290 protein-coding genes, 11 tRNA genes, 2 rRNA genes, 1 other RNA gene, 21 pseudogenes, 2 riboswitches and 1 other annotated feature (1 of these 328 running past the window's edge) are annotated in these 325,124 nt (G+C 55.2%); of the genes and pseudogenes, 130 read left to right on the forward strand and 195 right to left on the reverse strand.

Annotated features, from left to right (window positions below; all coding sequences use genetic code 11):
* From ACKXF7_RS13935 to ACKXF7_RS14010, 16 genes and pseudogenes are all read left to right on the forward strand, one after another.
* Positions 1-191, forward strand: partial view of a VapE domain-containing protein gene (locus ACKXF7_RS13935; RefSeq protein ID WP_423742639.1) — the 3' end only. 1,147 nt of this gene lie to the left of the window's left edge; the window shows 191 of its 1,338 coding nt (coding positions 1,148-1,338); its start codon lies off the left edge, out of view; its stop codon occupies positions 189-191.
* Between the two features lie 241 nt (positions 192-432).
* Positions 433-630 carry a hypothetical protein gene (locus ACKXF7_RS13940; protein ID WP_423741634.1) on the forward strand — a complete coding sequence of 66 codons (198 nt, stop codon included), beginning with the start codon at positions 433-435 and terminating at the stop codon, positions 628-630.
* Complete coding sequence (locus ACKXF7_RS13945; protein WP_423741635.1) at positions 631-2,301, forward strand: recombinase family protein; 1,671 nt, start codon at positions 631-633, stop codon at positions 2,299-2,301. It begins immediately after the preceding gene.
* Between the two features lie 89 nt (positions 2,302-2,390).
* Positions 2,391-2,474 (forward strand): annotated as a pseudogene (locus ACKXF7_RS13950) (Maff2 family mobile element protein); the annotation flags it as partial.
* Between the two features lie 227 nt (positions 2,475-2,701).
* The gene (locus ACKXF7_RS13955) at positions 2,702-3,568 is read left to right on the forward strand and encodes a VirB6/TrbL-like conjugal transfer protein, CD1112 family (RefSeq protein WP_055186028.1); all 867 of its coding nucleotides are present in this window, start codon (positions 2,702-2,704) and stop codon (positions 3,566-3,568) included.
* Between the two features lie 14 nt (positions 3,569-3,582).
* The gene (locus ACKXF7_RS13960; RefSeq protein WP_044960449.1) at positions 3,583-3,945 is read left to right on the forward strand and encodes a PrgI family protein; all 363 of its coding nucleotides are present in this window, start codon (positions 3,583-3,585) and stop codon (positions 3,943-3,945) included.
* Positions 3,920-5,362: pseudogene (locus ACKXF7_RS13965) on the forward strand (VirB4-like conjugal transfer ATPase, CD1110 family); the annotation flags it as partial. The gene ACKXF7_RS13960 and the pseudogene ACKXF7_RS13965, both read left to right, overlap by 26 nt.
* Positions 5,363-5,909: 547 nt before the next feature.
* The gene (ltrA, locus tag ACKXF7_RS13970) at positions 5,910-7,592 is read left to right on the forward strand and encodes a group II intron reverse transcriptase/maturase (protein ID WP_423741636.1); all 1,683 of its coding nucleotides are present in this window, start codon (positions 5,910-5,912) and stop codon (positions 7,590-7,592) included.
* Between the two features lie 73 nt (positions 7,593-7,665).
* Positions 7,666-8,604: pseudogene (locus tag ACKXF7_RS13975) on the forward strand (VirB4-like conjugal transfer ATPase, CD1110 family); the annotation flags it as partial.
* The gene (locus ACKXF7_RS13980; protein ID WP_423741637.1) at positions 8,597-10,279 is read left to right on the forward strand and encodes a CD1108 family mobile element protein; all 1,683 of its coding nucleotides are present in this window, start codon (positions 8,597-8,599) and stop codon (positions 10,277-10,279) included. The pseudogene ACKXF7_RS13975 and the gene ACKXF7_RS13980, both read left to right, overlap by 8 nt.
* A 594-nt stretch (positions 10,280-10,873) precedes the next feature.
* On the forward strand, positions 10,874-12,670 hold the full coding sequence (locus ACKXF7_RS13985) for a reverse transcriptase domain-containing protein (RefSeq protein WP_423741638.1): 1,797 nt from the start codon (positions 10,874-10,876) through the stop codon (positions 12,668-12,670).
* A gap of 120 nt (positions 12,671-12,790) precedes the next feature.
* Positions 12,791-12,901: pseudogene (locus tag ACKXF7_RS13990) on the forward strand (peptidase P60); the annotation flags it as partial.
* A gap of 12 nt (positions 12,902-12,913) precedes the next feature.
* Entirely contained in the window at positions 12,914-13,186 is a 273-nt protein-coding gene (locus ACKXF7_RS13995; protein ID WP_097800090.1) for a DUF4315 family protein, read from the forward strand.
* Positions 13,170-13,313: pseudogene (locus ACKXF7_RS14000) on the forward strand (DUF4366 domain-containing protein); the annotation flags it as partial. The gene ACKXF7_RS13995 and the pseudogene ACKXF7_RS14000, both read left to right, overlap by 17 nt.
* A gap of 55 nt (positions 13,314-13,368) precedes the next feature.
* Positions 13,369-13,581, forward strand: coding sequence for a hypothetical protein (locus ACKXF7_RS14005; protein WP_223384173.1), 213 nt, complete (start codon positions 13,369-13,371; stop codon positions 13,579-13,581).
* 61 nt (positions 13,582-13,642) lie between these two features.
* A complete protein-coding gene (locus ACKXF7_RS14010; protein ID WP_423741639.1) occupies positions 13,643-15,031 on the forward strand; it encodes a relaxase/mobilization nuclease domain-containing protein in 1,389 nt (462 codons plus the stop codon).
* 836 nt (positions 15,032-15,867) lie between these two features.
* On the opposite strand, the gene ACKXF7_RS14015 is transcribed toward ACKXF7_RS14010, so the two are convergent.
* The 3 genes from ACKXF7_RS14015 to ACKXF7_RS14025 form a co-directional block, all read right to left on the reverse strand.
* A complete protein-coding gene (locus ACKXF7_RS14015; RefSeq protein WP_005929376.1) occupies positions 15,868-16,308 on the reverse strand; it encodes a hypothetical protein in 441 nt (146 codons plus the stop codon).
* Positions 16,309-16,403: 95 nt separating this feature from the next.
* Positions 16,404-16,916 (reverse strand): hypothetical protein, encoded by a 513-nt coding sequence (locus ACKXF7_RS14020; RefSeq protein ID WP_015565839.1) that lies wholly within the window; start codon positions 16,914-16,916, stop codon positions 16,404-16,406.
* 615 nt (positions 16,917-17,531) lie between these two features.
* On the reverse strand, positions 17,532-17,693 hold the full coding sequence (locus ACKXF7_RS14025) for a hypothetical protein (protein WP_423742640.1): 162 nt from the start codon (positions 17,691-17,693) through the stop codon (positions 17,532-17,534).
* A 724-nt stretch (positions 17,694-18,417) separates the two neighbouring features.
* Here ACKXF7_RS14025 and ACKXF7_RS14030 point away from each other — a divergent pair.
* From ACKXF7_RS14030 to ACKXF7_RS14040, 3 genes and pseudogenes are all read left to right on the forward strand, one after another.
* On the forward strand, positions 18,418-19,659 hold the full coding sequence (locus tag ACKXF7_RS14030) for an IS110 family transposase (RefSeq protein ID WP_097839621.1): 1,242 nt from the start codon (positions 18,418-18,420) through the stop codon (positions 19,657-19,659).
* 91 nt (positions 19,660-19,750) lie between these two features.
* Positions 19,751-19,972, forward strand: a pseudogene (locus ACKXF7_RS14035) (VirD4-like conjugal transfer protein, CD1115 family); the annotation flags it as partial.
* 135 nt (positions 19,973-20,107) lie between these two features.
* Positions 20,108-20,236: pseudogene (locus ACKXF7_RS14040) on the forward strand (Maff2 family mobile element protein); the annotation flags it as partial.
* A 1,021-nt stretch (positions 20,237-21,257) separates the two neighbouring features.
* On the opposite strand, the gene ACKXF7_RS14045 reads toward ACKXF7_RS14040, so the two are convergent.
* The 3 genes from ACKXF7_RS14045 to ACKXF7_RS14055 all read right to left on the reverse strand — a co-directional run bounded on the left by ACKXF7_RS14045 (position 21,258) and on the right by ACKXF7_RS14055 (position 23,293).
* On the reverse strand, positions 21,258-21,410 hold the full coding sequence (locus ACKXF7_RS14045; RefSeq protein ID WP_154251299.1) for a hypothetical protein: 153 nt from the start codon (positions 21,408-21,410) through the stop codon (positions 21,258-21,260).
* 15 nt (positions 21,411-21,425) lie between these two features.
* The gene (locus tag ACKXF7_RS14050) at positions 21,426-21,989 is read right to left on the reverse strand and encodes an accessory gene regulator B family protein (RefSeq protein ID WP_179858953.1); all 564 of its coding nucleotides are present in this window, start codon (positions 21,987-21,989) and stop codon (positions 21,426-21,428) included.
* A gap of 95 nt (positions 21,990-22,084) precedes the next feature.
* Positions 22,085-23,293, reverse strand: a complete 1,209-nt coding sequence (locus ACKXF7_RS14055; RefSeq protein ID WP_423741640.1) for a sensor histidine kinase — start codon at positions 23,291-23,293, stop codon at positions 22,085-22,087.
* A 134-nt stretch (positions 23,294-23,427) separates the two neighbouring features.
* Between ACKXF7_RS14055 and ACKXF7_RS14060 the strand changes: the two genes are divergently transcribed.
* The 3 genes from ACKXF7_RS14060 to ACKXF7_RS14070 all read left to right on the forward strand — a co-directional run bounded on the left by ACKXF7_RS14060 (position 23,428) and on the right by ACKXF7_RS14070 (position 26,278).
* A complete protein-coding gene (locus ACKXF7_RS14060) occupies positions 23,428-24,249 on the forward strand; it encodes a DUF6551 family protein (RefSeq protein WP_097783560.1) in 822 nt (273 codons plus the stop codon).
* Positions 24,250-24,338: 89 nt separating this feature from the next.
* The gene (locus tag ACKXF7_RS14065; protein ID WP_055190497.1) at positions 24,339-24,524 is read left to right on the forward strand and encodes a hypothetical protein; all 186 of its coding nucleotides are present in this window, start codon (positions 24,339-24,341) and stop codon (positions 24,522-24,524) included.
* 140 nt (positions 24,525-24,664) lie between these two features.
* Entirely contained in the window at positions 24,665-26,278 is a 1,614-nt protein-coding gene (locus tag ACKXF7_RS14070) for a recombinase family protein (RefSeq protein WP_097783561.1), read from the forward strand.
* Positions 26,279-26,344: 66 nt separating this feature from the next.
* Here the strand turns inward: ACKXF7_RS14070 and ACKXF7_RS14075 are convergent.
* A tRNA-Ala gene (locus ACKXF7_RS14075) sits at positions 26,345-26,420 on the reverse strand.
* Positions 26,421-26,991: 571 nt separating this feature from the next.
* Entirely contained in the window at positions 26,992-27,438 is a 447-nt protein-coding gene (locus ACKXF7_RS14080) for a hypothetical protein (RefSeq protein WP_423741641.1), read from the reverse strand.
* A 254-nt stretch (positions 27,439-27,692) separates the two neighbouring features.
* On the opposite strand from ACKXF7_RS14080, the gene ACKXF7_RS14085 reads away from it, so the two are divergent.
* The 3 genes from ACKXF7_RS14085 to sigG all read left to right on the forward strand — a co-directional run bounded on the left by ACKXF7_RS14085 (position 27,693) and on the right by sigG (position 30,729).
* On the forward strand, positions 27,693-28,535 hold the full coding sequence (locus ACKXF7_RS14085) for a sigma-E processing peptidase SpoIIGA (RefSeq protein WP_423741642.1): 843 nt from the start codon (positions 27,693-27,695) through the stop codon (positions 28,533-28,535).
* A gap of 33 nt (positions 28,536-28,568) precedes the next feature.
* Positions 28,569-29,282: an RNA polymerase sporulation sigma factor SigK gene (gene sigK, locus ACKXF7_RS14090; RefSeq protein ID WP_423741643.1), complete on the forward strand. Its 714-nt coding sequence runs from the start codon at positions 28,569-28,571 to the stop codon at positions 29,280-29,282.
* 673 nt (positions 29,283-29,955) lie between these two features.
* On the forward strand, positions 29,956-30,729 hold the full coding sequence (gene sigG, locus ACKXF7_RS14095; protein ID WP_348583699.1) for an RNA polymerase sporulation sigma factor SigG: 774 nt from the start codon (positions 29,956-29,958) through the stop codon (positions 30,727-30,729).
* A gap of 46 nt (positions 30,730-30,775) precedes the next feature.
* On the opposite strand, the gene ACKXF7_RS14100 is transcribed toward sigG, so the two are convergent.
* Positions 30,776-31,024, reverse strand: coding sequence for a sporulation transcriptional regulator SpoIIID (locus ACKXF7_RS14100; protein ID WP_249238464.1), 249 nt, complete (start codon positions 31,022-31,024; stop codon positions 30,776-30,778).
* Positions 31,025-31,313: 289 nt separating this feature from the next.
* Here ACKXF7_RS14100 and ACKXF7_RS14105 point away from each other — a divergent pair, with 289 nt between their 5' ends.
* The 3 genes from ACKXF7_RS14105 to bilS all read left to right on the forward strand — a co-directional run bounded on the left by ACKXF7_RS14105 (position 31,314) and on the right by bilS (position 32,715).
* Positions 31,314-31,943 (forward strand): energy-coupled thiamine transporter ThiT, encoded by a 630-nt coding sequence (locus ACKXF7_RS14105; protein WP_339394685.1) that lies wholly within the window; start codon positions 31,314-31,316, stop codon positions 31,941-31,943.
* 140 nt (positions 31,944-32,083) lie between these two features.
* Positions 32,084-32,159: transfer RNA gene (locus ACKXF7_RS14110), tRNA-Ala, on the forward strand.
* A gap of 64 nt (positions 32,160-32,223) precedes the next feature.
* Entirely contained in the window at positions 32,224-32,715 is a 492-nt protein-coding gene (gene bilS, locus ACKXF7_RS14115) for a flavodoxin family protein BilS (RefSeq protein WP_423741644.1), read from the forward strand.
* A gap of 92 nt (positions 32,716-32,807) precedes the next feature.
* Here the strand turns inward: bilS and ACKXF7_RS14120 are convergent, their stop codons facing one another.
* Positions 32,808-33,644: a DNA-3-methyladenine glycosylase family protein gene (locus tag ACKXF7_RS14120; protein ID WP_423741645.1), complete on the reverse strand. Its 837-nt coding sequence runs from the start codon at positions 33,642-33,644 to the stop codon at positions 32,808-32,810.
* Positions 33,644-34,189, reverse strand: coding sequence for a phosphodiesterase (yfcE, locus tag ACKXF7_RS14125; RefSeq protein ID WP_423741646.1), 546 nt, complete (start codon positions 34,187-34,189; stop codon positions 33,644-33,646). Before yfcE ends, ACKXF7_RS14120 begins: the two co-directional genes overlap by 1 nt.
* A 309-nt stretch (positions 34,190-34,498) precedes the next feature.
* Here yfcE and ACKXF7_RS14130 point away from each other — a divergent pair, with 309 nt between their 5' ends.
* The 4 genes from ACKXF7_RS14130 to ACKXF7_RS14145 all read left to right on the forward strand — a co-directional run bounded on the left by ACKXF7_RS14130 (position 34,499) and on the right by ACKXF7_RS14145 (position 40,008).
* Complete coding sequence (locus ACKXF7_RS14130; RefSeq protein ID WP_423741647.1) at positions 34,499-35,830, forward strand: MATE family efflux transporter; 1,332 nt, start codon at positions 34,499-34,501, stop codon at positions 35,828-35,830.
* Positions 35,831-36,022: 192 nt separating this feature from the next.
* Positions 36,023-37,414, forward strand: coding sequence for an alanine/glycine:cation symporter family protein (locus ACKXF7_RS14135; RefSeq protein ID WP_423741648.1), 1,392 nt, complete (start codon positions 36,023-36,025; stop codon positions 37,412-37,414).
* A 285-nt stretch (positions 37,415-37,699) separates the two neighbouring features.
* Positions 37,700-38,653, forward strand: a complete 954-nt coding sequence (locus tag ACKXF7_RS14140) for a pyruvate kinase (RefSeq protein WP_423741649.1) — start codon at positions 37,700-37,702, stop codon at positions 38,651-38,653.
* Positions 38,654-39,075: 422 nt separating this feature from the next.
* Positions 39,076-40,008, forward strand: a complete 933-nt coding sequence (locus ACKXF7_RS14145) for a carbohydrate kinase family protein (protein WP_339394678.1) — start codon at positions 39,076-39,078, stop codon at positions 40,006-40,008.
* A gap of 120 nt (positions 40,009-40,128) precedes the next feature.
* On the opposite strand, the gene ACKXF7_RS14150 is transcribed toward ACKXF7_RS14145, so the two are convergent.
* The 6 genes from ACKXF7_RS14150 to ACKXF7_RS14175 form a co-directional block, all read right to left on the reverse strand.
* Positions 40,129-40,593 carry a pyridoxamine 5'-phosphate oxidase family protein gene (locus tag ACKXF7_RS14150; protein ID WP_339394677.1) on the reverse strand — a complete coding sequence of 155 codons (465 nt, stop codon included), beginning with the start codon at positions 40,591-40,593 and terminating at the stop codon, positions 40,129-40,131.
* 71 nt (positions 40,594-40,664) lie between these two features.
* A complete protein-coding gene (locus tag ACKXF7_RS14155; protein ID WP_249238451.1) occupies positions 40,665-41,078 on the reverse strand; it encodes an SseB family protein in 414 nt (137 codons plus the stop codon).
* A gap of 52 nt (positions 41,079-41,130) precedes the next feature.
* Positions 41,131-42,063, reverse strand: a complete 933-nt coding sequence (locus ACKXF7_RS14160; protein WP_423741650.1) for an AEC family transporter — start codon at positions 42,061-42,063, stop codon at positions 41,131-41,133.
* Between the two features lie 82 nt (positions 42,064-42,145).
* The gene (locus ACKXF7_RS14165) at positions 42,146-42,982 is read right to left on the reverse strand and encodes a PRD domain-containing protein (RefSeq protein ID WP_423741651.1); all 837 of its coding nucleotides are present in this window, start codon (positions 42,980-42,982) and stop codon (positions 42,146-42,148) included.
* 39 nt (positions 42,983-43,021) lie between these two features.
* A complete protein-coding gene (locus ACKXF7_RS14170) occupies positions 43,022-44,476 on the reverse strand; it encodes a glycoside hydrolase family 1 protein (protein WP_339396191.1) in 1,455 nt (484 codons plus the stop codon).
* Positions 44,473-46,347, reverse strand: a complete 1,875-nt coding sequence (locus ACKXF7_RS14175) for a beta-glucoside-specific PTS transporter subunit IIABC (protein WP_423741652.1) — start codon at positions 46,345-46,347, stop codon at positions 44,473-44,475. The genes ACKXF7_RS14170 and ACKXF7_RS14175 overlap by 4 nt, the downstream gene beginning before the upstream one ends.
* Before the next feature lie 521 nt (positions 46,348-46,868).
* Between ACKXF7_RS14175 and ACKXF7_RS14180 the strand changes: the two are divergent.
* The 13 genes and pseudogenes from ACKXF7_RS14180 to ACKXF7_RS14240 all read left to right on the forward strand — a co-directional run.
* Positions 46,869-47,483, forward strand: a pseudogene (locus tag ACKXF7_RS14180) (LacI family DNA-binding transcriptional regulator); the annotation flags it as partial.
* Complete coding sequence (locus ACKXF7_RS14185; protein ID WP_423741653.1) at positions 47,483-47,875, forward strand: substrate-binding domain-containing protein; 393 nt, start codon at positions 47,483-47,485, stop codon at positions 47,873-47,875. The pseudogene ACKXF7_RS14180 and the gene ACKXF7_RS14185, both read left to right, overlap by 1 nt.
* Positions 47,876-48,127: 252 nt before the next feature.
* Positions 48,128-49,129: a 3-dehydro-L-gulonate 2-dehydrogenase gene (gene yiaK / locus ACKXF7_RS14190; protein ID WP_423741654.1), complete on the forward strand. Its 1,002-nt coding sequence runs from the start codon at positions 48,128-48,130 to the stop codon at positions 49,127-49,129.
* A 233-nt stretch (positions 49,130-49,362) separates the two neighbouring features.
* The gene (locus ACKXF7_RS14195) at positions 49,363-49,920 is read left to right on the forward strand and encodes a TetR/AcrR family transcriptional regulator (RefSeq protein WP_423741655.1); all 558 of its coding nucleotides are present in this window, start codon (positions 49,363-49,365) and stop codon (positions 49,918-49,920) included.
* Between the two features lie 142 nt (positions 49,921-50,062).
* Entirely contained in the window at positions 50,063-50,737 is a 675-nt protein-coding gene (locus tag ACKXF7_RS14200; protein ID WP_423741656.1) for a hypothetical protein, read from the forward strand.
* 252 nt (positions 50,738-50,989) lie between these two features.
* On the forward strand, positions 50,990-52,558 hold the full coding sequence (locus ACKXF7_RS14205) for a glycosyltransferase family 39 protein (RefSeq protein WP_423741657.1): 1,569 nt from the start codon (positions 50,990-50,992) through the stop codon (positions 52,556-52,558).
* A gap of 24 nt (positions 52,559-52,582) precedes the next feature.
* A complete protein-coding gene (locus ACKXF7_RS14210; protein ID WP_423741658.1) occupies positions 52,583-53,527 on the forward strand; it encodes a glycosyltransferase family 2 protein in 945 nt (314 codons plus the stop codon).
* A 235-nt stretch (positions 53,528-53,762) separates the two neighbouring features.
* Complete coding sequence (locus ACKXF7_RS14215) at positions 53,763-54,971, forward strand: phosphoglycerate kinase (RefSeq protein ID WP_339396187.1); 1,209 nt, start codon at positions 53,763-53,765, stop codon at positions 54,969-54,971.
* A gap of 104 nt (positions 54,972-55,075) precedes the next feature.
* Positions 55,076-55,846: a triose-phosphate isomerase gene (tpiA, locus tag ACKXF7_RS14220; protein ID WP_005945612.1), complete on the forward strand. Its 771-nt coding sequence runs from the start codon at positions 55,076-55,078 to the stop codon at positions 55,844-55,846.
* A 156-nt stretch (positions 55,847-56,002) separates the two neighbouring features.
* Complete coding sequence (gene gpmI / locus ACKXF7_RS14225; protein ID WP_339396186.1) at positions 56,003-57,529, forward strand: 2,3-bisphosphoglycerate-independent phosphoglycerate mutase; 1,527 nt, start codon at positions 56,003-56,005, stop codon at positions 57,527-57,529.
* A gap of 235 nt (positions 57,530-57,764) precedes the next feature.
* Positions 57,765-57,959: a hypothetical protein gene (locus ACKXF7_RS14230; RefSeq protein ID WP_339396185.1), complete on the forward strand. Its 195-nt coding sequence runs from the start codon at positions 57,765-57,767 to the stop codon at positions 57,957-57,959.
* Between the two features lie 9 nt (positions 57,960-57,968).
* Positions 57,969-60,551: an NYN domain-containing protein gene (locus tag ACKXF7_RS14235; RefSeq protein ID WP_423741659.1), complete on the forward strand. Its 2,583-nt coding sequence runs from the start codon at positions 57,969-57,971 to the stop codon at positions 60,549-60,551.
* A gap of 46 nt (positions 60,552-60,597) precedes the next feature.
* Positions 60,598-61,497, forward strand: coding sequence for an NAD(P)H-hydrate dehydratase (locus tag ACKXF7_RS14240; RefSeq protein WP_423741660.1), 900 nt, complete (start codon positions 60,598-60,600; stop codon positions 61,495-61,497).
* 272 nt (positions 61,498-61,769) lie between these two features.
* On the opposite strand, the gene ACKXF7_RS14245 is transcribed toward ACKXF7_RS14240, so the two are convergent.
* From ACKXF7_RS14245 to ACKXF7_RS14305, 13 genes and pseudogenes are all read right to left on the reverse strand, one after another.
* Complete coding sequence (locus ACKXF7_RS14245) at positions 61,770-62,690, reverse strand: recombinase family protein (RefSeq protein WP_423741661.1); 921 nt, start codon at positions 62,688-62,690, stop codon at positions 61,770-61,772.
* A 7-nt stretch (positions 62,691-62,697) separates the two neighbouring features.
* Positions 62,698-63,081 (reverse strand): TnpV protein, encoded by a 384-nt coding sequence (locus ACKXF7_RS14250; protein ID WP_249233197.1) that lies wholly within the window; start codon positions 63,079-63,081, stop codon positions 62,698-62,700.
* Positions 63,082-63,132: 51 nt separating this feature from the next.
* Positions 63,133-63,750 (reverse strand): annotated as a pseudogene (locus ACKXF7_RS14255) (glycosyltransferase family 4 protein); the annotation flags it as partial.
* A gap of 128 nt (positions 63,751-63,878) precedes the next feature.
* Entirely contained in the window at positions 63,879-64,856 is a 978-nt protein-coding gene (locus ACKXF7_RS14260) for a hypothetical protein (protein ID WP_316539934.1), read from the reverse strand.
* 218 nt (positions 64,857-65,074) lie between these two features.
* Entirely contained in the window at positions 65,075-65,383 is a 309-nt protein-coding gene (locus ACKXF7_RS14265) for a hypothetical protein (protein WP_423741662.1), read from the reverse strand.
* Between the two features lie 53 nt (positions 65,384-65,436).
* Positions 65,437-65,931 carry a hypothetical protein gene (locus tag ACKXF7_RS14270; protein ID WP_423741663.1) on the reverse strand — a complete coding sequence of 165 codons (495 nt, stop codon included), beginning with the start codon at positions 65,929-65,931 and terminating at the stop codon, positions 65,437-65,439.
* The gene (locus ACKXF7_RS14275) at positions 65,931-66,308 is read right to left on the reverse strand and encodes a helix-turn-helix domain-containing protein (RefSeq protein ID WP_423741664.1); all 378 of its coding nucleotides are present in this window, start codon (positions 66,306-66,308) and stop codon (positions 65,931-65,933) included. The genes ACKXF7_RS14270 and ACKXF7_RS14275 overlap by 1 nt, the downstream gene beginning before the upstream one ends.
* A gap of 263 nt (positions 66,309-66,571) precedes the next feature.
* Positions 66,572-66,886, reverse strand: coding sequence for a helix-turn-helix domain-containing protein (locus tag ACKXF7_RS14280; RefSeq protein WP_423741665.1), 315 nt, complete (start codon positions 66,884-66,886; stop codon positions 66,572-66,574).
* Between the two features lie 75 nt (positions 66,887-66,961).
* A complete protein-coding gene (locus ACKXF7_RS14285; protein ID WP_423741666.1) occupies positions 66,962-67,357 on the reverse strand; it encodes a hypothetical protein in 396 nt (131 codons plus the stop codon).
* The gene (locus ACKXF7_RS14290) at positions 67,354-68,172 is read right to left on the reverse strand and encodes a hypothetical protein (protein ID WP_423741667.1); all 819 of its coding nucleotides are present in this window, start codon (positions 68,170-68,172) and stop codon (positions 67,354-67,356) included. The genes ACKXF7_RS14285 and ACKXF7_RS14290 overlap by 4 nt, the downstream gene beginning before the upstream one ends.
* Before the next feature lie 14 nt (positions 68,173-68,186).
* Positions 68,187-70,010 carry a recombinase family protein gene (locus ACKXF7_RS14295; protein WP_423741668.1) on the reverse strand — a complete coding sequence of 608 codons (1,824 nt, stop codon included), beginning with the start codon at positions 70,008-70,010 and terminating at the stop codon, positions 68,187-68,189.
* Positions 70,007-70,498, reverse strand: a complete 492-nt coding sequence (locus tag ACKXF7_RS14300) for a hypothetical protein (protein ID WP_423741669.1) — start codon at positions 70,496-70,498, stop codon at positions 70,007-70,009. The genes ACKXF7_RS14295 and ACKXF7_RS14300 overlap by 4 nt, the downstream gene beginning before the upstream one ends.
* Positions 70,482-71,471 carry an AAA family ATPase gene (locus ACKXF7_RS14305; RefSeq protein ID WP_423741670.1) on the reverse strand — a complete coding sequence of 330 codons (990 nt, stop codon included), beginning with the start codon at positions 71,469-71,471 and terminating at the stop codon, positions 70,482-70,484. The genes ACKXF7_RS14300 and ACKXF7_RS14305 overlap by 17 nt, the downstream gene beginning before the upstream one ends.
* Positions 71,472-71,727: 256 nt before the next feature.
* Between ACKXF7_RS14305 and ACKXF7_RS14310 the strand changes: the two genes are divergently transcribed.
* Positions 71,728-72,069: a helix-turn-helix domain-containing protein gene (locus ACKXF7_RS14310; protein ID WP_423741671.1), complete on the forward strand. Its 342-nt coding sequence runs from the start codon at positions 71,728-71,730 to the stop codon at positions 72,067-72,069.
* A gap of 125 nt (positions 72,070-72,194) precedes the next feature.
* Here ACKXF7_RS14310 and ACKXF7_RS14315 read toward each other — a convergent pair whose 3' ends face one another.
* The 11 genes from ACKXF7_RS14315 to ACKXF7_RS14365 all read right to left on the reverse strand — a co-directional run bounded on the left by ACKXF7_RS14315 (position 72,195) and on the right by ACKXF7_RS14365 (position 82,538).
* Positions 72,195-72,455: a hypothetical protein gene (locus tag ACKXF7_RS14315; protein WP_097777541.1), complete on the reverse strand. Its 261-nt coding sequence runs from the start codon at positions 72,453-72,455 to the stop codon at positions 72,195-72,197.
* 17 nt (positions 72,456-72,472) lie between these two features.
* A complete protein-coding gene (locus ACKXF7_RS14320; RefSeq protein ID WP_349935270.1) occupies positions 72,473-72,994 on the reverse strand; it encodes a hypothetical protein in 522 nt (173 codons plus the stop codon).
* A gap of 55 nt (positions 72,995-73,049) precedes the next feature.
* On the reverse strand, positions 73,050-74,663 hold the full coding sequence (locus ACKXF7_RS14325; RefSeq protein WP_423741672.1) for a recombinase family protein: 1,614 nt from the start codon (positions 74,661-74,663) through the stop codon (positions 73,050-73,052).
* Positions 74,664-74,670: 7 nt separating this feature from the next.
* On the reverse strand, positions 74,671-75,054 hold the full coding sequence (locus tag ACKXF7_RS14330) for a TnpV protein (protein WP_223387232.1): 384 nt from the start codon (positions 75,052-75,054) through the stop codon (positions 74,671-74,673).
* Positions 75,055-75,073: 19 nt separating this feature from the next.
* Positions 75,074-76,651: a recombinase family protein gene (locus ACKXF7_RS14335; RefSeq protein ID WP_423741673.1), complete on the reverse strand. Its 1,578-nt coding sequence runs from the start codon at positions 76,649-76,651 to the stop codon at positions 75,074-75,076.
* A gap of 16 nt (positions 76,652-76,667) precedes the next feature.
* Positions 76,668-78,269, reverse strand: coding sequence for a recombinase family protein (locus ACKXF7_RS14340; RefSeq protein ID WP_423741674.1), 1,602 nt, complete (start codon positions 78,267-78,269; stop codon positions 76,668-76,670).
* A gap of 309 nt (positions 78,270-78,578) precedes the next feature.
* Positions 78,579-78,836, reverse strand: coding sequence for a DUF6870 family protein (locus tag ACKXF7_RS14345; protein ID WP_423741675.1), 258 nt, complete (start codon positions 78,834-78,836; stop codon positions 78,579-78,581).
* Positions 78,837-78,869: 33 nt separating this feature from the next.
* Entirely contained in the window at positions 78,870-79,706 is an 837-nt protein-coding gene (locus ACKXF7_RS14350; RefSeq protein ID WP_423741676.1) for an ATP-binding protein, read from the reverse strand.
* Positions 79,703-80,404 carry a replication initiator protein A gene (locus ACKXF7_RS14355; protein WP_423741677.1) on the reverse strand — a complete coding sequence of 234 codons (702 nt, stop codon included), beginning with the start codon at positions 80,402-80,404 and terminating at the stop codon, positions 79,703-79,705. Before ACKXF7_RS14355 ends, ACKXF7_RS14350 begins: the two co-directional genes overlap by 4 nt.
* Before the next feature lie 105 nt (positions 80,405-80,509).
* Positions 80,510-82,171, reverse strand: a complete 1,662-nt coding sequence (locus ACKXF7_RS14360; RefSeq protein ID WP_423741678.1) for a relaxase/mobilization nuclease domain-containing protein — start codon at positions 82,169-82,171, stop codon at positions 80,510-80,512.
* A complete protein-coding gene (locus tag ACKXF7_RS14365) occupies positions 82,143-82,538 on the reverse strand; it encodes a plasmid mobilization protein (RefSeq protein ID WP_423741679.1) in 396 nt (131 codons plus the stop codon). Before ACKXF7_RS14365 ends, ACKXF7_RS14360 begins: the two co-directional genes overlap by 29 nt.
* A 979-nt stretch (positions 82,539-83,517) precedes the next feature.
* Between ACKXF7_RS14365 and ACKXF7_RS14370 the strand changes: the two genes are divergently transcribed.
* Positions 83,518-84,345: an alpha/beta fold hydrolase gene (locus tag ACKXF7_RS14370; RefSeq protein WP_423741680.1), complete on the forward strand. Its 828-nt coding sequence runs from the start codon at positions 83,518-83,520 to the stop codon at positions 84,343-84,345.
* Between the two features lie 116 nt (positions 84,346-84,461).
* Here the strand turns inward: ACKXF7_RS14370 and ACKXF7_RS14375 are convergent, their stop codons facing one another.
* The 22 genes from ACKXF7_RS14375 to ACKXF7_RS14480 form a co-directional block, all read right to left on the reverse strand.
* Entirely contained in the window at positions 84,462-85,256 is a 795-nt protein-coding gene (locus tag ACKXF7_RS14375) for a hypothetical protein (RefSeq protein WP_423741681.1), read from the reverse strand.
* A 2-nt stretch (positions 85,257-85,258) separates the two neighbouring features.
* A complete protein-coding gene (locus ACKXF7_RS14380; RefSeq protein WP_423741682.1) occupies positions 85,259-85,642 on the reverse strand; it encodes a VOC family protein in 384 nt (127 codons plus the stop codon).
* A gap of 134 nt (positions 85,643-85,776) precedes the next feature.
* Positions 85,777-86,109: a hypothetical protein gene (locus tag ACKXF7_RS14385; protein WP_423741683.1), complete on the reverse strand. Its 333-nt coding sequence runs from the start codon at positions 86,107-86,109 to the stop codon at positions 85,777-85,779.
* Positions 86,110-86,373: 264 nt separating this feature from the next.
* Positions 86,374-87,270 carry an SDH family Clp fold serine proteinase gene (locus ACKXF7_RS14390; protein ID WP_423741684.1) on the reverse strand — a complete coding sequence of 299 codons (897 nt, stop codon included), beginning with the start codon at positions 87,268-87,270 and terminating at the stop codon, positions 86,374-86,376.
* A 151-nt stretch (positions 87,271-87,421) separates the two neighbouring features.
* Positions 87,422-88,324: a sugar phosphate nucleotidyltransferase gene (locus tag ACKXF7_RS14395; protein WP_423741685.1), complete on the reverse strand. Its 903-nt coding sequence runs from the start codon at positions 88,322-88,324 to the stop codon at positions 87,422-87,424.
* A 225-nt stretch (positions 88,325-88,549) separates the two neighbouring features.
* Positions 88,550-89,551 (reverse strand): alpha/beta hydrolase, encoded by a 1,002-nt coding sequence (locus ACKXF7_RS14400; RefSeq protein WP_423741686.1) that lies wholly within the window; start codon positions 89,549-89,551, stop codon positions 88,550-88,552.
* Positions 89,552-89,813: 262 nt separating this feature from the next.
* Positions 89,814-90,245: a GtrA family protein gene (locus ACKXF7_RS14405; RefSeq protein WP_349935296.1), complete on the reverse strand. Its 432-nt coding sequence runs from the start codon at positions 90,243-90,245 to the stop codon at positions 89,814-89,816.
* A gap of 6 nt (positions 90,246-90,251) precedes the next feature.
* A complete protein-coding gene (locus ACKXF7_RS14410) occupies positions 90,252-90,815 on the reverse strand; it encodes an HAD-IB family phosphatase (RefSeq protein WP_423741687.1) in 564 nt (187 codons plus the stop codon).
* A gap of 23 nt (positions 90,816-90,838) precedes the next feature.
* A complete protein-coding gene (locus ACKXF7_RS14415) occupies positions 90,839-91,711 on the reverse strand; it encodes a decaprenyl-phosphate phosphoribosyltransferase (RefSeq protein WP_423741688.1) in 873 nt (290 codons plus the stop codon).
* Between the two features lie 13 nt (positions 91,712-91,724).
* On the reverse strand, positions 91,725-93,113 hold the full coding sequence (locus tag ACKXF7_RS14420; RefSeq protein WP_423741689.1) for a hypothetical protein: 1,389 nt from the start codon (positions 93,111-93,113) through the stop codon (positions 91,725-91,727).
* Positions 93,114-93,519: 406 nt separating this feature from the next.
* Positions 93,520-95,058, reverse strand: a complete 1,539-nt coding sequence (locus tag ACKXF7_RS14425; protein ID WP_423741690.1) for a lipopolysaccharide biosynthesis protein — start codon at positions 95,056-95,058, stop codon at positions 93,520-93,522.
* A 131-nt stretch (positions 95,059-95,189) separates the two neighbouring features.
* Positions 95,190-96,389 (reverse strand): O-antigen ligase family protein, encoded by a 1,200-nt coding sequence (locus ACKXF7_RS14430; RefSeq protein ID WP_423741691.1) that lies wholly within the window; start codon positions 96,387-96,389, stop codon positions 95,190-95,192.
* A 424-nt stretch (positions 96,390-96,813) separates the two neighbouring features.
* On the reverse strand, positions 96,814-97,998 hold the full coding sequence (locus ACKXF7_RS14435; RefSeq protein ID WP_423741692.1) for a glycosyltransferase 61 family protein: 1,185 nt from the start codon (positions 97,996-97,998) through the stop codon (positions 96,814-96,816).
* Between the two features lie 158 nt (positions 97,999-98,156).
* Positions 98,157-99,260 carry a polysaccharide pyruvyl transferase family protein gene (locus tag ACKXF7_RS14440; RefSeq protein WP_349935303.1) on the reverse strand — a complete coding sequence of 368 codons (1,104 nt, stop codon included), beginning with the start codon at positions 99,258-99,260 and terminating at the stop codon, positions 98,157-98,159.
* Positions 99,257-101,224: a capsular polysaccharide synthesis protein gene (locus ACKXF7_RS14445; RefSeq protein ID WP_349935304.1), complete on the reverse strand. Its 1,968-nt coding sequence runs from the start codon at positions 101,222-101,224 to the stop codon at positions 99,257-99,259. Before ACKXF7_RS14445 ends, ACKXF7_RS14440 begins: the two co-directional genes overlap by 4 nt.
* 26 nt (positions 101,225-101,250) lie before the next feature.
* Positions 101,251-102,381, reverse strand: a complete 1,131-nt coding sequence (locus ACKXF7_RS14450) for a glycoside hydrolase family 99-like domain-containing protein (RefSeq protein ID WP_226839714.1) — start codon at positions 102,379-102,381, stop codon at positions 101,251-101,253.
* Positions 102,382-102,404: 23 nt separating this feature from the next.
* Complete coding sequence (locus tag ACKXF7_RS14455) at positions 102,405-103,499, reverse strand: glycosyltransferase family 1 protein (protein WP_349935305.1); 1,095 nt, start codon at positions 103,497-103,499, stop codon at positions 102,405-102,407.
* 518 nt (positions 103,500-104,017) lie between these two features.
* The gene (locus tag ACKXF7_RS14460) at positions 104,018-105,148 is read right to left on the reverse strand and encodes a glycosyltransferase family 4 protein (RefSeq protein ID WP_423741693.1); all 1,131 of its coding nucleotides are present in this window, start codon (positions 105,146-105,148) and stop codon (positions 104,018-104,020) included.
* 89 nt (positions 105,149-105,237) lie between these two features.
* Entirely contained in the window at positions 105,238-105,783 is a 546-nt protein-coding gene (locus ACKXF7_RS14465) for a glycosyltransferase family 4 protein (protein ID WP_423741694.1), read from the reverse strand.
* Positions 105,784-106,846: 1,063 nt separating this feature from the next.
* The gene (gap, locus tag ACKXF7_RS14470; protein ID WP_005945602.1) at positions 106,847-107,878 is read right to left on the reverse strand and encodes a type I glyceraldehyde-3-phosphate dehydrogenase; all 1,032 of its coding nucleotides are present in this window, start codon (positions 107,876-107,878) and stop codon (positions 106,847-106,849) included.
* 198 nt (positions 107,879-108,076) lie between these two features.
* Positions 108,077-108,859 (reverse strand): hypothetical protein, encoded by a 783-nt coding sequence (locus ACKXF7_RS14475; RefSeq protein WP_423741695.1) that lies wholly within the window; start codon positions 108,857-108,859, stop codon positions 108,077-108,079.
* Positions 108,859-110,229: a citrate synthase gene (locus ACKXF7_RS14480; protein ID WP_339395565.1), complete on the reverse strand. Its 1,371-nt coding sequence runs from the start codon at positions 110,227-110,229 to the stop codon at positions 108,859-108,861. Before ACKXF7_RS14480 ends, ACKXF7_RS14475 begins: the two co-directional genes overlap by 1 nt.
* 247 nt (positions 110,230-110,476) lie before the next feature.
* On the opposite strand from ACKXF7_RS14480, the gene ACKXF7_RS14485 reads away from it, so the two are divergent.
* Positions 110,477-110,677 (forward strand): hypothetical protein, encoded by a 201-nt coding sequence (locus tag ACKXF7_RS14485; RefSeq protein WP_423741696.1) that lies wholly within the window; start codon positions 110,477-110,479, stop codon positions 110,675-110,677.
* Between the two features lie 16 nt (positions 110,678-110,693).
* Positions 110,694-111,497: a SpoIID/LytB domain-containing protein gene (locus ACKXF7_RS14490; RefSeq protein WP_423741697.1), complete on the forward strand. Its 804-nt coding sequence runs from the start codon at positions 110,694-110,696 to the stop codon at positions 111,495-111,497.
* Positions 111,498-111,647: 150 nt separating this feature from the next.
* On the opposite strand, the gene ACKXF7_RS14495 is transcribed toward ACKXF7_RS14490, so the two are convergent.
* On the reverse strand, positions 111,648-112,667 hold the full coding sequence (locus ACKXF7_RS14495; protein WP_339395567.1) for an alpha-hydroxy-acid oxidizing protein: 1,020 nt from the start codon (positions 112,665-112,667) through the stop codon (positions 111,648-111,650).
* 247 nt (positions 112,668-112,914) lie between these two features.
* On the opposite strand from ACKXF7_RS14495, the gene ACKXF7_RS14500 reads away from it, so the two are divergent.
* From ACKXF7_RS14500 to ACKXF7_RS14510, 3 genes are all read left to right on the forward strand, one after another.
* Positions 112,915-113,006 (forward strand) — tRNA-Ser (locus ACKXF7_RS14500).
* A gap of 127 nt (positions 113,007-113,133) precedes the next feature.
* Positions 113,134-113,225, forward strand: a tRNA-Ser gene (locus ACKXF7_RS14505).
* Between the two features lie 113 nt (positions 113,226-113,338).
* Positions 113,339-114,214, forward strand: a complete 876-nt coding sequence (locus ACKXF7_RS14510; RefSeq protein ID WP_423741698.1) for a hypothetical protein — start codon at positions 113,339-113,341, stop codon at positions 114,212-114,214.
* A 121-nt stretch (positions 114,215-114,335) separates the two neighbouring features.
* Here ACKXF7_RS14510 and ACKXF7_RS14515 read toward each other — a convergent pair whose 3' ends face one another.
* Entirely contained in the window at positions 114,336-115,145 is an 810-nt protein-coding gene (locus ACKXF7_RS14515; protein WP_423741699.1) for an RICIN domain-containing protein, read from the reverse strand.
* 366 nt (positions 115,146-115,511) lie between these two features.
* Here ACKXF7_RS14515 and ACKXF7_RS14520 point away from each other — a divergent pair, with 366 nt between their 5' ends.
* The 5 genes from ACKXF7_RS14520 (at position 115,512) to ACKXF7_RS14540 (ending at position 120,355) form a co-directional block, all read left to right on the forward strand.
* The gene (locus tag ACKXF7_RS14520) at positions 115,512-116,894 is read left to right on the forward strand and encodes an MATE family efflux transporter (RefSeq protein ID WP_423741700.1); all 1,383 of its coding nucleotides are present in this window, start codon (positions 115,512-115,514) and stop codon (positions 116,892-116,894) included.
* 147 nt (positions 116,895-117,041) lie between these two features.
* A complete protein-coding gene (locus ACKXF7_RS14525) occupies positions 117,042-118,091 on the forward strand; it encodes a hypothetical protein (protein ID WP_423741701.1) in 1,050 nt (349 codons plus the stop codon).
* On the forward strand, positions 117,980-118,660 hold the full coding sequence (locus ACKXF7_RS14530; RefSeq protein ID WP_423742641.1) for a DUF5046 domain-containing protein: 681 nt from the start codon (positions 117,980-117,982) through the stop codon (positions 118,658-118,660). The genes ACKXF7_RS14525 and ACKXF7_RS14530 overlap by 112 nt, the downstream gene beginning before the upstream one ends.
* A 20-nt stretch (positions 118,661-118,680) precedes the next feature.
* On the forward strand, positions 118,681-119,682 hold the full coding sequence (locus ACKXF7_RS14535; protein WP_423741702.1) for a substrate-binding domain-containing protein: 1,002 nt from the start codon (positions 118,681-118,683) through the stop codon (positions 119,680-119,682).
* 85 nt (positions 119,683-119,767) lie between these two features.
* On the forward strand, positions 119,768-120,355 hold the full coding sequence (locus tag ACKXF7_RS14540; RefSeq protein WP_423741703.1) for a transporter: 588 nt from the start codon (positions 119,768-119,770) through the stop codon (positions 120,353-120,355).
* A gap of 65 nt (positions 120,356-120,420) precedes the next feature.
* Here ACKXF7_RS14540 and plsY read toward each other — a convergent pair whose 3' ends face one another.
* The 8 genes from plsY to ACKXF7_RS14580 all read right to left on the reverse strand — a co-directional run bounded on the left by plsY (position 120,421) and on the right by ACKXF7_RS14580 (position 128,177).
* Positions 120,421-121,083 carry a glycerol-3-phosphate 1-O-acyltransferase PlsY gene (gene plsY, locus ACKXF7_RS14545; protein ID WP_423741704.1) on the reverse strand — a complete coding sequence of 221 codons (663 nt, stop codon included), beginning with the start codon at positions 121,081-121,083 and terminating at the stop codon, positions 120,421-120,423.
* Positions 121,084-121,110: 27 nt separating this feature from the next.
* Positions 121,111-122,454, reverse strand: coding sequence for a ribosome biogenesis GTPase Der (gene der / locus ACKXF7_RS14550; RefSeq protein ID WP_249238377.1), 1,344 nt, complete (start codon positions 122,452-122,454; stop codon positions 121,111-121,113).
* 156 nt (positions 122,455-122,610) lie between these two features.
* Entirely contained in the window at positions 122,611-123,936 is a 1,326-nt protein-coding gene (locus tag ACKXF7_RS14555) for a DUF512 domain-containing protein (RefSeq protein WP_423742642.1), read from the reverse strand.
* Positions 123,937-124,085: 149 nt separating this feature from the next.
* Positions 124,086-124,265 (reverse strand): 50S ribosomal protein L32, encoded by a 180-nt coding sequence (gene rpmF / locus ACKXF7_RS14560; RefSeq protein ID WP_005920250.1) that lies wholly within the window; start codon positions 124,263-124,265, stop codon positions 124,086-124,088.
* Positions 124,266-124,291: 26 nt separating this feature from the next.
* Positions 124,292-124,792 carry a YceD family protein gene (locus ACKXF7_RS14565; protein ID WP_339395576.1) on the reverse strand — a complete coding sequence of 167 codons (501 nt, stop codon included), beginning with the start codon at positions 124,790-124,792 and terminating at the stop codon, positions 124,292-124,294.
* A gap of 144 nt (positions 124,793-124,936) precedes the next feature.
* Positions 124,937-125,341: an ATP-binding protein gene (locus tag ACKXF7_RS14570; protein ID WP_249238374.1), complete on the reverse strand. Its 405-nt coding sequence runs from the start codon at positions 125,339-125,341 to the stop codon at positions 124,937-124,939.
* Between the two features lie 51 nt (positions 125,342-125,392).
* A complete protein-coding gene (locus tag ACKXF7_RS14575) occupies positions 125,393-126,724 on the reverse strand; it encodes a glucose-6-phosphate isomerase (protein WP_423741705.1) in 1,332 nt (443 codons plus the stop codon).
* A gap of 217 nt (positions 126,725-126,941) precedes the next feature.
* Positions 126,942-128,177 carry a D-alanyl-D-alanine carboxypeptidase family protein gene (locus ACKXF7_RS14580; RefSeq protein WP_423741706.1) on the reverse strand — a complete coding sequence of 412 codons (1,236 nt, stop codon included), beginning with the start codon at positions 128,175-128,177 and terminating at the stop codon, positions 126,942-126,944.
* Between the two features lie 278 nt (positions 128,178-128,455).
* On the opposite strand from ACKXF7_RS14580, the gene ACKXF7_RS14585 reads away from it, so the two are divergent.
* The 5 genes and pseudogenes from ACKXF7_RS14585 to ACKXF7_RS14605 all read left to right on the forward strand — a co-directional run bounded on the left by ACKXF7_RS14585 (position 128,456) and on the right by ACKXF7_RS14605 (position 133,413).
* A complete protein-coding gene (locus tag ACKXF7_RS14585) occupies positions 128,456-128,593 on the forward strand; it encodes a hypothetical protein (RefSeq protein ID WP_339395579.1) in 138 nt (45 codons plus the stop codon).
* Between the two features lie 437 nt (positions 128,594-129,030).
* Complete coding sequence (locus tag ACKXF7_RS14590) at positions 129,031-129,417, forward strand: twin-arginine translocation signal domain-containing protein (protein ID WP_423741707.1); 387 nt, start codon at positions 129,031-129,033, stop codon at positions 129,415-129,417.
* 156 nt (positions 129,418-129,573) lie between these two features.
* A complete protein-coding gene (gene mtaB / locus ACKXF7_RS14595; RefSeq protein ID WP_249238369.1) occupies positions 129,574-130,869 on the forward strand; it encodes a tRNA (N(6)-L-threonylcarbamoyladenosine(37)-C(2))-methylthiotransferase MtaB in 1,296 nt (431 codons plus the stop codon).
* 250 nt (positions 130,870-131,119) lie between these two features.
* Positions 131,120-132,674 (forward strand): annotated as a pseudogene (locus ACKXF7_RS14600) (4Fe-4S dicluster domain-containing protein).
* A gap of 265 nt (positions 132,675-132,939) precedes the next feature.
* Entirely contained in the window at positions 132,940-133,413 is a 474-nt protein-coding gene (locus ACKXF7_RS14605; RefSeq protein WP_423741708.1) for a pilin, read from the forward strand.
* 51 nt (positions 133,414-133,464) lie between these two features.
* Here ACKXF7_RS14605 and ACKXF7_RS14610 read toward each other — a convergent pair whose 3' ends face one another.
* The gene (locus ACKXF7_RS14610) at positions 133,465-133,671 is read right to left on the reverse strand and encodes a hypothetical protein (protein WP_339395585.1); all 207 of its coding nucleotides are present in this window, start codon (positions 133,669-133,671) and stop codon (positions 133,465-133,467) included.
* 186 nt (positions 133,672-133,857) lie between these two features.
* Here ACKXF7_RS14610 and ACKXF7_RS14615 point away from each other — a divergent pair, with 186 nt between their 5' ends.
* The 7 genes from ACKXF7_RS14615 to ACKXF7_RS14645 all read left to right on the forward strand — a co-directional run bounded on the left by ACKXF7_RS14615 (position 133,858) and on the right by ACKXF7_RS14645 (position 142,519).
* Positions 133,858-134,694 (forward strand): bifunctional hydroxymethylpyrimidine kinase/phosphomethylpyrimidine kinase, encoded by an 837-nt coding sequence (locus ACKXF7_RS14615; protein ID WP_423741709.1) that lies wholly within the window; start codon positions 133,858-133,860, stop codon positions 134,692-134,694.
* A 12-nt stretch (positions 134,695-134,706) separates the two neighbouring features.
* Positions 134,707-135,213, forward strand: a complete 507-nt coding sequence (locus ACKXF7_RS14620) for a tRNA (cytidine(34)-2'-O)-methyltransferase (protein ID WP_249238364.1) — start codon at positions 134,707-134,709, stop codon at positions 135,211-135,213.
* Positions 135,204-136,094 carry a DegV family protein gene (locus ACKXF7_RS14625; RefSeq protein WP_423741710.1) on the forward strand — a complete coding sequence of 297 codons (891 nt, stop codon included), beginning with the start codon at positions 135,204-135,206 and terminating at the stop codon, positions 136,092-136,094. The genes ACKXF7_RS14620 and ACKXF7_RS14625 overlap by 10 nt, the downstream gene beginning before the upstream one ends.
* 328 nt (positions 136,095-136,422) lie before the next feature.
* A riboswitch (PreQ1-III riboswitch) is annotated at positions 136,423-136,523 on the forward strand.
* Positions 136,524-136,532: 9 nt separating this feature from the next.
* Positions 136,533-137,060, forward strand: a complete 528-nt coding sequence (locus ACKXF7_RS14630) for a QueT transporter family protein (protein WP_249238362.1) — start codon at positions 136,533-136,535, stop codon at positions 137,058-137,060.
* A 65-nt stretch (positions 137,061-137,125) separates the two neighbouring features.
* Positions 137,126-137,776, forward strand: a complete 651-nt coding sequence (locus ACKXF7_RS14635; protein ID WP_423741711.1) for an HAD family hydrolase — start codon at positions 137,126-137,128, stop codon at positions 137,774-137,776.
* Positions 137,777-138,221: 445 nt separating this feature from the next.
* A complete protein-coding gene (gene secA / locus ACKXF7_RS14640; protein WP_423741712.1) occupies positions 138,222-141,062 on the forward strand; it encodes a preprotein translocase subunit SecA in 2,841 nt (946 codons plus the stop codon).
* A 236-nt stretch (positions 141,063-141,298) separates the two neighbouring features.
* A complete protein-coding gene (locus ACKXF7_RS14645; protein ID WP_423741713.1) occupies positions 141,299-142,519 on the forward strand; it encodes a M20 metallopeptidase family protein in 1,221 nt (406 codons plus the stop codon).
* A 159-nt stretch (positions 142,520-142,678) separates the two neighbouring features.
* On the opposite strand, the gene ACKXF7_RS14650 is transcribed toward ACKXF7_RS14645, so the two are convergent.
* The 4 genes and pseudogenes from ACKXF7_RS14650 to ACKXF7_RS14665 form a co-directional block, all read right to left on the reverse strand.
* Positions 142,679-143,119, reverse strand: a complete 441-nt coding sequence (locus tag ACKXF7_RS14650) for a hypothetical protein (RefSeq protein WP_423741714.1) — start codon at positions 143,117-143,119, stop codon at positions 142,679-142,681.
* 508 nt (positions 143,120-143,627) lie between these two features.
* Positions 143,628-144,947 carry a competence/damage-inducible protein A gene (locus ACKXF7_RS14655; RefSeq protein ID WP_423741715.1) on the reverse strand — a complete coding sequence of 440 codons (1,320 nt, stop codon included), beginning with the start codon at positions 144,945-144,947 and terminating at the stop codon, positions 143,628-143,630.
* A gap of 7 nt (positions 144,948-144,954) precedes the next feature.
* Positions 144,955-146,156: pseudogene (thiI, locus tag ACKXF7_RS14660) on the reverse strand (tRNA uracil 4-sulfurtransferase ThiI).
* A 323-nt stretch (positions 146,157-146,479) separates the two neighbouring features.
* Positions 146,480-147,604 carry a cysteine desulfurase family protein gene (locus tag ACKXF7_RS14665; protein ID WP_423741716.1) on the reverse strand — a complete coding sequence of 375 codons (1,125 nt, stop codon included), beginning with the start codon at positions 147,602-147,604 and terminating at the stop codon, positions 146,480-146,482.
* 134 nt (positions 147,605-147,738) lie between these two features.
* Positions 147,739-147,824: riboswitch (ZMP/ZTP riboswitch) on the forward strand.
* 212 nt (positions 147,825-148,036) lie between these two features.
* Between ACKXF7_RS14665 and ACKXF7_RS14670 the strand changes: the two genes are divergently transcribed.
* The gene (locus ACKXF7_RS14670) at positions 148,037-149,698 is read left to right on the forward strand and encodes a formate--tetrahydrofolate ligase (RefSeq protein WP_423741717.1); all 1,662 of its coding nucleotides are present in this window, start codon (positions 148,037-148,039) and stop codon (positions 149,696-149,698) included.
* 270 nt (positions 149,699-149,968) lie between these two features.
* Here ACKXF7_RS14670 and ACKXF7_RS14675 read toward each other — a convergent pair whose 3' ends face one another.
* A complete protein-coding gene (locus tag ACKXF7_RS14675) occupies positions 149,969-150,868 on the reverse strand; it encodes a GDSL-type esterase/lipase family protein (protein WP_339395597.1) in 900 nt (299 codons plus the stop codon).
* Between the two features lie 240 nt (positions 150,869-151,108).
* Between ACKXF7_RS14675 and ACKXF7_RS14680 the strand changes: the two genes are divergently transcribed.
* A complete protein-coding gene (locus ACKXF7_RS14680; RefSeq protein ID WP_118526302.1) occupies positions 151,109-151,393 on the forward strand; it encodes a hypothetical protein in 285 nt (94 codons plus the stop codon).
* A 63-nt stretch (positions 151,394-151,456) separates the two neighbouring features.
* On the opposite strand, the gene ACKXF7_RS14685 is transcribed toward ACKXF7_RS14680, so the two are convergent.
* From ACKXF7_RS14685 to ACKXF7_RS14820, 28 genes and pseudogenes are all read right to left on the reverse strand, one after another.
* The gene (locus ACKXF7_RS14685) at positions 151,457-152,044 is read right to left on the reverse strand and encodes a CD1247 N-terminal domain-containing protein (RefSeq protein WP_418265724.1); all 588 of its coding nucleotides are present in this window, start codon (positions 152,042-152,044) and stop codon (positions 151,457-151,459) included.
* 86 nt (positions 152,045-152,130) lie between these two features.
* Positions 152,131-152,688: an elongation factor P gene (gene efp, locus ACKXF7_RS14690; RefSeq protein WP_005928281.1), complete on the reverse strand. Its 558-nt coding sequence runs from the start codon at positions 152,686-152,688 to the stop codon at positions 152,131-152,133.
* A gap of 119 nt (positions 152,689-152,807) precedes the next feature.
* Positions 152,808-153,674, reverse strand: a complete 867-nt coding sequence (locus ACKXF7_RS14695; protein WP_423741718.1) for a TIM barrel protein — start codon at positions 153,672-153,674, stop codon at positions 152,808-152,810.
* On the reverse strand, positions 153,671-154,174 hold the full coding sequence (locus ACKXF7_RS14700; RefSeq protein WP_423741719.1) for a YqeG family HAD IIIA-type phosphatase: 504 nt from the start codon (positions 154,172-154,174) through the stop codon (positions 153,671-153,673). The genes ACKXF7_RS14695 and ACKXF7_RS14700 overlap by 4 nt, the downstream gene beginning before the upstream one ends.
* Positions 154,175-154,516: 342 nt before the next feature.
* Positions 154,517-154,693 (reverse strand): 30S ribosomal protein S21, encoded by a 177-nt coding sequence (gene rpsU / locus ACKXF7_RS14705; protein WP_005928271.1) that lies wholly within the window; start codon positions 154,691-154,693, stop codon positions 154,517-154,519.
* Positions 154,694-154,912: 219 nt separating this feature from the next.
* Entirely contained in the window at positions 154,913-157,462 is a 2,550-nt protein-coding gene (gene leuS / locus ACKXF7_RS14710; RefSeq protein ID WP_423741720.1) for a leucine--tRNA ligase, read from the reverse strand.
* Positions 157,463-157,695: 233 nt separating this feature from the next.
* Positions 157,696-158,079 (reverse strand): ribosome silencing factor, encoded by a 384-nt coding sequence (gene rsfS / locus ACKXF7_RS14715; RefSeq protein WP_005944348.1) that lies wholly within the window; start codon positions 158,077-158,079, stop codon positions 157,696-157,698.
* A gap of 22 nt (positions 158,080-158,101) precedes the next feature.
* Positions 158,102-159,478, reverse strand: a complete 1,377-nt coding sequence (locus ACKXF7_RS14720) for an LCP family protein (RefSeq protein ID WP_423741721.1) — start codon at positions 159,476-159,478, stop codon at positions 158,102-158,104.
* A 115-nt stretch (positions 159,479-159,593) separates the two neighbouring features.
* The gene (gene yqeK / locus ACKXF7_RS14725; protein WP_423741722.1) at positions 159,594-160,199 is read right to left on the reverse strand and encodes a bis(5'-nucleosyl)-tetraphosphatase (symmetrical) YqeK; all 606 of its coding nucleotides are present in this window, start codon (positions 160,197-160,199) and stop codon (positions 159,594-159,596) included.
* The gene (gene nadD, locus ACKXF7_RS14730) at positions 160,150-160,833 is read right to left on the reverse strand and encodes a nicotinate (nicotinamide) nucleotide adenylyltransferase (RefSeq protein WP_423741723.1); all 684 of its coding nucleotides are present in this window, start codon (positions 160,831-160,833) and stop codon (positions 160,150-160,152) included. The genes yqeK and nadD overlap by 50 nt, the downstream gene beginning before the upstream one ends.
* Positions 160,834-160,835: 2 nt before the next feature.
* Entirely contained in the window at positions 160,836-161,132 is a 297-nt protein-coding gene (locus ACKXF7_RS14735) for a YhbY family RNA-binding protein (RefSeq protein ID WP_005932885.1), read from the reverse strand.
* 12 nt (positions 161,133-161,144) lie between these two features.
* A complete protein-coding gene (rdgB, locus tag ACKXF7_RS14740; RefSeq protein ID WP_339395606.1) occupies positions 161,145-161,777 on the reverse strand; it encodes an RdgB/HAM1 family non-canonical purine NTP pyrophosphatase in 633 nt (210 codons plus the stop codon).
* A gap of 13 nt (positions 161,778-161,790) precedes the next feature.
* Positions 161,791-162,741 (reverse strand): signal recognition particle-docking protein FtsY, encoded by a 951-nt coding sequence (gene ftsY, locus ACKXF7_RS14745; protein WP_249238345.1) that lies wholly within the window; start codon positions 162,739-162,741, stop codon positions 161,791-161,793.
* A gap of 31 nt (positions 162,742-162,772) precedes the next feature.
* Entirely contained in the window at positions 162,773-166,330 is a 3,558-nt protein-coding gene (smc, locus tag ACKXF7_RS14750; RefSeq protein ID WP_423741724.1) for a chromosome segregation protein SMC, read from the reverse strand.
* Positions 166,331-166,615 carry a putative dsRNA-binding protein gene (locus ACKXF7_RS14755; protein WP_423742643.1) on the reverse strand — a complete coding sequence of 95 codons (285 nt, stop codon included), beginning with the start codon at positions 166,613-166,615 and terminating at the stop codon, positions 166,331-166,333.
* 24 nt (positions 166,616-166,639) lie between these two features.
* Positions 166,640-167,004 (reverse strand): annotated as a pseudogene (locus ACKXF7_RS14760) (ribonuclease III family protein); the annotation flags it as partial.
* A 194-nt stretch (positions 167,005-167,198) separates the two neighbouring features.
* Positions 167,199-168,212 (reverse strand): phosphate acyltransferase PlsX, encoded by a 1,014-nt coding sequence (gene plsX / locus ACKXF7_RS14765; protein ID WP_423741725.1) that lies wholly within the window; start codon positions 168,210-168,212, stop codon positions 167,199-167,201.
* 15 nt (positions 168,213-168,227) lie between these two features.
* Positions 168,228-169,605 (reverse strand): annotated as a pseudogene (gene trmFO, locus ACKXF7_RS14770) (methylenetetrahydrofolate--tRNA-(uracil(54)-C(5))-methyltransferase (FADH(2)-oxidizing) TrmFO).
* Between the two features lie 102 nt (positions 169,606-169,707).
* Positions 169,708-171,792 carry a type I DNA topoisomerase gene (topA, locus tag ACKXF7_RS14775; protein WP_249238341.1) on the reverse strand — a complete coding sequence of 695 codons (2,085 nt, stop codon included), beginning with the start codon at positions 171,790-171,792 and terminating at the stop codon, positions 169,708-169,710.
* Between the two features lie 127 nt (positions 171,793-171,919).
* Positions 171,920-173,056 carry a DNA-processing protein DprA gene (dprA, locus tag ACKXF7_RS14780; protein WP_418265715.1) on the reverse strand — a complete coding sequence of 379 codons (1,137 nt, stop codon included), beginning with the start codon at positions 173,054-173,056 and terminating at the stop codon, positions 171,920-171,922.
* Complete coding sequence (locus ACKXF7_RS14785) at positions 173,053-173,835, reverse strand: TrmH family RNA methyltransferase (RefSeq protein WP_423741726.1); 783 nt, start codon at positions 173,833-173,835, stop codon at positions 173,053-173,055. Before ACKXF7_RS14785 ends, dprA begins: the two co-directional genes overlap by 4 nt.
* Before the next feature lie 177 nt (positions 173,836-174,012).
* A complete protein-coding gene (gene rplT / locus ACKXF7_RS14790) occupies positions 174,013-174,363 on the reverse strand; it encodes a 50S ribosomal protein L20 (protein ID WP_005928218.1) in 351 nt (116 codons plus the stop codon).
* 55 nt (positions 174,364-174,418) lie between these two features.
* Complete coding sequence (rpmI, locus tag ACKXF7_RS14795; RefSeq protein WP_005928215.1) at positions 174,419-174,622, reverse strand: 50S ribosomal protein L35; 204 nt, start codon at positions 174,620-174,622, stop codon at positions 174,419-174,421.
* An 18-nt stretch (positions 174,623-174,640) separates the two neighbouring features.
* Complete coding sequence (gene infC, locus ACKXF7_RS14800; RefSeq protein ID WP_249238338.1) at positions 174,641-175,219, reverse strand: translation initiation factor IF-3; 579 nt, start codon at positions 175,217-175,219, stop codon at positions 174,641-174,643.
* Positions 175,220-175,583: 364 nt separating this feature from the next.
* Entirely contained in the window at positions 175,584-176,561 is a 978-nt protein-coding gene (locus ACKXF7_RS14805) for a PD-(D/E)XK nuclease family protein (protein WP_423741727.1), read from the reverse strand.
* Between the two features lie 14 nt (positions 176,562-176,575).
* Positions 176,576-179,278, reverse strand: coding sequence for a UvrD-helicase domain-containing protein (locus ACKXF7_RS14810; RefSeq protein ID WP_423741728.1), 2,703 nt, complete (start codon positions 179,276-179,278; stop codon positions 176,576-176,578).
* Positions 179,275-180,927 carry a PD-(D/E)XK nuclease family protein gene (locus ACKXF7_RS14815; protein WP_423741729.1) on the reverse strand — a complete coding sequence of 551 codons (1,653 nt, stop codon included), beginning with the start codon at positions 180,925-180,927 and terminating at the stop codon, positions 179,275-179,277. The genes ACKXF7_RS14810 and ACKXF7_RS14815 overlap by 4 nt, the downstream gene beginning before the upstream one ends.
* Complete coding sequence (locus tag ACKXF7_RS14820) at positions 180,819-182,630, reverse strand: PD-(D/E)XK nuclease family protein (protein ID WP_423741730.1); 1,812 nt, start codon at positions 182,628-182,630, stop codon at positions 180,819-180,821. The genes ACKXF7_RS14815 and ACKXF7_RS14820 overlap by 109 nt, the downstream gene beginning before the upstream one ends.
* 142 nt (positions 182,631-182,772) lie before the next feature.
* On the opposite strand from ACKXF7_RS14820, the gene ruvX reads away from it, so the two are divergent.
* Positions 182,773-183,204: a Holliday junction resolvase RuvX gene (gene ruvX, locus ACKXF7_RS14825; RefSeq protein WP_423741731.1), complete on the forward strand. Its 432-nt coding sequence runs from the start codon at positions 182,773-182,775 to the stop codon at positions 183,202-183,204.
* Positions 183,205-183,234: 30 nt separating this feature from the next.
* On the opposite strand, the gene ACKXF7_RS14830 is transcribed toward ruvX, so the two are convergent.
* The gene (locus ACKXF7_RS14830) at positions 183,235-183,963 is read right to left on the reverse strand and encodes a peptidylprolyl isomerase (protein WP_423741732.1); all 729 of its coding nucleotides are present in this window, start codon (positions 183,961-183,963) and stop codon (positions 183,235-183,237) included.
* A 239-nt stretch (positions 183,964-184,202) separates the two neighbouring features.
* On the opposite strand from ACKXF7_RS14830, the gene ACKXF7_RS14835 reads away from it, so the two are divergent.
* The 3 genes from ACKXF7_RS14835 (at position 184,203) to ACKXF7_RS14845 (ending at position 185,484) form a co-directional block, all read left to right on the forward strand.
* Positions 184,203-184,517 carry a DUF1292 domain-containing protein gene (locus ACKXF7_RS14835; RefSeq protein ID WP_249238333.1) on the forward strand — a complete coding sequence of 105 codons (315 nt, stop codon included), beginning with the start codon at positions 184,203-184,205 and terminating at the stop codon, positions 184,515-184,517.
* Between the two features lie 22 nt (positions 184,518-184,539).
* Positions 184,540-184,744: non-coding RNA, 6S RNA (gene ssrS / locus ACKXF7_RS14840), on the forward strand.
* A 95-nt stretch (positions 184,745-184,839) separates the two neighbouring features.
* On the forward strand, positions 184,840-185,484 hold the full coding sequence (locus ACKXF7_RS14845; protein WP_423741733.1) for a hypothetical protein: 645 nt from the start codon (positions 184,840-184,842) through the stop codon (positions 185,482-185,484).
* Between the two features lie 155 nt (positions 185,485-185,639).
* Here the strand turns inward: ACKXF7_RS14845 and ACKXF7_RS14850 are convergent, their stop codons facing one another.
* From ACKXF7_RS14850 to ACKXF7_RS14865, 4 genes and pseudogenes are all read right to left on the reverse strand, one after another.
* Positions 185,640-185,843, reverse strand: a complete 204-nt coding sequence (locus ACKXF7_RS14850; protein WP_338428204.1) for a DUF378 domain-containing protein — start codon at positions 185,841-185,843, stop codon at positions 185,640-185,642.
* A gap of 59 nt (positions 185,844-185,902) precedes the next feature.
* A complete protein-coding gene (ispE, locus tag ACKXF7_RS14855; RefSeq protein WP_348583827.1) occupies positions 185,903-186,778 on the reverse strand; it encodes a 4-(cytidine 5'-diphospho)-2-C-methyl-D-erythritol kinase in 876 nt (291 codons plus the stop codon).
* 10 nt (positions 186,779-186,788) lie between these two features.
* Positions 186,789-187,974, reverse strand: a pseudogene (locus ACKXF7_RS14860) (pyridoxal phosphate-dependent aminotransferase).
* Positions 187,974-188,453, reverse strand: a complete 480-nt coding sequence (locus ACKXF7_RS14865) for an Lrp/AsnC family transcriptional regulator (protein ID WP_005944413.1) — start codon at positions 188,451-188,453, stop codon at positions 187,974-187,976. The pseudogene ACKXF7_RS14860 and the gene ACKXF7_RS14865 overlap by 1 nt, the downstream one beginning before the upstream one ends.
* Positions 188,454-188,685: 232 nt before the next feature.
* Between ACKXF7_RS14865 and ACKXF7_RS14870 the strand changes: the two genes are divergently transcribed.
* From ACKXF7_RS14870 to ACKXF7_RS14915, 10 genes and pseudogenes are all read left to right on the forward strand, one after another.
* Positions 188,686-188,955 carry an ACT domain-containing protein gene (locus tag ACKXF7_RS14870; protein ID WP_249238329.1) on the forward strand — a complete coding sequence of 90 codons (270 nt, stop codon included), beginning with the start codon at positions 188,686-188,688 and terminating at the stop codon, positions 188,953-188,955.
* A 24-nt stretch (positions 188,956-188,979) separates the two neighbouring features.
* Positions 188,980-190,342 (forward strand): annotated as a pseudogene (locus tag ACKXF7_RS14875) (PFL family protein).
* A gap of 65 nt (positions 190,343-190,407) precedes the next feature.
* A complete protein-coding gene (locus tag ACKXF7_RS14880; RefSeq protein WP_423741734.1) occupies positions 190,408-191,037 on the forward strand; it encodes a stage II sporulation protein R in 630 nt (209 codons plus the stop codon).
* Positions 191,038-191,089: 52 nt separating this feature from the next.
* Positions 191,090-191,560 (forward strand): peptidoglycan-binding domain-containing protein, encoded by a 471-nt coding sequence (locus ACKXF7_RS14885; RefSeq protein WP_423741735.1) that lies wholly within the window; start codon positions 191,090-191,092, stop codon positions 191,558-191,560.
* Between the two features lie 321 nt (positions 191,561-191,881).
* Positions 191,882-193,024, forward strand: a complete 1,143-nt coding sequence (locus ACKXF7_RS14890; RefSeq protein ID WP_423741736.1) for an exonuclease SbcCD subunit D — start codon at positions 191,882-191,884, stop codon at positions 193,022-193,024.
* Positions 193,021-193,596: pseudogene (locus ACKXF7_RS14895) on the forward strand (AAA family ATPase); the annotation flags it as partial. The gene ACKXF7_RS14890 and the pseudogene ACKXF7_RS14895, both read left to right, overlap by 4 nt.
* A gap of 1,139 nt (positions 193,597-194,735) precedes the next feature.
* Positions 194,736-195,824, forward strand: a complete 1,089-nt coding sequence (locus ACKXF7_RS14900; RefSeq protein ID WP_423742644.1) for an SbcC/MukB-like Walker B domain-containing protein — start codon at positions 194,736-194,738, stop codon at positions 195,822-195,824.
* A gap of 333 nt (positions 195,825-196,157) precedes the next feature.
* Positions 196,158-196,607 carry a hypothetical protein gene (locus ACKXF7_RS14905; RefSeq protein WP_423741737.1) on the forward strand — a complete coding sequence of 150 codons (450 nt, stop codon included), beginning with the start codon at positions 196,158-196,160 and terminating at the stop codon, positions 196,605-196,607.
* 93 nt (positions 196,608-196,700) lie between these two features.
* Positions 196,701-196,922 (forward strand): YdbC family protein, encoded by a 222-nt coding sequence (locus ACKXF7_RS14910; protein ID WP_120079997.1) that lies wholly within the window; start codon positions 196,701-196,703, stop codon positions 196,920-196,922.
* A gap of 2 nt (positions 196,923-196,924) precedes the next feature.
* The gene (locus ACKXF7_RS14915; protein ID WP_249238322.1) at positions 196,925-197,506 is read left to right on the forward strand and encodes a hydrolase; all 582 of its coding nucleotides are present in this window, start codon (positions 196,925-196,927) and stop codon (positions 197,504-197,506) included.
* Positions 197,507-197,687: 181 nt separating this feature from the next.
* Here the strand turns inward: ACKXF7_RS14915 and ACKXF7_RS14920 are convergent, their stop codons facing one another.
* From ACKXF7_RS14920 to ACKXF7_RS14940, 5 genes are all read right to left on the reverse strand, one after another.
* Complete coding sequence (locus tag ACKXF7_RS14920; RefSeq protein ID WP_423741738.1) at positions 197,688-198,023, reverse strand: hypothetical protein; 336 nt, start codon at positions 198,021-198,023, stop codon at positions 197,688-197,690.
* Positions 197,977-198,228, reverse strand: a complete 252-nt coding sequence (locus ACKXF7_RS14925; protein ID WP_423741739.1) for a hypothetical protein — start codon at positions 198,226-198,228, stop codon at positions 197,977-197,979. Before ACKXF7_RS14925 ends, ACKXF7_RS14920 begins: the two co-directional genes overlap by 47 nt.
* Positions 198,229-198,259: 31 nt before the next feature.
* Positions 198,260-199,426 carry a cell division protein FtsZ gene (gene ftsZ / locus ACKXF7_RS14930; RefSeq protein WP_249238320.1) on the reverse strand — a complete coding sequence of 389 codons (1,167 nt, stop codon included), beginning with the start codon at positions 199,424-199,426 and terminating at the stop codon, positions 198,260-198,262.
* 108 nt (positions 199,427-199,534) lie between these two features.
* The gene (locus tag ACKXF7_RS14935) at positions 199,535-200,839 is read right to left on the reverse strand and encodes a UDP-N-acetylglucosamine 1-carboxyvinyltransferase (RefSeq protein ID WP_423741740.1); all 1,305 of its coding nucleotides are present in this window, start codon (positions 200,837-200,839) and stop codon (positions 199,535-199,537) included.
* Positions 200,840-200,991: 152 nt separating this feature from the next.
* Complete coding sequence (locus tag ACKXF7_RS14940; RefSeq protein ID WP_423742645.1) at positions 200,992-202,074, reverse strand: FtsW/RodA/SpoVE family cell cycle protein; 1,083 nt, start codon at positions 202,072-202,074, stop codon at positions 200,992-200,994.
* A gap of 174 nt (positions 202,075-202,248) precedes the next feature.
* On the opposite strand from ACKXF7_RS14940, the gene ACKXF7_RS14945 reads away from it, so the two are divergent.
* The gene (locus ACKXF7_RS14945; RefSeq protein ID WP_423741741.1) at positions 202,249-204,138 is read left to right on the forward strand and encodes a peptidoglycan D,D-transpeptidase FtsI family protein; all 1,890 of its coding nucleotides are present in this window, start codon (positions 202,249-202,251) and stop codon (positions 204,136-204,138) included.
* A gap of 119 nt (positions 204,139-204,257) precedes the next feature.
* Here the strand turns inward: ACKXF7_RS14945 and ACKXF7_RS14950 are convergent, their stop codons facing one another.
* Complete coding sequence (locus ACKXF7_RS14950) at positions 204,258-204,851, reverse strand: xanthine phosphoribosyltransferase (RefSeq protein ID WP_249238316.1); 594 nt, start codon at positions 204,849-204,851, stop codon at positions 204,258-204,260.
* Between the two features lie 225 nt (positions 204,852-205,076).
* On the opposite strand from ACKXF7_RS14950, the gene ACKXF7_RS14955 reads away from it, so the two are divergent.
* On the forward strand, positions 205,077-205,946 hold the full coding sequence (locus ACKXF7_RS14955; RefSeq protein WP_423741742.1) for a patatin-like phospholipase family protein: 870 nt from the start codon (positions 205,077-205,079) through the stop codon (positions 205,944-205,946).
* Between the two features lie 85 nt (positions 205,947-206,031).
* Here ACKXF7_RS14955 and ACKXF7_RS14960 read toward each other — a convergent pair whose 3' ends face one another.
* Positions 206,032-206,943 (reverse strand): LysR family transcriptional regulator, encoded by a 912-nt coding sequence (locus tag ACKXF7_RS14960; RefSeq protein WP_339396268.1) that lies wholly within the window; start codon positions 206,941-206,943, stop codon positions 206,032-206,034.
* Between the two features lie 262 nt (positions 206,944-207,205).
* Between ACKXF7_RS14960 and ACKXF7_RS14965 the strand changes: the two genes are divergently transcribed.
* Positions 207,206-207,280 (forward strand) — tRNA-Thr (locus ACKXF7_RS14965).
* Between the two features lie 218 nt (positions 207,281-207,498).
* On the opposite strand, the gene ACKXF7_RS14970 is transcribed toward ACKXF7_RS14965, so the two are convergent.
* The 5 genes from ACKXF7_RS14970 to ACKXF7_RS14990 all read right to left on the reverse strand — a co-directional run bounded on the left by ACKXF7_RS14970 (position 207,499) and on the right by ACKXF7_RS14990 (position 214,191).
* Positions 207,499-208,857: an FAD-dependent oxidoreductase gene (locus tag ACKXF7_RS14970; protein WP_339396284.1), complete on the reverse strand. Its 1,359-nt coding sequence runs from the start codon at positions 208,855-208,857 to the stop codon at positions 207,499-207,501.
* Complete coding sequence (locus ACKXF7_RS14975) at positions 208,844-209,401, reverse strand: hypothetical protein (protein WP_339396285.1); 558 nt, start codon at positions 209,399-209,401, stop codon at positions 208,844-208,846. The genes ACKXF7_RS14970 and ACKXF7_RS14975 overlap by 14 nt, the downstream gene beginning before the upstream one ends.
* A 561-nt stretch (positions 209,402-209,962) precedes the next feature.
* Entirely contained in the window at positions 209,963-211,570 is a 1,608-nt protein-coding gene (locus ACKXF7_RS14980; protein WP_423741743.1) for a hydantoinase/oxoprolinase family protein, read from the reverse strand.
* A gap of 185 nt (positions 211,571-211,755) precedes the next feature.
* Positions 211,756-213,057 carry a C4-dicarboxylate ABC transporter gene (locus tag ACKXF7_RS14985; protein ID WP_249238310.1) on the reverse strand — a complete coding sequence of 434 codons (1,302 nt, stop codon included), beginning with the start codon at positions 213,055-213,057 and terminating at the stop codon, positions 211,756-211,758.
* A 69-nt stretch (positions 213,058-213,126) separates the two neighbouring features.
* Positions 213,127-214,191: a winged helix-turn-helix domain-containing protein gene (locus tag ACKXF7_RS14990; RefSeq protein ID WP_423741744.1), complete on the reverse strand. Its 1,065-nt coding sequence runs from the start codon at positions 214,189-214,191 to the stop codon at positions 213,127-213,129.
* A gap of 350 nt (positions 214,192-214,541) precedes the next feature.
* Here ACKXF7_RS14990 and ACKXF7_RS14995 point away from each other — a divergent pair.
* Positions 214,542-214,626 (forward strand) — tRNA-Tyr (locus ACKXF7_RS14995).
* A gap of 407 nt (positions 214,627-215,033) precedes the next feature.
* Here the strand turns inward: ACKXF7_RS14995 and ACKXF7_RS15000 are convergent.
* The 24 genes from ACKXF7_RS15000 to ybaK form a co-directional block, all read right to left on the reverse strand.
* Positions 215,034-215,372 (reverse strand): sporulation initiation factor Spo0A C-terminal domain-containing protein, encoded by a 339-nt coding sequence (locus tag ACKXF7_RS15000; RefSeq protein WP_423741745.1) that lies wholly within the window; start codon positions 215,370-215,372, stop codon positions 215,034-215,036.
* Between the two features lie 193 nt (positions 215,373-215,565).
* A complete protein-coding gene (locus ACKXF7_RS15005) occupies positions 215,566-215,703 on the reverse strand; it encodes a phage holin (RefSeq protein WP_348583893.1) in 138 nt (45 codons plus the stop codon).
* Between the two features lie 59 nt (positions 215,704-215,762).
* Positions 215,763-215,839 (reverse strand) — tRNA-Trp (locus ACKXF7_RS15010).
* Positions 215,840-215,912: 73 nt separating this feature from the next.
* Positions 215,913-216,062, reverse strand: a complete 150-nt coding sequence (locus tag ACKXF7_RS15015; RefSeq protein WP_348583895.1) for a hypothetical protein — start codon at positions 216,060-216,062, stop codon at positions 215,913-215,915.
* Positions 216,063-216,121: 59 nt separating this feature from the next.
* Positions 216,122-216,325 (reverse strand): hypothetical protein, encoded by a 204-nt coding sequence (locus tag ACKXF7_RS15020; RefSeq protein WP_348583896.1) that lies wholly within the window; start codon positions 216,323-216,325, stop codon positions 216,122-216,124.
* 185 nt (positions 216,326-216,510) lie between these two features.
* Entirely contained in the window at positions 216,511-216,843 is a 333-nt protein-coding gene (locus tag ACKXF7_RS15025) for a hypothetical protein (RefSeq protein ID WP_423741746.1), read from the reverse strand.
* Between the two features lie 182 nt (positions 216,844-217,025).
* On the reverse strand, positions 217,026-217,283 hold the full coding sequence (locus ACKXF7_RS15030) for a hypothetical protein (RefSeq protein WP_348583901.1): 258 nt from the start codon (positions 217,281-217,283) through the stop codon (positions 217,026-217,028).
* A 569-nt stretch (positions 217,284-217,852) separates the two neighbouring features.
* A complete protein-coding gene (rsmA, locus tag ACKXF7_RS15035) occupies positions 217,853-218,707 on the reverse strand; it encodes a 16S rRNA (adenine(1518)-N(6)/adenine(1519)-N(6))-dimethyltransferase RsmA (protein ID WP_339396039.1) in 855 nt (284 codons plus the stop codon).
* 278 nt (positions 218,708-218,985) lie between these two features.
* The gene (locus tag ACKXF7_RS15040) at positions 218,986-220,347 is read right to left on the reverse strand and encodes a S41 family peptidase (RefSeq protein WP_423741747.1); all 1,362 of its coding nucleotides are present in this window, start codon (positions 220,345-220,347) and stop codon (positions 218,986-218,988) included.
* A gap of 151 nt (positions 220,348-220,498) precedes the next feature.
* Positions 220,499-221,815 (reverse strand): murein hydrolase activator EnvC family protein, encoded by a 1,317-nt coding sequence (locus ACKXF7_RS15045; protein WP_348583907.1) that lies wholly within the window; start codon positions 221,813-221,815, stop codon positions 220,499-220,501.
* Between the two features lie 16 nt (positions 221,816-221,831).
* Positions 221,832-222,740, reverse strand: coding sequence for a cell division protein FtsX (locus ACKXF7_RS15050; RefSeq protein ID WP_423741748.1), 909 nt, complete (start codon positions 222,738-222,740; stop codon positions 221,832-221,834).
* The gene (gene ftsE / locus ACKXF7_RS15055; RefSeq protein ID WP_423741749.1) at positions 222,737-223,504 is read right to left on the reverse strand and encodes a cell division ATP-binding protein FtsE; all 768 of its coding nucleotides are present in this window, start codon (positions 223,502-223,504) and stop codon (positions 222,737-222,739) included. Before ftsE ends, ACKXF7_RS15050 begins: the two co-directional genes overlap by 4 nt.
* A gap of 108 nt (positions 223,505-223,612) precedes the next feature.
* The gene (locus ACKXF7_RS15060) at positions 223,613-224,698 is read right to left on the reverse strand and encodes a PucR family transcriptional regulator (protein ID WP_005944450.1); all 1,086 of its coding nucleotides are present in this window, start codon (positions 224,696-224,698) and stop codon (positions 223,613-223,615) included.
* Between the two features lie 264 nt (positions 224,699-224,962).
* A complete protein-coding gene (locus ACKXF7_RS15065; protein ID WP_249238293.1) occupies positions 224,963-225,664 on the reverse strand; it encodes a pseudouridine synthase in 702 nt (233 codons plus the stop codon).
* Positions 225,665-225,919: 255 nt separating this feature from the next.
* On the reverse strand, positions 225,920-227,365 hold the full coding sequence (gene purB, locus ACKXF7_RS15070) for an adenylosuccinate lyase (protein ID WP_120120281.1): 1,446 nt from the start codon (positions 227,363-227,365) through the stop codon (positions 225,920-225,922).
* Positions 227,366-227,505: 140 nt separating this feature from the next.
* A complete protein-coding gene (locus ACKXF7_RS15075; protein ID WP_423741750.1) occupies positions 227,506-231,198 on the reverse strand; it encodes a phosphoribosylformylglycinamidine synthase in 3,693 nt (1,230 codons plus the stop codon).
* A gap of 202 nt (positions 231,199-231,400) precedes the next feature.
* Positions 231,401-232,705 carry a phosphoribosylamine--glycine ligase gene (gene purD / locus ACKXF7_RS15080; RefSeq protein ID WP_423741751.1) on the reverse strand — a complete coding sequence of 435 codons (1,305 nt, stop codon included), beginning with the start codon at positions 232,703-232,705 and terminating at the stop codon, positions 231,401-231,403.
* 146 nt (positions 232,706-232,851) lie between these two features.
* Positions 232,852-234,033, reverse strand: a complete 1,182-nt coding sequence (locus ACKXF7_RS15085; protein WP_249238289.1) for a phosphoribosylaminoimidazolecarboxamide formyltransferase — start codon at positions 234,031-234,033, stop codon at positions 232,852-232,854.
* Positions 234,034-234,066: 33 nt separating this feature from the next.
* Positions 234,067-234,867 (reverse strand): IMP cyclohydrolase, encoded by an 801-nt coding sequence (locus ACKXF7_RS15090; protein ID WP_339396048.1) that lies wholly within the window; start codon positions 234,865-234,867, stop codon positions 234,067-234,069.
* Between the two features lie 97 nt (positions 234,868-234,964).
* Positions 234,965-235,561: a phosphoribosylglycinamide formyltransferase gene (purN, locus tag ACKXF7_RS15095; RefSeq protein ID WP_339396049.1), complete on the reverse strand. Its 597-nt coding sequence runs from the start codon at positions 235,559-235,561 to the stop codon at positions 234,965-234,967.
* A complete protein-coding gene (gene purM, locus ACKXF7_RS15100) occupies positions 235,555-236,601 on the reverse strand; it encodes a phosphoribosylformylglycinamidine cyclo-ligase (RefSeq protein WP_348583921.1) in 1,047 nt (348 codons plus the stop codon). Before purM ends, purN begins: the two co-directional genes overlap by 7 nt.
* A 4-nt stretch (positions 236,602-236,605) precedes the next feature.
* Entirely contained in the window at positions 236,606-238,084 is a 1,479-nt protein-coding gene (purF, locus tag ACKXF7_RS15105; RefSeq protein ID WP_423741752.1) for an amidophosphoribosyltransferase, read from the reverse strand.
* 131 nt (positions 238,085-238,215) lie between these two features.
* On the reverse strand, positions 238,216-238,716 hold the full coding sequence (gene purE, locus ACKXF7_RS15110) for a 5-(carboxyamino)imidazole ribonucleotide mutase (RefSeq protein WP_418265679.1): 501 nt from the start codon (positions 238,714-238,716) through the stop codon (positions 238,216-238,218).
* Between the two features lie 571 nt (positions 238,717-239,287).
* Positions 239,288-239,770, reverse strand: a complete 483-nt coding sequence (ybaK, locus tag ACKXF7_RS15115) for a Cys-tRNA(Pro) deacylase (RefSeq protein WP_249238283.1) — start codon at positions 239,768-239,770, stop codon at positions 239,288-239,290.
* Between the two features lie 474 nt (positions 239,771-240,244).
* On the opposite strand from ybaK, the gene aroF reads away from it, so the two are divergent.
* Positions 240,245-241,258, forward strand: coding sequence for a 3-deoxy-7-phosphoheptulonate synthase (aroF, locus tag ACKXF7_RS15120; RefSeq protein ID WP_423741753.1), 1,014 nt, complete (start codon positions 240,245-240,247; stop codon positions 241,256-241,258).
* A gap of 191 nt (positions 241,259-241,449) precedes the next feature.
* Here the strand turns inward: aroF and ACKXF7_RS15125 are convergent, their stop codons facing one another.
* Together ACKXF7_RS15125 and ACKXF7_RS15130 are read right to left on the reverse strand one after the other, a co-directional pair.
* On the reverse strand, positions 241,450-241,905 hold the full coding sequence (locus ACKXF7_RS15125; RefSeq protein WP_423741754.1) for a threonine/serine exporter family protein: 456 nt from the start codon (positions 241,903-241,905) through the stop codon (positions 241,450-241,452).
* Positions 241,902-242,669, reverse strand: coding sequence for a threonine/serine exporter family protein (locus tag ACKXF7_RS15130; protein WP_423741755.1), 768 nt, complete (start codon positions 242,667-242,669; stop codon positions 241,902-241,904). The genes ACKXF7_RS15125 and ACKXF7_RS15130 overlap by 4 nt, the downstream gene beginning before the upstream one ends.
* Before the next feature lie 238 nt (positions 242,670-242,907).
* Here ACKXF7_RS15130 and ACKXF7_RS15135 point away from each other — a divergent pair, with 238 nt between their 5' ends.
* Positions 242,908-244,029 carry an AI-2E family transporter gene (locus ACKXF7_RS15135; RefSeq protein WP_423741756.1) on the forward strand — a complete coding sequence of 374 codons (1,122 nt, stop codon included), beginning with the start codon at positions 242,908-242,910 and terminating at the stop codon, positions 244,027-244,029.
* Between the two features lie 77 nt (positions 244,030-244,106).
* On the opposite strand, the gene ACKXF7_RS15140 is transcribed toward ACKXF7_RS15135, so the two are convergent.
* On the reverse strand, positions 244,107-244,784 hold the full coding sequence (locus ACKXF7_RS15140; RefSeq protein ID WP_339396056.1) for a GntR family transcriptional regulator: 678 nt from the start codon (positions 244,782-244,784) through the stop codon (positions 244,107-244,109).
* A gap of 634 nt (positions 244,785-245,418) precedes the next feature.
* On the opposite strand from ACKXF7_RS15140, the gene ACKXF7_RS15145 reads away from it, so the two are divergent.
* The 4 genes from ACKXF7_RS15145 (at position 245,419) to ACKXF7_RS15160 (ending at position 248,332) form a co-directional block, all read left to right on the forward strand.
* On the forward strand, positions 245,419-246,549 hold the full coding sequence (locus ACKXF7_RS15145; protein WP_249238276.1) for a sodium ion-translocating decarboxylase subunit beta: 1,131 nt from the start codon (positions 245,419-245,421) through the stop codon (positions 246,547-246,549).
* 13 nt (positions 246,550-246,562) lie between these two features.
* A complete protein-coding gene (locus ACKXF7_RS15150) occupies positions 246,563-246,691 on the forward strand; it encodes an oxaloacetate decarboxylase (protein WP_249238275.1) in 129 nt (42 codons plus the stop codon).
* A gap of 139 nt (positions 246,692-246,830) precedes the next feature.
* Positions 246,831-247,253 (forward strand): DUF3783 domain-containing protein, encoded by a 423-nt coding sequence (locus tag ACKXF7_RS15155; protein ID WP_348583932.1) that lies wholly within the window; start codon positions 246,831-246,833, stop codon positions 247,251-247,253.
* A complete protein-coding gene (locus ACKXF7_RS15160) occupies positions 247,250-248,332 on the forward strand; it encodes an FAD:protein FMN transferase (protein WP_423741757.1) in 1,083 nt (360 codons plus the stop codon). Before ACKXF7_RS15155 ends, ACKXF7_RS15160 begins: the two co-directional genes overlap by 4 nt.
* A 51-nt stretch (positions 248,333-248,383) precedes the next feature.
* Here the strand turns inward: ACKXF7_RS15160 and ACKXF7_RS15165 are convergent, their stop codons facing one another.
* The 6 genes from ACKXF7_RS15165 to ACKXF7_RS15190 all read right to left on the reverse strand — a co-directional run bounded on the left by ACKXF7_RS15165 (position 248,384) and on the right by ACKXF7_RS15190 (position 253,509).
* The gene (locus tag ACKXF7_RS15165; protein WP_249238272.1) at positions 248,384-249,223 is read right to left on the reverse strand and encodes a response regulator; all 840 of its coding nucleotides are present in this window, start codon (positions 249,221-249,223) and stop codon (positions 248,384-248,386) included.
* Positions 249,224-249,431: 208 nt separating this feature from the next.
* A complete protein-coding gene (locus ACKXF7_RS15170; RefSeq protein ID WP_423741758.1) occupies positions 249,432-250,142 on the reverse strand; it encodes a CpsB/CapC family capsule biosynthesis tyrosine phosphatase in 711 nt (236 codons plus the stop codon).
* The gene (locus tag ACKXF7_RS15175) at positions 250,139-250,885 is read right to left on the reverse strand and encodes a CpsD/CapB family tyrosine-protein kinase (RefSeq protein ID WP_423741759.1); all 747 of its coding nucleotides are present in this window, start codon (positions 250,883-250,885) and stop codon (positions 250,139-250,141) included. The genes ACKXF7_RS15170 and ACKXF7_RS15175 overlap by 4 nt, the downstream gene beginning before the upstream one ends.
* Complete coding sequence (locus ACKXF7_RS15180; protein ID WP_423741760.1) at positions 250,882-251,703, reverse strand: YveK family protein; 822 nt, start codon at positions 251,701-251,703, stop codon at positions 250,882-250,884. The genes ACKXF7_RS15175 and ACKXF7_RS15180 overlap by 4 nt, the downstream gene beginning before the upstream one ends.
* Positions 251,704-251,848: 145 nt before the next feature.
* Positions 251,849-252,448, reverse strand: a complete 600-nt coding sequence (locus ACKXF7_RS15185) for a hypothetical protein (RefSeq protein ID WP_423741761.1) — start codon at positions 252,446-252,448, stop codon at positions 251,849-251,851.
* 71 nt (positions 252,449-252,519) lie between these two features.
* Positions 252,520-253,509 carry an LCP family protein gene (locus ACKXF7_RS15190; RefSeq protein ID WP_423741762.1) on the reverse strand — a complete coding sequence of 330 codons (990 nt, stop codon included), beginning with the start codon at positions 253,507-253,509 and terminating at the stop codon, positions 252,520-252,522.
* A 241-nt stretch (positions 253,510-253,750) separates the two neighbouring features.
* On the opposite strand from ACKXF7_RS15190, the gene ACKXF7_RS15195 reads away from it, so the two are divergent.
* The 3 genes from ACKXF7_RS15195 to ACKXF7_RS15205 are packed head-to-tail and all read left to right on the forward strand — an operon-like array spanning position 253,751 to position 256,292.
* Positions 253,751-255,004 carry a glycerate kinase type-2 family protein gene (locus tag ACKXF7_RS15195; RefSeq protein WP_423741763.1) on the forward strand — a complete coding sequence of 418 codons (1,254 nt, stop codon included), beginning with the start codon at positions 253,751-253,753 and terminating at the stop codon, positions 255,002-255,004.
* Positions 255,005-255,060: 56 nt separating this feature from the next.
* Positions 255,061-256,092, forward strand: coding sequence for an SPFH domain-containing protein (locus tag ACKXF7_RS15200; protein ID WP_249238265.1), 1,032 nt, complete (start codon positions 255,061-255,063; stop codon positions 256,090-256,092).
* Positions 256,092-256,292, forward strand: a complete 201-nt coding sequence (locus tag ACKXF7_RS15205) for a PTS ascorbate transporter subunit IIC (RefSeq protein WP_005940562.1) — start codon at positions 256,092-256,094, stop codon at positions 256,290-256,292. Before ACKXF7_RS15200 ends, ACKXF7_RS15205 begins: the two co-directional genes overlap by 1 nt.
* A gap of 121 nt (positions 256,293-256,413) precedes the next feature.
* Here the strand turns inward: ACKXF7_RS15205 and ACKXF7_RS15210 are convergent.
* The 8 genes and pseudogenes from ACKXF7_RS15210 to ACKXF7_RS15245 all read right to left on the reverse strand — a co-directional run bounded on the left by ACKXF7_RS15210 (position 256,414) and on the right by ACKXF7_RS15245 (position 264,651).
* Positions 256,414-257,423, reverse strand: a pseudogene (locus tag ACKXF7_RS15210) (FGGY family carbohydrate kinase).
* Positions 257,326-257,907 carry an FGGY family carbohydrate kinase gene (locus tag ACKXF7_RS15215; RefSeq protein ID WP_423741764.1) on the reverse strand — a complete coding sequence of 194 codons (582 nt, stop codon included), beginning with the start codon at positions 257,905-257,907 and terminating at the stop codon, positions 257,326-257,328. The pseudogene ACKXF7_RS15210 and the gene ACKXF7_RS15215 overlap by 98 nt, the downstream one beginning before the upstream one ends.
* Positions 257,908-257,943: 36 nt before the next feature.
* Positions 257,944-258,297 carry a DUF1667 domain-containing protein gene (locus tag ACKXF7_RS15220; RefSeq protein WP_423741765.1) on the reverse strand — a complete coding sequence of 118 codons (354 nt, stop codon included), beginning with the start codon at positions 258,295-258,297 and terminating at the stop codon, positions 257,944-257,946.
* The gene (locus tag ACKXF7_RS15225) at positions 258,294-259,553 is read right to left on the reverse strand and encodes an NAD(P)/FAD-dependent oxidoreductase (protein WP_423741766.1); all 1,260 of its coding nucleotides are present in this window, start codon (positions 259,551-259,553) and stop codon (positions 258,294-258,296) included. The genes ACKXF7_RS15220 and ACKXF7_RS15225 overlap by 4 nt, the downstream gene beginning before the upstream one ends.
* Positions 259,546-260,991 carry an NAD(P)/FAD-dependent oxidoreductase gene (locus ACKXF7_RS15230; protein WP_423741767.1) on the reverse strand — a complete coding sequence of 482 codons (1,446 nt, stop codon included), beginning with the start codon at positions 260,989-260,991 and terminating at the stop codon, positions 259,546-259,548. The genes ACKXF7_RS15225 and ACKXF7_RS15230 overlap by 8 nt, the downstream gene beginning before the upstream one ends.
* Positions 260,992-261,232: 241 nt before the next feature.
* Positions 261,233-261,646, reverse strand: coding sequence for an EamA family transporter (locus tag ACKXF7_RS15235; RefSeq protein ID WP_423741768.1), 414 nt, complete (start codon positions 261,644-261,646; stop codon positions 261,233-261,235).
* A 90-nt stretch (positions 261,647-261,736) separates the two neighbouring features.
* On the reverse strand, positions 261,737-263,287 hold the full coding sequence (locus ACKXF7_RS15240; protein ID WP_423741769.1) for a helix-turn-helix transcriptional regulator: 1,551 nt from the start codon (positions 263,285-263,287) through the stop codon (positions 261,737-261,739).
* A gap of 32 nt (positions 263,288-263,319) precedes the next feature.
* Positions 263,320-264,651, reverse strand: coding sequence for an ABC transporter substrate-binding protein (locus tag ACKXF7_RS15245; protein ID WP_423741770.1), 1,332 nt, complete (start codon positions 264,649-264,651; stop codon positions 263,320-263,322).
* Positions 264,652-265,057: 406 nt separating this feature from the next.
* On the opposite strand from ACKXF7_RS15245, the gene ACKXF7_RS15250 reads away from it, so the two are divergent.
* The 17 genes and pseudogenes from ACKXF7_RS15250 to ACKXF7_RS15330 all read left to right on the forward strand — a co-directional run bounded on the left by ACKXF7_RS15250 (position 265,058) and on the right by ACKXF7_RS15330 (position 282,086).
* On the forward strand, positions 265,058-265,660 hold the full coding sequence (locus tag ACKXF7_RS15250) for a twin-arginine translocation signal domain-containing protein (RefSeq protein ID WP_423741771.1): 603 nt from the start codon (positions 265,058-265,060) through the stop codon (positions 265,658-265,660).
* A gap of 118 nt (positions 265,661-265,778) precedes the next feature.
* Positions 265,779-266,354, forward strand: coding sequence for a Tat pathway signal sequence (locus ACKXF7_RS15255; RefSeq protein WP_423741772.1), 576 nt, complete (start codon positions 265,779-265,781; stop codon positions 266,352-266,354).
* Positions 266,355-266,445: 91 nt separating this feature from the next.
* Positions 266,446-267,012: a hypothetical protein gene (locus ACKXF7_RS15260; RefSeq protein ID WP_423741773.1), complete on the forward strand. Its 567-nt coding sequence runs from the start codon at positions 266,446-266,448 to the stop codon at positions 267,010-267,012.
* A 77-nt stretch (positions 267,013-267,089) separates the two neighbouring features.
* Positions 267,090-268,562 carry an acid-shock protein gene (locus ACKXF7_RS15265; protein ID WP_423741774.1) on the forward strand — a complete coding sequence of 491 codons (1,473 nt, stop codon included), beginning with the start codon at positions 267,090-267,092 and terminating at the stop codon, positions 268,560-268,562.
* 95 nt (positions 268,563-268,657) lie between these two features.
* On the forward strand, positions 268,658-269,446 hold the full coding sequence (locus tag ACKXF7_RS15270; protein ID WP_423741775.1) for a hypothetical protein: 789 nt from the start codon (positions 268,658-268,660) through the stop codon (positions 269,444-269,446).
* Positions 269,447-270,249: 803 nt separating this feature from the next.
* A complete protein-coding gene (locus tag ACKXF7_RS15275) occupies positions 270,250-271,806 on the forward strand; it encodes a hypothetical protein (protein WP_423741776.1) in 1,557 nt (518 codons plus the stop codon).
* Positions 271,807-271,877: 71 nt separating this feature from the next.
* Positions 271,878-273,314, forward strand: a complete 1,437-nt coding sequence (locus ACKXF7_RS15280) for an SPFH domain-containing protein (protein WP_348583968.1) — start codon at positions 271,878-271,880, stop codon at positions 273,312-273,314.
* Between the two features lie 32 nt (positions 273,315-273,346).
* Positions 273,347-274,210 (forward strand): DUF4428 domain-containing protein, encoded by an 864-nt coding sequence (locus ACKXF7_RS15285; protein ID WP_423741777.1) that lies wholly within the window; start codon positions 273,347-273,349, stop codon positions 274,208-274,210.
* Positions 274,211-274,230: 20 nt separating this feature from the next.
* Complete coding sequence (locus ACKXF7_RS15290; RefSeq protein ID WP_423741778.1) at positions 274,231-275,322, forward strand: twin-arginine translocation signal domain-containing protein; 1,092 nt, start codon at positions 274,231-274,233, stop codon at positions 275,320-275,322.
* Between the two features lie 89 nt (positions 275,323-275,411).
* Positions 275,412-276,503 carry a hypothetical protein gene (locus ACKXF7_RS15295; protein WP_423741779.1) on the forward strand — a complete coding sequence of 364 codons (1,092 nt, stop codon included), beginning with the start codon at positions 275,412-275,414 and terminating at the stop codon, positions 276,501-276,503.
* A gap of 14 nt (positions 276,504-276,517) precedes the next feature.
* A complete protein-coding gene (locus ACKXF7_RS15300) occupies positions 276,518-277,366 on the forward strand; it encodes a TPM domain-containing protein (protein ID WP_423741780.1) in 849 nt (282 codons plus the stop codon).
* A gap of 13 nt (positions 277,367-277,379) precedes the next feature.
* Complete coding sequence (locus ACKXF7_RS15305; protein WP_423741781.1) at positions 277,380-277,811, forward strand: hypothetical protein; 432 nt, start codon at positions 277,380-277,382, stop codon at positions 277,809-277,811.
* Positions 277,812-277,845: 34 nt separating this feature from the next.
* On the forward strand, positions 277,846-278,391 hold the full coding sequence (locus ACKXF7_RS15310; RefSeq protein WP_338428635.1) for a DUF6935 domain-containing protein: 546 nt from the start codon (positions 277,846-277,848) through the stop codon (positions 278,389-278,391).
* A gap of 16 nt (positions 278,392-278,407) precedes the next feature.
* The gene (locus ACKXF7_RS15315) at positions 278,408-279,013 is read left to right on the forward strand and encodes a gamma-glutamyltranspeptidase (protein ID WP_423741782.1); all 606 of its coding nucleotides are present in this window, start codon (positions 278,408-278,410) and stop codon (positions 279,011-279,013) included.
* Between the two features lie 35 nt (positions 279,014-279,048).
* Positions 279,049-280,122 carry a hypothetical protein gene (locus ACKXF7_RS15320; RefSeq protein ID WP_423741783.1) on the forward strand — a complete coding sequence of 358 codons (1,074 nt, stop codon included), beginning with the start codon at positions 279,049-279,051 and terminating at the stop codon, positions 280,120-280,122.
* A gap of 32 nt (positions 280,123-280,154) precedes the next feature.
* A complete protein-coding gene (locus ACKXF7_RS15325) occupies positions 280,155-281,648 on the forward strand; it encodes a bifunctional metallophosphatase/5'-nucleotidase (RefSeq protein ID WP_423741784.1) in 1,494 nt (497 codons plus the stop codon).
* Positions 281,649-281,833: 185 nt separating this feature from the next.
* Positions 281,834-282,086 (forward strand): annotated as a pseudogene (locus tag ACKXF7_RS15330) (DUF6061 family protein).
* Positions 282,087-282,170: 84 nt separating this feature from the next.
* Here the strand turns inward: ACKXF7_RS15330 and ACKXF7_RS15335 are convergent.
* From ACKXF7_RS15335 to ACKXF7_RS15350, 4 genes are all read right to left on the reverse strand, one after another.
* Positions 282,171-283,646 (reverse strand): glycoside hydrolase family 32 protein, encoded by a 1,476-nt coding sequence (locus ACKXF7_RS15335; RefSeq protein WP_423741785.1) that lies wholly within the window; start codon positions 283,644-283,646, stop codon positions 282,171-282,173.
* Between the two features lie 24 nt (positions 283,647-283,670).
* A complete protein-coding gene (locus tag ACKXF7_RS15340; protein ID WP_423741786.1) occupies positions 283,671-285,341 on the reverse strand; it encodes an extracellular solute-binding protein in 1,671 nt (556 codons plus the stop codon).
* A 76-nt stretch (positions 285,342-285,417) separates the two neighbouring features.
* Positions 285,418-286,353 carry a carbohydrate ABC transporter permease gene (locus ACKXF7_RS15345; protein WP_005945023.1) on the reverse strand — a complete coding sequence of 312 codons (936 nt, stop codon included), beginning with the start codon at positions 286,351-286,353 and terminating at the stop codon, positions 285,418-285,420.
* The gene (locus ACKXF7_RS15350) at positions 286,337-287,284 is read right to left on the reverse strand and encodes an ABC transporter permease (protein ID WP_005945026.1); all 948 of its coding nucleotides are present in this window, start codon (positions 287,282-287,284) and stop codon (positions 286,337-286,339) included. Before ACKXF7_RS15350 ends, ACKXF7_RS15345 begins: the two co-directional genes overlap by 17 nt.
* Positions 287,285-287,645: 361 nt before the next feature.
* On the opposite strand from ACKXF7_RS15350, the gene ACKXF7_RS15355 reads away from it, so the two are divergent.
* Genes ACKXF7_RS15355 through ACKXF7_RS15375 form a run of 5 tightly spaced genes read left to right on the forward strand, consistent with a single transcriptional unit; the run spans position 287,646 to position 292,782 of the window.
* On the forward strand, positions 287,646-288,701 hold the full coding sequence (locus ACKXF7_RS15355; protein ID WP_423741787.1) for a LacI family DNA-binding transcriptional regulator: 1,056 nt from the start codon (positions 287,646-287,648) through the stop codon (positions 288,699-288,701).
* A gap of 17 nt (positions 288,702-288,718) precedes the next feature.
* Positions 288,719-289,369, forward strand: coding sequence for a YesL family protein (locus ACKXF7_RS15360; protein ID WP_423741788.1), 651 nt, complete (start codon positions 288,719-288,721; stop codon positions 289,367-289,369).
* Entirely contained in the window at positions 289,356-289,973 is a 618-nt protein-coding gene (locus tag ACKXF7_RS15365; RefSeq protein ID WP_423741789.1) for a hypothetical protein, read from the forward strand. Before ACKXF7_RS15360 ends, ACKXF7_RS15365 begins: the two co-directional genes overlap by 14 nt.
* Positions 289,974-290,016: 43 nt before the next feature.
* A complete protein-coding gene (locus tag ACKXF7_RS15370) occupies positions 290,017-290,949 on the forward strand; it encodes a carbohydrate kinase family protein (RefSeq protein ID WP_423741790.1) in 933 nt (310 codons plus the stop codon).
* Between the two features lie 3 nt (positions 290,950-290,952).
* A complete protein-coding gene (locus tag ACKXF7_RS15375) occupies positions 290,953-292,782 on the forward strand; it encodes an amylosucrase (RefSeq protein WP_423741791.1) in 1,830 nt (609 codons plus the stop codon).
* Between the two features lie 228 nt (positions 292,783-293,010).
* Here the strand turns inward: ACKXF7_RS15375 and ACKXF7_RS15380 are convergent.
* From ACKXF7_RS15380 to ACKXF7_RS15455, 16 genes and pseudogenes are all read right to left on the reverse strand, one after another.
* Positions 293,011-293,151 (reverse strand): annotated as a pseudogene (locus ACKXF7_RS15380) (transposase); the annotation flags it as partial.
* Between the two features lie 38 nt (positions 293,152-293,189).
* Positions 293,190-293,909 (reverse strand): annotated as a pseudogene (locus tag ACKXF7_RS15385) (hypothetical protein); the annotation flags it as partial.
* Positions 293,860-294,057: a recombinase family protein gene (locus ACKXF7_RS15390; protein ID WP_423741792.1), complete on the reverse strand. Its 198-nt coding sequence runs from the start codon at positions 294,055-294,057 to the stop codon at positions 293,860-293,862. The gene ACKXF7_RS15390 and the pseudogene ACKXF7_RS15385, both read right to left, overlap by 50 nt.
* A gap of 103 nt (positions 294,058-294,160) precedes the next feature.
* Entirely contained in the window at positions 294,161-295,888 is a 1,728-nt protein-coding gene (locus ACKXF7_RS15395; protein WP_423741793.1) for an ABC transporter ATP-binding protein, read from the reverse strand.
* 3 nt (positions 295,889-295,891) lie between these two features.
* A complete protein-coding gene (locus tag ACKXF7_RS15400) occupies positions 295,892-297,661 on the reverse strand; it encodes an ABC transporter ATP-binding protein (RefSeq protein WP_179859046.1) in 1,770 nt (589 codons plus the stop codon).
* Positions 297,662-297,735: 74 nt separating this feature from the next.
* Complete coding sequence (locus ACKXF7_RS15405; RefSeq protein WP_005927524.1) at positions 297,736-298,350, reverse strand: hypothetical protein; 615 nt, start codon at positions 298,348-298,350, stop codon at positions 297,736-297,738.
* A 268-nt stretch (positions 298,351-298,618) separates the two neighbouring features.
* Complete coding sequence (locus ACKXF7_RS15410; RefSeq protein WP_254281857.1) at positions 298,619-299,473, reverse strand: helix-turn-helix domain-containing protein; 855 nt, start codon at positions 299,471-299,473, stop codon at positions 298,619-298,621.
* A gap of 153 nt (positions 299,474-299,626) precedes the next feature.
* Complete coding sequence (locus ACKXF7_RS15415) at positions 299,627-299,866, reverse strand: hypothetical protein (RefSeq protein WP_423741794.1); 240 nt, start codon at positions 299,864-299,866, stop codon at positions 299,627-299,629.
* Between the two features lie 176 nt (positions 299,867-300,042).
* Positions 300,043-300,789: an alpha/beta fold hydrolase gene (locus ACKXF7_RS15420; protein WP_423741795.1), complete on the reverse strand. Its 747-nt coding sequence runs from the start codon at positions 300,787-300,789 to the stop codon at positions 300,043-300,045.
* Between the two features lie 17 nt (positions 300,790-300,806).
* Positions 300,807-301,412, reverse strand: a complete 606-nt coding sequence (locus tag ACKXF7_RS15425; protein WP_423741796.1) for an L-2-amino-thiazoline-4-carboxylic acid hydrolase — start codon at positions 301,410-301,412, stop codon at positions 300,807-300,809.
* Positions 301,413-301,418: 6 nt separating this feature from the next.
* A complete protein-coding gene (locus ACKXF7_RS15430) occupies positions 301,419-302,051 on the reverse strand; it encodes an L-2-amino-thiazoline-4-carboxylic acid hydrolase (RefSeq protein WP_423741797.1) in 633 nt (210 codons plus the stop codon).
* Positions 302,048-302,974: a ketopantoate reductase family protein gene (locus ACKXF7_RS15435; protein ID WP_423741798.1), complete on the reverse strand. Its 927-nt coding sequence runs from the start codon at positions 302,972-302,974 to the stop codon at positions 302,048-302,050. Before ACKXF7_RS15435 ends, ACKXF7_RS15430 begins: the two co-directional genes overlap by 4 nt.
* A pseudogene (locus ACKXF7_RS15440) lies at positions 302,971-303,135 on the reverse strand (class I SAM-dependent methyltransferase); the annotation flags it as partial. The pseudogene ACKXF7_RS15440 and the gene ACKXF7_RS15435, both read right to left, overlap by 4 nt.
* Before the next feature lie 102 nt (positions 303,136-303,237).
* Positions 303,238-303,939 carry an L-2-amino-thiazoline-4-carboxylic acid hydrolase gene (locus ACKXF7_RS15445; protein WP_348584015.1) on the reverse strand — a complete coding sequence of 234 codons (702 nt, stop codon included), beginning with the start codon at positions 303,937-303,939 and terminating at the stop codon, positions 303,238-303,240.
* Positions 303,936-304,799, reverse strand: coding sequence for an MBL fold metallo-hydrolase (locus ACKXF7_RS15450; protein WP_423741799.1), 864 nt, complete (start codon positions 304,797-304,799; stop codon positions 303,936-303,938). The genes ACKXF7_RS15445 and ACKXF7_RS15450 overlap by 4 nt, the downstream gene beginning before the upstream one ends.
* A 101-nt stretch (positions 304,800-304,900) precedes the next feature.
* Positions 304,901-305,668: an alpha/beta fold hydrolase gene (locus tag ACKXF7_RS15455; RefSeq protein ID WP_423741800.1), complete on the reverse strand. Its 768-nt coding sequence runs from the start codon at positions 305,666-305,668 to the stop codon at positions 304,901-304,903.
* 1,240 nt (positions 305,669-306,908) lie between these two features.
* Between ACKXF7_RS15455 and ACKXF7_RS15460 the strand changes: the two genes are divergently transcribed.
* Genes ACKXF7_RS15460 through ACKXF7_RS15470 form a run of 3 tightly spaced genes read left to right on the forward strand, consistent with a single transcriptional unit; the run spans position 306,909 to position 309,747 of the window.
* On the forward strand, positions 306,909-307,343 hold the full coding sequence (locus ACKXF7_RS15460) for a plasmid mobilization protein (protein ID WP_423741801.1): 435 nt from the start codon (positions 306,909-306,911) through the stop codon (positions 307,341-307,343).
* Complete coding sequence (locus ACKXF7_RS15465) at positions 307,315-308,850, forward strand: relaxase/mobilization nuclease domain-containing protein (protein WP_423741802.1); 1,536 nt, start codon at positions 307,315-307,317, stop codon at positions 308,848-308,850. Before ACKXF7_RS15460 ends, ACKXF7_RS15465 begins: the two co-directional genes overlap by 29 nt.
* Before the next feature lie 12 nt (positions 308,851-308,862).
* On the forward strand, positions 308,863-309,747 hold the full coding sequence (locus ACKXF7_RS15470) for a hypothetical protein (protein WP_423741803.1): 885 nt from the start codon (positions 308,863-308,865) through the stop codon (positions 309,745-309,747).
* Positions 309,748-309,767: 20 nt separating this feature from the next.
* Here ACKXF7_RS15470 and ACKXF7_RS15475 read toward each other — a convergent pair whose 3' ends face one another.
* The 4 genes from ACKXF7_RS15475 to ACKXF7_RS15490 all read right to left on the reverse strand — a co-directional run bounded on the left by ACKXF7_RS15475 (position 309,768) and on the right by ACKXF7_RS15490 (position 313,116).
* Positions 309,768-310,097, reverse strand: a complete 330-nt coding sequence (locus tag ACKXF7_RS15475; protein WP_423741804.1) for a hypothetical protein — start codon at positions 310,095-310,097, stop codon at positions 309,768-309,770.
* A gap of 70 nt (positions 310,098-310,167) precedes the next feature.
* Positions 310,168-310,419: a DUF6061 family protein gene (locus ACKXF7_RS15480; RefSeq protein ID WP_097779817.1), complete on the reverse strand. Its 252-nt coding sequence runs from the start codon at positions 310,417-310,419 to the stop codon at positions 310,168-310,170.
* Positions 310,420-311,035: 616 nt separating this feature from the next.
* A complete protein-coding gene (locus ACKXF7_RS15485) occupies positions 311,036-312,400 on the reverse strand; it encodes a sensor histidine kinase (RefSeq protein WP_120021014.1) in 1,365 nt (454 codons plus the stop codon).
* Positions 312,397-313,116: a response regulator transcription factor gene (locus ACKXF7_RS15490; protein ID WP_120021015.1), complete on the reverse strand. Its 720-nt coding sequence runs from the start codon at positions 313,114-313,116 to the stop codon at positions 312,397-312,399. The genes ACKXF7_RS15485 and ACKXF7_RS15490 overlap by 4 nt, the downstream gene beginning before the upstream one ends.
* A 165-nt stretch (positions 313,117-313,281) precedes the next feature.
* Between ACKXF7_RS15490 and ACKXF7_RS15495 the strand changes: the two genes are divergently transcribed.
* The 7 genes from ACKXF7_RS15495 to ACKXF7_RS15525 all read left to right on the forward strand — a co-directional run bounded on the left by ACKXF7_RS15495 (position 313,282) and on the right by ACKXF7_RS15525 (position 321,070).
* Positions 313,282-314,208, forward strand: coding sequence for an ABC transporter ATP-binding protein (locus tag ACKXF7_RS15495; RefSeq protein WP_120021016.1), 927 nt, complete (start codon positions 313,282-313,284; stop codon positions 314,206-314,208).
* A gap of 1 nt (position 314,209) precedes the next feature.
* Positions 314,210-314,959 carry an ABC transporter permease gene (locus ACKXF7_RS15500; protein ID WP_120021017.1) on the forward strand — a complete coding sequence of 250 codons (750 nt, stop codon included), beginning with the start codon at positions 314,210-314,212 and terminating at the stop codon, positions 314,957-314,959.
* Positions 314,960-314,963: 4 nt separating this feature from the next.
* Positions 314,964-315,698: an ABC transporter permease gene (locus tag ACKXF7_RS15505; protein WP_097779986.1), complete on the forward strand. Its 735-nt coding sequence runs from the start codon at positions 314,964-314,966 to the stop codon at positions 315,696-315,698.
* 644 nt (positions 315,699-316,342) lie between these two features.
* On the forward strand, positions 316,343-317,665 hold the full coding sequence (locus ACKXF7_RS15510) for a DNA primase family protein (RefSeq protein ID WP_120021018.1): 1,323 nt from the start codon (positions 316,343-316,345) through the stop codon (positions 317,663-317,665).
* A 354-nt stretch (positions 317,666-318,019) separates the two neighbouring features.
* Positions 318,020-319,267: a hypothetical protein gene (locus tag ACKXF7_RS15515; protein ID WP_423741805.1), complete on the forward strand. Its 1,248-nt coding sequence runs from the start codon at positions 318,020-318,022 to the stop codon at positions 319,265-319,267.
* Between the two features lie 78 nt (positions 319,268-319,345).
* Entirely contained in the window at positions 319,346-319,660 is a 315-nt protein-coding gene (locus tag ACKXF7_RS15520) for a helix-turn-helix domain-containing protein (RefSeq protein WP_120021123.1), read from the forward strand.
* A 12-nt stretch (positions 319,661-319,672) separates the two neighbouring features.
* Complete coding sequence (locus tag ACKXF7_RS15525) at positions 319,673-321,070, forward strand: site-specific integrase (protein WP_120021122.1); 1,398 nt, start codon at positions 319,673-319,675, stop codon at positions 321,068-321,070.
* Between the two features lie 156 nt (positions 321,071-321,226).
* Here the strand turns inward: ACKXF7_RS15525 and ACKXF7_RS15530 are convergent.
* The 6 genes from ACKXF7_RS15530 to ACKXF7_RS15555 form a co-directional block, all read right to left on the reverse strand.
* Positions 321,227-321,302: transfer RNA gene (locus ACKXF7_RS15530), tRNA-Lys, on the reverse strand.
* 6 nt (positions 321,303-321,308) lie between these two features.
* A tRNA-Glu gene (locus ACKXF7_RS15535) sits at positions 321,309-321,380 on the reverse strand.
* A gap of 7 nt (positions 321,381-321,387) precedes the next feature.
* Positions 321,388-321,504 (reverse strand): 5S ribosomal RNA (gene rrf, locus ACKXF7_RS15540).
* A gap of 127 nt (positions 321,505-321,631) precedes the next feature.
* Positions 321,632-324,466, reverse strand: a 23S ribosomal RNA gene (locus ACKXF7_RS15545).
* A 205-nt stretch (positions 324,467-324,671) separates the two neighbouring features.
* Positions 324,672-324,748 (reverse strand) — tRNA-Ile (locus ACKXF7_RS15550).
* Positions 324,749-324,751: 3 nt separating this feature from the next.
* Positions 324,752-324,827 (reverse strand) — tRNA-Ala (locus ACKXF7_RS15555).
* A 121-nt stretch (positions 324,828-324,948) separates the two neighbouring features.
* Positions 324,949-325,124, reverse strand: a sequence feature (16S ribosomal RNA rRNA prediction is too short).

Consider the following 325,124-nt stretch of genomic DNA (forward strand, 5'->3'; position numbering starts at 1 on the left):
GGGAAATCAACGAGATTATGAACCAGTGCATTTCCGGCTGGCGGTACTTCCCAAACCCAAGAATGTTTTCCGAATATGGCAGACAAAAGGGCTGGGAGCGTGAAAACCCGGCAACGGACTCCGGCAACCCGTCTGAAAAAACGATGGACGGTTTTGTGGAGGTCACAGAACAGATGGAGCTTCCATTCTGAAAATGACAGCCCGTTGCACTCCCTGTTGCTATCCCGTTGCCGAGCCGGTTGCCGGGGAAAATCCCTTATTTCCGGGCTTTTCTCCCCTATGACAACCAAAACAACAGAAAAATAAAAGAAAAGTATAAATAGTAACCATCGCCAGATTGAGATTGTTTGCAAGGTCTTTTGAAGCCCGTTGCCGGACTTCGTTGCCGACACCCTCTGTCTGGCTATTTTCATGTATGGAGGATAACTGCCTATGGCAAAAAACAAAACAGAGATTCATGTGACCACTGTATTTGACGGGGAGCTGGACGCAACCGATGTGTTCGTCAGCCTGATTTCCCAGAAATACGGTAAAACAAATACGAAAGAATATCTTGCTAAAAAGAAAGATATGAAGTATAATGAAGATGAGGTTCAAAAGAGCCAGATACTGTCTGGATTGTGTGGGTAAATGGCTATGATGAACGAAATGGAATATAGGACAATCGGTTCGGCACTTGCCGGGGGCTATCGTGCAGCGGTCTATTGCAGGCTGTCAAAGGACGATGACCTGCAAGGCGAAAGTGCCAGTATCGCAAACCAGCGTGATATGCTGGAAAAATACTGCGAAAGGCAGGGATGGGAGGTTGTTGCAGTCTATCAGGACGATGGCTTCACAGGTCTTAATATGGAGCGTCCTGATTTACAGAGAATGTTGAGAGCCATTGAGCGCAGGCAAATCAACCTTGTCATCACGAAAGACCTCAGCCGACTGGGGCGTAACTATCTGCAAACCGGGCATTTGATTGAGGACTTTTTCCCAAGAAACGGTGTCCGCTATATCGCCATGAATGACGGTATCGACACCCTGCGGGATAACAATGACATTGCCCCATTCAAGAATATCCTGAACGAGATGTACAGCAAGGATATTTCCAAGAAAGTCCATTCCTCTTATCTTCTGAAAGCGCAGAAAGGACAGTTTACCGGGTGTCTTGCCCCGTTTGGGTATCGCAAAGACCCGGAGGACAAAAACCATCTGCTCATTGACGAGGAAACCGCCCCGATTGTGCGGCTGATTTTCGGATATGCCCTAAACGGTCATGGTCCGAACTATATCCGCAGACGGCTGGAGGAAGAAAAAATCCCCTGCCCCACATGGTGGAACCGGGAACGGGGGCTTCGCAATACCCGCACCAAATGGGAAAAGAAAGACCCGGAAAACGGGCGGTATATGTGGGACTTCTCCGTTATCAAAGACCTTTTGATGAATCCCGTCTACACCGGGGCGATTGCTTCCCAGAAAAAGGACTACCGTTTCAAAATCGGCACGATTGGGGAAAAGAAGCCGGAGGACTGGATTGTGGTGGAGGGACAGCATGAACCGCTGATTGACCGCATGAGCTTTGATATTGTGCAGAACAAGCTGAAATCCCGCCAGCGTCCGGGGCAGACCAATGAAATCAGCCTGTTTGCCGGACTGATAAAATGCGGCGAGTGTGGGAAGTCGCTGACGATACGCTACACAAACGCAAAACATCCCCAGCGGATTTACTCCTGCAAGACCTACAATGCCTTTGGAAAGAACCACTGCACCCAGCACCGGATTGATTATGACACCCTTTACAGCCATGTGCTGCGGAAAATCCGGGAATGTGCCAGAGCTGCCCTGATGGACGGGGAAGCGGTTGCCGACCGCCTGACCAATACCTGTGAAGCCGAGCAACGGGAACAGCGGGAAGCAATGGAACGCTCCCTTGCAAGGGACGAGGAACGGATTGAGGTTCTGGACAAACTGGTCATGCGGCTTTATGAGGACATGGTTGCGGGGCGTATCAGTGAGCAGAATTTCAACACCATGCTGGAAAAGACACAGACCGAGCAGACGGAACTTAAAGCCAGAGTGTCCGAGGGCAGAAAGCGGCTGTCCGATGAAGTCCAGCTTGCCAATGACGCAAAACAATGGGTGGAAGCCATTCAGGAATACGCCAACATCACAGAGCTGGACGCAGCCACCCTTAACCGCTTAATCAAAGAAATCGTCGTGCATGAGCGCATTGACGAAGATAAAACAAGACACATTTCTATCGAAATTCATTTTAATCTCAAACCCATCCCGGAGGTGGAACAGGTCACTGCCTGACCTGCCCCGCCGGGACGGTTCTCTTAAAAACACCATATAGATTTTTGTACGCCGCCGCCCGCCATCGAGCAGAGTTTTACACCTAATTGGGGATAAAACAGCTCATGGCTGGCGGCGGTGTTGCCCTGATTGGCATCACCCTGATCCCCCTGCTGAGCGGTCTGTTCGGCTAATCTTTTCCGGGCGGCGATTGCCGCCCCGTACATATTTACTTGCAAGTGTTTCCAGCCCCTCCGCGGCAAACGGATTTATTATTATAAAGGAAGCGCATTGCAAAACGAATATTCACTGTTACCCGAAAGGAAGGCGATTTTTATGCAGATTCTGACTCACCTTATTTTCTTGCTCAACCTGCTCAAGACCCTTATCAACCATTTTTCCTGATAGGTGGTGGCGCTGAGTGGAAACAGTTCTCAAAGCGATCTCGGATTGGATCAAGTCGCTGCTGACAGCGGCGATCATGTCCAATCTTTCCGGCCTGTTCGATGATGTGAACACGCAGGTGGGCAACATCGCACAGCAGGTCGGCACCAAACCATCCAGTTTTGAACCGCGCGTTTTTGCTATGATCGAAGCCCTCTCCCGGAATGTGGTGCTACCCATTGCAGGCGTGATCTTGACCTTTATTGCTTGCTATGAATTGATTCAGATGATTACTGAACACAACAATATGGCACAGTTTGAACCGGCATTGATTTTGAAGTGGATTTTCAAAACTGCCATTTCGGTTTGGATGATCTCCAACACCTTCGACATCATCATGGCGGTGTTCGATGTGACGCAGCAGGTGGTGGCAAATTCCAGCGGCATCATCAGCGGCAACACACGGGTGAACGACATCGGGCTTTCCATGTTGCAATCCAGCATGATGCAGATGGACGTAGGACCCTTGTTCGGACTGTTCTTGCAGTCCTTCTTCATCGGTATCACCATGCGCATCCTGTCCATCGTGATTTTCGTCATCGTCTACGGAAGAATGATTGAAATCTACATGATGGTCAGTCTGGCTCCAGTGCCCATGGCAACATGGGGCAACCACGAGCAATCCCATGTGGGACAGAACTATCTTCGTTCTCTGTTTGCGCTGGGATTTCAGGGCTTCCTGATCCTGATCTGCGTGGCGATCTATGCCGTTCTGCTCCAGAATGTTGCCATATCCGGGGATGCCATCAACTCGATCTGGAGCATCGTGGGGTACACGGTGCTACTGTGCTTTACGCTGTTCAAGACTGGTTCTGTTGCCCGGAGCATTCTGGGTGCACATTGATTGGAGGTGAAATTTTGGCAGCTTATATTTCCGTGCCGCGCGATTTCAGCAAGGTGAAGTCCAAAGTGGCTTTCAATCTGACCGCCCGGCAGCTTATCTGTTTTGGTGCAGCGGCAGTCGTAGGCGTGCCGCTGTTCTTTGTTCTGCGGGACACCGCTGGCAATTCCGGTGCTACCCTCGGCATGATGGCGGTCATGCTGCCCATGTTCTTTCTGGCCATGTATCAGAAGAACGGTCAGCCGGCTGAAAAGATCCTGCGGTACTACTTTCAGGCGCGCTTTGTTCGCCCGAAGGTGCGTCCGTACCAGACCCGCAATTACTATGCACTGCTTGTGAAGGGAGATGACGCCCATGATTCCGTTTCTGAAAAAGAATAAAGACGGCAAAAAGCCGCCCAAGCCCACAGTGCCCCACACGGCACAGGAAAGCATCCCGTTCCAGCGGATGTTTGAGGACGGTACCTGCCGTGTCCGTCCCGGCTACTACACCCGCACCATCCAGTATCAGGATATTAACTATCAGCTTGCGCAGCAGGAGGACAAGACCGCCATCTTTGAGGAATGGTGCTCTTTTCTCAACTTTTTCGACAGCTCTATCCACTTTGAACTGTCTTTCGTGAATACCGCCACCGATTCGGCAGACTTCGAAAAGTCCATCCGCATCCCGTACCAGCAGGATGGCTTTGATGATGTGCGAGCCGAGTACAGCCAGATGTTGCGGCAGCAGCTTTCCAAGGGCAACAACGGCCTGACGAAAACGAAGTTTCTGACCTACGGCATCGAGGGCGACAGCATGGCGCAGGTCAAACCTCGGTTGGAGCACATCCAGAACGACCTGATGAACAACTTTCACAGGTTGGGCGTTCTGGCAAAGCCGCTGGACGGTACGGAGCGTCTGCGACTGATGCATGGGATGCTGAACATGGATGGAACCAACAAGTTCCACTTCAACTGGAAAGACCTTGTGCCCAGTGGTCTGTCCGTAAAGGATGCCATTGCCCCTACTGCATTGGCATTTAAGAACAGCCGTACCTTTCAGATGGGCGGCATCTTCGGGGCGGTCAGCTTCCTGAACATCACAGCCTCCGACCTGAGCGACCAGTTGCTGAAGGATTTTCTGGACATGGATTCCAGCCAGATCGTTACCATGCACATCCAGTCCGTTGACCAGAACAAGGCCATCAAAACCATCAAACACACCATTACCGAACTCGACCGCAGCAAGATCGAGGAGCAGAAAAAAGCGGTCCGCGCCGGATACGACATGGACGTATTGCCGTCCGATTTGGCAACCTACGGCAGGGATGCCAAGGCACTGTTGAAGGAGTTGCAGAGCCAGAACGAGCGGATGTTCCTTGTCACGTTTCTGGTGCTGAACACCGGCAAGACCGAGCAGGAACTGGAAACCAACGTGTTTCAGGCGGTCAGCATTGCCCAGAAGCACAACTGCGAATTATGCCGCCTTGATTTTCAGCAGGAGCAGGGGCTTATGTCCTCGCTGCCGCTGGCAGACTGCCAGATCGAGATACAGCGCGGTCTGACCACCAGCAGCACGGCAATCTTTGTGCCGTTTACCACACAGGAGTTGTTCGACAATGGCAAGGAAAGCCTGTATTATGGCTTGAATGCTTTGTCCAACAACCTGATTATGGTAGACCGGAAGAAACTGAAGAACCCCAATGGCCTGATCCTCGGCACCCCCGGCTCCGGTAAATCCTTCAGTGCAAAGCGTGAGATCTGCAATGCGTTCCTCGTGACAGACGATGATATTATCATCTGCGACCCAGAATGTGAGGTGCGACACGAAGTCGCGTAATGTATTGTGTATAAACACTGCTCTATCCATTTGGAGTAACCCTACTGTGACCTGCACTGGTCAAAAGCCGGCGTTGGGAAGCTCACAGGACAATATGGGAAATCTGCCAGCCTAAAGCGGATGTACTGTTAGGGTAAAGAATGCTATGTCGAACGTAATGTGAATCATCGTAAGGATCGTTACAGGGAATAGGTGAAATAAGGCTGATACACCTACACCAAAAGGTGTTGGAGGTGGCCGAGGGGCCTTTCGCTACCCCGAAGCAAATGGACACAAATCCTCCCGGTTCAAAGATGGCGGCTAAGGCATTCATGAATTATGCATTACGTGGAACGTGGAAAACCCTATGCGTTCCTTGAACAAAGGTATCGACCTCGCAAGAGGAAGAAATGGCGCAGAGGGTATGAGATGGAATAAAAAGCGAAAGGTTCACTGTAACGGTGAGCATAGGGGTTCAAAATTTGCCCTGACCTGAAAGGGTGCTGACTTATTCCGGGTATTTCATGGCAAGATTGGAGGTATCCCTGTGAACGATAAGTATTCAACGACGGAAGGTAAAACTTCTGAGAAGCTGTCGGACGAAGCTATGTTGAGTGCCCAATGGAAAAACATTGACTGGCATAAGGCAGAGCGGGAAGTCAACAGGCTACAAATCAGGATTGTCAAGGCAACTCAGCAAAAAGACTACAACGCAGTAAAACGACTTCAGTATCTTCTGACACATTCCTTTTACGCCAAAGCACTGGCTGTTAAGCGTGTCATTACCAACGATGGGCGCAAGACTCCCGGTGTGGATGGTGTTCTCTGGAACACTCCGGCGAAGAAAATGGCAGCGGCTCTATCGCTGACAGATAAAAGGTATCGTGCACGTCCTCTCCGTAGAGTGTATATCGAAAAGAAGGACAAGAAGAAAAAACGTCCGTTGGGGATTCCCACGATGTATGGCCGCGCAATGCAGGCTCTTTATGCTTTGGCACTGGAGCCGGTGGCGGAAGCAACAGCAGATGGGAAATCCTTTGGTTTCCGAAAAGGAAGATGCGCACAGGATGCCTGCGAATATCTGTTCAATGCACTGTCGCGCAAGCACATTTCTCCGAAGTGGGTTTTGGAGGGTGACATCAAAGGTTGCTTCGACCATATCAGCCATGATTGGCTTCTGGCGAACATCCCCATGGACAAGAACATTTTGAAGCAGTTCTTAAAGGCGGGATTTATCTATCAGCGCGAACTCTTTCCTACCGAGGAAGGAACTCCGCAAGGTGGTATTATCTCCCCCATTCTGGCGAACATGACGCTGGATGGTATCGAGAAGAAGCTGGTCGAACGCTTTCACACGAACGCGCTCGGTAAGGTCGATTCAAGATTTAAGAATGCCCACAAAGTAAACTTCGTCCGCTATGCAGACGATTTTGTGGTCACAGCGGCAACACCTGAACTGGCTCTTGAAGCAAAGGAGCTGATTCGAGAGTTTCTCGCTGAACGCGGATTGGAACTTTCTGATGAAAAGACCGTTGTCACCAACATTGACGATGGTTTCGACTTCCTCGGCTGGAACTTCAGAAAGTATAACGAAAAGCTGATTATCAAGCCTTCCCAAAAGGCGGTTAAGGCTATCGTTTCCAATATCTCTGACACGATTCTCCGCAGAGGAAAAGCGTGGCAGCAAGATGTTCTGATTATGAAGCTGAATGAACAAATTCGAGGTTGGACTAATTACCACCAGTCCGTATGCGCAAGTGATGCGTTCGCGCATCTGGACTATGTCCTGTACGAACTGCTGTGGCGATGGGCTAAAAGACGGCACCCAAAGAAGAACAAGTGGTGGATTTCCACGAGATACTGGCATCGTGTCGGTAATCGGAACTGGGTGTTCTCTACGGAAAACAAGGAGCTGATACGGGTGGACAGCACAGCCATTGTGCGACATACCAAGATAAAAGCTACTGCAAATCCGTTCCTCGATGAGGCGTATTTCCAAAAAAGGAAATTCGATAAAGGAATGCACCGGCTGACTGGAAAATTCAAGATGATTTGGAAAAACCAGAACGGACTGTGCTACCACTGCGGAATGCCGATGGATGTAACGGAAGAAAGAGAAATCTTCTACCTTGCACCAAAGGCAAAGGCTGGCATGGAAGATGTTCGCAATATGCGCTACGTTCATTGCGCCTGTCAGCGTATTTATGCTGAGAACCGCTTGAAGAAGTGATGAAATGCTTGAGCCGTATGACGGGAAACTGTCACGTACGGTTCTTAGGCGGGAAGGCGGTGGTAACACCGCTGACCCAGCCGATTACGCTCCGCTGGTGGAGCGTCTGCATGGGCAGGTCATCCACATCAGCCCTGCCAGCACCCAGTATATCAACCCTATGGACATCAACAGCAACTATTCGGAAGAGGATAACCCGTTGGCTTTGAAAGCCGACTTTGTACTGTCCCTGTGCGAACTGGTGGTGGGCGGCAAGGAGGGCTTGCAGCCAGTGGAAAAGACGGTCATTGACCGCTGCGTCCATGTGATCTATCGCAAGTATTTCGAGAATCCCACCCCAGAAAATATGCCGCTGTTGGAAGATCTGTACAACGCCCTGCTGACGCAAGATGAACCGGAAGCCCGCCATGTGGCGGCTGCGCTGGAAATCTACGTCAAGGGCAGTCTGAACATTTTTAACCACCACACCAACGTGGATATCAATAACCGCATCGTCTGTTTTGACATCAAGCAGCTTGGCAAGCAGTTGAAGAAACTCGGTATGCTTATCGTGCAGGATGCCGTGTGGGGGCGTGTGACCGCCAACCGCAGTGCCGGAAAATCCACCCGGTACTATGCAGACGAGTTCCATTTGCTCTTGAAGGAAGAGCAGACTGCTGCTTATTCCGTGGAAATTTGGAAGCGTTTCCGTAAGTGGGGCGGCATTCCGACAGCCCTAACGCAGAATGTCAAAGATCTGCTGGCAAGTCCCGAAGTATCGAATATTTTTGAAAACTCGGACTTTGTGTATATGCTCAATCAGGCCAACGGAGACCGGCAGATTCTCGCAAAGCAGCTCAACATCTCGCCCCATCAGCTTTCCTACGTCACTCACTCCGGTGAGGGCGAAGGGCTGCTGTTCTTCGGCAACGTGATCCTACCCTTTGTTGACCACTTCCCGAAAGACCTTGAACTCTACCGCATCCTTACGACCCGCCTTTCCGAAGTTGCGGAGGCGCAAAAGCATGAGTGAGAAACAACCGAAGCTGAAATTCGAGGAGGAAAAGGAGCGCACGGCTACACGCTCCCCTCCGAAAAAGTCTAAAGTGGAGCAGTCGGTGCCCAAAAAGCGGAAACTGAAACAGGATGCAGACAAAGCAGCGGAAAAGGCGCAGCACCTGCGTTTTGGCAAAGCCGAGATCACCCCGGATGAAGCATCCCGCATGACAAAGCAGCAGAAACGTGCTATGTATGCCGCTGCTACCGCCCGGTCTGCGGTGCATCGGGAGGTTGACCAGTACGAGGACGATAATGTGGGCACGCAGGCTTTAAGCGAGGGCGAAAAGGCAGCAGGAAATGTCCGGGATATTTCCAAGAGCATCTATGCCCGGAAGCTGAAAAAGAAAGCCAAGATGCAGGGCAAGAAGGGTGCCAAAACCGCACAATCTTCCCCACAGAAGCCGACTGCGGCACAAGATGCAGGCGCATCCGGCACCGGCGAGGGCGGCTCCAACTGGCTCTCCCGATGGCGGCAGAAACAGGACATCCGGCAGAGTTACTATGCCGCCGCCCATTCGGGCACAGCGGCGCAGACCGCAGGCGGCAAAGCGACATCCAATGGCACCACTGCTGCAAAGTCCAGCATGGAGCAGGTCATCGACAAAGGAAGATCGGTGGTCAGCACCGCAGTCAACGGCATTGCCAATTTTGCAAAAAGCAACGCGCACGTTCTTTTGATCGTGGGCGTTTTTCTTTTGCTCCTGCTGCTGGTCATGTCGGCATTTTCGTCCTGTTCCATTCTGTTTTCAGGCACCACGCAGGTATCTGGGCAGACCATTTACACCGCAGAGGACCGGGACATCCGGGGAGCCGAAACCGACTACAAGAAGCTGGAAAAGGAACTGGATAAGAAAATCAAGCGTACCCCCACCGACCACCCCGGCTATGACGAATACCGATACCATCTGGATGCTATTGAGCACGATCCTTGGCAGCTCACTTCGTTCCTGACTACTCTCTACGACGACTACACCCGCAGCGAGGTGCAGGCAAAACTCAAGGAGACGTTTGCCAAGCAATACAAGCTGACCACATGGGTGGAAGTCCAGACCCGGTACCGCACGGTAGTGATGATCGACATTTTTACTGGCATCCCCTACACCGTGCAAGTCCCCTATGAGTATCGAATTTTTCACACAAAGCTGGTGAACCGTGGCTTGGAAGTGGTTATCCGGGAGGAACTGGACAACGACCAGTGGAAACGGTACGAAATTTTTCAAGATACCTTGGGTGGCAGACCCTACCTGTTTAACGGCGGTCTGCCGCCCGGTGGCTCCGATGGCTCTGGCGCGCCGGGCATTGATTATCAGGTTCCAGCGGAAGCCCTGACGGATGAGGAATTTGCCGCCATCTACAAGGAAGCCCAAAAGTATGTGGGTACGCCCTATGTGTGGGGCGGCTCTACCCCGGAAACTGGCTTTGACTGTTCAGGCTACGTTTGTTGGGTCTACAACCAGAACGGGTATAACGTGGGCAGGACGACCGCCAACGGCCTGTGGAACAAGAGCCAGCACATTAGCGAGGCAGAAGCAAAGCCCGGTGACCTTGTTTTCTTCGAGGGAACCTACGACACTCCGGGAAAAAGTCATGTGGGCATCGTGCGTCCAGTAAGGACGATAGTAGAAGTAGAGAAAGGAGGCTGTGGTTAAGGTACTACCCCGCAAAGCAACACGGGAATCCACCTGCTTTACCGAAAGTCGAAAGATGCACGGGAAAAGAGCACGGCAGGAAAGCGGTAAGTTGCCTAAAGACAATCGGGCACGACTGAACCGCAAGGATAAGTGAATATAAGGATAAAACTGAATTGTTTAAGGTGAGTTCCAAGCCCTTGTTACATGTGGGCAAAGGAAAATTGTCTGAAACCTTTGGCGCAGGGACCATAGGAAATAAATGCCTTCCTATGGGTTGCTAATCCCCTGTGCGGCACGTCGGAGAACCGATAGTAACGGAACAAAAGCATATCCGATAATTCACATTGACCTACTACTATCGTCAACTGGAGATTGTCTAAACCGGAACGCTTGAAAAAGCTATGTGTAATGCAGCAATGTGATAAATTTCAAAGCTATGCTAGAAAGATGACACTGAAAATCCGGCATGACAACGGAGCTTCTGTAGTAGTCCGAGAATCCTGAATTGACAGGAAAAGCCGTAAAATCGGATGCGGGAAAGCCGCTCACATGGCGAAGAGAAGCAGTTTTTTACGCATTAAAATCAGAAATTGATTAGAGAGGAAAGCCTCAATGAAATCAACAATGGAGATTTTAACAAAATTACAAGAGAATTCCCAAAAGAACCACGATGAAATTTTCACACGACTGTACCGCTATCTTTTGAGGCCAGATATTTACTTCATCGCCTACCAGCATCTTTACTCCAATAAGGGTGCAGGAACGAAGGGTGTGAATGATGATACGGCTGATGGATTTAGCGAGCAGTATGTGACAGCCATCATTGAAGCATTGAGAACAGGGTCATATGAACCCAAGCCGGTACGCAGAACCTATATTCAAAAGAAGAACGGTAAGCTGCGCCCGTTGGGACTTCCTGTATTCGCTGACAAGCTGGTGCAAGAAGCTATCCGTATGATTCTGGAAGCCATCTACGAGCCGATTTTCTCTATCTATTCCCACGGCTTTCGACCGGGCAGAAGCTGCCACACGGCACTTGCCATGATCAAGCATGAGTTTACCGGAGCAAAGTGGTTCATTGAGGGCGACATCAAGGGATGTTTCGATAACATCGACCATCCCACGCTGATTGGTGTGCTGAACCGAAAAATCAAGGACGCTCGTTTTCTGAACCTGATTCGTATGTTTCTGAAAGCCGGCTATATGGAAGACTGGAATTTCCATGAAACCTATAGCGGATGCCCGCAGGGTGGAATCATCTCCCCGATTCTTGCAAACATTTATCTGAACGAACTGGACAGGTATATTACGCAGCTGAAGAAGGAATTTGACCACGGATACAATCCGAGAAACTTTACGGAAGAATACAACACGATACGGCACAAACGAGATGCACTGCATGAGAAAATCAAGAAAGCTGAAGGGACAATGCGGGAGCAGCTCATTGCTCAGCACAAGCAACTGACAAAGCAGTTGTTTCGGACACCTGCAAAAGCGTGTACCGATAAGCGATTGAAATATGTTCGCTATGCAGATGACTTTCTGATTGCAGTCAATGGGACAAGAGAGGAATGCGAGGAAATCAAGGCAAAACTCACGGATTTTGTCCGGGACACTCTGAAAATGGAGTTGAGTCAAGAAAAGACCCTTATTACGCACAGCAATACTCCTGCCCGATTCCTTGGTTTTGATGTTCGGGTGCGCAGGGATGCCAGTGTCAAACGCTCTGGAAAACGAAAAATGCGCACTATGAACAACAAAGTGGAACTCAATATTCCACTGAAAGATAAGGTGGAGACCTATTTGCTGTCCCATAGCATCGCTAAAAGGGATGGTAAGAGGTTGATTCCTATTCATCGCCCAATTCTGCTGAACCGCACGGATTTGGAAATCGTAATGATTTATAATGCGGAACTCCGAGGACTCTGTAACTATTATGCCATTGCAAGCAACTTCAGCAAGCTCGTTTACTTTGGTTATCTGATGGAATACAGTTGTCTGAAAACACTCGCAAACAAGCATCGCTCCCGAATTGCTAAGGTTCGTTATGAATACAGAGATGGGACTGGCGCATGGGGTGTTCCGTATGAAACCAAAAAGGGAAAACGCCGTATGATGTTCGCTAAGTACAGCGATTGCAAAGGCAAAGATTTGACGGAAAAAGTGCCCGATTTGGCGTATCGCTATTCGCACAACACAACATCCTTCGAGGAACGTCTGAAGGCCAAAGTCTGTGAAGTCTGCGGCTGTACAGACAGCGATAGCTATGAAATCCACCATGTAAACAAGGTCAAAAACCTGGAAGGTAAAGCTGATTGGGAAAAAGTCATGCTGGCAAAGAGGCGCAAGACAATCGTTGTGTGCCACAAATGCCACATGAGAATTCATCATGGAACTAAAACGGAATGACTTTTGAAATGGAGCAAAAAATGGGGAGCCGTGTGCGTTGAGAGGCGCAAGCACGGTTCTGGGAGAGGTCTGTGCAAACCTGTCGTAGAAATACGATAAGGCGGCACTTTCCTACTCTACTACCTTGGAAACGGCAAGATGGTGTCTGCCGGAGACCCCATAAAGTATGCTGATATTCACTCGTCCTACTGGCAGAAATACCTGTCCGGTTTTGGACGGCTTTCAAAATGATTGGAGGAAGAAATGAGCGAAAAACTCGATAAGCTGCGCGCTTCTCTGGAAAAGGAAAGGGAGCGTCGCATTAAGATCAACACTCGCATTGAAAGCCTTGAACGGCGGATTCAGGAAGCAGAAGCTGCCGAGGTCAACGAGATGGTGCGTACCGCCAAGGTCACGCCGGAACAGCTTGCCGCCCTGCTGCGCCAGTCTGCAACTTCCACCCCGACCCCGGCTGCGCTGTCCGCGGTCGGTGCTACCTTTAATAAGGAGGACGATTCCAATGAAGATGATGAATAAGTTCTGTGCCCTGATGTTGTCGGTGGCACTGTGCGCTGGTATGGCGGCTCCTGCTTTTGCCTATGGCGGTGAGCCTACGGAGGAAGTGGAACAGCCTGTCCTGACTTCTACCACCGATGAAGAAGATGCTGAAGAAAATTGTTCTTTTCCCGATTTCTCTCTTTGTGGCGTTTCTAGCTCTGATGGCAAGGTGGCTGCTAACCCTGTCCAGCTATGTAGTCGCTCCGCTGATGCTCTACATCTTCGGCTGCGGCATCTACACGGCTTACCGTCAGACTTGGAATCAGTTCTTTATCCTGCTGGTGGCCGAGTTCATCTGCTTCATCCTCTTTTTCGGTGCAACTGCCATCACCGAGGGCATCGGGCGGTTCAGTGAGTGGTTGGCCGAACTGTAAGGAGCATTTTCAACCTTTTGCCGCCTTCGGGCGGCTTTTTCTTTTATGGGGGTGATTTAGGATGGCCGCAACACGGCTGATCGCGCTGCACAAAAACAAAGGCAAGTCGGTTGCGGCCTGTCTGAAAAGCCGTACAGACTATGTACAGAATCCCGACAAGACTGAGCAGGGCGAACTGGTCAGCAGTTACGAATGCAGTCCCCTGACTGTGGATGAAGAATTTATGCTCTCCAAACGCCAATACGAACTTGCCACCGGTCGCAGGCAGAAAAGCGATGTGATCGCCTATCAGATTCGGCAATCGTTCAAGCCCGGAGAGATCACTGCCGAGGAAGCCAACAAGGTGGGTTATGAGCTGGCAATGCGTTTCACCAAAGGCAAGTATGCGTTTATCGTTGCAACCCACACGGACCGGGAACACATTCATAATCACATTATCTACAACTCCACTGCGTTGGACAGCACCCGGAAATTCCGGGATTTTTTATTGTCCGGGCTGGCTGTGCAACGGTTGAGCGATCTGATCTGCTTAGAGCATCAGCTTTCCGTCATTGAGATAAAACCCTATCGGGAGCGGCAGAAGCGCACACTCTACCCGCCCAAAGAAAGCAATCGTGACTGTCTATGCGGCGTGATTGACAACATTCTGGCGGAAAAACCCAAAGACTACGAAGATTTTCTGCAAAAGCTGGAGCAGCAGGGATACGAGGTCAAGCGAGGGAAATACACCTCCGTCAAAGGCACACGGCAGAAACGATTCATCCGGTTCCGCACTTTGGGCGCAGGATATAGTGAAGAAGAACTGAAAGCTGTTATCTCTGGGGAAGCCGAACACCATTCCCGGCAGAAGCAGAAGCGCATCGTACCGGAACAAAAGTTTCAGATGCTGGTGGACATTCAGGCAAAGCTGGCCGAGGGAAAGAGCATGGGGTATGCTCGCTGGGCAAAGCGATATAATCTGAAAGAAATGTCCAAAACGCTGATTTTCTTACAGGAGAACAAAATCGGAAGCATTGAGGAAATGCAGGAGCGTATAGATGCTGCTACTGCTCGCTATCATGAACTAGGCGATTCAATCAAGGCAGCAGAAACGCGCATGGCCGAGATTGCCGTGCTGCGGACGCACATCGTTAATTACGCCCGGACACGTCCGGTTTATGATGCCTACCGCAAAGCCGGGTACAGTAAGAGATTTCTGGAAGCCCACCGGGAAGAAATCACGCTGCATAAGGCTGCAAAAGCTGCTTTTGATGAAGCTGGATTGAAAAAGCTGCCAAAGGCTAAGGACTTGAGCATCGAATACGCTGAACTTCTGAAAAAGAAGAAAGAAGCATACCCAGACTACCGGAAGGCACGAGATGAGATGCAGGAGTTGATGAAAGCTCAGAAAAATGTAGAGATGTTTTTTGCAGAGGAAAAACACACAGCCGAAAAAGAGCCAACACGATAAACGAAATCCGCCGAGGATTCTTCCCGTTTTTTTCGGGAGGATTCCTCGGCGGATTTTTGCTTTTGAAAACTGATTTCTAAGAATGTGAATTCAAAATACCAAAATTATTCAGTCAAGCCAAAAAGGTAAACCACACAAATGCAGCAGTTGCACATATCATCAGAACCAGTAGTATCGTACTTGCAAGTTTCTTCTCAATGGAAACTTTCTGATTTTCGCATAGGACAATCTGCTGAAGATTGTGAAATTCGGCTTCGCTGACATTTCCATTTAATGCTTTCCATGCAGTGCAGCGATCTGTAACCAGCAAAAAATCGGACAGCATTTCCATAAAGATGACAGCGAAAAATGCCAGAGAAAAGAACCACATCCCATTTCATTGAAGTTCTGTCAACACCCTCTGAAGGCTTGAAGGCTTTAATGACACTAACGAAATAATGTAAATCAACGTGTTGCAGAATTCTCTTGCTAATGGCCCTTTTTGTTTAAGAAAATCCATTTTCAACCCTTTCCTTACAAACGGAGTGACTTAACCACCAATGGCCTGATAGTAATCCGTTTTAGAACGAATCAAAGAACCGTTTGACTTGTATTCTTTGACAGTTTGATGGTAGCAATTTTCGAAATATGTATTCTATTTTTTCTGCATTGGAATCACCACTTTTTTGATAAAATTAGGAGCCATCACTTTCCGACAGCCATTCGTCTAGGATTCTTGATGCTATTTCAGCATATTCTTCATCTGTAGAAATAGATTTCAAATATTTGTAAAGAGTATTTTTTTCTTCTGCCGCCCCAATATAGGGATAACCGGAATTCCCCAGCATCTCTTTTATTCAGGATTTTTCTACTGAAATCCGGATTCCAAATCCTCCCTCTGAGTATGCAATGCTTATCCATGTTTCATCTTTTCTTAGCAAAACGCCTGTCGAAACGCTTTCTGAAGCCGATGCCTCTTCAGCGTATCCTAAGGTTTTCAATTGGTCAATATATTTTTGTATTTCTTCTTCAGAGATATTATTATAAAAGATTGCATAATACCCAGCATTAGAACCATCCAATATATATTCTATCGTTCCACTTTCCGGCTCACAAATAAGCCTAGTGTATTCATTATCCGGCCAAACTGAAGTATAAATACATTTTACATCAGACGGATTGGTTCCTCCATGTGTAGCAAATTTTCCCTGACCTGAAAAACGAATGCAAAGAAAGACCAATATCAAAACTATAAAGGCAACCGCCATACTGCTAAAAAATTCCAATTTCTTATTCATTTGGCTTGCTCCATAATTCAAACGTACAAAGCCACGATTCTTTTCTTTCGGCTCTAAAGAATCGTGGCTTTTATCCCCATTATCTAATGCTTTTATTACGGAATCGTGATGTCGTAGGAAATGGAGAACTGGCCACCGTTTGCCAAAGCATTCAATGCTACAGCAGTTCCAGAAACAAATACTGTACCGCTTGTTCCGCTACTAGCTTTCCTACCGGTATCCACATCTGTACTAATCGTTTCGTCCCCGGTTGCGACTTCAGAGAAGTATTTACTTGTCGATTGGCCATTCATGGTAAGTTTGACATTTCCTGTCATACCTGTAAATTCCGGCTTTGGCGATGAGTACCACGGAACGTAAAGTTCAACATGAACCTGTACGCCATCATTCTTATCATAGGTTGCGTAGGAATTAACCCGAACGTTAGCAATTCCTACCTGCATAGCCATGCCAGGTTCCAAGCACTCGCTTAGAGGTGCATCATACCTTCCAATAACAACAGGTTGTTTGTCATCCGTTGGGGCCGCTGCAAAAGCAGAGATAGAACAAAGCGAAAAGACCATAACCACCGCCATACAAAGCGCAAGCAATCTTTTCTTCAAGGTCATTTTGAGTCATCTCCTTTTATTTTTGCATAAAATGTGACAGCATATCGAATAAGGTACTTTGCAATCACAAGAAAAGCAATCGCCATGACTGTTGCTGTCGATACAATTGTCAAGATTTCCGGTACGCTAAATTTCATAAATGTACCTCAACTCATGCTCAACTTGTTTTCAAGGAAATTATCTGCATTGGAATCACCTCCATCACGGTTTTCATTTTAGATGTTGATAATAGCAAAGCACAAATAGAAAAAAAATCCACAATATTGTAGCAAGACGGAGAAAAAATGTCACCAAAACGGTGTAAGCGCAAAGCAGGGATTGGTTCTTGATCTCTGTTGTGAGAGTTCACAAACGTCCGGGGTGCTGTTGCCGGAAGGATGCTTTCTTCAATTTTCTTCCAGAATTCTCTGCAAATAGCGGGCTGTTTATGCTTCTTGAGAATCCATCTAGTGAATACCGACACCCTCCATGATCTTTTCTATCCAATTTGTGGAAGAATCATTTTTCTCACTAAATGACCCCAAATAATGTGACGAACTCTCAACCTCTATTATTACACCATCCGGCATTCTGTATTTTTCTAAACTGAGATTCAAACCTTTAAGTGGGATTGTTCTAGCCAGTTGAGGGATAGAAACTGTATGCACGGCTTCTACTACAACTAACGAGATAAGCAGCGAGTTCGTGACAGTTTTCTCGATGAATTTTAGAAAAATTTTTGGCAACGTACAAAAACACCTCTTGCAGTACATCTTCTGCCAGATACGAATCGCCCATAATTTTGTAAGCGGTATGGTAGACCAGCCGTTTGTAGGTATTATATACATCTATAAATTGTTCTTCTTTGCTTTGATCGTCAAGAACAGCTAAGTACAGGGAAAGCAACACAATCACCTCCAACGGATTCGCATGGATTGGATGTAGTGTACCATGAACCAGCGAAAATGTCGAATGTTTTCCGTTCTGAACGAAGAACAGCCAGCATCATGACCTCACTTACCGTTGAGGCCGTTGCTGGCTGTTCGTTTGGCTTGAGATGTCTCCATCAAAATTGCAGAGCGCAACTGTCTTGAAACTCTACCTTATATAAATAGAAGCGTTTCGAAAAAACGCGCAGCCTGCATCGGCACGATGCAGAACAAATGGGGTTTGGGCACAGCCCAACAAGCATTTTGCAACGCAAAAATGGCGTTTGTATAGACAAAAGCCCTGCTTGCTACAATTGTGTTGGTTCTGAAAGGTTCACAGCCAGTGAGCTGTACAGACGCCCAAACCTAAGCTACAATTGAGATGTGCAGAGAGAACGCTGCCCTGCTTGAGCTACCACGCTCGGAATCGCAAACTGTTCTCCGCCATCTCCATTGCAGCGTTCGATTGACGCAGGTTGAGTTATCGGTGGCTCTTGTCACTGTACATTCGTGTCACAAAGCAAGCTGAATCGGTGATGGGCATCAGGCGGAACAGGCACAAAAAGGAGGCCGGAAAAATGAAGTCAATGGAAATCACAGCCGTAGGTATTGATGTTTCTAAGCGCAAAAGCACAGTTGCTATTCGCAGGCCAGGTGGAGTAATTGTTGCATGTCCATTTGACATATCTCATTCTAGCCATGATCTTGAGAAACTGGTCTCCATACTGAAAACGACAGGAGGAGATATCCGCGTTGTAATGGAACACACAAGCAACTATTGGAAGCCTATTGCATTGACCCTGAAAAATGCAGGCTTTTATGTTTCTGTCGTAAACGCTATGCTGATTCACGATTTTAGCGATAATTCTATCCGGAAGCTGAAAACAGACCGTGCAGACTCTTTAAAAATCGCCAACTATGCCCTGACATTTTGGAATCAACTCCCGCCATTTAATGATGAGGATGAAACCAGACTCGTGTTGAAAGAGCAGTCACGAATGTATGAAAGATTGGCTTCGACAGCAACATCCCTTCGTAATGGCCTGATTGCATTGGCAGATCAGACGTTCCCTTCGATTGATCAGGCTTTTGGACATGCAATCAAGAATGCGGATGGTCATGAAAAGTGGGTCGATTTCTTTTCAATTTATTGGCACAGAGACTGTGTACTCAGACTTTCCATTGAAAAATTCACAGAATCTTACCGTAAATGGTGTTTGCGGAGAAATTATAAATTTCGTACGAATACAGCGCACAAGTTGTATGCTCTGGCGCAGGATGCCGTTCCTACTCTCCCGAAAAACAACGGAACAAAGGCTTTAGTATTGCAGGCTTGCAAGAGCCTGAATGCTGTATGCGAGGCGAAACAGTCTACTCAAGAAGAAATGAACCGATTGGCTTCGCTGCTTCCTGAATATGAAGTTGTCATGCAGATGGAGGGCACAGGACCCATTACAGGCCCTGCTCTAATGGCTGAGATTGGTGATGTCAGACGTTTCAAAAACAAGAAAGCTCTCGTTGCCTTTGCCGGCATTGATGCACCACCGTTCCAATCTGGAAACTTTGAATCCAAGTCACGCCACGTTTCCAAGCGCGGCTCACCTCATTTGAGGCGCACTGTATTCCTTGTAGCAAATATTATTCTAACCTTATCCCACAAAGATAACAGCGTCTTTTGCTTTATGGACAAAAAGCGCGCTGAAGGAAAGCACTACTACGTCTACACGATTGCTGGCAGTGCAAAATTTCTAAGGATCTACTATGCGCGAGTATCTGAATATTTGCGTACCCAAGAGCCCCCTGCAGCTGCCATCTGTTTAGATTGCAAAGATTAAGGATTTTTCTATAATTTGAAAACTCTGCTGACAGAACTCTCCTGTCGGCTTATTAAAGTTGCCGGATGCTCGCTGCACCCGGCAACAATTGCTGGCGGTGCTGGACGGCGGCAAGTGCATTTTGCAGTTGCGTGGTGTCAGACCATTTCTTTCTGACAAGTACGACCTGACCCAGCATCCCAACTACAAGCTGACCTCCGACTACGACCCCAAAAACACCTTCGATATTGAAAAATATCTGAACCGAAAAGAAAAGATCCACCCCGGTGATGAGTTCATCGTGGTGGACGCTGATTCGCTTCCGTCTGCCTGACCCGGTAGGCGGTTTTATTTTTGACCAGAGAGGTACACCAGCAAGCCCACTTCCGCCGTAGTTTGCGGCTTAACAGCAACAGCTTCAGGTGTGTACGGGCGGTCTACAACTTTCATTTATAAAGGAGAAACGACTATGGAATTCTTTAACTCTGTTATCGAAGTTCTTCAGACTCTGGTTGTCGCTCTGGGTGTCGGTCTCGGCGTGTGGGGTGCCATCAACCTGCTGGAAGGTTACGGTAACGACAACCCCGGCAGCAATACTCATGTGCCATAAAGTAACACTACATAATCAAATGACCGCTGCCCACTATTCAGATTTATAAAAACGCATTAACGCTGAAAAGTGAAAATCGGAGGTCTGATTATGAATAAGCTCTTATCTTGTGAATGCAGGAATGGGGCATTTCGTTTCTGGATGCGCCTGTCCCGGAACAGATGAAGTATGCTTCTCTGGCAGAAGCCGCTTCTCACCTCATACAAGTCCTCAACGACCCGGAGCACATCACCGGATAAAAAGCGTCCCGAAGGGATGCGCAGCCTGCATTGGAAAATGCAGATCAAAGGGGCTTGGGGCATTCCCCCAGCAAGCAATGTTTTTGTATAGACGAAAACATTGCTTGCAACTGATTGTTTGGCGAGGAAAAGCGTATATGGTTTTGGCGGTTTAATCAAACAATGACAACGTGAACAGCACGTTCGTAATCAACTTTGCGAACGTATATTGTGTAGATTGTTTGACAATTGACCTTTTGAAATGTGGTTCCAGTTCTTTCACGGGTTCCCATCGAAAACAAAGACGGCGATGATAAATCGCGTACTTTTGTTCGATATCCGATTCCTTCTTTTTCTAAAAGAGATGTGTATTTTTGGTATTGAGATTGATTTGAGCAAACCACCAACTCTTTTTGATTAAAAAACGGTAGCATAAAAAACTCCTTGCTCAAAAACGGTTATCGGATATTATTTGAAATTTCAACATACCAAGTCTTTCCGGTCTTTGCAGCAATATTGACAACATAGTAGCAGCCAACGCGATTTGTTGCATCTACCAGAACACCAGCCCAAGAGGAATCAGGGTATATTGCTACATTGGAGTAACTCCTTTCGATTTGTGCATTGTGCCATCCTTTCTTACACTGTATACACAGCAAGCAATATTGTCTACATTTCTGTAATAAGATGGAGAAAATTCGTAACGAAATCGGAGTCACCAACAAAGAAAAATGGCATAGTGCTTTTTGTTGTTGAAACAGGAAAGCAACCATGCCATCTCAGGATTAAACTTATTTTCGTTTTTCTTGCAGATGCTTCTCCGGTACATAGGGACGCTTCGGCTGATACATCCAGCCCGCACAACCCGGAGGCCACTCCTGCATATCCTTCTTCACCAGAGCTTCAATTTTCTTTTTGGCGAACTGTTTGACTTGAATTTTCATTTGTATGCCCTCCTTTCAATTTTGACAGCGTGAAATGGATAGTGTTATTGCATCAGCAGTCAATGCTGCGACCAACCCTTGTAGTATGGAAGGAGCAATTTGAACTTCCACCAACAAAATTGCGAAAATATTTAGAATCAATAATAACCAACGAACAGCTATTTTTGCAGCCTTAAATTCATCTGTTGACCAGTGAATGCTTTTATTGTTAACTGGTGCAATACACAAAATTGTAGCATCAGAAACTATAGTTAAGAAAAGCAACGCCTTGCCTGTACAAAAAACGTAGGAGATTGAAGCAAGAAGAACTACTTCTAATAAACTGGAACATAACAGGCACTTAATATAAGTAGCAGCATGATAACCGTTTGTGTATTTCCGAATTAAGAGGAAGAACACAGAAAATGAGATCGTTATGGTCCAGCCAAAGCAAAAACCACCAATCAGACACTGCACAAGCCAAGTTAATAAGGTTGTCACTCTTTTTTCGATGCTATATGCAAACCATTCAGAATAAGATTCATCAAGCAATCCCATCGACACGCACTTTTGCGTTAATTGCATTGCAAAATCTTTCATTGCGACAATCCTCATTAAAAGAACTTTCTTGAAAGAAAGAATACACAAGTTGAGCTACAATTTCCACAATAATGTAACGAAATGGACTTTTTTTGTCACGAAATCGGAGTGAGCGGTATATCAGCGGTGAACTGGAACCACCCATTTTCATAGAACATGGTATACTCGCCGCTGTATTTTTCAAGAATCAGTCGGATGTTCGCAAGTCCAAAACCATGCAGCTGTGGTTCTGGTTTTGTAGTTGGAATGGAACTGTTTATAATTGTAACAGGTTCTGATGTGTTTCGGACAGAGATAAAAAAGTCTTGTTGCGCAACCGCCATGACATGAATCGTTTTGTCACCTTTATCGTACCGTTGACACGCTTCAATGGCATTATCCAAGAGGTTTGATAGAAGCACTACTATATCAGAGGCATCAAATGGAAGATTTGATAGATCATTCACTTCAAAATCAATACTGATCTTCTTTTGAGTTGCTTCGGCAGCTTTTGTGTTGAAAAGTGCATCCAAGATAGGATGGTGTGTGTTGACAAGGAAAAGCCGATCTGTTTGCTGTTCGGTGATTTTTTCAAGATATTCTTCAGCGGCAGAATACTCTTGATTCTTCATCAATTGATTTAGGATATTCAGGTGCGCCCGGAAATCGTGGACTTTTTTCCTTTGGGCAGAATAAAGTTCGCTTGCCGAAGTCATGTTTTTCGATTGCAGCTGAATCTGCTGGTTAAGCATCAATAATTGTTCTCTTTCCGATGCGGCATACTCCATTCGCTCCAATAAAAAGAGGACTGCGACGTTTGAAATAAAAATGAGAATACAACAGCCAGCAGAAACAAACTCTTCTATATTATGACCGCTTGTAACGTAAAGCAGAATCACAAGCATTACAAACGATGCGCATGGAAATAGAAAGTACAGTATCAGCTGCGAATGTTGAGCATCGCTTCTGGGTCTGTTGCCCATACGCTGAAGCATCATTTTGCGAAATAGCGCAATAATAAATAATTCGGCTGAATAATAAGAGATTCCATAGATTAGGGATAATGCCTTGTCGGATTGAAACGTCTGAGCATCCATCCCACAAACCGATGTTGCAAGCATTCCGACTGCAAAAGATAAGCTGTATGTCAAGAGATATTCTACAACAATAAGAAATAATAAAAACCTTCCTGAGATATTCCCATATAGAGTTCTGGCAACAATAAAGCAGGATAGTAGAATTAAAAAAATTTTGACGATTTGGTTTCGATTTAAGACAATAACACTGAATTCAATGGATACACCGAACTGCAATCCGCTGTTCATGCCATGATCCAGCGGCTCGAATACAGCTTCACCTTTAATCCCAGCCTGCTCACCAGCCCGAAGCGTAAGAAGCAGGTGGCTGAGATTCTGACTGAAGCCGAAAAATACATTTGGCGAATCAAGGAGGAAATGCGATGCGCCTGAAAAACGACACGAACAATTTTGCCGCTTCTTTCAATATCACCCCGCCTTACCAGATGCTGGTGCTTCACAGCAAGATGCTGATTTATCCCCGTGAACTTTATCAGCGGGGCGTACAGCGCAAACGGGTGGAAATGATTGCTGCGGACTTCAACGAATATGTTGCGAACGAACCGAAGGTCAGTTTCCGCAACGGTAAGTATTATGTGGTGGACGGTCAGCACACTATCGAGGGGCGCATCCTCCGTAACGGCGGCAAAGACCTGCCGATTCTCTGTAAGGTCTACACCGGCCTGACGATGGAGCAGGAAGCCCTGTTCTTTGCTGAACAGAACGGTCACTCCGCACCGCTTACTGCTGGCATCAAGCTGCGCGCCAAGGTCGTGGGCGGCGATGCACCTTCCAAAGCATTTCTCGCAGCCACCAACCGGGTTGGTCTGGCGTTCAACTATGACAGCCTGCAGCTGAGCGACTACCGCATCAGCTGTGTGGGCACCGCTCTCAAGCTGTACAACCAGATGGGCGAAAAAATCTACTGCGAATCCCTGCGGCTGATCGTCGCCGCATGGGAGGGTAAGCCTGATTCATTCCGGGCATCTGTCCTGCGGGGCGTGATGCACTTCGTAGAACTGTATCACGGTGAGTTCAGCGAGGAACGGCTCATCCGTGCGCTGGGCAACGTCCATCCTATGGAGATCTACCGTGTCGGCAGGGATAATCCCGCCAAGCTGCCCGGATGGAAGAAATACGTTTTCCCCATCTACATGGCCTACAACGGCAAAGGTCGCAAGGACGCTCTGTCGATGAAGTTCTAAAACATATTCTCTCTGCCAAGGGGCATCTGCAAGCTGCGGATGTCCCTTGTTACATATTGAAAATTACAATATATAGGAGTGATGATACAATGGTCGATAAGTTTTCGCAGGTCGCTGGCAACGTTCCGGTGACCAATAACGACCCGAATCGCCGATATACCGTTATCAATGGCTATCCTGTCGTCCTCAATTTTGCAAAAGAACCCAATCCGGGTGTCTTTGAGCGTGTCCGTGACATCCTGCTCGCCACCAGCTATACCAAAAAGACCAGCTGACATCGTGGACGAGGACAAAAGAACGCGCTATACTGAGGATGGCAGTGGTATTCGGAGCAATCCATGAACCACGACCAACCGTTCTTTGATAACCGAATATCGTTCATCCTCGCTTTTATAGCGAAAGTGAGGAACCCCCTATGACTGAAAATAAAAACCGTGTCTGCTGCCTGTACCGTGTTTCCACCGATAAGCAGGTGGATTTCAACTCGAACCATGAAGCAGACCTTCCCATGCAGCGCAAGGCGTGTCACAAATTTGCCGAAGCAAAGGGCTGGGTCATCGTCCATGAAGAACAAGAAGAAGGCGTGTCTGGCCACAAAGTCCGCGCAGAAGCCCGTGACAAGCTGCAAATCATCAAGGAATACGCCCGAAAGGGCAAATTTGATATTCTGCTGGTGTTCATGTTCGACCGTATCGGACGCATCGCAGATGAAACGCCATTTGTCGTAGAATGGTTTGTACGAAACGGCATCCGGGTATGGAGTACCCAAGAGGGTGAGCAGCGATTCGACAACCACACTGACAAATTGCTGAACTATATCCGCTTCTGGCAGGCAGACGGCGAAAGCGAAAAAACTTCTGTCCGTACCCGTACCAGCCTGCGGCAGCTTGTGGAAGAAGGACACTTCAAGGGCGGCAGTGCGCCGTATGGTTATGACCTTGTGAAAAGTGGCCGCATCAACAAGCGCAAGCACGAACTCTACGAACTGCATATCAACGAGCAGGAAGCCGAAATCGTTCGGCTGATCTTCGATAAATATGTATACGAGGGTTACGGCGCACAGCGGATTGCCACCTATCTGAACAATGCTGGATACCGTGCCCGCTCTGGAAAGTGCTGGCATCCGGGCAGCTTGCGAGGAATGGTCGGCAACCTGACCTACATGGGCGTTCTCCGCTGCGGAGATGCCCGCTCCGAATTGATGCCCGAACTCCAGATCATCCCGCAGGAGGAGTTTGAAGCTGCACAGCGTATCCGGGAAGATCGCTCTGCCCACGCAGCGGAAGAAGCCGAACACCATGTTCCTCTTCGTACCCGTGGACAGGCATTGCTTTCCAATAACGTTTACTGCGGCCACTGTGGTGCAAGGCTCGCCCTGACGACCAGCCGGAAATGGCGTAAGCTCTCCGATGGTACTCTGGACGATACGCTCCGCATTCGCTACACCTGCTACGGAAAACTCCGCAAGCAGACGGATTGCACCGGGCAGACCGGCTACACTATGCACATTCTGGATGAGATCATCGACAAGATGGTTCGCCAGATTTTCTCCCGCTTGAGAGGTATCCCAAAAGAGCAGCTTATCACCAGCCGCTATGCGAAGGAAACTGCGGAGCGCAAGAACCATCTGCAAGCCCTTCAAGCAGAACGCGACAAGGCCGAAAAAGACTTGCTCGCCTTAAAAACTGAGATTCTGGCTGTAATCAAAGGGGAGAGTGCTTTTCCGAAAGACACTCTTGCCGAGATGATCGCAGCACAGGAAAAGAAGCACACGGAGTTGGACACTCTGTGTGAAGAAGCCAGTGCAGAACTGGAGCGAAACGCTGAATTGATGGCAAATGTATCGCAGCTGTACGAAGAATTGATCTCTTACGCAGACCTGTACGATAGTGCCAGCTTTGAAGCAAAAAAGATGATCGTCAGCCAGCTTATCCGCAGGGTAGAAGTTTATCGCGGATACCAAATCCATGTGGACTTCAACTTTGATCTTGCACAGTATTTGGAGAATAGCGATGAACTTGCTTGCTGACAAACACAAAAACACCGTTGACTTCGATTTGAAATCAACGGTGTTTGTAACTCTTATTTGAGCCAATGGTGGAGAATACCGGGATCGAACCGGTGACCTCTTGCATGCCATGCAAGCGCTCTCCCAGCTGAGCTAATCCCCCATAATTTTCCAGAAGTAGAAACCTCTGGAAAAGAGATACTCAAACAAGAAACGTTTTATGAAGTTCAGTCGTGGGGGTGCGTGAGCGCACTGCTTGGGCTCCCAGCTGAGCTAATCCCCCAGATGTTCGTGCCGTGCCTGACGACAGGAGTAATTATACCAGCGATTCCCCGGATTGTCAACCATTTTCGGAAGATTTTTCCCAGAAAATTGAAAAAAGTCAAAACCACCGGCTAAACCGGTGGCTTGAGTAAGCCCTAGAAGGGCATCCTACTGGCAAAGCCCCTCAAGGGGCCACGAGCAAGCGTCTTTCATCTGCATTACCTGCCCTACCGCTCTAACGAGCTATGTTGCAAAGCGCATCTTCTAAGATGACAATTTCTTTGTCATCTCGCTTTGCTCGAATCTTATAGCTAAAGCATTTTCTACTCCACCAGCGGAGCTGGTGGTTGTCGCTCGCTCAAGCTACTCAAAACAAAACCCCCGCACAGAACAGTTGCCCATTCTGTGCGGGGGTACGTTAGCCCTTTGGTTTCCCTCCGGGTGCTAGTCTATCCTTATATCAGGAGAGATTAGCCCTTGTAGCCGAAGCCGTAGCCGGTGTTCAGGGTCTTGTCGCCAGCGGCCTTGACTTCCAGACCGATGGAGCTGGAGCCCAGAGTGTAGATAGCAGACAGACCGCCAGCAATGCTCAGGGCAGCGTTCAGCAGGCCCAGGCCAGCGCCCCAAGCGCCGTTTGCGTAGGTGTGAGCACCCTTGTCGTATGCACGGTGCACGGTGTTCCACACGCCGCCGATGAAGTCACCGGGGACGTAGTTGCCATCGAACACGCTGTCGAAAGCAGAAGAAACATAGCTCTTCAGGAAGGTGTTGCCAACGATCTTGATCACGTTAGCAGAAACATTCTGCCAGTTCTCAGTGGTCATAGCGGGTGCCAGGTAGTCAACCAGAGAAGCACCACCAACAACGTAGGTCAGTTCGTTTTCTGCAACAGCAGAGAAGTTTGCAGGCATCATCATAATGATATTACTCCCTTCAAAATTAGAAAAAATATTTTACAAACCACTTTGTGTGGTTCGCATCCCGTATCTAGGATGGCAATAATATACCACACTTTCCAGAAAGATTCAAGTACTTTTTTGAAAAAAATGTGAAAAGTGTGATAACTTGTGAAAATCCGGTCTCAAAATCTTTACAAAAGCCCGGCTTTTCAGCGCATCGACATGGTTTTTTCTGCAATTGGAAGATACTGGAATGTGTGAGGGCTTTTTCTATGAAAACTGTGATCTATCTGGATGAGCTGCTGCTGACGAACTTTCTGGCCGCAGCAATGCTGCTTTTGTGCACCGGGCTGTTGTGTGCACGGCAGTGCAGCGGCCTGCACCTGCTGGCAGGCAGTGCAACAGCAGCAGTCTCCTCCCTTGGCATCCTGCTGCCGGAGCTGCCCGGCGCGGCGGCAGTGCTCTGCAAAGCCTTAACCTGCGGTGCCGTTGTGGCCGCTGCCTACGGTGTGCCCGGCCCGCGCGGCTTTGCCCGGCTGTGCGCGTGGTATCTGCTGCTGAACCTGCTGCTGTGCGGGGCGGCGGTGCTGCCCGGCGTGCAGAGCGCGAACCTCTGCGTGTACTTTGCCCTTTCTCCGGGGCGGCTGCTGCTGTGCTGTGGGGCCGTATCTGCCCTGCTGCGGGCGGTGCTGTTCTGCTTTGGCCGGGCAGGGCCCCGCAGCGTTGCCGCCGTTCTGGAGCTGGACAGTGCCGCCCTGCCGGTGCAGGCGCTGTGCGACACCGGCTTTTCGGTGCAGGACCCGCTGAGCGGGCGGGCCGTGGTGCTGCTGCATTACCCCTCTGTGCGCGACGGCCTGCCGCAGGCGCTGCGAACCTTTCTGGACAGCTACTTTGCCTGCGGTGCGGCACCGCCGCCGGAGCTGGGGGTGCGGCTGGTGCCCTGCACCACCATTGCCGGGCACTGTGTGCTGCCTGCGGTCCCGGCCAAAGCCCTGCGCGTGGGCAGCCGCCGGGTACAGGGTTTTCTGGCTGCGTTCTGCCGCCCGGAAACGCCCCCGGAGCACTGGACCGCACTGCTTGACAGTGAGCTGGCCGGGCAGCTGGGCATCCGCTGACGCTTATATTATAGATGTACAGGAGGAGATCTCATGTTCCATGGTATTTCTGCATTCCGGCTGTTCTGGCAGCGGCTTCTTGCACGGCTGCGATATTGCGGCGGTGCCCATTATCTGGCGGGCGCGCCCAGTCTGCCGCCGCCCCTGACCCCGGAGCGGGAAAAAGCCCTGCTGGCCCGTATGGCAGAGGGAGACGCCTGCGCCCGGGACGACCTGATCACCCACAACCTGCGGCTGGTGGTATACCTTGCCAAAAAGTACGAAAACAGCGGGGTCCCCGCCGAGGATATGATCAGCATTGGCACCATCGGGCTCATCAAGGCCGTGAACACCTTCACCCCGGAGCGCAGCATCAAGCTGGCCACCTACGCCAGCCGCTGCATCGGCAACGAGATCCTGATGTACTTACGCAAAAGCTCCAACCGTCGGCAGGAGGCCAGCATCGACGAGCCGCTCAACGTGGACGGCGACGGCAACGAGCTGCTGCTCTCGGACATTCTTGGCAGCGACGAGGACCAGATCAGCCAGCGGCTGGAACAGGACGCCGAGCGCGCCGTTCTGCGCCGTGCCGTGGACAGCCTGTCCCCACGGGAGCGGCAGATCATGGAGCTGCGCTTCGGCCTTGCCGACGGCGTGGAGCGCACCCAGAAGGAAGCCGCCGACGCCCTTGGCATCAGCCAGAGCTATATCTCCCGGCTGGAAAAGCGGATCATCCATACATTAAAGGCCCAGCTGGAAAGCGAATGAAGTGGAAAAACGCGAACTGCCGCCCGCCGGGCTTGACAATCCGCGCTGATTCGCATATAATAAAACTACAAAAGGCGCTGGCCCTGCAAACGGCTAGTTCCTTACCGGATTAGTCAAGAAAAGATGACCGCTCAGGTTTGGGAGTCTGAAGGCGGTCATTTTTTCTTTTTGTCATCACTGTGAGAAACAGTCCATGTAATTTCAAACGTAACGTAGATCGCTCCGCCGAGAAGCGTGAGCAGAAGCACGACCTGTTCAAACGTCATGGTGCATCCCCCCTTTCCGCCCTTGGGCATCCGGGGAGAACGAGATTTTCAAGAAAAAATCGTCTTTAGCCGGCACCCAAGTACCGGTAAGGAGCAGCTGCAACGGAGCCGACCGCCGCCTATGGCGGAAACAGGGAGGCGAGGTTGGGGCCGCGGCCAGCAAGACGCGAGTGCCGCTCAAGACACGAAGCGGATGCTGGGTGCCGCAACCCGTTCTGCGTTTGTGGGCACAGCGCCTGATGGCGGCGTTGCCGCCGCAAATACAGCATATCATAGATCCGCACAAAAAACAATATTTTGCCGCGCTTTCCTGCCAAACGGGAAAGCGCACAGTTTTTTCCACGCATACGATGCCGCTGCACATCCCATACTCCCGGTGAGAACAAAAACAGACCGGGGGCGTTTGGATGTACAACAAAGTGGAGCTGTGCGGCATGAACACGGCCCAGCTGCCTGTGCTGACCGAGGCCGAAAAGCGGGAGCTGCTGGCCCGGGTGCGCACCGGCGATGCCGCCGCACGGGAGCGGATGGTGGAGGGCAATCTGCGGCTGGTGCTCAGCGTGGTGCAGCGGTTCGCCCAGCGCGGCGAAAATCTGGACGACCTGTTTCAGGTGGGGTGCATCGGGCTCATCAAAGCCATCGATCATTTCGACCCCGCCCAGCCGGTGCGCTTCTCCACCTACGGCGTGCCCATGATCATTGGCGAGATCCGGCGCTTTCTGCGGGATAACAACGCCCTGCGGGTGAGCCGCAGCCTGCGGGATACCGCTTACCGGGCCATGCAGAGCCGCGAGACGCTGGAAAAGCAGCTTGGCCGCGAGCCGACCATGGACGAGATCGCGCAGAGTGCCGGGCTCACCCGCCGGGAAGTAACGGCGGCGCTGGAATCGGTGGTGGAGCCCATCAGTCTGGATGAGCCGGTGTACACCGACGGCGGCGATGCCATGTACGTGATCGATCAGGTGCGGGACCCGGATGGCGAGGACAGCTGGATCAGCGGGCTGCAGTTTCGCCAGACGGTGGCCGGGCTGACCCCGCGGGAGAAAAAGATCATGGAGCTGCGCTACCTGCAGGGCAAGACCCAGATGGAGGTGGCGCAGGAGATCGGCATCAGTCAGGCACAGGTCAGTCGGTTGGAAAAGGGCGCACTGAGCCAGTTCCACCCCCAGAACCAGCAGTAAAACAGGCGGCACGCTTCCGGAATAAAAACGGAAAGCGCGCCGTCTCTCATTTGCGGCTGTATTTGCGCCGGGTAGCTGCGCCGCCGCGCAGATGCCGCTCGGCTTTGTTGCGGGCCAGCACAGCCCGCACCTGCCGGAACAGCTCCGGCTGCAGCGTCCGCAGCCGCACGGCCACGTCCTTGTGCACCGTGGATTTGCTGCACCCGAACACCGCAGCCGCCGCCCGCACGGTGGTGCGATGGGCCGCAATGTACTCGCCCAGCTGTATTGCTCTCTGCTCAGGGTCTCCCTTCATGCCCGGATCCCTCCTGCTGTATTATGGTACAGCCTATGCGCCTGACGGGGCAGATATGTGCCGCCGGGGCTTGACTTCTGCACCAGATGCGCTATACTTTTATACGGACATAAAAACAGGGGTGCCGAAAGGCTGAGATCCGCATTGTGCGGAGTACCCTTTTACCAGACCGGACAATGCCGGCGTGGGAGTTTGCAGAACTGTCCGTTCTTTCACAAACCCCGTGCGCCTGCTGAAAAGCGGGCGTATTTTGTTTTTGTGTACTATTGTTCTGAGAAGAGGAATCCTTATGACCAAAACCTATTCCAAGACCCGCATTCTGGTGGAGGGTGCACTGATGATCGCGCTGTCCACCGTTTTGAGCATGATCCAGATCCCGCTCATGCCCCACGGCGGTTCCATCACCCTGTTCAGCATGGTACCCATTCTGGTAATGAGCTACCGCCACGGCGCAAAGTGGGGCGTCATGACCGCCTTCGTCAACAGCCTGATCCAGCTTGTGCAGGGCCTTGGCAATCTGGCATACTGCCAGACCCTCACGGCGCAGGTGGGCTGCGTGCTGCTGGACTACCTTCTGGCCTTCACGGTGCTGGGCTTCGCCTGCCTGATCGCTAAGCCTTTCCGCAGCCGCACCGTGGGTGTCGGTGTCAGTGCCTTTGTGGTGTGCCTGCTGCGCTTTTTGTGCAGCTTTCTGTCCGGTTACATCGTCTGGAAGGACTACGACTACGCTTTCAGCTGGATGACCGAGATCGGCTTCCCCGGGATCTCCAGCATGAGCGTGGACGGTCTGTGCTGGCTGTACAGCGCCTTGTACAACGCCACTTACATGCTGCCCGAAGCCATCCTGACCACCGTCCTTGTGGTGATCCTGATCCGTGTCGCACCCCAGATTTTCGACCGGCAGAACGCAAGAGCGTAAGTTTTTTCGCAGTCATTTTTCCCGCCGGGAAGGGCATTCCCCCGGCGGGAATTTTTTTGCGAAAAATCCAGAAAAGCTGTTGACAATCCGGCAAAGCGCTGGTATAATTACTCCTGTCGTCAGGCACGGCACGAACATCTGGGGGATTAGCTCAGCTGGGAGAGCGCTTGCATGGCATGCAAGAGGTCACCGGTTCGATCCCGGTATTCTCCACCAGAAGGAAAAACACCGCACGGAAACGTGTGGTGTTTTTTATTACTACCGAACAAAGGAGAAACCTATGAGCTACGCGATCGTATTCAGCAGTAAAACAGGCAACACAAAATTACTGGCAGACACGCTGCACAGCTGTCTGCCGCAGGAAAGCTGCTGCTATTTTGGCACTCCGGACCCTGCTGCCCTGGAGGCAGACGAGCTCTACGTGGGCTTCTGGACAGACAAAGGAACCGCTGACGAAAGTACTTTGGACTTTTTGAAGCAGCTGCATGGCAAAAACATCTTCCTCTTTGGCACCGCCGGTTTTGGCGGCAGTGAGGAGTATTTCAGCAAGATCCTGAAAAAGGCGGAGCGTTCACTGGACAGGAGCAACACGGTCTTCGGCCGTTATATGTGTCAGGGCAAGATGCCGCTGTCGGTACGCCAGCGGTATGAGGGCATGAAAAAGCAGCCGATCCATCTGCCCAACCTGGATGCGCTGATCGAGAATTTCGACAACGCCCTTTCTCACCCGGATGCGGATGATCTGGAACGGCTGAAGCAGGCGGTAAAATGATAAAAAGGCAGCGGTTTTCCTCAAACAGAGGAAGCCGTTGCCTTTTTTGCTTAGCGGATGATCCTACGCTCCTGCCTGCAGTTCCGCGGTTCTCATCCCACGCTTCTTTTATAAAAGAACAGGTACTGCTGCACGATGCCTGCTTCCGGCCCGAACTGAGGGAACGGGTCCTGCCCGGCAAACTCGTCCCGGATGAGCCGTTCGATCCAGACATCCACCGGCACACGGCCCACACGACCATAGCCGAACAGACACACGCAGTTTGCCACCTTTTTGCCCACGCCATCCAGCTCCATCAAACGGGCAAAAAGCGCTTCATCGGGCAGAGAAGCCAGCTTCTTCAGGTCCAGTGTGCCCTCTGCCGCCTGCTGCGCCGCATGCAGCACGTAGCGAGTGCGGTAGCCAAGACCGCACTCCTGCAGCGCCTGCTCCCCGGCACAGCAGAGCGCTTCTGCTGTCGGGAACGCATACACCGGCCCTTCGCCATCGCTGCCCAGCCGCTCGCCAAACTGCTCCGAAAGCAGCTCTACCGCCCTGCGGATGGCCGGGATGCTCTTTCGCTGTGAGATGATGAAGCTGACCAGCATCTCCCACTCGTCCTGCCGCAGCACCCGGATGCCCCGGCCATATTCCATGGCACGCTGCAAAAAGTCGTCCCGGCTGTCCAGCTTTCCACGCAGTGCGGCATAGCTGCGGCCAAGGTCGAAGTAACCGTGCCAGAAGGTTTCCCATGCGCCCGGCTCGCACCGCACCGTGTAGGTTCCGCTGCGCAGTGGTCTGAGGTAAAGCAGCTGTCTCCCGGAAACAAACCGATACCAGCCCTCCGCCTGCTTCCGGGGGCGAAAGCACTGGCCGCTTGCCAGAATTTTGTCCGGGTCGAAATCATCCCGGATCTGAACCGTTTTCTCTTCCAGCTCCATTGCCCCCATCACAGCTCCAGCTCCCGGTACACTTCACCTTCCAGCGTTTTCCAAAGGAAGGTCTCCCCTTCCAGTGTCATATAGCTATGTGCACTCCCCTCCTTTGGGATGCTCACAGAACCGGGGTTCAGGTAGAGATTGCCTTCGCCGAACTCTGTCCACGCCGGAATGTGGGTGTGGCCATGCAGCAGGATATCTCCCGGAGCCAGCGGCGGCAGATTTTTCAGGTTGTGCACATGACCGTGGGTAGCGTAAACGAGCCGCCCGCTCACCGGCAGCACAGCATAGTCGGCCAGAATGGGAAAATCCAGCACCATCTGATCCACCTCAGCGTCGCAGTTGCCCCGCACGCACAAAAGCGCCGGCTTCAGCCCGTTCAGGAGCGGGATGACCTCCTTCGGGGCATAGCCCTCCGGCAGGTCGTTGCGGGGGCCGTGATACAAAAGGTCCCCCAGCAAAAGCAGCCGGTCTGCTCTCTCCCGCTTAAACGCTTCGAGCATTTTTTTGCAGTAAAACGCCGACCCGTGCAGGTCGGATGCGATCATCCATTTCATGGCAGGATTCTCCTTATTTTATAAAGTATCTATTTTTATTTTAGCCTCCCGGTGAAAAATGGTCAAGTCTATAAAAGTCATACTTTGTTTGTTTAACCTCTTGACATCTGCCGGAAGCCGTGTTATCCTACAGTTAATAAAATTCGTGTGGATTTTTACAGCAATATGCTACTTTTCGCCACACAATGACTTCAAAAGAGCCATTGTGTGGCTTTTTTGCGTCTGCTTTTATCTTCGAGCAGTCTCGCCCTGACGATTCCGCGGCTGCCGCAATTCATTCCTTTTCTCTACAGGAGCAATGCAAACACTATGAACGAGACCTTTATGAAAGAAAAACCGGTGCTGCCGCTGTTGGTATCCATGGCGCTGCCCAATGTTATTTCCATGCTGGTGAACAGTCTGTACAACATTGTAGACAGCCTGTTTGTGGCCCGCATCAGCGAAGACGCCATGACTGCGTTGTCTCTGGTGTTCCCGATCCAGAATTTTGCCAACGCCATCGCCATCGGCTTCGGTATCGGCATCAATGCCATGATCGCACTGTATCTGGGCGCAGGCGACCACAAAAAGGCTGAGACCGCAGCCACCCACGGTATGGCTCTGAGCCTGATACACGGCATTCTCATCACCATTCTCAGCATCGCCATCATGCCGGGCTTTTTACGCCGGTTCACCGGTGACGAAAGCCTGATCTCCTCCGGCATCACCTACTCCACCATCGTATTCCTGTTTGCCACCATCAACATGGCTGGTCTGGCCTTTGAAAAGATGTTTCAGGCCGTGGGCCGCATGAAGGTGACCATGGCTGCTCTGATCTTTGGCTGTGTGTGCAACATCCTTCTGGACCCCATCCTGATCTTCGGCCTTGGCCCGGTGCCTGCCATGGGCATTGCAGGTGCAGCCCTTGCCACCGGCATCGGTCAGCTTCTGAGCCTGTGTGTCTACCTTTTCGTCTATGCCCGCATCGAGCTCCCGGTGCGCCTGCGCCGCAGCTGCCTGCACCCGGACGCCGCACTGGACAAAAGGCTTTACGGCATCGGCGTGCCCGCCATTCTCAATCTGGCCCTGCCCTCCCTGCTGGTCACTTTCCTGAACGGACTGCTGGCGGGCTTTTCCCAGAGCTATGTGGTGGTGCTGGGCATCTACTATAAGCTGCAGACCTTCCTGTATCTGCCCGCTAACGGCATTGTGCAGGGCATGCGCCCGCTCATTGGTTACAACTACGGTGCCCGACAGCACGCCCGTGTGAAAAAGCTTTATGAGCTCACCCTCATTATGAGTGCGGCCATCATGGCAGCCGGGACCCTGATCTGCCTGTTCGCATCCCGCCCGCTGATGCAGCTGTTCACCTCCAACCCCGAGACCATTGCCATCGGCCAGACCGCCCTGCGCATCATCTGTCTGGGTTTTGTGGTTTCTGCCGTCTCCACCACCTCTTCCGGTGCCTTGGAGGGCCTTGGCAAAGGCACCGAATCGCTGGTCATTTCGCTGTGCCGCTATCTTCTTTTCATTATGCCGCTGGCCGCTGTGCTGTGCCATTTTCTGGGCGCAAACGGCGTGTGGCATGCCTTCTGGATCACCGAGGCACTTTCTGCGCTGGTGGCCTACCCGGTGTACCGCCGGGCAGTTGGAAAGCGTTGAGCTTTCCTGAAAGCGCCGAACGGCGAAGGCAAAGTAAAACAAATGTCCACAGCACAAGGGAGAGCCGCAAAGGTTCTTCCTTCTTTTTTACGATTTTTATTTGACAGCGTATAAATCCTGATGTAAAATAAATTGTTTGTTTTCCGGCATTACGGCTGGAAAAGCGCAATTTAACAGAGGATGTGGGAAAATATGATCGAAACGATCACGGCCGTCAATCATGCGGTCAACCAATTCATCTGGGGCGTGCCTGCCATGGTGTGCATCATCGGCGTGGGCCTGCTCCTGAGCGTGCGCACGGGCTTTTTGCAGATCCGCAAATTCCCCTACGCCATCAAAACCACCATCGGACGCATGTTCCGCAAAAAGGATGCTTCCGATGGTGCCATGACGCCGTTTCAGGCGGTGTGCACCGCACTGGCGGGCACCGTGGGCACCGGCAACATCGCCGGTGTGGCAGGTGCCATCGCCATCGGCGGCCCGGGTGCGGTGTTCTGGATGTGGTGCTCTGCCCTGCTGGGCATGTGCACCAAGTTCGCCGAAGTCACGCTGGCGGTGTACTACCGTGAACGCAGCGAGACCGGCGAATGGGTAGGCGGCCCCATGTACTACATTAAAAACGGCCTGAGCAAGCATTGGCAGTTCCTTGCTGTGCTGTATTCCCTGTTCGGCGTGCTGACCGTGTTCGGCACCGGCAATGCCACACAGGTGAACACCATCGTTGCGGCCATTGACACCGCCCTGCTGGAGTACGGCATCGTGGGCAGCGGTTCTCTTTCCACCCTGAACCTTGTGGTGGGCATCATCGTGACCCTGCTGGTAGCGCTGGTGCTGCTGGGCGGCATCAAGCGCATTGGCAGCGTGAGCGAAAAGCTGGTGCCCTTTATGGCGCTGTTCTATATCGCGCTGGCCGTGGGCGTCATGGTGCTGAATTTTGAGCGTCTGCCCCATGTGTTCACGTCCATCGTTGCCGGTGCGTTCGATCCCGCTGCCTTCACGGGCGGCACCATCGGCAGCCTGTTCGTCAGTATGCAGAAGGGCGTCTCCCGCGGCATCTTCTCCAACGAGGCCGGTCTCGGCACCGGCTCCATCGCCCACGCCTGCGCCGACACCAAAAAGCCGGTCAAGCAGGGCATGTTCGGCATCTTTGAAGTGTTTGCGGATACCATCGTCATCTGCACCCTGACCGCCATGGTCATCCTGTGCAGCGGCACTCCCGTGAATTACGGCACTGCTGCCGGTGCAGAGCTGACCATCAGCGGCTTCACCACCACCTACGGCGGGTGGGCATCGGTCTTTACCGCTGTGGCGCTGTGCTGCTTTGCCTTTTCCACCATCATCGGCTGGGGCCTGTACGGTTCCCGGTTCCTGGTGTTCCTGTGCCGCAGCGATAAGGTGGCAAAGCCCTTCTTTCTGGTTTACTCCTTTGTGTCCATTCTGGGCGCAACGATGGATCTGGGCCTGCTGTGGAGCATTGCAGATACCTTCAACGGCCTGATGAGCATTCCGAACCTGCTCGCGCTGCTGCTGCTTTCCGGCACAGTGGTCAGGCTGACCCGGGAATTTTTTGCATCTGAGGGCTGATTGCCCACAACAAAAGAGGCTATTGCACTTTCGGCTAAAACGATGTGCATAAAAGCATCTGCAGCATCCAAAAATATTGTATAACACCCGGAACTTTTTCAGGGCCAAGACGGCTCAAAAAAGGTTCCGGGTTTTTGGTTTTTTCTCTATTTCCCTGTGCAGGCTGCTATTGCATTTTTTCAACCCCCTTATTCTGCCCGCGTCCGGCTCTTTTCAATCCAGACAGTTCATGTTACAATAGATGCATTGGATAACAGCACCGAAAATGGACGGAGGAAAAGGATCTTGGATTTTTATGGAACCATCGGCCCGGCCTGTGGGCAGTTAGAGACCCTGCAGCGCATGGTGGAAGCCGGCATGACCGGCATCCGCATGAATCTTTCCCATGGACCGCTGACCGCACACGCTGACTGGCTGGCAATGATTCGCGCAGCCGGCATCCGGCAGCTGCTCATCGACCTGCAGGGTCCGGAGCTGCGCATCGGCACGCTGGCAGAGCCTGTCACTCTGGTTGAGGGCAGTTCTGTACGCCTTGGCGCAGACGGCATTCCCTGCCCGGCAGCTCTGGTGCAGGCCGCTGCCCCCGGACAGCAGCTTCTGCTGGACGACGGGAAACTTCTGGTGCAGGTGACGCAGACCCTGCCGGGTGCCCTTTTGTGCACAGTGGTACGCGGCGGAACGCTGCAGAGCCGCAAAAGCATTGCTGCGCCGGGCCTTGCCGTGCACTCTCCTACCCTGACCGAAGAGGACCTGCAGAACCTGAGAATTGCAAAGCAGTGCGGTGTTACCGGCGTGATGCTGCCCTTTGTGCGCGGAAAGGCAGACATTCTGGCCCTGCGCAGCGCCTTAGAGCAGGCAGACGCAGCAGACATCCGCATTTTTGCCAAAATTGAAAACATGGCTGGGGTACGTGCCCTGCCGGAATTTCTGCATCTTGCCGATGAGATCGTCATTGCCCGGGGCGACCTTGGCAACGCCATGCCGCTGTGGGAGCTGCCCCGCTGCCAGAAGCAGCTTTCTGCTGCCTGCCGGGCTGCCGGTGTGCCTTTTATGGTGGTGACCCAGATGCTGGACAGCATGTGCACCCGCGCCGTGCCCACCCGGGCCGAGGTGAGCGACATCTACAACGCCGTATTGGACGGTGCTGCCAGCGTCATGCTGACCGGCGAAACAGCTGCCGGGCAATACCCGGTGCAGGCCATGGAATATCTGGTGCGCACAGCACGCACCGCGATGTGATACGTGCTGATTTAGAATGCCCTCCGCTGCGCTCTGGGCATCGTCAGAGGAAGAATTATTTTTTATTTGGGATTCCGAAAAGTCTGCGGACTTTTCGGAATCCCTTTTTCACAGAAAGGGGTCGTGACCGAGAGTGGCAGCTTTCATTTCTGCATTTTGGAAAGCCTGTAATAATTGTTGTAGATGTCGTTTTCCGCTACGGGCCCTCCCGTGAAAAGGCCAATCGGGAAAATCCGCAGATTTTCCCGATTGGCAAATATAAATAATATTCCGCTAAAAATGCCCAGAGCGCAGCGGAGGGCGTTTTCAAATCGTCCCGCACAGAAGTTTTTCCACAAAAAATCGGCAAAAGGATAGCTTCTTTTGTCCGCTTCCTGTATAATAAAGGTAAAATCAACTGAATTCAGAAAGGTTTATCGTTTATGGGCATCGTAGTCATCGGAGCTGTTTTTGTGGATATCAAGGGGTATCCCCTGTCTGCCTACATTCCCGGCGGACGCAACGCCGGGCGCATTGAGCAGGTGCATGGCGGTGTGAGCCGCAATGTGGTGGAGGATATCGCCAATGTAGAGCTGCGTCCTACCTTTGTCAGTCTGGTGGACGACACCGGCATGGGACAGGATGTGATCAACAAGCTGGAAAATCATAAGGTGAACACCCGCTACATCCTGCGTGTGCCGGACGGCATGGGCACCTGGCTGGCCATCTTTGACAACGACGGCGATGTGCACGCAGCCATTTCCAAGCGGCCGGACACCACTCCCCTCACCGGCCTGCTGAAGGAAAAGGGAGATGAGATCTTTGCCGACTGTGACGCCATTGCACTGGAGCTGGATCTGGAAAAGGAAACTGTAAAGCAGGTGCTGCACTATGCCAAAAAGTACCATAAGAAGGTCTTTGCTGCCATTTCCAACATGAGCATCGCTATGGAGCGCCGGGACTTTTTGCAGCAGATCGATTGCTTTGTGTGCAACCAGCAGGAAGCCGGACTGCTCTTTTCGGACGACTACGACCACCTGAGCCCCGAGGAAATGCGCAAGGTACTGGCTGCTAATGTGCACAGTGCCAACATTCCCAGCATGGTGATCACCATGGGCGGTCAGGGTGCCGTGTATGCCCGTGCCAACGGCGGATCCGGCATCGTGCCCGCCAAGAAGGTAGACGTTCTCGACACCACCGGTGCCGGTGACGCCTTCTTCGCCGGCACGGTCATCGGCCAGACCTACGGCAAGACTCTGGCCGAGTCCTGTGAGATCGGCAGTCGTCTGGCTGCATCGGTCATCTGCATCACCGAGAACGTCTGTCCCCGCTTCCGCCCGCTGGAATTCGGGCTGGACGTCCCTGTGGTGGACTGAGAAGCCGTTTTCATAAGCACCTGCTATAAAGCCATCATCCAAAAAAGACAGAGGAGCTTTTATGCTGCCTCTGTCTTTTTGTCTTTTCGGTTTCCACGCAGATGCGAGCCGGAAGGACTTTTACTTTTCCTGGATCTGCTTGCCGGTCAGGTGTTCGATCGTGATCTCGTAGAGCTGTACGCCCTTGATGGCTTTTGCGATTTCTTTTTCCACCTCTTCCCTGCCGGGATAATACTTCAGGCCCAGTTCCCGCACGCGGGCCTCGGTGGCGGCTGCATCCTCGACCAGCCTGCAGCGGCCAAAGACCACTGTGCTCTGCACATAGGGGGCCCAATCGCCCGGCTCAAAGTGCTCATTGCCGTAAACGGTAAAGCAGACCTTATCATTCTTTTTCAGTGCATCCACTTTATGTCCGGACTTTGCGCCGTGAAAATAGATCTTATCCTGTTCCTGATCGTAGAAATAGTTGACCGGAATGGCAAATGGATAGCCGTCATCGCCGTTGACGGCCAGCACGCCCCGCCGGGACTGCTTCAGCAGATGTTTTGCGGCTTCCTCCGGGATCTCCCGGTTAGCTCTTCTCATGGGTCTGAACATCTTTGCTTTCCTTCCTGATATTGCACTTTCATCATAAGTAGTCTGCCGCCCTTTGGCGGTCAGCTTCCTTTGGTAATACGGATCAGCGTTTTGTCCAGCTGAATGGTGCGGTTCCACGGGTTCAGGATGATGCCGCTGATCTCCGGCACGGCAAGCGCTGCATCAAACAGCTTGTCCATATCCACAAGAAAGGTGGACTGCACCGGCTCGGCTCCCTTCAGTTCTTCCTCAAAGCTGGTGAATGCATACCACCAGCTTGCACCGTCGGCGGTCCGGATGGTCCGGAGCTGCATCTGTTCACTGCCCAAATTAGGTTCCACCGCCACGACGAACTGGCCGTGTTCCTTCATGCGCCGCCGGATGACGGTGAGGGTGTGGGCCAGCTGTTCCTGTGTGGCCTCCTGCTGCAGGGCGTACACCGCCTGCTCGATCTTTTCGTTTCCGTTCAGTCCTTCGTCTTTGGGTCGATTCATTGAAGTTGGTTCCTTTCCATTGTATTTTGGCGGAGGGAATAAGCGCAGCTCATCACAGCAGCAGATCGAACAGGCCGATCATCACCGGCATTGTGATGATGGAAAGCAGCGTGGTGAGCACATACAACGCGCTGGAATGCGCTGCATCGCGGTCGTACAGCTGGGCCATGGAGGTAACGGTGGCGCAGGCGGGGGTAATGGCGGCAAGGTACACCGTCATGAGGATGTTTTTGCCATCAGCCACCCAGCTGGAAGCATGGCAGACCAATAGCAGCACCAGCACGACCAGCGGGCACACCACAAGCCGCAGCACGGTGGGCAGGTAGTTGCGGCGGGTACAGAACACATCCCGCAGCGGCTTTTCTGCAATGGCCATACCCGCCAGCAGCATGCCCATGGGGCCTATCATATCACCCATGGTGCTCATGGTGTTCTGCAGCGGCGCAGGCAGCGCCACACGGAACCAGTACAGCAGCGCACCGGCCGCAATGGCGATCATATTGATGTTGGAAAAAACTTTTTTCCAGTCCAGCGCACGGTCGCCCTGCAAAAGAGAACTGGCATGCGTCCACAGCAGGATCAGCTGTACAATGATAAATGCGCAGGAATAGATGACATACTCATCGCCCAGCAGGGCCCTGACCAGCGGGATCACCAGCGCCGCCGCGTTGCTGTAGATCACATTCACCTGTTCCACGGCATCCAGCTTCAGCGGACGGCTCAGCAGTGCACTGATCCCCAGCAGCACTACATGGATAGCCGCCGCAATAGCCATGGAGTACAAAAGTCCCTTGCGGATCTCTGGCGTGTCGTTGATCTGGAACGCATTGATGATGACACAGGGCGTGACCAGATATACCATAACCACCGAGAGCACTTTGCTGTCACTTGCCTTCAGCAGCCCTGCTTTGACCACGGCGTAGCCCATGATCAGGATCAGGAACAGCTGCGCGATCTGCTGGGCCAAAAGAATGCTGATCTGCATTGTTTTTCCTCTTTTCCGTCTTGTGTTGTAAAAGCCCAAAAGGAGAGCCGCCTTTCTGCAAGGCAGCTCTCCCCTTTTGATTTTATTTGCCGCTTGTCAGCCGCGCCACATGCAACGCCAGATAGGCGGTTTCCTCGTTGGGCAAAAACACGCCGTACTTGCGCAGCACAAAGGTGCGTATTTTTTCCGCGCAGGTCACCGCTGCCGGATAATTCTGCTGCATCTGCTGGAACAAAAAGTCGTCCTCGCTGTCCATCAGCTTGCCGGAGAAGAACCGCTCGGCAAAATACTGCAGGTGGCTCACGAACCGTGCATAGTGGATGCTCTCCGCGCTGACCGGGCAGTGCATACTGTAGGTGACGATATTGGACAGCTCACTGATGAACTGTGCCGCCCGCATGGCATCGTAGCCGGCCTGCGGGTCCTGCCGTGCATTGACGATATGGAAGGCGATATTGCCTGCTTCTTCGTCCGGAAGCTCGATGTCAAGCTTTGCCCTGACTTTTTGCAGCCCGCGCCGGCCCACCGCATACTCCTTGGGATAAAAATGCTTGATTTCCCAGAAGATGCGGTTGGTCACCACAAGACCCTTCTGCTGGCGCTCCACCGCAAAATGCAGATGGTCCGTCAGCAGCAGGTAGATGTGGGCTGAAAGCTTGACCCCCAGCGACTGCTCTGCATCGTCCACGATGTCCTGTGTCAGATCCAGATAGACCGCCGGGATGCTGGAAAACAGCTCCAGCATGGGCTGTGCATCCGGGTTGGACAGCGGAAGGAACACACGGTCTGAGGGCTGCCGCTCAATGGGTTCGCCGGCCTTGCGTCCATAGCCGATGCCCTTGCCCAGCAGGATGGATTCCTCGCCGCTGTCATCCTGCACCAGCACAACGCTGCTGTTCAGCACCTTTTGGATGTGCATCGGTCCCTCCTCCTTCCGTTGAAACCTTAAGACTGCCGCTTAGTCCAGATCTTCGCCGTTGGAAGCAATGACCTTTTTGTACCAGTAGAAGCTGTCCTTACGGCTGCGGGCCAGAGTGCCGTTGCCCATATCATCCTGATCCACATAGATGAAGCCATAGCGCTTGGACATCTGGTTGGTGGATGCAGAGATCAGGTCGATGGGTGCCCATGTGGTGTAGCCCCACATTTCAACACCCTCATCGATGGCCTTGCCCATCTCGCTGATGTGCTGGCGGAAGTACTCCACACGGTAGGGGTCGTGGATGGAGCCGTCGGCCTCCACCACGTCCTTGGCGCCCATGCCGTTCTCCACCACCATCAGCGGCTTGCGGTAACGGTCATACAGCTCGATCAGGCTGTAGCGCAGGCCCTTGGGGTCGATCTGCCAGCCCCAGTCGGTGGAGGGCAGATACGGGTTCTTGACGCCCAGCACAGTGTTGCCGGGAGTACGCTCTGCGTTCGGGTCCACAGACTCGGTCATGGTCATATAGTAGCTGCAGGAAACAAAGTCCACACAGCCTGCCTTCAGGGTGGCGGCATCCTCGGGCAGCATTTCCACGTGGATGCCCTTGCGCTCGAACATCTTGAGGATCAGGCGGGGGTACTCGCCCCAGACATGCACATCGGCATAGAACAGGTTTTCCAGATTCTTTGCCTGCGTAGCCAGCTCATCGTCGGGTGCACAGGTGCGGGCGTAGGTAGTGAGCTTGGTGAGCATGCAGCCCACCTTGCTGCCGGGGATGATCTCGTGGCAGTCCTTTACCACCATGGCGCTGGCCACCAGCTGGTGATGCAGGGCCTGATAGCAGGTCTCCAGCATCTTATCCTCGGGCACACGGCTGGGGATGATGCCGGCGGTGGTGAAGGGGTGGCGAATCACACTGTCCACCTCGTTGAAGGTGAGCCAGTACTTGACCTGATCCTTGTAGCGTTCAAAGCACACATGGCAGAACTTTGCAAAGCAATCGATGACGCGGCGGTCCACCCAGCCGTTATACTTGGTGGCCAGTGCCAGCGGCATTTCGTAATGGCTCAGCGTGACCAGCGGCTCAATGCCGTTCTTGTGCATCTCGGCAAAGAGGTCGCTGTAGAACTGCAGGCCCTTCTCGTTGGGCTGGGCTTCCTCGCCGGTGGGGAAGATACGGGTCCATGCGATGGAAACACGCAGCATGGTAAAGCCCATCTCGGCAAACAGGGCAAGATCTTCTTTATAATGATGATAGAAGTCGATGCCGCGGCGCTTGGGATAATAGGTATCATCCGGGTCGGCCATGGCGGCAGCAATGTGTGCATCGTCCATGGCAACATGGGACTTGTAATCCTTCACGTCCGTATTGGGCTTATAGGTGGCAACGTCCGCCACGCTGGGGCCCTTGCCGTCCACATTCCATGCGCCTTCTACCTGGTTCGCAGCAACAGCGCCGCCCCAGAAAAAACCTTTGGGGAAACTCATTTTACAGCCTCCAGTTTCAGCAGTGCAGCGCCGGGCACAACCATGCCCTCGGCCACAGTCTTGATGGTGAACTCATCGGCGTTGGTCACGACGATGGGGGTAGTTACATCATAACCGTCTGCCTTGATTCCGTCAAGGTCAAATTTCATCAGCAACTGGCCTTTCTTGACGGTCTCACCGTCCTTGACCTGCGGATCAAAGCCCTTGCCGTCGCGCTTGACGGTATCCATGCCGATGTGCATCAGCAGCTCGGCACCGGCAGCGGTCTTCATGGAAATAGCGTGCTTGGTGCCGAACACGGACTCGATCACGCCGTCTGCGGGGGCATACAGCTCGCCCTTTTCGGGCACCACAGCGATGCCGTCGCCCAGGATCTTCTGGGAGAACACTTCGTCCTTCACCTGATCCAGTGCAATGGCCTTGCCCTGCAGGGGGCTGCTGATGGTGGAATCCGCAGCAGCTGCGTCTGCAGCAGCCTCGGGAGCGGTCTCTGCGGTCTCGCCCTCAGCGGGAGTCTCATCCTTGTACAGGAAAAAGGACAGTGCGAAGGAGGCCACAACAGAGATCACCAGACCGATGGCAGCCCACAGGATGTTCTTGGAGTTGTCCGGATCAACGAACATGGCCATGCCAGCCAGACCGGGGCCCATGGCAACGAACGCCTTGACCTTCATCAGGCCAACGAACAGACCGCCGATGAAGCTGGAGATCACAACGGACATCATGACCTTCTTGTGCTGCAGGGTGACGCCGTACAGAGCAGGCTCGGTGATGCCGAACAGGCCGGAGATACCAGCGGAAATTGCGGTAGCGCGCAGGTTTTCATCCTTGGTCTTCAGAGCAACACCCAGGCAGGCACCGCCCTCGGAAATGTTGTGTGCCAGAGAAGCGGGCATGTACAGCATTTCAAAACCGGGGTCGGAAATAGAAGCAACTGCATAGGGGACCAGAGCCTTGTGCATGCCCATGGAGATCATGAAGGGCAGCACAGCAGCCAGCAGAGCAACGGCCAGCCAGCCCAGCGTGTTGTACAGAGCAAGGATCACAGTGGTCAGCAGGGCGCCGATGTTGTAGCCCAGAGGTCCGAGGACGACCAGTGCCACAGGGAAGCCGATGCCGAAGCACAGCATGGGCACAAAGAACACGCGGATGGCCTTGGGGCACCACTTGTTGGCCCACTTTTCAATGAAGGACATGAAAATCACGGTCAGGATGGCCGGGAACACCTGGCCGCCGTAAGCGATGTTCTGCAGCTTGATGCCGAGGAAGTAGGCACCGCCCTCGGTAGCCAGCAGAGCGGAAACGCTGGGGTGGATCATGGCAGCTGCCAGAGCCACAGCCACCAGCTTGTTGCAGTTGAACTTGGTTGCAGTGGTGAAGGCGACCATGACGGGCAGGTAATACAGAGCTGCATCTGCCACGCCGACGAACACCTTATAGGCGATGTCTCCGCTGCTCATCACGCCCAGAGTGCTCAGCAGCACCATGAGGGCCTTCAGAACGCCTGCACCTGCAATGGCGGGGACCAGCGGCTGGAAGATGCCGACCATGTAGTCCAGAATAATGCCGCCGATTTCTTTTTTGCCCTTGGGCGCAGCGGGAGCCGCTGCCTGGCCTGCGTTGAAGGTGCCCAGCTTGAGCAGCTCATCGTACACTTCGATGACATCGTTGCCGATGACCACCTGACACTGCGGGCCGCTGGAAATAACGCCCATGACGCCGGCAGTCTTTTTCAGGGCAGCAACATCCGCCTTGGAGGTGTCTGCCAGAGTGAAGCGCAGACGGGTGGAGCAGTGCTCGACCTGCACAACGTTCTTTTCGCCGCCAACCAGACGCAGCACGTCGGAGGCAGTCTGCTTGTAGTTCTTCATTGTGTTCTCCTTTACCTTGTGTGTGATGGCATTCCCCTGCCGTCCGGCTGCCGTCCGGCCGAAACGGGCAAAAGAAAAAGGATCCAACAGAATGACTCCGTATACAGCTTCTCCCGGAATCATAGTATCTGGCTATAATTCACCCAAAAGAAAAGGTACTCGTCATTCCGTCAGATCCTGCCTGCATTACCAGTAACATGTCCAACTGGATATCATAGTACTAGTATATCAGCCCTGATTTGGTTTTTCAATATTACTTTTACACAAAATAAATCTTAAAAAATTATGAACTCCGTACAATCGTCTATTTTTTCGCAGAGCTGTTTTTCTTTCTTCCTATGCCGCCGCACGCCGGTTTTAGGATGTAAAAGCCGGAACGCCTCTCTTGCGTGTGCATGGGCCGCTTGCTATAATGGTTCTATCCTATCTTTTGCCGCCTGCACAGGCTGTACCACCGCATTTTTGTCAGGCAGCAGTCAGGATGTACCCGAAAAATCTTTGCAAAGCAGGAGGGCATCACGGTGACGATCTATGACATTGCACGGGAGGCCGGCGTCTCGGCCAGCACCGTTTCCCGGGTGATCAACCACAAGCCCGGCATCAAGGAGAGCACCCGCCAGCGTGTGCAGGAGCTGCTGGAACGCTACCACTACACCCCGGACGTCTCTGCCCGCGGTCTGGTAACACAGGCTTCCCGGTTCATCGGCATCCTTATTGAGGATATCCGGGTGGAGCACCACACCGAGTCAGCCTATGTGCTGGAACAGGCCATGACCGCCAAAGGGTACACCTGCATCACCTTCAGCACCGGGCCGCAGCCGGAACGCAAGGCGCAGTACATTCAAATTCTGGAGCAGCGCCGGGTGGAGGGCGTATTTCTGATCGGTTCCATGTTCGGCACGCCGGAGGTACGCCAGAGCGTCGCCCAGCACATGAACAGTATCCCGGTGGTGCTGGTGAACGGGGAGCTGGACCTGCCAAACGCCTATAATGTATTGGCAGACGAGCAGCAGGGCACCGCAGACTGTGTTGCCCTGCTGGCAGAAGCCGGACGCCACAGGCCAGCCTATCTGATGGACACCGACACCCCCGCCAATCGGAACAAAGTCTGCGGCTTCCGGCAGGGACTTGCACGATGCGGCCTGCACCCCAACGCCCCGATCCTGACCGAAAAAGACACCGGCCCGGATCCCGCAGTGCCATCGCCCGGGGACGCCGGGAAACCGCTGCCCTGCTGGCACAGCAGCCGGACACGGACAGCATCCTCTGCGCCACCGACCTGTTGGCCATCGGCTGCCTGCAGGAGCTGCAGGCCCGCGGCATTGCCGTACCGCAGCAGGTGGCCGTGGCAGGCGTGGACAACACCCTGTATGGGCAGCTGTGTTCCCCTGCCCTGACCACACTGGACAACCGTCTGGCCGAGGTGAGCCAGACCGCCGCCGCCCTGCTGCTGGATCTGCTGCAAGGCAAAGAAGTGCCGCACCGGCAGGTGCTGCCTGCGGCAGTGATCGTGCGGGAAAGCACCTGATCTGAGAAGAGAATGACCGAATCGGGGATCGGACAGTGCCTGCTGCTTCCCCAACAGAAAAAAGCACTCCATCTGTTTTTGTCAGAGTCAGAAAAGCCGCACAAAATCAGCGGCAAATAATCATATATTCTGCACATTGAAAAACAGCTGGAAATCGTGTATGCTTATTTTGCAATCGATTGCAAAGTCTGAGATCGTCTGCAGACAGCCAAAAACGAAGTTCATCCTTTTGATACACAGGAGGTATCCCCCATGCGAGTTGCTTATGAAACCATGCTGGCCGAGTTTGAGCGTGTGCTGAACAAATACGGCTTCAGCCCGGAGCGTGCCCACGAGGCTGCCGAGATCTTTGCACAGAACAGTCTGGCAGGCGTATTCAGCCACGGCCTGAACCGCTTTCCGGTGGTGGTGGATTACCTGAAAAAGGGCGGCATCGACCCTGCCGCCACGGCCGAGTGCATCGCCAGCTTTGGTGCGATGGAACGCTGGAACGGCAAGCGTGGCTTTGGCCCGCTGAACGCCAGGCACGCCATGGGGCGTGCTGTGGAGCTGGCCCATCAGTATGGCATCGGTCTGGTGGCGCTGGGCAACAACAACCACTGGATGCGCGGCGGCACCTATGGCTGGCAGGCAGCAGACGCCGGCTGCATCGGCATCTGCTGGTCCAACACCTGCCCCAACATGCCGGCATGGGGCGCAAAGGACAATCACCTTGGCAACAATCCCCTCATTCTGGCTGTGCCGCGCACAAACGGCGAGCATATCATGGTGGATTGTGCCATGAGCCAGTTCAGTTACGGCAAACTGGAGACCATGCGTCTGGCCGGTAAGCAGCTGCCGGTGGCGGGCGGCTATGATGAAAACGGCCAGCTGACCACCGACCCCGTCGCCATTGAGCGTTCCGGCCGGGTCATCCCCATCGGTTACTGGAAGGGCAGCGGCCTGTCCATCCTGCTGGATATGATCGCCACCATCCTGACCAATGCTAATTCCGTGGCAAAGATCGGCACCTTTGGGGATGAGGTGGGGCTGACCCAGATCATGATCGCCATCGATCCCGCAAAGTTCCAGTCCGCCGATCTGACCGATGCCATCATTGACGCCATCGCCGCCGATGTAGCTTCCAGTGAGCCCGTCGAGCCGGGTCGCGAGGTCCGCTGCCCCGGCATGGGCGAGCACCGCAGCCGCCGGGAAAACATGGAGCTTGGCATCCCGGTGGCCGAAGAAAAGTGGGCCGAAGTTCTGGCGATGTAACGCAAAAAGCCTTTTCCATCCGTGAACTAATCTGAAAACAGCCTCCCCGTGTAGTTTTATCGTCCTACACAGGGAGGCTTTGTTATACCCGGGAAGCATACGAAGACTCGTTTTCTCTGGCGCTTCCGCACCAGATGCATGGAGAGATCCGAAAGCTCAAAACATCTCTTGACAATCCACCATTCAGTGTGTATACTACGCATTGTGAACAATGTTCATTTTGAGGTGATCGGATGAATCCAATGGCAACATCAAAAGAGAATATCCTGCAGATCAGCAGAAAACTCATCCAGCAAAACGGATGGGCTGGTGTCAACATCCGTTCGGTGGCTGCTGCCTGCGGAGTCTCGGTGGGCTGCATCTACAATTACTTTGAATCCAAGACCGATCTGTTGAGCGCCACGGTGGAAAGCATCTGGAACGATATCTTCCATCATCCGGAGGATGAGGCTGTCTTTCAGGACACTCTGTCCTGCGTCCGGTGGATGTACAAGCAGCTGGAGTACGGCTGCCAGCGGTATCCGGGTTTTTTCACCCATCATGCGCTGGGCTTTGTCCAGCAGGACACCGCCGATGGAAAGCAGCAGATGCATCGGGCCTGGCAGCACATTCTGGATGCCCTGTGCACGGTGCTGCGGAATGATGCCAGGATCCGGGCTGACGCCTTCACAGCGGAGTTTACCGTTGAAAAATTTGCAGAGATGCTGTTCTCGCTGATGCTGTCCGCTCTGGTACGGCAGGACTTTGACCCTTCTACCGTGCTGGAGATCGTACAGCGGGCTGTCTACTGAAAAATGTCCCACAGATTTGTGGGAATTTTTTAAGCCTAAAATGAACACCGTTCAACTTGATCGGTGCTGCAGGATGAAAGTATCCTGTTCCCATATACTATATCATATTTTCTCCAATCCAATCTAAAAAGGAGCAAACCCTATGCGTGCAATCATTGAAACCGTTTTCGACATCTTCTATCTGGTCACCGTGCTCACGGTGGGCATCCGTATGATCCGCAGCAGCAAGAGCGGCTCGCAGTTCAAGCTGTTCGGCCTTATGGCTGTGGTGCTGGGTGCAGGCGATTCCTTCCACCTTGTCCCCCGTGCACTGGTACTGTGCACCACCGGTCTGGAAAACTACGCAGTTCCTCTGGGTCTGGGCAAGTGGATCACTTCCATCACCATGACCGTCTTTTACGTGCTGCTGTATTATGTCTGGCGCAAACGCTACCATGTGGAGGGCCGGAAGGGTCTGACTACTGCCGTGTATGTCCTGTCCGCTGCGCGTGTGCTGCTGTGCATGATGCCTCAGAACCAGTGGCTCACCAACAAGACTCCCCTCGCCTGGGGCATCCTGCGGAACATCCCCTTCGCACTGCTTGGCCTGCTGGTCATCGTGCTGTTCTACCACAGTGCAAAGGAGCACAGCGACCGGGCTTTCCGCTGGATGTGGCTCACCATCGTGCTGAGCTTCGGCTTCTATATCCCTGTCGTGCTGTGGGCTGAAGTGAACCCGCTGATCGGTATGCTGATGATCCCCAAGACCTGCGCTTATGTGTGGACCGTCCTGATCGGCTACAACGCCATGAAGGCCGAGGTCGGTGCAGAGAACTAAGCCTGCGGTGCTGTCATCCTTCGACCGGACAGACATATGAGCAGTCGTGTAGTATTTGCTATGCGGCTGCTTTTTATTTTAGAAAGCTGTGTGCGAATAGCAAAAGGAGATTGATCTTCAATGCGGGGAATATGCATTCCAGACGCAAGACTTACACTGGAAGTCGGACGAAAAGTATGCTATACTCAAAAAAATGCATATTGCATATTTTGATCAAAGATAAGTAACCCGTGATTGGTGTGAGGATTGGCGATGATGAAAAAAAGAAAACTGGAATGGTGGCCGTTCGTGTTGTTTATAGGCCTGACCGTGTGTTTGATGCTCATGTGGTCCCTGCGTAAGGAAGGATGGTTTCTGGACGAGGTGTACTCCTATGGGCTGTCGAACAGTACAGAGGGTCCTTTTCTAACAGATCTGCACGACGATTGGGAAAATGGAACTGTTTTTGACCGGGACGAGCTGATGCAATATGTTATGGTGGCAGAAAATGAGCGTTTTGATTATGCCACGGTCTATTACAACCAGACACAGGATGTGCATCCGCCATTATATTACTTTTTTCTGCACACAGTTTGCTCGCTGTTCCCCGGAAGCTTTACAAAGTGGACGGGCATTGGCTTAAATTTCGTCTTTCTTGGATGTACGTTGGCTGCAATGTATGCTCTGGCACTAGAACTGCTGCATGATTCGAAAAAAGCTTTGTTTGCATGCGCGCTGTATGTCTTCAACCGGCAGGCTGTTACTCATTTTATGCTGATCCGGATGTATATGCTGCTGACATTGCTTACAGTTTTGCTGGCGCTGCTGGTTGCAAAGTCCCTTCACCGACCAAGCATCGGAAAAGATCTGGCAATTGGTGTTGTCATATATCTGGGTATGATGACACAGTATTTTTATGTGGTCTATGCGTTCCTGCTGTGTGCAGCTTATGATCTTTATCGGCTGCACGAGCGAAAGTGGAAAGAGATCTTTCTGTTTTCGATCCCGGCGCTTGCAGGTGTTGTCGGAATGCTGCTGTCTTTTCCGTCGTGGTATGCGCAATTGCATTCACAGGGAAATGTTTCTCTGGAGGCGACGGCCACTCATGTATTGGACCTGACACTGTATCCCATAAGAATGGGAACGATGCTAACGTGGCATACGCTTAATTTCTGGACGGGTGCGGTGATCCTTGCTGTAATGGTCATCGTGGCGATTTACAGAAAAATCGCGAGAAAAAGCCCGAAAAGCAAAACAGGTTTCACCACCGAACTCAAACTGATCACCGTTCCGGCCATCGTAGCAGTGCTGGTTATTTCGATTATCGCACCGTATCAGGTGATACGCTATTTTACGCATTTGCAGCCATTGGAAGCAATCTTTTTCAGCTGCGGTTTTTTTGACGTAACAGGGACGCTGCGGCGGAGAAAAGAAATTGCTATAGGCTTTTTGGCAGCAGCATTTCTGACAGCTGTTATCATGGAACCTGAGAATCTTTATCTCGGCGATAAAAAGCTGAATACGATGCTGGAAGCATATGCAAGTGATCCATGTGTACTGGTCAGTGATAAAAGCAATCCGTCTATTACCTCACTTCTCCCCCAGCTTTTGTACTTTGACAGTATCTGTGTAACAGATGATATTTCCAATGATTTTTCGGAGAGCTACCTGACGGAGAAAGCGGGAAACAAGGAAATGATCCTTGCCGTTGCAACCTACCCCGAAACGCAGATGACCGAGGATGAAGTGTACGAATTTGCCAAACAGGGAAATTACAAAACAGTAGAAAAAATTTCAGAAAAAGGTCTGGCAGTTATTTACCTGATCCAAAAAGACGAATGAATGGAAAAGGAGAAAACGGGCGATATGTTAATCAGTCTGATCGTACCCTGTTATAATGAAGAAGAGGCCATGCCCCTTTTTTATCAGGAAGCGTGCCGCGTGGCAAAAAACATGAAAGAATCTCATAATGCAGACTTTGAGATTATCTTTGTGGATGATGGTTCAAAGGACGGCACTCTGCACACAGCGCGGAAACTGCACCGGCAGGATGATCGGGTACGATACATTTCCTTCAGCCGCAATTTTGGCAAGGAAGCCGGCATCTATGCAGGTCTGCAGGCAGCGAAAGGCGACTATGTGGCAACGCTGGATGCCGACCTGCAGGATCCACCGTCACTTCTGCCGGACATGCTGGATACGCTGCTGACCGGCGAATATGACTGTGCAGCTACCCGCCGCACGACCCGGGAGGGCGAACCGCCGATACGCAGCTGGTTTGCTCATGAATTTTATCAAATCATCAACAGAATGTCGGATACTGAAATTGTAGATGGTGCCCGGGATTTTCGATTGATGAGCCGAAAAATGGTGGATGCCGTGCTGAGCATGAGTGAGTATAACCGCTTCAGCAAAGGCATTTTCAGCTGGGTAGGATTCCGCACAAAATGGTTCGATTATAAAAATGTGGAGCGTGTGGCAGGCCAGACAAAATGGAATTTCTGGAGCCTGTTCAAATACTCCATCGAAGGCATCGTGGGCTTTTCTACCGCGCCACTGGTCATGGCGGCAGGCCTTGGTGTACTTTTCTGCGCTCTGGCATTCATCGGCATCATCTTCGTGATAGTGCGTGCACTGATTTTCGGCGACCCTACTTCCGGCTGGCCCAGTATGGTATGCATCGTTCTGCTGTGCAGCGGTGTGCAGCTGCTGTGTACGGGTATCGTGGGTGAATATCTGGCCAAGGCCTATCTGGAAGTGAAGCACCGCCCCATTTACATCACTGCGGAGACAGAAGCAGACGGGAGGTAAGCTTTGGGATCAACTGTCGGCCCTAATCACAGCATTGATTCAGCTTATTCGTCCCTTTCGGTCAAAATACACACATTTCCGTGCATCAGCGGCAAATGTTTGTTAAACTATTATCTATCTTGCGACCTTGCAATGTGCACGGTTTTTGTTTATAATAGTATCGTAACGGGGCATGGCCCCCGAATGCGAGCGAAACTCTAGTTCAGACATTAAAACTTGAGAGGAGTTTATTACCATGGGTTTAGGTAAGAAGACGATCGACGATCAGAACTACTGCGGCAAGAAGGTTCTTGTCCGCTGCGATTTCAACGTCCCGATGAAGGACGGTGTCATCACCAACGAGAACCGCATCAACGCAGCTCTGCCCACCATCCAGAAGCTGGTCAATGATGGCGCAAAGGTCATCCTGTGCAGCCATCTGGGCAAGCCCAAGAACGGCCCCGAGGCCAAGTTCAGCCTGGCACCCGTTGCTGTGGCTCTGAGCGCAAAGCTGGGCAAGACCGTTGTGTTTGCAGATGACGACAATGTTGTCGGCGAGAACGCAAAGGCTGCTGTTGCTGCCATGAACAACGGCGACGTCGTTCTGCTGCAGAACACCCGTTTCCGCAAGGAAGAGACCAAGAACATGCCCGAGTTCAGCGAAGAGCTGGCTTCTCTGGCTGATGCATATGTTGACGATGCATTCGGCAGCTGCCACCGTGCACACTGCTCCACCGCAGGCGTCACCGACTTCATCAAGGATACCGCTGTTGGTTACCTGATGGAGAAGGAGATCAAGTATCTGGGCAACGCTGTGAACGATCCCGTTCGTCCCTTCACCGCTATTCTGGGCGGCGCAAAGGTCGCAGACAAGCTGAATGTTATCTCCAACCTGCTGGAGAAGGTCGATACCCTGATCATCGGCGGCGGCATGGCTTACACCTTCGTCAAGGCTCAGGGCTACGAGGTCGGCAAGAGCCTGTGCGACGATTCCAAGCTGGATTACTGCAAGGAAATGATGGCCAAGGCTCAGGAGAAGGGCGTGAAGCTGCTGCTGCCCGTTGATGCTGTCTGCATCAAGGACTTCCCCGATCCCATCGATGCTCAGGTTGAGACCACTGTTGTTCCCGTCACCGCGATCCCGGCTGACATGGAAGGCTGCGACATCGGCCCCGAGAGCATGAAGCTGTTTGCTGATGCTGTCAAGGCATCCAAGACCGTTGTGTGGAACGGCCCCATGGGCGTGTTCGAGAACCCCACTCTGGCAGCTGGCACTCTGGCAGTTGCTAAGGCTATGGCTGAGAGCGACGCTACCACCGTGATCGGCGGCGGCGACAGCGCAGCAGCTGTGCAGCAGATGGGTCTGGGCGACAAGATGACCCACATCTCCACCGGCGGCGGCGCTTCTCTGGAGTATCTGGAGGGCAAGGAGCTGCCCGGCATCGCTGTCATTCAGAACGCATAATTTTTCCGGCATCGTAAATGGGTGCGGCGGCTTCAGCGCCGCCGCACCTTTTTGTTTGTGCACAGACTGCACATATAGAAGGTAAATAAAGGAGATAGAGTATCATGGATAAGGCAAAGCGCAAGGCTATCATTGCAGGCAACTGGAAGATGAACAAGACTGCCTCTGAGGCTGCTGTTCTGGTGGATGAGCTGGTCCCCGCTGTTCAGGACGCAGGCTGCGAGGTTGTCATCTGCACCCCGTATACCGATCTGGTCACCGCTGTGGAGAAGACCAAGGGCACCAACATCCATGTGGGTGCTGAGAATGTTCACTTCGAGAAGTCCGGCGCTTTCACCGGCGAGATCAGCGCTGATATGCTGGTGGATCTGGGCGTGGAGTACGTCATCGTGGGCCACTCTGAGCGCCGCCAGTACTTTGCAGAGACCGACCAGACCGTGAACAAGCGCGCTCTGGCTGCTCTGAACGCCGGCCTGAAGGTCATCATCTGCGTGGGCGAGAGCCTGCAGCAGCGTGAGGAGGGCGTCACCGAGGAGCTGGTCCGGATGCAGACCAAGATCGCTCTGCGCGACGTGACCGCTGAGCAGATGGCAAATGTCGTTATCGCCTACGAGCCCATCTGGGCCATCGGCACCGGCAAGACCGCTACCGCCGATCAGGCTGAGGAAGTCTGCGGCCAGATCCGCAAGGTCATCGGTGAGGTGTACGGCGAGGCAGTTGCCGAGGCTACTACTGTCCAGTACGGCGGCAGCATGAACGCCAAGAACTGCGAAGAGCTGCTGAGCAAAAAGGATGTGGACGGCGGCCTGATCGGCGGCGCATCCCTGAAGGCTCCCGACTTTGCAGTGATCGTCAACGCAGCCACCAAGGGCTGATAAAACTGCAAAATAAGCCTTTTCCACTGCGGAAAGGCGGCACGAAGTGCCGGATGAGGGGTAGCTGCGGAGAATGCGCTCTATCGGGCACATTGCAGGCGCTGCCCCTTGTTTTTATTGAAAATAGTGTTCTCAAATCAAAGGAGATTCATTTTTATGGCAAAGAAACCTGTTCTTCTGTGCATCATGGATGGCTTCGGCTGGGTGCCGGAGGAGACCTTCGGCAACGCCGTGGTCGCCGCCAAGAAGCCCCATCTTGATGCTCTGATGGCAAAATATCCCATGACCACCATCGATGCTTCCGGCATGGCCGTCGGCCTGCCCGATGGCCAGATGGGCAACTCTGAAGTTGGCCACACCAACATGGGCGCAGGCCGCATCGTGTATCAGCAGCTCACCCTCATTACCAAGTCCATCAAGGACGGCGAAATGCTCCAGAACCCGGTTCTGGTCAAGAACATGAAGGCTGCCATCGATGCCGGCAAGGCCATCCATCTGATGGGTCTGGTGGGCACCGGCGGTGTGCACAGCCACGCAGACCACTGGTTCGGCGTGCTGGAAATGGCAAAGCATCTGGGTGCAAAGGACGTCTACCTGCACTGCATCACCGATGGCCGTGATACCGACCCGCACTCCGGCAAGGGCTTCCTGGCCGACCTGCAGGCCAAGCTGGACGAGCTGGGCATCGGCAAGATCGCCAGCGTCTCCGGCCGTTACTACGCCATGGACCGCGATAACAACTGGGATCGTGAAGAGAAGGCATATGCTGCCTTTGTCTACGGCGAGGGCAATCATGCCGCCAACGCCGCCGAGGCCATCGAGGCTTCCTATGCAGCAGACAAGACCGACGAGTTCGTTCTGCCCTGCGTCACCTGTGAGGGCGGCCGCGTGCAAGACGGCGACACCGTGATCTTCATGAACTTCCGCCCCGACCGTGCCCGCCAGATGACCCGTATCTTCTGCGACGACGCTTTCACCGGCTTTGAGCGCCGCGGCGGCCGCAAGCAGGTGAATTATGTCTGCATGGCCGAGTACGACGCCACCATGCCCAACTGCGAGGTGGCCTATCCCCCTGTGGAGCTGAAGAATGTTCTGGGCCAGTACCTGTCCGAGAACGGCAAGACCCAGCTGCGCATTGCCGAGACCGAGAAGTACGCCCACGTCACCTTCTTCTTCAACGGCGGCGTCGAGGCTCCCTACGAGGGCGAGGACCGCTGCGTGATCCCCAGCCCGAAGGTAGCAACCTATGACCTGAAGCCTGAGATGAGCGCCCCCGAGGTTGCTGCCGAGTGCGTCAAGCGCATCGAGAGCGGCAAGTACGATGTGGTCATCCTGAACTTTGCAAACTGCGATATGGTGGGCCACACCGGCGTATTCGATGCTGCGGTCAAGGCCGTTGAGGCTGTGGATACCGCTGTGGATCAGGTAGTGTCCGCTGTGCTGAAGGCCGGCGGCTGTGCCTTCATCACCGCCGACCATGGCAACGCCGAGAAGATGATGAACCCGGACGGCACCCCCTTCACCGCACACACCACCAACGTGGTGCCCTTTGTGGCTGTTGGCTGCGGTGATGTGAAGCTGCGTGAGGGCGGCTGCCTTGCCGACATCGCACCCACCATGCTGCCCTATATCGGCCTGTCCGTCCCCGCCGAAATGACCGGCAAGAGCATCATTGTGGAGTAATTGACCGTTAAAATGGCCGACGCGTTCGCTTTGGGACGAGTTGTGGCTCTCAGCATCCATTTCGCGCCTTAAACGGCGCTCATGTCTTGCTGGCCACTGCCCCAACAACTCTTCCCTGTTCCCGCCACTGGCGGCGGTCATCGTTGTTGCATCAATAGCGGAATTATAACTCTTATATTTACAGCTCTGGAAAATCCGTGGATTTTCCAGAGCTGTTTTTTCATGAAAAAAGTCGATGATAGAAACTGAATCTTCCGGTTTTGGCCCCATTCGTGAAAAGGCGTTTGGAGCGGCCCGCAGGCCGCAACAAACTCAAAATGAAAATAAACTTTCCGCTGAATATAGCCAGAGCGCAGCGGAGGCCATTTTCAATCAAAACTTTTCTTTTTTTCCCATCCGTGCTACAATAAACATGAATTTTGAATTGTAGGAGAAGCGGATGGAAACTATTCACAAGCATATCGTTCTGGGCATTCTGGCCCATGTGGACTCTGGCAAGACCACCCTTTCGGAAGCCATGCTCTACCGTTCCGGCGCGATCCGCAAACTGGGGCGCGTAGATCACAAGGACGCCTTTCTGGACACAGACGCGCTGGAAAAAGCCCGTGGGATTACTATTTTTTCCAAGCAGGCACTGCTGACGGCAGGCAGCACGGATATCACCCTGCTGGACACTCCCGGCCATGTGGATTTTTCCACCGAGACCGAGCGTACTCTGCAGGTTTTGGATTATGCCGTGCTGGTGGTCAGCGGTACCGATGGCGTGCAGAGCCACACCGAAACGCTCTGGCGGCTGCTGCGGCGCTACCATGTGCCCACCTTTGTGTTTGTAAACAAGACCGACCTGCCCGGCAAGAGCAAGGAAGAGCTGCTGGACCAACTGAATCATCGCCTCGGCGAAGGGTTTGTGGATTTTGGTATGCCGCAGGCAGACCGGAATGAAGCATTGGCTCTGTGTGACGAAAACCTGATGAACCGGATGCTGGAGGCTGGACAACTGGCAGATGCCGAAATCATCCCGGCCATTGCCCGGCGGCATGTTTTCCCGTGCTGGTTCGGCTCGGCGCTCAAGCTGGACGGTGTGGAGGAGCTTCTCGGCGGGCTGGACCGCTTTACCCGCCCGGCTCCTGCACTGGATACCTTTGGGGCCAAGGTGTTCAAGGTCTCGCAGGATGAGCAGGGTGCCCGCCTGACCTGGCTGCGCGTTACCGGCGGGGAGCTGAAGGTGAAAGCACAGCTCTCGGGCGAAGCGGACGGCGAGCCTTGGGCCGAAAAGGCCAACCAGCTGCGGCTGTACTCCGGTACAAAGTATACACTGGCAGAGACCATCCACCCCGGGCAGGTGTGTGCTGTCACCGGCCTGACCAAAGCCCGTCAGGGCGAAGGCCTTGGCGCAGAACGCGACAGCGACCTGCCGGTGCTGGAACCGGTGCTCAGCTATCAGGTGCTGCTGCCGGAGGGCGCAGATGTGCACGCGGCGCTGGGCAAGCTGCACAGGCTGGAGGAAGAGGAACCTCAGCTCCATGTGGTATGGAACGAAACGCTGGGCGAGATCCATGTCCAGCTCATGGGCGAGATCCAGCTGGAAGTGCTGCGCAGCCTGCTGGCAGAGCGGTTTGGTCTGAACGTGGAGTTCGGCCCCGGCGGCATCCTTTATAAAGAGACCATCACGGAGCCCATGGAGGGTGTAGGCCATTACGAGCCGCTGCGCCACTACGCAGAAGTGCATGTCAAGCTGGAACCGCTGCCGCGCGGCAGCGGAATGCAGTTTGCCACCGACTGCCGGGAAGAAGTGCTGGACAAAAACTGGCAGCGCCTTGTGCTGACCCATCTGGAAGAAAAACAGCACCTTGGCGTGCTGATCGGAGCGCCGTTGACGGACGTGAAGATCACCCTCATTGCGGGCCGTGCCCACCTGAAGCACACAGAGGGCGGAGATTTCCGGCAGGCGACCTACCGCGCTGTGCGGCAGGGCCTGATGATGGCCAAAAGCCAGCTGCTGGAGCCGTGGTACGCCTTCCGGCTGGAAGTGCCGGTGGAAAGCCTTGGCCGTGCCATGACCGATATCCAGCGCATGGAAGGCAGCTTTGACCCGCCGGAAAGCGGAGAAGAAACTGCTGTGCTTACCGGTTTTGCTCCGGTAGCTGCCATGCGCAGCTACCCCATGGAAGTGGTCAGCTATACCCGCGGTCGTGGACGGCTGACCCTGACGCCGGATGGCTGCCGGCCCTGCCACAACGCGGCGCAGGTCATCGAAGCCGCAGGCTATAAGCCGGAACATGACCTTGAAAATCCCGCAGATTCGGTGTTCTGCGCCCATGGAGCAGGCTTTGTGGTACCATGGGATCAGGTGCGCAGTCACATGCATGTGGACAGCGGCTGGGGAAAAGCCGCGCGCCCGGAACCGGAGGCGCAGACTGTGCCGCAGCGCCGGGCCATGGCCTACCGCGCCACTCTGGAAGAGGATGCCGAACTGCTCAAAATTTTTGAGCGCACTTATGGGCCCATCAAGCGGGACCCGCTGGCTGCATTCCGCCCGACGCAAAAGCGGGAACGTCCGGATTTTGACGCTCAGCAGTGGGAGATCCTGCCGGAATATCTGCTGGTGGACGGCTATAACATCATCTTCGCATGGGACGAGCTGAACGCCCTTGCAAAGGACAATCTGGAAGCCGCCCGGCATAAGCTGATGGACATTCTGTGCAACTATCAGGGCTACCAGAAATGCAACCTCATCCTTGTGTTCGACGCCTACCGGGTGCCGGGCAGTCCGGGCTCCATCGAGCAGTACCACAACATCCATGTGGTCTACACGAAGGAAGCAGAAACGGCGGACATGTTCATTGAACATGTCACCCACGAGATCGGCAAAGGACGCCGCGTGCGCGTGGCCACTTCCGACGGTATGGAACAGATCATCATTCTAGGGCACGGTGCGCTGCGCGTCTCGGCCCGCATGTTCCACGAGGAAGTGCAGAACGTGGAAAAGCAGATCCGCGCCCTTGTGCAGGGGCAGGCGTGAGCTTTGAGAAACAGCAGATTTTAAATCGTTTTCTGGAGGTGCCTTTATGGCTGTGGAAATAACCGAAGATTTTGTCTGGCAGGTCATCCCGCCGCGCCCGCGTGAAAGCCACAAGGGCACCTTTGGCACTGTTCTGGCCGTTGCGGGCAGTGCGTCTTACCGTGGTGCGGCCCTGCTTGCCGCCGAGGGAGCTCTGCGCACCGGTGCGGGCATCGTGACCCTTGCCAGTGTGGAGCCGGTGCTCGCTGCTGCCGCAGCCCGCCTGCCGGAGTGCTGTCTGTGCCCGTGCGCCGCAGGGGCCGAAGGCGGCATCTCACCGGAAAGTATCCCGTTTATTCAGCGGCAGAAGGCCACAGTGCTGCTGCTGGGCCCGGGCCTTGGCGGTACGGCCCAGAGTGCAGCCCGCGCAGCAGAGACACGCGTACTGGTACAAAGGCTTCTGCCGGGCTTTGCGGGCAGTGCAGTGCTGGACGCTGATGGCCTAAATGCCGCCGCGCAGCTTTTGGCTGAGGGGAAGGCGCTGCCCCATCCGATGGGCGAGTTGATCCTTACGCCGCATCCCGGTGAAATGGCCCGGCTCACCGGCCTATCCGTGGCAGAGATCAGCGCCGACCGTGAGAAAATTGCCCGGCAGTATGCGAAAAAATGGAACGTCGTGGTGGTACTCAAGGGTTCCCGCACCGTTGTGGCTGCGCCGGATGGCCGTGCATGCGTGAATCCCACCGGCAACCCGGGCCTTGCCCGGGGCGGCAGCGGGGATGTACTGGCCGGTATGACGGCGGCCCTGCTGGCCTGCCGTCTGCCTGCGTTTGAAGCTGCTTCCTGTGCGGTGTACCTGCATGGTGCCGCAGCTGACCGTGCTGCTGCGCTTTGCGGGGAGTACGGGATGCTGCCGCATGATATCCTGCCGCAGCTTGGCCGGATGTTTGCGGAAAATCAGAGATAAACTTAGAACCAAGTCCTGATTGCCATTTCTCGCGCTGCCAGTCGATGCCGGCCGATGTCAAGTCTTGGACAACATTTTTCACAAATAAATTTGAAAAAAAGCAAAAAAATAAGCCCTACAAGGCTTTCAATCGGTTCTTACACCAATTTGAGCCTTGTAGGGCTTATCTTCTTATTCATATTTTTTGGGGGGCTTAACCCGACTACAGAGGGTATTATTCCAGCACACACCAATCGCCCGAACTGAAATACGCCACTCCCACGCACAGCATTTTATGGACGAAGACTCTTTACAAGAGTCTGAAATTCCTGTTCTGTATGGCTGTCCTCAATACGTACCTGCTGTTCCAAAGGAGCGCGTAGCACCCGATGCTTACAGGGAACCGGCATAATGAATTTCGCGCCCACATAAGTTCCCTTATACTTCTCATTTTTCAGAACATGGTAAACCGTTCCACTTGTCCAATGGCTGCGCTGCAGATCCCATGCTTTCTGCTCACTGTACACATGGTTTTCCGCCACATGATACGCTGCCGGGGTCGGGATCTGCTTTTCATTCAGGATTTTTGCGATGGTGCCTGTTCTGTTGCCCTGCAATGCCAGTTCAAAAATCAACCGCACATATCGACTGGCTACCGGGTCGAGGATTAGCTTATGACAGTCGTTCGGGTCCGGCAGGAATCCAAACGGGCGGTATCCTCCGAGATACATTCCCTTTTTCTGCATCACATGGTCGGCTGCTGCGATTTTAGCGGAAAGATCCCGGCTGTAGGATGCGTTGAGGATGTTCTTAATGGCTACTTCCAGTCCACGTACATCGTTTCCGATTTGCATTCCACTGTCGTAACCATCGTTGACAGAGATAAAGCGAACGCTCAGCAGCGGGAAGATGCGCTCCATATAATCGCCTGCCTCAATGTAATCACGGGCGAACCGGGAAAAGTCCTTTACGATAATCGTTTTCACCTTTCCGTCCTGCGCATCTTGAATTAGCCGCTGAAACGCAGGACGGCTTGTAGATGTGCCGGAGTAGCCATCGTCCACGTACTCCTGACGCGGCTCTGTTGCCAGTTCGGGGCGGGCCATGATGTACCCCTCTACCAGTCCGCGCTGGCCCTGAATGCTGTTGCTCTCGGTCTTATCTGTTCCCACATCCTCGTCCGCAAGAGAAAGCCGGTAATAGGTTCCGATCATCTGCTGCTCACCGCCTTTCAAACGTGTAGATCAATTCTGCCTTTACGATTTCTGCTGCACGATTTTCCAGATTTCTCATACGGCGTACCCACTCCATCTGATTTTCTTCTTTCAGTTTTTCCGATACGCCCTCCCGCTGGCTCAGCTGCTCGATCAAAACCTCATATCGTTCCACTGCCTGCTCTTCCACATTTGCTAAAACAGTATCCAGTTTTCCGCTCAGCAGCAAGCTCTGGTAATAGGCTGGTTTTCGCAGTTTCAGGTACGCCTTGTGTAGCATCCCCCAGCGGCCAATCGGACGGGTCCGTGGCAGTTTCAAGGCTGGCAGATAATAATCACCCACCAAAACATATTCCATTCCTGTCCGGGCATCATAGATCTTCTCTTTCATCGTCTGTTCTCCTCGTTAAAACACAAATTCCGTGTAAGTATTTTTCTTGTGATCTGACTTTTTGAAAATCAATGCCTTATCTTCCACAACCTCTGTGCACTCCGGAATATCCGAAACCAAACAGCAGTTGCCGTAGCTCATTGCCTCCAGCAGACTTAATGGCATTCCTTCCAGATCGGACGGCAGCGTGTAGATGTAAGCGTTGCTGTACAGTTCATCCAGCATTGCTCCCTGCACAAACCCGGTAAAGAGAATCCGATCGTCACCCTTTGCCAGGTCTTTCAATTCCTCCATAAAGGAATCCGTATCACTGGAGCCACCTGCAATGACCAGTTTTTTATCTGTCTTGACATTCTTGAAGGCCTCAACCAGATATCGAATCCCCTTCTCTGGCACCAGACGACCGAGGAACAATATGTATGAGTCTTTTTTCATCCCGAACTTATCTGTAATCAGACTTGCTTCCCGAATCTGCAGCCTATTCACGCCATTAGGGATAAAGTGCGTTTTTCTTCCATAAGTTTCCTTAAAATAGTCCTGCACTCCTTTGCTCAGAACAATGACCTCGTCCGCATATTTCGCAGCATTTTTTTCGCCTTGGTGGATAAACTTAGAACCAAGTCCTGATTGCCATTTCTCGCGGGCCCAGTCCAAACCGGCCGATGTCAAGTCTTGGACAACATTTTTTACAAATAAATTTGAAAAAAAGCAAAAAAATAAGCCCTACAAGGCTTTCAGTCGGTATCGAACCGCTCTGAGCCTTGTAGGGCTTAACTGTTACTCTATATGATTTTATCTTAGACTGCCTGCAGCGGAGTGTTTTCCATCACTTTCTTAAACTGCTCCACTGTCATTTTTGCCTTTTCAGCAGCGCGCTCTATTTTTAAATCACCGTCTCGAACAAGCTGCACCAACATCCGCATCTCACCAATGTTGATGCCTTCGGCCTTTACGCCCTGACTAAGGTTGCACATAACAAGCACCTCCCTTTCCAGCTCTTCGTTCATTGCAACGCCAAATTCTTCTTCAAGAATTTTCTTTTTCTCAGTAGCTGCTCTGGAAGAAGAGAGCAACACATCCATAAATTTCACAATACCTGTATAGTTCTCCGTACCAGGATCTCCAAGACAAATCGTTACAACACTCATCAAATCGTAGTTTTCCGATTTTTCAACAGCGTTTCCAATCAACTGCTCTGGTCGGATAGAATAACGAATCAGAGTGTTTTGGAACTCCTTGGTTGGGTGTGTACAAACCCAGATAGAGTACACTTTTCGGATTTTCCCATACTCCGAGTTCGTGAATATCGGACCATGCTGTGCGGAGATCATCCTGCTGCAATAATAGATTGCTCGCTTTGTCAACGGGTATCCCGGATTAAAAGCAGTCTGCGCTTCCACATTAATAATAAGACGTATCACATCTTTCGATGCAGTAGAAACCTCTGATGTTGGTGCGATTGCATCGAACCGGACATCATAATTGATGGTTCCTTCCGTCAGCGTAGAATCCTCATTATTGCTTCCGACAATTACGTCAGAAGTTTTTTGGGGTCTGTTTGTATCATCAACATGAACGCCAACCGTGCCCACTTCCGGCGTTCCTTCGATATACTTCTCTGCAATTTCGTCTACGGAACAGGCACTGTACTCATTCACACAGTTCTTCATAATCTGTGCCAGAATCTGTTTGTTGGCAAGCAGCTTCTTGGCAGCCTTATCATAGCTCGAATCATATTCCGTCTGCGTTATCGCATGAGCAAGCTGATTTTCCATCGGCATTCACTTCCTTACAGCAGATTCAAGAGGAGAGTATACTTCCCCCATTGTGCTTTCATCTTACCATAAAACACTTTGCATATCAAGCTGGCAGATGTAAACTTTTCAGCATAGATTTGTCCATATTGCCCACTCTGGTTTAAATTCAAGTCAGCATAATTCAGCATAATATTCCAATATAGCAGCATCTGTATTCAAGATTCTTCCCGCCTTGGCTACCATTCCCGTTCATCTTTTTCAAGTGAAATGATAACTGCGTTTTTCTCAGCTTCATATCTCCCCTTAAACTGATGATCCTTTCCTACGGCTAGTTCATTTGCCTCCAGCAACGCCTGAATGAACTGTATTCCGTTAATCATCATCCGACACTGCCCATCGGTCAGCAGCCTGTCTGGGACCTTAAAGGACATGGGATGCTCCGCAGCACACGGCGTGATTGCAATAGACTTCCGATCTTTCCTCTGCAAAACACAGATATAGGCCGGACTTCCAAGAATACGGATAACATCTTTCCCAACATTCATTCTCCGGCTTTCCGCCGGAATTGTCACTCGCAGGTTCATAACTCGCCCAGAATTCATGTCGGCATTCCTCTCTTAGCAATCTCATTGCCCGATTGTTGTACGTTTTCAAGCTGTCCCGGTAAATCTGGCAAAGGTATATTTTCAGATTCTTCACGTTGCGGAATCGGTATTGAAGTAGTGCCTGCTTCCCGTTCGGGCTCATCCAATACAGTAGAACTCTGATACCCAATGAAGTCTTCAAACATGTTCATCTGATGGTCTGCAATATAGTCATTATAAGATTTTCCAATACGGTTCTTATAGGCATCCGGGAAGAATTTCATCTGCTTTTTCTTCATTTCACCAGTAAGCGGATCTGTATATTCCTGTGGCTTCGGGGTGAACATGATTGCTTCTTCCAAATCAAACAACATGCAAAGACCCTGATCTGAATTAGCCACCCGTCCAAGCACTTTATAACGGCATTCCCGATTCCAGTTCATGAGCCTGAAGATATTTTCCACAAATTCCAATGATGTAATATCCTTATCTTCCAAAACATTGTTCATCACTTATCCTCCCAGGGCTGCTCCATCTTTTTGCCATTCTCGCACACCCTAGTATGAAACAGAATCATATCGGACAGTTTATCTACAAGCTGAATTCCTTTTCGTGCTTCCTCTGTTTTAACGCGCCCCATAAACGCATGAATCACATTTGTGTCCATCGGCTTTTCAGGCATTTGCATCAGAGAATCCATTGACACATGGAGATATTCGGAAATTTTATGAAGTTCTACCGCATTGATTGCTCTTGCTCCATTCATGATTTTGCTCATTGTCTGCTTGGAGACTCCAATTCCTTCTGCCAGATCAACCTGCTTTTTATTTTCTTTTTTCAGTTCAGCTTGAATGTTGTTTGCAATTATCATATTTACATCCAGCATATAATCGCCTCCTATTATCCACATATTGATAATCAATCATTGGTTGTTCCTTAAATTCTCCCGATATTTCATGATTAGAAATTCCTAATTTTTTCCCTAACGACTCCATTCCTGATTTATTTTCATGATAATAATAGTAAACGTTTTTATGAAAATACAAAGAATATAATAAACCATGATAAGAAGCCGTAAATACTGTATTTGCATGTAAACAATTTAACATAGATTTGTCCATATTGGGATTTCTCACATTATGCCATCCATTAAATCGATAGCTTTTTCCTACTGCTAAATCCTTTGCCTCTCGTTGTCTTCAGCTCTTCTTCAAGGTAATAGTCACCATGATAGAATTTAGAAACATCCATATCAAGAGCTTCAATTACCCGACAGGCCAAGCCAAAAGAGGAAGTCAAAATATTTCTTTCCCCAGATTCCAGCCTTTGATATTGACGTAAAGTTATATTGGCTCGATCAGCAACCTCTTGTTGCGTCATCCTTAACATTTGTCGTCTTGCCGATAAGACAGCCGCTGCTGTTGGAATTATCGTTTGAAAACCATCTAAAATCCCACCACTCATAGGAATCGCCCCCTTCATTACGTCCATTTGGTCATATTGTACGACCAATCGGACGTAATGTCAAGTCAAATACTTTTAGAGGTTCAAGCCTATTTTCGATTGACATTCGTTCTCAAATTCATTTTCTTCGAGCGAAATAACAACCGCATTTTTCTCAGCATCATACCGTCCTTTAAACTGATGGTCTTTTCCTGCCGCCAGACCATTTGCTTCCAGCAACACCTGAATGAACTGTATTCCGTTAATCATCATCCGACACTGCCCATCGGTCAGCAGCCTGTCTGGGACCTTAAAGGACATGGGATGCTCCGCAGCACACGGCGTGATTGCAATAGACTTCCGATCTTTCCTCTGCAAAACACAAATATAGGTCGGACTCCCAAGAATACGAATAACATCTTTTCCCACATTCATTCTTCGGCTTTCTGCCGGAATCGTCACCAACAGATTCATAATTCGTCCAGAACTCATGTCAGCATTCCCCTCTCAGCACCCGCACTACCCGGTTGTTGTACATTTTCAGGCTGTTCCGGTAAATCTGGTAATGGGGTATTTCCTGAGCCTTCACCTTGCGGTATCGGTATTGAAATAGTATCTGTTTTCTGTTCAGGCTCATCCAATACAGTAGAACTCTGATACCCAATGAAGTCTTCAAACATGTTCATCTGATGGTCTGCAATATAGTCATTATAAGATTTTCCAATACGGTTCTTATAGGCATCCGGGAAGAATTTCATCTGCTTTTTCTTCATTTCACCAGTAAGCGGATCTGTATATTCCTGTGGCTTCGGGGTGAACATGATTGCTTCTTCCAAATCAAACAACATGCAAAGACCCTGATCTGAATTAGCCACCCGTCCAAGCACTTTATAACGGCATTCCCGATTCCAGTTCATGAGCCTGAAGATATTTTCCACAAATTCCAATGATGTAATATCCTTATTCACCCAGTTTTCGTCCTTCTGTCTTGCCCATTCAACAGATGCACTGTCCTCTTCCGGGCACATAATCAACGCAAGCCGCTTCTTATTGGGGTGCAAAATCGGAAGGACATACTTGATTCCTTCAAAAAGCCGAATGCACGCCATATTAAATTTCATAACACCATATTTTATGCTCACTGCAGGTTTATTCAGCATGGAAAACTGGGTGCGCGGCGGAAGTTCATAGCCATCGAACTTTTCGTACTCCAGTTCTCTTTTATGTTCTTTCCGTATCTGTGCAAGTTCACGAATCAAGGAGATTTCCCGAACGCTCAGTTCCTGCGCCCTGCTTTTTTCTTCCATTCTATAAGTTCCTCCTACATCGACATCAAAAGATCATCCAGTTCACGTTGAACTTCATTTCTGCTTGGAATTGCACCAATCATGGGATTTTCTACGACTTGGCCAGATTCCATCACATCACTAACTGTAATGCTCTGAACCCATTTACTCCGATATAGCCGGCATTTCAGATTCATCGAACAATTTTCTTGTTCATACTGATTTTTCCCAGTCAAAATCCGGGACTCATCTAATTCAAAAATCAGAAATTTTGCATTTCCCTGACCTCGGCAGATACCACGGCACCGATAGCGGCAATTCCTTCTCCAGTTCAACGTTTGAAGGATCAGGCCAGAAAACGCTCTGGCTGAAAAGGCACTATGAACGTCATTGTCATCTTGCCAGTGCATCGCCGTTGAAGAGCCATGATCGCTCTTTCGTAAAATCACGACCTGCAGAATCGGATGATAGAGCAGTTCCACATATTCGCAGTTGTCCAGCCGGGTGTGGCAAGCCTTGCTGAAACGGATTCCATTTTTAGAAATCGTCATAATCGGGCTGCTTTGATTGATAAAACATATGCCAGATACAGTCAAATAATCAGATGGCAATGCCATATCCAACTTCTTTCCAGACCGCATTTCTGCCATCTTGTTCAGTTTCGCCACCTCTTCCGGCAGATAGGTGCTCAGGCAAAGGCTGCGGATGCTTTCGGCATTGATACCGTTCCAGTTCGGATGGATACCCACAAAGCCTTTCAATGCTCCCTGTCGGATTACCACAATATCCTGCACACCGCACTTTTTGCTGCTGGATGCCACAAGATGTGCAGCCCGTGCAATCTCCGGCGAAACAATCGCTTCGTGATGTTCCGGGACATAGGCAGAGCAGCGATTCCCATTATTCTTTGTGACCTTGCCCAGCTTGTAGTCCACCACGATGCTCTTCCGGGCTTCCAGATCACCCCAGCGGCGTTCATTTTTCATGATGTTTGCTACCATCACACCGTTCCACTCCTGCCTGCCGCGCAGGGTGCTGCGCTTTTTCTGCGTCAGGATCATTGCAATCTGATCATAGTTATACCCTTGAATAAATGCCAGAAAGATAAACCGCACCGTCTTTGCTTCTTCCGGCTCGATCACCAACTGGCCATCCTTAGTATGCCGATACCCCATCAGGTCAGCCACCGGGTACTGACCTGTCATAATGCGCTGATCATACGAAAGGATCATCCGGCGGCTCTTGTTGCCCGATTCCCAGTCTGCCAAAAGAGCCTGAATGTCAAGACTATATTGACTGCTTGGATTCAGCGTGTAGATGTTTTCCGTTTCAAAGTACACGCCAATGGGATGTGCCGGGTGCATGGTTTTCAGGGCCGCGATCTGCGTCATGCAATCTGAAAAATTCCGAGCAAAACGTGAAATGCTGGCACAGATAATCAAATCCATCTTCTGGTCTTTGGCATCCCGCATCATGCGTTTAAACGCATCACGTTTCCGCAGCGATGTGCCGGATTTTCCTTCATCGCTGTAAATGTCCTGCAAATTCCAGTTTTCCGTTTCTGCAATCTTTTTGGTGTAATACAGAGTCTGATTTTCAATGGAGGAAATCTGTTCTTCGCTAGAGGTGCTGACACGGGCATAAACCGCTACACGCTTCAGGTCGCTGTCGTAAATCGACGGTGTCGGTTTCGCCGGACGAAAGTAGTCTTTTGCCGTTTTCTGGCCCTGTTCTGCCTGCTTATGGATTCTGTCCCGAATTTCAGCTTTTCTCTTTTCGGACTCCAAATGCCTACTCTGCCAGTCTGCTCCACACGGCAGCATGTCCACATCTTCTGCTGGGATATGTTCTACGTTCATTTTTCTTCAGCCTTTGTCATTTCATCTTCCAGTCGAATTCTCCACTCAAGATAATCTTTCCTTCGGATTGATGTATATTTTTCGGCCAATTCTTTCAGGTTCTGGCGTTGATTCTCAACATCAAGAATCGTGTCAATTCTCTGGTCGTCATCGTCTGTAACAAAGTCCACCCGCATCGGCAAATCAAACAGATATTTCAGCAGAAAACAGAAATCACAGGTATTCGCTGCAAGGTAGGCCCTTGTCTGTGAAAAAATCAGATTGACGGCACCCTTTTTGCAATCTTTGAGCAGATGCACCATTTCCGGGCGTTTATAAATTTCCTTATTCCCTGTGATGTCAATATAGACACCAACCAGCCTTTTATCCGCATCATCCCTAAACTTTTCAGCATAGTAGGAACTGTGATAGGCTACTGCTGCATCCTTAGAGCGTTCCCACAGTTTTGCAAGTTTCACATAGCCGCCAACCTTATACTTGCGATCCATTCATAGCACCTTCTTCCGGCTGAACGCTCCAATACCATTTCCGCTTTTTCTGATAGCAGTGGATTCCCATTTCTGTTTTTACCATTCGTGCCACTCGTTTGCTTACACCCTCATTGTCCAGACGGCAATAAATTTCATTTGCGCTCATATCGCCTTTTTCAAGGAAATGCTTGATCCAGTAGGCAGCTTTCTGTTGCTCTGTATCAAATTTAGGTTCGGCGTCCGGCTGTTGTTTTTCAAAGAGCTGTGGCCTACATTCCAGCCATCGAAAGCCCTTGTCGGCAGAAATGGAAAAGCGGATGTCTTCTGCCGTAGGCGCAAGACTGTTTTTGATTTGATGTACGATTCTTATATCAGGATTCTCGGTATCTCGCTCCACCTGCAGGACGCTTCGTGCTGCTGCCACAACATCAATACTGCCAAGACTGCGGTACAACCCTTTGGAGCCTTCTTTTTTGTTGAGGTGTCCAATCAGAACGATAGCGCAGTCATAGCCCGCAGCCCACATTCCAAGGCGGCGCATAAGTTTCCGTGCCCTGCCTGCGATCTGCAAATCCGAATCGCTGCCAAGATAAGCCTGAATCGGATCGATCACGACCAATCGAGGCCGAAATTCAATGATTGCCTGACGGATGCGCTCATCGTCCAATGTGAGGCCGTTATAAACCTCTTCATTGATGAAAGCAATCTTCCTGCAGTCTGCCCCGCAGCGTTCCAGACGGGGCTTTATCGTATCCGAAACGCCATCCTCGGAGCACTGATAAATCACTTTTTGCGGCACGCCGATCTTACAGCCATCCGGGGTCTTACCACCCGTTGAAAGTTCTGCAATCAGATTCATCATCATAGTGGATTTTCCATCGCCGGGATCACCCTGCAGCAGTGTAATTTTTCCGATTGCAATAAAGGGATACCACAGCCACCGTACATCCGTTGACTGAACTTCGCTATACAGTGTCAGCAGCCGTTCCATTTCGTTTTCCCCACTTTATTTTCGCAGCTTGATTTCATGCTTTTATTATACTCTTTTCAGATGATTTTTTCTGTAAACCACCTGTTTACACGTGCTCCAGAATGTAAACAGGTGGTTTACATTTTGCTTTCAGAATACACGATTGATGAGGGTGAACACTTATGTACTCTGAACTCTTTATTCTCTTCTTGTTATTACGACTAAAAGCGTAAATAATGGTAATGTCTTATGCGGGCGTAAGAAAGGAATGTTTTCTATGTCCGTTAATCGCATTGCTTTAGGTAAACGAATCAGTTTTTATCGTTTAAAGTTCAGCATGACTCAGGAAAAGCTTGCCGATTTGACCAACTGTAGTCGTGAATATATTGCCTATCTTGAAAACGGAGTCAAGACCCCCAGTTTGCCAATCTTGGTTGATCTCGCCAATGCTCTACATATTTCTGTCGATGCGTTACTGGTTGACAGCCTCGATTATTCTCTTTCTTCCTCTGATTCCGATTTACATTGCCTCTTATTAGACTGCAACGAAACTGAGCAGGAAATCATTATCCGCACGGCGAGGGAGTTAAAGGCCACTCTTGTCAGCCTTGGAATTTAACATCCATCCGTATTAAAATCACAAAATAAAAAGGCCCGCATAAGCCGCAGACGCACCCTCGAATCATCTTGGGTGCTGTCTGTGGTTTATGCGGGCAGTTATTGTGTTAGCTTATTCTCTTACTATCAAGCAGGCATATTATTGCTGCGTTCGCTCCGCTTCATTCCCATAAAAGGAGGGACAGAAGCACGGCTCAACCCTTTCTCATGGGCTTTCATTAACTGATACTCGTGCGTAGCTACTGCATCAATAAATTCACGCTGCTTCGGTGTTGCATGGTAATAATCTGTTTTAAAGCGTTTGCATACGCCAAATAAAACATTCAAATATTCCATTGTATCATTGCTCATAGGAGCAACCTGCAGCTCAAGTTCTTGATCTTTCATACTGAACCCTCCAATCTTTAAGATAAGTAGGTACTGAAAATTTCTTGTGCGCCTTCATCAGCCAGCATAAGCAGCTTTGGGCCTCCCGAATGTGGCTGAAAAATCGGAACTGCATGAAAATCTTTGATGTAGTGATCATACAGTTCATCTGTTTTTGCTTCAAAGGTTACAATACCACCATGTCCACTATCAATCGACAATTGAATACCATAAGCAATCATCATTCGACCAATGCCTGCGTATTTCCGCACGGTGCTAATTGTCGGATTACTCTCAGGATGTGCTTCAATATTCGCAATAAAAACTGATATTCCGTGATCATCTTCTCGATATGCACCCAATGCTACAATTTCGCCAGCATCTGTTTTCGCCGCATACTTTTCCAGCTTTGGGTCGCGGATAAATTCACTCGTCCAATCAGATTGCCACTTTTCCTTTGTAGAGGTCAGGTCTTCGTTGGTTGCCGATTCAATATCGATTTCAATTTGTTTTCCGGTCGCATTTTCTACCACATAGTACTGGAGAACCATTTCCTCCACACTCCCTTCTATAGTTATTGTAGCATGAACTTTTCAAAAACGCAAATATCATTTCTCACTCTGCTTCGTAATTTTTCAATACATCTTCAAATGTAAAATGAATTTTCACGCGCTTATCGTTGAAAACCTCAATGCGGTCAATAAAGGTTTCCGCCACATTCTGTGACAAATGCATCACATCGCCTGCTTCTCCCACAGTATCCATCACGGCTTGCAAATTATCCGTATCCTTCTTCACAGGCTGGAATGTTTGATTTTTCTCAGCACGCAGCCTTTGAATCTGCTCCATCTTTTCATCTTCCTGCACTCTGTAGGCATCTCTCTGCCGGATGAACTCTTCCTTACTCATATTCCCGTCGGCGTATTGCTCATACAGTGCAACGCGCTGTTTTACAATCTCTGCCTTTTCTGCACTCAGCTTTTCTTCCTGCCGTTCCAGTGCGGAAAAGCAAATCAACGCTTTGCGTTCCCGTTCGTGCAGGATTTCCAGTACATACTCTGCCTGCTTTATCTGCGCTGTCAGCGCATTTCGGACGATATGTTCCAGCAGTTCCTCGGAAATCGGGATTCGCTTGCAAGGGCTGTCCACCGCTGCGGCCGAAAATCTGCAGTTAAACGAGGAGCCAAGCTTCTTGAGAACACGATATTTCATCAGCTTCTGGCAGTAACCGCAGTAGACCTTGCCTTTCAGCGGATACTGGTGTTTTGTGTAGTTCCCGGACTGGTGGTTCCCGTTTTGCAGCATAATGACCTTTTGCGCCTGTTCAAATTCCTCCGGGGTCACAATGGCGGCATGGCTGTCCTCAATTCGTACCTGCTGTTCCAAGGGAGCGCGCAGGACCCGATGCTTACAGGGAACAGGCATAATGAATTTCGCACCCACATAGGTACCCTTATACTTCTCATTTTTCAGGACATGATAAACCGTCCCGCTTGTCCAATGGCTGCGCTGCAAGTCCCATGCTTTCTGCTCGCTGTACACATGATTTTCCGCCACGTGATACGCTGCCGGAGTTGGAATCTGCTTTTCGTTCAGGATTTTTGCGATGGTTCCTGTTCTGTTGCCCTGCAATGCCAGTTCAAAAACCAGGCGCACATACTGGCTGGCTACCGGGTCAAGGATCAGCTTATGGCAGTCGTTCGGGTCCGGTAGGAATCCAAACGGGCGGTATCCTCCGAGATACATTCCTTTCTTCTGCATCACATGATCGGCTGCTGCGATTTTAGCGGAAAGGTCCCGGCTGTAGGATGCGTTGATGATGTTCTTGATGGCTACTTCCAGTCCGCGCACATCGTTTCCGGCCTGCATCCCACTGTCATACCCATCGTTGACGGAGATGAAGCGAACGCCCAGCAACGGGAAGATGCGCTCCATATAATCGCCTGCTTCAATATAGTCACGGGCGAACCGGGAAAAGTCCTTTACGATAATCGTTTTTGTCTTGCCATCCTGTGCATCCTGAATCAGCCGCTGAAATGCAGGACGGCTTGTAGATGTGCCGGAGTAGCCATCGTCAACGTACTCCTGACGCGGCTCTGCAGCCAGTTCCGGGTGAGCTATGATGTACCCCTCTACCAGTCCGCGCTGGCCCTGAATGCTGTTGCTCTCAGCCTTATCAGCACCCACATCCTCGTCCGCAAGAGAAAGCCGGTAATAGGTTCCGATCATCTGCTGCTCACCGCCTTTCAAACGTGTAGATCAATTCTGCCTTTACGATTTCTGCTGCACGATTTTCCAGATTTCTCATACGGCGTACCCACTCCATCTGATTTTCTTCTTTCAGTTTTTCTGATATGCCCTCCCGCTGGCTCAGCTGCTCGATCAAAACCTCATATCGTTCCACTGCCTGCTCTTCCACATTTGCTAAAACAGTATCCAGTTTTCCGCTCAGTAGCAAGCTCTGATAATAGGCTGGTTTTCGCAGTTTCAGGTACGCCTTGTGCAGCATTCCCCAGCGGCCAATCGGACGGGTCCGTGGCAGTTTCAAGGCTGGCAGATAATAATCACCCACCAAAACATATTCCATTCCTGTCCGGGCATCATAGATTTTCTCTTTCATTGTCTGTTCTCCTTTTTCGTTAAAACACAAATTCCGTATAAGTTATTTTCCTGCGGTCCACTTCAATTTTCTTTACATACTGCAGCAGATTATCTACCGTCAAAAGGACTTCGGTGTTTCCTGCGATCTGCTTTTTCTGCTGCAATTCTTCTTGAACAACGGCCAGTTCTTTCTCTTTTTCAGCTTTTGTCTGTCTGAATGTCTCAATTTCATTTTCTGCATCCTGCTTCAGTTCCAGAAATTTCTCCTTTGAAAGTTTTCCGAGAACATACCGCTCATAGCCGCTGCGCTTCTGCGATTCCAGCCGAACGATATTGCCCGACACCTGTTCCATTTCACGGCTCAATGCAACTTTCTTTGTTTCAAGGTTGCTTTTTCCCGAATTCTTCTGCATCAGCTTTTTCAAGTACTTATGTTCTTCTAACCGCTGGTACAGTTCCTTATGGATGCCGTTCCAGAGGTCTTTCTCTGAGATGGAAACATGGCAAAATTTACAGTAAAAATACAGCGAGCCATCCCTTTGCCAATGGCAAACCAGCTTTTCTCCGCACTCTTTGCAAAATATCCGGCCTTTGAAGATGTTCGGATTGTTCTTTCTGCGCTGTTTGCACCATGTTTTCCGTTCCTCCCTGACCGCTTGCTCAGCTTCCCGCAACGCGGAAACTTCATCAAACAGTTCCCAGCTGATAATCGCCGGATGGTTGTCCGGCACCATCCGCCAGCTTTCCCGTGGATTCTGCCCGATTTTCCGATTCGTTTCATCGTAGGCGATGCGGTTATAGACCATTGTTCCTGTGTAGATTGGATTTTCCAGCACCTTTGTCACGAAAACGGTCTGCCATGCTGGGTCCTTTACCCGCAAGGTGTTTTTCAGGTATCCCAGCTGACAGCGGCGTGTAAAAGGTGTTGGGATTCCCTGCGCAGACAGCTTCTTTGCAACCTCGCGCTCTTTCATGCCGGATTTCTTCCAGAGAAAAATCCGAACTACCACATCGCTGACTTTCTCATCCAGAATCAAATGCTTCTTCTGGTCCTTTTTGTAGCCGAATGGAACCAGCGTATAGATTTCTCCCCGTGCTTCCTTGGAGCGAAAGCACGACTGAATCTTCTGGGATAGGTCTTTCGAGTACATCTCATTGATCATGCCCTTGATCGGCACCAGCATCCCGTCCCTGTTCTGGCTGTTCAGACTGTCATAATTATCATTGATGGCGATAAATCTTACGCCGAACAGTGGAAACACCTGTTCCAGATACTGGCCTGTTTCCACGAAATTGCGGCCCAATCGCGAGAAGTCCTTTACCACGATGCAGTTGATTTTCCGCTCCTGCAACGCTTTCAGCAACCGTTCAAATTCCGGGCGGTCAAAGTTCATCCCTGTACACCGCTTGTCCGCAAATACATCCAGCAGCATCAAATCATCCCGGTGGTTGATATACTCCTTGATGTAAGAAATCTGCACTTCCAGCGATTCCGTATCCCGAAGTACATCATCGAAATCAGACAATCGTGCGTAAATTGCGGTTTTCCAGATACGGTGCGGTGCGTTTTCCGCTTCCCGCTGCGCCGCACTTACCTTCTTGCTTACTCTTGCCATAAGTCACAGCCTCCTTTTAAGCAGACACTTCACGCTGCCCCATCTGCTTTTGATGCAGTTCTTCCAGCAGGTCCGCAATTTCATCCTGGAATCGGAACGTAATTTCTACCCGATTGCCCTCATACACTTCGATTTTCTCAATCAGTTCCACGACCATCGGACGGGTGATTTCTTCCAATTTCCGATACTTACGGTACACATCCAGAAACGGATAAGCATTCGGGGCAGTCTGTAGGTTTTGCCGTTCTGCTTCCAGTTCTGTGATTTTGCGGTTATACTCTTCAATCCGCTTGCTGTACAGTTCGTTGTAGTTCAGAAAATCCTCCCGTGTGAGGATTTCGTCTGCATAATCCCCGTACAGCTTTTCCTTAATTCCCTGTGTATGGGCCTTTTCTGCAGTCAGCTGCCGAATCTGCCGTTCAATGCGCCGCACACGGTAGGGTTCCTGCTGGGCCTGCCGGATGCTTTCCACAAATTCCGCTTCCTCCATCACAATCTGGATCTGCATCTGAAGCGCGTTCCGCACGACATTATAGAGTTTTTCATCCCGCAGATTATGGCTCGTGCAACTGCCTTTGTTCTGTTTGCTGCCGGAGCACTGATAATAGATGTACCGCTTTCCTTTATAGCTGGCCGACCTGCGTACCAGCCGGCTGCCGCAGTCCCCACAGTAAAGAAATCCTGCAAACAGGGCCACCGTTTCGGCATCGTTCGGCCTACGGGTTTCGGTTTCCAGAATCCTCTGCACCAGTTCAAACTGTTCTGCCGGAACGATTGCTTCATGGGTATTGTCCACGATTGTCCAGTCCAGCATCGGCACATTCATTTTCTTTTTGGAGCGATAGTCCAGTCTCCTTGTCTTTCCCTGCACCAGTTTTCCGATATAGACCTCGTTGTGTAGAATGCGGTCCACTGCCTTGGCAGACCACGGCGGCTCATCGCTCTTGCGGAAATGCAGGCTCAGCTTTGCACCGCTCTGCAGCTTTCGCGCAGCCGGGGACGGCACTTTTTTCGCATTCAATCGGTCTGCGATGCTCTGATTATTCATGCCACTGATCTTCCAGCGGAAAATATCTTGCACTGTTTCCGCTGCCAGTTCGTCCACAATCAGCTTGGTATGATTGCTGGGATCCTTCTGGTATCCATAGGCTGCAAAACTTCCCACAAAATCACCGCGTTTCCGCTTGACCGCAAGCTGGCTCTTGATTTTGACGGAAATGTCCCGGCAGTACGCATCGTTGAGCAGGTTCCGCATTGGGACCATGATGGAATCGCTGGTCTTCCACGCAGATTGACTGTCATAGTTGTCCGTCACTGCAATCAGCCGGACCCGCATGACCGGGAAAATACGTTCCAGATAACGCCCCACTTCAATGTAATTTCGTCCAAAGCGGGACAGATCTTTCACCAGAACACAGTTTATGGTCCCTTGTTCCAGTTCCCTGAACAGGTTTTGGAACGCAGGCCGTTCAAAGTTCGAGCCGGAGTAACCATCGTCCACAAACTCATCCACAATGCACAGTTCCGGGTGGTCTGCAGTATAGGCTTCCAGCAGGGTGCGCTGGTTTGCAATGCTGTCGCTCTCTGTCTTATCGCCATCTTCACGGGATAAACGCAAATACAAAGCTGTACGATAACGAGTTGAATTTTGCTGCGGTTTCTTCTGCGAATAGATATCAGGGTATAACAAAAGCCTTCCACCTCCTTAACGAATCGGCAATACTGTTCGTCAGAGAAGCGAAAGGCTCCACATTTTTCTATGTAGAACAAGCCTGCCGAGCAATCTTTGCTCAGCTGGCACATTCCTATTTTCTTACCCGTAAACAGCTTACCAGAATCATCACCCTTTGTCCAGTGCTTTATCGCATTAAAGTGTGAAATTTTCTGTGTGTTTTTTCAGCAGCTTGCCGAAAGTTTCTCTGCCTTTTCAGCTGGCAGACTGAAAGCATCTGCCAACGCGCTCAGACAGTGTGCTGCTCCCTCTCGGTGCGAAATTCAGCTTCACAATAATTCCGTTGTCCAGATAGCAATAAGGATTTCGGACCTTATCCAGCAGATTTTTCAGCCTTTCCTCCTGCGGCAGTCCGTGTTCCACTGCATCCTGCGGCAGTTCCTCCAGTTCAGACTGTTCAATCGTGCGGATGTCCCGGTTCTTCATCTGGCGGATCTGCGCCAGCCAATTCATTCTGCCGTTTTCTTGCAATCGCGTTCCTCCCATTCAAGCCAGAAGTGTTTTCAGCAAGTTCAATTTTGCCTGTCCTATATCCTTTCTCATGCTGGGGCCTGTGCAGGCAATCGGGGTACACAGTTCCAGCAGACGGTCATAGATACGGGCGTGAGCGGTATCCTGCGGGTTTTTCAACTCCGTCAGGGTCAGGTTCGTGGTAACGATCAGTGGTTTCCTGCTGCGGTAACGGCTGTCGATAATGTTGTAAATCTGCTCCAGCGCATATTCCGTGCCCCGCTCCATGCCGAAATCGTCAATGACAAGCAACGGATAGCCGCAGAGCCTGTCCACGACTTCATTCCGCCCGGAAAAGGCGTTATTCAGTTCATTCATGATTCGGGCAAAATTCGTCATGCAGACGGCCACTTCCTGTTCCATCAGGGCATTGGCAATGCAACCCGCCATAAAACTCTTGCCTGTACCAACACCGCCCCAGAGCAGCAGCCCCACATTCTTTTCCCGCATTTCCGGCCAGTGGGCCACATACCGCTGTGCCAACTGCATCTGTGGATTTTGTCCGTGATCGTTTGCAAATGTCCAGTGCTGTATCGCCCAGTCGGTAAAGCCCTGCAGCTTCAGCCGCTGCACTTTCTCGTAATGCAGCCTTGCACGTTCTTCTTTCTCTTGCTTTTTCCTTGTAGCCTGCCTGCACCGGCATTCAGCCGGATGGCGGTCACGCCCAAACAGTTTTATGCCGTTCGGGAAGAATGCTTCCTTGGGTGTATTGCAGCTGCCGCAGTACAGCAGCCCATCTCCCGCAATGTAGTCCTGCGGCTCTGCAGAGATCGTCATAAGCCTGTCCATCGCTGTCTGGATCGTTTCCGTCATAAACTTTCCTCCTCGTTGTAGGTATAGTCCGGGATGCCTGTTCCCGGTTTCTGTTGCTTTCTCTTTCGTGCTGACCAACTGCGCAGGGTCGCCGCATGGTCTGCATACTTCTTGCCTGTAGACTGCATATAGATTGAAAGGTCATCAATCAGGGAATCCAACTCTGCAATTTCCATTTCCAGTTTCGAATAATCTTCCAGAAAAACATTCCGATATCGCCCATACGCTTCTTTGGTTCTACTCAGTTGGTTCAATCTTAGGTTGTTCTTATTTATTTGGTTAGGTGTGCAGTTTTGCACAATCGTATTGCTCACTTTTGAGCAATCAGGCTGCTCATTTTTGACCATCTCGACTGTGCATTTCTGCGCAGTAGATGGGAAGCTTAGGAACACCTGGTTTGGCTTGGAAAAGCCATTGGACCGCCGTTCGATCAGCCGTGCGGCTTCCAGTTCCCGCAGGGCACGGGTGACACTGGAAATGCTGCTTTGCAAATCTGCCGCCAGCCCTGCCAACGGATAGAGCACATATGCCCGGCCCTGCACATCCACCCAGCCGTTCTTCTGCGAAAGGGTCATGCGGTCCAGCAGCAAAACATACGTCAATCGTGCCATATGGGAAAGGCTCATCTGCAGCAGAAATTTCGGATAAGGGAAATAAGCGGGTAGTGGGGTTTGTGCCTTGATGTACTCTTTACTCAAACTTCCTCCTAATCGTTTTCAAAAGTCCTTGCCGAATGGGAAAGTCCTGCACGGGCTTACACATCCGGCTGGGTTCCGGGGGTGCGGGGTGGAAGACCCTGCTGCTTACAGACTCATATCATAGCTGCGCTTTTTGCGTTTTGGCTGACGCTCTCGCTGTTCCTGTCGGGCCTGCTCCTGCCTTGCCTTTTCGCGGACTTTGGCTTCCCACTCGCGTTTCCATGCAAGGTCGGATTTCATCTCATTGGTTTTTTGGAAGATGCTGTACACATTATCCGATGCAATTTCCAGACGCCGAGATTCTTCTTTCAGGGGAGCATATGCCTTTTTCTTTTCCACGATTTCTTTGATCAGCTCTTCCTTCCGTTTTTTCAAGGATTTCAGCGATGGCAGCTTTCCATCATTTTCTTCTCGGAAATATTTCACGGATTCTGCATAGGCGTCCAATTCCTTGGAATGCTCTGCACGGAATTTTTTCTTAAAAATCGCCTTCGCAAATTGCTGCTGGACATCTTTTGTAGAAAGATACTGCCCCGCATAATGAATCTGTTCATTGGTTTTGTACAGTTCATCCTCTGCCTGTGACAGCCGTTCATACGCAGCCTGTGCATTGGCCTGTGCTGTCTTACACAGATCGTTCAGTTCTGTCAGGTCGTTGATGTTGTTTTCCTGCACCCATACCAGTGTTTCAGCCATTTTCTGCAAATTGCTGATTTTGACCTTTAGCGCATAGGCCAGATTTTCCTGTGCCTTGACATTCTCCTGCAGGTCCACAACAAGCCGCAGCCTGGTTCTGGTCGTAAAGATCAGTATGGGATCTTCCTTGTACCGCAGATTCTTCTCGGCGTTCTGAACAAAGAATCCTTCCAGACATTTTCTTTTGCAGCTTTCTCCCAGAGAACGCTCCGATATGAACTTGTTCCGTTCCGGCGGCAGATAGCTATAACGCCCACGTTGGGTTTTGACGAAAATGTTGTATTCATCCTGCAGGATGTCTTGAAAATCTTCATACGAGATTGCTTTCTCACGAGCAGCGGCAACGGCATCCCGGATAAGCTGCTTCTGCGTTTGAAACCTTGTCGGGTTTGGCGCAAGCTCTTCTCTTTCGATTTCCTGCTTTTTCTCATCTAGCTGCCGCTGTGCCCAATACTCCGCTTCGGTCACGCCCGTTCTGGAGGGTGACAGTAAATCGACCTGATGCAGAAATTCACGGCAGCACAAATCCATGAGGGATTTCTGCAGATGCTTCAGGTACTCGTTTGTTACATGGTGCTTGTACCCTGCCTTGCAATCGATGGGCCGCTCCATAAAGGGCTGCTTAGGCACATCCAGTTTTCGCAAACTGTTGATTACGATATGTACATGAATATTGCCGCTGCCATTATGACCGTCCATGTGCGTGCAGACCAATGCCTGATGCCCCGGAAAATTTGCTTTTGCGTATTCCAGTCCAAGCTCCTGCGCCCGTTTCCCCGTCAAACAATTTTCTGTGCTGTCCCGTGGATCAAAGCTGATGATGTAATGGTGGCTTTTGATTTCATTCTTGTTTTTGTTTTTCTGGTACTCGCGGTTCAACTGCTGGCAGGCCGCATCAAAGGAATAGGGTTCACAGTTCAGGCCGTCCAGATAAAACTCATCTCGCATGATACGATTTCCGTTCTGGTCAAGAATCGGAGTTTTCCGAAGCTCATCATGCTTGAAAATCAGATACTCCAGTGCAGCACCATAGCTGGAACTCTTACTTGCGATGTGCTTTAAGATTGCCATAGTTCTTCCCTGCCATTTCTGCGACCTGCTCCCGCATTTCAAAAATACAGGAAATTGCATGGTTGATGTTTTCGAGCATAGCGCGCGACTGGATACCGCCGCTGTTGAAGAACGCCGCAATCTGGTTCAGATTATTCCCGATGGCAGCAAACTCCTGTGTGATTGCTTCGATTTCGTCCGGGTGGACGTAGAACACATACGAAGTATTCACGCGGCCTTTCATCAGCATCTGCGCTGCAAATTCAGAGAGGGTCATTCCTGCATCTTCTGCCTGCCGGTGTAAAAGTTCATGTACTGTTTCTGTTACTCGTACGGAGATTACTTTTGTCTTTACGATAGATTTCACTTTTTTCTTCGTTCGTGGCATGGGGTCTCCTTTCCAAAATCAAGAATTTGATTTTCCCGGCAGTGCGTTTGCACTCCGGCTGTGACCTGCTGCGGCAGGCCACCAACAGGCAAAATCGTGTGATTTTGCACGATGTGAGGGTATGGGGAGCGCAATCCCCATCAAGATGCCGCCGTGGAGAAACCGCCCGCAGGAGCAGTTTCGTATACAAAGGCGAATCTTGCTCTTAATTACCGTCCACTCTGTCCCGGCCCGTTCCTGCCCGATTTTCTCCGGCGTATTTTCCGGTAAGACGCGCAGAATGCACATTCAGTACCAGAGGTATCCTGCTGGGGTGGTTCATGAAATTTTCAAGGTGTGATGTGACTTTGTAAGGAATTAGGGATTTTCAGAAGTGATGCCGTAGCGAATTGGCTTACTTTTGAAAATACTTCCTATACCCTATACAAACTTTAAGGGGTGTTTTTAAACTGGGTCTTTTAAAAGTTCAAAGAAAATTCATTTTTCCAACGTTCCCCTCTACCTATAACAATCTAAAATGGATTTTTGGCAACCAGTTTTTCAAATTTTGTTGAACTACCTAATTTTAGAACATGGATTTTGTTTATTTTCCACTCATAAAACTAGAGGAAAGCCGTTTCACAAAAGATTTTGAAAGCCCCTACACTAATAGGAATCCGCAGGGCCGTTTTGGAATACAGTTTTGAAAATTTTACAAATTTGGACAAAAAGAAAAACGGCAAAGTTCAAAATCGAACCTTACCGTCATCCATAGAGATGTCTTATAAAGTAAAAATACTGCGGCAGACAGGTGTTGCGCCTGCTCATCGTGGACATATTGCCATTTTAACATTGTGTAACTGTTACTGATATTCATGCACTGAAAATTTTTGCAGATTACAGCAGTGCAGTTTCTATCAAGCTATTGCGTTTCTCTTTTTTCAGATATATAATTCAGACAAGCCAATTCGATTTATAGATTTTGTTGGGAGGTTTTCTCATGGCAAAAGATCGTATTGAAAGCAAGTATGTCACTGTAGCCCCCGGTGTGGAGTTACATATCTTGGAAAAAGGCGAAGGTAAACCGTTGGTCTTCATTCCCGGCCTGACCTTCTCTGGTGAGATTTTCAAGAACCAACTGGAGTATTTCTCCTCTGAATATCGTGTCATTGCTATCGATCCTCGCGGCCAAGGCTATTCTGCCAAAACCGTGGATGGCAACGACTACCTGACTCACGGCCGCGATGTAGCAGGTCTGATTGATGCATTGGGTCTCAAAGATATTGTCCTGATTGGCTGGAGCACGGGCAACCTTGATACATGGAGCTACGTGCAGCAGTTCGGCAAAGACAAGCTGCGCGGCGTTGTGACTATCGATATGTCTCCGCTCCCGCTCTCCCCTGACCCGAAGTGGTGGACTGAGGGCACGATTGAAGAGCTGTCTCAGGTCGCCACGCAGGTACTGACTTCTTCTGAGGGCTGCCGTGAATTCTTCAGCGAATATGCGACTGGTGTTATGATCCAGCATAAGATGAAGCCTGATGAGCTGGAGTATCTGCTGGATATTTCCGGCCGCACACCATACTGGATCTGCCGTCAGCTGTTCTGCGACGCTGTGTTCTCCAACTATCTTGAAATCGCAAAAGATGTCGGTGCAACTCTGCCCAGCCTGATGTTCATTGCAGAACACTGGCAGGACATTGCAAAGCCCTTTGTCGAAGCACAGCTTCCCGGTTACGGCACCTACGTCATGGGTGGTCACCTGATGTTCTATGAGTACCCCGAAAAGTGGAACCATGTTCTGGAAGACTTTTTGAATAAGCTATAATGTGATTTCAGCCGCCTGTGGTTCATTCCGCAGGTGGATTTTTTGTGTAATCTCCGGGTCACGCAATGACCTCAAACATTGGGTGATGCTTCTTCCCCCCCTCTGCGGCATCCGTGTCAGAACGATTTTCCGAATGCTTTCTTCATCTTTTCTTTTGCTTCATCCGGCACGTTGATCAGTCCGAATCGATAGAACATTCCGTATATATAGGTCACACCCCGGATATCGCCCAGCGCTTTAGGACGTTCAACTACTTCTCCTACCTTTTTAATATTGCCCAGAGCCAGCAGCACAGAACTCCACGCCAGACTCTTGCTTTTCTCCCGCCTGTCAATCCACAGCTCTTTTGTGTACTCGCCGTTTCTGCCTTTCCTCACCTCATAAGTAAATGGTAGGCCGGAATAGGTTTTAGATTTTATCCCGGCATAAGCCAGAACCACTCTCCAGAAGTTTTCTTCTGTCGGATCAGCCCTCCACCGCTTCATTGCTCTGTATCTCCGCTGCCGCTCTGCTCCTACGCTGATTTTCTCTTTATCTGCTGCGCTTGGGAAGTACACGCCTTTTTCATAAGGCAGGTACGATGTGACGGAGGCTTTGGAAAGTTTAAGAACTGCTGCAGTTGATAGTATGGCGGTTTTGTAGTCCTGTGTTTTTCTATACTCTTCAAAAGTGTTTTTCACTTTCTTCGCCGCATTCGATTCATACACTCCAGCTGTGATGAGTAGCTTTCTCACTTTGATTGGGTTTAGGTTTAGCACATCGGCGATGGATTGGAGGGAGCAGTCCTCCTCATAGAGTGCCACAGCCGCATCCATCTGATCTTTCAGATTCTTCCCGGCATCGTATTCCGGCTTTAACTTTTTCCGGCCGCCGCCAGGCTTTCTGGCTTTATATGCTCTTTTCTCTCCCATAATTATTCGTGCAGTTCCAGCGGCAGTCCATCCGGGTCGTGGAAGAATGTCATCTTCTTGCCGGTGTAATCATCCACACGGATTGGCTCACATTCAATCCCAACTTCTGCCAGCTCTTTCACCGTCTGCTCCACGCTCTCCACACAGAATGCAAGATGACGCAGGCCACAGGCTTCGGGACGGTTCACACGCTTCGGCGGGTTTTCTTCTGCAAAAATCTCCAACTCTGTGTATTCATTGACACGCAGATCCAGTTTCCAGTCCTTACGCTCCGGGCGATAGTTTTCCCTGATAACAGAGAAGCCCAGCTTGTTTACATAAAAATTCTTTGCGGCTTCGTAGTCAGATACGATAATTGCAATATGATGTATTTTAGATAAGTTCATTTTCTCACGCTCCATTTCTTTAAATTTTGTTCTTCTTTTATTTTCGTTATAAACTATATGGCAGCCTTCAAAAAATGCCGTGTGAACTCCTGGAGTTCAGTTTGTCCACACGGCATTTATTTTTTGGTTCTTGTTTATTTCAGCTTTTCCAGAATCTCATCCGCACTCATGCCGCTGGCCAGCAGCTTCTTCAGCACTGCTTCGGCTTCAGCCTTCTTAGCTTCTTCAGCGGCGTTCGCATCTGCCTTTGCCTTCTTTGCTTCCAAAGATGCCACTTCTTTTTCGGCCTTCTTCAGAGCAGTCTTCTTTTCTTTTAGATCAGCCTTCAAAGTGTCAATGTTGGCGGTGATGGATGCAATCTCAGTATTCAGGGACGCAATAGCCTCCTGCTTCTCTGTGATTTGGGATGCGTAGTCTTTGGTCGTATTGGTTTTGGGACGGTTTTTGCTGCCTTTCGTTCTGGGCATAGGTGATAACCTCGTTTTCTAATTCTTATAAAGCAGTAGAACTTTCACGCATTACAACAATCATTCACCTTCATTGTGAATAACCGTATTATTGTAATTTGAAGAAATTGAATTTCTGTTCATAAAACTATAATCACAATTCAATCTGTTATTCATGGACCCAGTATTTAAAGATGTTCTGATTGGCTGATTTTTCACCATTTCCACATGACAGTCCATATACAATTTTTCAATTTCTATCAACTCTACTGTTTTCATAATAAATTACCTCGCCATAATTTGAATATTAGAAATAACGGATTTCTTATTTTGATTTTCTATAATCTTAATTGCAGGAGTTCCATCCAAAGTAATCATATACGCATGATGTAATGAAAGAATCTTATCCTGTAACTCTCCGTCATCCTCCATCATTGAAATCTTTAACCCAATTTTCTTGCAGAATTCTGCATTCAAATGCCTTCCATGAATTTTTGAATCGTCATGTTCATTCAGTTTAGACACAATTGTAGCAATAATAGCCTGATCACTTGGATTATTCTTATCAAACATACATGTTCCAAGCCATTCTTCTATAAGTTTACCAGAAAGTTGAATCGCGTCAATAGCTGTTTTCATAAATGCAGCTGGATACTGTTGAAGCTTTATTGCCCAATACCGTGCGTTATTTGGGTCAGCCAGCAAATCTCTCTTTGCTTCTTCAAATTCCATCATTATATTATATGCGGGAATTCCATTAAATTGCGGATCAATTGGCCCCAAGCTAGACTGTTTTCCCATTATAATTTCTTTTGCAGAACAGGCAATCATTGTTCCTGCAGACATCGCCAACTGTGGAACAATCACTCTGATATCATTTCCAAATTTTGCTCTAAGATAACTAACAATTGCCTCCGCTGCTGCTGGTGAACCACCAGGCGTATGTAAAACTAAATCCAGTCCCTTAGTACAATCTAATCCATGAACACACGCCATGAATCCTGTCATATCAGCGTCATTAATGTCTAAATTGTTCCCTTGTTTATTAAGCCACGATGAATAATACGCTATTGTATTTCTTCCAGTGTAATCGGAAAGCTCTTTCAAATACTTGCGTCGAACATAATCATACTGAGACTGAGTTTCATTTACTTCCTTAAGAATATCATTCCAGCTTCCCATGTTTTCACTCCTTTGTATTTACTATCTATTTTTTCCACAAAAGTATATTGTTTCATCACCATTTGTGCTCTTTCCTTATTAACGTTATATATCGTGCAACACAGAAAGACATATAAAACTTAAATGAGCACAAATACTTAATTCTAGTATATCATAAGTCTGTAAATAAATCAGCCTTGTACACGCCTTTTTCTAACATTTTCTTAAAGCTGTCCTTTACTGCTGCAACATCCTCATGGTAGGTCATGCCGTACCAGGTGTCGTTGGTCTTCAGAACCTTCACAGACATCTTGCCCTGCTCCAGCAGCTCACCGATGAAGATTGGAATCAGATACTCTGCTTTCAGCGGATTGCCCGGGACCTCTATCTTAAAGAACTCCTTAAAGCCAGCTTCCAGCACATCCAAAAACTCCGGTGTCAAGCCCCACATATTCATGGAAACAAGAGAATTTACATCAACAGCTACGCCTTCTGTTTCTGCCCCAGTTGCAGTTTTTACAATATTCTTGGTCTCTACAACCTCAGTCAGATTATTCTGATCGTCCATCTTGCAGATGCCACGGGTCACACCACCATTATCGGACAGCGTATTTTTCAGAACAAAACCTGCCATACAGGACTTACCGCCATTCACCAGATACTCATGAACAGCCTTAAAGCCCTCCTTACCATAGTAATCATCTGCATTAATCACAATAAACGGGGTATCAATCACATTTTTCGCTGCAAGCACAGCCTGACCGGTTCCCCACGGCTTTGTCCGACCTTCTGGCATAGTCTCCGGAATATCGTTAATATCCTGGAAAGCATAGTCAACAGTTACATTATGAGAGGAGCAAATAGAGTCAATACGATCACCGATAACCTCTTTGAACTCTTTCTCGATATCCTTGCGGATGATAAATACCACATGATTAAATCCTGCTTCGATTGCATCATGGATGGAATAGTCCATAATGATATGGTTAGCATCATCAACCGGCTCCAACTGCTTAATTCCCGTTCCAAATCGGCTGCCGATACCAGCTGCCATGATAAGTAATGTTGTATTCATTGTTTTTTCTCCAAGTTTTTTCTATCAAATTGATTTTATCATAGTTTTTATTCTTCACATCTCTGCCGATCATAGATCGTTGCCTACTGCTCACCACGAAGAGGTGTGTGAAGGTTTGAGCAGCCACCGTGTGAGAATTCACACAGTTTTATTTTTCCTAATACAGACACTAATTCGACAGCATTCAACTTTTGGGGCATATTTAGTTCATTTTGCGTTTACAGTTTAGTACTCTTTCTTCAAGGCTCCTGAATGTTCTTCCACAAACTGTGCTATTACGTTCTCATATCCTTCCGGATCTTTTCTATAGTTCTCTGCATGATTAGCTCCATGAACTATATAAATTTCTTTACTGCTTTTACAACTATTATAAATTTCTTTTGCCATATATAATGGTGCCAAGTTATCCATATCACCATGAATAATTAAAATCGGAATTTTTGTCTGTGATACCGCCTTACAAGCATCAGCCTCTTTTAAATTAAATCCTCCCCAAAGCTTTATTCCCACATCTGCAAAAATTTTGAATACCTCTACTGGCATTCCTTTAGGCAAATGGCTCTTACAATTTAACTCTAACATTTTTGTTGATGTTGTAAATCCACTATCTTCAATAATTCCACAAACAGAATCTGGAAAATTCAAATTACTACTCATTGTGACCACTGCTCCACCCATTGAAATTCCCATAAGAAATATCGGTGTTTCTCTTCCAAAATGTTTTGCAGCCCAATTAGCCCAATTTACACAATCATAACGTTCCTTCACTCCCAATGTGAAAATATTTCCTTCACTTTCATCATGCGCACGCATACTAACAAGTAAAACATTCCATTTTTCTTTCTGCACAATTTTATAAATCGGCACACCATCCACGTAACTATGACCTCTAAACCCATGAAAGAAGATTACTAATGGAGCATTCTTCTTTCTCTCATAATAATGACCTTCCAACTTTGTTCCATCAGAAGCCAAGATAACAATTTTTTCATTATTTTTTCGCTTTATTTTATATGCTTCGGTAAGCCACTCATATTGCTCATCATCTGCTGTTCCCAAATCTGGCCATGCTGTTTCTCTTCGTTCACAAATTTTTTGGAACACTAATTTACTTCCTTCCCCCAAAATTATTATCGAAAAAATAAACATTATAATAACTACTGCAACAATCTTTTTCATTTTCACTGATCTCTCAGTTATTGCAAGTTGTTTTACTCTTTGCTTCATAAACATCACTTTCCTTCAATATTTATCATAAATGCTATCTTCCCGCTATAGCGCAGTACAGGTGTGTGCCTGAACCTCCTGCTAAAATAATACCTTTCATAATATACCCCTTTATATCTTATTTTCTTTGCCATCATTTTTTCTCAAACAATTCTCAACTCTTTGCCACCTACTATTTTCAGTGCCCATCATCCGCCACGTGGAGGCTGTTGATTTAGGATGACACCCACCCACAATAAGGGTGGTACAGTTTTCATTTTCCCTATTTCTTAAAAACAACCAATTTGCTAAGAATATAATTTAGTACAATAACAACAATATTTGCTAATAACTTCATCGCCATACCCCACAAATTTTGATACTCGTTAGGTATATAGTGTGCTCCAATATAGATTCCTGCAAAAATCATTATTCCTGTATCTAAAACCAAGGTTCCTAATCTACCAACTATAAAACACACAATTTCTCTAATTGCACTAATTCCTGAACTTTTGCTACAAAAAACCGCTGTTCGATTTGTTACATATGCAAAGAGAATGCAAATAAAATTTGCAAGGGCGTTTCCTATACCATTTGCAAATTCATATCCCCAAAAATGGTTAAATAATACATAAAGAACACAGTTCAGCAGGACTGTTAATGCTCCAAAAAACAAATATACAATAATTTCCCTGTAACGTTTTATCGTATTCATATATGCTTATCCTTGCTCCCAGTTCATAATACTTTTCTTCTTTACCAGAAAAGCTTTGGTTGCTAGTTTGGCCATATATGTATCGGATCTCGAATCAGAGTAAAATGCATCAATTTCCATTTCTGAAAAGGCTTCTTTAAACCTGATCACTTTTTCAGCACCGTGGCAATTTTTAGATAAAAATTTACCACTTGATAATTCCACCTTCGTTGCAATCAAATTTTCCACACCTAATATCTCACATATAGGTTTAAGCAAGAACTCTGGTGAGGCAGAGATAATAACATCATCCTTACGTTTTTGATTTAAATACCATTCCTTGATTTTATTTTGATTTTGTTTCCAAAAATCATCTACAAAAGTCTTGTCTGTTCGTATTCCTTTCAAAAAAGAAAAATACATTTCTTTCATTTCTTCTTTTGAGGATAGATGTAATTTATATTTAACTATTCCCAACATCTGCTTTGGAAAGTAGGCAATCAATTTAGGATATCTTTTCAAGAGAAAGAAATATATGTCTATTGAACTATCTCCATTGTATATTGTTCCGTCAAAATCGTATACATTCACTCTATTTCCCTCCATCTAATTAATCATCGCAATACATACAGCAACAAGAACATACACATTGCATATACTACGCACAACAACATCAGCGGAATATCATGAACGACTACTTCGACAGGATCACCATCTGAATCGCCCTCAACATCAAAACTATATCTAAGTGTGATTAAACAAAGTATCGGAACAGTCCACACCAATCCTTTAGCTGCCAAGCCATAAAAGCCTATTGTTACAGGATCAACACTCCAAAGCGCATAAAATACAATTGCTAATGCTAAAAACAAATACATATTTTTATCCAAAAAACTCTCAGGATATTTTTTCAATACGCTACGAGTATTTCCAGCAGTCTTTTTTAATTCATTTCTTCTTTTACCTAACGCCAGATAAAAAGCTAACGAGATGACCGTAAGATATAGCCAATTTGAAACAACAATATCAGCAGCTACTGCGCCGCAAATTAGTCTGAGTAAAAAGCCAGATACCAAAATGGAAACATCAAGAATCGGCACATTTTTTAGGCCCATACTATAGGCAACATTCAAACAAAGATATAGAAATAGTAAAAAACTTGCCATTAAACTCCTGGAAGCTATACAACATACAGTAGCTACTACAAAGAGAACTACGCAGACAAATATAGCCAAGCTAATAGAAATATTACCGGCCGCAATCGGTCTCTTGCATTTCGTTGGATGGTTTCGATCTTTCTCTACATCCTTAATATCATTAATCATATAGACAATTGATGAAGTAAAACAGAAAGCCACAAAAATCAGTGTGGCAGGCATAAGTTTTTCTGCATCAAAAAACTTTCCACTACAAACTAAAGCTGCATAAACAAGAAAATTTTTAATATAATGATGCACTCGCATCTCTTTAAGCAAATATTTCAACATGTCTGTTTTCTCCTTATAACGGGTAATTTTCTATTGCAAAGTTCAGCATCCGGATAAACTCCGCGATATTAAGCTTTGCGATTAGAATAAACAGACATGTCAATATTACTATTGCACTTTTTTTGTAGCCTTTATTGTAAATTCTCTGAATGCTTAAAAAGAATGGCACCCAAAAAGCCCATGAAAAGTACAATGAATACAGGAAAAGAGCATTAGAACTAGTTCCCCATCCCAGCACGCACAGGAGTAGCACAGAAAAACCAATCCATGATGCTGAAATTTTGCACAGAAGTGACTCTCTGTTCCAAATAATGGCTATTACTATCAAAACTATGATAATAACTCCAGCAACATTAATTGTGGTAGACTCACTAGACCCCCAAATTAGGAATCCGCTTTTATGTACCTTTTCAACAGCAGGTTGTCCAACAAAACAATCCACAACAAATTTTGAATACTGATAAGCCTTGTCAACAATTGTTAGCTTTTTACCTGTATGCTGAAAGATTTCTGCTAGATTGGCTTTTATATTAAGAAAAATGTCCATACGACCAAATGCAAGTAATGTTAAAAGAAACATCATTCCGCATTTGAATGCACTTTGAAGCCATTCTATGAAAGACTTAGCTTTTTTCCAAACAACCATAAAAGCTGATGTAAGTAATCCATTTGCAGCCCCTATGATCATCAAATCTGCCTTTTTCTGATCATACATAACGGCTACTACAGCCATAATCAACCAGAAGAAAGAAGATACATACTGTTCCAAGCATAAAGAAAAGACAATAGCTGGATAAGAGACGCTTAAAATCAGTATAATCAAAGATCTAATGATATCATTGTCTGAAATCAGATGGCTTAACAGCCAAATACTCCACACAAGCAGCAAGGCCTGAACAAACGCATACGCGATAGCCAATCCATTCACATAAAAGCAGTTCAAAATAATGCCAAGTATATATGCAATGCCCATAAAAGGTGCCGCCGTAAGCATATATAAAGGCTGCCTTAAGTCATTTTGCCCTTGAAAAAGTGATAGCCATACATTTGAACCAGTTAATGTGCAAGAATCGCTTCCGTAAATCACATCATTGTATCCTGATCCATAAAAAGCTGTAGTATTTCTATAAACCCAAACAATCAGAAAAAAATACAATGCACAAACAACGATAGCAACTATATTATTAATTTCATACTTATTATCGATAATCGTGTCGATTAATGCAACAACGTTAGAAAGAACGTAATTAAAAATCACACTTACTCCATACATTGCAATAAACGACATTGTGAGTAAAGCAATTACTACAACAGCTTGTATAGTTGTAGTAGAAATACCTTTACTCATCAGCTTACTAATTGCTCCAGATTTCATTACCATATGATAAATTGTATCAGCCACACAACACAAAGTTCCAGCTGACGAAGCAATGCTGAGCACCCCTGTTTTAGTATTAAACTGCTTCAAGCTACTATAGGTTACACTATTTGCTCGAATTACAATCAAATAAAACAAGATTGTTGTAGAGACTAAAATGCCAGGTATAAAACGGGTTACGCCTCCTTGCGATATAGCACTTAGTCCTATAAATACTGACAGCGAACACCAGAGCAATAATTTAACAATTACATTTTTATCTCTTAAAGGCGTCGCCCCCCCCCCAGAGATTTTTGATTAGAATTCATAATAACCTCCATTTCTAATACTCATGATATTTCGGAATATTGTTAGTAATATAACCTTCACCTTGAATAAAAACTGCAACTTTTTTGCTATACAATAATATATTCTTAGAACAAGCTTTTGATTAGTGTCTCCTTTTTATTTTTGTAAGGACCCACTCCTTTGCCATCTTAAATTTCAAAGTTCTAAAATATGCAAACCAAAGTAAAATATTGGGGAGAATGCAACAAACGATTCCTCTTATAAACAAATTCGCCACAGTGTAATCACCTATAAAAGTCGTAACTTTAAACGTAACTACCACTGAGATTATTGTAACTACAGCATAACCCAAATTATCAATAAAATATTTGGAAATTTTTTCATCTGTAAAATAATGTTTAAATAGGACTTGTGCTCCGAATCCAAAATTAATTAAAATCAATGGAATAATTGTGGCAAGCACAATACCATAAACACCCCAAATCTGCACCAAAAGATAATTCAATATGATATTTGCAATTGTCTCACATATTGCACGGAATCTATTTTCCCACCATAATCCAGCTGCGGATGTATATGTGGTTCTAATATCACACATTTTTAGAGCATAAAAATAGATTGAGAAAAGAACTGGAGCCAGGAGTGGTAAGGTTAATTTTTCACCAACCCACAAAACCATAAAATTTTGGTAAAGGCAAAAAAGAGTAACTGTCGCCCAACTTGAAATCCACATGTATATAAAATTAAACACAGTAAAATCGTTATAATTCTTCTTTTTCGATTCTGCAGCAATACTATTACCAATACCACCTATCATTGCACTTGTGATTACGTTCATCACTCCAACGATCGCATTTACTATATAATAGTAATTATTGTAAATAGTAGTCATCGTCAGGCTAATAAAAGCTGAAACAAAAATACTATCAAACGAATTTCGTGTCATGAAACACAGCTTCGAAACCATCAAACCGGATACTTGCTTTTTAATTTCCCTTTTGTCCTTTGATGTTACCTTTCCCTCACATTTAAGCTGTGGAAACTTCTTGCCTACAATTCTTGCATTGAGAATATTATTTATAATCGTCAAAACCAGCATTGTTGCAACATAAAAATAGTATACATAGATACTTTTCCATACTATTAGAAGAATTAATTGAATAATATTTGTTAATCCTGTAGTTATCGTATCATTCAACGATATGTAATCATTTCTTTGAAATGCCTCAAGGACTGATTTTTTATAAGCCATAAACCAATAACTAGAAACAGTATTAAACAGGTACATGGCAAACAATATATAAATATTGAGTTCGTCCGGACATTCTCCATTAATTAATCTCGGCAGAAATGGCATTAAAACCACTCCACCAATTAAGACAACGGTTCCAATTACCCGATAAATTGACCGATAGTAATTTAGAAGTGCGCAAATTTTTGCTTGCTGATTTTTGGCGATAGGCTCATACATGCTAAAAACAACAGCGCTACTAAACCCTAACTCCGCCACACTTAATACAGATAAGATTGAACTAAATAGACTGTTCAAGCCTAAGTATTCTGCTCCAAGACTGTATATAAATGCCGTTCTAACTAAAAAAGGTAAAAGTAGAACAATAATCTTATTTATAAATCCCATCACCATATTTCTTGCTGCGTTTTTTGTTCGATTAATTTTCACCTTTTACACTCCTTAATATGGGGACTTTCTATTCTCTCCTTTATCATCAGTTGCTTCAAAATGTCATAGGAGGCCTTACTAGAAATCCATGTAATGCAGCTGTGGCAATTCTGTACAGTCCAAAATACAATTTATACATGTTCATAATCCGGCTCTTGATATGCCTCAATTAGTCGTTTCGAATTTACAGCTAACACTATAACCAAATATATTATTATACAGTTATCAAACGCCTCTGAAATTTGAATCACAAAAAAAGAAAACAAACAACCTGAAATAACTTTCGCAACAGGGTGTTCCCAATTTTGAGTCAACTGTTTAATCGCCGATCTGTACAACAATAAATATATTAAGCCTGCAACCAATCCTCCGGTAAATAATATCTGAAGATAATTATCATGACAATGTGTTGCACCAGCCCATATATAATCCACATCAGGCATTATCCCTAGCAAACTAGGAATATCTTTAGAATACATAACACCATACCCTGATATTGGATTTTTCAAAATTGCATTAATAGCATTCTTCCATATCATAAGTCGACCAGTAAAAGTCATATCTTTTCCTAAAAATCCTACAATAAATGGCTGCAAAAAATCAAACTTCTGTTGCACAACAACAATAACAAATGCAGCAGCTACCAAAATACACCCTATCTTTGGCTTCAGAATCTTCTTAAAAAAAGAAATATTCTGAATAATAAGTATAATTAAAATCCCAACTATTGTTGTTGCCGATCCATCAATCAAATGTGAAATCAGCGCGACAGCACTCATGTACCATCCATACTTCTTATTTCCTAACAAAGTCGAATAAATCCAAGCAACAACCACCGCTGGATAGTGCCACGATATTGAAACATTGCCAACTCCGAAGAGCCACTCTCTAGTATTCGTGCTATAGGCAGCTGAATACACGGAATAAATTCCGTTAGGAAACAATATCATAAGTAATAAATTTATTACTGCAAAAACAAAAAAATAGTAATATAAACACTTCATTAAACTTTTGATATTGTTGCTAAATAAATCAAAAATCATAGCGATACATATTACACTACGAGCCACTCTCATTACTTCTGGAATGTCTCCTTGTTTAATGTAAGTTTGAATATAAAGCCATATTTCAAGCAAAAGAAAAAGAACTACAAACTCAGCTGGAGTTTGTTTCCGTTTCAAATACAAAATAACGCAATATACCAAATCAAACAATAATATCAACTGATAAATTAGTGTAAAGAGCGGAAAATGCAATAAATAATTAATTTTTAAAATAGGAAATATTAGCAAAACATATAATACTGTTTGCTTTTTTACAACCAATTCCAATTTGTTATACCTCTTCCTTTTTAGTATATTCTGTCAGCCTTCTTCGCCTAGTAAATGCCAAGCCCTCATATCTCCCTTTTACACCCCTTGTCAACCAAACTCAATTAAAGATATACTAAAAATGCGACGTAACGCACCCTTGAGTCAATTTAATCTTCCGGTTAGAGGAAATTCTTTATTACCTATTAATACCAACAGTCATATTGACTGCTAAATTTTTATTGTTAAAAATCTTCGCATATATTATCCCAATTATAACGCTTATATATATATATATTCCACCCAGGATATTGTTGATCGCACTTGATATTCAAAGAAAAGGCAAAAACATTAGTCCGAATCTCTTGTTAGAATAATACCTTTTATATAAAAATTCATTTCGAACTGCAATTATGTCATTTATGTTTTCATAGAGCCAGTAATATTAGCAACCATCATAAACAATATTTCTTAATGCTTTTAAGTATCTGTTCTTAGAAAATTTTTTTCTAACCAACAAATATTCAAATCTGAAGAATTGTTTACATGTCACTGCGAAGTAAGTGATTTTTCCCTTCTTTTCAAATATATATCCTTTATCTAAAAAGAATTTTTCCAAGTTATTGTTATCCGACAGCCAAAAAGGATCCTCACCATACGTCGGCGCGTAATAATTCATTATCTTTCGAAACGAATCGATATAAACGCTATTTATATCGAACAAATCATCAATCACAAATTGTGGCGGATTGATTACCGGTGTCTTCGCCAAAATAATAAGCTCAAAATCATGTTTACCTCTAAATATGGAATTGTGCGGAAGAGTTCCGTTTGTACATGCCATTATTTTGGCATTATTTATATAGAAAATCTGTTCATACACATTTAATTGTTCTGGCGAAAGAACCTTGAACCCATTTATCGCAAATTGATTCTCAATTTCTTTTTCTCCTACTTCTCTAATACTTGATCTCCAAAAATGTGCTCTACTAAAATAAATTTTTTCATACGGTTGAAGTTTTTTTATGATTTCGGATTTATATACATTTGCAATTATTGTATCAATAATATTTCGATAGTGAGAATTTGCGATTGTATATCCTAGCGTAGGCTCTGGTATTAATACACAGGCAAAGGAACAGGGGTCTTTTATATAGATTAATCGACTATCATCAATCCCCATTAGATGAAGCAATTCCAAATAATTCCCCTCAACTTGATTATTGGACCAATTATAACCACAGAACGCTATTCTATAGTCTTTATACTTATCATCATTAATAAACCAAAATCGACATAGGCAATCTAACAAAAAATGCCCCCAATGATTTGGAATAACCGGTATATATATTACGGTTTCTCTATAAAAAGGCACTTTTTCTTTTTCAAAATCATAATATCCTCCAAATGCATCTCCTACTCTAGATGCTTCTATAAATTTCCCTTCATTAGTTATTGCACCACCTCTTCCCCAAAACAAATCAGGATCCTTTTTTGTCGGTAAAATAGTTACATCATCTGCTCTAAAAAAAGAAGGTGCTTCTTTATCAATGCCCTTATATTGCGTATCCGAAAGATACTTTCTCATGTAACTATCATTATATAAATATTTAGTAATATAGTCTTTCATTTAAATAACCTCTTTGTAACAATTCTTCATATATATATATAATTTCAAATAAACGGAATTATTTTAGGCAGAATACCACCAATTAAACTTTTATCACCAATAAAATTAATGATATGCTTTTTAGTATAAAGTATGCTTCCTAGGCGAACACACAAATATCAATCACCTTTCAAGGCTTTATGTAAAAAGAGCATTGATTTATTTCTTTCGATTTCGATAATATGATTAATTGTTTGATAGTCCCACTCCAAGCCCAACATTTTTTCAACCGAGCTGCACTCAGTAACATATAGATCATACAGCCCTATTTTTTTTAGAAAACTTTCAGCTTTTGCGACAATAAAATCAGACTTACAAAAAGCAAGTGGCTTATTAAAAATCAATCCAAACATCAACCCATGGTATGTACTTGTAACAACCTTCTCTGCATACTTAAATAATCCTAACCATTCAAACACTGACAATTCTGATTGTTGGATTAGAACATCGCACCAGTCATACTTATCATCATTACAAGCTAGACAAATCAGTTTATATCCTTTTTTATGTGAATATTCTATTGTCTGATTAATAAATTCCTTGGTAAATAAAACCCCATATACAATAATATAATTATCAAATTTAGGTTTAATTATATTATTATCATTAGAAAAATTCCACAGCCAAGTTGGGTCTAATACCACTGGCGGCCTAACCCCTGTTATCTCTTCAACAATGTCCGCAGAATTTTCATCACGAACTGATATATAATTCAAATCCTTTATTCCATCTATCACATATTCTGGATGTTTATTATGTTTAGATACCGTACCGAATGAACATGCATAGGCAACCTTCTTTTTTGCTTTCAATCCATTTCCAAATAAATATGGATCATTATCAAAAAAAGCAAATGAATAATCCCAAATAATATCGCTCCCCAGCACTAAGCAGTCCATCTCATATAATGAAAGCTGACTTGCTGTAAACTGTTCTGTATGCGGAATAATATTATAATCCCTCGGAAAATTTTTACGTCGTTTATGATAATCCGAAAATGGATTTAAATATTTACCCAGTGATTTATAAAAGTTTTTTTTCCATATAGGATCTATCGGATATTTAGAATAATATTGTTTATAGTGTTTCTGGCATAGATAGTTAATCTGTTTTACATCATACTCCGGGTAAGCTTTCTGAATACTTGCTTGTAATGCATAAGCCTGTGCAAACGTTCCATAGTTTGGCACTCCCCAAAATGTTAATATATTAATATCATTCATGTTTCGCTTCTCCGATCTTGAATGCCATTTTGAATGTAATGACAGTAATTTGTGTTTTTCTTCCCTTTTCCCTTATATCTCCACTCTAACTTTTGAGGCACTGCCTCATACTGAGATAAATAGCATTTATTATATTCGTCACCTAATGTTCTCAGCATCAGCATCATATCTCCGTCTGCAAAATGAATATTATCTAATGCATTATCATCAAGGCCATATTTTTTACACATCATTAAAACCATATCAATGAAAAAATATGTCGAATAGTCTTTATACTTTAAATAATATTCTCTAAATACTTCATCAACGACTTTTACAAAGAGAGAGCCTTTTCTAGAAGCAAAAAAATATCCAGACCACGAGCAATTGTATTTTTCATATTTCATAAAATATCTTGTCGAAGAAAATTCCAAAGATTCAATTGGCTTATTATCTAGATTTTTCAACAGATCCATCTTATTAAAAAACATTATCGTTGAATCAATCCAAATTCCTCCATTATTTTTTAAAAGATTAAATCTCAATATATCCGAAAAAACTTGTATGGATATTTTCCCCTTTTCAAAATCAGTGAGAATAATATTATCAATATCAGTGAATTTTCTATAATTATTTTTATCAATTAGATGAATCGCGCAATCTGGATAGTACTTGTACACCGTCTCCGTACACGCCTTAACTAATTCAGGAGCCGTATCAAACCCATCCCACCAAAATAAAAAAATATTATTACATACAGGACACTCATTCAACTCTGTCTTGCCGCCTGTATATGAAGTAATTATTTCTTTAACTCTCGAATCAATAATTGGGAGGAATTTGTTAATTTCCTTAAAATTATTATCTCGTCTTCTTCTAAATTTAATTTGATAATGTGTTTTAACCAGGCCATTCTTGACAAGATATTTAAGTATAAATCTTGTATTACCAAGGAACAACTTTATTGTTCTTAAGTCTGATTTTAACTTTAATCTAATGTATGAATATAGAAAAGCTGGAAAATATAATCTACCAAAAATGCGAATCCAAGTTTTTGCCGAATACGACAAGTCCCTAAACAATTTTAAAGATGTAGTATATACTTCATCTTTTCGAAGGTGGTAATAAAACTTACGAAATTGTTCAAAGTCAGTCTTCATTAATCGTTCAAAAACAGATTCAACTTCAAAAAAATATAATGCATATGCTTGCTTTGTAGATAAGCCTTCATTTATTAGCAGATTTTTCAAAGAATTATATGCTAATTTACTTTTTTCCATATGACGTTCTATGGTATTACTAACCATCATAGAATTTTGATTGCCCACATTATAAAAATAGTCTTTAGGGCCCTTTATCGTCTTACACCCTCTTGAATGAGATAACATCAGATATGTAAATATTGAATCTTCACCAAGAGTGACTTCGCGATAATTGAAAAAGGGCGCCGCAACAGTTTTCACAACATTTGCGCGATAAAGCTTATTCCACCTAGAGATAAAAATTTTGTCGGAGAAATCAATTTTTCCATCCAACAAATAATGTTCCCTTAATTTTTGAAATTGATCTCCAACAATTTTACTGTCTTCAGATAATATGACCGGGATGAATTGGCCATTATTATTTCTATAAAAACCTGATGCTACAAAATCGATATCATCGTCCATTTGAGACAGTAAATCCCAAAGATACAGTGGTCCTATATAATCATCAGGATCAAGAAATGCAATATACTCTCCTGTCGCTTGATTAATACCATAAATCGTAGCATCTACTAATCCACCATTTGGCTTTGAAAAAACCCTAATTCTACTATCTTTTAAAGCAAAGTCATCAATTATTTCTATACTCGAATCGGTAGATCCATCATTAATTAAAATAATCTCTAGATTAGTGTACTTCTGATTAATGATTGATGATATCGATTTATTCAGATACCGTTCTTGATTATAGATTGGAACTATAACTGATATTTTACCTTCCATTTTTTACCTTCTTTTGTTTCACACACTTACCATGGAAACTCATTTGTTGATTTCAAAGCATTCTTAATCGCCTCAAGATTTTTATAGCCACTTCTTGTATCAGGCTCCAAATATCCACCTTCTGCCCATTCATTCCATGCATACATAAAAATCATATCTTTGCTGTAAATATTCTTTGCTCTGATAATCTGTTGTGTTAAATATTTTTCAAATTTCTCAGGTGTATCCCCAACAAATATTTCTCCACGCTCTCCTTTGCGTGGGGTATTATCCCATCCAACAAATGCACCAGGAACGTTCTTTTCTGTTTCTGGCTTTCTTGTGAGAATTTTATTCCACGCCTCATCATAACTAATTTGATTGCTTTTATTGAAGAATCCGACACCGTATCTCATTAAATCGAAACCAAAGTTTTTTTCTACAAATGCTGCTACTTTTCTTCTAAGAGCTTTAATATATTTATGATTATTCTTAAACATATCATGTCTAGCATATAAAGGTTGAAATTCGATATTATATTTAAAACGCGAATCATCCTTATCTGCTTTCAAATCGAAGTCAATATTCTGATATGCATAAGTCAGCCCCTCAAATCCTTCTTGAATTGCCAACTCATTCCAGTAATCTAACATCTCATTTAGGCATTCAATAACTTCAGGTCTATATATTACCACTAGCGGTTTTCCATCATCACAAATATATCGAGAATCTTTAAAAAATGGTAATAGGTAATCAAAATGCTCTTTCCATTCTCTTTTTTCACCATACAGCTGCGGAATTAATACCTTTGTTTCGCCTACCCATGCACGAGTCCAAGGTTCATTCGCCCAGCAAACACAGAACGGAATATCAATATCTCTATTCTTCAGCATATTTTCCATAGGTTTTTCAAGAAGTAGTTTTCCATTAAACCAATAATGATAATAACAAAAGCCATATACACCGTACTCTTTTGCGATTTTAGCTTGCCAAACTTGAACGTTGGGATCCAATAAATTATAGTAATTCTCATTTAAAGGTACTCGAGGCTGTTCATGTCCCTCATATAAAGGTTGTGCTTTTTTGACATTTACCCATTCCGTAAATCCTTTTCCCCACCATTCATTGTTCTCTGGTATTTCATGAAACTGAGGAAGATAAAAAGTAATAATTTTCATTTTGATTTCCTTTCCACATGCTATCAAACTCTACTAAGCAGTTGTTTATAATAGTCCGTTAATAGAGTAGCCGATTTCTCAATATTAAAAATACTATTCCGTAATTCCGGCATTTCACGATTGGTATTATCACGTGCTGCTGCAATCACAATATTTGCCCAGACTTTTTTCTCATCATTTAATGGAACAAACTTTACTTTGTTAGTAAATTCAACTTCTTCTGGCACTTTGTCTGAAAAAATGCACGGTAAACCAGAAAACTGCGCTTCAACACCTACAACCGGCAAACCCTCAAACAACGATGGCATAACAAATACATCCATCGCTTGGTATAACTCCCCCACATCAGCTCTATTGCCTAAAAATCTAATGTGATCGTTCAAGCCCAATTTTTCCACATATTTTTTTATATCATCCAGTTTTTCGCCCATACCTATTAACAGAAGTACACAATCATTTTTGCTTTTCAATATCTCCGCGAAAACATCAATTAGAAATTTATGATTTTTTTGATAAGACATTCTGCCAATATGACCAATGACTACTTCATCTTTAATTCCTAACTCTGCTCTTTTTTTTATTCTAACTTTTTCATCATACAAAAATCTATCGATTTCAATTGCGTTTGGAATATATGTATACTTCTTTCCCGGGAACAAAAATTCCCCGGCTGCTTTACCACAAGCACAATAATAATTTGCAACCTCTGGCAATTTCAATTTGAAATAAGATTTTAAAAAATATTTAAAATCTCTATCTATTGCAGTATTATGACTATGTGCAATACGAATTGGTATATTCGCCTTCTTCGCCGCTAATAGTGGCAGATAACTCATAGAATCAATATGCGAATGTACAATTTTATACTCAGTATGAGTCGCATAGAATTCTTTCATATATTTAAAATATGACAAGTAATTCTGCGGATAAAGCCGAGGAGCATAGTATACTTTTCCACCAAGTGATTCTATCTCGTCATCATAATCGCTTCTATTGGGACGATGTGTCAGAAAATCAAATTGGATCTCGCTTCGATCGATATTTCTATAATAATTCATTAGCATTGTTTCCAAACCAGCTCGATGCATATCATTTACACATTGCAGGATTCGTATCATTGAAAGTCTCCTCTCTGTCAATATAAGTATTTTTTCTCTAATTATAGCGGCTTTATCTTTGCTATTGTTCCCATGACTTTTTCCTGACTCTAAACTCCTCTTCAATACTGGTAATCTTGTATTAGTATTTTTAATACGACTTGTTTTGCCTGAGGCGCATTACTGTGGAAGAAGGATAGAATATAAATAACAGTATTTTACAGTTCTTTATAACATTCATACCAATAATTGGAATTCCTATCCCCACTATTATCCCAAGTAAAACATGTAATAAATAGTTGCTTACCCCTACTTTAAGAAGTACTATTCTAAATCCAGCGGTAAATATTGTATGTAATAGATATATTGGAAAAGAATATCTGTTAAGCACTAGCATACATTTTTCTACACAGTCACATTTATCAAGCAAACTAACAGCCACAATGCTCGTAACAATTCCCAGTAGCGCAAAAAAGCGACTTGTAATAGCGTTCGGTTATCGGTTAGAAGAGATTATTTATTATCAATACTCTCATCTATTATTTTCTCCTGTACAGTTTCATCGTTTCCTTTACAACTTCATCCCAGTTATATTTCTCGCAGATAAAGTCAGCTGCCTGATTCTTCATTCTTATAACCATTTCTGGATGGTCACAGGCATCTTGCAATTTTTCTCGCAAGTCCTCTACATCTGACTTTTTGAAAATCAATGCCTTATCTTCCACAACCTCTGCACATTCTGGAATATCGGATACCAGACAGCAATTGCCGTAGCTCATCGCCTCCAGCAGACTTAATGGCATTCCTTCCAGATCGGACGGCAGCGTGTAGATGTAAGCGTTGCTGTATAGTTCATCCAGCATTGCTCCCTGCACAAACCCGGTAAAGAGAATCCGATCGTCACCCTTCGCCAGTTCTTTCAATTCCTCCATAAAGGAATCCGTATCACTGGAGCCACCTGCAATGACCAGTTTTTTATCTGTCTTGACATTCTTGAAGGCCTCAACCAGATATCGAATCCCCTTTTCTGGCACCAGACGACCGAGGAACAATATGTATGAGTCTTTTTTCAGCCCGAACTTATCTGTAATCAGACTTGCTTCCCGAATCTGCGGCCTATTCACGCCATTAGGGATAAAGTGCGTTTCTCTTCCATAAGTTTCCTTAAAATAGTCCTGCACTCCTTTGCTCAGAACAATGACCTCGTCCGCATATTTCGCAGCATTTTTTTCGCCTTGGTGGATAAACTTAGAACCAAGTCCTGATTGCCATTTCTCGCGCTGCCAATCAATGCCATGGACGGTAACAACAACTCTTTTCCCAAACATCTTCGGCAGCCATGCAAAGAACGCCGGTCCTTCGGCATGGATGTGCACCACATCGTATTTTCCAAATGCGCTATAAAGTGCCGCAAATGCGGAGGAGCTGACTGCAGCAAGTCCACGCCGTTCGATGGTCGGAACAGACTTCTGACGGATTCCCTCGTACTCCGTTTTACCAGCATCGTCATATTCTGCACCACTCACATGATGGCCTGCTCTGTTGTAGCAGGTTACGTCACAGCCATTCTGTGCCATTCGGGTGCAGAGCTCTTTGACAACGATTTCTACTCCGCCTTCTCTCGATAATCGCTTCTGTCCGAACATCGCAATCGCAAGTTTCTTACTCATAAATCTTTCCCACAATCCCACTCAATTTCTTCATCAACATCTCGGCCAACACAAAGAGCGGATAGGTTCGTACACCTGTCCGCTGCCTGTCACCCCACCCTCATGGTCGAGATTTCTTTCTGAGCGGCATTTCTGCCACACAGAAAGATCAATCGTTCATTCTTCGGGTAAGAAAATATGAACTTCGGGTCGCGGAGCCTTTCATTCTCTGCCGTGCCCTTGTTCCTATTATGACAGCCGCGTATTATTTCACACTCCCCATGGACGGTAACAACAACTCTTTTCCCAAACATCTTCGGCAGCCATGCAAAGAACGCAGGTCCTTCGGCGTGGATGTGCACCACATCGTATTTTCCAAATGCACTATAAAGTGCCGCAAATGCGGAGGAGCTAACTGCAGCAAGTCCACGCCGTTCAATGGTCGGAACAGACTTCTGACGGATTCCCTCGTACTCCGTTTTACCAGCATCGTCATATTCTGCACCACTCACATGATGGCCTGCTCTGTTGTAGCAGGTCACTTCACAACCATTCTGTGCCATTCGGGTGCAGAGCTCTTTGACAACGATTTCTACTCCGCCTTCTCTCGATAATCGCTTCTGTCCGAACATCGCAATCGCAAGTTTCTTACTCATAAATCTTTCCCACAATCCCACTCAATTTCTTCATCTATATTTCAGCCAACACAAAGAGCGGATAGGCTCGCTTGCCTGTCCGCTGGCTGTCACCCCACCCTCATGGTCGAGATTTCTTTCTGGATGGCATTGCTGCCACCCAAAAAGATCATTCGTTCATTCTTCGGGTAAGAAAATATGAACTTCGGGTCGCGGAGCCTTTCGTTCTCTGCCGTACCCTTGTCCCTATTATGACAGCCGCGTATTGTTTCACAGGTTCCATACGGGTTCTGTATTCTCCGCAATTGGATCCGTTTCACCCGCTTTGTCCTCTGGATTTCCAAATTTGATTTTATGTTGTTTTTGTACCACAATAACCCCGGACGATCTTTCGCCCAGGGTATCTCATCCACGTGATTTAATTCTGCGCAGTTTCTCTGCTCGAAAGTACAGATGTTTTTCCGTTCTCCCACTCACCAAAAGCATACTTATTTCCCCCAACCGCAACTCAGGAGATTTCGTTCTTTGAGTAACCTTTCGATACCAACTTTCCACCAATTTCAGACTGTTGTTATCAGTATTATTTTAGCATGTTTTCTTCTTGCATACAATACTTCGTTGTACTATCGTTACTCATTTTACGGATAAGATTTCAGTCTATTTTACGCATTTTCTTGCTAAAACACCCAATTCGTCAAGAAATTTCTTTTTTCAGCTATTGCCTGTTTTAATTCTTCGACAAAGCCTCTTTTCCTTTGACCAGAAATCAACGTTACCCCTCATTTTTTCATTCTTTATGTATTTGCCTCCTCACCGCCATTACTATTCGAATTTATCCATCCAGCCTGAAAAAATGCATATTTTCTCGCATAAACAAATCAACCATTGTCCAGACAAAAACAAGCAGCAATCCAGAATTCCGCAAGCAAAAAAACACCCTTCCTCTCACGGAAACCCGCAAAAGGAAGGGTGTTGAACTCGTTATCCTGTTGTCGTACCAATCACAGCATGTTCGCACCAGCAAAGCCGGTGCCAGCCGTCATTCAGCACGGCACCTCAAGCACTTTTGAGCGTAGAGCTGTGATTAGCAGTTCTCAGCGAAGTACTTAATGGTACGAACCATCTGAGAGGTGTAGGAGTTCTCGTTGTCGTACCAAGACACGACCTGAACCTGATAGGTGTCGTCGTCGATCTTAGCGACCATGGTCTGGGTAGCATCGAACAGAGAGCCATAACGCATGCCGATGACATCAGAAGAAACGATCTGATCCTCGTTGTAGCCGAAGGACTCAGAGGTAGCAGCCTTCATAGCAGCATTGATGGACTCCTTGGTGACGTCCTTGCCCTTGACGACAGCAACCAGAATGGTGGTAGAGCCGGTAGGAACAGGCACACGCTGAGCAGAGCCGATCAGCTTGCCGTTCAGCTCGGGGATGACCAGGCCGATAGCCTTAGCAGCACCGGTGGTGTTGGGAACGATGTTCTGTGCGCCAGCACGAGCACGGCGCAGATCGCCCTTGCGCTGAGGACCATCCAGGATCATCTGGTCGCCGGTGTAAGCATGAACAGTGGTCATGATACCGGAGACGATGGGGTAGGTCTTGTTCAGGGTGTTGGCCATGGGAGCCAGGCAGTTGGTGGTGCAGGAAGCAGCAGAAATGACCTGATCCTCAGCGGTCAGGGTCTTCTCGTTGACGGAGAAGACAATAGTCTTCAGATCGTTGCCTGCGGGAGCAGAGATAACGACCTTCTTTGCGCCAGCCTGGATGTGAGCCATGCTCTTCTCCTTGCTGGTGTAGAAGCCGGTGCACTCCAGAACGACGTCAACGTTCAGTTCGCCCCAGGGAGCATCCTTTGCATCCTTAACAGCGTAGATCTTGATCTCCTTGCCGTCAACAATGATGGAGTCCTCGGTAGCCTCGACAGTGTGCTTGCCTTCGCCGATCTTGCCGCAGAAAGAACCCTGAGCAGTATCGTACTTCAGCAGGTGAGCCAGCATCTTGGGGCTGGTCAGGTCGTTGATTGCGACAACCTCGTAACCCTCAGCATCAAACATCTGACGGAAAGCCAGACGACCAATACGACCGAAACCATTGATAGCAACTCTAACAGCCATGTTAATAGTACCTCCTAATTATTTTACCCATAATCGGATAAATCACGGTATCTTTATTTTAGACCAAAACGCAGAAAGTTTCAAGTGTCTGCCAAAAAATTAACAAGACATTTCCATCATTTTTTGCTTTTGTACGATTTTGCTTCCTTTCACTCGCCGGTTTTAGGCAATTGCACCAACGGAGTGCCAGCACTTTTGTCAGCTCTGTCTGTTCAGGCAGGCTGCAGCGCACACTCCGCCAATGCCGCCCACACAGCAAAGGCCCAGCCCTGCAAAAAAGTCAGGCATCACAGCAAGGCCCATACCATTGCCTGCCAGCAGCGCAAAGCACTGGGGCAGCTGCCAGCACAGGCCCAGCGCAAAGGCGGCAAGCCCGGCTGCGCACAGTGTTCTGCCATTGTCCGGCTGCGGGATATGCAGTGCCCGAGCCAGCGCCGCCAGAAACACCAGCACTGCCAGCATCTGCCACACTGCAGCTGTCGGCTGCACCCGGTGCCAGCTGGAGCTGTTCTCCATAAAGCGCATCAGTACGTTCCAATAGAACAGCAGGCTTCCTGCAACGGCAAGGTACAGCCCGCCAAAGGGCTTCTTCCACGCATCAGGGCTCAGCCAGCAGCGGCCCATCGTGCTGAGCCACACAGAGCACACGCATTCCAGAATACACCGCACAAAGCCGCCCAGACCGGAAGCTGTACCCAGCGCGATCTGTGCACCCGCTGCGGCCAGAAAACATACTGCACCGGCAAACGCCAGCACACCGGCCAGCGGCCTGCGGCTGCGCACTGCCTCCGAGCGGGAAGGCTGTGTACGGCCCACGAGCACTGCAGCCAGCACCACAATGCCCAGTGCCAAATAGCGCCACCACACCGAGCCCACCAGACACAGGCCGGTAACGGCGTCGGTGCCAAAGGCCAAGTCTGCCGCGCGCAGCACGCCCAGCAGAGCACTCAGGATAAAAACGAACAAAACAGAAGGATTCATCAGCGTTCCTCGATCGGCTTATATTTCTGGCGCACGCCCAGATACTTGTAAGCGGGGCGAATGATGCGGTTGGCGAATACCACCTCTTCCACGCGGTGTGCACACCAGCCGGGCACACGGGCAATGGCAAACAGCGGGGTGTAGATATCCTCGGAAATGCCCAGCATGTTGTAGATCAGGCCGCTGAACAGGTCCACGTTGGCGCACACCGGCTTGGTGCTGCCCTTTTCCTCGGCAAAGATGCCGGGGGCCAGCCGCTCGATGCTGCACAGCATGTTGTACTCTTCCTCAAAGCCCTTCTCGTAAGCCAGATGGCGGGCACGCTGCTTCAGGACCACCTCACGGGGGTCGCTGATGGTATACACCGCGTGGCCCATGCCGTAGATCAGGCCGGAGCCATCGCCCGCCTGCTTGCGCAGGATGCGGCGCAGATACTCGCGAACTTCATCGTCGTCCTCGGGGTTTTCCACATGCTTGAGGATATCCTTCAGCTGACGGTTCACCATCAGGTTGGCACCGCCGTGCTTGGGACCCTTCAGCGCGCCGATGGCCGCCGCGATCGCAGAGTAGGTATCCGTGCCGGAGGAGGACAGCACACGGGTGGTAAAGGTGGAACAGTTGCCGCCGCCGTGGTCGGCGTGCACCAGCAGGCACATATCCAGCAGCTTTGCTTCCTCGTGGGTGAACTTCTGATCCGGACGGTAGGTGCTCAGGATGTGCTCCGCCGTGCTCTGGCCGGGCTTGGGCAGATGGAAGAACATGCTCTGCTTATCGTAGTAGCGGCGCTTCATCTGGTATGCGTTCACCATCATGGTGGGCATGCTGGCGATCAGATTGATGCTCTGGTTCAGGATATTCTCCAGGCTCAGATCCTCGGCGTGCTCATCATAAGAGTAAAGGCCCAGCACGCAGCGCTGCATCTTGTTCATGACATTGGGCGAGGGGGCGTTCATGGTATCCATGAAGCCTTCCGGCAGGGCGCGGTGCTCTGCCAGGATCTCACAGAATTCATCCAGCTGCTCCTGGTTGGGCAGGCTGCCGAACAGCAGCAGCCAGATCACCTCTTCAAACACAAAGCGGTCGTTGCGGTAGGCCTCGTCCACGATCTCGTTGATGTTGACACCGCGGTAGATCAGCTTGCCGGGAGTGGGGATCACATGGCCTTCCTGATCCTTCTTATAGCCCACAACGTCGCAGACATTGGTCAGGCCAGCCAGAACGCCGGTGCCGTCCGGGTTGCGCAGGCCGCGCTTGACGCCCAGCCGCTCACTCGTCTCCGGGTCGATGTAGTTATTGGCCACATATTCCTCACACAACGTCCGCATCGTGTTCTGGTCCAGTGCAGCCACTTCTGAATGTGCAAAATTCATAAGGGGGATTCTCCTTTCATCCTATTTCTTATACTTTCCCGCCCATCCTCTGTGATGGGTATAATTCTATGATATCGCTTTTGAAGAGTAAATTCAAGCATCAAGTGCATCATCTGGCACACAAACTGCCCGCTCATCACCTTTTTGGGCTTGCGCTGCAAAAGACGTTCTCCCTGTTTCGCATCTTTTTTCAGGGTGTATCCGGTATTCTGATTTAAAAAACACCGCTGTCGGAGGGGCTTGGACTATGAAAAAGTTATTTCTGCTGATCTTTGCAGTCCTGCTGGTTCTGGGCAGTGCTCTGCCTCTGGCCGCCTACCGGGTCACGCGGGCTGTGCTGGGCCATACAGAGCCCCTGCCCGCCGCCTCTTCTGCACCTGAACTGCCCGCATCGCAGCCAAAAGACCTTCCTTCCGCAGACGCCGAGACCTTTCCGGTGGAGGGTTGAGTCCGCCGGAAAGGTAGTGCAGCTCTCCCGCCGGGAATACGTTCTGGGGGCTGTCGCCGCCGAAATGCCGGTCAGCTGGCCGGACGAAGCACTCAAGGCACAGGCTGTTGCCGCCCACACCTACGCGCTCTACTGCCGGGATCATGCCGCCCTGCAAAGCGGTGCATGGCTCACCGTTGATCCTGCCCGGCGTCAGGGCTGTCTGACCGAGCCGGTGCTGCGCAGTTACTGGGGCACCGCCTATGAGCAGAACTATGCCCGGCTCTCGGCCCTTGTGGACGAGGTCCTGAACGATCTCCTTTTTTACGATAACGCCCCCGCCTGCACCAGCTACTTTGCCATTTCCAACGGCCGGACAGAGGCCAGCGAGAATGTGTGGGGCACCGCCCTGCCCTATCTGATCCCGGTGGACAGCGGCACCGACCTTTCCGCTGATAATTATCAGTATACCGCTGTATTTTCTGCCGCGCAGGTGCAGCAGGCTTTTTCCGACCTTGGCATCACGGCCGATCTCGCCGCACCGGAAAGCTGGTTCGGCCCGATCGAACAGACCTCCTCCGGTTACACAAAATCGCTCACCGTCTGCGGACAGACCGTTTCCGGCACAGCCCTGCGTCAGGCACTGGGTCTGCGCAGCACCTGCTTTACCGTGCAGTACCAGAGTGGAAACTTCAGCTTTACCACCCGGGGTTACGGCCATGGCGTGGGCCTGAGCCAGTGGGGTGCAAAGGCCATGGCAGAGCAGGACGCGGACTATGCGGATATTTTAGCTCATTACTACCCCGGAACACAGCTGCACAGGATGGGGGTCGTAACGTGAAACTCAATTTCATGAAGCAGATGCTGCTTTCCGTTCCGACCCTTCCCGTGAAAAAGTAAATCGGCAAAGCCCGCAGGTTTTGCCGATTTACAAGTACAAAAATTTTTCCGCTGATATGCTCAGAGCGGAGAGCATTTTAAATGGTTCTGCTCAAACCCGCACCATATCCGGCGTGATCTCCGCCAGAGAATGTGCACCGCACATCTGCATGGTGTCAGCCAGCTCACCGGCCAGCTTGTCGATGTAGCACTTCACGCCCTCTTCGCCGCCGCCATACACAGCCGTGACGAACGGCCGGCAGATCAGCACGCCGTCTGCGCCCAGCGCCAGTGCCTTGAACACATCCACACCGGTGCGGATGCCGCCGTCCACCAGCACCTTCACGCCGGTGCCCTTGAGGGCTGCTGCGATCTCGGGCAGCACCTCGGCCGTGGCAGGGCACTGGTCCAGCACACGGCCGCCGTGGTTGGATACCACGATGGCAGCAGCACCGGCTTCCTTTGCCTTTTGTGCGCCTTTGACCGTCATAACGCCCTTGACGATAAAGGGCCGCTCGGCCAGCTTGACGATCTCGGCAAGCTCTTCCACGCTCTTGCTGCCTGCAGGAGGGGTCATGTTCTTCAGGAAGGGCAGACCGGCGGCGTCCACGTCCATGGCCACGGCAAAGCAGCCGCTGGCCTTGGCCTGCGCCATCTTTTCCTTGATGGTGTCGATGTTCCAGGGCTTGATGGTGGGCACACCGCAGCCGCCTGCCGCGCCGATGGCCTTGGTGGCCATTTCCATCACGGTGGGGTTAGTGCCGTCACCGGTAAAGGCCGCGATGCCATTTTCTGCACAGGCGCGCACCAGAACATCGTTATAGGTCATATCGGTGTAGGCTTCGGAGTAGTGCAGGTTCACCGCACCCACCGGGCCTGCAAAGAAGGGGTACTTGAAGCTTTTGCCAAACAGCTCCACGTGGGTGTCCGGCGTGCCGCCCTCACACAGGGTGTCCATGTTCACACGGATCTCGGCCCATTTATTATAATTGCGGATGGCGGTATCGCCCACGCCCTTGGCACCGGGGCCCGGGATCTGGTTTTTGCAGGCCACGCCGTTGCACACCGGGCAGGCCTTGCAGTATTTGCCAATGCACTCACGGGCATTGGCCAGCACTTCAGGATAAGTCATAAGAAAGCATCCTCCTTTTTTATTCCACTCTGCGGCCGCAAAGATTTCCCGCCGCAGTACTCTCCTGCTTCATCATAGTCCGGTTCAACCGCTTCGTCAAGGGCTTTTGCTGCATCCCTGAATTTTTTGCCGTTTTTTGCCTGCACAGAGATGTCGTTTTGAAAAAAAACATTTTTTTCAAAAAATCCTTGACAAAAGCGGTTCTTTCAGGTATTATAGTGTGGCGCTGCGGCGCACAACCGAATATGGAAAGATGGCTGAGTTGGTCTAAGGCGCACGACTGGAAATCGTGTAACGTGTCAAAAGCGTTCTGGGGTTCGAATCCCCATCTTTCCGCCAGAAATCCGGAACCTTTGGGTCCCGGATTTTTTGTTTTATCTTCTCATTTTTCATTTTAAAAAAAGTGCTTGACAAATGCGCACCTTTCAGGTATTATAGTAGAGCGCTGTGACACACAACTGAATATGGAAAGATGGCTGAGTTGGTCTAAGGCGCACGACTGGAAATCGTGTAACGTGTCAAAAGCGTTCTGGGGTTCGAATCCCCATCTTTCCGCCAGAAGTCCGGAACCTTTGGGTTCCGGACTTTTTGTTTTATCCGGCTTCGCTTGACTTTTGCCTGCCGTTCCGCTATGCTGAATAAAATATCTTCTCACAAAAGGAGGATTTCTTATGGCATCTTCCCGCAAAAAAAAGCGCGGTGTCGGCCGCGTGGTACTGATCCTGATCCTGTGCCTTGCCCTGATCGCAGTGATCGCCGTTACGGTCGGCTACAGTCTGGTGGCCCGCCGCGTGAAAGCCCTGCAGGCCGGCGCGGCATTCACCTTTGATTATGAGGCGACATCCACCGCCGATTCCCCCGCCCTGTACACCATCCTGCAAAAAACCGGCTCCACAAAGGGCACAGTCAGCGGCCTGTACGCGCCGGACGCTCTGCAGCTGAACATCACGGCCCCGGGCGCGGTCATTCCCGCCGACCCGCTCACCCGCGTATACGTCAGCGGCAGCGAGACATTATACGATGTGGGGCAGCTGTACAAGAACATCCGCTCCTCCATCACCGGCAGCTACCCGCTGGCAAGCTTTCTGATGCCGGACTGGACCCTTGGCAATTATGTCTCGCAGGCCCAGCTGGCCAGCCTTCTGGGCGTTGGCACCGAGGCCACCAGCCTGCAGGACATGACTGAATTTGAATTGCCGCAGAAAAAGCCGCAGCGCGTGCAGCCGGAAGGTGCGCTGGACGGCTACCTTTACTATCAGCTGGACACCGGCGACACCAGTGCTTCTGCCCCGGTGCTGGTCATCGGCTTTGAAAAGAGCAAATTTTTTGAAGATCCCCTCCCGGTACACATCCTGCTGACCATCCCGGAGCATCAGGTCCGCATCCAGCTCACCGGCACCGTAAGTGCCCAGACTGTGGTGCTCACCGCGCCCACCTCCCGCATGAAGGATGAGGACATTCAGACTCTGGTGCAGATCCGTGATACCATCCAGAGCGTGCTGCAGTTTGTGCAGAGCACTGCCGACAGCATGCAAAAGGCAGGCTGACCATAAATCAGTACACATAACCCGGAACCTTTTCAGAACCACTTCCGGAATAAAAGCAGCAGCGCCCGCCGGGCTTGAACCTCCCGGCGGGCGCTGCTTTTATCGTTTTTGCCGTCCGCGATCAGACGGTCCCTTTTTTCTTGCGGGGTGCGCACTTGCGCTTGGGCTTCTCCGCAGCAGGCTTTTCCTCTGCAGCGGTCTCTGCCTTTGCAGGCTCAGCCTTTTCCGCTGCCTTGGCGGCAGTCTTTTTGGCAGCGGTCCTGCGGGCAGGCTTTTCTGCGGGTGCAGCTTCTGCCTTCACCGTTTCTTCTGCTTCGGCGGTCTTGGGCTCTTCTGCCTTGGCGGCAGCTGCCTTTTTGGTGGTCCGGGGCTTGCGGGCTGCAGGCTTCCTGGCCGGTGCCTTTTCCTCTGCCGGAGCTGCTGCAGCTTCCGCAGCGGGCTCTTCCGCCTTCTTGACGGCACGCTTTGCGCGCTCCTTTACCTCGGCAATGGTCCACAGCTGATCGTCTGCACCGGGCACTTCCTGCCAGATCTGCAGCACCGCGCCCACGTCAGCGCCTATGCCGACTGTATCCACGCACTTGCCGCCTGCCCAGGAAGAGCGCAGGCGCACCTTTCCTTCCGGGGTGGGCTGGACCGTCCACATCTGGGAGGTGCCGCCCACATCCTCCCACAGATGCAGCCATGTGCCGTTGGCAGTACCGGTCATGGTCAGGTCCAGCAGCTTGCCGGAAGCACGGTTGCAGATGCGGTAAACGCCGTCTCCCACACGGATAAAGCTCCACTCCTGCTCGGGCTTGTGCTCGTACTTGCCCAGTCGGACGGTGCCGGCTCCCTTGACGCCTTCCACAGCCTGAATAACATTGCCGGTGTGTGCGGCAATGGTGTAGAAGTGATCCGCTCCGATCACAGTCTGTGCAACAGTTTTCATGATTTTTCCCTCCTATTGGAATTGCAGCAGCCGGGTCCTGCCTGCAGCCGCCTTTTGTTTACGCGCAGCCCGCATAAAATGCAGGCTTTTTTGTTCTCCTTATGGTAAATGATACCACATATCGTGATTTTCCACAAGCAAATCGACCATCCTTTAGCAAAACAGACAAAAAGAGACACTCTTTCCGCCTGTTTTTCTCCTGCTCGACCGTCTCTATGCGGTTCCTTTTGCGATGCCGCACCTCTCGACTTTTTGCCGTACATGCGCTATACTATGTGCCAGCATCCCTTGCACATCTGCCAAAGCTATCCGCCGCTCTGCTGCAGGGGCGGTTTTTTCTCACCTTATACAGAGGGAGGCCCTTTCATGGCATCGAACGAGCTCAATATCCAGCAATACAAAAAAATGACCGAGACCCCCATCCCCAAGCTGATCCTGGGGCTTGCCGCTCCCACGATCTTAAGCATGCTGATCACCAGCATCTACAATCTGGCCGATACCTTTTTTGTAGGCCAGATCTCCACCAGCGCTTCCGGCGCGGTAGGCGTCGTTTCCAGCCTGATGGCCATTATTCAGGCTCTGGGCTTTACGCTGGGCCACGGCTCCGGCACCATCATCAGCCGCAGTCTGGGCAGCAGGAACACCAAAGCAGCCACCCGGTTCGCTTCCACCAGCTTTTTCACGGCGCTGGCCGTTGGTGTGGTGCTGGCCCTCATCGGCCTTGCCACGCTGCCCGGCTTCATGCAGCTGCTGGGCAGCACCGAGACCATCCTGCCCCACGCCTGCGCCTATGCGCGGCCCATCCTCATCGCGGCCCCGCTGATGATCTCCAGCCTCGTGATGAACAACATCCTGCGCTACGAGGGCAAGGCCAATTTTGCCATGATCGGCCTTGTGACCGGCGGCGTGCTGAACATCCTGCTGGACCCCGTTTTCATGTTCGCGCTGGGCCTTGGCACCGCCGGTGCAGGCATCGCCACGGCTCTCAGCCAGACGGTCAGCTTTTTCATCCTGCTGTCCATGTTCCTGCGGGGCAAGACGGTCAGCCAGTTCCTCCTCCATTCCGTCACCCGCGAAGCACGGGAATTCGGCATGATCCTGATCGGCGGTGCTCCCAGCTTTGGCCGTCAGGGTCTGAACAGCATCGGCGGCATGCTGCTGAACATCGCCGCCCGCAGCTATGGCGACGCTGCCGTGGCCGGCATGAGCATCGTTTCCCGCATCTTCATGTTCATCATTTCGGTCGCCATCGGCGTAGGACAGGGCCTGCAGCCGGTAGCCGCATTCAACTATGGTGCACACAAGTTCCGCCGGGTGCGGCAGGCGGCCATCTTCACCATGGGTGCCGCCTTCTGTATGCTGGTAGTTCTGGTCGCCCTGTGCTGGGTGGACAGCGATGCCCTCATCCGCCTGTTCCGCGACGACCCGGAGGTGACCGCTGTGGCCCTGCCTGCCTTCCACTACCAGTGTCTTGCTATCCTGTTACAGCCGGTGATCGTAGTGGCAAACATGACCTTCCAGAGCGTGGGCAAAGCAGGCCGCGCCACCTTTCTGGCCTGCTGCCGTCAGGGCGTGTTCTTTATCCCGCTCATCCTCATCCTGCCCCGCACACTGGGACTCATGGGCGTGGAGACCTGCCAGCCCATTGCGGATGTGTTCACCTTTATCGTCTCCCTGCCCTTTCTGCTGGCGTTCCTGAACCAGCTGAGCCGGATGGACGACGCCGAAAAAGCCAGATCCGCTTCCTGAACCGCTGTCATAAAACTGTAACCAGCAGCCGTGTTTTCCTGCAATGGAAAACACGGCTGTTTCGTATTATAATTGAACTGGGAAATCAAGGAAGTCCCTGCTTTCTTCTCTGTGTACTGTTTCAGGCCTTTCAAAGGAGTGATCTTTATGAAGTATACCGTTTCCCGCATCGGCTGCGCTGCTGCCTGCATGGCGCTGTGCCTTGCCCTCGGCTGCAGCTGCAGCGTGCTGCCGCCCGCTTCCGGCAAGCCTGCTGCGGCGGCTTCCTCTGTCCCCACCGACAAAAATGGAAATCTGCTTTACGACAGTTCCCGCCTGGATGACGGCCGGCTGCGGATGCTTTACGGCTACGACAGTTCCGGCAACAGCTGCACGGTGCTCTGCGGCGGAAAAGTCCTGTACCAGTCCTTCCGCAGCGAGAACGTGAACCTTCTGCAGGACACCGTGACCGGTGAGACCAACTACTGGTTCCGCACCTGGGCCGACCCGGACGCTTATTGCGGACGGCGCAGCGGCCTGTTTGACAAAGACGGCAATGAAGTCATGACCTTTGAGGGGGAGCAGAACGCCTCCATGCAGAACAGTCTGCTGGTGCTGCAGGAAGTCCACGCCGTGAACGGCAGCTACGAAAACGGCTACGACGATTACGGCACCTGTCAGGTGATTGACCTTTCCACCGGCGAACGTCTGCCCGTGCCGGAAGGCGCTTACAGCTGCATCGTCTGCGGGGACTATCTGGTGTTCAACTGCTACGCCCGCCCGGCAGACCTTGCCGAGGACGCATGGGACGATGAACCCGCCCTGCACAGCTGGGTCATTATACAGACGAAGGACGGTACACAGACTTACGGCGCAGATGCCACTACTGCCCTGAGCCTTTCCTATGCGCCGGACGTTCTGAACGACTGGGTAGAGCTGGACACCTGCCATGCCAGCGGCGAACCAACGGACGAAACGCTCTATAACCCCGCCACCGGCGAAAGCTTCACCGGCTTCCGACAGGTATGCGGCAGCGGCACCGCCTGCTTCGAGACCAGCGATGGCCGCTACGAGCTGCGGATCTCGCCACCGTGGACCGCACCCTCATTGGCACCTTCGACGACCAGCCCAGCAGCTATTTCCCGGGCTATGTGGTCACATGGCGCACGAGCGGCGACTTCGGCTATGATCTGCACGACCTTGTTACCGGTGAGGTGACACCGCTGTACGCTTCCAGCGTCATGAGCGACACCATTGCCCTTTACTATGAGGACGGACGGTTGAAGGTGTTCAACACCGAAACCGGCGATTTGATCACTGATACCACCGTGGAGCCAGTGGAGGGCCAGCAAAGCGTGATGATGGATAACAAGGGTGACGGCTACGTCTGGCTGGAGCTGCGGGATAACGATAACTTTGAGACCACCGCCACCCGCGTGTACGGCCCCGAGGGCCTTGTCTCCGACCTGACCCATCTGCAGGACAAGTATTATGCCCTGAACTATCTCATCACCACACCGGAGGGCAGGCCGCTGTACTGTGGCAACGCCAATGCGCCCAGCAGCAACGGCTCAATGTGTGACGTGCTGGATGAAAACGGCAACATTGTGTTCTATGGCCTTGGCAGCTGCTACAGCTACTACGACAACAGCCTGAACCAGCTGCCAGAACACGTGTTCGTTGCAAAACGCGGCTTTTACTACGGCTGGATGGATACCGACGGCAAATGGCTTTACTGCCGCAGCATTTTCTCTTCCATCAATGCCGACGACGAAATGGGCTACTGACCCAATAGGAGGAACGCCTTATGAAAAATGCTAAAATTTCCCGCCGAAGCTTTCTGCTGGGCCTTGCCGCCTGCTCTGCCGCAGGCATCCTGACCGCCTGCAAGGGAGCTGACACCCCCGCCAGCAGCGCTTCCACCTCGCCGGAAGCACCCGCTTCTTCCGTGAGCGAGCTTGAACCCATCGGGCTGTTCTCGCCGGAAGAGTTTCCCAAACTGGACGGCAGCACCGCCTGCATCCCGCTGATGGCCCAGATGATGGCCGATACCACCGGCATCGATCTGGAAGTAGCCCAGAGCGGCATTTCGGTCAGCACCACGGCCTACGCATGGGAAAATTTTGGCCTGTATCCGGATGAGGATTACACCGCCCGGATGCTGGTGGTGTACGAAGCACCGGACTACGTGAAGGAAGAACTGCAGGAGGCCGGTGCCCAGCTGGAACAAAAGCCCATTGGCCGGGACGCACTGGTGTTCATTGTGAATGAGAACAATCCGGTCCAGAGCCTGACCCGGCAGCAGCTGAAGGACATCTACGCCGGTAAGATCACCAACTGGAAGGATGTGGGCGGTGACGATCTTGCCATCGTGCCCTTCCAGCGGGGCGAGGACTCCGGCAGCCAGACTCTGTTCCGCAAGCTGCTCATTCAGGGCGGCGAACTGATGGACCCGCCCACCGAGCTGGCTCCCTCTGCCATGGGTGAGCTGGTGGACAGCATTGCCGCCTACAACAACAGCGCCAACGCCATCGGCTTCTCGGTGTATTACTACATCGACCAGATGTACTCCCAGCCCGGCCTGCGTCTGCTGGCCGTGGACGGTGTCACACCTTCCAACGACACCATCGCCAGCGAAAGCTACCCGCTGTGCAACGAGTTCTATGCCGTTCTCCATGCGGACGCTGCCGCCGACAGCCCGGAGCGTCAGCTCTACGATTGGCTGGATACCGCCGCCGGGCAGGACTGCATCAAAAAATCCGGTTATGTAGCGGTGGCACCCACCACTGCAGCGAACAGTGCCGTCTGATCTTCCAGCAATTGACAGCTTTCTGCATTTCTGTTACAATATTACACATAAATGTTGAAACTTTTTTTGCAAAGGAAGGCTCAATATGGACAATCCCTCCTCCCATGTGGAAAGCCGCTGGCGCACCCAGCTGCGCAACCGCATCATTCAGGCCTCCAGTCTGCTGGAAATTTTGCTCTCCGGCCTTGTGCTCATCGGCCTGCTGCTCAGCGCTGTGCCGCTCATCAAGTGGATGCCCGGCCTGCTGTTTGACGGCAACGAAGTGGAGATCCGCATTTTTCTGGAGCGGAGCCTTGACATCGTGATCGGCATCGAGTTCATCAAAATGCTGGCCAAGCACAGCCCCGGCAGCAGTCTGGAAGTACTGCTCTACGCCATTGCCCGCCATCTGGTAGTGGGCCATGACTCGGCAGTAGAAAACCTGCTCAGTGTGGGAGCCATCGCACTGATCTTCATTGTACGCAAGTTCTTCTTTGTCCCGGCCTTCGGTGCCCACCTGCCGGACGGTCACCCGGCACCGGACCTTTCGCCCCGCCAGAGCGGCATCCCCGCCGATGAGATTTTCTCCCGCCTGAAAGAGCGCGTCAGAACGGAGGTCTCCGAGGCCATTCCTTCCGAAGAAGAGACTTTTGACGAGTACGATTTTGAGCAGGCCGGCCCGGAGCCGAAATAACATAAGCAAAAATGCCCCGCAGCACTGCCGGAAAACCAGCAGGCTGCGGGGCATTTTATGATGCTTTATTTTTTATTGTGCTTTCCGAAGCGGTACTCTTTGCCCTCGCGGATGCGCTGGATATTGGCGCGGTGCATATAGATCACCATGCCGGACATAAAACCGGAGCCAATGGCGCACACCAGCATATCACCGGCGGCATAGCCCTGCAGGGAGCCGTAAATGATCGTCAGCACCGGGTAGAGTGCTGCCATGGTCACGCTGCCCAGCGACACCATGCCGGTGGGGATCAGGCACACCAGAAAGATAATGGCCAGAAAAGGCAGCAGCACCGGCTGGATGGCCAGAATGGCACCCGCTGCCACCAGTACGCCCTTGCCGCCTTTGAAGCCAAAGTACAGCGGGTACAGATGGCCCAACACTGCAAAGATAGCGGCCAGATAGACGCCCAGATACGGCGACACACCGGCGTCGGCAGGCAGAAGCCGGAACAGCCACCGGCCGATGCATACGGCCAGCACGCCCTTGAGCACATCGCCTGTCGCGGTCATGGCGGCAGCCTTCTTGCCAAAGGTGCGCAGCATGTTGGTCATGCCGGCTGCACCGCTGCCATGATTGCGCACGTCGTCATGATATACGAACTTGCTGACGAGGATACCGGTATCCACACTGCCCAGCAGGTACGCCTGCAGGATGGTGGCTGCGGCAATCAGGATCGTTTTCATCATTAAGACAGATGCCTCCTTTGCGGGCGCTTACACGTCCTTTGCGCCCACTTCGCCGGAGCCGCGCTCGCGCACGACCAGACGGATGGGAGTGTGCTCCAGACCAAAGTTCTCGCGGATCTGGTTGATGATATACCGCTGATAGCTGAAGTGGAACAGCTGCTTCGAGTTCACAAAAGCCACGAACGTCGGCGGGCGGGTGGATGCCTGCGTCAGGTAGAAGATCTTCAGGCGGCGGCCCTTGTCGCTGGGCGGCTGCATCCGGGCAGTTGCACGGGCCAGCATCTCGTTCAGCACACCGGTGGGCACGCGGGCACCGTTCTGGCTGTCCACATCCCGGATGAGCTGCATGAGCTTGTTCACATTGTAGCCGGTCTGAGCGGAAATGAAGATGATGGGTGCATAGCCCATAAAGCTGAAGCACTCGGCATAGCCGCGGCGCTGCAGCTCCATGGTATTGGTCTCCTTGCCTTCCACAGCATCCCACTTGTTCACAACGATGATGCATGCCTTGCCCTGATCGTGGGCGTAACCGGCCACCTTGCTGTCCTGCTCGGTAAAACCGACGGTGGCATCCACCAGGATCAGCGCCACGCGGCTGCGCTCCACAGCAGCCAGTGCGCGCACCACCATATAGCGCTCCAGTCCATCGGTGATATTGCTGCGCTTGCGCAGACCGGCGGTATCGGTAAAGATGAACTTGCCGTAAGCGTTATCCACCGGGGTATCGATCGCGTCCCGGGTGGTGCCCGCCTCGTTTGCCACGATCATGCGGTTCTCGCCCAGAATGCGATTGGTCAGGCTGGACTTGCCCACGTTGGGACGGCCAATGATGGCCACCGGGATACGGTCCTCTTCCACCACGGTCTCACTGAAATCGAGGTGGGCACACACGGCATCCAGCAGGTCGCCGGTGCCGTGGCCGTGCACGGACGAAATGGGCATTACCTCATCAAAGCCGAGGTTGTAGAACTCGTACATCTCCATGGGGGCCTCGCCCACCTTATCGCACTTGTTCACGGCCAGAATGATGGGCTTGTGGCTGCGGCGCAGCATGTGGGCCACGTCCTCATCGGCTGCGGTCAGGCCGTCGCGCACATCCACTACCATAATGATGCAGTCTGCGGTGTCAATGGCGATCTCGGCCTGCTCCCGCATGTGGGCCAGAATGCCCTCGGTGGCCTTGGGCTCGATGCCGCCGGTATCCACCAGCAGAAATTCGTGGCCGTTCCACTCGCAGTTGGCAAAAATGCGGTCGCGGGTAATGCCCGGCGTGTCCTCCACGATGGCAAGGCGCTGGCCGCACAATTTATTGAACAGGGTGGACTTGCCCACGTTGGGGCGGCCCACCACCGCTACGATCGGTTTGCTCATAGGGGTTCCTCCTTTCTTACGACCCTCTCAGGCACGGTTTACGCCGCGCCAGCTCCCCTGAAAGGGGGAGCTTTTATCATTCCTGCCGAAAGATGCATAAAACCTCGCCCTTCGGGAGAGGTGGCATCGCACAGCGATGACGGAGAGGGTTTTCTTTTATGCTCTTTTTCTCCTTGCAATGTGCAGGCCGCTGCGCAGCAGGGCACGGGCTTCCTCGCCGCCGGCTGTGGGCAGCACCTCCACCTTCACGCCAAGGCGCTGGGCCAGCTGGTCGGTAGTGATGTCGTCCAGAAAGGTGTCTTTTTCCTCCCGCAGCATCACGGCGGGTACGCCCAGCGTACCGCTGGTCAGCCTGCCCTCGCACTGGGCAATGATATCGGTCGCTGTCACAAGACCGGCCACCCCCACATTGCCGCCGAAGAATTTGTTCTTGATGGTGTGCACCGTCACCTCCACCATGGGATACTGGCGGTGCAGCTCGGCCATCATCTGGTGGATGAGCGGTGACGCCATTTCGCCCGTGACCACGTCCATCTTTTTGGTGCCGTAAATGCGGTGGGGCTTTTCCAGTTCGGCCAGAAATTCCGAAGCGTACAGGCGCATCATTCCCACGCCGTTTTCCAGCTGGTCAAAGTCCTCGTAGAACTCCTCCGGCGGGATGGGCCTGCCTGCCTTGAGATACCATTCATCGCTGGGATAGATGATGCGCTTGCCGTGGCGGCGCTTGCACTCATCGCCGAATTCTTCCATGATGTCGATGACCTCGGCACTGGTGGCTGCGTCGTAGGGCGTCTGCCGGAACAGCTTCTCGCGGTAGTCCGTCACGCCGCAGGGCACCGCAGCGATGCTCTGCACCATGGGGGTCAGCTCCAACAGGTCGCTCAGGGTACGGCGCAGCTCGTCGCCGTCGTTGATGCCGCGGCAGAGCACCAGCTGACAGTTAACGGCGATGCCGCCCTCCACCAGACGGGGCAGGTACTTGAGCACCTCGCCGCCGCGCTTGTTGGCCAGCATCCGCACACGGAGCTGCGGGTTTGTGGTGTGCACCGAAATGTTGATGGGCGAGATGTGCATCTTGATGATGCGGTCGATCTCGTGGTCCTGCATGTTCGTCATGGTGATATAGTTGCCGAACAAAAAGGAAAGCCGCTCGTCGTCGTCCTTGAAATAAAGGCTCTCCCGCATTCCGGGAGGCAGCTGGTCGATGAAGCAGAACATGCAGTGGTTGGAGCAGGAATGCTTCTGGTCGCCCAGATAGGTCTGGAAATCGCAGCCAAAGGGGCCGCGCTCCGTGCGCTGCACGTCCCACTCGCGGATGCCGTCTGCCACCCTTGCTTTCAGGTGGAAGCTTTTGCTGTCGGTGTAGAAATCGTAGTCCAGACTGTCGTTCAGCTCGTTCTCATCCACGCTCAGAAGTTCATCGCCTGCAGCAAGGCCCAGCGCTTCCGCTTCGCTGCCGGGGTCCACCCGTGCGATCTTCATTGCCACCGCATCCACCTCCTTTTCCTTTATAAAAGGTCTCTTTTCCGCACAAACGGTCAAGTGTTCGTTCTTTTTACAGAACAAGAAGGGGAAGGCATGCGCCCTCCCCTTCTGTACATAACACCATTATGCCACCAATTACGCGCAAATTAGGCCTTCTTGATGACTTCCTCGCCCTTGTAGTAACCGCAGTTGCCACATGCCTGGTGGGGGAGCTTCAGAGAGCCACAGTTGCTGCACTTGACCAGTGCGGGGGCCTCCAGCTTCCAAACATTGCTGCGACGCTTGTCGCGGCGGGCCTTGGAAAGATGTCTCTTAGGTACTGCCATATTTTTGCACCTCCTTGATGGGTTTATCAGTTCAGCAGTGATTTAAGGATTGCGAGCCTTGTGTCTACGGGAGCTTCGGCCTGCTCTGTCGGCTGACAGGTGCATTCCGCCTTCTTTTTGCCGCACACGGGGCAAAGCCCGGCGCAGTCGGCACTGCAAAGCAGCACCGTGGGGATCTGGAACATAAATTCCTGGCTGAGCCATTCGTCCACATCCAGATGGCCTTTTTCGTCCAGCGGAAGATCGAAATCCGGATCATCCAGATCCCGTTCCTTGACTGTCCACTCCGTATCGACCGTCTCTTCCCGAACGACCGGGTCGAGGCAGCGGGCGCACTCTCCGTGCACCGATGCGTTTGCCCGCAGTGTCATCCGGATCTCTTCGCCATCCGTCTCTGCGTTGAACACGGCAGTGACAGGCTCCGGGATCCTTGCCCCGGCATAATCATGAGCAGATAAATCACACTGAAACTCTGCATGATAGGGTTGTCTGCCGGTGGCGATAAACTTTCTCAGGTCAAATTGCATAGTACACCTCTAAAAGGCTGCTTTGTTAGTATAGCGCCAAAGCACCCCTTTGTCAACACCAAAACAGGCAGAAAACCGAAAAAATTTATTTTTTCTTCGGTCTTCTGCCTGTTGCATAGAGTTCAGATTCCGAAATTCAACAGATCACTGGTATTTCTTCACGTTGTGGGGCAGAGCAGCCTCGTCAGCGCTGACCGTCACAGTCACCTTGACGCTGTCGCCTGCAATGGCAGCGATCTCGTCCAGCACGACGCCCAGACGGTTCAGATCGTGATCCAGCACCTTCAGGATGCCGTCGATGTACAGGTCGGTGATATCGTAGTTGCTTGCCATCAGGCCAGCAATGAAGCCGTACAGCATTTCGCCGCCGGAGATCTTGTACTCGTCCAGATCGATCAGACGTGCAGAAGAAGAGATGTCGTAGGTGAGCTTCATGCCCTTTTCAACGACGACCACGTTGCCCTTGGAGGTCTTGACCGCATCATTGATCTGGTCGATCATAGCCTTGGTCTTGCCGGAGCCCTTGGTACCAACAATCAGTTTAATCATAGTTCAGTCCTCCTGTATTTTCCACGCCTTGCGGCGGGAGATCATTGTCATTTACTTCAGCTTTGCTTCCAGCTCGGCAGTCAGGCCCTCGTAGCCCGGCTTGCCCAGCAGTGCAAACATGTTCTTCTTGTAACTCTCAACACCCGGCTGATTGAAGGGGTTGACGCTGAGCAGGTAGCCGCTGCATGCACATGCACGCCAGAAGAAGTAGATCAGGTAGCCCACATTGTAGGCAGTCAGGTCGTCCACCTCGATCAGCACCTCGGGCACGCCGCCGTCGGTGTGTGCCAGAATGGTGCCTTCCATGGCCTTGCGGTTGACAATGCTCATGTTCTGGTTTGCCAGGAAGTTCAGGCCGTCAAAGTTGCCTTCCAGCGGGTCGATGAACAGGTCCTGTGCAGGCTTCTTCACATCCACGATGGTCTCAAACATGGTGCGGGAGCCTTCCTGAATGAACTGGCCCATGGAGTGCAGGTCGGTGGAGAAGATGCAGCTTGCGGGGAACAGGCCCTTGTTGTCCTTGCCCTCGCTCTCGCCGAACAGCTGCTTGTACCACTCGTTCATCAGGGCGAAGTCCGGCTCGTAGCACTCCAGGATCTCCACGCTCTTGCCCTTGCGGTACAGGATGTTGCGGATAGCAGCATACTTGTAGGCATCGTTGTCCTTGCCCAGCACGGAGAAGCGCTCCATGGAGTCGGCAGCACCCTTCATCAGGTCGTCGATGCTGATGCCGGCAGCGGCAATGGGCAGCAGGCCCACAGCGCTCAGCACGGAGTACCGGCCGCCCACGTCATCGGGGACCACGAAGGTGGGCCAGCCCTGTGCATCGGCCAGCTGCTTCAGAGTGCCCTTGGCACGGTCGGTGGTGGCGTAGATGCGCTTGTTGGCTTCTTCCACGCCCATTTCCTTTTCCAGCAGCTCACGCAGCACGCGGAAGGCCAAAGAGGTCTCGGTGGTGGTGCCGGACTTGGAGATGACATTGATGGAGAAGCGCTTGCCCTTGCACAGGTTGATGATGTTGTTCAGGTAAGTGGGGCTGATGCTGTTGCCGCAGAAGTAGATCTTGAGGCCGTTTTCCAGTTCATTGTGGAACTGGCCCTTGACGGCCTCGATCACAGCGCGGGCACCCAGATAGCTGCCGCCGATGCCGGCCACCACCAGCACATCGGAATCCTCGCGGATCTTGGCAGCTGCTTCCTTGATGCGGGCAAACTCTTCCTTATCATAATCACGGGGCAGGTACATCCAGCCAAGGAAATCATTGCCCGGGCCGGTCTTTGCTTCCAGCTGATTATGCGCGGCCTCTACCTGCGGGTAGATGGCTTCATATTCCTCTTCACTGATAAAGCTGGAGAGGTGCTTGGTGTTCAACGTGACACTCATTTTATTATAACCTCCAAACGATTTGCAGGTTCTCAGCCCTGCGAGGAAATATCTTGGTATAAGTGTACCGTTCCCTCCGGGCAAAGTCAAGGTCAAAATCCTTGGATTTCATACAATTTTAATAGTGTTTTTTTGTTTCTTCATCCAGAATTGTTCACCCAGACAGTTCCATGCAGCCTGCCGCCGCATACTTTTGTACGCTGAAGCGTACATTCAGTCATCCCGGCCGGTCAGCGCGTCCCACAGAAGGCCGAAAGCCGTGCCAAAATCCATTTTTGGCGCATCCGCCGCCGCGCGGATTCTCGTATTCGCCCAGCAGTGTTTCCCCGCTCAGGACACGCACCGTGCCCACCGCCTGCCCCTGCTGCACCGGTGCGTCCAGCGCATCCGGCAGATCAGCCCGGGCGGTCAGGGCAGTGCCGCCCTCCTTGGGCATCAGCAAGGTCCCGGGCAGGGCAGAGTAATCCAGCGGCACGCTCTCCTCCGCGCTGCCTTTTACCTTTATAAGCAGCGGCTGGTCCTCCACCGCCGGCAGCGGCACGGCCCGGTAGGCCGCAAAGCCGTAGTCCAGCAGGGTGGTGGCTGCGTCGAACCGGTCGGAGCTGGAAGGTGCGCCCAGCACCACCGCGATCAGATCCAGCCCGTCCCGGGTGGCGCTGGCGCTGATGCACACCCCCGCACCGCTGGTGGTGCCGGTCTTGAGGCCGGTGATGCCGTTATACCGCCGCAGCAGCTTGTTGGTGTTCACCAGCTGGGTGGCACCGCCCCGCAGGGTGTCGGTCCAGATGCCGGTGTAGTGCAGCACCTCCGGGCAGGTGTTCAGGATGTACCGGCTCATCACCGCCACATCCCGGGCCGTGGAAAGGTGGCCCTCGGTGTCCAGCCCGCAGGCATTGTGAAAGACCGTGTTCGTCATGCCCAGCTCTGCGGCGCGGGCGTTCATGCTTTGCACAAAGCCCTGCTCGCTGCCGCCCACCAGCTCCGCCACAGCCACAGCGGCGTCGTTGGCAGAGGACACACAGATCGCCTTGATCATTTCGTCCAGCGTGAACTGCTCACCGGGCTCCAGCCAGATCTGACTGCCGCCCATGTGGTAGGCGTGCTCGCTCACCGGCACCGGCGTGTCCATGGTCAGCTGTCCGTTGTGCACTGCTTCAAAGGTAAGCAGCAGGGTCATCACCTTGGTGATGGACGCAATGGGCATCTGCTGGTCGGCGTTCTTTTCGTACAGCACTGTGCCGGTCTGCTGGTCGATGAGACAGGCAGCGCGGCAGGGCAGTTCCAGCGCAGGCGGCTCTGCGGCAAGCTGCACCGGCCCCTGCGGCTGCACCGCCGTCTGCACTGCCGGGCTCTGCCGACGCAGACCGCTGCCCTGTGCCGTGCCAAAGGCCAGCGCAAACAGCCAGAAGCACACCACCCCCGCGCACAAAAGCGCCAAGTTTTTTCGCTCCATTCCGGTCCCTCCCTGCGCAATGTCTCTTGGTGAGAGAGTATGCGGGCAGCGGGCGCTTTAGAAGCCGCCGAAAATGTTGCGCTTTAGCGAAAAGTATGATAAGCTGAAAACGCCGCCCACAAGGGCGGCGTTAAGGCACTGTCTGCATAGACGGTGGTCATGCTTCCTGCCCGTTATCGCTGATTCTTCTACTTAGTCAGAATGAAGCAGAGGTTCCGGGAGTGGAACTTTTTTGGAGAAACTTCCCGGAGCCTCGAAGGCGAAGGGAGGGATGTCGGATGAATCTGATGGAGACTCTCACGCTCTTCATGGTCATTTTCAGTTTTCTGGGATTGATCGTGGACGTGATCCGTCTGACCGTTGAGGTCGTGGACAAGTTTTACCAGAAGAAACACGATGATAACAAAAAAGATTGACCGCCTCAAGTGTCCAAGCTCAAGCGGTCAATCTTTTTGACTGAACGGGCAAGGAGCTGACCATTGCGGACAGCGCCTTTTCTATTTGTAGTATAGTGATTTTTTATTCTTTTGTCAAGGGAACAGCTGCCTTTCTGACAGGTAGGGTGTGTTCTGTTTTCTTTTCCGGGCACAGTGCATACGATCACGCTTTGTATTTCCATGCGTTTCTTTTGCATTTTTCCCAAAAAGGCTTGACTTTTGCCTCCCCACACATTTGCATCCGAGAGCCAGGCTTTGCGGCCTGTCTCTTTTTGTTTGTGCTTAACTTCGGTCGTCTTACGCAAAAACGCTTGACTATTTTTACCAGAAACGCTACACTAAAGATGGAATAGCCCACTCCGGGCTGTATTGCTTCAATTTGTGAAATCATTTTAAATTATTAGGAGGATACTACCATGATTCTGTCTCGTCGTTCTTTCCTGAAGGTCGCAGGTCTGTCCGCTGTTGCTGTTGCAGGTGCTTCCATGTTCACCGGCTGCGGCAACAACAATTTCCTCACCACTCCCGTTGAGTATGTTGTTGGCGACACCGAAAAGGTCACCGCCGATGCCGTCGCAGCTCTGAACAAGAACAATGCTGCTACTTCCGTTCTGGGCCACTCCGATCTCCACAACCGCGACATGAAGAAAGAAAAGGAGTATTTCAACAACCTGATCACCGGTCTCAAGTATACCGATGTTGAGGTCAAGGAAGTCAAGATGACCCAGAAGCTCAAGGACGGCAAGTTCGACCACTACTACCTCGAGGTCACTCTGATCAAGAAGACCGAGAAGAAGAAGTAATTTTCCCACGTCATCCCACGAGAGACGGGCATCTGCCCGTCTCTTTTTGTTTTGCCCCGCCTGCGCACATCCGCTCTTGCACTGCATGGCCGCTGTGATATATAATAAAGAGTATTGCAAGCATCACCCCGTTTTTAGTCGAAAGGATACCCTCTCATGCGAGTTTGTTTTTATACCCTTGGCTGCAAGGTCAACCTGAACGAGACCGGCGCACTGGAACAGCTGTTCCGCGCCAACGGCTTCACCATCGCGCAGGAAGGTGAACCGGCCGATGTGTTCATCGTGAACAGCTGCACCGTGACCAACTTCGGCGACCAGAAAAGCCGCAAGTGGCTGCGCCGCAAAAAGCGCGAGAACCCCGGTGCAGTCACGGTGCTCACCGGCTGCTACCCGCAGGCCTTCCCGGAGGAAGCCGCCCAGTTCACCGAGGCCGACCTTGTGTGCGGCAACGGCGACCGCAAGGCCATTCTGGACAATGTGCAAAAGCTGCTGGACGGCCACGAGCGCATCGTTGCCATCACACCCCACCAGCGCGGCGAAAAGTTTGAGGAGCTGCCCGTGGAGCGGTTCGAGACCCACACCCGCGCCTTTATCAAGGTAGAGGACGGCTGCAACCGCCAGTGTGCCTACTGCGTCATCCCCCGGGCCCGCGGCCCGGTGCGCAGCCGCAGCGAAGCCAGCATCCTTGCCGAGCTGCGCCAGCTGGCCGCTTCCGGCTACCGCGAGGTGGTGCTCAGCGCCATCTCCCTGCCCAGCTACGGTCTGGATACCGGCACCAACCTTGTGGAGCTGGTGGAGCACTGCGCTCAGGTGGAGGGCATCCAGCGCATCCGTCTGGGCAGTCTGGACCCGGATATGCTCACGCCGGAGTTCATCACCCGCCTTGCCGCCGTGGAAAAGCTCTGCCCGCAGTTCCACCTGAGCCTGCAGAGCGGCTGCACTGCCACCCTGCGCCGGATGCGCCGTGTGTACACCGCCGAACAGTATGCACAGGTGGTGGACCAGATCCGCGCCGCCTACGGTGCGCGCCCGGTCAGCTTTACCACCGACTGCATCTGCGGCTTCCCCGGCGAGACGCAGGCCGACTTTGAGGAGAGCTGCGAATTTTTGAAAAAGATCGGCTTTCTCAAGGTGCATGTGTTCCCCTACTCCCGCCGCAGCGGCACCCCGGCCTACGATTTCCCGGAGCAGGTGCACGAGCGGGAAAAGCAGGAGCGCAGCCGCGTGATGAACGGCATCGCCGAGGAGGTGCGCCGCGAGGTGCTGGCCGCCCATGTGGGCACCGAGGACGATGTGCTGCTGGAGACTCCCCTCTCCGGCACCCTGTTCACCGGCTACACCCGGCTGTACATCCCGGTGGTGGTGTCCGCCCCCGGCCATGTCAGCGGCGAGATCGTGCATGTACGCTTGGGCGAATACGACGGCGAGCGCGTCCGTGCAGCACTTTGCTGAGTTTACGCTATTAAAATTGTTGATTCTGTACACGAGGACGAATACAACAAATTTTTAACAAATTTTGCGTTTTATCCCTTTTCATACGGCACGCTTTATGCTAAAATGAAAGTGAACCATCCCGGGCACAGTGCTGTTTGCAGCAGTGCGTTACCAATGTGCCCTGTAACACGCCCGCCCTGCGCGGCAGAACGCTGCCGGCAGCCGGGTGCAGCCCGTTTGTTTTTAGCAAAGCAAGGAGAGAATTGGAATGAGTTTCAGAGGAATCAATACCACGGTCATCCAGATCCGCCGTCAGGTGTTCACCGAGGTGGCACGCATGGCTTATGCCAACGTCAAGGGCGAGCAGGCCAACCACCTGATGCGCAAGATCCCCTACACCATCATCCCCGGTGAGGAAGGCAAGCTGCGCAAGGACATCTTCCTGGAGCGCGCCATCGTTGAGGAGCGTGTGCGTCTGGCCATGGGTCTGCCCACCCGCCGCATGGACGAGCACAACAGCGTCGTCTCCGGTCTGGAGGATGCATCCATCGCCGATAAGTATTACGATCCCCCGCTGGTGAACGTGATCAAGTTTGCCTGCAACCGCTGCCCGGAAAAGCTGGTCAAGGTCTCCGACCTGTGTCAGGGCTGCCTTGCCCACCCCTGTATGGAAGTGTGCCCCAAGAAGGCCATCACATGGGAGAGCGGCCGTTCCACCATCGATCAGGACAAGTGCATCAAGTGCGGCCGCTGCGTCGGCGTGTGCCCCTACAACGCCATCGTCAAGACCGAGCGTCCCTGCGCCGCTGCCTGCGGCATGGGTGCCATCCACTCCGATGAGCTGGGCCGTGCCGAGATTGATTACAGCAAGTGCGTTTCCTGCGGCCAGTGTCTGGTCAACTGCCCCTTCGGCGCCATTGCGGACAAGGGCCAGATCTATCAGCTGATCCAGGGCTTCAACCGCGGCGACCGCATCTATGCACTGGTGGCTCCCGCCTTCATCAACCAGTTCCCGGGGCTGGCTTCCACCGGCAAGCTCAAGGCTGCCCTGAAGGCCGTCGGCTTCTGCGATGTGGTGGAGGTTGCCATCGGTGCCGACCTGTGCACCGTGGACGAGGCCCACGACTTCCTGGAGGAAGTGCCCGAAAAGCTGAACTTCATGGCTACTTCCTGCTGCCCGGCATGGAGCATGATGGCAAAGACCGCATTCCCGGATCTGGCCAAGAACATCTCCATGACCATGACTCCCATGGTGTTCACCGCACGCATGATGAAGAAGGCCGACCCCGAAGCCCGTATGTGCTTCATCGGACCCTGCGCCGCCAAGAAGCTGGAAGCTTCCCGCCGCACCGTCCGCTCGGATGTGGACTTCGTGCTCACCTTTGAGGAGCTGGCCGGCATCATTGAGGCAAAGGACATCGATGTGGCAAATCTGGAAGTCGATCCCAACGAGCAGGATTCTGATCCACGCTTCCGCTGCAGGCCGCGGCTTTGCACAGTCCGGCGGCGTGGCAAAGGCCGTTGCCGATAAGATCAAGGAATGGCACCCGGATATGGATGTAAAGATCGCATCCGCACAGGGTCTGGCCGAGTGCAAGAAGCTGCTGATGCTGGCAAAGGCCGGCAAGTACAACGGCTACCTGCTGGAAGGCATGGGCTGCCCGGGCGGCTGCATCGGCGGCGCAGGCACCATTGCCGACCCCGCACGCACGGCCATCCAGCTGAACAAGTACGTCAAGGAAGCTCCCTTCACTGACCCGGAGCAGAGCGCCTTTATGACCAACATCCATGTGCTGAAGGACGACCCCAACTTTGAGGTCTAAGCCGAACTAGTTTTTCCGTTTTCAACGCCGGACGGCCTGCGGGCTGTCCGGTGTTGTGTTTTCCCGGTAAAAGACCGGGCTGCCTGCGGCATAGGAACCAGCAGATCAAAAACGCCTGTTTTTTGTTTCCGATGTGCAACGTTTTTGTGAAAGGTTCACGAAGCAGATTGACATTTTTACACGCGCATGCTATTTTAGCATTGAAAGTTCCGGTATTTTGTGTGCCGGACAAGGCCGCCTTTGCGGCAAAGAAAGGCAGATATCCATGACTAAGACCTGTCAACGCGTAAGCACCGCCCTGCTTTCGGTACTGCTGCTGTGCATGTTCACCTTTGGTGCCAGCGCTGCTGCTACCCTGAATGTGGGCGTTAAATTCTGGAAGGAAAGATCCGATAAGGAATCCATGGCCAACTCCGGCATCGACACGGACCGCGATGCCAGCCTTACCCGCCAGTCCAACGGCACCTATACCCTCACCCTGCCCATCCGGCAGGTGAGCAAGATGGGCGTCACCGGTTACATGACCGGCCTGACCATCGGCGATGTGAACTACACCGGCGCTGTGACCGGCGAGGTGTCCAAGGGCACCGGCGTGCTCACCATCAAGAACCTGCCCGCCTCGGTGCTGACCGGTGACGATGTCAACAAGTCCCTTACCGTGACCTGCAACATCCAGATGGATCTGAGCGTTCTGGGCGAGATCAACACCTCAGCCCGCATGTGCATCTGGAACAAATGAGCTTTTCAAAGCAAGGAACGGCGTCCCGTCCGGAACGCCGTTCTTTGTTTTTTACCCTTCCATGTGCTTTTCCACAAAGTCCCCCACCATTTTGTCCAGCTGCAAAACGGCGTTTTCCGCGCCCTTCACCACCTTGCGGGTGGTGCGGCGCAGCTGGCGCTGGTTCTGGGTGGCAGCCATCACGCCCACGGCACCCAGTGCCGCGCCGGCCGCCATCCCCAGCAGCATCCCGGAAGAACTGTTCGTTTCGTGTCTCATCTTCAAAGCTCCTTTCGGTGAAAAGATCCGGTCTCCGGCGTTATTATTTCCAATAAAGTATCTGGTATCCGCTTTTTTTATGCAGAAATTTGTGGTATACTGTGTCGTGAAATTTATTATGGGTCTGTGTGCCCGGCCCAAACCGGCCGCAGCCCGTACTGCATACTGGCAAGGAGGTCCCCTTATTTGATACACCCTGTTGAACCCAAAAAAGTTCTCTGCATCCACGATCTTTCCGGCATGGGCCGCTGCAGTCTGGCGGTCATCCTGCCGGTGCTGTCGGTCATGGGCGTGCAGCCGGTGGCCCTGCCCACGGTAGTGCTTTCCACCCACACGGGCGGTCTGGGCACCCCTGCACGGCTGGACGGCTCTGCCTACGGCCAGCAGGCGCTGGAGCATTATCACGCTCTGGGTGTGGAGTTTGACTGCATCTATACCGGCTATCTGGGCGGCGAGGCACAGGTAGCGTTGGCTGAAAAAGCATTTGCGTACTGGCCCGCTGCCAAAAAGGTGGTGGACCCGGTGATGGGCGACAACGGCAAGGCCTATTCCACCGTCACCCCTGCCCTCATCGACCGCATCCGCGCGCTGTGCCAGTCCGCAGACCTGATCCTGCCCAACTACACCGAGGCGCAGCTGCTTTTGCAGCGTGAGCCGTGCACCGAGCCGCTCACCGACGAGGCCGCACAGGCTCTGGCCGACGAGCTGACCACTCTGGCCCCGGGGGCTGTTGTCACCGGTCTGCCGCTGGGCAAGTACATCGGCTGCGCAGGCAGCGGCAGAGACCGCTTTCTGGTCAAAAAGCTGCACATCAGCCGCAGCTTTCCCGGCACCGGCGATCTGTACGGTGCCGTGCTCATCGGCTCGCTGCTGCAGGGCAACGCCCTGAGTGCCGCCGCCGACAACGCCGCCGAGTTCGTGGCACTTTCCATCCAGAGCACTCCCGCCGCACAGGATACCCGCTTGGGCGTCTGGTTCGAGCCGCTGCTGCCGCGCCTGTGCCCTGTGTCCGTGACCGAATAAGGAGACCGACCCATGAACGAAAAACCGACTCTGAACATCGTTCTTGTGGAGCCGCGCATCCCGCAGAACACCGGCAACGTGGCCCGCACCTGTGCCTGCACAGCCTGCCGCCTGCATCTGGTGGGCCCCATGGGCTTTGCCATCGATGACAAAAAGCTCAAGCATGCGGGGCTGGACTACTGGCACTACCTCGACATCAGCTATTATGACAGTCTGGACGAGTTCTTTGCCAAAAACAGCGGCCCCTATTACTATTTTACCACCAAGGCACCCCAGCGCTACACCGATGTGAGCTACCCGGACGGCAGCTATCTCGTGTTCGGGCGCGAGGACGCCGGCCTGCCGGAAGCACTGCTTGCGGCCAATCAGGAGCATTGTATCCGGATGCCCATGCGGGACACCTGCCGCAGCCTGAACCTTTCCAACAGCGTGGCTGTGGGCGTATACGAGGTGCTGCGCCAGTGGGACTTTCCGGAGCTTCTGGACCACGGACATTTACGAGATTACCAATGGAAATGAGGGAAATTATGAGCAAGATCGCGATCCTGACCGATTCCTCCTGCGATATCCCGCAGGAGATGGCCGAAAAATACGGCATTGACATCATGAGCTTCCACATCCTGCTGGATGATGTGGATTATATCGAGCGTGAGAGCTGCACCAACACCGAATTCTATGATAAGATGCGTGCCGCCAAGGGCGTGCCCTCCACTGCTGCCATCACCCCCATCCAGTTCTGTGAAAAATACTGCCAGTACGTGGATGAGGGCTATACCGACGTCATCCATGTTCCCATCAACAAATCCGGCTCTTCCACCTATAACAACGCACTCATGGCGCAGGGGATGCTGCGGGAAGAGCGCCCGGAGCACCACTTGAAGATCCATCTGCTGGACCCCCACACCTATTCCATGGTGTTCGGCTGGTATCTGTGCGAAATGGCCCGCAAGCTGAAGAACGGCGCAGAGATCAGCCATGTGATCCATGAGTTCGAGACCCAGATGGACTGCATGGAGATCGTTCTGGGCCCCTACAGCCTGAAGCAGATGAAAAAGAGCGGACGCATCTCTGCCGCTGCCGCCGTCATGGGCGAGCTGATGGGCATTCGTCCCATCATTACGCTGATTGACGGCAAGACCAGGGTGGAAGCCAAGGTGCGCGGCGATGACAAGGTGGTGCCCGCCATGGTGGAGCTGTGCAAGCAGCGCTGCGAGGGCGTAGAGGACTTTGATTATATGATCGGTCACACGAACATCCCGCAGGCAGCAGATCTGGAAAAGGCCTGCCGCAGGGCCTTTGGCAAACCGCCGCTGCTGGTGTTTGAGCTGGGCGGCGTCGTTTCCGCCAACACCGGCCCCGACACGGTGGCTCTGGTGTATACCGGACATCCCAGAGGGTAAAACCATCTGAAATGGCCGCCGCTGCGCTCCGGCCACATTCAGAGGAATCATCATTTAAAATTTTGGGGTTCAGGAAAGTCTGCGGACTTTCCTGAACCCCATTTTCACAGCAGGGGTCGCAAAGGCAATCGGCAGTTTTCAGCGCCTGTTCACCGTTGCGGCCTTTCCCGTGAAAAGGCAGTTTCGAAACTGCAAATAAAAAATTTCTTTCCGCTGAATATGCCCAAAGCAATGCGGAGGGCGTTTTCAATCGTCCTCTTCCCATTGCATTCCGTCTGATTTTATGCTATACTGCCTTCTGCTGTGTTTTTTGCGCAGCATCCTTTCAGAGCAACTTAGGATTTTAGGCTCCCCGGTGTGTCTCGAACCATGCCGGGCCAAACCCACAGGGGCTGGCGGCCCTGTGCGGTCAAAATCATCCCGCTGGAGTATTATATCATGAATCAGAATCCTTCCATCCGTAAACTGGTGCGCTGCGGCGTGGTCGCAGCCATTTATGTTGTGCTCTGCATGGCCCTGCAGCCGCTCTCCTATGGTGCGGTACAGGTACGTGTGGCTGAGGCGCTCTGCCTGCTGCCGGTGTTCGGTGCCGAGTACATTGCCGGTGTGGTGCTGGGCTGCTTTTTGGCAAACCTGCTGGGCTCCACCATCGTGGATGTCATCTTTGGCACCCTTGCCACTCTGCTGGCCTGCCTTGTCACCTACAAGCTGCGGAACATCCGCTTCAAGGGTCTGGCTGTGGCGGCTTCCCTGCCGCCGGTGCTGTTCAATGCGGTGATCATCGGCATTGAGATCGCCGTCATGTTCCCGGACCCCACCTCCAGCGCTCCCATCTGGCTGGCCTGCATCACCAACGGCATCTCCGTGGGCATCGGCGAGCTCATCAGCTGCACCGTTCTGGGTGTGCTGCTGGTGAAGATCATCGAGAGCAGCAAGGCCCTGAACGAGCTCTTTGCAGCAGAATAAGCCGCTGTTTTCGCAACGCGCTGATCCGTTCGCGGAAAACGGCTTTTTAAAAATCGGAGGTTTCCATGCAGGCAAACGGTATAATCTTCTGGGACTGGAACGGCACCCTGATGGATGATCTGGACTTCACCCACGGCTGTCTCAACTGGATGCTGGAGACCCACGGCTATCCGCAGCGGTACGATCTTGCCGCCTACCGGGAAATTTTCGGTTTCCCCATTGAGGAATACTACATCCGCGCCGGCTTCGACTTTGCCAGACATCCCTACCCGGAGCTGGCCGAATGCTTTATGGCGCACTACAACGCAGGCGTGGATGCCTGTCCCCCCTCTGCACACGCTGCCGAGACGCTGGCCGAGCTTTCGCGCCGGGGCTGGCGGCAGAGCGTGCTGTCTGCCTCCCGCCGGGACTACCTGATCGAGCAGGTGGCCGCGCGGGGCCTGCAGGGCTATTTTACCGAGTTGCTCGGCCTTGCAGACATCTATGGCGTCAGCAAGGTGCAGGTGGGCCGGAACTGGCTTGCCCAAAGCGGCATCGACCCTGTCGCCTGCGTAATGGTCGGCGATACGCAGCACGACGCCGAGGTTGCCGCTGCACTGGGCACAGGGTGTGTGCTCTACACCGGCGGGCATCAGTCCCGCAAACGGCTGGAAGCGGTATGCCCCCACGTCATCGACGATCTGGCCCAGCTGCCGCAGCTGCTGGAAACCTTATAATGTACATCTGACCACTTCTGATTTGCAAAAATCAGAGGTGGTTTTTGTTTTAGCTGGCTCGCCCTCTCAGTCTCGCATTCGCTCGCCAGATTCCCCTTTTTGTCGCTGCGCGACATCTTCCCCCGAACCGGGGGAAGTCTTTCCTCAAAGGGGGAGCCTCTGGCGAAACCGGAAACTTTGCGTGGATTGCCAAGGCCTCCCACTTTGGGGGAGGTGGATGCGACCAGCGGGAGCAGACGGAGAGGGCGAGGCTGTTCGCCTCCACCACATATCTTTTCCCATTTATGCCCCCTGTCAGCGCAAATTTACAGAAAATTCATTCAAAAACCGGCTAAAATAACCTTGCAGGTTTGACGCGTCTGCCGCTTTGGTGTATCATATAGTAGTATTGTTATGTCTATCTCCGGGAAGCCTTTTCCCGAATTTGATCTATGAGGTGTTACCAATGTCCCTTGTTGAAAAACTCTTTGGCAGCTTCTCCGACCGGGAGCTGAAAAAGATCAACCCCATTGCCAAGCAGGTGCTTGCATTGGAAGGCAAATATGCCGCCCTGTCCGATGCTGAGCTACAGGCCCAGACAGCCGCTTTCAAACAGCAGCTGGCCGACGGCAAGACCACCGACGATATCCTGCCCGATGCATTTGCCGTCTGCCGCGAAGCCGCATGGCGCGTGCTGGGCATGAAGCACTTCCCCGTGCAGATCATCGGCGGCATCGCCCTGCACCGCGGCGATATTTCCGAAATGCAGACCGGTGAAGGCAAGACCCTTGTGGCCACCCTGCCCGCCTACCTGAATGCCCTCACCGGCGAGGGCGTGCATGTTGTCACCGTCAACGATTACCTTGCCAAGCGCGACAGCGAGTGGATGGGCAAGCTCTATCGCTGGCTGGGTCTGAGCGTCGGCCTGATCGCACAGGGCATGGACGGCGATGCACGCCGCGCCGCCTACGCCGCCGACATCACCTACGGCACCAACAACGAATTCGGCTTTGACTACCTGCGCGACAACATGGTGACCTATAAGGCCAACATGGTGCAGCGCGGCCACGCCTTCGCCATCGTCGATGAGGTGGACTCCATCCTGATCGATGAAGCCCGCACTCCCCTGATCATTTCCGGCCGCGGCGAGGATTCCTCCAGCCTGTACACGCAGGTGGACCGCTTTGTGCGCACTCTGCGCAAGAGCGTAGTGGTGGAGCTGGAAGATAAGGTGTCCACCGATGAACAGGCTGACGGTGATTACGTCGTGGACGAAAAGCACAAGACCTGTACCCTGACTGCCAGCGGCATCAAGAAAGCGGAAGCCTACTTCAAGGTCGAGAACCTTGCCGCCGCCGAGAACATGACCCTTGCCCATCACATCGATCAGGCCATCAAGGCCTACGGCGTGATGCAGCGGGACATCGACTACGTGGTCAAGGATGGTCAGGTCATCATCGTGGATGAGTTCACCGGCCGTCTGATGATCGGCCGCCGCTACAACGAGGGTCTGCATCAGGCCATCGAGGCCAAGGAGGGCGTAAAGATCGCCGCTGAGAGCAAAACGCTGGCCACCATCACCTTCCAGAACTACTTCCGCATGTACAAAAAGCTGTCCGGCATGACCGGTACCGCCAAGACTGAGGCCACCGAATTCACCGAGATCTACGGCCTGAACATCGTCACGGTGCCCACCAACCGTCCCCGTCAGCGCATCGATTATCCGGATGCCATCTACAAGACGGTCAACGGCAAATACAATGCCGTTATCCAGCAGGTGCTGGAATGCCACCAGAAGGGCCAGCCCGTGCTGGTGGGTACGGTCAGCGTGGAAAAGAGCGAAACTCTGGCAAAAATGCTGCAGAAGTACACCCGCAATTTCAACGTACTGAACGCCAAGAACCACGAGCGCGAGGCCGAAATCGTGGCGCAGGCCGGTAAAAAGGGTGCCATCACCATCGCCACCAACATGGCAGGCCGTGGTACCGATATCATGCTGGGCGGCAATGCCGAGTTCATGGCCAAGGCCCAGATGCGCAAGGAGCACTTCTGTGAGAACCTGCTGAATCCCGAAAAGCCCGAGGACGCCGACCCGGCAGCGGTGGAGATGCTGCTGACCGAAGCAAACGGCCACGGCGACACCGAGGACACCAACATCCTTGCGGCCCGCAGGCGCTTTGATGAGCTGTACGCCCAGTGCAAGCCCCAGATCGACGCCGAGGCCGAGGAAGTGCGTGCTGCAGGCGGTTTGTTCATCATCGGCACCGAGCGCCACGAGAGCCGCCGCATCGACAACCAGCTGCGGGGCCGTGCCGGCCGTCAGGGCGACCCGGGTGCTTCCCGCTTCTATCTGAGCCTGGAAGATGACCTGATGCGCCTGTTCGGCGGCGACCGCGTCTCCAGCCTGATGGACACCCTCAAGATCGATGAGGACACGCCCATCGAGAACCGCATGATCACCAACACGCTGGAAAGTGCCCAGAAAAAGCTGGAAGGCCGCAACTTCGAGATCCGCAAGAACGTGCTGAAGTACGACGACGTGATGAATCAGCAGCGCGAGATCATCTATGGCCAGCGCCGCAAGGTGCTGGACGGTGAGGACATCAGCACCGAGATGCACAAGATGCTGCGGGAGAACATCGATTCCAGCTGCGCCCAGTTCCTGGCCGGTGATGTAAAGGACGACTGGGACTTTGGTGCCCTGCGCCGCCACTATCTGGGCTGGCTGACCACCGACGCCGACCTGCACTATGATGTGGCCGACTTTGAGGATATCTCCCGTCAGAGCATTGCCGATATGCTGTATGACCGCGGCATGAAGATCCTTGCCGACAAGGAGCAGCGCTACGGTGCCCCGGTCATGCGCGAGCTGGAACGCATCTGCCTGCTCAAGTGCGTGGACCGCATGTGGATGGATCACATCGACAACATGGATCAGCTGCGTCAGGGCATCGCGCTGCGCGGCTACGGCCAGAAGGATCCTGTTGTGGAGTACCGCATCGAAGGGTTTGACATGTTCGACCAGATGGTGGATTCCATCCGTGAGTCCAGTGTGAAGATGCTGCTGACCATCGAGATCCGTCAGGCCGGTGCTGCCCCCAAGCGTGAACAGGTGGCAAAGCCCACCGGCGAAGGCTTTGTGCCCGGCAACGGCGCTCCCGGTTCCAAGGGTGCACCCCACGGCCAGCCTGTGCGGGTGATCAAGATCGGCCGCAACGACCCCTGTCCCTGCGGCAGCGGCCTGAAGTGGAAAAAGTGCACCTGTGCCAAATATCATCCGGAAGGCACCCCGACGGACGAGAACTAAGTAAAAGATAAACTGCCTCGTCCCCTCCGTCATCGCTTACGCGATGCCACATTCCCCACTCTGTCGCCATTGCGACATCTCTCCCCATTCGGGGAGAGTCTTTTCTCAAAGCGAGAGGCTTTGGCAGTCCGATAAAGTTTCTGGTTTTGCCAAGGGCTCCCCCTTTGGGGGAGCTGGCGCGTCAGCGTCTGAGAGGGCAAGGCTGCTTATAATTTATAGAGGGAGTTGATTTTGAAATGATCACACCGGAAGAACTGCTCAGCGCTGCAAAAGAGCTGGAACCCCAGCTGCGCGAATGGCGGCGCACCCTGCACCGCCACCCCGAGGTGGGCTTTGATCTGCCGCAGACCAAAGCGCTGGTGAAAAAGGCCCTGACCGAAATGGGCTATGCCCCGCAGGACTGTGGCAGATGCGGCGTTCTCGCGCTGGCAGGCGGCAAACGCCCCGGCAAGACCATCCTGCTGCGCGGCGACATGGACGCCCTGCCCATTCAGGAAGAATCCGGTGAGGAGTTTGCTTCCGAGATCCCGGGCAGGATGCACGGCTGCGGCCACGATATGCACACCGCCATGATGCTGGGCGCGGCAAAGCTGCTGAAGGCCCACGAAGACGAGATCGAAGGCACCGTGAAGCTGGAATTCCAGCCTGCCGAGGAAATTTTTCAGGGCTCGCTGGACATGCTGAAAAACGGCCTGCTGGAAAACCCGAAGGTGGACGTTGCCGTGATGTTCCACGTTCTGGCCGGGATGCCCCTGCCGGTGGGCACGGTGCTGGTGCCGGGCGGCGGCATCACCATGGCAAGCTGCGAGCAGTACCACATCACCGTCCACGGCAAGGGCGGCCACGGCTCCATGCCCAACGCCTGCATCGACCCCATCACTGCAGCGGCCCACATCCACATTGCCCTGCAGGAGATCAACAGCCGTGAGCTGGACCCCGCCAAGTTCGGCGTGTTCACTACGGGCCGGTTCGAGGCGGGCAAGGCCTCCAACGTCATCCCGGATACAGCCGACATGTGGGGCACCATCCGCACGGTGGACCCCGAGGGCGCAGTCAGTGAGCAGATCCACCAGCGCATGACCGAGATCGCGCAGGGCGTGGCGGCAGCCTATCGCTGCACCGCTGAGGTGGAATTCAGCGACCACTGCCCCTGCATGGTGGTGGACACGCCCCTTGCCAAAGATTCGCTCACTTATATGACCGAACTGCTGGGCCGGGGTGCCATGGACATGACCGCCCTCACCGGCGGCAAGCCCGGCGGCGGCAGCGAGGACTTTGCCTTTGTCAGCCATGAAGTGCCTACCGTGAGCATGTTCCTCTCCTCCGGAAATGCCAAGGAAGGCTATGTTTACGGTCAGCACCACCCCAAGGTGCGCTTTGACGACAGCGTGCTGTACAAGGGCTCTGCAGCATATGTTTATATGGCTCTGCGGTGGCTGAGCGACCACAAGGCATAACCATTCGGAAAATTTATCATTTATTTGAACCTCCGAAAAATCCGCAGATTTTCCGGAGGTTCTTTTTCACGGATGGGTTCGGAGCAGCACACTGCATCTCTTAAAAATCGCCTTTATAAACAAAAAATCCCGGAAGGTTCACACCCTCCGGGGTCTTTTTTAGATCAGTTTTGCCCCCGCATGGGGCAGGCTGTCGGCGCCAAGGCTCTGCAGTCTCTGGGGCAGAGCAGTCAGGTCGCCGCCGGTGTAATACCACGCGGCTGCAAACGCGGCCAGTGCCAGAACCAGCAGAAAAATCAGGGCATTCCGCATCCTGTGCCGTTTGCGGGGCGGCTTTGCCGGAGCGGTGTTTTCCGGCTTGTCCGGAAGGGTCTGCGCCGTCAGCACATCCGCCGGGACCGCCTTGCCGTACTTTTGCCAGCTTGTCCCCGCCGCCTGCGGCAGACCGGATGCAGCACGACGGATCATGTCCAGCAGCCAGAGGGCCGGTGCATCCGTGTTCGCCACTGTGCGCACCCAGCAGCCCCTGCGGCTGCCCAGAAACAGCACGGTGTCCTCGGCGCGCTCCACACACCCGGCGGCAAGAATCTGCGCCCACAAAGCGCTGTGCCGCCTGCACACGGGCCAGCTTTGCCGGAATGGGCCCGCCTTTCACGCGGCAGGTCCTGGCGCTCAGCTTTTCCCGGGTCTTAGCGTCCGCATAGCTCAAAGCCCCAAAATCGAACACCTTTTCTGCACCCGGCACCGTTTCCAGCCGGGCTTCCAGCAGGGTGCCTGCGTCCGCATCACAGCATACCAGCAGCCTGCGATGCGTTTCCAGCGCCTGCACCGCTGCATGAACAAGGGTCATCTCCCCTTCTCCATAGAGCTCTGCCGCAAAGCGGCCGTTCAGGGCCTTGCGGGCCTTTTCCAGCCTGGCAGGCGTTTCGGCCTGCAGGGCCGCAAGCACCTCCGCCCCACGGGCACGACATCGGGCTGCAATGTCTGCCTGCTGTGCTGCCTGCTGCACCGTCCACAGCGGTGCGCCAAACAGACGCAGCACACAGGTGGTCTGCGTTTTTCCTTCGTGTATCAACTGCTTCACCCCCGCGGCCCGGGGCCGCTCGTATTAACCCTTGAGGAAGGTGCTGTCCAGTGCCGTCAAAGCCGCAGCGTCATGCCGGGCGCTTTTTGCCAGTGCCTGTGTATCTGCAGGAACTTTGCCCTGAGCCAGACGCAGCGCCAGTTCCAGTGCCGCCTGTGCCGCGCGGGTACGCACCAGCGCACGGTCGGGGCGGGAGACAAAGAGCTTTTTCACATATACGGTCTCACCGCAGGCCGCACCCAGATACACCGTGCCCACTGGACGGACGACATCGCCGCCGTTGGGGCCTGCCAGACCGGTGACGCTGACAGCGATATCGGCCCCAGCAGCTTCTGCCGCGCCAAGTGCCATCTGTGCCGCCACAGGGGCAGACACCACATTGTATTTTGCAATGACTGCCGGTTCCACACCTACCATTTTTGCCTTGGCCTGTTCCCAGTAGGTGACAAAGCCGAAGCCGAACACCTCACTTGCACCGGACACATTGGTCAGCCGCTGGGCGATCATGCCGCCTGTGCAGCTTTCTGCCGTGGCAATGGTGAGCCCCTTTTCCTTCAGGGTGTGCACCAGAGTCTCTTCCAGACCGGTCACATCCTCATCATACACCGCATCACCCAGCAGATCATAGAACTTTGTGGCGTATGCGCGGCACATTTTTTCGGCTGAACTGTCGTTTTCTGCCCGGGCCGTGATGCGGATCTCGCATTCGCCGGTTTTGCAGTAGATGGCGGCGGTGGGGTTTGCATTTTCCAGCAGATGCCGCACACGGTATTCGATATCGCTTTCGCCGCCCAGCACCCGCAGCGTTATGGAATGCAGGGTGCAGTTCTGGCGGGCCAGCAGCAGCGGGCGCACGCTCTCCTCCCACATGGCTTTCATTTCGTGAGGCACGCCGGGCATCAGCACGGCGCAATGGCCATCCTGCTCGAACCATGCCCCGGGGGCAGTGCCGTGGTGATTGATGATCTTGTGGCCGTGCACCGGCACCATGGCCTGCTTGCGGTTGTTGGGGGTAGTCTTGCGCCCGGTGCGCGTGAAGAAATCCACGATCTTCTGCCATTCTTCCGGGTCAAAGGCCAGCGTGTCACCGTAGCAGCCGGCAACCGTCTCCTTGGTCAGGTCGTCTGCGGTGGGGCCAAGCCCGCCGGTAAACACCAGCAGGTCGCACCGCTGCTTTGCTTCGTTGACAAAATCTGCCAGACGGTCGTGGTTGTCGCCGATGGTGCTCTCGCGCTGGACCGTAATGCCCAGTGCCGCCAGCTCGCGGCTCAGATACTGGGCGTTGGTGTTCAAAATGTTGCCGAGCAGCAGCTCGGTACCCACACTGATGATCTCTGCTGTCATGGATAAATCAACCCTCAAATTCTACCTGATCGGTGATACGGATGCGGATGCGCTCGGCGCTCTCTGCTGCTTCGGCTTCCAGCGCGGCAAGGCCGGGCATGGCGGCTTCGGCTTCCAGAATTTCGGCCAGCTCCGGGCGGATCTTCGGGTGCGGCGGGGTGAAGATGGTGCAGCAGTCCTCATAGGGCAGGATGCTGGTCTCAAAGGTGTTGATGTGGCGTGCCGTCTCCACGATCTCGGTCTTGTCCATGCCGATGAGCGGGCGCAGGATGGGCAGTAATCCTGCGCAGCATCGGTGCACTGCAGAGCCTTGACGGTCTGGCTGGCTACCTGAGCCAGACTCTCGCCGGTAACAAGGGCTTCGCAGCCCTGCTTCTTGGCAATAACGTTGGCAATGCGCATCATGCTGCGGCGCATCAGCACCGTGAACAGCACATCTGGAGCATTATCCCGGATGTACTCCTGCGGCTTGGTATAGGGCACGACGAACAGATTGGAGCTGCCCGTATAGATGCTGGTGAGCTGCGCCAGAGCCTTCACCTTGAGCTTTGCGCGCTCCGAAGTGTACGGCGGAGACGCAAAGTGGATGTGGTCCAGTGCCAGACCGCGCTTTGCCATGCGGTAAGCTGCCACGGGACTGTCGATGCCGCCAGACAGCATGTTCAATGCACGGCCGCTGGTGCCTACGGGCAGACCGCCCTCACCGGGTACTTTCGGGCCGTGGATGTAGGCACCGTAATCACGAATTTCTACGATCACCTTGAAATCCGGGTTATGCACATCCACCTTGAGGTAGTTGTGTTTGCCCAGCAGATAGGCACCCAGCTCCCGCATCAATTCAGGGCTGGTCATGGGGTAGGTCTTGTCGGAGCGGCGGGCTTCCACCTTGAAGGTGCGGATGCCATGCAGACTGGCACCGAGGTAGTCCTCGGCGGTCTGGCAGATGGTGTCAAAGTCCTTGTCGCAGACCACGGCGCGGCTGAGCGCCGCAAGGCCGAACACCTTGCTCACCCGGTCAAAGGCGAGGTCCATATCCACGTCCTCTTCCTCAGGCTCCATGTAAAAGGTGGACTGGGTGCAGTAGACCTTGAACTTGCCCACGGTCTTGAGCCGGTAGCGCAGGATCTTCATCATCGCCGACTCGAACTGGTTGCGGTTGAGGCCTTTCAGGGACATCTCGCCCTGATAGCCCATGATAATTTCATGCATAAATGTTGTATCTCCTAGGTTACGATTTAACATGGCCTCCGCTTGCGCTCTGGCCATTCTCAGCGGAAAATTTATTTTTTATTTCGCGTTTGTCGCGGCCTGCGGGCCGCTCCAAACGCATTTTCACGAAAGGGGACGCAATGGAAAGCTGCATCTTATCAGGCCGGTGGGTCGGGAGTTTCTCTGAGGACCGTCCGCTGGGGTGGGACCCTGTTGCCGAAGGCAATAGGGCGGGCGATGGAATGGCCCGATTCGTGTCCGAGGAGAAAGCTACCGACACGCTGGCCGTTAATCAGTTTACTTCCGGATCTTCTGCAGATGCTTCATGCCGTCCTCAAAGCGGTCAAGGAAGGCATCCACATCCTCGGGGGTGTTATCGCCGCAGAAGGACACCCGGATCGCCGTATCGATGGCCAGCGATCTTTGCCCATGGCCGCCAGCGTATGGCTGGGCTGGCCCCGGCCGCAGGCGCTGGCCGACGAAACGTAAATTTGTGCTTCGGCCAGCCATGCCAGCATGGTCTCGCTCTTAATGCAGTTCTCGCTGAAGTTCAGCACCTCGGGCACGGCGTTTTCCGGGCTGTTGATCTCCACCTCCGGGAAAGCCTTCAGTCCTTCCCGCAGGCGCTGGTTCAGCGCCCGCATGGCGGTGTCACGGCTCTTCATGGTCTTTGCCAGACGGGTGGCGGCTGCCGCCAGACCCATGGCATAGGGCAGGTTCTCGGTGCCGGGGCGCAGGCCGCGCTCCTGCTCACCGCCCAGATAGGGCGGCCGGAACGCCTGCACCAGACGGTCGGACAGGTACAGCGCACCAATGCCCTTGGGGGCATGGATCTTGTGGCCGCTCACCGACAGGGTGTCGATGTTGTCCAGCTTGATGGGCACACGCATCCACGCCTGCACCGCATCCACATGGACGATGGTGCGGCTGTTGCGGCGCTTGACCTCGGCGGCAAGGCGTTCCACATCGTTGCGGGTGCCCACCTCGTTGTTCACCATCATGCAGGCCACAAGGATGGTGTTTTTGTCCACATGCTCCAGCATCCGGTCCATGTCCAGTGTGCCGTCCGGGCGGGGTTTGATCACCGTGACATCATAGCCCTGCTTCGCCAGCTCTTCCAGCGGGCGCTGGACACTGGGGTGCTCAAAGCCGGACACCACGATGCCCTTGCCAAAGGTGCGGGTGTGCACCGCGCCCAGCAGAGCCAGATTGTTGCTCTCGCTGCCGCAGGAGGTAAAGTACAGCTCCCGGCTCTTGCAGCCCAGTGTGCGGGCCACAGCGGCACGGGCGGTGTTCAGCGCTTCCTCGCTGCGGGCACCGGGGCCGTACAGGCTGGACGGGTTTGCCCAGTGTTCCCGCATGGCCTTGTCGATCACATCCGCCACCTCGGGAGCAACCATCGTGGTGGCGGCGTTATCCAGATAATGCAATTCAGGGTTTTGCAGCATAAAAGGGATTCCTGCTTTCTAAAATTTCAGAATAAACCATGATAAGTATACCACAACCCATCTTATAACGCAAAATATTTAACACTGTTTTTCCTTGACAAACGCCCCGGTGATGTGCTATCTTTACAGCATAGAGACCGCGTTTCCGCTGACGGAACCTTGTGGAGCACCACAGTGCGGATGCGCAGGAGAGTCAATGCCGACCGTCTGGGCAGCCTTGCGCATTTGCTGCGCAAAGCTGCCTTTTTTGTTGTCGGAAGTTGTTTTTATAAGCAGGGTGCGCTGAATGGCGAGATTTTTTGCCCGCAGACAAGGCGATTTTTCGCAGTGATCCTGACGGATCGCAAGGGAAAGCGACGCAGGATGCGAGCAAAAAGGCCGTTCAGGCGGCGTGCAATGCTTGTGAAAATAACTTCCAAAGGAGGATGTCTGATGAAAACCGATATCGAGATCGCACAGGAAGCAAAGATGAGACCCATCACCGAGATCGCCGCCCAGCTGGGCCTTTCCGATGAGCACGTGATCCCCTATGGCCGCTACAAGGCCAAGATCGATCACCGCCTGATCCACGATGCCAAAAAGCAGGGCAAGCTCGTCCTCGTCACCGCTATCAGCCCCACCCCGGCGGGCGAGGGCAAAACCACCACCAGCGTGGGTCTGGCCGATGCCATGAACGCTCTGGGCAAAAAGACCATGCTCTGCCTGCGTGAGCCCAGCCTTGGCCCGGTGTTCGGCGTCAAGGGCGGTGCTGCCGGCGGCGGCTACGCACAGGTGGTGCCCATGGAGGACATCAACCTGCACTTTACCGGCGACCTGCACGCCATCGGCACAGCCAACAACCTGCTGGCTGCCATGATCGACAACAGCATCCAGCAGGGCAACCCGCTGAACATCGACCCCCGCCGCATCACATGGAAGCGCTGCATGGACATGAATGACCGTCAGCTGCGGTTCATCGTGGACGGTCTGGGCGGCAAGGTGAACGGCACCCCCCGCGAGGACGGCTTTGATATCACCGTTGCCAGCGAGGTGATGGCGATCTTCTGCCTTGCCACCAGCATTTCCGACCTGAAGGAGCGTCTTTCCAAGATCGTGTGCGCCTACACCTACGACGGCAAGCCTGTCACTGCCGGTGAGATCGGTGCTGCCGGTGCCATGACCGCCCTGCTGAAGGACGCACTGGACCCGAACCTTGTGCAGACGCTGGAAAACAATCCCGCCATCATCCACGGTGGCCCCTTTGCCAACATCGCCCACGGCTGCAACAGCGTGCTGGCCACCAAGCTGAGCCTTTCTCTGGCCGACTACACCATCACTGAGGCCGGTTTCGGTGCCGATCTGGGTGCAGAGAAGTTTTTGGATATCAAGTGCCGCTATGCAGGCATCGCACCCAGCGCCTGCGTGCTGGTGGCCACCGTGCGTGCCCTCAAGAGCCACGGCGGCGTGGCAAAGGCCGACCTGAGCCAGCCCAACCTCGAAGCCGTCAAGGCCGGTGTCTCCAACCTGATCCGCCACATCGACAACCTGAAAAACGGCTTCGGACTGCCGGTGGTGGTCGCCATCAATGCCTTCCCCACCGATACCGCCGAAGAGCAGGCCTATGTGGAGCAGGTGTGCGCCGAGCAGGGCGTTCCCTGCGTGCTGAGCGAGGTGTTCGCCAAGGGCGGCGAGGGCGGCAAGGCTCTGGCCGAAAAGGTGCTGGAGGTTCTGGAGGATCGTCCCATCCAGTACACCTACCCGCTGGAGATGCCGCTGAAGGATAAGATCAGCGCCATCGCCACCAAGATCTACCGCGCCGACGGCGTGAACTACAGCGCCGCCGCCAGCAAGACACTGGCTGAGCTCACCGACATGGGCTACGGGAATCTGCCTGTCTGCATCGCCAAGACCCAGTACAGCTTCAGCGACAACGCAAAGCTCATCGGTGCCCCCACCGGCTTTACCATGGAGGTACGCGAGGTGCGCCTTGCTGCCGGTGCCGGCTTCGTGGTGGTCATCTGCGGCAATATCATGACCATGCCTGGCCTGCCCAAAAAGCCCGCCGCTGTGGGCATCGATGTGGATGCCAACGGCAAGATCACCGGTCTGTTCTGACCTGAAACTTTCCGTCTTTTAAATAAACAGTAAAACGATTTGAATGGTCTCCGCTTCGCTCTGACTATTTTTCAGTGGAACCTCTATTGATATTTCGCGTTTGTCGCGGCCTGCGGTCCGCGACAAACGCATTTTCACAGAAGGGGCCGCTTCCGTTAGCAGCTTTTCTCTGTGAAAACGTGGCTCAGAGCAACGCGGAGGGCATTTCAAATCGTCCCACACAACAAGGGGCTGCTGCACCAAACTCAGTGCAGCAGCCCCTTGTTCTTTTTACTCTGCAGTGTGGCTCCGCAGGTAGTCCACCCATGCCGCATAACCGGCGGGTCTCAGGTGGTAGCCGTCCGGCTGAGCATAGCTCTCGATCAGATCGCCGTTTTCGTCTGCCAGCACTTCCCACAGGTTGAGGAAATAGCAGTCCTTTTCCAATGCGATGGCTGCCAGCTCATTGTTGATCTGGTACAGCCTGTCACGGTTCAGTCCCTCGTGGCCGGACTTCTGGCTCACCTCCGGACGCACCGGCGTGATCGACTGCACGTAAATTTTGGTGTTCGGCAATGTCTGGTTCAGCATGTCCAGCATCAGCCGGTAGTAGGTCAGAAAGCTGGAATAGTCCGTATCGCGGCCCAGTACATTGGTCCCCAGCAGCAGATACACCGCCCTTGGGTTCTGAGCGGTCAGGGCTTCCAGCGGCACCTCGGTCGTGCCATCGGCACGCTTGCAGGTGGTGCCATTGACGATCACATTCGGGCCCACACCCTTGTAGGCGCAGAACATGGCATTCTGCATTCCCTCCTCGTACAGCTGCATCCCCTGCGTCAGGCTGTCGCCCAAAAAGCTCACATCGTTGAACCAGCTTTTTTCCACAGCCGTGCTCTGCGGCACAGCCGCCATGCGGAAATCCAGTGCCGTGGCCGTGCTGCCTGCAAGCGCCTGCACCGTGAGCGGCCGCGCCACTGCATAGGAAACCGTGTTCCATGTGTCGTCCTGTGTCACTTCCTGCAGGATGGTGTTCTGCCCCATGCCGGAGGGGCTCGTTTCGCGGTGCAGGCTTTTCCACAGCATCCCGATGGCTCCCACCATCAAGAGCAGCAGCAAAAGCCCTGTCGCCATGAACCGCCTGCGCCAGCGCCTGCGCAGCACCCGCCGCCGGTATTCCTGATAGTCTGCCATGGTGTTTTCCCTCACTTTTCCGCACCGGTCCGCCCGGGCTTTTTCTGCTTTTAGTATACCATATCTGTGCGCCGCTACAAGCCCTGTTTTCTGCCAGAGTGCCTAAAATTGCAGATTTTTTTGCACGCAGGCATGCCATTGTGTGCAAAAAGCCTGCCTTTTGCGGGTACAAAAGCTTGCATCCTGCACCACAGATGTGTTATACTGAACTGAACTACTATTGATAGGGAGGCTTTCACGATGGCATTCACTCCAAAACTGACTTATAAAGGCAAGCCCCTCGTCCGCAAGGACAATGAGCTGTACTACGGCAATATGACCGACCCATACGTGCTCTATCTGCAGATCATGACCACCAAGCCTGTGGGCGATCAGCAGGTTGCAGACAAGGTCCACCTGATGCTGCTCTCTACCGACACCACCAAGGCTCCGCAGGAGCGCGTGATGCGTCAGACGACCAAGATCGGTCTGTACAACGCTTTGGACATCGGCAGCATCTGGCTGCAGAAGGCAAACGCACAGTAAGCAAAAAGCTGCTGCACAGCAAATGTGCAGCAGCTTTTTTGTTTGTCTTCCGCGGCGGGATTTTTACTCTTCGGTCACTTCAAAGTCGAGGGGCTTGCCGCAGTTGGGGCACTTGGGTGCGCCGTCCAACAGCTCGTCCTCTTCAAACACAGAGGTCGTGCCGCACTCTGGGCAGGTCACTTCGTACTGCACGGGACCGTCCTCGGCGTCATCTTCGCCGTCCCCTTCCAGAGCGACCTCAAAGGTCACGCCGCAGTGCGCACAGTTGGCTTCGCCTGCATCCAGATCATCCTCGCTGACATAAACGGTCTCGCCGCAGTTGGGGCAGGCCACCTCGTAGAACGGCTCGCTGGCGATGTCATCATCCTTGGCATCGTCGTCGTCATCGGTGTCCTCGTCCTCAGCGTCCTCGCTTTCGCCGTCTTCGTCCTCCTCGTACAGATCTGCTTCCAGATCTTCCAGCTCATCGTTCAGGTCGTTGATCTGGTCGTAGGCGCGGGAAAGATCTTCGTCCACGCTCTCGATGACCTCAGCCATTTCACCCAGCAGTGCGCTCATGGCCTTGATGATCTTGCCCTCTTTGGTGGTATCATCAATGCCCAGACCATCGACCAGACCCTGCAGATAAGCTGCCTTTTTGTTCAGTTCCATACGAATGCCCTCCTTAAAATGAGAAAATCGGAGTTTTAAAAAACCGGGCAGACGGTTGCCCGCAGCCCGGTTTGGCGTTAAAAGGATCAGACGCGCTCCATATACTCGCCGGTGCGGGTATCGATGCGGATGTGGTCGCCCTCGTTGATGAACAGAGGCACACGAATCTCAGCACCGGTCTCGACGGTAGCGGGCTTCAGGGTGTTGGTGGCAGTGTTGCCCTTGACACCCGGCTCGGTCTGGGTAACTTCCAGCTCGATGAAGTTGGGGATCTCGACGCTGAACACCTTGCCCTTGTAGCTCAGCAGCTTGCACAGCTCGTTCTCCTTGCAGAACTTGAAGTTATCGGGCACATCGGCTGCGTTGACAGGGATGTCATCGTAGGTCTCGTTGTCCATGAAGTGGTACAGATCGCCATCCTCGTAGCTATAGGTCACGTCCTTGCGCTCGATGAAAGCCTGCGGGAACTTTGCGGTCGGGTTGTAGCTGGTCTCAACCACAGAGCCGGTGATCACGTTCTTGGTCTTGGTACGGACAAAGGCAGCGCCCTTACCGGGCTTCACGTGCTGGAACTCAACGACCTGAAGAACCTGGCCGTCCTGCTCAAAGGTCACGCCATTGCGAAACTCGCCTGCAGAAATCATAGGAATTCCTCCATTAGTTTAATCTCAAATGCTTAACGCATATCTCTATTTATTTTACCCAATCCTCTTGCATTTGGCAAGGGGTTTCGGCAAAAAATACGATGAAAATAGAAAATTTTTTACGTTTTGCACGCTGCATAGTACATCTGCTGCATAGCCCCGGCATCCTCAGCCTGCGTACCTGCGCTCTCGCAGATGATGACCGGCTGCAGCTTCCGCTGGGCCAGCAGTTCCATCAGCGGCTGCGGCTCTGGGCCAAACTGGGTCTCGGCAAAGGTCCAGTGGCGCTTTTCGCCACCTGCCGAATACTCGATACGGGAAAAATGCACGTGGAACCGCTCTGCCCGTTGGTCCCCCAGCTTTTCTGCCATGCGGTCAAGGATGGCAGCGTAGTCCTCTTTCGAGCGGATGCCGCCCAGAGTGCGGGCATTCAGGTGGCCGAAGTCGATGCAGGGCGTGATGCGCCTGTCCACCGCACACAGCGCCAGCACCTCGTCCAGCGTGCCCAGCTGGCCGATCTTGCCCATGGTCTCCGGGCAGAGAGTCATATCGGCAAAGCCTGCTTCATCCAGCGCTTCCACGGCACGGCGCATGGTATCCAGCGCTTTTTCAAGGGCTGCTTCCCGGCTCTGCTTGCCGCAGCTGCCGGAGTGGAAAATAATGCGCCTGCCGCCCAGTGCCCTGCACACCGCCGCGCTCTGCAGCAGATACTGGATGCTGTTGAGCCGCTTGTCCTCTTCCAGACTGGACATGCTGATATAATAAGGTGCGTGCACACTGAACAGGATATCCTTCGGCCCGGCCAGTGCGGCCATTTTTGCGGCCTTGTCCAGTCCCAGGCGCACACCCCGTCCGCACTGGTACTCGAAGGCGTTCAGGCCCATCTTTGCGGTGTACTCCGGCACGTCCAGACTGCTCTTGTACCCTTGGGCTGCAAAGCTGTCGCTGGTGCCTGCAGTGCCGAACCGGATCTTCCAATCACTCACAGGGTCCTGCCTCCCCGGTCATAGTATTTCTGCCAGTGTTTTTTCTCCCACTTGCGCTTGAGGATGACCTGCGCACCGAGGTCCGGGCCGCGGGGCACCACCATCAGGCCCGGAATGCCGTACAGCGCTGCCGCCATGCGGTCGGCATAGAGCTGGTCGCCCACCATCGCCATCTGACGGCGCTTCACGCCCATGCGGTGCTGTGCCGCTATCAGCGCAAAGGGCAGCGGTTTTGCGGAACGGTACAGGTACGCAAGGCCCAGTTTCTGGGCAAAGGGCCGCACCCGCTTTTCCGCGCCGTTGGACACGATGGTGAGCTTGACGCCCGCCCTGCGCATGGTGTCCAGCCACCCGGCCACTTCTTTCGGCAGCTCCTGACTGCGGTCGCCGGTGAGGGTGTTATCGATATCCAGCACCAGCGCAGTGATGCCTTTTGCCGCCAGCCATTCCGGCGTGATGTGGGTGACATCCTTGAAAACATATTCGGGGGTAACTAACATAGGTAAAACCCTCTCAGTCTCGCATTCGCTCGACAGCTCCCCCGACAGGGGGAGCTTTTTACGGCTTTTGCAAAAGTATATTCTTCTCCGAAAAGATAAAACCTTTTCTCTTCAGCGCAGAAAGCTCGCCCTCTCAGTCCGCTTCGCGTCCAGCAGCTTACGCCCCTTTTTGTCACCTGCAGCGACAGAGTGGGGAATGCGGCGTTGCGCAGCAATGACGGAGAGGGCGAGAATGTCTATCTTTTTCATAAATGAAAATAGGAGAGCCTGAGATCAGGCTCTCCTACATCGGCGTTAGCAACGCGTATGAAATCTAAAGCAACAGCGATTTCAAGCGATCAATTACTTGAACTTGCGCTTGCGGGCTGCTTCGGACTTCTTCTTGCGCTTGACAGACGGCTTCTCGTAAGCCTCGCGCTTACGGACCTCTGCGAGCACACCGCTGCGAGCAGTGCTGCGCTTGAAGCGACGCAGTGCGCTTTCCAGCGACTCGCCCTCTTTAACACGAATTTCCGACATCTTATTCCCTCCCTTGGACCGTGAGGCAGGAATTTCGTTGTTACATGGTAACTAACAGTAGACAGTATAGCGCATTTTCTCTGGTTCGTCAACCTTTTTTTGAAAGTTTTTTGCCCAAAATCTTTGAAAAGATTTTGAACAGACGCTCCCGGGTGTTTTATGCGTTCGTCCGCCTCTGCGGGTAGTTATATATCCAGCCGTACGGCAGGGTATCGGGGTTTAGCCCTTGACGGCCAGATTGACCAGACGTCCCTTGACGTAGATCTCCTTCACCAGCTGCTTGCCTTCCAGAGCGGCGGCAACAGCGGGGTCAGCCTTGGCGGCGGCAATGGCGGCGGCAGCGTCGATGTCGGCTGCCACCTTCAGGCGGGCCTTCACCTTGCCGTTCACCTGCACAGCGATCTCCACCGTGCTCTCCACGCACTTGGCCTCTTCGTACTTGGGCCAGGGATAGTAAGCCAGCTGCTCAGTGTGGCTGTGGCCCAGCTTCTCCCACAGTTCTTCGGTCATGTGGGGAGCAAACGGGTTCAGCAGCTGGACAACAGTCTCCAGCTCGGCCTTGGTCGCGCCGCCGTTGTCGTACAGGGCGTTCACCAGCGTCATGAGCTGGGCAATGGCGGTGTTCATCTTCAGGGTCTCGATGTCAGCGCCCACCTTCTTGATGGTCTGGTGCATCAGAGTCTCCACCTGCGGACGATAGCCCTCGCCCTCCACCAGCTTGTCGGACAGTGCCCACACGCGGTCCAGGAAGCGGTTGCAGCCTGCGATGGCAGAGGTCTGCCACGGTGCAGCCTGCTCGAAGTCGCCCATGAACATCTCGTACAGACGCATGGTGTCGGCACCGTACTGGTCCACCACCTCGTCCGGGTTGATGACGTTGCCCAGAGACTTGGACATCTTCACGATGGGGTGGCGTGCCATTTCGCCGTACTTTTCTTCCAGAGCCTTTTCAGCGGCCTTCTGGCTGCCGTACTCCTTCAGCAGCTTTTCCTGCTCCTCAGCGGGCAGGTTGACAAAGCTGTGGGGGTTCAGGCCCAGGATCATGCCGTGAGCGGTACGCTTCTGGTAGGGTTCCGGAGAAGGCACAGCGCCGATATCGTACAGGAACTTATGCCAGAAACGGCTGTACAGCAGATGCAGGGTGGTGTGCTCCATGCCGCCGTTGTACCAGTCCACCGGAGACCAGTATTCCAGAGCCTCCTTGGACGCAATGGCATCCTTGCAGTGGGGGTCCATGTAGCGCAGGAAGTACCAGGAAGAACCGGCCCACTGGGGCATGGTATCGGTCTCACGGGTAGCAGGGCCGCCGCAGCAGGGGCAGGTGGTCTTGACCCAATCCTTGTGGCGGGCCAGCGGAGATTCGCCGTCCGGACCCGGCTCAAAATCGGTGATGTCCGGCAGGGTCAGGGGCAGGCTGCTCTCGGGCAGGGGCTGCCAGCCGCACTTTTCACACTTGACCATGGGGATGGGCTCGCCCCAGTAACGCTGACGGCTGAATACCCAGTCGCGCAGCTTGTAGTTGACCTTATCGCAGCCCTTGCCGTTTGCCTCCAGCCAGTCGATCATCTTTTTCTTTGCATCGGTGACGGACAGGCCGTTCAGGAAGCCGGAGTTGACCAGCGTGCCGGTGGCCACATCGGTGAAAGCAGCTTCGTCCAGATTGGAGGGGGTATTGCCCTTGACCACCTCGATGATGGGCAGGCCGAACTTCTTGGCAAACTCCCAGTCACGGGTGTCGTGAGCGGGCACAGCCATGATGGCACCGGTGCCGTAGGTGGACAGAACGTAGTCCGAAATAAAGATGGGGATCTCGGTATCATTGACCGGGTTGATGCCCATGACGCCTTCCAGCTTGACGCCAGTCTTTTCCTTGTTCAGTTCGCTGCGCTCAAAGTCGCTCTTGCGGGCTGCCTCGGCCTGATAGGCCTTGACGGCATCGGCATTCTTGAGGATGCCCTTGTCCAGCCACTCCTTGACCATGGCGTGCTCCGGAGAAACGACCATGTAGGTGGCACCGAACAGGGTGTCGCAGCGGGTGGTGTACACGGTCAGGGTATCGCCTGCGGTGGTGCCGAAGTTGACTTCTGCGCCGTGGCTGCGGCCGATCCAGTTCTTCTGCTGGGTGGCAACGCGCTCAATGTAATCCAGACCGTCCAGACCATCGATCAGCTTATCGGCATAAGCGGTGATCTTGAGCATCCACTGGCTCTTGACACGGTGAACGACCTCGCTGCCGCAGCGCTCGCACACGCCGTTGACAACTTCCTCGTTGGCCAGCACGCACTTGCAGCCGGTGCACCAGTTGACGTTCATTTCCTTCTTGTAAGCCAGGCCATGCTTATACAGCTGCAGGAAGATCCACTGGGTCCACTTATAATACTCCGGATCGGTGGTGTTGATCTCGCGGTCCCAGTCAAAGGAGAAGCCCAGAGCCTTCAGCTGGCTGCGGAAGTGGTCCACATTGTTCTTGGTGACAATGGCCGGGTGGATGTGGTTCTTCATGGCAAAGTTCTCAGTGGGCAGGCCAAAAGCGTCCCAGCCCATGGGATACAGCACATTGTAGCCGTTCTGACGGCGCTTGCGGCTGACCACGTCCAGCGCGGTGTAGCTGCGGGGATGGCCTACATGCAGGCCGGCACCCGACGGATACGGGAACTCGACCAGTGCATAGAACTTGGGTTTTTTGTGGTCGATCTCGACATGGAAGGTCTTTTCGTCCTCCCACACCTTCTGCCACTTGGCTTCAACTGCCTTGTAATCGTACTTCATGTTGTTAATCAGCTCCAGACTTTATCCAAAATACCGTTGCTTGGGGGCGTATGCTTTCAAGGTGCTCCCGGTATAAACCCTCTCAGTCAGGGCATTCGCCCTGCCAGCTCCCCCGAGGGGGGAGCTTTTTTGCCAACTTTCCCTATTGCGCCAAAACCTCTCCCTTTCGGGAGAGGTGGCATCGCGCAGCGATGACGGAGAGGGTTTGCCAGAAGCAAACCTGTTTGCCTGAATCATTCAAGGGTGCTGTCGGGGGTGAGGTACTCGGAGATATCAATGGGCTCACCATCTGCCCACAGGTGCTCCAGATCGTAATAGGTGCGGGTGTTGGGCACGAATACGTGCACGATAACGTTGGAATAGTCCAGCAGCACCCAGTTCTTGGAGTCGTAGCCCTCCGTGCTGTAGGGTTCCAGACCCTTCTGGGAAAGCTCGTACTCCACCTCGTCGGCCAGAGACGCCACCTGCGTGGTGGAAGTGCCGGAGGCAATGACAAAGTAATCGGTGAGCACGGTCAGGCTTTCCACCTTGAGCACGCGCACATCGTGGGCCTTTTTCTTATCCAGGATCTTTGCGATCTCAATGGCAAGCGCCTTGCTGTCGTTGAAGTTCTCCATATGTTTTTCCTTTCTGTCAGTTTCAGTTTGCGGAGCCTGCGGCCTGACCGTCGGTGGTAACAGCGCCATCAAGGTCTGTCTCGCCGCTCAGGATGGCATCGTCCGACTCCTTATCGATGCGGCCCATATACTGCACGTTGGCATCGGTGGATGCACTGCCGTGGGGCCACTCGTCGGTGACAAGGTTCATTTCGCTCACATCAATGGGGCCGGTGTAGGTGCAGAAATACTGGTTGAGCAGGTTTGCAATGGAACCCGCATCCGGCACCACGCAGGAGTAACCGGCAAAGGTGTCGGTCTTGCCCACATTGGGCACGCCCATGAACACCGGCGTCTGCGCCAGAATGATGTTGGAGCTGTCGAGCTTGAGGAAGGACACCACCAGCTTTGCAATGGTGGAAATGTCCATATCCGTCTTGATATAGTTCTTGAACACCAGCGGCAGCTGGTTCAGAATATCGGTGACGCCCATGGCGCGGGCACGCTTGAACAGGCCGGCATAGAAATAGCGCTGCATGTTCAGGCGGTCGATATCGGAATTGGCGTAGCCGTCGCCGTGGCGGCAGCGCACAAAGAACTCTGCCGATGCACCGTTCAGATTGCGGTAGCCCTTGAGCAGCTTGCTGCCGCCGTAGGACATATCGTGGGGGATATACACCTCGATGCCGCCAAAGTTATCCACCATGTCCACCAGTGCCTGCATATCCACCGTCACATAGTAATCGATGGGCAGCCGGAACTGGTCATAGATGACATCGGCCAGAGCGGCGATGCTGCCGCCGTTGGAGATCGCCACCGAGTTGATCTGATAATTCGTGGCGGCGTAGGTCTTTCCATTGGAAAGGGTGATCTTTTTGTTCTTGGTGGTGACAAGGCTGTTGCGGGGGATCTGCAGCATCCGCAGCGCGCCGTTCTTGATGTCGAACTGCACGTACAGGATCATATCGGTCATGCCGTCGTTGGAAGTGGGGTCGTTGGAATAATTGCGGCCCTCTTCATAGTCGATGCCGCAGACCAGAATGTTCACCACATCGCCCTTGTATTCCTCGTCTGTCTTGACCTCTTCCTCAATGGTAGGGGTGCTGTCGTCCGGACGGATGCTGTCCTCCACCTTGTTCACAAGGCTGACGCCGTACACCACCACACCGGAGATCACCGCGATGATGGCCATGACCACTGCAAAAGGCAGCCAGAGGGGCGTTTTCTTTTTCTTATTGCGGCGACGCGGCGGTTCATTCTGTCCGCTGCCCTGTGCCGGACGGCGGGGCGGCTCATTGTGTGCACCGCCTGTGCTCTGCTTTGCATCCGTGCTGGACGCGGCGTGACGCGGTGCATCTGCCGCCCGCTCCGGGCGCTTCAGCGAACGATCGGTATTGATATGGCGTGGCGTCTGGCTCATGCTTTTTTGTATCCTCCAGATTTTCACAGTCGTGCAAAAGGTTCTCTGCAAGACCTGTCATAGTCTTTAGTATAACATTGTCCGGCAGAATCTGCAATCCGTTTTCTGCATCCGGTCAGAGACCTTTGCTTTCTGCCGTTCCTTCCCTTTCATTCTGCCCGCTGCAGGCCAGGATATCCTCATAGGCCGCTTTGGACATCGGGTCCAGAGGCTTGCCCTGCGAGAGCACGAAATCGTTGGTCTGCTTCAGCGCGGCCAGCATGGCGGCATCCAGATCCTTTTTTTCCAGCTTGCGCAGCTTTTCCACGCCGGGCCAGTCCCGTTCAGCGCTGGTCATATCGGCCAGATACAAAATCTTGTCAAGCCGGGTCATGCCGGGTTTGCCCGCCGTGTGGCAGGCAATGGCAGAAAGCACCGCTTCGTCGGTCACGCCCCACTGGGTGCGGGCCAGGATCGCGGCGCACACGCCGTGCCACACCGGAGCCGGGCGCTCTTCGCCGCCCTCGGCATACTGGGGGTAAGCGCGCAGGATCTCGCGCATCTCATCCTTGCTGATTTCCTTGGCGGAATCGTGCAGCAGGGCTGCCAGCGCGGCCCGTTCCTCGTTCTCACCGTAGATCTTTGCCAGCTTGACGGCCATTTTTTTCACATTCAAGGTATGCTCATAGCGCTTATCGCTCAAGCGGCCGCGCACAAGCTCCTTTGCCTGTTTGAGGTTCATTGGCTGATACTTCCTTTTTGTAGAGTTTCTCCCGGCGGATGATCGCCCGCACTGCCTCCGGCAGCTCCGTTTCACACCCTTCGCCTGCAGCCAGACGGGTGCGGATATCGCTGCTGGCCATGGGCAGCGCCTGTACCGGTGCAAACAGGATGCGTGCCCCGGTGGGGTCCAGCCGGAGAGCCTTTGCGTGCAGCTCCGGTGCATCGCCCACATTGCGGCTGGTGACCACCAGATGGGCAAGGCGCAGGATGTCCTGCCAGCGGTGCCAGCCGTCAAAGCTCAGCAGCATATCACTGCCGATGGCAAGGTACAGCTGTGCCCCAGGGTAGTCCCGGGCCAGCTTTTCCACCGTGAGCACCGTGTAATTGTGGTTCCCTGCTTTGGCCTGAGCTACCTCCCACCCGCTGACTTCCAGCTGCGGGATGGCATCCATCCCCTCTTCCAGTGCATGGAAGCAGCTGCACATTTCCAGCCGCAGCGCACCCGGGGCCGAAGTGTGCTGCTTGAACGGTGAAAGCCCGGCCGGCATCACCACCACCTTGTCCGGACGGACACGGTCGGCGGCAGCCCGCAGATTGTTCAGGTGGCCGTTGTGGGGCGGGTCAAATGTACCGCCGTAGAGAAGAACTTTCATTTTTACTTCAGCAGGTCGGCGTAAGCGCTGTCCTTTTTCTTCTGCAGGTACAGTACGAACTTGGAGCCGATCACCTGCACGCAGTCGGCACCAGTGGCCTCGGCCAGCTTGACCGAAGCCTCACGGGCATTGTACATGCTGCTCTCCAGCACCTTGAGCTTGATGAGCTCACGGGCGTCGAGGCAGTCCTTCACGCCCTGGATCATGGTCTCGTCGATTTCGCCCTTGCCCACGATGAAAACGGGGTCCATGGTGTTTGCCTTGCCGCGCAGAATGGCGCGCTGTTTGCTTGTCAGCATAGTTTTCTCCTTTTATTTCAAAAAATCAGGTAGTTCTTTTTCCAATTCCGCCAGCGCGTTGCCGCGGTGGCTGATGGCGTCCTTTTCATCCGGGGTCAGCTGGGCATAGCTGCGGCCCTCGGTGTTGGGGCGCTTATCGTGCTTTCCCACGCCGCAGTCGGCGGGGATGAACAGCGGGTCGTAGCCAAAGCCGTAGTCCCCGCACAGCCGTTCAAAGGCGATGCTGCCCGGGCACTCGCCCATGCAGGTCAGATGCCGCCCATCCGGCAGGATGAAGCACACCGCTGAGACGAACTTTGCACCCCGCTGCCCGGCAGGCACAGCCTGCATGGCGTCCAGCAGCTTGTCGTTGTTGGCTTCGTCGTCGCCGTGGCGGCCGCAGTAGCGGGCACTGTAGACGCCGGGCGCACCGCCCAGCGCATCCACGCACAGGCCGGAGTCATCGGCGATGGTGGGCAGGCCGCTTGCCCGGCAGATAGTCTCGGCCTTGATGAGGGCATTCTCGGCAAAAGTGGTGCCGGTCTCCTCCGGCTCGATGGTGATGCCCAGCTCCTTCTGGCTGACCACCTCGTGGCCCTGCGCTTCCAGAATGCGGCGCAGTTCGCGGAGCTTTCCGGCGTTGCCGGTGGCTGCACAAATCTTCATGCTGCGGCCCTCCTTAGTGCTTCCACTGACGCGGGAGCAGCTCTTCCACAAAGCCCTCCGGGGTGAAGGGCAGCAGGTCGTCGATGCCCTCGCCCACGCCGATAAAGCGCACCGGCAGGCCCAGACGCTGCTTGACCGCCACAACGCAGCCGCCCTTGGCGGTGCCGTCCAGCTTGGTCAGGATGATGCCGGTAGCATCTGCAGCCTTGCAGAACTCCTTGGCCTGACTGATGGCGTTCTGGCCGGTGATGGCATCCAGCACCAGCAGGGTCTCCAGACTGGCCTCGGGGCTGGCCTTTTTGACGCTGCGGCTGATCTTGGAAAGCTCTGCCATCAGGTTGGATTTGTTGTGCAGACGGCCTGCGGTGTCGGCAATGACCATGTCATAGCCGCGTGCGGTGGCAGACTTTACGGTATCGAAAATGACAGCCGCCGGGTCTGCGCCCTCGCCTGCGCTCACAATGGGCACACCGGCGCGTTTTGCCCAGATCTCCAGCTGTTCGCTGGCGGCGGCACGGAAGGTATCGCCTGCGGCCAGCATCACCTTTTTGCCCTCGCGGGTGTAGTAATCCGCCAGCTTTGCAATGCTGGTGGTCTTGCCCACGCCGTTCACTCCAATGACCAGAATGACGGCAGGCTTTCCGGAAAGGTCCATTTCAGCCTCCGGCGTCATCTCCTCGGCAATGATGTCCCGCAGGGCATCTGCCGCTTCTTCGCCGGTCTTCAGGCCCTTCTCGCGCACCCGGTCCCGCAGCTTGTCCACCAGACGCACGGCCACTTCGCCGCCCACATCCGCAAGGATGAGCTGTTCTTCCAGATCATCGTACATTTCGTCGTCGATGACGCTGCCGGTGAGGGTGTTGAGGATATTGCCCCAGAAACCGGTGCGGGTCTTTTCCAGACCCGTTTTCATTTTTTCCTGTTCTTTTTCTTTGTTTTTCTTGCCAAATCCGAAGAACCCCATAGTGTCCTCCTATCTTTTTCTTTAATATATATCAGGAAACCAGCGTGGCGTCAACCTGTTCCAGATCCAGTCTGAGCAGTTTGGACACGCCGTCCTCCTGCATGGTGACGCCGTAAAGCACATTTGCGGCTTCCATCGTACCGCGGCGGTGGGTGATGACGATGAACTGGGTCTTGTCGCTCACCCGGCGCAGATACTGGGCAAACCGCACCACGTTGGCATCGTCCAGAGCGGCCTCGATCTCGTCCAGAATACAGAACGGAGCCGGGTTCACCGCCAGAATGGCAAAGTAGATGCTGATGGCCACCAGCGCCTGTTCACCGCCGGAAAGCGCTTCCAGGTTCTTGATGACCTTGCCCGGCGGGGCCACCCGGATGCCGATGCCGCAGGACAGCACATCGCTTTCATCCTCCAGCACAAGGCTGGCTTCGCCGCCGCCGAACAGCTCGGTGAACACCCGGCCGAAGTTTTCGTTGATGGCGCGGAAGCTGTCAGTGAAGATCTCCCGCATCTGCGCCGAGAGTTTGGAGATCATGCGGATCAGCTCGTGGCGGCTTTCCTCCACATCGGTCACCTGATGCACAAGGGCGTCGTAGCGGGCCCGGACCTCTTTGTACTCCTCGATGGCGCTGACGTTCACGCTGCCAAGGGCACGGATCTTGCCCCGCAGTTCTGCCACCTGTGCCCGCAGGGCCGTCAGGCTCTCGAACTCCACGCAGAGGTTCTCTGCCTGACTCACCGAGAGCTGGTACTCATCCCACAGCTTTGCCACCGTCTGGTCGTACTCGGTCTCGGCTGCGGCCTTGCGTTCGGCAAGGCGGGCCATTTCGCGGCCCATCTCCTCGCGGCTGTCGGAGGAAGTGCGCGCCCGGCCCAGTGCCGCAGTCTCTGCCTGCTGGCGTTCCAGCCGCTGTTCGGTGGCTTCGCGGATCGCCTTTTCTTTTTGGGCGATCTCGGTCTGGCTGTCGGACTTTGCCTGCCGGATGGCTGCAATTTCCGCCCGGCAGCTCTCGCTGCGCTGTGCCAGTGCCGCAAGGCTTTCTTCCAGCGAGGCACGGCGTGCGGCGGCATTCTGTGCCCGCTGTTCCAGCGCGGCGATCTGGCTGTAGGCCAGTTCGGCGTCCTTCTGGCGGGTCACCTGTTCCAGCCGCTTTGCGCTGAGCTTCTGGTTCAGCACCGTCTGCTGCGCCACAAAGCTGTCGTCTCCCTCGGCGAGGCGGTTCATTTCAGCAGTCAGCAGATCGACCTTTGCTGTGAGCTCTGCCTGCAGAGCAGCAGCGCCCTCGGCCCTGCTCTGGCTCTCGGAAAGGGACGCTTTCAGGGCATCGATCTCCTGCTGCCGGGCGGCAAGAGTGCTCTCCTGCTGCTGTACAGCAGCTTCCAGCCGCTTCTGCTCTGCCTCGGCACGCACCCTGTCGTTGGCTGCGGTGATCTGTTCACTGGCCGTGGCGGTCAGCTCTGCCTGAAGGGCATCTGCCTGCTCTTTGCAGCGGTCGGTCTTTTCCTGCGCGGCAAGGCAGTCCTTCTGCAGTTTTGCAGCCTTTACCCGCAGCTCTTCCATCTCCTGCTTGCGGGTGAACAGGCCCGCGCTGCGCTGGACACTGCCGCCGGTAAAGCTGCCGCCTGCATTGACCACCTGACCGTCCATGGTGACCACCTTGCTCCGGAAGCCGTTATCCCGCGCCACGCGGGAGGCTTCGTTGATGTCGTCCACCACGATGATGCGGCCCAGCAGATTTGACACGATGTTGTCGTACCGGCGGTCGGCCTGTACAAGGCTGGATGCCAGCCGCGCCGTGCCGGAAAGACGCCCCCGGAACACGCCGGGCTGGACGGTGTCCAGCGGCAGAAAGGTCGCGCGGCCCGCATTGTCATTGCGCAGCAGGGCGATGGCCGCTTTGGCGGCGGCCTCGTTTTCCACCACGATGTTCTGCAGTGCGCCGCCAAGGGCGGTCTCCACAGCCACCTCACAGCCCGGCTCCACCGTCAGGATGGCGGACACCGGCCCGATGACCCCCCGCAGACGGCGGGCACCGGCGGCACGCATGACGGCCTTGACCGAGTTCTGATAGCCGTCCATGTTCTTTTCCAGCTCCCGCAGCACCGAAAGACGCTGGCGGGCGGCATCCAGCTCCCGGCCAAGCTTCTGCTCTGCCGCGTCGGCATCGTCCAGCGCGGCTTTGCGGCTTTTCAGCTTGAGCTCCAGACCGGAACGGACGTTCGCCAGCTGCTTTTCGTTTTCTTCCAGCATCCGGCGGTATTTTATGGTATCTTCCAGATCCCGCTTTGCCTCGTCCCGCTGGGCGGTGCTCTCTTCTGCGTTCGCTTCAAGGGCGGGCAGGCGCTGGCGGGCTGTTTCCCCGGCAGCTTCGGCAGCGGCCTGCGCCACCTGCGCTTCGGTGCGCCGGGCCGTCAGACCGGCAAGTTCTGCTTTCAAGGTATCCTTGCGGGCACCGCTGGCACTGCTGGCATCGGTCAGGCGTGCGATCTCCGCGTTCAGTGCCTCGATCTCTGCCGCCAGCTTTTCGCCCTCCGCTTCCATGGTCTTTGCCACGGCCCGGTGGCGCTGCAAGGCGGCCTGTGCCTCGGTGCTGTCCTGTTCCCCGGCGCTGATCTCTTCCCGCAGGGATGCGGCGCTCTCCTCGTTGCGGAGGATGTCGTTTTCCAGCACGGCGATGCGGCTCTCCGACCCGCTGATCTGCTGGGTGATGCTGCGGATATCCCCATTCAGGCGCTCGACGGCAACCGTCAGCTGCTGTGCCTGCATCCGGTTCTCCTCAGCCTCCTGCTCGGCGGCTCTGGTCTCGCGGTCAAAGCGTTCGTAATCGGCCTGCGCCGTCTCGTAGTCCCGCACCTGCTGGCGCACGGTCTCCCGGGCGCGGTGTACGCCGTCGGTCCAGAGGGTCACTTCCAGCGTCTTGCGCCGGGCACTCAGCTCCAGAAACTTTTCTGCCTTGGCGCTCTCCTTTTCCAGCGGGCCCACCCGGCTTTCCAGTTCGCCCAGAATGTCCCGCAGGCGCTCAAGGTTCTCGCCCGCCGCAGCAAGGCGGCGTTCCGCCTCAGTTTTGCGGTAGCGGTATTTTGCAATGCCGCAGGCTTCCTCAAAGATCTCGCGGCGTTCGCTGCTTTTTGCGGCCACGATCTCCGCGATGCGGCCCTGCCCGATGACCGAGTAGCCATCGCGGCCGATGCCGGTGTCCAGCAAAAGCTCGTAGACGTCCCGCAGGCGGCACACCTGCCCGTTGATGGTATACTCGCTCTCACCGGAGCGGTAATACTTGCGGCCAATGGTCACTTCGTCCGCGTCCAGATCAAAGGTATGGTCGGCGTTGTCCAGCGTCAGCCGCACCTGCGCAAAGCCCATGGCCCCGCGCCGCCGGGTGCCGCCAAAGATGACGTCCTCCATCTTGCCTGCCGCGCGCAACTGGCGGGAGCTGGTCTCACCCAGCACCCAGCGCACCGCGTCCGAAAGGTTGGATTTGCCGGAGCCGTTGGGACCCACCACGCCGGTCACGCCTGCGTCAAAGCGAATCTTGACCTTATCGGGGAAGCTTTTAAAGCCCTGGATCTCCAGTTCTTTGAATACCATTTACTTTTCCTTTATCACGCCCAGCAGCTTGAGCGCTTCTTTGGCGGCGCACTGCTCTGCGGCTTTTTTGCTGCGGCCTTCGCCACGGGCCACGCGGTCAGAATTGAACCGCACCGCCACCACGAAATGCTTGTCGTGGTCGGGGCCGGACTCGCTTTCCACCACATAGCTCAGGCGCTCTTCCGGGTTCTGCTGCACGATCTCCTGCAGGCGGGTCTTGTAGTCAGCCTCGGCGTGCTTGCCCTCGGTGATGAAGGGCAGGATGAATTTGCGGGCCACCTCCATGCCGCCGTCCAGATACAGTGCGGCAATGACCGCCTCAAAGGCGTCCGACACCACGCTAGGGCGGGTGCGTCCGCCGCAGCGCTCCTCGCCGCGGCCAAGGCGCAGGTATTCGCCAGATCGATCTCCTGCGCGAACTGGAACAGGGCCCCCTCGCTGACAAGGCTGGCGCGGATGCGGGTCAGATCGCCCTCCGGCCGGTCGGCATAGGCGTGGAACAGATAGTCTGCCGAAACGATCTGTAGCACGCTGTCGCCCAGAAACTCCAGCCGCTCGTTGTGCTTGACCGGGGTGCGGCTCTCGTTGGCATAGCTGGTATGGGTGAGCGCGATCTCCAGCAGCTCCGGGTTTTTGAACTTATAACCAATAATTGTTTCCAACTGATGGCTCATATTTCGACTCCCTTGAATAAAATTGAACCCTCTCAGGCGCTTACGCGCCAGCGCTCCCCCTTTTGTCGCTTGTGCGACATCTTCCCCCGACCGGGGGAAGTCATTCCCGAGGGGGGAGCTTTTTAATCTCCTACCTCTCAAACCTCGCCCTTTCGGGAGAGGTGGCAGTGCCGCAAGGCACTGACGGAGAGGGTTTACTCCTTCGGCTGTGCCGCAGCCAGCTCATCCAGCGCAGACTGCATGGTGCCGCACAGATCGTTCTCCACGCAGATCTTTGCCTGACGGATGGCGTTCTTGATGCCCTTGGCCTTGGAAGAGCCGTGGGCCTTGATGACCGGCTGCCTTGCGCCCAGGAAGGGTGCGCCGCCGTATTCCTCGCTGTCCATCTGGTGCTTCAGGTCTGCCACACTGCCCTTGAGCAGCAGGTAAGCCAGCTTGCCGCCGAGGTTTGCGAGGAACATTTGTTTCAGCATGCCCAGCAGCATTTTTGCCACGCCCTCAGTCAGCTTGAGGATCACATTGCCGGTGAAGCCGTCGCACACCACCACGTCCACTTCGCCATTTGGCACATCGCGGGGCTCGATGTTGCCCACAAAGCGGATGCCGGGGGTGGTCTTGAGCAGCTGGTGGGCTTCCTTGAGCATGGGGGTGCCCTTGCTCTCCTCTGCACCGTTGTTGGCCAGCGCCACGCTGGGGCTGCGGCGGCCTTCCACCTTGTTCACATAGCAGCTGCCCATGACAGCGAACGCCGCCAGCATCTCGGGGCGGCACTCCACATTGGCACCACAGTCCAGCAGCAGATAAGCCTGCTTTTTAGCGGGCACCATGGTAGCCAGAGCCGGGCGCTTGACGCCCTTGAGGGTGCGCACGATCAGACTTGCGCCCACATGCAGCGCGCCGGTGCTGCCGGCCGAAACAAAGGCGTCGCCCTTGCCGTCCTTCAGCATGTTCAGGCCCACCACGATGGAGGAGTCCTTCTTCTGACGGATGGCACGGGCAGGCTCGTCGCACATCTCGATGGTCTCGGTGCAGTTCACCAGCTCGATGCCGTCCAGCGGGATGCTGTTCTCCTGTGCGGTCTTGCGCACCAGCGCTTCGTCGCCCACGCCGACGACGGTGACGCCGTACTCCTTCACAGCCTGTGCGGCACCCTCCAGCACCGCCAGAGGGGCGTTGTCGCCGCCCATCATATCCACGATAATCTTCATAGCTTTTCTCCCTTCTTAAAGAGAAGTTTCATCCAGCCAGTGCTGGAAGCTGGCAACAGCGCGCTGGGCCTGTGCCATGTAACGCAGGCGCTTGTCCCGCGGGCGGCTCTCCTCCGGCAGCGGAGGAAGGATGCCCATATTCGCGCCCATGGGCTGGAAGTGCTTGTTCTCGGTGGTCAGGTACTGCACCAGTGCGCCGCACATGGTGTCGGCAGGCGGGGCGGACAGTTCCTTTCCTTCCAGACGGGCATACAGGCTGCGGGCCGCCAGCAGGCCGCAGGCAGCGCTTTCCATATAGCCCTCAAAGCCGGTGATCTGCCCTGCAAAGAACACATTGGGGTGCTCTTTCAGGCACAGCTGGGCGCTGAGCACCCGGGGCGCATCGAGGAAGGTGTTGCGGTGCATGACGCCATACCGCACGAACTCGGCATTTTCCAGCCCGGGGATCATGCTGAACACCCGCTTCTGCTCGCCCCACTTGAGGTTGGTCTGGAAGCCCACGATGTTGTACAACGTGCGTTCCTTATTTTCGGCCCGCAGCTGCACGTTGGCCCATGGGCGGTGTCCGGTGTTGGGGTTCACAAGGCCCACCGGGCGCAGGGGGCCGAACCGCATGGTGTCGGCACCCCGGGCAGCCATCAATCTCAATGGGCATGCAGCCCTCGTAGACCGTGACGGTGTCGGCCTTTTTGCCGTGGGCGTCCGGGTCGGGCTGAGCGCTCTGCTCTGCGCCGGTATCAAAGTCGTGCAGAGGGGCGCGCTCGGCAGACGCGAGAGCCGCGTGGAATTTCTCGTACTCTTCCTTGTTGAAAGGGCAGTTCAGGTAGTCAGCCTCGCCCCGGTCATAGCGGGAAGCGGCAAACACCTTGTTATAGTCCAGACTTTCGGCGGTGACGATGGGGGCCACAGCATCGTAAAAATGCAGACGCTCGTCCCCGGTCAAGGCCCCGATCTCATCGGCCAGTGCGCCATCGGTCAGGGGGCCGGTGGCCACCAGAATGGGGGCAGTCTCGTCAATGTGCTCCACCTGCTCCCGGTGGACGGTGATATTTTCACAGCTTTCCACCATGCGGGTCACTTCGGCGCTGAAGGCATCGCGGTCCACTGCCAGCGCACCGCCTGCAGCCACACGGGCCGTCTCGGCAGCGTTCAGCAGCTGGCTGCCCATCCGCCGCATCTCTTCCTTCAGCAGGCCGGAGGCAGAGTCCAGCCGTTCGGCTTTCAGGCTGTTGGAGCAGATCAGCTCCGCAAAGCCTGCGCTCTTGTGCGCGGGTGAAAAGTGGACGGGCTTCTGCTCGTACAGGTCCACCTGCACGCCCTTGCCCGCCAGCCAGAGAGCCGCCTCGCAGCCCGCAAGACCCGCGCCCAGAATGGTTACTTTATATTCGCTCATTTGGTTTTTCCTTTGCTCCAACCCTCTCAGTCATTGCCAAAGAGGGAGGTTGTAGCGTATTCTCTGAAAAGCTTTCCCCGTCCGGGGGAAGGCTTTTATTTATCAATCCTTCTTCGGCACCGGCATCTCAAAGCCGCAGCCTTCCTTTGCGCAGTAGAGCTTGGAGCCCTTGCGGAACAGGGTGCTGCCGCACTTCTCGCACTTGGTGGGCACCGGGGTATCCCACGTCATGAAATCGCAGTCCGGGTAGCGCTCGCAGCCGTAATAGATGCGGCCCTTGGAGCTCTTGCGTTCCAGCATACGGCCCTTGCCGCACTTGGGGCAGATGCCGCCTGTATCCTTGACCAGACGCTTGGTGCCCCGGCACTCCGGGAAGCCGCTGCAGGCCAAAAACTTGCCGTACTTGCCCACCTTGATGACCATGGGCCGGCCGCACAGGTCGCACACCTCACTGGAAGGCTCGTCCGGCACTTTGACCTTCTTGCCTTCCATGTTCTTTTCGGCCTGCTCCAGACTGGCGGCAAAGCCCTGATAGAAGTCATCCACCGTCTTGTGCCAGTCGGCCTTACCGCTCTCGATCTTATCCAGATTCTTCTCCATCTGGGCAGAGAAGTCCACGTCCACGATGTGGGGGAACTGCTCCAGCATCAGGCCATCCACCGCCCGGCCCAGCAGGGTGGGCTTGAGCTTTTTCTGGTCGCGCTCCACATAGCCGCGGTCGATGATGGTGGTGATGATGGGCGCATAGGTGGAGGGACGGCCGATGCCGTTTTCTTCCAGCGCCTTGATGAGGGTCGCTTCGGTGTAACGGGCGGGCGGCTGGGTGAACTTCTGCTCGCTCTTCAGCTCGCGCAGCTTCAGCACCTGACCCTGTTCCAGCGGGGGCAGAGCGGTCTCCTTCTTTTCCTTTTCATCGGTGGCTTCCTCGTACAGAGCGGTAAAACCGTCAAAGGTGACGGTATAGCCGCTGGCCTTGAAACGGTAGTCTGCCGCGCTGACGGTGACGGACACGGTGTCCTGCTGGCAGTCTGCCATCTGGCTGGCCATAAAGCGGCTCCAGATCATGCGGTAGAGTTTTGCGGTGTCGCCGCTGATGCTCTTGTCCACCTCGTCGGGCGTCAGGGACGGCACCGAGGGACGGATGGCCTCGTGGGCGTCCTGCGCGGCAGTGGCGCTCTTGGTCTTCCAGGTGCGCTTGTAGGGGCAGATATAGGCTTCACCGTAGGCCCCTGCGATATACTCCTTGGCGGCAGCCACCGCTTCGTCCGAAATGCGCAGGCTGTCGGTACGCATATAGGTGATCAGACCCATGGTGCCGTGGCCTGCAATATCCACGCCTTCGTACAGGGTCTGGGCAGCGCGCATGGTGCGGGTTGCCGTAAAGCCCAGCCGGCGGGACGCCTCCTGCTGCAGGGTACTGGTGATGAAGGCCGGAGTGGGCTGCTTTGCCCGCTTGCCCTTTTTCAGCTCTGCCACCACGTACTCAGCCCCTTCCAGACCCTTTTCAATGGCCCGGGCCTCGGCTTCGTTTTTGGGCAGCAGCTTTTTGCCCTTGGCATCGGCAGCCAGACGTGCCGTAAAGCTCTTGTGGCCTGCGCCGAGAGTGGCGTCCACGTTCCAGTATTCGTCGGGCTTGAAGCTCTCGATCTCCTTTTCGCGGTCATCGATCAGCCGCACAGCCACGCTCTGCACGCGGCCTGCGGACAGGCCCCGGCGCACCTTGCGCCAGAGGAACGGGCTGAGCTTGTAGCCTACCAGACGGTCCAGCACCCGGCGGGCCTGCTGGGCGTTGAACAGATCCTCGTCAATGGCGCGGGGGTGGGCCATACCCTCCTTGACGCCCTTTTTGGTGATCTCGTCAAAGGTGACGCGGTTGGGCTCGTGGGGGTCCAGCCCCAGAATGTTTGCCAGATGCCAGCTGATAGCCTCGCCTTCGCGGTCCGGGTCGGTCGCCAGCAGCACGCCGTCTGCGTGTTTGGCCTTGCTCTTGAGCTCCTTGATGAGCTTTTCCTTGCCTTTGATGCTGATGTACTGCGGAGCATAGCCGTGCTCCACATCGATGCCCAGCTGAGACGCGGGCAGGTCGCGGATATGGCCCATGCTTGCGGTGACTTCGTAGTCATCGCCCAGATATTTGCCGATGGTCTTCGCCTTGGCAGGCGACTCCACGATAACCAGTTTCGCCATTCGAGTTTACTCCCATTCGTTTTTCTTTCTTCTTTATCGGTAACGCGCTGTGCGATGCGCACAGTACGGGATTCTCTATTTTTATAATATACCACAGCTGTTGTGTGCTGCGCCAGCGGAAATTATACTATTTTATCATATAGCGCTTTCCCGGCATGCACAGCACCCTGCCGGAAAGCTCCAGCTTCATCAGGGTGCCCAGCAGTGCTGCCGTGGGCAGGCCGCTGCGCACGCAGAGCTCCTCAATGCCAAGCGGCTGCGGGCCGATGCAGGAAAGCACCTTCCGCTCGTTCTCGCTCAGAGGCTCCGGCTGCTTTGCCGTCACCGCCGCTGTGCTCTGCCGGCGCAGGCCCAGCGGGCCCATCAGGTCATCTGCACTGCTCACAGCGCGGGCACGGCCATCCCGCAGCAGGCCGTTGGTGCCTGCGGAGTTGGGCGAGTAGATGCTGCCCGGCACCGCAAACACCGGTTTCCCATAGCGTTCTGCATGGGACACGGTGGACATGGTGCCGCTTTTCTCCTGTGCTTCCACCACCAGCAGCGCAGAGCTGAGCGCCGCAATGAGCCGGTTGCGCTGCAGAAAGCCATTGGCGCCAACGCCCTCACTGCGGGGCGGATATTCGCTGATGACGCAGCCCTTCTGCTCGATCTTATGCCGCAGCACCGCATTCGCTGCCGGGTAGGTGCGGTCGATGGGCACGCCCATCACCGCAATGGTGGGGCAGTTGTTTTTCACGGCGGCACGGTGTCCGGCGCTGTCCAGTCCGTCGGCAAGGCCGCTGACGATGACTGCACCGCTCTTTGCCAGTGCCCCGCCGATGTCTGCCGCTGCATTCAGGCCGTATTCTGTCGGCCTGCGGCTGCCCACGATGCCGATCGTGCCCGGTTCATTGAGCCAGCGCGGGTCGCCGGTGCAGTAGAGCACCAGCGGCATGTCCGGAATGCGGGAAAGGGCCAGCGGGTAATCCGGGTCATCAAAGGTCAGGATGCGTACACCGAGGTCATCGCACCGCATGACCAGTGCGTGATACTGCTCCGGGTCCAGCTGCTGTGCGCGAAGCGCGGCAGCATCCCCGGCCGCAGCGCGGAATTCAGCGGTGTCCCGCGCTTCCCACGCTTCCTGCGCACCACCAAACGCATCCAGCACGCGGCCCGCGTGGATGCTGGCCGGGCCCAGCACGTGGGCCAGCCACAGCCAGCACAGCAGCGGGTCCGGCGCAGGCTCCGGCGGAAAAAGGCCGGTCTGCCCGGCAAGTTCCCTCACAGGCTCTCCTCCCGGAAATGCCACAGCAGGATGCTGCCCGCAATGCCGGCGTTCAGGCTTTCCACCCGGTCGGTCATGGGGATGCGCACCGTGCTGGTGCAGGCGGCGATGGTCTCATCGGTCAGACCCTGCCCCTCGCTGCCGATGACGACGCAGACGCCGCCGGGATAGCTGGCCTGCGCCGCGCTCAGCGGCTGGGACTTGTACAGCGCAGCCGCAAGGCAGGTGATGCCCTTTTCCCGCAGCCGGGCGATGGCATCAGGCATGGCACCGGCTTCGATCACCGGGATGCGCACGGCGGCTCCCATGGAAGCCCGCAGGGTCTTGGGGGCCCACACGCTGGCACAGCCGTCGCTCAGGATCACGCCGTCAAAGCCAAAGGCAGCTGCTGAGCGCAGCAGGGTGCCCACGTTGCCGGGGTCCTGCACCCGTTCCAGCGCCAGATACCGCCCGCCGGTCTTCACCTCGTCCAAGCCGTGCACCGGGGTGCGGAATACGCCGAACACCCCCTGATGGGTGCCCACATCGGCCAGCTTGTCGGCCACGTGATCCTCCACAAGGTAGTGCTCGCCGGGCAGGTCTGCCAGCTCCGGGCACTTTGCCATGGCGCTCTCGGTATAAAACAAGGTCTCCAGCTGTGCGCCGCGGGCAAGCTCCGGGCACAGCTTGCGGCCCTCGGCCAGAAAGCGGCCCTCACTGCGGCGGAATGCCGCGCCGGAAGAAAGGCGGCAGGCATATTTGATCTTTGCGTTTTCCCGGCTGGTGATCTTTTCGTCCATTGTATTCCTCCTGCTGAAAGCGGGCATTCATCTGTAAAAAAGCAAAAAGGGCAGCGTCTGCCACAAAAAGCTCCTGCGGCAGGGCACTGCCCTGAAACACTGTTTTCGTCCGCAAGAACCCCGGATACAAAACGGACGCCCGCGCGTATACGCGGGCGTCACGATTCAGGTTCTTGATCAGGCGTTCTTGACGGTCTCGACCAGAGCTGCAAAGCTCTTGGGATCGTTGATGGCCATCTCGGACAGCATCTTGCGGTTCAGCTCGATGCCAGCCTTCTTCAGGCCTGCCATGAAGGTGGAGTAGTTCATGCCCAGAGGACGGACTGCATTGTTGATGCGGCAGATCCACAGGTTGCGGAACTGACGCTTCTTCATGCGGCGGCCAGCCAGAGCGTAGTTGCCGCTCTTCATGACCTGCTGCTTGGCCATCTTAAAGTGCTTGCTCTTGCAGCCGTAGAAGCCCTTGGCCAGCTTCAGCATCTTCTTACGACGTTTGTGAGTCATGGTTGCGCCCTTGATACGTGCCATTTTATATATCTCCTTTAGTTATCTGTAGTAGAATGTTTGTGCCTGCGGCTCGCTCTTAGGCGTAGGGCAGCATGCTCTTGATGGTAGCTGCGTTGGTCTTATCAACGTAGCTGGGCTGACGGTAGCCACGGGTCAGCTTGGTGGTCTTCTTGGTCAGGATGTGGCTGCGGAATGCGTGGCCGCGCTTGATCTTGCCGTTCTTGGTCAGCTTAAAGCGCTTCTTAGCGCCGGAATGCGTCTTCAGTTTCATCTTAGCCATTTTAGTTTCCTCCTAAAATTAGTCCTTATTGGGTTTCGGGATCAGCAGAATGGACATCGTGCGGCCCTCGAGCACCGGCGGCTTGTCGGTGGATGCCTGCGGCAGAGCCTCGGCAAAACGCTTGAGCACATCTGCGCCCAGAGCACTGTGCGCCATTTCACGGCCGCGGAAGCGGATCGAAACCTTAACCTTGTGGCCAGCTGCCAGGAATTTGGCAGTCTGGTTCAGCTTGGTATTGAAGTCGTTGGTGTCAATGTTGAGCGAGAGGCGGGTCTCCTTGACTTCGACCACCTTCTGGTTCTTCTTGGCTTCCTTCTCCTTCTTCTGCTGTTCAAAACGGTACTTACCGTAGTCCAGCACCTTGCACACAGGCGGGACGGCCTGCGGTGCGATCTTGACCAGATCCAGTCCGGCCTCTTCTGCAGCGCGCATAGCCACCTGAATGGACACAACGCCCTTCTGCTCGCCGTCTGCACCGATCAGACGGACCTCACGGTCACGGATCTGACCGTTGATCTCCAGTTCCTTCGACTTTCCAGCGGTAGCGATAATGAATGCACCTCCAAACAAAATCCATTTTGTTGCAATATTTGGCATAGAAAACGCGGCCGCCCATTTTCAGGACAGCCGCGCAAAAATTCACTCAAAAGCCGCAATCCACACAAAGATGAACTGCTCTTCGGGTATAGCCCGGGGATTCCGACCCCACAAGGCGAGCGCGGCACAGGCCGTAGCTGCTTTCTTTACCCGGTTATTCTACCACAGGCAGAAAGCGCTGTCAAGCACTTTTTATGCGTTTTGCGGGAAAAATATGACTTTTGAACCCTCTCAGGCGCTGACGCGCCAGCTCCCCCGAATGGGGGAGCTTTTACCGAGAAGGCAAACTTTCCGGTTATTGCACAAAGCTCGCCCTTCGGGAGAGCTGGCAGCGCCGCAGGCGATGCCTGAGAGGGTTTTCCTCCTACACCTCGATCAGCTTCCCCAGCTCCAGCGAGCAGATGCCCTTATAGGTCACCTTCTTCGGGGCAAAGCGCTTATCGATGGCAAGGGCGTAGAGGTTCAGCTGCGCGCGGTAGGCCCGCAGGAAATCTGCCTCGGTCTTGCGGCGGTCGGTCTTGTAGTCCAGCAGTTCCAGATGATCCGGATATACCAGCACAAGGTCTGCGATGCCCTGCACCAGCACCTGCTCTCCCTCGGCCCGGACGCCCTCTGTGCCCTGCGCAGCCAGCACCGCTTCGGCTGGCAGTGCCGTGATGAACGCCAGCTCCCGCAGCACCTCGTCTGCTGCGCAGATCTTTGCAAAGGCCTCGCCTTCCACAAAGCGGCGGATCCGGCTCACATCCAGCTTTTCCGCGATCTCCGGGGCCACAAGCTGCCTGTCCACCTGCCGCTGACGCTCGGCCAGAATGGCTTCCTCAAGCCCGCCCGCGTCTTTTGCAGCTGCAAGGGCCGAAAAGTCTGCATGTTCCAGAAAGACGTGCAGGGCCGTACCCATTTCGGCAGCGGTCAGGCCGTCTCTGGAAAGGAAAGCAGGCCGTTCCAGCGTGGTCTGCTCGGCTTTGTGCACGATGCTGGTCACGCTGACCTTGGCGGGCACAGCGGCCAGCTCTGCCGCCGGGTACCGCCAGACAAAGCCTTCCCGTAGCCCGGCCACCAGAACTGGGTCTGCCGGGGCGGCCGCGGGCTGTTCCGGCTCCTGCCCGGACGCTTCCGGTTCCGGCCCGACCTCCTGAACCGATACGGTGATCTCGCTTTCCGTAAACACGAAGGGCAGCTCCAGATCTCCGGCCAGCCGCCGCAGCGGCCCGCCAAAGGGATGCACCAGCAGCGCCGCACGCAGCCAGTCAGCAAAGCTGTTTGCCTGCCGGTTCAGAGTCTCCCCCGCACCTGCCGCCAGAAACGCCGCCGCCCGGGCAAAGGGATTGCCGGTCTTGGTCATGCCCAGCGGGATGGTCAGGGTTCGAGCATATCCTGTGCGCGGGTGAGCGCCACATACAAAAGGCGCATCTGCTCGCTGCGGGTCTCCTGTGCGTGAGCATTGGCAAGGGCGGTGTATGCGGCGGTCTTGTACAGGTCGCCCTGTTCCGGACGCAGCCGCAGGCCTGCCCCGTATTCCCGATGCAGCAGCACCGGCTGATAGGTGTCACTCAGGTTGAAGTGCCGGGCCGTATCGCCCACGAACACCACCGGAAACTGCAGGCCCTTGGAGCGGTGGATGGTCATGATGGTCACGCAGCCCGGGCGTGCGCCGCCCGGCACTGCGTCCTGCCCGGTGGAGCCTGCCTGTGCCGCCGCATCGATGGCACGCACCAGCGCCGAAATGCCGTTTGTGCCGGATTCCGCACAGAACGCTGCAAACCGGCGGGCATCCTCCCGGCGGCGGGCTCCGTTTTCCAGCACGCCCAGTGCGGCAAGGTAGCCGGTGGAGACAAAGATCTCTTCCAGCAGCTGCTCTGCCGGAACGCTGCGGGCCATGCGCCGCAGCTCAGTCAGCCGGGCGTAAAAAGCCTTCACCTTTTGGGTGAACGGTGTTTCATTTTCGCTCTGCACCACCTGCAGCACTGCGCCGTACAGGCTCATGCGGGTGTGCTTTGTGCCGGGCTCCTGCTGTTTTTTCTGCGTTTCCTCGCTGCAGGCCCGCAGACGCACAAGGTCGTCGTCTGTAAACCCGAACATCGGCCCCAGCATGGCGGCAGCAAGATAGATGTCCTGCGCCGGGTTGTCGATGACCTTTAAAAGCGAGATCAGCGGACGGATGTGCGGGGCTGTCATCAGATTTTCCCGGGCGTCCGCGTAGACCGGGATGCCCCGGGCCGTGAGCGCTTCTTCGTAGGCCAGAAAATCGCCGCGTGCCGCCAGCAGGATGCAGCAGTCCTCGTACTGCACCGGGCGGGTGGAGCTGCCGTCCCGCACCGGTGTGCCGTTTTGCACCAGCTCTTCGATGCGCTGGGCGATCCACGCCGCGTCGGTCTCAGCAGTGTCGTCCGGCAGGAAGTGTGCCTCCACGCTGCCGGCGTATTCGCCGGGTGCACCGCACACCAGCCGCTGGCCGTCGCCATAGGCGGTATCGCCCAGCCGGGGCGTCATGAGCTGTTCAAAGATAAAGTTGATGCCTGCCACCACCTGCGGGGCCGAGCGGAAGTTGGCATCCAGTGCCAGCAGTGCATCGGTGCCCGGCGTTCCCTCCGCCGGACGGGGCCGTGCCGTGCCGCCGGGCAGAGGGGCCCAGACATCCAGCTTCGTCCGGAAGATGCTGGGGTCGGCCTGCCGGAAGCGGTAGATGCTCTGTTTCAGGTCGCCCACCAGAAACAGGTCGTCCCCCGCCGGGGATGCAAGGCAGCGGTAGATTGCGTCCTGCAGCGCGTTGGTGTCCTGATATTCGTCCACCATCACAGCGGCATAGTTCTGCCGGATGCTCTGGCACAGCGGGGTAGGTTCTCCCTCCGGCGTGCGCAGCAGCCGCAGGGCCTGATGCTCAAAATCGCTGAATTCCAGCAGCTTGCGCTCCTTTTTCTTTGCCGAGAAACGGGCATCAAAGTCCCGCACTGCGGCAAACAGGGCCCGCAGCCGGGGCAGTGCCTCCCTGCGGTCGGCTTCGGCTTCCTCCTCGCTGCAGGAGATAAGCTCCGTGATCTGCTCGAACAGCTTGGCGGCTTCGTCCGTGCGGGTGCGCACCGCCGCCTTGTGGTCGCCGGTCAGCCGCTTTTTCATGCCCTTGAAGCCGGGCATCTCCTCCATGCCCAGCACATAGGGCGTGAGCTTATCATAAAGTGGTGTCCACTCCCCTGCCGCCGCCAGCCGCTCCACCTCGCCCAGCAGGGCGGCGGCGCTTTCCAGCCGGGAGAGCGGCTCTGCAAATTTATCGTTGACGCCTGCTGCGGCCTTGGCTTTGGAGGCTGCCGTCTTGCCTTTTTCCTCGGCCTGCGCCTGCGCAAGGGCAAAGTCCTCTCTGCAGTCGGCCAGCGCCGCCGTCAGCAGCTCCCGGGCCGCTCCGGCGCAGCGGGCCGCTTCGGCCAGCAGCAGGTCATGCCAGCAGGTGGAGCTAAAACCGTTCTCCTGCTGCCATGGAGCCAGATATTCGTCCATGCGGCGGTCGTAGTCCGGCAGTGCACGCAGAAAATCGTACACATGCAGGATGGTATTGCCTGCGGCCTGATCGGTGCGGCCCTTACCGTAAAGGTCTGCAAAGGCGCAGAAATCCGGGTCGCGGTAGGCATTTTCCAGCGTTTCGGCCAGCGCCGAAGCCCGCAGCACCTCCACGCTGCCGGGGTCTGCCGGGGCAAAGTCCGGCGGGATGTCCAGCGCCTGAAAGTGTTTGTGCAGCAGATCCAGACAGAAAGCATCAATGGTGCAGATGGGTGCCCGCTGCAGCAGCATCCGCTGGCGGCGCAGGGCCGTGTTGTGGGGCTGCTGCACGCTGAGCCGCAGCAGTGCCTGCCCGATGCGGGCCCGCAGCTCTGCCGCCGCCGCATTGGTAAAGGTGACGATGAGCAGCCTGTCTGCATCCACCGGGTGCTCCGGGTCTGTGATGAGCCGCACGGCACGTTCGGTCAGCACCGCTGTTTTGCCGCTGCCCGCCGCCGCACTCACCAGCAGCGCACCGCCCCGGTCCTCGATGGCGGCCCGCTGGGCTGGGGTCCATTTGGGTTCGCTCATGCCTGCTCACCTTCCTTCTCGTTCTCGGTCTCTTCCGGCTCAAAGGGCTTGGCCGGAGCCTCCAGCGCACGCTCACCGATGCCGGTCTCGTGGCAGCAGATAAAGCTGTAGTCGCACCAGACGCAGGGGTTCCTGCCTGCCCCGGCTACCAGCGGTTCCGCTTCGATGCGGCCGCTGTAGAGCTGGCTGCCCATCTGGGTTACAAGGTCATCCAGATGCAGCTGGATCCGGTTGAGCTTGGCGATATCCGCACGCTTATCCTTCTGGTTGGGGCTGGGCTTGCCGTCCCGGTAGCCAAAGGGCAGGTAACGGCCGGTCTCGGCGGCGTCCATGGCATCGAACACCCGCTGCTCGTCCCGCACAAGGCCGTCCAGCTCGTATTCCGTTCCGCGCTCTGCCTGCTGCCGGGCCGTGGTCTTGGGGGCCGGGTCTGCCAGCAGGTACAGAACACCTGCGGGTTCCGCGCCGGTAAAGCGCCCGCTTTTATCCCGGGTCAGGCTGAACAGATACAGCAGCATCTGGCAGTCCAGCCCGCAGTAGACCTCCTTCAGGTTCAGCTTTTTGGTGCCGGTCTTGTAGTCCACCACCCGCACCCAGCGGGTGCCGTTTTCCTCCACCCACTCGTCGGCGCGATCCACCGTGCCCACCAGCTGCACCGTGCGTCCGTCCGAGAGATGATACACCTGCCCGGGCACGGCATCCTCCCCGGAGCCGATGCGCAGCTCGCAGGCTGCCGGGTGGAAGCAGGACTGCTTCTGTTCGTCCCGCAGATAGCACAAAAGGCCGGTCATGCTTTTTTTGAGGCGGGAGAGCAGGTAGGTGAACCGGGCCGTATCCTCGGGCAGATAGCGCTTTGCATATTCATCCACCAGCAGGCTGGCAAGGCCCGCCATGGCTTCGTCGTCCAGTTCCAGAAAAGGCGTCAGCGCCTTGCAGGGGTTATCCGCAGCCGGGTGCGGGTCCAGCGCCATCTGCAGCACCCAATGCATCAGGGTGCCGCTCTGGTCGGCTGAAAGCTCGGCCCGCCTACGAGGGCGCAGGCCCAGCACATACTGCAGGAAATAGCCATACCGGCAGGTATAGTATTTTTCCAGCTGGCTGGGCGAAATGCGCAGCCGCTGCCCCAGCAGGCCGCTCAGCGCGGACAGGTCGTTCACCTGCCGGGGCGGGTCCTCCTCCATGCGCTGCAGCAGTGCAAGGCCCCGGGGTGCATCCGTCTGCGGCAGGCGCAGCGCCTCGGTCAGGCTGGCGCGTTCCGTGTCGGTCAGCGGCCAGCCGCCCAGCGTATCCAGTGCATCGGCGGGGGTAGCCGCAAGGTCGGGAAGCTCCAACTCCGGTGCCGCCGGGTGCAGGGCCTCCACGATAGGCTCCAGCGCTGCGCACAGGGTCTTGCCCTGCCCCTTGGGCCAGCTGAGCCACAGTCCCTTGGCCGGAACGGTAAGGGCCTTGTAAAAGCACACCTGCTCACGCACCACGCGGTTCTCAAAGCAGTCCGGCAGGTCGATCTGCTTTGCCATCAGGGCATCGCGGTCGGCGTGGGTCAAAAGGCCCGTCTCGGACGGCGCACAGGGGAACTCCCCTTCCGCAAGGCCCAGCACAAATACATAGTCCGGCGCATCCAGACGCATTTTGCCGGCGCTTGCCAGCACCACCGCGTCCAGCGTCTGCGGGATGTGCCCAAGGTCCGACGAGCGCAGCAGCAGGCTGAACAGTCCTCATATTCCGCAAGGGTCACGCCCTGCCCGCCCAGCAGGTGGGCCATTTCGTCCAGCAGCTGCATTACCACGTTCCACTCCCGGGCCGCTTCCTCTGCCGCCGGGATGCCCCGGGCCGCACGGATGGACTCGATCTGTGCGGCCTGCTGTTCCTCGGCTCCCAGCTCCTTCAGGCAGAAATACAGCGCCCGGCTGATCTGCTCCGCGTTGGCCCCGCGCACCCTGCCGCGCAGGCTGTCCACCGCCGTCACCAGCAGCTGACGGGCCTTTTCGGCATCGGCCAGCGTTTTCCGGTCCTCATCGGTCAGCTCGTTCTCGCCAAAGCCCCGGGGGCTTTTTTCAAAGCCTGTCCGCCACGCCGCCGCATCGGGCGACCAGGTGTAGGCATAGTTTTCCAGCGCACAGACCTCCGGCTCGCTCAGGGCACACAGGCCGGTCTTGGCCAGAACGGTCAGGTTCTCGGTCATGTCCGCACCGCGCACAAGGGCCAGCAGCGCCCGCACCGCTGTGGCCGGGGCGCTGAACTCCGGCGTGGTGGGTTCATCGCAGTAGAGCGGGATGTCTGCCATGCGGAACTCGTACCGGATGGCGGCGCGATAACCGGCGATGTCGCGGCAGACCACCGCGATCTTTCCGCAGCGCACGCCCTGCCGCATCAGGCGGTGGATGGCCGCAGCGGTGCAGCGGGCTTCCTCTTCCCGGCTGGCGGCCGCAAACAGCCGCACCTCCGGCGCCGCAGGCGGCACCTCACAGGTACCGGTCTCCAACAGTTCCGTCACAGCGGCAAGGCCGGGGGCGTCCCTGTGGCGCAGGTCTGTGCGCAAAAGCTCCGGCACTGCCGCTTCGGCCCCGTTTTTGCGGGCCAGCTGGCGCAGCTGCGCCGCCACCTGCTTTGCGCCGGAAAACAGCCCCATCTCCCCCGGCACCATGGGGGAACCATCGTCACACAGGGCCACCGTGACCGTGGGCAGCGCCGCCAGCATCGCACCCATCAGCCGCTTTTTGGGGGCGTTGAAGGTATCAAATTCGTCAATGAACACCTCCCGCTCCCGCAGAAAGTCCGGCAGCTCGCCCCGGGCAAGGGCAGCTTCCAGCCGGGCCGCCGCCAGCTCCAGCCGGTCGGAGGGGTCCATGCCGGTGCCCGCCAGCAACGTCTCGTAGCCCTGAAAGATCAGCGCCAGTTCGCTCAGCTTGCCGCTCTCGGGGCCGCAGTCCCGGGCCAGCTCTGCCAGCTGTGTGCCGGAAAGCCCGGCGCTCTTCAGCTCGTCGATGGTCTGGGCCGCCATCTGGCAGAAGGCTGCACTGCGGCGGTGGCGGTAGTAGTAATGCACATTGTCCTGCAGCTCTTCCAGTGCGCGACGCACCAGCACGGCCCGGCCTGCGTCCGAAAGGGTCTGCACCGCCGCACCGCCCTCGGCGGAGAGGATGCGCTCGGCCAGACTGGTAAAGGAAAAGCTTTCCACCATGCCGGAAAGCGCATCGCCCAGTTCCCGGTAGATGCGGCCCTCTGTGCTGGAAGTGAACTGTTCCGGCACCAGCAGGATGCTGTACCGGCCTGCCTCGGCCCGGGCACGGATGCGGGAATAGAGCAGCGTCGTTTTGCCGCTGCCGGAGCCGCCTAAAACCAGTTTGAGCATGGGGCACTTCCTCCTTGAAAAACGATCTGTGTTTATTGTAACACGAAAATCCTCTCAAAAAAAGTGTGATTCTCTACCCTTTCGCCTGCAGCTGTGGTACACTTGGACCGACAAACTTTTCCACACAAGAGAGGAAGCCTGTATGAAAATTTTAGCTGTTGACTACGGTGACAGCCGCACCGGCCTTGCCACCTGCGACCGCACCGAGTTTCTGACCGCAGCCATCACTCCGCAGATCACCCTGAAAGCCCGCAATAAGGTAGCCGCCCGGGTATGCGAGGTGGCAGAGGAGATCGGTGCCGAGCTCATCGTCATCGGTCTGCCGCTGAACATGGATGGTACCGAGGGCGAGCGCGCCGCCAAGAGCCGCAAGCTGGCAAAAACGGTCGAAATCTGGAGCGGCCTGCCCGTGCGCATGTGGGACGAGCGCCAGACCACCTGCGCCGCTGCCGACCTGCTGGACGAGAGCGGCACCTTTGGCACAAAGCGGAAGGAAATTCTGGACTCTGTGAGCGCCACGGTCATTCTGGATGACTATCTGGCGTGGCGGAAGGAGCACCCGGGGGAAATATAAGAAAAAGGACACCTGGCGGTGTCCTTTTTCTTATTCGTACTGCGTAATGCTCACGCTGTTGATGGTGATGTCCTCACGGGGCTTCTGGTTTTCGTCCACGGCAGTCTGGCCGATGGCATCCACCACGTCCATGCCCTCGTACACCTGTCCCAATACCGTGTCGGTGTAGTCGAGGTAGGGCGCACCGCCCGCCGTCTGGTAGGCAGAAACGACCTCTGCGCGGTAGCCGGCACTGTTCATCTGATCCACCAGCTCCTGCGTCACAGACTGCTCTCCCGGCAGGGTCTGCACCACGTAAAAGACGCTGGCGCACTCGCCGGAAGCATCCGTGCCCATGCACAGGGCACCGGAATAATGGTGCAGGCTGTCAGTGGTCTCAGCCGGGTAGCGGCTGCCGTTCCAGATGGTGCCGCCCCTGCCGTCGGCCCCCTGTCCGGCCTCCACCACGAAGCCGCTCTCCGCACGGGAGACTGTCAGGCCGTTGTAGTAACCCGCCTGTACAAGGCCCACAAAGTTATCATAGGCTTGCGGGGCCTTATCCGGGAAGAGCACTGCCCGGAACACGCCCGCCGAGGTATCGAACACCGCAACGGTATCCCCCGCCGCCGGGTGGGTGAACTGCAGTTCTGCCGACTCCACCGCCGGGCGGTCGATCTTCTGGGCGGTGCTGCCGCCTCCGCCGACGCCGCCAAAGCTGCAGCCGGTCAGGGCCAGTGCTGCTGCCAGCACCAGTGCCGCCCATCTTTTTTTATGCATCATTTTCACCCACGCTCCATACACTCTAGTAACCGCACGGCACACCGTGCGCAAAAGATTCAGAGGATAGTATATCATATTCTGCCCCAGAGTGCGAGAGCAAATGCGTGAAAATTTGTTACACAATTTCTGTGCGAAAAAGCATCTTGACGAGCAGGCAAAAAAACGCTACACTATATGCAGACCCGAGCGGGCGGCACACAAGCGGCCCGTTTTATGACACGATACAGGAGACGCTATCTATGTCTGATGAGATCAAGAACCCCAATACCGAAGAGGAAAATCAGCCCGACCTGATGACCCTGGAAGATGAGGACGGCAACGAGATCACGTTTGAAGTGATCGATGCGCTGGACTACAAGGGCGTGCATTATCTGGCTGCTGTGGAATACGCCGAGACCGAGGAAGAGGCTGAGAACGCTCAGCTGGTCATCCTGAGCGTCGGCGAAGACGATGAAGGCGAGTATCTGGACGTCGTGGATGACGACGAACTGCTGCTGGAGCTGGGCAAGCTGTTTGAAGAGCGCCTGAGCGACGAGTACGACATCGAAGAATAATTCCAGACAAATTACCCGGCAAGACTTCCTGCCCGGCTCGATTTGTTGCGGTTTATATGATCCTACTAATCATTCAACGGGAGCCCGGAGTTCTCCGGCGGATTGCAGACCTCCCCGCCATGGGTCGACCATGGAGGTTCGATGAGGAAGCGTGAATCCGGCGACAGGGCACCCACCTGTCCGTAAGGGTAGGTTTGATTGACCGCAGACGACCGGGCGGGATCTTTTTATAGCAATCCATCCACCTCTGTCCTCTGCAAAAACAGAGACAGTGTGTGGATTTTTTTATTTCCCTGAATATGGAAAGGATGTGCATTGCGGCATGAAGTCAGAACATCTGGTTGGCACCTCCATCCCCCGTTTCACCTTTGATACCCCCACCACACCGGGAAACGATTTTTATAAGCTGTGCGAGGGTGAGCACCCGCTGGTGATGATCTTCCTGCCAGCCTTCGACCACCCTGTCACCCGGGAATACCTGACCCGCTACCTGCAGACCCTGCCCAGACTGCGCGGCGTGCGTCTGGCCTGCGTGGTGCACTCTTCGCCCCGCACGGTGGCAAAAGCCACACAGGGAGCCGAGTTTCCCTTCACGCTCATCTGCGACGCGCCGGGGGTGCTGTACGGCTATCTGGGCGTGGAGCAGGCCCGGGGCATCCTGAGCTGGAGCTTTGCGGCCCAGCGCATCTACAAAGCCGCCAGAGAGCAGGGCTACCGCTACGACAGCAGCGCCCCGCAGCTGCTGCCGCTGACGCTGGTGGTGGGCCATCAGGGCAGCATACCTGTTCACCCACTCCGGCCGCAGCCAGACCGACCTGCCCGAGGACTGCGCCGCCATCCGGGAGATCACCCGCGAGGTGGTGCGCACCATGGCCGAGGACCAGCGGCGTGCACATCCCCACTGCTCGGACGAGACGCTCACCCTGCCGGATCTGGTAGGCTGGGACGATTTGGACGGAAGCAGTAATTGAGTCAACAAGCAAAAGCACCTGTCATTGACCCTCTCAGGCGCTGACGCGCCAGCTCTCCCGAAGGGAGAGCTTTTTTGTTTCTGGAGGACAGGCACAATAAAGCTCCCCCTTTCGGGGGAGCTGGCAATGCCGCAGGCATTGACTGAGAGGGTCATTCATCCGTTTCGTCCGAAAACAGCCCCGGGATGCCGCACAGGGCTGCGATGCCCACCAGTGTGAACACGATGCGGGACCAGATGGATGCGCTGCCGCCCAGCAGCCAGCCCACAAAATCGAACTGGAACAGCCCCACAAGGCCCCAGTTGATGCCGCCCACGATCAACAGGATCAGGCAGATTTTATAAAAGGTCTGCACAAAAAAGACCTCCTTCCCTTGCGGACAGTATGCCCCGTGGGAAGGAGGTCTATGCATTTTTATCGGCTCACCCGTGCGCCGCCGCGGTCAGGCTGCGCCACGTACACCTGCTTCCAGCGCCGCTTTGCGGCCTGTGCAGCAGCCCGTGCGGCCCCTTCGTCCCGGAACACGCCGAACACCGCCGCACCGCTGCCGGTCATCAGGGCGGTGACAGCGCCATGCTCCCGCAGCAGAGCCTTGATGGCCCCGGTATCCTTTGCTCCGCTGCACTCTTCCAGCGCATTGCCGGCGGCGGCGCAAAGGGCATCCAGATCTCCGGCACGGATGGCGGCTTCCTGTGCGCCGCAGTCCGGGTGGACGCTGCTGCCCACCCGGTCGTAGGCCGCAAAGGCCTCCGGGGTGGAAACGCCGTAGTCCGGCATCACCACCGTGAACCAGCACTCCGGCACCGGCGGCAGGGCTTTGAGGAAGTCTCCCACGCCCTGCACCCGGCAGGTGCCGCCCATCAGGGCAAAGGGCACGTCCGCACCGATTTTTGCGCCCAGTGCACACAGCTCACTCATGGAGAGCCGCGCACCGTACAGCTCGTTCATGCCCACCAGCACAGCGGCGGCGTCGGCGCTGCCGCCTGCCATGCCTGCCCGCACCGGGGTATTTTTATAGATGGTGATGTCCACGCCCGCCAGAAGGCCGGTGTAGTCAAAAAAGGCCAGCGCTGCCTTGATGGCAGTGTTTTTGTTATTGGGGGCCACCAGACTGCCCGGCAGCCGCAGGTTCAGGTAGGGGCTGCGGCGCAGCACCACCCGCTCGTAGAGGGTGATGGCCTGCATGGTCATGTCCAGATCATGGTAGCCGCTCGGCAGAAGACCCACCACATCCAGCGCCAGATTGAGCTTTGCGGGGGCCAGAACGGTCACGCAGTTCAGCCTTGCCATTTGTTCCTCCTCAGATGCCGTGATAGATGCCGTTTTCCTGCAGGAATTCCCGGATGCGCCGGAGCGCTTCCTTCAGATGCTCCACGCTGTAGGCGTAGGAAATGCGGGCGTAGCCTTCGCCGGAAGCGCCAAAGGCGTCGCCGGGGATGATGGCCACATGCTTCTGTTCCAGCAGTTTCGTGCAGAAATCCTGACTGCTCATGCCCGTGCTCTTGATGCAGGGGAAGGCGTAGAACGCGCCGCGCGGTTCAAAGCAGGTCAGGCCCATATCGTTGAAGGCCTTCACCACAAGGCGGCGGCGCATATTGTACTCGTCGCGCATGTGGTCGATCTCGCCGTCGCACTCCTTCAGGGCAGTGATGGCGGCGTACTGGCTGGTGGTGGGAGCGCTCATGATGGCGCTCTGGTGGATCTTGGTCATGATCCGGATGATGGGTGCCGGACCGCAGGCATAGCCCAGACGCCAGCCGGTCATGGCATAGGTCTTGGAGAAGCCGTTCACCACGATGGTGCGCTCTGCCATATCGGGCAGGGTGGCAATGGACACATGGGGCCGCAGGCCGTAGTTCAGCTCGGCGTAGATCTCATCCGAGAGCACCATGATGTTGGTGCCGCGCAGCACCTCAGCAACCGCTTCCAGTATCCTCACGCTCCATCACCGCACCGGTGGGGTTGTTGGGGAACGGCATGATGAGCAGCTTGGTGCGGGGGGTGATGGCAGCCTTGAGGGCATCGGCACGCAGGCGGAACTCGTCCTCCTGACGGCAGGCCACATGCACCGGCACACCGCCGGACAGGGTGGTGATGGGCTCGTAGCACACAAAGCACGGTTCCGGGATGATGACTTCGTCCCCGGGCTGCACCAGCGTGCGGATGCACATATCAATGGCTTCGCTGCCGCCCACCGTGATGAGCACCTCGTGCAGCGGGTCGTAGTGCAGGCCCATGCGGCGCTCCAGATACTTTGCCACCTCGGCGCGCAGCTCCTTCAGGCCTGCGTTGGAGGTGTAGCGGGTGCGGCCATGCTCCAGACTCTCGATGCCGGCTTCGCGCACGGCCCATGGCGTTTTGAAGTCCGGCTCGCCCACGCCCAGACTGATGCACTCGGGCATTTCGGCAGCCAGATCGAAAAATTTGCGGATGCCGGAGGGGCGCATGGCCTCAGCGGCAGGCGCGATCAGTTTATCGTAGTCCATCACAGCACCGTGCACTCTCTTTCATCGATTTCTTCGTCCTGATACAGGCGGCCCTCCTTTTTATAGGTGCGCAGCACAAAGTGGGTGGCGGTGGACAGCACATCGTCCAGCGGAGACAGGCGCTTTGCCACGAACAGAGCGATCTCCTGGAAGGTCTGGCCCTTGATGACCAGCTGCAGGTCGTAGCCGCCGCTCATCAGCAGCACGCTCTCCACCTCGTCAAAGGAGGCAATGGTGGCTGCGATCTCGTCAAAGCCGCGGCTCTTCTTGGGGCTGACGTTCAGCTCGATGACGGCTTCCACACGGTTGACCCCGGCCTTTTCCCAGTCCACAAGGGTCTTGTAGCCCTTGATGATGCCCTGTGCCCGGGCCAGATCGATCATGGCCGCCACCTCGGCGGGAGATTTATTCAGCATCGTGGCGATGTCCTCAATGGGCAGCCGCGCATTGTCTTCCAGGATCTTCAAAAGCTGTTCCATAGTATCTTGCTCCTTCTCAGCCCGTAACCGGGAAATAAATTATTTATAAGTATAGCACAAGCTGTAAAAGATTGCACCCAATTTTTGGGATAGAATGTCTTTTTCCCTTCGTGTCTGTTCTTTTTTACAAAAAGTGTGTTCAAATTTTGCCAAATCTGCTATACTGAAAGGGTAAGAGTGTGCCGGAGCTTTTGCGGCACCGTTCATCAAAAGGAAAACGAGGGTGGAAACGATGAAAGCATTCATTACCGTCATTGGTCACGATACCGTGGGCGTTGTTGCCAAGGTCGCCGGTCTGTGCACCGAACTGAACATCAACATCGAGGACGTGACCCAGAGCATCCTGCAGGGCATGTTCGCCATGATCATGCTGGTGGATATCTCCAAGTGCAATGTGAGCCACGAAGAGCTGCACAAGCGCTGCGATGCACTGGCCGCCGAGATGGGGATGCAGATCAACGTGACCCGTCAGGAAGTCTTTGACGCCATGCACACCATCTGATGGAGGGAGTACACTGCAATGAGTATGTTTAATACCGGTGACATCCTCGAGACCATCGAGATGTTCACTCAGGACAATCTGGATGTGCGCACTGTCACCATGGGCATCAGCCTGCTGGACTGCATCGACCCGGACCCGAAGAAGGCGTGCGAGAACATCTACAACAAGATCACCACCAAGGCCGCAAGCCTTGTGCCCACCGTGGAGCACATCAGCGCCGAGTACGGCATTCCCATCATCAACAAGCGCATCAGTGTCACCCCCATTGCCATGCTGCTGGGTGCCTGCCCGGATGCCGACCCCGTGGACTTTGCAAAGACCCTGGACGCCGCCGGCAAAAAGGTGGGCGTCAACTTTGTGGGCGGCTACAGCGCTCTGGTGCACAAGGGCTTCTCTGCCGGTGACCGCCGCCTGATCGAGTCCATTCCCCGTGCGCTGGCCGAGACCGACATCGTGTGCAGCTCGGTGAACATCGGCGCCACCAAGGCCGGCCTGAACATGGACGCCGTCAAGCTCATGGGCGAGGCCGTCAAGAAGGCTTCCGAGCTGACGGCTGACCGTCAGTGCATCGGTGCCGCAAAGCTGGTGGTGTTCTGCAACGCACCGGAGGATAACCCCTTCATGGCCGGTGCATTCCACGGCCCCGGCGAGCCGGATTGTGGAGATCCACGTGGGCGTTTCCGGTCCCGGCGCTGTGCGCGCCGCACTGGCCCGCCTGCCCAAGGATGCCCCCATCGACGAGGTGGCAGAGCTGGTCAAGCGCACCGCCTTCAAGATCACCCGCGTGGGCCAGCTGGTGGCAAACCTTGCCTCCAAGGCTCTGGGCGTGCCCGCCGGCATCATCGACCTGTCGCTGGCACCTACCCCCGCCATTGGCGACAGTGTGGCCAATATTCTGGAAGAGATGGGCCTTGAGACCTGCGGCTGCTGCGGCACCACCGCCTGTCTGGCCCTGCTGAACGATGCCGTGAAGAAGGGCGGCGTGATGGCCTCCAACCACGTGGGCGGTCTGTCCGGTGCCTTCATCCCGGTCAGCGAGGACGCCGGCATGATCAGCGCCGCCGAGATCGGCTGCCTGACCATTGAAAAGCTGGAAGCCATGACCGCCGTCTGCTCGGTGGGCATCGATATGGTCATCATCCCGGGCGACACCACCCCGGCCGTCATCAGCGCCCTGATCGCCGACGAAGCCGCCATCGGCATGGTGAACAGCAAGACCACCGCCGTGCGCGTCATTCCCGCCATTGGCCGCAAGGCCGGTGAGGTGCTGGACTTTGGCGGTCTGCTGGGCTATGGTCCCATCATGGCCGTGAACCAGCACGACCCGTCCGTGTTCATCAACCGCGGCGGCCGCCTGCCTGCCCCCATGCAGTCGCTGAAGAACTAAGAGAATAAATCTACTCCAACAGGCCCATCCTCTGGATAACATTTCCAGAAGAAGGGTCTGTTTTTATGTTATCCAGAATGCTTACACGCTCTCAGATGGCTCTGCTCTGCCTTGGCCTGTTTCTCGCCCTTGCCCTGTGCGGCGCATGGCAGACATTTGCATGGGGCCGCACCCAGCTGGACACCGGGGCGCTGGTGTGCGCCGACACCCTGCGGCTGCACATCCGGCCCGAGAACGATTCCATCGCCAGCCAGAGCGCAAAGCTCCATGTGCGGGACGCCGTGCTGGCCTATCTGGACGCCGCCTGCCCTGCCGAAAGCAAGCCTGACGCCCTTTGCTGGGCGGCGCGGCATTTGTTTGAACTGCAGCTCACGGCCCGGCACGCGCTGGCAGAGCTGAACATCCGCGCCCCGGTGCAGGTGCAGCTGGTGAACATGTACTTCGATACCCGGCGCTATGGTTCGGGCATCCTGCCTGCCGGGCGGTACGACGCGCTGCGCATCCAGATCGGTGCCGGAAAAGGCCGCAACTGGTGGTGCGTGCTCTACCCGGGCCTGTGCCGCTCTGCCTGCGGGGGCTACGCCCGGCCCGCCGAAAACGACCTCGTCTGCGGGGAGTACATCCTCCGGCTCCGGCTGGTGGAATGGGTGCAGCAGCGCACCGCCCGCCGGGAGGACGTGGTGCTTGTGGGGTAACGCCCGGCGCTTTTGCCGCATAGCATGTGGCGAAAGGAGTGTGTTATCCACTATGGCGATCCCTGCTTATTATTCCCTGCTCCAGCGCGGCTCCTCCGGGCCGGACGTAGCTCTTGTGCAGACCTGGCTCAACGGTGTGCGCGACGCCTGCACATGGTACAGCGAGCTGAAGACCGATGGAAAGTTCGGCATTTCCACCGAGAACGCCGTGAAGGAGTTCCAGCTGAAAAACGAGATGAATGTGGACGGCAAGGTGGGCGCGAACACATGGAACGTGCTCTACACCCGCTACACGGCCAAGCACGGCCTGCATGTGCCCTACCCCGGCATTGCCCTGCGCAGCGGCTCTTCCGGCGGCACAGTGCGTCTGGTGCAGCAGAAGCTCAACTCTCTGGGCGAGCGGCTGACCGCAGACGGCAGATTCGGGGCTTCCACAGCTGCAGCGGTGCAGCGGTTCCAGCGCCGCAACGGCCTTACCGCCGACGGCGCGGTCGGCAAAGAAACGTGGGAGAAGATGTTCTGATCATTTGCAGGTCGTAAAACGATCTGGAATGGCCGCCGCGTGCGCTTTGGCCATATTCAGCGGAATAAACTTTTATTATTTGTGGATCGGAAACAACGGCGGTTGTTTCCGATCCACTTTTTCACAGTTGGGGCCGTAACCGTCAGCAGCATTTTCAAGAGCGGCTTCTGCGCTTTGACTCCTGATGCATAAAAGCCCGCCCTTTGGGAGAGCCGGCAATGCGAAGCATTGACTGAGAGGGTTTTCCCTTTTTTGTTTTCCTTGCCCCCACCCCCGCCCTGCTGTATAATAAAGAAAACTCTGAAAAGGCGGTGTTTCCGTTTGCGTTTTCTGCATCTTTCCGACCTGCATCTGGGCAAGCGGGTGTGCGAGTTCTCCATGCTGGACGACCAGCGGTACATTCTGGAACAGATCCTCTCCCTGCTGGACAGCACGCCCGTGGACGGTGTGCTGCTGGCGGGCGACCTCTACGATAAGCCCGTTCCCCCTGCCGAGGCCGTGCGCCTGCTGGACTGGTTCCTCACCCAGCTGGCTGAGCGGCAGCTGCCGGTGTTCGCCATCAGCGGCAACCACGACTCCGCCGACCGCATTGCTTTCGGCGCGGCCCTGCTGCAAAACAGCCGGGTGTACGTCAGCCCGGTGTTTTCCGGTGCGCCGGTGCCCATCCCCCTCACCGACGAGTACGGCACGCTGGATGTGTACCTTCTGCCCTTTCTCAAGCCCGCCATGGTGCGGCATGTCTGGCCGGACGAGCCCGTGGAGAGCTACAACGATGCCCTTGCCTGCGTGCTGCGCCACTGCCCGCCGGACCCGGAGCACCGCAGCGTGCTGGTGGCCCATCAGTTCGTGGCCGGTGCCGCCTGCTGCGAGAGCGAGGAGGTATCGGTGGGCGGCGTAGACAGCGTGGACGCCAGCCTGTTCGATGCCTTTGACTATGTGGCCCTCGGCCATCTGCACAGCCCCCAGAGGGTGGGCCGCGACACCGTGCGCTACTGCGGCACCCCGCTCAAGTATTCCTTTTCGGAGGCCCGGCAGCACAAAAGCGCCTGCTTTGTGGAGCTTGGCCCCAAGGGCGAAGTGTCCATCACCACCGCGCCGCTCACCCCGAAGCACGATCTGCGGGAGGTGCGCGGCAGCTACATGGAGCTGATCGACCGCCGCCGCTACGCAGGCACCGCCGTGGACGACTACCTGCACATCACCCTGACCGACGAGCAGGATGTGCCGGACGCGCTGGCCCGCCTGCGGGTAATCTACCCCAACCTGATGCGGCTGGACTACGATAACCTCCGCACCCGGGAAGATCAGCAGATCACCGCACCGGAGCGCGCCGAGAGCATCACCCCGCTGGAGCACTTCTCGGCGTTCTACCAGCTGCAGAACAACCAGCCCCTGACCGCTGAGCAGGCGGCATTCTGCCAGCAGCTCATTGAGGAGATCTGGAAGGAGGGCGAGGACGCATGAGACCGCTCAGACTGACCCTTTCGGCCTTTGGCCCCTATGCGGGCGAGACCGTGCTGGAACTGGAAAAACTGGGAAAAGGCGGTCTGTACCTTGTCACCGGCGACACCGGCGCAGGCAAGACCACCCTGTTCGATGCCATTACATACGCCCTGTACGACCATTCCAGCGGCGGTGTGCGCGAGGGTGCCATGCTGCGCTGCAAGTATGCCGACCCCAGAACACCCACCTTTGTGGAGCTGGAATTTGAGGTGAACGGCCAGCGCTATACCGTGCGCCGCAACCCGGAATACACCCGTCCCAAGGTGCGCGGCGAGGGCTTTACCACCGAGAAGGCGGATGCCGTCCTCACCTTTCCCGACACCCGCCCGCCGGTGACCAAAGCCAAGGACGTGACCGCCGCCGTCATGGAGATCATCGGGCTGGATTACAGCCAGTTCTGCCAGATCGCCATGATCGCACAGGGACAGTTCACCCGGCTGCTCAACGCCTCCACCGAAGAGCGCAGCCGCATCTTCCGTAAGCTGTTCCGCACCCAGCGCTACGCCCGCCTGCAGGAGCGCTTGCAGGCCGAAAGCGCTGCCCTCAGCCAGCAGCGCACCGCCCAGAATGCAAAGTTGGACAGCCTGCTCTCCGGCATCCAGTACGCCCCCGATGATCCGGACGCCGCGGCTCTTGCCGCGCTGAGCGCCCAGACCGAGCCGGATGCCGCGCTTGCCCTGCTGGACGCGCTGCTGGCCCGTCAGCGGGCCGCACAGGAAAGCACAGCTGCCGCCCTGAAGGACACCGAAGCGCAGCTGGACGCCGTACAGCAGCAGCTGGGTGCGGCACAGCAGGCCCGGCAGCTGGCAGAGCAGCTGGCTGCAAAGCAGGCTGCCCTTGCCGCCGCGCAGCCCGTACTGGAAGCCGCCCGGGCCGAGAGCGCCCGTCATGCAGGCGATGCCGCACAGCTGGACCTGCTGGCTGGGCAGGCCACACAGGCCAAAGCCGCCCTTGCCGCCTATGACGAGCTGGAACGGCTCTGCCGCCAGCAAGGCGCTGCCCGGGACGCCGCACAGCTGGCCCGGGCGCAGGCCGCACAAAAGCGCGCCCAGCTGGAAGAACTGGCTGCAAAGCTTGCTGCCGATGAACAGGAGCTGGACGCTCTGGCCGACGCTTCCACCCGCAGGCTGGCGCTGGAAACGCAGGAAAAGGAGCTGGCCCAGCGCGGCACGGCGCTTTCCACCCTGACCCAGCGGCTTACCGCCTGCCAGCAGCTGGCCCAGAAGGCCCACCGGGCACAGGAAGCCTACCGCACCGCCGCCGAAGCCAAGGCGCAGGCGCACACCCGCCGGGATGCTCTGGACCGGGCATTTCTGGACGCACAGGCCGGGCTGTTGGCCCAGAGCCTGACTGAGGGTGCTCCCTGCCCGGTATGCGGCAGCACCCACCACCCGGCCAAGGCCCAGCTGCCCCGCACCGCCCCCACGCAGGCACAGGTGGACGCCGCCAAGCAGGAAGCCGAGACTGCAGATGCCCTTGCCCAGAATGCCAGCGCCGCCGCGCAGAGCGCCAACGCTGCCGCAGAGGAAGCCCGCCGCTCTCTGCGCCGGGATGCCGAGGACCTTCTGCCCGAACGGTTCACCGCGCCCGACGGCCCGGTGCAGCTGACCTTCAAGGGAATGAGCGCCGTGCTTGCCGAGGAGACCGCCGCACTGCACGCGGCACAGGCCGAATGCACCGCCGCCCTGCGCCGGGCCGCAGCCGACTGCACCCGCCGCACCGCATTGGAGGCCGACCGGCAGACGAGGACCCGCCAGCGCCCGGCACTGGAACAGGCGGCATCCGAGGCAGACCGCTCTGCCGCCGCGCAGGCCGCACAGGCCGACGCACTGGAACAGCAGATCGCCGGGCAGCGTTCTGCCCTGCCCTACCCCCAGCGAGCCGAAGCACAGGCTGCGCTGGATGCACTGGAAGCCCACCGCACCGTTCTGCGCACCGGCATGGAGCAGGCACAGGCTGCCCTCAAGCGGGCGGAGCAGGCGCAGGCCGCCGCGCAGGCCGCCGTGGATGCCCTGCAGGCGCAGCAGACCGCCGCAGCACAGGCCGTGCCCGCACAGCCACTGGAAGAGTTACAGGCCCTGCAGACCCGGCTCACCACTGCCCGGAGCGCTCTGCGCGAGCAGGCACAGCAGCTGGCAGCACAGCTGCTGCCCAACTGCACTGCGGCAGAAAAATACCGCGCAGCCACTGCCGCCCGCACCCAGCTGGAACAGCGCTGGCAGTGGGTGAGCGCCCTTGCCGCCACAGCAGGCGGCACCCTGACCAGCAAGCAGAAGATCCGGCTGGAAGCCTATATCCAGATGAACTATCTGGACCGCATCCTGCGCCACGCCAACACCCGCCTGATGCAGATGACCGCCGGGCAGTACGAGCTGGAGCGCATCGGGGCAGAAAACCAGCGCAGCCAGTCCGGACTGATCTCGGCGTCATCGACCACTACAACGGCACCCGCCGCAATGTCAAGACCCTTTCCGGCGGCGAGAGCTTCAAGGCTTCGCTGGCGCTGGCGCTGGGCCTTTCGGACGAGGTGCAGAGTGCCGCAGGCGGCATCCGGCTGGACACCCTCTTTTTGGACGAGGGCTTCGGCAGTCTGGACGAGGAATCGCTGGAACAGGCCATGCGGGTGCTGGCGGGGCTGACCGAGGGCGACCGGCTGGTGGGCATCATCTCCCATGTGAGCGCCCTGAAGGACCGCATCGACCGGCAGGTGGTGGTGCGCAAAGCCCGCACCGGCGGCTCTACCGTAGAACTGATCGTGTAATGGCTGCTAACCGGGGCGGCGGGCCGGGAGTTTCTCTGAGGACCGTCCGCTGGGGTGGGACCCTGTTGCCCGCAGGGCAATAGGGCGGGCGATGGAATGGCCTACAACAACAGTGACTGCCGCCATTGGCGGAAGCAGGGAACTGTTGTTGGGGCCGTGGCCAGCAAGATGCGAGCGACAGCGAAGCAGATGCTGGGTGCCACAACCCGAACTCGTGTCCGAAGAGAAAGCTACCGGTTCACCGCCCTGACAGCGGGACGGAGTGTCCGGTACCGAGCCCCCTTTATAAGTTACATCTTTCCGGGGCATCCTATGGGCGGAGGTGATTTTTCAATGAACTCTCTCACGCCCTTCATCCGCCACGAGATGGACGAACAGCCCGGTGCTTCTTCCGCACCGGAAAACAGCTGCTCCCGCTGCAGCCCGCCGCTGGGCAAAGAACCTGAACCACCGGAGGCCCCCGTCATCCTGCCGCCCGGCGATTCCACTGCCCCCGGCACACAGGTGCCGCCGCACGTTGAAACGCCGGGCCAGACGCCCCACCCGGACACCGGCAGCACCCCGCAGGGTGTGCCCATGACCGACGGCACTCCTGTGGCCTGCCGCCAGAAAAACGCCAAAGATTTTTTAGCCGGAGACGTGCAGACCAGCGTGATGGCTCACTATGCCCCCGGGCTGTTCAGCACCGGCCAGCACACCCACTCCCGCCATCCGGCCCCGGACGAGGACACCGCCGCCGTGCTGGAACTTGTGGACTGGCGGGAAGAATCCCCCTATGGCTAAAAATTTTTCAAATTATTTTCGCTCTACCTGTTGAAATCTTCGTCCGCTTCCCTTATTATGGTAGCAAACAAAGATAAAGGCAGGTTTTGCATCATGGCAGAGATCAAATACGAAGTAGTTCAGCGCATTGCAGTGCTCTCGGAGCGTCCCCGCGGCTGGGAGCGTCAGCTGAACCTCATCAGCTGGAACGACGGCGAGCCCAAATACGACATCCGCGACTGGTCCCCGGACGGCACCCGCATGGGCAAGGGCATTTCCCTGAGCCATGACGAAATGGCCATCCTCAAGGGCCTGCTGGACGAGCTGGAGCTGTGAGCATGGGCGACCGCGAAGAGTTTTTGCAGATCTGGAAGCAGCACGTCACCCGCCCCGGCAGCGAAAAGCTGCTGGACTGGCTGGACCACAAGACGGATTTCTTCACGGCACCGGCCTCCACCCGGTTCCACGGTGCCTGTGAGGGTGGGCTGTGCATGCACAGCCTGAACGTCTATCACGCGCTGCACGACACCTTTTTTGCCGAGGGCGACAACGAGGAGAGCTTTGCCATCTGTGCACTGCTGCACGATCTGTGCAAGGCCAATTACTACAAGCCCGGCACCCGCAACGTGAAAAACGAAGCGACCGGCCAGTGGGAAAAGGTGCCCAGCTACAGCGTGGAGGATCTGTTCCCCTACGGCCACGGCGAAAAGAGCGTATTCCTCATTGAGCGGTTCATGAAGCTGCGGGTCGAGGAGGCTGTTGCCATCCGCTGGCACATGGGCGGCTTTGACGATGCGGCCCGGGGCGGCTGCTTTGCCATCTCGGAAGCCTACGACAAGTATCCCCTTGCCGTCAAGCTGCACATCGCCGATCTGGAAGCCACCTATCTGATGGAGCATCGCACCAGCGCGGTGCGCTGAAACCGCAAAGAATAAGCCCGGACAGGCCGCAGTTTTCTCTGCTGTGCCTGTCCGGGCTTTTTAAATCGGATCGCCTGCGGGACGGATGAGCGCAAAAAAGGACTGCCGCCCCATCCGGTGCAGCAGTCCCTTTTTTATTTCGGTTCCTGTCCCGCAGAAGCGGAGCATCCCAGCCAACGCATCATGCGCCCATCATATCGTCGAACCAGTTCATCAGCTCCACCGAGAGGTGCTCCAATCTGGTCTGGGGCTTCCAGTCCGGCTGAGCCGGCTGCGGAGCTTCCGGCTCGGGCTGCGGGGGCTGTTCAGCCTCCGGCTCTGGTCGCGGGCTCTGGGCAGCCGATGGTTCCGGCTGCGGTGGCGTATGTGCCGCAACCGGCACAGGCCGCACAGCTTCCGCATGGCGGGCCAGCTCCTGACGCAGCTGCTCTGCATGAGCGCCCGCACACTCAGCCTCCTGCCGCGCCTGTTCACAGGCCGCTTCCAGCTGGGCATTTTCCTGCCGCAGTGCCGCCATCTGCCGCTCGCAGGCAAACAGACGGGTCTGGTAGCGGGGATTCCTCCGCACTGGCAGCTGCCAGCTTGCGGTTCAGCTGTTCCAGCTGGGCACACACCGCTTTGGGCGGCTCTGCCGAAGCCTTTGCCGCGGCAGACTGGGCACAGCGCTGCCGCGAACCATTGTTCTGCTGCCTGCCCTGCGCCATGGTGTCCCTCCGATCCATCCGTTACGCCTGTATGCTTATTTCCCTGTTTTTATCTGCGCTTGTTCAGCATGGCCATCAGCTGATCGTAATAGCCATTGTCGCTGTTGTCCTCTTCCACCGGCTTTGCAGCAGCGGAAGCAGCCGGTGCTGCGGCAGAAGGCTCCTGCGCTGCCGCCTCGCTGCTGAACACTGCAGACGGAGTGGACTGTGCGCCGCCCATGGCATTGCTGATGCTGCTGCGCAGATCGTTTGCGCTCTTGTTGTCAAAACCGGTGGCAACAACGGTCACGCGCATCTCGTCCGAGAGGTTCTCGTCGAACGCAGTACCCCAGATGATGTTTGCATCCGGATGTGCGCTCTGGGTAATGAGGCCTGCTGCGGTCTCCACATCCTCCAGACCGATGTCCGGGCTGGAAGTGATGTTGATGATCACGCCGTGTGCACCGGCAATGCTGGTCTCCAGCAGCGGAGAGGAAATGGCAGCCTTGGCGGCGTTCTCGGCCTTGCCTGCGCCCTTTGCGCTGCCCACACCCATGTGTGCGTAACCGGCATCCTTCATGATGGAGCGCACGTCGGCGAAGTCCAGATTGATGAAGGCGGGCACATTGATCAGAGCAGAGATGGACTCAACGCCCTGACGCAGCACGTTGTCTGCTGCCTGGAAGGCATTCATCAGGGTGATCTTTTCCTGACTGATCATCTTCAGTCGCTCATTGGGGATGACGATCAGGCTGTCCACATGCATGAGCAGGTTTGCAATGCCCTGCTCTGCCAGACCCATCTTGCGCTTGCCCTCAAAGGAGAAGGGCTTGGTGACGATGCCCACGGTCAGGATGCCCAGATCATGGGCGACCTCGGCCACAACGGGAGCCGCACCGGTGCCGGTGCCGCCGCCCATACCGGCAGTGATAAAGACCATCTGAGAGCCCTTGAGTGCATTTGCGATCTCGTCCTTGCTCTCCTCGGCAGCGCGCTGGCCGATCTCCGGGTCTGCGCCTGCGCCGCGGCCCTTGGTCAGCTTGGAACCCAGCTGCACCTTGGTGGCAGCGTGGTTCTTGGCCAGAGCCTGCTGGTCCGTATTCATCGCGATAAATTCAACGCCCTGCAGACCATCGCTGACCATGCGGTTGACTGCGTTGCCGCCGCCGCCGCCAACACCGATCACCTTGATCGTCGTAACGTTTTCGTCCATTTCTTCATCGAGCATGAGTGCCATAACTTTGTCCTCCATCGGATTTTATCTAGAAGTGCGCGGAACGCACAGAAAGTATCCCGTTTACATTTATATAACTGTATCGTATCATCTTTTTGCCCTGAATGCAAGTCAAATTTGCTTTTTTGAAGGTGTTTTTTTCTCGCAGGTGCTCCCGCACGGCATTTCCCGCTCAATTTGGGCACCAAGTTCCGTCAGCATCTGCACAAAACAGGCATATCCGCGGTCGATATGGCCGGTGTCTGCAATGCGGCTGCGGCCTCTTGCCGCCAGCGCCGCGATCACCAGCGCAGCCCCGCCGCGCAGGTCCGGGGCCGCCGCCTCCGCGCCCTGCAGCTGCCGCACCGGCCGGATGTGCAGTGTGCGCTGCTGCACCCGCACGTCCGCTCCAAAGGCCGCAAACCCATCTGCGCAGGCAAACCGCCGCTCAAACACCACATCCTCGATGCTGCTCACGCTGTCGGCGCACAGCATCGCCGCTGCCAGCAGCGGAGCCGCATCGGTGGCCAGTGCCGGATACACCCCGGTGAACACCCTGCCTGCCCCGTGCAGTGCACCGGACCGGACAATGACCGCACTTTCGGGCCCGGTTTCTATGCCGCACCCCATTTGTGCCAGAATTTCAAGCAGCGGCGCATAAACTGCAGGCGCGCAGCCGGTCAGCTCCACCCTGCCGCCTGCCGCCGCACAGGCACAGGCAAGGGTGGAGGCCACGATGCGGTCTGCCATGGGCGCAAAGCTGCAGCCGTACAGCACCCGCCGCCCCTGCACCCGGACCGTGCCGGTGCCTGCCCCCTGCACGCAGCCGCCGCAGCGGTTCAGGAATGCCGCCAGATCGACGATCTCCGGCTCCCGCGCCGCACCGCGCAGCACGGTTTCGCCCTGCGCGCAGACGGCCGCCAGCAGCAGCGTTTCGGTGGCCCCCACACTGGGGAACCCCAGCGTGATGTCCGCACCGTGCAGCCCCGCCGGGGCGGTCAGGATCAGCCGTGTCCCCTCCTCGCGGCAGTGCGCTCCCATCTGCGCAAGGCCGGAAAGATGCAGGTCGATGGGCCTTGCGCCAATGCGGCACCCGCCGGGCAGAACGGTCTCCACCCGGCCAAGCCGTGCCAGCAGCGGTGCGCAGAACAGGATGGATGCCCGCATCTGTGCTGCGGCCTCTGGCTCCAGACGGCAGACCGACGGCATGCCTTGCACCGTGATGTCACTGCCCTGCCAGCGGGCCGTGCACCCTGCGCCCCGCAAAAGGACAAGGCTGGTGTCCACATCCGCAAGCTGCGGCACCGCCAGCAGCCGCACCGTGCCGCTGCACAGAAGGGACGCCGCCAGCAGCGGCAGGACACTGTTCTTGGCTGCAGGGATGCGCACCGTACCGTTCAGCGGCACACCGCCTGTAATGATCAGATCTCCGCCCATGCAAAAACCCCCGTTCCGCAAAAGATACCTCATGCTATGCGGAACGAGGGCAGTTTGTTTCTATTTGTTCTGCGGCCCGTGTTTTATTTGTCGGGTCATTTGTAGCGTTCCGGGGCCGGAACATACCGCTTTAAGGCGCGGAACGTCCGGTTTTACATCTCTCCGCGGGACACCGACAGCACGATGCCCATTTCGCCCAGCAGCATCATCAGGCTGGTGCCGCCGGAGGAGAAAAACGGCAGGCTGATGCCGGTATTGGGGATGGTGTTGGTGACAACGGCCATGTTCAGCACCGCCTGCAGGGCCACCTGCACCACAAAGCCCACCACCAGCAGCGCCCCGAACCGGTCCGGCGCGTGGGCCGCCAGCGTGACGCCCCGCCACAGCAGCAGCGCAAACAGCAGGATCACCCCGCAGGCCCCCACAAAGCCCAGCTCCTCGCACAGGATGGAAAAGATAAAGTCGTTCTGGGGCTCGGGGACGAACAGGTGCTTCTGGCGGCTGCTGCCTAGGCCCAGCCCCGCCGCGCCTCCGCTGCCGATGGCATACAGGCTCTGGATGGTCTGGTGGCCGTCCCCCAGCGGGTCGGCAAAGGGGTCCAGCCATGAGCTCAGGCGGTTGGCTGCATAGGGTACAAGGTCCGGCATGATGGCAATGGCCGCACCGATGGCCGCTGCGCCGCCCACCCCCGCCAGCACGAACCACCGCAGCCCGGTGCCGCCCACGAACATCAGCACCGCACCAATGCACAGGATCAGCACCGTGCCGGAGAGGTGCGGTTCCAGCAGCATGAGCACCGCCACCACCCCCAGCACCAGCGCAAAGGGCAGCACCCCTACCGCAAAGCTGCCCATGCGGTCGTGGTTGAGGGAAATGATATGCGCAAACACCAGCACCACCGCAAACTTGGCGATCTCGCTGGGCTGCAGCGTTCCAAGGCCCGGCAGCACCAGCCAGCGTTTGCAGCCGTTGTACTCCGGCATAAAGAGCACCGCTGTCAGCAGCACCATGGAAAGCCCCAGCAGCGGCCATGCCAGCTTATGATAGATGTGGTAATCCACCCGGCTGGCCGCCCACATGGCCCCGATGCCCAGCGCCGCATACAGCAGCTGGGGCCGCAGGTAGGCAAAGGCATCGTTCCTCCGGTACAGCGCCACGGCACTGCTGGCACTGCCCAGCATCACAAGACCGAACCCCACCAGCGTGAGCACCAGCACCAGAAAGGGCAGGTCCATGGCCGGCAGACGGCGCAGCGGCAGGCCCCGCCCTGCGTGGGTGTGCACCCCGTGGGCTGCGGCTTTCGGCATCTGCATCACCTCCGTTCCCTTATTGTACGCGGCGGCGGTGCCGGTTAGTCATAGGCCCGGCGCACCGGCGCATACATTCCATTTGAAAGAGAGGTGCCCGCCATGCCAAAACCGGAGCCACGGCCCCTGCGCACCCTGCCGGAACGGGCATTCCGTGCCCGGGCACGGCTGGTGGCCGCCCTGTTGTGCTGCGTCTGCTTTGCAGGGTTGGCCGCACGGCTGGCATATCTGCAATTATTTACGGGCAGCTGGTACACCAGCCGTGCGCTGGGCCAGCAATTGCGGGACACCGTGGTGCCCGCCGACCGGGGCCGCATCTACAGTGCGGACGGCGCGCTGCTGGCCGCCAACAGCAGCTGCTGGACCCTGCGGGCCTCCCCGCGTGAAATGCCGGAAGAAAAGCTCAGCCTTGCCGCAGACGGCCTTGCGGAGATCCTGGAGCTGGACAGAGCCTCATTATTGGAAAAGTTCAGCGACCGCCGCTCCAACGACTGCCTGCTGCGCTACCGTGTGGAGCGGGACACCGCCGACCGGGTGCGGGACTTCTGCGAAGCAAACGGCATCACCGGCATCCGCATCAATCAGGACTCCAAACGCTGGTATCCGCAGGGGGAGTTTCTGGCAAGCGTGCTGGGCTTTACCAACGTAGACAACGCCGGTGTGAGCGGGCTGGAGCTCAAGTATAACGAGGTGCTCACCGGGCAGAACGGTGTGGTGCTCACCGCCGTGAACGCATGGGGCTATACGCTGGAACAGAGCTACGAGACCGAGCGTGTACCGCTGGAAGGCAGCGGCCTGCGGCTGACCATCGATGCCAGCATCCAGCACTACCTCGAAAACGCCCTGACCTATGCTGTCAGGGAGCACCATGTGGCGGCACGGGCTGTGGGCATCGTGATGGACGTGAACACCGGGGCGGTGCTGGCCATGTCCACCACCCCTGCCTACGACCCCAACCAGCCCCGCGTCATTTACGACGCCGCCGCCCGGCAGAGGGTGGACGCGCTCTCCGGCAAAGAGCGCACGGCGGCACTGCAGCTGGCCCAGCAGACCCAGTGGCGCAACAAAGCCGTCAGCGACCTGTACGAGCCGGGCAGCGTGTTCAAACTCATCACCTGCGCCGCCGCGCTGGATGCCGGGGCTGTGAGCCCCCATTCCACCTTTTACTGCGGGGACTCCATCTCGGTGGCAGGCACCCGGTTCCACTGTGCCAATCACAAGCGCCACGGCAGCCAGACCGTGACGCAGGCGCTGGAAAACTCCTGCAACCAGAGCTTTATCCAGATCGGGGCCAGGCTGGGCAAAGAGGCCTTCTGCGATTATTTTGCCGCTTTTGGCCTGCGGGAGCCCACCGGCATCGACCTGCCCGCCGAGCCGAAAAAGAGCCTGTACTACACCGCCGACCGCATGGGCCCGGTGGAACTGGCGTCCTGTGCCTTTGGCCAGAGCAGCAAGATCTCCTACATGGAAATGGCCGCAGCCGTGTGCGCCGTGGTGAACGGCGGAAAGCTCATGCAGCCCTATCTCGTCAGCGACATCCTGAACCCGGATGGCAGCGTATTGCAGCACATCGACCCGGTGTGCCGGCGGCAGGTCATCCGGCCGGAGACCTCCCGGATCATGCGCGGCATGATGGAGGCCGTGGTGCTGAACGGCGGTGGGCGCTATGCCCAGATCCGGGGCTATCGGGTGGGCGGTAAGAGCGGCACCAGCCAGAAGCTGGACAGCGCCGATGAAAAAGCCCGCATTGCCAGCTTTGTGGCTGTGGCCCCCGTCGATGACCCGCAGTTTCTGTGTCTGGTCTGTCTGGATGAGCCCCACAGCTGGACCACTGCCGGCGGCAGTCTTTCGGCCCCCGTGTGCGCCGAGGTGCTGGAACAGACGCTGGTGTACAAAGGTATCCCCCGCGCCGCCGAGCCGGAAGCGGATGCCGGTCCCGCCCAGACCGCCGCAGACCTGCCCGCAGACGGTGACAGCTTTGACGGGGCGTAAACGGTTTTGAACGCTCGCCGCTGCGCTCTGGGCATTTTTAGCGGAATTATTTTTATTTTGCAATACAGAAAAAAGCCGCCGCACATCTTCTGTGCAACGGCTTTTTAAATGTTTGCTCTTTAATTCTGGTGCGGCTGGTCGCGGAAGACGATCTCGCCGGTCTCGCTGTTCATGGAGTCCACGATGGCAAGGCTTTCCAGCTGGATGCCCTTGCTGCGGATCAGCTCGCCGCCCTGCTGGAAGCCCTTTTCCACGGCGATGCCGATGCCTTCCACGGTGGCGCCGGCTTCCTTGGCCAGATCCAGCAGGCCCATCAGAGCGCAGCCGTTGGCAAGGAAGTCGTCAATGATCAGCACATGATCCTCTGCCGTGAGGAACTTTTTGGAGACAATGACGTTGTAGATCTTTTTGTGGGTGAAGGACTGGATCTTGGTCTCGTAGTTATCGTAGTCCAGATTGATGCTCATAGACTTTTTGGCGAACACCACCGGCACATTGAACTCGCTTGCCACCACGGCTGCAATGCCGATGCCGCTGGCCTCGATGGTGAGCACCTTGTTGATGGTCTTGCCGGCAAACAGGCGCTTCCACTCCTTTGCCATTTCACGGAACAGCGGAATATCCATCTGGTGGTTGATAAAGCTGTCTACCTTGAGCACGTTGCCCTCGCGTACAATACCGTCCTTGCGGATACGTTCTTCCAGCATCTTCATAGCGAACCAGTTCCTCCAAGTCTATTTTCCATCTCCGTGCACTCTCCGGCACACATGTTTTTTATTTCATATAGTATACCGGATGCATCCTGCTTTGGCAAGAGCTTTTCTTGCCAAAGTTCAGCCCTTTCGGCCCTTGTACTTTTTGCAGAATTGAGTATACTAGAATTAGTATAAAGGGTTGTCCGGCAGCTGTGTGCCGGTACTGCGGAGAGGGAGAGCTGTATGAAAACTGGACTTGTGCTGGAAGGCGGCGCCATGCGCGGAATGTTCACCGCCGGCGTTCTGGATGTGTTGATGGAGCACGGCATCGTGCTGGACGGTGCCATCGGCGTTTCTGCCGGTGCAGTGTTCGGCTGCAACTATAAGTCGCACCAGATCGGGCGCACCATCCGCTACAACACGGAATACTGCACCGACAAGCGCTACGCCAGCTTTGGCAACCTGCTGCGCACCGGCAATCTGTACAGCGAGCAGTTCTGCTACCACACCGTACCGGAAAAGCTGGACATCTTTGACTCCAAGGCTTTCCGGGAGAACCCCATGGACTTTTTTGTGGTGTGCACCGATGTTCGCACCGGCGACCCCATCTATCACAAGTGCCGCACCGGCGACGCCGAGGACATCCAGTGGATGCAGGCATCGGCCTCCATGCCGCTGGCCTCAAAGATTGTGAAGATCGGCCACTACCAGCTGCTGGACGGCGGCATTGCAGATTCCATCCCGGTGCGGTTCTTTGAGTCCATCGGCTACAAGCGCAACCTGATCGTGCTGACCCAGCCCAAGGGCTTTGTGAAGAAGAAAAACAAGATGCTGCCCGTCATCCGGGCGCGTTACCTGCGCTATCCGGCCTTCGTGGATGCCGTGGCCGACCGCCACGAGCGCTACAACGAGACCCTTGCCCATGTTTCCATGCTGGAACAGACGGGTAAAGCCTTCGTCATCCGCCCGCCCATCCCACTGGAGATCGGCTCCATGGAGCGCGATGCAGCCCAGCTGCGCCGTGTTTACGACACCGGCCGTGCCGTGGCCGAGATCCAGGTGGACAAGATCGCCGCATTCGTAAATGAATCCAAGGCCGCTGCCGAGGAATAACAGCCGCCTTTCAGGGTGATGTCTCTGCACTTGTGCAGGGCACCACCCTGTTTTTTTGCACGGACAGCTTTTGCCGCATGCTGCATTACTGGGATACCGGCCTGCCGATGGCAGACTTTGTGAGCATCTGCTGGAACTTGCGTGCCGCCGTGTTCAGCGGGCGGTGGCGGTCATACACCAGACAGATGCTGCGCTCCGGGATGATCTCCTGCAGATGGAGCTGCACCAGCTCCCCGCGTTCCAGCAGTTCTTTTGCCATGGGTTCCGGCACAAACGCAATGCCCAGTTCGCTTTTGACCAATGTCAGCATCTGGTCGGTGGTGGCGGCCTCGGTGTCCGGCTTCAGCACCGCGCCATGCTCCAGAAAGAACTGTCTGTAGAAGCTGCGGGTCATGCTTGTATCGCTGAGCGAGATCAGCGGATAATTTTTCAGCTCCTTCAAACTCAGGTTCTGGCTGGCAAGGGCCGTAAATGTCCTGCCGCCCACCAGCACCTCGTAGAATGCTTTCAGTTCCACCATTTTCAAGCTGCCGTCCACCTCTGCCGGGGTGGATACAACGGCAAAATCCACCTCGCCGTTTTTCACAGCCTGCACGGCCTGCGGCGTGGAGTGGTTGGAAATGCGCAGCCGGATGCCGGGGTACTCGGTGTGGAAGGCGCGCAGCTTCTCCGAAAGATAGATATTCAGAGCCGTCTCGGTAGCACTGATGCTGATGGCTCCGTGTTCCAGCGTAGCGCTGGCGCTCAGCTCTTCCTCCGCATCCTGGATCTGCACCGCCGCCGATGCAATGCGGGAATAGAGCAGCTCTCCTTCCGGCGTCAGGGTAACGCCGCGGTTGGAGCGGATGAACAACACACAATTCAGCTGGCTTTCCAGCCGGTTCATGGCGTGGGTGATGTTGGGCTGATTGCTGCCCAGCACCCGCGCGGCCTTGGTAAAGTTCTGATACTTTGCCACATAGTAGAAGATCTTATAATATTCCCAGTCCACGTACATGGAGCGCCCTCCTCTTTCATGCAAAAAAGATATTGTTTCTATGTGCAGGATTCATTTTACACATCCTGTATCTCCTCGTATCATAACACCAAAATCAAAATTTGCAAGAGGGAAATCCAAAAGCCCCTCAAGTCCGTTTTGAACCGCAGCGTTTTCGGGCCGACAGGATCTGCCGTGACAAAGTTTCCCGCATGGATATTGACAATCTGCACGATTTCTGCTATCCTATTTCAGGACGGCGATCTTCTGCCGTCCTGAATAGGCTGGTGTGGCGCAATGGCAGCGCAACTGATTTGTAATCAGTGGGTTGCAGGTTCAACTCCTGTCACCAGCTCCAAGAAAAATCCTGCGATATACCGTTAAAGCGGCGGCGTGTATCGTGGGATTTTTGCTTTTCTATGCGTTGTGAAACGCCCGGAAAGTGCGACAGCTCCCCACAAGAAAATCCCACCAGAAACGGCGAAGATCGTCATCTAGTGGGATTTTTTATGTCATTGTGCCGCTGCGCGGCACGCACTTTCAGCCCTTCGGCAAAGACGGGCATACCCGGCGCTTTCACTTTTGCGGCAATGAGGTCGGTTCAAACCGGCGCAGCTTGCTGCCATCCAGTCTGCACAGTGGCTGACCGGTGGCGTGCGCCAGCGTGCAGGCACTGCCCGCCACATCGCCCATGTCAATGACCGTGGGCAGGATGCGGACGCTGGCCTGCATCAGGAAGGTGGTGGAAATGCAGCGGCCCGCCACGATCAGGTTCTCGGCTTCGTCTGTGACCATGCTGCGGTAAGGGATCTCGTAGTAATCGCCGTGCTGGTAGGTGTTCTGGTGGAACAGTCCCTTTTTGTTGGAGTGCACATCAATGTACCAGTCCCCCTTGACCAGACCATCCGGGAAGCGCGCCTGCCGGGTGTAGTCCTCCTCGGTCAGCAGGTAGTTGCCCTTGAGCCGCCAGCTCTCGCGCACGCCCAGCATGTCCGCTGTCTGCAGCAGATAGCTGTGCGCAAAGCCCGGCATCTTTGCCTGCAGAAAACGCACCAGACGGCCGATCTTCTCGTGTCCCTCTGCAATGGCGGCAGAGCGGGCCAGTGCATCGGTGTTCTGCTTCAGGCTGGGGAGATGCGGGCAGTTGAAGGCCATGCAGCCGGGCTTGTTGGGCAGGCTGAAGCACTGGTAATAGCGCAGGTCCTCCTCGGTGAGCAGGCCCTCGGCTACGCCCTCGCGGAAGATGGGCTCCAGCTTGAAGCTGCGTCCTGCCACCATGGCAGACTCGAAGAAATAGCCGGTCTTGAGGGGAGAGAATTCGTCGTGCAGAGACAGCACATATTCGCGGTATTTTTCCACATCGATGCCGCCCATGATAAAGCGCAGACTGCTGACCTGATTGTCCCCGTTCTCATCGCCGGAGCTGGTGGGCACGCCAGCCATGCGGGTGAGCACAGCATCACCGGTAGCATCCACAAAGTTTCCGGCTGCAATGGCCTGCAGACCGTTCACGGTCATCACCACGATGTACCGGATGTGCTTGTCCTCGCACACAGCATCCACCAGTGTGGCGTCATACAGCAGCCTGCCGCCGTTGCTGACATACAATTCCTCAAAAGCATCGCTGAGCTGATCCGGTGCAAACCAGATCATTGTGGTAATGCCGTCACGGGTGGTGACACCGTGCCTGTTCAGGGTCTCCTCTACCCTGTGCAGCACCTCCAGATGTTCCACATAGGTGGGCATCATGGGGCACACCAGCGCACGGGAAGCCGTGCCGCCCAGAAACGCCCCCTTTTCCACCAGCAGGACCTTCTGCCCGTCGATGGCGCAGCGGATGCCGGCTGCGGCACCGGCAGCACCGCCGCCCACCACAACAGTATCATAGTGACCCAGAAGGGGCAGCTGCCTGCCCAGATATTCAATGCTTTCCATGTTGCGCCTCCAACAATTGATGATAGGTATGGGCAAAGCCGTGTGCGCCGATCTCGGAAAGGGCACGGATGCCGGTCTTGCCCAGACGGAGCGGGCCGATGCTGATCATGGGCACCTGATAGTCCCGGCTGGTCAGGCCCAGCTTGTTCCACTCCAGAAAGTGATAATATTCATGGCTGAGAATCAGGTTCTCCGCTTCCATGCGGGTCATTTTGTTCTGCTGCGCCCACAGGTCCACCGATCTGAGATAGAGGGTGACGCAATTTTTGCCCGCCACATAGTCGCTGAAATAGCGCTGGTTACCGGAAACAAAGTCGATGTCCCGCTCCACCACCGTCAGTCCGTTTGCCTTGCAGATGGCAAAAAAATCCGCACTGCCGCCGCTTTGCGCAAAGACATCCCTTGCCGCGGCGCAGCCTTTTTCCCATGCGGCATCCACGATGCGGGCGCGGTCTGCCTCCGGGATGCGGGGGCAGCACGGGTCGTAGGAAAGCTCTTTTTCCGCCAGATCACGGCCGGGAAAAGGCAGTGCATAAGACGACATGGCAGCCTCCTTTGGTCGGTCAGGAATCGATGCGCAGGGTCGCAGCCACAATGACCGGAGTTTTGGCATCGTAGCCGTTCAGCTCCACATTGGCAAGGCTGTAGATCTGCTCCTCGCTGGACATGCCGGACAGGTCGATGATGCGCTTGCCCAGCACGATGTACACATTGGGGTAGTTGGTGCCGCCGTCGTTGTAGACGGTCAGCTCTTCCAGCATATAGGCGACCGCATCACGCCAGCTGCTGATATCGGCCTGACGCACCGTGGCGTTGGCCTTCTGCAGGCGGATGACCCCCTCTTCGTCGATCAGGCGCAGCGGATGAGAGGTCTTTTTCATCAGGCCGAACAGCTTTTTCTCCACCTTATCCGCCGTCACTGCGCACATGTTCTCGCTTCTGGCTGCGATATGCAGGGCCTTGGGGTCCATGCTCAGGTTCTCTGCCGCCAGTTCCAGCAGCTTGTCCTCGGTCAGTTTTTCGGCGCTGCGGTTCTTGCTGCGCAGCTCGGTAGCACCCACGGCGATGGCGCGGATCACGTTGCGCTGGGTATCCACCTCCACGGTCACTTCCACAGAACCGGGCGCGGCTCCGTTCCGGATGGCCTTCTGCTCGGCCTCCCGGCGCACACTGATGATGTCATTGTCGGTGGGGTTGGAAACGCTGCGCTCCACCATATCACGCACCATGGCCAATGCCACGCCGATGGTGGAAATGACCGGGCCGTTCTTTGCCAGACGGCTCTTGTGATGCATGGTCTCGGCCAGGTGCGGCACCACGCTGGCAGCGCCACCGCCGCCGCCCACGAACACGGTGTGCTGGGGATCATGTGGTAGTCCTTCATCAGCTGGGCAGCTACCCTGCTGTTTTTGGCGGCGGCAAAGCCCAGCACCTTGCGGGCAGCTTCTTCCACGGTGCAGCCCATGTTGTCTGCCAGCGGCTTCCACGCCTTGCGGGCGGCTTCCACGTTGCCATAGGCATAATCGCCGGGCTTGACGTAGCCCGCAATGTTGGCAGCGCCGGACATGGTAAGGCAGACCCTGACGCCGTTGTCGCACTCGATGCTGGCGTACTCCGGGTCGCCGGGCATGGGGCTCACGGGCACCAGACGGGGGTTCTGGATCTTGTCGGCATCGGTGAATACCTCATAGTCCAGACCGGCGATGTGGGCGCTGCGGGGGCCGGTATCGCAGGCCTTGCCGTCCTTCACCTCCACCATGCTGCCGCCGCCGATGCCGACGGTGCGCACGTCCAGACTGTTCAGGTAGGTCTTGTGGCCGCCCACCTCGGCGTACTTGATCATCACCTTGCCGTCCTTGACACAGGAGATGTCGGTAGAGGTACCGCCCACCTCAAAGAACAGGCCATCGGTCAGCTTTTCGTACATCAAAGCACCGGCAACGCCTGCGGCAGGGCCGGAGAGGATGGTCAGGATGGGGCGGCTGCGCACCTCGTCCACGGTCATCACGCCGCCGTCGCAGCGCATGACCATCAGCGGGCTCTTGATGTCCGCATTTTTGATGCTCTGGTCAGTCATGGTGGCGGCATCCAGCATCTTGGGCATGATGCTGGCGTTGATCACGGCGGTGCGGGTGCGGACCTTCAGACCGTACAGCTTGGAGATCTTGTTGGTCGCTGTGGCAGGCAGGCCCATTTCACCGCAGATCTCGACCACCCGGTTCTCGTTCTTCGGGTCGTCCACGCTGAAGGCCTCAGCGGCAACAAAGGTCTGTGCCCCCTGCTCCTGCAGCTTCTGGATAGCCGCGCGGATGCTGCCGTCCAGATCCGGTGCATTGGTGTCCACATATTCGTTGTAGCTCCGCAGGTACTTGCCCTCAGACAGCTCGATGTCCCCCATGGTGGTATCGCTCTTGCTCTTTGCGCCCTGCAGGCCGCTGCCCAGCGTGATGATGCCGACGGGGGCCACATCGCCCTCCAGCAGGGCGTTGGTGGCCTGCGTGGTGCCGTGGGCGATGAAGATGACATCCTCCGGCCGGATCTCGCACTGCTCCATGACCTTGTGCAGCACCTGTACGATGCCGGCAGCAACGCCCTCGGCAGCGGTATGGGTGGTGGGGACCTTTACGCTTCCAACGACCTCAAAGGTCTCGTTATCAATGGCAACGGCGTCGGTGAAGGTACCACCGACATCAATTCCGATACGGACTTTCATAAAGCAAAAACCTCCTGTTTTTCCTTTTTCTTTGCTGCTTTTCGAGCCCGGGCAGATCCGGATATAAGAATGGGCGGTCCCAGCATCTCGCGAAGATGGAACGACAAACGCGCGGGATACTCGGACCGCCCATGCAGCGGGCTGCGTACAGCCCGCTGCAGACGGCTTGTGGGGGAGAAAACAACTCAGAAGTAGAGCATCGCGCCCAGAATGACGCCGACGATGGACACTGCCCACAGATACGGCAGCATCTTCTTGGTGCAGGTGTTCACGTCCACTTCGCAGAAGTTTGCGGTCCAGACGTTCTGGGTGTTGGTGGGGTCGCCGCCGCACTGGATGCGCTCAGCCGCCAGGAAGGCAGCCATGACAGCCAGCGGGTTCAGGGTGCCCAGACCAATGATCAGTGCTGCGATGCCGGAGCCGAGGCCAAACATGTTCATGGGGCCGCGGTACAGCGCCAGAGGTGCCAGAATGGCGAAGAAGATAATGTAGGGCACGCGGCTGGTGGGAACGATGGCCAGCAGCAGCGGGTTCAGAACTTCCTTGACGCTTGCGTTGGTGACAGCCAGGAACAGGATGCCGATGCCGACCATCAGGATGACGGCGGGGCCTGCATCGGTGATGCCGTCGTAGCAGGTCTTGGTCATCTGGTTCATGGCCTTGCTGAAGCTCTGCGAGGTGAAAAGCAGGCACCAGATGATGCCAACGGTGAATGCAGGCGTGACAGGCACTTTCAGGAAGGCGACCAGCACGATGGGGATCAGCGGGGTGATCATGGCCAGACCGCCGCGCACACCGGTGAGCTGCTTTGTGGGCTTTGTGTTGTCCACGGGAGCGGAGAATGCGAACTTGATGCCGTTGCGCTTGAACTCCACGATGACCATGATGAGGGTGGCGATGGCAGTCGCTGCCATCAGGTAGATCTCAAAGCCCTGAATGTCGGCGATGTCCAGCGAGAAGATGCTTGCAAAGCTCTTCCAGTTTGCAATGTTGCAGGCAAGGCCGGTGGTGAATGCCATCAGGAAGATGCAGGCTGCGCTTGCAGCGGGCACACCAACAGAGATGAGGATGGGCAGCACGATGGAGCCTACCATGATGATGGAGCCCAGACCGCTCAGGGTGGTGAACAGGACAGCGGTGGCCACAACCATGATCAGGGTGACTACCAGCGGACGGTCGCCGCCCAGCTCAGCGCTCTTTTTGATGATGTTCTCGGTGACGCCGGTCTTGTTCATCAGCTGACCCAGCCATGCACCAAAGATGGTTGCCATGATGGCGCTGCCCATACGGACGGTGCCGGCTTCAAACACAGTGGTCAGCCAGCCGATCTCTGCGCCGTCCGCGTTTTTGCCGAACATCGGCACACCGGCGATGATGCAGATGACGACAGCCATCAAAGGAAGCGCCAGCAGAGTAGGGATCTTCTTGGTCATCATCAATGCCGCGACGACCAGGAATGCCACAACGATCAGAATGCCTTGTAACATAGTTCTGCTCCTTTTTTTGCGGGGGCAAGCCCCCTTTATTCTCACCGTAAACCACGGCAAGTTTCATTTTCAGGCGTCCGTGCTGCACAGCAGACTCTGACGCAGATCCGTTGCCATAAAGGCAGGCGTATGGACAGGATCCGGGTTCAGCACCACCGGACGCATCTCCGGGCTTTTCAGCTTCTGCACCACCCCGCGCATGAACGCCGGGCTTGCAGCCGCCGGGCCGGAGAGATACAGCTTCTCGATCACGAACAGCGAGCAGAGCAGCCGTGCCACATTGCTCAGCCGCACCGTAAAGCAGCTCACCGGGCTCTGCTCACTTTTCAGCGCTGCCGCCTGCTGAGCGGGCGGTTCAGCTTCAAAGTTCTGCGCCAGCTCCAGCAGAGAGCCGCCTTCGGGCAGCAGCAGACCTGTGATGTCTGCCTGTCCCTCGCTGCGCAGTGCCACCGGCTGTTCCTTCTGCACGATCTGCACCACGGCCCGGTCGCCAAGGTCGATGTGTGCATAGTTGGAACCTACCGACTTGCCAGCCTCTGCCAGTGCACGGCTCACGGTATAGACCCGGCTGTATTCCTCCACGATCGGCACTTTGAACTGGGTAAACAGCGCCTCCCGCAGAGAAATGGTCGCCGCGGTATAACCGGTGGAGTACATCACGCGGAACTCGCTGATCTCGGTGTCGTCCTGAAACAGCAGCCCGATGCTCTTCATCTTGCCTGCGTGGAGCTCCTCCATGGAAAAGCCCTGAAAGATTGCATCAGAGATCGAAGTCAGCAGCTCGTTTCCATCCCCGCCGTGGTCGGGCAGCACCGTGCGGAACACACACTGCAAAGCCATGTCGTAGAGATATAAAACCGCATGGCTGCGGCCGATATCCACCACAACGACCCTGCCATAGTCCGGACAGATGGTCAGTCCGGCACGGCTGCGCCCTGCCGTTGCGGCACGCAGGCCGCTCTCCTGCACGACGCCCTCTGCCAGCAGCTCTCCCACCAGCGCCGTGATGGTGCTGGGAGAAAGCCCTGTCTGTTTTGCCAGTTCGATCCGGGAGAGCCCGCCCTCGGTGAGCAGTGCCCGCAAAATCAGGCGGCGGTTCTTCTCCTTTACTGTCCGCAGGCTGGATTTTTTCATAGTGGTGATTCCTTTCAGACCCCATTGTCTTCGCTTATTTCGGATTATGAAATAAGCACTGTCTACAGAATAACACGCTGTTTGGGATACATCAATACTTTTTTCGGATTCCGAAATAATTTAGCGTCCTGAACATTTTCAAGGTATGTTTTTTGTGCATTTTTCTCTCAAAAAAATGTTGGAACGTGTTCCGTTCCTGTCACCAGCTCCAACAAGCTCCGGGACACCTTGATCCCGGGGCTTTTCACTTACTTCCGTCCCCTGCAAGAAAATTTCCTCAAAAAACATTGACAAACCCTTGCCCCAGTGGTAATATATACAGGCAGTCTGTGAGACTGCGAATTGAATATGGGCGTGTTCCCGAGTGGCCAATGGGGACAGACTGTAAATCTGCTGCTTTCAGCTTCGGTGGTTCGAATCCACCCGCGCCCACCAAAAAGACCAGCGTAGAAAATACGCTGGTTTTTTGCTTTATCCGGTATCTCAAGTTTCACTCTCAAGGGTGGATTCGAACAGCTGCGGCGACGTCGCTGAAGACGGCGCAAAAACAGCCCAGTGCAACAGCGACGACCGCTGCCAGCGGCAGAAGCAGGGAGGAGCTGTTTGGGCTGCGGCCAGCAGGATGCGCGTGCCGCCCAAGGCACGACGCAGCCGCTGGGAGCCGCGACCCGGGTTCCTTTTTGTTTTGCGCGGCTCGCGACATCCACCCGCGCCCACCAAGAAATAGCACCTAGAAACGTTGGTTTCTTGGTGCTTTTCTTTTGCTGAAACCCACTCTTAAACCCACTTCTTCAGAAAACCGTTCAAAAAAACAACTGAAAAGATGAGCTTTTGAGTCGCTTTTATGCTCTCACCACCGCGTTGTACAGCATCTCCAGAAACTGCACCGCGCTGGGCGCACCGGTCAGCGGGTAGCCTGCCAGCTGCTGCACATAGGCGGGGTTTGTGTCCCACGCGGTTTTCGTAGCCCTGCGGATCGCGCTCTGGATTGCCTTAGGGTCACAACATCGCTGATCTGCAATCGGAGTGTAGCTCTCTTTCTCCACAGCCTGCAGGCGGTCCTCCTGCTCATAGATCAGTTCGATACACCGGAGCAGGATGCTGTAGGCGCTCACATTGCGTGTGGTGCCCATCGGGCGCAGCAGGTCATTGACTTGAGCGGACAAATCTGAAACGATCATAGTTGACACATCCTTTCTTTATGCGTCAACTCTAACCGAAAAGTTTTCAAAACACATCAAATACGCCGAAATATGTCGTTTTATGTCTCAATACGTCATACAAACAAAAACAGCCCCGAGGAACCGTCAGGCTCCCCGGGGCTGATGCTATGTATGGCCGTTTTGGACTGGGCGGCTTACTTCCCCTGTGCCTTCAGCTTGTCGTAGGTCTGGTCTGCCTGAAGGGCTGCGGGGGGAAGCTGTTGTTCTTCCACCACGCGACCAGCGCGGCAACGGTGGTGATACTGGCGGTGACCAGCTGCTCCACGATCTGGCTCTCGATGGGCAGCACGGGCTTATCGCGGTTCTCTTTCCGCACGGGACAAGGCGGAGTACGCGCCGCCCGCCGCATGGAACCGTTTACAGGGCTCGAACCTGCCGCTTCCGGTTTTGGAGACCGGCGCTCTTCCAACATGAGCTAAAACGGCATGAAAAAACCACTATGAAGCCTTTTTTCGGGGCACATAGTGGTTAAAATGGGGCATTTCCGTGAATGAAAGCTTACTTTTTGGGGTGCGGGTGCGGCGTGTATTTGTCGTCCTGCGCCTGCTGCACGGCGGATGCAATCATGAAGAACAGCCGGGCACCGTTCAGAAGAATGATCTCAAGCAGGGCGAGGATCATCAGAGTGATAAGAACTGTAGTAACCATAGCGTGCCTCCTAAAAATGGGCAAAAGAAAACCACCGTCCGGGTGGATGGTGGTTAAGGTTATTCGATGCCGGGCGGGAGCTTGCCAATCCCTTTCAATGCATCATAGGCACAGCGCGATGCAAGTTGCTCAGGCGGAACATCATTGTCGTATGCTTCACATGCTTCATCATACGAGTGGTCAATTGGATGTTTCAGCAATGTTTCTTGAAGCTCTTTAATTACTTCTGGTGTGAAATAATCACTCATAGAACCGGATGCCATATTTTTTCATCTCCTTGATTGAATCATGAATTATGGATTCGGCTTCCTGAAGCAGTTGTTCGTCAGGCAATTGTTCCCTTGGAATGTCACTCAATGCATTTACTTTTGTGAAAAGCCGGGAAGAAATAGCCTTGATTGTATTCGAATCATACTCTGATGTTTTCTCAATCGCGTAAATGTGCCCGTTATGACCAACTGCGGTCAGAAGTTTTATAGAATCGTCGTGTGCGAAGTTGTACAAATCGCCCTGCGAAAAAAATACTGCAATCGGGATGGGTGTGAATGAAGATATGCGGAACCGCTGTTTTTGGAGGTTTCACGCTTCCGCCACGAGCGGGCCCGATGATATCCTTCGTCAGCGGCTTCATCTTGATGTCGAACACCCTTCCCACTTCAACATTTTCCGGTTGCTTTGAAGCGACCATGAGAAGGCGCTTGTGGGCATTTTTCAACTGCTGCTGCCCGGCGGCATCCAGCGTGTCACAGCTGAATGCCTTAACATTTGCGATTGACTGCATTGTAACAGGTTTCGCCTTTGTGTTCAAGCTGCTGTATATACAGATATGCTTCCTGAGACCGCTGTCTGTCTTGCTTGGCTGACAGGCAGGTCATGTGCAGCCAGGCATCCCCCTCTGTTCGCAATGCCGGATTCTTTTGCATTTCGTTCCAGATTGCAGAGGGCTCATCAAGCTGTAGCACTTCACTTTTGGTCATTTTTCAATCCCTCGATAAAATGATAGAGCTGCGGATCCTTCTCTTTCAGGGCAGAGGGCTCCTGATAAAAAGCGCGATACCCTTCACTGAAATATTCCTTCAGCATATCTTCATTGATCTGCATCGTTCCGGCTTTAAAAATTCCATCCGTGGGAGATTCATATAGCCGTCCCTGATACTCAGATATGAATTTGCTGTTCTGAAGGAGATAAACCGCTTGTGTATAGGTACTATCATCATACACGATTTTAGAAAGATCTTCAACATCAATCCCGGATTTTCAAATAACCCACTTTGCAACCCACTTTTTTGGCTCAATCCGGGTAAGCAACGCTTTGCGCAGAACAGTAAAACTCAGAAAAATCGCATGATTTCTGTGCTTTTTTCTGCTGAAAATTTGCACAGATAATAGCCAGGCTCGTTCGAATCCACCCGCGCCCACCAAAAAACCTCAACGTATGAAAGTACGCTGAGGTTTTTGTTTTACTGCAAAGTCAGACTCACTGGGCGGGTGGATTCGAACAACAGCGGAGCCGACCGCCGCCTGCGGCGGAAACAGGGAGGCGAGGCTGGGGCAGCGCTCCGCTTTTTCAAAGCCCTGCCAAGGGGGCTGCAGAAAAAGCGGCAAGCGCAACTCGTAAGGCCCGCCGAATGGTCCGGCGGGCAAAAAAGCCCCTGCGGGGCTTTTTTAGATGCGCGGCTCGTGATATCCATGAAAAATGCGCAAACAAAAACCACCGTCCGGGTGGATGGTGGTTCGGTAATCGCGTAAGAGACAGGCTTCACCTTGAAACGGGCGGGACGTCGGCGGGGTCAGCGGGCAAGAGCCTGCTGGATCTTGGCAAAATCCTCCAACGTGAGAGCCTCCGGGCGGATGCGGGCGTCAAACCCCGCAGCTTCAATGGCGGCAGTCACTGCGTCCTTGGGCATCCCCAGACCACTGGCAATGGCGTTGGCGGCGGTCTTGCGGCGCTGACCAAAGGCGGCGCGCACCAGTGCAAAGTAGCCTTCTTCGTCCTCCACCTGCACGGCGGGCTGCGGACGGATCTCCATGCGCACCACAGCGCTGGTCACTTTGGGTGCCGGGTAAAAGCTGCCGGGCGCGGCAGTGAACATCATTTTGGAGGTTGCGTAGTAGCTTACGGCGCAGCTGATGGCGCTGGAGGCCCGGGTACCGGGCGCAGCAGCCAGACGGTCTGCGGCTTCCTTCTGCACCATAACGGTCAGGCTCTCGATGGGCAGACGATCGCCCAGCAGCTTCATGACGATGGGGCTGGTGATGTAATACGGCAGGTTGGCACACACCGCCACCGGCATTCCGGGAAACTCTTCTGCAATGAGCGCCTTCAGATCCACTTTCAGTACATCCTGTAATACCAGCTTGAAATTGTCCACTCCAGCCATCGTTTCGGCCAGCAGCGGCGGCAGGCGTTCGTCCACCTCGATGGACACCACCTTGGCAGCACGCTTTGCCAGTTCCCGGGTCAGCACGCCGATGCCGGGGCCGATCTCAATGACGCCATAGCGCCGATCTACGCCGCTGGCATCCACGATCTTGGGCGGCAGACCCGGGTTGATGATAAAATTCTGTCCAAAACCCTTGGAGAGTGCAAAATCATATTTTTCGCACAGGGCACGGATCACCGAGAGGTCGGTCAGTTCGGGCATAGATTCCATCCTTTTTCATAGTACGATTTGAATGCCCTCCGCGTCGCTTTGGGCATATTCAGCGGAAATATTATTATAATATGGCAACCCAGCCAGACCCGCAGGTCTGGCTGGGTTGCATTTTCACGAGAAGGGGTCGGTACGGTAAACGGGAGCGCTGCGGGGCGCTCCAAAACGCTTTTTCGCGTGAGGAGTCGGTACGGCAAACAGCACTGCAATAAACCGGGTTACTTTTTTACAAGAAGAAGCCCATGCAGCATTTCTGCCGGTTTTATCTTTTACTCCGCACTGGACGCAGCTTCACTGCTTGTTTCCGCTTGGGCAGAAGAAGCCGTTTCTTCAGAGGACGCGTTCTCCGGCTCAGCAGCGGCGCTGTCCGCAGATTCGGATGCAGCCGCCGAGGAAGCCGCGTCGTTGACGCCGCCCAGAGTCGTGGTACCGCTCAGCTGCTGTGCTGCGCTGACCGCACGCTGGATCTGCGGGTCGGTCTCCGGGGTGTAATCATAGAAGTTGGTGGTCTCTTCTGCGGTCAGAGCCTTTTCCACATCCACACTCAGACCGGTGCCGTCAAAGCAGGAGCCGTCGCCACAGATGAGCTTTGCCACCGTGATGCTCACCGCACTGCCGTCCGAAAGGCGCTGCGGGCTGCTCTGGATGGTGCCCTTGCCCATGGTGGTGGTGCCCACCAGACGTGCACCGTTCATGGTGTGCAGGCTGGCGGCAAACAGCTCTGCTGCGCTGGCGGTGTTCCCGTTCACCAGACAGACGATGGGCAGGTCTACCCTGCTCTCGTTATCACTGCTGCCAATGATCGTGCGGTTGCCGTTCTTATCCTCAGCATAAGCCACCGTGCCCTCCGGAGCGATCAGGTCGATGCAGCTGACGGCATCATCCAGCACGCCGCCGCCGTTGTCGCGCAGGTCGAACACAAAGCTCTGCGCCCCGCTGGCGGTCAGGGAACGAATGGCATAATCCAGTTCACTGGGCGTGCTGCCGTCGAACTGGCGGATCCTGATGTAGCCCACGCTGTCCAGCATCTGATAATCCACGGTGGTGCTGGTATAGCCGGAGTGGGTCAGGTCTGCCGTTTTGGAGGCCGCTTCGCTGTTGAGCCATGTCACATTGACGGTCGTGCCGGCTTCGCCCTGCAGGCGGGCCTGCACAGCGTCCACGCCGGAAAGGCTCTTCACCTCGGTGCCATCAATGGCGGTGATGTAGTCCCCTGCCACGATGCCGGCCTCCTGTGCAGGCGAGTCCTCGTAGACCTTGGTCACCTTTGCGTAGCCGGTCTGGTCGATGCCCAGCTCCACTCCAATGCCCATCACCTTGCCGCTCTGCTGATTCATCAGCTCCGTGTAAGCGATGGCGCTGTAGTAGCGGGCGTACTTGTCGCCCGTGCCCAGCAGGTAGCCAGCCGTCAGGCGGTCATACAGCACCGTTTCGTCGATGGGATAGTAGTCGTTGCTGCGCACATAGCGGTCCACCTCGGCCACCTTGTTGTACATGCTCTCCTTTTCCTTCACGCTGCTGACAGTGCTGTCAAACAGCCGCATGGCGATCAGCATGGTGATGGAAAAGGTCACGGTCATAGCCAGGATCACAATGGTGACGGCCATGCCTACAGAGATCTTACGGTTCATGCCTTGCTCCCTCCTGTCAGAACAGCAGCATCATCAGCACACTGCCCAGCAGCGAAAGTGCAAACACGCCTGCCAGCAAAAGGCAGCCGATGCGCAGCAAACGCTTATGTTTTTGTTCGTTCATAGAATACCAGACTCCTTATAAATACACTCAGTTGTGCGGGAACGGGATATAACCGCGCGGATTGACCGCATTGGCCTTTTTGCCGCCCTTCCAGACCTCCAGATGCAGGTGGTTGCCGGTAGAGTTGCCGGTAGAGCCAACGTAGCCGATCAGCTCGCCCTGCTTGACATACTTGCCTGCGCTGGTGGCGACCGACCTCATATGGCCGTACAGGGTGCTGTAGGCATTGCCGTCCGACATGCTGCCGTGATAGATGATGACATAGTTGCCATAGCCGCCGCTGGACCAGCCTGCCACCTGCACATAGCCGCTGGCGGCTGCGTAGATGGGCGTACCGCCCGGGGCCGCCAGATCGATGCCGGCATGCAGCCTGTTGACGCCGGACACCGGATTCTTACGCCAGCCGTACTCGCTGGAAACGCGGGTATAGCTCTTCAGCGGGCAGGCAAAGCCGGTAAAGCTCAGCTGCGGCTTACTGGATGCAGCCGCTGCGATCGACTTCTGGATCTCTTTTTTGACTGCCTCATAGTTCAGCTCGTCCGATTCAATGGCCGCCTGCGCTGCCTTCTGGGCCTTCTGGGCGTCCTGTGCAGAGAGCTGTGCCGCAGAGATGCTGCTGTTCAGCTCGCTCTGCTTGGCCTTCATCTGGTAGTTCTGGGTATCCAGCTCTGCCTTCTGGCCCTTCAGCTCCTTGCGCTGGGCTTCCAGCTCCACCTTATCTGCTTCCAGAGCGCTCTTGGCGGCCTTCATATTGTCCATGATCTCGGTATCTTTGATGGAGATATCCTGCATGACCTCGTTGAAGGTCAGCAGCTCATACAGGTCGTTCACCGCGCTCAGCATGGCCACACTGCCGCCATCGCGCAGCTCCTGCATCGCCGCCATATGCTTTTTGAAATCGTCCCACTGGCCGTCGATCTCGGTCTGCTTCTGGGTGATCTCCGCTTCCTTGGCGCTGATCTTCTGCTCGGTCTGGCCGATGCTGTTCTGCACCGCCGCAATCTGGGTGCTCAGCACACCGATCTGAGACTGAATGACGCCCACGCGCTCCTTCAGCTCACTTTCCAGCGCCTTTGCCGCAGTTTCCTTTTTCTTTGCGTCCGAAAGCTCCTTTTTGTGCTGGTCGATGGATTTGGAAAGGCTGTTCAGCTTGTTCTGCAGGCTGGCCATACTGGTGGCTGCCGTGGCCGGGTGAAAGCTTACGCTTGCCACAAGGCACGCGGCCGCCAGACACAGGCTGACGCCCCGCAGCAGCTTACTGCGGGCAGGCTCCGGCCGGGCATGGCGCGGCGTGTAGCCGGGCAGTTGAAGCCGGAAGGGCTTTGCATGAAGTGCTTTTTTCATGTGCGGCTCCTTTCCATCATACATTCAGGTGTTTGCGGATGGAGAACATGCTGCCCAGACCACCCACAACAGCACCGCCGATGAGGCTGTACGGGATGATGGTGGACCAGACGGCGCTCACCGGCACAAGAGCCTGACCCATGATCATTTCCCATACGCCGCCCAGACCATCGGAGGCCTGCACCATATAGGAGTAGCCGCCCAGACTAATCGCTGCAGTGAGCACACCGGAGATCAGGCCCATGGCCAGACCCTCCACAAAGAAGGGCAGGGTGACAAGGCTGTTGGTGGCGCCCACATACTTCATAATCTCGATCTCGCGGCGGCGGGCAAACACGCTCAGGCGGATGGTGCTGCCCACGGTGATGATGCTGACCACCATCAGCACCAGCACGATACCGCGGCCCACTTTGGTAACAGAGCGCTGCACCTGCACAAAGACATTGGTCATTTCCACGGGAGCGGTCACGCTGTATACCCCTTGGATGGCCTGCATCTTCTTGCTCATTTCCTCCATCTGGCTCAGGTCTGCGATGGAGACGCGGTAGTTTGCCTTGAAGGGGTTGTCATTTTCAAACTCGTCCCACAGGGAGGAGTAATCTTCCATGTAATTGCGGTAGGTGTTCAGCACGTCCTGCTTGGAGACGAACTGCACATTGGTCACGCCGGGCATGGCAGACAGCTTTTCGCCCACAGCCTGAGCGGTGGCATCGTCGCACTCCGGGTCCAGGTAGACCACGGTCTCGTTCTGGCTGCCCAGATAGTTGACCATGCTGTCCACGTTCACCTCTGCAAGGCTTGCAAAGGTGTTCAGGGTCATACAGACGCTGAGGGACAGGATGCACACACAGGTCATGGCCCAGTGCTTGCCCAGATTGCACACGCCGCGCCGGACCAAGAAAAAGAAGGTAGAAGGTCTCATCATACGGTGGCCGCCTCCTTTTCTGCAGTGTTTTTCGGTTCCAGCTCGGTCTCAAACAGGCGCTCCCGGCGCTCTGCCCGCTCCCGGATGGCTTCCTTGTCGGCAGGCACGTCCGAAATGATGCGGCCCTTTTTCAGGGTAACGACCCGCTGATGGAACTGACGCACCAGCTCGTGTTCATGGGTGACGACCACAACGGTGATGCCCATTTCGCTCACCCGCTCCAGCAGCTCCATCATTTCCAGACTCAGCTCCGGGTCGATGTTACCGGTGGGCTCGTCCGCAATGACCAGCTTGGGGCCGTGGGCAAGTGCACGGGCCACAGCCACGCGCTGCTGTTCGCCGCCGGAAAGGGTGTCCGGATAAGCCTTGGCCTTATCCTCCAGATGCACCAGTTCCAGCATGTACTCCACACGGTCACGGATCTCCTTGCTCTTGACATTGGTGACGTGCATGGCAAAAGCGATGTTCTCGTACACGGTCATGGTGGGGATCAGGCGGAAATCCTGAAAGATAATGCCCATCTGACGGCGCAGATACGGCACCTGATGGCGGCGCAGCCGGGCAACATCCTTGCCCAGCACAGTCACCTTGCCTTCGCTGGGCAACTCCTCGCGCAGCAGCAGCTTGAGCAGGGTGGATTTGCCTGCGCCGGAATGGCCCAGCAGGAACACGAACTCGCCATCGTCCACATGGAGGCTGATGTCGTCCAGTGCAAGCGGTCCGCCCCGTTTATATTCCTTGGAAACGTGTTCTAAATCGATCATAGGGTAATATTAGCTCCTGACATTAAAATCTGTTTTCACAGCAAAAAGAACCGGCCAGCATCGGTTGCGAGCGGCCGGTTCTGCACCGCAGGCAGAGCCTGCAGCCTATTAGTATTTGGCCGGATTGTTGGACAGGTACTTTTTGACCATCAATGCTACCTTGAAGACGATAGCATCGTCGAACTCACGCAGATCCAGGCCAGTCAGCTTTTTGATCTTTTCCAGACGATACACCAGCGTGTTGCGGTGCACGAACAGGCCGCGGCTGGTTTCCGACACATTCAGGTTGTTCTCAAAGAAACGCTGGATGGTGAACAGGGTCTCCTGATCCAGGCTCTCGATGCTGCCCTGCTTGAACACCTCACGCAGGAACATCTCGCACACGGTGGTGGGCAGCTGATAGATCAGGCGTGCAATGCCCAGATTATCGTAGCGGATGATTTGCTTTTCGGTGTCGAACACCTTGCTCACTTCCATGGCGATCTGTGCTTCCTTGAAGGAGGTAGCCAGATCCTTCACGTTGGAAATGGGGGTGCCGATGCCCACCACAGCCTTGATGTAGTGCTCGCCGGACAGGGTATCCACGATGCTGGCAGCCAGCTTTTCCATATCCGTGCGGTCGATGCCCTTACGGATCTCCTTCACCAGCACCGTATCCGTCTCACTGATGTTGAACACAAAGTCCTTCTGCTTATCCGGGAACAGGCTGCTGACCACATCATAGGCGGAGATGTCGCCGCCGGAAGTCACGCGCACGATGAACACCACGCGGGAAACATCGGTGGCAAAGTGCAGCTCACGGGCCTTGGCATAGATATCGCCGGGCAGGATATTATCCAGCACCACATTCTTGATGAAGTTGGACTTATCGAACTTCTCATCGTGGTACTGCTTGATGCTCTGCAGGCTGATGGACAGCATGGCGGCAAACTGACCAGCCGTCTCGTCCACGCCCTCCACGAACACTGCATAATCGTTATGCTTGGCGCTGGAGAACTGCTGATAGGTGTAGCCATCGCGCACGAAGCGGTCCCCCGCCGTCAGGCGCTCTGCCATGAAGCCCTCGCGCACCTCGCCGATCAGGTTCAGCTCCGAGCAGGAAATGACAGCGCCGGTCTCATCCACCACGCCGACCACCCGGTTGATCGCATCTTTCATCTGGTAGATCACGCTTTGAAATACTCTATTGGCCATAATGGATACCCCTTTTCCTCGTTTGTGCAAACCGCAGCGGCAGCCGGTCGTGATTTTCAACAATTTAGCTGCATTACATTTTATGTTTTACACAAAAGAATTTACTTTTGCAACATATTTCAACAAAAAAGATAGTTTTTTCTTGTGAATATTATCTCTCAGGGGTTTTTCAAGCCAAAAAAGTGCCTTTTTGCGTGGTTCTGGCCTCTATTTTACCGGCAAAATGTGTTGCTTTTTTGAAATCCGGGTGAAAAGCGCGCCCTCTCAGATGGTAATTTTTGACACTTCTTCGGCAGAAAGCTCCCGCCACTGCCCCGGTGCAAGGGCCGCATCCAGCGCAAGGCCGCCGATGGCGTCCCGGTGCAGGCCGTTCACACCTGCGCCGTACACGCCGAACATCCGCTTGATCTGGTGGTAGACCCCCTGCCGCAGCACCACCCGCACGGTCAGGCCGTCGGCAGAAAGGGCCGTGACCTCCGCAGGCGAAAGCGCTGTGCCGTCCGCCAGCGTGACCCCGGCGGCAAAGCCGGTGCGCATCTCCTCGGTCAGCGGCGTGTCCAGCACCACGGTGTAGGTCTTGGAGACGTGGCGCTTTGGAGCAAGGATCTCGTGGGCAAAGGTGCCGTCATCGGTCAGCAGCACAAAGCCGGTGCTGGTCTTGTCCAGCCGCCCCGCCGGAAACAGCTGCCGCCGCGGGTAGGCGTCCCCCACCAGATCCACCACGGTGGTGTCCCGCTTGTCCGTGGAAGCGCTCACCACTCCCTCGGGCTTGTTGAGCATCAGGTACACAAACTGCTGGTAATTCAGGGCTTTGCCGTCCACGGCCACCGTATCGGTTTCCCTGAGCTGGGTGTCCCCTTTTTTGCAGACAGCACCGTTCACCTGCACCCGCCCTTTGGAAAGCAGCGCCTTGGCCTCGCTACGGGTGCACTGGGCCGTCTCGGCTAAGTATTTATCCAATCGCATATGCGGTTCTCCTTTGTTGATGATGCTCCCAGTGTAGCATGACAGCGGATTTTTCTCAAGGGGGACAGGCATCAAAAAAGGCCGCCGCCTTTCGGCGACGACCTTTTAATATTTACTGCAGCTCCCCGGCAGGACGGCAGGAAGTTTCTCCAGCAAATGTCCTGGGGGGGGGATGGGACCCTGCCGCCGCAGGCGGTAGGGCGGGACTGGAGTCCCAGGCTGTTCGCGGAGAAAGCTCCCTGATGGCCTGCCCTATTACACGCTCAAGGATGCGTGCTGCTCCACGGCATCGGGGTTGGCATCGAAGATGGGCTTGAGCACATTGGCGATGAACTCCTCCACCTGCTGCGGTGCACGGCCCACAAAGTTTTCCGGCACAAGGCCCGCCACGATCTCCTCGCGGGTCAGGCCAAAGGCGGGGTCGGCAGCGATGCGGTCCACCATATCGTTGGGCAGGCCCTCTTCCTTGACCTGCTTACCGGCGGCGATGGCGTGCTGACGCAGGCGCTCGTGCAGCTCCTGACGGTTGCCGCCCTTTTCCACAGCCTGCATCATGATGTTCTCGCTGGCCATGAAGGGCAGCTCTGCCATCAGACGGCTGCGCACCACCTTGGGGTACACCACGATGCCGTCGGTGACGTTGAGCATGATGTTCAGGATAGCGTCGGTGGCAAGGAAGCCCTCAGCCATGGCGACACGCTTGTTGGCGCTGTCGTCCAGCGTGCGCTCAAACCACTGGGTGCCGGTGGTAAAGCTGGGGTTCAGCACATCCACCATCAGATAACGGCTCAGCGCGCAGATGCGCTCACAGCGCATGGGGTTGCGCTTGTAGGGCATGGCGGAAGAACCGATCTGGTTCTTTTCAAACGGCTCTTCCATCTCCTTGAAGTTAGCCAGCAGGCGCAGGTCGGTGGCAAACTTCATGCAGCTCTGGCCAATGCCGGCCAGTGCATTCAGGATGAATGCGTCCACCTTGCGGCTGTAGGTCTGGCCGGACACGGGGATGACCGCTTCGGGCGCAAAGCCCATCTCCCTGGCGATGGAAGCATCCACGGCGCGGATCTTATCGGCGTCGCCCTTGAACAGCTCCATAAAGGAAGCCTGCGTGCCGGTGGTGCCCTTGACGCCGCGCAGCTGCAGAACGGCAAGACGGTGGTCGATCTCCTGCAGATCCATCACCAGCTCGTTGGCCCACAGGGTGGCGCGCTTGCCCACGGTGGTGGGCTGAGCAGGCTGGCAGTGGGTGTAGGCCATGCAGGGCATGTCCTTGTATTCCTCAGCGAAGCGGCCCAGCTTTGCCAGCACACCGATCAGCTTTTTGCGCACCAGCTCCAGACCCTGACGCATCACGATGATGTCGGTGTTGTCGCCCACGTAGCAGCTGGTGGCACCCAGATGGATGATGCCGGCTGCCTTGGGGCACTGCTGGCCGTAGGCGTAAACATGGCTCATCACGTCGTGGCGCACCAGCTTTTCGCGCTCAATGGCCACTTCATAGTTGATATCGTCCACATGGGCTTCCAGCTCGGCCACCATATCGGGGGTGATGTTGGTCAGGCCCTGCTCCATTTCGGCCCGGGCCAGCGCCACCCACAGGCGGCGCCATGTGCGGAACTTGTTGTCGTCCGAGAAGATATACTGCATCTCGTCCGAGGAATAGCGGGTGGAAAAGGGGCTGATATAACGATCATGCTGAGACATTGGTTATTTCCTCCTGAAAGTGACTCCCCCAGTCGCCTTCCGGCGACAGCCCCCTCGGGGAGGGGGCCTTTCAGCCTCCCTCTCCAAGGGAGGTGGCATCGCGTCAGCGATGACGGAAGGAGTTTTTCTCTATTCTACCATCAAATCTTGAAATAGTCCACGCCGCCCTCAAAGATCGGCTGATATTTGTCACCGGTAACGTTCTTGTACAGGTACTCGCCGCTGCGCTCCGAGTGGCCCATCTTGCCGAACACACGGCCATCCGGGCTGGTGATGCCTTCGATTGCCAGCACAGAACCGTTGGGGTTATAACTCTGATCCATGGTGGGATCGCCCTCGATGTCCACATACTGGGTGGCGATCTGGCCGTTCTTCATGAGGGTGTCCAGCACTTCCTGCGGAGCCACGAAACGGCCCTCGCCATGGCTGATGGCAACGGTGAACTGTTCGCCCACCTCGCACTTGGAGAGCCACGGGCTGCCGGTGGATGCAATGCGGGTGCGCACCAGCATGCTCTGGTGGCGGCCAATGGTGTTGAAGGTCAGGGTGGGGTCATAGGGAGTGATGGGGCGGATATCGCCGTAGGGGACCAGACCCAGCTTGATGAGAGCCTGGAAGCCGTTGCAGATGCCCAGCATCAGGCCGTCGCGCTGCTGCAGCAGACGGCGCACCGCCTCGGTGACCTCCGGATTGCGGAAGAAGGAAGCAATGAACTTTGCACTGCCGTCCGGCTCGTCGCCGCCGGAGAAGCCGCCGGGCAGCATGACGATCTGGCTGTTATCGATGGCCTTGACCAGTGCCTTGCAGCTCTCGGCCACGTCGGCGGGGGTCAGGTTGCGGATGACCAGGATCTCCGGGTCGGCACCAGCGCGGGCAAAGGCCTTGGCGGTGTCGTACTCGCAGTTGGTGCCCGGGAACACCGGAATGATGACCTTGGGCTTTGCCACGCCGATCTTGGGTGCGGCGGGTGCGGTCAGGCTGCCGTTGATCTTTTCCACAGTGGGGCCTGCCTTGCGGTAGGGGTACACCGGCTCCAGCTTGCCTTCCCAGATCTCCTGCAGCTGGGCCATATCCAGCTTTTCGCCGCAGGCTTCAAAGACGTATTCCTTGGTGGTCTCGCCCAGGATCTCACCGGCGGGAGAATCCGACACCATTTCCAGAACGATGGAGCCGTACATGGGCTGGAACATCTCATGGGTGGTCTTATCCGCACGCATCTTGAAGCCGATGTGGTTGCCAAGGCCCATCTTGAACAGAGCCTCGGCAATGCCGCCGTAGCCCACAGAGCAGGCGGATGCCACCATACCCTCTTCGATCATGTCCTCCACCATCTTGTAGTTGGCCTTCAGGGAGAAGAAGTTGGGGCAGCCGGTCTCGGGGTCGATGATGGGCCGTACCAGCACAACGGTGCTCTCCGGCTTTTTGAATTCGGTGGACACCACCTTGTTTGCCTTGCCGATGGCGGTGGCGAAGGAGACCAGCGTGGGAGGCACATCCAGCTTTTCAAAGGAGCCGGACATACTGTCCTTGCCGCCGATGGATGCAATGCCCAGGCCCATCTGAGCATCCAGTGCACCCAGCAGAGCGGCCAGCGGCTTGCCCCAGCGCTCCGGGGCGGTGCCCAGACGCTCGAAATATTCCTGGAAGGTGAGGTAAGCATCCTCATAGCGGAAGCCGGAGGCCACCAGCTTGGTAACGCTCTCGATGACAGCCATCTGAGCACCCTTGTACTGGTCTGCGCTCATCAGGAAGGGGTTGAAGCCCCATGCCATGCCGGAGCAGGTGCTGGTCTCGCCGTCCACCGGCAGCTTTGCCACCATGGCGTTCTGCGGGGTCAGCTGATAGGCACCGCCAAAGGGCATGAGCACGGTGGCAGCACCAATGGTGGAGTCGAACCGCTCAGACAGGCCCTTCTTGCTGCAGACGTTCAAATCGCCCACCATGTTCTTCATCTTCTGGCTGAAGGTCAGGCCCTCCCACTGGGGCTGCCAGACCGTGGCCTTTTCCACATGGACCTTCTGGTGCTTCTCGGCACCGTTGGAGTTCAGGAACTCACGGCTGATGTTCACAATGGACATGCCGTTCCACACCATGTTCAGGCGGGGCTCAGCCGTCACCTTTGCCACAGGAGTGGCCTCAAGGTTCTCTTCGTTGGCGAGGGCAATGAACTTGTCCACGTCCTCGGGGGCCAGCGCCACAGCCATGCGCTCCTGGCTCTCGCTGATGGCCAGCTCGGTGCCGTCCAGACCCTCGTACTTCTTGGTGACCTTGTTCAGGTCGATGTACAGGCCGTCGGCCAGCTCACCGATGGCAACGGACACACCGCCTGCACCAAAGTCGTTGCAGCGCTTGATCATCCTGCAGGCGTCCTCGCGGCGGAACAGACGCTGCAGCTTGCGCTCGATGGGAGCATTGCCCTTCTGCACCTCGGCACCGCAGTGCTCAAGGCTGTCCAGCTTGTGGGCCTTGGAGGAGCCGGTAGCACCGCCCACACCATCACGGCCGGTGCGGCCGCCCAGCAGCACGATGATATCGCCGGGGGCGGGGCACTCGCGGCGGACGTGGGAAGCGGGGGTAGCGCCTACAACGGCGCCGATCTCCATGCGCTTTGCCACATAGCCGGGGTGGTAGATCTCATCCACCTGACCGGTAGCAAGACCGATCTGGTTGCCGTAGGAGGAATAGCCTGCGGCAGCAGTGGTCACCAGCTTGCGCTGGGGCAGCTTGCCGGGCAACGTCTCACTGACCGGCTTGAGCGGGTCGCCTGCGCCGGTAACGCGCATGGCCTGATAGACGTAGCTGCGGCCGGACAGCGGGTCACGGATGGCACCGCCGATGCAGGTAGCCGCACCACCGAAGGGCTCGATCTCGGTGGGGTGGTTGTGGGTCTCGTTCTTGAACAGGAACAGCCAGTCCTCGTCCTTGCCGTTCACATCGCACTTGATCTTGACGGTGCAGGCGTTGATCTCGTCGGACTCGTCCAGATTTTTCAGGATGCCCTGCTTCTTCAGCTCCTTGGCGCCGATGGTGGCAAGATCCATCATGCAGCGGGGCTTGTTCTCCCGGCCCAGATCGGCGCGCATGGCCATGTAGCGGTCAAAGGCCTTCTGCACCACGGCATCGTCGATCTGCACATCGTCCAGAATGGTGCCGAAGGTGGTGTGGCGGCAGTGATCGGACCAGTAGGTGTCGATCATCTTGATCTCGGTGATGGTGGGGTCACGGTGCTCCGAGCGGAAATACTTCTGGCAGAACTCGATATCACCAAGGTCCATGGCAAGGCCGTTGTCCGCAATGAACTTTTTCAGCTGCTCTTCGTCCAGCTGGTTGAAGCCCTCCAGCACCTTGACCGGGGCGGGCACGGGGTACTCCATTTTCAGGGTCTGCTTGGTGTCCAGCGAAGCCTCGCGGGCCTCCACCGGGTTGATGACGTATTTCTTGATCTCGGCCACCTGCTCATCGGTCAGGGCACCCTCCAGCAGATAGACGCGGGCAGAGCGCACCAGCGGGCGCTCGCCCTGACTGATGAGCTGGATGCACTCGGCAGCAGAGTCTGCGCGCTGGTCGAACTGGCCGGGCAGATATTCCACCGCAAAGGACACGCCATCGCTGACGGGCAGCTCGGCATAGGTGTTATCCACCGGCGGCTCGCTGAACACGGTGTCTGCGCACTGGTTGAACAGTTCTTCGTCGATGCCTTCCACGTCGTAACGGTTCAGCAGACGCAGGCCGGACAGTTCCTTGATGCCCAGCAGGCTGGTGAGTTCATTTTTCAGGCCGGTGGCTTCCACATCGAAGCCGGGCTTTTTTTCCACATAAATACGATAGACCATTGGGTAGGTTCCCCCTTTGTATTCTTTGAACCGACCCTCTCAGTCACGGCTTGCGCCGTGCCAGCTCCCCCGAAAGGGGGAGCTTTTTCTGCTGGCGGAGAGTACCGCGTTCGATGGAAAGCACAGGCTTACCCATTTTCCCGCATAAAGTTCCCCCTTCGGGGGAGCTGTCGCCGCCAGGCGACTGAGAGGGTTTTCTTTCTTACTGCTTCTCTGCCAGTGCCTTCAGGGCGCGCAGGCCGATATCGCTGCGCTTGTGCAGCTTTTCAAAGCTGATCTTCTCTGCTGCCTCATAGGCATGGCTCAACGCATTGGTCAGGCGCGGGCCGGTGGCGGTGACACCCAGCACACGGCCGCCGGCCGTGACAAGGGTGCCGTCCTCGGTGATGGCAGTGCCGGAGTGGTAGACCGTCACATTCTCCTCGCCGGGCAGCTGGCCGTCCACAAGGCCGGTGATGGGCTTGCCCTTCTCGTAAGCCACCGGGTAGCCGCCGGAAGCCAGAATGACGCAGGCGGCAGCGCCGTCCGAGAACTTGACCTCCTCGTTTTCCAGCGTGCCGTTTGTGCAGGCCTGCATGATGTGCAGCAGGTCGCCTTCCAGCAGGGGCAGCACCACCTGCGTCTCCGGGTCACCAAAGCGGCAGTTGTACTCGATGACCTTGGGGCCGTCCGGGGTGAGCATCAGGCCGAAGTACAGGCAGCCTTTGAAGGGGCAGCCCTCGGCGTTCATGGCCTTGATGGTGGGCAGGAAAATTTTCTCCATGCATTCGGCAGCCACTTCCGGGGTGTAATAGGGGTTGGGAGCAATGGTGCCCATGCCGCCGGTGTTCAGGCCGGTGTCGTGGTCGTTGGCGCGCTTGTGGTCCATGCTGGACACCATGGGCTTGACCACCTTGCCGTCCGTAAAGCTCAGCACGCTGACCTCCGGGCCGGTGAGGAACTCTTCCACCACCACATGGTTGCCGGAAGCGCCGAACTTCTTGTCCAGCATGATCTCCTTGACGCCCTCGGCAGCCTGCTGCTCGTTTTCGCAGATCAGCACGCCCTTGCCCAGTGCCAGACCGTCGGCCTTGATGACCACCGGGTACTTGCCCTCGGCGCGGATATAGTCCATGACCTTTGCAGGATCATCGAAAGCCTCGTACTTTGCGGTGGGGATGCCGTACTTCTTCATCAGGTCCTTGGAGAACACCTTGGAGGCCTCAATGCGGGCTGCAGCTTTGTCCGGGCCAAAGGCCGGGATGCCCACTGCTGCCAGCGCGTCCACCATGCCGAGGGCCAGGGGGTCGTCCTGCGCCACCACAACGTAATCGAACTTTTCTTCTACGGCAAAGCCCACCATGGTATCCACATCGGTAGACTTGATGTTTTTGCACTTTGCGTCATAGCTGATGCCGCCGTTGCCGGGTGCGCACCAGATCTCGCCGCAGTCAGGGCTCTTTTTCAGTGCCTTGATGATGGCGTGCTCGCGGCCGCCGCCGCCGACAACCAGGATTTTTTTCTTCATAATTGCACCTTCTCTATGCATCGGCACGGCGAAAGTTTCTCCGAGGACCGTCCGCTGGGGTGGGACCCTGCCGCTGCAGGCGGCAGGGCGGGCGATGGAATGGCCCGATTCGTGTCCGAGGAGGAAGCTTCCGCTGTGCCGTACTATCAGTGATGGAACAGCCGCAGGCCGCAGAAGGCCATTGCGATGCCGTACTTGTTGCAGGTGTCGATGACCTGCTGGTCACGGATGGAGCCGCCGGGCTGCACGATGGCAGTGACGCCGGAGCGGCGGGCGCGCTCGATGTTGTCGCCGAAGGGGAAGAATGCATCCGAGCCAAGGCACACACCGGTCACCTTGCTGAGATATGCCTTCTTTTCCTCTGCGGTCAGGGGCGCGGGCTGCTCGGTGAAGGTCTCTGCCCAGACGTCATCACCGATGACATCCTCCGGCGTATCGCCGATGTAAACATCAATGGCGTTGTCGCGGTTGGGCTTTGCCACATCATCGCGGAAGGGCAGGTTGAGTACCTTGTCCATGTGGCGCAGCTGCCAGTTGTCGGCCTTCTGGCCTGCCAGACGGGTGCAGTGGATGCGGCTCTGCTGGCCTGCGCCCACACCGATGGTCTGACCATGATAGGTGTAGCACACGCTGTTGGACTGGGTGTACTTCAGGGTGATGAGGGCAATGACCAAATCACGCTTCTGCTCCTCGGTCACGTCCTTGTTCTCGGTGACCCAGTTATTCAGCATGGTGTCGGCGTTGATGACCAGCTCGTTGCGGCCCTGCTCAAAGGTGATGCCGTACACCTGCTTATGCTCGATGGGAGCGGGCTTGTAGGCGGGGTCGATGGCAACCACGTTGTAGTTGCCCTTCTTCTTGCCGGACAGGATGGCCAGTGCCTCCGGCTCGTAGCCCGGGGCAATGATGCCATCGGACACCTCGTGCTGGATCAGCTTTGCGGTGGGCACATCGCAGATGTCGGACAGGGCGATCCAGTCGCCAAAGGAGGACATGCGGTCGGCACCGCGTGCACGGGCGTAGGCATTTGCCAGCGGAGACAGCTCCATATCCGGGGCAATGTGGTACATTTTGCGTTCCACATCGGTGAGCGGCAGGCCCAGAGCCGCGCCCGCCGGGGAAACGTGCTTGAAGGAAGCTGCTGCGGGCAGACCGCAGGCAGCTTTCAGCTCCTTGACCAGCTGGATGGAGTTGAGGGCATCCAGAAAATTGATGTAGCCGGGCTTGCCGTTCAGCACGGTCACCGGCAGGTCAGAACCATCTTCCATATAAATGCGGCTGGGCTTCTGGTTGGGGTTGCAGCCGTACTTCAGTGCCAGTTCGTTCATTGGTGCATCCTCCTTATATCCTAAGGTTTACTCTTATTCTTCCTCAGCGTCAAGCTTTTTGAGCAGTTCCAGCTCCTCGGGCAGCAGCTCCGGCTCCTCGGGGTCGTCCAGATCGCTGCACACCGGGTCATATTTATTAAAGATCATATCGCCGCTCTCGCCGGTTTCCAGATCGATGACCCGGGCAAACAGGCTCACCTTGTTGTCCAGATTCAGGCTGCTCCACAGATCGTGGGCAAAATCGCCGATGGTGCGGGGGCAGGCAAAGCGCAGCGGCTCGCCCTCAAAGCTGGGGATGGGATTTCCATTGTGCTTGTAGGTGCTGATGAAATGGCCTTCGCCTGCAACGGGCTGGGGGTAATCAAAGAAATAGCGCTGCACGCTGTCGCCATTGCCGTCCGCAGACTTGAGAATGCTCATCTGGTAGCTGCCGTCGGCATACACCACAGCGGAGATGCGGGGGGTATAGTTGGGGCCGTCCGGCTCAAAGGTGCGGGTGCGCAGGGCATCGGCAAAGCTCTTTCCCTGACTCATCAGGTCATAGATGGTGTCAGTCTGGTCGCCGTTGGTCACGATATGGGTCTTGCCCAGCGTCAGCACCGGATTGTAAATGATCAGGCTGGGGTCCTCCAGCTTTGCGGGGTCCGCTGCGATGGTGCAGATGCCGCCGCGCTCGGGCACGGGGTCAAACACGCGGTTGCGGCTGTTCTCGCTGCGGCCCATGATAAAGTAGCCAATGAACATCTGTCGGCCATCCGGAGCCATTGCCACAGCAATGCCGCGGCCGGGGTACTCGTTGGATGCCAGATACTCGTTCAGGTTGATCTTTTCCATGTCAAATTCTCCTATTACGGAACTCCCCCAGTCGCCTGCGGCGACAGCTCCCTCCTTGAGGGAGGTGGCACGCCGTCAGGCGTGACGGAAGGAGTTTTTACTCCACTTCACCGTTACAGATCATAGCCACCGCCTTGGGCAGCAGCTTCCATTCGGCCTGCTCCATCACACGCTTCTGCAGCACCTCGGGGGTGTCGCCGGGCAGGATGTCCACGGCCTTCTGCAGCAGGATGGGCCCGCCGTCGCACTCTTCGTTCACGAAGTGGACGGTGGCACCGGTCACCTTGCAGCCCCGGGCCAGAGCCGCCTCATGCGGACGCAGGCCGTACATGCCGGGCCCGCAGAAAGACGGGATGAGTGCCGGGTGCACATTCAGAATGCGGCGGGGATACGCTTCAATGACACTGGGCCCCAGCACGGACAGAAAGCCTGCCAGCACCACCAGATCGATGTTGTGGTCTTTCAACGTTTTCAGCAGAGCTGCGTCGAAATCTTCACTGTTCTCGTAATCCTTGCGGCGCACCACGCAGCCTTCCACACCGGCCTTTGCGGCCCGTTCCAGCGCATAGACACCGGGCTTGGAGGCCACCACGAGGGTGATTCTGCCGTTGGGGTTCTCGCCCCGGGCTTCGCTGTCCAGCAGAGCCTGCAGATTGGTGCCGCCGCCGGAGACTAAAACTGCAATGTTCAGCACAGCTCCACGCCCTCACCTTCTGCAATGACGCCCAGACGGTAAGCTTCCGGCTCGCCGTTTGCGTGCAGGATCTCCAGTGCCTTATCGGCCTGCTCTGCGGGAACGGTGAGCACCATGCCCACGCCCATGTTGAAGGTGTTGAACATGTCATGCTCGGAGATGTTGCCGGTCTTCTGCATCAGCTGGAACAGCGCCGGGGTACGGACATCTGCCTTGTTGATGCGTGCGCAGCAGCCCTTTTTCAGGCTGCGGGGGATGTTCTCATAGAAGCCGCCGCCGGTGATGTGGGAAATGCCCTTCACATCCACCTCTTCCAGTACCTTCAGCACAGGCTTTACGTAGATCTTGGTGGGGGCCAGCAGGGCCTCGCCGAGGGTCTTGCCGCCCAGCTCTTCCGGCTTGGTGTGCAGCACATCGGGGTTTGCGTCAATGTCAAAGATCTTGCGCACCAGTGAGAAGCCGTTGGAGTGCACACCGGTGGAAGGCAGGGCGATGATCACATCACCGGCTGCCATGGTCTCGTTGCTGAGGATCTTTTCCTTATCCACAACACCCACGGTGAAGCCGGCCAGATCGTACTCCTCCTCCGGCATCATGCCCGGGTGCTCGGCAGTCTCGCCGCCCACCAGAGAGCAGTCGGCCTGCACGCAGCCCTCGGCCACGCCCTTGACGATCTCGGCGATCTTCTCGGGAATGTTGCGGCCGCAGGCGATGTAATCCAGGAACACCAGCGGCTTTGCACCGGCGCAGATCACATCGTTGACGCACATGGCCACGCAGTCGATGCCGATGGTATCGTGCCTGTCCATGATCATGGCGATCTTCAGCTTGGTGCCCACGCCATCGGTGCCGGAGATCAGCACCGGGTGCTTATAACCGGTGCAGTCCAGCTCGAACAGACCACCAAAGCCGCCCAAGCCTCCGATGCAATGCTCGTTCATGGTACGGGCCACATACTGCTTCATCAGTTCAACGGAGCGGTAGCCTGCGGTGATGTCCACACCGGCGGCTGCGTAGCTTTCAGAATAGCTCTTTTCCATGGTCTTACTCTCCTAATTTTTTCTCGTCCTTGGGACGGTCGTTCAGGTGGCGTTCGTGAATATCGGTGGAAAGCACCTCGTCCGGCCTTACGGCGTATTCGCCGGTAAAGCAGGCGGTGCAGAATCCGCATTTTGTGTTTTGGGCCAGCTGTACCACATGCTCGGTGGACAGATAGCCCAGTGTATCGGCCCCGATGACCTCATTGATCTGCTCCACGGTGCGGCCCGTGGCGACCAGCAGCTTCTGGTCCGGGATATCGGTGCCGAAGTAGCAGGGGTACTTGAACGGCGGGGCCGACACCATAAAGTGCACCTCGGCGGCACCGGCGTCCCGCAGCAGCTTGATGATGCGGGCAGAGGTGGTGCCGCGCACGATGGAGTCATCCACCAGCACCACCCGCTTGCCCTTGACCGTGCTGGAAACGACGTTCAGCTTGATGCGCACGCTGTTCTCGCGCTGCTTCTGGCTGCCCTGAATGAAGGTGCGGCCGATGTACTTATTCTTAATAAAGCCGATGCCATAGGGGATGCCGCTCTCCTGCGAGTAGCCGAGCGCTGCATCCAGACCGGAATCCGGCACGCCGATGACCACGTCCGCTTCCACGGGGTGTTCCTGTGCAAGGAACCGGCCTGCCTGCTTGCGGGCCTCGTGCACCGAGCTGCCCTCGATGATGCTGTCCGGGCGGGAGAAATAGATGAACTCGAACACGCACATCTGGGTGTCCGGGCGTCCGCAGTGATCCTTGATGCTGCGCAGCTCACCGGTTTTTGCGTCTGCCACCACGATCTCGCCGGGCTCCACGTCCCGCAGCAGGGTGGCACCGGCAGCGTCCAGTGCACAGCTCTCGCTGGCAAACACGTAGCCGCCGCCGGGCAGGGTGCCGATGCACAGGGGCCGGTAACCGCGGGGGTCGCGCACTGCAATGAGCTTGGTGGCCGACATGATCACCAGACTGTAAGCACCCTCCAGCACATCCATCGTCTTGCTGATGGCGGTCTCGATGCTGCCCATGCGCAGGCGGTTGCGGGTGATCAGGTAGCAGATCACCTCGGTATCGGAGGAGCCGTGGAAGATGGCACCCTCGTTTTCCAGCTGGCGGCGCAGTTCAATGGCATTGGTCAGGTTGCCGTTGTGGCACAGGGCCATGGTGCCGCGGCCGTGCCGGACGATCATGGGCTGTGCATTGGCCCGCACACGGCTGCCTGCCGTAGCGTAGCGCACATGACCGGTGGCCATGTGCGCACTGGGGTTTGCCAGACTTGCCAGCACTGCCGGGGTGAACACCTCGTTCACAAGGCCGAGGTCGCGGTGGCCGACAATGACGCCGTCATCGTTCACAGCGATGCCGCAGCTCTCCTGACCACGGTGCTGCAGAGCATACAGGGCCGAGTAGGCGGCAGCGGCCACATCCTCGGTACCGGCACGGTCATAGATGCCGAAAACACCGCATTCTTCATGCAGTGGATATGAAAAATCAGACATTGGTTCTCCTTTTTCGCTCTGAAACCCTCTCAATCATTGCTCCGCAATGCCAGCTTTCCCGTCAGATGGCGTAAGACCTCGCCCTTCGGGAGAGGTGGCACGCCGCAGGCGTGACGGAGAGGGTCCGCGTCTTACAGCTCGTTCAGTTCGTTCTGCAATTTTTCCTCTTTGGCGGCGATCTGTGCAGCCATGGCGGTGCGCTCTGCAGCCAGCTTTTCGGCCAGAGCGTCATCGCTCAAAGCCAGAATTTCCGCTGCCAGCCATGCGGCGTTCTTAGCACCGTTCAGAGCCACCGTTGCCACCGGGATGCCGCTGGGCATCTGGACCGTGGCAAGCAGTGCATCCAGACCATCCATGGCACCGCCCTTCATGGGAATGCCGATCACCGGCAGGGTGGTGTTGGCCGCAAAGGCACCGGCCAGATGGGCCGCCATGCCTGCCGCGCACAGGATCACACCAAAGCCCTCAGCGCGGGCGTTCTTTGCAAACTCTGCCGCCTCGGCAGGAGTGCGGTGCGCCGAAAGGATGTGGGCCTCAAACGGGATCTCCAGCGCCTTGAGCTGAGCGCAGGCTCCCTTCACCACCGGCCAGTCACTATCCGAACCCATGATCACAGCCACTTTACGAACCATATCCAAACCTCTCTTTCTTGATCCCGACAAACAAAAAAGGCTGTGGTACCCCCGTACCACCGCCTTTATTTCTGCATACGCTTTTCCCACACGCCGCACAAAGCTGCACGATGCCCCTGACTTGCATGAATGTTGTTCTGACTCATGAGACCGGCCAGCATCTTCATCATTGAAGTTTTCCTCCGCAACTCTTTGTGCCTGCGTTTTTTCAGGGACGGCAAAAGCCCTTTCTGCGGGCCATCCGTCCCTGTACTACATACAGTTTACGGCAAAAGAAACGCTTTGAAAAGGGCGTTTCCATAAATTCTACCTTGTGTTTTCATGCCGCCAAAAAACTTTCAAAAGTTTTGTGCAGTTTCGACATTGTTTTTCTTTCTAAGTATGACTTATAGTTTAGGTATATTTTAGGTAAAGAAGTTTGTGCAAACTTCTGCATAATAGACAGACTTTTTGCCCTCTCATCTCCGCAAAGTTCAAAAGCTCCTCCAATCAGAAGGTTCGATTTTCTTCACAGCACATAAAGCTCGCCTTTCGGGAGAGCTGGCGCGTCAGCGCCTGAGAGGGTTCATCCTCAGAAGATGATCTTTGCAGTTGCCGCCCGTGCTGCGCGGATAAGGTCTGCCGGGGCACAGCACACCTGTGTGCCGATGCGGCCGCCGGAGACATATACCTTTTGCTGTGTCAGCACGCTCTCGTCAAACACGGTCTTGTACTGTTTTTTCATACCCACCGGGCTGCAGCCGCCCCGCACATAGCCGGTGACCTTGTTGATATCGGCCACATGGATCATCGCCACGCTCTTTTCGCCCACACTGCGGGCGGCGGCCTTCAGATCCAGCTCCGCTGCCACCGGAATGACGAAGACGAAATAGTTTTTGCTGGCTCCCTGCGTTACCAGCGTTTTGTACACGCATGCCGGGTCCTCGCCCATGCTGGCTGCCACGGTCACGCCGTCCACAGCCACGCCCTCTTCGTGGGCGTACTCGTGGGCGGTGTAGGGTACCTTTTCACGTTCCAGAATGCGCATGGCATTGGTTTTTGCTTCTTTTCCCATATTTGAATCCCCTTTGCTTGTATTGAACCCTCTCAGGCCGCTTCGCGTCCAGCTCCCCCGAAAGGGGGGAGCTTATGCGCGGTAACTGGCAGATTCTCTTTCACCGTAAAGCAATGCCCCATGGAAAGCAGTAAAAAACTCACCCTTCGGGAGCAACAACAACGACCGCCGCCAGTGGCGGATACAGGGAGTTGTTGTTGGGGCAGCGGCCAGCAAAGCACGAGTGCATTTTTGCACGAAGTGATTGCTGGGAGCCGCAACCCGGCAAGTGTCATTGCGCAGCAATGACTGAGAGGGTTCTTTTTTATTCTACCACTTTCTCCATAAAATTTCAAAATTTCTCTTGACTTCAGTTTCCTGAAGTGATATCATAGCGTCACACACTTCAGAGCACTGAAGTTTTACAATGCAAGCTGCGGCAAAGGAGCCGGTCTCCCTCGCCGTTCACACGATAAGGCAAAGGAGACAAAAATCATGATCATCGTATTGAAACAGGATGCACCCGAAGTACAGGTACGCGAATTCTGCCACGAACTGCAGGATATGGGCCTGCAGATCAACGACTCCAAGGGCAGCGAGAGCCACATTCTGGGCCTGATCGGCGACACCAAGGCCGTGGCTGAAAGCTGGGTGCTGGCAAACCCGGTAGTGGAGACCTGCCGCCGGGTGACGGAGCCCTACAAAAAGGCCAACCGCAAGTTCCATCCGGATGACAGCATCATCGATGTGGACGGCGTCAAGATCGGCGGCGGAAACTTTGCGGTCATTGCAGGCCCCTGCAGCATCGAGAGCGAGGAGCAGATCACCTACTGTGCACAGCGGGTCAAGGCCGCCGGTGCTTCCCTGCTGCGCGGCGGCGCGTTCAAGCCCCGCACCTCTCCGTACTCCTTCCAGGGAATGCGCAGCGAGGGTCTGGACCTGCTCAAGCTGGCACGCCGTGCCACCGGCTCCCCCATCGTCACCGAGATCATGAACACCGAGCACCTGCCGCTGTTCGAGAACGTGGACCTCATTCAGGTGGGTGCCCGCAACATGCAGAACTTTGAGCTGCTCAAGGCCGTTGGCCGTCAGAAGAAGCCGGTGCTGCTCAAGCGCGGCCTTGCCAACACGCTGGAAGAGTTCGTGATGAGCGCCGAGTACATCATGGCCGAAGGCAACGAGAACGTTATCCTCTGCGAGCGCGGCATCCGCACCTTTGAGACCAGCATGCGCAACACCCTCGACCTTGCCGGTGTGGTGATGCTGCACAAGATGACCCACCTGCCCGTTGTCGTGGACCCCAGCCACGCCTGCGGCCATGCATGGATGGTGCCGGAGCTGGCAAAGGCTGCCGTCGCCGCCGGTGCCGACGGCCTGATGATCGAGGTGCACAATAATCCCGCCAAGGCCAAGTGCGACGGTGCCCAGAGCCTGACCCCGGATCAGTTCGACGAACTGATGCAGTTCGTGAGCAAAGAGGTGGAGTTCTTCGGCAAGAAGATGAACTGACACGCTGAAAGCCGGTCGGCAGACGGGCCACGATTTTCTGAATACAGATCCAAAATGGATGCTTCCCTGCATTGAGCGGGAGGCATCCATTTTTTTCGATAAAAATATTTATAATATGTAACCGGATCTCCGTACCGTTGCAATCATCCCCCTGTAAAATCCATGTGATTTTCCAGAGCGGTGCGTACAAATCACTTGCGGGGCCGGACCAGAAGCACATGGAGCTTCCGGCTCAGATCTGCCAGACACCACGCGATCGCCATGCCGCTTGCAATGCCGAGGGCGGCCAGAAAGGTCTGCTCCCCAAAGTGCTCTGCCGCCCGCAGATCGCTGGAGACCACCGCATTCATGCAGTAGTAAAGCGTGCTGCCGGGGATGAGGGGAATGGCCGACGTGATGAAAAACGGCGTGGAAGGCGCATTGCAGCACCGGGCAAGGATCTCGGCATAGAGGGCGGCACAAAAACCGGCCAGCAGATTTGCAAGAAAGACGCTGCTCAGCGCATGATCGGCCAGCAGGTAGGCCAGCCACGCCAGAAACCCGCCCACAGCGGCGGCAGGCAGGTAGCGCCGGTTCAGGTTGAAGATCAGCCCGAAGCCGACAGAACCCAAAGCTGCACTGAGCAGCTGCGATAAGACCTGCATCATGCGATCCCTCCCATCAGCCAGATGGCTGCCATCATGCCCAGTGCAAGGACTGCGGCCATCAGAATGGCCTCCACCAGCCGCAGAGAGCCGGAAATGATATCGCCGAGCAGGATATCTCGGATGGAATTTGTCAGCATGATGCCGGGGATCAGCAGCATGATGATGCCAATGAGGATCTTGTCTGCGTGGAGCTGCGGCCCGATGCGGCAGAACAGCAGGGTGGAAATGCCGCAGCAAAATGAGGCGATGAACTGAAATTCCACGCCGTTCATGCAGAACGGTGCAAGGCAGCGCTCCATCCAGAAGACCAGCACTGCAATGACGCCGGCCAGCAGGCCGTCCCACAGGCTGCCCCCAAAGAACACGGCAAAGCTGGAAGCAGCCAGCACGCTGCCCGCCAGCCGGAGCCGGGAGTCTGCACGCTTGGCAAGGATTGCGTCCAGCTGCCTTTGAAATTCCTCCACGGAGGGCGGTGCCGCGCAGATCCGGCGGCTGAGTGCATTGAGCTCTTCCAGCATGAGCAGATCGTTCCCGGACGCATGGCGCAGACGGCGTGTCTGGGTCTGCGGCGGGAGCTGCGGCATTGTCAAGGTGACAACGATGCTGGATGTGATGACGAACACATTGACCTCCTGCGCGCCGTATGCGGCTGCGATGCGGTTCAAGGTATCTTCTACGCGGAAAACCTCGGCCCCGCTGTTCTGCAGTGCTTCTCCCATTTTGATCAGAATGCAGAGAAAGCGGCTGACTTCTGCTTCTCCCATGAAATATCCCCTTTTCGGCTTTGTCTTTTGCCCCTATTATAATGGTTCTGCGGGATGGAAACAAGGGTGGTAGGGCTGCCTGCACGGAAATCCGCTTTTGCAGCCTGAGCCAAATCAAAAGCCTTCCCCTTTCCCGGCGTCTTGACAAGCCCTTTTCTTCTGGTTACAATACGGAAAAGAGTCTGCAGACCGTCTCTTTGCAAATTTCAGCCGCCGGCTCCGGGAAAGGAACTTCGTCATGGAACCAAAAACCAAACAATATCTGCTCGTAACTGTTGTGGGCGTAACGCTTTTTGTTGCACTGCTGCGGCTTTCCACCGTTCTGGCCTTTGCGGCAGAACTCGTGGATCTGATCCTGCCCATTCTGGCAGGCGGCATTCTGGCACTTTTTATCAACGTGCCCATGAGTGGGCTGGAAAAGCGGCTGAAACGTCTGTTCCGCAAGGCCAGAAAGCAGCCGTCGGATAAAGCCATCCACCTTATCAGCTTTTCCATCACGCTGCTGGGCGTTGTGCTTGTGCTGGTGCTGGCTCTGACCCTGCTGATCCCGGAGCTTGTGCAGTCCTTCCACAGTCTCTATCTGCAGATCGAGGCAAACATTCCCCGCTGGACCGCCTATCTGAGTGCGCAGAATGCCGACACAGGCTGGCTGATGAGCTGGCTGGAAGGCATCAACTGGGAGCAGCTGCTGCACAAGATCACTGCCGGCATCGATACTGTGCTGATCAATGCGGTAAGCGCCGTATCTGCCACGGTGAATGTTGCGGTGACAGCCTCCTTTGCCCTGATCATCTCCATCTATATGTCCCTTGGCTCGGAAAGTCTCTGCCGACATGCCCGCACGCTGGTGTGCGCCTATCTGAAGCCGAACCACGCCGCCGGGCTGCTGAAGTTCTGCAGAGCGTTCCGCCAGTCTTTCGCAAACTTTCTTACCGGACAATGCAGCGAGGCGGTGATCCTCGGCGTCCTCATGACCCTTGCGTTTTCCGTTTTCCGGATCCCCTACGGCAGTCTTGTGGGAATGCTGACCGCCATCTGCGCCATCATCCCCTACGTCGGCGCGCTGATCTCCTGCGTGGTCAGCGTGTTCCTTGTGCTTTTGGTGGACCCTGTGCTGGCGGTGCGCTGCCTCATCGTTTACCTTGCCGTGCAGTTCATTGAAAATCAGTTCATCTATCCCCGCGTGGTGGGCAAGTCCGTGGGGCTTTCTCCCCTTTACACCCTTGTTGCCGCCATGATCGGCGGAAAGCTCTTTGGCATCATCGGCATCATCTTCTTCATCCCCCTGACTGCGGTGATCCTCGAGCTTGTGAAGGAGGACGCCTGCCGCCGCCTGCGTGCAAAAGAAGAGCAGCAATAAAAGCAGCGGCCCCGGAAAGCTTCTGAAAATGCTTTCCGGGGCCGTTTTATTCTTGTCCGGGGGTGCCCCCGCAGCATTCACTTGAAATATTGGGGGAAGGACTTCCGGATGGTGGCCAGATTTTCGGTGTACCGCTGCATATGCCGGGCGGCAATGGTGCGGGCAGCGGCGGTATCCTTTGCCTCGATGGCCTTCAGCAGGCTGGTGTGGTCATCCAAAATTGCTTCTGCCGGGCGGCAGCGGAAGCTGAGCATCGTGGTGCGGTCGAAATGAGGGGCCAGATTTTCCACCAGCTCATACCAGTAAGGGCAGCCGCACAGCTCATACAGCATTTTGTGGAACTCCTTATCCAGTGCAAAGATCTTTTCCTCCTGCGCCCGCTGAATGTACATCTGCCACAGCGCCACATTCTCCCACAGACGGTCGAGCTCCTGTTTGGTCAGCATTTCGCAGGCCATCCCCGCCAGCTCTGTTTCCAGCACTGCCCGGAGATGCCGGACCTCTTCCACCAGCCCGGCGTCGATGAGGGAGACATAGGTGCCGATCTTGGGCCGGATCTCGATCAGCCGCCGCTGCGCCAGCTCCAGCTCTGCTTCCCGGAAGGGGGTGCGGCTGACCCCCAGCTGCTCGCACAGCTCCGGCTCGTTGAGTTTTTCTCCGGGTTCCAGACGGGTGTTGACGATGTTATCGATCAGCACCCGCAGGACAAAATTTTTAGCAGATTCCTGCTCTCTGCGTTCTGAGATGGTGATCATGGAAATGCTCCTTCTATCCGTTTGCGGTCTGCTCAGGGCGTATCTGAAAACAAAGAAAATGGCGAGTATTCCGCAGTCACAGGCGGGCTCCAGGGTTTTTTCCCACAAGATCCTGCTGTGGCTGCAGAAACAGGCTGGATTTTCGACTTTTCAGCTGCACGCAAGGGTTGCAGCCTGCTCACAGTATAGCACAAACCGCTTCGGCTTGTCCCGTTTTTTGCAGAAAATGCAGCAAAAAGCAAAGCATACAGGGCGCGATTTTTGCTGCCGGAGCAGATCATGGACTTTTTAAAGCTGGAACAGGTCGATCCGCACAGCCATGGCAAGGCCATAATAGACCACAACAGCCGCCCGATCATGGATGGTGGTGCTCAGCGGCCCGGATAAGATGCAGGAAAGATTTCCGCTTTTGCCTTGACTTTACCCCTGTTTTCTGCTTTAATACCTTTGATAAAAGGGAGTAAAGGGCCGTTTTCCGTTTTGTGATCCGGAAAACGGCTGCATGGCAGCGTCATCACGGCAAAATGCCCGATGTCATGTGTTCGCTTGAGACTTTTGTCACAGACAAGGTACTGTGGCAGAGGTCTCTTTTTTCTTGCCGCTGTACCGGAGCACAAGGAGGCAAAGAAAAAGCATGAACTTTCTGAACACATTCGCAAGTCTGTTTTCCAACTTTGGAAACCTGACATGGCAGATGGTGGTGATGTGGGCCATCGGTGCGCTGCTCATTTACCTTGCCATCGCCAAAAAAATGGAGCCGAGCCTGCTTTTACCCATGGGCTTTGGTGCCATTCTGGTCAACCTGCCCCTGTCGGGCGCCATCACGCAGGGCGATACGGTAGGCCCAATTTCCGCTCTGTTTGATGCGGGCATGTCCAACGAGCTGTTCCCGCTGCTGCTCTTCATCGGCATTGGTGCCATGATCGATTTTGGCCCGCTGCTGGAAAAGCCGTGGCTGATGCTCTTTGGTGCGGCGGCACAGTTCGGTATCTTTTTCACCCTGTTTCTGGCGGGCTTCTTCTTTGACCTGAAGGATGCCGCCTCCATTGCTGTCATCGGTGCAGCGGACGGCCCCACTGCCATCTTTGTGGCAAACACCCTCAACTCCCAGTATCTCGGTGCCATCATGGTGGCAGCCTACAGCTACATGGCTCTGGTGCCCATCGTGCAGCCGCCCGTTATCCGGCTGCTGACCACCAAAAAGGAGCGCCTCATCCGGATGCCTTATGAAAAAGGCAGCGTTACCCAGCTGACCAAGATCCTGTTCCCCATCGTCGTGACCATCATTGCGGGCATAGTCGCCCCTGCCAGTGTGGCGCTGGTGGGCTTTTTGATGTTCGGCAACCTGCTGCGGGAGTGCGGCGTGCTGAATGTGCTCAGCGAGACCGCACAGAATGTGCTGGCAAACCTGATCACCATCGTGCTGGGCCTGACCGTTGCCGGGCAGATGACCGCAGACAAGTTCGTCCGGCCCGACACGCTGCTGATCCTTGCACTGGGTCTGGTGGCCTTCGTCTTTGATACCGCAGGCGGCGTGCTGTTTGCAAAGCTGCTGAATCTGTTCCTGCCCGAAGGCAAAAAGCTGAACCCGATGATCGGTGCAGCCGGCATCTCGGCTTTCCCCATGAGCGGCCGCGTCGTCAACAAGATGGGTCTGGAAGAGGACAGCCAGAATTTCCTGCTGATGTATTCCATCAGCGTCAATGTTTCGGGGCAGATCGCATCCGTCATTGCAGGCGGTCTCATCCTGACCCTGATGACTTAACGGAGGTGTACTTATGCTTCATCTTTCTTCGTGGATGGTCACCCTGCCGATGATGCTCATTGGGATGGTCGGCATCATCCTCGTCATCGGCATCATCGTTCTGTCCGTGATGCTGCTGAACCGGCTTACCAGCCGGAAATGATTTTTCCTTTTACCGTTTGACTGAACAGAAAAAGTCCGGGCCTGTTTCCGCTCAGAGAAAGGCCCGGGCTTTTCGTTTGCTCTGGTTTGTGGTATACTATAGTGTATTTTGAAATCACCCTTTAAAAAGAGGTATCATTATGAAAGCACATATCGCACGCAACCAGAACGCCGGTGTGCCGCTGGCGCTGGGCTGGAATCTTTCCAATGCTGACCGCGGCAAGCTGGAGGGCATGGCCCCCGCCTTTGGCATGAAGCTGCTGCTCGTGTCCCCTGCGGATGCCGGCAAGACCGTTGCCCAGCTGCTGGGCGAGGTGGAGACCAGAACCGCCCGCACGCTGGTGCTGGAACCGGGTGCCTATCCTCCGGCACTGGTGCTGGCAAACTTCAAGGATAAGGATGTGGACACCCTGCTGGACCTGATGAAGCAGGCACAGGTGAACATCCCGCTCAAGGCCGTGGTCACTCCCTCCAACCGCAGCTGGGTGTTCGGCGACCTGCTGGCCCACCTGCAGGAGGAGCACGCAGCCGTTACCGCCGCAAAGGAGAACCAGACCCTATGAAGACCCGCGCAAACCGTTTGGTCAGCATGCTGCTGGCCGGTGCGCTCTGCCTGAGCCTGCTGGCCGCTTGTGCCCCCAAAAAGAAGGAGCTGACCCGCTACTCCACCATTTTTTACGATGTGTTCGACACCGTAACGCAGGTGATCGCCTATTGTGAGAGCGAAGAGGTGTTCAAGACCCAGATGGACGCTCTGCACGCAGACCTTGTCACCTACAATCAGCTGTACGACATCTACAACGATTACCCCGGCGTGACCAACGTGAAGACCATCAACGACAACGCCGGCAAGGCCCCCGTGGAGGTGGATGACCGCATCCTTTCCATGCTGGAGCTGGCCGACCAGATGTACGCCACCACCAACGGCAAGCTGAACATCGCCATGGGCAGCGTGCTGAACATCTGGCACAACTACCGCGAAGCGGCCGAAGCCACCGAGACCGATGCGGACAACAAGCTGCCCGGCATGGACGAGCTGGAAGCTGCCGCCCAGCACTGCGACATCAACAATGTCATCATCGACGAGGACGCCAAGACCGTCTATCTGGCCGACCCGGACATGCGGCTGGACGTGGGCAGCGTGGGCAAGGGCTATGCCGTGGAAATGGCATGTCAGGCAGCCGAGGCCCGCGGCCTGACCAGCGCTCTGGTGAGCGTGGGCGGCAATCTGCGTGCCATCGGCACAAAGCCGGACGGCAGCCAGTGGACCGGCGGTGTGGAAAACCCGTGGAACGCTTCCGACCTGTACACCGCCAGTTCCATGCTGAGCGGTGCCATCAACATGAGCGATATGGCCCTTGTGACCAGCGGCGACTACCAGCGCTACTTTGTGGTGGACGGCAAACGCTATCACCACCTGATCGACCCGGACACCCTGTTCCCTTCCGCCTACTTCAATGGCGTGACCGTGCTGTGCAGCGACTCCGGTCTGGCCGACTGCCTGACCACCGGCCTGTTCTGCCAGCCGCTGGAGGACGGGCTGAAGATCGTGGAAAGTCTGGACGGCGTGGAAGCCATGTGGTGCACACCGGATCAGCAGATCATTACCTCCTCCGGCTGGGATGCCCATTTGAAAAACTAAAAGCATTTCGACAAAAAGAAAAGCACTGCAATGCAGTGCTTTCTTTTTGCTTCAAAATTCGGTCGGCGCGTAATAGCTGGGAATGGACGCCGTTTTCTGGGCGCTTGCCTGCTGGCGCAGCGCCGATCGGGTCACCTCTGCCCAGGAATACTGGGTCATATACTCGCCCCGGTAGGAGTTGATGGCCGAGCGATCCCCCTTCAGGAAGTTGTAGTAATCGCAGTCCACCTTGCCCGTATCGATGGCCAGCGTGCTGCGGCCGCGGATGAGCAGGCCGGTAACACCTGCATCCTCCAGCGCATGGCTCAGGTCAAAGATCAGGTTGCGCAGATGGCTGTGCAGGGATGCGGTATCGGGCTTGTCCTCCCACAGCACCGCCAGCATTTCACCGTTGGTACAGGTGGCACCGTTGCGGTCCACCAGATAGGCCAGCAGCTCTTTGCTCTTGCTGCGCTTGAAGGCCAGTGTGCGCCCATTGACAAAGATCTCAAAATTGCCGAAGCATTGGATCTTGACGCCTGCCGGGCCATCCTCCGGCGGGTAGCGCAGATGCTTCAGCACATTCTTGACATCATCCTCGTTTGCGGGCTTGAGCAGAAAGCCGCTGACGAAGATCTGCAGCGCTTCCAGCGCATATTCCGGATGCTCTGTCACCACAATGATGTTGCAGCGCGGCTGCAGCTTCTGGATCATGCGCGCCAAACCAAGCCCGTTCATGCCGGGCATTTCCAGATTCAGGAAGGCAGCATCCATAGGCCCCTGACGCATCCATGTCAGAGCGTCTTCGGTGGTCATGGCGCTGATATAATCACAATCGGGTGCAACACGGCACAGGATGCGGACCAGCGAGTTGATCGCAAGCTGTCCGTCATCGACGACCAATATCTTCATTTAATAATACACCCCCGCAAGATTACGATCAAAATGATCCCCCTTGTTCAGTTTAACACGTCACCCACTGATTCGCAAGTTATTTTTGCACAAAAAACGGAAACTTTATCTTAATTACGAAAAAGCACCTCTTCCGTGCAGTTTGTCCGCAAAACCACTGACCAAAAGAGGTGTCTGAGCCGGATCTCATTGCCCGCAGCAAAGGCAGTTATACAAGATATTCCGTGTCGTCCAACCCTGTTAGTTTCTGTGCCGTAGTTTCTCCCACATGACTGCACAGCCGCTCATAGGTCTGCCGCATCCGGGTCGGGCGGGAGGTGCAGTTGTGTGCATCGGAAGAGACCGCGTCCACCAGCCCCGCCTTGACCCAGTGCTCCAGCCGCATCCGCTGCCAGAAGCCGCTGTCCAGCACAGCCGAGCAGTTGATCTGGCAGCGCAGCCGGTACTGCTCATGCAGGCGGGCCAGCAGGCCGTGCTGCGCAAGGCAGGGATACCGCTCAATGTGGGCCACCAGAATGCGGTAGCCCGCACCCGTGATCTCCTGCAGAGCCGTTTCCAGCTCCTTTGCCTTTATGTTCGGCACGAACTCCAGCAGCACCCAGCCGGTATCTCCCAAGGTCAGCAGCCGGCGCTGGACTGCCGCATATCCCGCCGCAGGGGTATACAGCAGCTCAGAGCCGTGCTCCAGCTTCAGGTCGTAGCCTTTTTGTGTGCAGTATGCGCGGGCCAGAGCCAGATGCCGGTCATAGACTTCCTGCGGGAAGCGTTCCATGCCCGGCGTGCTGTGCGAGGTAGCAAACAGGTGCCGCACACCGTCTGCTGCCGCTGCATCCAGCATGGCATACATTTCTTCTCTGGTCTGCGCACCATCGTCCACGCCGTAGACGAAGTGCGCATGATAATCCGTAAAGCCGCTCATTTCTTTTCCGCTTCGTGGCTCCGCTTATAATACTTTCTGTAATAGCCGTACTTTCCATACTTTGAGTAGGATTTGTAGTACTTGCGGCCCATATAGTTGTCGTAGTCCACCTGATTGAGCACGGTGCCCAGAATGGGGCAGCCGGTCTGCTCGATCTGCTGCTTCACGTCCAGCAGCTCCTGACGGCTCACATCGTTGTAGTTCACTGCGATCAGGGTGCCGTCACATGCCTTGGCGATCTCTGCCGCATCAATGACCACGCCCACCGGGGGTGCGTCCACAATGACGTAATCTGCCATTCTGGCCAGCATATCCAGCAGTTCGGCAAAATGGCTGTTGGTCAGCAGCGCCAGCGGGTTGGGCACATCGCGGCCCACCGGCACCATGATCGCGTTGGGGATGTCGGTCTGGTAGATGACCTCATCCATGCCCACCATACCGGCCAGAAAATGGGAGAGGCCCTTGCCATCGCTGCGGCCGTCCTCATATTTCAGGCCGTAGTCACTGTTGACCATGCTGCGGCGCAGGTCTGCGTCCACCAGCGCCACCTTGATGCCGCGCTGTGCCAGCGTGCGCATCAGGTTCATGGACAGATAGCTCTTGCCCTCTGCAGCATGGCAGCTGGTGATCATGATCTTTTTGACATTCGCACCTGCAAAGGAGAGGTTGGTGCTCAGGGTGTTAAAGGCTTCATTTCCCGCATAATCCAGAGCCGGAAATTTTGTGATCTTCAGCTGTTTCATGCTTTCCTCCCAGAGCTGCCACCCACACGGCGGCGGACATCATCGGCAAACCGCTTGGTGCGGCGCTTGAACTCGCTTTTCTCTTTCGGCTGTTCGCCAGCGTCGGCCAGTGGGATCGATGCCAGCACGACCATGCCGGTATACTTGCGGATATCATCGGCAGACTTGTAGGTATCGTCCAGCATGGTCCGCAGCACCACCACGGCGCTGGCCAGCACAAAGCCCACTACAAAGCCCAGCAGGATGTTCTTGGCCTTGTTGGGGCTGAACGGATTCTCCGGCACACGCGCAGAAGACATCAGGGTGGGCTCGTCCGTCTTCATCTTTTCCGAGATGTACTTTGCGCCCACATCCGCATACTCGTTTGCGATCGCTGCCGCTTCTTCCGGGTCCGGGTTCGTGACCGTGATATCCAGCATACGGGTGTCGCTGGTGTTGGTGACAGACAGCATACTGGCCATATCGGTGTAGGTATAATTCAGGTCCAGGTTGCTGATGACCTTTTCGTGGACTTCCCACATTTCAAAAACCTTGATGTAATCGCTGGTCAGCTCGCTGCCGACCTGCAGGTCGGAGAAGTTCAACACCGAATCATTGCGGCTGACCACATAAATGGTGGCCGTTGCTTTGTACATCGGCGTTACCAGAAAAAACGTATAAAGCGCCATCAGTACGGCACCCACCACAGCCGTGGCTGCAATGAGCGTCCAGTGGGCCAGCAGACCCATGAACAGTTCCAGCAGATCAATGGTGTCTTCTCCCTGTTCCGGCTGTACTGCTAAAGCTGTGCGCTCCTTCACAATAGTATCTTGCTGCACGATTCCACTCCTTATAACCTTATAATACTGCCGCCCATGCGGCCCGGGCGTTGCGCCCTTTCCTCTATTTTTCTAAATCCCATACGTCAAAAATGCGGCGTTCCCTTTTTCATCAGGGAGCACCGCAAATGATGCAGTCTGCTAATTACTTTGCGGTAGCAACAGAAGCAGTTGCCTTGCCAGCCTGAATGTTTGCCATGGTCACGCCATCCAGCACAACCTTGACAACACGCCGGGTCACAGGTTTACCATTGACGGTGGAAGTCTGCTCAACAACGGTACCAACCACAGGCAGAGTCACAACGTTGCCATTCGCAGTGACGACCTTGACCGTAACGACAACCTGAGTGCCTGCCTTGGGCAGAGCTGCAAAGTGGAGGTAAGCGGCAACATCGCCCATTCTAGCCACATAACCGGTAACCTCCAGCTCCTTGATCTCGCTGATGGTCACATTGCTGCCCAGAATGCGGGTAATTTCAGAATAGGCATCTGCACCCAGATAAGCCTGCACGCTGCCTGCTGCCTTCAAAGCTTCCTCTTCCTCGGCAGAAACAGTGGTGGCCTTTAACTCGATGTTCATGCCCTCAGAAGAAGAACCGGTGGCCTCAAAGGTAATCTTGCCGGCATCCTTATCTGCGCTGGTCGGGCTTGCAGGAGCAGTCTCTGCTGCAAAAGCAGTGGCTGCAACCATACTTACGGCCAGAACCACAGAAACTGCAACACCAACGACCTTTTTCATTTTCATATGACTCTTCCTTTCAAACTTTCACACTCTTTCCCCGAGAGTACCTCTATCTAAATGTGCAACACACACATTTATTCAACCTGTTCATAGAAAAGCTGCAATACAGCCTGCTGCAGGCTTGCAGCATCCGGATAGAACTCCATAAAGCCATCGGCACCGATCTCATGGGTGCCTTCCGGCTTGATTGTATCCATCCGCTCATAATCCTTTGCCGCCCACACTTCATTTGCCAGCTGGCCGCGCGGGATGTTCGTATAGAGATACGGTTCCATTGCGTCGTAAGCCGTGAGCACAAAGTTCTGGTTCTGCTTTACTTCAGCATCCAGCTGTGTGGCAAGCTTCTGGATATACTGTTCCTGCCGGGCCATGCGGGCCTCATTGGTGCCAACGCCGATGCTGCGGCGGGTACGGACAAAGGTCTCTGCCTGGTCGCCATGCAGCGTCAGGGTCGTGCCCTTGGTCATAGCCGGATCGATGGCGGAGAAATCATCCTCCAGCGTAACGGTAATGCCGCCCGCCAAGTCATTCAGTGTTGAAATGCCATCCAGACCCATGGAAAGGTACTGATCGACCGTCTGTCCGCCCAGCAGATTTTCCACAGCTTCCACTGTGACCTCGCAGCTGGTCTGGCGTCCATCGCCAAAGCCATAGCCCACACAGATCTGCTGCTCCACCGGCTCATACCGGTCCCCCATAACGCCCAGCACTGTCACCGGCGTGATCGTGTCACGGTCGATCTGCAGCTGCTGCACCGTCTTGTTGTTACTGTCCAGCACGATCAACCGGAGGAAATCCGCCTGACCGGCCTGCCGGTATGCATAGGACTCCTGCGTTTCATGATCCACGCCCATTACAAGAATGGTCGTAAGCCCGTCACGCTTTTTGTAGGTATGGCCGTTCAGTTCCACGGTCTCCTGCTCTGCCTGCGGCAGCTCGGTCCGGGTCTCCGGTTTCCGGCTGCGCTTTTCCAGCCAGCTGCCGCCTGCAAAAAGCAGCAAAGCCGCCAGCACCAGTACAGCCAGCGCCGCAGCAGCAGTGCGATATTGTTTTTTTGTGTTCAAAAAGGTACGCTTCCCCTCTTCCCCTCGGAATATGATCCTGCCGGAAAATATTCCACGGCTTATTATAGCGTCACAGCCGTGCAACTGTCAATGCATTTTTCGCTATTTTAGCTGTTATATCAGTTTTTTTCACCCTTATTTTTCTTTGAAATCAAGGAAGAAACCCGGCAGAGCTGCACTTTAAAAGAATGCAGAAACGCGCTATACTAAAAGCAAAAACAGTTAGTGGAGGAATGCTTGTATGAATCCGACTCTGCGAAGGGATGCAGATGCCATCATCCGCTCCAGCCTGAACGCCGTTCTCCCGGACGAAGCCGTGCGCCGTGCGTTGAAAGCCTTTGCGCCGAGGGGCGGCAGAGTGCTGCTGGTGGCAGCGGGCAAGGCGGCCTGGCAGATGGCACACGCTGCGGTGGAAGCACTGGGCCGTGTGGACGGCGGTGTGGTGGTGACCAAATACGGCCACGTAAAGGGTGAGATCCCGGGCGTGACCTGCTGTGAAGCAGGCCATCCGGTCCCGGACGAGAACAGCTTTGCTGCCACCGAAAAGGCGCTGGCCCTTGTGCAGGGCCTGACGGCAGAGGATACCGTGCTGTTCCTGCTCTCCGGCGGCGGCAGCGCATTGTTCGAGCGGCCGCTGCTGCCCGGGGAAGAGCTGCAGGACATCACAAGCCAGCTTCTCGCCAGCGGGGCCGATATCGTGGAAATGAACACCATCCGCAAGCGGCTTTCCGCTGTCAAGGGCGGACGGTTTGCGCAGGCCTGTGCCCCGGCAGAGGTGTTCAGCATCGTGCTCAGTGACATCCTCGGCGACCCGTTGGACATGATCGCCAGCGGCCCGGCGGTGCCGGACACCTCCACCTGCGCACAGGCCCTTGCCATTGCGGAAAAGTACCATTTAAACCTGTCGGAACAGGCAAAGACGCTGCTGCAGCAGGAAACGCCCAAAGCGCTGGGCAACGTGACCACTCGGATCACCGGCAGTGTGCGGGAACTGTGCACCGCTGCGGCCAATGCCTGCCGGGAATTGGGCTATGAGCCCATCCTGCTGACCGATCAGCTTTGCTGTGAGGCCCGGGAAGCGGGCAGCTTTCTTGGCTCCATCGTCCGCACCCACACGGGGCACGGGAAAAAGCTGGCCTATATCGCAGGCGGCGAGACGGTCGTCCACCTGACCGGCAAGGGCCTCGGCGGGCGGAATCAGGAGCTGGCGCTTGCGGCAGCTCCCGCCATTGCAGGGCGGAACGCAGCAGTGTTCTCGGTGGGCAGCGACGGCACCGATGGCCCCACTGATGCTGCAGGCGGCTATGTGGACGGCGAGACCCTTGCTGCGCTGACTGCAAAAGGCTGGAACGTGTTTGACACCCTGCAGCACAACGATGCCTACCACGCCCTCCGGGCTGTGGAGGGGCTCATCATGACCGGAGCCACCGGCACGAACGTCAACGATGTGGCCGTGGCATTGCTCCGGGGGCTTGACAGCAAAAGCTCAAAGTGATATGATTTTGATATCATAAAGAAACACTTTCAAACCCCGATAAGAAGGAGACCATTATGGAAGAGAAAATTCTGCAGACCAAAAAGAACGGCATGGTCATGCTGCTGCTCACCCTGCTGGGCTATGTGGTGTTCACGGCACTGTTCGTGTACAGCCTGATCCTGCTGGACACCAGCCTGTTCCCGGGCATTCTGCTCATGGCGCTGTCCATCCTGTACTGGGTGGCGGGCATTTTCCTGTTCTGCGGCCTGAAGGTGCTCAAGCCGCAGGAAGCACTGGTGCTCACCCTCTTCGGTGATTACATCGGCACCTTAAAAGGACAGGGCTTTTACTGGGTGAATCCGTTCTGTACCGCAGTCAACCCTGCAGCGGGCACGAAGCTCAGCCAGAGCGGCGATGTGAACAGCGGCGAAACCGGCATGGCGGCCCTGCTCAAGGCAGGTAACAGCAGTGCCCAGACCGCAGAATCCACTAGCAAGAAGATCTCGCTCAAAATGATGACCCTCAACAACTCCCGCCAGAAGATCAACGACTGTCTGGGCAACCCGGTGGAGATCGGCATTGCGGTCATCTGGCGGGTCACCGACACCGCAAAGGCCGTGTTCAATGTGGACAACTACAAGGAATACCTCTCCCTGCAGTGCGACAGCGCCCTGCGCAACGTGGTGCGCGTTTATCCTTATGATGTAGCCCCCAATGTGGACACCACCGGCGACGGCGTAGCCGATGAGGGCAGTCTGCGCGGTTCCTCGGAGGTGGTAGCCGCCCGCATCCGGGACGAGATCCAGAAGAATGTTGAGCAGGCCGGCATCGAAGTGGTGGAGGCCCGCATCACCTATCTGGCCTATGCGCCGGAGATCGCAGCCGTGATGCTGCAGCGCCAGCAGGCAAGCGCCATCATCGATGCCCGCAAGATGATCGTGGACGGTGCCGTGGGCATGGTGGAAATGGCCCTGGACCGCCTGAGCGAAAACAAGGTGGTGGAGCTGGACGACGAACGCAAGGCGGCGATGGTCTCCAATCTGCTGGTGGTGCTGTGCGGCAACCGTGACGCACAGCCCATTGTGAACAGCGGCAGCCTGTACTGATGGCAGAGCCCAAAAAACAGGTGCCCCTGCGCCTGAACGCGAAGCTCTACGACGCCCTTGCCGCCTGGGCAGAGGATGACTTCCGCTCGGTGAACGGGCAGATCGAGTATCTGCTCACCGAGTGCGTGCGTCAGCGCAAAAAGAACGGGAAGTACGTCTCGGATCAGATCGACGTCCCGCCCGAACTCGACATCAAGTGATAGCATAATTTGGCCCGATGGGCCGCTGCAAACAGCTCCATCCAAAAAATGAGACAGGCTTCCCCGAAAACAAGGGGCTGCCTGTCTCATTTTTGCTGTAAGTGATCGTGAGCGAAAATCTTCAATGCTCTGCCCAGTCGCTGCTGCGGCCCACGGCCTTGTGCCAGCCTGCCAGCAGGCGGGTGCGTTCGGCCTCGTCCATCTGCGGGGCAAAGGTCATGTTGCAGTGCCACAGGCTGCGGATCTCGTCCCGGTCCTTCCACACACCGGTGGCAAGGCCCGCCAGATAGGCGGCGCCCAGAGCGGTCGTCTCCCGGATGGCCGGGCGCAGCACGGTCTTGTTCAGGATGTCGGCTTGGAACTGCATCAGGAACTGGTCACGGGAGGCGCCGCCATCCACCTTCAGCGAGGTGATGGGCACGCCGATGTCTTTTTCCATAGCCGCCACAAGATCGGCGCTCTGGTAGGCGATGGATTCCTCCGCCGCGCGGATGATATGGTTTTGGGTGGTACCGCGGGTGATGCCCACGATGGCACCGCGGGCGTACATATCCCAGTACGGTGCACCCAGACCGGTAAAGGCGGGCACGATGTAAACGCCGCCGTTGTCCGGCACCTTCTGGGCGTAGTATTCCGCGTCGCGGCTTTCCTGATCATGCGCAGACCGTCGCGCACCCACTGGATCACAGCACCACCCACAAAGACGCTGCCCTCCAGCGCATACTCCACCCTGCCGTTCAGGCTGATGGCAATGGTAGAGATCAGGCCGTTCCGGCTGCGGCAGATGGTGTTGCCAGTGTTCATCAGCAAAAAGCAGCCGGTGCCGTAGGTGTTCTTGGCCTCGCCCTTGCCAAAGCAGCTCTGCCCGAACAGCGCAGCCTGCTGGTCACCGGCAATGCCGGCCACCGGGATCTGCACACCGCACAGGTCGGTGGTGCCGTAGACCTCGCTGGAATCGGTCACGCGGGGCAGAATGCAGCGCGGGATATCCAGCGCTTTGAGCAGAGTGTCGTCCCAGTCCAGCGTGCGGATGTTATACAGCATGGTGCGGCTGGCGTTGGTGCGGTCGGTGACGTGTACTCTGCCGCCGGTCAGCTTCCAGACCAGCCATGTGTCCACAGTGCCGAACATGATCTCCCCTGCCTCGGCCCGCTCCCGCGCACCGGGCACATTGTCCAGGACTCGGCTTGATCTTCGTTGCGGAGAAATAGGCATCGGGCATCAGGCCGGTGTTCTCCCGGATGTAGTCTGCCATGCCGGGCTGCTGCAGCAGTTCATCCACCAGCGGAGCCGTGCGGCGGCACTGCCAGACGATGGCATTGTAGATGGGGCGGCCGGTGGCCTTTTCCCACAGGATGGTGGTCTCCCGCTGGTTGGTGATGCCAATGGCGGCGATATCGTGGGCATCGACACCGCTCTGGGCCACCACCTCGTTCATGACTCCATACTGGGTGGACCAGATTTCCATAGGGTTGTGCTCCACCCAGCCCTGCTGCGGATAGATCTGCTCAAACTCGCGCTGCTGCACCGCAATGATGTTCTGCTCATTGTCGAACAGGATGGCACGGCTGCTGGTGGTTCCCTGATCCAGCGCCAGAACATATTTTGTACTCATGCTTTTGCTCCCTCCGTATCGTTTCAGGAGTGTGTATTACAGATTTCGCGTCGCCACAATGTCCACGCCGGTGCCGCACACGTCGGCCAGCACCACCTGCCCGGTGCGGACGGGTGCGTGCAGGGTGACGCGGTCCAGCGCAGCCATGACCTCGGTCATCTTCTCTTTGGGCACAGCCTGCGCAGTCTTTACCGGGCAGCGCGGATACAGCCCGCCCTCCACCCGCACGGTGCTGGTGAGGATGCGGGTGGGGTGGGTCAGTTCCTCCCTGCCGTAGGCGGCACCGTTGGGACAGGCGTTTCCCGTTACATTATAATCATTTTCCGGGTCCACCTGCAAGTGGCAGCCGCAGGGACAGCAGATGCAAATAACTTCTTTGATACAGCTCATTCTGCAATAACCTCCTCTACCGCGACGGTCAGAGGGCCGTCCGCTTTTTCCAGCAGGACTTTTGGCAGGGTGATGTGCTCCATCTCACCGGGTGCCATGCGCTGGCGCTTGAACCGGGCCAGCTGCCTGCCGCCGCAGGCCACTGTGATCTGGCTGGGGCCGTAGTTCTGCCGCACGCGGAAGGAAATATTCACGCTCCTGTCCACATCGGCGGGGCGCACCCGCTGCGGCACGGTGTAGCCCACGCCATTGCCCGGGACAAGGTCAAGCACAACCGTATCGGAGGCTTCGCCCTTCAAAACATAGGCCGCCGCAGAAGCACCGGCAAGATCGCTCTCGCCCGAAACGAAGTCCACCAGATCATGCACGTGCACCACATTGCCGCAGGCGAACACACCGGGGATGCCGGTCTCCATATTCTCGTAGACCACAGCGCCCTTGGTGTGGGGGTCCATGGGGATCCCGGCCTGCCGGGTCAGCTCATTTTCCGGGATCAGGCCGACGCTGAGCAGGATGGTATCCACATCAAATTCCATTTCGGTGCCCGGGATGGGGCGGCGGTTCTCGTCCACCTTGGCAACGATGGCCTTTTCTACGCGGGCCTTGCCCTGAATATCCACGATGGTATGGGACAGATACAGAGGGATGTCGAAGTCCTGCAGGCACTGCACGATGTTGCGGGTCAGGCCGCCGGAATACGGCATGACCTCCACGCAGGCCAGCACTTTGGCCCCTTCCAGCGTCATGCGGCGGGCCATGATCAGACCGATATCGCCGCTGCCGAGGATGAGCACCCGCTTGCCTACCAGATAGCCCTCCATGTTGACATAGCGCTGGGCAGCACCGGCGGTGTAGATGCCGGCAGGGCGGGTGCCCGGGATGCCGATGGCACCGCGGGTGCGCTCCCGGCAGCCCATGCAGAGGATGATGCTTCTGGCTTCCAAAATCTGATAGCCCTTTTCCCGGCTGACACAGTGGATCTTTTTGTCCGGGGTGACCTCCAGCACCATGGTGCCCAGCTCCACCCGCACGCCGGTGGAACGCAGCAGTTCAATGCAGCGTCCGGCATACTCCGGGCCGGTGAGCTGCTCCCCAAAGCGGTGCAGACCAAAGCCATTGTGGATGCACTGGTTCAGGATGCCGCCCAGTTCGTTGTCCCGCTCCAAAATCAGAATATCGCGCAGGCCGTGCTGCCATGCGCTGTAAGCTGCGGCAAGGCCTGCCGGGCCGCCGCCGACGATGACCAGATCAATCATGGTGATTTTCCTCCTGCTTGGTTTCGCACAGTAAGACGTTGGTACCGGCTTTATCCTGCAGCACGTCCAGCGGGCTGATGCCCAGCGTTTTGCTGATCAGCTCCAGCACCCGCGGCCCGCAGAAGCCGCCCTGACAGCGGCCCATACCGGCACCGCAGCGGCGCTTGACGCCGTCGATGGTGGCTGCGGGGATCTCTTCCCGCAGGGCGTTCAGAATTTCGCCCTCGGTGATCGTCTCGCAGCGGCAGACCACGCGGCCGTATGCGGGATCTTCCGCAATGAGCCGGGCCTTTTCTTCCGGCGAACACTCCTTAAAGCGCACTCTGGTGCGGCCGTCCCTGTAGTCTGTCTTGGCGGCGGGCAGGTCGCCGTGGGCCTTCAGGTCTTTGGTAACTTCCTTTGCGACAGCCGGGGCACTGGACAGGCCGGGCGATTTCATACCGGCCAGATCAATGAAACCGGGCGCGCCCTCTGCTTCGCCGATAACGAAGTCGCCCGTGTCCACATTGGCGCGGACGCCCGCAAAGTTGCGGATGGACTCCCCGAACCGGATGCTCGGCACGCTGCGGCGGGCTGCGGCGCTGACAAAAGCCAGACCGGCAGCGGTGCAGGCGGTGTTGTCGCCCTCTACCCGAACGGCGTCCGGGCCAACGAGCAGGTTGCCGTGGACGGTGGGCGCGACCAGAACGCCCTTGCCGTTTTCGTTGGGGCACTGGAAGATGACGTGGTGCACACGGCTGCCCTCGGATTTGTCCAGCAGGTAGTATTCGCCGCGGGTGGGCTGGATGGTAAATTTATGGGGCGCAGCCATATCGTGCACGGCCTGTGCCGAGATGCCTGCCGCATTGATGATGTAGCGAGTCTCCACGATGCCATCGGGCGTTGTCAGTGCCCATCCGTCGGCAGTCTTTTCAATGTGGGTCACAGGGCAGCTGCGGTGCAGCTCCACGCCGTTGCGCACAGCTACTTCTGCCATGGCCAGTGCAAAATCCCACGGGCTGACGATGGCGGCGCTGGGCGCATACAGCGCGCCAACCACATTGGGAGCCAGATTCGGCTCCATGGCAAGCGTTTCCTCTGCGGAAAGCAGCCGGATACTCGGCACGCCGTTGGCGATGCCGTTCTCATACAGTTTCTGCAGGTGGGGCAGCTCCTCCGGGCTGAGGGCCAGCACCAGACTGCCGCACTGACGGTACGGCACATCCAGACGGGCACAGATCTCCTTGGCCAGTGCAGAGCCCTCCACGTTGAGCCGTGCCATCTGGGTGCCCGGCTCGGGATCGTATCCGGCGTGCAGAATAGCACTGTTGGCCTTGGTCGTGCAGTCTGCCACATCGTTTTCCGCCTCAAAGACCGCGGTCTGCAGCCGGTAGTGTGACAGCTCGTAGGCACTTGCTGCGCCGATGACGCCGCAGCCGATGATCGCTACATCCAGCATAAATACCTCCTGATCGCTCTGTTTTCCGAACAAACGAAAAAGAGCAGAGCAAACAAAAGGGTTTTTGCTTTCCCTCTTGTTTGTTCTGCTCGATTCTCTGAACAAACTTTTATTGTCTTTATAATAACGCAGTCCGCACAAGATGTCAAGGCATTTGTTCAAAAATAATAGTTATATCAGACGAAAGCGTTCGATCTGCAGGCTGCAGCACCACGCAACGTGTCACCGCCATTTCTTGCTTTTATAATACCATGAACAAGGTTCCTGCAGCAATGAGCGCACAGCCGATCAGACTTTTGGGCGTGAACGGCTCATGCAGGATGAAAAATGCCAGTGCCAGCGTGATGACCACGCTCAGTTTATCGACAGGAATCACCTTGGACGCTGCACCGATCTGCAAAGCGTGATAGTAGCACAGCCAGCTTGCACCCGTGGCAAGGCCGGATAGGATCAGGAACAGCCAGCTTTTGTGAGAAATATCCCCGATGCCGGTCTGTGTTCCCGTCAGAAACACCATGCCCCAGCTCATCAGGAGCACAACTGCAGTGCGAATGGCCGTGGCAAGCGTGGAATTTACTCCGTCAATGCCGATCTTCGCAAGAATAGATGTCAATGCGGCAAATACCGCCGACCCCAACGCAAAAACAAACCACATACTGCTTCCTCCTGTTTTTCTCAACTCTACCACCATTTCAGGCCTATTTCAAGTAAACGTGTTTGGGATAGCGGTGCGGGAGCATTCTGTTCAGCGGCCTTTCGGCGGGGCGTTTTCGTCCGGGGCGCTGCCGCTGCCGGAGTTCAGGATCGCCACGAACTGCTGCAGCTGCTTGAGGGAGCTGACACCCAGTTTATCGTAGATATTCTTGTTGTGGAAGCGCAGGGTGCTGTCCTTGATGTCCAGCTGCTGCGCGATCTTCCGGGTGCGCAGCCCGGCGGCGTAGCCGTCAAAGATGCGGCGTTCGGTCTTGGTCAGGGTGGGGATGCCCGCCACAAAGGTCTGGAAGGCATCGGGCACCGACTCGTTGCGGCACACGTCCGCCAGCCGGGACAGCTCGGTCTGCATCTGCTGGCGTTCCAGCTGCAGCTCGTCCATCCGCCGCCGGGACTCCCGCCGGTCTTCCTCGAACTGCCGGAACGCCGGCGAGAGGATGCGCCGGTGGAAGTTCATGCAGCAGAACACCACGAAAAAGGCGATGAACAGGCCGATGAGCAGCATCTGCAGATTGCCGGAAAGGACCAGTCTCCGGTAGTCCGCCATGGGGATGCACACCGCCAGCCGGTAGGACTGGCTCTCGCTCAGGCGGCACAGCTGGGAGATACCCGCATAGGCGCTGTCGGAGCCGGTCAACTGGGTCAGCCCGCCGCCCATGCTGCGCAGCATCAGCGTGTCCCGGGGGGCATGGTAGTAGCCGCCGGTGGTGCCGCTGCTGAGGGCGGCATCGGCGGCAAGGCCGTCCCCCGCCGGGGCCAGCAGACAGCTCAGCCGGTCAAAGCCGGTGGGCTGGGCAAAGTTCTGCTTGAAGTAGCTCTCGCTGATCTCAAAGCCGCACAGCCCGTACATCGTGCCGTCCCGCCCCCGCAGGGGCAGCAAAAACAACTGCACCTCCTCCGAGGTGCCGGGCAGCTCGAACCGCTCGGTCAGCGTATAGGACTGGTACAGCGGGGCGCTGCCGGGGGTCATCCAGCGGTCGTAGTCCGGGAACTGGTCGGTCTGGAACTCCATGCGCCACTTGCGGTGGGGCATCACGCTGTGGGCCTTGCCCACCTCCGCACTACCCCGGTACAGCAGCAGGGGCACGGTGGGGGTGTCGGCACCGCTTTTCTGCACATACAGCCCGGCGCGGGAATGCTCTGCTCCCTCCATGCGGGTGTTGACGGTGGCATCCAGCAGCACAAAAGCGCCGGAACAGCCGGTCTGGCGCAGACAGCGGCACAGCGGCTCGATCATTTCCTCCTCCAGCGCGTTCAGCACCTCGGGGGAGTCGTTCAGCTGGGCAAAGGACATCTGCCGCAGGGCAAGCTCCTTGTCCACCTCTGCGCTCATGTCCTCGGACAGGTTCACGCCCATGACCGCCAGCTGGTCAAAATAGCGCTCCATATCGTTCTGGAACACCGAAAACTGGATCTGCAGACTGCGGCTGATGTCCTTTTTGGTGTTGTGCAGGCTGGCAAACAGGAACAGTGCCGCACCAAAGGTCAACACCAGCAGCACCACCAGCAGCAGGCAGGCCCACAGCAGCCGGCTGCTCATGGGGCTCTGGCGGATTCTTTCACGGTGCCGGTCAACAAAGTGCATCAAAGTCCCTCCTTTCCGGCTGAGCGGCAGGCTCAGGCATTGTCACACAGCAGCTGCCATGTTTCCTCGGCAAGGGCTTCCAGCGTTTCGCCGTCCGCAAGGCGCTGGGGGTAGTCCTTCTGGCGCTGGCGCAGGCTGTCGTACAAGGCTTTGGCCTTGGCGTGGTACCCCACGATGCCCGGTTCGGACAGGGGGGTGTTCTGGATGCGCATTTCGTTGTAGACGTCGTACAGCCGCTGATAGCTCTGCTGCTCAAAGGGATAGTCCGCAATGGCGTCAAAGGCGGCGCTGGACACCGGCATGTAGCCGGTATCGGCGGCAAATTCCAGATTGCGCTGCTGTTCGGTGAGCCAGCGCAGGAACACGGCGGCGGCTTCGGCCTTCTGGTCGGTGGTCTTGAAGGCGCACAGGCCCACACCGGCCTGCGGCATCAGGGGCGTGGCGGTGCCTGCGGCGTGGGGCAAAGGAGCCAGCAGCAGGTCGGTGGGCTCGGTGGTGTTGTCCGGGTAGGTGACGAAATCATTGTAGTAAAGGATGGCCGCAGAGCTGCCAAGACCCGCCAGCGTCTCGCCGGTCATCACCTGCGTGTTGGAGTACAGGTCCGAGATCAGAATATCGTCCTGCACCAGCGCCCGGGCAAACTCCATCCACGAGGCGCGGAAGGTCTCGTTGGTCAGATCGTACCAGCTGCCCTTGTACAGCTCGCCGCTGCCCTGCTCCAGCGCGTTCAGCTCCACCAGACGCAGGGGGTAATCCAGCGCGCAGAAGGGCTTGCCCTGGGACCACTGCCGGTAGGCACCCGCCATTTCAAAAAAGCCGTCCCATGTGGCAAGGGTGGAAAGCTGCGCCCCGGTGTCCGCCGCAAACCGGGCGTACTGGGAGCCGTTCAAAAAGATGAGCTGGGTGGATTTGGACACCGGGAACACCACCTGCCGCCCGTCAATGATGCCGTCCTGCACAAAGCCGGGCACATAGGCCGCCATGTCCTCGGCGGTGAACCATTCGTTCCAGTCCACAAGGTTCTCAATGCCCAGAGCGCTGGCGTCCGCGGGGTGGGCCGAGAACAGGTCCGGCAGGTCCAGCGCGCCGGGCTTGCCGGCCTTGGCGTCCTGCAGCTGGCCGCCGATGGCGGCGCTGTTGGTCATGTTGGTCACGTTGAGCAGGATGCCCTTCTCCCTGCCCACCGTGTCGTTGAACTCGGTCAGCAGGCGGTTCATGGGCGAGTCGGCCTGTTCGCCGTACACATGCCAGATGCTGAGCATGGTGGGGTCCTTGGGAGAAAGCAGGGTCTTGCTGCCGCCGCAGCCCGCAAGTGCCAGACCGGGGACGAGCGCCGCAAGCTTTAAAAATGTCCTTCGTTCCATTTTTCATGACTCCTTTCCGCACATTGCAGCCAGAGGGGGGAAACCGGCACAGGCAGGGCTGCAGCTGCCTGTTTTGGTGGGAAAAGCCCCCAAAATCCCCCCAATTTTGGGCTTTTTGGGGGGATTTTTTGAGGGGGAAGCCCCAAACCCCCAAAAATTTTTTTGGAATTGCCCCCCAAAAACAGCTTTTCTGAGGGGGCAATTTTTTCCCGGGTATGGTACAGTACAACCAGAAAAAGTCCTGCGCCGGTGCAGAAAGCCTGTCGCTGTGCACAAAACGTGTCAACAGGCAACTGCGGATTCTATTCATAAGGATAGCATAAGATGGAGCAGACTGCAAGTGCAGAGAATACCCAAACCAGAGCCCCTTAAAAAGCAGAGGGGACAAACAGAAAGGAGCACCCCCATGAAAGAGATGAACCGACGCGAATTCCTCACCCTCTCCGGCGCAGCCGTTGTGGCGCTCTCGCTGGCAGGCTGCAGCGGCGGGCCCTCCGCACCTCCCGCACCCGCAGCGCCCACCCAAAAGGAGCTGGACCTCCTTAAGGCCCTCAACCAGATGCTCGAGGACTATTGGAAGGATATGGGACACCCTGAAAAGATCAGAACGCTGAGCTACAGTCAGGATGCATCCGACTTCGCGAGACACTTTGTCAGTCCCTGCGTGAAGGCTGACAAGGCAAAGGTGGAGATGACCCCGGAGCAGGACGCTGCCTTTGAAAAAGAGATGCAGGAACGACGGAAGGCCCTCCAAATAAAGTACGGATCAGAGATGTCTCTGCGAGAGGGGGTCCTTGGGTGCAGGTATGTGCTGGGCTATCCCACCCTCCATGACATGGAGCTGACGATTCCGTATGAACTGAGCGGCCCGGATTTCAAGGATACGTTCCTTAAGATGCTCAAAGCCATGGACACGGAAACCAGAGATCTCGGCATCTACTGCCCCACCGTTGCGGGAACGGACTATATCGTGATAGCGCCTCTGTCGGATAGGCGGCACAATAAGTAGTTGTAACACCCCTGTCGGAACTGCGCTGAGCCGCAGCTGATTTTTTAAAGCACATCACCCGCCCCGGGCAAGGCAGACCGATCTGCCCGGGGGCTTTATAAGAAGAAAGGAGCACCCCATGAAAGAGATGAACCGACGCGAATTCCTCACCCTTACCGGCGCAGCCGTTGTGGCGCTCTCACTGGCAGGCTGCGGCGGCGGGTCCTACGCACCTCCCGCACCCGCAGTGCCCACCGGCAAGGAAGCCGAGCTGCTGGCAGCCATCAACAAGGTCTGGAAGGAAAAGTACGATGCAAAGGCGGTTGACCATGAGCAGCTGATTCTCAATCAGGAGGCGCAGGGAGCCATAAAAATCCAAGGAGGAATCTTCGAGGACGCAAAAGAATCGGTGCATACGCTGACTACGGAAGACATGCAGAAACTGGTTGATATTCAAAAGTGGGAAATCTCAATGAAGAAAAAGTATGATCTTGGAGGCGCTGCCGGTTTCTCCGAACCGACTGGCGAGGAAGGAAATATGGAGGTATCCTTGACGTTTGAGTATTCCTGCGAGGGTGCAGTGGTTCAGAAATTTGTGGATAAAATCCTGAAGTATAGTCTCAGCCGGAAGGCAGAGTTCATCAGCATCTACTGCCCGGTGGTTCAGAGCACGACCTACATGATCGCTACCGTGTTCTGGAACAAAACGGCATAAGATAACAAGACATCAAGACATCCCCCTGTTTGCCCCGGGCACGGAAGCCTCACAGCGTGCCCGGGGCTTTGTAAGTGAAAGGAGCACCCCCATGAAAGAGATGAACCGACGCGAATTCCTCACCCTTACCGGCGCAGCCGTTGTGACGCTCTCGCTGGCAGGCTGCGGCGGTGCCCCCAGCGCACCGACGCCCTCCAATGACATCAGAGTCCAGCAGGCACTGGACGCCCTCAATCAGTTCCGCAGGGACAAGGGTCTGACGGAGCTGGTCTATGAGAAGGATCTGGAAGAACTTACCGACCTTCTCATCAGCCCCTTTGTAAAGGAGGGGAAGCCGGTCGTTGACGCAACAAAGTTCGATAACGATGTAAAGGTAAAGGAAGCGGAGATCAAACAGACGCTGTTTAACAAGGGGTATCCCATCTATGATCGCTATTTTACTGCGGGCCTTGGATCGATTGGACCGAAAGGAACGAACAAATTGGAGACCTTGAAATACCCCACCAACGAGGCGCAGGGACAGAAGTGGCTGACTTATATGTCGGAAGGCATCAACATGGCGGTAGACAACCCACACTGCTTTGCCATGTCGGTGCGCAACATCGGCGGTGAGGATTACTTCATCGCACTGGTGGTGGGCGAAAAGTTCTCCCATTGATCTTTGGAAATTTCCCGGCCCCGGGCACTGCCCATCCTCCTGTGTGCCCGGGGCTTTGTAAGTGAAAGGAGACAGCCATGAAACACAAATGTTTTGCTGCTGTGGTTCTGGCTGCGGCGCTGCTGCTGACCGGCTGCGGCGGCGCAGCTGCCCCCGCGGCCCCCGCAGGCTCCGGCGCAGCTTCCCAAAGCGGCGCAGCCGCAGCGGTGCAGACGGCGCAAAAGGAGCGCATCACCGACCAGTGGAGCCTTGAAAAGACGGTGCGGGGCGAGATGATCGGCGTGATGAAGCTGAGCATCCATGTGCCGCAGCTTGTGTGCGACAGCCCGGACGCCGCCGCTCTCAACGAAGAACTTGCCGCCATGTATGTGGCGGAATACAAGGATTACGAAAGCGATCCGGACGCTGAGGTGCCGCAGGGCGAAGAGTGCTCACAGACCGAGATCAACTGGGACGCCTACTGGTACGGCGACTGCGTCAGTCTGGTGATGCGCAGCCACGATTACGACGACGCCCCGTGGTATTACAGCGGGTGGTGCTTCGATTTTGCCACCGGCAGGCGGCTCACCACAGCCGAGATGCTGCAGCACATGGGTCTGGACCCGGACGAAGTACAGGCGCAGGTGCAGCGGCAGGCCATGCAGACCTTTGACCGGGAGATGGCGCAGGGCGCGTATTACGAGGGCCTGCGCAGCGGCGGGAACCTGTCGGAAATGCGGATGGGCACGCTGGAATACAATGAACTGGAAAACCTGTGTCTCCTTTTGCCGGAGCAGGATCAACTGGTGCTCCGGGGCAAGTACTGCTCCGAGACCGACTGGGGCTGGCAGCAGCTGGATGTGGAGATCCCGCTGACCCCCGCCGCCCCCGCCGACACCCCGGTGCTGACCGATACCTACGACGGTGTGCAGGTGCAGCTGAAGGGAACGCAGGCCGCCATCACCCTGAGCCCTGCACCAAAGACCGACCAATGGGGCGACATTGGCATCCGGGTGGAACAGACGCGCACCTACCCCATCCTTGGCGCCTACAATGAATATGTGGACGTGTGCATCGGGGAGCAGGAGGACGGCTTCTTCCGCCCGGTGGTCTATCTGCTGACCAAAGACGGCGTGGTGGAGTATGTGGACGTGCTGCGCTGCCTCATGTTCGGGGATGCCATGATCTGTCAGGACCCCATCTACTTTGCCAACAACGGTGTGGCGCTGGAACTCTGCGGCAGCGAGGTGAACCTGCACCGGAAGGACGGCTCTGTACTGGAGCTGGCTCCCCTGTCGGCAGAGTGGAGCGTGCAGGAGATCCCCTATTCCGTCACCGGCTCCTACAACTACACCTCTGAAACCGGCTGGAACTGGCTGATCTGGGCAGCGACGGCAGCGTTCAGCTGGGCGTGCAGGACAACAGCCGCATCTATCAGGGCGACGCCGCGTATCTGGGCGTTGTGCCGGAGGGCGTGGTGCTGGGCATCTCTGCCGACGAGACCGAAGCCGGGCAGACGTCCATCGAGTTTGTGGCAGCGGTCAAGACCGACCTGTACTACGAGACCCTGAGCGTTACCATGATCGACGGGCAGAACCCCTTTGCCGAGGGCGAGACCCAGCTGCAGATGACCCGCAGCTACGGCTGAGAACACAGGAGAAGGACCATGAAACACAAACGCCTTGCCGCTGCGGTGCTGGCGGCGGCGGTGGTGCTGGCTGGGTGCGGCAGCGCAGCGGCTCCCGCTGCCCCCGCAGGCTCCGGCACTGTCCCCCAGAGCACCGCAGACACGGCGGTGCAGACGGCACAAAAAGACCGCATCACCGAGCAGTTCACGCTGGAAAAGACCGTCCGGGACGAGTACGGCATCACCCAGAAGCTGACTGTCCATGTGCCGCAGCTGGAATGCGACAGCCCGGACGCTGCCTATCTCAACGATGAGCTTGCCGCCATGTATGCGGCAGACTTCCGACAGTACGAGGACAGCCCGGAAATCGAGCCGCAGCAGGACGAGTGGTGCCCGGAGACCTACATCAACTGGGACGCCTACTGGTACGGCGACTGCGTAAGCCTTGTGATGTTCCGCTACGACGGCGGCTCCGACCCGGGGTATTCCCGGGGCTGGTGCTTCGATTTTGCCACCGAAAAGCAGGTCTCCGTGGCGGAAATGCTGCAGCGCATGGGGCTGGACCCGGATGCCGTGCAGCAGCAGATGCTGCGCGGGGCCATGCAGACCTTTGACCGGCGCATGGCGCAGGGCGGCTACTACGAGGGCCTGCTCAGCGGCGGCAATCTGGCAAGCATGCGGATGAACACGCTGGAAAACAACCAGCTGGATGACCTGTGCCTGCTGCTGCCGGAGCAGGACCGGCTGGTGCTCCGGGGCGGGTGCAGCTCCCCCGCCGGGTCGGGCTGGCGGCAGCTGGATGTGGGAGATCCCGCTGCAAGCTGCTGACCCGCAGCCGCAGACGGTGCTGACCGATACCTACGGCAGCGCTTCGGTGCAGCTGGAAGGAACGCAGGGCACCATCACCCTCCGCCGCACGCCGGAGACCGCCGCATGGGACACGGATTACGGCATCCGGCTGGAACAGGACCGCACCTACCCCATCCTTGGCATCTATAATGAGTATGTGGATGTGTGCATCGGAGAACTGGGCGCATCCTTCCACCCGGTGGTCTATCTGCTGACGCAGGACGGCGTGGTGGAGTACGTGGACGTGCTGCACTGCCTCATGTTCGGCAGCGCTCTGGTCTGTCAGGACCCCATCTATATTGCAAATCAGGGCGTGGCGCTGGAACGCAGCGGCAAAGAGGTAATTCTGCATCAGGAGGATGGCTCTGTGCTGGAGCTTACTCCCCTGACGGCAGAATGGAACATGCAGGAGCTCCCCTCGGAGGCTGTCGGTGCCTTCAACGACATGTCTGACAACCAGTTTGACTGGATGGACGTGGAAAGCAGCGGTTCCGTCCAGATGGGCGTGCAGGACAACAGCGTTTTCTATCAGGGCTACGCCGACTATCTGGGCGTGGTGCCGGAGGGCATGGTGCTGGGCGTCTCTGCCAGTGAGACGGCAGACGGGATGCCGGGCATCACCTTTGTGGCGGCGATGAAGTACGACCTGTACAACGAGACCCTGAACCTTACCATGATCGACGGGCAAAACCCCTTTGCCGAGGGAAAGACCCAGCTGCAGCTGATTCGCTGCCCGGATCCTGACCACGGCGCAGCTGAGCCCGCAGACAAGGAGGTGCAAGATGAAACACATTGCTTTCTGCGGCGCGCTGGCAGTTCTGCTGGCGGCGCTGCTGGCGGGCTGCGGAGCAAAGACCGCAGCCTCTGCCCGCCCGGCTGGCAGCCGGGAACTGAGATCGACCCCGCCGGATTCCATGCACGCCACCGCGGCGATCACCGAGCAGTACACCCTTGAAAAGGTGGTGCAGGCAGAGAACGGCGGCACCGTCCGGCTGAACATCCATCTGCCCCGGCTGGAGTGCGACAGCGCCGACGCCGCCCGCATCAACGCCGAGATCGCCCACTACTACGAATACGATGTGCAGGAGTACGCAGACTGCCCGGAGGCAGCCGACCCGGATTCGTGGGACATCTGCATTGAGATGAACTGGAACGCCAGCTGGTACGGCGACTGCGTCAGCCTTGTGGTCAGCAGCTGCTACGGCGGTACCGATGCACCCTTCTATCAGGGCTGGTGCTTCGACTTTGAAAGCGGGAGCCAGCTCACCGCCACCCAGCTGCTGCAGCGCATGGGGGCAGACCCCGCCGCGCTGGAAGAAGCGCTGTACCGTGACGTGAAGCGCCGGGATGAGCTGGACCGTCAAGCCGCCATCGAGAGAGGAATGCTGCCCACCGGCAGCCTGAAAGAGGGAAACACCGCATGGTGGACTTCGCTGGACGAATTGCCGCTTTCGTTTGACGAAGCGGGGAACGTTTCCTTCGTGGTCAGAAGGTTCAGTGCAGACTGGGAGCAGTATGTGGACGACAAAGTGACCATTCCGCTGGACGCGCAGCCGCTGCCACCGGACTGGGAGTGGCAGGTGCTGGCCGAGTGGATGGCAGTCACGGCGGTGACGCAGGGTGAAAGCTATGCCCCCGCCGACCGCAACGAAAGCTTTACCCTGCGGCTGGAAAAGGCCGAGATCACCGGCACGGTGACCGTCTCCTTCATCCGGGAAACATACGGCGGCCCGCAGATCCAGTCCGCTGCCGAGACCCGCACCGGTGAACTGAACGCCGGAGCTGTGACCGGCTGGGACGGGGAAAAAAGTCATGGCTGGAACCTGAAATGTCTCAGCGAGGACGGCAGAAGCTGCTGGACCATCTCCATGATGGAGGATCGCTCGCTGCGGATGCAGTCCACCGGCCTCAAAAAGGGCAGTGAGGTCTGGTACGTTTTTCAGCGCACCGAGGCGTGGGACGACATCGGCTACACCGCCATCCCCCGCAGGCTGTGGGGAACTTACCGCGCCGGAGACGAGGCCGCAAAGGGAATCCGCTGGATGACCTTCCTGCCGGACGGCAGCTGCTGCATGAGCGTGGAATGGGACGGGTGGAACGGCACCCTGACCGGCACCGCCGAGGGAACACAGGGCCGCACCGAGGACGGCACCGAGCTGCACTTCACGCTGACCGACACGGACGGCAGACCCTGCGAGTTCTGGGCCATTTTGCTGAACGATGACGGCAGCCCCAGCGGCTGCAGCCTGAAATACCGCGCCGGAGAAGTGCTGTTTGACCGGGACACGCGTCCCGTTTACTGGAAAAATGACTCCCCGGATCTAACCCTTGTACCGTGACCGAAACCGAACGCAATGCGATGACAAAGCGTTGTCGCTTACACAAATAAAACATACAGGAGGAAATTACTATGGGTCTTATCAAAGCAGGTATGGGCGCACTGGGCGGAACCCTTGCAGACCAGTGGAAGGAATTTTTCTACTGCGATTCTCTGGACAAGGATGTGCTGATGGTCAAGGGCCAGAAGCGCACCTCCCGCCGCAGTTCCAACAACGGTGAGGACAACATCATCACCAACGGCAGCGGCATCGCCGTGGCAGACGGACAGTGTATGCTGATCGTGGAGCAGGGCCGCGTGGTGGAGGTGTGCGCCGAACCGGGCGAATTCACCTTTGACGCATCCACCGAGCCCAGCGTGTTCACCGGCAACTTCGGCGACAGTCTGGCAGCCACCTTCCAGACCGTAGCCAAGCGCTTTACCTACGGCGGCGACACCGGCAAGGACCAGCGGGTGTACTACATCAACACCAAGGAGCTGGGCGAGATCCTGTACGGCACTGCCACCCCCATCCCCTTCCGGGTGGTGGTCAGCGAGGAGCGGGGCTACAAACTCTCGGTGAACCTGCGGTGCAACGGCAGCTTCACCTGCCGCATCTGCGACCCGCTGCTGTTCTACACCAACGTGTGCAGCAACGTCTCTACCCAGTATGACGCATCCGAGATCGCACCCCGGCTGAAGAGCGAACTGATGAACGCCCTGCAGCCCGCCCTTGCCACCCTTTCGGCAAACAAGGTGCAGTATTACGAGATCCCCGCCCACACGCTGGAGATCTCCGAGGCGCTCAACGAGCAGCTGTCCAATGTCTGGCGCAAAAAGCGCGGCATTGAAGTGTTCTCCTTCAACATCAACTCCCTGTCCATCCCGGAGGAGCAGCAGAAGAAGATCACCGAGTGGGAAGAGAACGCCATGACCACCGATCCCACCACCGCTGCCGCCCGTCTGGTGGGCGGTCAGATCGACGCCATGAAGACCGCCGCCGGCAACACCGCCGGTGCCATGACCGGCTTTATGGGTATGGGCATGGCAGCCGGTGCAGGCGGCATGGGCGGCATGAGCGCCCAGAACCTGTTCGCCATGGGCCAGCAGGCCCGTCCGGACAGCGTGGACGCGCCCCAGCCGGTCAGCCGTCCCGCACCCGCCCCGGCGGACAGCTGGAAGTGCAGCTGCGGCGCCACCGTTACCGGCAAATTCTGCCCGGAATGCGGCAGCAAAAAGCCGGAGCCGAAGCCCGCTGCGGACAGCTGGACCTGCAGCTGCGGTGCCACCGTCACCGGCAAGTTCTGCCCGGAGTGCGGCAAGCCCCGCCCGGCGGCAGCAGAAGGCTGGACTTGCAGCTGCGGCGCGGTGAACAAGGGCCGCTTCTGCTCCGAGTGCGGTAAACCCAAGCCCGCCGGTACGCCCAAGTATAAGTGCGACAAGTGCGGCTGGGAGCCGGAAGACCCTGCCCACCCGCCCAAGTTCTGCCCGGAGTGCGGCGACCCCTTTGACGACAGCGACCTGACCTGACAAATACAGAGCAATGAAAGGAGCATACCATAATGGGATTCTTTTCCAACCTGTTCGCAAAACAGAACTGTGCCGTCTGCGGTAAGGAGTGCGGCACCATGCACCGCTCCAAGCTGCGGGACGGACAGTTCCTCTGCGATGACTGCGGCAACAAGTGCTCCAAGTATATCCGGCTCAGCGAGCTGACGCTGGACGAGGCCAAGGAGCACATGGAGTATATGGCCCGGATGAAGCGGGTGTTCGACGAGGTGTTCAACAAGACCGAGTTCCGGGTCAACGAATACCCCTCCACCCCATCGCAAATGGGGCTGGTGTTCTGCGATGAGCTGGGCATGCTGTACATCGACGACCGCACCGGCGGACGGGGCAAGATGCCGGAGCTGATCCGCTACGACCAGATCGCCAGCTATGAGGAATATCTGGACGAGACCCCCGCCAAGGAGCCGGGCCAGGAACCCACCCTCAACGGCGGCGGCCTGAAGCTGAAGCTGGTGCAGCCCCGCAGCATCACCGAGGCCCAGACCCAGCGGGGCATGCATCCCCACCCCTACATCAAGCAGGAGCTGGTCATCTGCTTCAGCAAGCGGGACCGGCGGGAGATCGGCTATGCCCACATCGCACGGCAGCATCTGGATCACATCTTCGGAGTCCACGACAACGAGACGAGCCTGTTCGGCCGCCGGATGTCCAAGGCCGAGGAACGGGAACTGAAGGGCCAGATGGGCATGATCGGTGCCATGGGTGCCGTGGCATCCGCCGCCATGAAGGGCGGGCAGCTCTCTGAGCAGGAAAAGGCCCGCTTTGTGGAGAACATCAATCTGGCAAACGACGCCCAGACCGGCGGCATGGCATTGTACAGCCGCCGTGCTGACGAAGCCTTTGCAAAAGTGCAGTGACCCCAAAAGGAGGAACGGATATGAGAAAGATCCAGCGCAGAGATTTCCTCAAGGCCATGGGCCTTACCACCGCCGCCCTCGGGTTGACCGCCTGCGGCGGCTCCGGTGCTGCCAGCGCATCCAGCGTTTCCAGCGCACCGGCTTCCAGCAGCAGTGCCCCGTCCGCTTCGGCACAGCCGGAAGCAGCAGAGGACAAAGCCGCCCCTGCAGGGCCCCCTGTGACCCAGTTCCAGACCGGGGAACTGACCATCGGCGACTACACCTTCAAGGCACAGTACATTCCCTTTGACGTCCGCCGCGAGGTATGCGGTGCCTATCATTTGATCCAAGCGGACAGCTACCGGGGCAATTACTTCTTCAGCTTCTACAACGAGGACGATGAAGAGCAGTCTGCCAAGATCTTCGAGTATGCCATCAAGGACGACCGGCTGACCCCGGTGGAAGAGTACAACATTGATGGCAGCAACGCCCTCAGCATCGACCGCAATGGCATCCTGTACGCCATGGATAACTTTGATGTCTACTGCTACGATCTGAACAGCAGCGACCCGGAGGAGCCCAGCGACGCACTGGACTACTCGGGCAGCTGCTATTCCTCCAAGGACCGGGATCTGACCGTGATCTACTGGACCAACTCCGCGCCGGTGCTGGTGCAGGACGGCGAGTACACCGAGCTGACGCTGGAGGGTGATAACGAGATCGGCCCCTTCTACAGCATGTCCTCCCTGAACCTCAGCGGGGACGAGCTGCTGACGGTGGGCGAGCTGGAATCCAACGGCGATGATTACTTTGCTGCCTTTGATCTGGACGGCAATGAGCTGGCCCGCAGCTCGCAGCCGGTGGGCAGCTTTAACGCCGTGATGATGAAGCGCCCCAACGGCTATCTGCTGGACACGGGCTATATGTGGGAGCTGTACGCGCCGGACGGCACTTTTTTGGAAAAGTCCTTTCCCGTGGGCGAGCGCGAGACCCTGTGCCAGCTGTGCGGCGACTTCTGCATCTTTGATGTTTTCCTGCCGCTGGAGGAAAACGCTTTCCTGGCAGTGGGCCACCACGGCAAAGCCACCGAGCCGGACGAACCGGTGGTGTTCCGCATCACTACGGATTTCTGAGCCGACCGCTTTGGCGGGGAGACTGACGCAAAAACAGCGGGGCCGGGGAAGAGCCCCCGGCCCCCTTTGAAACAACAGGAGGAAACGCTATGGCAGGAATGCTGGAATACAAGTGCCCCTGCTGTGATGGCGCCATCCAGTTTGACAGCGCCACCCAGAAGATGAAATGCCCCTACTGCGACACCGAGTTCGATGTGGATACCCTCAAGGGCTACGATGAGGAACTGAAGGACGAAAAGCCCAGCGAGATGGAGTGGGCGACCCCCGGCGGCAGCTGGGCAGAAGGAGAGACCGCTGGTCTGCATACTTACAGCTGCAAGAGCTGCGGCGGCGAGATCGTGGGCGATGACACCATGGCCGCGTCCGCCTGCCCGTTCTGCGGCAACCCCATCGTCCTCACCGGACAGTTTGCCGGGACGCTGCGGCCCGACCTCATCATCCCCTTCAAGCTGGACAAAAAGGCCGCCAAGGCAAAGCTGCAGGAACACCTCAAGGGCAAGACCCTGCTGCCCCGGGTGTTCCGCAGCCAGAACCACATCGACGAGATCAAGGGCGTGTATGTGCCCTTCTGGCTCTTCGACAGCGATGCCGACGCTCAGCTGCGGTTCACTGCCACCCGGACCCGCTGCTGGTCGGACAGCAAGTACGACTATACCGAGACCAACTACTACTCCGTCCGGCGGGACGGCACACTGGGCTTTGACGCAGTGCCGGTGGACGGCTCGTCCAAGATCGAGGACGACCTGATGGAGTCCATCGAGCCCTTCGCCATGCAGGATGCCATCCCCTTCCAGACCGCCTATCTGGCCGGCTATGTGGCAGACAAATACGACGTGAACGCCGAGGACAGCATCGAGCGAGCCAACAAGCGCATCCGCCGCTCCACTGAGGAGACGTTCCAGCAGACCGTTACCGGCTACGATTCGGTCAAGGTGGAAAGCAGCAGCATCCAGCTGCACGGCGGTAAGGCAAAATACGCGCTGTTCCCGGTCTGGCTGCTGAGCACCAGCTGGCGGGGCGAAAACTATCTGTTTGCCATGAACGGTCAGACCGGCAAATTCGTGGGTGACCTGCCCGTGGACAAGGGCGCTGCCCGCAAGTGGATGCTGGGCCTTACGGCTGCCCTTTCCGCCGCGTCCTACGGCGTGATGTGGCTGCTGTGGCTGGCACGGATCCTGTAAAGGAGGGACGAACGATGAAAAAAACTTCCAACCGACTGCACTCCCTCTTTGCGGCGCTGGCAGCACTGATTCTTGCGGCGGCGCTGGCTGTTCCGGCTTTTGCGGTAGAGGGCGGCTTTGCCGACCTGTACTACCGCATGTTCGACGACGCTGAGGTGCTGACCGAGGACGAGGACAACGAGCTGGAGGACGCACTGGAAGAACTGAGCCTGCGCCAGAGCTTCGATGTGACCATTGCCACCATCGAGTCGATGGAAAGCGTTGGTGCCGACAGCATGGAGCAGTTTGCCGATGATCTGTATGACTACTGCCAGTACGGCTACGGCCCCGATATGGACGGCGTGCTGCTGCTGGTGAGCGTAGGCGACCGCAAGTGGCACATCTCCACCTGCGGCTACGGCATCACCGCCTTTACGGACGCCGGCATCCAGTACCTTGGCCAGCAGATGACCCCCTTCATGGCCGATGGAGATTACGCCGGTGCATTCCGCACCTTTGTCCAGTGGTCGGATACCTACATTGACGCTGCCCGGGCAGGCCACCCCTATGACGTGAATAACCTGCCCCGGGAGCCGCTGTCTCTCATGTACCTGTTCCTTGCGCTGGGCATCGGCCTTGTGCTGGCGTGGGTCGTCGTCCATGTGATGAAAAGCCAGCTGCGCAGCGTGGCGTTCCAGGAGAATGCCGCCAGCTATGTGCGGGAGGGCAGCATGAAGCTGACCAACCAGCGGGATCTGTTCCTGTACCGTGACGTGCACCGCACCGAGCGGCCGAAGGAGTCCAGCTCCAGCGATTCCGGCGGCAACTCCACCCACACCTCTTCCAGCGGCACCACCCACGGCGGTGGAGGCGGCTCGTTCTGAAAGGAGTATGTTTATGAACCCTTATCTTTCGGAAAAAGCCCGCGGTGAGATTCCTCGTGTCCTCAAATGGCTGCGGAACGCAGGGCTTGCCTTCTGCGTGTTCTGCTCGGTCGGCGGGCTGTATACCCTCTGCCTGGACCTGCAGGTCAAGGACACCTCCCACGTTGTCGGGTATGTGTTCTGGATCGTGGTGGGCGCAGTGCCCCTTGTTCTGTTCGCACGCAACGAAAAACGCCGCTACCATGCAAGAACCATCGCCCGCAGGGTGGAGAGCTACTCCGGGCCGGAGGTGCCCCTGCGGTGGCTGTGCAACAGCGTTGGCATGGACACAAAGGACCTTGCATGGTATTTTGAAAACGGTTATTTTGTAAACCTCAGTCTGGATCTGAACCAGAAGATCGTTCGCAGGCGGACTGTGCCCCGCCATGACCCGAACCGGGGCTGAACCCTTTACAGCTGAAACAGAAAGGAGTATTTTCATGGGACTTTTTGATAAGATGAAGCAGGCCGCTTCCGCCGCCGGTGGAAACCAGACCGTCACCTTTACCTTTCAGGAACTGCCGGAAAGCCTTGCCCAGATGCAGGCGCTGCCGGAAGCAAGCCTTGACACCCCCTTCAAGACTGCGGCCCTCACCGTCTGTGCGCTGTGCGCCTACGGTGCCGACAAGAACATCGGAAAGGAGATGCTCAACTGGCTGCGCGGACCCCGTCCGCTGAACGGGCAGGATATCTCCTTTTTGAACGACCGCTTCCGGGACGGCAAAAGCTACATCCCCTTCTCCTACTTTGTGGGTGCATCGCCGGAAAACGGCTATACCCCCCGCCAGCCCTTCACACTGCTGGTGGGCAGCAATCACACCTCCAACGTGGAGGAGGGCTATTGCAAGCTGTTCATTCCCTGCGGCGGTGCCGATGATCCCCGCCCCATCAAGCTGCGCCGCAAGGGCAACGGACAGTGGTTTCTGTGGGAGCAGTACCTGATGACCGGCATCCGCGTCCCCACGTCTGCCGACCCGTGGGCGTAAGATGAAGGGCCTGACCATGAAGCTGTTTGCCGCCCTGCTGGCGCTGACCCTGAGCCTTGCGGGCTGCGGGCCGGTGGACGGCGACCCCATCCGCTCCGGCGCGGCAGCTTCGGACAGCGCTCCCCGGCCGGACGCTGTGACCGTGGCGCAGCTGCGGCAGCAGGCCGAACAGAACGGCAGCCTTGCCGCAGTGCTGTATCTGGGCAGCGTCCCGGAGCGCACCGCCGATGTGGACGCTGCGCTGGACAGCCTGCAGGAACAGCCGTGGCAGTTTGTTGCGGACATCCCGGCAGACCACCGGGTCACAGCACCGGGCGGCGGGCGGGAGCTGTACTGCATCTTTGCTGTGCGCAGGCAGGATACGCTTTTTGTCTACGAAAAGCAGGACCCCCAGTACCCGCACCAGACAGGCAGAGAGCTTTATTGCAAGCAGGATGGCCAGCCCATTCTGCTGCTGTGCAACGGCACCCCTGACACCCCCGACACCACGGCGGTGGTCTACTGCACCACCGGCCGCGCGCTGGACTGGTCGCCCCGGCTTTCTGCCGGGACCGACAGCCCGGAGCCGGTAGAGGGCGTAGACGATTTTTCCCAACACCCAACGCCCGGCGCTGCCCCCTGAGGTGCGCCCCGGCAGGGCATGAGAAAGGAGAACTTATGAAAAACCTGAAGCTTCTGGCCGCCCTGCTGGCGCTGGCCATCGGTCTGGCAGGCTGCGGCAGCGGCAGCAGCGGCAGCAGCACCCCCAGTTCCAAGCCCGAAAAAATGCTGGACGGAGACAACATGATCGCATCACCCTCCGCCAAACAGGAGTACACCGAGCCGGAGGACGTGACCTACATGCGCCTGCTGGCCGGGGAGGACGAATACCGCGCCTGTGTGCTGTATCTGGGCGGCTCCTATGAGATCACCACCGATGTGCAGAAGGTGCTGGACAGCCAGACCGACCTGCGGGAGCTGTGGGGCTTCGTCTACGACATCCCGCAGGATCACTGGGTAATCTCCCCGGACGGCGGGTGCGATTTGTACTGCATCTTCCCGCAGGACCCGGATGTCACCCTGTTCGTCTACGAGACGAGCCTGACAGACGATGCCGAAAACCCGCTCCAGCGCGGCAAACAGCTTTATTACAGTGAGGACGGCCAGCCCATCCTGCTGCTGTGCAACATCAGCGATATCGCCCCCAACACCGAGGTGGAGCTGTACCCCAGCACCGGCGAAGAGCTGGTATTCAGCCCCTTCCTTTCCGGCGAGAACGGCCATGTGGTGGAAGCCGAGGGCGTGTGCGACTTTACCATCTATCCGGAGGGGGACGACTGGGAAACCATCACCAGTCCGTGGTCGCTGGAAGGCAACTGGCTGGAGATCGCCCGCGACACCGACGAGGGCTATTCTGAGACCGACCCGGCAGACGCCGACCAGATGTGCTTTTTGCCCACAGACGCCGAGACCGAGGGCGACCAGCTGCCCTTCACCGCCAGCTACATCACCCCCTATCCGGAGCTGAACGTGGAGGAAGCGGACCTGTTCTACCACGAAGGCACCCCGGAGGTGCCCTTCCAGACCAATCAGGAGTGGTACGCTACCTTTACCGGGGAGGACGGCTCCCGCTACGCTGTCACGCTGGAGGACGAGGACACCCTTGCCCTGAAGTTCTATCTGGACAGCGAAGAGAGCTACATGAGCCTTGTCAGTACTGTCTACTTTGCGCGGCAGGAGGCTATGGGCTGACCGCCGCCGACCCACACCGGGAGGAATGCACCATGAAACACACCAAAAAGATCACCATCCTCCACTCCAATGATCTGCACGGAGATTTTCTGGCAGAGCAGGTGGACGAAAATCTGGTGGGCGGCGTCTCCATGCTGTCCGGCTACATCGAAAAGGTGCGAGCCGAAGAGCCCAACACCATCTACGCCATTGCGGGCGACATGTTCCGCGGCTCGGTCATCGATTCGGAGTACAAGGGCCTTTCCACCATTGAGATCATGAACGCCCTTGCCCCGGACATCGTCACCATCGGCAACCACGAGGTGGACTACGGCATCGCGCATCTGCTGTTCATCGAAAAATGCGCACGCTTTCCCATCATCAACGCAAACCTCTACATCAAGAACACCCCCACACGGCTGTTCACCCCCTACAAGATCCTGCGGGTGGACGGCATGAACATCCTCTTCATCGGCATCATCACCCAGGACGTCATCAACCAGACCAAGTCCGAGTCGCTGGTGGGGTCCTTTGTGGACACCGCTGCTGCCGCTGCCGAGGTGGGCAAGATCTGCAACGCCCACAACAGCATCGACATCGACTTTACCGTGCTGCTGACCCACATCGGCTTTGAGGAGGACCGCCATCTGGCCCGTCAGCTGGACCCGGCGTGGGGGGTGGACCTGATCATTGGCGGCCACAGCCACACCTATCTGGAACATGCCGTGGAGGAAAACGGCGTGGTCATTGCGCAGGCGGGCACCGGCACCGACCAGATCGGACGCTTTGACATCATCGTGGACACCGACAACAACTGCATCGATTCCTACACATGGCACACAGTGCCCATCTGCGCCGAGACCTGCCCCCGCAACCCCGCTATGGAGCAGGTGCTGCACCGCTTTACCAGTCAGGTGGACGAGAAATACAGCCACATCGTAGGGCGCTTCCGCCGGGAGCTGACCCACCCGGAGCGCACCCGGGAGACCGAGCTGGGCAACCTGTTTGCGGACATCTTCACCCGCAGCCTTGGCATCGATATCATGCTCATCGGCTCCGGCAGCATCCGGGCCGAGAAGCTTGGCCCCATCGTCACCTACGGCGACCTCATCGAGGGCTTCCCCTACGACGACGGGGTGTATATGTTCAAGGTGACCGGACAGCAGCTGCGGCAGATGCTGCGCTACATGCTGCGGGAGGAAGCCTACGCCGGGCATACCGAGTTCTACCAGCTGCCCTCCACCCTGCGGCTGCGCTACGACCGCGCCAAGGGCGACTTTGACTACTTTACCTACTGCGGCAAGGAGGTGGGCAAGGAGATCGGCGACGATGCCCTGTTCACCGTGGGGCTGCAGAACTACCACTTCAAAAACATCGAGAGCTTTTTCAACATCTCCTACGATACCATCTGCAAGCTCCAGAAGCCCCGCAGCGTGGCCACCTCCTGTCAGGATATCCTGATGGAATACTTCCGGGAGCACGAGATGCTGGACGCGGCGGTGGACGGCAGAATGACCATTCTGGCCCCGGACGGCACTGCCCGGTGAAAGCACAAGCATAAAAAGCATCCGCAGCGCTCTGCACATGGGCCAAGACAGCCCGTCAGTGCCGCTGCGGATGCTTTTTTGTCGGCTGCAGTTCCTCTGCGAACCGGCCCCCTGACGCAGGCTGGGCAGAACGTTTTTATCATTCCACTGAAATTGCACAAGAGAATATAGAAAGAGGTTTCCTTATGAACAAACCGCTTTCCTGCCGCTATAACATGGACACCAACCGGGTGGAAGCCCGGTTCGAGGGTGGCACTCCCCTTTCCATTGACTGCATCGCCGTGGAGGACGAATACGGCAACACCCCCGACACAGCGGGCAGAACTGGACTGGCTGCTCTATAATAAGCCCTTGGAGTATGCACAGCTTGTGCTGGGTGGGAAGATTGGACATTATCTCTTGCTTGGTTGCGACCACGGCAGACTGGAAGAGCAATAACATAACAAACACAGCCCCGCTTTGGCGAAGGAGATGCCAAAGCGGGGCTGTATTCAATGAAGGAGAAATGAAGGGAATATCAGGTTACAGATTCAGTTCAAACTGTTCCACCGTAACAGTTGCTTTGTCATCGGCGGCAAAGGTGATGCCATCGGCAGACTGGGGGGTGTAGATCCATGCGGTCATGGTCTGCTCGCCATCGTTGGCGAAAACTTCGATGCTGTTTTTGTCCAGCAGGATACGGAGCTTGAGCGCACCGTTCTGGCTGCGTACCTTGCAGCTGCGGCGGTGTACAATGTCGGCACGGGAACCGGCATAGCTGCGATCCAGCGTCAGCTCGGAAGTGTAGGGGTCGTAGGTCAGACTGGTGTGGTGGTCTGCATCGGCAGCCAGCTTCAGGGTGAAGGAACGGTATTCGCCGGGCTGCACCGTAACGGTCAGGTCGGCTACACGGCCCTTGATGCCTTCCAGAGAAGTTTCGCCTTGCACCGTCACATTTTCGTAAAAGGTTCGCTTGCCGTGGACGGCATCCAGCTCCCGCACCGGGGTCTGAACAATGCGTCCGTCCTTGATGTGCAGCTCGCGGGGGCAGATGGTCTGCCCGAACCACTTGCAGCCCTGAGGCTTATCCTCGGTGTCCGACCATGTCTGCAGCCATGCGGTCATGATGCGGCGGCCATCCGGGGCAAGGGTGGTCTGGGTGGCGTAGAAGTCGATTCCGCCGTCCATCAGCTGCACGTTTTCCTTGGTGAAGGTGTGGGTGGCTTGGTCGTAGCTGCCGATGAAGGCAATCACGTTGTGGCCGTTGTGGAACTCGCCCTTGGGCAGCATCTCCATGGGGCCGAGCATCAAGATCTGCTTGCCGTCCAGCGGAAAGAAGTCCGGGCACTCCCACATTTTGCCGTACTGATTGTTGCAGCGTTCCAGCACCGTGACAAAGTGCCAGTCGAAGCCGTCCTTGCTCTGGAACAGTGCCGCTGCGCCGCTGCCGTCCTCGGCCAGGCAGACGGTGACGGCAGAGTAGGTGCCGTCGGCCTCACGCCAGATCTTGGGGTCCCGGAAGTCGAACTTGCTGAAGCCTTCCGGCAGGTCTTTCTGGGTCAGCACCGGGTTGCAGGCAGGCTTTTCGTAGTTCAGTCCGTCACCGATGGCGATGCTCTGGGTCTGGATATCCCGCATCTCCCCATTGGGCTGCTTTTCTGCGATCACGCTGGTGTACATCAGCAGCTGCTTGCCGTCATCCATCTCGGTGGCAGAACCGGAGAAGCAGCCGGGGCCGTTGTCCGCCGGGGAATCCGGGGCCAGTGCACAGGGCAGATACTCCCAGTGCAGCAGGTCTGAGCTGACGGCGTGACCCCAGTGCATGGGCGCCCACCGCACATCGTAGGGGTTATACTGATAGAACTGGTGATACTTCCCTTTATAATAAGAGAAACCGTTTGGGTCGTTCAGCCAGCCCACATAGGGGGTCATGTGGTAAGCAGGGCGTTCTTCCGGGGAAATGTCAGCGCCGTGCTCGGCCTCGTAAGCACGGGCTTTTTGTAAAGTCAAATCGTTCATGGAATCCTCCAAAGGAAAGAATTCTTATGCGTAGTAAGCATCCAGATATTTCTGCATAATGCCCAGATAGTCGGACAGGCCGTAGTCTTCCAGCTTGCTCAGATATTCGTTCCACTCTGCATCCTTAGTGCCGTTCATGATCCAGTTGGCCTTCTGCGTATTCATGTAGGTCTGCAGATCTGCCTGCAGGTTAGAGACCTGCTCGGTGTCCTCGCTGCTCATAAAGACATTGGGATAGACATAATCGTTGTTCATATCCGGGGTGTAGATCTCCTTGATCCAGTCCAGACGATACTGTGCATCGTCCGGGCAGGTAACGTATACACCATAGTAATCATCCAGAACCGCCAGAGGTCCACTGACACACTGCGCTTCACGGACTTCCACGGGAGAAGCATCACCCAGAGGAGCGTGCTTCAGCATGGGCTCGCCCTTATCGTTGGTGGACAGTTCAAAGATGTTAAAGCCTTCCGCATCGCCGTAAGTACCCCAGTTGTTCTGCGGAGACTGGAGGGGTGCGTACATCTGATCCAGCCATGCGCAAACCAGTGCAGGATTAGTCGCCTTTGCGGTGACAACGCATCTGCCGCGGGCAAAGCCGCTGGTGAAAGAACCGTTCTGCGGAGTGATATTCCGGGTATCGGCGGTCAGGGCAGGCAGCGGCTCCCAGTCGGTCAGGTTGTCAATGTTGGCAACATCCCAGCTGAAGCAGACACCATAGCGGCCAGCCTTGCCCTTGGAAACATAGGTGGACCACTCCTGCGTGAAGCACTCCGGGTCGATGAGCTTCTCCGCATACAGCTTGTGCAGCCAGTCCAGACCATCACGGTAGCCCTGCTGGGTGGCGGCACAGATAACTTTCCGGTCGTTGGTAACGGCGATATGACGGTCTTTGTCTGCATCGCCGTAGCCTTCGCCAAAGCCATTGATGAGGATGCTGGGGTCCTGATCGCCGTTGTTGACGATGCAGGACATGGGGATGATGTCGCCGTCAATGCCATACTCTGCCTTGATAGAAGCGGCGTTATCACGGAATGCAATCAGCACCTGCTCAAACTCGTCCACCGTGGTGGGCATCGACAGACCGAGGAAGTTCAGCCACTTGGTATTGATGAAGCTCATGTTGCCAATGGTCTGGATGGCGGTCTTTTCTGAGCCGAGCTGCTCGATCCAGGGCAGTGCCCAGATGTGGCCATCGCTGTCGGTGCACATGGTGCGGTACTCCGGGTACTGCTCAAAGACCTTCTGGAGATAAGGCATATTGTTGTCAATGTAGTCTTCCAGATTGAGGATGACACCCTGATCTGCGTAGCGCAGCAGATTGCTGTCGGTAAAATCAGCAGTAAAAACAAAATCCGTCAGGGTGTTGGGGTTGGACATATTCAGGGTGATCTTATCGCTCCACTGGTCGGACTGGATGGCGGTCCAGTCGATGTGCACATTGGTCTGCTCTTCCAGACGCTTGAAGATGGTGCGGTTGTTCGGCTCGGGTTCGCTGCCCACAGGGAAGCTGGTCATACCGGTAAAGGTGACCTTTTCGGACAGCGGAAATGTAACGGCACCGGTCACGTCCACAGCTGCGGCAGCAGAATCGCCGCTGCCGATGGATTTGCCGCCACAGGCAGACAGAGCAGCGGCAGAGCCCGCCAGAGCGCAGACCTTGAGGAAGTTGCGGCGAGAGATCAGCTTTTTCATGGTATTTTCTCCTTTTTCATGTTTCTTTTTTCGTGTAACAGATGAGCGTACCTGCTTATAAAATTCCGGAATATCCTCAGCCTTTAATGGAACCAGCCATGATGCCGGCATCAAAATACTTCTGGAAGAAGGGATACATCACCAGCAGCGGCAGACTGGAAATAATAATGGTTGCATATTTGAGCAGCTCTGCCATCTTGGCACGTTCGGCAGTGCTCTGGATATCGGCGATCATGCCGGATTCCGGCTGGCTCTGGATCAGGATGGAACGCAGCACCAGCTGCAGCGGCTGCTTCGATGCGCTGTTCAGGTAGATCATGGCGTCAAAGTAGCTGTTCCACATGGCCACGAACTGCCACAGGGCCAGAACTGCCACCACCGGCATACAGACGGGCAGCAGGATCTTGAAGAAGTAAAGCATCTCGCTGGCTCCATCCACATCCGCAGCTTCGCGCAGCTCACGCGGGACGCCTTGATAATAGGTACGGGCAATGATCATGTTCCACACGCTGAATGCTCCCGGCAGAATGACCGCCCACATGGAATCCAGCAGACCCAGATTGTTGATGAGCAGGTAGGTGGGGATCAGACCGCCGCTGAAAAACATCGTGATCACAAACAAGGTGTTGAAGATCTTTTTGCCTTTGAAGTCCGGCAGCGACATGGGATAAGCGGCAAGCATCGTCACAGCTACCGAGATGATGGTGAAGATGATCGAGTAAAGCACCGCGTTCCTGAAGCCGACCCAGATCTGCTTGTCCGAAACGACACGCTGGTAAGCATCCAGACTCCACTTGCTGAAATCAAAGGAGATGCCCTTGTTTTGCAGCGTGACCGGGTCCATAAAGGACGCGATGACGATGTAGATCATCGGAACGATAATTGCCAGCAGGAACAAGCCCAGAAGTGCGTAGCCGCAGTACAGGATGATCTTATCTTGTCTGGTGTAGAGGGCCATTTTTGATTTTTTCTGTTTTGCCATGGTAAACCCCTCCTTACAAGCCCTTGCCATCGTTCATTTTGGCAACGATCTTGTTCACTGCGATCAGCAGGATGACGTTGACAACGGTGTTGAACAGACCGACTGCCGTGGAAAAGCTGTAATCGCCGTCCAACAGGCCCTTTTTATAAACGTACGTTGCAATGATCTCGGCAGTGTTCAGGTTCAGGTCAGTTTGCAGGGCATAGGCTTTTTCAAAACCGATGCTCATGATGTTGCCTGCCTGCAGGATGAACTGAATAACGACCATATCCTTAATGGCGGGCCACTCCACCGTCATGATCTGCTGGATCAGGTTTGCGCCGTCGATCATCGCAGCTTCCTTCAGATCTTTGCTGGCGTTAGAAAGGGATGCGGTGTACATGATGGATGCCCAGCCGGCACCCTGCCAGATACCGCTGATAATGTAGATGGGGCGGAATGCTTCCGGCAGCGTCATGAAGTTGATGCTGGTGTGAAGCAGGCCGTTCACCGGACCGGTGACACTCAGCAGCACCCGGACGATACCGCACAGCACGATGACCGAGATGAAGTTGGGCATATACAGCACCAGCTGCACCTTCTGCTTGATCTTCTTGCTCTCGATACGGTTGAGCAGGAATGCCAGCAGGATGGGGATCGGGAAGCCCCACAGCAGACCGTAGACGCTCAGCTTCAGGGTGTTGATCAGATAACGCTGGAAGTCCGGCGAGGACATGAAGCGGGTAAAGTTTTTGAAGCCTACCCACTCGCTGCCCCAGATGCCCTTGAAGGGATTGTACTTCTGGAACGCGATCAGCACACCGCCCATAGGAGCGTACTTGAACACCAGCGTCAGCGCCACGGCAGGCAGCAGGAACAACAGGTAAAGCTGCCAATGCCGTTTGATGTAGACCCATGTGTTGTGCAGCTTGCGTTCTGCTGTCAGCACAGCCGTTTCCGGCGAGGCCGTCTTTGCTTTCATGAATCATTCTCCTCCTTTTTGATTTGCTTGCCGTTTGATTTGTGTTTTTACATTTGCACCTTTGAATTTTACGTTTTCATCGCTTCGATTGTGCAAATGTAAAACTCTGTAATTCATTTATACCACTTAAGAAAGCGAATGTCAACGATAATTCATGGTATACATCAAAAATTATTGTGGATTTGTACAGATGCACAAATTCAAAAGTGCGCAAATATGCAAAATGATGATTTGCATTTTTGCATTTGACTAATTTGTGCATTTGCACTATACTGGAGTCGCAAAGAATAAGATCCGTCACCAGACTTTATCTATAAAAGAAAAAGCACCCGCTCCTATTTATAAAGAAAGAGGATGACTTATGGCAACCAAGGTCACCATTCAGGATATTGCAAACGAACTGCAGCTTTCCCGCAACACAGTTTCAAAGGCCATCAACAACACCGGTGTGCTGGCAGATGCCACACGGGAGAAGATCCTGCGCAAAGCCGCCGAAATGGGCTATAAGCAGTTCGCCTATCTGCCGCTGTTTCAGGAAGACGCTGCAAAAACAGCAGGGCATTCCATTCTGCCAAGTGACAAACGGGAGATCGCCATGCTGACGACCCAGTTTCTGAGCAGCTCTCACTTTTCCTCCATGATGCTGGATCGTTTCCAGTCGGAAATCGACCATCTGCACAGCGGCATGACCATTCATCGCATTTCTCCCATAGAGATGAAAGAGAAAAAACTTCCCTCTTCTCTCAACATCCAGTGCACAGCCGGCATCATCTGCATTGAAGTATTCGACTATGACTACGCACAGATGCTGTGCGATCTGGATGTCCCGCTGCTGTTTGTAGACACCCCTGTGATGGATATGCGTCCGCCCCTTAAAGCCGACCGCCTTTATATGGAAAACCGCATTGAGGTCCAGAATGCAGTGGCCCACATGGTCCAGCGCGGCAAAAAACGCATCAGCTTTGCGGGGGATAAAAACCACTGTCAGTCCTTCTTTGAGCGTTATATGGCTTATAAGGATGCAGTGGAGTACTTTGGTCTGACAGAAGGCCTGAGCACCTGTGCGATGCCATCTGGACAGCAGAACTATCCGGTACCCCTGTACGAAACCATACGTCGGTTCAAAACGATGCCGGATGCCTTTGTCTGCGCCAATGACTTTGTTGCCATGGATCTGGTCAAGGCATTGAATGAGCTGGGGTATTCGGTTCCCGATGATATCTGGGTCTGCGGCTTCGATGACAGTCAGGAGGCTTCCTACTTTGCCCCCCATCTGACTTCGATCCATATTCATGGACAGATCATGGGCTACACCGCTGCCAATCTGCTTATGACCCGCATCGAAGAGCCATCGCTGAACTATCGCACCGTCTATACGGAAACCAACCTGATCCTGCGCGAATCCACAGGAGATTGAGCGAAAGGAGACCCCCCATGCGTGACCTGTGCAATACGGACAAACCGCTGTTTGCTGTGCTGACGAAATTGACTTACAGTGCTTACCTGAACATCTTATGGCTCGTGTGCAGCCTGCCCATCGTTACCATAGGAGCTTCTACGACCGCATTGTTCTACGTCACGCTCAAAATGGCGGAAGATCGGGACGATGGTCTGACCCGGATGTTTTTTAAGGCGTTCCGGGAAAATTTTAAGCCTGCCACAAAACTCTGGCTTATCCTGCTGGCAGTCGGCAGTTTCCTGGCTGCGGATGGCTTTGTGCTGCGCCGAATGTGGAGCGAAAACATTTTCTGGACGCTGCTCACTGCAGTGCTTATTGGTGCGGCAATTCTGTACAGCATCGTTCTGCTGTATGCCTTTCCTCTGCTGGCACGGTTTGAAAACACCACCTTCGGCATCCTGAAAACAGCGTTTCTCGTGGGTGTCCGGTATCTGTTTTGCACCCTGCTGATGGCGGCGATCTATGGCATCATGGGGTACGTCATAGTGTTTGTGTTCACGCCTGCATTCCTGCTGGGCATGGGCCTGTGCGCCATGCTCTGCTCCTTTCTGATGCTTCGGATCCTCTATCTGATCGGTGGAGACCCTGATGCAGTACACGAGGAATACGACCATGACAAAAACTGACCGGGATACGCTCCGCTCCCTCCATGGGCGCAAAAAGTGGGAGCACATCTGGGCATATTACAAGCTGCCCATTGTGATCGTGCTCATCGTCGTCTATATCCTCGGGTATGCAGCCTACCGTCATGTGACGAAAAAAGAGGATGTGCTTTACCTTGGTCTGGTAAATATCACTGCCGGGTCCGATCTGACGGAACAGCTTACCACCGGCTTTGCCGAGGCGCAGGGTCTGACCAAAAAGCAACAGGTCGATCTGCTGTCCGGCTTGCTGCTCAGCGAAAGCGAACATGCAGAGGAGCAGTATGTATATGCTTCGGAGATGAAGCTGCTGGGTGCAGTCAGTGCCCAGCGGTTAGATGTTGTTCTGATGGACGAATATGCACGGGATCGACTGTTGACAGATGATTATTTTCTCGATCTGCGGACACTGGATGCGTCTTTCCATGAACTGTCGGGTCTGAACGCCGGTGGGACCGTGCTGGATATTTCGGACACGCCGTTTGTCAGGCAGGCAGGTTTTTCTGGCAAGGTCTATCTTGGGGTAGTGCAGAATGCACCGCACCCGGAGCGTGCAGCCGCTTACATTCATTATCTGTTCCAGCGGTGACCGTTGGGTTTTAGCTTATAGGATAAAAATAAGGAGAAAACGCATGGACATTTTAACGATTGGTGAAGTTTTGATCGACCTGACCCAGACCGGCAAGGATGCGCGCGGCATTCCTCAGTTTGCCGCAAACCCCGGCGGTGCCCCGGCAAATCTGGCGGTGGCAGCTGCCCGGCTGGGTGCACAGACCGCCTTTATCGGCAAGGTGGGTGCAGATGCTTTTGGCCGCTACCTGAAAGAGGTTCTGGCAGAAAACAAAGTGGATGTTTCCGGCATGGCGGTGGATGCAGACCATCCCACCACCATGGCGGTGGTCTCGGTGGATGCCACCGGCGAGCGGGATTTCAGCTTCTACCGCAGCGCTAACGCCGATGTGATGCTGTGCAAAGAGGACATTTCGGAGGGCGCTCTGAAAGCTGCCAAAATCGTGCACTTCGGCTCTGTCAGCCTGACCGCTGACCCCTCCCGTACCGCTACGCTGGATGCCGCCGCCCGCGCCAAAAAGCTGGGTGCTACCATCACCTACGACCCCAATTACCGTGCCAACCTCTGGAAGAACAAAGAGGATGCTGTCGCACAGATGAAAGCACCCCTGCCGCTGGTGGATATTCTGAAGGTCTCCGATGAAGAACTGCCTCTGCTCACCGGCACCACCGACTGTGAAAGCGGCACAGCACAGCTTGCCCAGAACGGCATCCGGCTGATTTTCGTCACGCTGGGCCCGGATGGCGTTTTCTACCGCTTTGGGGACAAGACCGGCCATGTGGCAGGCGTTCCCTGCAAGGTGGGCGACACCAACGGCGCAGGCGATACCTTCTTTGGGGCTGCCCTGTCTAAGCTCTGCAAGGAGGAGCTGGACACCCTGACCGTGGACAAGCTGGAAGGCATTCTGGCCTTTGCCAACAAAGCGGCCAGCATCACCACCAGCCGGCATGGTGCTATCCCTGCCATGCCCACCCTTGCAGAAGTGGAGGGCTGAATCATGGCAGCAAAACAGGAATTTGAGTCCCGATTCGCCAAGCACAAGGACGAACTGGAATGGCTGTTCATGGAACTGTACCACAACCGGGAAGGGCTGGAAGTTCTGGAGCGGGAGATGGCAGAAGCCTACAACGCCCGCAGCGCCGAGCTGAAAGCGCTGGACAAGGCACGCTCTGCCGACCCGGAGTGGTACAAGCGGGGCAATATGTTCGGTATGACCATGTACACCGACCTCTTTGCCGGAAATCTGAAAGAGCTGGCAAAGAAGCTGCCCTACCTCAAGGAGCAGAAGCTGACCTATCTGCACCTGATGCCCCTGCTGCAGATGCCCCATCCCCACAACGACGGCGGCTATGCGGTGGAGGATTTTGACACCGTAGACCCGGCCCTTGGCACTAACAAGGATCTGGAAAACCTGACCCGGGAGCTGCGGAAAGCCGGCATCAGCCTGTGTCTGGATTTTGTCATGAACCACACCGCCAGCACCCACCGCTGGGCCATGGCGGCAAAGGCGGGCGACCCGTGGTTTCAGGCCTATTACCACCTCTACGAGGACCGCACCATCCCCGACCAGTACGAGCAGACCGTTCCGCAGGTGTTCCCCAACACCGCGCCCGGCAACTTTACATGGTGTGAGGAGATGCACAAGTGGGTGCTGACCACCTTCCACGACTACCAGTGGGATCTGAACTACGCAAACCCGGCAGTGTTCGTGGACATGACCAAGAGCATCCTGCATCTGGCAAATCTGGGCGTAGAGGTGTTCCGCATTGATGCAGTGCCTTATATCTGGAAGCAGCTGGGCACCACCTGCCGCAATCTGCCGCAGGTGCACACCATCGTGCGGATGCTCCGCATGGTATTGGAGTGCGTCTGCCCGGCGGTCATCCTCAAAGGCGAGGTGGTCATGGCTCCCAAGGAGCTTGCCGCCTATTTCGGCACCCCGGAAAAACCGGAATGCCATATGCTCTACAACGTGTCCACCATGGTCAACCTGTGGGGCGCCCTTGCCAGCCGGGACACCCGGCTGCTGAAAGCCCAGCTGGATGCCCTCCACGCCCTGCCGGACAACTGCTGGTTCGTGAACTATCTGCGCTGCCACGATGACATCGGCTGGGGTCTGGACGAGGCGGTGGAGAAACGACTGGGCATCGACCCGCAGAAGCACAAGGAATACCTGTACCACTTCTACGAGGGCAATTTCCCCGGCAGCTGGGCAAAGGGTGAGCTGTACAACTACGACCCTGCCACCGGCGATGCCCGGAGCTGCGGCACCACCGCCAGCCTGTGTGGCGTGGAGCAGGCACTGGAAAAGGACGATAAAACCGCACTGGACTACGCGGTGAAGCGCGACCTGCTGCTGCACACTGCCATGGCGTTCTTGCAGGGCTTTCCCATGCTGAACTGCGGCGATGAGATCGCACAACTCAATGGCTGGGACTACAAAAACGACCCCGACCGTGTGGAGGACAGCCGTAACCTGCACCGCAGCAAATTCAACTGGGAGAACGCAAAGCAGCGCACCCGGAAGGGCACGCTGCAAAACCAGTTGTGGCAGGGCATGGAGCAGCTGCGCCAAATGCGGGCAGACCCCTGCTTTGCCCCGGATGCGTGGGTGACCACATGGGACAGCCACAACCCCGGCGTGCTGGCGCTGGTGCGCAAGCGCGGCGAGGAAACGCTGGTGGGACTGTTCAACTTTACCGAGTACCCGGCAGGGGCAAGTCTGGATGCGCTGGGCGGCAAGTATAAGACCGCCGATGGCAAGCCGGTCTGGCTGGCGGATGTGGAGCTGGAGCCGTATCAGGCACTGCTGGTAAAAAACAAATAAGCAAAACGATCCCACCTGGCTCTCTCTTTTTACCAAAGTTTCCCTCGTTGTTTCTTGCACCCTGCCGAAAGTGACGTGTTCTCAAAAGTTCGCGTTTGCGCAGCGTAGCGGAGCAATGAAAGCCACAGTGGGGCTTTTAAGCGACAGAACGGTCTTGCGCAGCAAGATGGAGGGGCCTCGCCCCGACAAGTTCACGTTGACACGGCTCGATTTTTGTGGCAATCTATGCTTGTAATCGCATAGTGTCCTTAGTATTTTTCCAATATCTTTTCTTAGCTTTCCGTATATCACTTTCCTGCGATATTTCGGTACTAGCACTATGTGATATTTGCAATTCAAGCTCGTATGTGATAAACTTTTCTCGTCCATATGGATGAACCTCCTTTTGCTTTAGTATGCGGTTGGCGTTACCCGCTTCTAATTATAGCAAAAGGAGGTTCTTTTTCTACCGTTTCAACGCTACGGCTCTTTTCTTCCACAAGCATAGCTTGTGGTTTTCTATATGAAGAAAGAACGCCAAATCTTACGATTTGGCGTTCAAAATTTGGTGCACCTCGCGCACTCATATCCGAACTTTTCTCCGCTTTCACGGCTTCCCCGAAAGCGACCGTTTCTGTACCTTCCTTATAGTTAAAGGTAATAAGTACCTTATCATCATAGAGATAGATGGCATTGATGAAAGTATCCACCAGTGCCTGCCGCTGCTCCGGCTGGGTCATATCCAGCTTGCGGAAGCGAAGCAGCCAAAACCGGACGAACTCCTCTTTCATCTTCGGCTTGGCCAGCCGTTCCTCTGCAATGCGGGCTTGCAGTTCTTTTCGCTGATCTTCCAGAGCTTCCAGCCGCTCCTTTGTGGAGCTGGTCAGGATGCCCATCTGGATGGCGTTCAGCATATTGGTGATGCCAAGTTCCGTTTCTTTCAACTGCTTTTCATAGATGGGCAAATCCGTGCTTTCCTGATTTTGCAATTCCATGACTTTGGCAATGATGGCATTCATGGAAGCGTCATCTTCCACCAGCTTCATGGTCTCGTTGACCACCAAATCTTCCAGCCACTGTTTCCGCACGGCCTTTTTATCACAGGTCTTTTTCTTCTTGGCAGCAGCACACTTGTAATAGGTGTACATAATGCTTGACCACCGTGAAGCCGTTCTTTTCCGCATAGGCGGTGCATTCCCGGATCTGACCTTCAATGGATTCTTCGCGCTGACTATCAGTAGAATAGCGGGCATAGATTGCGGCGGTCATGGCAGGCACCTCCCATTTATACATCATTGAACGGTGGAGCGTTCTTTCAAAGCAGTGTTTCGTATAATGTATATACCACAGTTTTTAACTGAATGCTAGACTTTTTCCCAAATAAAAGCTGCTCTCATTCTCAGATCGTCCAGTTCTGGCTTGCCGACTGCAGATTCACCATGTGGGTGTACAGTCCCTTCCGGGCGTACAGCTCTGCCGGGCTGCCCTGCTCGGCCACGATGCCACCCGACAGCACCACCACCTGATCCGCACCGGCTACGGTGCGCATCCGGTGGGCGATGATGAGGACGGTCTTGTTTTTTATGAGCCGGGATAGTGCCTCCTGAATGGCAGTTTCGTTTTCCACATCCAAGCTGGCGGTGGCCTCGTCCAGCAGGATGATAGGCGCATCCTTCAGAAAAGCACGGGCGATGGAAATGCGCTGACGCTCACCGCCGGAAAGAGCGCAGCCATTCTCGCCGATATTGGTGTTCCACTTGTCCGGCAGCTTCTCGGCAAATTCCTCGCAGTTTGCCAGCTTTGCCGCCGTAAGGACCTCCTCGTCGGTGGCACCTTTGCGCCCCAGACGGATGTTTTCGAGGATCGTGTTGTCAAACAGGGTCACATCCTGAAAGACGATGGAATACAGGCTCATGAGTTTTTCCGGGTCGATTCGGGAGACATCCATGCCGCCCACGGTGATACTGCCCTTCTGGTAATCCCAGAACCGTGCTGCCAGCCGGGAAACAGTGGTCTTGCCGCTGCCGGAGGGGCCCACCAGCGCCGTAACCTCCCCCTGCTTTGCGGTAAAGGAGACATCCCGCAGCACCGCTTCACCGGAGTCATAGGCAAAGCCCACATGGTCGAACACGATATCGCAGCCCTGATTGGTCAGCTGCTCGCTGCCGGTCTGCAGGGGAGCGTCCAGAATCTCATTCATCCGCCCCACATTGGTACGCATGGCGATGACCGCCGCCAGATTCTGCAAAGCCCCCTGCATGGGGTCGTACATCCGGGATGCCGCCATCAGGAACAGAAACAGGGTCAGTACGTCGATGCTGCCCTGCACCAGCAGCACCGAACCGGTGAGCGCCACCGATGCAATGCCCAGCTTGAGCACCATGCCGGCGGAGGACACAAACAGCGCTGTTTCCAGCTCTGCCACAATAGACTGCTTTTCCACTGCCCGAATTTTGCCGGAAAGGCCGGACAGATACTGCTGCTCCGCATTGCTGGCTTTCAGGTCCCGGAGAGTCTCGATGTACTCCTGAATACCGTCCGCACAGGCCATTTTCGCCGCCATGGTCCTGGCCTGCACCTTATCCTGTACCCGATAGCTGCCCACCACGATGGCAGCGGATACCGGAATGACCCACAGAGCCGCCAGTGCCATCCGCCACTCAAAGGCGAACAGGCTCAGGGCAATGAGCACCGTGGAAATGAGGGAGCCGAACAGACCGGGGATGAAGTGGGAGCAGTCCTTTTCCAGTACCTCGCAGTCCGCCATGATGGTGCTTGTCAGGTCGGCAAGGTCTCGCTTGCCGAAAAAGGACAGAGGCAGCTTCCGCAGCCGCTCTGCAAGGGTCAGGCGGCGGGTGCCGCTCTCTTTATAGGTGGTAAAATAGGTGCCGTTGTACTGGAACCATGTGGTCAGTAAAATCAGTGCAAAGCAGGCAACGCATCCCAGCAGATAAAAGGTACTTCTCTCACTCGTAGAGCCTGCCAGCAGGTCTTTTACCAGAAGATACAGCAGCCCGGTGGGCAGCATGAACGCCATGTTCTGGAACGCACAGGCTAGAACGCCCTTTACAAGCCCCTTTGCGCCCTCCGGGGAGCTGGCTGTGGCGTGTTGAATTTTTTCGATCATTCCTTACCCCTCCTTTGCGACCTTCCACTGCACCGAGGCCTGATAGTCCTGCCACATCCGGGCAAACAGGCCGTTCTGCGCGCACAGTTCGTCCTTTGTGCCGGATTCCACAATCTGCCCATCCTGCACCACATAGATGCAGTCGGCGTTGGCTACGGTGGACAGACGGTGTGCGATCATCAGCACGGTTTTGCCCTTGGCAAGCTGAGCAAAGGCTGCCTGCACCTTTGCTTCATTGTCCGGGTCGGCAAAAGCGGTGGCCTCGTCAAGCAGCAGGATGGGCGCATTTTTCAGCATGGCGCGGGCAATGGCAATGCGCTGCTGCTCGCCGCCGGACAGATACACGCCTTTTGTGCCAATGACGGTATGGATGCCCTCCGGGAACTTTTCCACGATATCCATGCACTGTGCAGCTTTCAGCGCCGCCAGCACCTCGGCTTCGGTGGCCTGCGCTCTGCCCAGCCGGACGTTGTCCAGAATGCTGCCCTTGAGCAGGCGGCTGTTCTGGAACACAAAGGAGATGGTGTCCATCAACTCTTCCTTGGGGATGTCCCGCACATCCGCTCCGCCCACCCGGACGCTGCCGCTCTGCACATCAAAGAACCGGCAAATCAGGTTTGCCAGTGTGGATTTGCCGCCGCCGGAGGGGCCAACGAAAGCCACCATCTGACCCGGCTGAATTTTCAGCGAAACGCCCTTGATAACATCCGTTTTGCCATCATAGCTGAAATGCACATCCTTCAGGGACACAGAGGCATCTTTCGGATGCCGCGGATGATCGTTTTCTGGCACAGGTTCCGCATCCAGAACCGAATCCACACGAGCCAACGCATCTGCCACAACGAGTTCATTTTCGCTCATGTACATGATGCGGGTCAGGGTCAGGGAGATTACCGGGGTAATGATGATGTAGAACAGCAGGTTCAGCAGAAATTCCGAAGTCACACCGTTCCGGGTGAACAGAAGCCCACCTACAATCAAGAAAGCAAACACACCGTTGATTGCGGCAGTATAGAGCATCATCGGCATCCGCAGCTCTTTGGTGTAGGCAATGACCCACTTTTCGTACTCATCAATGGTCGCTTTGAATTTTTTGAACGAAAAGACGGATTGCCCGAAGGTCTTGACTACCGGGATGCCGCGGACATACTCCACGGCCTCGTTAGACATTGATTCCAACGCATTACCGTATTGCCGCATTTTGTCTGCCATCCGCCTTCCTGTCATGGCGGACATGATGACGAAGCCCAGTGCCACCGGAACGAGACTCAGCAGACCCAGCCGCCAGTCGAACACAAGCAAAAGAACCAACAGACCTATGGGTGTTGCCATTGCATTATATTTGTCCGGCAGCTGATGGGCGAGAAATGTCTCCGCTGCGCCAGTACTCTCGTGGATGATCTTGCGCAGCTTACCGCTGCCAAACGTCTCCGTAAAGCCCAGCGGCAGTGTGGCAAGGTGTTCGGAAACCTCCAGCCGCAGATTGGTCGCCACCCGGAACGCCGACAGATGGGAGCACATCAGTGCCGCAATGTAAATGAGGTAAGCCAGCACCGCAAACAGCACTGCCATCCAGCCGTAATGGGGGATGTTCACCGCCTGCGCATAGTCCGGCGCGGCGTTCAACACATCCCGCAGGATCTTCCAGATGTACACAAAAGGCACCAGCGCCACCAGCGCACTGACCGCAGACAGCACCCACGAAGCGTAGGTGAAATATCGGTAGTTCCCGGCGTAGCCCATCAGCCGGGAAAGATCGGACTGTTTTTTCACGGAAAGACCTCCTTCAAATCAGATTGCGGCAAAAATGTGCTGTGGTATTTCAACTCCACAGCACATTCTGCGTTTTAACCCGCCAGATTTTCGGTGCAGAACAGCTCAATGCAGTTGTCGATCATCGTCTGGTCACAGTCGGTGGAAATGCCGGAGGCCAGCCAGTAAGCATATTCGCCTGTATCGTACTGGCTCAGAGCTTCTGCATCCGAACCATAGCGAAACTCAATATGGTAAGTTTCCGCACTGGTGTCCGGCGCAAGGAAGAAGTAGGTGAACTCGCCGGAATCGGCATCATCGCTTTGAAACTCATACAGCCCACGCACAGGCTCCATGCCAATATAGTGATAGGTATGGGAGAACAGCACATTGCCGTCCTTATCGGTGCCGGAAATGGTAGAAGTTTCACCATCGAAGGTCAAGATCGCAAGGCTATTGGTAAAGCCGCAGAAATAGGCTCCGCCGCCGTTGGCATACGCTTTGACTGCATCTTCGCCGTAAACATCACCTGTCACCATAGAGGACAGCTTCTCAAAAGCAGCTTCGGCATTGTCCTCGCCCACGAGAGCGGTACAATCATCCAGCCATGTCTGCTTATATTCGTCCGCCAGAATCACCGGCCACAGTTCCTGATAGCTGCCCGTTAGGTCGTTCAGCAACTGTGCAGCGGCAGCTTCGTTTTCATCCACAGCAGAAGAGGCGGTCTCTTCTACGGAAGAAACAGTGCTTTCTGCGGCAGAACTTGCAGAAACGGGAACAGAGCTCGCCGTGCCGCTGCTGCAGCCAACCAGAAGAGAAGCAGACAGAGCTAGCACAGCAGCTGCACTCAGAATTCTTTTCATCAAACGCATTATCAATTTCCTCCACAAAATCAGAATATCGGCGTTAGTTTCAACTAATCGCGATACTGATTTTACTGGAACCGGACTTTCTGCGCAAGAACCAAATCGACAGAATCTATCCAATCGGACGCATCTTCCGATACTCCGTAGGCGTCATGCCGGCTGCTTCCCGAAATGCAGAAGAAAACTTATTCGGATTTTCGTACCCGACCCGATGGGCGATTTCAGCAACCGTGCAATCGGTTTCGAGTAGTAGCTTCTGTGCCAGCTGCAGCCGGTACTCTTTCTGATACGCATAGACCGAGCTTCCGTAAATGCCTTTGAAACAGCTTTTTAATGCCGTAGGCGAAAGGCCGACCTCCTGTGCAAGCTGTTCGATTGTACGGCGAACTGTCAGTTCCTGCGTGAGAAGAGCCGCAGCCTGCTTCACGCACTCCACCTGATGCTGATTGAAATACTCTGTCTGCTGCACATCTTCCCTGTTTTTCAGCCGGGTCAGAATATGCAGCAACTCCAGCACTTTCAGCCGAAGATAGCCAGTGTCCGGCACAGAATGCGCTGTGTAAAGCTCTGAAAAAATATGGGCAATGGTCGGTTCTGACCGCAGGATACAGCAGCGGTTTTCCGTGCAGATGTACCGCCGTATGACATCAAGGTCTACGCCGTACCATTCCATTTGTTTCCGCATTTCCGGCGAAATCGCATCCAGATCCAGTAGGATGGTGATGCCGTGGTAGTGCCGCAGCGGAAAGCAGGAGGACGACTTTTTGCGCGCTGCTGCACAGACGGCAAAGTCCCCTGCCGCCAGATAGCAGCAGCTATTTGCCCCAAAACTGCACTCGTAACGCCCCACGCGGCAGTGGTTGATCTCAATGACATTCCGCATTGGTGCCGTGGCTTCCTCAAAGAATGCAAGGTGCATATCGTTATAATACAGCTCTGCACCCAAAAACAGTGGACAGATGGTCATACTCCCGCTCCCCGTTCCGTTGGAGAACACGACGGTGCGGGGCATCGCCGTGGAAGCAGTTTGCTCCGGGGGAAGATCAAAAAATGATTTATACATAGCCATTCTCTTTTCCTGAAGATTCGATTTTTCTTACTGATTCGCAGACGTGAACTGTCAAATTCCATTTCTCTGCAAAAATGTTTCCATCAAATCAAGATAACGTTCCGCCTGAACAACGAAGCCCACATGACCGCCCGGAACATTGTGAATCTCCGCATCCAGTTTCCGGAACAGATCTGCGAACCGTTTCTGATTTTCCTTTTTGAAAATGTCATTTTCCGGGAGGAGGATCAGTATCCTCCCCCGCAGATATTCAAAATCATTTGCTTGGAAAGGCGGGTAATCCTTCAGCATATATACACACCGGAAGCTATGGATGCACTTTCTGCAAAAAACACAGACAATTCAGCAATCGCTGTCATCCTGCGAGGTGCGCAGAGTGCTTTTTCTCATACACCGCAGCCGCGATGCACCAGCGGATAAACTGCTTTGTTTCTTCTTTCTTCATTTTCTTCGCTTCCTGTTCGTAATCATAATAGCCAAAAGCGTTCCAGCTCCGACGCAAGCAGCGCTGGATGATTGATGATCTCGCCATGGCCGAAACCGGTGAAGCAGCGGACGATCAGGCTCGGATATGCCGTCCGCAGCCGCTGGATGGCCTTTTTCATGTGCCCTTCTTTTTCTCCGTACCAACAGGCGACCTTTGCATCGGGCTGTACCAAAAAGTCCGTTCGATAGAGATAAAGTCCTGCCTCCCAAGTGGCCCGGACGGATTCCAAGCTGATATGATCCGGGATACGGCGGAGCATAGTCTGCATTCCCTGCTCCGTCTGCCCCATAAAGCGCAGCGCCCATGCAGGCATGTACTTTTCGTGTGCCGTTCGATATTGCTTTTGCGGCATGACCTTCAAAATCAGTCGATTCAGCACTCCGAAATCCAGATACTCCGGCCCGCTGAGGATCATCCGATCGATCTGAACGGTTGGGGAAGCCTTCAGAAAAACAGCCGGTCCGCAGCCCAGCGACTCTGCAAAAAGCAGATCCAACTGTCCGTCAAGCTCTTTTTCAATATAAGCCGCCAACTTGTCCGCCTGATCCCGGGCAGTCGTGTAGGTCGTTTCACCGGTTCCATCAAAGCCGTCGAAGCTGACGGCATACACGCAGAATTTCCTTTCCAGCAGTGGGATCAAATCCTCAAACTGCTGCCAGCACATAAGATTTCCGTGCAGCAGCATCATGGTCTTTCCCTCTATATTGCCGAATCGTTTGATTTCCATACCAATCTGCCTCCCCGCTATTTTTTGACCTTCATGCAAAAATCGCAGCGATCATTTCCGCGCCCCAGCGTCATGCTTCTCTCCCAGATCAGCTTCGGATGCAGCCCGGTATAGCTGATGTCATCACTGTCGCAAAAGCAGCGGCACAGCTCCGGGCATCCGTATTCTGTGCAGGTGTCGTGATAGGGACACTTCATCATATCCACACGCCAGACGCCACTGCCGGTCTGCAGTTCTTTTGGGGCAAAGCCCGCCGCCGGGCCGAAAATGCTCCGGGTGGATTTGACGAAAACGCCGGGAACAAGGCGGTAAAGCCCCGGTATGTGCAGCAGGGCGGCAAGCTGTTTGTGGCTCGTTCTCGCCAAGCGCTCCACATAGCCGTGAACGGTTTGCAGTGCCTCCTCTTTCGGCATGACCCGCTGCAAGGTTTCGTAGGCCGCAATGCCCGGTAAGATCTGCCGCTTGAGGTGGTACTGCTTTTCCTTGCTTGCACCCGCGTTTTCAGCCAGCAGCGCATTCAGGCGTGCATCAAAAGCAGCGTTCAGCTGCTTTGCCTGCGCGGGAAAGCGTTGCGCCGCAGTCTCCCGAAAGTCACGGGAAAGATAGGTTTCCTTCGCCTTCATCGTCCGTCACCCCTTCTTTTTGTACCCGCAGTCGCAGTAGGGTCCGCCGGAGGCAAGGGTATACTGCCGCACAAAATTTGTCACACCGCCCGCTTCGCTCATGGTGTAGTCCAGATGGCACAGGGCAGGGGTCAGATCGTACAGACCCAGTTCCTTCATCAGCACACAGATGCCGCATTTGGTAAAGCGTCCCTCGTAGCCGCTGCCATCCGGGTATTCGTAAAACTCCATGTTCCACGAGTAGGGGTTGCGGTCGGCGGCTTTCAGAGTGGCGGTTGCCTTCATAGCGGCAATGTCCTTTGCGGTAAACTTGCTTTTTCCGCTCTTGCGGCAGAACCACTGCATGGGCGCTGTCATCATGGATTTTGCGTAGTAATCCGTCAGCCTGTCCACCTCCGGACGCTGCGGCATGGAGAGGATGAACGCGCCGAGCATTGCGCAGTTGACGATGTTCATTTTGAAGCGGTCGGCCTTTTCAAACTCCGGCAGCCTGCGGATGATCTGCCGGTATTGCGGCTTTGCCTTTTTCGTGATGGTTCTTGCGGTGGCTGCATCATAGCCCAGCACAGCGGTCAGTTGTTTTTGAAAGGAGCCTGAAAACAGCACCCACATTCCAAAAGGCATCCCGGCGTATTTCATTGCAGATACCTCCCGGCTTCCGTTTCCAGTGCCTGCCATACCGGGTAGGCTGCGCCATGTTCATCAAAAAATTTCTTGAGGTCCCGGTTCAGCGCGCTCATTTCGTCGATGGCGTTCATAGCATGGTCGGAGGCGCAGAGCTTGCCCAGCGAAGTGGCACACATCAGCTTGAAAAAGCGCAGGCAGGTCTTGCGGTACTTTTCCCCTTCAAAGTCCGCATCCTCCTTGGGCAGAATGGTGTGCCCGGCATCCCGGATGGCGCGGTATCCCTCGATGTTGGCATCCAGCACACGGTTCAGGTACGCAGTATCTCCCCTGAGCTTTTTCAGGTCGCCGTCTGTCTTATAGCAGGCGAAGGCCGCAGGCATCACAAACGCGGCATGGCAGAGCAGATAGTCCTCCATGTTCGGCTCGTAAACAACCTTATATTTTGTGCCGTGGAAGATGCGCCCGATCAGCTGTTTATTGGAGATTGCACCCGGCAGCTGTCCGATGGTGATCTTTTTCAGGTCGATGGAGACCACCCGGTCAGCCTCCCGATGCCCGGCAGAAAGCGCAAAGGCAAACAGGACGTTCTTTTCCGGCAGCGCCGCCGCCAGCGCCCTCGCCTGCACATTGTTCCCCACAAAAACGATGTTCTTCGTCCGGTTCGCCCGCAGCGTGTCCAGAACGGAATCCAGCTGTGTATAGCGCAGGACCACAAAGATCACATCGTACATTGCATCCGGTGCAAGCTCCGTCACCACCGGAATGCGGCTGACCGAGGTGCGGAGCGAAAATTTGTCCTTGATCCGCAGGCCGTTCTGCCTGATCTCCGCAGCCCAGTTTCCCCGCGCAAGCAGAGTGACATCCTTTCCGGCGCGCAGCAGATTTCTTGCCAGATTGCACCCCAGAACGCCTGCACCATATACCAGAATTTTCATTTCTTGCCTCCAAATCCGATCTTCACGATCTGCATTTTCATCCCGTTGTCCCCGACCTTAGCGAGAAACCGGAAAAAGCCGCTGACGGAAGGGTCTTTCAAATCGTTGTACCCCAGCATATAGCCCCGGCTGGATACCTGCAAACGGTTGTCCCATGGGGTAAAGATGCACCATCCCAACAGCCCCTTTGCGGATGCCCACGGCACAGACAAGAAACAGCAAAGCCCCCAACCCAAGACCTTCCAGAATCACCTGTAAAAGCATTACTTGTTCCTCCTGTATCCGTTTTCATCCCGGTATTCGGGATGTTCCTTTGCATACGGGTCTTGATCGCCGCAGATGGTATAGTCGCATCGGCAGCCGTCCACGCAGGTGGTCGTCCGCACGAGCTTGGCATGGAGCAGCTCCATCGCTGCAAAATCCACATTGCACAGGGCGGGCATAATGTCCGCAAATCCGAACCGCTTAGCAAATTCCGCCGCCGGACACGCCGTAAATTCATAATAGATGGGCTTGCTGTTTTCGTAAGGCGTAACATCCATCTCGTAATCATGCCATGTGTCACAGTGCTTTTGAGCAGTGCTGAATGCCCGATACATCAACTTTTTCCAGAATGGCTTGTTGATGTCAACGAAGCGCAGCTTCCGGAAGGACGGCAGGATCAGATTTTCTTCTATCTCTTCCATTTCGCGGAATGTGACCACATCCCGGCACACATCGTAAAAGCACATGATGGCGATGCAGTCGTAGGTGCCGCCTACGCCGTTGTGAAAATTCTTTTTACCGCCGAGGTCGGTGCGCCACTTGGAAAGAAGCTCTGCGTATCTCAGCTGCACCTGCTCCCAGACCGCCTCGCGCTCCACCTCCGGATAGTGCAGAGTGATTTTCGCCAGAATTTCCTTTTTGCAGGGTTTGGAATATAGCACATGGCAGCTACGGTCAATTTGTAATTCGCTGTCCCTCATCTTCCCACGCCTTTCAGAAAACCGCTCTTTGCATTTTCTTCGGTGTCGTCCGATTCGTCGTAGGCATCATAGGGTGCCGATGGGTCGTGGGCTCTTTTTTTGAAAGGCGAGCACAGCTCATTTTTGTGCGCAAAGGCAAACTCCATGTTGTCCGTCCAGCCGGTGTGGCCGGTAATAAACAGCGGATGCAGTCCGCGTTTTTTCAGCTTTTTCTCCAGCAGTGCCAGAGACTTCACTGCCAGCTTGTTATCCTCTGCCAGCGCAGAAATAAAGCTGTAGCCGCCGTCCGCGCCAAACCACAGCGTGTCGCCGGTAAAAAGGTACTTATCGTCAATGAGGTAGACCACATGTCCCCATGTATGACCGGGAACCAGAAAACACTTGATCCTGACGCCGTCAATGTCAAGTACCTGCCCATCGTGCAGCAGTACCTTTTCGTTGTTGATCGTGACTTGCGGCAATTTATAGAGATGATAGATGACTTTTCGCCGCACCTCGCCGGTGAGATACTGATTCTCGATCTCGCCGATGTAAAGATTCGCATTCCGGAACAGCCCCGGACTGTCTGCTTCCACCGCACCCACATGGTCGGTGTCCTGATGGGTGATAAGGATATGGTGTATCGACTTCGGATCAATCCCAAGCCAGCTCATTTTTTCGGCAAGGCGGTCGTAGTTATATCCCGCATCGACCATAATGGTCGTATCGCCTTTGCGGTAGAAGAAGATGTTCGCCACCCATTCGCGCACGCAGGCAACATTCTTGTCGATCCAGCCGGTGTTCAATGGCTTGAAGATTTCCTTGCCCCGGTACATCCAGCTCATTGCTTTTCTTTGAAATTCCGTTGCCTTTTTCGACATAATCGCACCTCATTTCTGTGCTGTGATGCACAGCCAGCCCTTTTTATTTTTGTGGTTCTGGATCTTACAAAATCCTGCTTGCTCCAGATACATTTTACCGTTCACAATGCAACGCTTTTTACCAGATGCGCCCACTGCTCCGGGTGACAGGCCAGCAATTCCTCGTGCTGCAAGTTCTGCTCATGGAGAACAGGATGTGCAAAATGCTGCTGATACCGGGCACGATATTTTGCGCCCATTTTCAGGGCGTAAAAAATATGGATCTCGGTACCGGGCACATGGATCTTATCCGGCAGCGGAGTGATAAGATCGGAGTAGAACTGATTTTTACAGCTCTGCATGGTCACATAAGGGCGGGCCCCACCGAACATTTTCAGAAAGGCTTTGACATAATCCCCCGACTCTCTGGCACGCTTATCCAGACGCTTTTGGAGAAATTTCGCCTTAATCTTTCCGTCTCGCACCACAGGGTAGATCAATGGCAGCAGAAAATCCGTCTGCAAGTTTGCCGTCAGCGGCGATGCCTGATCCAAATCGGAGCTACCCAGAATGCCGTAGTCCATGTGGATGTTCTGCCGCGCCGCCAGCAGCCCCACAAACGAGCCGCCCAGAGAGCAGCCGTAGGCCGCCCGGATGCGACCGCCGCAGTGGGTCTTGAGGTAGGCCTCGATTTTTTCGGTCTCCTCCAGCATGGTGGGAAATTCAGTCTGTTCAGTCTCATCAAAGCCATCGTAGCTGACGCACAGCACCCGGAAGCTGTCAGCCAGAAGCGGGATCACCGCACCGAAATTGCTTTTCCAATGGCAACAGGTGCCCGGCAGCAGCAACAGCACCGGGGCATCCTCTGCACCAAATGTGTAGATTTTCATCGTGATACGTTCCTTCTCTATTTATTTTCCACCTGTAAATAGAAGAGATATATTTCTTCGTATAGGGCAGAGTTATGAGTTAGGTAAAGCTAACTTTCAGCCTTGTAAAAAGCCGCTTCTCAGCGGTCCTTCTGCCAAAATAATACGCCCTGCTGTCTCCTCTGTCAAGGAGTTTAGGCATTTTCGGAGATTTTGAAAAAGATTTCGTTATTGGAGCTTCCCCTGCGGCATAGAGGAGGCAAAACGTTTCCCGCATCGAAAAAATTTCGTCCCTGTAAACTTGTCTGTTTCTGCTTGGCAACGCCCGGTGGGAGTGCTATTTTTACTTTGTGAATTTGTTTTGCCTAACCATCTGAGGGGTTTTTCCCCTGCATTTTTTTGCATCGATTGTTAGACAATGGTCAAAAATGCAACATCCTGTTGCTGCCGGCAATAGAAAAATCTACCGCAGACAGAAAAGGGGGGTTGTTCTGATTCACATAGCGTATTTTTTCCTAAAGCTACAAGATGTGTCATACTTTTCTTGCTTCACTTCAATAAATTTTTCAAAACCCTCTTGACGCATTCTACATGCCGTGGTATTTTTCTTGTAAATCCCATTGATTTTGTGGATTGGTTCAAATTCATCCACAAGATGTAGTCGTGTTCATTTTGAACACAGCCACAGAAAGTGGTTGGTTATCACCGTGAGACCCACCACTTCAGTGAGGGAAAGTCCGCAAAAGAATTTACCGCCCCGCAACACACCCGATTCATTTTGCCGCTGTTTCACCCGACAAAATCCATCGCTATGCTGCATGGGCGGTATTTTTCTTTTATGGGAAACGCACCTTGAAAATCTCATGAGCCGACCGAACGTGATACCGACTTTTCGTCAACGCCGCTGCACAAACAGGGGCAGGAACTGCGTTCGGAGCAAACGGTGACCCACATACATGAGCAGCACAACCTCTACTTATTTTTTTGCGCCTTAACAATTCGGAAACAATTACCCAGAAACGGTTTTGAGCGCAGCGGTAGAGGGCAAGAACCGTCCCGTGGCCACAAATTTTCAATTCTTGAAAATTTTCTGTCCATCCGGGACTTCACTTCTACAATGCGTCTGCATTTCCGAAGTGATCTTGTTGGGGCGTGCCTGCCCCAAACCCTGCTCATGGTTCGCACCTGACGGTGCGAACAGCAACGGCGTGTCGTGCTTACATAACTTCACCGAGGAGTTATCGAACAGACAGGAGGTACAATGACCAAAACGAATGTTCAATCGACCCCTAGCAATTCCCAGCACCACGACACGCCGAACATCAAAACGCACGTCATCAAGTTCCGGGTAACGGAAAATGAAAAACTGGAACTCGAATGTACTGCAAAACTCCTGAATCTCTCCCTCTCCACTTTTATCCGCCGTGCCATCCACAATGTCAAGATCGAGAAAACAGTCATCGTTGCCGACGGCGGAGAAGAAGCCTTGACCGCCGTTTCCACCCTGCTTGCTCAGTGCAGCAAGGTGGGCACCAACCTCAACCAGCTTGCAAGGCACTTCAACTCCGGCGGTGCAGACACCGAGCAGATTCGGGCGAAACTCCTTGACGAACTTGCAGACCTGACCGCATTTCGGCTCAACGCCGAGAAAGTTCTAGGTGAACTGTATGGCAACGCTCAAGCATATCGCCTCTAAAAACTCGGACTACACCGCCATCGAAGCGTACCTCGTTTACCAGCATGATGCGTTCACTGGAAAGCAACTTCTGGATGAACAAGGCAGACCGAAGCTGCGGGAATCCTACCTGCTCGATACCCTTGAGTGCGGCGCTTTCTCGTTTGCAACGGCCTGCCTGCTGGCAAACCGCAAGTATGGCAAGAACACCCAGCATGGTGATATCAAGAGCCACCAGTATATCATCAGCTTTGACCCACGAGATGCAGCCGACAACAGCTTGACCATGGAAAAGGCACAGGCACTTGGCCTGAAATTCTGCGAAGAAAACTTCCCCGGTCATCCTGCCATCGTCTGCACTCACCCGGATGGACACAACCATTCGGGAAACATCCATGTCCACATCGTGATCGGCAGCGTCCGAACACGAGAAGTGGAGCGTAAGCCCTATATGCAGAAGCCCCGCGATTGGCGTGAGGGTATGAAGCACTCCAGCACCGCCCAGACCATGCGACACCTCCGTGTCGAGGTCATGGAGCTGTGCGAGGGTGCCGGACTGTACCAGATCGACCTGCTCAACGGCTCGAAGGAGCGCGTGAGCGAAGCCGAGTATTGGGCAAGACGGCGTGGGCAGCAGAAGCTCGACCTTGCAAACGCAGCCCTTGCCGCAGCTGGACAACAGCCCAAGCAGAAGAAGTTTGAAACCGTAAAAGATACCCTGCGGAAACAGATTTCTTCGGTGTTGTACCGTGCTACCAGCTTTGAAGATTTTTCCGACAGGCTCTTGCAGCAGTACGGCATTGCCGTCAAGGAAAGCCGTGGACGACTCAGTTATTTGCCTTCCGGCAGAACGAAGTTTATCCGAGCGAAACATCTCGGTGACAAGTTCGATAAGGCGGCAGTGCTTGCTACGTTGCAGGCAAACGCCGAACGCAAGCCCAAGGCGCAGTTCAAGCAAGATACCATCGGGAAACTGATTGACATTCAGGCAAAGCTGGCCGCGGGCAAGGGCACAGGCTATGAGCGTTGGGCAAAGAAGTACAACCTCAAAGCCATGGCACAAACTCTGATCCTCTTGCAGGAAAAAGATTTGCTCAACGAGGACACCCTGAACCAGCGCATCGCCGAACTGGAAACCAAGTACCACGACGCACTGGCAGTGGTGAAAGACCTCGAAGGTCGCATGAAATTCAGCAAAGAGCTGCGCTATCACATCGCAGCCTACACCAGCACCAAGAATGTTGCACAGCAGTTAAAGACTGCCAAACGACCCGCAGCCTTTGAGGAACAGCATCGTGCAGAGCTGACAGCGTACCGGGCGGCAGCAGCCTATTTCAAGGCAAACAACCTCACCAAGCTGCCCAGCCCGAAAAAGCTGGAAGCCGAGTATGCGCAGCTGGCATCCGAAAAGGCAAAGTTCTACGAGCAGTACAAGGAATCTAAAGAGGAACTGCTCAAACTGAAAACCGCAAAGCAGAATGTTGCGTCCTTTTTCCGGGAGGAAGAACAGACGCAGCAGGAGAGATAAAGGAGTGTGCGTATGATCAATCTGAAAATCGACCCGGAGTTTCAGTCCCAGATTCCCCCTCTGACCGATGATGAATTTAAGCAGCTTGAAGAAAATATCCTGAAAGAGGGCAAGCTGCTCTCTCCTTTGATCGTTTGGAACAACACCCTTGTTGACGGCCACAATCGTTATGAAATCGTTCAGAAGCATCCCGAAATCTCTTTCTCCACCATGCCGCTCCCGTTTGAAAGCCGGGAAGAAGTCCTCGCTTGGATCTGCAAAAATCAACTGGGGCGGCGCAATCTGACCCCGGAGCAGAAGAAGTTCCTCATTGGAAAGCAGTACAGTGTGGAACATCGGAAGCCCGGTGGAAACGGCAACAACCAGCACACGGCTGCTGCCAAGAAAACCGCCCCGGAGGAATTGTGTCAAATTGACACAATTCCTCCCGCCTCTGCGGAAGCGAGCATCCGCAAGCAGATTGCAGAGCGGAACAACGTCAGTGAATCTTACGTTGTCCGATCTGAGAAGTTCATGCGCGGCGTAGAGATTATGGAACAGATGGTGCCCGGTATGCAGGAGAAAATCCTGTCCGGGCAATTCAAAGTCCGTGATGCCGATATGCACCGCCTCGCTAGAGCTGATTTTCCGAACCGCAAGCAGATCGTGCACGAGATTCTGCACCCGGAAGACCGTCCCGCTCCGCAGTCGAGCTACTCACACTACTCTGGAATCAACTACTCCGCGCTGGAGGTTGCTGTCCGGCGGATTCAGCAGGACTTTGATTTTTTGATGAGATACTTGCCTAAGCTACCGGACGATTCCTACGCCAAAACTGAAACTCTAAAAATCCTCAAGCAGCACAAAGCGTATATGGCACAGTTTGAAGAAATGCTGAACGATGAAAAAATCGCATAACGACAGGCACTTGTAAGCCATCAACGAGCCACCAGCCGCATGTGCAGGGCGGAAAACATCCGCGCCCTTGCGCCTGATAAGAATTGGAACTTTGATTTTCTCGCCCGGCTTTGCCACGGTGGGACGATCAAAGGAGCGTGCGTTTGAACAAAAAGAAAAAGTCCACAAACATTTCCCCTTACCCCGATGATGTCATCGACCGTCTGGCACGGGCGTTCTACCCGGCCATCCTTGCCTGTTGGAACAGCGAGGAAGGGCAAAGAGAGTTTGCCGCGTGGCAGGCTGAACAGGCTCATAATGCAAACAACGAAAAACAGGAAGTTCCCGCTGGGGAACTCCCTGTTGTACATATCGCTATCGTCTGTGGTCTTTTGCAGGGTGCGTCCTATTCAGGGGCGCACCCTGTTTTTTGTTTTGCCCTTAATCTTCTAGCCCATGGCTCCCGGTTACGTTTTTCAAGTATTCTTCTAGATTGCCGTTCAGAATCAAATCCGCATAGCCCAGTGGGTCATTGTAAATAAGGTAATCCAGCTCCGTCTGCTGCGCCATGGTCACATCCAGCGCATCCTCGACCCCGGTGCAGTCGATAGAAACCTTTCTGCCATCCCGGAGCAACAGCTCCACGCAGCTGGTGTCCATGTTGAAATGACAAGCTCTTGCATCGTACTTCATGTTTGTGTCCTTTCCGCCTTACGGCACTCTTACCGTGGTCTGTCGTGCTTTTTTGTGATAAGGTCTAGGACGTTTTTCGATGGAAGCAAGGGATTCGTTCTGTTTTCCGAAGAATACAAAAAATCCGAACCCTTCTCCTATCGGAAAAAAGTTCGGATTTTGTTGATGTGGTGCACCTCCAGGGACTCGAACCCTGGGCCCACTGATTAAGAGAAACCAACGTGCAACAATCGTCAATTTCCAGAGTTGCGTAAAATCGTTATTTTTATCGTTTCACCGTAAATTTGCATTTTGCATCTGCTGCATTCTTTGCACCTGTTATCCCCTCTTGCATCCGTTATCCAGCCGTTCCGGTGTGCAAAAAGTGTGCAAAAATGTGCAGAGCCAAAATCAGCTCCTTAAACAGGCATTGAGTTTTTATGCAAAGCCGGAAAAACGGCCGGGTTCAAGCTCGACACGGCAGCTACAATCTTGCCTGTTCAGACTAAGCATCAAATGTACATCAACAACTACGATTCATGGCAGGGATTTGGACAACTGCGATCTCTTATAAATCCAAAGCAGCTCTTTCTATGTGGACTTTTCTGGGTGGAAACACCTAAAAGGTTCACATTTTTTATTTTACCGGCAGCCAGACCGTTGTTTTTGCCCCGCAGGGGGTGTTCTGCCCGAACACTGCCGTGCCGCCATGGGCGGCGGCGATCTGCTGCACTACATACAGGCCAAGGATATGAGGCGCATTTTCGGCAGGCTCCGCAGCGTTCAGTGCCACCAGAACGGCAGCCGGATAGCCAATACCGTCATCTGCCACGGTCAGGCAGAAGCGCTCCCCTACCTGCCGGGTGTGCACGGTAATGTTCACCGGCTTTGGGTTATGCCGGACGCTGTTGTTCAGCAGATTTTCCAGCAGCCGTGCCAGCAGCGCCTCATCCACCGAAAGCACTGTCTGCTCTGCTGGTTCTTCCTGTTCCAGTGTGACCTCGCAGCGCTCTGCCAGCGGGCTTTCGCAAAACTGCGCCACCAGCTGCCGGAACAGCGGCCCTGCCCGGAGGTCTTTCCGGCGCAGGGGTTGGGCACCGTATTCCAGCTTACTGGTCAGGTTCAGGTCATCAATGAGGGTGCGCAGCTTTTCGCACTGGGTGCGGATTCCGGTCGCTTTCTGCCGGGAGCTGTCCGGCAAAAGCGTATCCTGTTCTAGCTGCTCCGCCCAGCCTAAGATCAGAGCCAGCGGGGTGCGCACGTCATGGCTGACCCCTGCGATCCACTGGGTGCGGGCGTTGTCCCGCCGGGAAAGCATCTCATTTTTGGCTTGCAGCTGCGCCCCGGTCTGGTTCAGCTTTTCTGCCAGTTCCCCGGCAAAACCGTCGGTAGGCAGCCGGACGGTCTGCCCCTGCGCCAGTGCATCCAGACCGTTTGCCACGGTCTCCAGCCGCTTTGCCCCCCGCCAGCTCAACCAGAAGCAGAGAACCAGACCCAGCAGCAGCATTCCCAGCGCTGCCGCCGGGAGCACCCGCACCATGCTCAGGGCAAAGTCCGGTGAGCTGTAAATGCTGTACTTCCACAGGCTCCCCTTTGGCAGCCCGATGACGAACAGTCCATAGGGTTCTGTCCAGCAGAACACCGGGTAATCCGCCAGATACCAGCGGGCAAATTTGGCGATATCGCCGGGAGTGTAGGCATGGTTCAGATCCTGCGGCAGGCCGTAGCTCCAGCGGATGTTTCCCACATCGTCCAGCACCATCGCCCACTCGTAGCCATTCATCCATTCCTGCGGGGTGCGTTCTGCCCCAAAGGCAAGCCCTTCTGCCGTTTCCACCATGGAATCCGCGATTTCGCTGGAGGAGTACTCCCGCTGCGGCAAGCGGCAACTCTCCTGCCAACCCAGCCAGCACAGCACTGCAACACCGGAAAACAACAACAGCAGAACGATGCCCACCGCCGCCAGCACATACCGCCGGATCAGGCGCACAAAGGTTTTCATGCTTCTTCCCCCTTTGTCAGCTTATAGCCAATGCCCCGCACCGTCCGCAGAAACTGCGGTGCACCGGGTTCGGCTTCCAGCTTCTCCCGCAGATGCCGGATATGTACCCCCAGACTGTTCTCGTAGCCATAGTAATCTGCGCCCCAGACCGCCGCACAAAGAGCATCGTAGGTAACGATGTGTCCCCGGTTCTCTGCCAATTTCCGCAGCAGCGCCAGCTCGGTAGCGGTCAGCGTCAGTGTTTTGCCCTCCGGCAGGGTAACAATGGCATCATTCAGGTCTACGCACCGCTCCCCCAGCTGCAAAGGTGCCGGTTTTGTACGGGACAGCTCTGCCCGGTACGCCCGCTGCAAAATATGCTGCACCCGCAGCAGCAGCTCCTGCATCAGAAAAGGCTTGGTCAGGTAGTCATCTGCGCCAAGACCCAGCCCGAACAGACGGTCGGCATCCGCATCCCGTGCGGAGAGGAACAGCGCCGGGACATCCGCTTTTGCCCGCAGCGCCCGGAACAGCGAAAATCCATCCCCATCCGGCAGGTTGATATCCAAAATCATCAGCTCCGGCTGCTCTGCCGCAACACAGGCGCGGGCAGCGGCGCAGCTTTGGGCCGTCCTGATATGGCCATATCCTGCGCCCCGCAGCTGCTCACACAGCAGTGCCAGCAGCTCGGCGTTGTCGTCCACGATGAGAAGCTTTGCATCATAAATGGTATCCATAAGGGCAGTTCTCCTTTCCCGCCTTTACTATACCACACTTTTTGCGCCGCAGCGGAAAACACCTGCAAATTTAAGGGGAATTTAAGCTGGCCTTCCGGTCAGTTTAAGGCAGCGGGTGTATTCTGGCATCGTTCCGAAAACCATGAATGCGAAAGGAGACCATTTATGAAACCTGTGATTGAGACCCATGCCCTTTGCAAAAGCTACCATGGCCGTCCGGTGGTGGATCATTTGAACCTGACTGTCCCGGAGGGCTGTGTTTACGGATTTTTAGGCCCTAACGGTGCGGGCAAATCCACCACCATGAAGATGCTGCTGGGGCTTGTACACCCCACCGGCGGCAGTGTGGAACTGCTGGGACACACCCTGAACGAAGCAAACCGCATCGCTCTGCTGCGGCAGACCGGCAGTCTGATCGAATCCCCATCCGGTTACCTGCACCTGACTGCCCGGGAAAACCTTTCCATCGTGGCTGACTTGAAAGACGTGGACCGGAAGGACATCAGCCGGGTGCTGGAGATCGTGCACCTGACCAAAGACGCTGACCGGAAGGTGGGGCAGTATTCCCTTGGCATGAAGCAGCGGCTGGGCATTGCCATGGCGCTGCTGGGCAGCCCCAAACTGCTGATCTTGGACGAACCTACGAATGGTCTGGACCCGGCGGGTATTCAGGAGATGCGCAGTCTGATTGCTTCCATGCCCCAGACCACCGGAGCCACCGTGCTGATCTCCAGCCACCTGCTGGGCGAGATCGAGCAGATGGTGGATCAGGTGGGCATCCTGAACCACGGCAGGCTGCTGTTCGAGGGTTCTCTGCAGCAACTGCAAAAGCACAGCCGGGGCGGCATTCTGCTGCGGGTGCTGGACGCACCCAAAGCCGCAGCCGTCCTGCAGCAGCAGGGAGTAAAAGCCGCTGCACCGGCAGACCAGCCGGACACCCTGCAGCTTCCCCCGCTGCCGGACGAAGCGCTAGCGGCACTGGTCTGTACCCTTGCCGAAAGCGGCGTGGGTGTGGTTGGCCTGACGGCACAGACAAAGAGCCTTGAGGATATCTTCCTCAGCCTGACCCAGACCAGCGGGGAGGTGGCGTAAGATGGCAGCTTTCCGTGCAGAACTGCAAAAAGCCCACCGTAGGCATGACCTTGCTCTCTGCCTGCTCATCCCCGGCATTGTCGTGCTATGGGTGGGCGGCCTTGCCCCGGCAGACCCGGAGGAGCTTGCCAACGGTTACAGCGCCCTGCTTTACAGCCTGCCCGTCATTGAAGCCATTCTGATGCCGGTGATGATGGCAGTGCTGGCCTCCCGGCTGTGGGATATGGAGATCAAAGGCAACACCGCCAAGCTGCTCTACACCCTGCAGAGCCGCCGCAGCCTGTTTGCAAGCAAGGCGGTCTTTGGGGTGCTGGAGGTGCTGTTGGTCACGGTGCTGGAGCTGGCCTGTGTTCCGGTGCTGGGGCGTGTCCATGGTTATACCGAAGCCTTTCCCACTGGGCAGCTATGCTATCTGTTCGTCTGCACGCTGACTGTGGACACAATGCTCTTCTTTGGAGAATTTCTGCTGATGTTGTGGGTAGGCAATCCCCTGCCGGCGCTCTGCGTGGGCATCGTAGGGGCGCTGGTGGGGCTGTTCTCTGCTTTTATGCCGCCGCTTGCCAGTTATTTTGTGCCCTTTGGGTACTACATCCCTCTGAGCGCCTACGAAGTGGCGAACTGGGACAAGGCCACCCACACCGTCACCTACGGCACCCGCCCCTTCAACTGGGGGCTGCTGGCCTTTACCCTTGCGCTGGGCGCAGTACTGTTTGCCCTTGCGTGGCGCAAGGTACAGGACGAGGAGGTATAAAACCATGCTGAAACGCTGTATTCTTGCGGAGAACCGCAAACTCCACGCATCCCCCATCTGGGCAATGTTCTTTGTGCTGCCCATTCTTTCGGCCACCTACGGTACTTTCAATTATCTGCAAAATCTTGAGATCCTCACCGACGGCTGGTACAGCCTGTGGACCCAGCACACCCTGTTTTATTCCATGCTTTTCTTCCCTGCCATGGTCGCCACCTATGCTGCCTACTTGTGGCGGCTGGAACATCTGGGGCACAACTGGAACCTGATCATGGCAAGCCCCGTACCGCCGCTGGACCTGTTTGCCGCAAAGTTTGCGGTGGTGACAAAGCTGGCGCTGCTGACCCACGGCTTTGTGTTCGCGCTGTTCGTGTTCTGCGGCAAGGTATTTGCCCACCTGCCCGGGCTGCCGCCGGTCACCTTACCTCTGTTTTTACTGCGGGGACTGCTGGGTGCGTTGGCTGTCATTGCCGCACAGCTGGTGCTGGCCATGGTCATCCGCAGCTTTGCTGTGCCCATTTTTCTGGGGCTTCTGGGCGGCATTACCGGCATCTTTATCAGCTCCAAGGGGCATGGGCTGTTGTGGCCCTATTCCCTGATGCAACTCGGTATGAACTCCAACAAAAGTGCGGATGCTCTGGCTGGCAGCTACGGGCTGTTTGCCTTCAGCTGCATCTTCTGGCTGGGGACGATGTTCCTTCTGGCATGGCTGCTTTTGCGCCGGGAGGATGTGCGGGCATAAAATAGAAATCTGCGTATCTGCTCCTGTCAAGAGGGCTGGCACCGTCCAGCCCTCTCTCTTTTTGCCAAAGTTTCCCTCGTTTTTTCTTGCAAGCTGCCGAAATCAGCACATCTTCAAAGTTTTTTGTTGACACACTGCGATTTTTGTGGTAATCTATCCCAACAATTGAATATAACATATTTTTACATATTCGTTCAGACCCTGCGGGGCTGAACATTTTGGCTTTCAGCCGTTACATAACCGACTAGCATGACCTTCCAGAAAAAGCGAAGGCAGGGCTGGTCTGTTTTGTGACGGCTTTTTTGTTGCCGTTTTGCCCGCGTTGGACCTTGAAAACCGCATGACCGTCTGCATGGGATACCCGGCGATGACCCTGAGAAGGAGAGCCGGAAAACGCCGCCGGAAGGGGGCAGGAACACCATGCAGGGAGAACGGCAATTCACCTCATGTGGTCAAAATGAGCACATGAGGTGAAACGGACGTTTATCTACTCGTTGCGGCAGGAGAAATCAATGTAGACAAATTGTCCACATTGATTTGCCGTAACCCAAAGGACGTTTATCCACCTGTTGCAGCAGAGAAAATCCATGTGGCCAAATTGACCACATGGATAAGCCGCAGCACCGAAGAAAGGATGTGTGCCTATGGGAAACAACTTTACCCCCGCATGGATCAAGAAAGGCTTCTTCAACGAATCTATCTTCTGTGACGATTTTCTCAGCACCCACCAGTTCCTCTATGTGAATGGCGCATTTTTCACCCCGGAAGGCAGGGTCACAGACACCATGAACCTGCGCTGTGAAATTTTCGATATGCTGCGAGACCATATCGGCGCAAATATCGCCAAACGGGTCAGCAATGTCGTGGACGTACTGAAGCTGGCGGCACAGGTGGAGGACTTCCCGCCCATCACCGACCGCATTGCGCTGGCAAACGGCACCCTGTATCTGGACGGCACCTTTCAGGAAGGCAAGCCGGAGATCGTCCGCAACCGGCTCCCGGTCAAATATGACCCGAAAGCCGCCCAGCCCGTCCACTGGCTGCGGTTCCTGTCCGACCTGCTCTACCCGGAGGACATTCCCACGGTGCAGGAGTTCATCGGCTACTGCCTGATCCCCAGCAACAAGGGGCAGCGCATGATGGTCATCAAGGGCAGCGGCGGTGAGGGTAAGTCGCAAATCGGCGTGGTGCTGTCCCGGCTGTTCGGCTGCAACATGAAGGATGGCAACATCGGCAAAATCTCGGAGAACCGCTTTGCCCGTGCCGATCTAGAGCACACCCTGCTCTGTGTGGACGATGATATGCGGATGGAAGCCCTGCGCCAGACCAACTATGTCAAGTCCATCGTGACCGCACAGGGGCAGATGGACTTGGAGCGCAAGGGCAAGCAGAGCTATCAGGGTTGGATGTACGCCCGCCTGCTGGCGTTCAGCAATGGCGATTTGCAGGCATTGTATGACCGCTCGGACGGTTTCTACCGTCGTCAGCTCATCTTGACCACCAAGGATAAGCCCCTGTCTCGTGTGGATGACCCGGACATTGCCGAGAAGATGGCGGCAGAGGTCGAGGGCATCCTGCTGTGGGCATTTGAGGGCTTGCAGCGGCTGGTGAAGAATGGCTTCCAGTTCACCGAGAGTGACCGTACCAAGCGCAACCGGGAACTGGTGAAGCGGGACAACAACAATGTGTTTGATTTCCTTGAATCCGAGGGCTACATCCGCCTGAAGGCGGATGCCTGCACCAGCTCGAAAGAGCTGTATGAGGTCTATCGAATGTGGTGTGAGGAGAACAGCCTGAATGCGATCAAGGCACGAGGGTTCAGCGATGCGCTGATCGCCAACCAGCGCAGGTATAATCTGGAATCCACCAACAACATCGTCAACTCGTCCGGGCGGAGAGTCCGAGGCTTTGTGGGCATCGAAGCCCTTGTGCAGCCCGACCTCACCCCCAATGGCTGGCGGGCATGACCCGCTTTTGATCCCCCTATATGGTGCGTTTTCGGTCTTTCGCTGCGTACGTGCGTACAGAGAAAACCGCCTGCTGCGTACGCACGTACGCAGCAAAACGCCCAAGTTCTCCTTTATAGGGGGTGTTGGCAAAGTGTCAGATTGACAGTTTGCCAAAATCAGAGGGTCAAAATGACCCTCTGAAAAACCGGACGAGCTGTCCTTCAGGGCAGCTTGCCCGGAGCAAGAGTGCAGAGAGCGCAGCTCTTTGCCCCAGTGATATGATGCTGTGCGTCATATCCTACTGGGTATTATCTGGCGCAAAATGGCGGCAGATCCAGCAGCTCCGCTGCTGCGTTCTCCCACGCCAAACTGATGAAACGGAGGGATGTCTATCTGAAACTGACACGACACAACGGACGAGCCGGAACCCACGGCACCTATAACCCCAGGCACAATGACCGCAGTTTCAACCTTGCCAACAGTGAGCACATCGACCCGGAACGAGCCAAGGGCAACATCTACTGGGACTGCTTTCACGGTTTCCGTTCGGCTCTCGACCCACAAGACCCGGACGATCTGGGGGCGACCTTCTCAGATGTGGAACGGCAGTTCTACGAGAGCCGGTACACGACCTTTATCGAAGGTCAGAACGAGCGCAACGCCAAGATTCGGCACACAGAGCGCAACCGCTCCATTCCCGACCTGCTGTCCAGCCGCAAGACCTGCCCGGAGGAGACCATCTACCAACTTGGAACGCTGGATGAACACGCTTCGGCAGAGGACTTGCTGAGCGTCGTCACAGAGTTCATCGAGGAGTTCAAGGCCAAGTATGGCGACCACGTTCATGTGCTGGACTGGGCACTGCATCTGGATGAGAGCACACCCCATATCCATGAGCGTCATGTGTTCGACTGCGAGAACAAGTACGGTGAGGTGGCTCCCCAGCAGGAAAAGGCATTGGAAGTGTTGGGCTTCAACCTGCCCGACCCGGACAAACCCCTCAGCCGCCGCAACAACCGCAAAATCACCTTTGATGCCGCCTGCCGGAAGATGCTGTTCGAGATTGCAAAACGGCATGGTCTGGAATTGGAGGAAGAAGCGGAGTATGGCAACCGCAAGTATTTGGAAAAGCAGGACTTCATCCTTGCCAAACAGAAGGAGCAGCTTGCCGCCCAGCAGAGCAAGCTGGACGAGTTGACCCTGAAAGTTTCGGACATGGAGACCCTGCTGGAGGATGTTTCGGCTGCAGCCTACGACAAGGCGGTGGAGGTAGTGACGGACGTAGTGCGCACCGAGACTCGCAAGGAAGATATGCGGATGATCGAGGACACGAAGAAGTGGGTGCTGTCCCCGGAACGTAAGGCTCCGCAGACCACGAGAGAATACGCCGCCCATCGGTTGGACACCGTGCTGGACAAGTTTCTCAAGACCATGCAGACCACCACCGCACGTCTGCAGGAGAAGCTCCTGAAGCCGGAAGTCCGTCAGAAAGGTAAGGAGCAGGTCAAGGAGAAAGCACGAGATTCCGTTCTGCAACTGCTGAACCGCTTACAGGCAGAACAGGGGCAAAACAAACCAACGGCGCAACCCCGCAAACAGGAGGGGCACTCGGAAATCTGAACTCATCGGGAACGTTTGGGGCAGAAAGCTGGCACTTTCTGCCCCGGCACCCGGTTACAAGGAAACGGAGGTCTGCCTATGAATATGAATCGGCCTGACATGACCGAAGATGTGAAATCTAAAGATTATACGAATAAGTCCTTGCAAAAGGACTCGAACCCGGTTACAATGAAAGCGTCCAAATCCCCTGCCACAGAATCTTCTGACCAGACCAAAGCATCCAAGCACGAACCCCTTGTTTACCGGGTAGAGGAGATTGCCCAGCTTTTGGCGATTTCTCCCCGTGCGGCGTACAACCTGTGCAACACCACGAAGGATTTCCGGGTACTACGCATCGGCACCAGCATCCGGGTGAACAAGCAGAGCTTCGACAACTGGTTTGCAGCGGTCTGAGGGAGGTAATCTATGGCATCTATTATGAAGCGCGGAGATTCCTACTCCGTCCGTTACAAGTACAAAGACCATTCCGGCAAACCCTGCGAGGGATGGGAAAGTTTCAAGACTAGGAAGGAGGCGCAGGAGCGAAAGATCACGGTCGAAAAGGAATTGCTGGACGGCACATTCCTCGTCCCCGATACCATGACGGTAGAGGAAATGCTGTACAAGTGGATCCCGATCCAGTCCACCAAACACAAGTGGTCCCCCAAGACCTACACGCAGTCGGTAGCGATGGTGCAGAACCTTATTGTGCCCTATATCGGCAATCGCAAGGTGCAGGAGCTGCGAACCTACGATATTGAGAAGTTCTATGCAACCCTTGCCAAGACCCCCTGCGGGCAGTATGTGCACGGCGTAAAGCAGAAGCTTTCCGAGAAGCAGAAAAAGCGGCTGCTGTCCAGCACCTCCATCCACGAAGTCCACACGCTGCTCAAGACCGCATTTTCCTATGCGGTGGAATGGGACTTGATCCACAAGATTCCCCTGCCCCGTGATGCCCCCAAGGTCAACGTCGAGGAACGCATCATCTGGGACGAGAAAACCATGCTGGCAGCCTTGCAGACCATCGAGAACCCTGCCCTGCATCTGGCGGTGCACATGAGCATGATCCTTTCGCTCCGTGAGGGCGAAATTCTCGGCTTACAGCCGAGTGATTTGGATTTTGATGCCGCCGATGGTCGTGGTACCATCTCGGTCAGCAAAACCATGCAGCGAGCCAACAAGGACGCTCTGGAAAAGCTCGACCCCAATCAGATGTATCACACCTTCCCGGACAGGCGTGAGGGAAGCAAATCCTCTCTCATCCTGAAAAAGCCCAAGACCAAGAAGTCCAACCGCGTCCTGTATATGACGAAGCCCTTGAAGGAAGAACTTCTGGCATGGTTGGAAAAGCTGAAGCAGGACGAGCAGAACGCCCCGGAAAAGTACAGCAACTGCGGGCAACTGTTCCGGCTCCCGGACGGCTTGCCCATTGCGCCAGAACTGCTGACCAAGTGGTATCGGCAATGGCGGTCAGCGCACCCGGAGTTCGAGCAGATCGTATTCCATGGTCTGCGGCATTCCAGTGCCACCTACCAGCTCTTGCAGTCGGATGGTGACTTCAAATCGGTGCAGGGCAACACCGGTCATGCAACTGCTGCCGTCTTAATGGACACCTATGCCCACACGCAGGACAAGCCTCGGCTGGAGCTGACCGAGAAGATCGAAGCCAACTTCTATTCCCAAGACCTGACCCCGGCAGCACCCCAGCCCCGGCAAAACGAAAAGCCGGCGGCAACAAAAATCTCCGGTAAGGAGATCCTTGAAGCCATCCGGCTGATGGATGCAGACGAACGCAGAGAATTGACGAGAGCCTTGTTCGCCTAAAATTTCTTCTTTTTATGCAAAGGAAAGCAGGCTGTGCAAACCTTGCGCAGAAAAGCCCCTGATTCGGGCAAATGTGCAAACGGTGTGCAGAAAGTGTGCAGCCGCTTTCTTACATAAAGAAAGAACGCCAAATCTTACGATTTGACGTTCAATATCTGGTGCACCTCCAGGGACTCGAACCCTGGGCCCACTGATTAAGAGTCAGTTGCTCTACCAACTGAGCTAGAGGTGCATATGATGACCCGTACCGGAATCGAACCGATGTTAAAGGCGTGAGAGGCCTCTGTCTTAACCGCTTGACCAACGGGCCATATAAAAGTCGGCGACTACCTATTTTCACGCGCCGTTTCCAGCGAACTATCTTCGGCACAAGTGAGCTTAACTTCTGTGTTCGGAATGGGAACAGGTGGAACCTCACCGTCATTGACACCGACCGATCTGACTGGCCTAGTATAACATATCTGTTGTACTTTGTCCAGTGTTTCTTAGAAGGACGTGCCTTCAAAACTGAATAATCACTGCTAACATTTTTTCGTTGACTCTCAGAGTCTCAAGCGAATTGTGGTCAAACCCTCGACCTATTAGTACACGCTTGCTGAATGGATTGCTCCACTTACACATCGTGCCTATCAACCTTGTAGTCTTCAAGGGGTCTTACTTGTTTGAAACAATGGGATATCTTATCTTTGGGTCGGCTTCACGCTTAGATGCTTTCAGCGTTTATCCGATCCGTACATAGTTGCCCAGCTATGCTCTTGGCAGAACAACTGGTGCGCCAGAGGTACGTCCGCTCCGGTCCTCTCGTACTAGGAACAGCTCCCATCAAATATCCTGCGCCCACGACAGATAGGGACCGAACTGTCTCACGACGTTCTGAACCCAGCTCGCGTACCGCTTTAATTGGCGAACAGCCAAACCCTTGGGACCGAATACAGCCCCAGGATGCGATGAGCCGACATCGAGGTGCCAAACCTCCCCGTCGATGTGGACTCTTGGGGGAGATCAGCCTGTTATCCCCAGGGTAACTTTTATCCGTTGAGCGATGGCATTTCCACTCACATACCACCGGATCACTAACTCCAACTTTCGTTACTGCTCGACCCGTCAGTCTCGCAGTTAGGCTCGCTTCTGCGTTTGCACTCTTTTGCTTGATTTCCGTTCAAGCTGAGCGAACCTTTGAACGCCTCCGTTACTCTTTAGGAGGCGACCGCCCCAGTCAAACTGCCCACCTAACAATGTCCCCCGCCTTGATTCAAAGGCGCAGGTTAGAATTCCAATATCGCAAGGATGGTATCCCAACGGCCACTCCACAAGCGCCAAAGCACCTGCTTCCCAGTGTCCCATCTATCCTGTGCATGCAACATCGAAACCCAATATTAGGCTACAGTAAAGCTCCATGGGGTCTTTCCGTCTTGTCGCGGGTAACCGGCATCTTCACCGGTACTACAATTTCGCCGGGCGGGCTGTTGAGACAGTGCCCAAATCATTACGCCTTTCATGCGGGTCAGAACTTACCTGACAAGGAATTTCGCTACCTTAGGACCGTTATAGTTACGGCCGCCGTTCACTGGGGCTTCGATTCAATGCTTGCACATCTCCTCTTAACCTTCCAGCACCGGGCAGGCGTCAGCTCGTATACGTCATCTTTCGATTTAGCACAAACCTGTGTTTTTGGTAAACAGTTGCTTGGGCCGATTCTCTGCGGCTGCATTGCTGCAGCACCCCTTCTCCCGAAGTTACGGGGTCAATTTGCCGAGTTCCTTAACAACCCTTCTCCCGTTGGCCTTAGAATCTTCTTCCTACCTACCTGTGTCGGTTTGCGGTACGGGCACCGCAGAAATACACACAGCTTTTCTCGCCATCTTCCATCCCGGACTTCGGTACTAATTTCCCTCGATCGCTACCGGAACCAACACCCGGCTCCGAGACTTCATATGTGTCCCTGTGTTTAACTCTTTTGGTGGTGACGGAATCTCTACCGTCTGTGCATCGGCTACGCCGTTAGGCCTCACCTTAGCTCCCGACTGACCTGGAGCGGACGAACCTTCCTCCAGAAACCTGAGGCTTTCGGCCATGCAGATTCTCACTGCATTCGCGCTACTCATTCCGGCATTCTCACTTCTATACACTCCACAGCCGCTTACGCTACTGTTTCACCGCGTATACAACGCTCCCCTACCCAATACATTGCTGTATTGCCTAAGCTTCGGTGTCAGGTTTAGCCCCGTTAAATTCTCCGCGCAAAGACGCTCGACCAGTGAGCTATTACGCACTCTTTGAATGAGTGGCTGCTTCTGAGCCAACATCCTGGTTGTCTGCGTATCTTCACATCGTTTTCCACTTAACCTGACTTTGGGACCTTAGCTGTAGATCTGGGCTGTTTCCCTTTTGACAATGACATTTATCTGACACTGTCTGACTCCCAAGCATCAATACTCTGGCATTCTGAGTTTGATAAGCTTCGCTAACCTCTCGGCCGCTAGGCTATTCAGTGCTTTACCTCCAGGTATCTAACTTGAGGCTAGTCCTAAAACTATTTCGGGGAGAACCAGCTATCTCCGGGTTCGATTGGAATTTCTCCGCTACCCACAGTTCATCCGCCGCCTTTTCAACGGAGGTCGGTTCGGTCCTCCATGGAATTTTACTTCCACTTCAACCTGACCATGGGTAGGTCACCCGGTTTCGGGCCCATTGTATGCAACTTAACGCCCTTTTCAAACTCGCTTTCGCTTCGGCTCCAGACCTTAAGTCCTTAACCTTGCTGCATACAATCGCTCGCCGGACCGTTCTACAAAAAGTACCCTATCACGCTTTGACGCGCTCTAGGTGCTTGTAGGCACAGGGTTTCAGGTTCTTTTTCACTCCCCTCCCGGGGTGCTTTTCACCTTTCCTTCACAGTACTATACGCTATCGGTCACTGGGTAGTATTTAGGGTTGGAGGGTGGTCCCCCCGTATTCCGACCAGGTTTCACGTGTCTGGCCGTACTCTGGATCCTGCGCAGCTCTCTCCGTTTTCACCTACGTGGTTCTCACACTCTCTGACCGGCCTTCCCATGCCGTTCGGTTAACAGACTGAGTCCTAAAAGCAGTCCATACCCCGAAAGTATTTCTACTCTCGGTTTGCCCTCTTCCGCGTTCGCTCGCCACTACTTACGGAATCTCGTTTGATGTCTCTTCCTCGCCCTACTTAGATGTTTCAGTTCAGGCGGTTCCCTCGATATACCTATTTTGAAGTTCAGTATAACGTACCTGAGTATGAACCCAGGTGAGTTTCCTCATTCAGAAATCTCCGGATCAATGCTTATTTGCAGCTCCCCGAAGCTTATCGCAGCTTATCACGTCTTTCATCGGCTCCCAGTGCCAAGGCATTCGCCCTGCGCCCTTGTTCGCTTGACCTTTCAAACGTTCTCTTGGAACATTTGGTATCCTCTTGATTCTCTCTTGCCAACGAAGATTATTGTTACCCTTCCTTTTGAAATTGCAATATTTCTTAAAAAGAACTTACTATAATCTTTGTTTCGCAGTTATTATTCAGTTTTCAAGGTACGTCTTGGTGATGTTGCTCAAAGCCCGGTCTCCCGGTACTTTGATTTTCATCACATGGTGGGCCAAAATGGACTCGAACCATCGACCTCACGATTATCAGTCGTGTGCTCTAGCCAGCTGAGCTATTGGCCCATGTGGTGGAGATTAAGGGAATCGAACCCTTGACCCCCTGCTTGCAAAGCAGGTGCTCTCCCAGCTGAGCTAAACCCCCACATTAGGAATTGAGTTCCCCTTTCAGGGCCCTCAAAATCGAACAATATCTACTCTGCTTGTTTGTTACCTGTCCAAGGACTGTCCATCTTTTGATGTCCTGTCCTTGCCTGACTCCTTAGAAAGGAGGTGATCCAGCCGCAGGTTCTCCTACGGCTACCTTGTTACGACTTCACCCCAATCACCAGTTTTACCTTCGGCGGCGTCCTCCTTGCGGTTAGACTACCGACTTCGGGTCCCCCCGGCTCTCATGGTGTGACGGGCGGTGTGTACAAGGCCCGGGAACGTATTCACCGTG

The sequence above is a fragment of the Faecalibacterium sp. 7 genome (assembly GCF_049562865.1).
GTDB lineage: Bacteria > Bacillota > Clostridia > Oscillospirales > Ruminococcaceae > Faecalibacterium > Faecalibacterium wellingii.

Coding starts and splice junctions, on each gene's coding strand:
- ACKXF7_RS15240 (WP_423741769.1), bottom strand. CDS start 263,287: ATGCACTTTGTTGACCGGCACCGTGAAAGAATCCGCCAGAGCCCCATG.
- ACKXF7_RS14280 (WP_423741665.1), bottom strand. CDS start 66,886: ATGAGTGGTGGGATTTTAGATGGTTTTCAAACGATAATTCCAACAGCA.
- ACKXF7_RS15205 (WP_005940562.1), top strand. CDS start 256,092: ATGGCAGAGCCCAAAAAACAGGTGCCCCTGCGCCTGAACGCGAAGCTC.
- ACKXF7_RS15170 (WP_423741758.1), bottom strand. CDS start 250,142: ATGAGCGGCTTTACGGATTATCATGCGCACTTCGTCTACGGCGTGGAC.
- purM (WP_348583921.1), bottom strand. CDS start 236,601: ATGGAAAAGAGCTATTCTGAAAGCTACGCAGCCGCCGGTGTGGACATC.
- ACKXF7_RS14625 (WP_423741710.1), top strand. CDS start 135,204: ATGGAAATGAGGGAAATTATGAGCAAGATCGCGATCCTGACCGATTCC.
- ACKXF7_RS13995 (WP_097800090.1), top strand. CDS start 12,914: ATGAGCGAAAAACTCGATAAGCTGCGCGCTTCTCTGGAAAAGGAAAGG.
- ACKXF7_RS15220 (WP_423741765.1), bottom strand. CDS start 258,297: ATGAGCTGTATCAAAGAAGTTATTTGCATCTGCTGTCCCTGCGGCTGC.
- ACKXF7_RS14685 (WP_418265724.1), bottom strand. CDS start 152,044: ATGGAACTGAACAAAAAGGCAGCTTATCTGCAGGGTCTGGTCGATGGT.
- ACKXF7_RS14305 (WP_423741670.1), bottom strand. CDS start 71,471: ATGGAACGGCTGCTGACACTGTATAGCGAAGTTCAGTCAACGGATGTA.
- ACKXF7_RS13940 (WP_423741634.1), top strand. CDS start 433: ATGGCAAAAAACAAAACAGAGATTCATGTGACCACTGTATTTGACGGG.
- ACKXF7_RS15305 (WP_423741781.1), top strand. CDS start 277,380: ATGAACCCTTATCTTTCGGAAAAAGCCCGCGGTGAGATTCCTCGTGTC.
- purE (WP_418265679.1), bottom strand. CDS start 238,716: ATGGTTCGTAAAGTGGCTGTGATCATGGGTTCGGATAGTGACTGGCCG.
- ACKXF7_RS14065 (WP_055190497.1), top strand. CDS start 24,339: ATGGTCGATAAGTTTTCGCAGGTCGCTGGCAACGTTCCGGTGACCAAT.
- ACKXF7_RS14210 (WP_423741658.1), top strand. CDS start 52,583: ATGTTAATCAGTCTGATCGTACCCTGTTATAATGAAGAAGAGGCCATG.
- ACKXF7_RS14540 (WP_423741703.1), top strand. CDS start 119,768: ATGGACAATCCCTCCTCCCATGTGGAAAGCCGCTGGCGCACCCAGCTG.
- ACKXF7_RS14350 (WP_423741676.1), bottom strand. CDS start 79,706: ATGACGGAAACGATCCAGACAGCGATGGACAGGCTTATGACGATCTCT.
- ACKXF7_RS14555 (WP_423742642.1), bottom strand. CDS start 123,936: ATGAAGATCGCACGGGTGGACCCCGGCAGCGAAGCGGAAGCGCTGGGC.
- purB (WP_120120281.1), bottom strand. CDS start 227,365: ATGTCTCAGCATGATCGTTATATCAGCCCCTTTTCCACCCGCTATTCC.
- ACKXF7_RS15425 (WP_423741796.1), bottom strand. CDS start 301,412: ATGAAGGCGAAGGAAACCTATCTTTCCCGTGACTTTCGGGAGACTGCG.
- ACKXF7_RS15280 (WP_348583968.1), top strand. CDS start 271,878: ATGGGTCTTATCAAAGCAGGTATGGGCGCACTGGGCGGAACCCTTGCA.
- ACKXF7_RS15265 (WP_423741774.1), top strand. CDS start 267,090: ATGAAACACAAATGTTTTGCTGCTGTGGTTCTGGCTGCGGCGCTGCTG.
- ACKXF7_RS14275 (WP_423741664.1), bottom strand. CDS start 66,308: ATGCTGGATGTAAATATGATAATTGCAAACAACATTCAAGCTGAACTG.
- ACKXF7_RS14680 (WP_118526302.1), top strand. CDS start 151,109: ATGGCATTCACTCCAAAACTGACTTATAAAGGCAAGCCCCTCGTCCGC.
- ACKXF7_RS15225 (WP_423741766.1), bottom strand. CDS start 259,553: ATGATTGATCTGGTCATCGTCGGCGGCGGCCCGGCAGGCCTTGCCGCA.
- ACKXF7_RS15415 (WP_423741794.1), bottom strand. CDS start 299,866: ATGCTGAAGGATTACCCGCCTTTCCAAGCAAATGATTTTGAATATCTG.
- rsmA (WP_339396039.1), bottom strand. CDS start 218,707: ATGCCCGAACTGACCGACCTCTCGGTGATCCGTGCCCTGTGCGAAAAA.
- ACKXF7_RS15365 (WP_423741789.1), top strand. CDS start 289,356: ATGACAAAAACTGACCGGGATACGCTCCGCTCCCTCCATGGGCGCAAA.
- ACKXF7_RS15300 (WP_423741780.1), top strand. CDS start 276,518: ATGAAAAAAACTTCCAACCGACTGCACTCCCTCTTTGCGGCGCTGGCA.
- ACKXF7_RS14060 (WP_097783560.1), top strand. CDS start 23,428: ATGCGCCTGAAAAACGACACGAACAATTTTGCCGCTTCTTTCAATATC.
- ACKXF7_RS14950 (WP_249238316.1), bottom strand. CDS start 204,851: ATGAAGATGCTGGAAGAACGTATCCGCAAGGACGGTATTGTACGCGAG.
- ACKXF7_RS14395 (WP_423741685.1), bottom strand. CDS start 88,324: ATGAATACAACATTACTTATCATGGCAGCTGGTATCGGCAGCCGATTT.
- ACKXF7_RS14585 (WP_339395579.1), top strand. CDS start 128,456: ATGAATCTGATGGAGACTCTCACGCTCTTCATGGTCATTTTCAGTTTT.
- ACKXF7_RS14720 (WP_423741721.1), bottom strand. CDS start 159,478: ATGAGCCAGACGCCACGCCATATCAATACCGATCGTTCGCTGAAGCGC.
- sigG (WP_348583699.1), top strand. CDS start 29,956: ATGTACAACAAAGTGGAGCTGTGCGGCATGAACACGGCCCAGCTGCCT.
- ACKXF7_RS15185 (WP_423741761.1), bottom strand. CDS start 252,448: ATGAAAATGAAAAAGGTCGTTGGTGTTGCAGTTTCTGTGGTTCTGGCC.
- ACKXF7_RS14960 (WP_339396268.1), bottom strand. CDS start 206,943: ATGTACGTGGACTGGGAATATTATAAGATCTTCTACTATGTGGCAAAG.
- ACKXF7_RS15390 (WP_423741792.1), bottom strand. CDS start 294,057: ATGATGTATAAATGGGAGGTGCCTGCCATGACCGCCGCAATCTATGCC.
- ACKXF7_RS14620 (WP_249238364.1), top strand. CDS start 134,707: ATGAACGAAAAACCGACTCTGAACATCGTTCTTGTGGAGCCGCGCATC.
- ACKXF7_RS15355 (WP_423741787.1), top strand. CDS start 287,646: ATGGCAACCAAGGTCACCATTCAGGATATTGCAAACGAACTGCAGCTT.
- purF (WP_423741752.1), bottom strand. CDS start 238,084: ATGTCTGATTTTTCATATCCACTGCATGAAGAATGCGGTGTTTTCGGC.
- ACKXF7_RS14635 (WP_423741711.1), top strand. CDS start 137,126: ATGCAGGCAAACGGTATAATCTTCTGGGACTGGAACGGCACCCTGATG.
- ACKXF7_RS15430 (WP_423741797.1), bottom strand. CDS start 302,051: ATGAAATACGCCGGGATGCCTTTTGGAATGTGGGTGCTGTTTTCAGGC.
- ACKXF7_RS14360 (WP_423741678.1), bottom strand. CDS start 82,171: ATGGCAATCTTAAAGCACATCGCAAGTAAGAGTTCCAGCTATGGTGCT.
- ACKXF7_RS14285 (WP_423741666.1), bottom strand. CDS start 67,357: ATGAGTTCTGGACGAATTATGAATCTGTTGGTGACGATTCCGGCAGAA.
- ACKXF7_RS15160 (WP_423741757.1), top strand. CDS start 247,250: ATGAAGACCCGCGCAAACCGTTTGGTCAGCATGCTGCTGGCCGGTGCG.
- ACKXF7_RS15230 (WP_423741767.1), bottom strand. CDS start 260,991: ATGCTGGATGTAGCGATCATCGGCTGCGGCGTCATCGGCGCAGCAAGT.
- yqeK (WP_423741722.1), bottom strand. CDS start 160,199: ATGAACCTCAAACAGGCAAAGGAGCTTGTGCGCGGCCGCTTGAGCGAT.
- ACKXF7_RS14935 (WP_423741740.1), bottom strand. CDS start 200,839: ATGGGCGGAGATCTGATCATTACAGGCGGTGTGCCGCTGAACGGTACG.
- ACKXF7_RS14440 (WP_349935303.1), bottom strand. CDS start 99,260: ATGAATGATATTAATATATTAACATTTTGGGGAGTGCCAAACTATGGA.
- ACKXF7_RS15250 (WP_423741771.1), top strand. CDS start 265,058: ATGAAAGAGATGAACCGACGCGAATTCCTCACCCTCTCCGGCGCAGCC.
- ACKXF7_RS15490 (WP_120021015.1), bottom strand. CDS start 313,116: ATGGATACCATTTATGATGCAAAGCTTCTCATCGTGGACGACAACGCC.
- ACKXF7_RS15165 (WP_249238272.1), bottom strand. CDS start 249,223: ATGAAGATATTGGTCGTCGATGACGGACAGCTTGCGATCAACTCGCTG.
- ACKXF7_RS14535 (WP_423741702.1), top strand. CDS start 118,681: ATGAAAAATGCTAAAATTTCCCGCCGAAGCTTTCTGCTGGGCCTTGCC.
- leuS (WP_423741720.1), bottom strand. CDS start 157,462: ATGAAGTACGATTACAAGGCAGTTGAAGCCAAGTGGCAGAAGGTGTGG.
- ACKXF7_RS14120 (WP_423741645.1), bottom strand. CDS start 33,644: ATGGGGGCAATGGAGCTGGAAGAGAAAACGGTTCAGATCCGGGATGAT.
- ACKXF7_RS14250 (WP_249233197.1), bottom strand. CDS start 63,081: ATGAAAGAGAAGATCTATGATGCCCGGACAGGAATGGAATATGTTTTG.
- ACKXF7_RS14590 (WP_423741707.1), top strand. CDS start 129,031: ATGATTCTGTCTCGTCGTTCTTTCCTGAAGGTCGCAGGTCTGTCCGCT.
- plsX (WP_423741725.1), bottom strand. CDS start 168,212: ATGAAGATTATCGTGGATATGATGGGCGGCGACAACGCCCCTCTGGCG.
- ACKXF7_RS14145 (WP_339394678.1), top strand. CDS start 39,076: ATGGGCATCGTAGTCATCGGAGCTGTTTTTGTGGATATCAAGGGGTAT.
- ACKXF7_RS14200 (WP_423741656.1), top strand. CDS start 50,063: ATGCGTGCAATCATTGAAACCGTTTTCGACATCTTCTATCTGGTCACC.
- aroF (WP_423741753.1), top strand. CDS start 240,245: ATGATCATCGTATTGAAACAGGATGCACCCGAAGTACAGGTACGCGAA.
- ACKXF7_RS15050 (WP_423741748.1), bottom strand. CDS start 222,740: ATGATGAGACCTTCTACCTTCTTTTTCTTGGTCCGGCGCGGCGTGTGC.
- ACKXF7_RS15020 (WP_348583896.1), bottom strand. CDS start 216,325: ATGGCATCCGGTTCTATGAGTGATTATTTCACACCAGAAGTAATTAAA.
- ACKXF7_RS14445 (WP_349935304.1), bottom strand. CDS start 101,224: ATGGAAGGTAAAATATCAGTTATAGTTCCAATCTATAATCAAGAACGG.
- ACKXF7_RS14515 (WP_423741699.1), bottom strand. CDS start 115,145: ATGAAAACTGTTGCACAGACTGTGATCGGAGCGGATCACTTCTACACC.
- ACKXF7_RS14045 (WP_154251299.1), bottom strand. CDS start 21,410: ATGAAAATTCAAGTCAAACAGTTCGCCAAAAAGAAAATTGAAGCTCTG.
- ACKXF7_RS14130 (WP_423741647.1), top strand. CDS start 34,499: ATGAACGAGACCTTTATGAAAGAAAAACCGGTGCTGCCGCTGTTGGTA.
- ACKXF7_RS14865 (WP_005944413.1), bottom strand. CDS start 188,453: ATGGAACAGCTTTTGAAGATCCTGGAAGACAATGCGCGGCTGCCCATT.
- ACKXF7_RS14450 (WP_226839714.1), bottom strand. CDS start 102,381: ATGAAAATTATTACTTTTTATCTTCCTCAGTTTCATGAAATACCAGAG.
- ACKXF7_RS14580 (WP_423741706.1), bottom strand. CDS start 128,177: ATGGAGCGAAAAAACTTGGCGCTTTTGTGCGCGGGGGTGGTGTGCTTC.
- ACKXF7_RS14150 (WP_339394677.1), bottom strand. CDS start 40,593: ATGAGAAGAGCTAACCGGGAGATCCCGGAGGAAGCCGCAAAACATCTG.
- ACKXF7_RS14675 (WP_339395597.1), bottom strand. CDS start 150,868: ATGGCAGACTATCAGGAATACCGGCGGCGGGTGCTGCGCAGGCGCTGG.
- nadD (WP_423741723.1), bottom strand. CDS start 160,833: ATGAAAGTTCTTCTCTACGGCGGTACATTTGACCCGCCCCACAACGGC.
- ACKXF7_RS15335 (WP_423741785.1), bottom strand. CDS start 283,646: ATGAACGATTTGACTTTACAAAAAGCCCGTGCTTACGAGGCCGAGCAC.
- ACKXF7_RS14010 (WP_423741639.1), top strand. CDS start 13,643: ATGGCCGCAACACGGCTGATCGCGCTGCACAAAAACAAAGGCAAGTCG.
- ACKXF7_RS15460 (WP_423741801.1), top strand. CDS start 306,909: ATGACCAAAACGAATGTTCAATCGACCCCTAGCAATTCCCAGCACCAC.
- ACKXF7_RS15040 (WP_423741747.1), bottom strand. CDS start 220,347: ATGAACCGTAAGATCTCTGTAGGCATGGCCGTCACCATTGTGATCCTG.
- ACKXF7_RS14870 (WP_249238329.1), top strand. CDS start 188,686: ATGAAAGCATTCATTACCGTCATTGGTCACGATACCGTGGGCGTTGTT.
- yiaK (WP_423741654.1), top strand. CDS start 48,128: ATGCGAGTTGCTTATGAAACCATGCTGGCCGAGTTTGAGCGTGTGCTG.
- gpmI (WP_339396186.1), top strand. CDS start 56,003: ATGGCAAAGAAACCTGTTCTTCTGTGCATCATGGATGGCTTCGGCTGG.
- ACKXF7_RS14405 (WP_349935296.1), bottom strand. CDS start 90,245: ATGAATACGATAAAACGTTACAGGGAAATTATTGTATATTTGTTTTTT.
- ACKXF7_RS14880 (WP_423741734.1), top strand. CDS start 190,408: ATGTTATCCAGAATGCTTACACGCTCTCAGATGGCTCTGCTCTGCCTT.
- ACKXF7_RS14485 (WP_423741696.1), top strand. CDS start 110,477: ATGAAAAAGTTATTTCTGCTGATCTTTGCAGTCCTGCTGGTTCTGGGC.
- ACKXF7_RS14820 (WP_423741730.1), bottom strand. CDS start 182,630: ATGCTCAAACTGGTTTTAGGCGGCTCCGGCAGCGGCAAAACGACGCTG.
- ACKXF7_RS15435 (WP_423741798.1), bottom strand. CDS start 302,974: ATGAAAATTCTGGTATATGGTGCAGGCGTTCTGGGGTGCAATCTGGCA.
- ftsY (WP_249238345.1), bottom strand. CDS start 162,741: ATGGGGTTCTTCGGATTTGGCAAGAAAAACAAAGAAAAAGAACAGGAA.
- ACKXF7_RS15140 (WP_339396056.1), bottom strand. CDS start 244,784: ATGATCACCATCTCAGAACGCAGAGAGCAGGAATCTGCTAAAAATTTT.
- ACKXF7_RS14185 (WP_423741653.1), top strand. CDS start 47,483: ATGCGGCCTGCACCCCAACGCCCCGATCCTGACCGAAAAAGACACCGG.
- ACKXF7_RS14915 (WP_249238322.1), top strand. CDS start 196,925: ATGGGCGACCGCGAAGAGTTTTTGCAGATCTGGAAGCAGCACGTCACC.
- ACKXF7_RS15350 (WP_005945026.1), bottom strand. CDS start 287,284: ATGAAAGCAAAGACGGCCTCGCCGGAAACGGCTGTGCTGACAGCAGAA.
- ACKXF7_RS14460 (WP_423741693.1), bottom strand. CDS start 105,148: ATGAGTAAGAAACTTGCGATTGCGATGTTCGGACAGAAGCGATTATCG.
- ACKXF7_RS14475 (WP_423741695.1), bottom strand. CDS start 108,859: ATGAATCCTTCTGTTTTGTTCGTTTTTATCCTGAGTGCTCTGCTGGGC.
- ACKXF7_RS14495 (WP_339395567.1), bottom strand. CDS start 112,667: ATGACTTATCCTGAAGTGCTGGCCAATGCCCGTGAGTGCATTGGCAAA.
- ACKXF7_RS14810 (WP_423741728.1), bottom strand. CDS start 179,278: ATGAGCGAACCCAAATGGACCCCAGCCCAGCGGGCCGCCATCGAGGAC.
- rplT (WP_005928218.1), bottom strand. CDS start 174,363: ATGGCACGTATCAAGGGCGCAACCATGACTCACAAACGTCGTAAGAAG.
- bilS (WP_423741644.1), top strand. CDS start 32,224: ATGAGCTACGCGATCGTATTCAGCAGTAAAACAGGCAACACAAAATTA.
- ACKXF7_RS15465 (WP_423741802.1), top strand. CDS start 307,315: ATGGCAACGCTCAAGCATATCGCCTCTAAAAACTCGGACTACACCGCC.
- ACKXF7_RS14970 (WP_339396284.1), bottom strand. CDS start 208,857: ATGGAAAGCATTGAATATCTGGGCAGGCAGCTGCCCCTTCTGGGTCAC.
- ACKXF7_RS15290 (WP_423741778.1), top strand. CDS start 274,231: ATGAGAAAGATCCAGCGCAGAGATTTCCTCAAGGCCATGGGCCTTACC.
- ACKXF7_RS14610 (WP_339395585.1), bottom strand. CDS start 133,671: ATGAGACACGAAACGAACAGTTCTTCCGGGATGCTGCTGGGGATGGCG.
- ACKXF7_RS14100 (WP_249238464.1), bottom strand. CDS start 31,024: ATGAAGGGAGACCCTGAGCAGAGAGCAATACAGCTGGGCGAGTACATT.
- ACKXF7_RS14630 (WP_249238362.1), top strand. CDS start 136,533: ATGAATCAGAATCCTTCCATCCGTAAACTGGTGCGCTGCGGCGTGGTC.
- ACKXF7_RS15245 (WP_423741770.1), bottom strand. CDS start 264,651: ATGGAACGAAGGACATTTTTAAAGCTTGCGGCGCTCGTCCCCGGTCTG.
- ACKXF7_RS14830 (WP_423741732.1), bottom strand. CDS start 183,963: ATGATGCATAAAAAAAGATGGGCGGCACTGGTGCTGGCAGCAGCACTG.
- ACKXF7_RS14335 (WP_423741673.1), bottom strand. CDS start 76,651: ATGGCAAGAGTAAGCAAGAAGGTAAGTGCGGCGCAGCGGGAAGCGGAA.
- ftsZ (WP_249238320.1), bottom strand. CDS start 199,426: ATGGCACTCATGCTCGATGAAGAAATGGACGAAAACGTTACGACGATC.
- ACKXF7_RS14805 (WP_423741727.1), bottom strand. CDS start 176,561: ATGACCAAGACCGGCAATCCCTTTGCCCGGGCGGCGGCGTTTCTGGCG.
- infC (WP_249238338.1), bottom strand. CDS start 175,219: ATGCCAAATATTGCAACAAAATGGATTTTGTTTGGAGGTGCATTCATT.
- ACKXF7_RS14980 (WP_423741743.1), bottom strand. CDS start 211,570: ATGAAAGTCCGTATCGGAATTGATGTCGGTGGTACCTTCACCGACGCC.
- ACKXF7_RS14160 (WP_423741650.1), bottom strand. CDS start 42,063: ATGCAGATCAGCATTCTTTTGGCCCAGCAGATCGCGCAGCTGTTCCTG.
- ACKXF7_RS14310 (WP_423741671.1), top strand. CDS start 71,728: ATGTCCGTTAATCGCATTGCTTTAGGTAAACGAATCAGTTTTTATCGT.
- ACKXF7_RS14655 (WP_423741715.1), bottom strand. CDS start 144,947: ATGACAGCAGAGATCATCAGTGTGGGTACCGAGCTGCTGCTCGGCAAC.
- ACKXF7_RS14525 (WP_423741701.1), top strand. CDS start 117,042: ATGAAGTATACCGTTTCCCGCATCGGCTGCGCTGCTGCCTGCATGGCG.
- ACKXF7_RS14975 (WP_339396285.1), bottom strand. CDS start 209,401: ATGTCGTCTTATGCACTGCCTTTTCCCGGCCGTGATCTGGCGGAAAAA.
- rsfS (WP_005944348.1), bottom strand. CDS start 158,079: ATGGAGAACTTCAACGACAGCAAGGCGCTTGCCATTGAGATCGCAAAG.
- ruvX (WP_423741731.1), top strand. CDS start 182,773: ATGAAAATTTTAGCTGTTGACTACGGTGACAGCCGCACCGGCCTTGCC.
- ACKXF7_RS15500 (WP_120021017.1), top strand. CDS start 314,210: ATGGCAGCTTTCCGTGCAGAACTGCAAAAAGCCCACCGTAGGCATGAC.
- ACKXF7_RS15455 (WP_423741800.1), bottom strand. CDS start 305,668: ATGAAAATCTACACATTTGGTGCAGAGGATGCCCCGGTGCTGTTGCTG.
- ACKXF7_RS13980 (WP_423741637.1), top strand. CDS start 8,597: ATGAGTGAGAAACAACCGAAGCTGAAATTCGAGGAGGAAAAGGAGCGC.
- ACKXF7_RS14925 (WP_423741739.1), bottom strand. CDS start 198,228: ATGGATCGGAGGGACACCATGGCGCAGGGCAGGCAGCAGAACAATGGT.
- ACKXF7_RS15510 (WP_120021018.1), top strand. CDS start 316,343: ATGGGAAACAACTTTACCCCCGCATGGATCAAGAAAGGCTTCTTCAAC.
- ACKXF7_RS14230 (WP_339396185.1), top strand. CDS start 57,765: ATGATAGAAACTGAATCTTCCGGTTTTGGCCCCATTCGTGAAAAGGCG.
- rpmI (WP_005928215.1), bottom strand. CDS start 174,622: ATGGCTAAGATGAAACTGAAGACGCATTCCGGCGCTAAGAAGCGCTTT.
- ispE (WP_348583827.1), bottom strand. CDS start 186,778: ATGGCAAGGCTGAACTGCGTGACCGTTCTGGCCCCCGCAAAGCTCAAT.
- ACKXF7_RS15060 (WP_005944450.1), bottom strand. CDS start 224,698: ATGGCCAATAGAGTATTTCAAAGCGTGATCTACCAGATGAAAGATGCG.
- ACKXF7_RS14370 (WP_423741680.1), top strand. CDS start 83,518: ATGGCAAAAGATCGTATTGAAAGCAAGTATGTCACTGTAGCCCCCGGT.
- ACKXF7_RS15320 (WP_423741783.1), top strand. CDS start 279,049: ATGAAAAACCTGAAGCTTCTGGCCGCCCTGCTGGCGCTGGCCATCGGT.
- ACKXF7_RS15260 (WP_423741773.1), top strand. CDS start 266,446: ATGAAAGAGATGAACCGACGCGAATTCCTCACCCTTACCGGCGCAGCC.
- ACKXF7_RS15155 (WP_348583932.1), top strand. CDS start 246,831: ATGAAAGCACATATCGCACGCAACCAGAACGCCGGTGTGCCGCTGGCG.
- ACKXF7_RS14080 (WP_423741641.1), bottom strand. CDS start 27,438: ATGATGATGCCTGCAAACTTCTCTGCTGTTGCAGAAAACGAACTGACC.
- ACKXF7_RS14985 (WP_249238310.1), bottom strand. CDS start 213,057: ATGTTACAAGGCATTCTGATCGTTGTGGCATTCCTGGTCGTCGCGGCA.
- ACKXF7_RS14910 (WP_120079997.1), top strand. CDS start 196,701: ATGGCAGAGATCAAATACGAAGTAGTTCAGCGCATTGCAGTGCTCTCG.
- ACKXF7_RS14905 (WP_423741737.1), top strand. CDS start 196,158: ATGAACTCTCTCACGCCCTTCATCCGCCACGAGATGGACGAACAGCCC.
- ACKXF7_RS14570 (WP_249238374.1), bottom strand. CDS start 125,341: ATGATTAAACTGATTGTTGGTACCAAGGGCTCCGGCAAGACCAAGGCT.
- ybaK (WP_249238283.1), bottom strand. CDS start 239,770: ATGGGAAAAGAAGCAAAAACCAATGCCATGCGCATTCTGGAACGTGAA.
- rpsU (WP_005928271.1), bottom strand. CDS start 154,693: ATGTCGGAAATTCGTGTTAAAGAGGGCGAGTCGCTGGAAAGCGCACTG.
- rpmF (WP_005920250.1), bottom strand. CDS start 124,265: ATGGCAGTACCTAAGAGACATCTTTCCAAGGCCCGCCGCGACAAGCGT.
- secA (WP_423741712.1), top strand. CDS start 138,222: ATGTCCCTTGTTGAAAAACTCTTTGGCAGCTTCTCCGACCGGGAGCTG.
- purD (WP_423741751.1), bottom strand. CDS start 232,705: ATGAAGAAAAAAATCCTGGTTGTCGGCGGCGGCGGCCGCGAGCACGCC.
- ACKXF7_RS15025 (WP_423741746.1), bottom strand. CDS start 216,843: ATGCAGTCAATCGCAAATGTTAAGGCATTCAGCTGTGACACGCTGGAT.
- ACKXF7_RS15395 (WP_423741793.1), bottom strand. CDS start 295,888: ATGATCGAAAAAATTCAACACGCCACAGCCAGCTCCCCGGAGGGCGCA.
- ACKXF7_RS14700 (WP_423741719.1), bottom strand. CDS start 154,174: ATGTTAGTTACCCCCGAATATGTTTTCAAGGATGTCACCCACATCACG.
- ACKXF7_RS14510 (WP_423741698.1), top strand. CDS start 113,339: ATGGCATCTTCCCGCAAAAAAAAGCGCGGTGTCGGCCGCGTGGTACTG.
- ACKXF7_RS14575 (WP_423741705.1), bottom strand. CDS start 126,724: ATGAGTGTCACGTTGAACACCAAGCACCTCTCCAGCTTTATCAGTGAA.
- ACKXF7_RS15045 (WP_348583907.1), bottom strand. CDS start 221,815: ATGAAAAAAGCACTTCATGCAAAGCCCTTCCGGCTTCAACTGCCCGGC.
- ACKXF7_RS14270 (WP_423741663.1), bottom strand. CDS start 65,931: ATGAACAATGTTTTGGAAGATAAGGATATTACATCATTGGAATTTGTG.
- ACKXF7_RS15270 (WP_423741775.1), top strand. CDS start 268,658: ATGAAACACAAACGCCTTGCCGCTGCGGTGCTGGCGGCGGCGGTGGTG.
- gap (WP_005945602.1), bottom strand. CDS start 107,878: ATGGCTGTTAGAGTTGCTATCAATGGTTTCGGTCGTATTGGTCGTCTG.
- ACKXF7_RS14735 (WP_005932885.1), bottom strand. CDS start 161,132: ATGCTGACAAGCAAACAGCGCGCCATTCTGCGCGGCAAGGCAAACACC.
- mtaB (WP_249238369.1), top strand. CDS start 129,574: ATGCGAGTTTGTTTTTATACCCTTGGCTGCAAGGTCAACCTGAACGAG.
- ACKXF7_RS13985 (WP_423741638.1), top strand. CDS start 10,874: ATGAAATCAACAATGGAGATTTTAACAAAATTACAAGAGAATTCCCAA.
- ACKXF7_RS14835 (WP_249238333.1), top strand. CDS start 184,203: ATGTCTGATGAGATCAAGAACCCCAATACCGAAGAGGAAAATCAGCCC.
- ftsE (WP_423741749.1), bottom strand. CDS start 223,504: ATGATCGATTTAGAACACGTTTCCAAGGAATATAAACGGGGCGGACCG.
- ACKXF7_RS14945 (WP_423741741.1), top strand. CDS start 202,249: ATGCCAAAACCGGAGCCACGGCCCCTGCGCACCCTGCCGGAACGGGCA.
- ACKXF7_RS15315 (WP_423741782.1), top strand. CDS start 278,408: ATGAAGCTGTTTGCCGCCCTGCTGGCGCTGACCCTGAGCCTTGCGGGC.
- yfcE (WP_423741646.1), bottom strand. CDS start 34,189: ATGAAATGGATGATCGCATCCGACCTGCACGGGTCGGCGTTTTACTGC.
- rdgB (WP_339395606.1), bottom strand. CDS start 161,777: ATGAAGATTTGTGCAGCCACCGGCAACGCCGGAAAGCTCCGCGAACTG.
- ACKXF7_RS14415 (WP_423741688.1), bottom strand. CDS start 91,711: ATGTTGAAATATTTGCTTAAAGAGATGCGAGTGCATCATTATATTAAA.
- ACKXF7_RS14990 (WP_423741744.1), bottom strand. CDS start 214,191: ATGAAAAAATCCAGCCTGCGGACAGTAAAGGAGAAGAACCGCCGCCTG.
- ACKXF7_RS14205 (WP_423741657.1), top strand. CDS start 50,990: ATGATGAAAAAAAGAAAACTGGAATGGTGGCCGTTCGTGTTGTTTATA.
- ACKXF7_RS14235 (WP_423741659.1), top strand. CDS start 57,969: ATGGAAACTATTCACAAGCATATCGTTCTGGGCATTCTGGCCCATGTG.
- ACKXF7_RS15470 (WP_423741803.1), top strand. CDS start 308,863: ATGATCAATCTGAAAATCGACCCGGAGTTTCAGTCCCAGATTCCCCCT.
- ACKXF7_RS15085 (WP_249238289.1), bottom strand. CDS start 234,033: ATGAACGAACTGGCACTGAAGTACGGCTGCAACCCCAACCAGAAGCCC.
- ACKXF7_RS14170 (WP_339396191.1), bottom strand. CDS start 44,476: ATGAGTTTCCCCAAAGGTTTTTTCTGGGGCGGCGCTGTTGCTGCGAAC.
- ACKXF7_RS14435 (WP_423741692.1), bottom strand. CDS start 97,998: ATGAAAGACTATATTACTAAATATTTATATAATGATAGTTACATGAGA.
- ACKXF7_RS15125 (WP_423741754.1), bottom strand. CDS start 241,905: ATGATGCAGGTCTTATCGCAGCTGCTCAGTGCAGCTTTGGGTTCTGTC.
- ACKXF7_RS15195 (WP_423741763.1), top strand. CDS start 253,751: ATGAATCCGACTCTGCGAAGGGATGCAGATGCCATCATCCGCTCCAGC.
- ACKXF7_RS14755 (WP_423742643.1), bottom strand. CDS start 166,615: ATGGAGGTGGCCCGCAAATTCATCCTGCCCTTCATCACCGAGGGCAAG.
- ACKXF7_RS14400 (WP_423741686.1), bottom strand. CDS start 89,551: ATGAAGCAAAGAGTAAAACAACTTGCAATAACTGAGAGATCAGTGAAA.
- ACKXF7_RS14020 (WP_015565839.1), bottom strand. CDS start 16,916: ATGACCTTGAAGAAAAGATTGCTTGCGCTTTGTATGGCGGTGGTTATG.
- ACKXF7_RS15275 (WP_423741776.1), top strand. CDS start 270,250: ATGAAACACATTGCTTTCTGCGGCGCGCTGGCAGTTCTGCTGGCGGCG.
- ACKXF7_RS14260 (WP_316539934.1), bottom strand. CDS start 64,856: ATGGAAAATCAGCTTGCTCATGCGATAACGCAGACGGAATATGATTCG.
- ACKXF7_RS15000 (WP_423741745.1), bottom strand. CDS start 215,372: ATGATCGTTTCAGATTTGTCCGCTCAAGTCAATGACCTGCTGCGCCCG.
- ACKXF7_RS14265 (WP_423741662.1), bottom strand. CDS start 65,383: ATGAATGTTGGGAAAGATGTTATCCGTATTCTTGGAAGTCCGGCCTAT.
- ACKXF7_RS14175 (WP_423741652.1), bottom strand. CDS start 46,347: ATGAAGAACTACAAGCAGACTGCCTCCGACGTGCTGCGTCTGGTTGGC.
- ACKXF7_RS15410 (WP_254281857.1), bottom strand. CDS start 299,473: ATGACCATCTGTCCACTGTTTTTGGGTGCAGAGCTGTATTATAACGAT.
- ACKXF7_RS14050 (WP_179858953.1), bottom strand. CDS start 21,989: ATGAAAGATTTTGCAATGCAATTAACGCAAAAGTGCGTGTCGATGGGA.
- ACKXF7_RS14195 (WP_423741655.1), top strand. CDS start 49,363: ATGAATCCAATGGCAACATCAAAAGAGAATATCCTGCAGATCAGCAGA.
- ACKXF7_RS14105 (WP_339394685.1), top strand. CDS start 31,314: ATGACCAAAACCTATTCCAAGACCCGCATTCTGGTGGAGGGTGCACTG.
- ACKXF7_RS15130 (WP_423741755.1), bottom strand. CDS start 242,669: ATGGGAGAAGCAGAAGTCAGCCGCTTTCTCTGCATTCTGATCAAAATG.
- ACKXF7_RS14885 (WP_423741735.1), top strand. CDS start 191,090: ATGGCGATCCCTGCTTATTATTCCCTGCTCCAGCGCGGCTCCTCCGGG.
- ACKXF7_RS14365 (WP_423741679.1), bottom strand. CDS start 82,538: ATGCCACGAACGAAGAAAAAAGTGAAATCTATCGTAAAGACAAAAGTA.
- ACKXF7_RS14085 (WP_423741642.1), top strand. CDS start 27,693: ATGAAAACTGTGATCTATCTGGATGAGCTGCTGCTGACGAACTTTCTG.
- ACKXF7_RS14785 (WP_423741726.1), bottom strand. CDS start 173,835: ATGGACGAAAAGATCACCAGCCGGGAAAACGCAAAGATCAAATATGCC.
- ACKXF7_RS15525 (WP_120021122.1), top strand. CDS start 319,673: ATGGCATCTATTATGAAGCGCGGAGATTCCTACTCCGTCCGTTACAAG.
- ACKXF7_RS15075 (WP_423741750.1), bottom strand. CDS start 231,198: ATGGTCTATCGTATTTATGTGGAAAAAAAGCCCGGCTTCGATGTGGAA.
- ACKXF7_RS14295 (WP_423741668.1), bottom strand. CDS start 70,010: ATGAACGTAGAACATATCCCAGCAGAAGATGTGGACATGCTGCCGTGT.
- efp (WP_005928281.1), bottom strand. CDS start 152,688: ATGATTTCTGCAGGCGAGTTTCGCAATGGCGTGACCTTTGAGCAGGAC.
- ACKXF7_RS14375 (WP_423741681.1), bottom strand. CDS start 85,256: ATGGGAGAGAAAAGAGCATATAAAGCCAGAAAGCCTGGCGGCGGCCGG.
- ACKXF7_RS15420 (WP_423741795.1), bottom strand. CDS start 300,789: ATGGAAATCAAACGATTCGGCAATATAGAGGGAAAGACCATGATGCTG.
- ACKXF7_RS15295 (WP_423741779.1), top strand. CDS start 275,412: ATGGCAGGAATGCTGGAATACAAGTGCCCCTGCTGTGATGGCGCCATC.
- ACKXF7_RS14670 (WP_423741717.1), top strand. CDS start 148,037: ATGAAAACCGATATCGAGATCGCACAGGAAGCAAAGATGAGACCCATC.
- ACKXF7_RS14520 (WP_423741700.1), top strand. CDS start 115,512: ATGGCATCGAACGAGCTCAATATCCAGCAATACAAAAAAATGACCGAG.
- ACKXF7_RS14015 (WP_005929376.1), bottom strand. CDS start 16,308: ATGAATAAGAAATTGGAATTTTTTAGCAGTATGGCGGTTGCCTTTATA.
- ACKXF7_RS14345 (WP_423741675.1), bottom strand. CDS start 78,836: ATGAATTGGCTGGCGCAGATCCGCCAGATGAAGAACCGGGACATCCGC.
- ACKXF7_RS15150 (WP_249238275.1), top strand. CDS start 246,563: ATGCTTCATCTTTCTTCGTGGATGGTCACCCTGCCGATGATGCTCATT.
- ACKXF7_RS14240 (WP_423741660.1), top strand. CDS start 60,598: ATGGCTGTGGAAATAACCGAAGATTTTGTCTGGCAGGTCATCCCGCCG.
- der (WP_249238377.1), bottom strand. CDS start 122,454: ATGAGCAAACCGATCGTAGCGGTGGTGGGCCGCCCCAACGTGGGCAAG.
- ACKXF7_RS14390 (WP_423741684.1), bottom strand. CDS start 87,270: ATGGGAAGCTGGAATGATATTCTTAAGGAAGTAAATGAAACTCAGTCT.
- ACKXF7_RS15200 (WP_249238265.1), top strand. CDS start 255,061: ATGGAAGAGAAAATTCTGCAGACCAAAAAGAACGGCATGGTCATGCTG.
- ACKXF7_RS15015 (WP_348583895.1), bottom strand. CDS start 216,062: ATGGTTACTACAGTTCTTATCACTCTGATGATCCTCGCCCTGCTTGAG.
- ACKXF7_RS14055 (WP_423741640.1), bottom strand. CDS start 23,293: ATGAACAGCGGATTGCAGTTCGGTGTATCCATTGAATTCAGTGTTATT.
- ACKXF7_RS15515 (WP_423741805.1), top strand. CDS start 318,020: ATGAAACGGAGGGATGTCTATCTGAAACTGACACGACACAACGGACGA.
- ACKXF7_RS15255 (WP_423741772.1), top strand. CDS start 265,779: ATGAAAGAGATGAACCGACGCGAATTCCTCACCCTTACCGGCGCAGCC.
- ACKXF7_RS14940 (WP_423742645.1), bottom strand. CDS start 202,074: ATGGACCTGCCCTTTCTGGTGCTGGTGCTCACGCTGGTGGGGTTCGGT.
- ACKXF7_RS15145 (WP_249238276.1), top strand. CDS start 245,419: ATGAACTTTCTGAACACATTCGCAAGTCTGTTTTCCAACTTTGGAAAC.
- ACKXF7_RS14920 (WP_423741738.1), bottom strand. CDS start 198,023: ATGGCGGCACTGCGGCAGGAAAATGCCCAGCTGGAAGCGGCCTGTGAA.
- ACKXF7_RS14480 (WP_339395565.1), bottom strand. CDS start 110,229: ATGAATTTTGCACATTCAGAAGTGGCTGCACTGGACCAGAACACGATG.
- ACKXF7_RS15345 (WP_005945023.1), bottom strand. CDS start 286,353: ATGGCAAGGGCTTGTAAGGAGGGGTTTACCATGGCAAAACAGAAAAAA.
- ACKXF7_RS14070 (WP_097783561.1), top strand. CDS start 24,665: ATGACTGAAAATAAAAACCGTGTCTGCTGCCTGTACCGTGTTTCCACC.
- smc (WP_423741724.1), bottom strand. CDS start 166,330: ATGGTATTCAAAGAACTGGAGATCCAGGGCTTTAAAAGCTTCCCCGAT.
- ACKXF7_RS15360 (WP_423741788.1), top strand. CDS start 288,719: ATGCGTGACCTGTGCAATACGGACAAACCGCTGTTTGCTGTGCTGACG.
- tpiA (WP_005945612.1), top strand. CDS start 55,076: ATGGATAAGGCAAAGCGCAAGGCTATCATTGCAGGCAACTGGAAGATG.
- ACKXF7_RS14465 (WP_423741694.1), bottom strand. CDS start 105,783: ATGAGTAAGAAACTTGCGATTGCGATGTTCGGACAGAAGCGATTATCG.
- ACKXF7_RS14325 (WP_423741672.1), bottom strand. CDS start 74,663: ATGATCGGAACCTATTACCGGCTTTCTCTTGCGGACGAGGATGTGGGT.
- ACKXF7_RS14330 (WP_223387232.1), bottom strand. CDS start 75,054: ATGAAAGAGAAAATCTATGATGCCCGGACAGGAATGGAATATGTTTTG.
- ACKXF7_RS14845 (WP_423741733.1), top strand. CDS start 184,840: ATGAAGTCAGAACATCTGGTTGGCACCTCCATCCCCCGTTTCACCTTT.
- ACKXF7_RS15135 (WP_423741756.1), top strand. CDS start 242,908: ATGGAACCAAAAACCAAACAATATCTGCTCGTAACTGTTGTGGGCGTA.
- ACKXF7_RS14645 (WP_423741713.1), top strand. CDS start 141,299: ATGATCACACCGGAAGAACTGCTCAGCGCTGCAAAAGAGCTGGAACCC.
- ACKXF7_RS14955 (WP_423741742.1), top strand. CDS start 205,077: ATGAAAACTGGACTTGTGCTGGAAGGCGGCGCCATGCGCGGAATGTTC.
- ACKXF7_RS14385 (WP_423741683.1), bottom strand. CDS start 86,109: ATGCCCAGAACGAAAGGCAGCAAAAACCGTCCCAAAACCAATACGACC.
- plsY (WP_423741704.1), bottom strand. CDS start 121,083: ATGATGAAAACGATCCTGATTGCCGCAGCCACCATCCTGCAGGCGTAC.
- ACKXF7_RS15340 (WP_423741786.1), bottom strand. CDS start 285,341: ATGAAAAAGCTGATCTCTCGCCGCAACTTCCTCAAGGTCTGCGCTCTG.
- ACKXF7_RS15310 (WP_338428635.1), top strand. CDS start 277,846: ATGGGACTTTTTGATAAGATGAAGCAGGCCGCTTCCGCCGCCGGTGGA.
- ACKXF7_RS15090 (WP_339396048.1), bottom strand. CDS start 234,867: ATGGAAAAGATCAACCTGAACGAGTATCTGGCATCCAACGAGTACCCC.
- ACKXF7_RS14155 (WP_249238451.1), bottom strand. CDS start 41,078: ATGAATCGACCCAAAGACGAAGGACTGAACGGAAACGAAAAGATCGAG.
- ACKXF7_RS15065 (WP_249238293.1), bottom strand. CDS start 225,664: ATGCGATTGGATAAATACTTAGCCGAGACGGCCCAGTGCACCCGTAGC.
- ACKXF7_RS15445 (WP_348584015.1), bottom strand. CDS start 303,939: ATGAGGGACAGCGAATTACAAATTGACCGTAGCTGCCATGTGCTATAT.
- ACKXF7_RS14300 (WP_423741669.1), bottom strand. CDS start 70,498: ATGGATCGCAAGTATAAGGTTGGCGGCTATGTGAAACTTGCAAAACTG.
- ACKXF7_RS15325 (WP_423741784.1), top strand. CDS start 280,155: ATGAAACACACCAAAAAGATCACCATCCTCCACTCCAATGATCTGCAC.
- ACKXF7_RS15450 (WP_423741799.1), bottom strand. CDS start 304,799: ATGTCGAAAAAGGCAACGGAATTTCAAAGAAAAGCAATGAGCTGGATG.
- ACKXF7_RS14135 (WP_423741648.1), top strand. CDS start 36,023: ATGATCGAAACGATCACGGCCGTCAATCATGCGGTCAACCAATTCATC.
- ACKXF7_RS15215 (WP_423741764.1), bottom strand. CDS start 257,907: ATGAGTACAAAATATGTTCTGGCGCTGGATCAGGGAACCACCAGCAGC.
- ACKXF7_RS15285 (WP_423741777.1), top strand. CDS start 273,347: ATGGGATTCTTTTCCAACCTGTTCGCAAAACAGAACTGTGCCGTCTGC.
- ACKXF7_RS15370 (WP_423741790.1), top strand. CDS start 290,017: ATGGACATTTTAACGATTGGTGAAGTTTTGATCGACCTGACCCAGACC.
- ACKXF7_RS15235 (WP_423741768.1), bottom strand. CDS start 261,646: ATGTGGTTTGTTTTTGCGTTGGGGTCGGCGGTATTTGCCGCATTGACA.
- ACKXF7_RS15175 (WP_423741759.1), bottom strand. CDS start 250,885: ATGAAACAGCTGAAGATCACAAAATTTCCGGCTCTGGATTATGCGGGA.
- ACKXF7_RS14455 (WP_349935305.1), bottom strand. CDS start 103,499: ATGATACGAATCCTGCAATGTGTAAATGATATGCATCGAGCTGGTTTG.
- ACKXF7_RS14245 (WP_423741661.1), bottom strand. CDS start 62,690: ATGATCGGAACCTATTACCGGCTTTCTCTTGCGGACGAGGATGTGGGA.
- ACKXF7_RS15495 (WP_120021016.1), top strand. CDS start 313,282: ATGAAACCTGTGATTGAGACCCATGCCCTTTGCAAAAGCTACCATGGC.
- ACKXF7_RS15480 (WP_097779817.1), bottom strand. CDS start 310,419: ATGAAGTACGATGCAAGAGCTTGTCATTTCAACATGGACACCAGCTGC.
- ACKXF7_RS14665 (WP_423741716.1), bottom strand. CDS start 147,604: ATGCTGCAAAACCCTGAATTGCATTATCTGGATAACGCCGCCACCACG.
- ACKXF7_RS14565 (WP_339395576.1), bottom strand. CDS start 124,792: ATGCAATTTGACCTGAGAAAGTTTATCGCCACCGGCAGACAACCCTAT.
- ACKXF7_RS14005 (WP_223384173.1), top strand. CDS start 13,369: ATGGCAAGGTGGCTGCTAACCCTGTCCAGCTATGTAGTCGCTCCGCTG.
- sigK (WP_423741643.1), top strand. CDS start 28,569: ATGTTCCATGGTATTTCTGCATTCCGGCTGTTCTGGCAGCGGCTTCTT.
- ACKXF7_RS14025 (WP_423742640.1), bottom strand. CDS start 17,693: ATGGGCGATTCGTATCTGGCAGAAGATGTACTGCAAGAGGTGTTTTTG.
- ACKXF7_RS14900 (WP_423742644.1), top strand. CDS start 194,736: ATGCACCGCCGCCCTGCGCCGGGCCGCAGCCGACTGCACCCGCCGCAC.
- ACKXF7_RS15520 (WP_120021123.1), top strand. CDS start 319,346: ATGAATATGAATCGGCCTGACATGACCGAAGATGTGAAATCTAAAGAT.
- ACKXF7_RS15375 (WP_423741791.1), top strand. CDS start 290,953: ATGGCAGCAAAACAGGAATTTGAGTCCCGATTCGCCAAGCACAAGGAC.
- ACKXF7_RS14315 (WP_097777541.1), bottom strand. CDS start 72,455: ATGAAAGATCAAGAACTTGAGCTGCAGGTTGCTCCTATGAGCAATGAT.
- ACKXF7_RS14165 (WP_423741651.1), bottom strand. CDS start 42,982: ATGCACATCCAAAAGGTGCTGAACAGCAGCGTTGTGCTGGTGCAGGAT.
- ACKXF7_RS15475 (WP_423741804.1), bottom strand. CDS start 310,097: ATGTACAACAGGGAGTTCCCCAGCGGGAACTTCCTGTTTTTCGTTGTT.
- ACKXF7_RS15505 (WP_097779986.1), top strand. CDS start 314,964: ATGCTGAAACGCTGTATTCTTGCGGAGAACCGCAAACTCCACGCATCC.
- topA (WP_249238341.1), bottom strand. CDS start 171,792: ATGGCGAAACTGGTTATCGTGGAGTCGCCTGCCAAGGCGAAGACCATC.
- ACKXF7_RS14380 (WP_423741682.1), bottom strand. CDS start 85,642: ATGAACTTATCTAAAATACATCATATTGCAATTATCGTATCTGACTAC.
- ACKXF7_RS14605 (WP_423741708.1), top strand. CDS start 132,940: ATGACTAAGACCTGTCAACGCGTAAGCACCGCCCTGCTTTCGGTACTG.
- ACKXF7_RS14290 (WP_423741667.1), bottom strand. CDS start 68,172: ATGGAAGAAAAAAGCAGGGCGCAGGAACTGAGCGTTCGGGAAATCTCC.
- ACKXF7_RS13945 (WP_423741635.1), top strand. CDS start 631: ATGGCTATGATGAACGAAATGGAATATAGGACAATCGGTTCGGCACTT.
- ACKXF7_RS15485 (WP_120021014.1), bottom strand. CDS start 312,400: ATGAAAACCTTTGTGCGCCTGATCCGGCGGTATGTGCTGGCGGCGGTG.
- ACKXF7_RS14215 (WP_339396187.1), top strand. CDS start 53,763: ATGGGTTTAGGTAAGAAGACGATCGACGATCAGAACTACTGCGGCAAG.